Annotated in this window: 306 protein-coding genes, 18 tRNA genes, 1 other RNA gene, 5 pseudogenes and 2 riboswitches (1 of these 332 running past the window's edge); of the genes and pseudogenes, 158 read left to right on the forward strand and 172 right to left on the reverse strand. The window is 71.0% G+C overall.

Annotated elements, in window-relative coordinates:
• Positions 1 to 902, reverse strand: partial view of a pyruvate dehydrogenase (acetyl-transferring) E1 component subunit alpha gene (pdhA, locus tag ACIBBH_RS11825; protein ID WP_399404095.1) — the 5' portion only. Its footprint begins 286 nt before the window's first position; 902 of the gene's 1,188 nt are visible here — the first part of the coding sequence; it begins with the start codon at positions 900 to 902; its stop codon lies off the left edge, out of view.
• 437 nt (positions 903 to 1,339) lie between these two features.
• Here pdhA (ACIBBH_RS11825) and ACIBBH_RS11830 point away from each other — a divergent pair, with 437 nt between their 5' ends.
• A complete protein-coding gene (locus ACIBBH_RS11830; RefSeq protein WP_399404096.1) occupies positions 1,340 to 2,383 on the forward strand; it encodes a phosphotransferase in 1,044 nt (347 codons plus the stop codon).
• 72 nt (positions 2,384 to 2,455) lie between these two features.
• Here ACIBBH_RS11830 and ACIBBH_RS11835 read toward each other — a convergent pair whose 3' ends face one another.
• Positions 2,456 to 4,033 carry a protein kinase gene (locus ACIBBH_RS11835; RefSeq protein WP_399404097.1) on the reverse strand — a complete coding sequence of 526 codons (1,578 nt, stop codon included), beginning with the start codon at positions 4,031 to 4,033 and terminating at the stop codon, positions 2,456 to 2,458.
• A 344-nt stretch (positions 4,034 to 4,377) separates the two neighbouring features.
• On the opposite strand from ACIBBH_RS11835, the gene ACIBBH_RS11840 reads away from it, so the two are divergent.
• Positions 4,378 to 6,027: a protein kinase gene (locus ACIBBH_RS11840; protein WP_399404098.1), complete on the forward strand. Its 1,650-nt coding sequence runs from the start codon at positions 4,378 to 4,380 to the stop codon at positions 6,025 to 6,027.
• Between the two features lie 108 nt (positions 6,028 to 6,135).
• Here ACIBBH_RS11840 and ACIBBH_RS11845 read toward each other — a convergent pair whose 3' ends face one another.
• Entirely contained in the window at positions 6,136 to 6,675 is a 540-nt protein-coding gene (locus ACIBBH_RS11845; RefSeq protein ID WP_399404099.1) for a bacterial proteasome activator family protein, read from the reverse strand.
• Between the two features lie 163 nt (positions 6,676 to 6,838).
• On the opposite strand from ACIBBH_RS11845, the gene ACIBBH_RS11850 reads away from it, so the two are divergent.
• Positions 6,839 to 7,495: a hypothetical protein gene (locus ACIBBH_RS11850; RefSeq protein WP_399404100.1), complete on the forward strand. Its 657-nt coding sequence runs from the start codon at positions 6,839 to 6,841 to the stop codon at positions 7,493 to 7,495.
• On the opposite strand, the gene ACIBBH_RS11855 is transcribed toward ACIBBH_RS11850, so the two are convergent.
• The 7 genes from ACIBBH_RS11855 to pdhA (ACIBBH_RS11885) form a co-directional block, all read right to left on the reverse strand.
• Positions 7,492 to 8,493 carry an NAD(P)H-quinone oxidoreductase gene (locus ACIBBH_RS11855; RefSeq protein WP_399404101.1) on the reverse strand — a complete coding sequence of 334 codons (1,002 nt, stop codon included), beginning with the start codon at positions 8,491 to 8,493 and terminating at the stop codon, positions 7,492 to 7,494. The two genes, ACIBBH_RS11850 and ACIBBH_RS11855, sit on opposite strands and share 4 nt — an antisense overlap.
• A gap of 107 nt (positions 8,494 to 8,600) precedes the next feature.
• Positions 8,601 to 9,707: a potassium channel family protein gene (locus tag ACIBBH_RS11860; RefSeq protein WP_399404102.1), complete on the reverse strand. Its 1,107-nt coding sequence runs from the start codon at positions 9,705 to 9,707 to the stop codon at positions 8,601 to 8,603.
• A complete protein-coding gene (locus ACIBBH_RS11865; RefSeq protein ID WP_399404103.1) occupies positions 9,695 to 11,086 on the reverse strand; it encodes a molybdopterin molybdotransferase MoeA in 1,392 nt (463 codons plus the stop codon). Before ACIBBH_RS11865 ends, ACIBBH_RS11860 begins: the two co-directional genes overlap by 13 nt.
• A complete protein-coding gene (locus ACIBBH_RS11870; protein ID WP_399404104.1) occupies positions 11,083 to 12,021 on the reverse strand; it encodes an NTP transferase domain-containing protein in 939 nt (312 codons plus the stop codon). The genes ACIBBH_RS11865 and ACIBBH_RS11870 overlap by 4 nt, the downstream gene beginning before the upstream one ends.
• A 54-nt stretch (positions 12,022 to 12,075) precedes the next feature.
• Entirely contained in the window at positions 12,076 to 13,443 is a 1,368-nt protein-coding gene (locus ACIBBH_RS11875) for a dihydrolipoamide acetyltransferase family protein (protein ID WP_399404105.1), read from the reverse strand.
• A complete protein-coding gene (locus ACIBBH_RS11880) occupies positions 13,443 to 14,447 on the reverse strand; it encodes an alpha-ketoacid dehydrogenase subunit beta (protein WP_399404106.1) in 1,005 nt (334 codons plus the stop codon). The genes ACIBBH_RS11875 and ACIBBH_RS11880 overlap by 1 nt, the downstream gene beginning before the upstream one ends.
• Entirely contained in the window at positions 14,444 to 15,580 is a 1,137-nt protein-coding gene (gene pdhA, locus ACIBBH_RS11885; RefSeq protein WP_399404107.1) for a pyruvate dehydrogenase (acetyl-transferring) E1 component subunit alpha, read from the reverse strand. The genes ACIBBH_RS11880 and pdhA (ACIBBH_RS11885) overlap by 4 nt, the downstream gene beginning before the upstream one ends.
• A 175-nt stretch (positions 15,581 to 15,755) precedes the next feature.
• On the opposite strand from pdhA (ACIBBH_RS11885), the gene ACIBBH_RS11890 reads away from it, so the two are divergent.
• Positions 15,756 to 16,256, forward strand: coding sequence for an Lrp/AsnC family transcriptional regulator (locus ACIBBH_RS11890; protein ID WP_399404108.1), 501 nt, complete (start codon positions 15,756 to 15,758; stop codon positions 16,254 to 16,256).
• 1 nt (position 16,257) lies between these two features.
• Here ACIBBH_RS11890 and ACIBBH_RS11895 read toward each other — a convergent pair whose 3' ends face one another.
• Both ACIBBH_RS11895 and ACIBBH_RS11900 read right to left on the reverse strand, forming a co-directional pair.
• A complete protein-coding gene (locus ACIBBH_RS11895) occupies positions 16,258 to 16,848 on the reverse strand; it encodes a TetR/AcrR family transcriptional regulator (RefSeq protein ID WP_399404109.1) in 591 nt (196 codons plus the stop codon).
• Positions 16,848 to 18,368, reverse strand: coding sequence for a 3-hydroxyacyl-CoA dehydrogenase (locus tag ACIBBH_RS11900; protein WP_399404110.1), 1,521 nt, complete (start codon positions 18,366 to 18,368; stop codon positions 16,848 to 16,850). Before ACIBBH_RS11900 ends, ACIBBH_RS11895 begins: the two co-directional genes overlap by 1 nt.
• A 169-nt stretch (positions 18,369 to 18,537) precedes the next feature.
• Between ACIBBH_RS11900 and paaN the strand changes: the two genes are divergently transcribed.
• Positions 18,538 to 20,244 carry a phenylacetic acid degradation protein PaaN gene (gene paaN / locus ACIBBH_RS11905; protein ID WP_399404111.1) on the forward strand — a complete coding sequence of 569 codons (1,707 nt, stop codon included), beginning with the start codon at positions 18,538 to 18,540 and terminating at the stop codon, positions 20,242 to 20,244.
• A 6-nt stretch (positions 20,245 to 20,250) separates the two neighbouring features.
• Here paaN and ACIBBH_RS11910 read toward each other — a convergent pair whose 3' ends face one another.
• From ACIBBH_RS11910 to ACIBBH_RS11920, 3 genes are read right to left on the reverse strand one after another with little or no spacing between them, the layout of a single operon-like run.
• Complete coding sequence (locus ACIBBH_RS11910) at positions 20,251 to 21,000, reverse strand: TrmH family RNA methyltransferase (protein ID WP_399404112.1); 750 nt, start codon at positions 20,998 to 21,000, stop codon at positions 20,251 to 20,253.
• Complete coding sequence (locus ACIBBH_RS11915; protein WP_399404113.1) at positions 20,997 to 22,205, reverse strand: HTTM domain-containing protein; 1,209 nt, start codon at positions 22,203 to 22,205, stop codon at positions 20,997 to 20,999. The genes ACIBBH_RS11910 and ACIBBH_RS11915 overlap by 4 nt, the downstream gene beginning before the upstream one ends.
• Entirely contained in the window at positions 22,202 to 22,933 is a 732-nt protein-coding gene (locus ACIBBH_RS11920; protein ID WP_399404377.1) for a DUF5819 family protein, read from the reverse strand. The genes ACIBBH_RS11915 and ACIBBH_RS11920 overlap by 4 nt, the downstream gene beginning before the upstream one ends.
• A 296-nt stretch (positions 22,934 to 23,229) precedes the next feature.
• Between ACIBBH_RS11920 and paaA the strand changes: the two genes are divergently transcribed.
• The 6 genes from paaA (at position 23,230) to ACIBBH_RS11950 (ending at position 28,097) form a co-directional block, all read left to right on the forward strand.
• On the forward strand, positions 23,230 to 24,237 hold the full coding sequence (paaA, locus tag ACIBBH_RS11925; RefSeq protein WP_399404114.1) for a 1,2-phenylacetyl-CoA epoxidase subunit PaaA: 1,008 nt from the start codon (positions 23,230 to 23,232) through the stop codon (positions 24,235 to 24,237).
• Positions 24,234 to 24,521 carry a 1,2-phenylacetyl-CoA epoxidase subunit PaaB gene (gene paaB / locus ACIBBH_RS11930; protein ID WP_399404115.1) on the forward strand — a complete coding sequence of 96 codons (288 nt, stop codon included), beginning with the start codon at positions 24,234 to 24,236 and terminating at the stop codon, positions 24,519 to 24,521. Before paaA ends, paaB begins: the two co-directional genes overlap by 4 nt.
• Entirely contained in the window at positions 24,518 to 25,240 is a 723-nt protein-coding gene (gene paaC, locus ACIBBH_RS11935; protein WP_399404116.1) for a 1,2-phenylacetyl-CoA epoxidase subunit PaaC, read from the forward strand. The genes paaB and paaC overlap by 4 nt, the downstream gene beginning before the upstream one ends.
• Entirely contained in the window at positions 25,234 to 25,779 is a 546-nt protein-coding gene (gene paaD, locus ACIBBH_RS11940; protein ID WP_399404117.1) for a 1,2-phenylacetyl-CoA epoxidase subunit PaaD, read from the forward strand. The genes paaC and paaD overlap by 7 nt, the downstream gene beginning before the upstream one ends.
• On the forward strand, positions 25,779 to 26,843 hold the full coding sequence (locus ACIBBH_RS11945) for a 2Fe-2S iron-sulfur cluster-binding protein (protein WP_399404118.1): 1,065 nt from the start codon (positions 25,779 to 25,781) through the stop codon (positions 26,841 to 26,843). Before paaD ends, ACIBBH_RS11945 begins: the two co-directional genes overlap by 1 nt.
• Positions 26,844 to 26,963: 120 nt before the next feature.
• On the forward strand, positions 26,964 to 28,097 hold the full coding sequence (locus ACIBBH_RS11950) for an acyl-CoA dehydrogenase family protein (RefSeq protein ID WP_399404119.1): 1,134 nt from the start codon (positions 26,964 to 26,966) through the stop codon (positions 28,095 to 28,097).
• Between the two features lie 112 nt (positions 28,098 to 28,209).
• On the opposite strand, the gene ACIBBH_RS11955 is transcribed toward ACIBBH_RS11950, so the two are convergent.
• From ACIBBH_RS11955 to ACIBBH_RS11975, 5 genes and pseudogenes are all read right to left on the reverse strand, one after another.
• Positions 28,210 to 28,539 (reverse strand): rhodanese-like domain-containing protein, encoded by a 330-nt coding sequence (locus tag ACIBBH_RS11955; protein WP_399404378.1) that lies wholly within the window; start codon positions 28,537 to 28,539, stop codon positions 28,210 to 28,212.
• A gap of 59 nt (positions 28,540 to 28,598) precedes the next feature.
• Entirely contained in the window at positions 28,599 to 29,411 is an 813-nt protein-coding gene (locus ACIBBH_RS11960) for a hypothetical protein (RefSeq protein ID WP_399404120.1), read from the reverse strand.
• 46 nt (positions 29,412 to 29,457) lie between these two features.
• Complete coding sequence (locus tag ACIBBH_RS11965) at positions 29,458 to 29,937, reverse strand: hypothetical protein (RefSeq protein WP_399404121.1); 480 nt, start codon at positions 29,935 to 29,937, stop codon at positions 29,458 to 29,460.
• Entirely contained in the window at positions 29,934 to 31,379 is a 1,446-nt protein-coding gene (locus tag ACIBBH_RS11970) for a DUF2252 domain-containing protein (protein ID WP_399404122.1), read from the reverse strand. The genes ACIBBH_RS11965 and ACIBBH_RS11970 overlap by 4 nt, the downstream gene beginning before the upstream one ends.
• A gap of 136 nt (positions 31,380 to 31,515) precedes the next feature.
• Positions 31,516 to 31,626: pseudogene (locus tag ACIBBH_RS11975) on the reverse strand (DNA-binding response regulator); the annotation flags it as partial.
• On the opposite strand from ACIBBH_RS11975, the pseudogene ACIBBH_RS11980 reads away from it, so the two are divergent.
• A pseudogene (locus tag ACIBBH_RS11980) lies at positions 31,624 to 31,935 on the forward strand (hypothetical protein); the annotation flags it as partial. The pseudogenes ACIBBH_RS11975 and ACIBBH_RS11980 sit on opposite strands and share 3 nt — an antisense overlap.
• The gene (locus ACIBBH_RS11985; protein ID WP_399404123.1) at positions 31,881 to 32,720 is read left to right on the forward strand and encodes an ABC transporter permease; all 840 of its coding nucleotides are present in this window, start codon (positions 31,881 to 31,883) and stop codon (positions 32,718 to 32,720) included. The pseudogene ACIBBH_RS11980 and the gene ACIBBH_RS11985, both read left to right, overlap by 55 nt.
• Before the next feature lie 221 nt (positions 32,721 to 32,941).
• Here the strand turns inward: ACIBBH_RS11985 and ACIBBH_RS11990 are convergent, their stop codons facing one another.
• Together ACIBBH_RS11990 and ACIBBH_RS11995 are read right to left on the reverse strand one after the other, a co-directional pair.
• A complete protein-coding gene (locus ACIBBH_RS11990; protein WP_399404124.1) occupies positions 32,942 to 33,487 on the reverse strand; it encodes a GNAT family N-acetyltransferase in 546 nt (181 codons plus the stop codon).
• A gap of 147 nt (positions 33,488 to 33,634) precedes the next feature.
• Complete coding sequence (locus tag ACIBBH_RS11995) at positions 33,635 to 34,177, reverse strand: hypothetical protein (RefSeq protein ID WP_399404125.1); 543 nt, start codon at positions 34,175 to 34,177, stop codon at positions 33,635 to 33,637.
• A gap of 104 nt (positions 34,178 to 34,281) precedes the next feature.
• Here ACIBBH_RS11995 and ACIBBH_RS12000 point away from each other — a divergent pair, with 104 nt between their 5' ends.
• The gene (locus tag ACIBBH_RS12000; RefSeq protein WP_399404126.1) at positions 34,282 to 34,443 is read left to right on the forward strand and encodes a hypothetical protein; all 162 of its coding nucleotides are present in this window, start codon (positions 34,282 to 34,284) and stop codon (positions 34,441 to 34,443) included.
• Between the two features lie 450 nt (positions 34,444 to 34,893).
• On the opposite strand, the gene ACIBBH_RS12005 is transcribed toward ACIBBH_RS12000, so the two are convergent.
• A tRNA-Leu gene (locus ACIBBH_RS12005) sits at positions 34,894 to 34,977 on the reverse strand.
• Positions 34,978 to 35,358: 381 nt separating this feature from the next.
• Here ACIBBH_RS12005 and ACIBBH_RS12010 point away from each other — a divergent pair.
• From ACIBBH_RS12010 to pknB, 6 genes are all read left to right on the forward strand, one after another.
• Positions 35,359 to 36,210, forward strand: coding sequence for an FhaA domain-containing protein (locus tag ACIBBH_RS12010; RefSeq protein WP_399404127.1), 852 nt, complete (start codon positions 35,359 to 35,361; stop codon positions 36,208 to 36,210).
• A 10-nt stretch (positions 36,211 to 36,220) separates the two neighbouring features.
• Positions 36,221 to 36,739: an FHA domain-containing protein gene (locus ACIBBH_RS12015; RefSeq protein ID WP_399404128.1), complete on the forward strand. Its 519-nt coding sequence runs from the start codon at positions 36,221 to 36,223 to the stop codon at positions 36,737 to 36,739.
• Positions 36,740 to 36,871: 132 nt separating this feature from the next.
• On the forward strand, positions 36,872 to 38,422 hold the full coding sequence (locus tag ACIBBH_RS12020; RefSeq protein WP_399404379.1) for a Stp1/IreP family PP2C-type Ser/Thr phosphatase: 1,551 nt from the start codon (positions 36,872 to 36,874) through the stop codon (positions 38,420 to 38,422).
• Positions 38,423 to 38,449: 27 nt separating this feature from the next.
• Positions 38,450 to 39,889, forward strand: a complete 1,440-nt coding sequence (locus ACIBBH_RS12025) for an FtsW/RodA/SpoVE family cell cycle protein (RefSeq protein ID WP_399404129.1) — start codon at positions 38,450 to 38,452, stop codon at positions 39,887 to 39,889.
• On the forward strand, positions 39,886 to 41,364 hold the full coding sequence (locus ACIBBH_RS12030; protein WP_399404130.1) for a peptidoglycan D,D-transpeptidase FtsI family protein: 1,479 nt from the start codon (positions 39,886 to 39,888) through the stop codon (positions 41,362 to 41,364). The genes ACIBBH_RS12025 and ACIBBH_RS12030 overlap by 4 nt, the downstream gene beginning before the upstream one ends.
• Before the next feature lie 171 nt (positions 41,365 to 41,535).
• Complete coding sequence (gene pknB, locus ACIBBH_RS12035; RefSeq protein ID WP_399404131.1) at positions 41,536 to 43,521, forward strand: Stk1 family PASTA domain-containing Ser/Thr kinase; 1,986 nt, start codon at positions 41,536 to 41,538, stop codon at positions 43,519 to 43,521.
• An 87-nt stretch (positions 43,522 to 43,608) separates the two neighbouring features.
• Here the strand turns inward: pknB and ACIBBH_RS12040 are convergent, their stop codons facing one another.
• Genes ACIBBH_RS12040 through ACIBBH_RS12065 form a run of 6 tightly spaced genes read right to left on the reverse strand, consistent with a single transcriptional unit; the run spans position 43,609 to position 47,773 of the window.
• On the reverse strand, positions 43,609 to 44,358 hold the full coding sequence (locus ACIBBH_RS12040) for a class E sortase (protein WP_399404132.1): 750 nt from the start codon (positions 44,356 to 44,358) through the stop codon (positions 43,609 to 43,611).
• A gap of 13 nt (positions 44,359 to 44,371) precedes the next feature.
• Entirely contained in the window at positions 44,372 to 45,427 is a 1,056-nt protein-coding gene (locus ACIBBH_RS12045; RefSeq protein WP_399404133.1) for a class E sortase, read from the reverse strand.
• Positions 45,424 to 46,062, reverse strand: a complete 639-nt coding sequence (locus ACIBBH_RS12050; protein WP_399404134.1) for an aminodeoxychorismate/anthranilate synthase component II — start codon at positions 46,060 to 46,062, stop codon at positions 45,424 to 45,426. The genes ACIBBH_RS12045 and ACIBBH_RS12050 overlap by 4 nt, the downstream gene beginning before the upstream one ends.
• Positions 46,059 to 46,220 (reverse strand): hypothetical protein, encoded by a 162-nt coding sequence (locus ACIBBH_RS12055; protein WP_399404135.1) that lies wholly within the window; start codon positions 46,218 to 46,220, stop codon positions 46,059 to 46,061. Before ACIBBH_RS12055 ends, ACIBBH_RS12050 begins: the two co-directional genes overlap by 4 nt.
• Positions 46,221 to 46,273: 53 nt before the next feature.
• Complete coding sequence (locus tag ACIBBH_RS12060; protein WP_399404136.1) at positions 46,274 to 46,954, reverse strand: class E sortase; 681 nt, start codon at positions 46,952 to 46,954, stop codon at positions 46,274 to 46,276.
• A 30-nt stretch (positions 46,955 to 46,984) separates the two neighbouring features.
• Positions 46,985 to 47,773: a DUF881 domain-containing protein gene (locus ACIBBH_RS12065; RefSeq protein ID WP_399404137.1), complete on the reverse strand. Its 789-nt coding sequence runs from the start codon at positions 47,771 to 47,773 to the stop codon at positions 46,985 to 46,987.
• 153 nt (positions 47,774 to 47,926) lie between these two features.
• Between ACIBBH_RS12065 and crgA the strand changes: the two genes are divergently transcribed.
• The gene (crgA, locus tag ACIBBH_RS12070; protein ID WP_399404138.1) at positions 47,927 to 48,181 is read left to right on the forward strand and encodes a cell division protein CrgA; all 255 of its coding nucleotides are present in this window, start codon (positions 47,927 to 47,929) and stop codon (positions 48,179 to 48,181) included.
• A gap of 260 nt (positions 48,182 to 48,441) precedes the next feature.
• On the opposite strand, the gene ACIBBH_RS12075 is transcribed toward crgA, so the two are convergent.
• Entirely contained in the window at positions 48,442 to 49,332 is an 891-nt protein-coding gene (locus ACIBBH_RS12075; protein WP_399404139.1) for a rhomboid family intramembrane serine protease, read from the reverse strand.
• Positions 49,333 to 49,458: 126 nt separating this feature from the next.
• Positions 49,459 to 49,992, reverse strand: a complete 534-nt coding sequence (locus ACIBBH_RS12080) for a peptidylprolyl isomerase (RefSeq protein WP_399404140.1) — start codon at positions 49,990 to 49,992, stop codon at positions 49,459 to 49,461.
• A gap of 315 nt (positions 49,993 to 50,307) precedes the next feature.
• Here ACIBBH_RS12080 and ACIBBH_RS12085 point away from each other — a divergent pair, with 315 nt between their 5' ends.
• The 3 genes and pseudogenes from ACIBBH_RS12085 to ACIBBH_RS12095 form a co-directional block, all read left to right on the forward strand.
• Positions 50,308 to 51,021 carry a DUF5324 family protein gene (locus ACIBBH_RS12085; RefSeq protein WP_399404141.1) on the forward strand — a complete coding sequence of 238 codons (714 nt, stop codon included), beginning with the start codon at positions 50,308 to 50,310 and terminating at the stop codon, positions 51,019 to 51,021.
• A 358-nt stretch (positions 51,022 to 51,379) separates the two neighbouring features.
• Complete coding sequence (locus ACIBBH_RS12090) at positions 51,380 to 51,754, forward strand: hypothetical protein (RefSeq protein ID WP_399404142.1); 375 nt, start codon at positions 51,380 to 51,382, stop codon at positions 51,752 to 51,754.
• Positions 51,751 to 52,155: pseudogene (locus ACIBBH_RS12095) on the forward strand (DUF6545 domain-containing protein); the annotation flags it as partial. The gene ACIBBH_RS12090 and the pseudogene ACIBBH_RS12095, both read left to right, overlap by 4 nt.
• A 91-nt stretch (positions 52,156 to 52,246) precedes the next feature.
• Here ACIBBH_RS12095 and ACIBBH_RS12100 read toward each other — a convergent pair.
• The 3 genes from ACIBBH_RS12100 to ACIBBH_RS12110 are packed head-to-tail and all read right to left on the reverse strand — an operon-like array spanning position 52,247 to position 53,603.
• Complete coding sequence (locus ACIBBH_RS12100) at positions 52,247 to 52,915, reverse strand: hypothetical protein (protein ID WP_399404392.1); 669 nt, start codon at positions 52,913 to 52,915, stop codon at positions 52,247 to 52,249.
• On the reverse strand, positions 52,912 to 53,160 hold the full coding sequence (locus ACIBBH_RS12105; RefSeq protein ID WP_399404143.1) for an alcohol dehydrogenase catalytic domain-containing protein: 249 nt from the start codon (positions 53,158 to 53,160) through the stop codon (positions 52,912 to 52,914). The genes ACIBBH_RS12100 and ACIBBH_RS12105 overlap by 4 nt, the downstream gene beginning before the upstream one ends.
• Positions 53,157 to 53,603 (reverse strand): hypothetical protein, encoded by a 447-nt coding sequence (locus ACIBBH_RS12110; RefSeq protein ID WP_399404144.1) that lies wholly within the window; start codon positions 53,601 to 53,603, stop codon positions 53,157 to 53,159. The genes ACIBBH_RS12105 and ACIBBH_RS12110 overlap by 4 nt, the downstream gene beginning before the upstream one ends.
• A 230-nt stretch (positions 53,604 to 53,833) precedes the next feature.
• Here ACIBBH_RS12110 and ACIBBH_RS12115 point away from each other — a divergent pair, with 230 nt between their 5' ends.
• Together ACIBBH_RS12115 and ACIBBH_RS12120 are read left to right on the forward strand one after the other, a co-directional pair.
• Positions 53,834 to 54,094, forward strand: coding sequence for a hypothetical protein (locus tag ACIBBH_RS12115; protein WP_399404145.1), 261 nt, complete (start codon positions 53,834 to 53,836; stop codon positions 54,092 to 54,094).
• Positions 54,094 to 54,459, forward strand: a complete 366-nt coding sequence (locus ACIBBH_RS12120) for a hypothetical protein (protein ID WP_399404146.1) — start codon at positions 54,094 to 54,096, stop codon at positions 54,457 to 54,459. Before ACIBBH_RS12115 ends, ACIBBH_RS12120 begins: the two co-directional genes overlap by 1 nt.
• A gap of 63 nt (positions 54,460 to 54,522) precedes the next feature.
• Here ACIBBH_RS12120 and ACIBBH_RS12125 read toward each other — a convergent pair whose 3' ends face one another.
• Together ACIBBH_RS12125 and ACIBBH_RS12130 are read right to left on the reverse strand one after the other, a co-directional pair.
• Positions 54,523 to 54,717: a hypothetical protein gene (locus tag ACIBBH_RS12125; protein ID WP_399404147.1), complete on the reverse strand. Its 195-nt coding sequence runs from the start codon at positions 54,715 to 54,717 to the stop codon at positions 54,523 to 54,525.
• A gap of 446 nt (positions 54,718 to 55,163) precedes the next feature.
• A tRNA-Ala gene (locus ACIBBH_RS12130) sits at positions 55,164 to 55,236 on the reverse strand.
• A 180-nt stretch (positions 55,237 to 55,416) separates the two neighbouring features.
• On the opposite strand from ACIBBH_RS12130, the gene ACIBBH_RS12135 reads away from it, so the two are divergent.
• Positions 55,417 to 55,965, forward strand: coding sequence for a helix-turn-helix domain-containing protein (locus tag ACIBBH_RS12135; RefSeq protein ID WP_399404148.1), 549 nt, complete (start codon positions 55,417 to 55,419; stop codon positions 55,963 to 55,965).
• Between the two features lie 107 nt (positions 55,966 to 56,072).
• The gene (locus tag ACIBBH_RS12140; protein ID WP_399404149.1) at positions 56,073 to 57,404 is read left to right on the forward strand and encodes a serine/threonine-protein kinase; all 1,332 of its coding nucleotides are present in this window, start codon (positions 56,073 to 56,075) and stop codon (positions 57,402 to 57,404) included.
• On the opposite strand, the gene ACIBBH_RS12145 is transcribed toward ACIBBH_RS12140, so the two are convergent.
• Together ACIBBH_RS12145 and ACIBBH_RS12150 are read right to left on the reverse strand one after the other, a co-directional pair.
• Entirely contained in the window at positions 57,368 to 58,729 is a 1,362-nt protein-coding gene (locus ACIBBH_RS12145; RefSeq protein WP_399404150.1) for a hypothetical protein, read from the reverse strand. The genes ACIBBH_RS12140 and ACIBBH_RS12145 overlap by 37 nt on opposite strands.
• A gap of 122 nt (positions 58,730 to 58,851) precedes the next feature.
• Positions 58,852 to 58,980 (reverse strand): DLW-39 family protein, encoded by a 129-nt coding sequence (locus ACIBBH_RS12150; RefSeq protein ID WP_003999697.1) that lies wholly within the window; start codon positions 58,978 to 58,980, stop codon positions 58,852 to 58,854.
• A 315-nt stretch (positions 58,981 to 59,295) separates the two neighbouring features.
• Between ACIBBH_RS12150 and ACIBBH_RS12155 the strand changes: the two genes are divergently transcribed.
• Positions 59,296 to 59,616 (forward strand): DUF6344 domain-containing protein, encoded by a 321-nt coding sequence (locus tag ACIBBH_RS12155; RefSeq protein WP_399404151.1) that lies wholly within the window; start codon positions 59,296 to 59,298, stop codon positions 59,614 to 59,616.
• A 384-nt stretch (positions 59,617 to 60,000) separates the two neighbouring features.
• Positions 60,001 to 60,282: a hypothetical protein gene (locus tag ACIBBH_RS12160; protein WP_399404152.1), complete on the forward strand. Its 282-nt coding sequence runs from the start codon at positions 60,001 to 60,003 to the stop codon at positions 60,280 to 60,282.
• Here the strand turns inward: ACIBBH_RS12160 and ACIBBH_RS12165 are convergent.
• The 9 genes from ACIBBH_RS12165 to dnaA all read right to left on the reverse strand — a co-directional run bounded on the left by ACIBBH_RS12165 (position 60,271) and on the right by dnaA (position 73,024).
• Positions 60,271 to 60,347: transfer RNA gene (locus ACIBBH_RS12165), tRNA-Ile, on the reverse strand. The two genes, ACIBBH_RS12160 and ACIBBH_RS12165, sit on opposite strands and share 12 nt — an antisense overlap.
• Positions 60,348 to 60,436: 89 nt before the next feature.
• Complete coding sequence (locus ACIBBH_RS12170; protein ID WP_399404153.1) at positions 60,437 to 61,162, reverse strand: DUF3566 domain-containing protein; 726 nt, start codon at positions 61,160 to 61,162, stop codon at positions 60,437 to 60,439.
• Between the two features lie 18 nt (positions 61,163 to 61,180).
• Positions 61,181 to 63,775 carry a DNA gyrase subunit A gene (gyrA, locus tag ACIBBH_RS12175; protein ID WP_399404154.1) on the reverse strand — a complete coding sequence of 865 codons (2,595 nt, stop codon included), beginning with the start codon at positions 63,773 to 63,775 and terminating at the stop codon, positions 61,181 to 61,183.
• Between the two features lie 42 nt (positions 63,776 to 63,817).
• Positions 63,818 to 65,902 carry a DNA topoisomerase (ATP-hydrolyzing) subunit B gene (gene gyrB, locus ACIBBH_RS12180; RefSeq protein WP_399404155.1) on the reverse strand — a complete coding sequence of 695 codons (2,085 nt, stop codon included), beginning with the start codon at positions 65,900 to 65,902 and terminating at the stop codon, positions 63,818 to 63,820.
• Between the two features lie 374 nt (positions 65,903 to 66,276).
• Complete coding sequence (locus tag ACIBBH_RS12185) at positions 66,277 to 66,804, reverse strand: DUF721 domain-containing protein (protein ID WP_399404156.1); 528 nt, start codon at positions 66,802 to 66,804, stop codon at positions 66,277 to 66,279.
• Complete coding sequence (gene recF / locus ACIBBH_RS12190; protein WP_399404157.1) at positions 66,801 to 67,922, reverse strand: DNA replication/repair protein RecF; 1,122 nt, start codon at positions 67,920 to 67,922, stop codon at positions 66,801 to 66,803. The genes ACIBBH_RS12185 and recF overlap by 4 nt, the downstream gene beginning before the upstream one ends.
• Positions 67,923 to 67,974: 52 nt before the next feature.
• A complete protein-coding gene (gene gnd / locus ACIBBH_RS12195; RefSeq protein ID WP_399404158.1) occupies positions 67,975 to 68,850 on the reverse strand; it encodes a phosphogluconate dehydrogenase (NAD(+)-dependent, decarboxylating) in 876 nt (291 codons plus the stop codon).
• Between the two features lie 140 nt (positions 68,851 to 68,990).
• Positions 68,991 to 70,121, reverse strand: coding sequence for a DNA polymerase III subunit beta (gene dnaN / locus ACIBBH_RS12200; protein ID WP_399404159.1), 1,131 nt, complete (start codon positions 70,119 to 70,121; stop codon positions 68,991 to 68,993).
• Positions 70,122 to 71,122: 1,001 nt separating this feature from the next.
• Positions 71,123 to 73,024 (reverse strand): chromosomal replication initiator protein DnaA, encoded by a 1,902-nt coding sequence (gene dnaA / locus ACIBBH_RS12205; RefSeq protein ID WP_399404160.1) that lies wholly within the window; start codon positions 73,022 to 73,024, stop codon positions 71,123 to 71,125.
• A 374-nt stretch (positions 73,025 to 73,398) separates the two neighbouring features.
• On the opposite strand from dnaA, the gene rpmH reads away from it, so the two are divergent.
• The 9 genes from rpmH to ACIBBH_RS12250 all read left to right on the forward strand — a co-directional run bounded on the left by rpmH (position 73,399) and on the right by ACIBBH_RS12250 (position 80,346).
• Positions 73,399 to 73,536: a 50S ribosomal protein L34 gene (gene rpmH / locus ACIBBH_RS12210; RefSeq protein WP_003956500.1), complete on the forward strand. Its 138-nt coding sequence runs from the start codon at positions 73,399 to 73,401 to the stop codon at positions 73,534 to 73,536.
• Between the two features lie 21 nt (positions 73,537 to 73,557).
• Complete coding sequence (gene rnpA / locus ACIBBH_RS12215; protein WP_399404161.1) at positions 73,558 to 73,929, forward strand: ribonuclease P protein component; 372 nt, start codon at positions 73,558 to 73,560, stop codon at positions 73,927 to 73,929.
• Complete coding sequence (gene yidD / locus ACIBBH_RS12220; RefSeq protein ID WP_399404162.1) at positions 73,926 to 74,291, forward strand: membrane protein insertion efficiency factor YidD; 366 nt, start codon at positions 73,926 to 73,928, stop codon at positions 74,289 to 74,291. Before rnpA ends, yidD begins: the two co-directional genes overlap by 4 nt.
• Positions 74,292 to 74,294: 3 nt before the next feature.
• Entirely contained in the window at positions 74,295 to 75,587 is a 1,293-nt protein-coding gene (gene yidC, locus ACIBBH_RS12225) for a membrane protein insertase YidC (protein ID WP_399404163.1), read from the forward strand.
• Between the two features lie 15 nt (positions 75,588 to 75,602).
• Entirely contained in the window at positions 75,603 to 76,115 is a 513-nt protein-coding gene (locus tag ACIBBH_RS12230) for a protein jag (protein WP_399404164.1), read from the forward strand.
• A 117-nt stretch (positions 76,116 to 76,232) separates the two neighbouring features.
• Positions 76,233 to 76,949 (forward strand): 16S rRNA (guanine(527)-N(7))-methyltransferase RsmG, encoded by a 717-nt coding sequence (gene rsmG, locus ACIBBH_RS12235; protein ID WP_399404165.1) that lies wholly within the window; start codon positions 76,233 to 76,235, stop codon positions 76,947 to 76,949.
• Between the two features lie 292 nt (positions 76,950 to 77,241).
• Entirely contained in the window at positions 77,242 to 78,315 is a 1,074-nt protein-coding gene (locus tag ACIBBH_RS12240; RefSeq protein ID WP_399404380.1) for a ParA family protein, read from the forward strand.
• Complete coding sequence (locus ACIBBH_RS12245; protein WP_399404166.1) at positions 78,312 to 79,412, forward strand: ParB/RepB/Spo0J family partition protein; 1,101 nt, start codon at positions 78,312 to 78,314, stop codon at positions 79,410 to 79,412. Before ACIBBH_RS12240 ends, ACIBBH_RS12245 begins: the two co-directional genes overlap by 4 nt.
• Positions 79,413 to 79,728: 316 nt before the next feature.
• The gene (locus ACIBBH_RS12250; RefSeq protein ID WP_399404167.1) at positions 79,729 to 80,346 is read left to right on the forward strand and encodes a GNAT family N-acetyltransferase; all 618 of its coding nucleotides are present in this window, start codon (positions 79,729 to 79,731) and stop codon (positions 80,344 to 80,346) included.
• Between the two features lie 69 nt (positions 80,347 to 80,415).
• On the opposite strand, the gene trxA is transcribed toward ACIBBH_RS12250, so the two are convergent.
• The 7 genes from trxA to ACIBBH_RS12285 form a co-directional block, all read right to left on the reverse strand.
• Positions 80,416 to 80,745, reverse strand: coding sequence for a thioredoxin (gene trxA / locus ACIBBH_RS12255; RefSeq protein WP_399404168.1), 330 nt, complete (start codon positions 80,743 to 80,745; stop codon positions 80,416 to 80,418).
• A 41-nt stretch (positions 80,746 to 80,786) separates the two neighbouring features.
• Positions 80,787 to 81,755 carry a thioredoxin-disulfide reductase gene (gene trxB, locus ACIBBH_RS12260; protein ID WP_399404169.1) on the reverse strand — a complete coding sequence of 323 codons (969 nt, stop codon included), beginning with the start codon at positions 81,753 to 81,755 and terminating at the stop codon, positions 80,787 to 80,789.
• Positions 81,756 to 81,925: 170 nt separating this feature from the next.
• Positions 81,926 to 82,816: an anti-sigma factor family protein gene (locus ACIBBH_RS12265; protein WP_399404170.1), complete on the reverse strand. Its 891-nt coding sequence runs from the start codon at positions 82,814 to 82,816 to the stop codon at positions 81,926 to 81,928.
• The gene (sigM, locus tag ACIBBH_RS12270) at positions 82,813 to 83,547 is read right to left on the reverse strand and encodes an RNA polymerase sigma factor SigM (protein WP_399404171.1); all 735 of its coding nucleotides are present in this window, start codon (positions 83,545 to 83,547) and stop codon (positions 82,813 to 82,815) included. The genes ACIBBH_RS12265 and sigM overlap by 4 nt, the downstream gene beginning before the upstream one ends.
• A 50-nt stretch (positions 83,548 to 83,597) precedes the next feature.
• Positions 83,598 to 85,301 (reverse strand): protein kinase family protein, encoded by a 1,704-nt coding sequence (locus ACIBBH_RS12275; RefSeq protein WP_399404172.1) that lies wholly within the window; start codon positions 85,299 to 85,301, stop codon positions 83,598 to 83,600.
• A 120-nt stretch (positions 85,302 to 85,421) separates the two neighbouring features.
• Positions 85,422 to 87,767, reverse strand: coding sequence for a murein biosynthesis integral membrane protein MurJ (murJ, locus tag ACIBBH_RS12280; RefSeq protein WP_399404173.1), 2,346 nt, complete (start codon positions 87,765 to 87,767; stop codon positions 85,422 to 85,424).
• A gap of 46 nt (positions 87,768 to 87,813) precedes the next feature.
• Positions 87,814 to 90,177: a DUF6049 family protein gene (locus ACIBBH_RS12285; protein ID WP_399404174.1), complete on the reverse strand. Its 2,364-nt coding sequence runs from the start codon at positions 90,175 to 90,177 to the stop codon at positions 87,814 to 87,816.
• Between the two features lie 258 nt (positions 90,178 to 90,435).
• Here ACIBBH_RS12285 and ACIBBH_RS12290 point away from each other — a divergent pair, with 258 nt between their 5' ends.
• Complete coding sequence (locus ACIBBH_RS12290; RefSeq protein WP_399404175.1) at positions 90,436 to 91,902, forward strand: CCA tRNA nucleotidyltransferase; 1,467 nt, start codon at positions 90,436 to 90,438, stop codon at positions 91,900 to 91,902.
• 108 nt (positions 91,903 to 92,010) lie between these two features.
• Here ACIBBH_RS12290 and ACIBBH_RS12295 read toward each other — a convergent pair whose 3' ends face one another.
• The 4 genes from ACIBBH_RS12295 to ACIBBH_RS12310 form a co-directional block, all read right to left on the reverse strand.
• Positions 92,011 to 92,523 (reverse strand): hypothetical protein, encoded by a 513-nt coding sequence (locus ACIBBH_RS12295; RefSeq protein WP_399404176.1) that lies wholly within the window; start codon positions 92,521 to 92,523, stop codon positions 92,011 to 92,013.
• An 84-nt stretch (positions 92,524 to 92,607) separates the two neighbouring features.
• The gene (locus ACIBBH_RS12300) at positions 92,608 to 93,870 is read right to left on the reverse strand and encodes an MFS transporter (RefSeq protein WP_399404177.1); all 1,263 of its coding nucleotides are present in this window, start codon (positions 93,868 to 93,870) and stop codon (positions 92,608 to 92,610) included.
• 93 nt (positions 93,871 to 93,963) lie between these two features.
• Positions 93,964 to 95,046: an inositol-3-phosphate synthase gene (locus ACIBBH_RS12305; protein ID WP_399404178.1), complete on the reverse strand. Its 1,083-nt coding sequence runs from the start codon at positions 95,044 to 95,046 to the stop codon at positions 93,964 to 93,966.
• A gap of 43 nt (positions 95,047 to 95,089) precedes the next feature.
• Positions 95,090 to 95,773 carry a PadR family transcriptional regulator gene (locus ACIBBH_RS12310; RefSeq protein ID WP_399404179.1) on the reverse strand — a complete coding sequence of 228 codons (684 nt, stop codon included), beginning with the start codon at positions 95,771 to 95,773 and terminating at the stop codon, positions 95,090 to 95,092.
• Between the two features lie 719 nt (positions 95,774 to 96,492).
• Here ACIBBH_RS12310 and ACIBBH_RS12315 point away from each other — a divergent pair.
• Both ACIBBH_RS12315 and ACIBBH_RS12320 read left to right on the forward strand, forming a co-directional pair.
• Positions 96,493 to 98,754, forward strand: coding sequence for a transglycosylase domain-containing protein (locus ACIBBH_RS12315; protein WP_399404381.1), 2,262 nt, complete (start codon positions 96,493 to 96,495; stop codon positions 98,752 to 98,754).
• Between the two features lie 129 nt (positions 98,755 to 98,883).
• Entirely contained in the window at positions 98,884 to 100,431 is a 1,548-nt protein-coding gene (locus tag ACIBBH_RS12320) for a glycosyltransferase family 87 protein (protein WP_399404180.1), read from the forward strand.
• Positions 100,432 to 100,522: 91 nt separating this feature from the next.
• On the opposite strand, the gene ACIBBH_RS12325 is transcribed toward ACIBBH_RS12320, so the two are convergent.
• The 3 genes from ACIBBH_RS12325 to ACIBBH_RS12335 form a co-directional block, all read right to left on the reverse strand.
• Positions 100,523 to 101,554: an alanine racemase gene (locus tag ACIBBH_RS12325; RefSeq protein ID WP_399404181.1), complete on the reverse strand. Its 1,032-nt coding sequence runs from the start codon at positions 101,552 to 101,554 to the stop codon at positions 100,523 to 100,525.
• Positions 101,555 to 101,637: 83 nt separating this feature from the next.
• Positions 101,638 to 102,759 (reverse strand): peptidoglycan bridge formation glycyltransferase FemX, encoded by a 1,122-nt coding sequence (gene femX / locus ACIBBH_RS12330; protein WP_399404182.1) that lies wholly within the window; start codon positions 102,757 to 102,759, stop codon positions 101,638 to 101,640.
• Between the two features lie 168 nt (positions 102,760 to 102,927).
• The gene (locus tag ACIBBH_RS12335) at positions 102,928 to 103,242 is read right to left on the reverse strand and encodes a hypothetical protein (RefSeq protein ID WP_399404183.1); all 315 of its coding nucleotides are present in this window, start codon (positions 103,240 to 103,242) and stop codon (positions 102,928 to 102,930) included.
• A gap of 286 nt (positions 103,243 to 103,528) precedes the next feature.
• On the opposite strand from ACIBBH_RS12335, the gene rpsF reads away from it, so the two are divergent.
• From rpsF to rplI, 4 genes are all read left to right on the forward strand, one after another.
• Complete coding sequence (gene rpsF, locus ACIBBH_RS12340) at positions 103,529 to 103,819, forward strand: 30S ribosomal protein S6 (protein WP_003956532.1); 291 nt, start codon at positions 103,529 to 103,531, stop codon at positions 103,817 to 103,819.
• 77 nt (positions 103,820 to 103,896) lie between these two features.
• A complete protein-coding gene (locus tag ACIBBH_RS12345; protein WP_399404184.1) occupies positions 103,897 to 104,478 on the forward strand; it encodes a single-stranded DNA-binding protein in 582 nt (193 codons plus the stop codon).
• A 56-nt stretch (positions 104,479 to 104,534) separates the two neighbouring features.
• On the forward strand, positions 104,535 to 104,771 hold the full coding sequence (gene rpsR, locus ACIBBH_RS12350; RefSeq protein ID WP_003949403.1) for a 30S ribosomal protein S18: 237 nt from the start codon (positions 104,535 to 104,537) through the stop codon (positions 104,769 to 104,771).
• Positions 104,772 to 104,789: 18 nt separating this feature from the next.
• Positions 104,790 to 105,236, forward strand: a complete 447-nt coding sequence (gene rplI, locus ACIBBH_RS12355; RefSeq protein WP_095756004.1) for a 50S ribosomal protein L9 — start codon at positions 104,790 to 104,792, stop codon at positions 105,234 to 105,236.
• Positions 105,237 to 105,355: 119 nt separating this feature from the next.
• Here rplI and ACIBBH_RS12360 read toward each other — a convergent pair whose 3' ends face one another.
• Complete coding sequence (locus tag ACIBBH_RS12360; protein ID WP_399404185.1) at positions 105,356 to 106,693, reverse strand: MATE family efflux transporter; 1,338 nt, start codon at positions 106,691 to 106,693, stop codon at positions 105,356 to 105,358.
• Positions 106,694 to 107,152: 459 nt separating this feature from the next.
• On the opposite strand from ACIBBH_RS12360, the gene dnaB reads away from it, so the two are divergent.
• Positions 107,153 to 108,628: a replicative DNA helicase gene (gene dnaB / locus ACIBBH_RS12365; RefSeq protein ID WP_399404186.1), complete on the forward strand. Its 1,476-nt coding sequence runs from the start codon at positions 107,153 to 107,155 to the stop codon at positions 108,626 to 108,628.
• 83 nt (positions 108,629 to 108,711) lie between these two features.
• A complete protein-coding gene (locus ACIBBH_RS12370; RefSeq protein ID WP_399404187.1) occupies positions 108,712 to 110,097 on the forward strand; it encodes a serine hydrolase domain-containing protein in 1,386 nt (461 codons plus the stop codon).
• A gap of 58 nt (positions 110,098 to 110,155) precedes the next feature.
• On the opposite strand, the gene ACIBBH_RS12375 is transcribed toward ACIBBH_RS12370, so the two are convergent.
• Both ACIBBH_RS12375 and ACIBBH_RS12380 read right to left on the reverse strand, forming a co-directional pair.
• Positions 110,156 to 110,611 (reverse strand): GNAT family N-acetyltransferase, encoded by a 456-nt coding sequence (locus ACIBBH_RS12375; protein ID WP_399404188.1) that lies wholly within the window; start codon positions 110,609 to 110,611, stop codon positions 110,156 to 110,158.
• 9 nt (positions 110,612 to 110,620) lie between these two features.
• A pseudogene (locus ACIBBH_RS12380) lies at positions 110,621 to 110,989 on the reverse strand (MarR family winged helix-turn-helix transcriptional regulator); the annotation flags it as partial.
• Between ACIBBH_RS12380 and ACIBBH_RS12385 the strand changes: the two are divergent.
• Positions 110,900 to 112,105: an MFS transporter gene (locus ACIBBH_RS12385; RefSeq protein WP_399404382.1), complete on the forward strand. Its 1,206-nt coding sequence runs from the start codon at positions 110,900 to 110,902 to the stop codon at positions 112,103 to 112,105. The pseudogene ACIBBH_RS12380 and the gene ACIBBH_RS12385 overlap by 90 nt on opposite strands.
• 58 nt (positions 112,106 to 112,163) lie before the next feature.
• Positions 112,164 to 112,583, forward strand: coding sequence for a heme-binding protein (locus tag ACIBBH_RS12390; protein ID WP_399404189.1), 420 nt, complete (start codon positions 112,164 to 112,166; stop codon positions 112,581 to 112,583).
• A 72-nt stretch (positions 112,584 to 112,655) separates the two neighbouring features.
• Here the strand turns inward: ACIBBH_RS12390 and ACIBBH_RS12395 are convergent, their stop codons facing one another.
• Positions 112,656 to 113,522 (reverse strand): GNAT family N-acetyltransferase, encoded by an 867-nt coding sequence (locus tag ACIBBH_RS12395; RefSeq protein ID WP_399404190.1) that lies wholly within the window; start codon positions 113,520 to 113,522, stop codon positions 112,656 to 112,658.
• Positions 113,523 to 113,715: 193 nt separating this feature from the next.
• Between ACIBBH_RS12395 and ACIBBH_RS12400 the strand changes: the two genes are divergently transcribed.
• Both ACIBBH_RS12400 and ACIBBH_RS12405 read left to right on the forward strand, forming a co-directional pair.
• On the forward strand, positions 113,716 to 114,348 hold the full coding sequence (locus tag ACIBBH_RS12400; RefSeq protein ID WP_399404191.1) for an HAD family hydrolase: 633 nt from the start codon (positions 113,716 to 113,718) through the stop codon (positions 114,346 to 114,348).
• Positions 114,349 to 114,655: 307 nt separating this feature from the next.
• On the forward strand, positions 114,656 to 116,209 hold the full coding sequence (locus ACIBBH_RS12405; RefSeq protein ID WP_399404192.1) for a globin domain-containing protein: 1,554 nt from the start codon (positions 114,656 to 114,658) through the stop codon (positions 116,207 to 116,209).
• Between the two features lie 3 nt (positions 116,210 to 116,212).
• Here the strand turns inward: ACIBBH_RS12405 and ACIBBH_RS12410 are convergent, their stop codons facing one another.
• From ACIBBH_RS12410 to ACIBBH_RS12430, 5 genes are all read right to left on the reverse strand, one after another.
• Entirely contained in the window at positions 116,213 to 116,695 is a 483-nt protein-coding gene (locus ACIBBH_RS12410; RefSeq protein ID WP_399404193.1) for an NUDIX domain-containing protein, read from the reverse strand.
• Between the two features lie 87 nt (positions 116,696 to 116,782).
• Positions 116,783 to 117,688: a LysR family transcriptional regulator gene (locus ACIBBH_RS12415; protein ID WP_399404194.1), complete on the reverse strand. Its 906-nt coding sequence runs from the start codon at positions 117,686 to 117,688 to the stop codon at positions 116,783 to 116,785.
• Between the two features lie 190 nt (positions 117,689 to 117,878).
• The gene (locus tag ACIBBH_RS12420) at positions 117,879 to 119,075 is read right to left on the reverse strand and encodes a cystathionine gamma-lyase (protein ID WP_399404195.1); all 1,197 of its coding nucleotides are present in this window, start codon (positions 119,073 to 119,075) and stop codon (positions 117,879 to 117,881) included.
• Positions 119,072 to 119,563 (reverse strand): low molecular weight protein-tyrosine-phosphatase, encoded by a 492-nt coding sequence (locus tag ACIBBH_RS12425; protein WP_399404196.1) that lies wholly within the window; start codon positions 119,561 to 119,563, stop codon positions 119,072 to 119,074. Before ACIBBH_RS12425 ends, ACIBBH_RS12420 begins: the two co-directional genes overlap by 4 nt.
• A 7-nt stretch (positions 119,564 to 119,570) precedes the next feature.
• Positions 119,571 to 119,948 carry a phage holin family protein gene (locus tag ACIBBH_RS12430; RefSeq protein WP_399404197.1) on the reverse strand — a complete coding sequence of 126 codons (378 nt, stop codon included), beginning with the start codon at positions 119,946 to 119,948 and terminating at the stop codon, positions 119,571 to 119,573.
• 60 nt (positions 119,949 to 120,008) lie between these two features.
• Between ACIBBH_RS12430 and ACIBBH_RS12435 the strand changes: the two genes are divergently transcribed.
• The 4 genes from ACIBBH_RS12435 (at position 120,009) to ACIBBH_RS12450 (ending at position 122,276) form a co-directional block, all read left to right on the forward strand.
• On the forward strand, positions 120,009 to 120,326 hold the full coding sequence (locus ACIBBH_RS12435; RefSeq protein WP_399404198.1) for a cupin domain-containing protein: 318 nt from the start codon (positions 120,009 to 120,011) through the stop codon (positions 120,324 to 120,326).
• Between the two features lie 133 nt (positions 120,327 to 120,459).
• The gene (locus ACIBBH_RS12440) at positions 120,460 to 120,672 is read left to right on the forward strand and encodes a DUF5326 family protein (protein ID WP_399404199.1); all 213 of its coding nucleotides are present in this window, start codon (positions 120,460 to 120,462) and stop codon (positions 120,670 to 120,672) included.
• A gap of 200 nt (positions 120,673 to 120,872) precedes the next feature.
• Positions 120,873 to 121,739, forward strand: a complete 867-nt coding sequence (locus ACIBBH_RS12445) for an IclR family transcriptional regulator (protein WP_399404200.1) — start codon at positions 120,873 to 120,875, stop codon at positions 121,737 to 121,739.
• 99 nt (positions 121,740 to 121,838) lie between these two features.
• The gene (locus ACIBBH_RS12450) at positions 121,839 to 122,276 is read left to right on the forward strand and encodes an SsgA family sporulation/cell division regulator (protein WP_399404201.1); all 438 of its coding nucleotides are present in this window, start codon (positions 121,839 to 121,841) and stop codon (positions 122,274 to 122,276) included.
• Positions 122,277 to 122,367: 91 nt separating this feature from the next.
• Here ACIBBH_RS12450 and ACIBBH_RS12455 read toward each other — a convergent pair whose 3' ends face one another.
• Entirely contained in the window at positions 122,368 to 123,825 is a 1,458-nt protein-coding gene (locus ACIBBH_RS12455) for a YibE/F family protein (protein ID WP_399404202.1), read from the reverse strand.
• A 71-nt stretch (positions 123,826 to 123,896) separates the two neighbouring features.
• Positions 123,897 to 124,086: riboswitch (TPP riboswitch) on the forward strand.
• On the opposite strand from ACIBBH_RS12455, the gene thiC reads away from it, so the two are divergent.
• Positions 124,079 to 125,875, forward strand: a complete 1,797-nt coding sequence (thiC, locus tag ACIBBH_RS12460; RefSeq protein WP_399404203.1) for a phosphomethylpyrimidine synthase ThiC — start codon at positions 124,079 to 124,081, stop codon at positions 125,873 to 125,875. Its footprint overlaps the riboswitch before it by 8 nt.
• Positions 125,876 to 126,006: 131 nt before the next feature.
• On the opposite strand, the gene ACIBBH_RS12465 is transcribed toward thiC, so the two are convergent.
• The 3 genes from ACIBBH_RS12465 to ACIBBH_RS12475 form a co-directional block, all read right to left on the reverse strand.
• A complete protein-coding gene (locus ACIBBH_RS12465; protein ID WP_399404204.1) occupies positions 126,007 to 126,873 on the reverse strand; it encodes a hypothetical protein in 867 nt (288 codons plus the stop codon).
• 180 nt (positions 126,874 to 127,053) lie between these two features.
• Positions 127,054 to 128,127 (reverse strand): metallophosphoesterase family protein, encoded by a 1,074-nt coding sequence (locus ACIBBH_RS12470; protein WP_399404205.1) that lies wholly within the window; start codon positions 128,125 to 128,127, stop codon positions 127,054 to 127,056.
• A gap of 279 nt (positions 128,128 to 128,406) precedes the next feature.
• Positions 128,407 to 129,519: a LacI family DNA-binding transcriptional regulator gene (locus ACIBBH_RS12475; RefSeq protein WP_399404206.1), complete on the reverse strand. Its 1,113-nt coding sequence runs from the start codon at positions 129,517 to 129,519 to the stop codon at positions 128,407 to 128,409.
• A 419-nt stretch (positions 129,520 to 129,938) separates the two neighbouring features.
• On the opposite strand from ACIBBH_RS12475, the gene hisC reads away from it, so the two are divergent.
• The 4 genes from hisC to cydD all read left to right on the forward strand — a co-directional run bounded on the left by hisC (position 129,939) and on the right by cydD (position 137,314).
• A complete protein-coding gene (hisC, locus tag ACIBBH_RS12480) occupies positions 129,939 to 131,018 on the forward strand; it encodes a histidinol-phosphate transaminase (protein ID WP_399404207.1) in 1,080 nt (359 codons plus the stop codon).
• Positions 131,019 to 131,205: 187 nt separating this feature from the next.
• A complete protein-coding gene (locus ACIBBH_RS12485; protein WP_399404208.1) occupies positions 131,206 to 132,714 on the forward strand; it encodes a cytochrome ubiquinol oxidase subunit I in 1,509 nt (502 codons plus the stop codon).
• Between the two features lie 27 nt (positions 132,715 to 132,741).
• Complete coding sequence (gene cydB, locus ACIBBH_RS12490; RefSeq protein ID WP_399404209.1) at positions 132,742 to 133,746, forward strand: cytochrome d ubiquinol oxidase subunit II; 1,005 nt, start codon at positions 132,742 to 132,744, stop codon at positions 133,744 to 133,746.
• 61 nt (positions 133,747 to 133,807) lie between these two features.
• Positions 133,808 to 137,314: a thiol reductant ABC exporter subunit CydD gene (cydD, locus tag ACIBBH_RS12495; protein ID WP_399404210.1), complete on the forward strand. Its 3,507-nt coding sequence runs from the start codon at positions 133,808 to 133,810 to the stop codon at positions 137,312 to 137,314.
• Positions 137,315 to 137,352: 38 nt separating this feature from the next.
• On the opposite strand, the gene ACIBBH_RS12500 is transcribed toward cydD, so the two are convergent.
• The 5 genes from ACIBBH_RS12500 to ACIBBH_RS12520 all read right to left on the reverse strand — a co-directional run bounded on the left by ACIBBH_RS12500 (position 137,353) and on the right by ACIBBH_RS12520 (position 142,628).
• A complete protein-coding gene (locus ACIBBH_RS12500; RefSeq protein WP_399404211.1) occupies positions 137,353 to 138,279 on the reverse strand; it encodes an HAD hydrolase family protein in 927 nt (308 codons plus the stop codon).
• A gap of 67 nt (positions 138,280 to 138,346) precedes the next feature.
• Positions 138,347 to 139,258: an LLM class flavin-dependent oxidoreductase gene (locus ACIBBH_RS12505; protein ID WP_399404212.1), complete on the reverse strand. Its 912-nt coding sequence runs from the start codon at positions 139,256 to 139,258 to the stop codon at positions 138,347 to 138,349.
• Positions 139,259 to 139,317: 59 nt separating this feature from the next.
• Entirely contained in the window at positions 139,318 to 139,872 is a 555-nt protein-coding gene (locus tag ACIBBH_RS12510; RefSeq protein WP_399404213.1) for an RNA 2'-phosphotransferase, read from the reverse strand.
• Positions 139,873 to 140,013: 141 nt separating this feature from the next.
• Positions 140,014 to 141,774 (reverse strand): SDR family oxidoreductase, encoded by a 1,761-nt coding sequence (locus tag ACIBBH_RS12515; RefSeq protein ID WP_399404214.1) that lies wholly within the window; start codon positions 141,772 to 141,774, stop codon positions 140,014 to 140,016.
• 2 nt (positions 141,775 to 141,776) lie between these two features.
• Positions 141,777 to 142,628, reverse strand: a complete 852-nt coding sequence (locus ACIBBH_RS12520; RefSeq protein ID WP_399404215.1) for a M24 family metallopeptidase — start codon at positions 142,626 to 142,628, stop codon at positions 141,777 to 141,779.
• A gap of 217 nt (positions 142,629 to 142,845) precedes the next feature.
• Between ACIBBH_RS12520 and ACIBBH_RS12525 the strand changes: the two genes are divergently transcribed.
• The 6 genes from ACIBBH_RS12525 to ACIBBH_RS12550 all read left to right on the forward strand — a co-directional run bounded on the left by ACIBBH_RS12525 (position 142,846) and on the right by ACIBBH_RS12550 (position 147,001).
• A complete protein-coding gene (locus tag ACIBBH_RS12525) occupies positions 142,846 to 143,811 on the forward strand; it encodes an ABC transporter ATP-binding protein (protein WP_399404383.1) in 966 nt (321 codons plus the stop codon).
• Complete coding sequence (locus ACIBBH_RS12530) at positions 143,801 to 144,709, forward strand: ABC transporter permease (protein WP_399404216.1); 909 nt, start codon at positions 143,801 to 143,803, stop codon at positions 144,707 to 144,709. The genes ACIBBH_RS12525 and ACIBBH_RS12530 overlap by 11 nt, the downstream gene beginning before the upstream one ends.
• Complete coding sequence (locus ACIBBH_RS12535) at positions 144,709 to 145,620, forward strand: ABC transporter ATP-binding protein (RefSeq protein WP_399404217.1); 912 nt, start codon at positions 144,709 to 144,711, stop codon at positions 145,618 to 145,620. Before ACIBBH_RS12530 ends, ACIBBH_RS12535 begins: the two co-directional genes overlap by 1 nt.
• A 10-nt stretch (positions 145,621 to 145,630) precedes the next feature.
• Positions 145,631 to 146,350, forward strand: a complete 720-nt coding sequence (locus ACIBBH_RS12540) for an ABC transporter permease subunit (protein ID WP_399404218.1) — start codon at positions 145,631 to 145,633, stop codon at positions 146,348 to 146,350.
• Between the two features lie 81 nt (positions 146,351 to 146,431).
• Positions 146,432 to 146,650 (forward strand): hypothetical protein, encoded by a 219-nt coding sequence (locus tag ACIBBH_RS12545; protein ID WP_399404219.1) that lies wholly within the window; start codon positions 146,432 to 146,434, stop codon positions 146,648 to 146,650.
• 264 nt (positions 146,651 to 146,914) lie between these two features.
• Positions 146,915 to 147,001 (forward strand) — tRNA-Ser (locus ACIBBH_RS12550).
• 18 nt (positions 147,002 to 147,019) lie between these two features.
• Here the strand turns inward: ACIBBH_RS12550 and ACIBBH_RS12555 are convergent.
• From ACIBBH_RS12555 to ACIBBH_RS12595, 9 genes are all read right to left on the reverse strand, one after another.
• Positions 147,020 to 147,823, reverse strand: a complete 804-nt coding sequence (locus ACIBBH_RS12555) for an HAD family hydrolase (RefSeq protein WP_399404220.1) — start codon at positions 147,821 to 147,823, stop codon at positions 147,020 to 147,022.
• On the reverse strand, positions 147,820 to 149,097 hold the full coding sequence (gene serS / locus ACIBBH_RS12560; RefSeq protein WP_399404221.1) for a serine--tRNA ligase: 1,278 nt from the start codon (positions 149,095 to 149,097) through the stop codon (positions 147,820 to 147,822). The genes ACIBBH_RS12555 and serS overlap by 4 nt, the downstream gene beginning before the upstream one ends.
• A 518-nt stretch (positions 149,098 to 149,615) precedes the next feature.
• On the reverse strand, positions 149,616 to 150,548 hold the full coding sequence (pheA, locus tag ACIBBH_RS12565; protein WP_399404222.1) for a prephenate dehydratase: 933 nt from the start codon (positions 150,546 to 150,548) through the stop codon (positions 149,616 to 149,618).
• A gap of 79 nt (positions 150,549 to 150,627) precedes the next feature.
• The gene (gene efeB / locus ACIBBH_RS12570) at positions 150,628 to 151,926 is read right to left on the reverse strand and encodes an iron uptake transporter deferrochelatase/peroxidase subunit (protein WP_399404223.1); all 1,299 of its coding nucleotides are present in this window, start codon (positions 151,924 to 151,926) and stop codon (positions 150,628 to 150,630) included.
• A gap of 8 nt (positions 151,927 to 151,934) precedes the next feature.
• Complete coding sequence (locus tag ACIBBH_RS12575; protein ID WP_399404224.1) at positions 151,935 to 153,842, reverse strand: copper resistance CopC/CopD family protein; 1,908 nt, start codon at positions 153,840 to 153,842, stop codon at positions 151,935 to 151,937.
• Positions 153,843 to 153,855: 13 nt separating this feature from the next.
• Positions 153,856 to 154,314 carry a copper chaperone PCu(A)C gene (locus tag ACIBBH_RS12580; RefSeq protein WP_399404225.1) on the reverse strand — a complete coding sequence of 153 codons (459 nt, stop codon included), beginning with the start codon at positions 154,312 to 154,314 and terminating at the stop codon, positions 153,856 to 153,858.
• Complete coding sequence (locus ACIBBH_RS12585) at positions 154,311 to 154,964, reverse strand: SCO family protein (RefSeq protein WP_399404226.1); 654 nt, start codon at positions 154,962 to 154,964, stop codon at positions 154,311 to 154,313. Before ACIBBH_RS12585 ends, ACIBBH_RS12580 begins: the two co-directional genes overlap by 4 nt.
• A 93-nt stretch (positions 154,965 to 155,057) precedes the next feature.
• Complete coding sequence (locus ACIBBH_RS12590; RefSeq protein ID WP_399404227.1) at positions 155,058 to 155,795, reverse strand: YcnI family protein; 738 nt, start codon at positions 155,793 to 155,795, stop codon at positions 155,058 to 155,060.
• 159 nt (positions 155,796 to 155,954) lie between these two features.
• The gene (locus ACIBBH_RS12595) at positions 155,955 to 156,821 is read right to left on the reverse strand and encodes a hypothetical protein (RefSeq protein ID WP_399404228.1); all 867 of its coding nucleotides are present in this window, start codon (positions 156,819 to 156,821) and stop codon (positions 155,955 to 155,957) included.
• A 201-nt stretch (positions 156,822 to 157,022) separates the two neighbouring features.
• Between ACIBBH_RS12595 and ACIBBH_RS12600 the strand changes: the two genes are divergently transcribed.
• Both ACIBBH_RS12600 and ACIBBH_RS12605 read left to right on the forward strand, forming a co-directional pair.
• Positions 157,023 to 157,469: an ATP-binding protein gene (locus ACIBBH_RS12600; RefSeq protein WP_399404229.1), complete on the forward strand. Its 447-nt coding sequence runs from the start codon at positions 157,023 to 157,025 to the stop codon at positions 157,467 to 157,469.
• A gap of 573 nt (positions 157,470 to 158,042) precedes the next feature.
• A complete protein-coding gene (locus ACIBBH_RS12605) occupies positions 158,043 to 158,606 on the forward strand; it encodes a GNAT family N-acetyltransferase (RefSeq protein ID WP_399404230.1) in 564 nt (187 codons plus the stop codon).
• Between the two features lie 46 nt (positions 158,607 to 158,652).
• On the opposite strand, the gene ACIBBH_RS12610 is transcribed toward ACIBBH_RS12605, so the two are convergent.
• The 3 genes from ACIBBH_RS12610 to ACIBBH_RS12620 form a co-directional block, all read right to left on the reverse strand.
• The gene (locus tag ACIBBH_RS12610; protein ID WP_399404231.1) at positions 158,653 to 160,017 is read right to left on the reverse strand and encodes a PLP-dependent aminotransferase family protein; all 1,365 of its coding nucleotides are present in this window, start codon (positions 160,015 to 160,017) and stop codon (positions 158,653 to 158,655) included.
• Between the two features lie 130 nt (positions 160,018 to 160,147).
• Positions 160,148 to 161,611 (reverse strand): aminopeptidase P family protein, encoded by a 1,464-nt coding sequence (locus ACIBBH_RS12615; RefSeq protein WP_399404232.1) that lies wholly within the window; start codon positions 161,609 to 161,611, stop codon positions 160,148 to 160,150.
• 97 nt (positions 161,612 to 161,708) lie between these two features.
• Entirely contained in the window at positions 161,709 to 163,154 is a 1,446-nt protein-coding gene (locus ACIBBH_RS12620; RefSeq protein ID WP_399404233.1) for a PP2C family protein-serine/threonine phosphatase, read from the reverse strand.
• Between the two features lie 610 nt (positions 163,155 to 163,764).
• Between ACIBBH_RS12620 and ACIBBH_RS12625 the strand changes: the two genes are divergently transcribed.
• Both ACIBBH_RS12625 and ACIBBH_RS12630 read left to right on the forward strand, forming a co-directional pair.
• Positions 163,765 to 164,430, forward strand: coding sequence for a bifunctional DNA primase/polymerase (locus tag ACIBBH_RS12625; RefSeq protein WP_399404234.1), 666 nt, complete (start codon positions 163,765 to 163,767; stop codon positions 164,428 to 164,430).
• 54 nt (positions 164,431 to 164,484) lie between these two features.
• Positions 164,485 to 165,081, forward strand: coding sequence for a hypothetical protein (locus tag ACIBBH_RS12630; RefSeq protein ID WP_399404235.1), 597 nt, complete (start codon positions 164,485 to 164,487; stop codon positions 165,079 to 165,081).
• Between the two features lie 233 nt (positions 165,082 to 165,314).
• Here ACIBBH_RS12630 and ACIBBH_RS12635 read toward each other — a convergent pair whose 3' ends face one another.
• From ACIBBH_RS12635 to ACIBBH_RS12645, 3 genes are all read right to left on the reverse strand, one after another.
• Positions 165,315 to 166,280, reverse strand: a complete 966-nt coding sequence (locus ACIBBH_RS12635) for a DUF5926 family protein (protein WP_399404236.1) — start codon at positions 166,278 to 166,280, stop codon at positions 165,315 to 165,317.
• A 134-nt stretch (positions 166,281 to 166,414) separates the two neighbouring features.
• On the reverse strand, positions 166,415 to 167,056 hold the full coding sequence (locus ACIBBH_RS12640; RefSeq protein ID WP_399404237.1) for an ATP-binding protein: 642 nt from the start codon (positions 167,054 to 167,056) through the stop codon (positions 166,415 to 166,417).
• A gap of 109 nt (positions 167,057 to 167,165) precedes the next feature.
• Complete coding sequence (locus ACIBBH_RS12645) at positions 167,166 to 168,002, reverse strand: glycerophosphodiester phosphodiesterase (protein WP_399404238.1); 837 nt, start codon at positions 168,000 to 168,002, stop codon at positions 167,166 to 167,168.
• A 299-nt stretch (positions 168,003 to 168,301) separates the two neighbouring features.
• On the opposite strand from ACIBBH_RS12645, the gene ACIBBH_RS12650 reads away from it, so the two are divergent.
• Complete coding sequence (locus ACIBBH_RS12650) at positions 168,302 to 169,735, forward strand: S1C family serine protease (protein ID WP_399404239.1); 1,434 nt, start codon at positions 168,302 to 168,304, stop codon at positions 169,733 to 169,735.
• A 387-nt stretch (positions 169,736 to 170,122) separates the two neighbouring features.
• Positions 170,123 to 170,209, forward strand: a tRNA-Ser gene (locus tag ACIBBH_RS12655).
• On the opposite strand, the gene ACIBBH_RS12660 is transcribed toward ACIBBH_RS12655, so the two are convergent.
• Together ACIBBH_RS12660 and ACIBBH_RS12665 are read right to left on the reverse strand one after the other, a co-directional pair.
• The gene (locus ACIBBH_RS12660; RefSeq protein WP_399404240.1) at positions 170,191 to 170,853 is read right to left on the reverse strand and encodes a nucleotidyltransferase family protein; all 663 of its coding nucleotides are present in this window, start codon (positions 170,851 to 170,853) and stop codon (positions 170,191 to 170,193) included. The two genes, ACIBBH_RS12655 and ACIBBH_RS12660, sit on opposite strands and share 19 nt — an antisense overlap.
• 76 nt (positions 170,854 to 170,929) lie before the next feature.
• Positions 170,930 to 171,796, reverse strand: a complete 867-nt coding sequence (locus tag ACIBBH_RS12665; RefSeq protein WP_399404241.1) for a bifunctional DNA primase/polymerase — start codon at positions 171,794 to 171,796, stop codon at positions 170,930 to 170,932.
• 716 nt (positions 171,797 to 172,512) lie between these two features.
• Between ACIBBH_RS12665 and ACIBBH_RS12670 the strand changes: the two genes are divergently transcribed.
• The 7 genes from ACIBBH_RS12670 (at position 172,513) to ACIBBH_RS12700 (ending at position 179,766) form a co-directional block, all read left to right on the forward strand.
• A complete protein-coding gene (locus tag ACIBBH_RS12670; RefSeq protein WP_399404242.1) occupies positions 172,513 to 173,685 on the forward strand; it encodes an acyl-CoA dehydrogenase family protein in 1,173 nt (390 codons plus the stop codon).
• Positions 173,682 to 174,647 carry a bifunctional MaoC family dehydratase N-terminal/OB-fold nucleic acid binding domain-containing protein gene (locus ACIBBH_RS12675; protein WP_399404243.1) on the forward strand — a complete coding sequence of 322 codons (966 nt, stop codon included), beginning with the start codon at positions 173,682 to 173,684 and terminating at the stop codon, positions 174,645 to 174,647. The genes ACIBBH_RS12670 and ACIBBH_RS12675 overlap by 4 nt, the downstream gene beginning before the upstream one ends.
• Before the next feature lies 1 nt (position 174,648).
• Positions 174,649 to 175,692 (forward strand): acyl-CoA dehydrogenase family protein, encoded by a 1,044-nt coding sequence (locus ACIBBH_RS12680; protein ID WP_399404244.1) that lies wholly within the window; start codon positions 174,649 to 174,651, stop codon positions 175,690 to 175,692.
• Between the two features lie 3 nt (positions 175,693 to 175,695).
• On the forward strand, positions 175,696 to 176,100 hold the full coding sequence (locus tag ACIBBH_RS12685) for a MaoC/PaaZ C-terminal domain-containing protein (RefSeq protein ID WP_399404245.1): 405 nt from the start codon (positions 175,696 to 175,698) through the stop codon (positions 176,098 to 176,100).
• Positions 176,097 to 177,263, forward strand: a complete 1,167-nt coding sequence (locus tag ACIBBH_RS12690; protein WP_399404246.1) for a lipid-transfer protein — start codon at positions 176,097 to 176,099, stop codon at positions 177,261 to 177,263. Before ACIBBH_RS12685 ends, ACIBBH_RS12690 begins: the two co-directional genes overlap by 4 nt.
• A 147-nt stretch (positions 177,264 to 177,410) precedes the next feature.
• Entirely contained in the window at positions 177,411 to 177,962 is a 552-nt protein-coding gene (locus ACIBBH_RS12695; RefSeq protein ID WP_399404247.1) for a SigE family RNA polymerase sigma factor, read from the forward strand.
• Positions 177,963 to 178,110: 148 nt separating this feature from the next.
• Positions 178,111 to 179,766 carry a long-chain fatty acid--CoA ligase gene (locus tag ACIBBH_RS12700; RefSeq protein ID WP_399404248.1) on the forward strand — a complete coding sequence of 552 codons (1,656 nt, stop codon included), beginning with the start codon at positions 178,111 to 178,113 and terminating at the stop codon, positions 179,764 to 179,766.
• A gap of 95 nt (positions 179,767 to 179,861) precedes the next feature.
• Here the strand turns inward: ACIBBH_RS12700 and ACIBBH_RS12705 are convergent, their stop codons facing one another.
• A complete protein-coding gene (locus tag ACIBBH_RS12705) occupies positions 179,862 to 181,115 on the reverse strand; it encodes an MFS transporter (protein WP_399404249.1) in 1,254 nt (417 codons plus the stop codon).
• A 124-nt stretch (positions 181,116 to 181,239) separates the two neighbouring features.
• On the opposite strand from ACIBBH_RS12705, the gene ACIBBH_RS12710 reads away from it, so the two are divergent.
• The gene (locus tag ACIBBH_RS12710) at positions 181,240 to 181,821 is read left to right on the forward strand and encodes a TetR family transcriptional regulator (RefSeq protein WP_399404250.1); all 582 of its coding nucleotides are present in this window, start codon (positions 181,240 to 181,242) and stop codon (positions 181,819 to 181,821) included.
• A 9-nt stretch (positions 181,822 to 181,830) separates the two neighbouring features.
• Here ACIBBH_RS12710 and ACIBBH_RS12715 read toward each other — a convergent pair whose 3' ends face one another.
• Both ACIBBH_RS12715 and ACIBBH_RS12720 read right to left on the reverse strand, forming a co-directional pair.
• Positions 181,831 to 186,483, reverse strand: a complete 4,653-nt coding sequence (locus ACIBBH_RS12715) for a PAS domain-containing protein (RefSeq protein WP_399404251.1) — start codon at positions 186,481 to 186,483, stop codon at positions 181,831 to 181,833.
• A gap of 260 nt (positions 186,484 to 186,743) precedes the next feature.
• Positions 186,744 to 187,241 carry an SSI family serine proteinase inhibitor gene (locus ACIBBH_RS12720; protein ID WP_399404252.1) on the reverse strand — a complete coding sequence of 166 codons (498 nt, stop codon included), beginning with the start codon at positions 187,239 to 187,241 and terminating at the stop codon, positions 186,744 to 186,746.
• A 187-nt stretch (positions 187,242 to 187,428) separates the two neighbouring features.
• On the opposite strand from ACIBBH_RS12720, the gene ACIBBH_RS12725 reads away from it, so the two are divergent.
• Positions 187,429 to 187,522, forward strand: a tRNA-Ser gene (locus tag ACIBBH_RS12725).
• Between the two features lie 60 nt (positions 187,523 to 187,582).
• On the opposite strand, the gene ACIBBH_RS12730 is transcribed toward ACIBBH_RS12725, so the two are convergent.
• A complete protein-coding gene (locus tag ACIBBH_RS12730; protein WP_399404253.1) occupies positions 187,583 to 189,091 on the reverse strand; it encodes a tyrosine-type recombinase/integrase in 1,509 nt (502 codons plus the stop codon).
• Complete coding sequence (locus tag ACIBBH_RS12735) at positions 189,088 to 189,756, reverse strand: helix-turn-helix domain-containing protein (RefSeq protein ID WP_399404254.1); 669 nt, start codon at positions 189,754 to 189,756, stop codon at positions 189,088 to 189,090. Before ACIBBH_RS12735 ends, ACIBBH_RS12730 begins: the two co-directional genes overlap by 4 nt.
• A gap of 142 nt (positions 189,757 to 189,898) precedes the next feature.
• On the opposite strand from ACIBBH_RS12735, the gene ACIBBH_RS12740 reads away from it, so the two are divergent.
• The 16 genes and pseudogenes from ACIBBH_RS12740 (at position 189,899) to ACIBBH_RS12815 (ending at position 196,794) form a co-directional block, all read left to right on the forward strand.
• Complete coding sequence (locus ACIBBH_RS12740) at positions 189,899 to 190,075, forward strand: helix-turn-helix transcriptional regulator (protein ID WP_399404255.1); 177 nt, start codon at positions 189,899 to 189,901, stop codon at positions 190,073 to 190,075.
• Entirely contained in the window at positions 190,072 to 190,428 is a 357-nt protein-coding gene (locus ACIBBH_RS12745; RefSeq protein WP_399404256.1) for a helix-turn-helix domain-containing protein, read from the forward strand. The genes ACIBBH_RS12740 and ACIBBH_RS12745 overlap by 4 nt, the downstream gene beginning before the upstream one ends.
• A 131-nt stretch (positions 190,429 to 190,559) precedes the next feature.
• Positions 190,560 to 190,985, forward strand: coding sequence for a hypothetical protein (locus ACIBBH_RS12750; protein ID WP_399404257.1), 426 nt, complete (start codon positions 190,560 to 190,562; stop codon positions 190,983 to 190,985).
• Positions 190,982 to 191,545 (forward strand): hypothetical protein, encoded by a 564-nt coding sequence (locus ACIBBH_RS12755; protein ID WP_399404258.1) that lies wholly within the window; start codon positions 190,982 to 190,984, stop codon positions 191,543 to 191,545. Before ACIBBH_RS12750 ends, ACIBBH_RS12755 begins: the two co-directional genes overlap by 4 nt.
• A 165-nt stretch (positions 191,546 to 191,710) precedes the next feature.
• Entirely contained in the window at positions 191,711 to 192,202 is a 492-nt protein-coding gene (locus tag ACIBBH_RS12760) for a DUF2742 domain-containing protein (RefSeq protein ID WP_399404259.1), read from the forward strand.
• A 146-nt stretch (positions 192,203 to 192,348) separates the two neighbouring features.
• Positions 192,349 to 193,470, forward strand: a complete 1,122-nt coding sequence (locus ACIBBH_RS12765; RefSeq protein WP_399404260.1) for an AAA family ATPase — start codon at positions 192,349 to 192,351, stop codon at positions 193,468 to 193,470.
• 160 nt (positions 193,471 to 193,630) lie between these two features.
• Positions 193,631 to 194,005: a hypothetical protein gene (locus ACIBBH_RS12770; protein WP_399404261.1), complete on the forward strand. Its 375-nt coding sequence runs from the start codon at positions 193,631 to 193,633 to the stop codon at positions 194,003 to 194,005.
• The gene (locus ACIBBH_RS12775; protein WP_399404262.1) at positions 194,002 to 194,436 is read left to right on the forward strand and encodes a hypothetical protein; all 435 of its coding nucleotides are present in this window, start codon (positions 194,002 to 194,004) and stop codon (positions 194,434 to 194,436) included. The genes ACIBBH_RS12770 and ACIBBH_RS12775 overlap by 4 nt, the downstream gene beginning before the upstream one ends.
• 25 nt (positions 194,437 to 194,461) lie before the next feature.
• A complete protein-coding gene (locus ACIBBH_RS12780; protein ID WP_399404263.1) occupies positions 194,462 to 194,731 on the forward strand; it encodes a DUF6253 family protein in 270 nt (89 codons plus the stop codon).
• Positions 194,728 to 194,976, forward strand: a complete 249-nt coding sequence (locus ACIBBH_RS12785; protein ID WP_399404264.1) for a hypothetical protein — start codon at positions 194,728 to 194,730, stop codon at positions 194,974 to 194,976. The genes ACIBBH_RS12780 and ACIBBH_RS12785 overlap by 4 nt, the downstream gene beginning before the upstream one ends.
• A gap of 35 nt (positions 194,977 to 195,011) precedes the next feature.
• Positions 195,012 to 195,110, forward strand: a pseudogene (locus ACIBBH_RS12790) (HGGxSTG domain-containing protein); the annotation flags it as partial.
• 54 nt (positions 195,111 to 195,164) lie between these two features.
• Positions 195,165 to 195,551 carry a hypothetical protein gene (locus ACIBBH_RS12795; protein WP_399404393.1) on the forward strand — a complete coding sequence of 129 codons (387 nt, stop codon included), beginning with the start codon at positions 195,165 to 195,167 and terminating at the stop codon, positions 195,549 to 195,551.
• Positions 195,551 to 195,757 (forward strand): hypothetical protein, encoded by a 207-nt coding sequence (locus tag ACIBBH_RS12800; RefSeq protein WP_399404265.1) that lies wholly within the window; start codon positions 195,551 to 195,553, stop codon positions 195,755 to 195,757. Before ACIBBH_RS12795 ends, ACIBBH_RS12800 begins: the two co-directional genes overlap by 1 nt.
• Entirely contained in the window at positions 195,754 to 196,083 is a 330-nt protein-coding gene (locus tag ACIBBH_RS12805; protein WP_399404266.1) for a hypothetical protein, read from the forward strand. The genes ACIBBH_RS12800 and ACIBBH_RS12805 overlap by 4 nt, the downstream gene beginning before the upstream one ends.
• Positions 196,080 to 196,556, forward strand: coding sequence for a hypothetical protein (locus ACIBBH_RS12810; protein WP_399404267.1), 477 nt, complete (start codon positions 196,080 to 196,082; stop codon positions 196,554 to 196,556). Before ACIBBH_RS12805 ends, ACIBBH_RS12810 begins: the two co-directional genes overlap by 4 nt.
• Positions 196,557 to 196,566: 10 nt before the next feature.
• Positions 196,567 to 196,794 carry a hypothetical protein gene (locus ACIBBH_RS12815; RefSeq protein ID WP_399404268.1) on the forward strand — a complete coding sequence of 76 codons (228 nt, stop codon included), beginning with the start codon at positions 196,567 to 196,569 and terminating at the stop codon, positions 196,792 to 196,794.
• Positions 196,795 to 196,966: 172 nt separating this feature from the next.
• Here the strand turns inward: ACIBBH_RS12815 and ACIBBH_RS12820 are convergent, their stop codons facing one another.
• The gene (locus ACIBBH_RS12820; RefSeq protein ID WP_399404269.1) at positions 196,967 to 197,272 is read right to left on the reverse strand and encodes a helix-turn-helix domain-containing protein; all 306 of its coding nucleotides are present in this window, start codon (positions 197,270 to 197,272) and stop codon (positions 196,967 to 196,969) included.
• Positions 197,273 to 197,486: 214 nt separating this feature from the next.
• Between ACIBBH_RS12820 and ACIBBH_RS12825 the strand changes: the two genes are divergently transcribed.
• The 3 genes from ACIBBH_RS12825 to ACIBBH_RS12835 are packed head-to-tail and all read left to right on the forward strand — an operon-like array spanning position 197,487 to position 202,338.
• Positions 197,487 to 197,714 carry a helix-turn-helix transcriptional regulator gene (locus ACIBBH_RS12825; protein ID WP_399404270.1) on the forward strand — a complete coding sequence of 76 codons (228 nt, stop codon included), beginning with the start codon at positions 197,487 to 197,489 and terminating at the stop codon, positions 197,712 to 197,714.
• A complete protein-coding gene (locus ACIBBH_RS12830) occupies positions 197,714 to 202,045 on the forward strand; it encodes a hypothetical protein (RefSeq protein WP_399404271.1) in 4,332 nt (1,443 codons plus the stop codon). The genes ACIBBH_RS12825 and ACIBBH_RS12830 overlap by 1 nt, the downstream gene beginning before the upstream one ends.
• Before the next feature lie 29 nt (positions 202,046 to 202,074).
• On the forward strand, positions 202,075 to 202,338 hold the full coding sequence (locus ACIBBH_RS12835) for a hypothetical protein (RefSeq protein ID WP_399404272.1): 264 nt from the start codon (positions 202,075 to 202,077) through the stop codon (positions 202,336 to 202,338).
• A 188-nt stretch (positions 202,339 to 202,526) separates the two neighbouring features.
• Here ACIBBH_RS12835 and ACIBBH_RS12840 read toward each other — a convergent pair whose 3' ends face one another.
• Both ACIBBH_RS12840 and ACIBBH_RS12845 read right to left on the reverse strand, forming a co-directional pair.
• Positions 202,527 to 202,727: a hypothetical protein gene (locus ACIBBH_RS12840; RefSeq protein WP_399404273.1), complete on the reverse strand. Its 201-nt coding sequence runs from the start codon at positions 202,725 to 202,727 to the stop codon at positions 202,527 to 202,529.
• Complete coding sequence (locus ACIBBH_RS12845; RefSeq protein ID WP_399404274.1) at positions 202,724 to 203,107, reverse strand: hypothetical protein; 384 nt, start codon at positions 203,105 to 203,107, stop codon at positions 202,724 to 202,726. Before ACIBBH_RS12845 ends, ACIBBH_RS12840 begins: the two co-directional genes overlap by 4 nt.
• Positions 203,108 to 203,270: 163 nt before the next feature.
• Here ACIBBH_RS12845 and ACIBBH_RS12850 point away from each other — a divergent pair, with 163 nt between their 5' ends.
• The gene (locus tag ACIBBH_RS12850; RefSeq protein WP_399404275.1) at positions 203,271 to 204,122 is read left to right on the forward strand and encodes a helix-turn-helix domain-containing protein; all 852 of its coding nucleotides are present in this window, start codon (positions 203,271 to 203,273) and stop codon (positions 204,120 to 204,122) included.
• Between the two features lie 17 nt (positions 204,123 to 204,139).
• A complete protein-coding gene (cyaB, locus tag ACIBBH_RS12855) occupies positions 204,140 to 204,694 on the forward strand; it encodes a class IV adenylate cyclase (protein ID WP_399404276.1) in 555 nt (184 codons plus the stop codon).
• A gap of 55 nt (positions 204,695 to 204,749) precedes the next feature.
• Here the strand turns inward: cyaB and ACIBBH_RS12860 are convergent, their stop codons facing one another.
• The 13 genes from ACIBBH_RS12860 to ACIBBH_RS12920 form a co-directional block, all read right to left on the reverse strand.
• Positions 204,750 to 205,238, reverse strand: a complete 489-nt coding sequence (locus tag ACIBBH_RS12860; RefSeq protein WP_399404277.1) for a hypothetical protein — start codon at positions 205,236 to 205,238, stop codon at positions 204,750 to 204,752.
• Positions 205,239 to 205,503: 265 nt separating this feature from the next.
• On the reverse strand, positions 205,504 to 205,800 hold the full coding sequence (locus ACIBBH_RS12865) for a hypothetical protein (RefSeq protein WP_399404278.1): 297 nt from the start codon (positions 205,798 to 205,800) through the stop codon (positions 205,504 to 205,506).
• 2 nt (positions 205,801 to 205,802) lie between these two features.
• Positions 205,803 to 207,911, reverse strand: coding sequence for an FtsK/SpoIIIE domain-containing protein (locus ACIBBH_RS12870; RefSeq protein ID WP_399404279.1), 2,109 nt, complete (start codon positions 207,909 to 207,911; stop codon positions 205,803 to 205,805).
• Positions 207,912 to 207,999: 88 nt separating this feature from the next.
• A complete protein-coding gene (locus ACIBBH_RS12875) occupies positions 208,000 to 208,176 on the reverse strand; it encodes a hypothetical protein (protein WP_399404280.1) in 177 nt (58 codons plus the stop codon).
• Entirely contained in the window at positions 208,176 to 208,331 is a 156-nt protein-coding gene (locus ACIBBH_RS12880; protein ID WP_399404281.1) for a hypothetical protein, read from the reverse strand. Before ACIBBH_RS12880 ends, ACIBBH_RS12875 begins: the two co-directional genes overlap by 1 nt.
• Before the next feature lie 37 nt (positions 208,332 to 208,368).
• Positions 208,369 to 208,572, reverse strand: coding sequence for a hypothetical protein (locus ACIBBH_RS12885; RefSeq protein ID WP_399404282.1), 204 nt, complete (start codon positions 208,570 to 208,572; stop codon positions 208,369 to 208,371).
• Between the two features lie 95 nt (positions 208,573 to 208,667).
• Entirely contained in the window at positions 208,668 to 209,003 is a 336-nt protein-coding gene (locus ACIBBH_RS12890; protein ID WP_399404283.1) for a hypothetical protein, read from the reverse strand.
• On the reverse strand, positions 209,000 to 209,176 hold the full coding sequence (locus ACIBBH_RS12895) for a hypothetical protein (protein ID WP_399404284.1): 177 nt from the start codon (positions 209,174 to 209,176) through the stop codon (positions 209,000 to 209,002). Before ACIBBH_RS12895 ends, ACIBBH_RS12890 begins: the two co-directional genes overlap by 4 nt.
• Positions 209,173 to 210,735 carry a hypothetical protein gene (locus ACIBBH_RS12900; RefSeq protein ID WP_399404285.1) on the reverse strand — a complete coding sequence of 521 codons (1,563 nt, stop codon included), beginning with the start codon at positions 210,733 to 210,735 and terminating at the stop codon, positions 209,173 to 209,175. The genes ACIBBH_RS12895 and ACIBBH_RS12900 overlap by 4 nt, the downstream gene beginning before the upstream one ends.
• 190 nt (positions 210,736 to 210,925) lie before the next feature.
• Positions 210,926 to 211,309: a DUF6907 domain-containing protein gene (locus ACIBBH_RS12905; RefSeq protein ID WP_399404286.1), complete on the reverse strand. Its 384-nt coding sequence runs from the start codon at positions 211,307 to 211,309 to the stop codon at positions 210,926 to 210,928.
• Positions 211,306 to 211,950 (reverse strand): hypothetical protein, encoded by a 645-nt coding sequence (locus ACIBBH_RS12910; protein ID WP_399404287.1) that lies wholly within the window; start codon positions 211,948 to 211,950, stop codon positions 211,306 to 211,308. Before ACIBBH_RS12910 ends, ACIBBH_RS12905 begins: the two co-directional genes overlap by 4 nt.
• A complete protein-coding gene (locus tag ACIBBH_RS12915; protein ID WP_399404288.1) occupies positions 211,947 to 212,216 on the reverse strand; it encodes a hypothetical protein in 270 nt (89 codons plus the stop codon). Before ACIBBH_RS12915 ends, ACIBBH_RS12910 begins: the two co-directional genes overlap by 4 nt.
• Positions 212,213 to 212,608, reverse strand: coding sequence for a hypothetical protein (locus ACIBBH_RS12920; protein WP_399404289.1), 396 nt, complete (start codon positions 212,606 to 212,608; stop codon positions 212,213 to 212,215). Before ACIBBH_RS12920 ends, ACIBBH_RS12915 begins: the two co-directional genes overlap by 4 nt.
• 200 nt (positions 212,609 to 212,808) lie before the next feature.
• On the opposite strand from ACIBBH_RS12920, the gene ACIBBH_RS12925 reads away from it, so the two are divergent.
• Both ACIBBH_RS12925 and ACIBBH_RS12930 read left to right on the forward strand, forming a co-directional pair.
• A complete protein-coding gene (locus tag ACIBBH_RS12925) occupies positions 212,809 to 213,042 on the forward strand; it encodes a hypothetical protein (protein ID WP_399404290.1) in 234 nt (77 codons plus the stop codon).
• A 375-nt stretch (positions 213,043 to 213,417) separates the two neighbouring features.
• A tRNA-Arg gene (locus tag ACIBBH_RS12930) sits at positions 213,418 to 213,490 on the forward strand.
• A gap of 110 nt (positions 213,491 to 213,600) precedes the next feature.
• On the opposite strand, the gene ACIBBH_RS12935 is transcribed toward ACIBBH_RS12930, so the two are convergent.
• From ACIBBH_RS12935 to ACIBBH_RS12945, 3 genes are all read right to left on the reverse strand, one after another.
• Positions 213,601 to 213,855, reverse strand: coding sequence for a tyrosine-type recombinase/integrase (locus tag ACIBBH_RS12935; protein ID WP_399404384.1), 255 nt, complete (start codon positions 213,853 to 213,855; stop codon positions 213,601 to 213,603).
• Between the two features lie 441 nt (positions 213,856 to 214,296).
• The gene (locus ACIBBH_RS12940; protein ID WP_399404291.1) at positions 214,297 to 215,148 is read right to left on the reverse strand and encodes a helix-turn-helix domain-containing protein; all 852 of its coding nucleotides are present in this window, start codon (positions 215,146 to 215,148) and stop codon (positions 214,297 to 214,299) included.
• A 15-nt stretch (positions 215,149 to 215,163) separates the two neighbouring features.
• Positions 215,164 to 215,928 carry a DUF6879 family protein gene (locus tag ACIBBH_RS12945; protein WP_399404292.1) on the reverse strand — a complete coding sequence of 255 codons (765 nt, stop codon included), beginning with the start codon at positions 215,926 to 215,928 and terminating at the stop codon, positions 215,164 to 215,166.
• A gap of 166 nt (positions 215,929 to 216,094) precedes the next feature.
• On the opposite strand from ACIBBH_RS12945, the gene ACIBBH_RS12950 reads away from it, so the two are divergent.
• From ACIBBH_RS12950 to ACIBBH_RS12990, 9 genes are all read left to right on the forward strand, one after another.
• The gene (locus ACIBBH_RS12950; RefSeq protein ID WP_399404293.1) at positions 216,095 to 216,301 is read left to right on the forward strand and encodes a hypothetical protein; all 207 of its coding nucleotides are present in this window, start codon (positions 216,095 to 216,097) and stop codon (positions 216,299 to 216,301) included.
• 202 nt (positions 216,302 to 216,503) lie between these two features.
• Positions 216,504 to 216,725: a hypothetical protein gene (locus ACIBBH_RS12955; protein ID WP_399404294.1), complete on the forward strand. Its 222-nt coding sequence runs from the start codon at positions 216,504 to 216,506 to the stop codon at positions 216,723 to 216,725.
• Between the two features lie 173 nt (positions 216,726 to 216,898).
• The gene (locus tag ACIBBH_RS12960; protein ID WP_399404295.1) at positions 216,899 to 217,111 is read left to right on the forward strand and encodes a hypothetical protein; all 213 of its coding nucleotides are present in this window, start codon (positions 216,899 to 216,901) and stop codon (positions 217,109 to 217,111) included.
• A 617-nt stretch (positions 217,112 to 217,728) separates the two neighbouring features.
• A complete protein-coding gene (locus tag ACIBBH_RS12965) occupies positions 217,729 to 218,604 on the forward strand; it encodes a DUF2797 domain-containing protein (RefSeq protein ID WP_399404296.1) in 876 nt (291 codons plus the stop codon).
• A 200-nt stretch (positions 218,605 to 218,804) separates the two neighbouring features.
• Entirely contained in the window at positions 218,805 to 219,545 is a 741-nt protein-coding gene (locus ACIBBH_RS12970) for a response regulator transcription factor (protein WP_399404297.1), read from the forward strand.
• On the forward strand, positions 219,542 to 221,200 hold the full coding sequence (locus ACIBBH_RS12975; protein ID WP_399404298.1) for an ATP-binding protein: 1,659 nt from the start codon (positions 219,542 to 219,544) through the stop codon (positions 221,198 to 221,200). The genes ACIBBH_RS12970 and ACIBBH_RS12975 overlap by 4 nt, the downstream gene beginning before the upstream one ends.
• Positions 221,201 to 221,214: 14 nt before the next feature.
• Positions 221,215 to 222,723 carry a glycosyltransferase gene (locus tag ACIBBH_RS12980; protein ID WP_399404299.1) on the forward strand — a complete coding sequence of 503 codons (1,509 nt, stop codon included), beginning with the start codon at positions 221,215 to 221,217 and terminating at the stop codon, positions 222,721 to 222,723.
• Positions 222,720 to 224,987, forward strand: coding sequence for an ArnT family glycosyltransferase (locus tag ACIBBH_RS12985; RefSeq protein ID WP_399404300.1), 2,268 nt, complete (start codon positions 222,720 to 222,722; stop codon positions 224,985 to 224,987). The genes ACIBBH_RS12980 and ACIBBH_RS12985 overlap by 4 nt, the downstream gene beginning before the upstream one ends.
• Before the next feature lie 420 nt (positions 224,988 to 225,407).
• Complete coding sequence (locus ACIBBH_RS12990; RefSeq protein WP_399404301.1) at positions 225,408 to 226,172, forward strand: TetR/AcrR family transcriptional regulator; 765 nt, start codon at positions 225,408 to 225,410, stop codon at positions 226,170 to 226,172.
• Here ACIBBH_RS12990 and ACIBBH_RS12995 read toward each other — a convergent pair whose 3' ends face one another.
• Together ACIBBH_RS12995 and ACIBBH_RS13000 are read right to left on the reverse strand one after the other, a co-directional pair.
• Positions 226,173 to 226,643: a PPOX class F420-dependent oxidoreductase gene (locus tag ACIBBH_RS12995; protein WP_399404302.1), complete on the reverse strand. Its 471-nt coding sequence runs from the start codon at positions 226,641 to 226,643 to the stop codon at positions 226,173 to 226,175.
• A 10-nt stretch (positions 226,644 to 226,653) separates the two neighbouring features.
• Positions 226,654 to 227,007: an STAS domain-containing protein gene (locus ACIBBH_RS13000; RefSeq protein WP_399404303.1), complete on the reverse strand. Its 354-nt coding sequence runs from the start codon at positions 227,005 to 227,007 to the stop codon at positions 226,654 to 226,656.
• A gap of 165 nt (positions 227,008 to 227,172) precedes the next feature.
• Between ACIBBH_RS13000 and ACIBBH_RS13005 the strand changes: the two genes are divergently transcribed.
• The gene (locus tag ACIBBH_RS13005; protein ID WP_399404385.1) at positions 227,173 to 227,895 is read left to right on the forward strand and encodes an ANTAR domain-containing protein; all 723 of its coding nucleotides are present in this window, start codon (positions 227,173 to 227,175) and stop codon (positions 227,893 to 227,895) included.
• A 68-nt stretch (positions 227,896 to 227,963) separates the two neighbouring features.
• On the forward strand, positions 227,964 to 228,668 hold the full coding sequence (locus ACIBBH_RS13010) for an ANTAR domain-containing protein (RefSeq protein WP_399404304.1): 705 nt from the start codon (positions 227,964 to 227,966) through the stop codon (positions 228,666 to 228,668).
• Here ACIBBH_RS13010 and ACIBBH_RS13015 read toward each other — a convergent pair.
• From ACIBBH_RS13015 to ACIBBH_RS13025, 3 genes are all read right to left on the reverse strand, one after another.
• Positions 228,654 to 229,475, reverse strand: coding sequence for a YceI family protein (locus ACIBBH_RS13015; protein WP_399404305.1), 822 nt, complete (start codon positions 229,473 to 229,475; stop codon positions 228,654 to 228,656). The genes ACIBBH_RS13010 and ACIBBH_RS13015 overlap by 15 nt on opposite strands.
• Before the next feature lie 132 nt (positions 229,476 to 229,607).
• Complete coding sequence (locus ACIBBH_RS13020) at positions 229,608 to 232,148, reverse strand: MFS transporter (RefSeq protein WP_399404306.1); 2,541 nt, start codon at positions 232,146 to 232,148, stop codon at positions 229,608 to 229,610.
• A gap of 13 nt (positions 232,149 to 232,161) precedes the next feature.
• Positions 232,162 to 232,656 (reverse strand): MarR family winged helix-turn-helix transcriptional regulator, encoded by a 495-nt coding sequence (locus tag ACIBBH_RS13025; RefSeq protein ID WP_399404307.1) that lies wholly within the window; start codon positions 232,654 to 232,656, stop codon positions 232,162 to 232,164.
• A gap of 155 nt (positions 232,657 to 232,811) precedes the next feature.
• Here ACIBBH_RS13025 and ACIBBH_RS13030 point away from each other — a divergent pair, with 155 nt between their 5' ends.
• Positions 232,812 to 233,009, forward strand: a complete 198-nt coding sequence (locus ACIBBH_RS13030) for a hypothetical protein (protein WP_399404308.1) — start codon at positions 232,812 to 232,814, stop codon at positions 233,007 to 233,009.
• Here ACIBBH_RS13030 and ACIBBH_RS13035 read toward each other — a convergent pair whose 3' ends face one another.
• From ACIBBH_RS13035 to ACIBBH_RS13075, 9 genes are all read right to left on the reverse strand, one after another.
• Positions 233,010 to 233,252 carry a hypothetical protein gene (locus ACIBBH_RS13035; RefSeq protein ID WP_399404309.1) on the reverse strand — a complete coding sequence of 81 codons (243 nt, stop codon included), beginning with the start codon at positions 233,250 to 233,252 and terminating at the stop codon, positions 233,010 to 233,012. It abuts the gene before it with no gap.
• 542 nt (positions 233,253 to 233,794) lie between these two features.
• Positions 233,795 to 234,706, reverse strand: coding sequence for an RNA polymerase sigma factor SigF (locus tag ACIBBH_RS13040; RefSeq protein WP_399404310.1), 912 nt, complete (start codon positions 234,704 to 234,706; stop codon positions 233,795 to 233,797).
• A 337-nt stretch (positions 234,707 to 235,043) separates the two neighbouring features.
• Positions 235,044 to 235,871 (reverse strand): RNA polymerase sigma factor SigF, encoded by an 828-nt coding sequence (locus tag ACIBBH_RS13045; protein WP_399404386.1) that lies wholly within the window; start codon positions 235,869 to 235,871, stop codon positions 235,044 to 235,046.
• Positions 235,872 to 236,054: 183 nt separating this feature from the next.
• Positions 236,055 to 236,348 carry a Dabb family protein gene (locus ACIBBH_RS13050; RefSeq protein ID WP_399404311.1) on the reverse strand — a complete coding sequence of 98 codons (294 nt, stop codon included), beginning with the start codon at positions 236,346 to 236,348 and terminating at the stop codon, positions 236,055 to 236,057.
• A 5-nt stretch (positions 236,349 to 236,353) separates the two neighbouring features.
• Positions 236,354 to 236,533: a hypothetical protein gene (locus tag ACIBBH_RS13055; protein WP_399404312.1), complete on the reverse strand. Its 180-nt coding sequence runs from the start codon at positions 236,531 to 236,533 to the stop codon at positions 236,354 to 236,356.
• An 85-nt stretch (positions 236,534 to 236,618) separates the two neighbouring features.
• A tRNA-Ser gene (locus ACIBBH_RS13060) sits at positions 236,619 to 236,703 on the reverse strand.
• 71 nt (positions 236,704 to 236,774) lie between these two features.
• Entirely contained in the window at positions 236,775 to 237,206 is a 432-nt protein-coding gene (gene tadA / locus ACIBBH_RS13065; RefSeq protein ID WP_399404313.1) for a tRNA adenosine(34) deaminase TadA, read from the reverse strand.
• A 71-nt stretch (positions 237,207 to 237,277) separates the two neighbouring features.
• Positions 237,278 to 237,808, reverse strand: coding sequence for a hypothetical protein (locus ACIBBH_RS13070; protein ID WP_399404387.1), 531 nt, complete (start codon positions 237,806 to 237,808; stop codon positions 237,278 to 237,280).
• Positions 237,809 to 238,123: 315 nt separating this feature from the next.
• The gene (locus ACIBBH_RS13075) at positions 238,124 to 238,315 is read right to left on the reverse strand and encodes a hypothetical protein (RefSeq protein WP_399404388.1); all 192 of its coding nucleotides are present in this window, start codon (positions 238,313 to 238,315) and stop codon (positions 238,124 to 238,126) included.
• 124 nt (positions 238,316 to 238,439) lie between these two features.
• Between ACIBBH_RS13075 and upp the strand changes: the two genes are divergently transcribed.
• Positions 238,440 to 239,075 (forward strand): uracil phosphoribosyltransferase, encoded by a 636-nt coding sequence (gene upp, locus ACIBBH_RS13080; protein ID WP_399404314.1) that lies wholly within the window; start codon positions 238,440 to 238,442, stop codon positions 239,073 to 239,075.
• Positions 239,076 to 239,156: 81 nt separating this feature from the next.
• On the opposite strand, the gene ACIBBH_RS13085 is transcribed toward upp, so the two are convergent.
• The 6 genes from ACIBBH_RS13085 to ACIBBH_RS13110 all read right to left on the reverse strand — a co-directional run bounded on the left by ACIBBH_RS13085 (position 239,157) and on the right by ACIBBH_RS13110 (position 242,407).
• Positions 239,157 to 239,768: a LytR C-terminal domain-containing protein gene (locus tag ACIBBH_RS13085; RefSeq protein ID WP_399404389.1), complete on the reverse strand. Its 612-nt coding sequence runs from the start codon at positions 239,766 to 239,768 to the stop codon at positions 239,157 to 239,159.
• A gap of 122 nt (positions 239,769 to 239,890) precedes the next feature.
• On the reverse strand, positions 239,891 to 240,187 hold the full coding sequence (locus ACIBBH_RS13090; RefSeq protein WP_003999914.1) for a type II toxin-antitoxin system VapB family antitoxin: 297 nt from the start codon (positions 240,185 to 240,187) through the stop codon (positions 239,891 to 239,893).
• A gap of 247 nt (positions 240,188 to 240,434) precedes the next feature.
• Positions 240,435 to 240,560: a hypothetical protein gene (locus ACIBBH_RS13095; protein WP_399404315.1), complete on the reverse strand. Its 126-nt coding sequence runs from the start codon at positions 240,558 to 240,560 to the stop codon at positions 240,435 to 240,437.
• Between the two features lie 69 nt (positions 240,561 to 240,629).
• Complete coding sequence (locus ACIBBH_RS13100; RefSeq protein ID WP_399404316.1) at positions 240,630 to 240,959, reverse strand: hypothetical protein; 330 nt, start codon at positions 240,957 to 240,959, stop codon at positions 240,630 to 240,632.
• An 83-nt stretch (positions 240,960 to 241,042) separates the two neighbouring features.
• Entirely contained in the window at positions 241,043 to 241,711 is a 669-nt protein-coding gene (locus ACIBBH_RS13105; RefSeq protein ID WP_399404317.1) for an HdeD family acid-resistance protein, read from the reverse strand.
• A 102-nt stretch (positions 241,712 to 241,813) separates the two neighbouring features.
• Positions 241,814 to 242,407 carry an HhH-GPD-type base excision DNA repair protein gene (locus ACIBBH_RS13110; RefSeq protein WP_399404318.1) on the reverse strand — a complete coding sequence of 198 codons (594 nt, stop codon included), beginning with the start codon at positions 242,405 to 242,407 and terminating at the stop codon, positions 241,814 to 241,816.
• 173 nt (positions 242,408 to 242,580) lie between these two features.
• Between ACIBBH_RS13110 and ACIBBH_RS13115 the strand changes: the two genes are divergently transcribed.
• The 5 genes from ACIBBH_RS13115 (at position 242,581) to ACIBBH_RS13135 (ending at position 248,425) form a co-directional block, all read left to right on the forward strand.
• On the forward strand, positions 242,581 to 244,671 hold the full coding sequence (locus ACIBBH_RS13115; RefSeq protein ID WP_399404319.1) for a penicillin acylase family protein: 2,091 nt from the start codon (positions 242,581 to 242,583) through the stop codon (positions 244,669 to 244,671).
• Positions 244,664 to 245,284: a GNAT family N-acetyltransferase gene (locus ACIBBH_RS13120; RefSeq protein WP_399404320.1), complete on the forward strand. Its 621-nt coding sequence runs from the start codon at positions 244,664 to 244,666 to the stop codon at positions 245,282 to 245,284. The genes ACIBBH_RS13115 and ACIBBH_RS13120 overlap by 8 nt, the downstream gene beginning before the upstream one ends.
• 7 nt (positions 245,285 to 245,291) lie before the next feature.
• Positions 245,292 to 245,765, forward strand: a complete 474-nt coding sequence (locus tag ACIBBH_RS13125; RefSeq protein WP_399404390.1) for a cupin domain-containing protein — start codon at positions 245,292 to 245,294, stop codon at positions 245,763 to 245,765.
• Positions 245,762 to 246,523: an SDR family NAD(P)-dependent oxidoreductase gene (locus ACIBBH_RS13130; RefSeq protein ID WP_399404321.1), complete on the forward strand. Its 762-nt coding sequence runs from the start codon at positions 245,762 to 245,764 to the stop codon at positions 246,521 to 246,523. The genes ACIBBH_RS13125 and ACIBBH_RS13130 overlap by 4 nt, the downstream gene beginning before the upstream one ends.
• Positions 246,524 to 246,661: 138 nt before the next feature.
• Entirely contained in the window at positions 246,662 to 248,425 is a 1,764-nt protein-coding gene (locus ACIBBH_RS13135; protein ID WP_399404322.1) for a copper resistance CopC/CopD family protein, read from the forward strand.
• 45 nt (positions 248,426 to 248,470) lie between these two features.
• Here ACIBBH_RS13135 and ACIBBH_RS13140 read toward each other — a convergent pair whose 3' ends face one another.
• Positions 248,471 to 251,236 carry a SpoIIE family protein phosphatase gene (locus ACIBBH_RS13140; protein ID WP_399404323.1) on the reverse strand — a complete coding sequence of 922 codons (2,766 nt, stop codon included), beginning with the start codon at positions 251,234 to 251,236 and terminating at the stop codon, positions 248,471 to 248,473.
• Between the two features lie 107 nt (positions 251,237 to 251,343).
• Between ACIBBH_RS13140 and ACIBBH_RS13145 the strand changes: the two genes are divergently transcribed.
• Positions 251,344 to 252,144 (forward strand): Fpg/Nei family DNA glycosylase, encoded by an 801-nt coding sequence (locus tag ACIBBH_RS13145; protein ID WP_399404324.1) that lies wholly within the window; start codon positions 251,344 to 251,346, stop codon positions 252,142 to 252,144.
• Between the two features lie 17 nt (positions 252,145 to 252,161).
• On the opposite strand, the gene ACIBBH_RS13150 is transcribed toward ACIBBH_RS13145, so the two are convergent.
• Positions 252,162 to 253,403, reverse strand: coding sequence for a PP2C family protein-serine/threonine phosphatase (locus ACIBBH_RS13150; RefSeq protein WP_399404325.1), 1,242 nt, complete (start codon positions 253,401 to 253,403; stop codon positions 252,162 to 252,164).
• A 450-nt stretch (positions 253,404 to 253,853) separates the two neighbouring features.
• On the opposite strand from ACIBBH_RS13150, the gene ACIBBH_RS13155 reads away from it, so the two are divergent.
• Both ACIBBH_RS13155 and ACIBBH_RS13160 read left to right on the forward strand, forming a co-directional pair.
• The gene (locus tag ACIBBH_RS13155; RefSeq protein ID WP_399404326.1) at positions 253,854 to 255,827 is read left to right on the forward strand and encodes a nitrate- and nitrite sensing domain-containing protein; all 1,974 of its coding nucleotides are present in this window, start codon (positions 253,854 to 253,856) and stop codon (positions 255,825 to 255,827) included.
• The gene (locus tag ACIBBH_RS13160; RefSeq protein ID WP_399404327.1) at positions 255,824 to 256,234 is read left to right on the forward strand and encodes a roadblock/LC7 domain-containing protein; all 411 of its coding nucleotides are present in this window, start codon (positions 255,824 to 255,826) and stop codon (positions 256,232 to 256,234) included. The genes ACIBBH_RS13155 and ACIBBH_RS13160 overlap by 4 nt, the downstream gene beginning before the upstream one ends.
• A gap of 224 nt (positions 256,235 to 256,458) precedes the next feature.
• On the opposite strand, the gene ACIBBH_RS13165 is transcribed toward ACIBBH_RS13160, so the two are convergent.
• A complete protein-coding gene (locus ACIBBH_RS13165) occupies positions 256,459 to 256,737 on the reverse strand; it encodes a hypothetical protein (protein WP_399404328.1) in 279 nt (92 codons plus the stop codon).
• A 288-nt stretch (positions 256,738 to 257,025) separates the two neighbouring features.
• Positions 257,026 to 257,113: transfer RNA gene (locus ACIBBH_RS13170), tRNA-Ser, on the reverse strand.
• 72 nt (positions 257,114 to 257,185) lie between these two features.
• Between ACIBBH_RS13170 and ffs the strand changes: the two genes are divergently transcribed.
• The 6 genes from ffs to ACIBBH_RS13200 all read left to right on the forward strand — a co-directional run bounded on the left by ffs (position 257,186) and on the right by ACIBBH_RS13200 (position 266,330).
• Positions 257,186 to 257,284: signal recognition particle sRNA small type (gene ffs / locus ACIBBH_RS13175), an RNA gene on the forward strand.
• Between the two features lie 74 nt (positions 257,285 to 257,358).
• Entirely contained in the window at positions 257,359 to 259,608 is a 2,250-nt protein-coding gene (locus ACIBBH_RS13180) for a DNA polymerase III subunit gamma and tau (protein ID WP_399404329.1), read from the forward strand.
• Between the two features lie 98 nt (positions 259,609 to 259,706).
• Positions 259,707 to 260,996, forward strand: a complete 1,290-nt coding sequence (gene purD / locus ACIBBH_RS13185; RefSeq protein ID WP_399404330.1) for a phosphoribosylamine--glycine ligase — start codon at positions 259,707 to 259,709, stop codon at positions 260,994 to 260,996.
• Between the two features lie 273 nt (positions 260,997 to 261,269).
• On the forward strand, positions 261,270 to 263,606 hold the full coding sequence (locus tag ACIBBH_RS13190) for a hypothetical protein (RefSeq protein ID WP_399404331.1): 2,337 nt from the start codon (positions 261,270 to 261,272) through the stop codon (positions 263,604 to 263,606).
• Between the two features lie 215 nt (positions 263,607 to 263,821).
• Positions 263,822 to 265,339 (forward strand): N,N-dimethylformamidase beta subunit family domain-containing protein, encoded by a 1,518-nt coding sequence (locus tag ACIBBH_RS13195; protein ID WP_399404332.1) that lies wholly within the window; start codon positions 263,822 to 263,824, stop codon positions 265,337 to 265,339.
• A gap of 91 nt (positions 265,340 to 265,430) precedes the next feature.
• Positions 265,431 to 266,330 (forward strand): phosphoribosylaminoimidazolesuccinocarboxamide synthase, encoded by a 900-nt coding sequence (locus ACIBBH_RS13200; RefSeq protein ID WP_399404333.1) that lies wholly within the window; start codon positions 265,431 to 265,433, stop codon positions 266,328 to 266,330.
• A 44-nt stretch (positions 266,331 to 266,374) separates the two neighbouring features.
• Here the strand turns inward: ACIBBH_RS13200 and ACIBBH_RS13205 are convergent.
• The 8 genes from ACIBBH_RS13205 to ACIBBH_RS13240 form a co-directional block, all read right to left on the reverse strand.
• A tRNA-Gly gene (locus ACIBBH_RS13205) sits at positions 266,375 to 266,450 on the reverse strand.
• Positions 266,451 to 266,473: 23 nt separating this feature from the next.
• Positions 266,474 to 267,088 carry a response regulator gene (locus ACIBBH_RS13210; protein WP_399404334.1) on the reverse strand — a complete coding sequence of 205 codons (615 nt, stop codon included), beginning with the start codon at positions 267,086 to 267,088 and terminating at the stop codon, positions 266,474 to 266,476.
• On the reverse strand, positions 267,085 to 268,308 hold the full coding sequence (locus ACIBBH_RS13215; RefSeq protein ID WP_399404335.1) for a sensor histidine kinase: 1,224 nt from the start codon (positions 268,306 to 268,308) through the stop codon (positions 267,085 to 267,087). Before ACIBBH_RS13215 ends, ACIBBH_RS13210 begins: the two co-directional genes overlap by 4 nt.
• 19 nt (positions 268,309 to 268,327) lie before the next feature.
• The gene (locus ACIBBH_RS13220; protein ID WP_399404336.1) at positions 268,328 to 269,107 is read right to left on the reverse strand and encodes an ABC transporter permease; all 780 of its coding nucleotides are present in this window, start codon (positions 269,105 to 269,107) and stop codon (positions 268,328 to 268,330) included.
• On the reverse strand, positions 269,104 to 270,078 hold the full coding sequence (locus tag ACIBBH_RS13225; RefSeq protein WP_399404337.1) for an ABC transporter ATP-binding protein: 975 nt from the start codon (positions 270,076 to 270,078) through the stop codon (positions 269,104 to 269,106). The genes ACIBBH_RS13220 and ACIBBH_RS13225 overlap by 4 nt, the downstream gene beginning before the upstream one ends.
• A 132-nt stretch (positions 270,079 to 270,210) precedes the next feature.
• A tRNA-Gly gene (locus tag ACIBBH_RS13230) sits at positions 270,211 to 270,286 on the reverse strand.
• A gap of 81 nt (positions 270,287 to 270,367) precedes the next feature.
• Positions 270,368 to 270,439, reverse strand: a tRNA-Gly gene (locus tag ACIBBH_RS13235).
• A gap of 169 nt (positions 270,440 to 270,608) precedes the next feature.
• Positions 270,609 to 270,926, reverse strand: coding sequence for an Lsr2 family protein (locus ACIBBH_RS13240; RefSeq protein ID WP_399404338.1), 318 nt, complete (start codon positions 270,924 to 270,926; stop codon positions 270,609 to 270,611).
• A 343-nt stretch (positions 270,927 to 271,269) separates the two neighbouring features.
• On the opposite strand from ACIBBH_RS13240, the gene purS reads away from it, so the two are divergent.
• The 9 genes from purS (at position 271,270) to purM (ending at position 280,142) form a co-directional block, all read left to right on the forward strand.
• On the forward strand, positions 271,270 to 271,545 hold the full coding sequence (gene purS / locus ACIBBH_RS13245) for a phosphoribosylformylglycinamidine synthase subunit PurS (RefSeq protein WP_399404339.1): 276 nt from the start codon (positions 271,270 to 271,272) through the stop codon (positions 271,543 to 271,545).
• Positions 271,542 to 272,222: a phosphoribosylformylglycinamidine synthase subunit PurQ gene (gene purQ / locus ACIBBH_RS13250; protein ID WP_399404340.1), complete on the forward strand. Its 681-nt coding sequence runs from the start codon at positions 271,542 to 271,544 to the stop codon at positions 272,220 to 272,222. Before purS ends, purQ begins: the two co-directional genes overlap by 4 nt.
• Positions 272,219 to 274,477, forward strand: a complete 2,259-nt coding sequence (purL, locus tag ACIBBH_RS13255) for a phosphoribosylformylglycinamidine synthase subunit PurL (RefSeq protein WP_399404341.1) — start codon at positions 272,219 to 272,221, stop codon at positions 274,475 to 274,477. Before purQ ends, purL begins: the two co-directional genes overlap by 4 nt.
• A 113-nt stretch (positions 274,478 to 274,590) precedes the next feature.
• A complete protein-coding gene (locus ACIBBH_RS13260) occupies positions 274,591 to 275,091 on the forward strand; it encodes an ArsR/SmtB family transcription factor (RefSeq protein WP_399404342.1) in 501 nt (166 codons plus the stop codon).
• Between the two features lie 31 nt (positions 275,092 to 275,122).
• On the forward strand, positions 275,123 to 275,965 hold the full coding sequence (locus tag ACIBBH_RS13265; RefSeq protein ID WP_399404343.1) for a M23 family metallopeptidase: 843 nt from the start codon (positions 275,123 to 275,125) through the stop codon (positions 275,963 to 275,965).
• A gap of 5 nt (positions 275,966 to 275,970) precedes the next feature.
• Positions 275,971 to 276,768 carry a sterol carrier family protein gene (locus tag ACIBBH_RS13270; protein WP_399404344.1) on the forward strand — a complete coding sequence of 266 codons (798 nt, stop codon included), beginning with the start codon at positions 275,971 to 275,973 and terminating at the stop codon, positions 276,766 to 276,768.
• A gap of 75 nt (positions 276,769 to 276,843) precedes the next feature.
• Positions 276,844 to 277,272 carry an META domain-containing protein gene (locus ACIBBH_RS13275; protein ID WP_399404345.1) on the forward strand — a complete coding sequence of 143 codons (429 nt, stop codon included), beginning with the start codon at positions 276,844 to 276,846 and terminating at the stop codon, positions 277,270 to 277,272.
• Between the two features lie 200 nt (positions 277,273 to 277,472).
• Positions 277,473 to 279,002: an amidophosphoribosyltransferase gene (gene purF, locus ACIBBH_RS13280; RefSeq protein WP_399404346.1), complete on the forward strand. Its 1,530-nt coding sequence runs from the start codon at positions 277,473 to 277,475 to the stop codon at positions 279,000 to 279,002.
• A 42-nt stretch (positions 279,003 to 279,044) separates the two neighbouring features.
• Positions 279,045 to 280,142 carry a phosphoribosylformylglycinamidine cyclo-ligase gene (purM, locus tag ACIBBH_RS13285; protein ID WP_399404347.1) on the forward strand — a complete coding sequence of 366 codons (1,098 nt, stop codon included), beginning with the start codon at positions 279,045 to 279,047 and terminating at the stop codon, positions 280,140 to 280,142.
• 68 nt (positions 280,143 to 280,210) lie between these two features.
• Here purM and ACIBBH_RS13290 read toward each other — a convergent pair whose 3' ends face one another.
• The gene (locus ACIBBH_RS13290) at positions 280,211 to 280,462 is read right to left on the reverse strand and encodes a DUF3073 domain-containing protein (protein WP_399404348.1); all 252 of its coding nucleotides are present in this window, start codon (positions 280,460 to 280,462) and stop codon (positions 280,211 to 280,213) included.
• A gap of 310 nt (positions 280,463 to 280,772) precedes the next feature.
• Positions 280,773 to 281,882 carry a Leu/Phe/Val dehydrogenase gene (locus tag ACIBBH_RS13295; RefSeq protein ID WP_399404349.1) on the reverse strand — a complete coding sequence of 370 codons (1,110 nt, stop codon included), beginning with the start codon at positions 281,880 to 281,882 and terminating at the stop codon, positions 280,773 to 280,775.
• Between the two features lie 290 nt (positions 281,883 to 282,172).
• On the opposite strand from ACIBBH_RS13295, the gene ACIBBH_RS13300 reads away from it, so the two are divergent.
• The gene (locus ACIBBH_RS13300; protein WP_399404350.1) at positions 282,173 to 283,033 is read left to right on the forward strand and encodes a hypothetical protein; all 861 of its coding nucleotides are present in this window, start codon (positions 282,173 to 282,175) and stop codon (positions 283,031 to 283,033) included.
• A 542-nt stretch (positions 283,034 to 283,575) separates the two neighbouring features.
• Positions 283,576 to 283,782 carry a developmental transcriptional regulator BldC gene (bldC, locus tag ACIBBH_RS13305; protein WP_003949541.1) on the forward strand — a complete coding sequence of 69 codons (207 nt, stop codon included), beginning with the start codon at positions 283,576 to 283,578 and terminating at the stop codon, positions 283,780 to 283,782.
• Between the two features lie 429 nt (positions 283,783 to 284,211).
• Here the strand turns inward: bldC and ACIBBH_RS13310 are convergent, their stop codons facing one another.
• From ACIBBH_RS13310 to ACIBBH_RS13345, 8 genes are all read right to left on the reverse strand, one after another.
• Complete coding sequence (locus ACIBBH_RS13310; protein WP_399404351.1) at positions 284,212 to 284,403, reverse strand: DUF6274 family protein; 192 nt, start codon at positions 284,401 to 284,403, stop codon at positions 284,212 to 284,214.
• Positions 284,404 to 284,771: 368 nt separating this feature from the next.
• Positions 284,772 to 284,846: transfer RNA gene (locus ACIBBH_RS13315), tRNA-Asp, on the reverse strand.
• A 93-nt stretch (positions 284,847 to 284,939) separates the two neighbouring features.
• Positions 284,940 to 288,893: an ATP-dependent RNA helicase HrpA gene (gene hrpA / locus ACIBBH_RS13320; protein WP_399404352.1), complete on the reverse strand. Its 3,954-nt coding sequence runs from the start codon at positions 288,891 to 288,893 to the stop codon at positions 284,940 to 284,942.
• Between the two features lie 103 nt (positions 288,894 to 288,996).
• Complete coding sequence (locus tag ACIBBH_RS13325; RefSeq protein ID WP_399404353.1) at positions 288,997 to 289,308, reverse strand: hypothetical protein; 312 nt, start codon at positions 289,306 to 289,308, stop codon at positions 288,997 to 288,999.
• Between the two features lie 154 nt (positions 289,309 to 289,462).
• Positions 289,463 to 289,536 (reverse strand) — tRNA-Phe (locus ACIBBH_RS13330).
• A 30-nt stretch (positions 289,537 to 289,566) separates the two neighbouring features.
• Positions 289,567 to 289,641: transfer RNA gene (locus tag ACIBBH_RS13335), tRNA-Asp, on the reverse strand.
• 37 nt (positions 289,642 to 289,678) lie between these two features.
• Positions 289,679 to 289,751: transfer RNA gene (locus ACIBBH_RS13340), tRNA-Glu, on the reverse strand.
• Positions 289,752 to 289,831: 80 nt separating this feature from the next.
• The gene (locus ACIBBH_RS13345) at positions 289,832 to 291,388 is read right to left on the reverse strand and encodes a metallophosphoesterase (protein WP_399404354.1); all 1,557 of its coding nucleotides are present in this window, start codon (positions 291,386 to 291,388) and stop codon (positions 289,832 to 289,834) included.
• Positions 291,389 to 291,471: 83 nt separating this feature from the next.
• Between ACIBBH_RS13345 and ACIBBH_RS13350 the strand changes: the two genes are divergently transcribed.
• From ACIBBH_RS13350 to ACIBBH_RS13370, 5 genes are all read left to right on the forward strand, one after another.
• A complete protein-coding gene (locus ACIBBH_RS13350; protein WP_190194089.1) occupies positions 291,472 to 291,822 on the forward strand; it encodes a metallopeptidase family protein in 351 nt (116 codons plus the stop codon).
• Between the two features lie 104 nt (positions 291,823 to 291,926).
• The gene (locus ACIBBH_RS13355) at positions 291,927 to 292,439 is read left to right on the forward strand and encodes a hypothetical protein (protein ID WP_399404355.1); all 513 of its coding nucleotides are present in this window, start codon (positions 291,927 to 291,929) and stop codon (positions 292,437 to 292,439) included.
• A gap of 228 nt (positions 292,440 to 292,667) precedes the next feature.
• The gene (locus tag ACIBBH_RS13360) at positions 292,668 to 294,836 is read left to right on the forward strand and encodes a DEAD/DEAH box helicase (RefSeq protein ID WP_399404356.1); all 2,169 of its coding nucleotides are present in this window, start codon (positions 292,668 to 292,670) and stop codon (positions 294,834 to 294,836) included.
• Between the two features lie 166 nt (positions 294,837 to 295,002).
• Positions 295,003 to 296,538 (forward strand): amino acid permease, encoded by a 1,536-nt coding sequence (locus ACIBBH_RS13365; RefSeq protein WP_399404357.1) that lies wholly within the window; start codon positions 295,003 to 295,005, stop codon positions 296,536 to 296,538.
• A gap of 109 nt (positions 296,539 to 296,647) precedes the next feature.
• Positions 296,648 to 296,720 (forward strand) — tRNA-Lys (locus tag ACIBBH_RS13370).
• A 162-nt stretch (positions 296,721 to 296,882) separates the two neighbouring features.
• Here ACIBBH_RS13370 and ACIBBH_RS13375 read toward each other — a convergent pair.
• Positions 296,883 to 297,227, reverse strand: coding sequence for a hypothetical protein (locus ACIBBH_RS13375; protein WP_399404358.1), 345 nt, complete (start codon positions 297,225 to 297,227; stop codon positions 296,883 to 296,885).
• Between the two features lie 143 nt (positions 297,228 to 297,370).
• Here ACIBBH_RS13375 and ACIBBH_RS13380 point away from each other — a divergent pair, with 143 nt between their 5' ends.
• The gene (locus ACIBBH_RS13380; protein ID WP_399404359.1) at positions 297,371 to 297,889 is read left to right on the forward strand and encodes a hypothetical protein; all 519 of its coding nucleotides are present in this window, start codon (positions 297,371 to 297,373) and stop codon (positions 297,887 to 297,889) included.
• A gap of 58 nt (positions 297,890 to 297,947) precedes the next feature.
• On the opposite strand, the gene ribA is transcribed toward ACIBBH_RS13380, so the two are convergent.
• Together ribA and ACIBBH_RS13390 are read right to left on the reverse strand one after the other, a co-directional pair.
• Positions 297,948 to 298,589 carry a GTP cyclohydrolase II gene (ribA, locus tag ACIBBH_RS13385; protein ID WP_399404360.1) on the reverse strand — a complete coding sequence of 214 codons (642 nt, stop codon included), beginning with the start codon at positions 298,587 to 298,589 and terminating at the stop codon, positions 297,948 to 297,950.
• 164 nt (positions 298,590 to 298,753) lie between these two features.
• Positions 298,754 to 299,272 carry a MarR family winged helix-turn-helix transcriptional regulator gene (locus ACIBBH_RS13390; RefSeq protein WP_399404361.1) on the reverse strand — a complete coding sequence of 173 codons (519 nt, stop codon included), beginning with the start codon at positions 299,270 to 299,272 and terminating at the stop codon, positions 298,754 to 298,756.
• Between the two features lie 112 nt (positions 299,273 to 299,384).
• Between ACIBBH_RS13390 and ACIBBH_RS13395 the strand changes: the two genes are divergently transcribed.
• The 4 genes from ACIBBH_RS13395 (at position 299,385) to ACIBBH_RS13410 (ending at position 303,313) form a co-directional block, all read left to right on the forward strand.
• Positions 299,385 to 300,515 (forward strand): dihydrofolate reductase family protein, encoded by a 1,131-nt coding sequence (locus ACIBBH_RS13395; RefSeq protein ID WP_399404362.1) that lies wholly within the window; start codon positions 299,385 to 299,387, stop codon positions 300,513 to 300,515.
• Positions 300,516 to 300,594: 79 nt separating this feature from the next.
• Positions 300,595 to 300,668, forward strand: a tRNA-Met gene (locus tag ACIBBH_RS13400).
• A gap of 346 nt (positions 300,669 to 301,014) precedes the next feature.
• Positions 301,015 to 301,181, forward strand: a riboswitch (cyclic di-AMP (ydaO/yuaA leader).
• An 11-nt stretch (positions 301,182 to 301,192) separates the two neighbouring features.
• A complete protein-coding gene (locus ACIBBH_RS13405) occupies positions 301,193 to 302,224 on the forward strand; it encodes a M23 family metallopeptidase (protein WP_399404363.1) in 1,032 nt (343 codons plus the stop codon).
• Between the two features lie 144 nt (positions 302,225 to 302,368).
• A complete protein-coding gene (locus tag ACIBBH_RS13410; protein ID WP_399404364.1) occupies positions 302,369 to 303,313 on the forward strand; it encodes an aldo/keto reductase in 945 nt (314 codons plus the stop codon).
• A gap of 6 nt (positions 303,314 to 303,319) precedes the next feature.
• Here the strand turns inward: ACIBBH_RS13410 and ACIBBH_RS13415 are convergent, their stop codons facing one another.
• From ACIBBH_RS13415 to ACIBBH_RS13430, 4 genes are read right to left on the reverse strand one after another with little or no spacing between them, the layout of a single operon-like run.
• A complete protein-coding gene (locus tag ACIBBH_RS13415) occupies positions 303,320 to 304,675 on the reverse strand; it encodes a PrsW family intramembrane metalloprotease (RefSeq protein ID WP_399404365.1) in 1,356 nt (451 codons plus the stop codon).
• A gap of 10 nt (positions 304,676 to 304,685) precedes the next feature.
• Complete coding sequence (trmB, locus tag ACIBBH_RS13420) at positions 304,686 to 305,519, reverse strand: tRNA (guanosine(46)-N7)-methyltransferase TrmB (protein ID WP_399404366.1); 834 nt, start codon at positions 305,517 to 305,519, stop codon at positions 304,686 to 304,688.
• A gap of 56 nt (positions 305,520 to 305,575) precedes the next feature.
• The gene (gene lhgO / locus ACIBBH_RS13425; RefSeq protein ID WP_399404367.1) at positions 305,576 to 306,829 is read right to left on the reverse strand and encodes an L-2-hydroxyglutarate oxidase; all 1,254 of its coding nucleotides are present in this window, start codon (positions 306,827 to 306,829) and stop codon (positions 305,576 to 305,578) included.
• A 38-nt stretch (positions 306,830 to 306,867) separates the two neighbouring features.
• Complete coding sequence (locus tag ACIBBH_RS13430) at positions 306,868 to 308,292, reverse strand: MFS transporter (RefSeq protein ID WP_399404368.1); 1,425 nt, start codon at positions 308,290 to 308,292, stop codon at positions 306,868 to 306,870.
• A gap of 704 nt (positions 308,293 to 308,996) precedes the next feature.
• On the opposite strand from ACIBBH_RS13430, the gene ACIBBH_RS13435 reads away from it, so the two are divergent.
• Positions 308,997 to 311,081 (forward strand): asparagine synthase-related protein, encoded by a 2,085-nt coding sequence (locus ACIBBH_RS13435; RefSeq protein ID WP_399404369.1) that lies wholly within the window; start codon positions 308,997 to 308,999, stop codon positions 311,079 to 311,081.
• 140 nt (positions 311,082 to 311,221) lie between these two features.
• Positions 311,222 to 314,512 carry a BTAD domain-containing putative transcriptional regulator gene (locus ACIBBH_RS13440; protein WP_399404370.1) on the forward strand — a complete coding sequence of 1,097 codons (3,291 nt, stop codon included), beginning with the start codon at positions 311,222 to 311,224 and terminating at the stop codon, positions 314,510 to 314,512.
• Here ACIBBH_RS13440 and ACIBBH_RS13445 read toward each other — a convergent pair.
• Both ACIBBH_RS13445 and ACIBBH_RS13450 read right to left on the reverse strand, forming a co-directional pair.
• The gene (locus tag ACIBBH_RS13445) at positions 314,499 to 316,397 is read right to left on the reverse strand and encodes a sigma-70 family RNA polymerase sigma factor (protein WP_399404371.1); all 1,899 of its coding nucleotides are present in this window, start codon (positions 316,395 to 316,397) and stop codon (positions 314,499 to 314,501) included. The genes ACIBBH_RS13440 and ACIBBH_RS13445 overlap by 14 nt on opposite strands.
• Positions 316,398 to 316,598: 201 nt before the next feature.
• Positions 316,599 to 317,375: a TetR/AcrR family transcriptional regulator gene (locus ACIBBH_RS13450; protein ID WP_399404372.1), complete on the reverse strand. Its 777-nt coding sequence runs from the start codon at positions 317,373 to 317,375 to the stop codon at positions 316,599 to 316,601.
• Between the two features lie 380 nt (positions 317,376 to 317,755).
• Between ACIBBH_RS13450 and ACIBBH_RS13455 the strand changes: the two genes are divergently transcribed.
• Positions 317,756 to 319,132, forward strand: a complete 1,377-nt coding sequence (locus ACIBBH_RS13455; RefSeq protein ID WP_399404373.1) for an NAD(P)/FAD-dependent oxidoreductase — start codon at positions 317,756 to 317,758, stop codon at positions 319,130 to 319,132.
• A gap of 130 nt (positions 319,133 to 319,262) precedes the next feature.
• On the forward strand, positions 319,263 to 320,918 hold the full coding sequence (locus tag ACIBBH_RS13460; RefSeq protein WP_399404374.1) for a SpoIIE family protein phosphatase: 1,656 nt from the start codon (positions 319,263 to 319,265) through the stop codon (positions 320,916 to 320,918).
• A gap of 50 nt (positions 320,919 to 320,968) precedes the next feature.
• On the opposite strand, the gene ACIBBH_RS13465 is transcribed toward ACIBBH_RS13460, so the two are convergent.
• Positions 320,969 to 322,234, reverse strand: a complete 1,266-nt coding sequence (locus ACIBBH_RS13465) for an MFS transporter (RefSeq protein WP_399404391.1) — start codon at positions 322,232 to 322,234, stop codon at positions 320,969 to 320,971.
• A gap of 135 nt (positions 322,235 to 322,369) precedes the next feature.
• Between ACIBBH_RS13465 and ACIBBH_RS13470 the strand changes: the two genes are divergently transcribed.
• Positions 322,370 to 322,918 (forward strand): MarR family winged helix-turn-helix transcriptional regulator, encoded by a 549-nt coding sequence (locus ACIBBH_RS13470; RefSeq protein WP_399404375.1) that lies wholly within the window; start codon positions 322,370 to 322,372, stop codon positions 322,916 to 322,918.
• The last annotated feature ends 475 nt before the right edge of the window (positions 322,919 to 323,393 follow it).

Here is a 323,393-nt window from a genome sequence, read left to right on the forward strand (position 1 = left end):
TACCGGGTGGGGTCGTCCGAGGTGGTGTGGGCGCCCATGCGGTACGTGTACGCCTCGACCAGGGTGGGGCCCTCGCCGCCGCGGGCGCGCTCCAGCGCCCACCTGGTGACCGCGAGGCAGGCCAGCACGTCGTTGCCGTCGACGCGGACGCCGGGGAAGCCGTAACCCTGCGCGCGCTGGTAGAGCGGGACGCGGGTCTGCTTCTCGGTCGGCTCGGAGATCGCCCACTGGTTGTTCTGGCAGAAGAACACCACCGGGGCGTTGTAGACCGCGGAGAAGGTGAACGATTCGGCCACGTCGCCCTGGCTGGAGGCGCCGTCGCCGAAGTAGGCGATCACCGCGCTGTCCGCGCCGTCCTTGGCGATGCCCATCGCGTAACCGGTGGCGTGCAGCGTCTGGGAGCCGATGACGATCGTGTACAGGTGGAAGTTGTTGCCGCCCGGGTCCCAGCCGCCGTTGTTCACGCCGCGGAACATGCCGAGCAGGTTGGTCGGGTCGACCCCGCGGCACCAGGCGACGCCGTGTTCACGGTAGGTCGGGAAGACGTAGTCGTCCTCGCGCGTGGCGCGGCCGGAGCCGATCTGGGCGGCCTCCTGGCCGAGCAGCGAGGCCCACAGGCCCAGCTCGCCCTGGCGCTGAAGGGCGGTGGCCTCGGCGTCGAAGCGGCGGGTGAGCACCATGTCGCGGTACAGGCCGCGCAGCTCTTCGGGGGTGATGCCGGCGACGTACTTGTCGTACTCGGCGTGCTTGACGCGCTTGCCCTCGGGGGTCAGCAGCTGCACGAGCTCCGGGTCGGCGCTCTTCTTGGCGGTGGTGCTGGTGGTGCGCTGGGTGCCGGTGGTGCCGGCCTTGCTTCCGGCGCTGCGTCGCGGCTTGCGCGCGGCAGTGCTGTCCACGGTCACGTGTGCTCCTCCGTCGGTCCGGCCCCCGGGGTTGCCGGTAGGCCTGGGGGTCCCCCGAGCTCGTTTCAGAGCCTGGGGGAGGCTCACCTGTCCGACCACCGGGCACGGGGTGGGTGCCACTCGGCCGGGAACAGGCGTGACAGGTGCCCCGGCGAGCGCCCTGCAACGTTCACGTTACCCAGTGCGCCACATTTCTGTGAAACCCCTCCTGACCTGCGTTTTTGCTTGGATTTCCAAGTAAATCGACGCGGGACGGAAGGTCGCTGGTCACAGCCTTGCAGGAGGCCGGAGCAACGGCACGGTATCCCGCACACCCAGGTCACGGGAAGAGTCCGAGCCAGGCATCGGAGTGGCGCGGGTGACCGAAAGCGACCGCCCGCGACTGGCTGTGACAAGCCCCAGCTCACAGCATCTGGCCGTGCCCTACCATCTGGCGCGTGCCGCGCTCATGTGTACCACCCCCCGTTCCCCACGCGCCCCCTCTGGGCCGCCTGCTCCGCCTGTACGCCGCCGGTTCCGCCGTCACGTGCGAGCCCGTCGACCAGGGCCTGCTCAACCGCGGCTACCGCCTGTGCACCACCCGCGGCCGCTACTTCCTCAAGCACCACTTCGATCCGGACACCGCCGACCCCGCCGCCATCGAACGCCGGCACCGGGCCACGCAGCGCCTGGCCGCCCTCGGCGTCCCGGTCGCCCCGCCGCTCGCCCACCGCGACGGACGCACGGTCGCCGTCGTCGGCGGCCACGCCTACGCCCTGCACCCCTGGATCGACGGCAGGCACCGCCACGGCGGCCAGCTCACCCCCGGCCAGTGCGCGCGGCTCGGGGGGCTGCTGGGCGCGGTGCACGCCTGTCTGGAGCGCGTGATGCCGCCCAAGGGGCGCACCCGTCCCGCCACCAGCCCCCATCCCGTGGAGAGCGCCGACCCCGCCGACACCTTCGCCCTGATCGACGGCCTGCTCGCCCATGTCCGCCGCCACCGCCCCTTCGACGCCTTCGACGAACTGGCCCGCCACCGGCTGCTGGAGCGCCGGGCGCTCCTGGAGCAGCACGTCGACCGGCGCCCCCCGCGCGGCGGCCCGGTGGGCTGGGTGCACGGCGACTTCCACCCCCTCAACCTGCTCTACAAGGGCGATGCTCCCGCCGCGATCGTCGACTGGGACCGGCTCGGCGTGCAGCCCCGCGCGGAGGAGGCCGTCCGCGCCGCCGCGATCTTCTTCGTACGGCCCGCGGGAGCCCTCGACCTGCCGAAGGTACGGGCGTACGCGCGCGCGTACCGGCGAGCGGCCAAGGCCACACCCTCGGAACTCGCGGCGGCCGTGCACCGCGTGTGGTGGGAGCGCCTCAACGACTTCTGGATGCTGCGCTGGCACTACGAACGCGGCGACACCCGCGCCGACCCCCAGTTCCCGGCGGCCTCGGCGCTCGCCGTGTGGTGGACGCGGGAGTACGACGCGGTGTGCGACGCGTTCGTGGAGTGACGGGGCCTCTCGGCCTGCCGAAGAGACGTCTCAGTACACGGACGAAGGCGTCTCAGCAGGTGCGGATGTCCTTCAAGGACCTTCCCCGTCGCCGCCCGCCGTGGCGCCCTCGTCCGTGTTGCCGCCCGTGCCCGTCGCCGGGTCCGACGGCTGCGTCTGGGACTCGGTCCCCGGATCCGTCGGCTCGGCTGTGGTCCCGGGGTCCGTCGGCTCGTCGGTCGGGCCGCTGGTGGCCGTCTCGGACTGCGTGTAGGACGGCGTGGGCGACGACGGGCTCCAGTTCCCGCCGGTGCCGGTGTCCGAACCGTCGTCCGTGGCCGTGTCCGTGGTCTGGTCGGTGGGCTCGTCGGTCGGGCTCTCGGTGGTCTGCTCGTCCTTGGTGGAGTGGGTGCTGGTCGGCGTCTGCGAGGTGCTGGTACCGCCGTCGCCGCCGGTCTTGTGCTGCAGTGCCAGCGCGACGCCCGCCGCGATGGCGATCACCGCGAGCACGGCGAGGATCCACAACTTGCCGCGGCCGCTGCCCTTGTTGCCGTGCCCTTCGAAGCCGCCGTCGTCGCCCCCGTACCCGGCGGGCAGGATCGGCTGCGGAATCTGGGTGGTGCCGGAGGCGTCCGTGGGGTGCGGCATGACGGCCGTCCCGGCGAAACCGGCCGCCGGGGTCTGCCGGCCGTCGTGCGTCTCCACCGGGCCGGTGTTCCAGGTGCCGGTGTGGCCGCCCTGGTCGTACAGCATCTGCAGCGCGTACTGGACCAGCCCGCGCATCTCCTCGGCCGTCTGGAAACGGTCGTCCGGCTCCTTGGCGAGGGAGCGCATGACGAGGCCGTCGAGCTCCGGCGGGCAGGTCCCCTCCGAGGTCTGCGACGGCGGCACCGGCGTGTCCTGGACGTGCTGGTAGACCACCGACAGCGGCGTCTCGCCGGTGAACGGCGGCCGCAGGGCGAGCAGTTCGTAGAGCAGACAGCCCGTCGCGTACAGGTCGGAGCGGTGGTCGACGGCCTTGCCGAGCGCCTGCTCCGGGGAGAGGTACTGCGGGGTGCCCATGACCATGCCGGTCTGCGTCATCGTCGTGGACGCGCCGTGCAGGGCACGCGCGATGCCGAAGTCCATCACCTTGACGGCGCCGCTGTGCGTGATGATCACGTTCGCGGGCTTGATGTCGCGGTGCACGATGCCGTGCTGGTGCGAGTAGGCGAGCGCCTCCAGGACACCCGAGACGATGATCAGGGCCTGCTCCGGGCCAGGCGCCTCCGCGTTGAGCAGCAGGTCGCGGATGGTGCGGCCCTCGACCAGCTCCATCACGATGTACGGCACGGACTGGCCGCCCACGAAGTCCTCGCCGGAGTCGTACACGGCGACGATCGCGTGGTGGTTGAGCCCGGCCACCGACTGTGCCTCACGGGTGAAACGGGCCTTGGAGACCGGGTCCTCGGCCAGGTCGGCGCGCAGCAGCTTCACGGCGACCGTCCGGCCCAGGCGTACGTCCTCGGCCGCGAACACCTCGGCCATGCCGCCCCGGCCGAGCCGGTGGGTCAGCCGGTACCGGCCGTCGCCGACCAGCCCTCCGTTGCCCCACATCTCCGGCGCGTCTGACATGCCGCCGCCAGTCGCCTCGGGGTCGGACGGGCCCTGGGCGCTGTGCGTCTGTGCCATCGGTCCTCGCCGTCGTTTCAGCCCGCGGTGCGCGCGGTGTTGTTACGGTCTCCGTCGGCCACGCTACAGCCTCCGCGCAAGCCTCCGGTCCGGGATCGGATCCGGGACCGGCCCGAGACGGACCGGCCATGAAACCTCTAGCACGCGCTGTCGTGCAAATTCTGTGTACCGGGCGTACGCCCGCTGTAACGCTTCCGCGACGCTTCTTTCGCGTACGGTCACGGAACGGGCACCGAGCTTGACGTGTCAGGGCCCTGGGGCAGACTTGGCCCCGAATAGCACATTGGATCACCGGCATTGGGTCACCGGCTTCCGGTCACCGGCGCCTATGGGGGACGCAGAACATGAGCCAGGACGGCGCACAGGGCCGGTATCCGGGGCGGGCGCTCGCCGGCGGCCGCTACCAGCTGCGCGACTTGCTCGGCGAAGGCGGCATGGCCTCGGTGCACCTGGCGTACGACGCCGTGCTGGACCGGCAGGTCGCGATCAAGACGCTGCACACCGAGCTGGGCCGGGAACAGGCCTTCCGCGAGCGCTTCCGCCGCGAGGCCCAGGCAGTGGCCAAGCTCACGCACACCAACATCGTCTCGGTCTTCGACACCGGCGAAGACGATCTTGAGGGGACGACCACTCCGTACATCGTCATGGAGTACGTCGAGGGCCGGCCGCTGGGCTCGGTCCTCGACGAGAACATCCGGCAGTACGGCGCGATGCCCGCGGACAAGGCGCTGAAGATCACCGCCGACGTGCTGGCCGCGCTGGAGATCAGTCACGAGATGGGCCTGGTCCACCGGGACATCAAGCCGGGCAACGTGATGATGACCAAGCGCGGTGTCGTCAAGGTCATGGACTTCGGCATCGCCCGCGCCATGCAGTCCGGCGTCACCTCGATGACGCAGACCGGCATGGTCGTCGGCACCCCGCAGTACCTTTCCCCGGAGCAGGCGCTCGGCCGGGGCGTGGACGCCCGCTCCGACCTGTACTCGGTCGGCATCATGCTGTTCCAACTGGTCACCGGCCGGCTGCCGTTCGACGCGGACTCGCCGCTGGCGATCGCGTACGCGCACGTGCAGGAGGAGCCGGTCGCCCCCTCCTCGATCAACCGTTCGCTGCCGCCCGGGGTGGACGCGCTGGTCGCCCGCGCGCTGAAGAAGAACCCGAACGAGCGCTTCCCGACCGCCGAGTCCATGCGCGAAGAGTGCCTGCGCATCGCCGCCTCCTTCCAGGCCACCGCACCGAGCATCGTGCCCGGCACCGCCCCCACGCAGAGCGGCGCGGGTGTCGGCTCCGCCGTGTTCCCGCCGGTCGACCAGGCGACCCCGGCGCCCACCGGGCCCGTGCAGACGCCGTACCAGCCGACGCCGGTCGCCCATCCGTACGGCACACCGGCACCCGCGGGGCCCGCCCCGGCGTACGGCTACCCGCAGCAGGCCGGCTACCGGACGCCGCCCCCGGCGGGGTACGGCCACCAGGCTCCGGCGACCCCGCCGCCGTACAACGTCACGCCCCACACCTCCGTCCAGTCCTCCGGCGCGGGCGGCGGCAAGAGCAACAGGCCGGTCATCATCGGCTCGATCGCGGTGTCCCTGGTCGCGGTCGTCGGCCTGATCGTGGCCCTGGTGGTGAACAACGGCAGCGATGACGACGCCAAGGGCGGGAGCTCGAGCAGCTCGGCCTCACCGTCCCATGCGGCGAACTACCGCGGGCCGGACACGTCGAAGACGATCGAGAAGACCGAGTGCACGGAGCCGGAGGAGTCGTACGACGACCCGGACAAGATCCAGATCCCGGACTTCAAGTTCAAGTACATCAAGTCGGTCAAGGCGTGCTTCCAGGCCGCCGGCTGGGAGATGAAGGAAATCAAGGTCGACGAGAACACCTACGGCGAGGGCGCTGTCATGGAGCAGTTCCCCGCCGCCGGTACGGACGTCGACCCGAAGGACATGCCGACGATCCAGCTCAAGGTCTCGACCGGCAACCCGGCGACCGGCTGAGCGGCATATCGGCGTATCGGAAGGGCCCGGCGGAGATCCCCTGAGCTGGGGTGTTGCGACGACCACTAGAACTCAAGAGACCGCCGGGCCCTTTGTGCTCAGGGGCTCTTACAGGTACGGGCCGCCCGACCGGCCGCCCGTGCGCGGGTCGGCGCCGTCCTCGTGGCCCACGCCGGGCGGCAGTGCGCGGCGCATCTGCTCCAGCTGGGCCCGCGCGGCCATCTGCTGGGCGAACAGGGTCGTCTGGATCCCGTGGAAGAGCCCCTCCAGCCAGCCGACCAACTGGGCCTGCGCGATCCGCAGCTCCGCGTCGCTGGGGGTGCCCTCGTCGGTGAACGGCAGGGAGAGCCGCTCCAGCTCCTCGACGAGCTCCGGTGCCAGGCCGTCCTCCAGCTCCTTCACCGAGCTGGCGTGGATCTCCTTGAGCCGGACCCGGCTGGCCTCGTCCAGAGGCGCCGCCCGCACCTCCTCCAGCAGCTGCTTGATCATGCTGCCGATCCGCATGACCTTGGCGGGCTGCTCCACCTGTTCCGTCACCGGGGTCTCGCGGGAGTCCTCGTCCCCGACGCCGCCGAGCGCCATGCCGTCCTGGCCCAGGACCAGGATCTGAGGGTTCTCCGACGGCCTATCGTTCCTCGGCATCTCCATGCCGCCATTCTCTCGCACCCGTACACCTCATCACCGTGGTGCCCCCCACAGGGGCTGATCCACCCTTTAGACCCGTCGGAGCAATCCGGAATGCCGGGTTGGCGGGTGAATGTGAGGCTTGTTCGCGACGGTCTTGGCGACTGGGCTCCGGGAGGTCACCGACGTGACTCCATGGCTGCGCTTCACACTCCGCGTGGCACCGATGCCGCTGCTCCTCGCGGCGGTCGTCCTGCCGTACGGCGCCACCGCGTCGCACGGCGCCGAGCCCGCGCCCTCGCGGTCCGCCGCGCACCCCTCCGGCTCCCCCGCACGCTCCCCCGGCTCCGCCGTGCGCTCTCCGGGCTCCGGCACCCGCTTCTCCGGCACCGCCGCACGCTCCTCCGGCTCCCCCACCCCCTCGGCCTCCGCCGGACCGTCCCGGGCCGGGAGCCGGGCCGGTGAGGGGCGTCAGCGGCCGGGGCGGCCGGAGGCGCCCGCGGCGGAGACCGACGGGGACGATGACACCGCGCCCGCCCGGGACGACACGGACCCGGACGAGGAGGCGGGGGACACGCAGGAGACGACGCGGGGGACGGAGGCGGGGCAGCAGACACCGGATCCGCAGGACGGCGGCGCGGAGAGCCCCGCCGCCTCCCGGTCGCCCGGGGCCGGCCTGGTCTCCTCCGCGCCGCCGCTGCGGCCCGGGGGCCGCACCGTCGCCCACGGCGACGAGGAAACCGCCGAGCCCCTCGTACGGATCCTGCCGCTGGGCAGCGGCCTGGTCCTCATCGGGCTCGGGCTGGGACTCGCGTTCGTGGGGTTGCGGGTCCGGCGCGGTTAGGCCCTGTCCTCGCCCTGCTCGGGCGTCACGAGCAGCACCTTTCCGATGTGACCGCTCGCCTCCACCACCCGGTGGGCCTCGGCCGCCTCGGGCATCGGCAGTTCGCGGTCGACGACCGGGCGGACGTGGCCGGCGGCCAGCAGCGGCCAGACGTGCTCGCGTACGGCCGCGACGATGGTCGCCTTCTCGTCGAGCGGGCGGGCGCGCAGCGAGGTCGCGCTGATCGCGGCCCGTTTGGCGAGCAGCGCGCCGAGGTTCAACTCCCCCTTGGCGCCGCCCTGGAGGCCGATGACGGCGAGCCGGCCGCTGACGGCGAGGGCCTTGACGTTGCGCTCCAGGTACTTGCCGCCCATGTTGTCGAGGATGACGTCCGCGCCCGCGCCGCCCGTGGCCTGCCTGATCTCGGCGACGAAGTCCTGCTCCCGGTAGTTGATCAGGATGTCGGCGCCCAGCTCGGCGCAGAAGTCCAGCTTCTCCTTGGTGCCGGCCGTGACGGCGACCTTCGCGCCGACCGCCTTGGCGAGCTGGATCGCCATGGTGCCGATGCCGCTGGAGCCGCCGTGGACGAGCAGCGTCTCGCCGGGGCGCAGGTGGGCGATCATGAAGACGTTCGACCAGACCGTGCAGACCACCTCGGGCAGCGCCGCCGCCCGCTTCAGGTCGACGCCGTCGGGGAGGGGCAGCAGCTGCCCGGCCGGGACGGCGACCTTCTCGGCGTAGCCGCCACCCGCGAGCAGCCCGCACACCTCGTCGCCGACCGACCAGCCGGCGACGCCGGGCCCGAGCGCGGCGATCCGCCCGGAGCACTCCAGGCCGGGGTAGGGGGATGCGCCGGGAGGCGGGTCGTAGAAGCCCTGCCGCTGCAGGACGTCGGCACGGTTGACGGCGCTGGCCGCCACCTCGACCAGTACTTCTCCCTCCCCGGGCACCGGATCGGGGACCTCGTCCCACACCAGCACCTCGGGCTCACCGGACTCGGGAATCGTGATCGCATGCATGACCGCGACGCTACTCCTCGCCGCCGCGGGCCGGGCCGAGGCCCGCCTTCCCGCTCAGAGCCCCGAACAAAACGGGCGCCTGGCTCGCACTCCCCCTTTGTCGGCTCTCAGTCCCTCGGCAGCGGCCGGGTGTCGGGGGTGACCTGCGCGCCCGGTGTCGCCCGGACAATGGTGATCAGACGGTCCGTCAACTGCAGGGCGCCCACGGAAGGATCGTCGTAGCCGAGCACCCGGTGGCCGCGTATCACGCTCACCACGAGGTCGTCCGTCTCACGCGGGCTCCTGCCCACCTCGGCCTTGACGACGGGGCGTTCGACGATGTCGAGGCCGCTGCCCTGCTGGACGAGGTCCTCCATGACCATGCCGGCGGCGGGACTGAGCACGGACAGGCCGAGCAGCCGCCCGGCCGCGCTGGCGCTGGTGATGACGACGTCGGCGCCGGACTGCTTCAGCAGCGGCGCGTTCTCCTCCTCGCGGACCGTGGCCACGATCTTGGCGCCCCGGTTGAGCTGCCGGGCCGTCAGCGTCACCAGGACGGCCGTGTCGTCGCGCTGCGTCGCGATGATGATCTGCCGCGCCCGGTGCACCTCGGCCCGCCTCAGCACGTCGCTGCGCGTCGCGTCCCCGACCACGCCCGCGTAGCCCTCGGCGATCGCCGCGTCGATCACCCTCTCGCTGGGGTCGACCACGACCACCTGTTCCTTCCGCAGCCCTGTCGCGCAGACGGTCTGGATCGCCGATCGTCCCTTGGTGCCGAAGCCGATGACGACGGTGTGGTCTCGCAAGGTGGACCTCCAGCGGTTGAGGCGCCATTCCTCCCGGGTGCGCTCGGTCAGGATCTCGAGCGTCGTGCCGATCAGGATGATCAGGAACAGCACGCGCAGGGGGGTGACGACGAGGATGTTGGTGAGCCGGGCACCGTCGCCGACGGGGGTGATGTCGCCGTATCCGGTGGTGGAGAGGGTGACGGTGGCGTAGTAGAAGGAGTCGAGGAGGCCGACCGCGCCGTCGGCGTTGTCGTGGTAGCCGTCGTGATCGGCGTAGACGATCAGCGCGGTCGCGACCAGCACCAGCAGGGCCAGGGCAAGCCGTTTGGCGGCCCGGCGGAAGGGGTGCTCCACCACTTTCCTCGGGAGTTTCACCCGATGGGTCACCAGGTGTTCGTCCGCCCGGCGGGCTATCGCGTCCTCGCCCGGAAGTTTCACGTGAAACACACCCCGATCCCGGCGGCCGCCCACGGCAGGTCGAGGAGCTCCGTCTCCTGCCCCTGCCGGGCACCGCCGGGCGGTACGACGGCGAGCGCGTCGGCGGCGGCGACGCCGCGCAGCATGGCCGGGCCGTTGTAGTGCAGCGGCACGGCGTGATCGCCGCGGAGCACGACGGGGATGAGCCGGGTGTCGTGCGGATGCCCGTGCACCGCCTCCCCCAACGGCAGCGTGTACGGCTCGGGGGCCGGGCGTGCGGCGAGGGTGCGCAGGAGGGGTTCGGCGAGCGTGAGCAGGCCGGAGACGGCCGCGAGGGGGTTTCCGGGCAGGCCGACGAGGTGCTGGTCGCCCTTGATGCGGGCCAGCAGCATGGGGTGGCCGGGGCGGACCTTGACGCCGTCGACGAGGAGTTCGGCGCCGATGCGGCGCAGGGTGGGGTGGACGTGGTCGACGGGGCCGGAGGCGGTGCCGCCGGTGGTGACGATGAGGTCGGCGTCGGAGGAGGTGATGGCCTTGTGCAGGGCCTTGGCGTCGTCGCCGAGTCGGCGCACCCGGGTGACCTCGGCGCCGAGCGCCCGCAGCCAGGGCGGCAGCATCGGGCCGAGGGCGTCGCGGATCAGCCCGTCGTGCGGAAGGCCTTCGGTGAGCAGCTCGTCGCCGAGGACGAGGACTTCGGCGCGGGGGCGGGGGACGGCGGTGACGGTGTCGTAGCCGGCGGCGGCTGCGAGGCCCAGGACAGCGGGGGTGACAAGGGTGCCGACGGGCAGCAACTGGTCGCCGTTGCGGCACTCCTGGCCGCGGGGGCGGATGTCCTGCCCGTGGGTGACCTCCCGGGTGGGGTGCAGCCGGCCCTTGCCGTCGGTGCGGCCGTGCTCGCTGCGCAGGACGGCGGTGGTGTCCGGCGGGATACGGGCGCCGGTGGCGATCCGCACCGCCTCTCCGTCCGTCAGCGGCTCGGGCAGCCCGTGCCCGGCCAGGACGCCCTCCTCCCGCACGTCCCAGGGGCCCGGGCCGGCGACGGCCCAGCCGTCCATCGCGGAGGTGTCGAAGGAGGGGAGGTCGGTGAGGGCGGTGAGGGGGGTGGCCAGCACCAGGCCGAGGGCGTCCTCGAGGCAGACGGAGACCAGGGGGCGGCGACCGCCGGTGCGGGCCGCGCGGGCGGCGGTCTGACGGGCCTGGGGCCAGGGCGCGGCCTGGCGGTGGCGGTCGTCGGGGGCGGCGTGCCCGTCCTGGGCGGCGGGCGCGGGGACCCGGCCGCCCGGGGTGGGGCCGTCTTCGGCGGGGCCGTTGTCTTCCCGGGGTTCCCTCACGAGGGCGAGCGCCTCCTCGACGTCGAGATCGTCGGTGTCCTCGGCACGCTCGCCGGTCCGGGTGGCGCGGGCGGTCATCCGGCGTCCGGGCCGGGGGCGGGCTGGGCGGGACTGTTCTCTTCCTCCCAGCGCAGGGCCAGTGCCGCGGCCTTGCGGGCGGCCTCGGCGACCGCCTCGGGGCCGCCCTTGCCCTGTGCGGCGGCGTAGCCGACGAGGAAGGTGGTCAGCGGGGCGGCGGGCCGGGCCACGCCGTGCGCGGCGTCACGGGCGAGGTCGAGCAGGGCGCCGGTGTCGACGTCCAGTTCGATGCCCAGCTCGTCCTTGACTGCGGAGATCCATTCATCCAACACGTGCCCATGCTCCCTGATCCGTGCCCTGGCGGCGGCGATGTCGTCCCAGGTGTCGCAGTCGAACGAGGCGACCGGGTCCGGGACGCGGGTGAGGTCCAGCGCACCGGTCAGCCGGCGCAGGGGCAGCCCGGTGAGGCCGCCGTGGGCGCCGGTGAGCGCCGTCAGCTCACGGCGCAGGGCCGTCGTGCGGTAGGCGGCCACCAGCGGCTGGTCGCGTCCGTCCGCGTCGGTGAGCAGCGCGCCCTCGGCGGCTGTGGTGCGCAGGGCGCCCAGCAGCCGCCGTACCGTGGCCGTTTCCAGGAACGGCAGGTCGGCGGAGAGCACGACGAGGTGCTCCGCCGTGGTGTGCCGCAGCCCGGCGTCGAGCGCGGCGACCGGCCCCGCGCCGGGGGGTTCCTCGCGGGCCCACCGCACCGGCCGCGCGGTGGGGCGGGGCTCGGCCACGACGACGGTCGTGCCCGCGCCGGCGCAGGCCGCGAGCACCCGGTCGAGGAGCGGGCGCCCACCGACCCGTACACCGGGCTTGTCCGCCCCGCCGAGACGCCGCGCGGCACCGCCGGCGAGCACGACGGCGTCGTACGGCGCCGTGTCGTACGGCGCGGTGTACGACGGTGCGTCGTACGGCACCTCGGTGCCGGGGGCGGCGGGCTCATGGGCGGTCACCCTCCGAGTATGCGTGCCGCCCTGATCACAGGGAACCGCGGCAGGGGCACCGCGTCACAGTGTCCGCAGCAGCACCGCCGGCTGTTCCACGCAGTCCGCCACGTACCGCAGGAAGCCGCCCGCCGTGCCGCCGTCGCACACCCGGTGGTCGAAGGTGAGCGAGAGCTGGACGACCTGCCGCACCGCGAGCTCGCCCTCGTGCACCCAGGGTTTGGGGACGATGCGGCCGACGCCGAGCATGGCCGCCTCTGGGTGGTTGATGATCGGCGTCGAGCCGTCGACGCCGAACACTCCGTAGTTGTTCAACGTGAAGGTCCCGCCCGTGAGTTCCCCGGGCGTCAGCGTCCCGGTCCGGGCCGCCTCGGTCAGCCGGGCGAACTCGGCGCTGAGCGACTCGGCGTCGCGCGCGTGCGCGTCCCGGACGACGGGCACCACCAGCCCGCGCTCGGTCTGCGCGGCGAAGCCCAGATGGACGTGGTCCAGCCGGACGATCTCCCTTGCCTCCGTGTCCACGGTGGAGTTGAGCTCGGGGAACCGCGCAAGGGCGGCGGTGCAGATCCGGGCGAGGAGCGCGAGGAGGGATATCTTCGGGCCGCCGGCCGCGTTCATGGCCGCCCGGGCGCGCATCAGCTCCGTCGCGTCGGCGTCGACCCAGCAGGTCGCGTCGGGGATCTCCCGGCGGCTGCGGGAGAGCTTGTCGGCGACGGCCCCGCGGACGCCCTTCAGGGGGACGCGGGTGCCTGCGGTGCCCGTGAGCGGGAAGGGTGCGGGAGCCGGCACGGGTGCGGTGGTTCCGGCGACCGGTGCGGGCGCGGCGGTGGGGGCGAGGGCGGCCGTCGCCTCTGCCGTGCGACCGCGGGCCGCGTTCGCGCGCAGCGCGTCCTCGACGTCGGCGCGCAGGATCAGCCCGTCCGGTCCCGAGCCGGTCAGCTTCCGCAGGTCCAGGCCGTTGTCGCGGGCGAGTCGGCGGACCAGCGGGGAGATGACGGGGACGGGTCCCTCGGTGTGCGCCGCCCCCACGCGCGCGTGGCTCGGAACGGCGGGCGCCACCTGCTCGCTCACGTGACCGTTGGCGCCCGGCGTCCGCCGTACCCTGCGCCGCCGCGCCGGAGGCGCTCCCGTGCCGTAGCCGACCAGGACGTTGCCGGACGCCTCGGGCTCGCCGCCGGTGGCCGGTTCGCCGACCGCCACGGTCAGCAGCGGGGCGCCGACGGGCAGTTCCGTGCCCTCCTCGCCGAAGCGGGCGGTGACCACGCCGCCGTACGGGCAGGGGACCTCGACCATCGCCTTGGCCGTCTCGACCTCGACGACCGGCTGGTCGACGGCGACGACGTCGCCGACCTGGACCAGCCAGCGGACGATCTCCGCCTCGGTCAGTCCCTCCCCGAGGTCGGGGAGCTTGAACTCCAGCACCTGTGCCATCAGTCCTCGGCCTCCCACTGCAGACGCGCCACGGCGTCCAGGATCCGGTCGACGCCGGGCAGGTGGTGCCGCTCCAGCATCGGCGGCGGGTAGGGAATGTCGAACCCGGCCACGCGCAGCACCGGCGCCTCCAGGTGGTGGAAGCAGCGCTCCGTGACCCGGGCCGCGATCTCGCCGCCCGGTCCGCCGAACCCGCCCGACTCGTGGACGACGACCGCCCGCCCGGTCCGCCGTACCGACGCGGAGACCGTCTCGTCGTCGAACGGCACCAGGGAGCGCAGGTCGACGACTTCGAGGTCCCAGCCCTCGGCCCGCGCCGCCTCGGCGGCTTCGAGGCAGACGGGTACGGACGGCCCGTACGTGATCAGCGTGGCGCTCCTGCCCGGGCGCCGCACCACCGCGCGGCCGATCGGTTCAACGGTCTGCGGGGCGTCGGGGTTCCAGGAGTCCTTCGACCAGTACAGCCGCTTGGGTTCGAGGAAGACGACCGGATCGTCGGAGGCGATGGCGGCGCGCAGCAGCCCGTAGGCGTCGGCGACGGTGGCGGGCGTGACGACATGGAGCCCCGGAGTCGCCATGTAGTACGCCTCGGAGGAGTCGCTGTGGTGCTCGACGCCGCCGATGCCGCCGCCGTAGGGGACGCGGACGGTGATCGGCAGGGGCATCTTCCCGCGGGTGCGGTTGCGCATCCGTGAGACATGGCTGATCAGCTGCTCGAAGGCGGGGTAGGCGAAGGCGTCGAACTGCATCTCCACGACCGGGCGCAGCCCGTACATGGCCATGCCGACGGCCGTGCCGAGGATGCCCGCCTCGGCCAGCGGGGTGTCCGTGCAGCGGTCCTCGCCGAACTCCTTGGCGAGCCCGTCGGTGATCCGGAAGACACCGCCGAGGGTGCCGACGTCCTCGCCCATGACGTGCACGGCGGGGTCGGCGGCCATCGCGTCGCGCAACGCGCGCGTGAGGGCCTGCGCCATGGTGGCGGGCTTGACGGCGACGGTGGTCATCGGTGACCGCCTTCCTGCTCGGCCTCGAGCTCGGCCCGCAGCAGGGCGCGCTGTTCCCGCAGTTGCCGGGTGGGGTCCGCGTACACGTGGTCGAAGAGGTCCATGGGGTCGAGCTCCGGGTCGCGGTTCATGCGCTCGCGCAGGTCGGCGGCCATCGCCTCGGCGTCCTCGCGTGCGGCGCGGATGCCGCCCTCGTCGAGGAGGCCGCGGTCGGTCAGCTCCCGCTCCAGCAGCTGGACCGGGTCGTGCTCGCGCCAGGCCTCCACCTCGGCGTCGCCGCGGTAGCGGGTGGCGTCGTCGGCGTTGGTGTGGGCGTCCACGCGGTACGTGATCGCCTCCACCAGGGTCGGGCCGCCTCCCGCGCGCGCGTGCCGCACGGCGTCGCCGAGGACCTCGTGCACGGCGGCCGCGTCGTTGCCGTCGACCAGGCGGCCCGGCATGCCGTACCCGACGGCCTTGTGGGCCAGGGAGGGCGCGGCGGTCTGCTTGGCGAGCGGGACCGAGATGGCGAAGCCGTTGTTCTGGACCAGGAAGACGACCGGTGCCTGCCAGACGGCGGCGAAGTTCAGCGCCTCGTGGAAGTCGCCCTCGCTGGTGCCGCCGTCGCCCACCAGGGCGAGCGCGACCACGTCGTCGCCCTTGAGGCGGGCGGCGTGGGCGAGGCCGACGGCGTGCGGGAGCTGGGTGGCCAGCGGTGTGCACAGGGGGGCGACGCGGTGCTCGTAGGGGTCGTAGCCGGTGTGCCAGTCGCCGCGCAGCAGGGTGAGCGCCTCGACCGGGTCGACGCCGCGCGCGACGGCGGCGAGCGTGTCGCGGTAGCTGGGGAAGAGCCAGTCCTGATCCCGCAGGGCGAGCGCGGCGGCGACCTCGCAGGCCTCCTGGCCGGTGCTGGAGGGGTAGACGGCCAGGCGGCCCTGTTTGGTGAGGGCGGTGGCCTGCACGTTGTACCGGCGGCCGCGCACCAGGTGGGCGTAGAGCCGGCGCAGCAGCTCCGGGTCGGCCTTGGCGGCGGCCTCGGTGCCGAGGACGCGGTACGGCTCCGGGTCGGGCAGCAGCGGCGCGGGGTCCAGGCGGGGCTGCCAGGCGGGCGGCGGTGATGGCCGGTACGCGCCTCGCTGCTCCATGACCGTCATGACGGCACCTCCTCATGGGAGCGGCTACGGAAGGCGCGTCGGCTGTGACCCGCCTCACCTACCGATTGTTCGGTCGCCGACACATTTTGGCTACAGGCCGCCCGAGGCTGTGGACAAACGGTTCTCCACAGCCTGCAATGAACGCAGGACGTCCACGGCGGGAAGGCGGGGGGACATGGCATCTGAACAAATGGCCGAGGGCCTGGATGCCGGTGCTGTCCTGCCGCCGCCGCGTCCGCTGGACGCCATCGACCAGGGCATCCTGCGGATGCTCCAGGCGGACGGCCGCGCCTCGATACGGTCCGTCGCCGAGCGGGTGCACGTCTCGCGCGCGAACGCCTACGCGCGCATCAACCGCCTCATCGAGGACGGCGTCATCCGGGGCTTCGGCGCCCGTGTCGACCACGAGCGGGCAGGCCACGGCACGTCGGCGTACGTCACGCTGAAGATCGTGCAGAACACCTGGCGCACGGTGCGCGAGCAGCTCAGACAGCTGCCGGGCGCCTCGCACATCGCCCTGGTCGGCGGAGATTTCGACGTGCTGCTGCTGGTGCACACGCCCGACAACAGGGCGCTGCGCGAGCTGGTGCTCACCCGGCTCCAGGCGATCCCGGAGGTGCTCAGCACCCGCACGCTGCTGGTGTTCGAGGAGGAGGACGTGGAGCCGGAGGGCTGACTCAGGTGTCCTTGCGCAGGCCCCCGAAGGCCAGCCGCACCACCGCGTCCGCCACCTCACGCTCGTTCATGCCACGCCCGTCGGGCCGGTACCACTCCACGATCGAATTGATCATTCCGAAGACCAGCCGGGTCGCCAGGCGCACCTCCACGTCGCCGCGCACGTCCCCGTCGGCGGCAGCCGCCTTCAGCAGGTCGGCCACCCGGTGGTCGAAGTCGCGCCGCCGCTCCAGGGCCCACCGCTCGGTGGCGGTGTTGCCGCGCACGCGCAGCAGCAGCGTCACGTACGGCAGCTCGGCTATCAGGACCTCGACCGTGCGCCGGACGACGTACTCCAGGCGGTCCGCCGCACGCCCCGCGCGCGCGTGCTCCTCGTCGAGGATCCCGAAGAGGCCGTCCAGCGCCCGGCTGACGGCGCGGCGCAGCAGCTCCTCCTTGCCGGTCACGTGGTGGTAGATCGACGACTTGGAGATGCCGGCCGCCTTCGACAGGTGCTCCATGGAGGTGCCGTCGTAGCCGCGCTCGTTGAAGACCCGCACGGCGACCGAGAGCAGCGTCTCGGGGGTGTACGTGTCGCGCTTGACGGTGGTCATCAGGCGCCCTCCCGCTTGTCGGTGGCGTACGCGTGGCGGTAGAGCGCGAGGGACGGGGCGTAGCGGCCGGAGGGTTCACGCTCGTGCAGTTCGTCGAGGACGGCGCAGGCCCAGCTCCGGCCGAGTGCGCGGCTCCACTCGAAGGGGCCGAGGGGGTAGTTGACGCCCAGGCGCATCGCGGTGTCGATGTCCTCCTCGGTGGCGACTCCCTTGGCGACGGCGTCGTGCGCGAGGTCGATGATCCTGGCGACCGTGCGGGCGACGATCATGCCGGGGACGTCGCCGATGACGCTGACGTCCTTGCCGAGCGCCTGGAAGAGGCCGGTGGCCTCGGCGAGGGTCTGCGGCGAGGTGTCCTGGGAGGCGGACAGGGCGATGCGGGTGGCGCGGCGGTAGTCGAGGGCGAGGTCGAAGTAGACGACGTCGCGGAACTCCACGGAGGTCTGGCCGTCGGCGAGCACCAGCTGGCCGCCGCTGGGCAGGAGCAGGCGGGTGCCGTTGTCCTCGTCCTCCTCGCGGACCTGGATGCCCGCCTCGCGGATCAGCGCGAGCAGCTCGCCGGCCGGGCCCAGGTCGCCCTCCGCGACGACATGGGCGGGGGCCCGCGTCTTCTCGGCGGTGTGCGGTTCGGGGCGCTCGGGGCCGTCCGCGCCGTCGGGGTAGGCGTACCAGCCGTGCCCGCTCTTGCGGCCCAGGCGGCCGGACTCGACCAGGCGGCGCTGGGCGAGCGAGGGCGTGAAGCGGACGTCCTGGAAGAAGGACTGCCACACGGAGTGGGTGACGGACTCGTTGACGTCCTGCCCGATGAGGTCGGTCAGTTCGAAGGCGCCCATCCGGAAACCGCCGGACTCGCGCAGGACCGCGTCGATGGTGGCCGGATCGGCGGCCTGGGCCTCGTACACGGCGAAGGCCTCGGCGTAGAAGGGCCGGGCGATGCGGTTGACGATGAAGCCCGGGGTGTCGGCGCAGGCGACCGGCGTCTTGCCCCAGGCGCGGGCCGTCTCGTACGCGCGCGTGGCCGAGGTGACGTCGGTGGCGAAGCCGGAGACGACCTCCACCAGCGGCAGCAGCGGGGCCGGGTTGAAGAAGTGCAGGCCCACGAAGCGGCCGGGGTGACGCAGAGCGCCGCCGATGGCCGTCACCGACAGGGAGGAGGTGTTGGTGGCGAGCAGGCAGTCGTCGGCGACGATGCCCTCCAGCTCGCGGAAGAGCTCCTGCTTGACGTCCAGCCGCTCCAGGACGGCTTCGGCGACCAGGGAGCAGTCGGCGAGCTCGGCGAGGCTTGCGGCGGGCTCGAGCCGGGCGCGGGCGGCGTCCCGTTCGGCTCCGGTGAGCCGGTCCTTCGCCACGAGCCGGTCGAGGCGGGCGCCGATCGCTTCGGCCGCCTCCCGGGCGCGCCCGGGGACGGCGTCGTACAGCCGTACGGGATGGCCCGCGACCAGCGCGACCTGGGCGATGCCCTGGCCCATGGTGCCGGTGCCGACGACGGCCACGGGGCTGCTGAGGTCGAGTGCTGTCATGTGCGCGATCCTCCCGCACGGCGTTTTCCACAGATGCGGCGGACCCCCTTGTCCCGACCGATCGTTCGGTTACTCTAACCCTGTCCGGCTGTTTCTGCCCATGGTTCTGCTGTTTCTGCCCAGGTCATGAGCTCGACGGAGAGCTCTTGAGACGAGGAGTTGGTCCCGCATGGCCGCTGAACTGACCGCGCACGAGCTGATCGCCAGGCACCGGCCCACTCTCGACCAGGCGCTGGAGGCCATTCGCACGCGCGCGTACTGGTCCCCGCATCCGGAGCACCCGAAGGCCTACGGCGAGAACGGCAGCCTGGACGCGGCCGCGGGCAAGGCGGCCTTCGACGCTCTCCTGGGCACCCGCCTCGACCTCGGCCAGCCCGGCACGGACGACTGGGTGGGCGGCGAGGTCTCCCCGTACGGCATCGAGCTCGGCGTGACCTACCCGCACGCGGACGTGGACGTCCTGCTGCCCGCCATGCGGGCCGGGCAGGGCGTGTGGCGGGACGCGGGCGCGGAGGCCCGGACCGTGGTCTGCCTGGAGATCCTCAAGCGGATCAGCGACCGGACGCACGAGTTCGCGCACGCGGTCATGCACACCTCCGGCCAGGCGTTCATGATGGCGTTCCAGGCGGGCGGCCCGCACGCCCAGGACCGCGGCCTGGAGGCGGTGGCGTACGCGTACACGGAGCAGGTCCGCACCCCCTACACGGCCGAGTGGACCAAGCCGCAGGGCAAGCGCGACCCGCTGGCCCTCACCAAGCGCTTCACGCCGGTCCCGCGCGGCATCGCGCTGCTCATCGGCTGCAACACCTTCCCGACGTGGAACGGCTACCCGGGCCTGTTCGCCTCCCTGGCCACCGGCAACGCGGTCCTGGTCAAGCCGCACCCGCGCGCGGTGCTGCCGCTCGCGCTCACCGTGCAGGTGGCCCGCCAGGTGCTCGCCGAGGCGGGCTTCGACCCGAACCTGGTCGCCCTCGCCGCCGAGCGCCCCGGCGAGGGCATCGCCAGGACGCTGGCCACCCGGCCCGAGATCAGGATCATCGACTACACGGGCTCGACCGCGTTCGGCGACTGGCTGGAGGCCAACGCCCGGCAGGCGCAGGTCTACACGGAGAAGGCCGGCGTCAACACGGTGATCGTCGACTCGACCGACGACTACAAGGGCATGCTCTCCAACCTGGCCTTCTCGCTCTCCCTGTACAGCGGCCAGATGTGTACCACCCCGCAGAACCTGCTCATCCCCCGCGACGGCATCCGCACCGACCAGGGCCCCAAGTCCTACGACGAGGTGGTCGCCGACCTCGCCCGGTCGGTCGACGGCCTCCTCGGGGACGACGCGCGCGCGAACGCCCTGCTCGGCGCGATCGTCAACCCGGACGTGAAGGCCCGCCTGGAGGCAGCGGCCGGGCTGGGCGAGGTCGCCCTCGCCTCGCGGGAGGTCGCGAACCCCGAGTTCCCCGACGCGGTCGTCCGTACGCCGGTGATCGTCAAGCTGGACGGCGCGCGGAAGTACTGGGAGGGGGCCGACGACGAGGCCGCCTACATGAGCGAGTGCTTCGGGCCCGTCTCCTTCGCCGTCGCCGTCGACTCGGCCGCCGACGCGGTGGACCTGCTGCGGCGCACGGTCCGTGAGAAGGGCGCGATGACGGTCGGCGCGTACACCACCGACGAGCAGGTCGAGCAGGCGATCGAGGACGCCTGCCTGGAGGAGGCCGCCCAGCTGTCGCTCAACCTGACCGGCGGGGTGTACGTCAACCAGACCGCCGCCTTCTCCGACTTCCACGGCTCCGGCGGCAACCCGGCGGCCAGCGCGGCCCTGTGCGACGGCGCCTTCGTGGCCAACCGCTTCCGGGTGGTGGAGGTGCGCCGGGAGATGTAGGGGCTCTCAGGCGGGCGCGCCCCCGGTGGCGCTCCAGTGGTACAGCGTCATGGCCACAGTGGTCGCGAGGTTGTAGCTGGAGACCTGGGGGCGCATCGGCAGGGACAGCAGGTGGTCGGCGCGGGCGCGCAGTTCGGCGGACAGGCCGCTGCGCTCCGAGCCGAAGGCCAGCAACGCGTCGTCCGGCAGCTTCAGGCCCCGGATGTCCTCGCCGTCCGGGTCGAGGGCGAACAGCGGGCCGGGCGGCAGCTCGGCCACGGTCAGCCGCTCCACCGCGGTCGCGAAGTGCAGCCCCGCCCCGCCGCGCACCACCGTGGGGTGCCAGGGGTCGAGCGTGCCGGTGGTGACCACCCCGGTCGCCGCGAAACCGGCGGCCAGCCGGATCACCGCTCCCGCGTTGCCCAGGTTGCGCGGGTTGTCGAGGACCACGACCGGCGCGCCGCGCGGGGTGTGCGCGAGCTTCTGCAGGTTGGCCGCGCGGGACGGCCGTACGGCCAGGGCGGCCACCGCGGTGGGGTGCGGACGCGGCACCAGGGACGCGTACGTCCCCTCCGGCACCTCGGCCAGGAGGGCGTCCAGCGTGTCGCGGACGTCGGGGGCCAGCTCGTCGGCGAGGGCGAGCGCCGCCGGCCGGTCCGTGGTGACCGCCACCGGCACTTCGGCCCCGAAGCGCACCGCGTGCTTGAGGGCGTGGAAGCCGTCGAGCAGCACGCAGGTGCCGGCGCGTTCGCGCCAGCGGGCCACGGGGTCGGTCATGCCCCGAAGCCTACGCGGGCGGTCTCGCTGCCCTCCGGCGAGCGCGGCGGGGGCAGGTCGCGGCCGCCACGCCGCATCAGCCGCCCCCGCGCGCGGGCCGCCCAGCCGCCGAGCCGGCGCAGGAAGGACGTCGGCAGGAACACCGCGTCCGTGGCGATCATCGCCAGCGAGAAGAAGGGCAGCCCGAGGACGATCGCGATCACGGCGTGCTCGGTCATCATCGCGGCCAGCAGCACGTTCTTGACCCGCCGGTTGAACAGGGCGAACGGGAAGGCGACCTGCACGACGACCGTCCCGTACGTCACCAGCATCACCATGGTGCCGTTGGACGACAGCAGGTCGGCGAGGGCGGGCCAGGGCGAGAAGTAGTCCAGGTGCAGCGGGTAGTAGACCGCGGTGCCGTCCTGCCAGCGCGAGCCCTGGATCTTGTACCAGCCGGCCGTGGAGTAGATCAGGCACGCCTCGGCCATGATCACGAACAGGGCGCCGTTGTGCACGATGCCGGCGACCACGTCCAGCATGATCCGGGGTTCGCCCGATCGCGCCCAGCGCCCCACGGCCCACCACAGGCCCTGCGCCAGCCATATCGTCCACAGCAGCACGGGCACGAGCGAGCCGCTGTCCAGGCGGCCCGCCAGGGTCACGGCGGCCAGCGCGAGACCGAGCACGCCCCACAGGAGAGGGCCGACCCGGTCGCCGGTCCGCTCCTCACGCGCGCGTGCCGCCGCCGCGCGCGTCTCCCGCCGGGCGTCCAGGGACCACACCCGGCCACAGCGGGTGAACACCAGGTAGATCGACATCAGGTGCAGGACGTTGTCGCCGCCGTCGCCCACGAAGACACTGCGGTTCTGCAGGGAGAGCACGCCCACCATGAACAGCACGGAGGTCGTGCGGGTGCGCCAGCCCAGCAGGAGCAGGGCGCTCGAGAGGAGGGCGAGCGCGTAGCACGCCTCGAACCACGCCCGCCCGTCCGTCCACATCAGGACGGTGAAGGCGCCGTTGTCCGAGGTGAGCCGGCGGGCGAGGCCCCAGCTCCAGGGGCCGTCGGGGCCGTAGAGCTCCGCACGGTGGGGGAACTCGCGCAGCAGGAACAGCAGCCAGGTCCCCGCGAAGCCGATACGGATCACGGCGGACTGGTAGGGGCCGAGGGCCGACTCGGTGACCCGGGCGATGCCACGGGAGACCGACAGCACGAGACCGTTCACCGCACACCCCCCGCGGCCTCGTCAGGCGTCACCGTCCACCAGGGCAGCAGCCGGTACACCGGCTTGTCGGAGACCTGCTCGCGGCTCCACGCGGGCGGCGGCACGTTGGTCGTACGGGAGCGCAGCTGCACGCGCTGGATGACGCCCTCCCGGCTCGCGCCGTCCTCGGCGTACAGGCGCATCACCACGATCCGGCGCAGGTACTGCTCGGAGAGGGCGCCGCGCAGGCCCACCGGGCGGTTGTCGGTGCCGTGCGTGGCGACGAAGAAGTCCCAGGCCCGGCGCAACTCGTTCTGCCGGGTGTGGCTGGGCAGCAGACTGCCGTCTATCGCCTCGCCGTCCCGGGCGGACAGGTCGTTCCAGCCGGTGGTCGTGACGGTGCCGTCCGCCGCCCGTATGTCGGCGCGCACCTGCACCGCGATGTTCTGCTGCAGCGGGTTCGGCGCGAACAGCTTCCAGTTCTGCTCGAACTCCGGGTAGATCCACTCCTCGATGGCCCTGCCGTGCTGCTTCGTCACCGTGTTCGCCGGCGCGACATGCAGGAACACCATGCCGAGATGCACACAGGCGGCCACCGCGACGACCGCGAGCGCCAGGGCCGCCCCGACCTGGTAGCGGGGGGAGAGCGCGGCCACGCCGGTGCGGGGGGCGTCGGGGCCGCCGGTCGGCCGACGCGGCCCGCCCTCCGGCCCCGGCGGGGCCTTCGAGTCCTCGTCGTGCGCGTCCATCCCGCCCCGTTTCCCGATCACCGCCGTATGAGCAACGAGCACCGCACGTCTCCTCGGCGCCCGCACGGAACGGTACTCAGCCTCACCCGCCCGGCGCAGCCCCGAGGGACGACCGATGCGACCGGAACGACGGTGGAGAGGGGACGGCCGTGGCCGAACCGAAGTTATCCACAGGCTGTGGCCGCGGTTGTCCACAGCGGTTGACACCTCGCGGCGGCTCGCCCCACCATTGAATCGACACGGACCGAACGATCGGTCGGGAGAGTGCTCCGGCAGCCCGACGTCAGGGGGACCGCATGGCCACAGCAGCCGCACAGCACACGGCCCGCACCGGGGCGTCCAACGCCCGGGACACCGCCGACACTGGCGCGTACGAGCGCGCCTTCGACGCCGCGGTGGCCGCGGACGAGCGCATCGAGCCGCGCGACTGGATGCCCGACGCCTACCGCGCGACCCTGGTGAGGCAGATCGCGCAGCACGCCCACTCCGAGATCATCGGCATGCAGCCGGAGGCCAACTGGATCACACGTGCTCCCTCGCTGCGCCGCAAGGCCATCCTCATGGCCAAGGTCCAGGACGAGGCGGGCCACGGCCTGTACCTGTACGGCGCGGCCGAGACCCTGGGCACCGGCCGGGACGAACTCCTCGACAAGCTGCACACCGGCCGCCAGAAGTACTCCTCGATCTTCAACTACCCCACGCTGACGTGGGCCGACGTCGGCGCCATCGGCTGGCTGGTGGACGGCGCCGCCATCACCAACCAGGTGCCCCTGTGCCGCTGCTCGTACGGCCCGTACGCGCGCGCGATGGTCCGCATCTGCAAGGAGGAGTCCTTCCACCAGCGCCAGGGGTACGAGCTGCTGCTCGCCCTCAGCCGCGGCACCCCGGAGCAGCACGCGATGGCGCAGGACGCGGTCGACCGCTGGTGGTGGCCGTCCCTGATGATGTTCGGCCCGCCCGACGACGCCTCGCAGCACTCCGCGCAGTCGATGGCGTGGAAGATCAAGCGCCACTCCAACGACGAGCTGCGCCAGCGCTTCGTCGACATCTGCGTCCCGCAGGCCGAGTCGCTGGGCCTGACCCTGCCCGACCCGGACCTGAAGTGGAACGAGGAACGCGGGCACTACGACTTCGGCGCCATCGACTGGACGGAGTTCTGGGAGGTCCTCAGGGGCAACGGCCCGTGCAACGAACAGCGGATCACCCAGCGCCGACGGGCACACGACGAGGGCGCGTGGGTACGGGAGGCGGCCGCGGCGTACGCGGCCAAGCACACCGGTGAGACAGGAGCGAGCCGAGCATGACCACTACCGACTGGCCTCTGTGGGAGGTCTTCGTGCGCTCCCGCCGCGGACTCTCCCACACCCACGCCGGCAGCCTGCACGCCCCCGACGCGGAACTGGCCCTGCGCAACGCCCGGGACCTGTACACCCGGCGCGGGGAGGGCGTCTCGATCTGGGTGGTCCCCGCGTCCGCGATCACGGCGTCCTCGCCCGACGAGAAGGATCCCTTCTTCGAACCCGCCGCCGACAAGCCGTACCGGCACCCGACGTTCTACGACATCCCGGAGGGAGTGAAGCACCTGTGACGGCGACCACTGTGCCCACGACGGCCGCCCTCGCCCTCGGCGACGACGCCCTGGTGCTCTCCCACCGCCTGGGCGAGTGGGCGGGCCACGCGCCCGTCCTGGAGGAGGAGGTCGCCCTCGCCAACATCGCCCTGGACCTGCTCGGACAGGCCCGGGTGCTGCTGTCGATGGCCGGGGACGAGGACGAGCTGGCGTATCTGCGCGAGGAGCGCGCCTTCACCAATCTCCAGCTCGTGGAGCAGCCGAACGGCGACTTCGCGCACACCATCGCCCGCCAGCTGTACTTCTCCGTCTACCAGCACCTGCTCTACGCCGAACTGGCCGCCGGGGACGGTCCGTTCGCTCCGCTCGCCGCGAAGGCCGTCAAGGAGGTCGCCTACCATCGTGACCACGCCGAGCAGTGGACCCTGCGGCTCGGTGACGGCACGCAGGTCAGCCATGAGCGGATGGAGCGGGCGTGCGAGGCGCTGTGGCGGTTCACCGGGGAGATGTTCCAGCCGGTGGCGGGCCTGGACGCCGACTGGGCGGGGCTGGAGAGGGCCTGGCTGGAGTCCGTCGGGGACATGCTGCGCCGGGCCACTCTGTCGGTCCCCGAGGGACCGCGGACCGGGGCCTGGTCGGCGGGCGCCGGCCGCCAGGGCCTGCACACCGAGCCGTTCGGGCGGATGCTCGCCGAGATGCAGCACCTGCACCGCAGCCATCCGGGGGCGTCATGGTGACGGCCACCGCGCTGGAGGCGGAATTGCTGGAGCTGGCCGGCTCGGTGCCCGACCCGGAACTGCCCGTGCTCACCCTGCGGGAGCTGGGTGTGCTGCGCGGGGTGCACGTGCGGGGTACGGACGCGGTGGACGTCGAGCTGACGCCGACCTACACCGGCTGTCCCGCCGTCGAGGCGATGTCCCTGGACATAGAGCGGGTGCTGCGCGAGCACGGCATGCGGGAGGTCACCGTCCGCACGGTGCTCTCGCCCGCCTGGTCGACCGACGACATCACCGCCGAAGGGCGGCGCAAACTGCGGGAGTTCGGGATCGCGCCCCCGCGTGTGCGCCGGGACGCCGGGCCGCTGGCCCTGGAGCTGGGGCCGACCCGCACGGTCGCCGGTGAAACCGGCGAGGCCGACGGGCCCGACCCCGTCCGCTGCCCGCACTGCGGATCCGCCGACACCGAGTTGCTGAGCCGGTTCTCCTCCACCGCCTGCAAGGCGCTGCGGCGCTGCCTGGCCTGCCGGGAACCGTTCGACCACTTCAAGGAGCTGTGATGGCCCGCTTCCACCCGCTCCCGGTGGCCGCGGTCGACCGGCTCACCGACGACTCCGTGGCCCTCACCTTCGCCGTCCCGCCGGAGCTGCGCGAGGAATACCGGCACGCGCCGGGCCAGCATCTCGCGCTGCGGCGCCGGGCCGACGGGGCCGAGATACGGCGGACGTACTCGATCTGCTCGCCGGCGCCCGAGCCCGGTGCCGAGGGGCCCACCACCCTGCGGGTCGGGGTGCGGCTGGTCGAGGGCGGGGCGTTCTCGGCCTACGCGCTGAAGGAGGTCGCCGTCGGGGACGAGCTGGAGGTGATGACCCCGGCCGGGCGGTTCACCCTGGAGCCCGCGCCCGGGCTGTACGCCGCGATCGTCGGCGGCAGCGGCATCACCCCGGTGCTCTCGATCGTCTCCACGCTGCTGGCGCGCGAGCCCCGCGCACGGTTCTGCCTGATACGCAGCGACCGCACGGCTGCCTCGACGATGTTTCTGGAAGAGGTCGCCGACCTGAAGGACCGCTACCCGGAGCGGCTGCAGTTGGTGACCGTGCTGTCCCGGGAGGAGCAGCAGGCGGGGCTGCCGTCCGGGCGGCTGGACCGGGAGCGGCTGACGGGGCTGCTGCCCGCGCTGCTGCCGGTGGGCGAGGTGGCGGGGTGGTTCCTGTGCGGGCCGTACGGGCTGGTGCAGGGCGCGGAGCGGGCGTTGCGGGAGCTCGGGGTGGACCGGGCCCGGATCCACGAGGAGATCTTCCATGTGGACGCCGGTGCGGCGCCGGCGACGGCCGTCGTGGCCCCCGCGCACAGCACCGTGACCGCCCGGCTGGACGGGCGCGGCGGGGCCTGGCCGGTCCAGGACGGGGAGTCGCTCCTGGAGGCGGTGCTGCGCAACCGGCCCGACGCCCCCTATGCCTGCAAGGGCGGGGTGTGCGGGACGTGCCGGGCCTTCCTGGTGTCGGGCGAGGTGCGCATGGACCGCAACTTCGCGCTGGAGGCGGAGGAGACGGAAGCGGGATATGTGCTGGCCTGCCAGTCGCATCCGGTGACGGAGAAGGTGGAGCTGGACTTCGACCGCTGAAGCCGGCTCCGGGGTGACCGCGGCGTTCCGCAGCGTTCCCTTCTCCTGGAGTCTGTTCTATCTTGACGGACCGTCAGATCAGCACCGCCGGACGGGCGGATCCGCCGGGAGGACAGGACCGTGGACTTCACCTTCACCGAGGAGCAGTTGGCGGCGGCCGAGGCGGCCAGGGGTGTGTTCGCCGGGGTGGCGCCGGACGCGGTGCCGAGCCCCGCGCTCACCACGGGTGCCGTGGCCGACGGCTTCGACCGGGCGCTGTGGTCCAGGCTCGCCGACGCGGACCTGCTGAGCCTGCTGCTCGACACGGAGTACGGCGGCGCGGGACTGGACGCCATCGCGCTGTGCCTGGTGCTGCGGGAGTCCGCGAAGGTGCTGGCGCGGGTGCCGCTGCTGGAGAGCAGCGCGGCGGCGGCAGCCGTGCAGGCCTACGGCGACGAGGAGTTGAGGGCCGCGCTGCTGCCGCGCGCCGGGCGGGGCGAGCTGGTGCTCACCGTCGCCGCGCACGGCCGCACCGGCCACGACCCGGCCGAACTCGCCGTGACCGCACGGCGGGACGGCGGGACGTGGGTGCTGGACGGGGTGCAGACGGGGGTGGCGTGGGCGTACGACGCCGACCTCGTCGTCGTACCGGCGCACACCGACGCCGACCGGACCGTTCTCGCGCTGGTGCCCCGCGATCACGGGGGAGTCGTCCTCGCCGAGCAGGTGTCCACCAGCGGGGAGCGGCTGGGCGAGGTGCGCCTGGAGTCCGCTCGGATCGCGGCCGGGGACGTCATCGAGGCCGACGGCGCCTGGGAGTGGCTGCGGGCGCGGCTGGCCACCGGTACGTGCGCGCTCGCGCTCGGGCTGGGCGAGCGGGTGCTGAGGATGACCAGCGAGTACACCGGCAAGCGGGAGCAGTTCGGGCACCCGATCGCCACCTTCCAGGCAGTCGCCGTACAGGCCGCCGACCGGTACATCGACCTGCGGGCCATGGAGGCCACCCTGTGGCAGGCCGCCTGGCGGATCGACTCAGGGGCACAGGGCGCGCTGCCCGCCGCCGGGGATGTCGCCGTGGCCAAGATCTGGGCCGCTGAGGGCGTACGGCGGGTCGTGCAGACCGCGCAGCACCTGCACGGCGGGTTCGGCGCGGACACCGACTACCCCCTGCACCGGTACCACGCCTGGGCCAAGCACCTGGAGCTGTCGCTCGGCCCGGCGGCGGCCTACGAGGAGGCGCTCGGGGACCTGCTGGCGGCCCATGCGCTGGGCTGACCGGGCCGCACGCGGGGGCTAGGGGGGGGGGGGGGGGGGGGGGGGGGGGGGGGGGGGGGGGGGGGCGGCGCCCCCCCCCCCGGGGGCCCCCCCCCCCCCCCCCCCCCACCCCTCAGAGGACGTACCCCGGCTGGCCCTCGTCGGTGACGACGGGGCGGCCCGCGGCCGCCCAGACCTGCATGCCGCCGTCCACGTTCACCGCGTCGATGCCCTGCTGGACCAGGTACATCGCGACCTGGGCGGAACGGCCGCCGGAGCGGCAGATCACGTGGACCCGGCCGTCCTGCGGGGCCGCCTCGGTCAGCTCGCCGTACCGGGCCACGAACTCGCTGATGGGGATGTGCAGTGCCCCCTCGGCGTGACCCGCCTGCCACTCGTCGTCCTCGCGGACGTCCAGCAGGAAGTCACCGTCCTTGAGGTCCGCGACCTCGACCGTGGGCACACCAGCTCCGAAACTCATGCGTCCGACGCTACCCGAAGGGGCCCGGGAGCCGAGCCCGGCTACCCCTGGGCGAGCAGCGCCGCAAGCTCCGCCTCGCGCTCCGCCACGTCCTTGCGGAGCCTCTCGGCGATCTCCTCCAGGAGGGCGTCGGGATCGTCGGGGGCCAGGCGGAGCATCGAGGCGATCGCGCTGTCCTCCAGTTCGCGGGCGACCAGGGTGAGCAGTTCCTTGCGCTGGGCGAGCCACTCCAGGCGGGCGTAGAGCTCCTCGGCGGGGCTGGGGAGCCGCTCGGCGAGAGCCGGGCCCGCGGCCCACTCCTCGGCCAGCTCGCGCAGCAGTGCCTCGTCGCCGCGGGCGTAGGCGGCGTTGACGCGGGTGATGAACTCCTCGCGCCGCCCCCGCTCGGCCTCCTCCTGCGCCAGATCAGGGTGGGACTTGCGGGCCAGCTCGCGGTAGAGCTTGCGGGCTTCCTCGCTGGGGCGGACCCGCTGCGGAGGCCGTACCGCCTGGTCCGTGAGCATCGCGACGGCCTCGGAGAGCAGGCCGTCGCCGTCCATCCAGCCGTGCAGCAGTTCCTCCACGCCGGGGATGGGCATCACCCGGGCCCGTGCCTCGTCGGCCCGGCGGATGTCCTCGGGATCGCCGGTGCGAGCGGCCCTGGCCTCGGCGATCCGCGCGTCCAGTTCCTCCAGCCGGGCGTACATCGGGCCGAGCCGCTGCTCGTGCAACCGGGAGAAGTTCTCGACCTCGACGCGGAAGGTCTCCACCGCGATCTCGTACTCGATCAGGGCCTGCTCGGCGGCCCGCACCGCCCGCTCCAGCCGTTCCTCGGGCCGGGGCGGCTGGGACTGCTCAGCTTCCGGGGTCGTCACCCGACCAGCGTAGGCCACGGCCGGAGCGGCCATGGTGGCCCGGCGCTCAACCCACCCCGGACGGGTCCGCGGCCTCCGGACAGTCCGCCGCGACCCACCGAGCCACCAGGTCCCGGCAGGCGACCACGAGGGTGCCCTGGCGGCAGGAGAGCTCGTGGGTGCAGCCGTCGGGGTGGGGGAGGATCTCGTCGATGATCACGTCGCCGAGGGAGGCCGGGTCGCAGGAGCCCAGGACGTCCGACTGGAAACGCGAGACGCCCGTGTAGCGGATGACCAGGTCCTCGTCGTGCTTGAAGCAGTTGTGCCGGAAGCGGATCTCCAGGGTGTCGTCGGCGTCGCGGCGCACCTCCTGCGGCTGGAGGTCCTTCACACAGCGCCTGCCACCGAAGGCGTAGTGCTCGGGGTCGGTGGCGAACGCCCGGGCCCCGGGCGGCAGGCTCTCCGCGAGACCGGGCAACCGCGCCAGATAAGGGCGGGGATCGATGAAGTCCCCGCTCTCCCCGCCGCTCAGCTCGACGTACTTCACACGCCCAGCTCCGCCGCGATCCGCCCCGACCGCACCGCCGCCACCAGGTGCGCGTGGTCCGCCTCCGTGCGGTCGGCGTAGGCGACGGCGAACGCGGCCATCGCCTCGTCCAGTTCCTCGTTCTTGCCGCAGTAGCCGGCGATCAGGCGCGGGTCGGCGCTGTGGGAGTGGGCGCGGGCCAGAAGGGCGCCGGTCATACGGCCGTAGTCGTCGATCTGGTCGGCGGCGAGCGCGGCGGGGTCGACGCTGCCCTTGCGATTGCGGAACTGCCGTACCTGGAAGGGGCGCCCGTCTACCGTCGTCCAGCCCAGCAGGATGTCGCTGACGACCTGCATCCGCTTCTGGCCCAGCACCACCCGGCGGCCCTCGTGGTCCACCGACGGCGGCTCGAAACCCGCCGTCGCCAGGTGCGGGACCAGCGCCGAGGGGCGGGCCTCCTTCACCTGCAGGACCAGCGGTTCGCCACGGTGGTCCAGGAGCAGCACGACATACGAGCGGGTGCCCACGCTGCCCGTGCCGACCACGCGGAACGCCACGTCGTGCACCGCGTGGCGGGCCAGCAGCGGAAGGCGGTCCTCGGAGAGGGTGGAGACGTAGTCCTCCAGGGACGCCGCCACCGCCGCGGCCTCCGCGTCGGGGACACGGCGCAGCACCGGCGGGGCGTCCACGAAGCGGCGCCCGCCGTCCTCGGAGGCCTCGGTCGACTTCGCCGCGAACCGCCCGCTGGTGTTGGCCCGCGCCTTCTCCGAGACCCGCTCCAGGGTGCCGAGCAGGTCGTGCGCGTCGGTGTGCGAGACGAGTTCCTCGTCCGCGATGGCGTTCCAGGCGTCCAGCACCGGCAGCCTGGCCAGCAGCCGCATGGTGCGCCGGTAGGCGCCCACCGCGCCGTGCGCCGCCTGGCGGCAGGTGTCCTCGTCGGCGCCCGCCTCCCGGCCGGCCAGCACCAGCGAGGCGGCGAGCCGCTTGAGGTCCCACTCCCAGGGGCCGTGCACCGTCTCGTCGAAGTCGTTGAGGTCGATGACCAGACCGCCGCGCGCGTCCCCGTACAGGCCGAAGTTGGCCGCGTGCGCGTCACCGCATATCTGGGTGCCTATGCGGGTGGTGGGGGTGCGGGCGAGGTCGTACGCCATCAGCCCCGCCGACCCGCGCAGGAAGGCGAACGGGGCCGCCGCCATCCGGCCCACCCGGATCGGCGTCAGCTCGGGTATGCGGCCGCGGCCCGACTCCTCGACGGCACTCACCGCGTCCGGGCGGGAGCCGTCGAGGTCGAGGGCGCTGTGCGCCCGGCGCGGGACGCTCGTCCGCAGCGACTTGCCCTCCTCCTTCGGCGAACCCTTCGGCGGCCAGTCGGCGAACCCGCGCACCCGGGGGAGCCGACGCGCCACGCCGGTATCCGTCGCCCCCGCCTCCGTCCCCGCCGCTCCCGCCACGGTCTCGGTCATCGCGACCGCCTCCCCCGCACCCACTCGTCCGAACATCAAGAACACCAATGCGTGCTGACGGTACAACCGGTGGCCGAAACGCGTCAGACCCTGTGGACAACTCCGCGCCTGTGGAAAACTCGCCGCTCAGCGGGCCTCACCCGCGCAGAGACGCCAGCACCGCCAGCACCCTCCGGTGCGTCGGCTCCGCCGGCGGCAGCTCCAGCTTGGTGAGGATGCCGCCGATGTGCTCGCCGACGGCCGCCTCGACCGGGAGGGCCGGACGGTGGTCATGGTCACCCACGACCCGGTGGCCGCCTCCTCCGCGGACCGCGTGGCCTTCCTCGTCGACGGCCGCCTCACCGGCGAGCCGACCGGGGCGGACGCGGGCCGGATCGCCGCGCACGATCGCACTGAGACGCACCCGCACCCTGGCTCCACCCACGGCGCGATGCCGGCCGGCGGCACGGAGGCCACCCGGTGTGACGCTGCGCCGTCTCCGCGCGGTGCCCGGCACGGGAGGTGTCGGCGTCCGCCTCGAGCGCGGTGTACGTCGTCGAGGACGGTGTGGCCCTGATCAGGTCCGAGGCCCGCGCCGCCGATCGGGCTCGGCCGGCGGCCACCACCCGGCTGCCACTGGCCGCCGGACGCATCGCCGGCCTCGACGACGGCTCGATCATCGTCAACCAGGAGTGGTGGCGGCGCACCGTCGGGAAGCGCGTCCGGGTCCGGCTCGGCGACGGCACGCCGAGGACGCTGCGGATCGTCGCCGTCATGACCACCGGCACCGGTGACAACGGGGTCTACGTCACCCCGCGCAACGCCGGCGCACCGGTCGACCGGGGCGACGTCGCCCTCGCGCGGGGCGCCGAGGCACGCACCGTGGCCGCCGGCCTGCGCACGGCCGTACGCGGCCCGGGCGGGCGGGTACTGACCAAGGAGCAGCGGCTGCGGGCGGCTTACCCGGTCACCGACCGCACCACCCGCCCCGGGCTCCTCCTCGTGCTGGACACCGCCGTGCTCCACACCGGTGTGGCCGTGGCCAACACGGCGGTGATGGCGGCCTCGGACCGGCTGCGCGACCTGGCCGTCCTGCGCCTGACCGGGGCGACCCGGGCCCAGGCGCTGCGGCTGGTGGCGGCGGAGGCACTGACGGTGGCCGCGATCGGCGGCCTCCTCGGCCTGCTGGTCACCGCCCCCAGCCTGCTCGGCCTCGGCGCCGCCCTGCACCTGCTGCCGGCACCGGCCGCCGTCCGCCTCCCCTGGGCCGCACTCGGCACCACCGTGGGCGCGTGTGCACTGCTCGCGGTGACGGCCTCCGTCGTACCGGCCGCACTCGCGGTGCGCCGCCGGGCGGCCTGAGAGACTCATCACACCGCATGGCAGTTCCCTACAAACGGCGACAGGCTCATCGTGATCACGATGAGCCTGTCGCCTCTTGTGGGGCACCGACGGAACTCGCTGGTCAGGGACGACACCGGGACATCTGAAGATCGTTTCCCACGCTCCCCCCAGGGATTCCCCGCATCCCTGGTCAGCAGCGCGCAGAGCACGGTGCCGGCCAAGGGCTCACCTGAACAGCGTCAGAAGGCCGGCAGCAGGCCCCACGTCTGCAGGGCATAGGGCCGCCCCTTCTCCTCCCCCTCGATCAGTGGGACGTCGAGCAGTCTGAAGCCCGCCTTGGTGGCCACGGCGACGCTTGCGGCGTTTTCGGCTTCCAGCTCCAAGATCACTTTTCCCACCGCCAATTGTTCGAAGGCATACGCAGCCATCACCCGCACCGCTCGTGCAGCCAGCCCCTGACCGCGGTGCGCCGGGCCGATCACGTAGCCGATCTCTGCGCCCTCCGGGACGCGCCGCAGCATCACCTCGCCGAGCGGCGCGCGGCCATCAACGGTGATGGCGAGCAGGATGGTCGTGCCCTCCGCCCGCAGTTGCCGGTCCCGGCCCAGCCGTGCGCGAGCGGCCGTTTCATCGAAGGGTGAGACCATCGGCGTCCAGTACGCGATGTCGGGGTGGTCGAACAAATCCGGCATCGCGGCCAGGTCTGCTTCCGTCCAGTCGCGCAGGACGAGACCTTCCCCTGTCAGCTCAATCCGCTCGGGAAAGGGTAACGAGGTGCCGCTCATGATGCCGTTCCTCTTCGGCCTGACAAGACAGGGCAGCATAACCAGCGCAGTCATCGGCTCACCAGGTTCTCCGGAGGCTGTCGCCCCTGAGCGCGGCGGCGGTGGGAGACGTGGTGGCCAGGCTCCTGCAAGCCACAGGGGCGGACGTCACCCGGGAGCACTGCTTCGACGCAGGCGTACAGATCGACCATTTCGCGCGGTCGCTGCTCGCCTCGGCGAAGTCCGCCGCACTGCGCGTTCCCCGGTGCTGCGCCCACTGCGCTCACTGGCGATGTGGTCGACAGCCTCGACGCGCAGCGGATTCGGTGCCAGGGCTTCGGTCAGGCGGTGTGCGAGCGCGGCGGTGTCGTCGGTCCGCGCGTCGGCGTTGGGGATGTACCGGAAGGTGCAGGCACCGGTCCGGTCCTGTTCCAGCTTGTAGACGTCGATGCCGGGGGCGTCGCCGACCAGGGCGTCGACGGCGCCCGGCGTGACGACACGGCCGTCCACCAGCTGGATCATGTGGGTGGCACGGCCCTCGATCCGCACGAGCGGCAGCTCGCTGCCGCGGCCGCAGGCGCTGCCCAGGGGCGTGAAGTCGTCCCCTGTGGCGTACCGGATGCGGGACGAGTGCGTCGTCCTTGGTGGTGACGTACAGCTCGCCCGTGTCGCCGTCGGCGACGGGCTCGCCGTCGCGGACGAACTCCACATGGAAGTCACGGTCGTTGATGTGCCGCATCCCGTGGTGGCATTCGAACCCGAGGTAGCCGAGCTCGGACCTGCCGATCATGTCGCCGATCGGCAGGTCCGGGCCCATGAACTCCTCGATCTGGCGCCGCGCCACCCGCGTCATGAGGGTGTATCCGCACACCACGTGCAGCCGGCCCGGCGAGGTGATCCTGCGGCCGAGCCGCCGCGCCCACCTGGTCAGGAAGGCGAAGTGCGCCGGGTCCACCACCAGCAGATCGGGTTCGTAGAGCTCGATCTCGTCGAGGGCCTTGACGATCTGCCACTCCGGTGTGGCCAGGAGGTCGTGGGCCACGGTCAGCACCAGGGTGTCGTCCGCGAGCGTCCGGTCCTCCATGGTCGAGAATCCCGTCGCGCATTCCACGTCCGAGCAGTTCGGCGGAGCGAAGCGGCAGATCCTGGGCCGGCTGCCGGGACGCCACAGCTCGTCGAACCGGCGGTTCACGCCACATCACCCAGGCCCGAGACCCTCCTCACACAACGCACACACTGAGCAGAGCCCAATCGAAGATCCAGAACACAACGCGGACCGCCGGAGGCCACCCAGTCCTCGACGGTCCGCTCCGGCATGCCCAGAGACAAGCGTCACAGCACGCAGAAAAGAGGAATGGTCGGCACCGTAATCACGATGCCGACCATTCCGTCGGTGCAGCTAGAGCACTTTCGTCGGTGCTCCCTTGTGCGCGAGGGGGGAGTTGAACCCCCACGCCCTTGCGGGCACTGGAACCTGAATCCAGCGCGTCTGCCTATTCCGCCACCCGCGCATTGGGTGTGTCCTCCGGTTCCGGCCCCGCTGGGCCGGCCCCTTGCGACACGCAGAACATTAGCACGCCGGACAGGGTGGATTCACATCCGTTCCCGGCGTCCGGGGCCCCCGGCCCGTGTATCGAGCAGTGCCGGTTCACGTATCAACCTCGTACCGGTCCCGGCCATCTCCCCAGGAGGCGGACCGGGTCCACAGCCAGGTGCGGGACACTGGTCTTCACGCCCCTCTACGATCCTTGACAAGAGGAGTTCGAAGGGGAGCCGCTGGGGGAACCGGCTGTTTGCCGGGCGCGTGGATACGATCAGTAAGCAGTACCAGGTAAGGCAGTACGCAACAGCAGTACGGCAAGGCAGGACGGCAGCGACGGAGGAGGTGCCCCATGGGAGTCCTGAAGAAGTTCGAGCAGCGTCTCGAAGGTCTGGTCAACGGCACCTTCGCCAAGGTGTTCAAGTCCGAGGTCCAGCCCGTGGAGATCGCCGGAGCGCTCCAGCGGGAGTGCGACAACAACGCCACCATCTGGAACCGCGACCGGACGGTCGTCCCCAACGACTTCATCGTGGAGCTGAGCGCGCCGGACTTCGAGCGCCTCAGCCCCTACTCGGGCCAGCTCGGCGACGAGCTCGCCGGCATGGTGCGCGACTACGCCAAGCAGCAGCGCTACACCTTCATGGGCCCGATCAAGGTCCACCTGGAGAAGGCCGACGACCTCGACACCGGCCTGTACCGGGTGCGCAGCCGCACGCTCGCCTCCTCCAGCAACCAGCAGGCTCCCGCGGCGGCTCCGCCCGCCGCCCGCCCCGTCCCCGGTGCCCCCGGCGGTTACGGCTACCCGCCGCCCGCCGCGGCCCCGCCCATGCCGGCCGCGCCGCCCCCCGGCGCCCGCCCGGGCGGGTACGGCTACCCCCAGCCCGCCACCCAGCGGCCCGCGGCCGCCCCGATGAGCGGCGCCCGCACCCGCTACTGGATCGAGATCAACGGCACCCGCCACCAGATCTCCCGCCTGACGCTGGTGCTGGGCCGCAGCACCGACGCCGACGTGCGGATCGACGACCCTGGCGTCTCCCGCCGGCACTGCGAGATCCGGACCGGAACGCCCTCGACGATCCAGGATCTCGGCTCCACCAACGGCATCGTGGTGGACGGGCAGCACACCACCCGCGCTACGCTCCGCGACGGCTCGCGGATCGTCGTGGGCAGTACCACCGTTATCTATAGGCAAGCCGAAGGGTGAAGCGGGGGCAATGTCAGAGCTGACCCTCACGGTCATGCGGCTGGGTTTCCTGGCCGTACTGTGGCTGTTCGTGATCGTGGCCGTGCAGGTCATCCGCAGCGACCTGTTCGGTACGCGCGTCACCCAGCGCGGATCGCGCAGGGAGGCCGCGCGCCCGCAGCAGGCGGCGGCCCGGCAGCAGGCCGCGCCCCCGCCCCAGCGCGGCCAGCAGGGCGGCGGCCGGCAGCGCCGCAACGCCCCCACCAAGCTGGTCGTGACCGAGGGCACCCTGACCGGCACCACCGTCGCGCTCCAGGGGCAGACCATCACCCTGGGCCGCGCCCACGACTCCACGATCGTGCTGGACGACGACTACGCCTCCAGCCGTCATGCCAGGATCTACCCGGACCAGGGTGGCCAGTGGATCGTCGAGGATCTCGGCTCCACCAACGGCACGTACCTGGACCGGTCCCGGCTGACGACACCCACGCCGATCCCACTGGGTGCGCCGATCCGCATCGGCAAGACCGTCATCGAGCTGCGGAAGTAGTACGACAATGAGCGAGCGGAGCGAGCACGCAGCGGCGGACCGCACCAAGGCCCCCGGCGCGCTCCCGACCGGAGGGTGGGCAGTGTGGCTCGACACGACCGGCTGTACCCGGAGCCGACGGGCGAGGTGCGCATGAGTCTGTCACTGCGCTTCGCCGCCGGATCGCACAAGGGCATGATCCGGGAGGGCAACGAGGACTCCGGTTACGCCGGTCCGCGCCTGCTCGCCATCGCCGACGGGATGGGCGGCCAGGCGGCCGGCGAGGTCGCCTCCTCCGAGGTGATCTCCACCCTCGTCACGCTCGACGACGACGTGCCCGGCTCCGACATCCTCACCTCGCTCGGCGCCGCCGTGCAGCGCGCCAACGACCAGCTGCGCTCCATGGTCGAGGAGGACCCGCAGCTCGAGGGCATGGGTACCACCCTCACCGCCCTGCTGTGGACCGGGCAGCGGCTCGGCCTCGTCCACGTCGGCGACTCCCGCGCCTACCTGCTGCGCGACGGCGTCCTCACCCAGATCACCCAGGACCACACCTGGGTCCAGCGGCTCGTCGACGAGGGCCGGATCACCGAGGAAGAGGCCACCACCCACCCCCAGCGCTCGCTGCTCATGCGCGCCCTCGGCAGCGGCGACCACGTCGAACCCGACCTGTCCATCCGCGAGGTCCGGGCCGGCGACCGCTACCTGATCTGCTCCGACGGCCTGTCCGGCGTCGTCTCCCACCAGACGATGGAGGAGACCCTCGCCAGCTACCAGGGCCCGCAGGAGACCGTGCAGGAGCTGATCCAGCTCGCGCTGCGCGGCGGCGGCCCCGACAACATCACCGTCATCGTCGCCGACGTCCTCGACCTGGACACCGGGGACACCCTCGCCGGGCAGTTGTCCGACACCCCGGTCGTGGTCGGCGCCGTCGCCGAGAACCAGCACCACCTGCACGACAACGGCATCATGCAGACCCCGGCCGGCCGCGCCTCCGGCCTCGGCCGCCAGGGACAGGGCCAGGGCGGCGGCGAGTTCGGCCCGCCCGGCAGCGGTGACACCACCGGCTACATCCCCGCCGGCAGCTTCGGCGACTACACCGACGACGACTTCGTCAAGCCGCGCAAGAAGCACAGGTGGCTGAAGCGGTCCCTGTACGGCAGCCTCGCCCTCGCGGTCATCGGCGGCGGCCTGTACGGCGGTTACCGCTGGACCCAGACGCAGTACTACGTCGGCGTCAAGGACGAGCATGTGGCGCTGTACCGCGGCATCAGCCAGGACCTGGCCTGGGTGTCGCTGTCGAAGGTGGAGAAGGACCACCCCGAGATCGAACTCAAGTACCTGCCGCCCTACCAGCAGAAGCAGGTCAAGAACACGATCGCGGAGGGCGGCCTGAAGAACGCCCGGTCGAAGATCGACGAGCTGGCCGTGCAGGCCTCCGCCTGCAAGAAGCAGGCCGAGCGCCGGACGGCCGGCGACAAGAACAGCTCCAGGACCGGCCAGGGCAAGGCCGGCGGCACCACGGGAACCACGAGCACCTCGTTCACGTCCAAGGCCTCGCCGACCCCGAACCCGTCGTCGTCGGCACCTTCCTCGACGTCTCCTTCGAAGCCCGCGTCCCCCTCAGCGACCGCCACTCCCAGCCCCGGCCCCACTCTCTCGGAGGATGAGCAGAAGGTCGTCTCGCAGTGCAGTAAGCAGTAGGCAAGCCGTGAGAGGCCCTGTCACACGATGAGCAGTACTACCAACCCGTCGACGCACCACACGTCCACCATCGGCTCGATCGGCGCACCGAGCCGGCGCAACACCGAGCTCGCGCTCCTGGCGTTCGCCGTCGCCATCCCGGTGTTCGCCTACGCCAACGTGGGCCTGGCCATCAACGACCAGGTACCCGCCGGCCTGCTGAGCTACGGCCTGGGCCTCGGCCTCCTGGCCGGCGTCGCCCACATCGTCGTACGCAAGTTCGCCCCGTACGCGGACCCGCTGCTGCTACCGCTGGCCACGCTGCTGAACGGGCTCGGCCTGGTGATCATCTGGCGCCTCGACCAGTCCAAACTGCTGCAGTCGCTCGGCGTGGCCGGCGGCAAGGCGACCAACCAGCTGATCTACACGGCGCTGGGCATCGCGCTCTTCGTGGCCGCGCTGATCTTCCTCAAGGACCACCGCACCCTGCAGCGCTACACCTACATCTCCATGGTCGGCGCGCTGTTCCTGCTGCTGCTCCCGCTGGTTCCCGGCCTCGGCGCCAACGTCTACGGCGCCAAAATCTGGATCCAGATCGGCAGCTTCACCATCCAGCCCGGTGAGTTCGCCAAGATCGTGCTGGCGGTCTTCTTCGCCGGCTACCTGATGGTGAAGCGGGACGCGCTGGCGCTGGCCAGCCGCCGCTTCATGGGCCTGTACCTGCCGCGTGGCCGTGACCTCGGCCCGATCGTCGTCGTCTGGGCGATCTCGATCCTCATCCTGGTCTTCGAGACCGACCTCGGTACGTCACTGCTGTTCTTCGGAATGTTCGTCATCATGCTGTACGTCGCCACCGAGCGGACCAGCTGGATCGTCTTCGGTCTGCTGATGTCCGCGGCCGGTGCCGTCGGCGTGGCGAGCTTCGAACCGCACATCCAGACCCGTGTCCAGGCCTGGCTCGACCCGATGCGCGAGTACAACCTGAGCCGCTCGGGCGCCAGCGGCATCCACTCCGAGCAGGCCATGCAGGCGCTGTGGGCGTTCGGCTCCGGCGGCACCCTCGGCAGCGGCCTCGGCCAGGGCCACTCCGAGCTCATCCGGTTCGCCGCCAACTCCGACTTCATCCTCGCCACCTTCGGCGAGGAGCTGGGCCTGGCCGGCGTCATGGCGATCCTGCTGATCTACGGCCTGATCGTGGAGCGCGGCGTGCGCACCGCCCTCGCCGCCCGCGACCCCTTCGGCAAGCTGCTCGCCATCGGACTCTCCGGCGCCTTCGCCCTCCAGGTCTTCGTCGTCGCCGGCGGTGTGATGGGCCTGATCCCGCTGACCGGTATGACGATGCCGTTCCTGGCGTACGGCGGTTCCTCCGTCATCGCCAACTGGGCGCTCATCGGCGTACTGATCCGCATCAGCGACACCGCACGCCGCCCGGCCCCGGCCCCCGCATCCAACCCCGACGCCGAGATGACCCAGGTGGTCCGCCCGTGAACAAGCCCCTGCGCCGGATCGCGATCTTCTGCGGCCTCCTCGTCCTCGCCCTGCTCATCCGTGACAACTGGCTGCAGTACGTCAAGGCCGACAGCCTCAAGGACGACCCCGCCAACCGCCGCGTCACCATCGCCCGCTACTCCACCCCGCGCGGCGACATCGTCGTCGACGGCGACCCGATCACCGGGTCCGTCGAGACGAAGAACGGCGACCTGAAGTACAAGCGCACCTACAAGAACGGCCCCATGTGGGCCCCGGTCACCGGCTACGCCTCACAGGCCTTCGGCGCCAACCAGCTGGAGTCCCTGGAGGACGGCATCCTCACCGGCAACGACGACCGGCTCTTCTTCCGCAAGACCCTCGACATGATCACGGGCAAGCAGCAGCAGGGCGGCAACGTCGTCACCACCCTCAGCGCCGCCGCGCAGAAGGCCGCGTACAGCGGCCTGCAGCAGCAGGGCGGCAAGGGGGCCGTGGTCGCTCTCGAGCCGTCCACCGGCAAGATCCTGGCGCTGGCCTCCTACCCGTCGTACGACCCGTCGACCTTCGCCGGCAACTCCACGACCACCGATGCCAAGGCCTGGAAGAAGCTGCAGAAGAAGTACAACCCCAACGACCCGATGCTGAACCGGGCGCTGCGCGAGACCTACCCGCCCGGTTCCACCTTCAAGGTGGTCACCGCGGCGGCCGCGCTGGAGAACGGGCTGTACACCTCGGCCGACGAGAAGACCGACTCGCCGCTGCCGTACATCATGAAGGGCACCACCACCGAGCTGAAGAACGAGGGCAGCATCCCCTGCAAGAACGCGACGATGCGGGTCGCGTTGCGGTACTCCTGCAACACCGTCTTCGGCAAGATCGGCGCCGACCTCGGCAACGACAAGATGCTGGCCGAGGCCAAGAAGTTCGGCTTCGACTCCGAGCAGTTCACGCCCGTCCGCTCCAGCGCCTCGGTGTTCTCCGACGACATGAACTCGTCGCAGACCGCGCTGTCCTCGATCGGCCAGTACAACACCGCCGCGACCCCGCTGCAGATGGCCATGGTGGCCTCCGCCGTCGCCAACGGCGGCAAGCTGATGAAGCCGTACATGGTCGACGTGCTCCAGTCCTCCGGCCTCGACCCGGTCGCGAAGACCAGCCCGGAGGAGCTGAGCCGCCCGCTGTCCGCGGAGAACGCCCAGATCCTGCAGTCGATGATGGAGACGGTCGTCAAGGAGGGCACGGGTACGAAGGCGCGGATCAACGGCGTGACCGTGGGCGGCAAGACCGGTACCGCCCAGCACGGCGTCGAGAACAGCGAGAACCCGTACGCGTGGTTCATCTCCTACGCCAGGCTCCCCGACGGCAGCTCGCCGGTCGCCGTGGCCGTGGTGATCGAGGACGACAACGCGGTCCGCGACGACATCTCCGGCGGCGGCCTCGCGGCGCCGATCGCCAAGAGCGTGATGGAGGCGGTCATCAACTCCAAGAAGTGACTCCGCTCACGTCCCCTTCACATCGGTGCACGTTGCGATACCGGTCCTGTATCGGGTGACGGGCTTGGCCAGGTCACACAAAGCGAGCCGGGTACGGTAGGCCCGGACGGCAGCCTCCGGCCGTACACACACGTGACGGCCGGGACCGACGGAGAGGGCTGGTAGGGAACTATGGAAGAGCCGCGTCGCCTCGGCGGCCGGTACGAGCTGGGCCAGGTGCTCGGCCGTGGTGGCATGGCCGAGGTCTACCTCGCTCATGACACCCGCCTGGGCCGCACCGTGGCGGTGAAGACGCTGCGCGCGGATCTCGCGCGCGACCCGTCCTTCCAGGCCCGGTTCCGCCGGGAGGCCCAGTCGGCCGCCTCGCTCAACCATCCCGCGATCGTCGCGGTCTACGACACGGGCGAGGACTACATCGACGGGGTCTCGATCCCGTACATCGTGATGGAGTACGTCGACGGCTCCACGCTCCGTGAGCTTCTTCACAGCGGCCGCAAGCTCCTGCCGGAGCGCGCGATGGAGATGACCATCGGCATCCTCCAGGGCCTGGAGTACGCCCACCGCAACGGCATCGTCCACCGCGACATCAAGCCGGCCAACGTCATGCTGACCCGCAACGGCCAGGTCAAGGTGATGGACTTCGGCATCGCCCGCGCGATGGGCGACGCCGGGATGACCATGACGCAGACCGCGGCGGTCATCGGCACCGCGCAGTACCTGTCGCCGGAGCAGGCGAAGGGCGAGCAGGTCGACGCCCGGTCCGATCTCTATTCGACCGGCTGTCTGCTCTACGAGCTGCTGACGGTACGGCCCCCCTTCGTCGGCGACTCCCCGGTGGCCGTCGCCTACCAGCACGTCCGCGAGGAACCGCAGCCGCCGAGCGTCTTCGACCCCGAGATCACGCCCGAGATGGACGCCATCGTCCTGAAGGCGCTGGTCAAGGACCCCGATTACCGCTACCAGTCCGCCGACGAGATGCGCGCCGACATCGAGGCCTGCCTCGACGGCCAGCCGGTCGCGGCGACGGCGGCGATGGGCTCCGTCGGCTACGGCGGCTACCCCGACGACCAGCCGACCACCGCGCTGCGCTCGGACGCGGGCGCCGGGGCCACGACCATGCTGCCGCCGATGAACCCGGACGACGGCGGCTACGGCTACGACGACCGCCCCGACCGGCGCCGCCAGAAGAAGTCCAACACCTCCACGATCCTTCTCGTGATCGCGGGGATCCTGGTGCTGGTCGGCGCGATTCTGATCGGGAAGTGGGCGTTCAGCGGGAAGAACGCGGCGGACGAGTCCTTCGAGGCGCCGAACTTCGTCAACCACACGCAGTCCGACGCCGAGCGGATGGCCAGGAACGTCGACCTGAAGGTCTCGATCACCAAGAGGGCCTGCGACAAGCCGAAGAAAACGGTCTGCGACCAGAACCCGGACGCGGGCACGGACGTGAAGAAGAACGACACCGTCACGCTGGTCGTGTCGACGGGCCCGTCGAAGGTCACGGTCCCCGACGTCAAGGGCCTCACCTACGACAAGGCGGAGTCCCAGCTCGAGGAAAAGGGCTTCAAGGTCGAGCAGAAGACCGAGGTGTCCGACCAGACGCCGGGGGTCGTCATCGACCAGGACCCGGCCGGCGACACCGAGGTCGCGAAGAACTCGACGATCACCCTCACCGTCGCCAAGGCCGAGGACAAGGCGACCGTGCCCGATGTTCTCGACAAGTCGTGCGACGAGGCCAAGGCCCAGATGACGGCCAACAACCTGGTCGGCACCTGTGCCGAGGTGGAGACCGACGACCCCACCAAGGTCGGCAAGGTCATCTCGACCTCGCCGGAGGCGGGCACCCAGCTGAGCAAGAACTCCGCGGTGACGATCAACATCGGCAAGGCAAAGCAGACTCAGCAGACGCAGGTTCCGAACCTTCAGGGTCAGACCCTGAAGGACGCCAAGAAGCTGCTCCAGCAGGCGGGCCTCCAGGTCGGCAACATCTCCGGATCCCAGGACGACAACTCCATCGTCTTCACGTCGGACCCGAGCGCGGGCACCACGGTGGACCAGGGCACCTCGGTCAACCTGGTCGCGGTCGGCCAGGGCGGCAACAACAACGGCGGCAACAACAACGGCGGCACCAACATCTTCGGTGGCCCCAGCGGCTGACCCGCACCCCGACATGAGTGGGCCCCTGCCGGGACTGTCCGGCAGGGGCCCACTCGTTTCAGTGCGGATGCTTCAGCGTCAGATGATTCAGCGCAGTTCCTTCGGCGGCGTCCGCTCGCTGTCCACCTTGTCCACGCGGACCATTTCGCCCCACACCACGTACCGGTAGCGGGAGGTGTACACCGGCGTGCAGGTCGTCAGGGTGATGTAGTGGCCCGGCTTCTTCCTGCCGGACTCCTCCGGGACCTGGGTGAGGACCTTCACGTTGAACTTCGAGGTCTCCGAAAGGATGGCGTACACCTTGTAGACGTACCACTTGTCCTTCGTCTCGAAGACGATCGGGTCGCCCTTCTTCACCTTGTCGATGTTGTGGAACTTGGCGCCATGGCCGTCGCGGTGCGCGGCGAGGGTGAAGTTGCCCTTCTTGCCGGTGGTCGGGAGCGTGGCCTTGACGGGGTCCGTGTAGTAGCCGGCCACGCCGTCGTTCAGGACCTTCGTCGACGTGCCCTTCTCGACCAGGACCTCGCCGTTCTTCATCGCGGGGACGTGCAGGAAGCCGATGCCGTCCTTGGTGTCCAGCGCGCCGGGGCCGCCGGAGTCGTGGGCCCAGTTGTCGCGGACCTTGTCGGCCTGTTTGTGCGCCGTGCGGTCGGCGATGACGTTCGTCCACCACAGGGAGTAGACGACGAAGAGGCCGAGCACGAGGCCCGCCGTGATGAGGAGTTCACCGAAGACGCTGACCGCCGTGGCGATCCGGCCGGTGCCCCGGCGTCGCGGTGCGGACGCCGAATCGGGCGCGTCCGTGTTCTCTTCGGTGTCGTCGGCGGTCGCTGCCACTGTTCATCTGCCCTTACTCGACGAGCGCATCCGGCTTGCCCTTGCTGCGCGGCCGTTCCTCGACCATCTTGCCCCAGACGATCAGCCGGTACTTGCTGGTGAACTCCGGCGTGCACGTGGTGAGGGTGATGTAGCGGCCCGGCTTGGTGAAGCCCGACCCCTTCGGGACGGGGTCGAGCACGCTGGTGTTCGCGGGGGACGTCACCGGCAGCATGGAGGTCATCTTGTAGACGTAGTACCTGTCCTGCGTCTCCACGACCACCGCGTCACCCTTCTGGAGCCGGTTGATGTACCGGAACGGCTCGCCGTGCGTGTTGCGGTGCGCGGCCAGCCCGAAGTTGCCGGTCTTCGCGTCCGGCATCGCCGTCTTCAGCGTGCCCTCGGCGTAGTGGCCGACCATGCCCTTGTCGAGCACCTTCTTGTTGCTGACGCCCTCCGCGATCGGCGCGACCACGTCCAGCTCGGGGATGTGCAGGATCGCGAAGCCCTGTCCCGGCTCGAAGGTCCCCGGTGCACGCTTGCCGCTCGCCCAGTCCTCCTGCAGGCTGCTCGTCTCCTTGCCGGCCTGCGCGTGCGCCCGGACGTTCGTCCACCACAGCTGGTAGGTGACGAACAGCAGCATCAGCACGCCGGTGGTGATGAACACCTCACCGATCGCCCGGCTCGCCACGACCGCCGGGCTCGGCTTGCGCGCCCGCGCCTGACGCCGGGCCTCGACTCGGGAGAGCGGCGCCCGGGGCTTGGAGGTGTCCGACGGCTTCTGCGCGGTCTCCCGAGCACCGCCATGGCGCCCACCACGCCGCTTGGCGGCCCTTCTGCGGGCCGCACGGCCGCCGGGTGGGGTTCTGGTGCCAGTCGTGACTGAAGAGGCCCCGGAGGCAGCGAGGGGCGGTGGCTCCGGTATCCGCAACGCCACCGTCTCGTCGTCGATGGCGACGGGCGGAACGAGGGCCGGATCGGTGAGCGGGTCGACGGGCTGACCGAGGGGTGGATCGTACGGCGGCATGCCGTAGGACTCGTACGACGCACCGCCGTACGAGTCCTCGCGCTCGGGGCGCAGCGCGGTCACGCCGTGGCCCTGCCCACCACCGGGGCGAGCCCCGCCGACCTCGCCACGGCACCCTGGTCGCCGCACTCCACCAGCCAGTTGGCCAGCATCCGGTGCCCGTGCTCGGTCAGCACCGACTCCGGGTGGAACTGCACGCCCTCCACGGGGAGGTCACGGTGGCGCAGGCCCATGACGATGCCGTCGTGCGTACGGGCGGTCACCTCGAGCTCGGCCGGCACCGTCGCCGGCTCGGCGGCCAGCGAGTGGTAGCGGGTCGCGGTGAAGGGCGAGGGCAGGCCCGTGAAGACGCCCTTGCCCTCGTGCTCCACCAGCGAGGTCTTGCCGTGCAGCAGCTCGGGTGCGCGGTCCACCACACCGCCGTACGCCACCTGCATCGACTGCATGCCCAGGCAGACGCCGAAGACGGGAACACCGGTCGAGGCGCAGTGCCGGACCATGTCCACGCACACGCCCGCCTCCTCCGGCGTACCGGGCCCCGGCGAGAGCAGCACGCCGTCGAAGCCGTCCTGAGCATGCGCCGTCGACACCTGGTCGTTGCGCAGCACCTCGCACTCGGCGCCCAGCTGGTACAGGTACTGGACCAGGTTGAAGACGAAGCTGTCGTAGTTGTCGACGACGAGAATCCGCGCACTCACTGGTTGTCCACCGTCACATCGTTGAAGGGCAGCAGCGGTTCGGCCCAGGGGAAGACGTACTGGAAGAGGACGTAGACCACGGCCAGGACCAGCAGGAGTGAGATCAGCGCCTTCACCCACACGCTTCCCGGCAGATGCCGCCAGATCCAGCCGTACATGCCGTCCCTTCCGTTCCACCCACGGCACCAGACTCACGCCGTACAGCACCAGACTAACGGCGCAGAGCCTTCGGTTCGCCTGCCTCCACAGGCTGTGTGGAGGCCATGTGCGCCCAGACGATCAGCCGGTGACTGTGCCCCCATTCGGGATCGCACGTGGTCAGCGTCAGATACCGGCCCGGACGCGTGTACCCCGACTTACGTGGCACAGGGTCGATCACTTCAACATCGCTCGGAACCGTTTTGTAAGGCCCTTTGTCGATCCGATACGTGAACCAGGTGGTTCCGTCCGTCAGTACCACCGCGTCACCGGGCCGCAGAGTGGGAAAGGCCTGGAAGGGGTCGCCGTAGGTGCGCCGGTGACCGGCGACGGCGAAGTTGCCCTTCTGGCCCAGCCGCGCGGTGCGGGCGTAGTGGGCGAGGCCCTTCTTCAGCACGCCGGTGCCGGTGCCCTCGAGCACGGGTTTGTTCCACGTGAAACCGAGCCGCGGGATGTACATGATCGCGAAGGGCTTGCCGTACTTGTAGGACGCCGGCTCCTCCGGAGCCCGGGACGCGGCGGCCGTGGGGTGCACGGCCCCCTTCGACCACTGCTGGTGCAGCAGGTCGATCTGGTCGTCCATCTCGCTGTCGGCCTTGACGCCGGTCCAGAACAGCACATAGACGACGAACAGCACGATCAGGGTACCGACGGTGATGCAGAGCTCGCTGACGGTCCTGACGATCACGCGCACCGGCGGCTCCTGGAAGGGCACCTACAGGTACTAGTCGACGGGTTTCGCGTAGTGCAGATCCACTGTGCCCGAGTAGCCGGGCAGAGTCACCGTCCCGTCCTCGGTGACTTTCCAGCCGAGGCCGTAGACGTTGACGTAGACCATGTAGGTCTGGATCGCCGGGGAGTCCGCGAGCGCCTTCTGCATCTTCGCCGGGTCGCCGACCGCCGTGATCTTGTACGGCGGTGAGTAGACGCGGCCCTGGAGGATCAGGGTGTTGCCGACGCAGCGCACGGCGCTGGTGGAGATCAGCCGCTGGTCCATGACCTTGATGCCCTTGGCGCCGCCCTGCCAGAGCGCGTTCACCACGGCCTGCAGGTCCTGCTGGTGGATGACCAGGTAGTCGGGCTGCGGCTCGGGGTAGCCGGGGAGCTTGGCGGTGGCGTTGGGCGGGGCGTCGTTCAGGGTGACGCTGATCGCCTTGCCCTTGAGCTTCTGCGTCCCCGCGTTCTTCTCCAGCCCGGACAGCTTCTGGTCCTGGGCCTTGCTGCTGCCGTCGTCGCGCTCGGCCAGTGCCTCGACGTCGTCGCGCAGGGCCGCGTTGGAATCGTCCAGCCCCTTGTTCTTGTGGCTGCGCTCCTGGATGAGGTCGGACAGCTTCAGCAAGGAGGAGTCCGTACGGATGTCGGTGCCCTTGGCCGTGTTGAAGCTGGTGAAGAAGATCAGCCCGGCGAGCGCGAAGACGGCGGCCGTCAAGACCCGCACCGGCCGGAAACGGGGCCCGCGGGCAGGGCTGGAGCCCATTGATCCCGTCCCGGGGGAGTCGGCAGAATTGCTCAACGTACCCTTATCTCCTTCGGCGCCGCGGAAGCACTACGCTAACGGACGCCCGGGGGAGCCCACTGCGCCCCTGTGCACGGCCCCGCGGACGTTGCCCCGGAGCCCGCCCCATTACCTGCGCGGCCACGCAGCGCATCGACAGGAGAGACCCTCGTGCCGAAGTCACGTATCCGCAAGAAGGCCGACTACACGCCGCCGCCGTCGAAGCAGGCCACGGCCATCAAGCTGAACAACCGCGCATGGGTCGCGCCCGTCATGCTGGCGATGTTCCTCATCGGCCTGGCCTGGATCGTCGTCTTCTACGTGACCGACGGTTCGCTGCCGATCGACAAGCTGGACAACTGGAACATCGTGGTCGGCTTCGGCTTCATCGCCGCGGGATTCGGTGTCTCCACACAGTGGAAGTAGCGGCTGCTTCCCGGTGAACGCAGCTCTGCCCAGGGCTATCCGCTGAGTTATCCACAACCGTTGTCCACACGGTGGGGAAAAGAAACGACGATCTGTGGATAACCCGTCGGACGTTGACGCCGGTATGACTGACCTACCGGCTCCCGCAAGTACGTTCGCCCCCTGCTGACCTGGTGAAACACACCTAAGCGGCAGGGGGCGCAGCTGTTGTCGCACAGTGTGCACAAGATCCGGCACTTTCTGTGGACAACGGTTCGGTATCAGCTGAGCTGAGCCGTCCTGACCAGCGTCAGGACCACGACCACGGCCAGCACCAGCGCGCAGCTGCCGTACTGGATCAGCGTGCGCCTCTGGCGCGGGGCGTGGACCATGGCGTAGCCGACGGCGACACCGGCGACGAGGCCGCCGATGTGGGCCTGCCAGGCGATGCCGCTCCACCCGAAGGTGAAGATGAGGTTGATCACCAGCAGGGCGATGATCGGCCGCATGTCGTAGTTGAGCCGGCGCATCAGTACGGCGGTCGCGCCGAAGAGACCGAAGATCGCTCCGGACGCGCCGAGCGAGGGCTGGTTGGGCGCGGCGATCAGATAGGTGAGCGCGCTGCCGGCCAGGCCCGAGGCGAAGTAGAGGGCGAGGTAGCGGGCGCGGCCGAGGGCCGCCTCCAGGGGGCCGCCGATCCACCACAGGCTGAGCATGTTGAACAGAATGTGGACGTAGCCGCCGTGCAGGAACATGGCGGTCAGCAGCCGGTACCACTGCCCCTGGGCGATGCCCTCGACCGAGCCGAGCACCGGCACGTACGCCTGGCCGAGGAGTTCGAACCGGTCGGTGAGACGGTCACCGAGGGACAGCTGCGCCACGAACCCGGCCAGGTTCAGGCCGATCAGCAGCTTGGTGAGCAGCCGCGGATCCGCGGTGACCGTGCCCCCCGCGACCGTACGCGGCCGGGACGCGGCCGGAGCCTGGCCCGTGCCGGAGCCGCCGCGCACGCACTCGGGGCACTGGAAGCCCACCGAGGCGCTGACCATGCACTCGGGGCAGATGGGGCGTTCACAGCGGGTACAGCGGACGCCGGTCTCGCGGTCCGGGTGCCGGTAGCACACGGGCACGCTCCGGGCGTCCTGCGCGCTGCCTTCGGCCTCCTGGTCCATGGGTCACCTCGGTCGTCTCGTGGCCACTGCATCACCCCGCTCATCCATACGGACGAGCGGGGCGATTGGTTCCCTCCGGGAGATACCGGGAAGCTGCCGGGGGAGGCTGCCCGGCGGTTTCCGGCCTCAGCCCTTGCGGTGCTCGACGACGACCGACTCGATGACGACGTCGTCGACCGGCCGGTCGTTGGGCTTGGTGGTGGGGACGGCGGCGATGGCGTCCACGACCTTCTGGCTGGCCGGGTCGGTGACCTCGCCGAAGATGGTGTGCTTGCGGTTCAGCCAGGTCGTCGGGGAGACGGTGATGAAGAACTGCGAGCCGTTGGTGCCGGGGCCGGCGTTGGCCATGGCGAGCAGGTAGGGCTTGTTGAAGGACAGGTCGGGGTGGAACTCGTCCTCGAACTCGTACCCCGGGCCGCCGATGCCGCTGCCGAGCGGGTCGCCTCCCTGGATCATGAAGCCGCTGATCACCCGGTGGAAGACCGTGCCGTCGTAGAGCTTGTCCTTGCTCGTCACGCCGGTGGCCGGGTGCCGCCACTCGCGCTCGCCCTGGGCGAGCTCGACGAAGTTCTTGACCGTCTTGGGCGCGTGGTTCGGAAAGAGCCGGACCTCGATGTCGCCGTGGTTGGTCTTCAGGGTGGCGTAGAGCTGCTCGGCCACGATCTGCCTTCCGTTGTCTTCCTGTGACCCCCTGATCCTCGCACGCTCCGGGCCGGCCGTCGCCCGACGCAGTCGAGTGGGTGCGAATCGTCCCGGGACGGGCGCGCGCGGTGACGATCCATGGCATTGTCGGCATTGCCGACGACAAGCTCGTGTTGCCCCGTATTCACCCGCTATTGATGTGGGCCGGCGGGGCTGAGCGGGCCGGCCGGCACCCGTATGCCCGTCCTCGCATGCCCCATGTCCCGTTGGCAGGCATGATCCGTAAAAGGGTGGAAAGTCGAAATACCGTACGCCACCGAGGAGGAGGAACCCGTGACCCGCATCGACAGCGTGCGCGCCGCGACCGGCTCGGCGAAGGACAGCGTGCTGCACGCCGCGGAAGTGGTGGCGCCCTACGCCGACACGGCCAAGGAGCGTGCCGCGCACTACGCGCAGGAGGCACGCGTACGGCTCGCGCCCAAGGTGTCGCTGGCCGCCGACCAGGCCCGCGTCCAGTACGACGCCCATCTGGCACCCCGGCTGGAACAGGCCCGGGCCCAGGCGCTGGCCCATGTGCCGCCGAAGGTCGACCAGGCCGCCCACGAAGCCGCCGTCCGTACCCGCAAGGCCGCCCGGCAGGCCGCCGAATACTCGCGGCCCAGGCTGGAGCAGGCCGTGGCCGCCGCCGGGCCGGTGCGCGACGAGGCCGCGGCGCGCGGTGCCGCGGCGCTGGCCGCGCTGCGCGGCCAGGTCTCGCCCAAGGAGATCCAGAAACTGGCCCGCAAGCACCAGCGGCGGGCCAGGGCCGGCCGCCTCGCCAAGGCGCTGGCCGTCCTGGGCGCGCTGGCGGGCGGCGCCTTCGCCGCCTGGAAGTGGTGGGACAAGCAGGCCAACCCCGACTGGCTGGTGGAACCGCCCGCCGCGACGGAGGTCCCCGAGTCTGGTCGGCTGAGTTCGGTGGACGGCAGCCCGGACGCTTCCGGCCTCGACCCCGAGGTACAGGCCAAGGAGGCCGAGGAGGCCGCGAACGACGAGGAGCGCCCCTGACCTGCGCTGACCCGAAGACCGCCGCGGGGCGGGAGACCTGGGTGTCTCCCGCCCCGCGGCGGTTTGATTGATCTTGCCGGCGAACTCCCTGACCGTCGCGGGGTACGGCCTGCGCCGGTCCGCGCGAACTGCCGGTCCATCCCCGCCGCCCGTCACGATGCGTTACGGCTTCGTGACGTTCACCACGAAGATCTGCGGTCCGCACCACTTGCTGACGTAAATCGAGTGAGGCCTACAGGCACCAACTCGGGGGACAGCCACGCTCACCAGGCATGTTCGGAACACCTTTCGTGGGTTCCCGGGCTTGCGCCAGGGCCGGCTCCGGGACGCCCGACAGCGGGCTCACAGCCGTCAGCTGATGCGCCGGCTGGAGCTGCCCATGCCGCTCGACCCGGCCGCGCCGTGCGAGCGGCTCGGCGAGTTCCGCGGCACCCCGATCCGGCTGATGGCCTGGGAGCTGCCGGTCGACGGGCCGTTCGGGATGCTGATCTCGCGCCCGCACGAGGACGCCATCGTCTACCAGTCCCGCACCGCCAGAGCCCACCAGGCGCACATCATCCTGCACGAGGTGGGGCACTACTCGGACCGGGACGAGCGGGACGCCGAGGTCATCGCCTCCACGATCATGCGCCAGGCGATCCTGCTGGGCCGCGAGGCCCGGCGCTACGGCATCGACGAGCCGTGGCGGCCGTCGGTATACAACAGCCTGGTCCTGACCGACGGGCTGACGTGAGGGCGTTCCACTGCGTCGCCGTCGTCACGTGCTGGCGGGCACCGTCCGGACGCTGCCCGCGCTCGTCCGCCGACGGTTCCGCGCAGCGGCCCTTCGCCTGGCGGTGGCTGCTGCCGGTCGCGGACTACGCCTCGGCGATGTACCGGCGTTATATCGAGTGCCGGCACGGGCTGACCCGGCTCGGCCCGTATCTCCGGCTCGCCGCCGACGAGTTGCCGGACGGGGAGACGGCCCAGCCCGGGCTGCCGCGCACGGCGGCCCGGATCATCGGCCGCCCCATGCACCTGTACGGCGAACAGCCCCCGGGCGGCACGGCCGAAGACGAACGCGCTGTTCATCCCGGGCCACGGGAGGCATCCGACGACTTCGAGAGCGACCTGCTCGGCCTCATCGAGATCTCCCGTGAGCTGCGGACACAGCGCACCGGCAGAGCTGACCGGGCCCGGGAACGCGCGGAGGGCTACGGCACGCCACCGAACGTGCCGCGGAAGGCTACGGCACCAGGACGAACTTGCCGCGGAAGCCACCGGTCTCCAGCCGACGGTGCGCTTCCTGTGCATCCGCAAAGGGGAGGATGGTCGTCCGCTGCCGCAGGCCGGTGTCACGGGCGGCGCGGTCGGCCATCTCGGCCAGGTCGTCGCGGTTCAGCTCCACTCCGTGGAGGACGAACTCCAGCTCCGGACGCCGGGCCGGGTCGGGTCGGGGGCACTGAACGGGGTGAAGGTGAGAAACGTGCCACCCGGTGACACCGCCTCGATCAGGTCCGGGGCGCCGCCGGCGTCCCCGACGATGTCGTACGCCTTTGCCTCGACGCGCGCCGGGTCGGTCAGCACCGCGCCCTCGCCGGGGCGGCCGGGTGCGCAGCTCCTGCCAGGTCTCGCCGTCGCCGGGGCGGACGAGGAGGTCGGTGCGGGTCGCCGGCTCGTCCAGCAGCCGGAGCGCGAGCCGGCGCCGAGGCTGCCCCTTGGCGCCGACGAGCGGCACCCGCCGGCCGGCCCGGTCGCGGGTGCGGCGCAGCGCCTGTACGGCGGTGACGCCGGCCAGCGGCAGGGCGGCCGCGTCGGTGAGGCTCAGGGCGTCCGGGACGCGGACGACGTACCCGGGGCCGAAGCGGACGTACTCCGCCATACTGCCCACGCCGGTGCCCAGTTGGGCGGTCATCGCCATGACCCGGCCGCCGGCGGTGAAACCGGAGCCTCGGGTGCGTGGGCGACCGTGCCGGCCAGGTCCCAGCCGAGGACCGCCGGGAGTGCGGTGGGGACGAGGCCCGAACGGGTCGCGAGGTCCACGGGGTTGACGGCGGCGGCCGCCACCTGGACGACGAGTCCGTCCTGGTCCGGTTCGGGCAGGTCCAGGAGTCCGAGTACCTCCGGGCCTCCGGGGCGGGTGATCCCCACGCCCTTCATCGGTCGGTGTCCTGTCCCGGCGGCCTTGGGCCGTCCAGCGCGTCCATGATCGACAGCAGCTGCTCGCGCATCTCCGGGGTCATCCCGCCGGCCCGCATCGCGATCGAGCGCACCTGCCGGTCGGCGAGCACGGACGCCCAGGCCGGGCCCTCGGCGGCGTCCGCCCTCTCCTCGTTGACGAGCACGCCCACCGAGACCGGGAGGGTCATCGAGCGGGCGCGGAAGTACTGCACGATCGCCCCGAGCACGCTGATCGTGGGGTTGGTCTGCGAGCCGTTGCGCAGCGCGGCCAGATAGCTCCTGGAGATGGTCACGTCGTGCGACGGGTCCTCCGAGATCGCCTGGGCGACCTCGGCCGTGGAGGGCTCCCGGCGGCGGCCCACGGCATCCGTGGTGGCATCGTCCGCGAACCAGGCGTTGAGGCGTTCCGCCAGCGTGGCCATCTGCGACTCCTGGGCTCCGGCGACTCGGGTCGGGTGACTCGCCACGACTTTCGGTGCCACACGGTAAACGTGAGCCATTCCGCCTGTGAATTCACCGAGACGCTTTAAGGAAACACAAATGTCACCTTTGCCCCCAAGACTGCTAATATATCGGCATTAGCGACCGGTGACGGCGGCGCCCGGCTCGGCACCCCCACCACACCGTTGACGGCTTCGACGCCGCCGCGCTGGTGATCAAGGACGTCACGCTGCACGGGGTACTGTCCGGGGTCGGCCACTGGGACCGGCTGGTGAAGTTCGTTGAGTCGGGCGCGGTCGATCTGGACGCGCTGGTCGGCCGGGTCTTCCCGCCGGTCTCCCTGGACGCCGCGTTCACCCGTCTCGCTGCCCGCGACCGGCGCCGGCCCAAGGTGATGGTGCGCGTTGGCACGGACCGGGAGAGCGCGGCCGCCGCAAAGGCACCGGAGACGGCGAGGATGTCGGTCCGCTGATGAACGGCACGACACCCCCGGCGGACCGGCCCGCCCGGATCGTGTGGGTGCGGGGTGTTGTGCGGTGGCGCGTGGCGTGGGGGGCCGGCCACCGTTTCCTTCGTCAGGGCCCGGTGGCCGGCATCGTCCCGGCGGGGAGACCGGGACGGCTTCGGGTGCGGCGCGCGTCAGCGCGGGTGCACGGGCTCGGCGCGCGCGTCGGCGCCCGCGCGGGCGGTGGTCGCCGCGGCCGGGGTGCGGGCGCCGCCGGTGGCGGGGACCGCCCGTCGAGGTCGCGGTGGACGACGGAGCAGACCAGCAGCAGCGGCACGAGCGTGAACGGGGTGAAGGAGAAGGTGAACGGCACCATTTCGGCGACGACGTAGCCGACGAGCAGGGCGCCCCAGGCGACGGCGGGCCGGACGGCCGGCCCTCGGCCGGCAGCCGGGTCAGGAGCATGCCCGCGGTGAACTCGAGCAGGGCAGCGGGAAGTTGTAGCCGAACCCGATTTGGATGGTGGAGATCGGCATGACGTCGGTGTGCGGCGTGCTGGGCAGCACCGGGGTGACGGCCGCGATCAGGAAGGTCCCGGCGACGCAGCCGGCCAGCGCGAGCGCCAGCCGCTGCGGGGGTGTGCGGCGCACCAGCGGCGCGAGCAGCGGGAACAGCGCGCAGACCTCCGGCGAACAGGATCATGGCCGGCGTCCAGGTCACGACGTGGGACGGAACAGCTTGACCACGCGCTTGCGGAAGGAGTGCACATAGCCGCGGCTGTCGGAGTTCCGCCACATCAGCGGGAACCCGCTGAGGAGGAAGAAGAAGGACACGCCGGCCCAGCCGGCCTTCCACCCTCGCCGGCCGCGGCCGGGGGCCCGCGCGCCAGGATCGCGGTGGCGGGATACGCGCCGTGCACGCTCGCGGTGACGACGGTGGCGGGCTCGCCCGCCGTCGCGTGCCAAGCGACCGCCGCCGTGTGAGCCACCACCGGCTCGGCGCGCGGCCGGGCCACCGCCTCCGAAACATGAGCCGTGCTGTTCGCGAAAAACGCCCCTGAAACCACGTTTCCGCGGGTCAGAGGGCATTTACCGAGTGGAGCCTAGGGGAGTCGAACCCCTGACATCTGCCATGCAAAGACAGCGCTCTACCAACTGAGCTAAGGCCCCGGGATACAGACGTCCGCCGGAGGAATCACGCACCGGAGGGCGACGCAGACAAGAGTACCGGGTCACCCCCGGGATCTCGCAAAAAAGTTGGGGTCCCCGTCGGCGACCACGCTCCGTAAGATGCCCCTCGTGGTTCGCTACAGCGAACCCACGTTTTTGGGGAAGCGATGGGGAGACGCAATGGACGCCGCACAGCAGGAAGCCACCGCAAGAGCGCGGGAGCTGCAGCGGAACTGGTACGGGGAGCCGTTGGGGGCGCTCTTCCGTAAGCTCATCGAGGATCTCGGCCTCAACCAGGCTCGTCTCGCGGCGGTCCTGGGGCTGTCCGCGCCGATGCTGTCGCAGCTGATGAGCGGTCAGCGCGCCAAGATCGGCAATCCGGCGGTCGTCCAGCGGGTACAGCTGCTGCAGGACCTGGCGGGGCAGGTCGCGGACGGCAGCGTCAGCGCGGCCGAGGCGACCGAGCGGATGGATGAGATCAAGAAGTCGCAGGGGGGCTCGGTGCTCAGCAACACCACGCAGACGACGAGCACTTCGGGGGCGCCCACGGTCAAGCGGGTGGTCCGCGAGATCCAGTCGCTGCTGCGCTCGGTGGCCGCCGCCGGCGACATCATCGAGGCCGCCGACACCCTCGCCCCGACCCATCCGGAGCTGGCGGAGTTCCTGCGCGTGTACGGCGCCGGCCGCACCTCCGACGCGGTCGCCCACTACCAGTCCCACCAGAGCTGACCCCACGGCCCGGGGAGGGGTCGTCACTCTCATCACGGGGGAAGCAAGAGGGGACGGGGGATACAGGGGTATCCGCAGGGCCTCAGGGGGAGGAGCGACGGACAGCCATGGGTGAGGTCTTCGCCGGGCGGTACGAACTGGTCGACCCGATCGGGCGCGGCGGAGTCGGCGCCGTCTGGCGTGCGTGGGACCACCGCCGTCGCCGTTACGTGGCCGCCAAGGTGCTGCAGCAGCGCGACGCCCACTCCCTCCTGCGCTTCGTACGCGAACAGGCCCTGCGGATCGACCACCCCCACGTGCTCGCCCCGGCCAGCTGGGCCGCCGACGACGACAAGGTCCTGTTCACCATGGACCTGGTCGCCGGCGGCTCACTGGTCCACCTGGTCGGGGACTACGGTCCCCTGCCGCCGGCGTTCGTCTGCACGCTCCTCGACCAGCTGCTGGCCGGGCTCGCCGCGGTGCACGCCGAAGGGGTCGTGCACCGGGACATCAAGCCCGCCAACATCCTGCTGGAGGCCACCGGCACCGGGCGCCCCCGGCTGCGGCTGTCCGACTTCGGCATCGCGATGCGGCTGGGCGAACCGCGCCTGACGGAGACCAACCTCGTGGTGGGAACGCCCGGTTACCTCGCGCCCGAGCAGATGCTGGGCTCCGACCCCGACTTCCCCGCCGACCTGTTCGCCGTCGGCCTGGTCGCGCTCTACCTGCTCCAGGGCGCCAAACCCGACGCCAAGGCGCTCGTCCAGTACTTCCTGGAACACGGCACACCCGGCACGCCCAAGGGCGTCCCCGAGCCTCTCTGGCAGGTCATCGCCTCCCTGCTGCAACCCGACCCGCTGGCCCGGTTCCGCACCGCCACCGGGGCGCGTAAGGCACTCGCCGCGGCCGCGGAACTCCTGCCGGAGCCCGGCCCGGACGACGAGCTGATCGAAATCTTCGACCAGCTCGGTCCCCTGCCGCCGGGTTTCGGGCCGGAGGGGCCGCTGGGGACCGGTTCCCCGGTGGAGGCGTACGGCGGCGGTACCGGTTCAGGCGCGGGCGCGGATCTTGCTGCGGCTGCGGATACGGGCACAGGCACGCACTCCTCCGCGTCGGACACCGGGAGCTTCCGTCTGCCGCCCCCGCGGAACCCCTCGACGCCGACGCCGACACCGACGCCCACTCCCCCGCCCACGACGCAGAGCCAAGTCCCCCCGCACCTCTCTCCGTACGCCCCCTCAGCCCCGTACGCCGTCGCATCACCCCCGTATGTCCCGCAGCAGCACACCCCCAGTCCCACCCCCACCGCTCCGTACACCGCACAGGCCCCCAGAGCCACGCGTGCCGCACACGCCGCGCGTCCCCACCGCCAGGGTCCCCCGCCCAGGATCGTGATCCCGGTCCTGCTCCTGGCGCTCGCCTGCTACGCGGTCGGGTTCTGGGCGCTGGCCCGCGTCTGAGCCGCGGCTCTGCGCCGGGCCGTCAGGGTCCACAGCCCGAGTGTCAGCAGCAGGGCGCTTCCGGTGCCGATCCCGCCGGCGGCGAGGGCCTTCATCGCGGTGTCGCCGCCGGGGGCGCCGCCCGTCTCCGCAGCTTCCCGGTCCCCGTCGGTGACCTCGAAGAGGTTCGCGGGGTCGGACTGCCCGGCGTATCCGGGTCCGGCGTGCGGCGCGCCCTCGATCCGGACGCGCAGGGTCAGCCCGAACGGTCCGTCGCCGAAGGTGTCGGCCATCTGCCCGCTGAGGTGGACGGCGAGGTAGTGGGCGCCGGCGAAGCGCAGGGCGCTGACCTCACTGCTCACGGCGTACCGGTTGGTGTACTCGACGGGCGGCAGGGGTTCGAGGGAAGCCGTCGTCTGGTTGCCGCTGTAGCCGCGGGCCGTGTCGGCGACGTCACCGCGGACGGGGTTGTACAGCGCCAGGTCGAGGGCGCCGGTGACATAGCCGCTCCGGCCGGCGGAGCTGCCCAGTTCGGCGGTGGCGGACAGCTGCTGGCCCCAGTCGACCGGGACCTTGTAGAAGAGGGTCTGCCCGGGACGGATGCGGGTCTGCCAGACGCCTTGATCCAGGGCCCGCGCCGTGGTGAACCCCGCACCGCCGGCGCGCTCCTTGGGGTCGCCGGTGAGGGGTTCGGGGGAGGAGGAGTCCCAGGCTCGGGGCGCGGCGGTGCCGTCGGCCCTGGCCCGGGGCGGCTCGGTGACCGGGGCGAGCTCGAGGCTCCACTCCTCGGCCGAGGACGCGGTGCCGGAGCCGGAGCCGGTCGCGTCGAGGCGCTCGACGACCACGTAGTACGTGCCCGCGCCCTGGCAGAGCGCCTTGCCCGTCTCGCGCACCCCCAGCGCGGTGACGGGGTGCGGGCTGAGGCCGGCGCCGAAGCGGGCGGTGGTGTAGGAGCAGGAGCCGCCGTTGGCGTCCTGCACCGACACGCTGATGCCGTCGGTGGCGGAGACCGTGACGCCCGGTGGGGGTACGGCGGTGACGGGGACGTACGCGGTGGCCGGGGCGGTGAGTTCGAGGCGGTAGTAGAGCTTGGCGTTCTTCGCGAGGGAGCTGCGGTAGGTCTCGCCGGGCTTCAGGCGTCGGGCTTCCGTGGTGCTCGCCGCTCCCGTGACGGGCCGGGCCCCCTTGGCGAAGGCGTAGCCGCCGGGCACCCCGGTCGCGGTGCCGTCGGCGGCCGCGACCCCGCCCGGCAGGACGACCGCCGTGCCCAGCAGGGCTCCGGCGACAGCGAACCGTACCGCCGTATGCCACCGGGCCGCGCCCCACCACCCCGTGCCCATCCGCATCCCGCACCGCCCCCTCGCGCTCGTACCGGACCGTCGCCCATCCTGCAACACGAAACCCCGACCGCGAGGGCGGTCGGGGCCTGCTCAGATTCCGGTGTTCCCGGAGTTCTCGGTACCGGTACTCACGAACCCGTGGGCACGGAGTCAGTCGCCTCCGTCCACAGATCCTGCTCGGCGCGATCCGCCTGGATCTGGCGGTACACGAGGAGCCCGCCGATGGCGGCCAGTGCGACCAGGAGAAGCTTCTTCACCGCGCGACCTCGTCTTTCCTTGACGTAGGGGACCTCTGGCGCCCGACTATACACACCGACCGATATCGATCGGTGACCTGCGTCGGGTCCCCAACTCCCGCCCGCGAGGACGCAGTAGGACCAGCGGTGGAAGCGACACAAGCGGAGCAGCGCCCTCCACGCTCTTCCATTTTCGGATAATTCCTCCCCTTTGCACCCATCCGGGTGGTGTTGATCTGAACATCGCCGCGCCACGGGCGTCGGTCCACCACTTCACGGCCCCCATACACATCATGAGGAAAGTACGCAAATCGCCCGACCCGAAAGTGAGGGGCCATGAACCGGAACAAGGTCATGAAGCTGTGGACCGCCATCGTCACCGCCTTCCTCGCACTGTGCACGGCGCTCGGACTCGTCACGGCGACCACCGCCGCGGCCGGACCGCAGACCGAGGCACCGTGCAACAGCACCGCTGGCCATGTGACGGCCCCGGCGATGTCCCGCTGGACCTGGTCCAAGGCCCGGTCCCTGCCCCCCACGATGAAGCAACGCATCCGCGCCGAGGCCCACGGCAAGTCCCCCAGCTGCCGCCACCGCCCCCTCACCGACCCGGAGGCCTCCCCCGCGTCGGACCCTACGGCCCCCCTGCTGATCTGAGGGCCCGCGCCCGCGCCCCAGCGACGTAACGACACAACGGCGAGTGTGCGTACACCGCCCACACAGCGAGACCCCCGACCGGCGCCGGTCGGGGGTCTTCTCGTCGAGAGGGGGAGCCTCGGTCGATCGTCCACTGAGGTCCGGCGCCGACCTGCCGCTGTTCGCGCCTGTCGGTGTCAGACGTTGGTGTCGGCCGTCCCATGCGATCTTGACAAGCGTTGCCGCGTCCACTCTGCGTTCCGTCGGACCGCCCTCGGACGAGGAAGGTGAGAAACGCGTCGACCTCGCCTTCGCCGTAGGCCTGGAGCGCCCGTGAGGCGATCGCCTTCCTCCGCTCAGCTCGCGCTCACCGGCTCTACGCGGCCTGCGTCCTGGTCCTGGTGCTTGGCCTCCGCCGCAGTGAGGCCGGTCCGGCTCGCCCGGCACACCTGCGGCACCCTGCTCGCCTTCCTGAAGGCGCACCCCAAGGTGGCTCAGGCGATCCTGCGGCACAGCCGGATCAGCATGACCATGGACGTGTACACGCACGTGGTCGGCTCCGACGAACGGGAAGCCGTCGCGATGCTCGCTGAGCTTCTGGAGATCCACTCATCGGTTGATGTCAGCCATAGATGTCAAAGACCCCCGGGCTTGATCGCCTGGGGGTCTTTTCGCTGGTGGGGCTAACAGGATTTGAACCTGTGGCCTCATCCTTATCAGGGATGCGCTCTAACCAACTGAGCTATAGCCCCGCCGCGCTCTGCGGTGTATGTCCCGCGCGCTGACACCTGAAGATTAGCGCACGACCGGGGCAGTCCCAAAATCGGTTGTCGGGGGACCGTTACTCGTCCTCGGCGAGGGTCAGCTCGACGCCGCCGACGAAGCCCGCGGAGAGGTTGTAGATGAACGCGCCGAGGGTCGCGAGAGCGGTGGCGAGGACGACGTCGATGACCGCGATGATCGTGGCGAACGTCAGGACGTGCGGAAGGGAGAGGAAGGCCTGCAGGTCGAAGCCGTTCGACTCGGTCGAGCCCGTGGCCTCCGAGATCTGGCCGCCGACCGTCGAGAAGACGCCCATCGCGTCCAGCACCATCCACAGCACCGCGGAGGCGACGACCGTACAGATGCCGATGGCGATGGAGAGCAGGAAGCTGACCTTCATCACCGACCACGGGTCGGCCTTGGCCACGCGCAGCCGCGCCTTGCGGGTGCGGGGCGTGGTGCGGGCGCCGGCACCGGTGCGCGGCCGGCGTACGGCGGCGCTGGCGCTCTGCGCCGGATAGGCCTGCGGCGGGTGGTAGGGGCCGGAGGGCTGCTGCGGCTGCCGTTCCCCGGGCAGCGGCGAGGCCGCCTCGGTCTGCGGGCCTCTGGTGTCCGTCACAGTTCCCCCCTGGGATCCATGCGTGTCAGGCGAGGGCGAGTCCGTCGCGGGTGACTTGATCGCTTTCAGGTTGGTCGTGTGCGGATCTGTCGTCTGCGCGGCGCTCGCGGCGGAGCCACGGCCGCCGCCGCCCGTTTCCGTACCCGTGGAGGTACCGGCCGACCCGGCGCCCGTGGCTCCGCTCACGATGACTCACTCCTCGTGCTACTCGTCCGAGGGCGCCTCGCCCTCGTCCGTGCCGGTGGTCGCGGCACCCTCGGCGGTCTCGTCGACGGCCACGTCGCCGTCGACCTCCTCCGCCTCGCGTCCCGCCTCGGCGTTACGTGCGATACCGACCACGGCATCGCGCTTGCCCAGGTTGATCAGTTGGACGCCCATGGTGTCACGGCCCGTCTCCCTGACCTCGTTGACTCGCGTACGAATCACACCGCCGGAGAGGGTGATGGCGAGGATCTCGTCGTTCTCCTCGACCACCAGCGCGCCCACGAGTGAGCCGCGGTCCTCCACGATCTTGGCGGCCTTGATGCCGAGGCCGCCGCGACCCTGGACGCGGTACTCGTCGACGCGGGTGCGCTTCGCGTACCCGCCGTCTGTGGCAGTGAACACGAACGTACCGGGTCGAACAACATTCATCGAGAGAAGCTCGTCGCCCTCGCGGAAACTCATTCCCTTGACACCCGAGGTGGCACGGCCCATGGGCCGCAGGGTTTCGTCCGTGGCGGTGAACCTGATCGACTGCGCCTTCCTGCTGATCAGCAGCAGATCGTCGTCGGACGAGACGAGTTCGGCTCCGATCAGCTCGTCGTCCGAACCGTCCTCGCGCTCGCGCAGGTTGATCGCGATGACGCCACCGGAGCGGGGCGAATCGTAATCCTTCAGCGGCGTCTTCTTGACCAGGCCGCCCTTGGTGGCCAGCACCAGGTACGGCGCCGCCTCGTAGTCCCGGATCGCGAGGATCTCGGCGATCGCCTCGTCCGGCTGGAAGGCGAGGAGGTTGGCGACGTGCTGGCCGCGCGCGTCCCGCCCGGCGTCGGGCAGCTCGTAGGCCTTCGCCCGGTAGACCCGGCCCTTGTTGGTGAAGAACAGCAGCCAGTGGTGCGTGGTGGAGACGAAGAAGTGGTCGACGATGTCGTCTTCCTTCAGCTTCGCGCCGCGCACGCCCTTGCCGCCGCGCTTCTGCGCCCGGTAGTCGTCCGTCTTGGTGCGCTTGACGTAGCCGCCGCGCGTGACGGTGACGACGATGTCCTCCTCGGCGATCAGGTCCTCGATGGACATGTCACCGTCGTAGGGCACCAGCATCGTCTTGCGGTCGTCGCCGTACTTCTCGACGATCGCGGCCAGCTCCTCGCTGACGATGCCGCGCTGGCGGACCGGGGAGGCCAGGATCTCGTTGTACTTGTTGATCTTCGCCTGGAGTTCGTCGTGCTCCTGGACGATCTTCTGGCGCTCCAGGGCGGCCAGACGGCGCAACTGCATCTCGAGGATGGCGTTGGCCTGGATCTCGTCGATCTCCAGGAGCTCCATCAGGCCGCCACGCGCGATCTCGACGGTGTCGCTGCGCCGGATCAGCGCGATGACCTCGTCGATGGCGTCCAGTGCCTTCAGCAGACCGCGCAGGATGTGCGCCCGCTCCTCGGCCTTGCGCAGGCGGAAGCGCGTACGGCGGACGATGACCTCGATCTGGTGCGTCACCCAGTGGCGGATGAACGCGTCCAGGGACAGCGTGCGCGGGACGCCGTCGACCAGCGCCAGCATGTTGGCGCCGAAGTTCGTCTGCAGGTCGGTGTGCTTGTACAGGTTGTTCAGGACGACCTTGGCGACCGCGTCCCGCTTCAGGACGATGACCAGACGCTGGCCCGTACGGGACGACGTCTCGTCGCGCACGTCCGCGATGCCGCCGATCTTGCCGTCCTTCACCAGGTCGGCGATCTTCTGCGCCAGATTGTCGGGGTTGACCTGGAACGGCAGCTCCGTGACCACCAGGCACTGGCGGTTCTGGATCTCCTCGACCGCGACGACCGCGCGCATGGTGATGGAGCCGCGCCCGGTGCGGTAGGCCTCCTCGATGCCCTTGCGGCCGACCACCAGGGCGCCGGTCGGGAAGTCCGGGCCCTTGATGCGCTCGATCAGGGCGTCGAGCAGCTCCTCGTGGGTGGCCTCCGGGTTCTCCAGGTACCACTGGGCGCCGGCCGCGACCTCGCGCAGGTTGTGCGGCGGGATGTTGGTCGCCATGCCGACCGCGATACCGGCCGAGCCGTTGGTCAGCAGGTTCGGGAAGCGGGCCGGCAGGACGGTCGGCTCCTGGGAGCGGCCGTCGTAGTTGTCCGTGAAGTCGACGGTCTCCTCGTCGATGTCACGGACCATCTCCATCGACAGCGGCGCCAGCTTGCACTCGGTGTAGCGCATCGCCGCCGCCGGGTCGTTGCCCGGGGAGCCGAAGTTGCCGTTGGAGTCCACCAGCGGCATCCGCATCGACCACGGCTGGGCGAGGCGCACCAGGGCGTCGTAGATCGAGGCGTCACCGTGGGGGTGGTAGTTGCCCATGACGTCGCCGACGACACGGGCGCACTTGTAGAAGCCGCGTTCGGGGCGGTAGCCGCCGTCGTACATGGCGTACAGGACGCGGCGGTGGACGGGCTTGAGACCGTCGCGGACGTCGGGCAGCGCACGGGACACGATGACGGACATCGCGTAGTCCAGGTACGAGCGCTGCATCTCCGTCTCGAGCCCGACGGGCTCGACGCGCATCGCGACTTCGCCGCCCTCTTCGGGGGTGACGGGAGTGTTCTCGTCGGCCATTGCTGGTGGGGATCCTTCCTGGTGCGGTCAGCTGAGACCGACTCAGATGTCGAGGAAGCGGACGTCCTTGGCGTTGCGCTGGATGAACTGGCGGCGGGCCTCGACGTCCTCGCCCATCAGGACCGAGAACAGGTCGTCGGCCTGGGCGGCGTCGTCGAGAGTGACCTGGCCGAGGACCCGGTGCTCCTGGTCCATGGTGGTCACGCGCAGCTCCTCGGCGTTCATCTCGCCGAGGCCCTTGAAGCGCTGGATCGAGTCCTCACGGATGCGCTTGCCGCGCTGGCGCCCCATCTCGATCAGAGCGTCGCGCTCGCGGTCCGAGTAGGCGTACTCGATGTCGTCCCGACCCCACTTGATCTTGTACAGCGGGGGGCGGGAGAGGTACACGTGCCCGGCTTCGACCAGCGGCCGCATGAAGCGGAACAGGAAGGTGAGCAGCAGGGTGCTGATGTGCTGGCCGTCGACGTCGGCGTCCGCCATCAGGATGATCTTGTGGTAGCGGAGCCTGTCGATGTCGAAGTCCTCGTGCACGCCCGTGCCGAACGCGGAGATCAGCGCCTGGATCTCCTGGTTCTGCAGGATCTTGTCGATCCTGGCCTTCTCGACGTTGAGGATCTTGCCGCGGATCGGGAGGATCGCCTGGTACTCCGGGTTGCGGCCGGACTTGGCCGAGCCGCCGGCGGAGTCACCCTCGACGATGAAGATCTCGCACTTGGTGGGGTCGTTCGACTGGCAGTCGGAGAGCTTGCCCGGCAGGGACGCCGACTCCAGCAGGCCCTTGCGGCGGGTCAGGTCGCGGGCCTTGCGGGCCGCCACGCGCGCGGTGGCCGCCTGGATGCCCTTGCGGACGATGTCCGCGGCCTCGTTCGGGTTGCGGTCCAGCCAGTCGTTGAGGTGCTCGTAGACCGCCTTCTGGACGAAGGTCTTCGCCTCCGTGTTGCCCAGCTTGGTCTTGGTCTGGCCTTCGAACTGCGGCTCGCTCAGCTTGACCGAGATGATCGCCGTCAGACCCTCGCGGATGTCGTCGCCCGTGAGGTTGTCGTCCTTCTCGCGCAGCAGCTTCTTGTCGCGCGCGTACTTGTTGATGAGCGAGGTCAGCGCCGCGCGGAAGCCCTCCTCGTGCGTGCCGCCCTCGTGGGTGTGGATGATGTTGGCGAAGGAGTACACGCCCTCGCTGTAGCCGCTGTTCCACTGCATCGCGACCTCGAGGGACAGGCTCTTGTCCTTGTCCTCGGCCTCCAGGTCGATAACGGTGGGGTGGACCACGTCTCCCTTGCGGGAGTTGAGGTACTTCACGAAGTCGACGATGCCGCCCTCGTAGTGGTACGTGACGGTCTTGACCTCGTCCTTCTCGTCGGCGCCCGCCTCGTCCGCCCCTGCGGTGGCCTTCGCCGACTCGCGCTCGTCAGTGAGTTTGATCGTCAAACCCTTGTTGAGGAACGCCATCTCCTGGAAGCGCCGCGAGAGCGTCTCGAAGGAGTACTCGGTGGTCTCGAAGATGTCCGGGTCCGCCCAGAAGGTGACCGAGGTGCCGGTCTCCTCCGTTGCCTCGTGCTTGGCCAGCGGCGCCGTCGGGACGCCCATCTTGTAGTCCTGCGTCCAGCGGTGGCCGTCGGTCCTGACCTCGATGGACACCTTGGACGACAGGGCGTTCACCACGGAGACGCCGACGCCGTGCAGACCGCCGGAGACCGCGTAGCCGCCGCCGCCGAACTTGCCGCCCGCGTGCAGCACGGTCAGCACGACCTCGACGGCCGGCTTGCCCTCGGAGGGCACGATGCCCACCGGGATACCGCGGCCGTTGTCGACGACACGCACACCGCCGTCGGCCAGGATCGTCACGTCGATGGTGTCCGCGTGCCCGGCCAGCGCCTCGTCGACGGAGTTGTCGACCACCTCGTACACGAGGTGGTGCAGGCCGCGCTCACCGGTCGAGCCGATGTACATACCGGGTCGCTTGCGGACCGCGTCCAGACCCTCGAGGACGGTGATGGCGCTGGCGTCGTACGAGGCCGTGACCTCCCCGTTCGAGGAGGTCGCCGGGCCGGTCGCGCCCGCGTCGGTGGACGGGATGTTCTCGTTGGGGTTGCCGGAATCGGCCACGAAGCGCCCTTTCTGGCACAGCACGAGCCGGGCTCGTCGGCGGGTTGCCGGAGCGGCTGCGGCATGTTGCGTTGGTCAAGCCTTGATCAGCGTTGCTCAGCTTTTCCCGGACGGTCCCCACGTTTGGGGCGGGATTGCCTTCCAGTCTACCGGTAGCGCCGACAGTGATGGGGGTTTGCCGGTACCTGAGTCCGCATGTGCCGCCCTGAACCGGTCTCGGCCGGGTCCCGATATACGGAAGGGGGCTCCAAGAGGCTCACAGCGGCACTCAGCGCTTCGAGGTGTCAACCCTTGGCTACTTCGGGGCCAGGTCAGGATTCGCAAGAGCGTGCGGTTGCGTGCCGGACCGCCGGGACACGCCCGCGGCGGGCCCCTGTGATCTTTGGATGTGAGGTCTGTCACCCGTAGGTGTCGCCGGGACCAGAGCTGCCCGGGGCGCGCAGCGGGCCGTAGTGACTGGCGGGGCCACCGGGGCCGAACACCTTGATCGTCCGGACCGCGCCGTGGCCGAGGTCCTCGTTGAGGCGGGCGACCAGCGTCGGCGCGAGCAGACGCAGATTCGTGGCCCACGCCGTGGAGTCGCAGCGCACGGTCAGCACCCGCTCGTCCTCGTCGTACTTCTCCGGGACGCAGTGCTTGGCCACGTCCTCGCCGACGATCTGCGGCCAGCGGCCCATCACACCGCCCACCGCCGCCGGGGCCTCCCAGCCGCGCTCGGTGATCAGCCGGTTGATCGCGGCGCCGAGCGCCATCGGATCGCGGCCGTCGGCGCGAGCGCCGGAGCGCAGGCCACCACGCCGCGCCTGCCTCTTCTGCTGCGCCGCGTCCCCACGCGCGCGTGCCTGCTCCTTCGCCGCGCGAAGCGCCACGCGCGCGAGGTCGACGCCCGAGGGCTCGGGGGTCTTCTCCGGCTCCTGTGCGGTCATACGCGTTCCACCACCCCGTCGGACACGGTGAACCGCGCCCCCGTGAGCACATGCGGCACGTCGTCGTCGACCGCGGCGGTCACCAGCACCTGCTCACCGGGCGCGACCAGCTCGGCCAGCCGCTCGCGGCGCCGGGCGTCCAGCTCGGCGAAGACGTCGTCGAGGATCAGCACCGGCTCGTTGCCCTCCGCGCGGAGCAGGTCGTACGACGCCAGGCGCAGCGCCAGCGCGTAGGACCAGGACTCGCCGTGGGAGGCGTACCCCTTGGCGGGCAGCTGACCGAGCTTGAGAGCCACATCGTCCCGGTGGGGACCCACGAGGGTGACCCCCCGCTCGATCTCCTGCTTACGGGCGTCGGCCAGGGCCGCCATCAGCTGCGCGTACAGGTCCTCGCGGGTGTGCGCCTCACCGGGGGCGGACGGCCTGTACTCCAGGGCGACCGGGCCACCGCCGGGGGCGAGTTGCTCGTACGCCTTGTCCGCCAGCGGCTGGAGCGCGGCGATCAGGTCGAGCCGCTGGGCGAGCAGCTCGGCGCCCACGCGCGCGAGGTGCTGGTCCCACACATCCAGCGTCGACAGGTCGATCGGGCGGCCGCCGTGACGCCGGGCCAGTGCGGCCGACTTGAGAAGGGTGTTGCGCTGCTTGAGTACCCGCTCGTAGTCGGAACGCACGCCCGCCATGCGCGGGGAACGAGCGGTGATCATCTCGTCCAGGAACCGGCGCCGTTCCCCGGGGTCGCCCTTGACCAGGGCGAGGTCCTCGGGCGCGAACAGCACGGTCCGTACGATCCCCAGCACATCCCGGGGACGGACCTGCGAGGACCGGTTGATGCGGGCGCGGTTGGCCCTGCCTGGGTTGAGCTCCAGCTCGACCAGCTGCTGCCGGTCACCCTGCTTGACCTGCGCCCGGATGATGGCGCGGTCGGCTCCCATGCGGACCAGGGGGGCGTCGGAGGCGACGCGGTGGCTGCCGAGGGTGGCGAGGTAACCGATGGCCTCGACGAGGTTGGTCTTGCCCTGGCCGTTCGGGCCGACGAAGGCCGTGACGCCCGGGTCCAGCGGGACCTCGACCCGGGCGTACGAGCGGAAGTCGGCCAGCGACAGATGCGTGACGTGCATGGTCGTTCGCCGACCTCCCCCAGGGTTGTGGATCGCCGGGCGACCCTGTGGATTACTTCTTCTCTACGGCGTGGCCGCCGAACTGGTTGCGCAGCGCGGCGATCATCTTCATCTGCGGCGAGTCCTCCTGCCGGGAGGAGAACCGCGCGAACAGCGACGCGGTGATCGCCGGCAGCGGCACCGCGTTGTCGATGGCGGCCTCCACGGTCCAGCGGCCCTCGCCGGAGTCCTGCGCACAACCCCTCAGCTGCGCCAGGTGCTCGTCCTCGTCGAGGGCGTTCACCGCGAGGTCGAGCAGCCAGGAGCGGATGACCGTGCCCTCCTGCCAGGAGCGGAAGACCTCGCGGACGTTCTCCACGGAGTCGACCTTCTCCAGGAGCTCCCAGCCCTCGGCGTAGGCCTGCATCATCGCGTACTCGATGCCGTTGTGGACCATCTTCGCGAAGTGGCCGGCGCCGACCTTGCCGGCGTGCACCGAGCCGAAGTCGCCCTCGGGCTTGAGCGCGTCGAAGACCGGCTGCACCTTGGCGACGTTCTCGGCGTCGCCGCCGTACATCAGCGCGTAGCCGTTCTCCAGGCCCCAGACGCCGCCGGAGACGCCGCAGTCGACGAAGCCTATGCCCTTGGCGGCCAGCTCCTCGGCGTGCTTCTCGTCGTCCGTCCAGCGCGAGTTGCCGCCGTCGACGACGACGTCGCCGGGCTCCAGGAGCTCGGCGAGCTCGTCGATCGTGGACTGGGTGGCTTCGCCGGCCGGGACCATCACCCAGACCACGCGCGGGCCCGAGAGCTTGCCCACAAGCTCTTCGAGGCTGTGGACATCCGCGAGGTCAGCGTTGCGGTCGTATCCGATGACGGTGTGGCCGGCGCGGCGGATCCGCTCGCGCATGTTGCCGCCCATCTTGCCGAGGCCGACGAGACCGAGCTCCATCAGTTGTTCCTTAGGTTGCGGTGTGACGTGTGGGGCACTTTCGTACCTGCGTCCGAGCCTAAACCCGGACGCTCACGCACACCTGTGGGCATACGCGCTCATACGTACGCCCTCACCTGGGGCTTTACTGGGGAGCGGGCTCAGCCGCTCAGCCGCACCGGCATGATCAGGTACTTGTAGGCCTCGTCCGCCTCGGCGTCCACCGCCGGCTTGCCGCTGAGCAGCGCGGGCTTCGTGGACGTCGTGAAGGACAGCTGGGCCACCGGGGAGTCGATGGCGCTCAGGCCGTCCAGCAGGAAGGTCGGGTTGAAGGCGATGGAGATGTCGTCGCCGTCGAGCTGGGCGTCGACCCTTTCCACAGCCTGTGCGTCGTCGCTGGAGCCGGCCTCCAGGATGAGCACGCCCTGCTCGAAGCTGAGCCGCACCGGGGTGTTCCGCTCGGCGACCAGGGCCACGCGCTTGACGGCCTCCACGAAGGGGGCGGTCTCGATCACGGCGACGGTGTTGAACTCGGTCGGGAACAGCGTGCGGTACTTCGGGAGGTCGCCCTCCAGCAGACGCGTGGTCGTCCGCCGCCCGGCGCCCTCGAAACCGATCAGACCCTCGCCCTTGCCCGCGCCGGACAGCGCCAGGATGACACTGTCGCCGCTGGTCAGCGCCTTGGCGGTGTCCTGGAGCGTCTTGGCGGGGACCAGGGCCACCGCGGAGACGTCCGGGTTCTCCGGCTTCCACAGGAACTCGCGGACCGCGAAGCGGTAGCGGTCGGTGGAGGCCAGGGTGACCGTGTCGCCCTCGATCTCGATGCGCACACCGGTGAGGACGGGCAGCGTGTCGTCACGGCCGGCCGCGATGGCGACCTGCTGGACGGCGGAGGCGAAGACCTCGCCGGGGACCGTGCCGGTCGCGTTCGGCATCTGGGGCAGCGCCGGGTACTCCTCCACAGGCAGGGTGTGGAGTGTGAATCGCGAGGAGCCGCAGACCACGGTCGCCCGTACACCGTCTGTGGAAATCTCCACCGGGCGGTTGGGGAGCGCGCGGGAGATGTCGGCGAGCAGGCGGCCGGAGACGAGGACCGTGCCCTCCTCCTCGACCTCGGCCTCGACGGACACGCGCGCGGAGACCTCGTAGTCGAAGCTCGACAGGCTCAGCTGGCCGTCCTCGGCCTTCAGCAGGAGGCCGGCGAGGACAGGCGCCGGCGGACGGGCCGGGAGGCTGCGTGCCGCCCAGGCCACTGCCTCCGCGAGTACGTCGCGTTCCACCCGGATCTTCACCGTAAGCCGCCTCCTGCTTGTTGCTGCTGAGTCCTCCGACTCGGTGTCGCCGCCCACTGCGACGGGAAGGACACCGGGGACCAGTCTGACGCACCGCACCGACAGTAGGTGCCTGTCGGGGTCAAGTCGCTCCGAGGGGCGGTCGGGCTCGAGAGGGCGAGTTGTGCACAGGCCCCGCTTCGAAACGGATTTCCCGCTCTCTCTAGTCGGGAGTAGTAGTAGGGCCTGTGGATACCGTGGATAACCACGTTTTCCCAGCTCAGAGCCCAGATTTTATCCACCGGTCCTGTGGGCGACGGCAGTGGACAACCGAGGGGTTCTGTGGAGAACAGAAAGTTCTGCACACCCCGCCCACAGCCCGAGGGCAGTTCTCCCCAGCTGCGTCCCCAGATTTACCCAGGTTTCCCACACCCCAATCCGGCACCTTGGTGTGACGGCTTTCACTCCGGGCGGTGATCGGGTGCGTCGCGTTGCCGAACAGTGGACAGCGGTGTGGAGAACCAGGCGATCGCTGGGGACAACCGGCCCCAGCCTGTGGGTTCCCGGTGGACAACTCCGTGCACAGCCTGTGGATCCCTCCGTCGTCCACAGTCTGTGGAGATCGTTCATCCACCAATCCACAGGCATGTGAGCTGGGCTGATGGTCTTTCAACAGCACAGCCTGTGGAAGGTTTCGGGACAACTCCGCGGTCCCCAGCGTGTGGACGGAAGAAAGTCCCCGAATCTGTGGAGGGCGGCCGTAACCCGACGGGTAATCGAACACCGGGTGGCTGGGAAGGGGACGGGGACAGCGCACCGGGGGCGGCGATTCGCCCTCGGGAGGGCCCGCCGCGGCTCCCCTGGGCGACGGCTCGGCAGCGCGACGGGCACGCCTGACAGTGGCCCGGCGGCGGGCCGGCCCGGCGCTGCCCGCCTGCCCCGCATGCCCCGCCTGTCCACCCGTACGAAAGGGCGCCCCGGGATGTCCCCAGGGCGCCCTCTGCGCGCCGCGGCCGGCGCCGTCAGCCGTTCTTGATGCGGTTGGTCAGCTCGGTGACCTGGTTGTAGATGGACCGGCGCTCCGCCATCAGCGCGCGGATCTTGCGGTCGGCGTGCATCACGGTCGTGTGGTCGCGGTTGCCGAACTGCGCGCCGATCTTGGGCAGCGACAGGTCGGTGAGCTCGCGGCACAGGTACATGGCGATCTGCCGCGCGGTCACCAGGGCACGGCCGCGTGAGGTGCCGCACAGGTCCTCGACCGTGAGGCCGAAGTAGTCGGCGGTCGCGGCCATGATCGCGGTCGCGGTGATCTCGGGGGCCGCGTTCTCGCCGCCGGGGATCAGGTCCTTCAGGACGATCTCCGTCAGGCCCAGGTCCACCGGCTGCCGGTTGAGCGAGGCGAACGCCGTCACCCGGATCAGCGCGCCCTCCAGCTCGCGGATGTTCCGCGAGATCCGTGAGGCGATGAACTCCAGCACCTCCGGCGGGGCGTTCAGCTGCTCCTGCACCGCCTTCTTGCGCAGGATCGCGATACGCGTCTCCAGCTCCGGCGGCTGGACGTCGGTGATCAGGCCCCACTCGAAACGGTTCCGCAGCCGGTCCTCCAGCGTCACCAGCTGCTTGGGCGGCCGGTCGCTGGAGAGCACGATCTGCTTGTTGGCGTTGTGGAGCGTGTTGAAGGTGTGGAAGAACTCCTCCTGCGTCGACTCCTTGTCCGCGAGGAACTGGATGTCGTCGACGAGCAGGATGTCCATCTCGCGGTAGCGCTTGCGGAAGCTGTCGCCCTTGCCGTCGCGGATGGAGTTGATGAACTCGTTGGTGAACTCCTCCGAGCTCACGTACCGCACGCGCGTGCCCGGGTAGAGGCTGCGCGCGTAGTGCCCGATCGCGTGCAGCAGGTGCGTCTTGCCGAGTCCGGACTCCCCGTAGATGAAGAGGGGATTGTAGGCCTTCGCGGGCGCCTCGGCGACGGCCACCGCGGCCGCGTGCGCGAAGCGGTTGGACGCGCCGATGACGAACGTGTCGAAGAGGTATTTCGGGTTCAGCCGAGCGGTCGGCTCGCCGGGCCCGGCCGCCGGCGCGGGCTGCGCGGCCAGCGGGCCGGGGGCGCCGGTCGTGGGCAGGTTCGGGCCCACCGGTCCGCCGCGGTGCACATGGCCGGAGCCGGGCGGCTGCTCGGGGCGTTCGCGGCGGGCGGGGTCGCGCTGGTCGTAGTCGACGCGGGAGGCGTTGTAGTCCGAGCGTGACTGCTCGTAGTCCGGCCGCTGCTGTTCGTAGTCGGAGCGCTGCTTGTCGTACGACTGCTCGTAGGGCGGACGGTTCACCGCCTGCGGGCGGTAGTCCTGCGCCGGCGAGCCGTAGGAGTCGCGGTGCGGGTCACCGTACGAGTCCTGCGACGGGGACGCGTACGGATCCCGCTCGGGGAAGCCCAGGCGCTGCTGCTGCCAGCCGTACTCGTCCTGGGACGGGCGCTGCCAGCCGCCGGGCTCGGGGCGCTGGTACTCGCCGGGGTAGGCGGGCCGGACGGTGGGCAGCTGGTCGTCGGCACGGTGGCGGCCGTATCCCTCGTACTGTCCGCCGGGGAGCTCGGGCTCCTCGTAGCGCGACTGCGGCTGGGCCGCGGGTGCGGGCGGGGCCGGGGGCTCACCCGCGGAGTCGTCGACGGTGATCGCGATCCGGATCGGGCGGCCGCACTCGCGGCTCAGGGTCTCGCTGACGATCGGGGCGAGACGGCCCTCCAGCACGCCCTTCGCGAATTCGTTCGGCACGGCGAGCAGGGCGGTGTCCGCGACCAGCGCGAGCGGCTGGCAGCGCCGGATCCAGTGTTCGTCCTTCGACTCGACGCCCTGACCGCGGCCCTCCCCGAGGAGTTGCTCCAGTACTCGTGGCCACACTGCGGCAAGATCGGCAGGTACGTCAGCCACAGGGCACGCTCTCTCGCAGGTCCCACGAACGTGTGGTTGTGGGACGGGTCGGGATGTCAACCGGGTCGGTCGGGGATAAAGGAACGAATCAGAGTCCAGCCACGGTAGTCAGGGCGGCGGGTAGGGTTCAAGTTGTTGTCCCCAGCCTGTGGACAGTGTCTCTCCGTGCCCCCCGGTTTGACCGGATGGCGTAGCCCCGCGTACCGTAACCAGGTCGAGTTGTCGATGGCTGCTGCCGCCTGCCTCCGATGGGCACAGATCGCTGAAGGTGATCGGGAAGCGGTGCACTCGGGCGTGACGCGAGCTACTCGTGGGCGCACGGTGACAGCCATGACGGCACCCCGCCACTACCGATTTCTTTCTGGAGCCCCCGAGTGAGCAAGCGCACCTTCCAGCCGAACAACCGTCGTCGCGCGAAGACCCACGGCTTCCGGCTGCGTATGCGCACCCGTGCCGGCCGCGCGATTCTCGCGTCCCGCCGTAGCAAGGGTCGCGCCCGCCTGTCCGCCTGATTCCGATCAGGTCATGACGTCGTGCTGCCCACCGAGAACCGGCTGAGGCGGCGCGAGGACTTCGCGACCGCGGTACGACGGGGTCGTCGGGCAGGCCGCCCGCTCCTCGTCGTCCACCTTCGTAGCGGTGCCACGGACCCGCACGCGCCTGGGGAGAGCGCTCCCCCGACGCGTGCGGGTTTCGTCGTGAGCAAGGCCGTGGGTGGCGCGGTCGTGCGCAACCAAGTGAAGCGCAGACTTCGCCATCTGATGCGTGACCGAGTCGCCCTGTTTCCCCCCGGTAGCCTGGTAGTCGTACGAGCGCTGCCCGGAGCGGGCGACGCAGACCACGCACAGCTGGCCCGAGACCTGGATGCCGCCCTTCAGCGGCTGCTGGGAGGGGGCGCGCGATGAAGTACCCGCTGCTGGCTCTGATCAAGCTGTACCAGTGGACGATCAGCCCACTGCTCGGGCCGGTGTGCAAGTACTACCCGTCGTGCTCCCACTACGGCTACACGGCCATCGACCGGCACGGTGCGATCAAGGGAACGGCACTCACCGCCTGGCGCATCCTGCGGTGCAATCCGTGGTCGCTCGGCGGTGTGGACCATGTTCCGCCGCGCAAGCGCCCGCGGTGGCACGAAATGCTGCGTGACGCATGGCGCGCACGCAGGGGCGGGCCCTCCGCCGCCGAACCGGCCCTCGAGGGGAAGCTGCCTTCCGAGTCTCCTTCGAGCCCGGCCGCAGAGACCTCGTCCCATGCCCAAGGAGCATGATTAGTGGACACGATTGCCAGCCTCTTCAGCTTCATCACGACACCCGTTTCCTGGGTCATCGTCCAGTTCCACGCGGTGTACGGCGCCATCTTCGGACCCAACACCGGGTGGGCCTGGGGCCTGTCCATCGTGTCCTTGGTGATCCTGATCCGCATCTGCCTGATCCCGCTCTTCGTGAAGCAGATCAAGGCAACCCGGGCCATGCAGACGCTCCAGCCCGAGATGAAGAAGATCCAGGAGCGCTACAAGAACGACAAGCAGCGTCAGTCCGAAGAGATGATGAAGCTGTACAAGGAGTCGGGCACCAACCCGCTCTCCTCGTGCCTTCCCATCCTGGCGCAGTCCCCGTTCTTCTTCGCCCTGTACCACGTGCTCAACGGCATCGCGTCGAACAAGACCGTCGGCGTGATCAACCAGAGCCTCCTGGAGAGCGCGCAGAAGGCACACATCTTCGGTGCCCCGCTGGCCGCCAAGTTCCGGGACGGCAAGTCCACGGTCGAGGCGCTCGGTGCCACGGTCACGGACGTCCGGGTCGTGACCGTCATCATGATCCTCATGATGTCGGCGTCGCAGTTCTACACGCAGCGCCAGCTGATGACGAAGAACGTCGACACGACCGTGAAGACGCCGTTCATGCAGCAGCAGAAGATGCTGATGTACGTCTTCCCGGTGATGTTCGCCGTCTTCGGCATCAACTTCCCGGTCGGTGTCCTCGTCTACTGGCTGACCACCAACGTGTGGACCATGGGCCAGCAGATGTACGTCATCCACAACAACCCGACCCCGGGTTCCAAGGCCCAGGCCGCCTACCTGGAGCGTCTGACCAAGCACGTCACGCACCACGGCAAGGTCCGCAGGCGGAGCGAGAAGGCCATCGTCAAGGCGATCGTCATCAAGGGCCGTGACCGCAACGAGTTCGAGCGCAAGTTCATCAACGCCCTGAACAAGGCCGGCCTCGCGGCTCAGCCCGACGGATCCGTGGTGAAGAGTGAGACCCAGGCCGCCGTACAGACCGAGGACGGCGTGACCACGGCCGCCGCTGTCAAGCGGCAGCAGCCTAAGCGCCAGAGCAAGTCCCGGCGCCAGTCCGGCGGGCCGAAGCAGGCAGGCGACACCGCGCCGTCCACGTCGCTCGAGAAGTCCGACGAGCCCGAGGACACCAAGCCGGCGGACACCAAGCCTGCCGCCGTCGCCAAGAAGGCCGCCCAGAACCCCGGCAACGGCACCCGCAGCAAGGCCCAGTCCGGCCAGCGCAAGGGTGGCCCGCAGCGGCCCAAGTCCCCGTCCAAGAAGTAAGAAGGAGCCCATCCCGTGACGGAAGGCACCACCTCCGCCGCTGCCGAGGGTGCAGACACCCTGACCCGCCTGGAGCAGGAGGGCGAGATCGCGGCGGACTACCTCGAGGGTCTGCTGGACATCGCCGACCTCGACGGCGACATCGACATGGACGTCGAGGCCGACCGTGCCGCCGTGTCGATCATCAGCGACACGGGCAGCCGTGACCTGCAGAAGCTGGTCGGCCGGGACGGCGAGGTGCTGGAGGCGCTGCAGGAGCTGACCCGGCTCGCCGTGCACCGGGAAACCGGTGACCGCAGCCGGCTCATGCTGGACATCGCCGGCTACCGCGCCAGGAAGCGCGCCGAGCTGTCCGAGCTGGGTGCCAAGGCCGCCGCCGAGGTCAAGAGCAGCGGCGAGCCCGTGAAGCTCAAGCCGATGACCCCGTTCGAGCGCAAGGTCGTGCACGACGCGGTCAAGGCCGCGGGCCTGCGCAGCGAGTCCGAGGGCGAGGAGCCGCAGCGCTTCGTCGTCGTGCTGCCCAACTGATTCGGTACGTACGTCTCACCGGCCCCGTCTGTTGCGCAGGCGGGGCCGAATTTTGTCAGCCTGGTAGTTCTGGTGGTCGGCGCTGTTGCGCTGATGCGGTACGGAAGGACGGTCCCCGTGACGGAGGCAGCGGAGCTCCCCCCTGCGCCCGAGCAGGCGCGAGAGGTGTTTGGTGATCGCTTCGCCGATGCGGTGCGCTACGCGGAGCTGCTCGCCGAGGCCGGCGTGCAGCGCGGGCTGATCGGCCCCCGTGAGGTGCCCCGCCTCTGGGAGCGGCACCTGCTGAACTGCGCGGTGCTCTCGGAGGTGGTCCCCGAAGGCGTGACCGTGTGCGACGTCGGCTCGGGTGCCGGTCTGCCCGGGATTCCGCTGGCACTCGTCCGCGAGGACCTGAAGATCACCCTCCTGGAGCCGCTGCTGAGGCGTACCAACTTCCTCACCGAGGTCGTCGAGCTGCTGGGCCTGGACCACGTGACCGTCGTGCGTGGCCGCGCCGAGGAGGTCATGGGCAAGGTCCCGCCGGTGCATGTGGTGACGGCCCGTGCGGTGGCCCCCCTGGACCGGTTGGCCGCGTGGGGTATTCCGCTGCTGCGACCGTACGGGGAGATGCTCGCGCTCAAGGGGGACACCGCCGAGGAGGAACTGAAGGCAGCTGCCACCGCGCTGAGCAAGCTCGGTGCGGTGTCGACATCCGTCCTGCATGTCGGCGAGGGAGTGGTGGATCCGTTGTCCACCGTCGTACGGGTCGAGGTCGGGGAAAGCCCCGGCGGCGTGCGCTTCGCGGCCAAGCGGGCCAAGGCGGCGCGTACGGGACGGGCCCGTAGGCGCCGGTGAGAACGGCAGGACGGGTCGGCGAGCTGATCCGTCCTGACGACGAGACGTACTCCACACAAGCTGCCAAACCTATGCATGACGGAGTGTCGCGACAATTCGGCCCCGCTTGCTGTGCATCGTGTTTCACGTGAAACGTCGCTCACTGCTGCACGGCATCATCAGTCGCGGCCGCGCTGCGGCCGAACCCCGGGACCGTAAGCCTCTCGGCTCACTCGGAGAGGTAACGGAGTTGTCCACAGAGGTGGAATTCTCCACAGAACACCAGGCCTCACTGGTTCACGACCCCGAAGACATGGGAGGCTCTGTTCATTGCGAGCCTGAAGTCGAGGAGAGTGAATCCTTGCGGTCCGACGCCAACATCGCGGGACCGATGACCGATCCGGTCCCCGGTCCCCGTACCGAGTCGATGGGGATGGATGTTTCACGTGAAACACCACCCCCGATGGACGACACTCCCATCGGTCGTGCTGCCCAACTGGCGGTGGAGGCTCTGGGTCGCGCCGGCGAAGGCCTGCCACGGCCCGACCAGACCCGGGTCATCGTGGTGGCCAACCAGAAGGGCGGTGTCGGCAAGACGACGACCACCGTCAACCTTGCTGCTTCGCTCGCTCTGCACGGTGGCCGCGTCCTGGTGGTCGACCTCGACCCGCAGGGCAACGCCTCCACCGCTCTGGGCATCGACCACCACGCCGAAGTCCCGTCCATCTATGACGTGTTGGTCGAGAGCAGGCCTCTGTCGGAGGTGGTGCAGCCGGTCCCCGATGTCGAGGGTCTCTTCTGTGCCCCTGCCACGATCGACCTCGCCGGTGCGGAAATCGAGCTGGTGTCCCTGGTGGCACGGGAGAGCCGACTGGAACGGGCGATCCAGGCCTACGAGCAGCCGCTTGACTACATCCTCATCGACTGCCCGCCGTCGCTCGGCCTGTTGACGGTCAATGCGCTGGTGGCGGGCCAGGAGGTCCTCATCCCGATCCAGTGCGAGTACTACGCTCTGGAGGGCCTGGGCCAGCTGCTGCGCAACGTCGACCTGGTGCGGGGGCACCTCAACCCCGCCCTGCATGTGTCGACGATCCTGCTCACCATGTACGACGGCCGGACGCGTCTCGCGTCCCAGGTCGCGGAAGAGGTGCGCAACCACTTCGGTGACGAGGTGCTGCGGACGAGCATCCCCCGCTCCGTCCGTATCTCCGAGGCGCCGAGCTACGGGCAGACGGTACTGACTTACGATCCAGGATCCAGCGGTGCCCTCTCCTATCTTGAGGCGGCACGAGAAATCGCGCTGAAGGGTGTCGGCGTCAGCTATGACCCGACGCAGGCCCACATCGGCGCACAGAGCAACCCGAGCATGGTGGAGGGGATCCAGTGAGTGAGCGACGGAGGGGGCTGGGCCGTGGTCTCGGCGCACTGATCCCTGCTGCCCCGACGGAGAAAGACCCGGCCCAGGCCGCGGTGGGCGGTGGGGCATCCACGTCTCCCGCGGCGGTACCGGTGCTCACGGCCGACCGTGGAGTGGCCGCAGCGAAGGTGGCCACGCTGCCGCCTGTCACTCAGGAAACCGAGGACTTGTCGGTGAACGGCGTCGCGGAGGCACCCGCGCCTCCGATGGGCGCCCACTTCGCCGAGATCCCCCTCGACTCCATCACGCCGAACCCTCGCCAGCCGCGTGAGGTCTTCGACGAGGACGCGCTTCAGGAGCTCGTCACCTCCATCAAGGAGGTCGGCCTCCTCCAGCCCGTCGTCGTACGGCAGCTGGGCCCCGGCCGGTACGAGCTCATCATGGGCGAGCGGCGCTGGCGGGCCTGCCGTGAGGCGGGGCTCGAGGCCATCCCGGCGATCGTGCGGGCCACGGAGGACGAGAAGCTCCTCCTGGACGCGCTGCTGGAGAACCTGCATCGGGCCCAGCTGAATCCGCTGGAGGAGGCGGCCGCCTATGACCAGCTGTTGAAGGACTTCAACTGCACGCACGACCAGCTGGCGGATCGCATCGGACGCTCCCGCCCGCAGGTCTCCAACACCCTGCGGCTGCTGAAGCTCTCGCCGGCCGTGCAGAAGCGGGTGGCCGCCGGTGTGCTCTCCGCAGGGCATGCCCGGGCGCTGCTCTCCGTCGAGGACACGGAGGAGCAGGACCGGCTGGCCCACCGGATCGTCGCCGAGGGTCTGTCGGTGCGGGCTGTCGAGGAGATCGTGACCCTGATGGGCTCGCGTCCCCAGGCGACGCAGCGCTCCCGGGGACCGCGGGCCGGTACCCGCGTCTCTCCGGCGCTGAGTGAGCTGGCCACCCGGCTGTCGGACCGCTTCGAGACCCGGGTGAAGGTGGAACTGGGCCAGAAGAAGGGCAAGATCACCGTCGAATTCGCCTCCCCGGAGGATCTCGAGAGGATCCTCAGCACGCTCGCTCCGGGCGAGAAGCTGGCTCTGCAGAAGAGCCTTATGGACAGTGGGGACGAGGAGCAGGACGACTGACCCTCGGGCGGTCCCGCTCTGGTCGTGCGGGGAGCGGATCGTGTCCGGTGTGTACCGGACACGATCCGCTCTTTGCTTTCAGTCGGTATCGATGGAATCGCATCCTGGATACGATGCGATCGGGTATGGCGCATCCACCTGGTGGCACCATTGAGTGGGAGGCGGGGGCCATGCGATCGGTGAGCCGCACCGGACTGGTGAGCGCGGGCCTCGGGCTCGGCGCGGTCGGCGGGTTCGTCGGCAGTCTGCTCAGGGAACGGAGCGCACTGACAGCCGCTCGCGAGGCGGCGGGCGAAGGAAGCGAGGAACAGCCTTCATGGGGCGTCGGCTCGTACCGCTCACGCTGGACAACCTTCAGGACCTTCCCAACCGCTGCCGCTCGTGCGTCTTCTGGGAGCTGGACCCGGTCAGCGGTGAGGCCGCGGTAACGGCGGGCACAGCCGCGCTGGAGAAGGAGGCGTGGATCTCCGCCGTGCTGCTGGACTGGGGGTCCTGCGGCCGCGTCGTCTACGTCGACGACGTACCGGTGGGCTTCGTGCTCTACGCTCCCCCCGCCTACGTCCCCCGTTCCACGGCATTCCCCACGAGTCCGGTGTCCCCGGATGCGGTGCAGCTGATGACCGGGTTCATCATGCCGGGCTACCAGGGGCAGGGGCTCGGCCGGGTGATGGTGCAGACGGTCGCCAAGGATCTCCTGCGTCGCGGGTTCAAGGCGATCGAGGCGTTCGGCGATGCCCGCTGGAAGGAACCGGCCTGCCTGCTGCCCGCCGACCATCTGCTGGCCGTGGGCTTCAAGACGGTCCGGCAGCACCCCACGCATCCACGGCTGCGACTGGAGCTGCGGTCGACGCTGTCCTGGAAGGAAGACGTGGAGATGGCGCTCGACCGGTTGCTGGGAGCCGTACAGAAGGAACCGGCGCTGCGACCCCTCTGAAGCAGACGGGCTCTTCACGCCTATGGGCCAACCCCGAGGGGTTGGCCCATTCGTGTTTCACGTGAAACGTCACTCGGCGATGAAGTCCTCGAGGTCACGGACGATCGCGGCCTTCGGCTTGGCGCCGACGATGGTCTTGGCGACCTCACCGTTCTGGTAGACGTTCAGCGTCGGGATCGACATGACGCCGTACTTCGCGGCCGTGCCCGGGTTCTCGTCGATGTTGAGCTTCACGACCTCGATCTTGTCGCCGTACTCGGCGGCGATCGCCTCGAGCGACGGCGCGATCTGGCGGCACGGACCGCACCAGGCGGCCCAGAAGTCCACCAGGACGGGCTTGTCGCTCTTGAGGACCTCCTGCTCGAAGGAGTCGTCGGTCACGTTCTTCAGGTCGGCCACGGGAGGCTCCTAACTGGTTCGTGCGGTGGGGCGGAAGGGGGTCAGACGGCGGTCTTCTCGGGCTCGGCCTTCTCCTCGTCCGCGAGGGCGGCGAGGAAGCGCTCGGCGTCCAAGGCGGCGGAGCAGCCGGTGCCGGCCGCGGTGATCGCCTGCCGGTAGGTGTGGTCGACCACGTCACCGGCGCCGAAGACACCGGTCAGGTTGGTGCGGGTGGACGGCGAGTCGACCTTCAGGTAGCCCTCCTCGTCCAGGTCCAGCTGGCCCTTGAAGAGCTCGGTGCGCGGGTCGTGGCCGATCGCGATGAACAGACCCGTCACCGGCAGGTCCGACAGTTCACCGGTCTTGAGGTTGCGCAGCTTCAGGCCGGAGAGCTTCTGGTCGCCCTGGATCTCGGCGACCTCGCTGTCCCAAATGAACTTGATCTTCGGGTCGGCGAAGGCGCGCTCCTGCATCGCCTTGGAGGCGCGCAGCGTGTCGCGGCGGTGGACGATCGTCACGGACTTGGCGAACCGCGAGAGGAAAGTGGCCTCCTCCATCGCGGTGTCACCGCCACCGATCACGGCGATGTCCTGGTCCCGGAAGAAGAACCCGTCACAGGTGGCGCACCAGGAGACACCCCGGCCGGAGAGCGCGTCCTCGTTCGGCAGGCCGAGCTTGCGGTGCTGCGAGCCGGTGGTGACGATGACGGCCTTGGCCCGGTGGACCGTGCCCGCAGTGTCCGTGACGGTCTTGATCTCACCGGTCAGGTCGACGGAGACGATGTCGTCCGGCACCAGCTCGGCACCGAAGCGCTCGGCCTGGGCGCGCATGTTGTCCATGAGCTCGGGGCCCATGATGCCGTCGCGGAAGCCCGGGAAGTTCTCCACCTCGGTGGTGTTCATCAGCGCACCGCCGGCGGTGACAGCACCCTCGAACACCAGGGGCTTCAGCGACGCGCGCGCGGTGTAGAGCGCCGCCGTGTAGCCGGCGGGCCCGGAGCCGATGATGATCACGTTACGGACGTCGCTCACGGCTTGATTCCTCGTCTCTGGTCTGCGTCATTCGACCGGTGGGAGCCTCTTTCAGAACTCTCACCCCACCCAACGGATCCTAAGGGGCGCGCATTCCCGGTGTGTCCGGGCACACGGGGTTCACCCACGCTAAGGACAACCCGGCTGGGGCGCGACGAAGCTCCCCCTTCTCAGGGGCGTGCGAGGGACTCCTTCAGCAGGACCTTGCCCGGCGACCCGGGCTGCCCGCTGACACACGACGCGTCGATGACGTAGGCCATGACCCGGGTGCGGTCGGAGGTGTCGGACACCACGACGAGGAAGGCGTTCTTTCCTTCATACGTGCCCGTCTTGGCACCGAGGACGTCGCCGTCACCGTTAACGCCCTGCCGGACGCAGTCCGGGACGGGGACGGACGTCTGGATCAGGGTCTTCGCGCTTTCAGAGCCCCGCGGTGAGTTCTTCTTGGTCGAGAGCATGCCGTCCACCTGGCCCTTGATATCGCTCCCGGAGAAGGTGCCGGTGGAGCTGGTCTGCTTGTGCTGGGCGATCGTGTTCGGCTTGTCGGTGCCCAGCGACTGCAGGAACAGGGACCCGGCACCCAGGACGGCGACGGTGAGGACAGCGGCCAGGACGACGATCCTGCGGCGGCGTCCGCGCCCGCGGTCCTTGCGGCCCGGCCCGGTCGCCGCGCGCGGGCGTCCGGCGGGGCGGTCTGCCGACGTCGACGTTTCACGTGAAACATGAGCGTCGGCGTGGGGCTCGTTGCCCGTGCCGCTGCTGCCCGTGTCGACGGTGACGTCGGCGTTCGCGGACTCGGGTGCGGTGGCGTTCAGCAGCGCCTCGGCGGCCAGGGCGGCATCGATACGGCCGCCGACATCGGCGGGCATACGGGTCGGCCCCAGCAGGCTGCCCAGCAGCCCCCGGATCTCTTCCAGGGAGGCGTGGACGTCGGCGCAGAGCTCGCAGTCCTCCAGGTGGCGCCGTACGTCCACGGTCCGGGACGGCGGGAGGAGACCCTCGGTGAGGTCGGAGATTTCCGCGACGTCCGGGTGCCCGGCCGTGTCTGTCGTGGAAGTCACGCTCGCCCACCTCCGCCCTTCACTGCGGCTGAATCGCTGGGTCCCGTGTCCCGTGGACCTCCGGTCCCTCCGTCCTGAGGTCCCGCTGCGGGTGGGACGGATGTCCCCTGCGTCCGGTTCCGTGCCGGGGGCGGTTCTTTCCCGTCACCGGAATTCTCCGGCCGCAGATGGGAGAGCAGCGGCAGGAGTCTTGCTCTGCCCCGGGCGCAGCGGCTCTTCACCGTGCCCGTCGGCACGTCCAGGACGCGGGCGGCCTCCGCGACGGGGTAGCCCTGCATGTCCACCAGGACAAGGGCGGCACGCTGGTCGGGGGGCAGGGTGCCCAGGGCTTCGATGAGCTGGCGGTGCAGATCGTTTCTCTCGGCGGGCGCCGAAGCCGACTCGTGCGGCTCCAGCAGCTGCTCCAGGTGCTCGGTGTCGTCGACGGGAGCGGTCTTCCGGGAGGCCGCCTTGCGGGCGCGGTCCAGGCAGGCGTTCACCGTGATCCGGTGCAGCCAGGTCGTAACGGCCGACTGCCCTCGGAAGGTGTGCGCGGCTCGGTAGGCGGATACCAGGGCATCCTGGACCGCGTCAGCGGCCTCTTCCCGGTCCCCCAGCGTCCGCAGCGCCACCGCCCACAGTCGATCCCGATGCCGACGCACGATCTCACCGAAGGCGTCGGGGTCACCTTCGACGTGGCGGGCGAGGAGGTCCTCGTCCCGTGCGTCGCCGTATCCGGCGCCATCTGCCATCCGCCCCTCCCTCGGGGCCACCTTACGGACTTCCCGGCAGGAATCCAGCCTCAGCTGGTCACCTTGATGTCCGCCACTCTGCCGCGCCACTTGCCGTCGTCCGGCTGCAACGGCAGCTTGGTCAGCCACACCAGGAGGTACCGGGAGTTGAGGGTCTTGCCGGCCTTGAGTTCCACGGTGGTCCCTGAACCCTCGGCGACCTTGGTGTAGGCGTCGAAGGACGTCGGCTCCGAGCCCGCGTCCGCGCTCGCGCTGCGGAGTTCGACCGACGTTTCCCCTACGAAGGTGACGGTCACCTTTCCGACCTGCTGGACCTTGCCGAGGTCGAGGATGACGCCGACACCCGATTTCAGATTGCCGAATGCCGAGCTCAGGTAGTAGTCCGTCTGCCAGTACGTGCCCGTGCTGTTGTCGTAGACCTTCCCTATGTCCGACGGCTTCTCGGACTGGTCACCGAACGGGTCGAAGTCACGGACGTGGCTGATGGCGAGCGGCTTGCCGGAGGTGGCCGGCTTCTTCGGGCCGCTCTTGCCACCCCCGTCGGTCGTCTGCGTGCTCGGCGTGTCCTCGGACTTGTTGCTCTGGTCCATCAGGGCGTCCGCGAGCTGCCAGCTGCCCAGGCCCAGGGCGGCGATGAGGAGGGCGGAGACCGCCCACTTCAGGGCCTTGCCGGTGCGGCTCTGAAGCGGGGGCGGCGGGGTCGTGAGCGGCTGGGTGACGCCGGGATGCGGGCCCGGGCGGCCGTACGTGCCCTGCTGGTACGTCGTGCGCTGGTACTCCGGCGGTGCCGTGAACGCGGGCTCGGGCGGCCGGATCCGTGGCATCTCGCCGATCGCCTTCACCAGCTCCTCGGGAGTGGTGCACGGGGACTCGTGCCGGGAAGCGGTGGCACCGTCGTTGGCCAGCGCGCGCATGGCGAGCTCGGACAGTCCGCGGTGGATACCGGCCCGCACCTGGTCCGGCGGGATCAGGCCGATGTCCTTGGGCAGGCCGGACAGGCCGTACGCGTCGTTCTCGTACGGCCAGCGCTGGGTGAGCGCCGCGTAGAGCAGGGCGCCGATCGCCTCGGTGTCGGTGCGCTGAGGGGTGTCGGAAGCGATCCCTCGGAGCGCCGCGTTCACGGCCAGGCCGCGGATGCGCCACTGGCCGGTGGAGGCGCGCAGTACGGCGTTCGGGTTGAGGCGCAGATGGGCGAGGCCCTCCCGGTGGGCGGCGGCCATGGCGGAGGAGACCTGGCTGACCATCTGGTAGGCGTCGTGCGGCTCCAGGGGGCCTGCGGAGAGCAGCGTGGACAGTTCGGTGGCGTCGGGCAGCCATTCGTGCACGACGTAGACGAGGTCGTTCTCCTCGACGGCGTCCAGGACCTGCACGAAGCGGGGATCGCCGAGCAGCGCGGAGGAGCGGGCGGCGGCAAGCACCGAACGGGCTCGCGCGTGGCCCGCGGGCAGGACATGGACGCCGACGGCGCGACGGAGTTTCTCGTCGACTGCTCGCCAGCTGCTGAATCCGTCCAGACGGGTGACGCACTCCTCGAGTCGGTAGCGTCTGGCGAGTTTGTGGCCGCTGTGCAGTTCGGGAGGCGAGGCCTTTCCGGTACCGCCTGTCCCGTCGCCCCCCTCCGCCTCGTCGCTGTCCGTGTCCCGCTCCGGGTTCTGGGCCACCCCGTCGGCCGTGGACTGGTCCGCCTTGGCGGTCAGCGGCTCGTCACCGCTGTTGTCTGCCACGTCGACGGCAGCCGTGCTCCGTTCCGCCACCGTCGTTCCCTGCCTCCCCATCCGTTGCACCCTGTCCGACGCCGAAACCAATTGTGCCCACAGTCCGCCGCTATGCACGACACGCGGCGGCGAACGATGGTTGTGCCCGTACCCCCGGCCTCAGCGCCCCAGGCGCCCGCGGACCATGCCCACGAGGGAGTTGAGCTCCTCGATGCGCATGCGGCGGGCGGCGACGAAGAAGACGCCGAGCAGGACGGCACCGCCGGCCAGCAGCGCGGCGAAGGAACCGAGAACGCCCTGCCCGAGAGTGTGACCGATTCCGTAGCAGGCCGCGCCACTGAGCAGGGCGGCGGGTACGGAGGCGAGGCACAGCCGAGCATAGGTCCGAAGGACCCGGGCGCCGTCCAGGTCGCCGCCGAGCCGCCTGCGCAGCCGCTTCCAGGCGACGCCCACGCCGATCGCGTAGGCGAGGCCGTACGCGGCCGCCATGCCGGCCACGGCCCAGCGGGCCGGGAGTACGAAGTAACAGGCCGCCGAGGCGCCCGCGTTGACCGCGGCCACGATGACGGTGTTGTAGAAGGGGGTGCGGGTGTCCTCGTAGGCGTAGAAGGCGCGCAGGACCACGTACTGCACGGAGTAAGGGACCAGACCGAGACCGAAGGCCATCAGCATGTAGCCCATGTTGGTGGCCTCGCTGATGCCCGAGGAGCCGAAGATCAGCGTGCACATCGGGATGCCGAGCGAGACGAAGCCGAAGGCGATGGGCACGATCGCGACGGCGGTCGTGCGCAGACCCTGCGAGATGTCGTCACGGACGGCGCCGCCGTCGCTCTCGGCGGCCGAGCGCGAGATGCGCGGCAGCAGGGCCGCCATGAGGGAGACGGTGATGATGGCCTGCGGCAGGCCCCAGATCAGCTGGGCGTTGGCGTAGGCGGCGAAGCCGGTGCCCGCGACACCCGCGTCCTTGCCGGCGGCGGTGGACAGCTGGGTCACGATCATGGCGCCCGCCTGGTTGGCGAGGACGAACAGCACCGTCCACTTGGCGAGCATCGCGGCCTTGCCCAGGCCGTGGCCCCGCCAGTCGAAGCGCAGCCGCAGCCGGAACCCGGTCTCGCGCAGGTACGGGATCATGGCCAGCGCCTGGACGACCAGGCCCAGCAGTACGCCGACGCCGAGGAGCCGCTGGCCCTCCGCCGGGATGTTCGTGACGGTCATGTGGGAGTTGGCGGCCGTGCCGTACACCCAGATGAACATGCCGAGCGTCACGATGATGACGATGTTGTTCAGGACCGGGGTCCACATCATCGCGCCGAACTTCCCGCGGGCGTTGAGGATCTGACCCATCACCACGTGGATGCCCATGAAGAAGATCGAGGGCAGGAAGTATCGGGTGAAGGTGACCGCGACGTCGTTGGCCGCCGGGTTGCCGGCGACAGGGTTGGACAGCATCCGCACCAGCAGCGGAGCGGCGAACATCGCGAGCGCGGTGAGCGCGGCCAGGGCCACCATCACGAGCGTCAGCAGCCGGTTGGCGAACGACTCGCCGCCGTCGTCGTCCTCCTTCATCGCCCGCACGAGCTGCGGTACGAAGACGGAGTTGAGGCCGCCGCCGACCGTGAGGATGTAGATCATCGTCGGCAGCTGGTAGGCGACCTGGAAGGAGTCGCCGAGGAAGCCGAGGCCCAGCGCTGAGACGATCAGCGCGGAGCGGACGAAGCCGGTGAGACGGGAGACCATCGTGCCCGCCGCCATGACGGCGCTGGACTTCAGCAGCCCGGCGGCCTTGCCGCCCTTCTTCGCGGCGGGAGTGGCGGGGACTGCCGCCTCGGATGCGGCGGGGCCGGTGGGGGCAGCCGATGCGGTCCCGGGAGCGGTGGTGTCGGCCGTGGCGGGAGTCGCGGGGTACGACGCCGCGCCGTACTGCGCCGCGGACTGGGAAGGGGCGGGGTACGAGGCCGCCGGGTACCGCCCCGCGGGCTCCTGGGCCCCGCCCGGCGCGGCGGCCGGGCCCGGTACGGAGGGCGGATCCATCGGCGGGTGCCCGCCGCCCTGCTGCTGGTCCCGGAAGAGGTGCGCGAAGGCGTCCGGCTCGTGGTACTCCTCGCCGGAGTGCGTGACCAGGTCGTCGACGCCCACGAACTGGGTCGTGCGGGGGTCGTCGCCGTACGGCAGGTACTGCGTCGGGCCCGACGGCTCCGGCGCCGGGGTCTGGGCCCACACCTGCGGGTCGGGGGCGTACGGCGACTGGGCAGGCTGGGCGTACGGCGGCTGCTGCGGGTGCGTGCCCGGAGGCGGCGGGGGATGCGCGGCACGGTCGTAGAGCGCCTCGGCGACCGGGTCCTGGGCGGAGAGGTCCTGCGCCCGGTAGGGGTCCTGGTCGTAGGCGTCCTGGAGGTACATGTCCGCCGCGTGCTGCGGCGGCACCTGGCCGGGCTCGGCCGGCGGCTCGGGGTAGCCCGAGCCCGCCGCGGCCTGGCCGCGGTCACCGTCGTACGGCGAATTCATGGTTACCCCACCTCATCGTCCCCGGGCCGACCGGCCACGACATCGCTCAACGGTCCACTCTCTCACCCGTGCCGGACGGGTCGGTGCTTTCCGGTGCGGTGTCCGGTGTCGGGTCACTCGGCTGCTCCGGGTCGTCTGCCCGGGAGCGGGTGTCGGACTCCTGACGGAGACGGTCCTCCGGGTCTTCGGGGTTCGCCGGTCCATCGGTGTCCTCACCCGCCTGGTCGGGGCCGTCGTCCTCGGCCTGCCGGGCGGCCGCGCGCTTGCGCTGGGTGTACATGCGGAATCCGGCGAGGACGAGCAGCAGCACACCGCCGCCGATGACCAGCATCACCGTGGGCGTGACCTCGGTCACCTTCACGTCGAAGTAGACCGGTGCGCCGTACGGCCGGCCGTCCTCCGTGTACAGCTGGGCGATCACCGTCGCCCGGCCGTTGGCGTTGGCCGAGGTGGTGAACTTCACTGACTGGGCGTGCCCGCCGGAGACGGCGACAGGCTGCTCCATGTAGGCCTTGCCGCCGATCTTGAGGCGGGTCGGCATCGTCGAGGTGAGCCGCAGGCGGAGGTGGTCGACGCCCTGCACGAGGTTGTTCTGGACGGTCACGGGGATGGTGGCGCTGCGGCCGGAGAGCTTCGTCTCCGACTTGTCGATCAGCTTGACCTGCTTGGCGAGGTCGTCGAGGTAGGTCTCCACGCCCTGCCGGAAGCTGTCCGTGTGGCTGCTCCGCCCCCGCCACGACGTGGACATCTCGCGGTTTATGGCTCGCCCGAAGGGGGTCACCACCCGGGATTCGTCGGTGAGGATCACCTTGAATTTCTCTAGGTTGTCCTCGGTGCGCGCGATCTGATCGAAGGCCGACCGCGGCAGCTGCTGCCTGCGCAGCGAGGAGGGGTAGGCGGAGGTCGACGGGATCCTCGTGGTGGCGCCGGGGTCCGGCTTGGTCTTTGCGGCCGCGGTGAGGTCCTGCGACTGGGTCCAGTTGCCGCCCTGCAGTGCCGTGAGTGCCTGGGCCATCGCCTGGGCCTGGGCGGCGGAGGGCATGCGCTGCGGGGCGACGACGATGCTGCGCTGCTTGTCCGTCTGGCCGTCGAGCTGCAGGCTCTGCGCCAGGAACCGCTGCACGGCGAGCGTGGTCGAGGCCGCCTTCGTCAGGTCGCCCTCGAAGGCCGTGGACAGCCGCGCGTCCGCCACCACCGCCGTGGTGCCACCGCCGATCGGGCGGGCCGCGGAGGGCGTGTAGGGCAGGCCGCCGGTCTCCTGGAGGCTGTCGCTGCGGGCGATCACCTTGTCCGCGCCGGCGGAGGTGGCGACCTTGATGATCGAGGGATCGACGGCCCCCTCCACGGGCCAGGCGAAGTCGGTGCTCGGCGTGACGTGGAGCACGGTCTTCACCGTGGTGGCGGCGACGTCGGTGGCGTCCTTGAGGTGGCTCAGCGATCCGGTGACGCTCGTGCCGTTGTGGGCGAGCGAGGCGAGGTCCGGGTCGGCGAACGGCAGGGCGACGACCTCCTTGCCGGACACGGCCTTCTGCAGGTCGGCGAGCCACTGCTTGGCGACCGCCTGATGGGTGCCGGGCGTGGTGCTGTCGCCCGGGCCCTGGATCTTGTAGCTGCCCGCCATCGCGTCGACGGAGGCCAGCAGGTCCGGGTCGATCACCCAGGTGACGTCGAGGTCCCTGCCCAGCGCCAGCATCTGCGCCAGGCGGCCGCCCGGGGCGATGTCCTTGGCGAGGTCGTCGTTGAGGAAGACCGGGGTCTGCTGCTCACCTGCTCCTGTCTTCGCCGTCACGTGGACGGTGGAGATCAGCGGCCACAGGTACGTGGTCTCGGTTCTGGTGTCGGCCTCGGCCGGCTGCCAGGGCAGGAACGTCCGCTGGATGCCGAGCACCTGCTCCCACGGCTGGGCGGACGTCCGTCCGGAGAGCGAGACGCCGAACTCGTAGACGCCGTCCTGGCCGAGATCGAGTTGGTCGACCGGTACGGAGATGCTGAAGTGCTCGGCGACGCCCGGCGTGAGCGCGGCGAATTTCTCGACGTACTTGCCGCCGACCTCGGAGCCGACGGCGGTCTGGAGGCCGTCGGAGTGCTGGGCGGTGGTGTCGATCGCCGACCGGGTGTCCAGCAGGGGGCCCACCCGCAGCCCCACGTGGGCGTCGGTGACCGCCTGCTTGCCGTTGTTGGTCACCGTGCCGGAGACGGTCAGCGTGTCCCCGTCGGTGGGGGCGCTGGGGCTGAGGGAGTCCAAGGAGACGTCCACCGTGTCCGAGGTGGCGGCCCGGGCGGGTGCGGCGGCGGACAGCTGGAGCAGGCCGGCCAGCAGGGGCGCCCCGGCGAGCAGTGCTCCGGTGCGCCGCAGCCAGCGGCGGGCAGGTGAGGGACTCATCCCCTGGAAGTCTGCCGCCTCGGCCACGCCCTCGCCCGTCCCTCGTCGTCGTCAGTGGTCGTCGGAATGTGCGTCCACGCATGGTAACGAGGTGCGCTGAGGGGAAGTGCCGCAGTCTGCTCCGCAAGATCGAGGGGACACCGTCGACCGGTCCCGTATTTCCGGGATCGAGGGGATAATCGGCGTACACGCCAAAGGCATGCTTTGTGAGGAAACACATGCCTATGTTCCCGTGCGTTTAATGGAGGCGCTGCCGGGCGCCCGGGCCACGTACCCTCTTCTGTTGTGCCGAACGCCAACGAAGACACCCCCAACGCCCTGAGTCAGGCGCAGCACCGCGCGGTGAGCGAACTGCTGCGGGTGGCGCCCGTCGCCGACGACCTCGCCCGCCGCTTCCAGGAGGCCGGGTTCTCGCTCGCCCTGGTCGGCGGTTCGGTCCGGGACGCGCTGCTCGGCCGGCTCGGCAATGATCTGGACTTCACCACCGACGCCCGTCCCGAGGACGTGCTGAAGATCGTGCGCCCCTGGGCGGACGCGGTCTGGGAGGTCGGGATCGCCTTCGGCACGGTCGGGGCTCAAAAGGATGCCCGCGTCGGAGACGCTGATCGATGCTTTCAGATCGAGGTGACCACCTACCGGTCGGAGGCCTACGACCGCACCTCGCGCAAGCCCGAGGTGTCGTACGGCGACTCCATCGAGGAGGATCTCGTCCGGCGTGACTTCACGGTGAACGCGATGGCCGTGGCGCTGCCGGAGAAGGAGTTCATCGACCCCCACGGCGGGCTCCAGGACCTGGCGGCACGGGTGCTGCGCACCCCGGGGACGCCGGAGGAGTCCTTCTCCGACGACCCCCTGCGGATGATGCGGGCCGCCCGCTTCGCCGCCCAGCTCGACTTCGCGGTGGCCGACGACGTCGTCACCGCGATGAAGGAGATGGCCGGGCGCATCGGGATCGTGTCGGCCGAGCGGGTCCGGGACGAGCTGAACAAGCTGATCCTGTCCGCTCACCCGCGCAAGGGGCTGGCGCTGCTGGTCGACACCGGTCTCGCGGACCGCGTGCTGCCCGAGCTGCCCGCGCTGCGCCTGGAGAGCGACGAGCACCACCGGCACAAGGACGTCTACGAGCACACGCTGATCGTTCTGGAGCAGGCGATCGCGCTGGAGGAGAACGGCCCCGACCTGACCCTCCGCCTGGCAGCGCTGCTGCACGACATCGGCAAGCCGCGCACGCGCCGCTTCGAGAAGGACGGCCGGGTCTCCTTCCACCACCACGAGGTGGTCGGGGCGAAGATGACCAAGAAGCGCATGACGGCCCTGAAGTACTCGAACGAACTGGTGAAGGACGTCTCACGTCTGGTCGAACTGCACCTGCGCTTCCACGGCTACGGCACCGGTGAGTGGACGGACTCCGCGGTCCGGCGCTACGTCCGCGACGCGGGACCGCTCCTGGACCGCCTGCACAAGCTGACCCGCTCCGACTGCACCACCCGCAACAAGCGCAAGGCGACCGCGCTGTCCCGCGCGTACGACGGTCTGGAGGAGCGCATCGCCCAGCTCCAGGAGCAGGAGGAGCTCGACGCCATCCGCCCGGACCTCGACGGCAACCAGATCATGGAGATCCTGGGGGTCGGGCCCGGCCCGGTCATCGGCAAGGCCTACAAGCACATGCTGGAGCTCCGCCTGGAGAACGGGCCCATGGGGCACGACGATGCGGTGGCAGCGCTCAAGGAGTGGTGGGCCGAGCAGAGCTGAGGTCGTGAAGGAGGGGGATGTTTCACGTGAAACACCCCCACGAATCCGGCCGGGACATGAAGAGGGGCGGTGTTTCACGTGAAACACCGCCCCTCTCGGTATTTTGTCTTACTTCGTGTAGTCCTTCAGGCAGAGCAGGAAGTCGCTGCCGTCACCGGACTCGGTGTACGTGTACTTGAAGTCCTTGGCCTCGGCCTCGCACTTGCGCGATGCCATGGTCTCCGTCGCGTACAAACCCTTGATCTTGGCGAGCACCACGTATTGCGCCTTCGACGAGCTGCAGTCCACGACCTCGAGGTCCGGGTCGGTGTCCTTGGTGCTACCCCGGTGCATGCAGTCGCCGACCTTCGCCGTGTCGGCGTCGTCCTGGCTGGCTATGTAGCCGCCGATGGCCGCGCCGAGGGCGGCCACCACGATGACGATGTTCTTGATTGTCCTGAAGCCCAGCTTGCGCTTGGGAGCCTGCGGCGGGACCGGAGCGTAAGGCGCGGTACCGGCCTGCTGCGGGAAGCCGGGCTGGGGCGGGTACGGAGCCTGACCCTGCGGCGGGTACGGAGCCTGGCCCTGCGGTGGCGGCGGAGTGGTCACTCGGGGGTCCCCCTCGAACGTGTGGGTGCGCATGGCGCGAGATAAGACCCACGTAAGTTAGCGGCTCCCAATGACAACCCTGTAACCCAGAGGGACTCTGTGTCTTTGATGTGACATTTACCGGCGCTCAAAGCGGGCCATAGTCGCAGCAACCGCTCCGTAGACCAGAGCGACGAGAATCACCAGCACCACCGACCGGCCGTCCGGGGGCAGCATCAGGGCGGCCACCGCTGCGGCACCGACGAAGGCGACGTTGAAGAGCACGTCGTACACAGAGAAGATCCGGCCCCGGAAGCCGTCGTCGACGGATGACTGGACGATCGTGTCCGTGGCGATCTTCGCGCCATGGGTGGTCAGCCCCAGGACGAACGACGCGACCAGCAGGGGCCCGGTGGCGAAGGGAAGGCCGAGCGCGGGTTCCAGGAGCGTGGCGGACGCGGCGCACACGACGATCCAGCGGCCGGGACCGAGCCGCCCGGCCGCCCACGGGGTCACCACCGCCGCGGCGAAGAAGCCCGCGCCCGATATGCCCAGCGCCAGCCCCAGCAGCCGGAGTCCGTCGTCCGGGCCCGAGGAGAGGGCGTACCGGCACAGCATCAGCAGCATGACCAGCAGGGCGCCGTAGCAGAAGCGCATCAGCGTCATCGACAGCAGCGCCCAGGCGGACTCCCTCCGCGCGGGCTCGGTGAGATGGCGTACACCGGCGAGCAGACCACGAACGCTGCCGGCGAGCGCCGCGCCCACGTGTGGCTGCGCCGGCTCCCCCTCGGGACCGAGCAGTTCGGCGGCCATGGTCAGGGAGACGAGGGCCGAGCACAGGTACAGCAGGGCACCGAGCAGCACCACCGCCGCATCGGAGTCGGACACCACCAGCCGTACGGCGAAGGCCAGGCCGCCGCCCGCGGTCGCGGCGAGCGTACCGGCGGTCGGGGAGAGTGAGTTGGCCATCACCAGGCGCTCGGTGTCGACGACGTGGGGCAGCGCGGCGGACAGGCCCGAGAGGACAAAGCGGTTGACGGCGGTGACGCACAGCGCGGAGGCGTAGAACAGCGCGTCCGGGGCGTCGCCGGCCATCAGCACAGCGGTGCCCACCGCCAGCAGCGCGCGCAGCAGATTGCCGTACACGAAGACCTGGCGGCGCCGCCAGCGGTCCAGCAGGACCCCGGCGAAGGGGCCGACCAGCGAGTACGGCAGCAGCAGGACAGCCATAGCCGAGGCGATCGCGGCGGGCGAGGTCTGCTTCTCCGGGGAGAAGACGACGTAGGCGGCGAGTGCGACCTGGTAGACGCCGTCGGCGCCCTGGGAGAGCAGGCGTACGGCGAGCAGGCGCCGGAAGTCGCGCGGGCGCAGCAGGACGCGCAGGTCACGGACGACGGGCATGGTGCACAGCCTCACACAAGGGAGGGTCCCCGGGTCGTGGAACCCGGGGACCCTCTCAGCCCTGGCAGGAGCGGTTTTTGAGCGGAGCGTTGCTTAGCGCTCGACCTCGCCGCGGATGAACCTCTCGACGTTCTCGTAGGCCTCGTCGTCGAAGTACTGGACCGGCGGGGACTTCATGAAGTAGCTCGACGCCGACAGGATCGGGCCGCCGATGCCGCGGTCCTTGGCGATCTTCGCGGCACGCAGGGCGTCGATGATGACGCCGGCCGAGTTCGGGGAGTCCCAGACCTCGAGCTTGTACTCCAGGTTCAGCGGGACGTCACCGAAGGCACGACCTTCGAGGCGGACGTACGCCCACTTGCGGTCGTCCAGCCAGGCCACGTAGTCCGAGGGACCGATGTGGACGTTCTTCTCGCCCAGGTCACGGTCGGGGATCTGCGAGGTGACGGCCTGCGTCTTCGAGATCTTCTTGGACTCGAGGCGGTCGCGCTCCAGCATGTTCTTGAAGTCCATATTGCCGCCGACGTTGAGCTGCATGGTGCGCTCGAGACGGACACCGCGGTCCTCGAACAGCTTCGCCATCACACGGTGGGTGATGGTGGCGCCGACCTGCGACTTGATGTCGTCACCGACGATCGGCACGCCTGCCTCGGTGAACTTGTCCGCCCACTCCTTGGTGCCGGCGATGAAGACCGGAAGGGCGTTGACGAACGCGACCTTGGCGTCGATGGCGCACTGGGCGTAGAACTTCGCCGCGTCCTCGGAACCGACGGGCAGGTAGCAGACGAGGACGTCGACCTGCTTGTCCTTGAGGACCTGGACCACGTCGACCGGGGTCTCGGCGGACTCCTCGATGGTCTCGCGGTAGTACTTGCCGAGACCGTCGAGGGTGTGGCCGCGCTGGACCGTGACGCCCTTGTTCGGGACGTCGCAGATCTTGATGGTGTTGTTCTCGCTGGCACCGATGGCGTCCGAGAGGTCGAGGCCGACCTTCTTCGCGTCGACGTCGAAGGCGGCGACGAACTCGACGTCACCGACGTGGTAGTCGCCGAACTGCACGTGCATCAGGCCGGGGACCTTGGACGCCGGGTCGGCGTCCTTGTAGTACTCGACTCCCTGCACCAGCGACGCGGCGCAGTTGCCGACGCCGACGATGGCTACGCGAACCGAACCCATTCCGGTTGCTCCCTGTGTGTACGAGTGAGGCCCTGAGTGGGACTCACGTGGCGGTGTCGTCGGGCGTATCCGTCCCGGGGGTGTCCCCGGGACGGGGCAGGCCGCCCGACGCTCCAGATGTGGTGTCCTGCTGAGCGGACCCCCCGGAGGCAGAACCCTTCAGGTCCCGTCCGGCCCGCTCGCTCTCGATGAGCTCGTTCAGCCAGCGCACTTCGCGCTCCACGGACTCCATCCCGTGGCGCTGGAGCTCAAGCGTGTAGTCGTCGAGGCGCTCCCGCGTGCGGACCAGGGAGGCGCGCATCTTCTCCAGGCGCTCCTCCAGCCGGCTGCGCCGGCCCTCCAGCACGCGCATGCGGACATCGCGCGACGTCTGCCCGAAGAAGGCGAAACGTGCCGCGAAGTGCTCGTCCTCGTACGCGTCGGGGCCGGTCTGCGAGAGTAGTTCCTCGAAGTGCTCCTTACCTTCCGCCGTCAGCCGGTAGACGATCTTGGCGCGGCGTCCGGTGAGCGGAGTGGCGAGGGCGTCCTCGTGCGTGCTCCCCGGTTCTTCGATCAACCAGCCGTTGGCGACCAGCGTCTTGAGGCAGGGGTACAGCGTTCCGTAGCTGAACGCACGGAACACGCCGAGGGACGTATTGAGTCGTTTGCGCAGCTCATAGCCGTGCATCGGGGACTCGCGGAGCAGGCCGAGTACGGCGAACTCGAGGATTCCGGAACGCCGGCTCATCGTCGCCTCCTCTCGTCGCCGTCTCGCTTATCTCGCTCTGATGTATCGACTCGATACATCCCGACGATAGAACGGCCTTCCGGATGCGACAAGGGGGAGAACGGTGAACGGGATCACATCACCGATTCGTAGGAGGCAAGTTGCCCGATTTGGTGTGAACTTCGGGACTCGGCAGGTTTTGGCGGTGCGTAGTCTGTGCGGCATGCACACCACCGGGAACCAAGTGACGCCTGGGGGCGTCATCGCCCCCGGTGCAGTACGGGTGAATGCAGGAACGACCGCATCCGTACTTCGGGGGGACCGGAAACCAGCCGCCGTTTCCAGGCGCGCACGGGTGCGCCTGCCCGAGGAGTAATCGTTCGATGAGCGAGCACCGTCGCAAACCGCCGCAGCCGCAGGGAGGCGGACGTGCCGCGGCCCGACGCGGCCAGTCCGGCTCGTCCTCCGGCCGCCGTGCGGCTCCGCGTGGCGCCACCGGGTCTCCTTCCGACTCCTATGGGCCGGGGGGTGATGAGCGCCAGTACGGCAGCCGTGCCGAGGCTCGCCGTGCGGCGCAGAGAAACGGAGGCGGCCGCCGCAGAGCGGCCGACAACACCGGGCCGGGCGGCCGGCGCGGCGGGCCGACCGGGCCCGGGCGTGGCAGGGGCCGGTCCAGCGTGCCCGCCAAGAAGCGGTTCATCGACTACCCGCGGGCGGGCAAGTTCGGGTGGCACCGCTGGGTGCCGTCCTGGAGGCTCGTCTCCGGACTCTTCATCGGCTTCGTCGGCAGCCTGGTCGCCTTGTTCGGCGTCGGCTACTTCATGGTCGGCATCCCGAGCGAGAACGTCGCCGCCCAGTCGCAGAACAACGTCTATTACTGGGCCAACGGCAAGCAGATGGTGGCCACCGGCACGGGCGTGAACCGGCAGAACGTCACCATCGACCAGATCCCCGAGGCCATGCAGTGGGCGGTGATCTCGGCCGAGAACAAGAGCTTCTACTCGGACTCCGGGGTCGACCCCATGGGTATCGCCCGGGCCCTGGTCAACATGGCGCGCGGGGGTCAGACGCAGGGTGGTTCGACGATCACCCAGCAGTTCGTCAAGAACACGTACCTGAGCCAGCAGCAGACGGTCTCCCGGAAGTTCAGGGAGATGCTCATTTCCATCAAGGTGGGGACGAAGCTCCAGAAGAAGCAGATCCTCCAGGGCTACCTGAACACCTCGTACTACGGACGCGGCGCCTACGGCATTCAGGCCGCCGCGCAGACGTACTACGGCGTGGACGCGGTCAAACTCACGCCGAGCCAGTGCGCAGTCCTGGCAGCGCTGCTCAAGGGTCCGACGTACTACGACCCCGCGGGCAACCCGGATCTTGACAAGTCGGCGACTCAGGACGCCAACACCCGGCGGTCCAAGGAACGCTGGCACTGGATCCTCGGCGAGATGCACAAGGACAAGCACATCACCGACGCCCAGTACCAGGAAGCGATCAAGAAGTACCCCACGCCTCAGGGCCGCAAGGCGACCAAGGGCATGACCGGTCAGATCAGCTACCTGGCCGACACGGCGAAGAAGTACGTCCTGGCGCACTCCGACATCACGGAGGCGCAGTTCGACAAGGGCGGCTACCAGATCTACACGACCTTCGACAAGGACAAGGTCAACGCCCTGAGTGCGGCCGTGAAGAAGATCGAGAAGCAGCGCCTCGACCCGAAGACGCGCAAACTCGACAAGTACGTCCAGTTCGGTGCGGCCTCGGTGGTGCCCAATGACGGCGCGATCGTGGCGCTCTACGGCGGTGACGGATACGAGAACGGCCACTTCACCAACAACGCCGACACCTCGGGTGTCCCCGTCGGTTCGACGTGGAAGCCGTTCGTGCTGGCGGCGGCCATGGAGTACGGCACGTACGAGACCGACGGGGTCGGGCTCTCGCCGCTGAGCAAGTACAACGGCAATGATCACCTCAAGGTGAGAAGGCCGGACGGCACGTACTTCCTGAACAAGGACAACTCGACCTTCTTCCAGAACAACGAGAGCGACCGCGCCTGGGGTTACATCACCCTTCGCAAGGCGATGGAGCAGTCCGTCAACACGCCGTTCGTGCAGCTCGGCGTGGATGTGGGGCTGACCAAGGTACGCGACGTCGCCAAGGCGGCCGGCATCCTGGACGCGAGTTTCTCCACGCTCAACCCGTCCTTCGCCATCGGCACCTCGACCCCGAGCGCGATCCGCATGGCGGACGCCTACGCGACGTTCGCCGCCTCCGGAAAGCAGGCGGACCCGTATTCGGTGACCGCGGTCAAGAAGGACGGGCAGGAGCTGCAAGGCTTCACCAAGCCGAAGACCACTCGGGCCATGGACGCGAACGTGGCGAACAACGTCACGGACACGCTGGAGAACGTCATCCAGAACGGTACGGGTCAGAACGCCAAGGCCCTGGGCCGTACGGCAGCGGGCAAGACCGGTACCACCGACAGCAACAAGTCGGCCTGGTTCGTCGGCTACACCCAGCAGCTGTCGACGTCGGTCGCGATGTTCCGGGAGAACCCGAAGGACCACGAGCTGCTCTCCATGAACGGCACGGCCGGCGTGGAGTCCATCCACGGTGGTGACATCCCGACCTCGGTGTGGACCGAGTACATGAAGGCCGCGCTCAAGGGCAAGTCGGACCCGGGCTTCCCGGAGGCCGAGGAGATCGGCGAGGTCTCGGACGAGCCGGGTGCTCCGTCCCCGACGCCGTCGGTCACCATCACGCCGCCGAGCGAGACCCCGACCGAGTCCTCGAGCCCCACGCCCAGCGATACGCCCACCCCGTCGTCGCCCACGCCGACCGAGTCCTGCCAGTTCGGCTGGGGCAACTGTGAAAACACCGGCGGCACCGACACGGGCGGCACGGACGGTGGTGTCACCGACTCGCCGACACCCACGGACACCATCGGAAACGGCAACACCAGAGGCAACGGCAATGGAGGCATCTTCGCCGGACCGGCCGGCTAGACCGGAGCCCGGATCGGTTGGCGGTCATTTCGCCCGCTGCGGGTGTTTCACGTGAAACATGGGCCGCCGCACCCACGAGGTGCGGCGGCCCTCGGCGTATTCCTAGGCGGGTACGGCAGGATGTGCCTCATGCCCAGTGCAGAAATGACGCCCGCGAGCGTGCACGAGCCCGAGCCGGTGCGACCCGCCCGAGAAGAGCCCGTGCGGCCGACCAAGGAGGACGAGGTCGCCGCGGCCGGCAGTGACCTGATCGGCGGCCCCATCGGGCGGCGCGCCCTGCTTGGGACGTCCTGGTGGACTCCCGTACGGGTCGTGGCGCTCGTGGCGATCGGTATGTTCGCCCTCGGTCTGGTCCAGAAGGCGCCCTGCTACAACGGCGCCTGGTTCTTCGGCGCGAGTTCCCAGTACACCCACGCGTGCTACTCGGACATCCCGCACCTCTATCAGGGGCGTGGCTTCTCCGACGGGCTGGTGCCGTACTTCGACAAGCTCCCGGGGGACATGGAGTACCTCGAATACCCGGTGCTGACCGGTGTCTTCATGGAGGTGGCCTCCTGGCTCACGCCCCACAGCGGCAGCATCCAGCACCAGGAGCAGTGGTACTGGTTCGTCAACGCCGGAATGCTGATGGTGTGCGCCGCCGTCATCGCCGTCTGCGTCGCCCGCACCCACGCCCGGCGCCCCTGGGACGGCCTCCTGATCGCCCTGGCGCCCGCCTTCGCGCTGACCGCCACCATCAACTGGGACCTGCTGGCGGTGGCTCTGACGGCCGCGGCGATGCTGATGTGGGCCCGGGGCCGTTCCCTCGCCTTCGGCGTCCTCCTGGGACTCGCCACGGCCGCCAAGCTCTATCCCGTCTTCCTCTTCGGGCCCCTGCTCGTGCTGTGCTGGCGCGCGGGCAAGTGGCGGGAGTACTTCACGGCCGTGGGCGGCGCGGTGGTCTCCTGGCTCGCCGTCAACCTGCCCGTGATGCTCTTCGCCTTCGACGGCTGGTCGAAGTTCTACAGCTTCAGCCACGACCGGGGCGTCGACTTCGGCTCCTTCTGGCTGATCTGGGCCCAGAACTCGACCGACCCGCCCAGCACCGACACGGTCAACTTCTACGCCACCCTGCTGGTGGTGCTGTCGTTCGTGGGCATCGCGGTGCTCACGTTCACGGCCCCGCGCCGGCCGCGCTTCGCGCAGCTCGCCTTCCTGATAGTGGCGGCCTTCATCCTCACCAACAAGGTCTACTCACCGCAGTACGTCCTGTGGCTGGTCCCGCTGGCCGTGCTCGCCCGGCCGAAGTGGCGGGACTTCCTGATCTGGCAGGCGTGCGAGGTCGCCTACTTCCTGGGCATCTGGCTGTACCTGGCGTACACGACCAGCGGGGACGCCCACAAGGGCCTGCCGACCCACGGCTACCACTGGGCGATCGCGGTGCACCTGCTGGGCACGCTGTACCTGTGCGCCGTCGTGGTGCGGGACATCCTCCTGCCGGAGCGGGACGTGGTGCGCCGCTCCGGCGACGACGACCCCTCGGGCGGGGTGCTCGACGGTGCGGAGGACGTGTTCGCCCTCGGAGCGGCGGCCCACCCGCCGAGGCAGGCCGCGCACGTCGAGGGGCCGTACGGTCTCCAGGTGGAGTGGGGCAGCCGGGGGCCGGTCTCTTCCGGAGACGGAGACGGTTCGCTCTGAGCGAACAGGGCGAGGCCTGGAAAACGCGAAAGGCCGTACACGGAAGGTCCGGAGGGACCCGTGTACGGCCTTTCGGCTGCCCGGAGCCGCGTCAGCGGTCGACGAGCCGGTCGAACTGCGTGGTGGTGTGCCGCAGATGGGCCACCAGTTCCTCGCCGACGGTCGGCTCGGGCGCGTCCGCCGGTACGAAGAGGATCGACACCTGCATGTGCGGCGGCTCGGCGAACCAGCGCTGCTTGCCGCCCCAGACGAACGGAGAAAGGTTCCGGTTCACCGTGGCGAGGCCGGCCCGTGCGACGCCCTTGGCGCGCGGCATGACGCCGTGCAGGGCCTTCGGGGCCTCCAGGCCCACCCCGTGCGACGTACCGCCCGCCACGACCACCAGGAATCCGTCCGAGGCCGCCTTCTGCTGGCGGTAGCCGAAGCGGTCGCCCTTGGCGACGCGTGTGACGTCCAGGACCGCGCCGCGGTACTCGGTGGCGTCGTGGTCCCCCAGCCACAGCCGCGTGCCGATGCGGGCGCGGAAGCGGGTCTGCGGGAACTGCTGCTGGAGCCGGGCGAGTTCGTCGGCCTTGAGGTGGCTGACGAACATCGTGTGCAGCGGCAGCCGGGCCGCGCGCAGCCGGTCCATCCAGCCGATGACCTCCTCGACGGCGTCCGAGCCGTCGGTGCGGTCCAGCGGCAGGTGGATGGCGAAGCCCTCCAGCCGGACGTTCTCGATGGCGGAGTGCAGCTGCGCCAGGTCCTGCTCGCTGATGCCGTGCCGCTTCATCGAGGACATCACCTCGATGACCACACGGGCCCCCACGAGCCCGTACACGCCGTCGATCGACGACACCGACCGGATGACCCGGTCGGGCAGCGGCACGGGCTCCTCGCCGCGCCGGTACGGCGTCAGCACCAGCAGGTCACCGCCGAACCAGTCCTTGATGCGCGCGGCCTCGTACGTCGTGCCGACGGCGAGGACGTCCGCGCCCAGTCGCGTGGCCTCCTCCGCCAGGCGCTCGTGTCCGAAGCCGTAGCCGTTGCCCTTGCAGACCGGGACGAGCCCCGGGAACTGCTCCTGCACGTGCTTGTGGTGCGCCCGCCAGCGCGCGGTGTCGACGTAGAGCGTGAGCGCCATGGCCGGACCTGGAACCTTTCTCGTGGCTGCGGTGGGGCAGACGTGTGAACGCTGTGAAGGCTATGGAATCAAACCGCCGGGGCTCAGCGGCGCGACATGTAGATGTCGAGCGCCTTGTGGAGCAGCTTGTTGAGCGGGAAGTCCCACTCGCCGAGGTACTCCGCTGCCTGCCCGCCCGTGCCCACCTTGAACTGGATCAGGCCGAAGAGGTGGTCGGTCTCGTCCAGCGAGTCGGAGATGCCGCGCAGGTCGTAGACGGTGGCGCCGAGCGCGTAGGCGTCGCGCAGCATCCGCCACTGCATGGCGTTCGAGGGCCGGACCTCGCGGCCGATGTTGTCGGAGGCGCCGTAGGAGTACCAGACGTGCCCGCCGACGATCAGCATCGTCGCCGCCGACAGGTTCACGCCGTTGTGCCGGGCGAAGTACAGCCGCATGCGGTTGGGGTCCTCGGTGTTGAGGGCTGTCCACATGCGCTGGAAGTACGCCAGCGGGCGAGGCCGGAAGTGGTCGCGCACGGCCGTGATCTCGTACAGCCGCTGCCATTCCGCGAGATCCTGGTAGCCGCCCTGGACGACCTCGACGCCGGCCTTCTCGGCCTTCTTGATGTTGCGGCGCCACAGCTGGTTGAAGTTCTTGTGGACCTCTTCCAGGGAGCGGTTCGCGAGCGGTACCTGGAAGACGTAGCGGGGCTGTACGTCGCCGAAGCCGGCGCCGCCGTCCTCGCCCTGCTGCCAGCCCATGCGGCGCAGCTTGTCGGCCACCTCGAAGGCACGGGGCTCGATGAAGTCGGCCTCGATGTCGCGCAGCCGCTTCACGTCCGGGTTCTGGATGCCCTGCTTGATGGAGGCCGCCTCCCAGCGCCGGATGATCACCGGCGGCCCCATCTTCACGGAGAAGGCGCCCTGCTGCTTGAGGTGGGCCAGCATCGGCTGGATCCAGTCGTCCAGATTCGGCGCGAACCAGTTGATGACCGGGCCCTCGGGGAGATAGGCGAGGTAGCGCTTGATCTTGGGCAGCTGGCGGTAGAGGACCAGGCCCACGCCGACCAGCTGGCCGGTCCGCTCGTCGAACCAGCCGAGGCTCTCGGAGCGCCACTCCGCCTTGACGTCTGCCCAGGCCGGGACCTGCATGTGGCTCGCCGACGGCAGGCTCTGGATGTACGCCAGATGCTGCTCTCGACTGATGGTCCTCAGGGTCAGGCTCATTCGGGGCGCTCCTCGGGCTGGTGTGTCCCCATGGGTACAGGGGCTCCGGCTCTCGCGCCGAAGCCTACTGCGCCTTGCGAGCGCCCCGACTGGGCGTACGGGACCTTCGCCCCGGCCTGTGGGCCGCCGGGGTGTTGCGTGGTGTCCGGACGGACGGTGGCCGGAGGGTCAGCTGAAGAGGCCGCCGAACAGCCCGCCGTGCGCCATACCGATCAGAAAACCGACTCCCGAGGCACCGAGACCCACGATCAGACCGAAGCGCTCACGCGTGGTGACCGAGATCCACTGTCCGTACGCGCCGACGACGATCCCCACCAGGCCGGCCCAGGAGCTGAGCAGGTGCAGGCTGTGGAAGAACGACGTGATGAAGGCTGCCAGCCCGAGCACCAGCGTCACCGCCATCAGGGCGTCCTGGAGCGGATGGGGCTTGCCGTCGGTGGCGAAGAGGGATCCTGCGGTGTTGGGTCGCAATGCCTGTGCCATGGGGCACCTCCTGCGGAACGCGGCGCACGGTAGCGCCGTACACACCCGATGTGTACAAGACTGGCCGTCTCCCGGGCCGGATTTCAACCGGAAGCCGGTGTGCGGGTACTCTGTACCCTCTGCACCGGTGTCTGCCCAGGCCTGCCCAGGTCGCGGTCGGGGCTTCCCTGAGGAACCCCGATTGTCAGTGGTGGCTGATTTACTCGCGGATACTGTTGCGCACGCATCACAACCCTCCTGCCACGGAACGACCGTGGCCGCTGAGTCCAAAGGAGGTGGGTTCCACATGCGTCACTACGAGGTGATGGTCATCCTCGACCCCGATCTGGAGGAGCGCGCTGTCGCCCCCCTGATCGAGAACTTCCTCTCCGTCGTCCGCGAGGGCAACGGCAAGGTGGAGAAGGTCGACACCTGGGGCCGTCGTCGTCTCGCGTACGAGATCAAGAAGAAGCCCGAGGGCATCTACTCGGTCATCGACCTGCAGGCCGAGCCTGCGGTCGTGAAGGAGCTCGACCGCCAGATGAACCTGAACGAGTCGGTCCTCCGGACCAAGGTCCTCCGTCCCGAGACCCACTGAGCTCTCCCGCTCAGCTGATCCCGGGATTCGAGTAGCAGCACCAGCAGCCAGCAGCAAACCCGCCGAGAGGTTCCCCCATGGCAGGCGAGACCGTCATCACGGTCGTCGGCAATCTTGTCGATGACCCCGAGCTGCGCTTCACCCCGTCCGGTGCGGCGGTCGCGAAGTTCCGCGTCGCGTCCACTCCCCGCACCTTCGACCGCCAGACGAACGAGTGGAAGGACGGCGAGAGCCTCTTCCTGACCTGCTCGGTCTGGCGTCAGGCGGCGGAGAACGTCGCCGAGTCGCTCCAGCGAGGCATGCGCGTCATCGTGCAGGGCCGGCTGAAGCAGCGGTCCTACGAGGACCGCGAGGGCGTCAAGCGCACGGTCTACGAGCTGGACGTCGAGGAAGTCGGCGCCAGCCTGCGCAACGCCACGGCCAAGGTCACCAAGACCGCCGGCCGCGGTGGCCAGGGTGGTTACAGCGGCGGTGGCGGCCAGGCCGGCGGCGGCTGGGGCGGCGGCCCCGGTGGCGGCCAGCAGGGCGGCGGCGCTCCCGCCGACGACCCGTGGGCGACCGGCGCTCCCGCCGGTGGCCAGCAGGGCGGCGGCGGTGGCGGTGGCTGGGGCGGTGGCTCCGGCGGCGGTGGCGGCTACTCGGACGAGCCCCCCTTCTAGGCCCTCGGGCCAAGGTGGGTCGTACCCCAACTTCTTGATCACACAGGAGATACACCATGGCGAAGCCGCCTGTGCGCAAGCCGAAGAAGAAGGTCTGCGCTTTCTGCAAGGACAAGGTCACGTACGTGGACTACAAGGACACGAACATGCTGCGGAAGTTCATTTCCGACCGCGGCAAGATCCGTGCCCGCCGCGTGACCGGCAACTGCACGCAGCACCAGCGTGACGTCGCCACGGCCGTCAAGAACAGCCGTGAGATGGCGCTGCTGCCCTACACGTCCACCGCGCGATAAGGGAAGGGTGACCGACTCATGAAGATCATCCTCACCCACGAGGTCTCCGGCCTCGGTGCCGCGGGCGACGTCGTCGACGTCAAGGACGGTTACGCTCGCAACTACCTGATCCCGCGGAACTTCGCTATCCGCTGGACCAAGGGTGGCGAGAAGGACGTCGAGCAGATCCGTCGTGCTCGCAAGATCCACGAGATCCAGACCATCGAGCAGGCCAACGCTGTGAAGGCCCAGCTCGAGGGTGTCAAGGTCCGTCTGGCAGTCCGCTCCGGCGACGCTGGTCGTCTCTTCGGTTCCGTCACCCCGGCCGACATCGCCTCCGCGATCAAGGCTTCCGGTGGCCCCGAGGTCGACAAGCGCCGCATCGAGCTGGGCGCGCCGATCAAGACCCTGGGCGCTCACGAGACGTCCGTGCGTCTGCACCCCGAGGTTGCCGCCAAGGTCAACATCGAGGTCGTCGCGGCCTGATCGCTGCGCTCGCTTGAGCAGTTGAGAAAGGGGCCGCATCCTTCTGGGGTGCGGTCCCTTTCTCATGGCCGTCTCACGGTCCTCTCGTGGTCGAGTGCCACGTGTTTCACGTGAAACAGTCAGCGCGTCGCGCCCGTCACGATCCAGTGGCCCGACCGTGCGCGCAGCCAGAGCGTCAGCATCCGCACGGTCATCATCAGCGTCATGGCTCCCCAGAGCGCGGTGAGCCCGCCGCCGAGGGCAGGGACCAGTAGCGCGACCGGGGCGAAGACCGCGAGTGTCACCAGCATGGCCCCGGCCAGATACGGCCCGTCCCCCGCGCCCATGAGGACACCGTCGAGGACGAAGACCACACCGCAGATCGGCTGGGAGAGCGCCACCATGAGCAGGGCGGGCAGGGCGGTGTCCTTCACCACGGCGTCGTTGGTGAACAGAGGCAGAAAGAGCGGTCGTGTCACGATCACCAGCAGCCCGAGGAGTATCCCGACCGCCACGCCCCACTGCACCATCCGTCGGCATGCTTCACGAGCGCCCAGGGCGTCTTCCGCCCCGAGGTAGCGCCCGATGATGGCCTGGCCGGCGATCGCGATGGCGTCGAGGGCGAAGGCCAGCAGGCTCCACAGGGACAGGATGATGTGGTGGGCCGCGATGTCGGCGTCTCCGAGGCGGGCCGCGACGGCCGTGGCGATCATCAGGATCGCCCGCAGGGAGAGCGTCCGGACCAGCAGGGGGACACCGGCCTGAGCCGAGGCCCGGATCCCGGCCGCGTCGGGCCGCAGCGACGCCCCGTGTCGGTGGGCCCCTCGGACGACCACGGTGAGATAGACCGCGGCCATCCCGCACTGGGCAATCACGGTGCCCCAGGCGGAACCGGCGATGCCGAGGCCGGCGCCGTAGACGAGTCCGGCGTTGAGGGCGGCGTTGGCGACGAAGCCGGCGACGGCGACGTACAGGGGTGTCCTGGTGTCCTGCAGCCCGCGCAGCACACCGGTGGCCGCGAGCACGGCCAGCATGGCCGGTATGCCCAGCGCGGAAATGCGCAGATACGTCGTCGCGTACGGGGCCGCGGTGGGCGAGGCGCCGAAGAGGTCGACGAGGGCGGGTGCCAGGGTCAGGACGAGGGCGATGACCGTGGCGCCCAGGAGGAGCGCGAGCCAGATGCCGTCCATGCCCTGGCGGATGGCTGCCTGGAGGTCGCTCGCGCCGACGCGTCGGGCGACGGCCGCTGTGGTGGCGTAGGCGAGGAAGACGAAGACGCTCACGGCTGTCGTGAGGAGGGCCGAGGCGACCCCGAGGCCGGCGAGCTGGGAAGTGCCGAGATGGCCGACGATCGCGCTGTCGGCCATGACGAACAGAGGCTCGGCGACGAGTGCGCCGAAGGCCGGGACGGCCAGCGCGACGATCTCGCGGTCGTGCCGCCGTCGGACGGCCTTGGGTATCGCGCAAGCCTGTGTCATGAGCACTAATCTAATCGTCCACAGGTAAGAGATGCAAAGGGCTTGTGGCCCTTACTCTTGGTCGAGGGTGCTGCGTATCCGCACACCAGTGGCAGCGATCTTGGTCCGACTGGGGAAGTTTTTCTTCTGCACAGCCGGTGGATGGGAAATGTGCAGGTCAGAGCAATTTCGATGAGGGAACCGAGTCCTTGTTCACAGGGCTGTCCACCGTGTCGTGCACAGGTTTCGGCGAGTTCTCCACAGCATCCGGGCCGTCGTCCACATGGCCTGTGGATAACCAGATTGGCTGACGGTGCCGACGGGCCTACCGTTGTCCGGCGCCCGCTGCTTCCGTCGATCTCGGAAACCTCACAAAACCGACGCGGTGGAACCGGAGTTGGGCCTCTCAGTTGTCAGTGTCGTGCCGTAGAAATGGGGGCACGGCGAGGTCCGCCCGGGCGGACGGGAGGAGGTGGCTCGGTGAGCATTTCCGAGCCCTTGGACGATCCGTGGGCCGACAGCGGTCCCAGTGATCGTCTGCCCGCCTCCCGCCGGGGCAGTGGTGGCCGGGGCCGTGACGAGCAGCACGACCGGGGCGGTGACAGCGGCGCGTGGGACGGAGGCGGTTCGTCCTTCGAGCGGGTGCCGCCGCAGGACCTCGACGCCGAGCAGTCCGTGCTCGGCGGCATGCTGCTGTCCAAGGACGCCATCGCCGACGTCGTCGAGGTCCTCAAGGGCCACGACTTCTACAAGCCCGCGCACGAGACGATCTACACGGCGATCCTCGACGTCTACGCGAAGGGCGAGCCCGCCGACCCGATCACCATCGCCGCCGAACTCACCAAGCGCGGTGAGATCAACAAGGTCGGCGGCGCGGCGTATCTGCACAGCCTCGTCCAGACGGTGCCGACGGCGGCGAACGCCGAGTACTACGCGGAGATCGTCCACGAACGCGCGGTGCTGCGTCGCCTGGTGGAGGCCGGCACCCGCATCACACAGATGGGATACGCGGCCGACGGCGACGTCGACGAGATCGTCAACCGGGCCCAGGCCGAGATCTACGCCGTGACCGAACAGCGCACCAGCGAGGACTACCTCCCGCTCGGCGACATCATGGAGGGCGCCCTCGACGAGATCGAGGCGATCGGCTCGCGCAGCGGCGAGATGACGGGCGTACCCACCGGGTTCACCGACTTCGACTCCCTGACGAACGGCCTGCACCCCGGCCAGATGATCGTCATCGCGGCGCGTCCCGCCATGGGCAAGTCGACGCTGGCCCTGGACTTCGCGCGGGCCGCCTCCATCAAGCACAACCTGCCGAGCGTGATCTTCTCGCTCGAGATGGGCCGCAACGAGATCGCCATGCGTCTGCTCTCCGCCGAAGCGCGTGTCGCCCTGCACCACATGCGCTCGGGCACGATGACCGACGAGGACTGGACCCGGCTGGCCCGCCGCATGCCGGACGTGTCGGCCGCGCCGCTGTACATCGACGATTCGCCGAACCTGTCGATGATGGAGATCCGGGCCAAGTGCCGTCGCCTCAAGCAGCGCAACGACCTCAAGCTTGTCGTGATCGACTACCTCCAGCTGATGCAGTCCGGCGGCTCCAAGCGCGCCGAGAGCCGCCAGCAGGAGGTCTCGGACATGTCGCGTAACCTCAAACTGCTCGCCAAGGAGCTGGAGATCCCGGTCATCGCCCTCTCCCAGCTCAACCGTGGTCCCGAGCAGCGCACCGACAAGAAGCCGATGGTCTCCGACCTGCGCGAGTCCGGCTCCATCGAGCAGGACGCCGACATGGTCATCCTGCTGCACCGTGAGGACGCCTACGAGAAGGAGTCCCCCCGCGCGGGTGAGGCCGACCTGATCGTCGCCAAGCACCGAAACGGCCCGACGGCGACGATCACGGTCGCCTTCCAGGGGCACTACTCGCGGTTCGTGGACATGGCGCAGACCTGATCCGGCGGCCTTCTTGGGGCTGCCCGTCGTCGGCTCGGTGAAATGAACTCGACGTGCGCTGCCCCACCGGATGCACTGGGGGCATGACGACATCTCCAGAAGAGCTGCTTGCCGGTACCCGGCGGGCGCTGTTGCACCGGATCGCCGTGGCGCAGGCCGAAGGGCGCGCGCCCTCGTTGGTGGCCGCGGTGGTGCGGGGCGGACGGTCCGTGTGGCACGGGGCGCGGACCTCGGTGGACGGGCACGGGCCCGACGAGAACGTGCAGTACCGGATCGGGTCGATCACCAAGACGTTCACCGCCGTCCTGGTGCTGCGGCTGCGCGACGAGGGCGTGCTCGACCTCGGCGACCCACTGGAGAAGCACCTGCCGGGCACCGGTGCGGGGGAGGCCACCATCGCCGAACTGCTCGCGCACACGGGCGGGCTGGCCGCCGAGTCGCCCGCGCCTTGGTGGGAGCGGACCCCGGGCTCGCTGCGCCCCGAGCTGAGCGATGTGCTGGGCGAGCAGCCCCTGCTGCATCCGGTTGGCCGCCGGTTCCACTACTCCAACCCCGGTTACACGCTGCTGGGCGCGTTGGTGGAGGAGGTGCGGGGCGCACCCTGGGAGGAGGTGCTCCGGCGTGAGGTTCTCGAACCCCTGGGCCTGCACCGTACGAGCTCCCAGCCGCAGGCACCGCACGCGGGCGGCTGGGCGGTGCATCCCTGGGCCGACGCGATGCTGCCCGAGCCCGTGGAGGACCTCGGCCGTATGGCACCTGCCGGTCAACTGTGGTCGACCACCGGAGACTTGGCCCGCTTCGCCGCTTTCCTGGCCAAGGGAGACGACCGGGTACTGAGTGCGGAGTCGGTGCGGGAGATGCGGACGCCCGCAGCACCGGCCGAGGCCGCGGACGTGATGGACGGTGCCACCTACGGCCTCGGACTGCAGATCCAGCGCCGCAACGGCAGGCTGCTTGTGGGGCACTCCGGCTCCCTGCCGGGCTTCCTGGCGAACCTCAGCATCAGTGTGGCGGACGATGTCGCGGCCGTGGTACTGGCCAACTGCACCTCCGGCCCGCTGCTGTCCGTGGTGGGCGCCGACCTCGTACGCATCGTCGCCGAGGCCGAGCCGCGGATCCCCGAGCCGTGGCGGCCGCTGCCCGAAGTCGACCGGGCCGTGCTGGAGTTGGCGGGGCAGTGGTACTGGGGCACGCACGCCTTCGCCCTGCGGGTGACGGCTGACGGGCTCGTCTCCCTGGGGCCGTTGTCCGGCAACGGCCGCAGCTCGCGCTTCCGTGCCAATGGCGATGGCACCTGGACGGGCCTGGAGGGCTACTACGCCGGAGAGCTCCTGCGGCCCGTACGGCGCCCGGATGGAACCCTCAGCCACTTCGACCTCGGATCGTTCGTGTTCACGCGTCAGCCGTACGACGAGGAGGCTCCCGTCCCCGGTGGCGTGGACCCCGAGGGCTGGCGGGGGATCCGCTAGTGCTGGGACCCTGCGCCCGGTGGCCTGTTTCACGTGAAACAGGCCACCTCGACGGCGCTCAGAACTGGAGCTTGAACCCCACGTGCGAGGCCGTGAAGCCGAGCCGCTCGTAGAAACGGTGCGCGTCGGTGCGCGTGTTGTCGGACGTCAGCTGTACCAACTGGCAACCCTGGCGCCGGGATTCGTCGATCGCCCACTCGATGAGCCGCGTGCCCAGGCCGCTGCCGCGCTCGTCCGCGTGGATGCGGACACCCTCGATGATCGACCTGGTGGCCCCGCGCCTCGACAGTCCGGCAATGATCGTGAGCTGGAGCGTGCCGATGACACGGCCCTCGTGTTCCGCGACGACCAGGCACTGGTTCGGGTCGGCGCTGAGCCGCTCCAGCGCGGTCAGGTAGGGGGCCAGGTCGTCCGGTGACTCGCGCTGGGCGCCCAGCGGATCGTCAGCGAGCATGCCCACGATGGCAGGGATGTCGTCGGCGACGGCGGCGCGTATCTCGAAATGATCTCCCATGAGCGCACCCTATGCGGGCACGTTCAGCGACTCCACGACGCGCACCAGCGGGGCCAGCTCGGGATTCCTGGCCGCCTCGTCGAGGGCCTCGCGCAGGGCGGCGTCATTGGTCGGGCGCGCTTCCTCGAGCAGTTCGAGCCCTGCCGGGGTGACGTTCGTGTAGATGCCGCGGCGGTCGGTGGGGCACAGGTAGCGCTCGAGCAGACCGCGGTCCTCGAACCGGGTGACCAGGCGGGTGGTGGCGCTCTGGCTGAGGACGACCGCGTCGGCGACCTGCTTCATCTGCAGATGGCCCCCTTCGCCGTCGTGCTGCCGGCTGAGCACGTCGAGGAGGGAACCGAGTTCGTGATCATGGGCCTGCTGCCCGAGGGCGCGGGCGACTTCGGGGTCTCCATCCCCACCGCGGGCCTCCTGGTCACCGGCTACGCGCTCGGCGTGGTGCTGGGGGCTCCCCTGATGACCGTGGTGGGCACCAAGGTCTCCCGCAAGCGGATGCTGATGCTGCTGATGGGCCTGTTCATCGCCGGCAACCTGTTGTCCGCCGTCGCCCCCGTCTTCGCGGTCATGCTGACCGGACGTGTGATCGCCTCCCTGGCACACGGCGCCTTCTTCGGCATCGGCTCGGTCGTCGCGGCCGACCTGGTGGCCCCGGACAAGAAGGCCGGCGCCATCGCGATGATGTTCACCGGCCTGACCGTCGCCAACGTCATCGGCGTCCCGCTGGGCACGCTCGTCGGGCAGCACGTCGGATGGCGTGTCACCTTCGCGATCGTCGCGGCCCTCGGAGTGGTCGGCCTGGCCGGCATCGCCAAGCTGGTGCCCGAGATGCCCAGGCGTGAGGGGGTGCACCTGCGTCACGAACTGGCCGCCTTCAAGAACGCCCAGGTCCTGCTCGCCATGGCGATGACCGTCCTCGGCTTCGGCGGGGTCTTCGCCGCCATCACCTACATCGCGCCGATGATGACCCACGTCGCAGGTTTCGCCGACGGCTCCGTCACCCGGCTGCTGGTCCTGTTCGGCCTCGGCATGGTCGGCGGCAACCTGATCGGCGGCAAGTTCGCCGACCGCGCCCTGATGCCCATGCTGTACGTCTCGCTGGGCGCTCTTGCCGTCGTACTCGCGCTCTTCACGCTCACCGCGCACAACAAGATCGCGGCAGCCGTCACCATCACCCTGATCGGCGCCCTGGGCTTCGCGACCGTCCCGCCCCTGCAGAAGCGCGTCCTGGACCAGGCGCACGGCGCCCCGACGCTGGCGTCGGCCGTGAACATCGGCGCCTTCAACCTGGGCAACGCCCTCTCCGCCTGGCTCGGTGGCATGGTGATCGCCGCGGGCTTCGGCTACACCGCCCCCAACTGGGTCGGCGCCGCTCTCGCCGCGGCGGCCCTGGTACTGGCCCTGCTCTCCTCGGCCCTGGAACGCCGGGACGGCGCCCGCGGCACCGTGGTGGCGGCCGGCCGGCCCACCAAGCACCGGACGGCCGTCCCGCGCTGAACCACCGAAACCGCCGCCGTAGCACCACCAGCTGTAACACCACAAGGAGAAAGCCCTCATGAGCCCCACTACCGTCGCCCCACTGACCACCCAGGACGCCGAGACGCTCGTGCACGCGGCCCGCGACGCGGCCGAGGCCGCCGGAGCCACCGTCAGCGTCACCGTCCTGGACGCGGGCGGCCACCCGCTGGTCTTCCTGCGGGACGACCGGGCCGTGCTCATCTCCGGCGAGACCAGCACCCGCAAGGCCTACACGGCGCTCCAGCTGAACGTCCCTACCGCCGACCTCGTCGACACCGTCCAGCCCGGCGGTCCCTTCCACACCCTGCCCACCGCGCTCGACAGACCCCTGCTGTTCATCGCGGGCGGCATTCCGGTCCGCCGCGACGGCCGCCTGATCGGCGCCATCGGTGTCGGCGGCCGCACGCCGGAGCAGGACCAAGACCTCGCCAGCGCCGCCGTGGAGGCGCTCGCCTGAGTCCGCCCGCGTCAGCGGCGAACGCCGGCCCCGCAGTGAAGCGGTGGCCGGCGTTCGCCGTGCAGGGGCCGCTCAGCCCGCCGCCACCGTCAGCGGAGCGAACCGGCGGGTCCAGTCACCGCTCAGGTCCGGCGCGCCGTACGTCATGACGGAGTTGAAGGCGATGGACTCCAGCCCCCGCTCCTTCACCCACGCCAGCAGTTCCTCGTGCCGTACGTCGATGTCGGTGCGCAGCGGACGGTCGCTGTGGGCGGCGAGCGAGGCGAGGAGGGCCTTCGCCGTCTCCGTGTCCCGGGCGATCAGCGGGCCGACGACCTGTGTGTCCATGTTGGGCCAGGCACCCGCATACCCGATGATCCGGCCGTTCTCCTCGGCGACGCGCAACTGGTCGGCGAAGGCGGGCAGCCGCGTGATGATGTGGGTGCGGTCGGCGCCGAACACCTCCTCGTCGAGCCGGAGGATCGAGGTGAGGTCCTCGGCGGTGGCCGCACGCGTCGCGACGCCGCGTTCCGGCCCGTCCGGCGTGAAGTGCCCCATGACCATCTCCGCCCGCCCGATGACCTTGAAGCCGAGCTCCTCGTACAGCGGGCGGCCGTACGGCGTCGCGTGCAGGATCAGGGGCGTGGTCCCCATCGCGGAGACGATGTGGCGCATCAACCGGCGTCCGATGCCCTGGCGGGCATGCCGCTCGGCGACGAGGACCATGCCGACGGCACCCAGATCAGGGCGGTCCTGCGGGCCGTACTCCGTGACGACGCACGCGGCGACCAGTCCACCGCCGGGGTCGTCGATGCCGTAGCCCCGTCCGGCGGTGAGCAGGAAGGCCCACTTGTGTTCCTCCCGTGGCCACCCCCGGTCTTCGGACAAGTCGGCGCAGGCGGTGAGATCGCGCAACGTCAGACGACGGATGGGCAGAGCGGAGAGGGATGGAGTTGGCACGCAGGTCAGGCTGTCCGACCATGCCCCTTGGCGTCCACCTGTTTCGGGCCACACGCAGGTGCTTTTGGCCATGTCGTGGCCATCCGCACAGCGCGCGGACAGGTGCGAGGTGTTTCACGTGAAACATCGGCGAACGGCGAGCGTCCGGCAGAATGCCGGAGATCCGCGAAGTCGTCCCATTAGCCTCAGGGGCATGGCGAGACTTCATCTCTTCGATCTCGACGGCACATTGCTGCACGGCACCAGCGCACCCGTGGAGATATCCCGTCAACTGGGTCTCCAATCCGAGACGATAGTGCTTGATCGGGCGATCGCGGCGGGGCGGATCGGGCCACCGGAGTACGCGACTCGGGTTCATGCGCTGTGGTCCGGCCTCACCGAGGCACATGTGGTGGCCGCTTTCGAGGGGGCTCCGTGGCTGACCCGCATCCGCGATGTCTGGGCGGAGATCCGGAGCACGGGTGACTATTGTGCGGTGGTGTCGCTCTCGCCTTCCTTCTTCGTGGAACGGCTTCTGGACTGGGGGGCGAACGCGGCATTCGGATCGCGCTTTCCCGCCCTTCCTTTCGCCGAGCCCGTGGATCCGGCCGGCGTTCTGAACTCCGCGGCGAAGGTACGGATCGCGGACCGGCTGTGCGAGGAGTTCGGGGTGACGCGAGCGGACTGCGTCGCCTACGGGGACTCCATGTCGGACAAGGACCTGTTCAGCGTGGTGCCGGTATCGGTCGCGGTGAATGCGGACGGTCACCTCTCCGGTCTCGCGACGCACTCCTACACCGGCCGGGACCTGTGGGATGCCTACCAATTGGTGGGCCCCGCCCGGTAATTGAGGATCGCTGGTCCGGCCGGGGTCCGAATTCGTGGCGGAGCACGGGGGGACTTGTGTGCACGGCGACGGCCGGTAGGGTCGACTCCGGTTCACGTCCGGGGTGGGGTGCATACATCCCGTGCGGGCCGAGAGCAGGGCAATGCAGCCTAACGAGACGGAGAGATCGAAGACCCGTATTTCCAGGTAGGCGACCGGGGACTCCGCTCAGGGGGGATGCTGCAGCCGTCCGCGGGGGAAAGCAGGCACCTTCCGACTCCGGAAGTGTGCGCAGACCGACCGAAAGATGTTCGAGGCGAGGCACACCATGGACGCTCCGACCACCACGTCGGCGGACAACGGCACGTCCGGCGGGGGCGGCTGGTTCACGCCGCGCAAGCCGCCGGCCACGCCTCCGGACGGTGATCAGGAGGCGAGCGGGGGACGCCGTCCGGCGGTGCTGCGACCGGTGGGCCGTACCCCGGCCCAGGGCCCTGAGCAGCCCCCGCGAGACGCTCCCGCCCCTGCGGCGCCGAATGATCTCCGCGCCGCGGTGAGCGGAGCCCTGGAGGCTCAGGAGGGAATACCGTCGACCGGACCGTCCGCCCAGGCCCCGGCGGCCCCGGCTGCTTCGGCCCCCGGCGCCCCGTCCGCCCCGGCTCCCGCCGCGCAGGCCACCTCCGAACAGACCACCCCCGCCTCACCCGCCGTGCCGGTCCCCGAACCGCGCGTCCCCGCCCATCGGCCCGCGCCCGTCGCCGAGGACGCCTCCCCGGACGCCGTCCGCATCCGCCGCACCATGGCCGAGGTCGCTCCCATGGCCGACAAGGTCACCTCGTACTTCTACGCGCTGCTCTTCGTGCGCCACCCCGACCTGCGGTCACTGTTCCCGCCCGCGATGGACACCCAGCGGGACCGGCTGCTCAAGGCGCTGCTCACCGCCGCCGAGCACATCGACAACACCCCCGTCCTCGTCGACTACCTGCAGAATCTCGGCCGCGGCCACCGCAAGTACAGCACCCGTGCCGAGCACTACCCGGCTGTCGGTGAGTGCCTCATCGGCGCGCTGACCAAGTACGCGTCCGCCGTCTGGGACGCGGAGACGGAGGCGGCCTGGGTGCGGGCGTACACGACGATCTCGCAGGTCATGATCGACGCGGCGGCGGCCGATGAGCTGCGCGCGCCGGCCTGGTGGTACGCGGAGGTCGTCACGCATGAGCTGAGGACGCCGGACGTCGCGGTCCTCACCGTCCGTCCGGACCAGCCCTATCCCTTCCTCGCCGGCCAGTACACCAGCGTCGAGACACCCTGGTGGCCCCGCATCTGGCGGCACTACTCCTTCGCCTCCGCCCCCCGCTCCGACGGACTGCTGACATTCCACGTGAAGGCCGTCCCCGCGGGCTGGGTCTCCAACGCCCTGGTGCAGCGCGCCCGCCCCGGCGACGTCATCCGGCTCGGTCCGCCGACCGGCTCGATGACCGTCGACCACACCACCGACAGCGGTCTGCTCTGTCTCGGCGGCGGCACCGGCATAGCCCCCATCAAGGCGCTGGTCGAGGACGTCGCCGAGCACGGCGAGCGCCGTCCGGTCGAGGTGTTCTACGGCGCCCGCACCGACCATGACCTGTACGACATCGACACCATGCTCCGGCTGCAGCAGAGCCACCCCTGGCTCTCCGTCCGCGCGATCGTCGACCAGCAGGCGCACCTCCAGCTCCCCGACGCGATACGCGAGTACGGCCCCTGGAACGAGTACGACGCTTATCTCTCCGGCCCGCCCGGAATGATCCGCAGCGGCGTCGACGTGCTCAGGAACGCCGGCATCCCGTCGGAGCGGATACGCCACGACTCGGTCGAGGAGCTCGTGGTCGTCGGGGACTGAACCTCACCCCAGGTCCGGGGCGTGCATGGCACGTACGCCTTCGATGTTGCCGTCCAGATAGTGCCGCAACGACAGTGGGACGAGGTGCACGGAGGCGATGCCGACCCGGGTGAAGGGCACGCGGACGATCTCGTACTCACCGGCGGGCTCGTCCACCTCGGGGCCGTGGCGGAGCGAGGGGTCCATGGACTCCAGCCGGCAGACGAAGAAGTGCTGCACTTTCACGCCGGTCGCGCCGCCGTCCTCCCCGATGTGCTCCACGGTGTCCACGAAGCAGGGCACCACGTCGGTGATCTTGGCGCCGAGCTCCTCGTACACCTCACGGTGCAGGGCGTCGACGACGGTGGTGTCGCCCGGTTCGACCCCGCCACCTGGAGTGACCCAGTAGGGATCAACACCGGGCTTGGTGCGCTTGATCAGGATCAGGTCGTCACCGTCCAGGAGGACAGCACGGGCGGTGCGCTTGACCACGGGTCGGACGGTCATGGGAGAAATGTGGCCCGGTTGGTTCCACGTGAAACATCGCAAAGCGCCACCGGCCCAGCGCACGCCGTGACAGCGGCGCGTCGCCGCTCAGCACCAGTCAGCGGCCGCCCGCTGGAGCCACTCGTGCGCCCGCGCTACGTGGGGCATCGCGAGCGTGCCGGTGCGCACCACCAGGAAGTACGTGCGCAGCGGGGGCACGGCGGGCTCGTGCAGCGCGACGACGTCGCCGTGCTTGACGGCGGCGGCGCACAGATAGCGGGGCAGCACCGCCAGCCCGGCCCCCGCGGTCGCACAGGCAAGAACCGCACGCAGGTCGGGCACGATGACGGTGCCCGAAGCGGAGGGGCGGGAGTCGAAGACGGAGGCCCAGTAGCGGGAGACGAAGGGCAGCGACTCGTGCACCTCGACGACCGGCAGATTCTCCAGGGCGGCGGCGCCCTTTCCGCGGGCCTTTCCCGAGCCGATCCGCTCGGCCCAGTGAGGGGCGGCGACCAGGACGTGCTCCTCGTCGCACAGCGGAGTCGCCGTGAGCAGGGCGCCGCGCGGGCGAGCCGTGCTGATGGCCAGATCATGATGTCCGGCAGCGAGCCCTTCCAGCGTCTCCTCGGCGTTCCCGAAGGAGGCCCGCAGCGAGAAGCCCTGGCCGTCGTCGCCGATGAGTTCGGTGAGGGCGGGAAGCGCGCGTTCGGCGGTGAACTCGGGCGGGCCGGCGAGGTGCAGGGTGCGTAACGAGGACTCGTCGTCGAGCCCGGTCTCGGCTATCTCCACCAGCGCGTCGAGATGCGGCGCGGCCTTGTGGGCGAGCTCGTCGCCGACGGTCGTGGGCGTCACCCCACGGGCCTGCCGCAGGAACAACGGGCGGCCCAGCTGTCTCTCCAGGGTGCGGATCTGGGAGGTGACGGCCGGCTGGGAGAGGCCGAGGAGCGCGGCGGCGCGGGTGAAGGAGCCGGCCCGGTGCACGGTCACGAACGTGCGCAGCAAGGCCAGATCCATGGACGCCCCCTTTCCTCGCCTCTCCCGGCCCCCAGGCAGGGACCAACTATAAATAAGTCGATAGGTCTCTGTCGCTAGCGTGATTGGACACTGACAGAGAGTCAACTAGCCTTGGTCGCGCGGTTCTTCGCGCGCGGAACCGGGGCGGTCCGAGCCACGAGGGGGGAGGCCCGGACCGCCCGTCATCCGGTCAGTCCGCCGACTCCTCCAGTGCCCGGAGCACATCCGCCACCAGGTCCTCGGGGTCCTCGGCGCCGACCGACAGCCGGATGAAGCCCTCCGGTACGGCGTCCCCGCCCCAGCGGCCGCGCCGTTCGGCCGTGGAGCGGACCCCGCCGAAGCTCGTCGCGTCGTCCACGAGCCGCAGGGCACCGAGGAAACGGTCGGCACGCGCGCGCGTGGGCAGCGTGAAGGAGACGACGCATCCGCAGCGCCGCATCTGCTGCGAGGCGGTCTTGTGTGCGGGGTCGTCGGGCAGCCCCGGGTACCGCAGCCCGGTCACCTCTGGCCGTCCCCGCAGAGCCTCGGCGAGCGTCAGGGCGGTGGCGTTCTGCCGGTCCACGCGCAGCTGCAGCGTGGCCAGGGAGCGGTGCGCCAGCCAGGCCTCCATGGGCCCGGCGATCGCACCGGCGATCTTGCGCCAGCGGCGTACGGCGGCCATGGCCTCGCCGTCCCGGCCGACGACGTACCCGAGCAGCACGTCCCCGTGCCCGGTGAGCTGCTTGGTGCCGCTGGCCACCGAGAAATCGGCGCCGAGCTCCAGCGGCCGCTGGCCCAGCGGCGTCGCGAGCGTGTTGTCCACGGCGACCAGGGCGCCACGCGCGTGTGCCGCCTCCACGAGGCGCCGGATGTCGCACACCTCGAGCCCGGGGTTGGAGGGCGACTCGATCCACAGCAGCCTGGCCCCGTCCAGGACTTCGAGCTGGGCGTCGCCCCCGGTGGGCGCGGTGCGCACCTCGATGCCGTACGCCTCCAGCTGGGCGCGGACCAGCGGCAGCGCCTGGTAGCCGTCGCTCGGCAGCACGACCGCGTCCCCGGCGCGCAGCTGCGAGAACAGTACGGAGGAGACAGCGGCCATGCCGGAGGAGAAGACCAGCGTCTCCGCACCGCCATGCCCCGGCGCCTCCAGCTCGCCGATGGCGCGTTCCAGCAGGGTCCAGGTCGGGTTCTCGTCGCGACCGTAGGTGTACGGGCCCGTGGGGTCGCCCGGCAGGTGGAAGTGGGCGGCGAACGCCGGGCCGGGCAGGGCCGGCTCGTGCTTGACGGGTTCGGGCAGCCCGGCGCGCACCGCGCGCGTGCCCTCACCGGCGCCGGAGAGGCCGTACCCGGCGTCCCTGGGGCCGTTCTCCGCGCCCGCACCGCCCTCGTCCGCAGCCGGTTCGCTCATGCCGCCCGTCCCTCCACTTCGTTGCGTACCGCGGCGAGCAGACCGGTGCTCGCCGCCTCCACCATCTCAAGGCACTCCTCGAAGCCGTCCAGGCCCCCGTAGTACGGGTCCGGTACGTCGAGGTCGTCGCCCGCGGCGGGGTCGAAGGAGCGCAGCAGCCGGATCTTCCGCGCGTCATCCTGCGTGGGCGCGAGGCGGCGCAGGGCCTTGAGGTGGCCGGTGTCGAGGGCGATCACCAGGTCGAGGCGGGCGAACCAGGACGCCTGGAACCGGCGGGCGGTGTGGTCACTGTCGTAGCCGTGCCCGTCCAGGACGGAGACGGTGCGCGGGTCGGCGGCGTCGCCCTCGTGCCAGCCGCCGGTGCCGGCGCTGTCGACCTCGACGAGGTCCTCGAGCCCGGCCTCCGCCACGCGCGCGCGGAAGACGGACTCGGCCATCGGCGAGCGGCAGATGTTGCCGGTGCAGACGAAGCAGACGCGGTAGGTCATGGCGGGCTCAGTCCTCGTCCGGCAGGACGAGGTGCAGTGCCCAGGAGACGATGGAGACGATCAGGCCGCCGACCACGGCGGTCCAGAAGCCCTCCACGTGGAAGCTCAGGTCCAGCTTGCCGCACACCCACGACGTCAGCAGCAGCATCAGCGCGTTGACCACCAGGGTGATCAGTCCGAGCGTGAGGACGAACAGCGGGAAGGCCAGCACCTTCACGACCGGCTTCACCAGGAAGTTCACCAGGCCGAACACCAGGGCGACGGCGATCAGCGTGCCGACCTTCTTACCGGTGCTGTCACCGGACAGAGTGATCTTGTCGAGAAGCCATACGGCGACCGCCAGAGCGCCCGCGTTGGCGATCGTCTTGACTAGGAAATTCTTCATGTGTCTGATCGTGGCAGACGGGATCGGATACGAGCAGTGGGGCGAGGGCGGACAAGAGCGATGAAGGCATTCCGGCTGGACGAACTGGAGGCGGAGCGCGCCGCCAACGAGGGTGCCTACCTTCGGTTCCTGCGGGAGCGGAACATGTCGGTCGGCCTGTACGCCCTCAACGCGGGTGAGCACGACCCGCAGAAACCGCACAACCAGGACGAGGTGTACTTCGTCGTCAGCGGCCGCGCCTCGATCACGGTCGGCCTGGAGACCACGCAGGTGGCACGCGGCAGCGTCGTGTACGTGCCGGCCGGCGTCGCCCACAAGTTCCACCACATCAGCGAGGACCTCAGGGTCCTGGTGGTGTTCTCTCCACCCGAGGCCTGAAGCGTCCCTGGTGATTCCCTAGGGGAACGGTCAGGGGAGGACAAGGGATGCGAGGCCCCGCCTGGCCCGCTCGCGGACCTAGCATCGAAGGCAGGACTCCAGAGCACGACTTCGAGAGCAGGGGACAAGGGCAATGCGAGAGATATTCGCTGGTCTGCCGTGGTGGGTGAAGTGGGTCGCGGTGCCGGTCATCGCCCTGGTCGTGTTCGGCGGCCTGATAGCCACGGTGGTCGGGTTCGTGATCGGCCTGCTCTTCAAGGCGCTGGTCTTCGTGGCCCTGGTCGGCGGGCTCATCTACATCGTGCGGAAGTTCACGGCGGGCTCCTCGTCGCGCAGCGACTGGTGAGGCGCCGTGGGAGCCGGTGACGGTAACAGGAATCACCGGTTCCCTCGGGGGAGGGAAGTTTTCCGGGCGGGCAGTCCGCGGGCGGTGGCGGACGGTTAGAGTCCGGAATTCGCCGCGGGGTCCGGCCCCGCGGGCGGCGTACACCCCCACCCGTGTTCCACCTGCACGGCCTGCCCCCCTCGCGCTTCGGGAGTGACCCCTTGGCCACGGTCGACACCGCACCCGCAGAACCACACGCACCCCCCACCCAGCCCCAGCCGCGCACCACCACACCACCGGTCCAGCGGCCGCCCGCCACGGCGATCCCCGAGCAGCGGCAGTCCGGGACCCTCATCGGATCCGTCCAGCGCGCCATGCGCCTGCTGGAGACCGTCGCCGGACACGAGTACGGCGCCCCCGCCAAGCAACTGGCGCGCGAGACCGGTCTCGCCCTTCCCACGGCGTACCACCTGCTGCGCACCCTCGTGCACGAGGGCTATCTGCGCCGGGAGAAGGGACTGTTCTTCCTCGGCGAAGCGGCCGAGCGGCTGAGCAGCAGTGGAGCGAAGCAGAAACGTCGCAGCACGGTCGCCGACGTGCTCGCGCACTGCCGGGACTCCATCGGTGTACCGGTGTACTACGCCATGTACCGCGAGGGGGAGATCGAGGTCATGTGCGTCTCCGACACACCGGGCAACCCGGCGGTCGAGGAGTGGGCCGACTTCCGCGAGACCGGGCACGCGCACGCGATCGGCCAGTGTCTGCTGTCCCAACTGGACGAGGACGCCCGGCGCGACCACCTGGATCGCTACCCCGTGCAGTCCCTCACGCCGTACACGGTGCGCGACGATCACGCGATGCTGCGGCGGCTGGAGCGGATCGGGCGGATGGAACCGGTGACGGAGCGGCAGGAGTACGCGCTGGGCACGGTCTGCGCCGCGATCCCGATCACCGTCGGCACCACCGCGGCCACGATGGCCATCTCCCTGCCGTCCCACCAGGCAGGCCGGCTGCTGCCCGCGGCACAGCAGCTGCAGGCCGAGATCGGACGGCATCTGGGCTCGATCGCGATCTCTATCAGCATCTGAAAACTCACTCCTTGTGATCTATCGTGTACGTTCAGCAAGATTTCATCATTGTTAAAGGGATCCTTACCGGCCAGTCAGTGTCCTATGACGGGATGGGCGATGCGCGAGTCCGTACAGGCAGAAGTCATGATGAGCTTTCTCGTGTCGGAGGAGCTCTCCTTCCGCATCCCGGTGGAGCTGCGGTACGAGACGTGTGATCCCTATGCCGTACGGCTGACCTTCCATCTGCCCGGTGATGCCCCGGTGACCTGGGCCTTCGGCCGCGAGCTGCTGATCGACGGGGTGGGCCGGCCGTGCGGTGACGGTGATGTGCGCATCGCGCCCGCCGACCGCGAGGCGCTGAGCGAGGTGCTGATCCGGCTTCAGGTCGGTGCCGACCAGGCCCTGTTCCGCTCCTCGACGCCCCCGCTGGTGGCCTTTCTCGACCGTACGGACAAGCTGGTGCCCCTCGGGCAGGAGGGGGCGCTCGCCGACTTCGACGCCCACCTCGACGAGGCCCTGGACCGCATCCTGGCCGAGGAACAGAGCGCCGGCTGAAGCGTTACGGCAGGGCGTCAAGTGCTGCGCCACAGCGTGCGGCACGGTGCAGTAACGCTTCTCCGTGGACGGAGAAGGTGCTGACGCAGCGTCACCGCTTCCGGCGCCGGCCCCGGCCGCCGCGTGCCGGAGCCGCCAGGGCCCCGGTGGCCGCGGCCGGCTCCTGCCCCGGGCGGTCGGCCGACACCACCAGAGCGGCGAGGGCCGTGGTGACCGGTACCGAGGCGACCAGGCCGATCGAGCCCACCAGCGTGCGCACGATCTCCTCCGCCACCAGCTCGCTGTTGGCGACCGTGCCCACGCTGCTCTGCGCGATGGAGAACAGCAGCAGCAGCGGCAGCGCGGCACCCGCGTAGGCCAGCACGAGTGTGTTGACCACGGAGGCGATATGGTCGCGGCCGATGCGGATGCCCGCGCGGTACAGCCCGCGCCAGCCCATCGCCGGATTGGCCTCGTGCAGTTCCCAGACGGCCGACGTCTGCGTCACCGTCACGTCGTCCAGGACACCGAGCGAACCGATGATGACGCCGGCGAGCAGCAGACCGCTCATGTCGATCGACGGATACAGGCCGTGGATCAGACCGGTGTTGTCGTCGGTGTTGCCGGTGAGTGCGGCCCAGCCGATGAACAGCTTGCCGAGGACGCCGATCAGTGACAGCGAGATCAGGGTGCCGAGGACCGCCACCGACGTGCGGGCCGACAGGCCGTGGCACATGTAGAGCGCGATCAGCATGATGGCGCTGGAGCCGACGACCGCCACGATCAGCGGGTTCGACCCTTGCAGAATCGCGGGCAGGATGAAGAAGTTGAGGACCAGGAAGCTGATGGCCAGCGCGACCAGCGCCATGAAACCGCGCATCCGCCCGACGACCACGACGGCGAGTGCGAAGATCCCGGCGAGCAGTGCCATCGGCAGGCGCCGGTTGACGTCGGTGACCGAGTACTGGAGGTCCCTCGGCGCCGAGGGCTCGTAGGCGACCACGACCTTCTCGCCCTGGTGCAACTGCCGCGACTGGTCCGGCTGCACGATCTCGGTGAACGTACGGCCCTTGTCCTTGCCGGTGTCGACCCGGACCGTCGCCTTCTTGCAGCTGCCGTTCGCCTCCTGCTGCGCGGAGCTCCCCTCGGCGGTGGAGGTGTCGCCGGTCGGGGTGTCCCCGGAGGCGTTCACCGACTTGCAGCTGACCTCGACGACCTTGGTGACCGTCGCCTGCTGTGTCTGCCGGTCGAAGCCGACCCCGGTGCGCTCGTGCGACGGGGCTCCGCCGGGCCAGAGGACCGCGAGCCCGACCACGACCGCCGCGGTGAACGGGATCAGGATCGCCGCGATGACCTTGCGCAGGTGCTTGGAGACCGGGGTGGCGGGTCCGTGGCTGTGACCGTGCGCGTGTCCGTGCCCGCCACCACCTCCGCCATCGGCGCCCGGGCCGTGCCCATGCCCGTGGTCGTGCCCGTCACCGGCACCGTGGCCGGATCCTGAGCCGTCGCCGGAACCGTGTCGGCGGGGCGGCTCGGGGGGCGGGTACGGAGACTGGTGCGTCGTGGTCACCGCCCGATCATCGCAAGAACGGCAGAGGCCCACTGTTCACCGCGCCACAAATAACGCTAGCGTGGAGGCACCTTTGCACACGCGGGAGCTCGGAGCACCGGGCTGAGAGGGCGCTGACCTCCGTCTTCGCGATGTTTCACGTGGAACGTCACTTGACTTGAGTGATGTTTCACAGGAAACGCCGACGGACGGATGCCGCTGCGTCGACCGCCGAACCTGTTACCGGGTAATGCCGGCGTAGGGAGTAGGTCTCATGACCAACAAGGACGCACGCACGCCTGCCTCCACGCAGAACGCGACGAACGGCTCGTCGAACGGGGAGGCCGGGAAGTCCATCGGCTGGCACAAGGGGTACGTCGAGGGCTCGCGCCCCGACCTGCGGGTGCCGGTCCGTCAGGTGCATCTCACCAACGGGCAGTCGGTCACGCTGTACGACACCTCCGGCCCGTACACCGATCCGCTGGTCGACACCGACGTCCGCAGGGGCCTGCCGCCGCTGCGGGAGAGCTGGATCATCGCCCGCGGCGACACCGAGGAGTACGCGGGTCGTCCCGTCCGTCCCGAGGACGACGGGATCAAGCACACCTCGCCCCGGGGTGGCCTGCGCAACCTCGACGCGGTCTTCCCCGGACGGCCGCGCCAGCCGCGCAGGGGCCGGGACGGCACGGCGGTCACCCAGCTCGCCTACGCCCGTCGCGGCGAGATCACGCCCGAGATGGAGTTCGTGGCCCTGAGGGAGAACGTCTCTCCGGAGGTCGTTCGCGAGGAGATCGCGGCGGGCCGGGCCGTACTGCCCGCCAACGTCAACCACCCGGAGATCGAGCCGATGATCATCGGCAAGCGGTTCCTGGTGAAGGTCAACGCCAACATCGGCAACTCGGCGGTGACGTCCTCCATCGAGGAGGAGGTCGAGAAGATGACCTGGGCGACCCGGTGGGGCGCCGACACGGTCATGGACCTCTCCACCGGCCGCAACATCCACACCACCCGCGAGTGGGTGCTGCGCAACTCCCCCGTTCCCATCGGCACCGTGCCGCTCTACCAGGCCCTGGAGAAGGTAGACGGCAAGGCCGAGGAACTGACCTGGGACATCTACAGGGACACAGTAATCGAACAGGCCGAGCAGGGCGTGGACTACATGACCGTCCACGCCGGCGTGCGCTTGGCATACGTTCCGCTGACCGCCAACCGCAAGACCGGCATCGTCTCGCGAGGCGGCTCGATCATGGCTGCCTGGTGCCTGGCGCACCACAAGGAGTCGTTCCTGTACGAGAACTTCGAGGAGCTCTGCGAGATCCTCGCCGCCTACGACGTCACGTACTCGCTCGGCGACGGCCTCAGGCCGGGTTCGATCGCGGACGCCAACGACGAGGCGCAGTTCGCGGAACTGCGCACGCTCGGGGAACTCAACCGGATCGCGAAGCGTTTCCACGTACAGACCATGATCGAGGGCCCGGGACATGTTCCGATGCACAAGATCAAGGAGAACATCGACCTTCAGCAGGAGATCTGCGATGAAGCTCCGTTCTATACGCTCGGCCCGCTGACCACGGACGTCGCGCCTGCGTACGATCACATCACCTCCGGCATCGGTGCCGCGATGATCGCCTGGTGGGGCACGGCCATGCTTTGCTACGTCACGCCCAAGGAGCACCTGGGCCTGCCCAACCGTGACGACGTCAAGACCGGCGTCATCACCTACAAGATCGCCGCCCACGCAGCCGACCTCGCCAAGGGCCACCCAGGTGCGCAGGAGTGGGACGACGCGCTGTCCGACGCGCGCTTCGAGTTCCGGTGGGAGGACCAGTTCAACCTCGCCCTGGACCCGGACACGGCACGGGAGTTCCACGACGAGACGCTTCCGGCCGAACCCGCCAAGACGGCCCACTTCTGTTCCATGTGCGGGCCGAAGTTCTGCAGTATGAAAATCTCGCAGGACATCCGGCGCGAACACGGTGGCGGCCAGGCCGAGATCGAGGAGGGCATGGCGCAGAAGTCGAAGGAGTTCGCGGCAAGCGGGAACCGGGTGTACCTGCCGATCGCGGACTGAACGTGCCGAGGGGGCACGGTCCGGTGTGCCCCCTCGCTCGCTGTTGTGGTGACGGCGCCCAGGTCTGCGTCTCTTCTGGCGAGCCGACGTGCGCGTCCGGCTTGCGCCCCCGCCGGGGCGCAAGCCGGGGGTCATTCCGGCTGGTGCTCCGGGCCCCCGAAGTCCGGGCTCGTGTAGTCCGGGCTGGTGAAGCTGGGGCGCGGGCCCGGGGCCGAGCCGTCGTCGGGGCTGCTGAAGCCCGGGCGGTCGTAGCCGAGACGCGGCATGCGGCCGGTGGGTGTCGGCGGGGCCGTGCGGTGCAGTGCGGCCGTGCCGGGGTCGGCGAGCGCCTCTCGCAGGAACGGCAGGATGCCGCGGTCCAGCAGGGCCTCGCGCCAGGCCTCCCTGGCGCGGGCCACTTCCTGGTTCGCCTCCCCATCGGGTCCGTCCGTGAGCGAGGGGTTGTTGCGCAGGGCGGTCAGGAGCAGACCGACGGCGGCGACCAGGATCGCGGCCGCCGTCATGGCGCCGAACACCCAGCCTGTGGTGATCATCGTCTGGGCGAAGGCGGGTGCCGGGTCGAGCATCTTCAGGATGTAGCCGACGAGCAGGAAAATCGCCGCGGCCGTGCCGGCGAGGACGGGGGCAAGGACCGCGACGACGGCGACGGCGCCCGCGCCTGTGGTCTCGGCTGCCTCGCCGAGGGAGGCGGCGAGCCCTATCGCGTCCGCGCCCGGTTCCGCGGATTCGGACGCGGGGACGGAGGACGGGGTGGAAGGCGCCGGCCGGCGCAGTTCCTCGCGGACCTTCACGTAGTGCTGGTACTCGGTCGCCGCGGCCGCCGTGATGAGTGCGGTGGCGTTGAGCGCCATGGTGCGCAGTTGTTCGGGGTTGAGCCGCTGTCCGACGGCGGCCAGTTCCGGGCGGTGTGGTGCGGAGCGCAGCGCCTCATCGAGGATCCGCTCGTATTCCTGGCGGTCCTCGCTCAGCAGGTGCTGCGGAACGCTGTTCATGTGCATCCCCCGATGCTCCGTAGGGCTTGGGGCTCGCACGTCGACGAGCCGTCGGGCAGAAACGGAGGGGAGCCTGCTACGGATAAGCCGATGGTAGAGCCGCGACGGCGCGCGGTGACAGGGGGTTGCCGGAAATTGGGTGTCTGCCTGCGCGAACGCCGCCGGGGGAGCCTGCCCGGAGAACGCTCAGCTGCCCAGGGGCAGTTGCTGGACCAGCAGCTTCCCGGCCATGGTCACTCCGCCGTCCATCGCGATGGCCAGCCCGTCGGCGTAGACGTGCGGTCCCTCGACCACGGGGCGGCTGTCCTCGTCCTCGTCCTCGGAGCCGACCTCGCCCAGCAGGTAGGGAATGGGGCTGTGGCCGTGAACGATGCGGGTACCGCCGTACGTATCGAGGAGGGAACGCACGGCTTCGGCGCCGCCCTCGCGGAAGGAGAAGCGCTTGGTGAACTTGCGGAACAGGTCCCACACTTCGTCCGCGTCGTTTCGGGTGAGGGTCTCGCGGACGGTGTCGTTGACCTCTTCGATGGAGTCGCCGTAGTCGAGATAGGCGGTGGTGTCCGAGTGGACGAGCAGGTGGCCGTCGGTCTCGGTGAGCGCGTCCAGGCGGGCCATCCACTGCAGGTGGTGGTCTTGGAGGCGGTCCATGTCGGTCTTCTGGCCGCCGTTGAGCAGCCAGGCCGCCTGGAAGGTGGCGGTGCCCGCGCCGGAGTTGACGGGGGTGTCGCCGAACCGCTTGGCGCCGAGCAGCAGCAGCTCGTGGTTGCCCATGAGCGCCTTGCAGTAGCCGCCGGCCGCGGCGGCCTCGGCGGACAGTCGCATCACCAGGTCGATGACGCCGATGCCGTCCGGACCGCGGTCGGTGAAGTCGCCGAGGAACCACAGCCGGGCGGTGCCCGCGCACCACTGGCCGGCGGCGTCGATCAGGCCCTTCTCCTGGAGGGCGGCGATCAGCTCGTCGAGATAGCCGTGCACGTCGCCGACGACGTAGAGCGGACCCGGGCCGGTGGTGGGCTGCGCGACCGGTGCGGGCGCCGGCTCCGCGGTGACCTGGAGCGTGTCGCCCCGGTTGATGACGGGCAGGTCGCGCTCGGTGGGCGTGTATCCCTCGGGGTACGTCTCCTCCACGGGCGGGACGGTGTTGCCTGGGGGGGTGCTGTGGGCGTACGGACCGGTCTCGTGGACGTACGCGGGCACCCGGAAGTCGCGCAACGTCGCCGTCCGCTCCACCTCGGGTCCCTGACCGGCCCCCTGAGTCATCAGACCCCTCCACCATCGCGCCGCATCTGCACCGCATCGGACTGCCTGGTCGCAGCGGCCCGCGGTGTCGTGCGCCCATCATAGGAATGCGGATCCCGCCATGTGATGACCCAGGGGTGGTGAATCAGAGCAAGAGTCCAGTTCGCCGCGGCATTCGCCCCGTTTGGGCAGGGGTTCGGCCGAGTGCTGACTCCTTTGCCGGCCGCTTGCCGTCCTCCTTCGGGCCTCGCGGCGGAGTCTCCGGTCCCTCCACCTCCGCCGCGCCGGCCGGACCGGCCGTCAGCTGCCCTCCGGTGTACGCGGCGGGCTGACGGTCGTGCGGGGCGGGCGGCGCTGGGAGGACGTGCGCACGATCAGCTCGGTCGGTATCACCTGCTCCATCGGGCGGTCCGACTCCACGCCCTCGATGGCGTCGATGAGCAGCTGGACCACCGCCGTGCCGATGCGGCGGGGCTTGAGGGAGAGCGTGGTGATGGGCGGCTCGGTGTTGGCGTACACGGTGGACTCGCTGCAGCACACCAGGAGCAGGTCCTCCGGGACGCGCAGACCGTAGCGCCGGGCGGCGGCCAGCAGGTCGGTGCCGTTCGGGTCGAACAGTCCGTAGACGGCGTCCGGCCGGTCGGGGCGGGCGAGCAGCCGGTCGGCGGCGACGGCGCCCGCGCAGGGGTCGTGCGCCGGGTAGGCCTCGTACACCGGGTCCTGGCCGACCCGCTCGCACCAGTGCAGGTACGCGGTGGTCGACAGGTGGGTGTACGTGTCCGTGGTGGTTCCGGTGAGCAGGCCGATCCTGCGGGCGCCGGCGTCGGCGAGGTGGTCGAGGATGCCGAGGACCGCGGCCTCGTGGTCGTTGTCTACCCAGGCGGTGACCGGGAGGGACCCTGCGGGGCGGCCGTCCGAGACGACCGGCAGGCCCTGCCGGACCAGTTCGCTGACCACGGGGTCCTGGTCGGAGGGGTCGATGACGACCGTGCCGTCCAGGGCGACGTTCGACCACACGTCGTGGCGGGAGGTCGCGGGCAGGATGACCAGGGCGTAGCCGCGGGCGAGCGCGGCCGAGGTGGCGGCGCGGGCCATCTCGGCGAAGTACGCGAACTCCGTGAAGGTGAAAGGTTCATCCCCGTACGTCGTCACGGTCAGGCCGATCAGGCCCGACTTGCCCGTACGGAGGGTTCGGGCGGCGGCCGAGGGGCGGTACCCCAGCCGGTCGGCGACCTCGCGGACGTGGCGGCGGGTGGCGTCCGGGAGCCTGCCCTTGCCGTTGAGGGCGTCGGAGACTGTCGTGATGGAGACCCCGGCGGCGGCGGCCACGTCTCTGATGCCCGCCCGGCCCGGCCGGCTGCCTCGACGTGAGGTTTCCGCGCGGCTCACCTGGTGCTTCCCTGCTGCTGTCATGGCGAGCCGATAGTAGGGCTCATGCGGTGGGGTAGTGCGGACGCATATGCACGCGTTGACAGGCACGTTTCTGCATGGTCATGCGGGATCAACGGCCTTGGAAAATAAGGCAGTTGACCGACCAAAAGGCAAGACGTGACTTGTCGGCGCGCACAGGCCTGCCAACTGTCCGATGTCTCGAAGAGGTCTCAACTCACCTTCACGGGTGATGCGCGCCAGGGCGTGAGCCACCGGCGCATAGATATATGTACAGCGCGCCCCCCTATACGTACGCCTTGGTGCGGTGATGCCCGTGATGCCAATGGGATTGGTGAGGTTTGCTCCGCAGCTGTTCGCAGGGGCGCCGAATCCTCATAGGGTGAGGAGTATTGGAAGCCGGCGGCGCTGACGGGCCGCCGGTGATCGCGAGGAGGACTGCGGTGAGCGAGACGAGCCCCAAGCTGCGCGCCGAGCTGGAGGGTATCCCCACCTACAAGCCGGGCAAGCCGGCCGCGGCCGGCGGACCGGTCGCGTACAAGCTGTCCTCCAACGAGAACCCCTACCCGCCGTTGCCCGGGGTGATGGAGACCGTGACCGCGGCGGCCTGCTCCTTCAACCGCTACCCGGACATGGCGTGCACCGGGCTGATGGACGAGCTCTCGGACCGCTTCGGCGTCCCGCTCTCCCACCTGGCCACCGGCACCGGCTCCGTCGGTGTCGCCCAGCAGCTGATCCAGGCCACCAGCGGACCCGGGGACGAGGTCGTCTACGCCTGGCGGTCCTTCGAGGCGTACCCGATCATCACGCAGATCAGCGGCGCGCGGTCGATACAGGTGCCGCTCACGCCGGGCGATGTGCACGACCTGGACGCGATGGCCGACGCGATCACCGACCGGACCCGGCTGGTCTTCGTCTGCAACCCCAACAACCCGACCGGCACCGTCGTACGGCGCGCCGAGCTGGAGCGCTTCCTCGACCGGGTGCCCGGCGACGTGCTGGTGGTGCTGGACGAGGCCTACCGGGAGTTCATCCGGGACCCGGAGGTGCCCGACGGCGTCGAGCTCTACCGGAGCCGGCCGAACGTCTGCGTGCTGCGGACCTTCTCCAAGGCGTACGGCCTCGCCGGGTTGCGCGTCGGCTTCGCGATCGCCCATGAGCCGGTGGCGGCGGCGCTGCGCAAGACGGCGGTGCCCTTCGGCGTGAGCCAGCTGGCGCAGGAGGCGGCGATCGCCTCGCTGCGCGCCGAGGACGAGCTGCTCGGCCGGGTCGGGTCGCTGGTGTGCGAGCGCACGCGCGTGGTCGACGCGCTGCGCTCACAGGGCTGGACCGTGCCGGAGACCCAGGCAAACTTCGTGTGGCTGCGGCTGGGCGAGCGCACGGTCGCGTTCGCGGCGGCCTGCGAGCAGCACGGTGTCGTGGTCCGGCCGTTCCCGGGCGAGGGTGTGCGGGTGACCGTCGGGGAGACCGAGGCGAACGACATCTTCCTGAAGGTGGCGGAAGGCTTCCGGAAGGAGTCCTAGTCCAGGACACCGCGCCCGGGCGAGCTGCCCCCGGCGGGCCGTGGGCCGGCCGGATCCTGCCTGGTGGGGCCGGTCGGCCCGATGGGGGACCCCCGCCTCTCCGGCGTCGAACGGGTATGCGGCATAATTGCTTGTGAATGTGAACGCTTTCACAAGCGGCGCCCGGCGGAGTAAGGAGACTGGCGACGTGGAGTTGGCTTTGGCGCCGGAGACACTGGCGCGCTGGCAGTTCGGCATCACCACCGTCTACCACTTCCTGTTCGTCCCCCTGACGATCTCACTGGCCGCCCTCACGGCCGGGCTGCAGACGGCGTGGGTACGTACGGACAAGGAGAAGTACCTCAGGGCGACCAAGTTCTGGGGCAAGCTCTTCCTGATCAACATCGCGATGGGAGTCGTCACCGGCATCGTGCAGGAGTTCCAGTTCGGCATGAACTGGTCGGACTACTCGCGCTTCGTCGGCGACATCTTCGGCGCACCGCTCGCCTTCGAGGCCCTGATCGCGTTCTTCTTCGAGTCGACCTTCATCGGCCTGTGGATCTTCGGCTGGGACAAGCTTCCCAAGAAGATCCACCTGGCCTGCATATGGATGGTCTCGATCGGCACGATCCTGTCGGCGTACTTCATCCTCGCGGCCAACTCGTGGATGCAGCACCCTGTCGGCTACCGGATCAACAAGGCCAAGGGGCGCGCGGAACTCACCGACTTCTGGGCGGTGCTGACCCAGAACACCGCGCTCAGCCAGGCCTTCCACACCCTCTCCGCGGCCTTCCTGACCGGCGGCGCCTTCATGGTCGGCATCGCCGCCTACCACCTGACCCGCAAGAAGCACATCCGCGAGATGAAGACCTCTCTGCGGCTCGGCCTGGTCACGGTCGTCATCGCGGGCATGCTCACCGCGATCAGCGGTGACACCCTCGGCAAGGTCATGTTCAAGCAGCAGCCGATGAAGATGGCCGCCGCCGAGGCACTGTGGGACGGCCAGAAGCCGGCGCCGTTCTCGATCTTCGCCTACGGCGACGTGGATGAGGGGCACAACACCGTCGCCGTCGAGATTCCGGGCCTGCTGTCCTTCCTCGCCAACGACGACTTCACCTCGTACGTCCCCGGCATCAACGACGTCAACAAGGCCGAACAGCAGAAGTTCGGGCCCGGTGACTACCGGCCCAACATCCCCGTCGCCTTCTGGGGCTTCCGCTGGATGATCGGCTTCGGCATGGCGTCCTTCGCCATCGGCCTGGCCGGGCTGTGGCTGACCCGGAAGAAGTTCCTGCTGCCGCAGCACCTGCGGGTGGGTGACGACGAGGTGCCGCATCTGGTCCTGTTCCGGAACAAGGCACTCAGCCCGAAGCTCACCACCTGGTATTGGCGGATCGCGGTCTGGACGCTGGCGTTCCCGCTGATCGCCAACTCCTGGGGCTGGATCTTCACCGAGATGGGCCGCCAGCCGTGGGTCGTCTACGGCGTCCTGCAGACCCGCCAGGCGGTCTCCCCCGGTGTGTCCCAGGCCGAGGTCCTCACCTCGATGATCGTCTTCACCGCGCTGTACGCCGTCCTCGCCGTCGTCGAAGTCAGGCTGCTCGTGAAGTACGTCAAGGCCGGCCCGCCCGAGCTCACCGAGGCCGACCTCAACCCGCCCACGAAGATCGGCGGCGACACCCGTGACGCCGACAAGCCGATGGCCTTCTCGTACTAGGCCTCGGGCCAAGGGAGCTGCACTGTCATGGAACTTCACGACGTCTGGTTCGTCCTGATCGCCGTCCTGTGGACCGGCTACTTCTTCCTGGAGGGCTTCGACTTCGGGGTCGGCATCCTCACCAGGCTGCTCGCCCGCGACCGGCCCGAGCGGCGGGTGCTGATCAACACCATCGGCCCCGTCTGGGACGGCAACGAGGTCTGGCTGCTCACGGCGGGCGGTGCGACCTTCGCCGCCTTCCCCGAGTGGTACGCCACGCTGTTCTCCGGCTTCTACCTGCCCCTGCTGGTCATCCTGGTCTGCCTTATCGTCCGGGGCGTCGCCTTCGAGTACCGCGCGAAGCGGCCCGAGGAGAGCTGGCAGCGCAACTGGGAGACGGCGATCTTCTGGACCTCGTTGATCCCGGCCTTCCTGTGGGGCGTGGCCTTCGGCAACATCGTGCGGGGTGTGAAGATCGACCAGCACTTCGAGTACGCCGGAAACCTTGTGGACCTGCTCAACCCGTACGCGCTGCTGGGCGGACTGGTCACGCTGACGCTGTTCACCTTCCACGGGGCGGTGTTCACGGCCCTCAAGACTGTCGGGGACATCCGGGTGCGGGCACGGAAGCTGGCCCTGTGGGTCGGTCTCGTCACCGCAGCGCTGGCGTCGGCCTTCCTGCTGTGGACGCAGGCCGAAAGCGGTGACGGCAAGAGCCTGGTCGCCCTGATCGTGGCGGTCGCGGCCCTGGTCGCGGCACTGATCGCGAACCAGGCCGGGCGCGAGGGGTGGTCGTTCGCCCTGTCCGGGGTCACCATCGTGGCGGCCGTGGCGATGCTCTTCCTGTCGCTCTTCCCGAACGTCATGCCGTCCACGCTCAACGGGGAGTGGAGCCTCACGGTCACCAACGCCTCGTCGAGCCCGTACACCCTGAAGATCATGACCTGGTGCGCGGGGATCGCCACGCCGATCGTCCTGCTCTACCAGGGGTGGACCTACTGGGTGTTCCGCAAGCGGATCGGTACGCAGCACATCGCCGAAGCCGCGCACTGAGTCCAACAGGGGTGTGCAGGGGTGTGTTTCACGTGAAACATGCCCCTCAGGGCCGAAGGGCATGTTTCACGTGAAACCAATCGATCCGCGTCTTCTCCGGTACGCCGGTGCCACCCGGCTCTTCCTGGTGGCGGTCATCGGCCTGGGTGCCGTCGGGGCGGGGCTGGTCATCGCTCAGGCCATGCTCATCGCCGAGGTGGTGGTCGGCGCTTTCCAGCACGGCCGGTCCGCTGGTGACCTGCGCACTCCCCTGCTGCTGTTGGTGGCCGTGGCGATCGGCCGGGCCCTGGTCTCCTGGCTCACCGAACTGGCCGCGCACCGGGCCAGCGCGGCGGTGAAGTCGGAACTGCGCGGGCGACTCCTCGCGCGGGCGGCGGCGCTCGGTCCCGGATGGCTGAGCGGGCAGCGGACCGGTTCGCTCGTCACGCTGGCCACGCGGGGCGTCGACGCCCTGGACGACTACTTCTCGCGCTACCTGCCGCAGTTGGGACTCGCGGTGGTCGTGCCGGTCGCGGTGCTGGCGCGGATCGTCACCGAGGACTGGGTCTCGGCGGCGATCATCGTCGGCACGCTGCCGCTCATTCCGCTCTTCATGGTGCTGATCGGCTGGGCCACCCAGTCCCGGACGGACCGCCAGTGGCGGCTGCTGTCCCGGCTCTCCGGGCACTTCCTGGACGTCGTGGCCGGGCTGCCCACACTGAAGGTGTTCGGGCGGGCCAAGGCGCAGGCGGAGTCCATCCGGCGGATCACCGGCCAGTACCGGCAGGCGACCATGCGGACCCTGCGGATCGCCTTCCTCTCCTCCTTCGCCCTTGAGCTGCTGGCGACGCTGTCCGTCGCGCTGGTCGCCGTGACGATCGGCATGCGGCTGGTCCACGGCGACATGGACCTCTACATCGGGCTGGTCATCCTGGTGCTGGCGCCCGAGGCGTATCTGCCGCTGCGCCAGGTCGGGGCGCAGTACCACGCGGCGGCGGAGGGGCTCGCGGCAGCCGAGGACATCTTCGCCGTGCTGGAGACCCCCGTTCCGGCGTCCGGGACCGGTGCGGTGCCCGCGGGCGCGGTGGCCTTCGAAGGGGTGACCGTCCGTTACCCCGGGCGGTCGGCGGATGCCGTGACGGACGTGTCCTTCACGGTCGAGCCCGGCGAGACCGTCGCGCTGGTCGGGCCGAGCGGCGCGGGCAAGTCGACGCTGCTGAACGTGCTGCTGGGATTCGTGCGGCCCGACGCGGGCCGGGTACGGATCGGGGGAGCCGATCTCGCCGAGCTCGACCCGGAGGAGTGGCGGTCGCGGATCGCGTGGGTGCCGCAGCGGCCGCACCTGTACGCCGGGACGGTCGCGGAGAACGTACGGCTGGCACAGCCCGACGCGGACGACGACGCGGTATGCAGGGCGCTGCGGGAGGCGGGGGCGCTGGAGTTCGTGGACGCCCTGCCCGAGGGTGCCGCGACGGTGCTCGGCGAGGACGGGGCGGGGCTGTCCGCCGGTCAGCGGCAGCGGATCGCGCTGGCCCGCGCCTTCCTCGCCGACCGGCCCGTGCTGCTGCTGGACGAGCCGACGGCCGCGCTGGACGGTGCGACGGAGGCCGACGTCGTGGCGGCGGTGCGGCGGCTGGCGGTGGGGCGGACCGTTCTGCTGGTGGCGCATAGGCCGGCGTTGCTGGGGGTGGCGGACCGGGTGGTACGTCTGGCGGAGGCCCAGTCCCCACCGGCTGTGGCAGCCGGTGCCCGGGCGGCGGGTGTACCGGGGAACGAGAGAGCGGTCACCGAGGACGCCCCGGTCGCCGTCGAGGCCGAGACGCAGCGCACGGCGTCCACTGCCGGCGTCCTCACCCGCGTCCGTGCCCTCGCCGGCCCCCGGCGCGCACGCCTCGCGCTGGCGCTCTTGCTCGGATGCCTGGCGCTCGGCAGTGCCGTAGGGCTGATGGCGACCTCCGGATGGCTCATCTCGCGGGCCTCGCAGCAGCCGCCCGTGCTGTACCTGATGGTGGCCGTGACGGCGACGCGGGCCTTCGGGATCGGGCGGGCGGTGTTCCGGTACGCGGAGCGGCTGGTGTCGCACGACGCCGTGCTGCGGATGCTGGCCGACACCCGGGTCGCCGTGTACCGGCGGCTGGAGCGGCTGGCCCCCGCCGGGCTGCGGCGGACCCGCCGGGGCGACCTGCTGACCCGGCTGGTCGCCGATGTGGACGCGCTCCAGGACTACTGGCTGCGCTGGCTGCTGCCCGCCGGTGTCGCGGTGGCCGTCTCCGCCGCCTCCGCCGGCTTCACGGCGTGGCTGCTGCCCGAGGCCGGTGCCGTGCTCGCGGCGGGCCTGCTGGCGGCCGGAGGCGGCGTACCACTGCTGACCGCTGCCGTGGCGCGGAACGCCGAACGGCGGCTGGCTCCCGCCCGAGGAGTGCTCGCGACCCGTGTGACCGACCTGCTGACCGGCACCGCCGAACTGACGGTCGCGGGCGCACTCCCCGCTCGCACGGACGAGGCCCGGCGGGCCGACGGCACGCTCACCCGGATCGCGCGCCGCGCCGCCACCGCCACTGCCCTCGGTGACGGTCTCACCGCCCTGTGCTCCGGCCTGACCGTCGCCGCCACCGCCCTGCTGGGCGCACAGGCGGTCGCCGCCGGCCGGCTGAGCGGCGTGGCGATGGCCGTGGTCGTCCTCACTCCGTCGGCCGCCTTCGAGGCCGTACTGGGCATGCCACTCGCCGTGCGGTACCGGCAGCGGGTGCGCAGGAGCGCGGAGCGCGTGTACGAGGTCCTGGACGCGCCCGAGCCCGTACGGGAGCCGGAACTGCCCCGGCAGCCGCCCGTGTCGCCGTTCCCATTGGTCGTCAAGGGGCTGGGCGCCCGGTACCCGGGCCGGAACCGGGACGCGCTCGCCGGGTTCGACGTCACGCTCGCCCAGGGGCGGCGCGTGGCCGTCGTCGGGCCGTCCGGGTCCGGCAAGACGACCCTCGCCCAGGTGCTGCTGCGGTTCCTCGACCCGCGGGCGGGCTCGTACACGCTGGCCGGTGTCGACGCCCGCGCGCTCGACGGCGACGACGTACGGCGGCTGGTCGGGCTGTGCGCCCAGGACGCGCACCTCTTCGACAGTTCCGTGCGCGAGAACCTGCTGCTGGCGAAGAAGGAAACCACCGAGGCCGAACTGCGGGACGCGCTCGCGCGGGCCCGGCTGCTCGACTGGGCGGACGGGCTGCCCGACGGGCTCGACACGCTGGTCGGCGAGCACGGGGCGCGGCTGTCCGGCGGGCAGAGGCAGCGGCTGGCGCTGGCCCGGGCGCTGCTGGCCGACTTCCCGGTGCTGGTGCTCGACGAACCCGCCGAGCACCTGGACCTGCCCACGGCCGACGCGCTCACCGCCGATCTGCTGGCCGCCACCGAGGGCCGTACGACCCTGCTCATCACGCACCGGCTGGCCGGGCTGGAGGCCGTGGACGAGGTGATCGTCCTGGACGGGGGACGGGTGGTGCAGCGCGGGCCGTACGCCGAACTGGCCGCCGTGGACGGGCCGTTGCGCGCGATGGCGGAGCGGGAGGCGGCGGCGGAGGCACTGGTCGAAGCCCGCTGACCCCCTGCCCTCGCGGACGGAGGGCGCCCGACCGCCCGTTACCGCCGTTCTGCCAGCAGCCGCTCGATGACCACCGCGACCCCGTCCTCGTTGTTGGCGGTGGTCTTTCCCGAGGCGGCGGCGACGGCGGCCGGGTGGGCGTTGCCCATGGCGTAGGACTGGCCCGCCCAGGTCAGCATCTCCACGTCGTTGGGCATGTCTCCGAAGGCGACGACCTCCTCGTGCGCGATCCCGCGCTCGGCGCAGCACAGGGCGAGTGTGCTGGCCTTGGAGACGCCGGGGCCGCTGAGTTCCAGCAGGGCGCTGGGGCTGGAGCGGGTGACGGTGGCGCGGTCGCCGATGGCGAGGCGGGCGAGGGTGAGGAAGGCGTCGGGGTTCAGCGTGGGGTGGTAGGCGAGGATCTTCAGGACCGGCTCGTCGGGGGCCGCTCCGTCCGGGGCCAGGAGGTCCTCGGCCGGCGCGAGGTCGTCCGGTATCTCCATGTGCAGTTTCGGGTAGTCCGGCTCCTGGTGGAAGCCGTACGTCTGCTCGATCGCGTACACCGTGCCGGGGGCCGCGTCCCGCAGCAGCCGTACGGCGTCGAGCGCGTTCGGCCGGGCCAGCTCGCGTACCTTCACGAACCGGTGGGCGCCGGGACCGCCGTGCAGGTCGACCACGGCGGCGCCGTTGCCGCAGATCGCCAGGCCGTGGCCGTGGACGTGGTCGCTGACGACATCCATCCAGCGGGCCGGGCGGCCGGTGACGAAGAAGACCTCTATGCCCGCTTCCTCGGCGGCCGCCAGCGCGGCGACCGTGCGCGGGGAGACCGATTTGTCGTCGCGCAGCAGCGTGCCGTCGAGGTCGGTGGCGATCAGCCGCGGCGGGACGCCGGGACTGCCTCCCGGCTCTGGCGAGGTCGAGAGCTGGGGGGAGGCCGGGGTCTCGGGCTGTCGGGTCGCTGAGGTCACCGGACCATTCTCGCGCATATGCCCGCACGGACATGCGGGACTTCACACAGATGAGTCACAGCGGGATCACGGATCGTACGCGGCGTCAGCGCAGCTGCGCGACGGCCTCCAGGGCGATCCGCTCGAAGACCTTCTCGTCGGCGGCGAAGTCCGAGTCGGGGATGGGCCAGTGGATCACGATCTCGGTGAAGCCCAGCTCCTGGTGCCGGCCCGCGAAGTCCACGAAGGCGTCCAGGGACTGCAGCGGTCGGCCGCGGTCCGGGGTGAAGCCGGTGAGCAGGATCTTGTCGAGCCCGGCCATGTCCCGGCCGGTGGCGGCGCAGGCGTCGGCCAGCTTCCCCGCCTGCCCGCGCAGGGCCGCCAGCGACTGCTCCGGCGTGCCGTTCTCGTAGAGCCTGGGGTCTCCGGTGGTCACCCACGCCTGTCCGTACCGGGCGGCGAGCTTCAGACCCCGGGGGCCGGTGGCGGCGACGGCGAAGGGCAGCCGGGGGCGCTGCACGCAGCCGGGTATGTTGCGCGCCTCGTGCGCCGCGTAGAAGTCGCCCTGGTACGACACCCCGTCCGTGCCGTCCTCGGTCAGCAGCCGGTCGAGCAGCGGGACGAACTCCGCGAACCGGTCGGCCCGCTCGCGCGGAGTCCAGGGCTCCTGCCCGAGCACGGTGGCGTCGAAGCCGGTGCCGCCCGCGCCGATGCCCAGGGTGACCCGGCCGCCGGAGATGTCGTCGAGGGAGATCAGTTCCTTGGCCAGCGTCACCGGGTGGCGGAAGTTCGGCGAGGTCACCAGCGTCCCCAGGCGGAGCCGCTCGGTGACGGAAGCGGCGGCGGTCAGCGTCGGTATCGCGCCGAACCAGGGGCCGTCGCGGAAGCTGCGCCAGGACAGGTGGTCGTACGTGTACCCCGTGTGGAAGCCCAGCTGTTCGGCCCGCACCCAGGTCGAACGGCCGCCCTCGCTCCAGCGGCGGTACGGAAGGATCACGGTGCTCAGACGCAGACTCATGCCCCCGAGACTAAGCGCCACCACTGACAACGGCCGAAACGGCCACTGTGCGCGGCCGCTCAGCCACCGTGCGGCTCGGAGAACCGCAGATATCGGGGCGGCACGGCCTGGGTGAGCCACACCCCGTTGGCGCTGACGTGGAAGACGTGACCGTCGCGGTGCATGGCGCCCGCGTCGACCGGGAGGACGACGGGCCGGCCGCGGCGGGCGCCGACCCGCTCGGCCGTCCCGCGGTCGGCCGACAGGTGGACGTCGTGCCGGTTCATGGGCCGCAGGCCCTCCGCCCGGATCGCGTCCAGGCAGCGGGCCACGGTGCCGTGGTAGAGGTACGGCGGCGGAGTCGCCGGGGGCAGGCCGAGGTCTACCTCGATGCTGTGGCCCTGGCTGGCCCGGATCCGGGTGCCCTCGACCGCGAACCGCTTCTTGTCGTTGACGGCCACCACGTGGTCGAGTTCCTCGCGTGTGAAGCGGAACCCGTGGGCGGTGGCCGCGGCGATCAGCGTGTCGATCTCGACCCAGCCGCCCTCGTCGAGCGTGAGACCGATCCGCTCAGGCTGGTGACGCAGGTGTTTCGAGAGGTACTTCGACACCTTCACGGTGCGTCTTTCGTCCATCCCCTCAGCATGACGGGAGAGACGGCAATCACGCATTTCGTTTTGCCGATGAGGTTTGATCCACAACCAACTGCAGTTATCCACAGGCGAGTTGGTGACTCTGTGGACAACTGCCTGCCCTTTCGGGGGACTTCATCCCGATCACAACCGCGGCTCCACCCGGGCGATCGCCCGCACCGCCCCGGGCAGGAAGCGGGACAGGAGGTGCGCGCCGCGGGCCTCCGGGGTCACCGGGACCAGCGGCTTGTTGTGGGCGACCGCGTCCAGGACGGCGTCGGCGACCTTCTCCGGCGGGTAGTTGCGCAGGCCGTAGAGGCGGGCGGTCCGCTTCTGGCGCCGCTTCTCCTCCTCGGCGTCCACGCCCGCGAAGACGGCCGTCGACGTGATATTCGTGTTGACGAAGCCGGGGCAGATCGCCGTCACGCCGATGTCCCGGCCGGCCAGTTCGGCCCGCAGGCACTCGCTCAGCATGAGCACCGCCGCCTTCGACGTGCTGTAGGCGGGCAGCGCCCGGGAGGGCTGGTAGGCGGCCGCCGACGCGATGTTGACGATGTGGCCGCCCTGCCCGCGCTCGGCCATTCGCGCGCCGAAGAGGCGGCAGCCGTGGATGACGCCCCACAGGTTGACGTCCAGGACCCTGCGCCAGTCCTCCGTCGTCGTGGCGAAGAAGGAGCCGGACAGGCCGATGCCCGCGTTGTTCACCAGCACGTCGACCACGCCGTGCTCGGCGGTGACCTTCTCGGCCAGCTGCTCCATCGCCTGCTCGTCGGAGACGTCGACCGGCTCCGCCCAGGCCCCCGGAGCGCCGAGCAGACGGGACAGCTCCGCGGTGCGGACGGCGGCCTCCGCGTCCCGGTCGACGGCCACCACGCGCGCGCCGGCCTCCGCGAACGCGAACGCCGTGGCCCGCCCGATGCCGCTGCCCGCGCCGGTGACCAACACGAGTTGTCCGCCGAAGCGGTCGGCGTGGCGGCCTGTGGGCTTCGGCGAGGGGCGTCCGCCCTCGACGCCCGTGACGAACTCCTCGATCCAGGCCCCCACCTGGTCGGGCCGGGTGCGCGGGATCCAGTGCCGCGCAGGCAGTGTGCGGCGGGTCAACTGCGGAACCCACTGCTCCAGGTCGTCGTAGAGCCGCTTCGACAGGAACGCGTCCCCCAGGGGCGTGATGAGCTGCACGGGCGCGTGCGCGTACGCGTCCGTGCGCGGCCTGCGCAGCCGGAACCGTACGTTGTCCCGGTACAGCCAGGCGCCGTGCGCCGCGTCCGTCGGCAGGGACGGGGCGGGGTGGTCGCCGCCGGGTACCTTCTCCACCCGCCGCAGGATCTTCGGCCAGTGCTTGCCCAGGGGGCCGCGCCAGGCCAGTTCGGGCAGGGCGGGGGTGTGCAGCAGGTACACGTACCAGGATCTGGCGCCCTGGCCGAGGAGCTGGCCCACGCGCCGGGGCGTCGGTCGCCTCACGCGCGCGTTGATCCAGTGTCCGAAGTGGTCCAGGGAGGGCCCGGACATCGAGGTGAAGGAGGCGATCCGGCCCTCGGTGCGCTGGACGGTGACGAACTCCCAGGACTGCACCGAGCCCCAGTCGTGCCCCACCAGGTGTACCGGCCGGCCCGGGCTGACCGCGTCCACGACCGCCAGGAAGTCGTCCGTGAGCTTCTCCAGGGTGAAGCCGCCGCGCAGCGGCCGCGGTGCCGTGGAGCGGCCGTGGCCCCGGACGTCGTACAGCACGACGTGGAACCGGCCGGCGAGGCGGAAGGCCACCTCCGACCAGACCTCCTTGCTGTCCGGGTAGCCGTGCACCAGCACCACCGTCGGCCGGTCCGGATCCCCGAGCTCCGCCACGCACAGCTCGACCCCGCCCGTGCACACCCGGCGCTCCCGCGCGCCCTTCAGCGTCGTAGGCATCGTCACCTCGCCTCCGCCCGGCGCCGCACTCCCCCGCGCTCGCACGCCCTCGCGCGGGGGGACCCCCATGGCAGATCGTCGTCCAGCCGGAAGGCGCTCTGCCGAGGGTCCCGGGAGCCGGTGACGACCAGGATCTCCTCGGACTTCGCGCCCGTCCCCCGGAAGCCGAGGTGCGGTTCGACCGCCCACAGGCCCGGCCGCGGCGGGTGGTCGGAGAAGCGGTACGGCGACCACAGCGGCGACCGGCCCTCGCGGTGTCCGCGCAGCACGTCGCCCGCCAGGCCCTTCAGGGACTGCGTGCCGAACCCGAAGACGTGCGGGGACCGGCGGCGCTGCCGTACCCGGTCGACCTTGTGGGCGATCACCCCGAAGGGATGGGCGCGGTGCCGGTTGGCGTAGCCCTGGCGGACCATGAGGCGGTCGACGTCCTCGTAGATCTCGCGCAGGATCAGCTCGCGGTGCGCCTCCAGGTCGGCCATCAGCCGGTCCTGCACCGGGTTGACGCCGAGCGAGCCCGAGTAGCCGATGTCCGCCGTGTATCCCTCGTAGACCGGGGCCATGTCCAGGATGAACGGCATTCCGGGCTCCAGACGGCGACCGGTCGGGAAGAACTGCCAAGGCACCGTGAAGCCCGCGGACACCGTGCGGTCACCGAACCAGGCGAAGGGCAGGTGGAACCAGTCCCGCACGCCCCGCTCGCGCAGCCACTGCCGCTGCATGCGGGCGGCCTCGCGCTCGGTCACGCCCGGTTCCAGCCGGGCGGCCACGGCCTCGGCGCACTCGTACGCCAGCCGCTGCACGGTCCTGAAGCCCGCGAGTTCCGCGGCGAGTCCGCGTGTCACCGCCGTCGTCATGCCACCGCCACCGCCCACCGTCCGATCCGGCTGCCCTACTTGCCCGTAACGTGACCCCCGCGACTGTTCCAGTCGTTAGACCAAGCGTCAATAGCCTGGTGGGGCGTGAGACCTCAGGGTGACCCGTAGGTTCCCGTACGACTGGAGTCTGACGCCAAGACGGCTCTCCGGTCTGACGCCCGGCGTGGCCCGCGTCACTACCTTCGAAGACGTGACTGTGATCGCGACCGAAAGCCTGAGCAAGCGGTTCCCCCGGGTGACCGCGCTTGACCGGCTCTCCGTGGACGTCGGACCCGGTGTGACCGGACTCGTCGGTGCCAACGGAGCCGGCAAGTCAACACTGATCAAGATCCTGCTGGGTCTGTCCCCCGCCACCGAGGGCCGCGCCGAGGTGCTCGGTCTCGACGTCGCGGCCAAGGGCGCCGACATCCGCGAGCGCGTGGGCTACATGCCGGAGCACGACTGCCTGCCGCCCGACGTCTCGGCGACCGAGTTCGTCGTCCACATGGCCCGCATGTCCGGCCTGCCGCCCGCTGCCGCGCGCGAGCGCACCGCGGACACCCTGCGCCATGTCGGCCTGTACGAGGAGCGCTACCGTCCCATCGGCGGCTACTCGACCGGCATGAAGCAGCGCGTGAAGCTCGCCCAGGCCCTGGTGCACGACCCGCAGCTGGTCTTCCTGGACGAGCCGACCAACGGCCTCGACCCGGTCGGCCGCGACGAGATGCTCGGCCTGATCCGTCGAATCCACACCGACTTCGGCATCTCGGTCCTGGTCACCTCGCACCTCCTGGGCGAGCTGGAGCGCACCTGCGACCACGTCGTCGTCATCGACGGCGGCACGCTCCTGCGCTCCAGCTCCACCACCGACTTCACGCAGACCACGACCACCCTCGCGATCGAGGTCACCGACACCGACGACCACCCCGACGGCACCCGCGCGGTCCGCGAGGCGCTCCACGCGCGCGGGGTGGACACCCACGACGAGGGCAGCGGCCTGCCCGGCGCCGGCCGCGTGCTGCTGCTGACCGCTCCGGGCGAGGAGACGTACGACCTGGTGCGTGACGTCGTCGCCGGCCTCGGCATCGGACTGGTGCGCATGGAGCAGCGCAGGCACCACATCTCGGAGGTGTTCCGGGACAGCGACGAGCAGCGGAAGGAGGCGGTCGGCCATGGCCGTTGAGCACCCCGTAGCGAACGCCCCGGGTGACCAGACCCGTATCCACAACATCGGCTACCGCAGCTACGACGGCCCCCGCCTGGGACGCGCCTACGCCCGCCGGTCCCTGTACTCGCAGTCCCTGCGCGGCGCCTACGGCCTCGGCCGCTCGGTGAAGTCCAAGGTGCTGCCGATGCTGCTGTTCGCGGTGATGTGCGTGCCCGCGGCCATCATGGTCGCCGTCGCGGTCGCCACCAAGGCGCACGAACTGCCGGTGCCCTACACTCGCTACGCGATCATCATGCAGGCCGTCATCAGCCTGTACGTCGCCTCGCAGGCACCCCAGTCCGTCTCCCGCGACCTGCGCTTCAAGACCGTGCCGCTGTACTTCTCGCGGCCGATCGAGACCGCCGACTACGTCCGCGCCAAGTACGCGGCGCTGGCCTCGGCGATGTTCATCCTGACCGCATCCCCGCTGCTCGTGCTCTACGCGGGCGCGCTGCTGGCCAAGCTCGACCTCGCCCACCAGACCAAGGAATTCGCCCAGGGACTCGTCTCCGTGGCACTGCTCTCGCTGCTCTTCGCCGGCATCGGCCTGGTCATCGCCTCCGTCACCCCGCGCCGCGGGTTCGGCATCGCCGCCGTCATCGCCGTCCTGACCATCTCCTACGGCGCGGTCACCACCCTCCAGGCCATCGCCGACGTCAACGGCAGCAGCGGCGCGATCCCCTGGATCGGCCTGTTCTCGCCCGTCACGCTCATCGACGGGGTGCAGTCCGCCTTCCTCGGCGCCACCTCCTCCGGACCCGGGGGCGAAGGCCCGTCCACCGGAGCGGGCGCGGTGTACGTCCTCGTCGCCCTGGGCGTCATCACAGCCAGTTACGGCCTGCTGATGCGCCGCTACAAGAAGGTGGGCCTGTAATGACCACGCTCTCCCTCGACCACGTCTCCCGCTGGTTCGGCAACGTGGTCGCCGTCAACGACATCACCATGACCATCGGCCCCGGCGTCACCGGCCTGCTCGGCCCCAACGGCGCCGGTAAGTCCACCCTGATCAACATGATGGGCGGCTTCCTCGCTCCCTCCACGGGCACGGTCACCCTCGACGGGCAGCCGGTGTGGCGCAACGAGGACATCTACCGGCACATCGGCATCGTCCCCGAGCGTGAGGCCATGTACGACTTCCTCACCGGCCGTGAGTTCGTCGTCGCCAACGCTGAGTTGCACGGCCTCGGCGTCAAGGCCGCCCAGAAGGCGCTGGCCACGGTCGAGATGGAGTACGCGCAGGACCGGAAGATCGCCACGTACTCCAAGGGCATGCGGCAGCGCGTGAAGATGGCGAGCGCCCTCGTGCACGACCCGTCGCTGCTCCTGCTCGACGAGCCGTTCAACGGCATGGACCCCCGCCAGCGCATGCAGCTCATGGAATTGCTCAGGCGGATGGGCGACGAGGGCCGTACGGTGCTGTTCTCCTCCCACATCCTGGAGGAGGTCGAACAGCTCGCCCGGCACATCGAGGTCGTCGTCGCCGGCCGGCACGCGGCCAGCGGCGACTTCCGCCGGATCCGGCGCCTGATGACCGACCGCCCGCACCGCTACCTGGTGCGCTCCAGCGACGACCGCGCGCTCGCGGCCGCGCTGATCGCCGACCCGTCGACATCCGGCATCGAGGTCGACCTGACGGAGGGCGCGCTGCGCATCCAGGCCGTCGACTTCGGCCGCTTCACCGCGCTGCTGCCGAGGGTCGCCCGCGACCACGGCATCCGGCTGCTCACGGTCTCGCCGTCCGACGAGTCCCTCGAGTCCGTCTTCTCGTATCTCGTCGCGGCGTAGGAGGCCGAAGATGTACGACCCCACAGTCGCCCGGCTCACCTACCGGGCCCTGCTCGGCCGCCGCCGGGCCCTCATCCTGGGCGCACTGCCCCTGCTGCTCATCGTCATCTCCGTGGCGGTGCGCGCCCTGACCGGAGCCGACGACCAGACGGCGTCGGACGTGCTGGGCGGGTTCGCGCTCGCCACCATGGTGCCGATCATCGGCGTCATCGCGGGCACCGGCGCGATCGGGCCGGAGATCGACGACGGCTCCGTGGTGTATCTGCTGTCCAAGCCGCTGAAGCGGCCGGCGATCATCTTCACCAAGCTGATCGTGGCGATCGCCGTGACGATGGTGTTCTCCGCGGTGCCGACGCTCATAGCCGGCCTGATCCTCAACGGCAACGGTCAGCAGGTCGCCGTCGGCTACACGGTGGCCGCGCTCGTCGCCTCGATCGCGTACGCGGCGGTCTTCCTGCTGCTGGGCACGGTGTCCCGGCACGCGGTGGTCTTCGGTCTTGTCTACGCGCTCGTCTGGGAGGCCCTGTTCGGCTCCCTGGTGCCCGGAGCGCGCACGCTCAGCGTCCAGCAGTGGGCGCTGGCGGTGGCCCACAAGGTGGCAGGCGGCGATCTTGTGACCTCGGACGTCGGGCTGAGCACGGCGACGGTGCTGCTGGTCGCGGTCACCGTGCTGGCCACCTGGTACGCGGGACAGAAGCTGCGGTCGCTGACGCTCGCGGGTGAGGAGTAGGCGCGGACCCGTCTTGACGGGGGCTTCACCTCCGTCCGGGCACACTCGGCACAGGGGATGCACCGCTGGGGAGGCACGAAAATGGCCGACGAGGCGCCGTGGTACGACGACTGGGACGGGGCCGTCCTGGACGACGAGTTCATACGCTCCGCCGAGACCACCGAGCCGTCCGCCCGTGCCCGGATGCTCGCCGCCCGCTGGCGCGCCGAGGAGCCCGAGCCGCGGCCGTGGCGGTCGGACGAGCCGCCGGCGGGGTGGTTCTTCAGCAAGGCGCGTCGGCGCAGGTGGCGCCGCCGGTAGTGCCGTCGAAATTCGGTGGCGCCCAACTCGTCGTACCGGCACAGTGATTGTGTTCACGCCGCCGGTCGGGGAACCGGCGACACGGTCCGGGAGAGGAGCCGGGCGATGTCCATGCACGACAGTACGTCCAGCTCCCGAAAGGGCAGCCCGCGGCGGGCTCCGGAGTAGTCACCCGCTCCGTCCGAGTCCGCCCCGCACGGGGAAGCTGCCCGGGGCGGCCGCTTCGAGCACGCGGCGCGCTGCGCTCGCGTGGGCCGCCTTCCCGGAGGATTGGCCGAGTGGTAAGGCACTGGCTTGCTAAGCCACGGTCGGGCTGGAAAGCCCGCGCACGTTCGATCCGTGCATCCTCCGCAGAAGCGAAAGATCAGCTCAGCCCAGCAACCGCTCCAGCACCACCGCGATCCCGTCCTCCTCGTTGGAGGACGTCACCTCGTCCGCCACCGCCTTCAACTCCGCGTGGGCGTTGGCCATCGCCACCCCCCGGGCGGCCCAGGCGAACATCGGGATGTCGTTGGGCATGTCGCCGAAGGCGAGTGTGTCGGCGGCCTTCAGACCCAGGCGGCGGGCGGCCAGGGAGAGGCCGGTGGCCTTGGACAGGCCCAGCGGCAGGAGTTCCACGATGCCCGCGCCCGCCAGGACGACCGTCACGAAGCCGCCCGCGGCCTGGCGGGCCGCCTCGGCCAGTTCGTCGTCCGAGAGGGTCGGATGCTGGATGTATATCTTGTTCAGCGGGGCGGTCCACAGGTCCGACGCGTCCGTGCACGGAGTCGCCGGCAGCCGGCCCGTGACCGCGTAGCCAGGTCCCACCAGCACCTCGCCGTCCAGGCCGTCGCGGCTGACCGCCAGGAACAGCGGGCCCACCTCCGCCTCGATCTTGGCCAGGGCCACGCCCGCCAGCTGCCGGTCCAGGGTGACCGAGGTCAGCAGGCGGTGCTCGCCGGCGTGGTAGACCTGCGCGCCCTGGCCGCAGACCGCGAGACCGTCGTAGCCGAGGTCGTCGAGGATGTGCCGGGTCCAGGGGGCCGCGCGGCCGGTGACGACGATGTGCGCGGCGCCCGCCGCGGTGGCCGCGGCGAGCGCGTCACGGGTGCGCTGCGAGATCGATTCGTCGGAGCGCAGCAGCGTTCCGTCGAGGTCGGTGGCGACGAGCCGATAGGGGAATCCGGTGCTCACCTGGAGACCGGCTCCAGGACCTCCCGGCCGCCCAGGTAGGGACGCAGCACCTCGGGCACGCGCACCGAGCCGTCGGCCTGCTGGTGGTTCTCCAGGATTGCCACGATCGTGCGCGGTACGGCGCACAGCGTGCCGTTGAGCGTGGCCAGCGGACGTACCTGCTTGCCCTCGCGGACGCGGATCTGCAGGCGGCGGGACTGGAACTCGGTGCAGTCCGAGGTCGAGGTCAGTTCGCGGTACTTGCCCTGGGTCGGGATCCACGCCTCGCAGTCGAACTTGCGCGCGGCCGAGGCGCCCAGGTCACCGGTGGCGACGTCGATGACGCGGAACGGCAGCTCCAGCGAGGTCAGCCACTGCTTCTCCCACTCCAGCAGGCGCTGGTGCTCCGCCTGCGAGTCCTCGGGGGTGACGTAGGAGAACATCTCGACCTTGTCGAACTGGTGGACGCGGAAGATGCCCTTGGTGTCCTTGCCGTGCGAGCCGGCCTCGCGGCGGAAGCAGGGCGAGAAGCCCGCGTAGCGCAGCGGCAGCCTGTCGGCGTCGAGGATCTCGTCCATGTGGTACGCGGCCAGCGGCACCTCGGACGTGCCGACCAGGTACAGGTCGTCCTTGTCGAGGTGGTAGACGTCCTGGGCGGCCTGGCCGAGGAAGCCGGTGCCCGCCATGGACTGCGGGCGGACCAGCGCCGGGGTCAGCATCGGGGTGAAGCCCGCGGCCGTCGCCTGGGTGATCGCCGCGTTGACCAGGGCCAGCTCCAGCAGGGCGCCGACGCCGGTGAGGAAGTAGAAGCGCGAGCCGGAGACCTTCGCACCGCGCTCCACGTCGATCGCGCCGAGGAGCTGGCCGAGTTCCAGGTGGTCCTTGGGCTCGAAGCCCTCGGCGCCGAAGTCGCGGATCGTGCCGTGCGTCTCCAGCGTGACGAAGTCCTCCTCGCCGCCGACGGGCACGTCGGGGTGGATGAGGTTGCCCAGCTTCAGCAGGAGCTCCTGGGTCTCGGCGTCGGCCGCGTCGCGCTCGGCGTCGGCGGCCTTGACGTCGGCGGCCAGCTGGCCGGCCTTCTTCAGCAGCTCGGCCTTCTCGTCCCCGGAGGCCTTCGGGATGAGCTTGCCGAGCGCTTTCTGCTCGGCGCGCAGCTCGTCGAAGCGGACGCCGGACGACCTGCGCCGCTCGTCGGCGGACAGGAGGGAGTCGACGAGCGCGACGTCCTCTCCACGGGCGCGCTGGGAGGCGCGCACTCGGTCGGGGTCCTCACGGAGCAGGCGAAGGTCAATCACGCGGTCAAGGCTACCGGTGCCGCGTTCGGGCCCACGACTCGGTTTCCCGAACTGCGGCGAACTACGGCTTACCTACCGTTATGAGGGAATTGCGCCATGTGTCAATAAGCATCGTCTCACTCCCTGGGACGGGTCATGTGACAGGCGGCACGTTGACCCGATTCCCTTGTGGAGAACGGGACTTGAGGCATCGGTTGTCCACAGGAATCCACACCTTCCGAAGAGTTATCCACAGGCTGTGCGGAAGGCCTGTGGATTCCGGAATTGATCACTCCGGAAGTGGTGATCGAAGTGAGGAATTCCCGGCGCAAAGGGCTCTGACACCCACTTTCGGGTGCAAAAAGGTCGCCCCAAAAGATGAACCAAAGGAAACGAGTGGACGAAGGGTGAGGCGTGTGCTGTCGGCCACGGTGGCGGGCCGCAGGGCGATTTGTCGACCAAGTCCCGCTTCCGTGTCGACTTGTCCCCAGGTCGAGAAGCGCGAGAAGCCCGCCTGTGGATAACCTCTGTGGATAACTCTAGAACCGGCCGTCCTGGCACCGGGCGACCCAGTCCGCCGCCGCCACGAACTCCTCGTCAGAGGTCCCGGGCAGCGTGGGCCGGACACCGCCCGGGGTGACGTCCGCACGGGGGTACGAGCCGAGGAACCGCACCTGCAGACAGACCCGCTTCAGCCCCGTCAGCGCCTCGGCCACCCGTCGGTCGGAGATATGGCCCTCGGCGTCGACGCAGAAGCAGTAGTTGCCGATGCCGGCGCCGGTCGGGCGGGACTGCAGCAGCATGAGGTTGATGCCCCGGGTGGCGAACTCGCCCAGCAGGTCGCGCAGAGCGCCGGGGTGGTCGTCGCGCTGCCAGAGCACCACGGACGTCTTGTCCGCGCCGGTCGGGGCCGCGGGCCGGGCCGGGCGGCCCACCAGCACGAACCGCGTCTGCGCGTTCTCCGCGTCGTGGATCCCGGTCTCCAGGGCCTGCAGGCCGTACCGGGACGCTGCGAACTCGCCCGCGAAGGCGGCGTCGTACCGGCCCTCTTGGACCAGCCGGGCGCCGTCCGCGTTGGAGGCGGCGGACTCCCAGGCGGCGTCCGGGAGGTTGGCCTTGAGCCAGTTGCGGACCTGTGGCTGGGCGGCCGGATGGGCGGTGACGGTCTTGATGTCGGACAGTTTCGTGCCCGGTCTGACCAGGAGCGCGAAGGTGATCGACAGCAGCACCTCGCGGTAGATCATCAGCGGTGCACCCGCGACCAGCTCGTCCAGGGTGGTGGTGATACCGCCCTCGACGGAGTTCTCGATCGGCACGAAGGCGGCCTCGGCCTCGCCGGCGCGCACGGCGTCCAGCGCGGACTGCACCGACACGTACGGGATCAGCTCCCGGGTGGCCGCCTCCGGAAGCGTGCGCAGGGCGACTTCGGTGAAGGTGCCCTCGGGGCCGAGATACGCATAGCTCGCTGGCATGTCCTCACCCTAATGGCCGCGCGGAAAACCGGCCCCGGTGTCTCATGACCATCCCCGTCCGGAGTGAATCGGCGTGACCTCATCCCTCCAGCAGCCGTTGTCCCACGTACTCCCCCGGGGCGGCGCCGCCCGGCACCGCGAACAGCCCGCTGGCCTCGTGCCGGATGTACTTCGACAGGGCGTCGCCCCGGTCGAGCTTGCGCTGCACCGGCACGAAGCCGCGCAGCGGATCCGCCTGCCAGCAGACGAACAGCAGGCCCGCGTCGGGTGTGCCGTCGGCGTCGATGCCGTCGTGGTAGGAGAAGGGGCGCCGGAGCATGGCCGCGCCCCCGTTCTGGTCGGGCCGGGTGATCCGGGCGTGGGCGTTGCTCGGGACGACGTAGTCACCGGTGGCGTCCGTCCTCTCCAGGTCCATCGCGGTCGTCTCGGTGCCGCCCGACAGCGGCGCCCCGTTGGACTTGCGGCGCCCGATGACCGCCTCCTGGGCAGCGGTCGACAGCTTCTCCCAGTCGTCGAGGAGCATGCGGATCCGGCGCACGACGGCGTACGAGCCGTTCGCCATCCAGGCGGGGTCGCTCGAGCCGGAGACCGGGACGAAGATCCGCTTCTCGAAGTCGGAGTCGGTGGGCTTCGGATTGCGGGTGCCGTCGAGCTGGCCCATCAGGTTGCGGGCCGTCATGGGGTGGGCGGTGGCGCCCGGGGTGCGGTTGAAGCCGTTCATCTGCCAGCGGACGCGGGCCGCGCTGCCCGCGTCCTTCTGGATCGCGCGCAGGGCGTGGAAGGCGACCAGGGCGTCGTTGGCGCCGATCTGCACCCACAGGTCGCCGTTGCTGCGCGCCTTGTCGAGGTGGTCGGAGGAGAAGTCGGGCAGCGGGTCGAGGGAGACCGGACGCTGCTCCTCCAGGCCGGTCCTCGAGAAGAAGCTGTGCCCGAAGCCGAAGGTGATCGTCAGCGACGACGGGCCGGCGTCCCGTGCCACGTCCGTGTCGTCGTGCGCGGCGGCCTCGCCCGCCATCAGCCGCTCGGCCGTCGCCGACCAGCGGCGCAGCAGCGCGGCCGCCTCCTTGCGGCCCGCGCCCGCCGCCAGGTCGAAGGCGGCGAGGTGGCCGCGGGCCTGGAGGCCGTCGGTGATGCCGGGCTGATGTTTCCCGTGAAACATCACCCGGCCGGCGCCCACCGAGGTCAGCGGGGTGGCCCCGGCGGGCGCGGCGGCGTACCCCACGGCCCCGCCCGCCGCGCCGAGCACCAGCCCGGTGGCACCGGCCGTGCCGAGCAGGGTGCGGCGGGAGATGCCCGCTCGGGAGCCGCCGTCTTCGGCGACGGGCTCCGGCAGGGCGGCCTCGGGAGTAAGGGTCTCCGGAATGGACTGGTCAGCCATGGTGCGGTTCAGCCGATCTGCGCGTTCTTGGAGACGGTCACCTGGTCGATGTCGGAGGTGCGCACGGTCACGGCGATCTTCCATTCGCCGGCCATGGGGATCTGCACTCCGGTCGCCGCCCAGTGCCCGGTCGTGATGTGGTCGGGGGTCACGGGCAGGGGCCCGATCTTCTTGGCGGTGAGCATGAAGGCGACCTTCACCTCGGGGATGTCGAAGGCCCGGCCGTTGGGCCGCTGGACGTAGACGTGCATCTCGTTGCCGCCCACGCGCGCGGGGTCGAGGTCGAGGCGTACGACACCCTTGCCGTCCTGGCCGCCGGTGTCGAAGGACATGTCCAGGGTCAGTGCGCCCGAGGAGGACGACGGCGAGGAGGACGACGAGGACGAGGCAGCCTTGGCCTCCTGCTCCGTGCGGCCCGGCTCGGTCTGCGTGAGCACCGTGGTGACGGCGAGCAGGACCACGGCGACGCCCGCCTCGGCGAGGACCGAGCGGCGCAGGCCGAAGCGGTGGGGGTCGGCGTCCCGCAGCCGCTTCTGCCGGGCGGCGTCCTGGGCGGCCTGCTGCCGGGCGAGCTGGGCGGCGCGCTTGGCGTTCCCGGCGGTGGAGGCGGACGCGGTCACGCGCTCCTTCACCTCGGCCTTCCCGGCCTTGGACTGCTTCGCCTTCGACGCGGGCGCCGTGTCGGCGAGCCGTGCCGTCCACCGCCGGGAGAGCACCGCGATGCCGACCAGCAGCGCCACGAGTCCGATCTTGACCAGCAGCAGCTGCCCGTACCGGGTGTCGGTGAACGCCGACCAGGAGCCGAGCTGGCGCCAGGCCTGGTAGATGCCGGTCGCGACCAGCGCGGTGACGGAGCCGGAGGCGATGCGGGAGAAGCGGCGTACGGCCGCGGTCTCCACGGGGGTCTCCGCGGGTGCCCGGTAGAGCGCGACGAGGAGGGCGGTGAGCCCGCCCAGCCAGGTGGCGACCGCCAGCAGGTGCAGCACGTCGACCGGCATGGCGATGCCCGGCTGGAGCCCGGTCGAGGCGTGCTCGGCCATCGCCCAGCTGGCCGCGAGCCCGGCGGCCACCACGGTCCCGCCGATCGCGAGCCCGAAGGCCAGGTCGCGCTTCTCCTCGTTCTCCTTCGGCGACGGGCGGGCGTAGGCGCCGAAGAGGACGGCGAGGAACAGCGCCGCCGCGGCGAGCAGCAGCAGCCGCGAGACCAGCGCGGCGCCGGTCTTGGTCTGCAGGACCTGGCCGAGCAGGTTCAGGTCGAAGATGTCGGCGACCTTGCCGGAGCCGGTGTAGGAGCCGCGCAGGAGCAGCAGCCAGAGCGTGGCCGCGGTGAGTGTGAGCCAGCCGCCGACGACCAGCCGCTGCAGGGCGCGCACCCCGGAGCCGCGCTGCCAGCAGGCGAGCACGAAGGCCGCGCCGCCGACCAGCACGATGTAGCCGGCGTACGACATGTACCGCCCGAACCCGTACAGCCGGCCCACGACCCCGCCGCCCGCGGTCTGCCCGGAGACGGAGACGGTGGTCTGGGAGGGCGCGCCGACGGAGAAGGTGTAGGCGCCGGAGACGGGGTGGCTGTCCGCCGAGACGACCTGGTAGGTGACGGTGTAGGTGCCGTCGGCCAGGCCGCTCTTGAGCTGCACGGCGTACGTCGTCCCGCTGATGTCGGAGGGCTTGCCGACGTCGACCTCCTTGCCCTTGGGGTCGAGGACGTGCAGCGAGTCGTCGTTGATGGCCACCTTCTCGGAGAAGGTGAGCGACACCTGGGTGGGCGCCTTCTTGACCACCACCCCCTGTGCGGGGTCGCTGCCGGTCAGCGCGGCGTGCGCGGAGGCGGGCCCCGCACCGGCCAGCAGCGCGCCGGTGACGGCCAGGAACAGCAGCACCAGGGTGCGCAGGCGGGGGGTGATGGTCCGCGTCAAGGTGGTCCCTCCCTCAGTGTCCGGTCGACGGGTTGTACGTGGCGGACTTCACCGGCATCTCGACGGTGAGGGGGCCGGACTTGGCGAAGGTGAGCGTCAGGGGGATCGTCTGGCCCTGCTTCGGCCTGCGCTTCAGCTTCTCGAACATCAGATGGTTGCCCCCGCTTTTGAACACGAGTTGACCGTGGGCCGGCACGGTGAAGGAGGTGACCTCCTCCATCGCGCCGCCGACGGTGTCGTGCATGGTGATCTCGCCGGCGGTGTCACTGGTGACCGAGGTCAGCTCGTCCTGCGTGCCGCCCTTGTTGGTGATCGTCAGGAATCCGGCCGCCATGTCGGCCGAGACCGGCTGGGGCATGTAGGAGGAGCTGACCGACAGCTTCGCCTTCGCGTCACCGTCGCCGGAGCCGCCGCAGCCGGCCAGGGCCAGGGCGCCTGTCAGCGCCAGCACGGGCAGGGCGGAGCGCCTCACGGGTTCGCTCCCTTGATGATCTTCGGGAGGTCCTTGGTGTAGTCGTCGACGTCGGCGTCCTCGCCGTAGAGGAGGTAGCCGCCGTCGGTCTTCGGCGAGAAGGCGATGACCTGGGTGCCGTGGACGGAGACGACCTTGCCGTTCTTGTCCTTCTTCGTCGGCTCGATGGAGATGCCGACGGAGCGGGCGCCGGCCTGGATGGTGGAGAAGTCGCCGGTCAGGCCGATGAACTGGGGGTCGATGCCCTTGAGCCACTTGCCGAGTTCGGACGGGGTGTCGCGGTCCGGGTCGGTGGTGACGAACAGGACCCGCAGGTCGTTCTGCTCGGCCTTGGGCAGCGCCTTCTTGGCGACAGCGATGTTGCTCATCGTCGTCGGGCAGATGTCGGGGCAGTGGGTGTAGCCGAAGTAGAGCAGCGTCGGGTGGCCCTTGGTCTCCTTGCGGAGGTCGTACTTCTTGCCGTGGGTGTCGGTGAGGACCAGGTCCGGCTTCTCGAACGGCTGGTCGAGCACGGTCGCGGCCTTGTCCGATCCGGGCTCCTCGGAGACCACGGCTACGGGCGACTTGCTGTCGTCGCCGCTGCCGCAGGCGGAGAGGGTAAAGGTGGCGGCGGCGAGCAGCGCGGCCGCGGCGAACGTCTTCTTGCGCATAGAGAAATGTCCCAGATGTGAGAGCTCCGGCGCGCACCGGGGCCGTACGCAAGCGTGGCACGGTCCCGGTGCGCGGCGCGGATCGGTGGGGGATCAGGCGTTGGACCGCCGCCGTCCGGCGAGCACGCCGTAGGCCACGCCCGCCACGCCGGCGACGATGCCGACCACGCCGAGCACGCGGGCGGTGGTGTCGCTGCCGCCGGAGGAGGTGTCGCCGGAGGCTGCCGCGGTCCCGGTCTTCTTGCCGGCGGTGTCCTCGGCGGCGGTCGAGCCATGGGAGTGCTCGTCCTCGGAGGCGGCGGCCAGTTCGAGCACCGGGGCGGGGTTCTCGGGCTCCTCCTGGCCGTCCTGCTGGACCTCGATCCAGCGGACGACCTCCTTGTTGGAGTACGTCTGGATCGCCTTGAAGACCAGCTCGTCGGTGTCGTCGGGCAGGGCGCCTACGGACAGCGGGAACTTCTGGAAGCAGCCGGCCGGGATGCCCTTGCCGTCGTCGGCGGTCCAGGTGACCTTGGTGACCGCCTCGGTGATCTTCTCGCCGTGCATCTCCATCGGCTTGGCCAGCTTGGACTTGGTGACCTTCACCGTCCAGCCGTCGACCGGCTGCGGCATCACCGAGGCCAGCGGGTGGTCGGTGGGGAGGCTGACCTCGAGCCTGGTGGTCGAGGCGTCGTCGCGCTCGTTGGGGACCTTGAAGTCGACGACCGCGTAGCCGCCCTTGGCGGGCGTGTTCTCCGGCTGCACGGTGACGTGTGCGAACGCTGGGGCGGACAGGGCGAGCACGAAGGAGCCGGCGACGGCAGCGGCGGCGGCGAGACGAGAAGCCTTCATGGCAGGGAGCACTCCACTCTGAGTGAGATCCGGTGTGAGTTCCGGTGGTGAGGAGGGATACGCGCGGGAGGCCGGGAGATCGATCGGCGCACGCGCGCGTGCCGCACGACGGCGGCCCCGCTCCGCACGGATGTGGCGTGGAGTGGTGGTCCCGTCGCGTCAGGCGGCGAGGTCGAGTGCGGCGGCGGACGGCGGGCCGCGCCGGATCACCGTGTGCTGGAGTGCGGTGGTGTGCGGGGCGGGGGAGTCCTCCGCAGCGGTACGACGGCCACGCGCGCGCGGGTCGGCAGCGCCCGGGAACCCGGCGTACAGGGCGCACGCGAGCGCGAGCGCCCCGCGCAGGGAACGTACGAGCGCCCCCTCGGTGACTCCGTGCGTCGACAGGTCCAGCAGCCGCAGCACCGCCAGGTCACCGCGGCGCAGCAGCCAGCCGACGGTGACGGCCGCGAGGAGGTGGCCGAGGAGCATCGGCAGGGAGGGCAGCAGGGAGGCAGGGGAGCCGGTGGCGTTTGCCGCGTGGTGCATGGCGCTCATGTCCATGCCCGGCCTCAGGTCCGCCCCGCCGGCCAGATGCGCCTCGGCGAGGATCCGGTACGCGTGGGCGGGGGTGAGGGAGGCCGCGCTGGTCCCGCACAGCAGTCGCGCGGCGCGGGCCACGATGGCCGCGTCGCTCATCCCGGACACCGGGCCCATCGACATCGAGCCCCTCGACATCGTGGACATCGCGCCGGACGCCGTCGCGGCGGTGGCCTGCTCGGCCAGCCCGAACAGCGTGTGCAGCGCGGTCTGGGCCAGGGCGAGCAGCGCCGCGATCCCCGGCAGCGAGCGCTCCCGCCCGGTGAGCGGGGCCACCAGCAGGAGGGAGCCCAGGAATCCCGCGCCCAGCGTCCACAGCGGGAAGGTGGCGCAGGCGGCCAGGGCGTGCCCCGCCGCGGCCAGCACGACGCAGACCGCGGCGAACACCGCGGCCCGCAGAATCCGGAGTTCCGCTCCGGAGCGCGTCGTGCGGGGGTGGGGGGCAGTCATGGCGCGCCCATCATCGCACTGTCCTTACCCGCGCCCTGCGGCAGGTCCGGGAGAGAGCCGCCGCCGGGCCGCCCCTCAATACACCGATTCGTCCTCGGCCGCATCCCCCGTATGGGCGGCGTCACGTCAACGGTGTGCTTACACACGGCCACACGCGGCAATACGTATCGGTATGTCGAGCCGCAGCCAGGAGGCTGGAGCATGAGCATCTGGTGGTCACTCCATCTGCGGCGCGAGGCCGCGAGCGTTCCGCTCGCCCGGCGACTGCTCCTCGGCGCGATGGAAACCGCGGGCGTGGACCCCGATGTCTCGTACGACCTGTCCGTCGCCCTCAGCGAGGCCTGTGCGAACGCCGTCGAACACGGCGGTGACGGTGCGCGCGACGGCTCCTCGGAGGCGTACCGGGTGACGGCCTACCTCGACGGTGAGAAGTGCCGCATCGAGGTGACCGACTCCGGCCCGGGGCTCGCCCGCAACGCGGGCACCCGGTTACCGCGCGCGGACGCCGAGCAGGGGCGCGGCCTGTGTCTCATCCGCGAACTCGCCGACCACGTCCACATCGGGCCCAAGCCGGGCCGGGGCGGCACGGTGGTCAGCTTCGACAAGATGCTCAAGTGGCGGGACGACGCGCCCCTGGTGGCCGTCTGAGGACCATCGGTCTCCCCGGCTTTCACAGCCCACCCCCAGCCGCGGCTCATGTCCCTGACAAGCCCGGTTCGTACGTTCCCCGGCCATAACGGGAAGACACGGGAACACCTCCCTCACCCGGCGTCGTGCCAGCGCGGTGATTCGGCGGCACGGTCACGGCCGACGGCCTCGCCGCCGACCTCCACGCGCGCGTGGAGCCCCGGGAAGCGCGGGACTGCTGGCGGGGGCGCTGTTCCTGGATTCGCTGCCGGTGGCTCGTTTCTCTGGAATCCGGATTTTGTGGCACGCCGGTGCGGTCGTCGGGCGGCCCGCCGCTTCATCGGCCTGTCGGAAACGCCGGCCCTTGCGCGACGCCGCGGAAAACCCGATCGCCCTTTCTCGGGGAAACGGGCACACGTCACAGCGGCGGGAACGCGTCTGCTCCGTGCACCTGAGGAACTTCCTGACCGGGCCGACCGACCGGGCGGCCGTTCTCCGACCCGGGCGCGCACCACGACCAGGCGGTCCGGAACTCTGCCAGGCACTCTCGACACCCGCCTCCTGCGCACGGCCTGACGCGGCTAGGGTGAGCGCATGGACATACCGGCCGAGAAATTAACACGCGATGTGATATTCCGGATCGCCGCGAAAGGCGACGCCCCGGCACTCGCCGCGGCTTACCTGGAAAACCGCGAGTATCTCGCACCATGGGAACCCCGCCGCCCCGAGAATTTCTTCACCGTCGCCGGTCAGCAGACCGTACTCGACGACCGGCTGCGGCAATGCGCCGAAAAGCGGACCGTACCGTGGGTCCTGGAATCCGCCGACGGGCGGATCGTCGGGACCACTACGCTGTCCGGAATCGTCCTCGGCCCTTTTCGCAGCGCCTGTCTCGGTTACTGGATCGCCGCCGGCCACCAGGGGCGCGGGCTGGCGACCGCCGCCGTGGAGGCGGTGTGCCGGGTGGCCCGGGAGACCGTGGGGCTGCACCGGATCGAGGCCTCCACCGTCCTGGACAACGCCGGTTCCCAGCGCGTGCTGGCCAAGTGCGGGTTCGAGCACATCGGCACGGCCCCGCGCTATCTGGCCATCAACGGGACCTGGCGGGATCACCGGCTGTTCCAGCGGATCCTGCACGACGACGCCCCGACTCCGTGACCTCGGCGACGGCCCCCGGCCGACGACGCCTGCCGCCCGCGCGGGCTCAGCCGCCGTCCAGCACCTTCGCCAGCACCTGAAGCGCCTCCGGGTACACCCGTTCGCGAGGCGTGCCGTACCCGACGACCAGTCCCTGTGGCCGGCCCTCGCCGGGGGCGTGCCAGTGGCCGCTCAGGTGGCCCACGGCGAGGCCCTCCGCCTCCGCGCGGGACAGCGCCTCGGCCTCGTCGGCGACCTCCACCAGCGCGTGCAGCCCGGCCGCGATCCCGCGCACCCGGCGCCCGCCCAGCCGGTCCAGGAGCTGGTCCCGGCGGCGCCGGTAGCGCAGCCGGCACGCGCGCACGTGGCGGTCGTAGGCGTGGCTGTCGATGAGCTCGGCGAGCGCCAGCTGCCCGATGGTCTCGGTGTGGTGGTCGCTGTGCAGCTTGGCGTCGGCCACCGCGTCCACCAGGTGCGGCGGCAGCACCATCCAGCCCAGCCGCAGCGCGGGCCCGAGCGTCTTGGAGGCGGTGCCCAGGTACACCACCCGGCCCGGCGCCATGCCCTGGAGGGCGCCGACGGGCTGGCGGTCGTAGCGGAACTCCCCGTCGTAGTCGTCCTCGACGATCAGCCCGCCACGCGCGCGTGCCCAGTCGGTCAGCGTCCGCCGCCGCTCCGGGTGCAGGGTCACGCCCGTCGGGTACTGGTGGGCGGGCGTGACCACCACGGCCGACTCCTCGCCCAGGTCCCGCGCGCATGCCCCCCGGTCGTCGACCCGCACCGGCACCACGCTCCCGCCGTTGTGCCGCACCACGTCCCGGTGGAAGGGCAGCCCCGGGTCCTCCATGGCGATCGCGCCGCCGTCCAGAACCCGCGTGAGGAGCGCCAGCCCCTGCACGTACCCGGAGGTGATGACGATCCGGCCCGGCGGCGCGAGCACTCCGCGCGCCCGCCCGAGATAACCCGACAGCGCCGTGCGCAGCTCGATCCGGCCGCGCGGATCCCCGTAGTCGTACGCCAGCGACGGCGCCGTCACGATGGCACGGCGCAGCGCCCGCAGCCAGGCCGCCGCCGGGAACGCCCCGACGTCCGGGCTGCCCGGCCGGAGGTCGAAACGCGGGGCACGCGCGCGTACGACCGCCTCCGGCGCGTCGGTGTCGACGCAGGGCAGCGAGGCCACCCGGGTGCCCGACCCCTGCCGGGCCGTCAGATAGCCCTCGGCCACCAGCTGGTCGTACGCCGCCTTCGCGGTTCCCCGCGAGATCCCCAGCTCCATCGCGAGCCGCCGCGTCGCCGGCAACCGCGTCCCGGGCGCCAGCCGCCCGTCCCGCACGGCGTCCCGCAGCGCCCGCTCGAGCCCGGCCCGCCGCCCGTTCGCGCCGTCCGGTTCGAGATGCAGATCGACGCCGACACCGGACAGGAACTCGTTCACGAAAACCCTCCCCCTCAGGCCCTGTCGCCGCATTCCCGTCTGCCCTGCGGGCGGACGACGGGAATGCGGCGACAGGGCCCGGCACGTGAATGGCCGGGCACCCCTCCGGTACCCGGCCATCAGGCTTGTATCAGCCCTTGAGCGACGCCATCCACGCCTCGACCTCGTCGGAGCGGCGCGGCAGGCCTGCCGAGAGGTTACGGTTGCCGTCCTCGGTGACCAGGATGTCGTCCTCGATCCGGACACCGATGCCCCGGTACTCCTCCGGCACGGTCAGGTCGTCGGCCTGGAAGTACAGGCCCGGCTCGACCGTCAGCACCATGCCCGGCTCCAGCGTGCCGTCCACGTAGGTCTCCACGCGCGCGGCAGCGCAGTCGTGGACGTCCATGCCGAGCATGTGCCCGGTGCCGTGCAGCGTCCAGCGGCGCTGCAGGCCCAGCTCCAGGACGCGCTCCACCGGGCCCTCGACCAGACCCCACTCCACGAGCCGCTCGGCGAGCACCCGCTGGGCGGCGTCGTGGAAGTCGCGGTACTTCGCACCCGGCTTGACGGCCTCGATACCGGCCTCCTGGGCGTCGTACACGGCGTCGTAGATCTTCTTCTGGATCTCGGTGTACCGGCCGTTGACCGGCAGCGTGCGCGTCACGTCGGCGGTGTACAGCGTGTGCGTCTCCACGCCCGCGTCCAGCAGGAGCAGGTCGCCGGAGCGGACCGGGCCGTCGTTGCGCACCCAGTGCAGCGTGCAGGCGTGCGGGCCGGCCGCGCAGATGGAGCCGTAGCCGACGTCGTTGCCCTCCACGCGCGCGCGGAGGAAGAAGGTGCCCTCGATGTAGCGCTCACTGGTCGCCTCGGCCTTGTCGAGGACCTTCACCACGTCCTCGAAGCCGCGCACGGTCGAGTCGACGGCCTTCTGCAGCTCGCCGATCTCGAACTCGTCCTTGACCAGCCGGGCCTCGGAGAGGAAGACGCGCAGCTCCTCGTCGCGCTCGGCGGTGACCTTGTCGGTGAGGGCCGCCTCGATGCCGGCGTCGTGGCCGCGCACCACGCGGACCGGGCCGGTGGCCTCCTTCAGCTTCTCCGGCAGCTCCCGCACGTCGGCGGCCGGGATGCCGTACAGCGCCTCCGACTCGGCGAGCGAGTGGCGCCGGCCGACCCACAGCTCACCCTGGCCGGAGAGCCAGAACTCGCCGTCCTCGCGGTTGGAGCGCGGCAGGAGGTAGATCGTCTCCTGGTGGCCGTCCGCCGTGGGCTCCAGGACCAGGACGCCGTCCTCTGTCTGGTTGCCGGTGAGGTACGTGTACTCGACCGACGACCGGAAGGGGTACTCCGTGTCGTTCGAGCGGGTCTTCAGGTTGCCCGCCGGGATCACCAGGCGCTCGCCCGGGAAGCGGGCGGACAGCGCGGCACGGCGGCGCGCGGTGTGCCCGGCCTGCTCGATCGGCCGCAGGTCGCGCAGCTCCGTGTCGGCCCAGCCGGACTTCATGTTCTCGGCGAGCTCGTCGGACACGCCCGGGTACAGGCAGTTCTTGCGCTGCTTGACGGGCTCTTCGGCTTCGGTCTCCGGGGTCTCCGGGAGCTCTTCCGCCACGGTCATCCTCCTCGATACGGCACTGGCCCCCATCGTACGGGCGTACGGAAGGGGCACAGGGGCGGAAGACCTGTTACAAGAGCCGGGCCGGCCAGGACAGGTCCTAGTCGAAGCGTGCCGCCAGCAGGACCACGTCCTCCTCGCTGTCCGCCGCGTCGAGCCCGTCCGGCAGCACCGTGCACAGCACGTGGTCGGCGAGGGCGCCGGGGTCGTGGCGCAGGGCCCGGGGAGCGCTGGCGGCGGCCGTTTGCAGCCGGGCGAAGGCGCGGTCCATGGGGTCGCCGGTGCGGTGCAGCAGCCCGTCGGTGTAGAGCAGGACCGTGTCTCCGGCCTCCGCCTGGATCTCCGCGCTCGGCGCTTCCCAGCAGGCGAGCATCCCCAGCGGCGCGGACACGGAGGTCTCGGCGAACTCCGTGCGCCGCTCGCCGATCAGCAGGGGCGGGCTGTGCCCGGCGCCGGCCAGGGTGATCTTGCGCAGTGCGGGCTCGCAGTAGGCGAACAGGGCGGTGGCGGACCGGGCGGGCTCGGTCAGGCGCAGCAGCAGTTCCAGGTCGGACAGGACGGCGACCGGGTCCTCGCCCTCCATCACCGCGTACGCCCTCAAGCTGGCCCGCAGCCGTCCCATGGCGGCGAGCGCGCTCGGCCCGGATCCGGTCACCGAGCCGACCGCGAGGCCGAGCGCGGCGTCGGGCAGCGGCAACGCGTCGTACCAGTCGCCGCCGCCGCGCGGGCCGCTGCGGCGCCGGGCGGCGAGCTGGACGCCGGCCACCCTCGGCAGCCGGGAGGGGAGCAGTTCCTCGGCGATGGTGGCCATGCTCGCGCGCGTGCGCTCGACTTCCAGCAGCCGGGCCAGGTGCTCGGTGACGTACCGGACGTACAGGCCGGCGAGGTGGCGGCGGCGTTCGTCCGGTTCGGCGGGCTCGTCGTACAGCCACACGGCGGCGCCCAGACGGCCGGCCGCCTCGGTGGTGAGCGGGAGGGCGTAGCTGGCAGCGTAACCGAGGCGGGCGGCCACCTCTCGGTGCCGGGGGTCGAGGCCGTCCTCGGCGAACAGGTCGGGGCACACGCTCTCGCCGGTGTCGCCGTTGCCGCGGGGCAGTCCGGCGGCGGTGTCGAGGAGCTCGCCGTACGGCAGGGCACGGCGCGGCACGGTCTCGATGTGGCCGAGATCGGCCCGGCCCAGGCCCAGGCCGATGGTCGTGCGGGGGCCGAGGCCGTCGCCGGGTTCCAGCACGACGAGACCGCGCCGGGCGCCCACCAGGGCGGCACCGGCGCGCAGCAGTTCTTGGAGTGCGGCATCGAGCGCGGTCGTGCGGACCAGGCGCTCGGTGAGTTCGTGGAGGGTCGTGAGGTCCGAGACCCAGCCGGCCAGCCGGTCCTGGAGCAGGGTGCCCGGGGCGGGGGCGCTCGGCGTGTGGGGTGAGTTCGGCGGGTGGGCGGTGGGAACTGGCGGGGTGCCGGGGGCGGCGGATGCGGGTGCGGCAGTGTGTGCGTGCGTGGGAAGCGTTGAATCGATTCCGGCCACTTTCGGAGGGTGAGGGGCGTTCATGGCGTCCGGCCTTCAGACCGGTGCGTATTGCTCAAAAGCATCGCGAACCCCATGTCTTTCTGCGCCGCTAGCAGTGTCTCCACATGTACACGCACTCGTGAGGGGATGTCCAGCATTGTCCTGCTGGGATTCCTGGTGTCCATGGGTCTCTCGTGGGTACGCTCATGGGGTCTTGCATTACGGCAAAGTTGGCTTGAAACTGCCTCAGGTATTGGTTCATTGCGGTCGACTGGGCTTGCTCCACGGAGCGTCACAGCGGTCGTGATGGGTACGTACTCGGAGAAGGCCAGGGGTGGTTGGGGACCACCCGGAACCTGGCGACGGACCCGGGCGTCTTAGCCACCGACGACCGTGCCCCATCCTCCCGCGGCGGAGGCGAAGAGAAATACGTGCGACGGCAAAACGCCAGACTTCGCCACCCCACGCAGCGGCCGTGCTTCTGATAGACGCAGTAGGGACGCGGACGCGGCCAACGTCCGGCCCCCTGGGGTTCCCCTTGCTCTGAGCAGGGGTGTGATGCGCCAACAGGTACGCCCAGTGAAGTGATCGACACATGACGTGATGTGGTCCACGGTGTTGCCAGCGGTGCAACGGAAAGGAACGAGCGCTCATGCGCGAGATCCTCGGAAGGCGACGCAGGCTCCTGTCCGGGCGGAACGACGGGAGGCCTGAGCTGATCAGCGCGGCCCTGACCTTCGCGACGGAATGGCAGTGGCCCGTGCTCCCGGGCGTGGCCCCGGACCCGCAGGGGCGGGCCCGCTGTGCCTGCCCCGACCCGGAGTGCACGGTGCCCGGCGCGCACCCCTTCGACCCCGGCCTGCTTGCGGCCACGACCGACGAGCGCATGGTGCGCTGGTGGTGGGCCAACCGGCCGAGCGCCCCCATCGTCCTCGCGACCGGAGGCAAGGCGCCCTGCGCGGTCAGCCTGCCGGCCGCCGCGGCGGCCCGCGCCCTCGACGCCCTCGACCGCGCCGGCATGCGGCTGGGCCCGGTGATCGCCTCGTCCACCCGCTGGTCCCTGCTCGTCAAGCCGTACTCGATGGAGCAGTTGGGCGAGCTGCTCTACGCCAAGGACTTCGTCCCCGGCTCCCTCCGCTTCCACGGCGAGGGCGGTTACCTCGCCCTGCCCCCCTCCGAGACCGGCCAGGGCGCCATCCGCTGGGAGCGCGCCCCGCTGCCCGGCTCGGCCGCGCCGTGGGTGCCCGACGTGGAGGCCGTGGTGGACGCCGTGGTCGACGCCCTCACTCGTACGGGTGTGAACGCACCCGAGTTGTAAGGGTGTCGGGCGCGCGCGGACCGGCGAGGCGCCCTCGATCGTTATCTTCCGTCCATGAACGTTCGTCTGCTCGCCCTGGCGGGCGTCGTGGCGGGCGCGGTCGCGCTGCCGCTGGCCGTGGCGTCCGCGGGGCAGGTGGGCGACGCTGGGCGGGCGGTCGTACGCACGTCCGCGCGCGTCGACCGTACGGTTCCGCACGGCGACGCCAAGGATCCCTCCGCCGCGCCCGCCCCCACCCGCCCCCACCCTCGGCTCAGCTCGGGCGGGGGGACCCCCGCCCCTCTGCTGCTCGGCCTGGGTCTGGCCACCGCCGCCCGGTGCGGCCCCGAACTCACCTCGCCCCACGGCGTCGAGGCGCAGACCTGCGTCCTGACCCAGGGCACGGACACCTGGGCGCGTACCTACTACCGCAACGCCACCGGCGAGGCGCTCGACCCCGTCCTGAGCCTCATGGGGCCGGGCGGGCGCACCGTGCAGACGCACTGCGACGCGGGCGCCGACGACGAGCCCGCCACGTGCGAGACACCCAGGGAGCGCAGCCGGGGCGGACCGGACGCCTACACGGCCGTCACGGAGTTCGCGGCACGGGGGGCCGACGGGCCGCTGCTGCTGCGCTCCGGGAGCAACTCCGGGCTATCCGCGGGGAGTTGACGGACGACAGCGTTCCGTACACCGGACGCGGACATGGAAAGACCCGGTTGCTGGCGACGGGGGATGCACCAGCAACCGGGCTACTGGAACGGTAACAAGAGATCGGCGGTTCGCAAATTCGATCTCGGCTATTCGGACACGGATCCGCCCGTCGCGTCGGTGAGTTGTGACAGGAGTCACCCGGTCCGGCGACCTGACCGCGGCTGACCGACCGGTCAGCCGCGGCCTGTGCGTCAGCTGAGCGTGACCTGCCGGTTGGTGAGGCCGCCGCGCGCCCGGCGCTCGTCCGCGGTGAGCGGCGCGTCCGAGGCCAGGGCGGCGGCGAGGCGCTCCGCGAACTCGGCGGCCGGCTTCTCGACGTCCTCCGCGCCGACCCCGCTCGGCAGGTCCCAGACCGGCACGATGAGCCCGTGAGCACGGAAGGAACCCACCAGCCGGGTGCCCTCCCCGAGGCTGGAACGGCCCGCCGCGTGCAGCCGGGCAAGAGCGTCCAGAAGCTGCTCCTCCGGGTGCGGCATGACCCAGCGCAGGTGGTTCTTCTCCGGCGTCTCGCACCAGTACGCGGCGTCCACGCCGGTCAGCTTCACGGTCGGGATGGCCGCGGCGTTGGCCCGCTCCAGGGAGGCGGTCACCTCGGGCGTGGCGTTCTCCGGGTCCGGAACCCAGAACTCGAAGCCGCTGTGCACCACTGGCTCGAACGCGCCTTCGGGATCGATCAGATCCTGCAGCCGCGGACCGTCGGCCGGAGCGCGGCGGCCCTGCACCGGCGTACCCGGATCGGCGGCCAGGGCGCGCTGCAGGGTGTCGGCGAGGTCGCGGCTGATGTCGCCGGACGCCGTGTCGTTCTGCAGGCCGAGCAGGACCGAGCCGTCGTCGCGGCGCAGGGCCGGCCAGGCCATCGGGAGCACCGTGGCGAGCGTGACCGACGGGGCACCCTCGGGCAGGCCGCCCTTCAGGGGCAGCTCGACCGTGGCGGCGGGCACCAGCTCGCGCAGCGCGACCCAGTCGCACTCGCCCGGCAGCCCCTCGAACGGGCGGTGCACCAGCTCGGTCACGGCGTGCGCGGCGGCCCGGCCGTGACACGCCTTGTAGCGGCGGCCGCTACCGCAGGGGCATGGCTCGCGGGCGCCGACGACCGGGATCTCCTGCTCAGTGAGCTGCGGCCGCTTGGCCTTCGTCTGGGGTCGCTTCTTGGCCATCGTGGGTGTCTCCCGGTTACGGCTCGTCTCGTACGGGCGCGAGCCTAGCCGTTCGCGTCGCGGGTGACCGGGAGCTGTGGACAACGCGAACGCGTGGCCGACGGGGCCGCGGACCAGGCGGCCCGGGCGGTGGGTCAGTCCAGGTCGTCGAAGGCGTCCGTGAAGTCCAGGTCGGCGGCCATCGCCGAGACCCGGGGCGCGGTGACGCGCGTAGCGAAGTCGTCCCGGCGGTGCCCGGCATCCGGATCGTGCACGTCCCCGTGGACCACCACCCACACCGTGACCTCGCCCCGGGTGTCGTCCCGTACACCCCAGTCGTCGGCCAGGGCGGTGATGATGTTCAGCCCCCGGCCGCCGTGCGCGGTCACCGACGGGGTGGCCGGAGCCGGGCGGGTCGGGCCGCCGCCGTCCGTCACCTCCACGATGAGACGCCCGCGCGGGTCCACCTGCCATGCGGCCCGGACGTCGCCGTCACCGACGGCCGCGTCGCCCAAGGGGCGGCCGTGCTTGCAGGCATTGCTCAGAAGTTCGGACAGGATCAGTACGGCGTCGTCGATGACCGATTCCGAGACCCCACCTCTGCGCAGCTGCGCGCGCATCCGGCGCCTGGCTTCCCCCACGCCCGCAGGGCCATGGGGCACGGCCATGCTCGACGACGTGGGCACCTCCTGTGCCACCACCAACGCCACCCCCGAGACCTCCTTCGCCCCACGCCACGGTGTGGATGCCCCATTGGCCTGTACCGGAAACCGGCCAGTCCTCTTCCGGTGACGCATTCGTCACGATCGAATACGGATCGAACGCGCCGGAGCACTCCCCGTAAGGGTGCGGCTGGATTTCGTTGGTGTGGCCGAAAAGCGAGGATGCTTCAGGTGCGCGGCCGGGTCAAGGCCTACGACCGAGTCGGTGCAGCACATCACGCGGGCGGTTGGTGATGATGGCGTCGATGCCCAGCTCGACGCAGAGGTCGACGTCCTCGGGCCGGTTCACCGTCCACACGTGGACCTGGTGGCCGGCGCGCTTCAGCCGCTCGATGTACGCCGGGTGGTTGCGCACGATCCGGATCGAGGGGCCCGCGATCCGGACGCCCGCGGGCAGCCGCCCGTCCCGCAGCCGGGGCGAGACGAACTGCATCAGGTACACCGTCGGCAGCGTCGGCGAGGCGGCACGCACGCGGTGCAGCGAACGAGCCGAGAAGCTCATGACGCGTACGGGTGACTCCGCGGCCGAGGCCGGGGCGTCCAGGCCGAACCGCTTCAGGAGCAGCAGCAGCCGCTCCTCGACCTGCCCCGCCCAGCGCGTGGGGTGCTTGGTCTCGATGGCCAGTTCCACCCGGCGCCCGGCGTCCGCGACCAACGCCAGCAGCCGTTCCAGGGTCAGTACGGAGGTGTCCTCGCGGTCCTCGGGGCGGTGCTCCCAGTCGGGTTCCTCGTCGCGGCTCCGCCAGGTCTCGGGGGTCTTCCAGGAACCGAAGTCCAGGGCGGCCAGATCGGCGAGCTCCAGGGCCGACACCGCTCCGCGCCCGTTGGACGTACGGTTGACGCGCCGGTCGTGGACGCACACCAGGTGGCCGTCCGCGGTCAGCCGGACATCGCATTCGAGGGCGTCCGCACCGTCCTCGATCGCCTTCCGGTACGCGGCGAGGGTGTGCTCGGGGGCGTCCTCGGAGGCTCCCCGGTGGGCGACGACCTGGATGTGGTGCTGTCGTGCGTGGGTGGTCACCGCGTCATGGTGCCACCGAGGAGGGATGCGTGTCGGACCGACGGCGTCGCACACTCATTCTGAGAAGCACCTGAGATGTTCCCGGGATGCGGGTGCTTTGCCTGTCATGTCCGATATAAGGAATAGCCGCGGACCCACAGTCACCGCTTATGGTGCTCTGACGGCCCGTGGGAAAAGCTGACAGCAGACAAAAGCACATGAGCACATGCACAGCTGCATCGCGCCGGGTCGACGACAAGCGTGAACGAGCGTGACCGAGTGCGACCGAGAACAACAGCCGTGGATCGAGGAGAAGAGCTGTGAGCACCGAGAACGAGGGCACCGCGGTACCCCCGGCCCCGTCCGCACCTCCCGTGCCGGTGGCATCTCCCGCTGCTTCCCCGCAGGCAGCCGTGCCCACCGCAGGCGCGCCGGAACAGGGCGCGGCGCAGGCATCCGCGGGCCACGCCGAGGGAGCGCACCCCTCCGGCCCCGCCCCGGACGGCTCCTGGCCGCCCCCGCCCCCCGCGACGCCCTCGTACGCCGACGGCGGCACCGGTGCGGGCTACGGCGGCTCCGGCGGGGGCTCCGGCTGGGGTTCCTCGTACCAGCAACAGCCCGCGCCGAAGTCCGGCCGCGGGCGCGGCGGGCTGCTCGCGGCGGTCCTGGCGGCCGCGCTGGTCGCGGGCGGCCTGGGCGGCGGCCTCGGTTACACCCTGGCCAAGAACAACGACGACACCGGCTCCACCACCGTCTCCGCCTCCAGCAGCGCCTCCCAGGTCAAGCGTGCTCCCGGCACGATCGCCTCGGTGGCCGCCAAGGCCCTGCCGAGCACGGTCACCATCGAGGCGGAGAGCACCAGCGGCGAGGGCGGCACCGGCACCGGGTTCGTCTTCGACACCCAGGGCCACATCGTCACCAACAACCACGTGGTGGCGGACGCGGTGGACGGCGGCAAGCTCACGGCCACCTTCCCGAGCGGCAAGAAGTACGACGCGGAGATCGTCGGCCACGCGCAGGGCTACGACGTGGCGGTCATCAAGCTCAAGAACGCCCCCTCCGACCTCAAGCCGCTCGCCCTCGGCGACTCCGACAAGGTGGCCGTCGGCGACGAGACCATCGCGATCGGCGCCCCCTTCGGCCTGTCCAACACGGTCACGACGGGCATCATCAGCGCCAAGAACCGTCCCGTGGCCTCCAGCGACGGCAGCTCCACCAGCAAGGCCTCCTACATGAGCGCCCTGCAGACCGACGCCTCCATCAACCCCGGCAACTCCGGCGGCCCTCTGCTGGACGCCTCCGGCGCGGTGATCGGCATCAACTCCGCGATCCAGTCCTCCAGCAGCGGTGGCCTCGGCGGCTCCGGCCAGTCCGGTTCGATCGGCCTGGGCTTCGCCATCCCGATCAACCAGGCCAAGTACGTCGCACAGCAGCTCATCAAGACCGGCAAGCCCGTCTACGCCAAGATCGGAGCGTCCGTCTCCCTGGAGGACAGCACGGACGGCGCGAAGATCACCGACCAGGGCGCGGCCGGCTCCGCCGCGGTCGAGTCCGGCGGCCCCGCGGACAACGCCGGCCTCAAGCCCGGTGACGTCATCACCAAGCTCGACGACGACGTGATCGACTCCGGCCCCACCCTGATCGGCGAAATCTGGACCCACAAGCCCGGCGACAAGGTCACGATCACCTACAAGCGCGACGGCAAGGATCACACGGTCGAACTGACCCTGGGCTCGCGGGTGGGCGACAGCTGATCCTCCGGCCACGTACGCACGCAAGGGGTGCCTCTCGGCGAGGGGCACCCCTCGCGCGTGGTCGGAGCTCGAAAACCCCTCGCCGGGTCCAGCCCGCGCCGAGGACCGTGTTCCGCAGGGAAACCCGCATGTCCCGCGACTCCAAGCGGACGACTTCGCACCGGCGCCCCGTTCGGCGGAGGACAGGCGCATCCGGGCCTTCATGGTCCGCTCCGCTTCCTTGGCGGAGACGGCGTGGTCCATGGCGGGCGTCACGCCCCGGTGCCCGGGCGAAACCTCGTGCGGTGTCGTGAGCATGCCGAGCTCCCTCGTGGCGAGGTACATCACCCACGCGCGCGTGCCCACCCGTTACTCTTGTCCCCGCGCCGCCGATCCCGGGCGGCGCGGGGAGGTGTGCCCGAGCGGCCGAAGGGAACGGTCTTGAAAACCGTCGTGGCAGCGATGTCACCGTGGGTTCAAATCCCACCACCTCCGCAGCCACAGAGGGGTGCCTCTCGCTGAGAGGCACCCCTGCCATGTGAAGCAGTAGGCCAGTCCAGCACCGTCAGCTCGGGCCACTGCTGCCGCCACCGAGCCGCTTTCTTCTCGTACACCTCCTTCGGGGCGAGCACCGGGTTGGGTCGTACAACAAGGTTGAAAACGTCGGACAGTCCATGCGGCGCGTAGACGCGCCAGCGCCCCCCGGGTTCCAGGCGCACGCCCAGGCAGCAGGTGGTCGCGGCGAAGCAGTCGATGGCCGCCTCGGTGGAGGGGTGCGGAGCGCACGGCACGCCGAACTTCTGCTCGTACCAGAGGTGGACGCGGGCCTCGTTGCGGATCTCGACCTCGGCGGGCAGACCGGCGAAGGCTTCCTTCCCCGCTCTGATCACCGCGTCCTCCGCCTCCCACGACAGGTCACCGTTGTCGAAGTAGAAGACGTCGTAGTCCTTGATGCCACGGGTGGGCTGCCTGCCGGTGACCACGTTCCACACGGTCTGGAACAGGCATCCCGCTGTCATGTACCAGCCGGGCAGGGCCAGGGACGCCGTGCGGTCGAGTACCTCGAGCAGGACCTCATTGCGGGAGAGGGCGGACTTCAGGGCGACGAGCTGTTCGTCCAGGGGCAGGCGGCCGATCACAGCTCTGACCCTAGAGCTCCTGGTCGCGAGCCGGCCCCTCCCGTTCCCCCGCAGCCCCGGATGGGAGCCCGTGGATTTACGGGCGGTGCCCCGTCATCCGGGCCGCCGACGCGATCGTCGCCCGTGCCTCACGCTCGGACAGCCCCGTGTGGAGGGCCGCGTCGACGAGCGGAGCGACGAGGGCGGGGCCGATGCCGTTCTCGTAGGCGCGGCAGGCGGCCCAGAAAAGGCGGGTGTTGCGCTGCCCCTCGTGGGCGGCGAGGACGAACTGGATCAGGCCCTGGCCGTGGTGTCCGGTGGACGGTGGGGTGGGGTGCGCGGTGCGCGGGGGCGGAACGAGCAGGCGGAGGAGGGTCGGCGGGCAGGCGGCGGGGGCGAGGTGGGCGGTGCCGGGGGCGGTGCCGTAGACGCCGTGGTCGGTGCGGGAGCCGGGGCCGACGAGGTAGCCGCCGGCGCCGCGGATGTCGATGCCGGGGGCGAGCCGGCCGGCGGAGTTGGGGACGACGACGTCCGGTGGGCCGGTCAGCCAGAGGTGGCGGCCGCCGCTGGGGGTGAGGACGACGACCGTCTCGGGGATGGTGAACAGGTGGCGCAGGGCCAGTTCGCGCAGGGCGGCCGGGGAGTCCGTGCCCGATTTCGTGTCCAGGTCGATGCCGATCAGGTGGTGCGGGGGCAGGCCGCAGGCGATGCCGTAGCCGGTGGCCCAGGGGGCGGCGGCGAACAGTTCGCGGATGCGTGCCGGGGCGGTCGAGGCGTCGTACACGCCGTGACCGAGGCGACCGCACTCGCCGTGGCAGGCGGGGGCGGAGGGGTCGTCGCGGTGAGGGGAGCGCAGGGCCGGGAGTTTCGTCCGGGACAGGGGGATGACGGCCAGTCCGCGTTCGGCGGCTGACAGGGCGTGTGCGAGGGCCAGCGTCGTGGTCTGCCGGTCGGAGGTGGCCATGCTTCCATGTTCGTACGTATGTTCGAAAAAGGGAAGGGGGGTCGGTGGTGGCTCACCGGGACGACTCGCCGTGCGGGAGAGGTTGGCCGGACGTGCGCCGGAACGTTTTCTCGCTTGCGGCGCTAGGCGGTCGTCATGTCCCGCACTGTCCTGGCCTGTTACTTCGGTTGCCAGAGGTGGTGAAAAGGGTTTATCGACCTGTCGTCACGCTTGCGTGCGAATCGCGGCTTCCGGGGTGGTTCGCAGGGGATTCGGTGGGCAACCCTGGATTCGAGCATCGTGCACAACCGCCGGCGTCGGCCAACCACCCTGGCCGGAGCCGCACTTCACGCACTCGTTCTGGAGGAGCAGCATGGCGATCATCCGTACCGCCCGTGTGCAACTCGTCCGCCACGCAACAGAAGGCGGTCGGTTCCGGCGCCTCGAACCGGAGCAGCACCGCCCGGGCCAAGGGCTCCGCTTTCGCTGCCCTCCAGCAGGGAAAGCGGAGCAGGCCGCAGCCCGCTTCCCTCGCCTGGGGTGAGCCCGCAGGTGTGAAAACGGACTGAAGACCCTTGTGGTGTGCGCTCAGTGGGTCATGACGCGTCTGCGCGGCGGTGCTTCGGTGCCGCCGCGCAGACGTGTCCGCTTCCCTGGACGACCTTGACACCCGGCACTGTCTGACGGACAGTCAGAAACTGTCGTACGAGGCCCGTCCGAGATCGGGAGGCCCCGCCGTGCACCTCGCGCCCACCGAACGCCAGCAGCGGCTGCGCGCCGAACTCCGCGCCTGCTTCCGGGACCTGATGCCCGCGGGACCGTGCGGCGCCCCCGGTGACACCGACCCGCACGAGCGGCGCACGCTGCTGCGCCGCATCGGCGCCGACGGCTGGCTGGGCCTCGGCCGGCCGGTCGAGTACGGCGGCCAGGGACGGGGCGCGGGCGAGCAGTTCGTGTTCTTCGACGAGGCGTACCGGGCCGGCGCCCCGGTCTCGATGGTCACGCCGAACACGGTCGGGCCCACACTGATGAAGTACGGCAGCGAGGAGCAGAAGGCCTTCTTCCTGCCCCGGATCCTGCGCGGCGAGCTCGCCTTCGCGATCGGCTACAGCGAGCCGTCCGCCGGGACCGATCCGGCCGCGCTGCGGACCCGGGCCGTGCGGGAGGGTGACGGCTGGCTGATCGACGGGCAGAAGGTCTTCACCGCGGGCGCACAGCACGCCGACTGGATCTGGCTCGCCTGCCGCACCGACCCCGAGGCCCCCAAGCACCGCGGCATCTCCCTCCTCCTCGTACGCACGGACGCGCCCGGGTTCTCCTGGACGCCGATCGTGACCGTGGGCGGCCAGACGACGACGGCCACCTACTACGGCGGGGTCCGGGTCCCCGCGGACAGTCTGGTCGGCGCCGAGAACGAGGGGTGGTCGCTGATCACCGACCAGCTCAATCACGAGCGCGTCGCCCTCGCCGCGATCGGCATGCAGGCCGAGGAGTTCCTCGCGGTCGCGCTGACCGCCGCCCGTACCCCCGATCCGGTGACGGGAAGGCGTCGCGTTGACGAGCCGTGGGTGCGTTTTCAACTGGCCGAGACGCATGCCCGGCCGGCGGCATCGCGCCTGCTCAGCTGGCGTTTGGTGGGGGACGTGGGGACCGGTCGAGCAGCCCCCGGCGCGGCCGGCGGGGTGAAGTTCGCGGGAACGGAATCGGCTGTCGCGACGTATCGCATGTGTCAGCACATCGTGGGCGGGACGGGACTCGTCCGATCCGGCTCCCCGGGGGTGTGCGGGGACGGCGAGCTGGAGCGGCTGAACAGGGCGGCGCGGATCAACACGTTCGGGGGCGGGGTGAGCGAGGTGCAGCGGGAGATCGTGGCGACGATGCGGCTCGGGATGACGAGGGGGCGGCGATGAAGGCCACCGCGAGCGACGGCGCCCGGACGGCGGCGCCGGGTGACGGGCCGGACCCGCTGGAAGCGAGGCTGAAGGCGTACGAGGGGCGGCCGTCCGCCGTCGCCGGCCGGGGCAAGGACCCGGTCAACGCGCCGATGATCCGGCACTGGTGCGAGGCCATGGGCGACACCAACCCGGCGTACGAGGGGCCGGACGCCATCGCCCCGCCCGCCATGCTCCAGGCGTGGACCATGGGCGGCCTGTCCGGCCACACGGGCCGCACCGAGGCGTACGACGAACTGCTCGCCCTGCTCGACGAGGCGGGCTGCACCTCGGTCGTTGCCACCGACTGCGAGCAGGAGTACCTGCGGCCCCTGCGGCCCGGCGACGAGGTCACCTTCGACACGGTGATCGAGACGGTGTCGGGACGGAAGACGACGAAGCTGGGCACGGGGTACTTCATCACCACGCGCACGGACGTGCGGGTGGCCGGCGACCTCGCCGGCACCCACCGCTTCCGCGTCCTGAAGTACGCACCGGCCCGGCGGAAGGCCCCCGGGAAGGCCCGCGCCCGCCGCCCCCGCCCGGTGGTCAACCGGGACAACGCCGGCTTCTGGGCGGGCGTGGCCGAGCACCGGCTGCTCATCCAGCGCTGCACCGCCTGCGGCACGCTGCGCCACCCCTGGCTGCCGGGCTGCAACGCCTGCGGCTGCCTGGACTGGGACACGGTCGAGGCGAGCGGTGAGGGGTCGGTCTATTCGTACGTGGTGATGCACCACCCGCCCTTCCCCGCCTTCGAGCCTCCTTACGCGGTCGGGCTGATCGAGCTGGCGGAGGGCGTGCGGATGGTGAGCAACGTGGTCGGGGTGCCGTACGGCAAGGTGCGCATCGGGCTGCCGGTCCGGGTGGAGTTCCTGCGGTACGAGGACGACGAGGGCGCGCTGGACCTGCCGGTGTTCCGGGTCGTCGAGGGCGAGGGGTGACATGGACTTCACGCCCACCGAGGCACAGGGCGGGGCCCGCGAGCCGGCCGCGCGGATCTTCGCCGACCTGGCCACGCACGAGCGGCTGACGGCCACCGGCACCGGCAGCGACCCCGAGTTGTGGAAGGCCCTGTGCGGCGCGGATCTGTTCGGCGCGGTGGAGGAAGTGGGCCTGCTCGGCCTGGTGCTGCTCCTGGAGGAACAGGGGCGCACGACGGCCCAGGTGCCGTACGCGGCCACCTGCGTGTACGGGCTGCTGGCGCTCTTCGCCCACGGCACACCGGAACAGCGGGAACGGCTGCTGCCGGGCGTGCGGTACGGGCATGCGGTGGTGAGCGGGGCGTTTCCCGCGCAGGGGGGCGTACGGGTCTTCGCGCGAGGTGGGGTGATCAGCCGGGCCCGGCTGAGCGGCACCGTCCCCGTCGTCCCCTGGCTGCGGGACGCCACGCACGTCCTCCTCGCCGACGGCGAGAACCGGCTGTGGCTCGTGCCGCTCCGGGTGCATGCCGAGGTCACGCCGGTCGAGCTGACCGCGCCCTGGTCGGCCGGGCGGCTCACGCTCGACGGGGCAGGCGCCGAGCGGCTCGGCGGTGAGGACGCGTCCGCCGACGTCCTGGCCACCGCCCGTACCGCCTTCGCCGGACTACAGGCAGGCGTGTGCGCGGGGTCCATCGCGCGGGCCGTGGCGCACGTCAACACGCGGGAGCAGTTCGGCCGCCCGCTCGGCACCCGGCAGGCCGTGCAGCTCAGGGCCGCCGACGCGCACATGGACACCGAGGCGATACGGGTGACGGCGTACGAGGCGGCCTGGCGGCGGGACGCCCAACTGCCGTACGTCACGCCCGCGCTGACCGCCGCCTGGTGGGCGTCCGAGGCCGGCCGGCGCGTTGTCCGCACGGGCCGGCATCTGCACGGCGGCGCGGGGGACGGCCTCGGCCACCCGGTCCACCGGCACTTCCCGTGGGGGCGGCAGCTGGACGCGTATCTGGGCTGCGGCAGCGAAGTGCTGCAGGAACTGGAGGAGTTGATCGCGAGTGGGGAGTGAGGCATGACGGAGGTGAAGGCCGGCGCACAGCTGCCGCCCCTGGAGATCCCGATCACGCGCACGCTGATCGTGGCCGGTGCGATCGCGTCGCGGGACTACCAGGACGTGCACCACGACCCCGAGCTGGCGCGACGGAAGGGCACCCCGGACGTCTTCATGAACATCCTCACGACCAACGGCCTGGTCGGCCGGTACATCACGGACCACTTCGGGCCCACGGCGGTGCTCCACAAGGTGGCCATCCGGCTGGGGGCGCCCAACTACCCCGGCGACACGATGGTGCTCTCGGGCACGGTCGAGGAGGCGGACGGTGCCACCGCCACGGTCCGGGTCGTCGGGGAGAACGGTATCGGCCGCCATGTGACCGGCACGGTGACGGTCACCGTCCCACCGGAGCGTGCGGCATGAGCGTGCGGACGAGGGACACTCTCGGCGGGCGGGCGGCCATCGTCGGCATCGGGGCGACGGAGTTCTCCAAGGACTCCGGGCGCAGCGAGCTGCGGCTGGCGGTGGAGGCGGTGCGGGCCGCGCTGGACGACGCGGGGCTGACGCCGGGCGACGTGGACGGGATGGTGACGTTCACGATGGACACCAGCCCGGAGATCACCGTGGCGCAGGCCTGCGGCACCGGGGAGCTGTCCTTCTTCTCCCGCATCCACTACGGCGGCGGTGCGGCCTGCGCGACCGTCCAGCAGGCGGCGCTCGCCGTCGCCACCGGCGTGGCCGAGGTGGTGGTCTGCTACCGGGCGTTCAACGAGCGGTCGGGGCGCCGCTTCGGCTCCGGGGTGCAGCACCGGGAGCCGTCGGCGGAGGGCGTGGCGCTCGGCTGGGCCCTGCCGTTCGGGCTGCTCACCCCGGCCTCCTGGGTGGCGATGGCGGCCCAGCGCTACCTGCACACCTACGGGCTGACACCCGAGGCCTTCGGGCACGTGGCCGTCGTCGACCGGGCGTACGCGGCGACCAACCCGGCGGCGTACTTCCACGGCCGTCCGATCACCCTGGCCGACCACGCCGCCTCGCGCTGGACAGTGGAGCCGCTGAGACTGCTGGACTGCTGCCAGGAGACGGACGGCGGCCAGGCTCTGGTCGTGACGTCGGTGGAGCGGGCCCGCGACCTGCCGCACCCGCCCGCCGTGATCGCGGCGGCAGCCCAGGGCGCGGGCCGGGCCCAGGAGCAGATGACCAGCTTCTACCGCGACGACCTGACCGGACTGCCCGAGATGGGCGTGGTGGCCCGCCAGCTGTGGCGGACCTCGGGGCTGGCCCCGGCCGACGTCGACGTGGGGATCCTGTACGACCACTTCACACCTTTCGTGCTGATGCAGCTGGAGGAGTTCGGGTTCTGCGGAAGGGGGGAGGCGGCGGACTTCGTGGCCGAGGAGGGGGTGCCTCTGAACACGCACGGGGGCCAGCTGGGGGAGGCGTACCTGCACGGGATGAACGGGGTGGCGGAGGGCGTGCGCCAGCTGCGGGGCACGGCGGTCAACCTGATACCGGGGGCGGCCCGGGTCCTGGTGACGGCGGGGACGGGGGTGCCGACCTCGGGGCTGGTCCTGACGGCGGACGGATGAGCCCGCACGGGTAAACCCGTAGGACGAGGCGGTCGCCCATCCACCTTCAGGAGGTGGGGCCGGCCCCACCCCTACAACCTGAGGGGGACTCTTCTTCGGGACCTGGGGCCGATCCGCGGTGACAGGCGTCGCTCATAGCGTGGAGCCATGACCACACCCGTCTGCACCAGCGCGTCGGCCGTCGCTGCACCAGCGAGGCAGACCCGGCCCTACCCGTCGTTCTCGTCGTACGTCAGGGCCCGCCAGCCGGTGCTGCTGCGCACCGCCCGGTCGCTGACCGCGAACCCGAGCGACGCCGAGGACCTGCTGCAGACCGCGCTCGCCAAGACGTACGTGGCGTGGGAGCGGATCGAGGACCACCGCGCGCTGGACGGCTACGTCCGCCGGGCGCTGCTGAACACGCGCACGTCGCAGTGGCGCAAGCGCAAGGTCGACGAGTTCGTCTGCGACGAGCTGCCGGAGCCGGTGCCCGGCGAGGACGACCCTGCCGAGCGGCAGGCGCTGCACGACGCGATGTGGCGGGCGATCGGCAAGCTGCCGGCTCGGCAGCGGGCGATGGTAGTCCTCAGGTACTACGAGGACCTGAGCGAGGCCCAGACGGCCGAGGTGCTCGGGGTGTCCGTCGGCACGGTCAAGTCGGCGGTGTCGCGGGCGCTCGGCAAGCTGCGGGAGGACCCCGAGCTCGGGCTCGTCCGCTAGGACCCCGCCGGACCGGCCGGCAGTACCCGCACGCGCCCTCCCAGGGCTCGAAAGTTTTCGAACCCCTAGTGACATACCGCGCGGTATGTGCGCAGAATCAGCGCACCCCTATTACCGCCGTAGGCAATGTCGCCCCCGGGAGGACGCCGTGCTGAGCACGATGCAGGACGTACCGCTGACCGTTACCCGCATCCTGGTGCATGGGGTGCTGGTGCACGGGCGGTCCCAGATCACCACCTGGACCGGGGAGGGGGAGCCGCAGAGGCGCAGCTTCGCCGAGGCGGGCACCCGAGCGGTGCAACTGGCGAACGCCCTGCGGGACGAGCTCGGTGTCCGGGGTGACGACCGGGTCGCGACGCTGATGTGGAACAACGCCGAGCATGTCGAGGCGTACTTCGCGATCCCTTCCATGGGCGCGGTGCTGCACACGCTCAACCTGCGTCTGCCCGCCGAGCAGCTGGTGTGGATCGTCAACCACGCCGCCGACCGCGTGATCATCGTCAACGGTTCGCTGATCCCCCTGCTCGCGCCGCTGCTGCCCAAGCTGCCGACGGTCGAGCACATCGTCGTCTCCGGTCCGGGCGACCGCTCTTTGCTCGACGGTGCGCAGGCACAGGTGCACGAGTACGAGGAGCTGATCGCGGACCGGCCGAAGACCTTCGACTGGCCGGAGATCGACGAACGCCAGGCCGCCGCCATGTGCTACACCTCCGGCACCACCGGCGACCCCAAGGGCGTGGTGTACAGCCACCGTTCGATCTACCTGCACTCCATGCAGGTCAACATGACCCAGTCGATGGGCCTGACCGACCAGGACACCTCGCTGGTCGTGGTCCCCCAGTTCCACGTCAACGCCTGGGGCCTGCCGCACGCCACCTTCATGACCGGTGTCAACATGCTGATGCCGGACCGCTTCCTGCAGCCCGCGCCGCTCGCCGAGATGATCGAGCGGGAGCGGCCCACGCACGCCGCCGCCGTCCCCACCATCTGGCAGGGTCTGCTCGGCGAACTTGCCGCCCGGCCCCGGGACGTCACGTCCCTCACCCAGGTCACCATCGGCGGCTCGGCCTGCCCGCCCTCCCTCATGGAGGCCTTCGACAAGCTCGGTATGCGGGTCTGTCACGCCTGGGGGATGACGGAGACGTCCCCGCTGGGCACGGTCGCCCGGCCGCCGGCCCACGCGGTCGGCACCGAGGAGGAGTTCGCCTACCGGCTCACCCAGGGCCGCTTCCCGGCCGGCGTCGAGGGCCGTCTCACCGGCCCCGGCGGTGAGCGCCTGCCCTGGGACGGCGAGTCCGCCGGCGAGCTGGAGGTCCGCGGCCCGTGGATCGCCGGCGCCTACTACAACGGCCCCGACGCCGAACCCCTGCGTCCCGCCGACAAGTTCAGCGAGGACGGCTGGCTGAAGACGGGGGACGTGGGGACGATCTCCCCCGACGGTTTCCTCACCCTCACCGACCGCGCCAAGGACGTCATCAAGTCCGGCGGCGAGTGGATCTCCTCCGTCGAGCTGGAGAACGCCCTGATGTCCCACCCGGACGTCGCCGAGGCCGCCGTGGTCGCCGTCCCCGACGACAAGTGGGGCGAGCGTCCGCTGGCCACCGTCGTCCTCAAGGAGGGCGCCACCGCCGACTTCGAGACCCTCCGCGGCTTCCTCGCCGAGGAGGCCCACATCGCCAGATGGCAGCTCCCGGAGCGCTGGTCGGTCGTCGAGTCGGTGCCGAAGACGAGCGTGGGGAAGTTCGACAAGAAGGTGCTGCGCAAGCGCTACGCGGAGGGGGAGCTGGACATCACCCGGCTCTGATTCGCCCGGGCGCCCGCAAAGGCACCCGCGCATACACCGCCACAGGCATCCGCCGGGCGGGCCCCCCAAGGGGCCCTGCTCGGCGGACGGCGCCGTCACCGTCGTACCGCCGTGGTGGTCCACCCCAGCACCAGCCACAGCCCCGCCACCGCGCTCACTCCGCCCCAGCCCCAGTGGCTGAAGGCGAGGCCCGCCAGGGTCGAGGCCAGGGCGCCGCCGGCGAAGCTGGAGACGACGTAGGCGGTGTTGGCGGTGGCCGGGGCGGAGGTGGTCGTCAGGGCCAGCGTCTGGTTGGCGACGTGGGAGGCGACCAGGGCGGCGTGGATGGCGATCGCGGCGGCGAACAACGCGGCGAGCACGTGTCCGCCGAGCCAGAACAGCGGCACGGACACGGCGGCGAGCAGATAGGCGGAGCGCACGACCCTCGCGGCGCCGAAGCGGTCGACCAGGCCGCCCGCGAGCGGGGCCACCGCGCTGGCGGTGAGGCCGAAGAGGCCGAACAGACCGGCGGTCGCGGTGGACAGGCCGTACACCGGGCCGGTCAGCAGCAGGGCGAGCGAGGTCCACAGGGCGCTCCAGGCGCCGAACATCCCGGCCTGCCTGACGCACGCCCGCCACAGTCCGGGCGAGCGGCGGACCAGCCCGGGCAGGGCGGTCAGTCCGGCGAACAGCGGACCGGTGCGGCGGCGGTGCTCCCTGGGCAGGGCGGCGGCGGTGGCCAGGCCGAGGACCAGGGTCAGCACGCCCGCACCGGCGAACACCCAGCGCCAGCCGAAGGCCTGCCCGGCCAGGCCCCCGACGACCCGGGCCGCGACGATGCCGGTGAACAGGCCCGCGATGACGGCCGCGACATGGCGGGCGCGGTGGTGGGCGGGGGCGCGTTCGGCGACCAGCGGGACGAGCAGCTGCGGGACGACGGTCGCCGCGGAGGAGACGAAGACGGCGGCGGCGAGGCCGGCGGTGCCGGACGCGGCCGCGCCGAGCGCCAGCGCGGCCGTCGTGGCCAGCGACAGCAGGGCGACGAGCGGACGGCGGTCGACGCGGTCGCCGAGCGGGGCGAAGAAGAGCAGACCGGCCGCATAGCCGAACTGGGCGACCGAGGCGATCCAGGTCACGGCCGAGGGGGCGGTGTCGAAGTCGTGGGCGATGAGGGGAAGCAGCGGGGCCGCGAGGTAGATGTTGGCGGCCGTGACGGCGGTGCAGACGGCGATGAGGACGAGGAGGAGCCGGCCGGAGGCGGCCTGCCCGCGGGCGGGGACTCCGCGCCCCTGGGCCCCCTGGGCGGCGGCTTGGGCGCCCCGGGCCCCCTGTGCCTCGCGTGTCTCGTGGTCCGAGGTTGCTGACGACATGACCCCAGTACTCCTTACGGCCGACTCTCGCAACTAACTGGTTGGTTGGATACCGGAACAGCGTGCAGGGCACCGGAATTCCCTGTCAACCAAATAGTTGGTTACTAGCCGCTACCCTGATCGCATGGCAGCAGTGAGGGACCCCCAGGCCACCAAGGCCCGCATCTTCCGGGCGGCGGTTGCCGAGTTCGCCCGGCACGGCATCGCGGGCGCGCGTATCGACCGCATCGCGTCCGAGGCCCAGGCCAACAAGCAGCTCATCTATGCCTACTTCGGCAACAAGGCGGAGCTGTTCACCCAGGTCCTGGGCACCTGCATGGTCGACCTCGCCGCCGCCGTCCCCGTCGACGCGGACGACATCGAGGGCTGGGTCGACCGCCTGCTCGACTACCACGCCGCCCACCCCGAGCTGCTGCGGCTGCTCTTCTGGGAGGGCATCGAGTACGGCACCGCCGAGCTGCCCGACGAGGCCGCCCGCCAGGACCACTACGCCCGCAAGGTCGCCACGCTCGCGGACGGCCAGGCCAGAGGCGTGATCACGGACGCCATCCCGGCCGGTGACCTGCTGATCCTGCTGACCGCGCTGACCAACTGGATCGCCGTCGTCCCGCAGATGAGCCGCATCCTCGCGGGCGGCGAGGACACCGACCGCGAGCGCCTGCGGGCCTCCATCAAGGAGGGGGCCCGCAGGCTGGTCGCCCGCTGAGGCAGCCCGCTAGTTGGTGCCGATGCGCGCCAGCAGGTCCACGATCCGGGTCTGCACCTCGCTGCTGGTGGACCGCTCCGCGAGGAACAGCACGGTCTCGCCCGAGGCCAGCCGCGGCAGGTCGGCCTGGTCGACGGCGGCGGTGTAGACGACGAGCGGGGTGCGGTTGAGCTGCCCGTTCGCGCGCAGCCAGTCCACGATCCCGGCCCGGCGCCGGTGTACCTGCATCAGGTCCATCACGACCAGGTTCGGCCTGAGCTGTCCGGCCAGCGTCACCGCGTCCGCGTCACTCGCGGCCCGCGCGACCTGCATCCCGCGCCGCTCCAGCGTCGCCGTCAGGGCCAGCGCGATCTCCGCGTGCTCCTCGATGAGGAGCACCCGCGGCGGGTGCTGCTCGCTGTCGCGCGGGGCGAGGGCCTTCAGCAGGACGGCGGGATCGGCGCCGTACGCCGCCTCGCGCGTCGCCTGCCCGAGCCCGGCCGTGACCAGCACCGGAACCTCGGCCGCGACCGCCGCCTGCCGCAGCGACTGGAGCGCCGTACGGGTGATCGGCCCGGTCAGCGGGTCCACGAACAGCGCGGCGGGGAAGGCCGCGATCTGCGCGTCGACCTCCTCGCGCGAGTGCACGATGACGGGCCGGTACCCGCGGTCGCTGAGCGCCTGCTGCGTGGTGACGTCGGGCGCGGGCCACACCAGCAGCCGGCGCGGGTTGTCCAGCGGCTCCGGCGGCAGCTCGTCGTCCAGCGGCTGCGGACGCGGGGTGTCCGCGACCTCGACCGCCCCGCCCGGACCGTCCAGCGGCTCGGGTCCCTCGGCGGCGTTCTCGTCCGGGGCGCCTATGGCGTACGACCGTCCGGCGCCCTCCGTGGCCGGGGCGAGCCGGGACTGCCCGGCCAGGGACGGCTGCGCGGGCGGTTGAACCGGCGGCTGCGCCGGCGGCTGCAGCGGTGCCTGCTCGGCGGGCGGATGCGGACGGGCACTCTGCTCGGGGCGCTGTTCCGGGCGCGTGGCCGGGTCGGGGGGCGTGCCCAGCTTGCGGCGCCGGCCGGAACCGCCCGGCTGGTGCGGGGGCGGCGTGGCCGTCGGCTGCTGCACCTGCGCGGCCTGCCTGCTGAACGGCACGCCCTGCCCCAGCGTCCGCACGCTGAACGCCTGCCCCTGCGTCGAGTTCGTGTCGACCGGCGCCCCGCCCGCTTCAGCGGGCAACGGCTGCGCGGCGGCCCGGGGCTGCGCGGCGGCGTGCTCCGGGGGGAGGGGGGTGCCGGAGGCCGGGGTGGCGGTGCCGTTCGGCGGTACGGCGGCGGGGGCGCCGGAGGTGTCTTCGGCAGCGGGCCAGGGCTGGGGGGCGGGCGTGCCGCCGGGCGGGGTCGCGGTGGGGGCGCCCGAGGGAGTGCCCGTGGGAGTGCCCGTGGCCGGGGTCGGGTGGGCCGCCGGGGCCTGGCCGACCGGGGGAAGCTGACCCGGGGTGGGCTGAGCGGGCGCGGTCTGAGCAGGCGTGGCGCCGGCTGCCAGGGCCTGGCCGGGAACCGTCTCCGCGGGCAGCGGCTGGGCGGCGGGGAGCTGCCCGGAGTTCTGCGCGGGGACCGCCGCGGCGGTGGGGGCGCCCGAGGGTGTGGCCGTGGGAGTGCCCGTGGCCGGGGTCGGCTGGGCCGCCGGTGCCTGGGCGGGTACGGCCTGGGCGGCCGTGACCGGCTGACCGGGAGCGACCTGCGCCGGGACCGTCTGACCGAGGCCCGCCGGAACCGCTACGGGCTGACCGGGGGCCACCTGGACCGAGCTCCCCGGCGCCGGAGCCACCTGCGCACCCTGGCCGACAGTGCCCTGCGCGGGTACGGCGACACCGGGCTGGGCCTGCTGACCGGGGACGGCCTGGGCCGGGACCCCCTGCGCGGGCGTACCGGTGGCCGCCGCCGGCTGTTGCGGCTGCTGCTGGGCCACGGCCCTGCGGCGGCGGCCCGTCGGCGCGCTGGTGGGATGCGGCTGGGGCGGGGTGTGGTCCTCGGCCTGGTCGTGCGCGACGGCGTCGTGCCGCCCCTCGTCGACGGGCATGCCGGCCGCAACGGGAGCCGGGCCACCCGGAACGGGACCCGCGCCCGCCGGAACCGGCCCTGGCGCACCCGCCGGAACGGGACCCGCACCGGCCGGAACCGGCCCCGGCGCCCCCGCGCCCGGCCCCTGCGCCTGTCCCGGCACCTGCTCCGCGACCTGCGGCTGCTCCACGGCCTGCGCCTGCCCCGGAACCTGCATCTGGCCGGGCACCTGCCCCACGGCCTGCGCCTGCCCCGGAACCGGCACCAACCCCTGCGCCTCCGGCGCGCCCGCCGGCCGGTCCGCCTCGGCGGGCGGCAGGGCGAAGACCGTACGGCCGCCCGCCTCCTGCGCGGCGGCACGCTCCGCGGCGGCGGCCAGGGCACGCCGACGGCGCCCGGTCGGCTGCGCGGCCTCGGCCGCCACGCCGGACTCGGGGCCGGACTGGGCACCGGCCGCGGGCAGGGCGGCCGGCAGGGCCTGCGGTTCCCCGCCGTCGCGCCGGGCGCGACGTCCACCGGGCGCGGGCACGCCCTGCGGCGGTACGGTCCCGCCGAGGCCGGTGTTCGAGGCGGCGGTCCCCGCGGCATGTTCGGCCGCGGTCACGACGGCACCCTCGGCGATCCCCTGGCCACCGGCACCGGCACCGGCACCGGCGTCCTCGGCGGGCCGTCCCCGGCGCCGCCCGGTGCCGCCGGAGACCTCCGTGCTCTCGACCGCGGCCTGCGCCGCCACCTGCGCCGACTCCTCGACCGCACGCCTGCGGCGTCGCCCGGTCGGCGTGGGCGTCTCCGCCCCGTCACCGCCGGACCCGGCCGGAACCTCGCTCTCCAGGAAGGCGTCCGTGGAGGCCCGCCGGGCCCGCCGCCGCCCGCCACCGGAGGTGTGCTCGCCGGTCTCCTCGTCGGCGGCCGAACCGCCGAACAGGGCCACCTCGGCACCAGGACCCGGAACCTGGGCGGGAACGGCCCCCGCCCCACCCCCGATCGGCACCTCGAGCACGTACGCACTGCCGCTCATCCCCGGCACCTCGTGCGTCTGCAGCACACCACCGTGCGCCCGCACGATCCCGCGGACGATCGGCTCGTGCACCGGGTCGCCCCCGGCGTACGGCCCGCGCACCTCGATCCGTACGACCTCACCGCGCTGCGCCGCCGCCACCACGACGGTGTTGTCCATGTAACCGCCCGCCGAGACGGGCGCGTTGCCGGTCGCGTCGACACCGGCGACGTCCGCGACCAGGTGCGCGAGCGCGGTCGCGAGCCGCTGCGGGTCGACCTCGGCCTCGATGGGCGGCGCGTGCACGGCGAACTGCACCCGCCCCGGTCCGATCAGCTCGACGGCCCCGTCGACACCGGCCGCGACGACCGAGTCGAGCATCACCTTCGAACGGACGACGTCCTCCGTGCCCGCGTCGAGCTGCTGGTAGCCGAGGACGTTGTCGATGAGCTGGGTGATGCGCGAGTAGCCGGCGGAGAGGTGGTGCAGCACCTGGTTGGCCTCGGGCCACAGCTGCCCCGCGTCGTCCGCGGCGAGCGCGGCCAGCTCGCGGCGCAGCTCGTCCAGCGGCCCGCGCAGGGAACGCCCTAGCAGGGTGAGCAGCTGCTCGTGCCGCCCGGCCAGCGCCTCGTAGCGGTCCTTCTCCCGCTCCCCGAGCGCGGCGTACCGCTCCTCGCCGGCCGCCAGCTCCTCCGCGTGCCGCTCGCGCAGCTCCTCGAGCTCGGTGACGTGCTCCTGGCGCAGCGCGGTCAGGTCGGAGGCGTGCTCCTCGGAGAGCCGCTCCAGCTTCTCGGCGTGCGCCTTCTCCAGGGCCGCCTTCTCCTCGGCGAGCGCGTCGTACGGCCGCCGGTCGGTGAAGGTCATCACCGCGCCGACCAGCTGATCACCGTCGCGTACGGGCGCGGTGGTGAGGTCGACCGAGACCTTGTCCCCGGCCTTGGACCACAGCACCTGCCCGCGCACCCGGTGCTTGCGTCCGGAGCGCAGGGTGTCGGCGAGCGCCGACTCGTCGTACGGGAAGGGCGAGCCGTCGGCGCGCGAGTGCAGTACGAGGGTGTGCAGCTCCTTGCCGCCGAGTTCGCTGGCCCGGTAGCCCAGTATCTGGGCGGCGGCCGGGTTGACGAGGACGATCCGCCCGTCGGTGTCGGTGCCCACGACACCTTCCGCCGCGGCCCGCAGGATCATCTCGGTCTGCCGCTGCGAGCGGGCCAGCTCCGCCTCGGTGTCCACGGTCCCCGACAGGTCCCGCACGACGAGCATCAGCAACTCGTCACCGGTGTAGCCGTAACCGTCGTAGGCCTGCTGCCCGTTCTCGAGATTCGCACTGGTGACCTCGACCGGGAACTCACTCCCGTCGGTCCGCCGAGCGATCATCCGCGTCGGCTTGGTGCGTCCCCGCGGGTCCATGTGGTCGGGCCGCCGCATGGAGCCCGGGATGAGCCGGGAGTCGAAGTCCGGCAGCAGATCCAGCAGCCCGCGCCCCACCAGAGCCGTCCCCGGGGCCTCGAAGGCCTCGAGCGCGATGGTGTTGGCGTTGACGACGGTCCCATTGGCGTTGACCAGCACCAATGCGTCGGGCAGCGCGTCCAGTATGGCTGCGAGGCGAGCAGCGCCTCGGGATGGCCTGCTGCTCACGAGACGCTTCCTCCCTGTTACCGCACCTTGCCGACCGCTCGGGCCATCTTGCCAACCGGCCCGCGACGTGTCACGCGAGGGAGTCTAAGCGCAGCGGTTGCGCTCGCGACGCCGGATGAGAGGGAGGTCGCACGACGAAGTGACGGGGAACATGTGAGCGTGCGCCTGGGCTCGCGCTTTGGTGTTCCCCTCGGTACGCGAGACCTTCGCATGACCTTTACGGGACTGGGGATTCCGCCATGAAACGCCCGTGCGCCGCCCTAGGCACGCGGCTCGGGCAGGAGAGGGACGAGCCGGTCCCACCGCGCGATCTCGCACCCGTTGCTCCGGTCGTACGTCGCGTCCACCGGCCGCCCGGCCCAGGTCCCCGTCACACGGGCGGTGGCCGGCCCCCCGTACAGCATGGTGCACACACTGTCCGGCGCCACCGGCGCGAAGGCGTCCCGCCCCCAGCGCGTGTTCCGGTCCAGCACCCGGCACGCACCGCCCACGTCCGGGTGGCTGCCGCCTCCTGGATGACAGGACACCTGGTACGTCCCGTCCCGGCCGCCGCCCGCGTTGCGGACGGTGACGGTGAGGTGGTCGCCCGGCGCGGAGGCCCGTGCGGGAGGGGACGCCGAGGCGGCGGCGAGAGCGGGTGCGGCGGCCACGGCGGTGAGGGAGGCGATGGCGGCGGTGACGGTGGCGGCGACGGCGGCGCCGGGCACCCGACGGCTCGCCACGCTTGCCCCGCCCACTCGCGAGATGAGGATCGACATGCCCTGCCCAACGCGCCGCCCGCCCGGACGTTGCGCCACCGGCCCCGGCCGCCCCCCGCCGCCGACACGAAAGGGCTTTGCCCTGCGGCCCGCCTGCCTAGTACCGTGGACGTCGATTGGTGACACCACGCTCGACTGTGTCATCATCTGCACGCACCACTCGCGCGCTCGCGGGAGCGGTTGTGCTGGAGGCGTCGCCTAGTCCGGTCTATGGCGCCGCACTGCTAATGCGGTTTGGGTCTTAAAGCCCATCGAGGGTTCAAATCCCTCCGCCTCCGCCATCTGACCAGGGAGTTCGGCCCGTAGCGGCTGGGCTCCCTGAGTCGCGTTCTGAGCCACTTTCAGCCCCCAGATGGCACGGTGTTGGCACCAACCGCCGAAAGGCGGTTCTGGCGCGGGATGAAGGCGGCGATGCGGCGCGTAGCATCCTCCGCCATCTCCTCGGCGACGACCGCGTAGATGTCCATCGTGAAGGACACCGAGGCGTGCCCGAGGATCTCGCTGACGAACTTGATCGGCACCCCAGCGGCGAGCAGCATCGTCGCCGCACCGTGACGCAGATCATGGAAGCGGATCGGCGGAAGCGCCATCCGCAGGGCCACCTCGACGGCGGCCTCGGCCGTCCGGTACTTCCGGGCGATCCGCTCGACGCTCCACCCCTCGGCGGCCTTCGCGCGGATGTTCGCGTGCCGTTCCAGCAGGATCCGGAAGCGGCTGGAGAGGTAGTCGTCCTTCAGGGCGCGGCCGTCCTCGTACGTGAAGACTCGGCCGGAGTCCTGGTACGCCGCTCCCCACGCCATCCGCTCTTCCAGCTTGTGCTTGTGCCAGGCCTTGAGGACGCGCACGGTCTCGTCGTCGAGAGGGATCTGCCGGTAGCCGGCCTCGGTCTTGGTGTCGTCCAGGTCGTCGTCCGACTGCGACTGCAGGACGTGCAGCCGCTTCCGGGTAAGGCTGAGGTCTTTCTCCTCCGCGCCGACCAGCTCGCCGCGGCGCGGCCCGTAGTACGCGTCCAGGTGGAAGGCGGGGTACAGGCGCTCGCCGGAGGCCTCAGCGAAGTCGAGGAACGCGCCCGTCTGGTCGGACGTCCACACCATCACCTTGGCGGGGACGACGCCGTTCTCCTCCCACGCCTCGACCCGCTCGGAGGTCCACAGCAGCGGCCTGGCCCGGCCGGACTTCCGCTTGCCACCCTTCGACCGCCAGACCCCGTCGGCCGGGTTGTCCGGCCGGATCTTGGACAGCTTGACGGCGTCGTTGAGGGCGCCGGTGAGGACGGCGTGCACGCGCCTGATGCGGCCCTCGCTGATCGGGCGGGTGTGAAGTCGGCGGCCGTCCCGCATGGCGCGGGCGTCCTTCAGGCGGCGCAGGATCTCGCTCCTGTCGCCCTGCTCCTCCGGCCGGTTCAACTTCCGCATTGCGGCGTACAGCTCGCGCAGGTGTTCGTCGGTGAGGTCGACGACCTTGATGTGCCCGAGGCCCGGCTTCCCGTACAGGTCGATGGCCTCGCGTTCGGCGTCCAGCGTCGACTTCTTCAGGCCCTCGCCGGTCTCGGCCTCCGACTTCCGCCAGGCGTAGCGGCGCTCGAGGTACTCGCCGAACGTCGTCTTCCGCTCGTCGTGCGCCTTTGGCTGGGCGGCCGTGCCGAGCACCTTGGCCAGCTCGGCCTTGCACTCGCGCTCGGTGTCGAAGGGGCCGATGCGTGGCTGCCGGCGCTTCCCGTCCGCGGATTTGGGAGCCTCGTACCTGCTGTACCAGCCGCCGTGGCCCTTCTTGGGCAGGTTGGGGCACTTCTTGCCGAGGAGCCGTTTGGTCTCCGGGTCTCGACACGAGCATGCCTTGTAGGGCTTCAACTCTCGTCCTCCTCTTCGGGGAGTGGCGTGTACTGCGGCGTGTCCTGGCTGGCCTCGATGTAGGCCAGCTCAGGGATGAGGCCTGGCGGTGTGAGCCCGCGGCGGCGCATCTGCTGGCGGACCTCTTGGAGGGACTCGCCAAGCTGGTGCAGTGACTGGCTGGCCAGCTGGACGATGTGCGAGTCCGGGGCCGTGCCCATCGTGGCGAGCATCTCTTGCAACTGCCGGTTGCTGCGCTGCCAGTCGGCGACGAGCTGGTCGTGCCGGCGAAACAGCCGGACGGGCGCGGCGCTCTGCTCGACCGTGTCACTCGGCTGGTCGCCGGGCAGCTGCGGAGTCTCGCCGGTGAACCACTTCAGCGCGGCCCAGGTATCGACGACCTTGTCGGGCAGCACCTCGGTCGTCTCCTGCAGCCCAATGGGGAACAGCAATTGGACGGGCGGGACCTCAAGGATCCGGGCGATGACGAGCACCTCCACCAGGCTCAGCGCTGGCCGGCGGCCACCTTCGAAGTTGGCGAGCACTGAGCGCTTCATCGGCACCCCGTACTCGTCCGTGCAGATGTCTGCGAGCCGCTGGACGCTGATGCCTCGTTCGAGCCGAACCTTCCGCACCTGCTGAGCGATGGCCTGCACTAGGCGGGCCTTCCACTCTTCTGCCTCCACGCGCACCCGCTTTCATCGTCGTGACCGTTTGCTGAGATGACGATAGCGGGGATGGTTGACACCTTCCACCCCCTCGTGCACCCTTGTTCGTGTGGAAAACGAATCCGCCGAAGTTCGGCATCTCAGCGAACGGGATGCGGGGATGACCCGGCGTGAGTACGCCGCACTCGCCCGCGTCCACCCGGACACCATCAAGCGCTGGGCACGCGCCGGCATCGGCCCCCAGCCGCGCCGGATCGGCCCGCGACTCGTGCGCTACGACCGCAGCGAGGTCCTCGCCTACCTGCAGATCCCGACGGCCAAGGCGTCCGCGTCGTGAGCGCCTGGACCCGCGAGGCCATCGAGGCACTCGGGCCCGTGACGGACGTGCCGACCGTGGCCGCGATCCTCGGCGTCAACAAGGACACGGTCTACGCGGCGATCCGCCGAGGGGAGTGGACCGCGACGCGCGTGCTCTCGCTCGGCCGGAAGATCAAGATTCCGACCCGGGACCTGATCGCAACTTTGTACGGGGTCGAGGCGCCGCCGGTGCCCACGTACCAGGAAATCCCGGCCGTGCCGCACCAGTGCCAACACCCCGCATCGCCGCAGGTCAAGGCCATGCAATCGCAGTCTCAATGCGGTTGCAGGGTCGACGGTGCGGCAGCGATTTACCCCCTTCGAGGGGCATGAAAGCGGCCCCCATCAGACCGCCGGTGTTCCCGCACCAGCGCGACGGGGGCCTATCCGATCCATCACACGCCGAAGCCCCGGCGAGACCTCTCACAGCCGACCGGGGCTCCAACAGAACGGATGTCTTCACTATGGCACAGCACCTGAGCATCCCGGCCGTCGACTTCACGCCGACCGGCCGCGCCCTGCCGTACATCCCCGCGCAGCCGAGCGAGCGCCCCGAGAACGTCGTCGCGGCCAACGCCTGCCCCGTCTTCAGTGACTGCGAGGACGTCGAGCCGGGCCACTACGACCACTACTCCCACAGCCTCAAGGTCACCGAGGACGACGGCGTCACCCCGGTCATCACCGCCGGCATGGCCGCCCTGTCCGGCGAGGTCCACGCCGAAGACCACCACGCGGTCATCTACGTGCACAACGCCGAGTTCACCGACGCCGCCTCGGTCCACGCGAAGACCGCCGAGATCCGCCGGATGCTCGACCAGGTCGACGCCATGGCCACCCGAGTCTTCGCCGACCACAAGGCCCGCACGGAGCAGAAGGCGGCACAGGCATGAGCAACCCGACCCGCACCGTCTCAGGCGCCCACCCGTACCGGCCCCAGTGCGTCATCGCCTCGGCCCGCGAGATCTACACGAACGCCTTCGAGACGGACCTCCACCCCGCGATCCCCGAGCTGGCCGTCCAGTGCGCCGAGCGCATCACGACCGCCATCGACGCGGGTGTCTGCCCCCGCTGCTCCGACCCGCTCCACCCCAACCCGGCCCCGGACGGGTGGCAGCCAGCCGGATCCCGGGCAACGACCTGCCGGTGCATCCCCGTCTGCGAGACCTGCGCCGGATGGGTGGAGCCCTCCATCGGGGTCCTCGCCGTCACCGGTTGGCCGACCGACGCAGACGACGGCGAAGACCTCACCCGCAAGGAGATCGAGGTCGACCAGGTCCAGCAGGCCAAGGCCAACTGCACGGTCGGCGTCCTGGAGACGGGGCCCGGTGGGACGGTCCTCGTCACCACGGAGGGCGCGACACCGTTCGAGGTCCAGTTCCGTCCGCACCCCGGCGGCTGGCTGGAGTTCGGCTACGACGACTCCGCGGACGAGGTGGAGCGCCGTACGTGACCAGCCGTCCCGACCGCCGTGTACCCCGCCCGCTCGTGGCCGGGCGGGGGCACGGCACCCCGCCTCTGAGCATGGCAAACCCCTGACCACCGCGAGGCCGCTCCCACCAGGGAGAGAGAGCAAGCCAACCCGCACCGGCCGCGCCCTCGCGAAAGACGGCACGAAGTGATCCAACACAACAGGGCCCCGGAAACCCGGAGCCCTGCGCAAAAGACCGCGACGCCCAACCGCGGCACCACCAGCGTAGCGAGCACCACCGACACCGACCCGGTAGCGCTGTGGGCGTCGAGCGCCGTAACCCAGCTCCTCGACGGCCAGGGGGACCCGCCCAAGTACGGGTCCCCCGCCTGGCGTCAACTGCCCAGCACCGACCCCCGCCGGGCCGCCGCGGTCATCACCGCCGCCGAATCTTGGCGGAAGTTCGGGGACGAGGAAGAACTGATGACCTGGTTCCGCGACGCAGCTCGCGGCCGCGAGTCGCTGGCGAACAGGCCGACGATCGCCGAGCTCAACGCCCTCGCCAAACCGCTGCCGCCTCGCCCCGTGCAGGCGTCTGCAGGATGGCCGGCCGTGGCGATCCCAGGCAGGCCCGGCTGGTACCGGCACCTCGTCGACGGCGAGCAGGTCGACCTGCAGAACAGGCAGGCGGCTGCATGAACGATGCCGACGCCTTCATGCAGGCGCTGGGTCAAGGAGTGGAGTACTGCGTCCATCCCGCGAAGGACGGCGGGGTCTGCGGCCTCGCGGCAGCGACCCACCGCGATGGCGTCCTCGGGCACGACTTCCTACTCCCGCTGAGCGCCGTGCCCTGGCCGGAGGAAGCCGAGCAGGATGGCGCACGGCAGAGTGCGCCGGAGCAGTCGCGCCGGTCGTGGCGCGGTCAGGACCTGTCGCCGTTCGTGAACGGCACGTTCAAGCCCGCAGTTCCCTCTGTGGGAGCCCGTGTCGACGGCGTTGGGGTGCTGTACCCGGGGCGTATGAGCACGGTTGCCGCAGAGTCCGAGGCGGGCAAGACGTGGTTCGCGTTGATTCTCGTACTGCAGGAACTCAACCGCGGCAACCACGTGGTCTACCTGGACTTCGAGGACGAGGCGGCCGGGGTCATCGGCCGCCTCCTGCCGATGGGTGCGGCGATTGACGACCTGCTCGAGCGGTTCCACTACATCCGCCCGGAGGAGCCCCTCAACGTCGTAGACCTGGCGGACCTCACCGAAGTGCTGCAGCTCGGTCCCACGCTCGCCGTGGTCGACGGCGTCACCGAAGGCATGTCGTTGCACGGCCTGAACATCAACGACAACAAGGACGTCGCGGTGTTCGGCCGGCGAGTGCTGCGCCCCCTCCAGGATGCGGGCCCGGCGGTGCTGACGCTGGACCACGTGGTGAAGTCGGCGGACAACCGAGGCCGGTACGCGATCGGCGGCGTGCACAAGCTCAACGGACTCAACGGCGTGATGTACCTGATGGAGAACGTCAAGCCGTTCGGTATCGGCGTCAAGGGCATCTCCCGGATCCGCATCGCTAAGGACCGGCCGGGACAGCTTCGTAGGGAGGCGCTGCCGCACAAGTCGGGGCTGTTCTGGTTCGCAGACCTGGTGGTGGATGCAACAGAGGCGGGCCTTATCGAGGCCGTGCTGTACCCGCCCATTCAGTCCGATGACACTCCGACCGAGGCGAGCGCCGAGGAGGCGCAGAAGGCCAAGGCGGAGGCGGACATCAAGGAGCGCGCCGAGGCGGTGATCGCCGTGCTCTCGAAGGCCGCCGAGCCGCTCAGTAAGACGTCCATCGAAGAGCTGGTGGAAGGCCGAGCGAGCGTCACTCGTCGGGCGCTTACCCGCCTGGTCCACGAAGGGCGCGTGGAGGTCACGACGGGGCCGAGGAACGCCGTTCTCCACCGCGTGGCGAAGGAGGCGGCAGATGATCAGTGACCCCGTCCCGACCCCGTCCCGCGCAGTAGTAACTAGCGACCGAGCGCAGCAATGTGTGCAGGTCAGCAGCTTGCCGACCCCGTCCCGGCGATCTTGGGACGCCATTCCTGATCTGACTGCCCATCACGGGACGGGGTCACGCCACCTCCCATCTGCGGTTATGCGTAATTCAGCGACCCCGTCCCACCCCGTCCCGACCCCGTCCCGGACGGAGTCAGCGACCCCGTCCCCCGTCCCGTCCCCTTATAGGGACGGGGACGGCGTCGCGAGCCCCACCGGCCACACGCCGACCGAAGACCTCAGTGCAGAGCCTGAATTCCGTCGCATCGCTGCCGTCCTCGTAGGCGAGCACGGCTGGAACCAGGCAACCCTGATCGCCACCGCACTCCGCGGCTACGTCTACAACCGACCCGACCCCGGCCCGTACCGCGACGAAGCAGAGACCCTCTACCGCCGACTCGGCTGGGAGCAATCCGCACTCCTCGCCTCCTGGTTCCGCGACTCCCGCAACTGGCCCAAGGGACGTGCAGCATGACCAGCCACGTCGAGCAGCAGATACAGGCCCGCATCGCGGCGGTCCGCCGTCGAGCGGCCGAGGAGCAGCGGCGCCGGCAGGAACTGGCCGAGGCCCGACAGCACGGCCTGGCCGCACGACACGCACAGAAGCTCAATCGCCAGGCATCTCGCACTGACACCCCCAAGGAGATCCACATGGCCAGCAACCTTCCTCAGACCCGTCGCGCAGCGATGGAGCTGACCATCCACCAGCTGCAGAGCCCCAACACCCCCGACGTCTATGAGGTCCTCAACCGGCTCTGCCCCGGCGGCGTCCATGACCTGCTGCCCCTGACCGTGCACCTTGCCGAAGCCGCTGGCGAACTCCTGGCCCGCGAGTGCGGAAGCAAGGAGGCTGCGATCGAGTCGCTTACCGAGCAGATCACCAAAGTCGCCTCGACATCCCGCTGAGCCCCCTGAACACCTCGGAGAACCCATGTCTGACCTCATCCCCGCAACCGGCTACATCGCCGTCTTCACCGGCATCGCCCCGGACGGCCAAACCATCTACCACCACCGCCCACTGATCGCCTGGACCGTCGGCGAGGACGGCCACCTCGTCGGCCAGTACGTCAACGGACAAGGAAGGACCGCCGTCGCCAGCAACGTCCCGAACTTCCACCGGTACATGACCGAGGACGAATGGGCGGTCTTCAGCCTCAGCCAGTACCGCCTCCCCCGCCCGATTGGAACGGACACCCCATGACCACTGAGTACGAGGCCATCAAAGCCGGAGCGAAGGAAGCCGTCACCGAATGGCTGCAGACCCCCTCCGGCCGCGACGCCATCGAGGCCGGCGTGAAGTCCGCAGTCCTCGACTGGTTCGAACTGTCCGCAACGGGCCAGGCCCAAATCCCGTGGGCCACCGAGCGCGCCGTCACCGCCTGGCTCGACGGCAACAAGGGCGCCCTGGCGCACGCCATCGCCGGACCGGGAAGGACTGGGCAGTGACTGACTCCATGGGTCTCACGGGACCCAGCCCGTCCATGGGTCCTCGCTGCTCAGCCCGGCGCAGCAACGGGGAGCCCTGTAAGAACCGTCCGATGCGGGGGCAGGCGGTGTGCCGTAAGCACGGTGGTGCGTCGCCGCAGGCTCGTGCGGCTGCGGAGCGTCGGCAGCTTGAGGTCGAGGCGAGGGCGTTGCTGGCCGAGCTGGACGTCGATCCGGTCGGTGATCCGTTGGCTGGTCTGCTGAAGCTGGCGGGTCAGGTGCTGGCGTGGCAGGAGGCGACGGCCAGCCTGGTCAACAGCTTGGAGTCGGTCAGGTACAGGGCCGCGAATGGTGCGGAGCAGTTGCGTGCCGAGGTCGCTTTGTACGAGCGGGCGATGGATCGGGCGGCGAACGTCCTCTCTGCGATCGCCAGGTTGGGCATCGAGGAGCGGTTGGCGCGGGTGACGGAGCAGCAGGCGGAGGCCGTGATCGGTGCGATCGAGGCCGGTCTGGCTGCGGCTGGTGTTCCGGGGGAGCGGATGGCGGATGCGCGTCGTGCGGTCGCCCGGCATCTGCGGCTGGTGGAGGCCTCGTGATGGACGACGTGCTGAACACCGCGGCGAACTGGCTGGAGCACGGGAAGCCCGGCGAGCGCCGGGATCTTGGCGCCCCGATTTGGTCTGCGGGCGGGGTGCAGGCTGTTGAGCGGCAGGACCCTGACGCCTACCGGCTGAGCTTGGTGACGGCGGCCTCGGTGCTGACGTACGAGGTAGTCGGCATCGAGGGCGGGTGGCTGAGGTGAGCGGCATGTTCGGCGCGGCAGCCGATTGGCTTGAGTTCGGCCGGCCGGTCGAGGGTGAGCCGATGTGCGTGCATCACGGCCCGGTCTGTGAGCTGGGCGCCCGCCCGTTCGACGAGCTGTATCTGCTCGTGCACGAGGCCCACCGGAGCGCGGGTAAGCCAGTGCCGCCGTTGGACGAGCACCGCCCGATGACGCTGGCTGAGCGGGCCCAGTACTGGCGGGAGTACGAGGAAGCGCTGGCCGAGGCCAAGGCGCGCAACGACCAGCTGGAAGCCGCAATCCGCGGTGACCAGCCACTCACGAACAACGACATGGAGGAATCATGAGGACCGACTTCCACGGCACCCCGGCCGAGGCGTGTGTCCCCGGCGACCGCACCCACCACTTCCGTATGCCGCGCGACCGCTCGACGGTCCCGCCGAAGACGCTCGCGGCGCTGGATGCGGTGCAGGAAGCCGTGAAGACGGCGAGCACCGCCAACAGCCCGAAGGCGCAGCGGGAGGCGGGCGAGGCCGTGCGGACTGCGGTGGGCGACCTGTACGACCGGGCCGAGTCCACGAGCCGTGCGGACGCTGAGCACCACCGCGAGGGATACGCGTACGCGCGGGCCAGGTTCACGCGGGCGCTCGGCGAGGCGCAGGCCGCGCTGCAGGCGATGGCTGACCATGCGCAGCAGTACGCGAATCCGGCCGGGGTCGGCTTCCCGGCGGATCCGCAGGCCAAGTCCCCCACGGTCGTGCAGCTGCATCTGATCGATGACGCGCTGGTCAACATGCCGACCGCGCCCGAGCTGGGCTGAGGGAGGGGCGATGGAGCGGAAGACGAGGACGCGACGGCCGACGGCCGCGGAGCGGCTGGCCGCGCGAGCGCTGGGCAGGCCGGAGCCGGAGGAGGTCAGCGAGGACGTGACGCCGTCGGCTGCGTTGCACGCGGAGCGGTTGACGGCGCCTCGTGAGTCGGCGAAGCCGCGCGGCATGCAGACGGCAGACTGGTATGCCCTCCGCGCTCGGGGGGAGGAGTGCCCGCCCGCGGCCTGATATTCATCGCGTGCTGATTTGTGCCCGGTCGTCGTCACGGCGACCGGGCACAGTCGTGTCCGGAGGCCTCACAGATCAAACCTCTAACCGCATCAGGTATGCGGTGTGTGGGCTTTGACCTGCGCTGTTACCGGTGTGATGGCACGTACTTGGCACACGTCTCGACGTCGCGTCATGCGTGGCGAGTGCCGGTGCGCTGGGTGCCGCGGCGGGTCCGCAGGACCGCATCGTCGACGGCCACCGCGCCCACGACTGCCGCCTGCCACGGGTCGAGACCGAGGACGCTGGCGAGCCTGTCGGCGATGGTGGCCGAGGGCGGCCGGTGTTCTTCTTCGAGGCCCTGAACGGTGCCGGCCGAGGCGAGCAGTGCGGCGCCGAGGGCTCGCCGGGAGAGGCCAGCGTCGACGCGGGCGTTGCGGAGCATGACGCCGAACCCCTGCGGCAGCGGTGCCCAGCGCGGTGAGTGAGTGGATGCCATGCCACACAGCATCCATGCGACGAAGAATCGAAGGCAAGAGGTGATTCGAACCTTCGATTCAAAGGGGAAGTGGAGTATGGTTCCAAACAGGCGGCGCACCCAACGCCGTCGCAGGTCGATGAATCACAGGCGTGATGCCCGAGCGTGATGCTCACCGTGATCTGAGCTGCGGCCTGGTTTCCCAATGCCAGCCCTCCGCACCCCGGGAACCGCCATGGCTCGCCGCTTCTCTGGCCACCAACTCCGCACCGCCCGTCGCCGCGCCGGCCTGTCCGTGCACCAGGTCGCGCACCGTGTCGGGCGTACCTGCTGGAGCGTGTACGCGTACGAACGCGGCGCCGCACAGCCGCCGATCGAGGTAGCCGACGCGCTGGCCGACGTCGTCGGCACCTCGCTCAACGACCTCCTCGCCGACGATGGCGTGAAGGCGGTGGCCGTCTGATGGCCGGGGCATTCCGCATCGCCGAGGGCTATGTCGAGGTCACGGCCGACGAGTCCGGCTACGACCGCGCCATGGACCGGCTGAAGTCCAAGCGGAACACGGTCAAGATCGGGCTGGAGCTCGACGACACGGCAGCGCTGGCCAGGCTGCGGCAGTTCGCCGACCAGCACTCCCGCACCGTACTGAAAGCCCTTCTGGACGCCGAGCTGACCGAGACGTCCGTACGCCGGGTTACCGCGAAGCTGGACCGGCTGACCGCGGACCGTGTGGTGAACATCCGCGCCGCCGTGGACACGCGGGTGGCGGCTGACGAGATCCGTAATCTCACTCAGAGGCGCACCGTCCGGATCGGGATCGATGTCGATACCCGCGTTGCAGCGGATTCCCTGGCGAACCTGACCCGCCGCCGCATGATGACGGTGCAGGCCCGGGCCGACACCACAGACGCGGCAAACGCTCTCCGGTTCCTCACCCGCGACCGCACGGTGAACGTGGGCGTTGGCGCCGGTGGCGCCGCCTCGGTGGCGCTGTTGTCGTCCCGTATCAGCGGCCTTGTCGCGGCTGCCCTCGCCTCACTGCCGACGCTCGTATCGCTGGGCCAGTCGATGGCCGCGATGGGCCCGGCCGCCGCAGTAGCGGTGCCCGCGGTCCTGTCTCTGGGTAGCGCGTTCGCCGCGATCAAGATCGGTACATCGGGCATTGGAGCCGCCTTCCAACAGGCGTTCGCGCCGGCCACCGCGAGTGCGGGTAAAGCCACATCATCGCTTCGGCAGGTGGAGAACGCTGAGCGGTCTTTGGCGAAAGCCCAGCAGGGTGTGAAGGACGCCGAAGTCCGCGCGGCGGAGGCCCGCGTGCAGGCCGCCCGGCAGATCGAGGATGCCCAGCGCAACCTGAAGAACACGGTGCAGGACGTCGCGGACGCTAACCGGCGTGCGGCCGAGCAGGTGGCGCAGGCGGAGCAGGACCTCGCCGACGCGCAGCGCAAGGCGAAGCAGGCCCAGGAGGACCTGACGGCCGCCAGGAAGGACGCCGCCCGCCAGCTCGAGGACCTCGCGAACCAGCAGAAGGACGCCGAACTCGACCGCCGTGAGGGGATGCTGCGAGTACAGGATGCGCAGGAGGAACTCAACAAGGTCCTCGCCGACCCGAAGGCAACCCAGGAGCAGCGGGACGAAGCCCAGCTCACCTACGACCAGGCCGTCCAGAACCTGAACGAGATCGAACTCAGGCAGAAGCGGCTCGCCGAGGACGCCGACGCGGCGAACAAAGCGGGTGTCGAAGGCTCCAAGCAGGTCAAGGACGCGAAGCAAGAGGTAGCCGACGCCAACCAGGATGTCGCCGACAAGACCCGCGAACTGAAGGACGCCGAGACCGAGCAGGCCCGCACTGCGCAGGAAGGCGCGGAGCGGGTTGCCAAGGCGGAGCGGGACGTAGCGGACGCCCGGGCTGCCGCGACCAAGGCCGCGGTGGACGGGGCCCGGCAGGTCCGGGACGCTCAGGAAGCTGTCGCGGACGCGGCCCGCAGCGTGGCCGAGGCGCAGACAGCGGGGGCGCAGGCCACGAGCAAGACAGCCAACGCCATGGCCAAGCTCGCACCGAGTGCCCGCGAGTTCGTGAAGGCCGTCGTCGCTCAGGCCGGCGCCTGGCGCGCGCTGAAGCTCGACGTGCAAGAGCGACTGTTCAAGGGCCTCGGGCAGGCGTTCACCGGCATGGCCACGGCCGCGCTGCCGTCACTCCACGATGGGCTCGTCGGTACTGCCGGCGTGCTCAACACGATGGCCAAGAACGCCATGAGCGCCGTCACCGAACTCGGCAAGACCGGGATGCTGCGGCAGCTATTCGACGGCCTCAACAAGGGCTTGGAGCCTTTGTCGAAGGTGCCCGCGCAGTTCATCACGGGGCTCACGCAGATCGGGATCGCTGCGTCCCCGGCGTTCGAGCGGCTCACAACGGCTGCGGCCGGGGCGTCCGATCGGATCTCCAAGAAGATCACCGACGCGTTCAAGTCGGGACGCCTTGAGAAAGCCATCGACCACGCCGTGGACCTGGCCAAGCAGTTCGGCAAGGTCATCGCGGACGCGTTCGGGACGCTCCGCAACATCATGGACGCGGCCTCGCTGGGGGGCTTGAACGCGCTCACCACGCTCGGCGACGCCTTCGCGGAGTTGCGTCGGGTCACCGGACTGTCGGAGATGCAAGACGCCCTCGGCTCGATCTTCGGGTCCCTGCATACGATCGCGTCGGCCCTCATTGACGTCGTTGGCGCAGCCCTTGAAAACTTGATCCCGATCGCTGCGCCGTTCGTGTCGATGATCGCGGGGATCGCCGACAAGGTGGCGGGCCCCCTGACGTCGTTCTTCCAGTTCCTGGGGGATCATCAGACGCTGGTCGGGGCGATCGCCTCGGGCATCCTCGCGATCGTCACCGGGATGAAGCTCTGGGAGCTGGCCACGGCTGCGGTCGCCACGGTGCAGGGGATCCTGAACGCGGTGATGGCGGCGAACCCGATTGGTGTCATCGTGCTCGCCCTGGTCGGTCTGGGGGCTGCGTTCGCCTACGCGTGGACGCATTCTGAGACGTTCCGCGACACCGTCAAGGGCGTCTGGGACACGGTGATGGGGTTCTTCGCTGGCGCGTGGGATCTGCTCGATCGGTACATCGTGAAGCCGTTCCAGCGGCTGTATGACGTCCTCGTCGGGCATTCGATCATCCCCGACCTGGTGCGGGCGATCGTCAGCTGGTTCACGTCGCTGTGGAACTCGACGAAGGCGATCTTCTCGGGGCTGAAGAAGTGGGTCGTCGATACGTGGAACAGCCTGTGGGGCAGCGTCCGCTCGAAGTGGAACAGCTTCTGGGGCGGCTTGAAGAGCTCGGTGTCCGGCTCGTGGAAGTGGTTCAAGGACAGCGTGTCCGGTCTGAAGTCGTCGATCATTGGCACCTGGAACAGCCTGTGGACCGGCGCCCGTGACAAAATGTCGTCGATCTTCGGGACGATCCGGGGGAAGATCAGCGACTTCAAGTCGGCGATGAAGACCGCGTTCTCCACGCTCCGGGACAGCCTGGGAACGATCTGGGACGGCATCAAATCGAAGATCGCCTCACCCGTTCGATTCGTCGTGAACACCGTTTACAACAACGGCATCCGCAAAATGTGGAACGCCATCGCCGGAAAGATCAGCTCAAAAATCACCCTGCCCACGATCAGCCTCGGCTTCAACCGCGGTGGCGTCGTCCCCGGCTCAGGCAACACCGACACCGTGCCCGCCATGCTCACCCCCGGCGAACGCATACTCTCCAAGCAGCAAGTCGCCAGGCTCGGCGGCCACCGAGGCATTGACGCCATGCTCGGCCAGGACAAGCCCACCCGCACCGGCGGCAACCCCAGCAGGCAACAAGAACGGCGCCGCGAGCAGGCCGGAGGGCAGCACTTCGCGTCCGGTGGCATCGTCGGCACGGTCACATCCGGTATCGGCAACGTCATCGGCGGCGCCTACGACTGGGCGAAAGACCTCGTCATCGGCGGACTCAAGGCCGCCGCGCAAAAGGCCATCAACTCCCTTGTCCGGCCGCTCATCAACCAGATCCCTGGCAGCGGCGTCGGCAGCCTCATGCGCGGCCTGGCAAACAAAGCCCTGTCCGGGATGCTCGGCTGGTTCGGCAACGAGGACAAGAAAGCCGTCGGCGGCCCGGCAGTGCAGCGGGCCCTCGCGTGGGCCAAGAGCCAGGGCGGCAAGCCATACCAGTGGGCCGGAAACGGCAACCCGTCCTGGGACTGCTCCGGGTTCATGTCCGCGATCGAGTCCGTCATCCGCGGTGAGCGGCCGCACCGCCGGTGGGCGACCGGCTCGTTCGTCGGGAACTCCGGCCCGTCCGGCTGGGTCCGGAACCTGAACTCACCCTTCATGATCGGTATCACGAACGCGGGCGTAGGCCACACCGCGGGCACGCTGGCCGGGGTGAATGTGGAGTCCAGCGGCGGCGCCGGCGTCCACTACGGCAAGACGGCCCGCGGCTACAACGACGCCCTCTTCACTTCCCGGTGGGGTTTCGCACCGGCCGCGAAGTACGACAGTGGCGGCCTGCTCGCTGAGGGCGCCACGATGGTCGTCAACGGCACCAAGCGACCCGAGCGGATCCTTACGCCCTCGCAGAACGAGCTGTTCGAGCAGCTGGTCCGCAGTGGCGGCGGGACAGGCGTGACTGTCACCTTCGGCGACGTCGTCATCCACGACGCCAACCTGACGACTCCCAGCGACCGCAAGCGCGTGGTCAACACGCTGCTCCGGGACATCAAGGAAGGCTTGCGCCAGTTCGACAGGGCGCGCGCCTGATGGGCACCCCGCCTGTACTGAGGTGGGCGGTGCCCTGGCCCAGCAGCGGCGAGGCAGGCCAGCGCATCGCCTGCCCACAGTGCGACGCCACGCATCCGCTGGTCGTCGCCATGGACCTGGACGCCGCCGACAGTCAAGAACCATCGTGGCTCACCTGCCCGAACCAGCACACATGGGCCGAGGCAGCCCTGCCACAGTCCATGCCGGCGCTGCTCTTTGCCGCCATACTCGATGCCGAACCAGGCCTCTTCGCACACCTCGACGAGCTGCGCCGCGAGTACGGAGACGACTGAGGCACCCGCCCGCCCTTGCCGCCTGGGGAGCGCATTGGGCGGACGGGCACCGTCTAGAGCGGCCGCCCCCGACGGGGGGGCGGAGACGGCCGCCCGTTCTCCAGCGCTGACCCACGCCCATCGCCGTCAGGCAGGCCGCTGGAGACCTGTCCACGCCCGGCGCTATCGGCGCGCGCCAGGCGTGGCGTCTACTCGAACCACTCGGTACCCGCAGCGTCCGTGGGAGACGTTCGACCGTTGTAGTAGTCGACGTGCTGCCGGTCGGTGTGCGGCGGCCTGGTGCAGTGCGCCCGCCCGCCGGGGTGCTCGAGCCAGCAGTACCCGGCCGCGCGGCCGCCCGACTGCGCAGCCTCCATCGCCCGCGTCACCGTGTCCCGCCTCCGGCTCACCGACGGCACTCCCTCACGAGTCGCACGAGTGCCAGCCCGGTGTCGCACTGGCTGAAGTCGTCGACGCACTGCTCACAGGACCCGGTGTGCTCCTGGAGGGCGGTCATGGCTTGTCGGCGGACGCAGGGTCGGCAGGCGCGCGGGAACCAGCGCATCCCCACCCGGGAGGTCGAGCCCTTCAGTAGGCTCGTCTGCTCGCCGAGGTCGACGGCCGTCTCGATGCTCAGCGGCTCCGCGCCCCACACGCAGGCTGCGCCGCGGGTCTTCTCGTCGGCCAGCCCGTCCAACGGCGGCAGCGCCAGCAGTTCGAGGACCTCGGGCGCAATGTCTGCCGGCGGGCGCTCTGCCGTTGGGGCGTCCTGGGCGGTACGGTGCGCCATGTCGACTCCTAACCAGTCGGCCAGCCCCGGGGCCGTTCGCGCGGTCGCCGGGGTTTTCATGTCTGGTCAGGCTGGTGTGACTGACGGTGTCGGCACGATCCCCCGACGGTAATCTCACTGTGAGATGGTTTCCCATCTCGCTCGTGGATACGGGGAGCGCACCATGCCGAGCTCGCTGCAGCCGATCGAACTGCCCGACTGGGCATGGGAGCGCGCCGAGGTACGCCAGGCCTTACGCGCACGGGACATCGGGGCCGTGTTCCGGCACGTGCAGCAATACGCCGGCGCCAGTCAGACCCGCATCGCCACGGCCGCGGGCATGACGCAGGCCCGCGTCAACGAGATCATCAACGGGCGTCGCGAGGTGTCCCGCCTCGACGTGTACGAGCGGATCGCCGACGGCCTCAACATGCCCGACGACGCCCGCCACCTCCTCGGCCTCGCGGCCAGCAGAGAGAAGCGTTCCGGCGGGGCCGCATTCGACCTTGCCGCCTTCCCCGAGGTGGTGCGGGTGTACGCGGCGCAGAACTCGGCGGCCGAGGAGATCCGGCAACAGGCCCGCGAAGCCGCGGAGTTGGACGTCCTCGCGGTCCGCGGGCTCGGGCTGATCGGCTTGAACGACAGCCTTCTACGCGCTTGCCTGCCGCGCGATCAGGACGGCAAGGGGCTACGACTCCGGGTCGCTCTCCTCGACCCCGACAGCGCCGCTCTGGCGCAGCGGGCTGCCGAGATCGGCGAGTCGCCTGAGTCCCTCGCCGGTGGCGTCAGGCTGGCGGAAGCGCGGCTGCGGGAACTCGCCGACTCCTGCGACATCAGCGTCTGGCGGTACCGGATGCTGCCCACCTGGCGGCTCATCCGTACAGACTCCACCATGTTCGTCGGCGCCTTCGACTCAGGCTGGGAGGGCCACGAGTCGGCGACGTACAAGGTGATGGCGACACCGCACGGGCCCCTGTACCGGGGGTTTCGGAGGATGTTCGAGGCGGTCATTGCCGGGGCGCAGCAGACGGTCTGACGAGAGGGGAACGGTTCGTGATCGAGGCGGAGCTGAAGGCCCGCGTGCACTCGCCCGAGGCCGTCATGCGGCTGCTCGACGAGCGTGCCGAGGCCCGGGTCGAGGTGTACCGGGACACCTATTACGACCGGCCGGACGGGTCGCTGGAGAAGGACGACCAGGAACTGCGGGTGCGCACGGTGCACGGCGCGGACAGCACCCGCACCGTCCTGACGTTCAAGGACGCCGCGGTCGACGAGGCGTCCGGGTCGAAGCCCGAGCACGAGACGCGCGTCGAGGACGCGGACGCGGCGCACGCGATCCTGCACGGCCTCGGGCACGTGCCAGTGATCGCGTTCGAGAAGCGGTGCCGGAACTACGAGTTCGAGGCGCACGGCCGCCAGATGCTGGCCACGCTGGTCCGGGTGCCAGAGATTGACGGGACGTTCCTAGAGGTGGAGACGCTCGTCGACGAGGGCGAGGTGAGCGCGGCCCTGGAGGACATCCGCGCGGTCCTCGCCGACTTGGGCATTGGGCCGGAGGACCTGACGCGGGAGACGTACACGGGCGCGGTCGCAGCGCAGCGGTGCTGACGCAGACATACGGAAACCCCCAGCACGGCCGACACAGCCGCACCGGGGGCCTCTGCTACTCCCCGCCCTGCTCGCTGGCTAGCTGCGCGGCGAGGGCGTTGAACGCGTTGACGTACTGGTTCGCGGCGCGCAGCGTGGAGTTCTCGGGCGTCACGTTGTAGGTCCGCGCTGCACCGTTGCCGAACGTCACATTGATGACGGCAGCGCCCTTGTTCTTCCGGCCGGTGACCGCCGCGGAGGCCCCCATCGTCACGGCGCCGGCAGCGAGGCGTGTCGCCGTCCACCCCTTGTGCGCTCCGGCGTTCACGAACTCCGCTTGCCCGCCGAGGATCGGACCGAGGGAGGTCTCTCCGAACTTGGAGGAGGGCCACGAGCGCATCATCGCCGCGGTGTTCATGGTGGACTCTGCAGGGTGGGCGCGCCGCCACTCCTTCAGGGCTTCTTTCTCGGCCTGGCGGGTGGCCGCAGCCTCTTCGCGGAGTCGGCGCTTCTCTGCCCGCTGCGCTTCCTTCTCGGCGGCTCTTTGCGGGTCACGCTTGAACATGGTGTCCCCCCATGGACGTCGTACTTGGGAGGGCATCATGCGCCTGGTCATGCGAGGGTGCGGGCGATATGGCTGTCTTGTAACCCGGATGGGTGGCGGTGTCGCCTGCGGAGCCTCTCGGCGAGGCTGGTTCCAGCCCGATTACGGCCCCTTGGGGCTACCCCCGAAACCCGAAACTCTGCAGCTCAGCCCCGATATCGGGGGCGAAACCGGTTTCGGGGCGGGGTGAAACCTCAGCCCCTTCCCGAAACCGGCTCGGCGGCCCCTACTCGCCGTCCTCGGGGGCTTCTTCGGGGTCCGGGTGTTCGGCCTCGTACTGGTCGCTGCACTGGCGGCACAGCCCCTCGGAGACCGGGGCGCCGGAACCGAGGAAGAGGTGATGCGCGCAGAAGTAGCCGCCGCAGCCGTACTCGTCGCCCCCGGGCTCGTTGCCGCAGAGGTGGGCCAGTCCGCGGTCGATCTTCTCGTTGCAACCGTCGTCTTCGCAGACGGCCTCGACGCTGTACCCGGCAGCGATCCGCTCGCCGTTTTTCCGGGTGATCTCGTAGTAGGCGTTGCCCATGGTCACTCCTCGTTGTCGTCGGTCTGGGGCAGTTCGGTGTAGCGGAGGCCCTTGGCACCGCCGCAGCACTCCCGGATGGTGAGCTGCTTGGTGGACACCTTGAAGGGCTTCAGCGCGGCGCTGAGGGCCGTGGACGCCCCGGCGGCGTCCATCTCCAGCCACGGCTTGTAGAGGTCCGGCCGGTAGGCGGCGAGGGCCTCGACGAGCCGGTGCGAGTGGACCGTCTCGACACCGTCGGGCCAGATGGCGCGAAGGTGGTCGAGGACTGTCTCCACGTCCAGCTCCTCGACCTGCTCGCCGACGCACTGACCGGACAGCGTGCCGGCGGCCGTGCGGAGCGCCAGGGCGCGCTTGGCAATGTCTTCGGCTTCGGTCTGCTTGATGAACGCGGCGCGTACCGTGATGCCCTCGCGGCCGCGGGCGAGGATGCCGGTTCCCTGCTCGTCGATGCTGATGTCCGTGGCGCGCAGGCCGCGCTCGTAGGCGCTGGTACCGAGGACGTTGTTGTTGGCCCGCCAGTCCATCACTGCCAGGCACAGGCGGGTGCCGACAGAGCTGGATACCGAGGTGGGCAGGGACGGGGCGTCCGGGTTCTGGGTAAGCAGGATGAGGATGATGCCGTAGGCGCGGGCCTTCTTGATCAGGCGGGTGGCGAGGGCGGCGGCTTCCTCCTTGTAGTCGGCGTGGGTGAACAGCTCCTGGACCTCGTCGATGACGATGACGCGCGGGCCCAGGTTCTGCCCGGGGTACTTCTCCGCCATGGCGCGGGTGACCTTGCGGCCCTCCGGGACCTCGGAGGCGGGCAGGGAGCGAACAAACGCAGCACGCCGCTGGTACTCCGCGATCCCCGACCGCATGCCCGCCATGGCGGCCTCGAGGTCTTCGTCTTCGTCGCCGGACACGTACCGGTGGCAGATGGACTTGACCGAGTCGAGGTCGCCGGAGCCCTTGAGCTCGAAAATCCACAGCTCAGCGGTGGGGTCGAGGGCGACACCGAGGACGATGGCGAGCGCGCAGGACGTCTTGCCGGAGCCGGGGATGCCTCCTACCAGCAGGTTCGAGTACATGAGGGTGATCTCTACGAGGTTGCCGCGCGGGTCGAAGCCGTAGGGCAGCGGCTCGTACACGTCGGCCTGGCCGTCCTTCATCAGCGGCCACAACTTTCGTCCGGCCTTGGCCGGGTCGCGCTGGGCAACCCACAGCACCAGGCGGCCAGGGTGGGCGGTGCGGTCGGCCTCCGGCCACACGGTAGAGATAGGCCGGCGCATGGCGGCCGCCAGGGCGGCCCGCTTCTCCAATACCGCGGTGGCCTCGATGCCCGGCGGCAGGTCGACCTCGGCTCGCCAGCCGGGCCCGTCGCGCATGACCTCGGAGGCGAACTCCACGCCGCGGCGGCCCTTCTTGCCCTCGATGCCGATCGCGGCGAGCGCGTCGAAGACCTCGGTGGAGTCCAGGCGGCGCAGCACGTTGGTGGCGACGTAGCGGGTGATGAGCGGCTTGTCGCCCTTCTTGCCGAAGCAGCCGGTGACCGCGGCGGCGGCAAGGTAGGCGGTGAAGGTCCAGCCAGGCACCAGGAACGCGCTGACCAGCGTGGTGATACCGGTGGCTGTGGCGACGGCGATGGAGGCGATGCGGCGCGGCCGGACGCGGCGGGAGTGCTCGCGGGACAGGGCGAGCCAGGCCTCGATGTCCGCTGAGGCGGCGGCCTTGGCCTCGACCGGCCGGGCCTCGGTGTCCGCGACCCACTTGCCCCAGCGGACGATCAGACGGCCGGTGCCACGCGGTGCGCGCAGCAGCAGCCGGGCGAGGTAGACGGGCGCCCGGAGGGCGTGGAAGGCGGTGACGTGCGCGTAGTAGGAGACCGTCCAGCGGGTGGCATCGATGAACTCGGCGGCGTTGCGCAGGAAGGTGGGTACGACGGGCGGGGCTTCGGCGAGGTAGGCCTGCTTCTCGGCGAGCCAGCTGCCGGGCTCGGCGCCAGCGTTAGGCGGGTCGACGGGGCGGGGCTCGGCGTCTTGGATGACGTCGATGATGGTTTCGGTCAGGGTGTCGTGGGTGTCCTCGGCGGGCGGGGGCATGTCCTTGTGGAGTTGTACGACGTTGTTCGTCATGCTGTGATCTCCGGTCGTTCTATTGGGCGGTCCGGGGCTCGGGGCGGCCGGCTGTCCTTGGTCGGGTGACGGCCGCCCCGTGGTGGAGCTACTTCTTGCCGCGCTGGTCTTCGCGTTCCTGCGCCTTCTCGCGGATCCGCTCGACACGGGCCTCAAGCCGTTTGGTCGACTTGCCCTTCTCGTGACGGCGCGCGATGCGGATACCGAGGGCGATGGCGCGGGCGAGCTCGTTCAAGTTGTGCGGGTCGCCAGGGGAGATGCCCATCACTTCTTCCCCTCGTGCTTGCGGGCGGCGGTGCGGGCTGCCGAGTCGCTGCTGTAGTTGCCGCCCTGGTGGCCGCAGCTGCAGGTGTACGAGTACGAGTAGCGGCCGTTGCCCTTGCCGGTGCTGGTGACGTGGGCTCGGTGCGTGCCGAACATGGGGTTCCTCTCGGGTCGGTGCGGGCGGGGGTGGAGGTCAGGCGATGGGGATCTCGGTGAACCTGAACTCGACGAACGTGACGTCGTCCGGGTGGCAGCCGCTCTCCTGGGCGACGTGGGCGGCGAGCGCCCCGCGGAGCTGCTTTTCGATGGGGCTCAGGGCGGTGTCGGTGTGGCCGTTGCGCGTACCGTCCTGGGGCTGGAATTCGATCCGCGCGTTCACGGCGTAGTTGTGCGTCATGGCTTCCTCCTGGTGTCGGGCCGGGCTGTTCCGGCCCCACCGCACCCCCGCAGTCGTGGGCGTAGGCCCACAACTGGCGGAGGACGGAAGGGCAGTCAGCGGCCCTTCTGAACGTCGCGCTGGTAGTCCCGCCACAAGCCGCGCAGGACGATCGCGAGGATGGCGACGGAGATCCCGCCGATAGCGATGGCGATCGACGCGATCGCGATCCCGACGCCGCCGACGCAGACGGCGCACCCGATGGCCAGCCATTCGCCGGTGCTGCGGCCGGGCTTGTGCTGGTGGGCGCAGGCGGGCGCTTGGGCGGCCTGCTGGGCGGTGGCGGCCTTGGCCAGCTCGACGGCGGCCAGCGCCAGCTGCACGGCAACGGTGTCCGTCGCGGCTTCCCGCGCGGCGGCCTCCGCCTTGTCGAGGGGGGTGGGCTCGTTCATGCCGTCCACCTCCGGACGCGGCGGGCGACGCGGGGCCACAGCAGGACGCTGGCCGCGAGCGCAAGGACAGCGGGCTGCGAGACGAGGGCGACGGTCACCGACAGGACGATGGCGAGCAGCACCGGGTAGGCGACGAGGAGACCGACGATGGCACCGAACACGATGGGCTTCATGACCGCTCCTCCGGCTTCGTGGTGACCACCTGGCGGCGCAGCTCGGTCGCGTCACGGCGGCTCAGGTTGAACTCCTCCTGAAGGCGGGCGATCGTCACCGGCCGGTGCGTCGTCCTGACCAGGTCCCGGTTCAGCTTCGCCGCCCTCTTCAGCAGTTCAGAGGGGGTGAGGGCGATGACCTCGGTTACCACCTGGCGGGGCTGTTCGGCGGGGACCGCGACAGGCCCGAGCGCGGGCGTGAGGCCGTCCTCGTCGTGCGGGCCGGCGGGGGGTGAGGGTGACCAGTCGTCGTCTGCCGGGGTGACCACTTCCGGGGTCGTTTCGGGGGGCGTCGGCTGGTCGTCTTCGGTGGTCGTCTGCGGGCTGCTGCAGAGGGTGCACACGCGGGAGATCCGCGCCCACACGTCGGCGGGGATGTTCGCGACGCCACAGACTCGGCACCGGCGAAGGGCGTCGGTCCCCTCGTCGACGTCCACCAGCCGTCCCCGGATGTTGTCCCACCGGAACGCGGGCGCCGGGTCTTCGGCGGTCACCTCGACCGGCTCGGGCCGGGCGACGAGGGGCAGCAGCCGCATCCCCGCGGGCACCACGGCCGGGCGCGCGGGCGGAAGCTCCGGCCGCTCCTCGGCAACCGTGTCGATATCGACACGACTGGCCCCGGCGCCCTCGGCAGTCGTTGCCGTCTGGGCAACATCTGCGTCCGTCAAGCTGACGGACGCAACCGTGGCAACTTCCCCACGGTTGACCCACGGGGACGGCAGGTCGATCGTGGCCAGCGCTGCGGCGTGCCGGCGGGCGGCGAGCAGGTCGAGGAGCTTGGTCCGCTGCTCTGCGCTCGCGCCGGCCTGCGCCCTCCCTACGGCCACGGACAGGCGCCGGGCCACCCTGGCACGGCCACGGGAGCCGGGCTCCATGTCGGCGAGCTTCGCGGCCAGGCCCACGGCCTTCACCGTCCACCGGTCCCGGGTGATCTGCTCCGCCGACCGGTCCCGCGTTGCCAGCCCGAGGCGGGACAGCATCCGCTCACGGCCCTCACGGGCGACCAGGGCGGGCAGGCTGCTGGAGTCCGCGCCCGGCCGGGCGTGCCGCAGCTCGATCCCCATGGCCAGGTGCCACAGCACGGCGGCGAGAACCGGGCCGACGACGGCGCGTACGGTGCCGCCGACGACCCCGGACTCGGAGTACGCGGGGATGACCTGCACGCCGGTGATAACCCACACCAGCAGGCCGGGCGTACCGGGGGCTCCCTGCGGTCCGCGCAGGTTTTGCCTGGCCATCAACGCGCAGGCGAACAGGGCCAGCTCGGCGGCGGCGAACATCGCGCCCCGCTCGGCGGCGGACGCCATGTCGAGGCGGTGCTCAGCGAACCGCCAGGACGTGTCGGCGCTGTAGGCGGTGCAGGCCATCGCGGCGAGCGAGGCGACCAGGACGGCGGCCGGGGGCCAGTCCGTGGCCTTGCGGACCATCCGGGCCAGCAGAGCGGCGGCCGCGAGGAGGAGAACACCGGCGAGGGACGCCGGCATCGGGTGGGCTTGTGCCCACGACGTCAGGGAGTTCATTCGCCCACCTCGGGCTCAGAGGCGCGCACTACTCGGTGCGCGGCGAGGGTGATGCCTTCGCGGTCGCGGCGGTCGTTGGCTTCGATCAGCGCGCTCATGAGGGCGGGGACAGCGGGGAGGGGCCGGGCGGACCGGCACGCCGCGGCGATGGCGGCGCGCTCGGTCGGCCGGCGCACGGGCCAGCGTGCGGTCACCGCTGCTCACCCCCGGTGAGGAGCACGGCCAGGCGGCGGGCCCGGTCGCGCAGCTGCTCGGCCTGCTCGGCGAGGGCGTCGGCCATCGCTTCGAGACCAGCCAGCCCGGTCGGGTGCCAGTCCGCGCCGATCTCGACGTTGACGAACACAGTCCGCAGGAACGCGTCGGAGGCGAACGGCCGGATCTCCAGCGCGGTGATCAGGTTGGTGACCGGCCCGGTCCGGGTGGGGAGTTGCAGCGGCTGGTCGGGGCCGACGTGGCTGATGTCGGCCCGGTGGACGTCCTGCTCGTGCTCGCCGGTGCACCAGTCGGGGCAGCGGAGTTCGAGCGGGCCGTGGTCGAGGGTGTGCACGGTGACGGTGCGGGGCTCGGTGGTCACTGGCCTTCACCCCGGGCGCGGACCTCGGCGCGGCTGAGCTGGTCGTCGCGGGTACGCGGCGCGTTTGTCAGCCAGGGGAACGGGCGGGTGCTGTCGGCGGCCTTGAAGACGCGGATCGCCGCGCTCTCCGGTGCGTCCGGCAGCGGGTACACCCTGCCGCCGTCGAGGGAGGCGAGGAGGCGGGCGCCGTGGTGCTCGCAGCCGTCCGCGCCGGCGTTGTGGGTGTCGAGGATGGTGACGACGATCGGGCCGTCGCACGGGGTGAGGTCCTCGGGGTGCGCGGCCGGGCAGCGTTCTCCCAGCTCAGAGGGGTTTTCCCGGGATCCCGGGAAAACCTCCTGCGATCCCAGGATGTTTCTGTCGTCCGGCTCGGCGCCGAGGGCGCGCAGCAGGATCCGCAGCGCCTCGGTGAGGCCACCGTGCGCCTGGGCGTAGGCGAAGACGTCGGCACCCTCGACCGAGCCGTAGGCGGCGAGCATGCGCTGACCGACACGGATGGCCGTGTTGAGTTCGCCGGGGTCCGGCAGTCCGAGCGGCCGAGCGGGGGCGAGTTCGGCGCGGGCGCGCTGGGCGGTGCCCCTGGCGTAGTCCTCGCGGCAGGCCGCGTGGAGCGCGGTGAGACGGTCCGTGTTTTGGATCACCGGGTCACCGCCTTGCGGATGGTGCCGGTGACGCCGGCCTCGGTGACGTGCACGGTGAGGGTGCGGCCGGCGGCGATCAGGCGGCGGTCCCGGCGGGCGAGGGACTTCCCGTATTCGGCGTACCGGGCCTCGGCCGCCTCGGCCTGCTCGCGGCAGGCGGGGCAGTGGGCGTGGTGGTCGGCGTCGGCGGCGGCCACGTAGATGTCCCCAGGCTGGCGGCCGGGGACGGCCCGCGAGGTGCGGGCCGTCTCGGTCGAGTTCGTCATGCGGCACTCCCGGCGAACGCGGTGAGCAGGGTGACGGCGGCGATGTACTCGGCCTTGCGGGGCCGGTAGGCGGCGACGAGGCGGGCGACCTGGCCGAGGGTCCAGCGGGTCACGGTGTGGGTGCGGTGGGCGCGGCCCCCGGCGACGGTGCGGCGGGTGCGGGCGGTCGCGGCCGGGGTGACGCCGAGCCGCTTGGCCACGGAGCGGAGGCCGTTGGCGACGCCGGCGGCGGTGTCCTTCGCGACGCCCGCGGCGATGGCCACGGTGGCGAGGGAGCGGGGGCGACGCCGGCAGCTGGCGGCGAGGCGGTGCGCGGCCGTGCGGCGGCGGAGCTCGGCGCGGAGCAGGCGGCGGGTGGTGCGGCGCTCGCGGCGGATGAGAGAGTTCGTCACAGCGGGTCTCCCGGTGTAGTCGGTGGATTCCGTCAGGCCCCGGGCCGGAGGGTGAGAGCTCCGACCCGGGCCGTCTTTGTGGCTACAAACCTAGAGTGTTTGTGGCTACAAAGCAAGGGGTTCGACGGGATGGTTTGTGGCTACAAAGGGGCGGGCTAGAGCCTTGCGGCCTGTGGCTACAAACCCGTACCCTCGCGGGCATGACACCCGAGGCTGAGGCCGAGTACGACACCCCCCGCCGCTTCCGCGCCCCTGACGACGAGTGGGAGCCGTTCGAGCAGGCGACGCGCGCTGTGCATCCCGAGGGGCGCAGCCCCCGCGCAAAGGTGCTGCGAGAGTTCATGCGCTGGTACATGAGGCGCCCAGGGGCAAAGCTGCCCGAGCGGCCGCCGGCCGGATCCTGGTCCACGCCCGGGCAGCGGCCCGACGCGTGACTCTGATGGCACTGCGCTGGCACCAAGAGGCCAAGACGCGTTCCGACGAGGATCAACCCAGCCGGATGGCGTACGGGCTGTGACCTGCGGCGGAGCGTCTCGGCTCGTCCCGGTCCGTCTGTGTCCGACGAGTCCCAACACACTGCTAATGCGGTTTGGGTCTTAAAGCCCATCGAGGGTTCAAATCCCTCCGCCTCCGCACCTGATCACCGAAGCCCCGGTCCCCACGGACCGGGGCTTCCGTGCTTCGGCGTTTCCGCAGGTCACAAGGGGTATGGGGAACGGATTTCACATGGCGGCGGCAGTCATGTAATGTTCTTCCTGTCGCCGCGAGCGGGCCGGAAGGGCCGGGAGCGGGGACAAAAAACAAAACAAGCACTCGTAGCTTAACGGATAGAGCATCTGACTACGGATCAGAAGGTTGCAGGTTCGAATCCTGCCGAGTGCGCAGAGAAACGCCAGGTCAGAGCCCTGATTCTCCCAAGTGGAGGTCAGGGCTTTTGCGTTGGCGTCTCACGGAATCTCACGCGTCACCGTCCGTGGTGGATCGGTTACAGCTCAGCCGAGCAGGTCCATCAGCTTCTCGGAGCCCGCCATGAGCGACTGCGGGTCGGGGTGGACGTAGGTGCGCTTCGTGAAGGACAGGTCGCTGTGTCCGGCCCACGCCGAGACGACCGTGTCCGGCACACCGTTGTTCGCCATCCACGACAGGCAGGCGTGGCGAGCGTCGTACAGCCGGGTCTTGCGGACCCCGGCGGAGGCCATGAGCTTGTACGCCTCGCGCCGCAGCTTGTCCTGCTCTGTTTGTCTCAGGACCGGTAGAAGGCCCGGTCGGACGCATACACCTCGTCGGCCACGGTAGCCAGCAGATCGTCGCTGGAGCGCCTGTCACACAGGGTGCCCAGGCCGGCCTCGAACTGCTTCAGCGTGCTCGTGGAGGGAGTCCCCTCACCTGCAGGGCCGTCGGTGCTCTTCGCGTTGGTCAGCAGCTCCGTCGCCGCATCCCAGCGCTCGCTGTCACTCAGGTGCCCTGCCCAGTCCGAGCAGGTCTGTGCCCAGCACTCCGCTATCCGAACCTTCTGGAAAACGTGAACTCGACGGCCGAAGGAGCTTCTTGCCCCGTCAAGCTCGCCGCTGATGCCGGCTTCCAGTCAGCCACCCACACGACCGAGTAGCACTGGCTCGTCCAAGGCCAGGTCACCGGCCTGAGTAGTCGAAATCGGCGGGGGCTCAGCTGTCTGCCGGACAGCCCCGTCAGCAGGAGCGCAACGCTCGTCTTGCTGCACTGACGAGGCTCTGCGCGTCAGTGCCGTACACGGCGGACTCGCGGAGCGTTCTCCAGGTCCGCAGATAGGTGTCGACGCTCGCCTCGTCGTCGATCCACAACTCCGCGTGCCAGTTTTCGACGATCACCTGGCGGTCGTCGTAGATCCAGAAGGCGGTGGCCGGGGGGATCTTGAGCGAGGCGGACAGCGGGATGATCCCCAGCTCGACCGTGTCCAGACCGATGGCTCCTGCGAGGCGATCAAGCTGGGCCGCAAGCACCGACGGCGGACAGATCAAGGCGTGAAGGGCGGCTTCCCACAGGAGGAGATGGAAGCGCTTCGAGGAGTCGTACAGCGCTTCCTGCCGCTTCATGCGGGACCGCACTGCTTCCTCGGTGTCGCGTGGTGATCGCTGTAGCTCCGCGTATCTCGTGAAGATCGACCGGGCGTAGTCCGGAGTCTGAAGAATCCCGAAGATCATGGAGGACTCCCAGCCGCGGAACACGGAGGCGTCGGCATGAGCGCTCAGGTGGGTGTCCTGGACCGCCTTGTGCCCCGAGGCCAGCTGACGCCGCCACGACCTGATGTGGGACTCGAAGCCCCGGAGGCGCGCGATCAGCTCGTCGTACGCCTCCGGCTGACCCGTTGCCTCCGCCCACTTGCGCAGGTCATCGGGCGTTGGAGTCTGCTTGCCGTTCTCCAGCCTGCTGACCTTGGACTTGTTCCACCCGTACTGCTCGGCGAGCTCGGCACCGGTGAGCCGACGTCCAGGGGCGGAGAGTCGGAGTTCGCGCAGTCGTACCCCGAGTGCTTTCCGTGCCTGCTGGTAGTCCGTGCTCACCGGTACGCACCTGCCTTAGTCCTCCTGCGCGGTCAGCCGTGCCGCGAACTCCTCGTACGGGACGGCATGATGCAGCGCCGCGTCGCGCACCATGGAGTACCGCAGCACCGCAGCAGGCTCCGTGATCAACTCGACGTTGACCAGGTTGTCGGCGTCATCGAAGTTGAGTAGCGCGACCAGCCGGGAGTCAAAGATCCAAAAATCTTGGGTGGGCAGACCAAGGCGGTCGGCGTCCTCTCGCCACAGGTTGAGGATCTTCTCTCCGACGAAGCTGTTACGGCGTGCGTTGTCGAGCAGGTAGAGCTGGCCAGCCGTGGGCGGGTTGTCGACGATGCGGACACGCTCGAACCGCTTGCCGAGGGCTACCTGCTCGCGGCGCTCCGCGCACCATTCCGCGTCGACTCCCTCCCAGTTGACGGGCTCGCCGCGCATGAACTGGGCGTACGTGCCCGTGAGCTCGTCCGATGCGTAGCGGCGGCGCGTCTCCAGGCGCCAGGCCGTGTGCTCGAACTGCGTGAAGAGTTGGTCGAACTCGTCCAGCCCGATGATGTCGGGCACACGGGCCACCTCCTTCGGGCCGAAGTCGACCAACAGCTTGCGCGGCACCACGATGGGCACCTCGTCCTCGTTCAGGTGCCGGAGCTGGGCGATGTCGTCGGGGTCGGTGAGGGCGGGGCCGTGCACGATGACCTCGCCTGTGTCGAGGTCTTCGTGAATGGACGGGCATCCGTTGACGCCGCTGCCCGTTCCATTGAAACGCAGTCGTCGGGTCGTGATCACGTCCTTCCCTCGGGGACCGATCTCCCAAGCTTCCACCAGACCAACGCATTACGTCCGAGCTTGGGTTGCCCTGGATCAGCAACCTTACGCAACTTCAATGAGGGGTCGAGCAACTTCGCGCAACTTCTATGGCGCCTGACAACGCCCGCTCCCTACCGTCGCGTTCATGGCTAGAGCAGACCAGGCTCAGGACGTCGATCCATACGTGGCCACCGAGTGTCTGAGGGCAGCCCTTTCTCGGGCAGGCATCGTGCTGCCCTCGCTGGCAGTCGATGCCGGCTCGCCCGCTCTCGGGCTCGTCGAACTGGGCCGTGTACGCGCCGATGTGGCCATGCGACTGGCAGAAGCGCTCCGGAAAGGCGGTGACGAATGAGCATCCCTGGCAGCCTGGAGGAGGACGGCGGGCTCCCTCCCCGGATGACGCTCAGGGTGTACACCGTGGACCACGAGGGTCGCATCACGAGCGACTCAGGGACGCACGGCTTCGAAGGCGCCGAGGGAGAGACGGCGAGAAGCCTTGGGCAGGAATTCCCGCCCTGCTCATGCCCGCATCACCGGGTCGTGAGGGCGGTCCAATGAGCGCTACGGACACCGAGACCGCCTCCTTGTCGCCGGAGTGCGCCGTCGCTGCGCGCCCCGGTTACGAGGACCTGCACACACAGTGCCGCCGGACGGAGGACGTTCCTCTGCCCCATGTCACCGGGCTCCTGCTCGTGCACCGCTGCACCTGCCTGTGCCACGGCTACAACCGCCAGGGCACCGCCCGAGTCGCCCGTTCCAGCCAGGTCACCCAGTAGCTCTCGCTGGGACGGGATCCGCAAGGCGCCCGCACCGCGGGTCCAGTCCTGGACAGGCTGGCAGATGGGGCGGGCTCGAACCGGTACAGCACGACCTGTCTCCGAAGGGGGCGGACCAGGCCGAAGCGGTCTGGAGCGCGTGCAGTGCGCTCGCCCACGGCGATATCCACAGCATGAGCCTCCTTGAGCGTGACGTTCTCGGCAGAGTGGGCAATGTCGCCCTTGCCCGGCTATCCACCGACTCCAAGATCCTGCTCTGGATCACCACGATTACCGTGCAGATGATCGAATACGGCTTCCAGCCATACAAGGAGCGGCGTCCTGCCATTCCGGCACGTGACGGCATGCTGGCCCGATGCAGTCAATCGCCGCCGTCAGCGACGTAGAAGGCCTTCTGTGCCGCGATGAGCCTGTCCACCGCCGCGATGAGATCGTCTCTTGCGGCATCGACAGAGTCCAAGACGCCCGCTCCAGCCAGGTCGCCCAGTAGCCCTCGCTGGAAGGGGATCCGCAAGGCGCCCGCGCCGCGCTTCAGCCTGGGACAGGCTGACAGGCGGGACGGGTTCGAGCCGGTACAGCACGACCTGTCTTCGAAGGAGTAGTCCATGACCGGCACGCTCGACCGGCCCGCAGGCACCCGCACGCGGGACCCGAAGGAACTCCTCAACGCCGTCCAGCCTCACGTCAAGCACCTGACGATCAACGTGCTGGACAGCGGCATGACCATCTGGGACCGCGAGGCAGCCGGCGCGCGCTGCGCGGGCGGGGTGCGACGGCCCGCAGCTCCTCGACCAGCGCGTAGAGGCGATCGGTGCGGTTCACACGGGCCACGCTACAAGTCCGGTACGCGGCTCAGCACTCCCTGCCGGCCGACTCCCCCTTGTTCAGCTTCTCGAGGTACTCGATCGCAATGCGGGTCTGCGGCTTCGGGCCTTTGCGTACCCGTACCGCGTCCTGACCACCGGGAGGGCATTGTCAGGGGTGCCGCCTACCCTCATGAGTGATGGCACAGGCATGGAAGTGCTCAGGGCTGCGGTGGTCGGCGGACGGTCCCGTGCTGGTGTGGGACGGCGGGCGGAGCAGTGCGCTGCCGTGGGGGAAGCGGGTGGCCTTCGGGGTCGCGGAAGGGGGAGTGCGGAGATGTGTGGGAGCGCGGGGGCATGCGTGTTCCGTTCGGGCGGCGGTGCCGGGGCGGAGTACGGGGGCACGGTGCGAGGAGTGTGCGCGGCTGGACCGGGCGCACTCCGTGGCGGCGGACACGATCGCGGACGATCGCCGGCCGTACCGCGTATATCTGGCGTGGTTCGGGCCCGGCATGGTCAAGGTCGGGATCACCGCCGTGGAGCGTGGGCCGGCGCGACTGCTTGAGCAGGGGGCCGTCTGTTTCAGCTGGCTGGGGGCCGGTCCGCTGATGGCCGCCCGGCGCACCGAGGAGCTGCTGCGCGCCGCGCTCGGGGTGCCGGACCGGATTCCGTACGCCGAGAAGCGGGCGGTGCGGTCCGCGTTGCCCGCGTCGGTGGAGCGGCGGGTGGCCGAGATCGAGGAGCTGCATGCGCGGGCCGTGGTGCTGGACGGCTGGCCGGAGTCGCTCACCCGCGCGCCGTGTCAGCCCGTCGATCACGCAGGGGCCTTCGGGCTGGAGGGGCTTCAGCCCGCCGTCGGGGAGATCACCGAGCTGGTCGCGGGCGGGTCGGTGAACGGTGAACTGGTGGCGGCGGCGGGGCCGGATCTGCACCTGGCCACCGGGCGCGGGATCGTCGTACTCGACACGCGGTTGGTCACCGGGTGGGAGCTGACCCAGGCCGGAGGCGGCGAACTCACCGTGCCGGTGCGGCGGCTCGCGGGGACCGGGGCGGGCGTGCAGGACGAGCTGTTCTGACGAGCGCCCTGACAGCTCGCGGATAGCGTTCTCACGGGTGGCGCAGACCACGTCCCCGGGCTTGTCCGTGCCACAGGGGGCCGCAACTTCTGGAAACGGGCGGCGAGTCCGGTCCTTCCTGAGAGATCCCTGTGTGTTTCTCAGGGAAATCACAGACAGTCGAAAGCGTGTTCTCAGAGGACCCCGAGAAGGTGTCCCCTATGACCACGACCTCGCCCCAGGGGCGTACCGAACTGCTGAGGCCGGACGGGAGCCCCGTCCGAGTGCTGGTGGTGGATGACGAGCTGTCGATCACCGAACTGCTGAGCATGGCTCTTCGTTACGAGGGCTGGCAGATCAGGAGTGCGGGTGACGGGCAGGGGGCCATCCAGACGGCCCGCGAGTTCCGGCCCGATGCCGTCGTCCTGGACATGATGCTGCCGGACGTGGACGGGCTGACCGTGCTCGGGCGGCTGCGGCGGGAGCTGCCCGACGTGCCGGTGCTCTTCCTGACCGCGAAGGACGCGGTGGAGGACCGTATCGCGGGGCTCACGGCCGGGGGCGACGACTACGTCACCAAGCCGTTCAGCCTGGAAGAGGTCGTGGCCCGGCTGCGTGGGCTCATCCGGCGCTCCGGTGCGGCCGACCGGAGGTCCGACTCCGTGCTGGTGGTCGGGGATCTGACCCTGGACGAGGACAGCCATGAGGTGTGGAGGGCCGGGGAGAGCATCCACCTCACCGCCACCGAGTTCGAGCTGCTGCGCTTCCTCATGCGCAATCCGCGGCGCGTGCTCAGCAAGGCGCAGATCCTGGACCGTGTGTGGTCGTACGACTTCGGGGGCCAGGCCAATGTGGTCGAGCTGTACATCTCGTACCTCCGGCGCAAGATAGACGCCGGGCGCGAGCCCATGATCCACACCCGGCGTGGGGCCGGTTACCTGATCAAGCCCGCCGCGTCATGAGCGGGCGACGACGGCCGCGTACGCAGAAGCGACGAGCGGGCAAGCCGCGCACGCTGCGGACGCGGCTCGTCGTCTCGATGGTGACGCTGATCGCCGTGGTGTGCGCCGTGATCGGCACGGTGACCACCCTCGCGCTGAAGCAGCACCTTTACGAGCAGCTGGACGACAAGGTGCACGACACCGCCATGCGTGCCGGGGGCGGCCACATGCTGCCGAAGGTCCCGAACGCGCAGGACCCCGCCGGTCCCGGGGACCCGGGCGGCGCCGTGCAGAACGCCGACCTCTCGGCGAGCGCCAAGGTGACGAAGCTCCTCACCAACGGTCCCACGCAGGAAAGGACCATCGCCGCCTACGTGAGGAACGGCAAGGTCACCAGCGCGGCCATCGCCAAGCGGAAGAACGACAGCAACGGCTCCTTCCAGCGCATGAACGCCGGTCCCCTCAGCGCGGCGCAGAAGGCGGCCGTCAACACGGTGCCGAAGGACGGCAGGGCGCACACCCTGGACATCCCCGGTCTGGAGGAGTACCGCGTCGAGTACGTCGTGAGCCACGACGGAAGTGACGCGTACTACGTCGCCCTGCCGACGGCAGACGTCGACGGCACCATCAACACCCTGATCCTCGTCGAGATCAGCGTCACGGCAGCCGGCCTCGCAGCCGCCGTGACAGCCGGCTACGTCCTCGTCGGCGTAGCCACCCGCCCCCTCCGCAAGGTCGCCGCCACCGCCACCCGGGTCTCCGAACTTCCGCTGCACACCGGCGAAGTGAACCTCAGCGAGCGCGTCCCGGAGTCCGAGTGCGATCCCCACACCGAGGTCGGTCAGGTCGGCGCGGCCCTCAACCGCATGCTCAACCACGTGCACGGCGCGCTGCACGCCCGCCAGCAGAGCGAGACGCGGGTACGGCAGTTCGTCGCCGACGCCAGCCACGAACTCCGTACGCCCCTGGCCTCCATCCGCGGGTACGCCGAACTCACCAGACGCGGACGCGAACAGGTCGGCCCCGACACTCGGCACGCCCTCGGCCGTATCGAGTCCGAGGCAGGACGGATGACCCTCCTGGTCGAGGATCTGCTCCTCCTCGCCCGGCTCGACGCGGGGCGCCCGCTGCAGTTCGAGCAGACCGACCTGATCCCGCTGGTCGTCGACACGATCAGTGACGCCCGTGCGGCCGGCATGGACCACAACTGGCGGCTCGACCTGCCCGACGAGCCGGCCCTCGTGTCGGCGGACGCGGCGCGGATTCAGCAGGTGCTGGTCAACCTGCTCGGCAACGCCCGCAAGCACACCCCGCCCGGTACGACCATCACCGTGCGCGTGCAGCGACGCGGCCCGTGGATGTGCCTGGACGTCGAGGACAACGGCCAGGGCATCCAGCCCGACCTGTTGCCGCACGTCTTCGAACGCTTCGCGCGAGGCGACTCCGCACGGTCGCGGTCCACCGGGTCGACCGGCCTCGGGCTCGCCATCGTGCAGGCGGTCGCGGCCGCGCACGGCGGTGCGGTGACCGTGGACAGCGTGCCGGGGCGGACCGTGTTCACCGTGCACCTGCCGGCGCTGGGCCCGGCCGTGCCGCGTCCGGCGCCCGAAACGAACTGGCAATCGCACTCACAGCTACAGCACAGTGCCACCACATGGGTGCAACAGGGCGTCTGACCAGAGTCTTTGTCATGCGAACCGACTCTTCTCCCGGCACCCTGCCGGCGCGGGAGCACCTCCCGGCCGGAGACGCCGGTACACCTGTCCTGGACGTAGTGATCCCCGTCTACAACGAGGAGAAGGACCTCCAGCCATGTGTGCTCAGACTGCATGAGCACCTCACGCGCACCTTCCCCTACGCGTTCCGCATCACGATCGCGGACAACGCGTCCACGGACACCACCCCCCAGGTGGCGGCGCGGCTGGGGGCGGAGATCGCGGAGGTCACCCACTTCCGCCTGGAGCAGAAGGGCCGGGGCCGTGCCCTGCGGACCGTGTGGTCCGTGTCGGACGCCCCGGTCCTCGCCTACATGGACGTCGACCTGTCCACCGACCTCAACGCACTGCTGCCGCTGGTGGCGCCGCTGATCTCGGGTCACTCCGATCTGGCGATCGGTTCCCGGCTGGTCCGCTCCTCGCGCGTGGTGCGCGGTCCGAAGCGGGAGTTCATCAGCCGCGCGTACAACCTGATCCTGCGCGGCTCGCTGCAGGCCCGCTTCTCGGACGCGCAGTGCGGGTTCAAGGCGATCCGGCGTGAGGTGGCGCAGGTGCTGCTGCCGCTCGTCGAGGACACCGGGTGGTTCTTCGACACCGAGATGCTGGTGCTCGCCGAACGCGCGGGCCTCAGGATCCACGAGGTGCCGGTCGACTGGGTCGACGACCCGGACTCGACCGTGCACATCGTGCAGACGGCGACCGACGACCTCAAGGGGGTGTGGCGGGTGGGCAGGGCCCTGGCCACCGGTTCGCTGCCGCTGGACCGGCTCACCCGGCCGTTCGGCGACGACCCGCGCGACCGTGAGATCGAGGACGTACCGAAGGGGCTGGCCCGCCAGCTCGTCGGGTTCTGTGTGGTCGGCGGTCTGTCGACCCTCTTCTACCTCGCGCTCTACAGCCTCTTCCGCCAGTTCTCCGGTTCGCAGATCGCCAACGCGCCGGCGCTGCTGGTGTCGGCGGTGGCCAACACGGCGGCCAACCGGCGGCTCACGTTCGGCGTGCGCGGCCGGGGCGGGGCCGTCCGGCACCAGGCGCAGGGCCTGGTCGTCTTCGGTGTCGGCCTCGCGCTGACCAGCGGCTCGCTCGCCGCGCTGAACGCGGCCACCTCCGACCCCGCGCACTCCACGGAACTGGCGGTCCTGATCGCCGCCAACCTCGCGGCGACGGTGCTGCGCTTCCTGCTCTTCCGCGCGTGGGTGTTCCCGGACCGCGACGACTCCGCTCAGGAGCCGGCGGTCGTGGCCGCGCACCACCCGTCCTCGCCGGCCTACAGCACGGTGGTCCCGCGGCAGCCCGGCCCGTACGGCGCCTCGCTCCCCCAGCGCCCGACGGCCCCCCAGCACGGTACGACGTACGACACGACGAATTACGGCACGACGACCCGGTTCCGCGCCGGTGAAGCCGCGGACGGCACCTGGAGGGACGCGACGATGCAGCCGCAGCCGGTCCGTCCCCACGACACCGACCCGGGGGACGCCCGATGAGCACGCACACCGACCAGACGACCCATCCGGGCGGCACGGGCCCCTCCGGCGGGGGCCCACCCCGGGCCACCGCTCCCCCGGTCCTTCCCCCGGCCGGCCCGCAGGCCGAGGAGCCGCCCGCGGCCCCGGCACCCGGGCCGGGTGAGCCGCAGCAGCCCTTCGTACGGAGACTGTGGCGCGGCCGGCCCGAGGACCCGCGCTGGGTGCGCCCGGCCTTCCTCGGCCTGCTGGCCGCCACCTTCGTGCTGTACCTGTACAACCTGAGCGCCTCCGGTTACGCCAACTCCTTCTACTCGGCGGCCGTGCAGGCGGGCAGCACGTCCTGGAAGGCGTTCTTCTTCGGCTCGCTGGACGCGGGCAACGCCATCACCGTCGACAAGCCCCCGGCCGCGCTGTGGCCGATGGCGCTGTCGGTGCGGATCTTCGGGCTCAGCTCGTGGGCGGTCCTGGTCCCCGAGGTCATCATGGGCGTCGCGACGGTCGCCGTGGTGTACGCGGGCGTGCGCCGCCGGTTCAGCCCCGCGGCCGGTCTGATCGCGGGCGCGGTGCTCGCGCTCACCCCCGTCGCGGCGCTGATGTTCCGGTTCAACAACCCGGACGCGATGCTGGCGCTGCTGATGGCCGCCGCCTGCTGCCTCGTCGTCCGGGCCCTGGCGGACGGCCGTACGAAGTGGCTGGTGTGGGCGGGTGTCGCGATCGGCTTCGCGTTCCTCGCCAAGACCCTGCAGGCCTTCCTGATCCTGCCGCCGCTGGCGGTCGTGTACGCGGTGTGCGCGCCGGTGAAGGTGAGGAAGCGCTTCGGACAGTTGGCCCTCGCGACGGTCGCCCTGGTCGTCTCCGGCGGCTGGTGGGTCGCCATCGTGGAGCTGTGGCCCGCCTCCTCCCGCCCGTACATCGGCGGCTCGCAGAACAACTCCTTCCTGGAGCTGACCTTCGGCTACAACGGACTCGGCCGGCTCAGCGGCGACGAGACCGGCAGTGTGGGCGGTGGCGGTGGCGGCGCGGGCGGCACCGGCCAGTGGGGCGAGACCGGCTGGGACCGGATGTTCAACTCCGAGATCGGCAGCCAGGTCTCCTGGCTGCTCCCGGCCGCGCTGATCCTGCTCGTCGCCGGCCTGCTGGCCACCGGCAAACGGAAGCGGACGTCCGTCACCCGCGGCTCGTTCCTGGTGTGGGGCGGCTCGCTGCTGATCACCATGGTGGTCTTCAGCTACATGGCGGGCATCTTCCACCAGTACTACACGGTGGCCCTCGCCCCCTACCTCGCGGCCGTGATCGGCATGGGCGCCGACCTGCTGTGGCGGAAGCGGCAGGAGACGTGGGCGTCGATCACCCTCGCCGCCTCCGTGGTGGCGGCCGCGGCGTGGGGTTACGTCCTGCTCAACCGCACCCCCGACTACCTGCCCTGGCTGAAGTGGCTGGTGCTGGTCGGCGGCCTGGTCGCCGCGCTCGGCCTGGTCTTCGCGGGCCGGGTGACCCGCCGGCTGGCCCTCGGGGCGGCGGCGGCGGGCCTCGTGGCGGCGCTGGCCGGTCCGACGGCGTACACCCTGAGCACGGTGAACTCCGCGCACACCGGCTCCATCCCGACGGCCGGTCCGGCGGGCGCGAGCACCATGGGCTTCGGCGGTGGCCGTCCCGGCGGGGCCGGCGGCGGTATGCGGGGCGGCTTCGGCGGCGGCATGCCCGGCCGGAACCAGCAGAACGGCAACGGCAACACGCAGGGCCAGGGGCAGCAGGGCAACGGCACCGGCGGCTTCCCCGGCGGCGGCATGCCGGGCCGGAACCAGCAGAACGGCAACGGAACCACACAGAACGGCGGCGGCTTCCCCGGCGGCGGCCAGACGGGCCACGGCGGCCGGATGGGCCACGGCGGCCGGATGGGCGGCGCCGGTGGCATGGGTGGCCTGCTCAACGGCCCCAGCGTCAGCTCCGAGGCCAAGAAGCTCCTGGAGGCGGATGCCGGCAAGTACACCTGGGTCGCCGCGTCCATCGGCTCCCAGAACGCCGCGAGCTACCAACTGGCCACCGGTGACGCGGTGATGGCGATCGGCGGCTTCAACGGCACCGATCCGTCGCCGACGCTCGCGCAGTTCAAGCAGTACGTGGCGGACGGCGAGATCCACTACTTCATCTCCGGCGGCGGCATGGGCGGTGGCAACAGTGGAACGTCGTCGCAGATCACCTCGTGGGTCGAGAGCAACTTCAAGAAGGTGACGGCCGGTTCGGCCACCTTCTACGACCTGACGCGGAAGGCGAGCAGCTGACGAAGGAAGGCCGACGACGGAAAGCCGATGGAAGAGGCGGCGGCCGGATGCCACCGCCTCTTCCGTATCTCCGTGAACCTCATCTCCGCGGAACCTCTTTGTGCAGCGTATGGGAGTCGTCTGGTGGCCGTCGTGGCCATCGTGCCGGAGTCGAGCAACCCCGAGGGCGACCGGCCCGACCTGCTCGGCGCGCTGCTGTCGACCATCCGCATGGCCCTCGCTGGTGTACGCGATCATCTCCGGCCCCGGCCACGGCTGGGACTTGGGGGGCTGGTCGCGGCGGGTCTGCTGCGCAGGGCGGGGGACCGTGGCCGCCTGGGACAGCTCCTGGGGAACGGACACAGTCCCGCGCTCTTTCGGGCGCGTTGCAGCTCTAGCATCTTGGGAAGTGGCCCCCCACAGCTCTAGGAAGGTGCGCCGATGGTGAAGGCTGGCGAGCGGTCGGCGCGGTCCAGTGTCTGGCTGGAGGGGAAGGCACGCCGGGGCGGGCGCGGGGGCGGGCAGCCGTCCGGGCTGGACCGCGAGCGGATCACCGAGGTGACCGTGCGGCTGCTGGACGCGGAGGGTCTTGCGAAGTTCTCCATGCGGCGGCTGGCCGCCGAGCTGAACGTCACCGCGATGTCCGTGTACTGGTACGTCGACACCAAGGACGAGCTGCTCGAACTCGCCCTGGACGCGGCCTTCGGTGAACTGCAGCTGCCCGACCCGCAGGACACGGGCGCCGACTGGCGGGAGCAGCTGCGAGCGCTGGCCACCGAGTACCGGGCGCTGCTGGTGCGCCACCCCTGGCTGTCGCCGCTGGCCGGCCAGTACCTCAACATCGGCCCCCACGCGCTCGCCCTCTCCCGGAGCATCCAGCGGGTCATCCGCCGCACGGGGCTGCCGGCGCAGCGCATGACCGGCGCCATCTCGGCCGTGTTCCAGTTCGTGTACGGGTACGGCACGCTCGAAGCCCAGTTCCTGACCCGGACCGCGGACTCGGGCCTGACCCCGGACGCCTACTACCAGCAGGCCATGAGCGACGCCCAGCAGCACCCCCAGGCCGCGGACTACATCCAGGAGTCCAAGGAGATCATGGACGCCCGTGGCGGCGACACGGTCCAGGAGATGATGGACCGGGACTTCACCTTCGCGCTGGACCTGCTGGTCGCCGGGATCGAGGCGATGGTCGACCGGGACCGCTGACTACTGCTCGGACGCCAGCCGCGCCGGAAAACCCCCGGTGGCCACCGGGCCCCAGCGCTCCGGGGTGATCCGGATGATCGACTTGCCCTGCTTGGCCATCGCCGCCCGGTACTCGTCCCAGTCCGGGTGCTCACCGGAGATGTTGCGGTAGTACTCCACCAGCGGTTCCACGGAGTCGGGCGCGTCGATGACCTCGGCGGTGCCGTCGATCTGGACCCACGGCCCGTTCCAGTCGTCGCTGAGCACGATGACGCTGACCCGCGGGTCCCGCTTGGCGTTGCGGGTCTTGGCGCGCTCGGGGTAGGTGGACACCACGATCCGGCCCGAGTCGTCGACCCCACAGGTCAGCGGCGACCCCTGGGGACCGCCGTCGGCCCGCCGGGTCAGCAGGATGGCGCGGTGGCGGGGGCGTACGAAGTCCAGCAACTCGTCCAGGGACACGCTGGTGTTGCTCGCGATGTTCGGTGCCATGCGGCCCAGCCTAGGCCGTGAGCGCCTCGGGCAGGTTGTCGTACACGGACACGTCGCGGCGCAGGCCGGTCAGTTCCAGGACCCGGCTGGGGAGTTCGTAGGGGCGGGCCACCACCCGTACTTCGGTGTCCGGGAGCAGGCTGTGGTGTATGTCGTCGATCATGCGAACGCCCTGGGAGTCGATGAAATGCGTGTGCGTGAGGTCCAGTACGAGCACGCGCAGCCGGCCGGCGCGGGCCCGGGTCACGGACAGGACGTGGGTGAACAGGGCGCCCGCGTTGCTCAGGTCGATTTCCGCGGGGAGCGGCAGCAGTGTGCGGCCGGGGAAGTCGCGCGGGTCGGAGGGGCTCGGGAAGAGGGTCACGGCACTCACCTGGCAGCAGAAGGTCGTCCGGATTCCTGAAGGGGAGGCCGCTTCCTGACCTGTGGCCCATTCCACCACAACGGAGCAGCTAAAGTGCTATCCGTCCTGTGCTCGCAGTCGGGAATGTGCTGCGGAGCTCTCCTGCGCATGGCCGTGTGGTCGTGCATGCCGAAGAGGTTCGTGGTGGCTGCGTCCGACTTTTCTGATGTGCCCGGTCTGCCGGTTGGTTTCGAGCTGGCCGAGGCGCTCACGGTGGCGGCTCAGCAACTGCACGAGACCACCACCCCGCACGGCACCCTGCGCACCGCGGTCAAGCTGGCGGTGCACCTGCTGCCCGGCGCCGAGCACGCCGGGATCTCCGAGATTGAGCGCGGCGACCTGCGCCGTACGATCGCCTGGACCGACGAGGTGGTGCGCACCGCCGAGTCCCCGACCGGCGACGAACGGCCACCGCACTGGGAGCAGTTGTGGAACGCCCCGATGGCGCGGATAGAGGACAGCGGTACCGACGGCGGCGGTGCCCTGCTGTCCGGCCTGGGCCTGCGCTCGGTCCTGTCGTTGCGGCTGCGCGCCGACCGCCGCCGGCTGACGGTGCTCACCGCCTACTCCCGCAAGCCGCGCGCCTTCGACGAGGCCACCACCCGGGTCGGAAGGCTGTTCACCGCGCACGTCAGCCTGGCCCTGCAGTCGGTGACGGTCCGCGAGCAGCTGACCGAGGCCATGCGCACCCGGGACCTGATCGGCCAGGCCACCGGCATCCTCATGGAACGCCTCGAGATCGACGCGGAGCAGGCCTTCGACAGCCTGGTCCGCACCTCCCAGCGCGAGAACATCAAGCTCCGCGACCTCGCCCGCCGCATCGTGAGCGGCAAAGAAGGAGTCTCCTAGGGCCGTAGCAGGGCGTGAAGGCACGCACACCCTGCTTCAGCGGCCGAAGTCGGGATATCCGCTATGTCATGAGACCTGAGACCCCCGACACGCTGGACCGGGCCATGGCGCGCAGTGGCGGTCTCGACACGCTGCTGCGCGATCTGGCCGACCGGGCGGTGCAGGCGGTGCCCGGCGTGGTGGCCTGCAGCATCACCGTGCGCCGCGCCGACCGGCTGCTCACCCTGGCCGGCAGCAGCGGTATGCCGAGCGGACTGGACCAGCGGCAGTACGAGAACGGTTCGGGCCCGTGCGTCGATGCGGCCGGCACCCGGCGGGAGCAGTACGCGCCGGACCTGGCCCGGGAGACGCGCTGGCCGGCGTACCGGACGTACGCGCTCGACGCGGGCGTCCGCAGTGTGCTGGCGCTGCCGCTCGACGTGGCGGGGGAGACGGGGGCCGCCCTCAACCTCTACGCCACCGAGCCCGGCGTGCTGGACGCCGGCCGGGAGAAGGCCCGGGACTTCGCGGCGCGGGCCGCGGACGCGGTCAACGTCGCCCTGCACATCGAGCGCCAGCAGGAGACGGCGGCCGATGTGCGCGTCGCCCTGCTCTCCCGCAGCATCATCGATCAGGCCATCGGCATCCTGATGGCCCGTGAGCGGGTCGACGCCCGGATCGCCCTGGAGCGGCTGCGCCGCGCCTCGCAGGACCGCAACGTCAAACTCCGCGACCTGTGCACCGATCTGGTGACCCGGGTCGGCGGCACCCGGCCGCCCTCAGCCGAGCGGTAGCGACTCGCCCTGGACGGCCTGGATGTCCAGGTCCACCTTGAGGGTCGTGCCGATGGCCGCGATGCCCGCCTGGAGGAGCTGGTTGTAGTTCATGGCGAAGTCCTCGCGGTGCAGCTCCGCGGTGGCCCGGAAGGCCGCGCGGGTGCCGCCCCACGGGTCGGCGCCGGTGCCGAGGTAGGCGAGGTCCAGGTCGACCGGGCGGGACACGCCGTGCATCGCCAGCTCGCCGTGCACCGTCCAGCGGTCGGAACCGGCCGCCGTCAGGCCCGTCGAGCGATAGGTGATCTCGGGGTGCCGCTCGGCGTCCAGGAAGTCCGCCGAGCGCAGGTGCGTGTCGCGCATGTCGTTGCCGGTGCCGATGGAGGCGGCCCGGATGACCGCCTGGACGCGGGACCTGGTGACGTCGTCGAAGGCGATCTCGATCGAGCCGGTGAAGTCCGTGAACCGGCCGTGCACGCTGGAGATCCCCAGGTGCTGGGCGACGGCGGCCACCGAGGAGTGCGCCGGGTCGATGGTCCACGGGCCGGGCGGGGGCAGCTCCGTGCCGCCCTGCCGGGCCAGCGTGATCGTGCCGACCTCGGCCCGCCCGGCGGCGGTGACGAGGGCGCTGGCGGCGGCGGGCGCGTAACCGACGGCCGTGACGATCACCGTGTACGCCCCCGGGGCCAGCTCGGTGGTGTCCCGCACGGCGCCCTCGGCGTCGGCCTCGGCGCGCAGCACCTGCGTGCCCGTCATGTCGGTCACGGTGACGACCGCGTGCGACACGGCCCATCCGTCCCGGGTGCGGATCCTCGCGGTCAGTCCCATCCCGTTTTCTCCTTCATAAGCCATGGACAGCTGAGGATGGCTTCGAAAAGCCCTGCAAATCGGTCGTAAAGAGACCGGCCCGTGGCGGGCGCACCTCCGCTCGGAGCGCGCCCGCCACGGGCCGGGGTGTGACTACTCGCCGGGGTGGGCGAGTTCGATGTCGTGGCCGTCGACTCCGGTGCCGGAGACCGTCAGGGCCGTCGCCACCGGCGGGTAGCCCGTCGCGATGACGGTGTACTCGCCGCTGTCCAGGTCGGCGAAGGCGTACGCCCCGTCCGACCCGGTGGTGGCCGTGCCGACCACGTTGCCCGCCGCGTCCACCAGGGTCACGCGGGCGTCGGCCAGCGGGCCGTGCGGGGCGCGTACGACGCCCTGGAGCTGGGCGCCGGCGTCGAGGTCGACCTCGATCCGGGTGACGCCGGTGGCGCCGATCCCGACGGGCAGGGCGCGCGGCCGGAACCCGATCGCGTTGACGGCGACGGTCACCACGCCCGGGACCAGCTCGGCGAAGGCGAACTCGCCCTGCTCACCGGTGTTCCCGGTGGCCAGCAGGTCGCCGCGCACGTCGGTGACGATCACCATGGCGTCCTTGACCGGCAGCGCGTTCCCGGCCGCCCGGACCACGCCGCTCAGCCCGCTGGTGCCGCTGAGCAGCATGTCGTACGCCACCGGCTCCTCGCCCACCATGACGGTGGACGCCTGCGGCTGGTAGCCGTCGGCGGAGGCGATCAGGACGTACGAGCCGGCGCCCGGCGCGTCCACCGCGTAGGAGCCGTCGGCCTGGGCGACCGAGCGGCCCAGCTGGCGGCCGTTGAGGGAGACCAGGGTGACCGCGGCCTGCGGGACCGGGGCGCTCTCGGCGTCGCGGACGTAGCCGTACACCGGCGTACCGCCGCCGGACGCGGACTGCCCGGGGCCGGCCACCGTGGCGACGGCCGCCAGGCGCTGCGTGCCCTCGGGGCCGGCCTCGGTGGCGGAGGCGGCGACGGCCCAGCTGGGCACCCGCTCCTCGGCCGGGGCCGGGACGGCGGCCGGGGCAGCGGCGGCGGGAGCCTCGGTGGCGGCCGGGGCCCCGCCCTCGGCGGCCTGCGCCAGCCCGCCCCTGGTGTTCAACGGGACCTCCTTGATGAACAGGGTGATCAGGAAGGCGACGGCCGCCAGGCAGCCGGCGATGAAGAAGACGTCGGCGATGCCGTGGCCGTAGGCGCTCTCCATGACCGTGCGCAGCGGGGCAGGGAGCTTGTCCATGTCCGGGATGCTGTCGCCGGAGGAGCTGGAGCCGGCCAGGGCGGCCTGGTACTTCGGGCTGAGGCCGGCGATGCCGTCCTTGACGTAGTCGGTGATCCGGTGGGACATCACGGAGCCGAGCGCGGAGACGCCGACCGCACCGCCGAGGGAGCGGAAGAAGGTGACCGTGGAGCTGGCCGAGCCGAGGTCGCTCGGGGCGACCTGGTTCTGCGTGCACAGCACCAGGTTCTGCATCATCATGCCGATGCCGAGGCCCAGCAGGGCCATGAAGACGGCCATCTTCCAGTACGCGGTGTCGTACCGGATGGTGCCGAGCAGGCCCAGGCCGGCCGTCACCAGCACGCCACCGCTGACCAGCCAGGCCTTCCAGCGGCCGGTGCGGGTGATGAACTGGCCGGAGACGGTGGAGGAGACGAACAGGCCGCCGATCATCGGGATCGTCATGACGCCGGACATCGTCGGGGACTTGTCGCGGGCCAGCTGGAAGTACTGGCTGAAGAACACCGTGCCGGTGAACATCGCGATGCCGACGAACAGCGAGGCGAGGGACGCCAGGGTGATGGTGCGGTTGCGGAACAGCCGCAGCGGGATGATCGGTTCGCCGGCCTTGGACTCCACGAGCACGAACAGCGCGCCGAGCACGATCGAGCCCGCGACCATGGCGTACGTCTGCCAGGACACCCAGTCGTACTTGTCACCGGCGAACGTGACCCAGACCAGCAGCAGCGAGACGGCGGCGGAGATCAGGAACGCGCCGCCCCAGTCGACCTTCACGTCGCGCTTCACGACGGGCAGGTGCAGGGTCTTCTGCAGGACGATCAGCGCGATGACCGCGAAGGGCACGCCGACGTAGAAGCACCAGCGCCAGCCCAGCCAGGAGGTGTCGGTGATGACACCGCCGAGCAGCGGGCCGCCGACGGTGGCGACGGCGAAGGTGGCGCCGAGGTAGCCGGAGTAACGGCCGCGCTCGCGCGGGGAGATCATCGCCGCCATCACGATCTGCGCCAGGGCGGACAGACCGCCGACGCCGATGCCCTGGATCACACGGCAGGCGATCAGCATGCCGGCGTTCTGCGACAGACCGGCGGCGGCCGAGCCGAGGACATAGATGATCAGGGCTGTCTGGACGAGCGCCTTCTTGCTGTACAGGTCGGCGAGCTTGCCCCACAGGGGAGTGGCCGCGGTCATCGACAGCAGGGCGGCGGTGACCACCCAGGTGTAGGCGGACTGGCCGCCGCCGAGGTCGCCGATGATCTCCGGCAGGGCGTTGGAGACGATCGTGGACGACAGGATCGCCACGAACATGCCGAGCAGCAGCCCGGAGAGCGCCTCCATGATCTGCCGGTGTGTCATCGGGGCGTCGGCGCGGGAGCCTCCCCCGTGCTTGGCGTGAGCCCGCACACCGGCTGGTGTGGTCGTTGCCATGGGCTTCCTTTTCTTATGTGGTCGCGGGTGTACGGGTGGTCTTTTCGAGTGCGGGTGGCGGGAGCCGGGGTGGTACGGAGCGGCAGTCGTCGAAGCTGGCCCGCAGCCGCGCCATGAGCCGGGTGAGCTGGCCGACCTCGTCCTCGCTCCAGTCGCCGAGGCGCTCGGCGAGCAGGTGCGTGGTCCGCCGGGACAGCTCGTCCAGCAGCTCACGGCCCTCGGGTGTGAGGCGCAGGATGCGCGAGCGCTTGTCGGCCGGGTCGCAGGACCGTTCGATCCATCCCCGCTCGACGACGTGCGCGACATGGCGGCTGGTCACGGACATGTCCACGGCGAGCAGCTCGGCGAGCCTGCTCATGCGCATGTCGCCGTGGCGGCCGAGCAGCGTCAGGACGGCGGCGGAGCCGCTCGGGCAGTCCGACGGCAGGATGCGGCCGAGCTCGCGCTTGACGGCGCCGAAGGCGCTGAACTGACGGATCAGCTCCTCGTACTGCGCCTGTACGGCCATCACACCTCCCGTGTTTGTTGCTTAGGGCAACCATATGACTTGTTGGTTGATGCAGGCAAATAAAGGAGAGGGCTACCGCACCAAAACTTGGTAAACTCAACTATCGGGCGGCCCCCACTTGGGCCCCATCCCGTGATTCGCTAGTGTCTCGGGCCATGGCTGACACCCAGGGCCCCCAGGGCAACTACGACCCCGCAGGCAGCACCCAGATGTTCCGCGCGTTCGTCGACGAGGCGGCCCCTCAGGGCCGGCAGCGGGCGGCCGCCCCGGCGGGCCCCCGCGTCGGACTGATCGCCGGCATCGTCGCGGCGATCGCGATCGTGGCGGCGGTGGCCTGGCTGGCGTTCATGTAGTCACTTCCACGCCACGTCCACGTCGCGCGTCTCGACGTGCATGCCGAGCGGCACACCGATGGCGTCGACGCACACCGTCCAGGTGGGTTCCTTCCGCGCGCCCGCCTCGATCGGCGCCGGAAGGTCCTCCGTCGACTCGACCGTCGCCCAGTCGGTGCCGAGCGCGTCGATGACGTGCGTCCCGAGCGTCACCGTGCCCGACCGCACCGCCGTCCCGCCCTCGTTGCGGAAGGCGACGGTCACCTTCTCGCACCAGCGCTCGTCCGTGGCCTCGCGGATGGGCTCGCCCCAGGTGAGGGCGGCCGGGGCGGGGGATGCCGTTGGACCGGCGGTCCGGGTCGGAGAGGGTGGCTTCGGGGTTGTCGGACGGGACTCGGGGCTTTCGCTGGTGACCGGCGGGGTGGAGGCGGGCTGAGACCGCCCGTGCCCTGCCGGCGAAGGGCTTTCCGCGGCAGGTGAGTTCACTTCCGGGACTCCCGGAACTCTCTGGCCGGCGGTGTCCCCGCGTCCGGTCGCAGGACCGTCGAGCGGCACCAGGGTCACCGACCCGCCGGGGTCCGCCGCCGTGGCCGACGCGGCCGGCGGTCCGCCCACCGGGCCGACCGCCGCGTAACCTCCGCCGTCGCCGCTTCCGCACGCGGCCAGTGCCGCGCCCAGGCAGACGACGGCCGCCGACGCTACCGTGACAACGGCGCCCCGGCGGCCATGAGTCGATCCGGACCCTGCCGCTCCCGTCGCTCGAAGCATCGCGCCATAGTGGATGACGCTCCGTCAAATGGGAACCCTCAGTCGGAGATGAGTCCGTCCCGCAGCTGCGCCAGCGTCCGGGTCAGCAGCCGGGAGACGTGCATCTGGGAGATGCCGACCTCCTCGCCGATCTGCGACTGGGTCATGTTGGCGAAGAAGCGCAGCATGATGATCCGCCGCTCCCGGGGCGGGAGCTTGGCCAGCAGCGGCTTCAGCGACTCCCGGTACTCCACGCCCTCCAGGGCGCTGTCCTCGTAGCCGAGCCGGTCGGCCAGGGAGCCCTCGCCGCCGTCGTCCTCGGGGGCGGGGGAGTCGAGCGAGGACGCCGTGTAGGCGTTGCCGACCGCCAGGCCGTCGACCACGTCCTCCTCGGAGACGCCCAGGACGGCGGCGAGTTCGGTCACCGTCGGGGAGCGGTCCAGCTTCTGGGAGAGCTCGTCGCTGGCCTTGGTGAGGGCCAGCCGCAGCTCCTGGAGCCGGCGCGGGACGCGGACCGACCAGGAGGTGTCGCGGAAGAACCGCTTGATCTCGCCGACCACCGTGGGCATGGCGAAGGTCGGGAACTCCACGCCCCGCTCGCAGTCGAAGCGGTCGATCGCCTTGATCAGGCCGATGGTGCCGACCTGGACGATGTCCTCCATCGGCTCGTTGCGGCTGCGGAAGCGGGCCGCCGCGTACCGGACGAGGGGGAGGTTGAGCTCGATGAGCGTGTCCCGGACGTAGGCGCGCTCGGGGCTGTCCTCGTCGAGTGCGGCCAGCCGCAGGAACAGGGAGCGGGACAAGGTGCGGGTGTCGATGGCTTCCGGGGCCGGGAGGGCCGGGAGAGCCGGGGCCGGCGCGGGCTCGGGGGCCGTGACGTCGTCGAGCACGTCGAGCGCATCGAGCTCCTTGGGCGCTGCCTCGCTCTTCGTGGGCGTCAGCACCTTCGAGCTGCCCTGTTCTGCGGACATGCCACCCCCTTTGGGTCGCGGGACGGTCGCGGCGGCGCTCCCACGAAGGAACGCAGCCCTCACCTGAATACCGGAGCCGAAGCCCCGGCAAACGCGCTTCCCGCAGAATGTCACATGTCGGCAACACGCTGTAGTGACATGTCGACACATCGGATGCGAATCGGCCCTGGAAAGAAGGGGTCTGACGGTTTTTCGGGTCACAACTGTCGGGAAGAGACGCGCTGAGCGATTCGCCCGCGCCGGTTATGCCTCGATAGTGCTTGCGATCCTTTGTTGTGATCCCCGTGTGACCCCGTGCGCCAGTCCGGTGCGCCCCCGCGCCCCGTCGTGCCTCGGCTTATGCCTCGATTCGGTTGGCGGAACGCAGCCGCTGGAAGCTGCGCGCGAGGAGACGGGAGACGTGCATCTGGGAGACGCCGAGTTCCGCGCTGATCTGTGACTGGGTGAGATTGCTGTAGTACCGCAGGAGCAGAATTCGCTGTTCCCTCTCGGGGAGTTGGACCAGCAGATGGCGTACGAGGTCGCGGTGCTCGACGCCGTCCAGGGCCGGGTCCTCGTAGCCGATGCGGTCGAGCAGGCCGGGCAGCCCGTCGCCCTCCTGGGCGGCCTCCAGTGAGGTCGCGTGGTAGGAGCGTCCGGCCTCGATGCAGGACAGCACCTCCTCCTCGCTGATGCGCAGCCGCTCGGCGATCTCGGCGGTGGTGGGGGTGCGCCCGAAGGCCGTCGTCAGGTCCTCGGTCGCGCTGTTGACCTGCACCCACAGCTCGTGCAGCCGGCGCGGTACGTGGACGGTGCGGACGTTGTCCCGGAAGTACCGCTTGATCTCGCCGACCACCGTGGGCATCGCGAAGGTCGGGAACTGCACGCCCCGGTCCGGGTCGAAGCGGTCGATGGCGTTGATGAGACCGATGGTGCCGACCTGGACCACGTCCTCCATGGGCTCGTTGCGGGAGCGGAAGCGGGCCGCCGCGTAGCGCACGAGGGGCAGGTTGGCCTCGATCAGCGCCCCGCGGACCCGGTTGTGCTCGGGTGTGCCCGGCTTGAGTTCCTTGAGCTGGGCGAAGAGCACCTGGGTGAGGGCGCGGGTGTCGGCGCCGCGGCGCTTCTCGGGGGCGGGAGCGGGGGTCTCCTCCTGGGGCGGCGCAGTACTGGCCGACACGGTCAACGCCACCTCTTCATCGGTCAATCATCCGTCAAAAGCGGTCATAGCATCACAAGACATGTGCACTGTGTGCAAGCACCGCATAACACCGTGTTGAGGCCAAGTTGAGGCAAAAACCACCCGTAAGGCACAGGAAAGCCCCCCGCCGTTGCGGCGAAGGGCTGACGGGTGTGAGGAGCCCGTGGCTCAGAATTCGTAGTCGGCGATCACCCACGTGGCGAACTCCCGCCACAGGCCGACCCCCGCCTGGTGTTCCGGGTGCTCCACGTAGCGGCGCAGCGCGTCCGCGTCGTCGAAGGCGGAGTTGATCGCGAAGTCGTAGGCGATGGGCCGGTCGCTGGTGTTCCAGCCCAGCTCCCAGTGGCGGATCTCGGGGATCCTGCCGTCCAGGGCGCGGAAGGCCTCCTCGCCCGCCACGACCCGCGGATCGTCGCGCCCGACACCCTCGTTGAGCTTGAACAGGACCAGGTGGCGGATCATGGGCTCTAGCTCTTTCCTCCGTTGGCGACCCATGTCATGAAGTCGCCGATGGCCTTGGCGGCGTCCGATATGCCCTCGAAGCCTACCTGCACGTAGTCGGCGGCCTTGGCCGGGTCCGTGATGATCACGTAGAGCGCGAAGACCACGAGCACGTACACGGTGATCTTCTTGGCGTTCACCGCCACCGCGGCCTCCCCTGTCGCTGACTGCGCCGAGCGCTGTCGATAATCGCACAAAGGGCCCCGTCCAACGGACGGGGCCCTTTCGCGGCGGTAGCGGAGGGATTTGAACCCTCGGTGACTTGCGCCACACTCGCTTTCGAGGCGAGCTCCTTCGGCCGCTCGGACACGCTACCGAGGGAGACCTTACAGCAAGGTGTGCCGCGCTTTGAAATCCGTTTCCCGCGCTCCCCGCAATCGCCGGACTTCAGCGCTCGCGGAAAAAGTCGGTGAGGAGCCGTGCGCACTCCTCGGCGAGGACGCCCTCGACGACCTCGGGGCGGTGGTTGAGCCGCCGGTCGCGGACGACGTCCCACAGGGAACCGGCCGCTCCGGCCTTGTCGTCACGGGCGCCGTAGACCACCCGGTCCACGCGGGACTGCACGAGCGCGCCCGCGCACATCGTGCAGGGTTCCAGCGTGACCACGAGCGTGCATCCGCTCAGCCGCCACTCGCCCAGTTTCGCGGCGGCCCGCCTCAGGGCGAGCACCTCGGCGTGGGCCGTGGGGTCGCCGGTGGCCTCGCGCTCGTTGTGCCCGGTCGCGAGCACCGTCGTACCGTCCGTCGACAGCAGGACGGCGCCGACGGGGACGTCCCCGCCCCGGACGGCCGTGCGGGCCTCGTCCAGGGCGAGCCGCATCGCGGCCCGCCAGCGGTCGCGTACCGGGTCCGGGGTCCTGTCGTCCGGTGTCCCGTCCGGTTCCCGGGCGGTCAGCGGACGGTCTCCAGCACCTCCGAGGCGCCCAGGGCCTCGGCGATCGTGTTCAGCGCGTCGTCGGCGTCCAGGGCGCGCAGTTCCTTCTCGCTGATGCCCAGGTCGTCGAGGATCTCGCTGTCGCCCACCGGGCTGTGCGGCACCGCGTCCCCGGCGGCACCCTCCTCGTCGTCGTCCTCGGACTCACCGTCCTCCGTGCCGTCGAGGTCCAGGGCGTCCAGGTCCGGGCCGTCGTCGGCGCCGGGCTCCCGGCCGAGCAGTTCGTCGGTGAGCAGCAGTTCACCGTAGGCGCTGCGGCGGGCGGCGGCGGCGTCCGAGACGTAGATGCGAGGGTCCTCCTCGCCGTCCACGCGCACGACGCCGAACCAGGCGTCCTCCTGCTCGATCAGAACGAGCACCGTGTCCTCGTCGGGAGAGGCTTCCCGGGCCAGGTCGGCCAGATCCGACAGGGTCTCCACATCGTCGAGCTCTGTGTCGCTCGCTTCCCACCCGTCTTCGGTGCGCGCGAGCAGTGCGGCGAAGTACACCGTGACTCTCCCACTGGTCATAGGCGTGCCGGTTGGGGGTCCCCCCGGCGGAGGTTCTTGGGCGGAGAGAGCTCAGGCTCCGAGCCCCACCCACTCGGAATCGTGGCAGAAACAAGGCGCCCAGGGGACGTCTTCGGCTCCCTGTGTCTGGCTGTTTCGATCCCATGGATCGGCTGTGCGGACGCGCGGAGTCGCCCGCACGACCGCGACGCGGTCACCGGCGCACTCGTTGCCGCCACCTGCGGATCGTACGCGGCTTTTCCCGCGCTCCACGCACTGCCTTGCGGTGAACTCCCGGTAACCGGGGGAACTTGGCTACCAGCGGAAGGTCCGCATGCGCATCGCGTGCCGCAGCCGGGCCACCTTGGCGCGGCGCGGCTGGACGCGGTCACGCAGTTCCCGGGCCTCGGCGAGCTCGCGCAGGAACTGGGCCCGGCGGCGCCGGCGCTGGGCGTCCGTCTCCGGCGGCGACACGCGCGCGTCGGTCCCGGCGGCGTCCTTGGGTATGTCGGATTCGTTCTCTGGCAGGTCAGGCACAGTCACACCACCCCAGTCCGTCCCTCCACTTTCCCCCGGACGGGGGGTTTGATGCCAGCGCGAGGGGCGGGGCGGCGCGGTTACTGTTATGGGCATGCGTCTCCACGTCGTCGACCACCCCCTGGTCGCCCACAAGCTCACCGCGTTGCGCGACCGGCGCACCGACTCCCCGACCTTCCGCCGGCTGGCCGACGAACTGGTCACCCTGCTCGCCTACGAGGCCACGCGGGACGTGCGCACCGAAGCGGTCGAGATCGAGACCCCGGTCGCCTCGACGACCGGCGTCAAACTCGCCCGTCCGCGCCCGCTGGTCGTGCCGATCCTGCGCGCCGGCCTCGGCATGCTGGACGGCATGATGCGGCTGCTGCCGACTGCCGAGGTGGGCTTCCTGGGCATGATCCGCAACGAGGAGACGCTCCAGGCGTCCACGTACGCCACCCGTATGCCGGAGGACCTCTCCGGCCGCCAGACGTACGTGCTGGACCCGATGCTGGCCACCGGCGGCACGCTGGTCGCGGCGATCCAGGAACTGATCAAGCGCGGCGCCGACGACGTCACCGCCGTGGTGCTGCTCGCCGCGCCGGAGGGCGTCGAGGTCATGGAGCGCGAGCTGGCGGGAACGCCGGTGACGGTCGTGACGGCCGCCGTCGACGACCACCTCAACGAACACGGCTACATCGTCCCCGGCCTGGGAGACGCGGGCGACCGCCTGTACGGGGCGGCCGAGTAGGCCGTCGGCGGACCGGCGAGGCCGCCACGGCGGCGGGCGGGGTCCGCGCCGCGTGCCCCGCCCGGCGGCCCCACGACTGCCTCAGCAGCCCTTCTTCTTCGTGGCGGGCGTCGACGCGGGCGCGGCCAGTTCGGCCACGGCCTTGGCGGCGTCCGCCTGCTTGGTGAGGCTCTTGAACCCGTCGCCGAGGATCAGGTCGACGGTGTCACCCTTACGGGCGGCGTCGGTGCGCTGTTCGGCCCCGGCGAGCTGGGCGGCGAGGACGGGCAGCGAGGTGTTCAGGGCGGACGCGGGCCCGAGGAGTATCCCGGTGCCCTTTACCTTCTTGTCGTACTGCTTGGCCGCGTTGCCCACGTCGCCGATGCGGAAGCCGCGCTTCTTCAGCTGGTCCGCGGTGTCCTTGGCCAGGCCGGTGCGGGCCGTGGCGTTGTAGACGTTGACGGTGATCTTTCCGGGCTCCGGGAGCGCCTTCACGCCCGCGGCGGGGCTCGCCTTGGTCGTGCACTGCGTCCTGGAGCCGGCCGCGGTGTTCTTCCTGCCGCCGGTGAACACGTCGATGAGCTGCACGGTTCCCCAGCCGACGACCCCGAGTACGGCGGCGCAGGCGACGGCCAGGAACACGAGCCTGCCGCGCCTGCGGGGAGGGCGCATCCGCGGGTACTTGTCCCCCGTGATCCGGTACTGGCCGCCCATGCCAGGGGGAGTCAGCATGCTCATGGGCGCAGCGTAGTGCGCCCGGGCGGCGATGCCTACTAGATGATCATTCGACGCCGGTCGGTGGAACCCGAAAGAGCGAACGGTGGTACGCCGGGTGGTCAGTCGAGTTCGAGCACGCGCGCGTGCAGGACCTGGCGCTGCTGGAGTGCCGCGCGGACCGCGCGGTGCAGGCCGTCCTCCAGGTACAGGTCGCCCTGCCACTTCACGACGTGCGCGAAGAGGTCGCCGTAGAAGGTCGAGTCCTCGGCGAGAAGGGTCTCCAGGTCGAGCTGGCCCTTGGTCGTCACGAGCTGATCGAGGCGGACCGGGCGCGGCGCGACGTCCGCCCACTGCCGGGTGCTTTCCCGGCCGTGGTCGGGGTACGGCCGGCCGTTTCCGATGCGCTTGAAGATCACACGGAAAGCCTACCGGTCAAGACGTTCCGGGCGCAGCCTCGGCGGCGCAGTGCGAGGCGGGAAAAGACGCCGTATACCGGTTCATACCGGGAACAGGGTCCGGGACGAGTGACAGCGAGACCGTGCGCCTCATTCGCTCGAAAGGGGTGGGCGTCTTCTTCGTCACCAGCCCCGATCGGTCGCGAGATCACCCGTTCGCTGTCCGGCACGGCACGGCGGAGGCGGTGGTCCCGCCCCCGCCGGTGCGTCAGCGGTCCCGGTCCTTCGCGGGCCGGGCCTGCGGTAGGGGTTTCCTCACGTCCGGCTTCACCGTGCTGCGTACGGCCTCGGCGCGCAGCAGGGCGCGCAGGACCGCGTACGGGTCTGTGGGCATGCCTGTGTTCCTCACCGTTCCTTGCGTCATACCGATGACGTACTGACTGACCTTCCGGGGCCGGGTCCGTCAGCAGCGCAGGATCACCGACCGCAGGTCGTGCGGGGCACGCGGCGGCCGGGGCGGCGCGGAAAGGGGGCGGCCCCGCGGGTGGCCGGGGGCCGGGCCGGGGAGCGGTGCGGGGCGCAGGGGCACGTCGGCCCGGTGGGCGGAGCAGGAGGGAGGCCGCAGGGGCGGTTCGAGGAGGTCGTACTCGACCGTCTCGCCGGCCGAGGCGGACGGCGCGGACGGCGCGGGGGAGGCCTGCGCCTGGGCGCCCGGCACCAGCAGGGCGAGCAGCAGCACGAGCACCCGCAGCCAGGCGCGGCTGCGCGGGCGGCGGCGGGGTGCGGTGCTCATGGCAGGTCATCTCCCCGCCGGACGTGCCGCGTTCCTCGCGCGGGGCGCGAGATACGCCCGCTCGGCGCAGCCCCGGGGGCGGCTCACAAGGAGACCGGGACCTGCTCGGCCCGGCCCCGGATCCGGATCGCGGTGACGATCTCGACGACGCCGACCACCACCAGCCACCAGCCGCCGACGAGGGTGAGCACGGCGACCGACTCGAAGGGCGAGTCGATCAGCACGATCCCGGCGACGAAGGTGATGATCCCGAGGAAGATCTGCCAGCCCCGGGCGGGCACCGTGCTGTCGTGGGCGGCGGCCAGGGTCTGGGTGATTCCCCGGATCAGCCAGCCGATGCCGATCCACAGGGCGAGCAGCAGGGTCGACTGCATCGGCCCGCGGAAGCAGAACAGTCCCAGCAGGATCGACAGGGCCCCGCTGATGAACGCCAGCACCCGCAGCGAGGTCGCCTTGTGCGTACCGAAGGCGGACACCAGCTGGAACACGCCGCTGATCACCAGGTAGAGCCCGAAGAGCACACCGGCCGCGAGCAGGGACGCCCCCGGCCAGACCAGCACCAGGACACCCAGGATCAGCGACGCCACGCCGGTGACCAGGACGACCTGCCAGGCGGCCCGGGACAGGGCGTGCAACGGCCCTTCGAAGGGCGGCTCGGGTTCATGTCCACCGGTTACCCGCCCGTGCGCGTGCGCGGTGCGGTCGTCGAACTCCCGGCCCCAGGTGGGATCACTGCTCGGTGACTCGGTCATGATCCATCCTTGGACCGGCCGCGGACGCTCCGCCATCCGGCGTGGGCCGCATGGCTGAGGCCGGCTTCGGGGGTGTCCTGCCGCCCGGTACGGGGCGTCCGCCTACTTCTCCGAAGCCTTCGCCGCCCTGGCCGCCGCCTTCATCTCCTGCTTGTGCGCGCGCACCTTGGCCAGTGACTCCGGGCCGGTGATGTCGGCGACGGAGCGGAAGGACTTCGGCTCGCCGTAGGCGCCCGCGGTCTCGCGCCAGCCCTTGGGCCGGACGCCGAGCTGCTTGCCGAGCAGGGCCAGGAAGATCTGGGCCTTCTGCTTGCCGAAGCCGGGCAGCTCCTCCAGGCGCCGCAGCAGCTCCCGCCCGTCGGCGACGTCCTTCCAGACGAGCTCGGCGTCGCCGTCGTAGTGCTCGACGAGGTACTGGCACAGCTGCTGGATCCGCTTGGCCATCGACCCGGGGTAGCGGTGCACGGCCGGCTTCTCGGAGAGCAGGGCGGCGAAGGCCTCCGGGTCCTGCGCGGCGATGTCGTGCGGGTCCAGATCCTCCGCGCCCAGGCGGTCCGCGATCGTACGAGGCCCCTTGAACGCCCACTCCATCGGAACCTGCTGGTCCAGCAGCATCCCGATGAGCGCGGCGAGCGGGGACCGCCCGAGAAGCTCGTCGGCCTCGGGGTCCTGGGCGAGGTGCAGGGTGACGTCCATGACCCCGATCATGCCCCCGTGATGCCCTGTGCGCTGCCGTGAGGACCTCGATCTCCGGTCGGAAGGCTGTACGGCCCCAGGACCCCGTCGCGTCTACGGCCGTCGCGTACGATCTCGCACAGTCGGTTAGGTTAGGCAAACCTAAAACGCAGTGAGGGGAGTGGGGGCACAAGGTGATCACCGGGACCTACCGCGACGCCTGGGGAATTCCGCACCTGCGCGCCGACAGCGCACGCGAACTCGCCCGCGCCCAGGGCCGCGTCACCGCCCTCGACCGGGCCTGGCAGCTGGAGGTCGAGCGGCACCGCGCCCAGGGCACCTCGGCCTCCTTCCTGGGCGCCCAGGCCCTCGCGTGGGACCTCCTCGCCAGACGGGCCCGCCTCGCCGACACCGCGAGACGCTGCTTCGCGGCCCTGGAGAGACGGGACCCGGAGACGGCGGACTGGGTCCGGGCGTACGTCGACGGCGTCAACGAAGGGCTGGCTCGCGGCAACGCCCCGGAGTTCGCCCGCACCGCCCTCACCCCCGGCCGCTGGGAGCCCTGGACCCCGCTCGGCGTCTGGCTGGCCACCCACTTCCTCTTCGCGGGCTTCCCGGCCAAGCTCTGGCGCGAGCAGGCCGTACGGCACCTGGGCGACGAGGCCGTCGGTCTGTTCGCCACCGACGGGCCCGGCACCGCCGGCAGCAACGGCTGGCTGCTCAGCGGTGAGCGGACCACGACCGGCCACGCCCTCATCGCGGGCGACCCGCACCGCTTCATCGAGGAGCCCGGCGTCTACCAGCAGATCCACCTGTCCTGCCCGGAGTTCGACGTCGTCGGCCTCGCCGTCCCCGGCGTCCCCGGCATCGCCCACTTCGGCCACACCGGCACGGTCGCCTGGGCCATCACCAACGCCATGGCCGACTACCAGGACCTCTACCGGGAGCGGCTGCGGCGCACCGGCGCCGGCGTGGAGGCCCTCGGCCCCGACGGCGGCTGGCACCGCGCCCACCGGCACACGGAGACCGTGCGGATCGCGGGGGAGGAGCCGGCCGAGGTCGAGGTGATCGAGACGGACCGGGGTCCGCTGATCGCCGGAGGCCCGGAGGGCCTCGACGGTCACCACCCCGCCCTCGACGACCGTGGCACGCCCACCGCCCTCGCCCTGCGCTATCCGCCCCGGGTCACCGAAGACCTCGGCTTCAGCGCCCTCCTGCCCCTGCTGCGCGCCCGCCGGGTCGCCGACGTCGACCGCGCGCTGGACGCCTGGGCCGAGCCCGTCAACGTCGTCCAGGCCGCCGACACCGAAGGCGGGCTGCTGCACCGGGTCGCGGGCCGGGTGCCGGTGCGGGCGGCGGCCAACCGGATCCGGCCGGTGCCCGCCTGGGAGCCGGGCCACGAGTGGCGGGGCCGGCACGAGACGCCCCGCGCCGGGCTGAGCGACGGCATCGCGGTGATGGCCAACCAGCGCGGCCCCGCGACGCCGTTCGGCGTCGAGTTCGCCCCGCCGCACCGCGCCGACCGCATCACCACCCTGCTGCGGGAGAAGGACCGGTGGTCGCCGGGCGACCTGCCCGCGATCCACAGGGACACCCACCTCGGCTCCGCCGCCCCCCTGCTGGACCACCTGGCGGCCCTGGACGCCCTGTCCCCCGACGCCGCCGAGCTGCGCGACCGCCTCCTCGCCTGGGACCGCCGCATGGACGCCACCAGCACGGACGCGGCGGCCTACGCGGCGGTGCGCGGCGCGGTCGTACGCCACCTCGCCGCGCACCCGGCGTTCGCGGCCCTGGCCGAACCGCCCGCCTACCCGGAGGTCCTCCTGCCCTGGCTGGCCCTGCTCCCGCGCATCGGCTTCGCCCTCGAACACCTGCTGACCGCCGAGGAGTTGTACGGCATCGACCGCCCCGCCGCCGTCCGCGCGGCCGTCGAGGAGGTCGCCGCCGGGAAGCCGGCCGGCACCTGGGGCGACCGCCACCGTCTCGCCCCCTGGCGGGCGCTGCCGACGGGCCCGTACGACGGGCCGGGGCTGTCCGGCGACCACGACTGCGTGCTGTGCACCTCCGCCGTGCCCGGCCTGACCGACCTGTGCGCGCGTGGCCCGGCCGCCCGGTACGTGTGGGACCTGGCCCGGCGCGAGGACAGCCGGTGGGTGGTCCCGTTCGGCGCCTCGGGCGTGCCCGGCTCGCCCCACCACCACGACCAGCTCGCGCTGTGGCTCGCCGGGGACCTCGTCCCCGTCGTCACCGACTTCGACCAGCTCGCGAAGGAGACCGATGTCTGACCCGTACGCCACCCGCGAGGCCGTCCACGAGCAGGTGACCGACGGCTTCGGCACCGTCCGTGTCCTGCCCCTCGACCCGCACGCCGACGCCGGGGTGATCCACGGCTGGGTGAGCGAGGAGCGGGCCGCCTTCTGGGGCATGACCGGCCTGACGCGGGACCAGGTCGCCGAGACCTACGCGCACATGGACACGCTCGGCACCCACCACGCCTTCCTGGTCGTCAAGGACGGCGCACCGGCCGCGCTGCTGCAGACGTACGAGCCGGAGGCCGACCGGGTCGGCGAGTGCTACGAGGTGCGCCCCGGCGACATCGGCATCCACCTGCTGATCGCGCCCGCCGGACCCGGCGGCGCGCGCACCGGCTGGTCGTCGTCCCTGCTGGACGCCGTCACCTCGTACGTCCTGCGGGGCCTGGGCCGCAGCCGGGTCGTGGTCGACCCCGACGCGCGCAACGAGAAGGCGATCGCCCGCTTCCTCAAGCAGGGGTTCGAGGCGGGAGAGGCGGTCGTGCTGCCGGAGATCGACATCCCGGACGTGTACCTGCCTGAGAAGCGCGCCCAACTGGCGTTTCTCACCCGGGAGGTAGCCTTCCCGGATGACGGTGACGCCTGACGGGCCGCTGACGCCCGATGTCCTGATCGCCCACTACGGTCTGGAGCCGCTACCGCGTGAGGGCGGGCTGTTCCGGCGTACCTGGGCGGGGCCGGAGCGTGCCGACGGCCGCCCAGAGGGCTCGGCGATCGTCGTCCTGCTCACCGCGGACGACTACTCGGCCCTGCACCGCCTGCCCACCGACGAGGTCTGGCACTTCTACCTCGGTGACCCGCTCGACCTGTTGCTCCTCGCCCCCGACGGGACGTCCACGCACCCCGTGCTCGGTCCGGACGTCCTCGCCGGGCAGCACCCGCAGCTCACCGTGCCCGCGGGTACCTGGATGGGCGCACGGGTCGCGGCGGGCGGCGCCTGGGCCTTCTTCGGCTGCACGATGGCGCCCGGATTCACCCCTGAGGGGTACGAACACGGGAACGCGGCGGACCTCGCGGCGCGTTATCCGTCCGAGGCCGCCGGGATCGCGGAACTGTGCCGTCCATGAGCCTGCTGCACGGACAGGTCGCGCTGGTCACGGGTGCCGGCGGCGGCATCGGCCGGGGGATCGCGCTGCGGTTCGCCGAGGAGGGGGCGGCGGTCGCGCTGCACTGCCGTACGGCGCTGGAGCCGGCGCGTGAACTGGCGCAACGCATCGAGGACCTGGGCGTCCGGTCCGTCGTACTCCAGGCCGACCTCACCGACGAGGACGCCTGCCACCGCCTGGTCCGCGTGGCGGCCGAGTGGGGCGGCGGGCGGCTGACCGCGCTGGTCAACAACGCGGGCGTGCAGCCGGTCCGGCCGCTGCCGGGGATGCCGGCCGCCGAGTGGCGGACGGTCGTCGACACCAACCTGACCAGCGTCTTCGCCTGCACCCAGGCCGCCGCCGAGATCATGCGGGAGTGCGGCGGCGGCAGCGTCACCCACATCGCCTCCATCGAGGCCGCTCACCCCGCTCCCGAGCACGCGCACTACAGCGCCTCCAAAGCGGCCGTCGTGACGCACGCCCGCGCCGCCGCCCTGGAGTACGGCCCCCACGGCATCCGCGTCAACACCGTCTCGCCCGGCCTGATCGACCGCGCGGGCCTGGCCGAGGCGTGGCCCGAGGGCGTGCGGCGCTGGCAACAGGCGGTGCCCACGGGCCGGTTGGGCCGCCCCGAGGACGTCGGAGACGCCTGTGTCTTCCTCGCCTCCCCGCTCGCCTCCTGGATCACCGGACACGACCTGGTGGTGGACGGCGGAGTGTCGGCGCGGCCCACATGGTGAGCACCACGGGCCTTTCCCGCGTACGTACGGGGAAGTACGCGAGTCCGAAGACGGAGCGGTGACGTGGGCGAAGGACGAGGCCGGGAACCGGGAAGAGGCGGTGCAACGCATGGCGGAAAGCGGCGGCTTCGAGGGCTGGTGCTGCTGGGGGCCATGCTGGTGCTGCTCCTCCTCGGCGGAGCGGGCCCCGCGTCGGCCCACGCCGCCCTCCGCTCCACCGACCCCGCCGACGGCTCCGTCCGCGAGTCCGCCCCCCGATACGTCTCCCTGACCTTCACCGAGTCCGTCGGGCTGCTCGACGACTCCTTCCGCGTGTACGACCCCACCAACCACCGGGTCTCCACCGGTGAACCCGAACACGCGCCGGGCCGCTCCGACACCGTCCGGATCGGCCTGCCCGCGAAGCTCGGCACCGGCACCTTCACCGTCGCCTGGCGGGTGGTCTCCGCCGACAGCCATCCGGTCTCCGGCGCCTTCACCTTCTCCGTCGGCAAGCCCTCCGCGACGACCGTGCCGGTGGACACGAGACCGACCGGGAATCCCGCCACCGGCCTCTACAACATCGCGCGGTACGTGGCGTACGTGGCCGTGGCCCTGCTGATCGGCACGCTGACGTTCGCCGCGCTCTGCCGGCCGCCCGGCACCGCCCCGCTGCGCAAGCCGGTGCGGACCGGCTGGTGGACGCTGGTCGCGGCCACGTCGGTGCTGCTGGTGCTGCGCGCCCCGTACGAGGAGGGCACCTCCCCGGCGACCGCCTTCGACCTGTCCGCCCTGGCCCGCACGGCGACGGGCCGGCCGGGCCTGCTCCTGCTGGCCCGCCTGGCCCTGCTGCTCGTCGCGGGGGCCCTCCTGCTCGTCCTGCGCCGCCGGGCCACCCCGCCCCGCCGCCCCGTCCTCGCGGCCGGCGCCGTACTCGCCGTCGCCCTCGCCCTGACCTGGGCGGCCGCCGAACACGCCTCGGCCGGGATCCAGGTACCGCTGGCGATCACCTCGTCCGTCCTGCACCTGCTGGCGATGTCGGTATGGCTCGGCGGCCTGACCGCGCTGCTCACCACCCTGTACCGGACACCCGCGCCCGCCACCGTGCCGACGGCCACGGTGACCCGCTTCTCCCGCCTCGCCTTCGCCTCGGTGACCGTCCTGACCGGCACCGGCGTCTACCAGTCCTGGCGTGGCCTGGGCTCCTGGCAGGCGCTCACCGACACCACGTACGGCCGGATCCTCCTCACCAAACTCGCCGCGGTCGCGCTGCTGCTCGCGGCGGCGGGCCGGTCACGCAGGTGGACGGCACGGCTGGCGGCGGTGGAGGTGACCGGGGCCGTACGGGAACGGGTCCCGGAGCCGGTCGGCGGCCCGACGCCGGCCCCGGAGCCGGGCGGCGCGTCCTCACCGCCCCCCGCCTCCGCCGGACCCCACCGCGGCCTGCGCCGCTCGGTGCTGGCCGAAGCCGGCGTCGGGCTGGCCGTGCTGGTGATCACGACCATGCTGACGGGCACCCTGCCCGGCCGGGCCGAGGCCGAGGCGGCGGCGGACGGCACCGCACCGGCGACCGGCCTCCAGGCCGCGTCCGTCACCACGATCCCCTTCGACGTCGGCACCCCGGGCGGCCACGGCAAGGTGCAGATCAACCTGGACCCCGGCCGGGTCGGCCGCAACTCCGTCGAAGCGGTGGTCTTCGGCCCCGACGGCGGCATCTCCACCGTCCCCGAACTCCGCCTCTCCTTCACCCTCCCCGCCCAGAAACTCGGCCCCGTCGACGCCAGGCTCACCGACAAGGGCGGCTACTGGGCAGGCGACTCCCTCAACCTGCCCATACCCGGCACCTGGACGATGAAGGTGACGGTGCGGGTGTCGGAACTGGACCAGGGGAGCGCGTCGAAACCGGTGCGGGTCGTGCGGTAGGGCGCCGGCCGCCGACGGCAGGCGGTGAGTGCCGGCCCCCGCCGGCTACAGAGCGGCGTCACCGAACTGTTCCAGGAGAACGTCCACCGGCGTGTGGGCCGCGTCGGCGGACGCGCCGTCGTGCAGCGTCTGTTCCGCCCAGATGACCTTGCCGCGGGCCGTGTGCCGCGTCCCCCACCGCTGGGCGAACTGCGCCACCAGGAACAGCCCCCGCCCGCCTTCGTCCGTGGTCGCCGCCCGCCGCAGACGCGGTGAGGTGCTGCTGCCGTCGGACACCTCGCAGATCAGACAGCGCCCGTACATCAGCCGCACCCCGACCGGCGGGGCCCCGTACCGGATCGCGTTCGTGACCAGCTCGCTGAGGATCAGTTCCGTGGTGAACCCGATCTCCTCCAGCCCCCACTCCCGCAGCTTCTCCCGGCACTGTGCCCGCACCGACGGCACCACCGCCGGGTCCGGCGGCACGTCCCACTCGGCCACGCACGCACGCGGGAACAGCCGGGTACGCGCCGCCAGCAGCGCGATGTCGTCCAAGCGGTGGGCCGGCTCCAGGGCGTCGATCACCGTCTGGCACGTCTCCTCCGGACTGCGGCCGCCCGCCTCGTCCAAGGCCCGGCGCAGCCTCCGCAGCCCGGCGTCGAGGTCGCCGGTACGGTCCTCCACCAGGCCGTCGGTGTACAGCACCAGCTGGGAGCCCTCCGGCAGGTGCAGTTCGGTGGTTTCGAAGGGGTGGCCGCCCAGGCCGAGCGGGGCCGACACCGCCACGTCGGGACAGGCGACCGTCCCGTCCGGATGCACCACCACCGGGTCGGGGTGCCCGGCGCGGGCCATCGTGCACGTCCCCGCCACCGGGTCGTAGATCGCGTACAGACACGTCGCTCCTGTAACCCCCTCCGCCTCGTGGCCCTCCGCGGCACCGACGGCGGAGTCGTCCTCGTTGTCCATGCGGACGACCAGCTCGTCCAAGTGCCCGAGCACCTCGTCCACGGGGAGGTCCAGCGCGGAGAAGTTGTGCACCGCCGTGCGCAGTCGCCCCATCGTGGCCGCCGCGTGCAGCCCGTGCCCGACGACGTCACCCATCACCAGCGCCACCCGCGCACCCGGCAGCGGAATGACGTCGAACCAGTCCCCGGCCACCCCCGCCTCCGCCGGCAGGTACCGCCAGGCCACCTCCAGCGCGTCCTGCTCCGGCTGTCCCCGGGGCAGCAGACTGCGCTGCAGCGTCACCGCCATCGCGTGCTCCCGGGTGAACCGGCGGGCGTTGTCGATGGCCACCGCCGCCCGTGCGCCCAGCTCCTCCGCGAAGGACAGGTCCTCCGGCTCGAACGCCGGGGAGTCCCCCGTCCGGTAGAAGTTCGTCACGCCCAGCGGCACCCCCCGCGCCCGCAGCGGCACGGTCACCAGCGAACGCAGACCGCCCTCCAGCGCCTTGCGGGCGCGGTCCGGATCCTGCTCCCGCCAGCCCCGGGCCTGCCGCAGGTCCGCCTCCAGCACGGCGTGCCCCCGCTGCAGCGCCCGCATGTGCGGGGTCCCCGGCCCGAAGGTGATCACTTCGCCCACCGGATAGGCCGGGACCATCCGCTGCTCGCCGCCGATCGCCGTACGCCGCAGCTGCCGCCAGCCCTCCGCCGTCGGCTCACCCCCGTGCAGCACGGTGTCCAGCAGGTCGACCGTGACGAAGTCGGCGAACCGCGGCACCGCCACCTCGCTCAGCTCCTGGGCCGTTCGCCGCACGTCCAGCGTCGTCCCGATCGCCACCCCGGCCTCGTACAGCAGCTTCAGCCGCTCCCGCGCGACCTCGGCCCGCCCCGACACCGCCGACAGTTCCGTGGTGTCCCGCAGGGTCACCACGCTGCCTCCCCGGCCCGAGTCGGGGAACGTGGGCCGCTTGTTCACCGCCAGCAACCGGTCCCCCGCCGGGTGCACCTCGTCGGTGACCGCCTCCGGCGCGGTGAGCAGGCGTGTGACCTGCTCCGGCAGTCCCAGCTCGCCCACGTGGCGTCCCAGCGCGTCCGACGGCAGTCCCAGCAGCCGCTTCGCCTCGTCGTTGGCCAGCGCCAGCCGCCCGTCGGCGTCGGTGATCAGCACGCCCTCCCGCACCGCGTGCAGGACCGCGTCGTGGTGCTCGTACATCCCGGCGAGCTCCGCCGGGGCCAGTCCGTGCGTCTGCCGCAGCAGCCGCCGGGACACCAGCGTCGTTCCGGTCCCGGCCAGCGCCAGTGCGGCCGCCCCGGCGGCGAGGGCGATCGGCACCTGCGGTATCCACAGGTGCGCCACGTTCTTCACGGTGATCCCGGCGGAGACCACCCCGACGACCGCGCCGTGCGAGTCGGTCACCGGGACCACCGCCTGCACGGCCGTCCCCTTGCCCGACGGCAGGGGCGGCCCGCCGGCCTGCTCGACGACGGTACGGCCCTTCAGCGCCGACTCGATGTCGCCGACGAACTTCTTCCCGATCTCCCCCGGATAGGGGTACGTGTAGCGGATTCCGTGCGTGTCCGTGACGACGACGAAATCCACGCCCGCCCGCTTCCGCGCCTCCTCGGCCCGGGGTTGCAGTACGGCGCTGGGGTCCCGGCTGCGCAGAGCCTGGACCATGCCGGGCGCACTCGCGAACGACTGGGCGGCGACGACCGACTCCCGCCGCCCCTGCTGCACGGCGTCCCGCGCGGCCTGGAACATCACGGCCACCACGGCGGCCATGACCAGCAGCACCACGATCCCGACCTGGAGCAGGAACACCCGCCCGGCCGTACTGCGCGGATCGAGCAGACCCGTCGGGCCCCGAGGGCGCCCGGAAAATACCCTCATGCACCCTTCATAACACCGCTGCGCGCGCCCTACCGGGCGGGACTTCTTCCCAGGGGGAACACCTCACTGTGGAAGAGCACCATCGCCTCCCCGGAAGGAGGTCCCCCATGCCCGAGCTGCCGGATGTCGAGGGATTCCGGAGGGTGCTCGAGTCCTGCGCGAAGGGCAGGGTCATCCAACGCGTCCACGTGCGCGATGCGGGCGTTCTGCACGGGGTGAGCGCGCGGCGGCTGCGCGAGGCCCTGGAAGGCCGGCGATTCACCGAACCGGAGCGGCACGGGAAGTGGCTGCTCGCGCGCACCGGGGACGGCCCCACCCTCATGCTGCACTTCGGCATGACCGGGCGACTGGTCTGCGGCCGTCCCGGTGATGCGGCCGAGGCCCACGACCGCGTCCTGTTCACCCTGGGCGGCGGCCGCCGGCTCCACTACCGCGACCAGCGGAAACTGCAGGGTCTCTGGCTGGCCGACGACGACTCCGATGTCGCACGGCTGCTGAGCGGCCAGGGCCCCGACGCGATGGCGGTGGGCCGTGAGGAGTTCGGGGCCGCGCTCTGTTCACACCGCGGCAGGGTCAAGACCGTCCTCACCGACCAGTCCGTCCTGGCCGGACTCGGCAATCTGCTCGCCGACGAGATCCTGTGGCGCGCGAGGCTGCCCCCCACCGGCCGGGCGATGGATCTGACCGAGGCCGAACGCCGACGCCTGTACACACAGATGCGCCGCACTCTGCGCTCCGCGGTCACCGCCGGCTGCGTCCCGCCGCGCGACTCCTGGATCACCGGCCACCGCGACGACCCGGTCCCGGCCTGCCCGCGCTGCGGCGGCCCCCTGAGCCGGTCCCGGATGGCAGGACGCACCACGGTGTGGTGTCCGCGGTGCCAGCGCCCGGCTCATGCCCCCGCATGACGTACGGTCGGACAAACTCAGTCCGGGAGGGCCAGGTGGTCGGCGGCGCCGCCGCGCCACTCGATCAGGAACAGCGTCGCGTCGTCGCTGGTCTGCCCACCCCGTTCCTCCTTGAGGGTGTGGGAGAGCTGGCGAAGCTGTCCCCGTAGCCCCTCTTCCGCCGGCGGAAGGCTGTTGATGCAGGCGATGAGCCGGTCCTCGCCGAAGATGTCTCCGGCGGGATCGCGCTCCTCGATGACGCCGTCCGTGTAGCACAGCACCCGGTCACCGCGCTGGAGCCGCCGCCCGCTGATCTTGGGATGTTCACCGCCGAAGCCGATCGGCAGGGTGGTCGGGCTCTCCAGCCGCGCCACGACCCGGTGGTCGCGGATCAGCAGCGGAGCCGGGTGGCCCGCGTTCACCCACAGCAGATGGCCCGTCACCGTGTCCAGATGCATCATCTGGGCCGTGACGAAGCGCTCCGGCCCGAACTGCTGGGCGATGGCCTGGTCCATGAAGGCGTACTTCTCGGACAGGTCGACCTGGGCGCGCCGGGCGTGCCGGTAGGCGCCGACGGCGACGGTCGCCATCGTGGCCGCCTCCAGGCCGTGGCCCATCGCGTCGAACACGGCGGCGTGCAGGATCGTGTCGTTGAGGGCGTAGTCGAAGCTGTCACCGGCGATGCTGTAGGCGGGTTCGAGGATCCCGGCGACCGCGACCTGCGGCACCGCCATCACCAGCGGCGGCAGCAGGGACCACTGCATCTCCGCCGCGACGCTCATGGGTTCCCGGCGTCTGGCCCGGAAGAACTGGTCGGTGTAGCTGTGCTTGGTGACGATCATGTCGGCGACGAGTCCGGCGAGCCTGCCCAGCAGGCGCCGGTCGTCGTCGTCGACGGTGTCCAGGGTGACGACCAGTACGCCCACCTGGTCGCTGCCGTCCAGCAGGGGCAGGTACATCCGGACGCCGTCCGCCTGCGGAATCTCGACGGTGGTCGCGTTGAGGAAGGCCCTGCCGGCGGGGGAGCCGGCGATCGGCTCGGGGCCGCCGACCATGAGTCCCCTGCCCGGCAGCGGCGCCAGCACTTCCTGTCCGTAGTCCTGCAGCAGGATCGACACCTCGCGGCCGCCGATCCTGGCCACCTCCTCCGCGACCAAGGGAGCGATCAGCTGCGGCGGCATCTCGTGGGACCGGTCCAGCAGCAGGCCCAGCAGCCGCTCACCGAACCCTTCCGACCGGTCGGGCTTGCTCCGACGAGGCTGCCGGTCACCTTCCGCCATGGCCCCCCTCCCAGCGTCCCGAAGCGACCACGTGCGCTCTCCGGAGAGGGGCATGGTGAGCCCCCGTCGAGCACAGTTCTTACAGGTTGCCGTCGCACACCGGTGGTACGGGGCCATTACGCCGACTGCGGCATGTCAGTCCGGCCGCCGACTGCTCCCACCGCGCCGGCACGGGGGGCCGCCGCGATGGGGTCACAGTCTCCTGCACTGCGGTGTGAGAGCGGCGCAACGGAATTCCCCACATGGTCTAACAGGTCGGAAACCGGCTGTTACGGCGGTCGGACTAGCGTCGTGGCCATGAGGGTGTGGACGCCGGTACGGTCGCTGCACGGCTTGCTTGCCGCAACCGGCAGGCGCGGATTAGGCAAGGGCGGTTCAGCGGGCCGCCACGGGGACCGGACGGCTCCCCGCCGACGGCCGTTGCCCGGCTGGCGCAGCATCAGGGGCCGGGTGGCGGTGGTCATCACGGTCCCGATCTGCCTGCTGCTGGCGGTGGCCGGTTTCGCCGTGCACGGCCGCGCCGAGGCCCTCGGCGACGCCCGGGCGACCCGTGCCGAGGTCGGCCTCAGCCTGCGAGTCCAGGCGTTGGTGCACCAGCTGCAACGCGAACGCGGCCTGACCAACGGTCTGTTGGGCGGGGAGGAGGATTTCCGCCCACCGCTCGCCGCCACGCGCAAGCGCGTTGACACGGCACTGCGCGAACTGCGCCGCGAAAACGCGGTCGAGAATGTCGTCCAGCGGCATCTGCGGGGCCTGGCCGGCATCCGTGCCGCTGCCGACAGAGGCACCGCCGACCGGGCCGCGACCCTCACCTTCTACACCGGCGCCGTCGACGCCCTGAACGCCGTCGATCCGGTCGCGGGGACCGCGACGGGCGCCGACCGTCGACTGCGGGACGGGCTGGCCGCGCTGCGGGAGCTGGCCGCCGCCAAGGAGTCCGTCGCCCTCGAACGCGGACTCCTCAACGGGGTGTTCGCCCAAGGAGCCTTCCACGGCCGCGCGTACCTCGATTTCACCGAGGTACGCGCCAACCGCGTCGCCGCCCTCGCCCGCTTCCGGCAGGTCGCCACCGCACCTGAGCGCGCGGCCCTGAAGAAGGCCTTCGCAACCGAGGACGCCGGACTCGCGACCGCCTACGAGAACCAGGCGGAAGGCGCCGTCGACGGTTCCCCGCTGCGCGCCGACGCCGGCACCTGGTGGGACGCGATGACCGTACTCGTCGACGATCTGTACGCCGTCCAGCAGTCGGTCGGTGACGACGTACGGCACCGGGCCGACCGGCTCAGCCACGATGCCGAGCTCGGCCTCGCCGCCTGTCTCGTCGCGGGAACGCTCATCGCCGCCCTCGTCGCGGCCCTCGCCGCCTTTGCCTCCCGGTCTCTCACGCGCCCGCTCCGCGCGCTCGCCGAGGCCGCCCACGACGTGGCGCGGCACCGGCTGCCCGCGACCGTCGCCCGTATCCAGCAGTCCCCGCAGGACCCTGCGCGACTCCTCCCGCCGGCGGACGCGCCGGACGGCTCCGACGCACTGCCGCTGGGCGGCACGGCCGAGATCGCCGAGGTCGCGGCGTCCCTGCACCAGGTGGAACACACCGCCCTCCACCTGGCCGCCCAGCAGGCCGGCCTGCGCCGCAACACCACCGAATCGCTCGCCAATCTCGGCCGCCGCAACCAGAACCTCGTGCGTCGCCAGCTCAGCCTCATCACCCGCCTGGAACGGCAGGAACTCGACCCCGACGCCCTCGCCGAGCTCTTCGAGCTCGACCACCTCGCCACCCGTATGCGGCGCAACGCCGAAAGCCTGCTGGTCCTGGCCGGGCAGAACCCGCCGCGGCCCACGGCAGCACCCGCCGACGGCCTGGAGGTCGTCCAGTCCGCCGTCGCCGAGGTGGAGCAGTACCGCCGGGTCCTGATCGCGACCGTGGAGCCGGTGCGGGTGCGCGGGCACGCCGTCGCGGACATCGCCCACCTCCTCGCGGAACTCATCGAGAACGGGCTGAACTTCTCGCCACCGACCGAACAGGTCGAGGTGCACGGCTGGTACGACACCGAGGACGACACGTACTGCTTCGCCGTCGTCGACCACGGCATCGGCATGTCCGAAGCCGACAAGGAACGTGCGGGCGCCCTCCTGTCCGAATCCGGCGAGGAGGCCCTCCTCGCCGCACCCACCCGGTTCCTCGGTCACCTCGTCGTCGGCCGGCTCGCCCACCGCCTCGGTGAAGGCACACAAGTCCAGCTCTTCGACACTCCTGGCGGCGGCCTGTCCGCACTCCTCGCCCTCCCCGGACGCCTGCTCGTGTCCGCCGAGGACCCCTCCGCCCCACCTCCGCCCGCCAGGACCGCCGTCTCCTCCCTGCTCAACGGCTTCCGGGCAGGTGTCGCCCGCGCCGAAGCCAGAACCCCCCAAGGAGCGTCATCGTGACCACCGCCGTCCAGAGTTTCGGCTGGCTCGTCTCGGAGTTCGTGCGCACCACCGACGGCGTCACGGATGCCGTCGCCGTCTCCTGCGACGGCCTGCTCATGGCCGCCTCGGACAGCCTCGGCCGAGATCGCGCCGACCACCTCGCCGCCGTTGTCTCCGGCATCACCAGCCTCGCCCAGAACGCGGCGACGGCACACGGCTTCCACGGCATGAAGCTCGTCATGATCGAAATGCTCGGGGGCTTCCTCATGGTCGGTCGCATCCGCGACGGCAGCTGCCTCGGCGTCCTCGCCGCCGAAGGGTGCGACGTCGGCCTGGTCGGCTATGAAATGGCCGTCCTCGCCGACCGCGCCGGCGAACTGCTCACCCCGCAGCTGATACGCGAACTGCACTCCGTGCCCAGGTGAGCAACGCCGCTTCGCCCGAGCCGTAACGACGAAGGGCCTCCGCTGCAGGCAGCGGTAACCGAGACCAGGGCGCCGGGTCACACCTTCTTGACGACGATGGTGTCCGGAGGAGCCGCTCCAGGCCGTCCACGTCCGAGGTGAAGACGGTGACCTGCCCCTTCTGCCGGCGTGCGATGACAGCGAGCACGGCATCGATCGCGTACTTGTGGCCGTGCAGCGCGGTGTCAGCCAGGAGGCGCCGGGCCTGGCGGGCCTCGTCCTTTTCCGATGTCGGCGACCTTGAGCCGGGAGAGCACCCAGTCCCAGCGCTGCTCGGTGGTTCTGCCGTCGTACGCCTCGACCAGCGTCATGGGAGACGCCACCACCTCGGCCTCACCCCGGGCCGCGAGGTCGAGCCAGGCGATCATCTTCCGATCGCCGCGCACGGCCAGGGACAGGGCTTCGCAGTCGAGTACGAAGACGCGCAGGGGCCGCCGCCTCTGCTCAGTTCCCCGCTTCGTCACGCGGTCTCTCCGGCGTTGTGCTGTCCCGTGGTGCGGCGCCGCTCGTGTTCGGCGTCGAGCCCCTCCAACCCTCGGCGTCCCGGATGTCGTGGTGGACGCGATCATGGGGTGGGAGCCCGGCATGTGACGGGGGCCATGCTCCGCAAGGTCGCCCAGCAGGTCGGAGACGCGCTCCGGGTGCCGCCCGGCGCCCAGGAAAATCCAACGGAGACGGAAACCGAGACGGACAACGTCGAAGGGCCCCACCGCGAACGGTGGGGCCCTTCGACATCGTGCCCGGTGAGGCACTGGCGGAGGATACGAGATTCGAACTCGTGAGGGGTTGCCCCCAACACGCTTTCCAAGCGTGCGCCCTAGGCCTCTAGGCGAATCCTCCGCCGGAAACATTACATGACCGAGGGGAGTGCTCGCGAACTCGTTCCCGCAGGCCGGGATCGGGTACTCTGTGCGGAGCCCCTCACGCGGCGCTATCTGACTGAACTCCCCCAGGGCCGGAAGGCAGCAAGGGTAGGTTGGCTCTGGCGGGTGCGTGGGGGGCGCTTGCGTTGCCGGGGCGGGGTGCCGTCGGCGGGCGGGCTCGGGCGGGAACCGTTGTCAGTGGACGCCTATAACCTCGTATGCGTGTCGTCTCTCGCGCTGTACCGCCGCTATCGCCCGGAGTCCTTTGCCGAGGTCATCGGGCAGGAGCATGTCACGGACCCGCTGCAGCAGGCGCTGCGGAACAACCGGGTCAATCACGCGTACCTGTTCAGCGGGCCGCGCGGGTGTGGCAAGACGACCAGCGCGCGGATCCTCGCGAGGTGCCTGAACTGCGAGCAGGGGCCGACGCCGACGCCGTGCGGGGAGTGCCAGTCCTGTCGGGACCTGGCGAGGAACGGGCCGGGGTCGATCGACGTCATCGAGATCGACGCCGCTTCGCACGGTGGTGTCGACGATGCCCGTGAGCTGCGCGAGAAGGCCTTCTTCGGGCCCGCGAGCAGCCGGTACAAGATCTACATCATCGACGAGGCCCACATGGTCACGTCGGCCGGGTTCAACGCTCTGCTGAAGGTCGTCGAGGAGCCGCCCGAGCATCTGAAGTTCATCTTCGCCACGACCGAGCCCGAGAAGGTCATCGGCACGATCCGGTCGCGGACCCATCACTATCCGTTCCGGCTCGTGCCCCCGGGGACGCTTCGGGAGTACCTCGCCGAGGTGTGCCAGAAGGAGAACATCCCTGTTGAGGAGGGTGTTCTTCCGCTCGTCGTGCGCGCCGGCGGGGGCTCCGTGCGCGACTCCATGTCCGTCATGGACCAGCTGCTCGCCGGTGCGGGGGCGGACGGTGTGACGTATGCCATGGCGACCTCGCTGCTCGGGTACACCGACGGTTCGCTGCTCGACTCCGTCGTCGAAGCCTTCGCCACCGGGGACGGGGCCGCTGCCTTCGAGGTCGTCGACCGGGTCATCGAGGGTGGCAATGATCCTCGGCGGTTCGTCGGCGATCTGCTGGAGCGGCTGCGGGATCTGGTGATCCTCGCCGCCGTACCGGACGCCGTCGACAAGGGGCTCATCGACGCCCCCGCCGACGTCCTCGAGCGCATGCAGGCCCAGGCCGGCACCTTCGGCGCCGCCGAGCTCAGCCGCGCCGCCGACCTGGTCAACGCGGGCCTGACCGAGATGCGCGGCGCCACGTCGCCCCGCCTCCAGCTCGAGCTCATCTGCGCGCGTGTGCTGCTGCCCGCCGCGTACGGCGACGAGCGTTCCGTCATGGCCCGGCTGGACCGGCTGGAGCGGGGGGTCGACTTCCCCGCCGGTGCCGGTGGTGTGCCGGCCATGGGGTACGTGCCCGGTCCCGACGCCCACGCCCAGGTGCCGCCCGCCGGCGGTGCCGCGGCGGCTCGGGCGGCAGTGCGGGGTCCGGCGGGAAGCGGGGCTCCTGCCTCGCCCGTACCCTCCCCCTCCCCTCAGGGTGGTCCGGGTGGTTCTCCGGCGGCTCCGGCGGCACCTGGCCCCAGCGGCCCCTCCAGCGAGCAGGGCCCGCCGCCCGCGCCCGCCTCCCCGCCGCCCCCCGCCCGCACCTCTGCCCCTGCCCCGGCCGCCGCCCCCGGCGCCTGGCCCACCGCCGCCCCCGCCGGTGGCGGCCGACGCCCCGGCGGCTGGCCCACGGCGGCCCCGGCGGGCGGCGGACAGCCTCCGGCGGCCACGGCACCGGCACTCGCCCCGGCCGCCGCAGCGCCCGCTCCGGCCGCCCCTGCGGCCCCGGGCCCCGCCCCGAGCGGTGGCCTCGACCCGCGCATGCTCTGGCCGAACATTCTGGAGGCCGTCAAGAACCGCCGCCGCTTCACCTGGATTCTGCTCAGCCAGAACGCCCAGGTCGTCGGCTTCGACGGCACCACCCTCCAGCTCGGCTTCGTCAACGCCGGTGCCCGCGACAACTTCGCGAGCAGCGGCAGCGAGGACGTGCTGCGGCAGGCGCTGGCCGAGCAGTTCAACGTGCAGTGGAAGATCGAGGCCGTCGTCGACCCCTCCGGCGGGTCCGCACCCCCGCCGGCCGGTGGCTCGGGCGGCGCGGGAGGCTTCGGCGGCTCCGGCTCCTCCGGATACGGCGGCGGTGGTGGCCACGGCGGCTCCGGCCCCGCGTCCCCGCAGCGACCGGCCGCCCCTCAGCCCACCCCGGCCGCCCCGCAGGCCCAGCGCCCGGCCCCGGCGGCCTCCAGCCCGGCCCCGGCCCCCCGGCCGGTGTCCGCTCCCGAGCCGCCGCCCCCGGTGGCCCCCGAGGACGACATCCCGGAGGACGATGATCCCGACCTCGACGAGTCGGCCCTCTCCGGCCACGACCTCATCGTGCGGGAGCTGGGAGCGACGGTGGTGGAGGAGTTCTCCAACGAATAGCTCGCAGCGGGGCTCCAGCCGCCCTCGGCTCATTCGTAGGAAGGCACAGCATCCCCACCCCCGACCTCTCATAAGGAACGCCAGCTAGGCTGACCCCCGTGAAGGTCCTCGTCATCGGCAGCGGTGCCCGCGAACACGCCCTGTGCCGTTCCCTGTCCCTCGATCCCGACGTCACCGCGCTGTACTGCGCCCCCGGCAACGCCGGCATCGCCGAGGTCGCCGAGCTGCACCAGGTCGACGCGCTCGACGGCAAGGCCGTGTCCGCGCTGGCCGGCGAGCTGGGCGCCGACCTCGTGGTGGTCGGCCCGGAGGCCCCGCTGGTCGCCGGGGTCGCCGACGCCGTGCGCGAGGCGGGTATCCCGGTGTTCGGCCCCTCCCGGGAGGCGGCGCGGCTCGAGGGGTCCAAGGCCTTCGCCAAGGACGTCATGGCGGCGGCCGGCGTGCCGACCGCCCGCTCGTACGTGTGCACGACCGCCGACGAGGTGGCCGTGGCCCTCGACGCCTTCGGTGCCCCGTACGTCGTCAAGGACGACGGGCTGGCCGCCGGCAAGGGTGTCGTGGTCACCTCCGACGTCGAGGCCGCCAAGGCCCACGCGGCCGGCTGCGAACGGGTGGTCATCGAGGAGTTCCTCGACGGCCCGGAGGTCTCGCTCTTCGCGATCACCGACGGCGAGACCGTCGTCCCGCTCCAGCCCGCCCAGGACTTCAAGCGTGCGCTGGACGGCGACGAGGGCCCGAACACCGGCGGCATGGGCGCGTACTCCCCGCTGCCCTGGGCCGACCCGAAGCTGGTGGACGAGGTCCTGGAGACCGTCCTTCAGCCGACCGTCGACGAGATGCGCCGCCGGGGCACGCCGTTTTCCGGCCTTCTCTACGCCGGACTCGCGATCACCAGCCGGGGCGTGCGGGTCATCGAGTTCAACGCCCGCTTCGGCGACCCGGAGACCCAGGTCGTGCTGGCCCGCCTGAAGACCCCGCTGGCCGGCGTCCTGCTCGCCGCCGCGAACGGCACCCTCGCCGACCTGGCGCCTCTGCGCTGGAGTGACGACGCGGCGGTCACCGTGGTCGTCGCCTCGCACAACTACCCCGGCACCCCGCGCACCGGCGACCCGATCACCGGCCTCGACGAGGTGGCGGCCGAGGACGCCCCGCACGCGTACGTCCTGCACGCCGGGACCAGGCGCGAGGGCGACGCCGTGGTCAGCGCGGGCGGACGTGTGCTGTCCGTCACGGCGACGGGCAAGGACCTGGTCCAGGCCCGCGACCGGGCGTACCGGGCGGTGGCGCGCATCCGGCTCGACGGCTCCCAGCACCGTACGGACATCGCGGCGAAGGCGGCGGCGGAGGCGGCGGGCTCGGCCGGAGCGGCCGGCGACGCCGGAGCGTAAAACCGCCGGTCGGACCCACCTCGTACCCACCCGGGCCCCGGATGCGAATCCGGGGCCTGATCCTTGCTCTGCGTCGTCCACCTCTGACCAAAGCCATTCCATCGAGTGACCGATGCCCTATCCGGCTGACGGGTGCCGAGGCCCCAACTAGGGTGCGGCGCAAGCGTTCCGGCACTTGGCCCACCGGCATTGCGATGTCAGTGGTGGGTGCCACAGTGGGGGAGTGAGCAACGCCAGGACAGCGCGAGGACAGCAGGGAGGGGGTGTCCGGTCATGACCGGTATCGGTGTGGAGGCGGGCGCGCAGGCCGCGCGTTCCCGGGCCCTCGCCGTGCTGCGGGTACGCGGCCGGGCGCTGGCCGTCGCCGTGTTGCCCGCAGCGGCTGCCGTGATCCTGCTGGCGGGTGGTTCCAGTGGCCACCTCGCCGGCTCGGGCTGGGACGTCGCCCGCTGGGTCGTGAGCGCGCTGGCGCTGGTGGTGCTGCTGGTCGCCGCCGGCATCGGCCTGGTCGTCGCCCGCGCCCGCCCCGCGATGAGCCCCACGGTGCCGATCTCCGAGGGCTCCGCGCCGGACCTGTACCGCATGGTGCGCGACCTCGCCGACCGCCTCGACGTGCCGGTGCCGTCCGCGATAGCGCTCACACCGGACTGCGACAGCTGGCTGGAGGACCGCACCCACCCGGCGCACGGCCCGCCGCCGCGCGCGTCCGCCGACGAGCTGGCGGGCCCGGGGCGGCGCCACCATCGCCGCACGGCCGCCGCGCCCGTCCTCGTCATCGGCTCCCCGTTCCTGTGGTGGATGCGGGTCGGCGAGCTGCGGGCGGTCCTCGCCCCCGTCGTCGCCGGTACGGGACCCTCGGCGCACCCGGACATAGCGGCCGCCCGCCGCTTCGTACGGGGCCTGGACGCGGCGGTGGCCGTGACCTCGGCGCCCGGCCGCGGCCCGCTTTCGCGCACGGTGCTCGGCGGCGTCGGCTGGGTGGCCCGGCTGCTGCTGCGCGGTTGCCGCGGGCACGCGGCCGAGATGGAGCGGGGTGTGGCCGCCGCGGCCGCCGAGCGTGCACAGGCTGTGGATTACGGGCTGCGGATCGTCGCCCAGGAGCAGGTGGGCCTGGCGTACGCGGGCTGGGACCGGCTGCTGACCCGGGTCGCGCTGCCCGCCTGGCGGATGGGCCGCTGGCCCTCCCGGCTGGACGCGGGCGTCGTCGCGGCGCTCACCGAGCTGTCCCGGCGCGACCGCCTGGCCGAGGGCTTCGCCTCCCGGCTGGGTGAGCGTCCCGCCTGCGACCTGCTCGAGGAGCCCGGAGCGGTGGACGAGGCCGCCTCGCTGCTCGCCGCCCGCCTCTTCCACGGCGGCCCCGCCGAGGCGGGCCCCGACTGGTCCCCGGTGGACTGGCAGGAGTACCCGGAGGAGGTCGTCGACCGCAAATGGCGCACCGACGCGGCCCGCCTCCACCGGGTCCTGGACTCCCTGGGCGTCCGCCCCGCTCCCGCACCCGCCGCCCCCTACGGCCCCACCCTGTCCCGCGTACTGGACCACCTGTCGTCGGCACCGGCCACCAGCGCCTCGCGCATCGACGGGGACGGTCACGCCGAGGACGCCCCCGGGACGGACGGCTACCAGGGGGCTGCCGCCCAGACGGACGGCCGTCAGCAGGCGTCCGCGGAGATGGACGACCGCCGCGGCTGGACGGACGCCGAGACGGACGGCTGCGAGCGGGCCGGCACCCAGATGGCCGGCACCCAGATGGATGGCACCGATACGGCTGGCCGGAACCGGGCTGCCGCGGAAACAGACGGCCCCGAGCCTGGGCGGGCAGCGCCTCACAAGGAGGGCCCCGGGTGGATGGGGGCCGAGCCTGAGGTGGCCGAGCGCGCAAGCGGCGTCCCGGACGCCCGTGAGGCGGTCGGCGCCCAACCGGAGACGGACGACTCCGAGCAAGCGACCGCCGAGGCGGACGCCCGCGAGGGGACCGGCTCCGCCACGGCCGGTCCCGGGCGGCCGGCCCCCGACACCGCCGGCCCCGGAGAGCTCCACGCCGAGACGGACCGCCGCAACCGCCAGAATCCCGAGGCAGACCGCGGCGAGTCCACAGCCCCCGACGCCGACCGCCCCGAGCGGCCCGCCCCCGGCACCGCCCCCGCCCCCGACCCGTTCGCCGACGCGCCCATGGACGCCGGTGACCCCCTGAACGAGCGGAGCGCCACGCTCGCCGCCAGGCTCAGTGCCGAGGTGGCCCGCGAGGAGGCCGCCGGGGCGGGCGGTCCGGCCCCCTCGACCGGCCCGGGCGGTGCCGCCGGCCAGGGTCCCGACACGGCCCGGTGGGACGACGGCGCGCTGCCCCTGTTCCCCCTACAGCCCCCGCGCACCGCCCGTGAACTGCTCGCCGACCACGTCACGGCGATGGTGTGCTGCGCCGCGGTGGACACGGCGGGCGCGAGCCCGGGGCTGGACTGGCTCGACGGCCCCTCGCTGCTCGTCAACGGCGAGAGAGCCGCCGACCTCTCCTCCCGGGTGCTCAGCCTCATAGAGGAGGGGGACCCGGCCCCGCTGCGGGCCTGGCTGGTGGAGTCGGGCATACGTCCGGAGAAGCCGGTACGCCTGGTCTGACCGGCGACTTTGAGCACCGTAGCGGAGCAAGCTCTTCCAGTTCAGGTCAATTCACAACGAATAGTGACCGCACGCGTGCAGAATGTGATGTGCTGGGACCGACCACGCACATGGCAAGCGCGTACGACATACGACAGGCAGACCGAGCCGCCCAGGCAACACCGGGCCGGGCAGGACAAGCCGAGACCACGGGGGCACGAGGGAGGGGAGCGGCCATGGCTTCGGACCAGATCCGCCGCTGGGAGTCGGGAGCACTCGCGCACGCCGTCACGGACCCCTTCGGGCAGGGCCCGGTCCCCTGGCTGCGCGGCAGCGAGACCTACTTCGACGACACCGGGCACGTCGTCCCGTGGTACGTGGACACCACCCAGCAGCACACCCACACGACCGGCACGGGCACCGGCACCGGCAGGGACACCCCGCGCGTCCCCGCCCCCCGCGGCTCCGGCCCCCGATCCGCCGACGACGTGCACCGCCAGATCAAGGGCTTCACCTCCACCGGCGCGGTCGCGCCCGGCGAGGCCCTCGACTTCCACATCACCGTCGACCCGCCCCAGCAGTTCAGCGTCGACATCTACCGCATCGGCCACTACGGCGGCGACGGCGCGGCGAAGATCACCACCAGCCCCCGCCTCTCCGGCATCGTCCAGCCCCCGCCGCTGACCGCCGACCGCACGGTCTCCTGCCACCACTGGTGGCTGTCCTGGCGCCTGCAGGTCCCGTCGTACTGGAACATCGGCGCGTACGTCGCGGTGCTCACCACGGCCGACGGCTACCGCTCCCACGTGCCGTTCACCGTCCGGGACAACCACCCCGCGGACCTGCTCCTGCTGCTGCCCGACATCACCTGGCAGGCCTACAACCTCTACCCGGAGGACGGCCGTACCGGCGCCAGCCTCTACCACGCCTGGGACGACAAGGGCCGTCTGCTGGGGGAGGCCGACGCGGCGACCACGGTGTCCTTCGACCGCCCGTACGCGGGCGCGGGCCTGCCGCTGCACGTCGGCCACGCCTACGACTTCATCCGCTGGGCCGAGCGCTACGGCTACGGCCTCGCCTACGCCGACGCCCGCGACCTGCACGCCGGCCGCGTCGACCCCGCCCGCTACCGGGGCCTGGTCTTCCCCGGCCACGACGAGTACTGGTCGACACAGATGCGCCGCACCGTGGAGCTGGCCCGGGAGAACGGCACCTCGCTCGTCTTCCTCTCCGCCAACACCATGTACTGGCAGGTCGAGCTGGCCCCGTCCGCCTCCGGCATCCCCGACCGTCTCCTGACCTGCCGCAAACGCAAGGGTCCGGGCCGGTCGGCGCTCTGGCGGGAGATCGACCGCCCCGAACAGCAGCTGGTCGGCATCCAGTACGCGGGACGCGTCCCCGAACCGCATCCCTTGGTCGTGCGCAACGCCTCCCACTGGCTGTGGGAGGCGACGGGCGCGCGCGAGGGCGACGAGATCGAGGGCCTGGTCGCGGGCGAGGCCGACCGCTACTTCCCGCGCACCCCGCTCCCCGAGCACGAGGAACGCATCCTGCTCGCCCACTCCCCGTACACCGACGGTGACGGCGTCCTGCGCCACCAGGAGACCTCCCTCTACCGCGCCCCCTCCGGCGCCCTGGTGTTCGCCTCCGGCACCTTCGCCTGGTCCCCGGCCCTGGACCGCCCCGGCCATGTGGACCCCCGTATCCAGCGGGCCACCGCCAACCTGCTGGACCGCATCTGCAAACGCGACTGACAGCCGCGCGCGAGGGCGACTGCCCCGCCGTCCGTGGCCGGTGTTCCATACGGGACAATCAAGCCATAGGACAGAACCACGGGGAGGAACCGTGTCCGGATTCGTCGAAAAGCCCGAGCCGCTCCAGGTTCCGGGTCTGGTGCATCTGCACACCGGCAAGGTGCGCGAGCTGTACCAGAACGAGGCGGGCGACCTCGTGATGGTCGCCAGCGACCGCATCTCCGCCTACGACTGGGTGCTGCCGACCGAGATCCCCGACAAGGGCCGCGTCCTCACCCAGCTCTCCCTGTGGTGGTTCGACCAGCTCGCCGACCTGGTCCCGAGCCACGTCCTCAGCACCGAGCTGCCCGCCGGTGCCCCCGCCGACTGGCAGGGCCGCACGCTGGTCTGCAAGTCCCTGACCATGGTCCCGGTCGAGTGCGTGGCCCGCGGCTACCTCACCGGCTCGGGCCTCGCCGAGTACCAGGAGTCCCGTACGGTCTGCGGCCTCGCCCTCCCCGAAGGTCTCGTCGACGGCTCCGAGCTGCCCGCTCCGATCTTCACCCCGGCCACCAAGGCCGAGGTCGGTGAGCACGACGAGAACGTCTCCTACGAGGAGGTCGCCCGCCAGGTCGGCGCGGACACCGCCGCCCGGCTGCGCCAGGCCACCCTCGCCGTCTACACCCGTGGCCGGGACATCGCCCGCGACCGGGGGATCATCCTGGCCGACACGAAGTTCGAGTTCGGCTTCGACGCAGACACGCTCGTCCTCGCCGACGAGGTCCTCACCCCGGACTCCTCCCGCTTCTGGCCGGCCGACCAGTGGCAGCCGGGCCGTGCGCAGCCGTCGTACGACAAGCAGTTCGTCCGCGACTGGCTGACCTCTGCCGAGTCCGGCTGGGACCGCAGGAGCGAGCAGCCCCCGCCGGCGCTGCCCGAGCACGTCGTCGAGGCGACCCGGGCGAAGTACGTGGAGGCGTACGAGCGCCTGACGGGCGTCAGCTGGAGCTGAACCCACGACGAAGGCCCCGGTCGCTTGACCGGGGCCTTCGGAACTGGAGCGGACGACGAGGCTCGAACTCGCGACCTCAACCTTGGCAAGGTTGCGCTCTACCAACTGAGCTACGTCCGCGTTGCGCCGTGGCGCGAGAGCAACTATACCCAACCTCGCTCCCGAGCGAGACGTACCGCGGTATGCCGGTTCTCAGCCCCCAGCTTGGTCACGGCCGAGGAGAGGTAGTTCCGCACGGTCCCCGGTGACAGCGCGGCCCGCTCGGCGATCTCCGCGACCGGCGCCCCGTCGGCGGCCAGCTCCAGCACCTCCGCCTCCCGGGCGGTCAGCGGCGAGTCCCCGGCGGAGATCGCGTCGGCGGCCAATTCCGGGTCGACGTAGCGGTTCCCGGCGTGGACGGTACGGATGATCTCCGCGAGCCGCTGTGCGCTGACCGTCTTCGGGACGAAACCGCGCACTCCCGCCGCAAGGGCCCGTTTCAGATGCCCGGGCCGCCCGTGACCGGTGACGATCAGTACCTGGCAGCCGGGCAGTTCGGCGCGCAGGGCTGTGGCGACCTTCACACCGTCCGCGCCCGGCATCTGGAGATCCAGGACGGCGACGTCGGGCGCGTGGGCCCGCGCCATCGCCAGCGCCTCCGGACCGGTCGCGGCCTCCGCCACCACCAGGAGATCGTCCTCCAGGGAGAGCAGCGCGGCCAGCGCCCCCCGGATCAGATGCTCGTCGTCGGCGAGCAACAGCCGTACCGGAGACGTCACGACGCGACCTCACTGGCCACTCGAGAGCGCAACGGCACCTCCGCCACCAAACGGAACCCGTCCTCCCCGACGACCCCCGCCTGAAGCGTCCCGCCCACCGCCGCCAGCCGTTCCCGCAGCCCGGCGAGGCCCGAGCCGCCACTTCCACCCGGGCCCGCGACCCCGTCGTTCTCGACCGTCAGAACCACATGCCCCTCCAGTACCCGAAGTACCACGGCACACCGCCCGGCGTCCCCGTGCCGCAGTACGTTGGTGGTCGCCTCCCGCACCACCCAGCCGAGCGCGGACTGCACGTCGGCGGGCAGTCCGTCGGCAGTGCCGGTGACCTCGCAGCCGATCCCCGCGGCCGTCAACACGCCCTGCGCGCCGACGAGTTCGACCCCGAGGTCGGCCCCCCGGTAGCCGCGTACGACGTCGCGCACCTCGCGCTGGGACTCCTGCGCGATGCGCTGCACCTCGATCATCTGCTCAACGGCCTCGGGCCGCCCGCGCCGGGCCAGTTGCACGGCCAGTTCGCTCTTGAGGGAGATCACGGAGAGGTTCCGCCCGAGGACGTCGTGCAGGTCGCGCCCGAACCGCAGCCGCTCCTCGGCGACGGCGAGCCGGGCGCGGGTCTCGCGGGCCTCGTCGAGTTCGTAGACGGCGTTGAGCAGCCAGACCGAGAACAGGCAGGTGGAGGCGAGGAAGCCGGCGCCGATGAACACCACGAGCGTCACGACCAGCACGCCCGTCCAGGGCGCACCGAACGGGAACGACACGATGCCCGCGCCGAACGCGAATCCGGACACGACCGCGAACACCCGCCGCCGGCTGCGCACGCCCAGTGCCATGGTGCCCGCGCCGAAGGTCAGGATCCCCCCGAAGACCGTGCCGACGGCGGCGTCCATGGCCTGGCCCCCGGGCCCGTACTTCATGAGCCCGAGCGCGGCGACCGCCAGCACGAAGGTGAGCGCGCCGAGTACCCACAGCAGCCGCACCGGCTGCGCGCGCCGGCCGCGGGTCCAGTCCAGTGCCCGGGAGGCGGTCACGCAGCCGGTCACCGCGTGCACGGCGACCATGGCCGTCAACCAGCCCGCGATGCCCGTGCGCACCTGTCCGACCACCGGCAGCCCGATCACCGCGACCTCGATCACGCTGAAGAGGTGCAGCGACCAGCGCGTGTACGTCTCGACCTTCGCCGGCGTGCTCTTGCGCCGCCACCAGCCGCCCGCCCGGCTCATCCCCGCACACCCCCGTACGTCACCGCCGCGGTTCCCACCGGAACCACCGCCGTACAGCAAACACCGCCAGGGCGGTCCAGGCCAGCGCGGTCGCCAGGGCGCCAAGTGCCTGATACGCGCTCAGGTCGCCGGTCCAGCCGGCGCGGACCAGCCGGATGGCCGGGGAGAGCGGGAGGAGTCCGCAGACGGAGGCGAGGCGGTCGGGCATGACCTCCGTGGGGATCGTGATGCCCGAGCCGACCATGGAGACGAACACCAGGGGCAGCGCGGTGACCTGTGCGCTCTCGGGGGTCCTGGTGAAGGAGGCGGTCAGGGCCGCGAGCGCGGCGGACAGCACCAGGCCCAGCGCGAGCCCCAGGACGCTCAGGTACGGCGCCTGGGGTGTCCCGGTGTCGAGCAGCACCGCGCAGCCCGCGGCCAGTACCAGCGACTGGGCGAGGCCGACGCACACGGCGGGCAGGGCTGTGCCGACGAGGATCTCGGCGTCGCCGAGTTCGCCGGTGCGCAGCCGTTTGAGGACCAGTTCCTCGCGGCGGGCGACGAAGGCGCTCACCAGGGACGTGTACACGGCGAACAGGAAGGAGAAGCCGATCGCGGCCGTGATCATCACCGCGCCCACGGACAGCCCGTGGGCCTCGAGGTCCAGCTGACCGGCGGCGGGCTGCACGCTGAACGGGAGCGTGAGCGGCACGAGCAGCGCGGTGACCACGGCACTCCGGTTGCGGCCGAGCAGGGTGAGCTCGGCCCGGGCCAGGGCACGCAGCCGCCGGGCGGCGCCGGGGAGCACGAGGCTGCTCATGTGGCCACCTCCTTCCCCCACTCCCGGCTTCGTTCGACCGGGCGGACCTCCATCCGTGCGATCCCCAGGAACGCCTCCTCCAGCGAGGCGGGCCGCACATCCAGCCGGCGCAGCTCCACCCCGGCCCGCTCGGCCCACACCAGCAGCGCGGTGGCGGTGCGCTGCAACTCGCGGGTGCGCAGCCGTACGGTCCTGCCGTCGGCCTCGTGCCCGCACACCCCGAGTTCGGCGAGCGGCGGCAGGTCCCCGAGGAAGTAGCCTTCGGCCAGGTCGAAGGAGATCCGCGAGGGCCGGCCGGCGGTGACCTCGGCGGGTGTCCCGGCGGCCGCGATGCGCCCCTCGTGCAGGATGGCGAGCCGGTCGGCGAGGCCCTCGGCCTCCTCCAGGTAGTGCGTGGTCAGCAGCACGGTCATGCCGGTGTCGCGCAGCGTTCGCACCAACTCCCAGGTGTCCCGGCGCCCTTGGACGTCCAGGCCGGTCGTCGGCTCGTCGAGGAACAGCACCTCGGGCTCGCCGAGCAGCGCGAGCGCCAGGTCCAGCCGCCGCCGCTCACCCCCGGACAGCTGCTTGACCCGCACGCCGGCCTTCCCGGCCAGCCCGGCCAGCGCCAGCGCCTCCCCCTCGGGCCGGGCCCCGCTGGTGCACCCCGCCCACATCCGCGCGGTCTCGGCGACCGTCAGCTCGGAGGGAAAACCACCCTCCTGGAGCATCACACCGGTGCGCGGGCGTACGGCGGCCCGCTCCAGGTAGGGGTCGTGGCCGAGGACGCGCACCCGGCCGCCCGCCGGCGCCGCGAGCCCTTCCAGGAGCTCGACCGTCGAGGTCTTGCCCGCGCCGTTGGTGCCGAGCAGCGCGAAGACCTCCCCGCGGCCGACGGAGAAGCTGATTCCGCGCACCGCCTCGAACTCGCCCCCGTACACACGCCGGAGGTCTGTGACCTCAATCACGTGTTCGTGCTCGTCGTTGTTCATGCCTTCAGCGTCCCTGCGGGCGGGGGCGGGCAGCAGTGCGTGGTGTCATCACTCGGCATGACAAATGTCAGGCGGACGCTCGCGGAGGGGGCGTACGAAAAAACCCCGGCCGCATGGACCGGGGCTTCTCTCTGGAGCGGACGACGAGGCTCGAACTCGCGACCTCAACCTTGGCAAGGTTGCGCTCTACCAACTGAGCTACGTCCGCACTGCTCCCGACCGGCTCCCACCGATCGGTGCGAGCACCAGCCTACCTGATCCACTTCAGTGGTCGGGACCGGCGGTGCAGAGCGGGTGACAGGAATTGCACACTGCGCCTTCCCCCTGGAAGGGGGATGTTCTGCTACTGAACTACACCCGCATGTACTCCGTGGGCCCGGGCCTTTCGGCCTCGCCCCTCGGCGTGCTCCAGACATTAGCTGATCAGCAGGGGGGTAGCGCAAGTCGGTTGTCCCCGGGGGACTCCACCCGGACAAGTCGGCTGTCCTCAGGGCCTGCTGACGGGCCCTGAGGACCACCCCTCGCGGGCGTCACTGTGCCGCGCTGAACGCCTCGTAGACCTTCTTGGGGATGCGACCGCGCGCGGGCACGTCCATCTTGTGCGCCTGCGCCCAGGCGCGGACCGCCGCGGGATCGGGGGCGACCTCCGTCTGGCGGTACGCCTTGCCCGACCTCGACCGCTTGCGGCCGGCCGCCACGTACGGCTCGAGGGCCTTACGCAGTTTCTTGGCATTGGCTTGGTTCAGGTCGATCTCGTACGACTTGCCGTCGAGTCCGAAGGCGATCGTTTCCGCCGCTTCCGAGCCGTCGATGTCGTCAAAGAGAGTGACCACGACCTTCTGCGCCACGAATATCGGTCCCTTCGTGCGACACCTCGCCGGTGATGACGTGCCAAGACGTCCCGGAGATGTCGACTGTCCGCCTGTTATTGGGCAAAGTATCGGCTATTGCCAATTCATTTGTACAGTGCCCGGCAATGCAAAGTGAAGCCCGACTAAATCCGTCCGCGTGTCCTGGCGCAATAGTCTCCGCGGGGCGGATCCCGGAACTTTCCCAGAACTTTTCACGGTGGCCCAGGTCCGACACCGTATCGTGATGCCGCTCACGTAGGTTCCTACAACTCTACCCGCGTAGAAATTTGGTGCGGGTAGTCTGAAGGAACCTGCTCAGCACCACACACCGGGAGTGCCAGTGGCACGCGTCGTAGTCGACGTCATGCTCAAGCCGGAGATCCTCGACCCCCAGGGCCAGGCGGTGCAGCGCGCACTGCCGCGCCTGGGTTTCGAAGGCATCTCCGACGTACGTCAGGGAAAGCGATTCGAACTGGAAGTTGACGGGCCGGTCGACGACGCCGCGCTCGCCCGCATTCACGATCTTGCCGAATCCTTCCTCGCCAACACCGTGATCGAGGACTTCACCGTTCGGGTGGACGGCAAGGTGGCGGATGTCGCGGAGGCCGCGAAGTGACCGCTCGTATTGGCGTCGTCACTTTCCCGGGCAGCCTTGACGACCGGGACACCCAGCGGGCCATCCGCCTCGCCGGGGCCGAGCCGGTCGCCCTCTGGCACAAGGACAAGGACCTGAAGCAGGTCGACGCCGTGGTGCTGTGCGGCGGTTTCTCCTACGGCGACTATCTGCGCGCCGGCGCCATCGCGCGCTTCTCGCCGGTGATGGAGCCGCTCATCGAGCAGGCGAAGGCCGGTCTGCCGGTGCTCGGCATCTGCAACGGCTTCCAGATCCTCACCGAGGCCCACCTGCTGCCCGGCGCGATGCTCGGCAATGACCACCTGCACTTCATCTGCCGCGACCAGAAACTGCGGGTGGAGAACGCCGCGACCTCCTGGACCAGCGACTACCGCGCGGGCCAGGAGATCCACATCCCGCTGAAGAACATGGACGGCCGGTACGTCGCCGACGAGTACACGCTCGACAGGCTGGAGGCCGAGGGCCGGGTCGCGTTCCGCTACCTCGACTTCAACCCCAACGGCTCGCTCCGGGACATCGCGGGCATCACCAACGAGGCGGGCAACGTCGTCGGCCTCATGCCGCACCCCGAGCACGCCGTCGAGCCGCTGATCGGCAGCGGCCGTACCGACGGCCTCCCGTTCTTCACCTCGATCCTCAAGAAGCTGGTCAACGCATGAGCCGGACGCCTCTGGACACGGTCGAGCACGCGGCCGGGACCCCCGACGTCGAGCTGCCCTGGGCCGAACTCGGCCTGAAGAAGGACGAGTACGAGCGGATCGTGGAGATCCTGGGCCGCCGCCCGACCGGCGCCGAGCTCGCCATGTACTCGGTGATGTGGTCCGAGCACTGCTCGTACAAGTCCTCCAAGGTGCACCTGCGCCAGTTCGGCGAGAAGGCCCCCCAGTCCGACGCCCTCCTCGTCGGCATCGGCGAGAACGCCGGTGTCGTCGACGTCGGCCAGGGCTACGCGGTCACCTTCAAGGTCGAGTCGCACAACCACCCCTCCTACGTCGAGCCCTACCAGGGCGCGGCCACGGGTGTCGGCGGCATCGTGCGCGACATCATCGCGATGGGCGCGCGCCCGGTCGCCGTGGTCGACCCCCTGCGCTTCGGCGCGGCGGACCACCCCGACACCAAGCGCGTCCTGCCCGGCGTGGTCGCCGGTATCGGCGGCTACGGCAACTGCCTGGGCCTGCCCAATATCGGCGGCGAGGTCGTCTTCGACGCCTGCTACCAGGGAAACCCGCTGGTCAACGCCGGAGCCATCGGCGTGATGCGGCACGAGGACATCCACCTCGCCAAGGCGTCCGGCGCGGGCAACAAGGTCATCCTGTACGGCGCCCGGACCGGCGGCGACGGAATCGGCGGCGCCTCCATCCTCGCCTCGGAGACCTTCGACGACGCCAAGCCCTCCAAGCGCCCGGCCGTCCAGGTCGGCGACCCCTTCCAGGAGAAGCTCCTCATCGAGTGCACCCTGGAGGCCTTCAAGGAGAAGCTGGTCGTCGGCATCCAGGACCTGGGCGCGGCCGGTCTGTCCTGTGCCACGTCCGAGCTGGCCTCCAACGGCTCCGGCGGCATGCGCGTGACGCTGGACGACGTACCCCTGCGCGACTCGACGCTCTCTCCTGAGGAGATCCTCATGAGCGAGTCGCAGGAGCGCATGTGCGCGGTGGTGGAGCCGGAGAAGGTCGACCGGTTCCTGGAAATCTGCGAGAAGTGGGACGTCATCGCCACCGTCATCGGTGAGGTGACCGACGGCGACCGCCTGGAGATCTACTGGCACGGCGGCAAGATCGTCGATGTCGACCCGCGCACGGTCGCGCACGAGGGCCCGGTCTACGAGCGCCCGTACGCCCGCCCGTCCTGGCAGGACGAGCTCCAGGCCGACGACGCGAACAAGCTGCCGCGGCCGGCGTCGAGCGACGAGCTGAAGGCCCAGGTCCTGAAGCTGGTCGGCTCCCCCAACCAGGCCTCCAAGAAGTGGATCACCTCGCAGTACGACCACTTCGTGCAGGGCAACACCGTCCTCGCCCAGCCCGAGGACTCCGGCATGATCCGCGTCGACGAGGAGACCGGCCTCGGCGTCGCGATCGCGACCGACGGCAACGGCCGGTACGCCAAGCTCGACCCGTACGCGGGCGCGCAGCTGGCCCTCGCCGAGGCCTACCGCAACGTGGCGACGACCGGCGCCAAGCCCCTTGCCGTCTCCGACTGCCTGAACTTCGGCTCGCCGGAGGACCCGGCGGTGATGTGGCAGTTCGCGGAGGCGGTACGGGGTCTCGCGGACGCCTGTCAGCAGCTGGGCACCCCGGTGACCGGCGGCAACGTCTCGCTCTACAACCAGACGGGCGAGGCGGCCATCCACCCCACGCCGGTCGTCGCGGTCCTGGGCGTCATCGACGACGTAGCCCGCCGCACGCCGGTCGCCTTCCAGGAGGAGGGCCAGCTGCTCTACCTCCTCGGCGACACGCGTGCGGAGTTCGGCGGCTCGGCCTGGTCGCAGGTGATCCACGACCACCTCGGCGGCCTGCCCCCGAAGGTCGACCTGGAGCGTGAACGCCTCCTCGCCGAGATCCTGATCTCCGCATCCCGCGACGGCATGATCGACTCCGCGCACGACCTGTCCGACGGCGGTCTGATCCAGGCGGTCGTGGAGTCGGCGCTGCTCGGCGGCAAGGGCGCGCGCCTGATCGTCCCCGACGGTCTGGACGCCTTCACCTTCCTCTTCTCCGAGTCGGCGGGCCGCGCGATCGTCGCGGTACCGCGCTCGGAGGAGGTCCGCTTCAACGACATGTGCGGTGCGCGTGGACTCCCGGCCACCCGCATCGGTGTCGTGGACGGTGACTGCGTGGACGTCCAGGGCGAGTTCGCGCTCACCCTGGAGGAGCTGCGGAAGATCCACGAGGAGACCATTCCGGCGCTGCTCGCCTGAGTTCCGCACCACGAAGTCCATGAAGCCCCCGCCCGGTCCGCCGGGCCGGGGGCTTCGTCGTGCAACCGGACATGCCCTTGCAATGAGATTACGTAGTTACGTAATCTCTGGTTGTGGAACTTGAGCAACGCGTCGCCGACCTGGAACGCCGGCTGGCGGCGCTGGAGAACGCGCAGCGCAGCGCGCCCTGCCTCGTCGAGGGGGACTTCTGGGCCCTGGACGGCCTGAAGGAACAGCTGGCCGAGCTGGGAGCGGCCGACGGGGGCGTGCTGTTCACGGGCGCTGTACGGCTACCGACCGGCGAGTACTACGAGTGGCAGCACGGCACGGCGGCCGAGGGGCTGCTGGACGGTGACTGGGCCCCGGACGCCGAGGTGTTCGCCGCGCTCGGTCACCCGGTCCGGCTGCGGCTGCTCCGCGAGATTCTCGGCGGCCGGCGCACCGCGGCCGAGCTGGCCGAGTCGGACGAGGTGGGCACGACCGGCCAGATCTACCACCACCTGCGCCAACTGACCGGCGCGGGCTGGCTCCACACGACCGGCCGGGGCCGGTACGAGGTCCCGGCGGGGCGGGTGGTGCCGCTGCTCGTCGCACTGTCCGTGGCCCGGCCCTGACCAGGCCGGAGCCGATACCAAGAGGGGGAACATGACCGGACGCAAACCGACCAGGATCGCCTACCGGGGTCTGCAGCTGACCTTCCTCGGCCTGGTGATCGCCCACCTGTCCCTGGACCTTGGGTATCCGTGGTGGTGGAACTTCCTGCCGATCGTCCTCGCCTGCACCCTGGTCATCATGGCCGGCCGCTGGGGCGGTGCCCCGGACAGCCCCCGCGTGGCCCGGGAACCCGTCGAGGTCGCCCCGCCCGTGACCGGCCGCTGGACCGCGCAGAACAGCCCGGCCGACCGCACCCCCAGCCACGGCACGCACGCCTACGGCCAGACGTTCGCCATCGACGTCGTCGCCGAGCCCCAGCCGGGCGCCCGCCCCGGGTTCAGCCCACTGTGGCCGCTCGCTCGCCGCAACGCCGCCTTCCCCGCGTTCGGCGCCCCGCTCCTCGCGGTGGCCGACGGCACCGTCGTACGGGCCGCCGACCGGCAGCGCGACCACCTGAGCCGTACGTCACTGCCCGCACTGCTGTACCTGATGCTCATCGAGGGATCCGTGCGTGACCTGCTCGGCGCCAAGCGGATCGTCGGCAACCACCTCGTCCTCGACCTCGGCGGCGGCAGCTACGCCCTCTACGCCCATCTGCGGCGCGGCTCACTCACCGTCCGCGAGGGCGACCGGGTGTGCGCCGGGCAGGTGCTCGCCCGCTGCGGCAACTCGGGCAACTCGACCGAACCGCACCTGCACTTCCAGCTGATGGACGGCCCGGACCCAGACACCGCCCGCGGCATCCCCTTCACCTGGCACGGCATCGGCGTCCCCCGCAACCGCGAGGCCTTCGAGGTGCCCGCGCAGGCCTCGCAGCCCGCCTGGCTAGGCTGATCTCCATGCCTCCGGCCAAGAATCGCACCCGCAGCTACGATCCCGCCAAGATCCGCACCGCCGTGCTCGCCCAGTTCGGGAACGTACGACAGGCCGTCCGCACCCTCACCCCCGAGCAGCTCGCGCTGCCCACCCGGCTCGGCCAGTGGACGGTCCGGGACCTGGGCGCGCACGTCACCATGGCCGTGGAGACCGTCAGCCGGAACCTCGACCGGGAGGAGCCGGCCAAGGCGGAGCTGACCCTGCTGGAGTGGCCGTTCGCCACCGCCGTACGGGCCGCCGACATCGACGACGGCACCCGGGAGCTGGCGAAGGCCAACCCCGACCTCGACGCCCTCTACGCCCGCACCGAGGAACGCCTCACCGAGCGCCTGGCCACCGCCCCCGGCGCCCGCCTCCTCGCCACGCGCACCGGCGCCATGAACCTCGCCGACTACCTCGTCACCCGCACCGTCGAGCTGGTCGTACACACCGACGACCTGAACGCCGCCGTGCCCGGCCTCGGCATCCCGTACGACCGCCAGGCCCTTGCCGCCTGCACCCGGCTCCTCGCCGACGCGCTGGCCGTCAAGGCACCCGGTGGCTCCACCGAGGTGCGGATCCCGCCGTACGCCGTCGTCCAGTGCGTCGAGGGGCCCCGGCACACCCGTGGCACCCCGCCCAACGTCGTCGAGACCGACCCGCTGACCTGGGTCCGGCTGGCGACCGGGCGGCTGGCCTGGACGGACGCCCTCGCGGAGGCCAAGGTCAGCGCGAGCGGGGAGCGGGCCGATCTCCAGGGGCTGCTGCCGCTGATGTCCTGAGGCCGAACCGGGCGGTCCACGGAACCGAGCACCCGCGAACCCCGTCGAATCGACATGTACCGGCACAAGCAGCGCATGACCCTGACAGCGGCCGCCGTGCTCGTCCCGCTCGCGGTGGCCTGCGGCAGCGAGCGGGCGGGCAGCGGCTCGGTCACGGCCCAGGAGCCCGTCACCGGTGTCGACTGGAGCGTGGACAGCGTCACCGCCGACGGCGCCACCCACCGCGCCCCCGCCGCCGCGCACGTCCGGATCGACAACGGCACCGCCCGGGGCAACTACGGCTGCAACCAGTTCAGCGCCAAGGCCACCGTCCGGGGCGACCGGATCCGCCTGAGCGACGCCCGCTCGACCCGGATGGCCTGCGAACGCGAGCGCATGGCCTTCGAGAACACCCTCGCCCGCACCCTCACCACGGGCACCCTCATCGCCGTCACCGACGGCGACCGGCTGACGCTCACCGCGCACGACGGCGACCGGGTGCGGCTGACCCGTGCACCCGATTGATGTGCGACGCCTCACTCACAGCCTGGAAAAGTGGCCGCCGTGCCCTCCCGGCGGGCCGTCGAGCGAGCGGCAAAGTCCCCGAAACGCCGCGCTGAGCAGGCCAAACAGCCAGAGCATGATCGTCGGACCGGACGAGTGATCCGTTACCGGCGCGTATCCCCAATTCGGACCAGTGGTCGACCTCGCCTACACTCGGAAACGTGCCACGTGGTGACGGTCGACTCAATCACGATCTACTCCCCGGTGAGAAAGGCCCCCAGGACGCGTGTGGCGTCTTCGGTGTCTGGGCTCCGGGCGAAGAGGTCGCAAAGCTCACGTACTTCGGGCTCTACGCCCTCCAGCACCGGGGTCAGGAATCCGCGGGAATCGCGGTCAGCAACGGCTCCCAGATCCTCGTCTTCAAGGACATGGGCCTGGTCTCCCAGGTCTTCGACGAAACCTCGCTCGGTTCGCTCCAGGGTCACATCGCGGTCGGACACGCCCGCTACTCGACCACTGGCGCCTCCGTGTGGGAGAACGCCCAGCCGACGTTCCGGGCCACCGGTCACGGTTCCATCGCGCTCGGCCACAACGGCAACCTGGTCAACACGGCGCAGCTCGCCGAGATGGTCGCCGACCTGCCGAAGGACCCGGGCGGGCGCTCCACCCGCGTCGCGGCCACCAACGACACCGACCTGCTCACGGCCCTGCTGGCCGCCCAGGTCGACGAGGACGGCAAGCCGCTGACCATCGAGGAGGCCGCCCACACGGTCCTGCCGAAGGTGCGCGGTGCCTTCTCCCTCGTCTTCATGGACGAGCACACCCTCTACGCCGCCCGCGACCCGCAGGGCATCCGCCCGCTGGTGCTGGGCCGGCTGGAGCGCGGCTGGGTGGTCGCCTCCGAGTCCGCCGCCCTCGACATCTGCGGCGCCAGCTTCGTCCGGGAGATCGAGCCCGGCGAGTTCGTGGCCATCGACGAGAACGGCCTGCGCACCTCCCGATTCGCGGAAGCGAAGCCCAAGGGCTGCGTCTTCGAGTACGTGTACCTGGCCCGCCCGGACACCGACATCGCCGGCCGGAACGTGTACCTCTCCCGCGTCGAGATGGGCCGCCGCCTGGCGAAGGAAGCCCCCGTCGAGGCCGACCTCGTCATAGCGACCCCGGAGTCCGGCACCCCGGCCGCCATCGGCTACGCCGAGGCCTCCGGCATCCCCTTCGGCGCGGGCCTGGTGAAGAACGCCTACGTCGGCCGGACCTTCATCCAGCCCTCGCAGACCATCCGCCAGCTCGGCATCCGCCTGAAGCTGAACCCGCTGAAGGAAGTCATCAAGGGCAAGCGCCTGGTCGTCGTCGACGACTCCATCGTGCGCGGCAACACCCAGCGGGCCCTGGTGCGCATGCTGCGCGAGGCGGGTGCCGCCGAGGTCCACATCCGGATCTCCTCGCCGCCGGTGAAGTGGCCCTGCTTCTTCGGCATCGACTTCGCCACCCGCGCCGAGCTCATCGCCAACGGCATGAGCATCGACGAGATCGGCACCTCGCTGGGCGCCGACTCCCTGGCGTACATCTCCATCGACGGCATGATCGAGGCGACCACCATCGCCAAGCCGAACCTGTGCCGCGCCTGCTTCGACGGCGAGTACCCGATGGAGCTCCCCGACCCGGAGCTGCTCGGCAAGCAGCTGCTGGAGACCGAGCTGGCCGCCGGGCCCGCCGCCACGGCCGCAGCCGACGCGATCCGCCGCCCGTAGGCGCCGCTGTTCACGCGGTACGACACGAAAGTTGTCAAAGTCATGTCTTCTGCTGATTCTGATCAGCGTGCTCCGCACGCGGGCGCTGGTGCCAGCTATGCGAGCGCGGGCGTCGACATCGAAGCGGGCGACCGCGCGGTAGAGCTGATGAAGGAGTGGGTGAAGAAGACCCAGCGCCCCGAGGTCCTCGGCGGCCTCGGCGGCTTCGCCGGGCTCTTCGACGCCTCCGCCCTCAAGCGCTACGAGCGACCCCTTCTCGCCTCCGCCACCGACGGCGTCGGCACCAAGGTCGACATCGCGCGTCGGATGGGCGTCTACGACACCATCGGCCACGACCTGGTCGCCATGGTCATGGACGACATCGTGGTGTGCGGCGCCGAGCCGCTGTTCATGACCGACTACATCTGCGTCGGCAAGGTCCACCCCGAGCGGGTCGCCGCCATCGTCAAGGGCATCGCGGAGGGCTGTGTGCTGGCCGGCTGCGCCCTGGTGGGCGGCGAGACGGCCGAACACCCCGGGCTGCTGGGCGAGGACGACTTCGACGTCGCCGGCGCCGGTACGGGCGTCGTGGAGGCCGACCGGCTGCTGGGCGCGGATCGTATCCGTACGGGTGACGCGGTGATCGCCATGGCGTCCTCCGGGCTTCACTCGAACGGGTACTCCCTGGTCCGGCACGTCCTGCTGAACACCGCGGGCCTCTCGCTCGACGCGCGGATCGAGGAGCTCGGCCGCACCCTGGGCGAGGAGCTGCTGGAGCCGACGAAGATCTACTCCCTGGACTGCCTGGCCCTCACGCGCACCACCGACGTGCACGCCTTCAGCCACGTCACGGGCGGCGGGCTGGCCGCCAACCTGGCCCGGGTGATCCCGGACGCGCTGCACGCGACCGTCGACCGCTCCACCTGGTCCCCGGGCGCGATCTTCGACCTCGTCGGGAAGACCGGCGACGTCGAGCGCCTGGAGCTGGAGAAGACCCTCAACATGGGCGTCGGCATGATCGCGGTCGTCCCCGGGGAGTCGGCGGACGTCGCCCTCGCGACCCTGGCCGACCGCGGGGTCGACGCCTGGGTGGCGGGCGAGATCACCGACCGGGGCGAGCACGAAACGGGCGCCGCCCTGGTGGGGGAGTACGCGAGCTGAGGCCCTGCGGGCAGCACAGAACCCGGTCGGTGACCGAAGTCACCGACCGGGTGAGTGCTCAATACAGGTCAAGCTCCGCGACGGTGCTGTGAGGACTGGTCGTCCTCTTCCTCGTCGTCGTCCTCGTAGAGGTCGGCGTAGCGAGAGTACAGGTCGTCGTCGTCATGCTCATCGTCCTCGAAGCGGTCGCCGTTCGGCGACTGGTTCGACGTCGATGCGCCCAGCTCCTCGGCCAGGCGTGAGAGGTCCGTCCCACCGCTGTTGTACTTCAGCTGGCGGGCGACCTTCGTCTGCTTGGCCTTGGCCCGGCCGCGCCCCATGGCTCGACCCCCTCAACGACGGGGCTCGACGGCCCCAGAGTCTGACACGCGTTCATGATCTGGAACGGACTCTCCGCGGAGAGGCCGGTCCGTAGGGCTTCCACGGTACCTGAGCCCGCGCCCATACGGTACGTCGCCCGCAGTACGCGCGTGTGCACAGGACCTTCGAGGTGCCCTGTCCTCGCTGGTCAGTGGCGATTTTAACCACTTATCCGAGGACGACCCGCCGACGGAAGTGAGAGTTCTCTCCAAGTTCCCGCCGACGGGTACCGCTCAGGCGTGCGATCGGGCGCCGGCGCCCGGCCGTGGATCAGCGTGGCACACAGTCCTCGGCCCGGGCTTCGGCCATCCGCTGCTCGGCGATCCGGTCGGCCGCGGCGGCAGGCGGAATGCCGTCGTCCTTCGCACGTGCGAATATGGCCAGCGTGGTGTCGAAGATCTTCGCCGCCTTGGCCTTGCACCGGTCGAAGTCGAACCCGTGCAGCTCGTCAGCGACCTGGATGACCCCGCCGGCGTTCACCACGTAGTCCGGCGCGTAGAGGATCCCGCGGTCGGCGAGGTCCTTCTCCACACCCGGATGGGCGAGCTGGTTGTTGGCCGCGCCGCACACCACCCGGGCGGTCAGCACCGGCACGGTGTCGTCGTTCAGCGCCCCGCCGAGCGCGCAGGGGGCGTAGATGTCGAGCCCCTCGACGCGGATCAGCGCGTCGGTGCCGGCCACGGCCGCCACACCCTCGGCGTGCTGGTCGAGGACGCGCCGTACCGCCTCCTCGCGCACGTCCGTGATCACCACCTCGGCACCCTCGTCCCGCAGGTGCCGCACCAGGTGGTGCCCGACCTTGCCCACGCCGGCGATACCGACCTTCCGGCCACGCAGCGAGGGGTCGCCCCACAGGTGCTGGGCGGAGGCCCGCATGCCCTGGTAGACGCCGAACGCCGTGAGCACGGAGGAGTCGCCGGCGCCGCCGTTCTCCGGGGAGCGGCCCGTCGTCCAGCGGCACTCGCGCGCCACGACGTCCATGTCGGCGACGTACGTACCGACGTCGCACGCGGTGACGTACCGCCCGCCGAGCGAGGCCACGAACCTCCCGTAGGCGAGCAGCAGCTCCTCGGTCTTGTCGCGCTCCGGGTCCCCGATGATCACGGCCTTGCCGCCGCCGTGGCCGAGCCCGGCCATGGCGTTCTTGTAGGACATCCCGCGCGCGAGGTTGAGCGCGTCGGCGACGGCCTCCGCCTCGGTCGCGTAGGGGTAGAAGCGCGTACCGCCGAGCGCGGGGCCCAGGGCGGTGGAGTGGATGGCGATGACGGCCTTGAGTCCGCTGGCGCGGTCCTGGCAGAGCACGACTTGCTCATGACCGCCCTGGTCCGAGTGGAACAGGGTGTGCAGTACATCAGCAGGTGCGCCGGTTACGTCGGTCACGGTGGTGACTCCTGAAGCGAGTAGCGGCTGTGGTCCTGGGACCAGCTCCATGGGGGTCCCCCCACGCTTTTGGCAGTGGGGGAGGGTGGCGGGGGCTGTGGCATGAGCGTAGAGCCTGTGCCCGCACGCCATCCGCGCAGTGTTCAGGATCACCCTCCCAGGGCTTGAGCGCACGCATCCACGTGGCACGATTTGCAGTGGTTTCCCCAGTCCGTTCGAGTACGGCTCGTGCGGGTCCGGTGCGGGACCCGCGAGGGTTTCGAGCCGGGTCCGCTGGGGAGGGAGCAGGCGTGCCCAAGGTGTCCTCGGTTACCGTCCCCTACGCGACGTACCTGCGCGTGTACGAGCCGCTGGCCGCCTTCCCCGAGCCGGAACGCGAGCACTGGGCGCGGTACGCCCGCCGGCCCGACCGGCCCTCCTACCAGGACGAACTCCGTCGCTCCCTGGCCGACCTGCTGCCCACCCCGCCCATTCCCGTGCCGGTGCACGAGAGCGGCGACGCCTTCGTGCTGGACGTCGACGGCGTGGTCTGCGTCTGTCCCTGGCGCACCCGGCTGCGCGGCTGGCAGGCCCTGGGCGACCTGGCCGAGGAACTGCCCCCGCCGGTCCTGGACGCGGTGCTGCCCCCGGTCGTACGCCACCAGGCCACCCGCGACTACGAGCGCTGGCTCGCCCGCAACCCCGACGCCCGCCCCTGGATCCGCACCGCGACCTGGCAGGTGCCGCTGAACTGGTTCGTCCTGGTCTCCGACGAGGAGCGGGAGTACGTCAAGGCCTCCGGCGACCCCGGGGCCCCGGGTGGCGAGCCGCCCGTGCTGCGCTACCGCACGCCCATGGTGCAGGCCCGGCGGCGGGTGGCGCGCGGGCTGCGCGCGCTGAAGGACGCCATCGAGGAGGGGCCGCTGATCGACGGCCTGGTGGACGTCGGCCGCTGGCTGGAGGAGTTCCACCCGCGCTCGCTGGTGGAGCTGGACTACGGCGGCCTGGTGCACGTACTGCCCGCCGGCGAGCTCGAGGGCGATCACTCGGCGGCCGAGGTGGCCGAGGGCATCGACGCGCTGCGCCGCGGTGACGGGTCCGCCGCCGGCGAGGCGTACGGGCGGCTCGTGGAGCGCTGGCGGGCCGTGCGGGACCGGCGCTCGGCGAACTGACGGGACATTGAGTGACCTACGTCACGGCCTAAACCGCGTGAAACAGCGTACGGTCAACGCCACATCGGTGACCTGACGGGACGTAGGTCCTGATCCGGGCTTTTTGTGTCCAGGGCGTTACAAGGGTGACGGACCGCACGTACATCACCCTTGCGCCACTTGCCCGTCCTCATGCCAAAATAGGACAAGGAGTCCAGGGAGGACTCCTTCCGTCCAACTGTGCTGCAGTGTGGGCGGATTCTCAGCATTGCACGCTTTGGGGGGTCTGGTGACTCCTGATCGTCCTGTGACTGATCGTCACAGGGGCGTGACTGTCCGCTATGGCATGGTCCATCGGCTTCCGTCGCTGATGAACACCTGGGAGGGCAATTCCATCGGTTTGGCCGACGCGGCTGGACAGATGGTGTAGTTGTAGTGCCGAGGACAAGCCGTTCGTCCTATAACCGACTCGACTCGCGTCCGCCATTTCGGGCAACGCGGGTCAAGGTGCAGAATTTAGAGGAAAGAACCGAGAAGGTTCGGTTCTCCCGAGGAGGCCGCTCATGACCGCTCGCACCCCTGATGCCGAGCCGCTGCTGACCCCGGCTGAGGTCGCCACCATGTTCCGTGTGGACCCGAAGACGGTCACGCGGTGGGCGAAGGCCGGCAAGCTCACGTCGATCCGTACGCTCGGCGGGCACCGCCGCTACCGCGAGGCCGAAGTCCGCGCTCTGCTTGCGGGCATCCCGCAGCAGCGCAGCGAGGCCTGAAACAACTGAACAACCGGGCGACACGGCAGGTTCCCCCAACCGGCCCAGGCGCCCGAAACCCTAGCTCCAAGCGACGCGGGACCTGCCCCAACAGGCCCCACGCCCAAGCCGAACAGAACTTTCAGGCAAGCGACACAGGGTGCGTCGTCGATCGCGCTGGACTCCGCCGGGTCCAGCGCGATCTTTTTTGTGCGCCGAGCGGCGTCCGCGCGGGGCCCTGTGAGCGGGCTTGTCGGAGTCTGGGGGGCGATGTCGGATCCGCCGTGGGCGGCCCCTGAGTCAGGTGCAATTGCACATATTAAATTGACCAGTTGGAGGAGGCGTGTAAGTACCGCGCTTTCAAAAACTCATGCGGTGACACCCGTCACATGAGAGGGAGCTTGTTGCCACCGGCCCATGTGCACTACATGGAACATGCCTGCCCCGTGCTCATGCCCTGGAAGGCTTCTCGTCCTCCGCGGTCTCCGGCGGGGCCTGTGTGCCCCGCGGGGCGGAGTCCATCGCCAGCCGCAGCAGGTGGTGGCAGATCGGACAGTGCCGGGTGAGATGCCCGTAGGACGAGGCCGCCGACAGATGCGCCCTGAGCAGCGCCCGCGTCTCGTGCCTGACCGATGCCGCCATACGCCACCTCCGGGGCCGCTAGGGAGAACCGGGCCCTGTTTTCTGGGTACCGGCGGAATGTGACGCCGTCAAGACACACAGGGCCCTCCCGTGCGGCTTCCAGTCGTCGGAGGCGAGCATCAGGGGCACGGTGCCGAGGATCGAGCCTCCGGCGCACGGTGACACGAGAGGGCCCCGGGCAGGAGAACGGCCCGCATCCGTCGCTGGATGCGGGCCGCTCCTCTGTGCGGTCCTGACGGGATTTGCTGTGTCTGATTGCGGCTTCGCCGCGGGCGCGGCCTCCGCCTCGACGGGGGCGAGGGGGGACGGTCGGGCAGGTGGCATGAGTGAAGCCCGCCTCCCTGGGGGAGACGGGCCTCTTCCTTGTGCGGTCCTGACGGGATTTGAACCCGCGGCCTCCACCTTGACAGGGTGGCGAGCACTCCAAACTGCTCCACAGGACCAGGTTTCGCGGCGCCTCTGCTGCGTTGCGCTGCGAGAAGGACTGTACAGGAGGGTTCGGGTCCTGGTCGAACTCACCCCCCGTACCCAGGCGATTACGGCACAGCCGCGTCGATCGCCTTCACGATCCGCTTGTCCGAGACGGGGTACGCCGTGCCCAGCGCGTGGGCGAAGTAGCTCACCCGGAGCTCCTCGATCATCCAGCGGATGTCCAGGACCGAGGCGGGCACCGGACGGCCCTGCGGGAGCTGCTCGAGGAGCCAGGCGTACTCGTCCTGCATCTCGTGGACCTTCTCCATGCGCGTGGTGTCCCGCTGCACGTTCGTCGGCATCTGCTGCAGGCGCCGGTCCGCGGCCACCAGGTACCGCATGAGGTCCGGCAGCCGGCGTATCCCCGCCGCCGTCACGAAGCCCGGCTTCACGAGGGCGTCAAGCTGCGCCCGTACATCCGCCAGGTTCGGCAGCAGCGCGGGGCTCCGCACGGCCTTCAGCCGGCGCTCACAGGACTGCCAGGCGGCCAGCACCTGCTGCACCTGGCCCACCGTACGGACGGTCGTGTCCACGATCTCCGCGCGCACCTTGTCGTACAGCTTCCGGTAGGACTCCTCGTCCCACACCGGCCCCCCGAAGTCGCCGATGAGCTTGTCCGCCGCCGCCATCGCGCAGTCGTCGAACAGCGCCTGGATCGATCCGTGCGGATTCGCGGACAGAGCCAGCTTCTGGGCGTTCGTCAGCTTCTCGGACGCGAACTTCGCGGGATTCACCGGGACGTTGCGCAGGATCAGCCGCCGCGTGCCCCGCCACATCGCCTCGGCCTGCTCCTCCTCCGTGTCGAAGAGCCGTACGGAGACGGTGCCGGCCGTCGGTCCGTCGTCGACCAGCGCCGGGTACGCCTTCACCGGTTGACCGGCGCGGCGGGTCTCGAAGACGCGGGTGAGCGAGCCGATGGTCCAGTCGGTGAGGCCCTTGCGCTCCAGGGACTCCCCGCCCTGCCGCTCGGCGGTGGCCGCAGCGGCCTGGGAGAGGGCCTTGCGCGCCTTCGGTTTCAGCCGCAGCTTCAGCGCCTCCAGGTCCTTGTCCTCGGCCAGCTTCCGGCGCCGCTCGTCAACGATCCGGAACGTGATCTTCAGATGGTCGGGGATCTTCTCCCAGTCGAAGTCACCGGCTTCGAAGGGCACGCCGACCATGCGCTTCAGCTCGCGGGCCATGGTGGTGGTGAGCGGCTCCGAGAGCGGCGTCGCCTTCTCCAGGAACGCCTTCGCGTAGTTCGGCGCGGGCACGTAGTTGCGGCGGACCGGCTTGGGCAGGGAACGGATCAGCTCCGTCACCAACTCCTCCCTCAGGCCCGGGATCTGCCAGTCGAAGCCCTCGTCCGTGACCTGGTTGAGCACCTGGAGCGGGATGTGCACGGTCACGCCGTCCGCGTCCGCACCCGGCTCGAACTGGTACGTCACCCGGAACTTCAGCGGCCCCTGCCGCCAGGAGTCCGGATAGTCGGCCTTGGTGACCGCCTCCGCCGACTCCCGGATGAGCATCTCCCGCTCGAAGTCCAGGAAATCCGGCTGCTCCTGCCGCTTCCGCTTCCACCAGGAGTCGAAGTGGGCGCCGGAGACGACGTGTTCGGGCACCCGCTGGTCGTAGAAGTCGAACAGCGTCTCGTCGTCGACCACGATGTTCCGGCGCCGCGCCCGGTGCTCCAGTTCCTCGACCTCGCTGAGGAGCCTGCGGTTGTCGGCGAAGAACTTGTGGTGGGTGCGCCAGTCGCCCTCGACGAGCGCGTTGCGGATGAACAGCTCGCGGCTGACCTCCGGATCGATCCGGCCGTAGTTCACCTTCCGGTCGGCGACGATCGGCACGCCGTACAGCGTGACCTTCTCGTACGCCATCACCGCCGCCTGGTCCTTCTCCCAGTGCGGCTCGCTGTACGTCCGCTTCAGCAGGTGACCGGCCAGCGGCTCGACCCATTCCGGCTCGATCTTCGCGTTGACCCGGGCCCACAGGCGGGAGGTCTCCACCAGCTCGGCCGACATGACGAACCGGGGCGGCTTCTTGAACAGGGCCGAACCCGGGAAGATCGCGAACTTGGCGTTCCGCGCGCCCAGGTACTCGTTCTTCGCCCCCTCCTTCACATCTTTCATACCGATGTGCGAGAGCAAACCGGCGAGGAGGGAGACGTGGACACGGTCGTCGGGGGCGTCCTGGTCGTTGAGGTGGATGCCCATCTGCTTGGCGACCGTGCGCAGCTGCGTGTAGATGTCCTGCCACTCACGGATGCGCAGGAAGTTCAGGTACTCCTGCTTGCACATCCGCCGGAACGACGACGAGCCCCGCTCCTTCTGCTGCTCGCGGACGTACCGCCACAGGTTGAGGTAGGCGAGGAAGTCACTGGTCTCGTCCTTGAAGCGGGCGTGCTGCTGGTCGGCCTGCGTCTGCTTGTCGGCGGGGCGCTCGCGCGGGTCCTGGATGGACAGCGCGGCGGCGATCACCATGACCTCGCGGACACAGCCGTTCTTCTCCGCCTCCAGCACCATCCGCGCCAGACGCGGGTCCACGGGCAGCTGGGCCAGCTTGCGGCCGGTGTCCGTCAGACGCTTGCGCGGGTCCTTCTGGGCCGGGTCGAGGGCGCCCAGCTCCTGCAGCAGCTGCACGCCGTCGCGGATGTTGCGGTGGTCCGGCGGGTCGATGAAGGGGAACTTCTCGATGTCGCCCAGGCCGGCCGCGGTCATCTGCAGGATGACGGAGGCGAGGTTGGTGCGGAGGATCTCGGCGTCGGTGAACTCGGGGCGGGCCGCGAAGTCCTCCTCGCTGTACAGCCGGATGCAGACACCGTCGCTGGTCCGGCCGCAGCGGCCCTTGCGCTGGTTGGCGCTGGCCTGCGAGATCGGCTCGATGGGGAGCCGCTGCACCTTCGTACGGTGGCTGTAGCGGCTGATCCGGGCGAAGCCGGGGTCGATCACGTACTTGATGCCGGGGACGGTCAGGGACGTCTCGGCGACGTTGGTCGCCAGAACGATCCTGCGGCCGGTGTGGGGCTGGAAGACGCGATGCTGCTCGGCGTGCGAGAGGCGGGCGTAGAGCGGCAGGATCTCCGTGAAGCGGAAGTTCTTCCTGGTGAGCGCGTCGGCGGTGTCCCGGATCTCCCGCTCCCCGGAGAGGAACACGAGGATGTCGCCCTTGCCCTCGGCCATCAGTTCCTCGACGGCGTCGGTGATGGCGGTGATCTGGTCGCGGTCGGCGTCCTCGGAGTCCTCTTCAAGAAGAGGCCGGTAGCGGACCTCGACCGGATACGTCCGCCCGCTGACCTCGACGATGGGCGCGTCACCGAAGTGCCGGGAGAAACGCTCGGGGTCGATGGTGGCGGAAGTGATGACGACTTTCAGATCCGGCCGCTGCGGGAGCAGCCGGGCCAGATACCCGAGCAGGAAGTCGATGTTCAGGGACCGCTCGTGGGCCTCGTCGATGATGATCGTGTCGTAGGCGCGCAGCTCACGGTCGGTCTGGATCTCGGCGAGCAGGATGCCGTCCGTCATCAGCTTGATGAAGGTGGCGTCCGGGTTCACCTGGTCGGTGAACCGCACCTTCCAGCCGACGGCCTCACCGAGGGGGGTGTCCAGCTCCTCGGCGACACGCTCGGCGACGGTACGGGCGGCGATCCTGCGGGGCTGGGTGTGCCCGATCATGCCGCGCACGCCGCGCCCCAGCTCGAGACAGATCTTCGGGATCTGCGTGGTCTTCCCGGACCCGGTCTCACCGGCGACGATGACGACCTGGTGATCACGGATGGCGTCCGCGATCTCGTCCTTCTTCTGGCTGACCGGCAGCTGCTCGGGATACGTGACGGCGGGCACACGGGAGCGCCGCTCGTCCATCCGGGCCTCGGCCCTGCCGACTTCCGCCTCGATCTCGGCGAGGACGGCGGCGCGGGCCTCCGGCTTACGGATCTTGCGTGCGCCCTCGAGCCTGCGCCCGAGCCGGTGCGCGTCGCGCAGCGACAGCTCGGTCAGGCGGGGGGCGAGGGTGCCGAGGGCGGGGGCGGGATGCGTAGACATACGGGGTCCAGGATCTCACCTCGGCGAAATTCCTGGCGAACGATTTGCCTCCGGCCGCTCAGCAGGGCTTTTCCAGCCCGCCCACTCGCGAGCAGCGGCTGCCCTACTGGCTCCGCCGGGCTGGAGGGGCCGTTGGCGCGGGGTCCCGGCGGGACCCGTCGCCCAGGGCGATCGACCTCGCCGTATTGGACACGGCCTTGATCCCCAGGTACGCCGTGGTCATGCTGCTCACCGCGGTGAACGCGGCCGTCAGCACGCCGACGATCACCGCCCTGTCCCCGTTGAGCCGCCATACCCCGAAGATCGCGACCCCGGCGATCGCCAGGTTGCTGATGACCACGGCCAGTAGCCCGTACCGCGCCCGGTCCTTCTCCAGCTCGACATCCCGAATGGCTTTGGCCTCGTCCCGGCTCATCGTCCCCCGCCCCCAAGAAATCACGGCCGACCAGCCGGAACGTAGCGCCGGGCAGGCCCGCTGCCAAGCGCTGGAAACCGTCCCCGCCGCTGCCACCCATGCCCCTCATGAACACGACGAAGGCCCCGTCCTGGTGGACGGGGCCTTCTGGCTGTGGCTGGGGCCGGGGTCGAACCGGCGACCTTCCGCTTTTCAGGCGGACGCTCGTACCAACTGAGCTACCCAGCCACGGGGTTTCACGTGAAACAAAACCCCAAGCGGTCCTGACGGGATTTGAACCCGCGGCCTCCACCTTGACAGGGTGGCGAGCACTCCAAACTGCTCCACAGGACCAAGCGTTGTGTACGACAGTGTCGCACACGGTACTGCGTGCCCCCAACGGGATTCGAACCCGTGCTACCGCCTTGAAAGGGCGGCGTCCTAGGCCGCTAGACGATGAGGGCTATCGGCCCGCCTGGGCGCTTCTCAGCGCGTCGGGGACGTGAGAAGCATATGGGATGGCGCGGGGTATCGCCAAAACGGTTTACGGGCCCCCGGACGACGAGGGGGAGGACGGGGCGGGGGACGAGGCCGTGGGGGCCGGGGTCGCGCCCGGCTGGTTGTCCTCCGGGAGGTGGCGGCTGACCTCGGCCGTCGTCAGGCCCAGGCCGCCCAGTTTGATCGCGTCCCAGGCCTGGAGGCGGCGGGTGTCCCGGTCGAAGTAGAGGATCGACGCCTCGATCGGGGCCGGGTACGTGTGCTCGACGGCGCGCAGGCCGCTGCCGCCCGTGGAGCCTTCGACACGCAGCCGGGTGCCGCGCTTCATGATCTTCGTGTCCTCCTGGTGGAGATGGCCGGCCAGCACCAGGGGCACCTCACCGTCCGTCTCGCGCGCGGCGGAGGGCTCGTGGATCAGGGCCACGTCCACCGGGGTGCCGGCCTGCCGCTGGTTGTGCAGGGCCGCGGCCAGGCGGTCGCCCGCCAGCTGCTCCGCGTTGCCGCTGGACCGGCCCGAGCGGTCGGGGGTGAACTGCGGATCGCCCGTGCCCGCGAAGCGCAGGCCGGCCACCGTCTCCGCCCGGCCGTCGTCCAGGACGTGCACGTTCTTCATCCGCTCCAGGTACCGCTGGGTCACCCGCGAGTCGTGGTTCCCTCGGACCCACACGTACGGCACGCCCAGGTCGGCGACGGGGTCAAGGAAGCCGTTCTCCGCCGCCGTGCCGTGGTCCATGGTGTCGCCGGTGTCGACGATCACGTCCACCTTGTACTCCTCGACCAGCGAGGCGATGATCTTCCAGCTCGCCGGGTTGAGGTGGATGTCCGACACGTGCAGTACCCGGATGGTGGTGGGGTCGGGCTGGTAGGCCGGGAGCGTGGACGTGACGTCGTACAGCTTCGTCACGTTCGTCACCAGGCGTGCCAGCTCCTTCTGGTAGACGTCGAACTCCGTCACGATGCTGCGCGCGTTGCCGACCAGTGACGGCGCGGAGGACAGCAGGCCGGAGAAGCGCGGTTCCAGGACCGACTCGGGGTTCCAGGTGGCGTACGCCGTCGCCCCGGACGCCGCGAGGAGGGTGAGGGCCAGGCCGCCGGCCGCCAGGGCGCGGCGCGGGCGGCGGTAGACCGCCAGGCCGAGCGCCGTCGCGCCGGCGACCACGGCGACGCAGGAGCGTACGGCCAGGTCGAACGTGCCGTGTTCGACGTCCCGGGCGACCTCGTCCTGCAGGCCGGAGAGGCGTTCGGGGTGGTCGACCAGGGCCTGGGAGCGGACCGGGTCGAGCTGGTCGGCGCTCACGTCCAGGCGGACCGGCGCGACGTGACTGTCGAGGGACAGGGCGCCGAGCGGCGAGACGTTGATCTTCGTGCCGCCGGTGAGGGAGGGGCGCAGGGTCATCGTCGTGTTCATCGGGCCGACCGGGGCCCGTACGTTGCCCACGATCAGCAGGCCCAGCCAGGCGCCGACCAGCACGACGGCGGTCAGGCCGAGGGCGCGGGCCCAGGGGCGGGGCCGGGCGGCGAGTTCGAGCGGGGGAAGGGTTCGGGGGTGTTTCGAGGTCCGGTTCTTCATGCGGTTGCGGGCTGCGAGGGGGACGCGGGCCATTGGTGCCGTATGCCCGGGTCCGGGCGTGGATATGCGGCGGTCCACGAGTCACGTACGGGGGTGTCGTACCGGACAATGGCCCTGTGCTGGAGATGACGCGCGAGGAGTTCGAGGAACTGGTCGCCGAGGCGCTCGACCGGATTCCGCCGGAGCTGACGCGGCTGATGGACAACGTCGCGGTGTTCGTCGAGGACGAGCCGCCCGCCGACGATCCCGAGCTGCTCGGGCTGTACGAGGGGACCCCGCTGACCGATCGCGGCGAGTGGTACGCGGGCGTGCTGCCGGACCGGATCACCGTCTACCGGGGGCCGACGCTGCGGATGTGCGAGACGCGGGAGGACGTGGTCGCGGAAACCGAGGTGACCGTGGTGCACGAGATCGCGCACCACTTCGGGATCGACGACGAGCGGTTGCACGCCCTCGGGTACGGCTGATTCCTTCTTCCCGGGGGTCTTTCCGGCGCGGGCCGCGTGTCCTCTTGCGGGCGGCGGGAGTTGGGCAGGTTGACTCCTTCACCCCGCCCCCGGAGGTGGCCGCCGTGCGCCCCTTGTCCGTACCCGTCCGTCTGGCCGCCACGGCGATGGTCCTCGCGGCCGCCTCCGGTTGTGTGAACGTGGGGGACGACGCGGGCCCGGCCAGAGCGTCGCACTCGGCGGGGCGGCGGGGTGGTGAGGCGCCGGACGGCGGGGCGGCGGTCTCGGGGCGTGGTGCGGGGTACGCCGGCAAGGCGGGTGACGGCAAGCACGGGCACGGCGGGAAGGCGAAGCACGGGAAGTCGGCCTCGGCGTCGGCCACGCCGTCGGCGGGGGGCAGCGCGTCGGCGGACGCGCCGGCCAAGCCGGGGAGGACCGCGAAGCCGGGGGATGCGGCGCCGACCAAGGCGCAGCCCAGCCCGACGCGGACGGCGGAGCCGCCGCCCACGCCGCCGCCTCCGCCGCCGTCCCCGTCCACGGAGCCTCCGTCCGCGGAGCCGTCCTCGTCGGCGCACCAGGAGACGGGGCCGCAGCTCACGCAGCGGGAGCCGGCGCCGGAGGCCGGGTTGCCGGCGTAAGCGCGGGTCGGCTGTGTGACGTACGTCTACGGGACTCGGTTTGCCTTCGGGGGTGTTGGGTGCGTATGGTGGTAGATCGTTTGATCCCATTTGCCCGGCGCCACCGCAGAGCGCGCCGTGTGGCGCGTACTCTCCCTTGCCGTGGCGGACCGCATAGAGGCGGTCGTAATGCGACTCACGGAGTTGACGGGCGCGTGCCGACGAGACTCCGGAAGGTTTCGCATTCGCATGTCCATTTCCAGTACTGATCACGTCGTCGTGCCCGAGAACGTCGAGAACATCGACGACGTCGTGGCCGAGACCAACGACGAGACCAGCACCCCCGAGGTCACCTTCGCGGACCTCGGTCTCCCCGAGGGCGTCGTGCGCAAGCTCGCGCAGAACGGCGTGACCGTGCCCTTCCCGATCCAGGCGGCGACCATTCCGGACGCCCTGGCCGGCAAGGACATCCTCGGCCGTGGCCGCACCGGCTCCGGCAAGACCCTCTCCTTCGGTCTGCCGACCCTGGCCCGCCTGACCGGCGGCCGTACCGAGAAGCACCGCCCGCGCGCCGTGATCCTCACCCCGACCCGTGAGCTCGCGATGCAGGTCGCGGACGCGCTGCAGCCCTACGGCGACCAGCTCGGCCTGAAGATGAAGGTCGTCTGCGGCGGTACGTCGATGGGCAACCAGATCTACGCCCTGGAGCGCGGCGTCGACGTCCTCGTCGCCACGCCCGGCCGACTGCGCGACATCATCAGCCGCGGCGCCTGCTCCCTGCAGGACGTCCAGGTCGCCGTCCTCGACGAGGCCGACCAGATGTCCGACCTGGGCTTCCTGCCCGAGGTCACCGAGCTGCTGGACCAGATTCCGGCGGGCGGTCAGCGGATGCTGTTCTCCGCGACGATGGAGAACGAGATCAAGACCCTCGTCGACCGGTACCTCACGGACCCGGTCCTGCACGAGGTGGACGCGGCGCAGGGTGCGGTGACGACCATGTCGCACCACATCCTGATCGTGAAGCCCAAGGACAAGGCGCCGGTCACCGCGGCGATCGCCTCCCGCAAGGGCCGCACCATCATCTTCGTCCGCACCCAGCTCGGCGCCGACCGTGTCGCCGAGCAGCTGCGCGACGCGGGCGTGAAGGCGGACGCGCTGCACGGCGGCATGACCCAGGGCGCCCGCACCCGCACGCTGGCCGACTTCAAGGACGGCTACGTCAACGTCCTGGTCGCCACCGACGTCGCCGCCCGCGGCATCCACGTGGACGGCATCGACCTCGTCCTGAACGTCGACCCGGCCGGCGACCACAAGGACTACCTGCACCGGGCCGGCCGTACCGCCCGCGCGGGCCGCACGGGCACGGTCGTGTCGCTGTCCCTCCCGCACCAGCGGCGCCAGATCTTCCGCCTCATGGAGGACGCCGGCGTCGACGCCGCGCGCCACATCATCCAGGGCGGTGCCGCCTTCGACCCGGAGGTCGCCGAGATCACCGGCGCCCGTTCGATGACCGAGGTCCAGGCCGAGTCCGCGGGCAATGCCGCCCAGCAGGCCGAGCGTGAGGTCGCCCAGCTCACCAAGCAGCTGGAGCGCGCCCAGCGCCGGGCCGCCGAGCTGCGCGAGGAGGCCGACCGGCTGGTCGCCAGGGTCGCCCGCGAGCGGGGCGAGGACCCGGAGGCCGCGGTCGCCGAGGCGCAGGCCGAGGCGCAGGCCGTGGCCGAGGTCTCGGTTCCCGAGCAGCCGGTCGCGCAGGATGTCGACCGGGCCGAGCGCGAGGAGCGTACGGCGCCTTCGTCGTCGTACGAGCGTCGTGAGCGCCGGGACGAGCGGGGCGAGCGGGGCGGGCGTTCCTTCGACCGCGACCGTGGTGCCCGTTCGTTCGAGCGTCGTGACAACGACCGTGGCGGGTTCAACCGCGACCGTCGGGACGGTGAGCGTGGCGGCTTCCGCCGGGACGACCGCCGGGACGACCGTGGTGGCCGTTCGTTCGAGCGTCGTGACAACGACCGTGGGTTCGAGCGTCGTGAGAACGACCGTGGCGGGTTCCGCCGGGACGACCGCCGGGACGGCGAGCGTGGCGGGTTCCGCCGGGACGACCGCCGGGACGACCGTGGTGGCCGTTCCTTCGACCGTGACCGTGGTGGCTTCGACCGTGACCGTGGTGCCCGTTCGTTCGAGCGTCGTGAGAACGACCGTGGCGGGTTCCGCCGGGACGACCGCCCCGCCGCCCGTCGCGACGAGCGTGGCGGCCACCGCGGCAGCGACCGTCCGTTCAACCGTGACCGCCGTGACGACCGTCCGGGTTTCCGCTCGGCCGGCCACGACCGCCCGAACGGCCGTCGTGACGACCACCGCGGCTCCGGCACCGGTTCCTTCGGCCGCCGTGACGACAAGCCGCGCTGGAAGCGCAACGGCTGACGCGGACAGCCGCAGGCAGTGAGTACAGCGCCGTGGCCCCCACCGACATCCGGTGGGGGCCACGGCGCTTTGTCGTCCCGTCCCACGTGACCTGCGGGCAGTTTTTGGTCAGAGCGAGTCTTTGAGTGACGCATGTCACGCCTCCGGTGAGGGAATCGCTGGGGACATGACAGATGACGCGCTCGCGAGTGGGCTGTCGGACGAGGAACGGCTTGCCCAGCTCGGTTACACCCAGGTCCTCGCCCGTCGAATGTCGGCGTTCTCCAACTACGCCGTCTCCTTCACGATCATCTCGGTCCTTTCCGGCTGCCTGACCCTCTATCTCTTCGGGATGAACACCGGCGGCCCGGCGGTGATCACCTGGGGCTGGGTGGCGGTCGGCCTGATGACCCTCCTCGTCGGCCTGTCGATGGCTGAAATCTGTTCGGCGTATCCGACGTCGGCGGGCCTGTACTTCTGGGCGCACAGGCTGGCACCGCCGCGCTCGGCCGCCGCCTGGGCGTGGTTCACGGGCTGGTTCAACGTGCTGGGCCAGGTGGCGGTGACGGCGGGCATCGACTTCGGGGCGGCGTCCTTCCTGGGCGCCTACCTGAACCTGCAGTTCGGCTTCGAGGTCACCCCGGGCCGCACGGTCCTGCTCTTCGCCGGGATCCTGCTGCTGCACGGTCTGCTGAACACCTTCGGCGTCCGGATCGTCGCCTTCCTCAACAACGTGAGCGTGTGGTGGCACGTGCTCGGGGTGGCCGTCATCGTCGGCGCGCTGACCTTCGTACCGGACCACCACCAGTCGGCGTCCTTCGTGTTCACGAAGTTCGTCGACAACACGGGCTGGGGCAGCGGCCCGTACGTCGTCCTGCTCGGCCTGCTGATGGCCCAGTACACCTTCACCGGCTACGACGCCTCCGCCCACATGACGGAGGAGACCCACGACGCGGCGACGGCGGGACCCAAGGGCATCGTCCGCTCGATCTGGACCTCCTGGATCGCCGGATTCGTCCTCCTCCTGGGCTTCACCTTCGCGATCCAGTCGTACGGCGAAGAGCTCGCGTCCCCGACGGGCGCCCCCCCGGCGCAGATCCTCCTCGACGCGCTGGGCGCGACGTCCGGGAAGCTGCTGCTGCTGGTGGTGATCGGCGCCCAGCTGTTCTGCGGGATGGCGTCGGTGACGGCCAACAGCCGCATGATCTACGCCTTCTCGCGCGACGGCGCGCTGCCCCTCTCGCACGTCTGGCACACGGTGAGCCCGCGCACCCGTACTCCCGTGGCGGCGGTGTGGCTGGCGACGACCGGCGCCCTGGTCCTCGGCCTGCCCTACCTGATCAACAACACGGCGTACGCGGCGGTGACGTCGATCGCGGTGATCGGCCTGTACATCGCGTACGTCGTCCCGACCCTGCTGCGGGTCCGCAAGGGGGCCGCGTTCGTGCGGGGGCCGTGGCACCTGGGCCGCTGGTCGCAACCGATCGGTGTGGTGTCGGTGGTGTGGGTCGGGGTCATCACGGTCCTCTTCATGCTTCCGCAGGTCTCCCCGGTCACCTGGGAGACCTTCAACTACGCCCCGGTCGCCGTCCTGGTCGTCCTCGGTTCCGCGGCGGCCTGGTGGCTGGCCTCGGCCCGGTACTGGTTCCTCAACCCCGACCACGCCCGCACCCGCGCCCGCGAGGCGTCCCGCGCCGGGGCCCCAGAACCGGTCGATCCCTGACGATCCCTGACCCTTCCGGGCCCTTCTGCCACCCGACGCCGCCCCCGTCCCCGATACCCGATCGGAGACACGGCATCATCCGGCTATGCTCGGGGTGGCAACATCGCCTGGGCCCTTAGCTCAATTGGCAGAGCAGTGGACTTTTAATCCATTGGTTGTGGGTTCGAGTCCCACAGGGCCTACGGGCTGCGGGAAGGGGGGAACCCCTCTGACCCGCTGTGCGGCGTCCGGGCCGGCTTCGGCCGGCTCGGGCGCCGCTTCGTTTCCGGGCCCGTGCGTGATCACTCAGCGCACCGGACCCCGATGAGCACCCCGTCGCCCGCCTTGTGGAGCTCGACGGCGAACTACGGGTCAGCGGTGAGCACGTCACGAAAGGGTGCCATCTGCTCCCGGTGGTTCACCGCGTTGTCGGCGGCCACCACGCCGTACGGCTTCAACACCCGCCGCGGTGCGGCAGTAGTCCACGTATGCGGGTATGCGGGCCGCTCCGCGTCGAGCACGACGAGGCCCGCCGGCGTGTCGGGCGTCTTGGCCGGTACGTCGGCTCCGTCGCCCCGCACCACGTCCACATGGTCCCGGACCCCGGCGCGCTCCAGGTTCCGCAGCGCCGCCACGGCCCGGGCCAACACCGAGGAGCTGCGCTGGACGTGGACCAGCAGGACGTTCGCTCGCGCGGCGTCCCGGGTCATCCTGCGCAGGCGCAGCAGCCGGTCGGCCAGGAGCCCGTCGTGCGCCCGCCCTTCCTGGTTCGTGAGGTGAGTGAAGGGGGCGAGCCGGACCTCGGGGGGTCGCGAGCCTCCGGGCGGTACGCGTCCGGGCGCGGGGGGCGCACGTGCTGTGGGGTCTCGCCCGTCTGCCGGCGGTCGCCTTCGTCGACGCGCCCCCTGTGCCGGGCCGGCCCGTGGCCGGGTTCGTGAGCCCGCCGGGGTGGGCGGAAGGCTGCGCGGGCGTCGCGCTGCGTCTGCTCGGCGTGCCGGAGTCGGGTACGCCGCTCACCGAGGTGGGCCTCGGTGAGTCGGGGGAGGCGGAGCTCGCGCAGGTTCGGTACGGGCGGCCGGAAGTGCTCGGGCAGCTGTTGTTCAACTGGCGGGACCGAGCGGCGCCCGGGCCTCGCGCTGCTGCTGTTCGCGACCTGCCCGGCGATCGCGTGGCCGCCGCCAGCACCGCGCTGAGCATCAACTCCCGGGTCCGGGCCTCGGTGGGCACCGCGCTGCTGTCGGTGGTGCTGGGCTCGGCGGGCACGGACCCGGCGGGATTCCGGATCGCGTACGCGGTCGCGGCGGGGCTGCCGGCCCTGGCCTGCTGCCTGCGGCACTCTTTCCCGGGCGGCGGTCCCGCGGGCGGGTCCTGACCTGTCCGCATGGCCCACATGCGCGGTCTGCCCGGCCCGGGACCCGCTCAGCCGCCGCTCACCCCGCGCCGAGCTCTGTCAACTCCCCGAGCGGCAGCGTGTGCTGCGTCTGCAGCACCTTCGCCCGCAGGTACCGCACATTGTGGGCGGTGGTGAAAACCCCGGTGGGCACCCGGTCCCGCACATCGATGCCCAGCCCGCGCAACTGGTCCGCCTTGTCGGGGTTGTTGGAGAGCAGGTCCAGTTCCTCGATGCCGAGGGCGCGGAGCATCTGGCCGGCCGCCGTGTAGTCGCGGGCGTCCTCCGGCAGGCCGAGGGCGGCGTTGGCCTCGTAGGTGTCCAGGCCCTGGTCCTGGAGGGCGTACGCGTCGAGCTTGTTGTAGAGGCCGATGCCGCGGCCCTCCTGGCGGAGGTAGAGCAGGACGCCGCCGCGGCCGGCGATGCGCTCGACCGCCTCGCGCAGCTGGGGACCGCAGTCGCAGCGGGCGGAGCCGAAGACGTCCCCGGTCAGGCACTCGGAGTGCAGGCGGACCAGCGGGACGGTGCCGGGGGCGGGGCTGCCGAGGACGGCGGCCACGTGTTCCCGGCCGTCGGCCAGGCCGTGGAAGGTGACCAGGTCGGCGTCGACGCTGTAGCCGTCGTGGAAGCGCAGCGGTACCCGGACGCGGGCGCGCGGGGTGGCGGCGGGGGTGTCGGGCATGCGGGTTCTCCGGGTCCGGTGGTCGGGGCAGAAACCTGCTTCAGATTTGAAGCAGATCCACGGCCGGAACCCTACTCCATGCTTTAAATTTGAAGCAACTGGATTTCGCCCGCTCCGACGCAGCCGGATCCGATGCCCCCGGCTTCACGGTCACGCGGCGGCGGTCAGGAGCACGGCGGGGAGGAGCGGCGCCGCCACGGCACCTCGTCGGGCGCGGGCCGCACTGTCCCGTCACCCTGCAGCGCCCGCACGATCCCCCCGCAGATCGCCTCCAGCTGCTGCACCTGCTCGGCGGCGAGATGGTCGAACAGCGACGCCCGGACGGTCTCCACATGGCCCGGTGCCGCGCGCTCCAGCACGGCCATCCCCTCGTCGGTCAGGGCGGCGACACTGCCCCGCTTGTCCCACCGGCAGCTCTCGCGCCGCACCAGCCCGTCCTTCTCCAGCCGGGTCACCGCGTACGTCAGCCGGCTGCGGGTGATCTTCAGCGCCTCGGCGAGCTCGGTCATGCGCAGCCGGCGTTCCGGAGTCTCGGAGAGGGTGGCCAGGATGGAGTAGTAAAGGTGCGGCATGCCCGCGTCCTGCTGGAGCTGCCGGTCCAGTGCGTCCTCCAGGAGATGGGTCGCTGCCACGTACGCGCGCCAGGCGCGCTGCTCCTCGGGGGTGAGCCAGCGGGTCGTCATGCCGCCAGTGTAGGTTTGTTTCAAACTTGAACCAAGCCCTGTCTCCCCGTCCGCCCACGCGTCCGTCCGTCTGCCCGCCCGCCCCCGCCCGTCGCCCGAAGAGAGCGCGTCGATGCCCCGACCGTACGTACTGCTGTCCGCCGCCGTCTCCCTCGACGGCTACCTCGACGACACCGGCCCCGACCGGCTGCTGCTGTCCAGCCCGGCCGACTTCGACCGGGTCGACGAGGTACGGGCCTCCGTCGACGCGATCCTGGTCGGCGCCGGCACCATCCGTGCCGACAACCCGCGGCTGCTGGTCAACTCGCCCGAGCGGCGGGCGGCCCGGCTCGCCGCGGGGCAGGCCGAGTACCCCCTCAAGGTCACCGTCAGCGGTGCCGGAGACCTGGACCCGGACGCGAACTTCTGGCACACGGGCGGTGAGAAGGTCCTCTACACGACCGACAAGGGAGCGGAGCGGGCCCGCGCACTGGGCCTCGCCGCCGATGTCGTCCCGCTGGGCGCCGGCCTCGACTGGCCCGCGCTGCTCGAACACCTGCATGAGGTGCGCGGGGTGCGCCGCCTGATGGTAGAGGGCGGCGGGACCATCCACACCCAGCTGCTGCAGCAGGGCTTCGCCGACGAACTGCACCTCGTCCTCGCCCCCCTCCTCGTCGGCGACCCGAACGCGCCCCGCCTCTTCGGCCCCGGCGGCTACCAGGCCGGCCGCCTGCGGCTGCTGGAGACGCGCCGTATCGAGGACGTCGTCCTGATGCGCTACGAGCCGACCGCACCCGGCACCGGCATCTCCGTCTCCGCCGCCGACCGCCACTGGCTGCGGATCGCCTGCGAGCTGGCCGCGCTGTGCCCGCCCTCGGACACGGCGTTCAGCGTCGGGGCGGTGGTGGTGGCCGCCGACGGTACGGAGCTCGCGCGCGGCCACTCACGGGAAGGGGACGACCCCGTGGTCCACGCGGAGGAGGCGGCGCTGGCCAGGATCCCGGCCGCCGACGCCCGGCTGGCCACGGCCACGGTGTACAGCAGCCTCGAACCGTGCGCCCGGCGGGCCTCCCGGCCCGCGCCCTGTGCCCGGCTGATCCTGGATGCGGGGGTTCGGCGGGTGGTCACGGCGTGGCGGGAGCCGGACACGTTCGTCACCGGGGCCGACGGCAGCGGGCTGCTGGCGGCCGCAGGCGTGGACGTGGTCGTCCTGCCGGAGTACGAGGCGGCGGCGAAGGCGCCGAACCGGCACCTGCTGAGCTGAGCGGAACCCCGGGAAAAGCCCTGGTCGAAAACCCGTGTACGAGCTGTCCTGCGCATGGCGTACACTGGAGACACAACGACGCGGGGTGGAGCAGCTCGGTAGCTCGCTGGGCTCATAACCCAGAGGTCGCAGGTTCAAATCCTGTCCCCGCTACTGAAGACCCGGGGCCGGAATCCAGTACACGGATTCCGGCCCCGGGTGTTTCCTCGTCGCGCGACCCGGCGCAGCCCCTCCCCGGGCGCGGCTTCCCCGGTCCGGCACTCACGCACGGTCATCCGCCGAGCGCCCTCCGCATCACAGCTGAGTCACCATCAAAACGCCTGTGACTCCTGAAGTGTGCCGAGCGGGAGTCAACTCGCCCGGTTTTCGCCGGTCATGGCAGGTAAGTTCCCCCGGGAAAACGTTAATGATCAAGTGGAGCGACTTGGAAACTGACAGGTAGGTCTATTAACGTTCGATAACGCAGCGCGGTCGTCCCAGCCGTCACCCGAGGCGGCTCCGTGCGCACGCGCCGAATCCCGAAAGGGAACCGGGGAACCACCACCTTGGGGTGAATCACGCGAACGCCGTCGTGAACTCGCTGAGTCCACGACCGGTATACGCGCGTAGGAGACCTTCCCGCTCCGAACCCGTCAGCTAACCCGGTAGGCGAGACGGAAGGAAAGGAGCACGCCCGCGTGGCGTCCAACCGGCCTGCCCCCACTGCCCCGTTCGTGCCGAGCCAGCGCACCGAGACCTTCGGCTACGGCGAGTACCGCACCGACGAGGGCCTCTGGGAGGAGTGGAACCCCACCGAGGAGTCCCTTCCCCCGGTCCGCGGCCGGCACCGTGTCACCAAGCAGCGCGGCGGCGGACTCGCCCGCAGCTCCACCGTCCTGGGCGTCGGCGTCATCGCCGCCGTCGGCGCGGGCGGCATGGCCAGCGCCAACACCGGCAAGCCGCCGGTCTCCATCTCCCTGCCCGACCTGCCCTCCGTCGGCTCCCTGCTGGCCGACGACGCCGACGGTGCCGAGGCCGCCGCGGCCACCCTGACCAACGTCGGCGTGGCCTCCGCCGACCCCGACCAGAGCAGCACCGACGCCGGCGAGGTGCTGCGCAACCGGATCATGGCCCAGGCCGAGCAGCAGCAGAGCCAGGTCGACGGCAAGGCCACCGCCGCCGCCGTGGCCGCCGCCGAGAAGCAGACCGCCGACGCGGCCGCCAAGGCGGAGAAGGAGGCCGCGGCCAAGGCCGCCGCCGCCAAGGAGAAGGCGCAGGCCGCCGCCGAGAAGCAGGCCGAGGCCGACCGCCTCGCCAAGCTGGCCAAGCAGTACACGCTGCCCACGTCCTCGTACACGATCACCGGCACCTTCGGCCAGGCCGGCTCCATGTGGTCCTCCGGCTACCACACCGGCCTCGACTTCGCCGCCCCGACCGGCACGCTCATCAAAGCCATCCACAGCGGCACGATCACCGAGGCGGGCTGGGCCGGCGCCTACGGCTACCGCACGATCCTCACCCTCGACGACGGCACCGAGCTGTGGTTCTGCCACCAGTCCTCGATCAACGTCAAGGTCGGCCAGAAGGTCAGCACCGGTGAGGTCATCGGCCGCGTCGGCGCGACCGGCAACGTCACCGGCCCGCACCTCCACCTCGAGGTCCACCCCGACGGCCAGGCCACCGGCATCGACCCGATGACGTGGCTGCGCGGCAAGGGCCTCACCCCCTGACGCGTCCTTTCGTTCCCCGGCGGCCCTGACGGCGACCCCCCGACGTCAGGGCCGCCGGTTTCCTCCGCGTGCGGGTCCGGGACACGCGCTGATGCGGCACCCCAGGCGGAATGTCGGCCGCCGCCGCGGTTGTTGAATCAAGGCATGACTTCTCTACGCAAGCTCGGCTTCTCCGACCTCGAGGTCTTCCCGCTCTGCCTGGGCGGCAACGTCTTCGGCTGGACCGCCGACGAGGCGCAGTCCTTCGCCGTCCTGGACGCCTACGCGGCCGCCGGCGGCAACTTCGTCGACACCGCCGACGCCTACTCGGCGTGGGCCGACGGCAACGAGGGCGGCGAGTCCGAGACCGTCATCGGCAACTGGGTGAAGTCCCGCGGCAACCGCTCCGACCTCGTCATCGCCACCAAGGTCAGCCAGCACCCGAAGTACCAGGGCCTGACCGCCCGCAACATCAAGGCCGCGGCCGACGCCTCCCTGCGCCGCCTCGGCACCGACCACATCGACCTGTACTACACCCACTACGACAAGACCGAGGTCCCGGTGGAGGAGATCATCGGGGCCCTCGACGAACTGGTCCGGGCGGGCAAGGTCCGGTACATCGCCGCCTCCAACATCTCTCCCGAGCGCCTCCAGGAGTCCCTGGACCTCTCCGAGCGCAAGGGCCTCGCCCGGTACGTGGCGCTCCAGCCGCACTACAACCTGGTCTCGCGCGACACCTACGAGGGCCCCCTGCGCGACGTCACCGCCCGGGCCGGCCTCGCGGTCGTCCCGTACTTCTCCCTCGCCGCCGGTTTCCTCACGGGCAAGTACCGCCCCGGTACGACCGTCGACAGCGCGCGGGCGGGCGGTGCCGCCAAGCACCTCGGCACCGAGCGTGGCCGCCGGGTCCTCGCGGCCCTGGACGAGATCGCCGCCGCCCACGCCGTCCCCGTGGCCACCGTGGCCCTCGCCTGGCTCGCCGCCCAGCCGACGGTGGCGGCCCCCATCGCCTCGGCACGCACGGTGGACCAGCTGCCGGCGCTGCTGGGGGTGGCGGAGCTGGAGCTCACACAGGAGGAACTGGCGAGGCTGACGGAGGCGTCGGCGTAGCTCGCACTAGGTCCGGTACGGGTTGTACGCGTTGTACGCGAGGTACGCGGGATGAGGCTGTCCCACCGGATACCCGTACCCGTACGCGCCCTGCACCCCGTACACCGGCCAGGGCGTCGGTACCACAGGAGCCGTCGCCCTCGCCGCGTACTCCAGCGCGGGCCGCGCCACCTGCCGGCGGTTCCACAGCTCGGACAGCAACTCCCGCTCCCGTACGACGAAGTCGGCGCCCGCCCGGCCGCGCCGCCCCCGGTGCCGCAGGAATGCCAGCGACGTCGCGTACGCCTCGTACCGCTCCACCGCACGCGCCGCGGACTTGCCGAGGTGATGGCGGGCGTGGTCGCGGGCCAGCCGCCGTGCCCGCATGGAGCCCAGCGCGAACGGCTCCCCCGGCCCAAGCCACCCGGCGAGGACGTAGGCCGGCAGTTCCTCGCGCACGGTCCGCAGCTCGCGCTGCCGGGTCCAGATCACCAGCCAGGTCAGCAGCCCGAACGCCGGCAACATGAAGGCCCCGTACACGGCGAAGAAGCCGTACGGGCCGAAGGTCGAGGAGCCGTTCCAGAACGCGTGCATGCTCATCGCGAGCAGCAGCCCGCCCAGCGGCACCAGCCCGCGCCGCACGTGCTGCCGGTCCGCGGACAGGGCGGCGATACCGAAGCCGATGCCGGTCAGGACGGTGAACAGGGGGTGCGCGAACGGGGACATGATGACGCGCACGAAGAAGGTCGCGGCGGTGACGGAGGCGATGCCGCGGTCGCCGGTGACCTGGTCGGTGCCGAAGGCGGTACCGAGATAGAGGATGTTCTCGGTGAAGGCGAAGCCGGTGGCGGTGACCCCGGCTATCACCACGCCGTCCACGATCCCGGTGAAGTCCCGTCTGCGGAAGAGGAAGACGAGCAGGACGGCCGCTGCCTTGGCGGACTCCTCCACGATGGGCGCTATCACGGTCGCGCCGAGCGTGTCGGCGCTGGAGGGGTCGGCGGTCGACGTGGCTATCCACTTGGTGGCGAAGCTGTTGGCGACGATGGCTATCAGCGCGGCCGCGCAGGCGCCCCAGGCGAAGGCGAAGACGATGTTCCGCCAGGGCCCGGGCTCGACCCGGTCCAGCCACCGGAAGGCGGCTATGAGCAGCGGCACGGGCAGCACGGCCAGCCCCAGCCCGACCAGGAACCCGTCCGTGCCGGTCTGCTGCCGCACGAGCGCCAGGATGACCAGCCCGGAGAGGGCGAGCAGGGTGATGAGCGCCCCGTACCGCACCCACCTGCGCTGCCACCAGTGCGGGTGCCGGAGCGCCCCGCCGGCGGCGCCGGGCGGGCCTGCGGAGCCGGTGGGGTGCGTCGGATACGGGGGAAAGGTGGCCACGGCATTGACCCTAACGTCGCTGCTGCTCCCGATGCTGTACGCGGCGGAAGAGCAGATCATTCACCACATGTCCCTTGTCCAGGCCCTGGCCCTCGAAACGGGTCAGCGGCCGGAAGGGGGGACGGGGCGCGAAACCGCCGTCGGGCCGGGTGTTCTCGAAGTCCGGGTGCGCGGTCAGCACGTCGAGCATCTGCTCGGCGTACGGTTCCCAGTCGGTCGCGCAGTGCAGGATCGCACCCGGCTTCAGCCGGGTCGCGGCCAGGCTCAGGAACTCCGGCTGGATCAGCCGCCGCTTGTGGTGCCGCTTCTTCGGCCACGGGTCCGGGAAGTAGACCCGCAGCCCGTCGAGCGAGTCCGGCGTCAGCATCTCGCGCAGCAGGATGATCGCGTCGCCGTTCCCGACCCGGACGTTGGACAATCCGCTCTGGTCGGCGAGATTGAGCAGGTTTCCCTGCCCCGGGGTGTGCACGTCCACCGCGAGGATGTTGGTCTCGGGGTCCTCGGCGGCCATCCGCGCGGTGGCCTCCCCCATCCCGAAACCGATCTCGAGCACCACGGGATTGTCGTTGCCGAACAGCTCACCGAGATCGATGACCCGCTGCCCGTCGATGTCCAGCCCCCACTTGGGCCACAACCGCTGCAACGCGTCCGCCTGCCCCGCCGTCACCCGGCTCCGCCGCGGCTGGAAACTCCGGATCCGCCGCTCGAAGTGCGATCCGGCGGGATCGGCCTTGGGCCCGTCGGGAAACCGCGGCTGCCCCTTCGCCCGGCTGTGCCGGATGGACGCACCGGGGTCCGGGTGCGGGGTGCCGGGGGTTTCGGGGGTGTTCAACGAGTCAGACACAGTGAGGTCGATTTTACGCGGGGGTGCCCCCGCCTCCGACCGAGCCGGGACGCGGATCACATCGACGTCCTCAGCACGGTCAGCGCCCTGCGCGCCACCTCCCGTCCGATCGGCAGCGAAGCCGTGGCCGCGGGCGACGGCGCGTTCAGCACGTGCACCGCCCGTGCCCCCTCCTTGATCAGGAAGTCGTCCACCAGCGTCCCGTCCCGCAGCACCGCCTGCGCCCGCACCCCGGCAGGCGCCCGCACCAGGTCCCCCTCCTCCACCACCGGCAGCAGCCTCCGCACGGCATCGGTGAACGCCCCCTTCGACACCGACCGCCGAAACTCCCCGAGCCCGTACCGCCAGTGCCGCCGGGCGATCGCCCACGCCCCCGGCCAGGCCAGCGTCCCGGCCACCTCCCGCGGCCGTACGACCCCCCACCCGTACCCCTCCCGGGCCAGCGCCGGCACCGCGTTCGGCCCGATGTGCACGCTCCCGTCGATCCCGCGCGTGAGGTGCACGCCGAGGAACGGGAACGCCGGATCCGGCACCGGATACACCAGCCCCCGCACCAGCCCGGGCCGCGCCAGCTCGTAGTACTCCCCCCGGAACGGCACGATCCGCACCCCGGGCTCGTCCCCGGCCAGCCGGGCCACCTCGTCGCAGTACAGCCCGGCGCAGTTCACCAGCACCCGCCCCCGCACGACGTCCCCGCCCGCCGTCCGCACCGCGACCCCGAGCTCCGCCCGCCGGTCCACCCGGACCACCCGGGCCCCGTACCGGATCTCCGCCCCGGACGCCTCGGCCAGCTGCCGCGCGACCGCGCCGAAGTCGCACACGCCCGTGGTCCCGACGTGTATCGCCGCGAGCCCCCGCACCTGCGGCTCGTACTCCGTGATCTGCGCCGGCCCCAGCTCCCGGACCGGTATCCCGTTCTCCCGCCCGCGCTGCACGAGCGCGTGCAGCCGGGGCAGCTCGTCCCGGTCGGTGGCGACGATCAGCTTCCCGGTGACGGCGTGCGCGACGCCGTACTCCGCGCAGAACTTCACCATCTCGGCGGCGCCCCGTACCGCGTACCGCGCCTTGAGCGAGCCCGGCCGGTAGTAGATCCCGCTGTGGATGACCCCGCTGTTGCGCCCCGTCTGGTGCCGGGCCGGTCCCGGCTCCTTCTCCAGCACCGTCACCCGTGTCCCCGGCGCCGCCCGTGTGATCGCGTACGCCGTCGACAGGCCGACGATCCCGCCGCCTACCACCAGCACGTCACAGTCGTACGCGATCTCCCGCACCTGCCGCGCCACCTGCACCACCTCCCGGTTCCGATAGTGCACTGTGCCACTGACAATGCCCTCAAACCCGGGAGCCCCGCTCAGGCCGGAGCCATCAGCAGGGGCCGGGCCCGCTCCCGCAGCTCCACCACCCGCGGCTCGTCGCCGTACGGCTCCAGCCGGTGCAGGAGGTCCTTCACGTACTCGGTCGTACGCGCCGAGGAGATCCGTCCGGCGACCTCCACCGCCCGCACCCCCTGCTCGCAGGCCGCGTCCAGATTGCCCGACTCCAGCTCGGCGACCGCCGAGACGACGAGCCTGAGCCCGTGCGAGCGCACGAACTCCTCCGTCGGCTTCGACAGCGCCTGCTCGGTGAAGCGGCGGACCTGGCGCGGTGCCTTCAGGTCGCGGTAGCACTCGGCGGCGTCGGCGGCGAATCGGTCGTAGCCGTAGAAACCGAGCCACGACGGATCGTTGTCGCCGTCCCGGGACCGCTCCAGCCAGCCCTCGGCCGCCTTCAGAGCCGCCCCGGCCGCCTGGGCGTCACCCGCGCGCGCGTGAGCGCGTGCCTCGACCAGGCGGAAGAAGCTCATGGTGCGGGCGGTGGCCAGGCCCCGGTTGCGCTCCAGGGCGGCCTGCGCGAGGTCGACGCCCTCGTCGCCGAAGCCCCGGTACGTCGCCTGCAGCGACATGGAGGCCAGCACATAGCCGCCGAGGGGCACATCCGCGGCCGCGCGCGCGAGGCGCAGCGCCTGGATGTAGTAGCGCTGTGCGGCCTCCTGCTGGCCGGTGTCGAAGGCCATCCAGCCCGCGAGCCGGGTCAGTTCGGCGGAGGCCCCGAACAGGGCGCGGCCGACCTCGTCCGAGTACGAGCCGAGCAGCAGCGGTGCCGCCTCGACCCTGAGACACTCGGGCACCATGGACGAACGCCAGTCGCCGCCTCCGTATTTGGAGTCCCAGCGCCTGGCGTCCTCGGCTGCCTCCCGCAGCTTCTGCACGTCACTGTGGCCGACTTTGATCGGTGCGCCGGGACCCTCGGAGGGGTTCGCGTCCCGCGCGACCGAGCTGTCGGCGGGGGTTATCAGCCACCGTGAGGCAGGCGTTGCGTACGCGCTCACTGCGAACGAGCCGGCCAGTGACTGCCAGATGCCGCCGGAGCCGGCCCGGCGCCCGGCGAGGTCGAGACGGTACAGCTCCGTCGCCGACCGCACTGCCTGTCCTACGTCCCTGGGGAAGGCGAGGCCCACTTCGGGTGCGGGATCCGCGTCCGCCAGGCCGATCTCGTGGAGCGGCACCGGGCGGCCGAGTTTCTGCCCGATCGCGGCGGCGATGAGGTGCGGCGCGGCGCCCTGCGGCACCATGCCCTTCGACACCCAGCGCGCCACCGACGTCTTGTCGTAGCGAAGAGTCAACCCGCGTTGTGCGCCAAGGTCGTTGACGCGTCGCGCGAGTCCTGCGTTGCTGATTCCCGCGAGGGCGAGAACGGCGCCGAGTTTTTCGTTCGGCCCGCGTTGCTCCCTGGACATGCGCCACCCCTCGACACAGACGGCTGCCGCGCTGGCATAACCACGCGGCATTCGTAAACCCAGCGTAGTTCGCCGCATCCCAAGCGTTAAGGGGCATTGTTCCGGTTGGCGGGATTGTGGTCCGTGCGGAAGTGGCGGCCGTGTACGCACCGTGCACGGCCTGTCGCGGCGTGCCCCCGCCGTGTGGCCGTGCGCCCGCCCGTGCGCTCTTCTCCGGCCACCGGGGGAGCGGTTCCATGGCTCATGCGTGGGTCGGCCCGCTGTACTGGATCCAGTGGGCTGGGGGACACCGCCGCCTTCATCCCCGCGGGTGGCGGACCGGTCCGGGAGGCGACGCCCGCCTCCCGGACCGTGCGCCGCTCCGTGCACTGCGCAGAGCCTGTACGGAGCGTGCTCAAGCCTGACCGCGCCGCGCCGAATTGGCCGAAAATCGACCCCGTCTCCGGAGGGCGATCACCGCTCCTACCACGGTAGTTGAGGGCGCGAAGGGCGTTTTCGGGGAGTGTTTCAGGGGCGCATTCGTGTCGCAGCCGCCTTGCGCCGTAAAGGGGTTGGCATCTGAGCGGCTTCCGTGCGGATAGGCGCGCGTGGTCGCGCCGACCGGATCGAAGGCGGCGCCGTCGCCCCTCGGGGGCGCGTTCTTCATGGCAGCATGGGACCGGTTCGTACGGTGCACTGGTTGTCCACAGGCTGTGGAGGCGTCCATGCGGTGGTTGGTGGGATGGAGCAGCACCGCCGCCGGGGCCGCCGGAATCGGCTCCGCCGGCGCCGTCGGGGACGACGGGGAGACCGTGCACCCGATCGGCTCCCAACTCCTGTGGGGCGACCCGGATCCGCTGTGGGCGGTCGGTGACTGGCGCCCGGACGAGGTGCGGGTGGTGAAGGCCGACGCGCAGAACCGCATCGCCGTCCTGGGCACCTGCGGCGCCTCCGACGAGGAGCTGCGGCTCGGCCTGTTCTCCGCGCGCGGGGGCGCACTCCGGCATCTGACGGCCTGGCCCGGCAGCTACACGGCCGTCGTCCAGGCCGGCCGCCGCGTCACCGTCTGCGGCGACCTCGCGGGCGCCCGCCCGGTGTTCCACACCCCCTGGGCGGGCGGCACGGCCTACGCGACGGCCGCCCTGCCGCTCGCCGACCTCATCGAGGCCAACCTCGACTTCGGCCACCTCGCGGCCCTGCTCGCCGCCCCCGACGTACCAGCCGCGTTGTACGACTCCACGCCCTACGACGGCGTGCGGCGCGTTCCGCCGGGGCATGCGCTGATCCTGCGCGCGGGGGCGCGCGAGGTCGCCGGGTACGAGCCGGTCGCCTCCCTCGCGGTGGCGGCGCCGTCGGCCGACCCCGACAGCGCGGTGGACGCGGTGCGCGACGCACTCGTGGACGCCGTCCGCGCCCGCCTCTCCGCGCCCCGGCACGTCCCCGGGGCCGGCATCGACCCCGGTCCGGTGCCGGGCATGGGGCCCGCCGAGCGGCGGGCCGCACGCGGGACGCCGGTTCCCGGGATCGGCGCGGACCTGTCCGGCGGCCCGGCGTCGGGCACCCTCGCGCTGCTGGCGGCAGGGCTGCCGGGCATGCCGGGGACGGTCCTGGGACACGGCACCGGCGCCGGGGAGCGCCTGCTCGCCGTCACCTTCAACGACCTGGCCGTGGGCGGCAGGGAGGCGGAACTGGAGCGCGCGGGGGCGCTCGCGGCCAGCCCGCGCCTGCACCACGTGGTGGTGACCGGCGGCGAGGAGGTCCTGCCGTACGCCGACCTCGACGGCCCGCTCACCGACGAGCCGGGACCCTCCCTGATCTCGGCGGCCCGCCACCGCGCACGCCTGGCCGCCGGCAGCGCGGACCACTTCACCGGACACGGCGCCCGCCAGGTCCTCGACGCGCACCCCGCCCGCCTGGCGGACCTCCTCATGGACCGCAAACGGCGCCACCTGGTGCGCCCGGTCGCCGCGCTGGCCAAGGCGGACGGCTCCGTAATGGTCCCCGCGCGCGTGTACAGCGCGGCACGGCGGCTGGCGCGGACGCCGTACCGGGCCGGCGTGGAGGCACTCGCCGAACGGCTGCTGCGCCGCCGCTTCGACGAGCCCGGAGGCGCGGTCGGAGCGTCCCTCGCGGCGCTCACCTGGGGCAGACCCGGGCCGGCGGCACGCTGGCTGACCGGAGAGGCGCTCGCTGAAGTATCGGTTCTGCTCCAGGGGGCGGCGCACCGCTCCGGGCTGGGCCCCGGCCAGCGACCGGGAGATTACCGCGCGCGTGCCGCGCTGGCCCGCTACGCGGCGGACATCCGGGTCCTCGAACAGGCCGCCGAGGTCCGCTTCCAGCGCCTGCACGCCCCCTACCTCGACAACCAGGTCGTGCGCGCCTGCCGCGCCCTCCCCGAATCCCTGCGCGTCCAGCCGGGAGCCCGCGCCGACATCCTGCGTACGGTCCTGGAGGGCGCCGGCATCACCGACCTCCCGCCCGGCTGGGGCGCCCCCTCCCACGCCTCCTCGGCCGCCGCCGCCCGCACGGGTCTGAGGGTCGCCGCCGACTCCCTCGTCTCCCTCTTCGCCACCCCATTGCTCGCCGAGGCCGGCCTGGTCGAGGCCCGCGTCGTCCGCAAGGCACTGCGCGGCGCGGCGGCGGGCGAACCCCTCCCGCTGGACGGCCTCGCCGACCTCGTCTCCCTGGAACTGTGGCTGCGCCGCCTACTCTCCCGCCGCGGCACCTGCTGGACGGGAACACCGGCACGCGCGCGTGCGGTGCCCGCCGGGATCACACCGAGGCGCGGGGCGCTGGCCTCCGGCGGTTGAGCGGCTCGCGTGCGGGTGAGTGGCCTGCCTGCGGGTGAGTGGGGCTCACTGTCCCCGGGGCTACGCCTCCGCCCCGCGTTCGGCGGCCTCGTCCTCACACACCGGTCGGCCTGGATGATGCGGACCGGCACAATGACCTGATGCGGTACAGCATCCTGGGCGTAACCCAAGCGACGGACGACCAGGGCACCCCCATACCCCTCGGCGGCCAACGCCTCCGCGCCCTCCTCACCGCCCTCGCCCTGCGCCCCGACCGCACCACCACCCCCGACACCCTGATCGACGAGGTCTGGACGGACGACCCGCCCCAGGACGCCCCCGCCGCCCTCCAGGCCCTGGTCGGCCGCCTCCGCCGTACCCTCGGCAAGCACACCGTCGCCTCCGACCCCGGCGGTTACCGCCTCACGGCACCCGAGGAGGACGTCGACCTCTTCGTCTTCGAGCGCCTGGTCCGCGACGGCACCACCGCCCTCGACCGCGGCGACCCGGCCACCGCACACCGAACCCTGACCGAGGCGCTCGCGCTGTGGCGCGGCCCCGCCCTGGCCGACCTCCCCGACCGCACTGCCGCCGCCGCCCGCCCGGAGGCGCTCCGCCTGGAGGCGACCCGCGCCCGGGCCGACGCGGCCCTGCGACTGGGCCGCGCCCACGCCGTCGTACCGGAGCTGAAGGAACTGACCACCGCCCACCCGTACGACGAACCGCTGCACGCCCTCCTCATCCGCGCCCTGCGGGACACGGGCCGCACCGCCGACGCCCTCGCCGCGTACGCATCCGCCCGCCGCACCCTCGCCGACGCCCTCGGCACCGGCCCGGGCCCGGAACTCCAGGCTCTGCACGCGTCGTTGCTCAAGGAGAAACCTCCGTCAGCCCCGGTCCGCACGGGCAATCTCCGCCCCCGCCTCACCTCTTTCGTCGGGCGGGAACCCGAACTCGAAGCCGTTCGTTCCGACTTGCACCGGGCCCGTCTCGTCACCCTCACCGGACCGGGCGGCTCGGGAAAGACCCGTCTCGCCGAGGAGGCCGCCGCCGGCCACCCGCAGCCGTGGCTGGTCGAGCTCGCCCCGCTCGACCGGCCGGAGGCGGTCCCCGGCGCGGTGGTCAGCGCGCTCGGTCTGCGCGAGACCGTGCTCATGACCAACGACCTGGTGGTCCCCCAGGCCGACCCGCTCGCCCTGCTCGTCGAGTACTGCGCCCCGCGCAGCCAGCTCCTGATCCTTGACAACTGCGAACACGTCATCGGCGCGGCCGCCCACCTCGCCGAGACGCTGCTCACCCGCTGCCCGGGGCTCACGATCCTCGCCACCAGCCGTGAACCCCTGGGCGTCCCCGGTGAGTCGGTGCGCCCGGTCGAACCCCTCGTCCCCGAGCAGGCGCACCGCCTCTTCGCGGAGCGCGCGGCGGCCGTCCGCCCCGACGCCGCCGCCGCGCTGGCGGACACCGCGGCCGTGGACGAGATATGCCGCCGCCTGGACGGCCTGCCGCTCGCCATCGAGCTGGCCGCGGCCCGGCTCAGGCTGCTGACGCCCCGGCAGATCGCCGACCGCCTCGACGACCGCTTCCGCCTGCTCACCTCCGGAAGCCGCACGGTCCTGCCCCGCCAGCAGACCCTGCGCGCGGTCGTCGACTGGTCCTGGGAGCTGCTCGACGAGCGGGAGCGGACGATGCTGCGCGAGGTGTCGGTGTTCGCCGGCGGCTGGGACCTCGCGGCGGCGGAGGCCGTGTGCACCGGCCCGGCGGCGGACCTGGTCGGCGCGCTGGTCGACAAGTCCCTGATCGTGGCCACCCCCTGCGAGCGGGACGGCTCCGCCCATGGCAGCGGCATGCGGTACCGCATGCTGGAGACCATCCACGAGTACGCCACCGAGCGCGCCGCCGAGGTCCCCGGCCTGCGCGCGGCGGCCGAGCGGCGGCACCGCGCGTGGGTGCGCGCGCTCGTCGAGGAGGCCGAGCCGCTGCTGCGGTCCGGTGAGCAGCTGCCGTGGATCTCCCGCCTGGAGACCGAGCTCGACAACATCCGCGCGGCCCTCGACCGCGCGGTGCGCACCGGCGACGAGGCGGAGGCCGGCGCGCTCGTGCTCGGCATGGGCTGGTTCTGGTGGCTGCGGAACTACCGCCAGGAGGCCGTGGAGTGGGTGCAGCGCGTCCTGCGCCTGGGTGTCGCCCTGGACATCCTCCCCAAGGACGCGCCGGCGGCGGAACTGCTCTCGCTGGCCGACTCCGCCGACCCGGTCGGCGCCTTCCTCGACGCCCCGCACGGGGAGACCCGGCATCCCCGGCACGCCCTGCGCATGGATCTGCGGATGCTGCATCTGTTCCTGATGTCCGAGGGCGGCTCCCCGTTCCCCGCGGCGGACGAACGGACCCCCGCCTACATCGCCCGGGTGCGGGCCGCCTACGAGGGCGGCGGTCCGCACGCCGCCCGGATGCCGGGCATCGTCTGGCCGCTGACCACCTACTACCTCGGCGGCCCGGTCGAGGTCCGGCCCTTCATGGACGCGACAGTCGCCAACTGCCGCAGGTATGGCGGCGACTGGGAGATCGGTGTCGCCCTGATGTTCCGTACCCACATGGTCGTGGACTCGCCCGGCAACCTGCGGGGCGTCGACGACGACCTGGCCGAGCTGCGGGTGCTCGCCCGGCGGGTGGGGGACCGCTGGATGCGGGCGCAGGTGTGCAGCGCGTCGGGCGAGGCGGCCATGGCGCGCGGCCGGTTCGAGGAGGCCGGGAACGACTACGAGGAGGCGCTGCGGCTCGCCTACGAGGTGGGCGCGTACGCCGAGTCGCCGTTCCTCGTCGCCCGGCTCGCCGAGATCGCCTACCGCTCCGGGGACCGCGAGGCCGCGCTGGCCTCCCTGGACGAGGCGGCCACGGCCGCCGAGCGGTACGGGGTGGCGGACTCCCGGGCGTTCATCCTGGTGCTGCAGGCGCACATCGCCCAGGACGACGGGGACACCGCCCGCGCGCGCGAGTTGTGCGATGCGGCGCGGGAGGCGGCGGGCGAGGGCACACCGCCGCCGCAGTTCCGGGCGGCGCTGGACGGCGCCGACGCCCTCGTCACGGCAGCGGAGTCCGGACCCGGGCACGGGCTGCCGATCGTGGCCCGGGCCCTGCGGGAGGCGGTGGAACGGCGGTGCGCCGAGGCGATCACGGCGGCGCTCGTGGACATCGCGGCGGATCTGCTGGCCCGGCTCGGCGACCTGCCGGGCGCGGTCCGGCTGTTCGCCGCCGCCGACCACTGGCGCGGCGGCCACCCGCGCCCCGAGCCGGCGCACACGGTGGCCGAACGCGTCGACGCCGCCGCCCGCGCCGCCCTGCCCCCCGACCGCTACGCCGCCGAGCGAACCCGGGGCGCCTCCCTCACCGCCGACGGCGTCCTGCGCGAGCTGGACCGGGCACCGGCCGCCACCGGCGGGCCTACCGGCAGGTGAACCTCGCCGCCGCCCAGTCAGCGAGCGCGACGGAGTCCACGGCGGTGTGCGGCTCGGCCACCAGGCGCACAGCCTTGCGGCCCGCCGGGCTCACATGGACGGGGAGGGCCGGGTCCCCGCCCGCGGCCACGCCGGACGTCCACAGCCGGACGCCGTCGGCGTAGACGGAGAAGGAGACCTTGCCGAGCCCCGGCGTCAGGTCGTCGACGCCGGCCAGCGCGTCGTAGGCGGAGCACGAGCGGTTGAGGTCGACGGTGACGGAGGACTCGCCGTGGACGGTCACACCGTGCGCGTACCGCTTGCCGGCGACCGTCACGCCGTACCGCTGCCACACCCAGCTGCTGTCGACGAGCCGCATCTCGGGCGCCGTGCCGTCGCCGGTGACGTCGTAGCGCAGCTCGCTCCACTGGTGGACGACCGGTGCCGGCGGGGGAGTGGGCGCGGGCGTGGGGGCCGGCGTGGGCTTCGGTTTCGGCGGCTCGGGAGTGGACGTCGGCGTCGGGTCCGAGGTCGGGGCCGACGCCGGCCGGGTGCCCGGGGTGTGGGCGGGCGTGGGAGAGGGGGCGCGCGTCGTCCGGGCCGGGCTCGGCTTGGGCGCGACGACCGGCTGCGCGGGCGCGGGCTCCTTCTTCGCAGGCGCGGGCGCCGGCGACTCCGGCCGGACCATCGGAGCGGACGGGGACGGCTCGACCGTCTTCCTGACCGGCTGGTCGTGGTTCATCAGGGCGAACGCCATCACGGCCGCCCCGGCCGCGACCACACCGGCCGCGACACCGGCCTTCACCGGCGCGGACACCCCCTCCGAGGCCGCCGCCCCGCCGCCCGCATCCGCCCCGCCGGACGAGCCGACCGCCGCGGCGCCCGCGCCCGCGGCACCCACTCCGGCGCCACCGGCGATGATCCCGAGCGCCTTGGCGTACCCCGCGGCACCGAACCAGCCGATGACCGCGACCGGCACGACGGCGGGGATACCGCCGGCGACCTCCTCGATCTGGGCAGCCGCCAGCCGGCACCTGGCGCACTCCTCCAGGTGCTTGCGCAGGCCCCGCTCGGCGCGGGTGCGCAGCCTGCGCCGGGCGTACGTGCCGAGTTGGCCGGCGTAGCGGGCGCACTCCTCGTCGTGGGCGAGGGCCGCGCTGACGTGGGCCTGCAGGTAGGCCTGCTTCAGGCCCTCGCGGGCGCGGCCGGCGAGCACGCGCGTGCCGTTGGCGTCCAGCCCGAACAGCACGGCCACCTGACTCGGCGACTCGTCCTCCACCTCGGTGTGCCACAGCACGGCCTGCCAGCGCTCCGGCAGCGAGCGGAACGCCTGCATGGCCAGGGACCGCTCGGCCTCGTGCATGGCGCGCACATCGGCGCCCAGATCGTGCGTGCCGCCGTCGGACACCTCGGAGAACCGCGCGGACTGCGCGGCGAACACCGCGAAGTCGTCGACGAGTTGCTCACGCCGCGACGATCTCGTCCAGTGCGCGGCCACACGCCGGACCGAGGTGAGCAGATAGGCGCGTACGGCGTGCTCGGGGCCGGAGCCGCCGCGCACCGCCTGCAGCATGCGGACGAAGACCTCGGCCGTGAGATCGTCCGCGGTGTGCGCGTCGCGGCAGCAGGTACGGGCGTAGCGGCGCACCGCGTCCGCGTGCCGCCGGTACAGCTCCTCGTACGCGCTGTCGTCGCCCGCGCGCATCCGCCCGACCAACTCGCCGTCGGCGGGCGGCAGTTCCCTGGGTGGCAGGAAGCCGCCCTCGCGCTGGGCCGGGACGGCGCCCTCGGCGCGGCCGGGCGGCACGCCCGCCCGGCGGCCCCGGCTCGGCACCCGCGGGCAGGTCAGCCCGCCGGTAGCCGCGTCCCCTTCACCGAGTAACTCGTCCCGCCCGTCACCACTCATCGCGGAAAGCCCCCGCCACCAGCCCAGCCAAGCCCGACCCGATCACCCGGTCAGAGTGCCACACCGGCTTTTGTCCAGGTCTCCGCCTTTACGGACCATCCACTCGTCCGAGCGTAACTGCCGCCGCGCCGTACGGGGCGTCACCCGGACGAGGAGGGCCCAACGGCCCGCCCCGCCCGGATGCGGTCAACGCCCCTCCCGTCACGCCGGACGGGACCGCAGCCCCTCCAGCAGGATGTCCAGCAGCCGCGACGAGGCCGCCGCCTGCTGGGCCGCGTCCGGCAGCGAGGGCGCCGCCGTCGCGATCACCAGCAGTACGTCCGACACCGACACGTCCGACCGCAGCTCGCCCGCCGCGCGCGCCCGCTCCACGAGCCGGCCCACCACGTCGAGCAGCGCCGCCGCCCCCGCGTCGTCCTCGGCCGCCGCCGTCGGCCGCTCGGGCACCAGCCGCAGCTCACCGGCGCCCGGCTGGGTCCGCTGCTGCGGCACCCGCAGCTCGTCGACCACGGCGTCGTCGCCGTCCTCCGCGACACCGATCCGCAGCACCTGCGGCGGCAGCAGCCGCCCCGCGCCCGAGGCCACCGACGTGCGCAGGAAGCGCGACAGCGCCGACCACGGCTCGTCCTCCTGCCCGAGCGCCGCACGCGCCTGGTCGGTCAGCCGGGAGGTCTCCTCCTCGGCTATCCGCCGCACCAGGACGTCCTTGCTCGGGAAGCGCCGGTACACCGTGCCGACGCCGACGCGTGCGCGCCGCGCCACGTCCTCCATCGGCGCGCCGTAACCCGACTCGCCGAAGACCTCGCGCGCCGCACGCAGCACGTGCTCCAGATTGCGCTGTGCGTCCACCCGCAGCGGCGTCGTCCGCGCACCATCCGCGCGTACGTTGCCCGTCGCAGCGGTCATCGCTCCGCCCACCGCCGCGCCACCGGGCGCGACAGCGGACGTGGATGCCCAACGAGTGTCCTGAATATGCATGTGTTTTCCCCCGGTTAATGACGTCTCCCCCCGGAGACTCTCCCCGCCACTGAATGAGGAGTGTTGTGGAACAGGCGCCGTTCCATGACCGGGACCGCCCGTCGCGGACCCGTTCGACCACATCCCCTACACCCCGTCGACACGAACATAGTTGAGAGGCTGTCAATTCAGAAGGGGCAGGTTCCGCACGGACCGCCCCCCGATCGGAGTACGGGGCACATACGTCCCGATTCCGCACCCCCGCACCCGCCTGCCCGCCCCAGCTGACCTGCCCGTTTTCGCCCGGATCTGCCGATTCGGCCAATCCCGCGCACGCTCGCGCTCCGGTCACACAAATTGCCGGCGCTGTGGACAAACAACAGCGCCGGGTGCGTCATGGGATGGTGAAGGAACGTGCGCGCATTCTCGTTGTCGGCGGTGGCTACGTCGGGATGTACACGGCCCTGCGCCTGCAGGCGAAGCTGAAACCGGAGCTCAGACAGGGGAACGTCGACATCACTGTCGTCACTCCCGATCCCTACATGACGTACCAGCCGTTCCTTCCCGAAGCGGCCGCCGGCCTGATCTCCCCTCGGCACGTCGTCGTACCGCTGCGCCGCGTCCTGGACCAGTGCCATGTCGTCGTCGGCGAGGTGACGTCCATCGACCACGCGGGCCGCACCGCCACCCTCACCACGCTCGCCACCGAGGAAGGCGGGCCCGCCGAACAGCTGGCCTACGACGAACTCGTCCTCGCCCCCGGCTCGATCTCCCGCACGCTCCCCATCCCCGGCCTCGCCGAGCACGGCATCGGGTTCAAGACCGTCGAGGAGGCCATCGGCCTGCGCAACCACGTCATCGAGCAGATGGACATCGCCTCCTCCACCCGCGACCCCGCCATCCGCGACGCCGCCCTCACCTTCGTCTTCGTCGGCGGCGGCTACGCCGGGGTCGAGGCGCTCGCCGAACTCGAGGACATGGCCCGCTACGCCGCGCGCTACTACCACAACGTCCGGCCCGAGGACCTGAAGTGGATCCTCGTCGAGGCCTCCGACCGCATCCTGCCCGAGGTCGGCGAGGCGATGGGCCGCTACACCGTCACCGAACTGCGCCGCCGGGGCATCCAGGTCCTGCTCGAGACCCGCCTCGAATCCTGCGCCGACCGCGTCGCCGTACTCAGCGACGGCCAGCGCTTCCCGACCCGTACCGTCGTCTGGACCGCCGGCGTCAAACCCAGCCCCCTGCTCGCCGCCACCGACCTCCCGCTCAACGCACGCGGCCGGCTCAAGTGCACCGCCCAGCTGACGATCGACGGCACCGACCACGCCTGGGCCGCGGGCGACGCCGCCGCCGTCCCCGACGTCACCGCCGCCCAGCCCGGCACCGAAACCGCCCCCAACGCCCAGCACGCTCTCCGCCAGGCCAAGGTCCTCGGCGACAACATCGTCCACGCCCTGCGCGGCGAACCCCTGGAGACCTACGCGCACAAGTACGTCGGCTCCGTCGCCTCCCTCGGACTGCACAAGGGCGTCGCCCAGGTCTACGGACGCAGGCTGAAGGGCTACCCTGCGTGGTTCATGCACCGCGTCTACCACCTCAGCAGGGTGCCCACCTTCAACCGCAAGGCCCGCGTACTCGCCGAATGGACCCTCGCCGGGCTCTTCAAACGGGAGATCGTCTCCCTCGGCTCGCTCGAACACCCCCGTGCGGAGTTCGAACTCGCGGCCGGTGGAAAGCCTCCTCACAGCCCCACGAACGACCCGAAGGGGTCGTCCTGACCGGACCGAGGAACTCCACGGCCCGCCCCGGCGTCTGACGGATGTCGTCGCGGACGGCCACCTGTCAGACTGCCCCACGCCCTCGGACGGGCACCCGCCCGCCCTCAGCACCCACGAGGCTTTTCCCACTGTGAACTTCACGCGCTGGAGCGCCCGGCTCCCCGGAACGCAGCGCCGCGCGGCAGCGCGGACCGAGCACGCGGTCTCCCCGGACCGGCGGGGGGAAGGCTCCGTGCCCGCGGCCCGCGCCGAACAGCTGACCGACGGCACCCTGTCCGTGCCCACCGTCGACGAACTGCCCGCGCGCGAGGTCCTCGACCGCGTCCCGGCCCTCGTCGCCCTGGTGCACGGCCCCGACCACCGCGTCGCCTACCTCAACGACGCCTACACCGCGGCCTTCGGCGCACGCCCCCAGGGCGCACCCGCCCGCGAAGCGCTCCCCGAACTGGCCGAACTGGGCCTGATGCCCCTCCTCGACCAGGTCCTGCGCAGCGGCAAGCCCCGCACGCTCAAGTCCCGCAAGGCCGTCGACGGCCGTTCCTACACCTTCACCTGCACCCCCGTCGCCGAGGACGGCGACCGCGCGGGCGACGGCGCGGTGCTGGTCTTCGCCACCGACGTCACCGACCACGCCGAGGCCGCCGCCCGCCTGCGCGCCAGCGAACGCCGCCAGCGCGAGACGGCCGTGACCCTGCAGAGATCCCTGCTCCCCCAGGAACTCGAACAGCCCGACGACCTACGCATCGCCGCCACCTACCAGCCCGGCGGCACGGAGGCCGCGGTCGGCGGCGACTGGTACGACGTGATCACCCTCGGCGGAGGCCGCACCGCACTCGTCATCGGCGACGTCATGGGCAGAGGCGTACGGGCCGCCGCGGTCATGGGCCAGCTCCGTACGGCCGTCCGCGCGTACGCCCGCCTCGACCTGCCCCCGCACGAGGTCCTCCAACTCCTCGACGGCCTCGCCACCGAGATCGACGCCAACCAGATCGCCACGTGCGTGTACGCCATCCACGACCCGAACGAGGGCCGGCTGGTGTACGCCTCCGCCGGCCACCTCCCGATCCTCGTCCGCGACGAGACCGGCACCGTTCAGCGCGCCCCCGACGAACCGACCGGCCCGCCGCTCGGCACCGGCGGCTGGATTCACTCCTCCGGCTCGGTGCCGCTGGGACCCGGCTCCACGGCGGTCCTCTACACGGACGGCCTGGTGGAGCGGCGCAACGAGGACCTGGACGAGGGCATCGCGGCCCTCGAGCGCGCCCTCGCCGGCGCGACCGGCACCCCCCAGGTCGTCTGCGACCGCCTCGTCCGCTCCGCCGGCGTCACCGCCGACCACGACGACGACGTGGCCGTCCTCGTCCTCCAGCACCCCGCCCGTACGGGCCCCGACGGCGACCTCTTCCGCAACGCCGCCCTGGAACTCCTCGGCGGCGTGGAAGCGGCCCCACGCGCGCGTGCGTTCGCCTCCGGCGTCCTGACCAGCTGGCGCTTCCCGACCGACCTCCACGACCTCGGCGTCCTGGCCGCGTCCGAGCTGGTCGCCAACTCCCTCCAGCACGGCACCCCGCCCATGCGGCTGAGGCTCCGCCGGACCGACCGCCGCCTCATCGTCGAGGTCACCGACGGCGACGACCACCTCCCCCGCCGCCGCCGCGCCGAGCCCGGCGACGAGTCGGGCCGTGGCATCGCCATCGTGGCGACCATCGCCTCCAACTGGGGGTCACGGAGGACGCCGGGGGGCGGAAAGGCGGTGTGGTGCGAGTTCGTGCTGCCGCGGCCGTGAAGTGACCGCGCCGGACCGCGCGGCCCACCCCCGCAGCCAGCGACGGGTACCTATGCCTCCGCGGCCACCGGCTCCGCGCTCGCCCCACCCCGGGCAACCACCCGGCTGGACCCGGCGGCCCAAGGCCGGTCCTGCGCATCCGTCAGCGACCGCCCAAGCCGCACCGCCAGCACACTGATCCCCAGCGAGAACAGCAGGAAGGTCACAACGTACGGCCCGTGCAGCGAGGCGCCAAGCGGCCCACCCACCGCCGGCCCCACAGCCAGCGCCAACTGCTTCACCAGGGCGAAAGCGGAGTTGTACTGCCCCGCCCTCCCCGCAGGCGCCAGGTCGGCCACCAACGGAGCCACCGTCGGCGACAACATCGCCTCACCCAGCCCGAACAACGCGTACGTCGACACGAACGCGGCCGTCGCCATCGCCTGGCTGCCATGCCCCAGCCCCGCGTACCCCGCGGTGCCCCACGCAACGGCCCAGATCAGCCCCACGCCCGCGATGACCTGTGACCGCCGCCGCCGTTCCACGAACTTCAGCACGGCGAACTGCGCCACCACGATCATCGCGGTGTTCGCGGCCAGCGCGGTTCCCAGCGCGGACGTCGATATCCCGGCCGCCTCCACGCCGTACGCGCTCAGCCCCGACTCGAACTGTCCGTAGCAGGCGAAGAACAGCACGAAGCCCAGCACGCACAGCTGCACCATCGCCCGGTTCCCGAGCAGCTGCTTCCAGCTTCCCTTCGACGCCCCGGCCGGCGCGTCCTCGATCCGCGGCGAGTGCGGCATCCGCACCGTCGACATCACCACGACCAGCAGCAGGAACATCGCCGCCTCGATCGCGAACAGCAGAGTGAAGGACGAGACCCGGGTCGTGTCCACCAGGTGACCACCGATGAGGCCACCGATCCCCAGCCCCAGGTTCTGCAGGAAGAACTGCGTCGCGAACGCCCGCGACCGCGTTTCCGCCGTCGAGCAGTCCACGATCATTGTGGCCAGCGCCGGCTGCATCACCGCCTGTCCGGCCCCCAGCGCCGCCGCCGACAGCAGTACGGTCGCCGCGCTCCCCGCCAGTCCCAGGCTCAGCGCACCCAATGCGGCAGTGACCAGGGCGGCGAGCAGGACCGGCAGCGGGCCGCGCCGCACGATCGCCCGGCCGGCGAACGGCAGCACGATCAGCGCGGCCACGGCGAAGACGGCGAGGACGAGCCCCGCCGTCATGGCCCCCAGCCCCCGCACCTGCGCCACATAGACGTACAGGTAGGGGACGGTGAAGCCCATCCCGAAAGCGCTGAGTGCGTTTCCCGCGTGGATCCGGCGCATCTCTGCGCCCATCGCCCTGGTCACGTTCACCTCTCTTAACTAGTTAGGAGTGAAGACTTTAAAGCTAAAGTTCGAGGCTAAAGACTACACATCGAAGGACTTCAAGGCAAAGTGGCTCCGTGCGATACTGCGCCCATGGCCGACACTCCCGGCGTCACAGAGCCGACGCTCGAAGAACAGATCGCCGCCTATCAGCGCGAGTTCCAGGACCTCGACCCCCAGGTCGAGAAGATCGTGTCGGCGCTGTCCCGCCTGAACCGCCGTATGAACGTCGCGTACGGCCGTCAGACCGCCGCCCTCGGCATCAGCAACGCCGAGTGGGAGGTGCTGAAGGCCCTGGTCCTCTCCGGTGCCCCGTACCGCATGGGCCCCAGTGACCTCGCCAAGCGGCTCGGTCTCACCCCGGCCGCAATGACCCACCGCATCGACCGCATGGTCGCCGAGGGACTGGTCACCCGGGAGCGCGACGAGTCCAACCGCGTGCGGGTCATCGTCGAGCTGACCGCCGAGGGCCGCGAGAAATGGCTGGAGGCCATGCGCCTCGCGACCGTCTTCGAGGAGGACCTGCTCCAGGACCTCACTCCGGCCGAGCGCGCGGTGCTCGGCGAGGTCCTGACCCGGCTCCTGCGTCGCGTGGAGCATGCCCAGCCGGACGCCGGTGGCCGCCTCAGCGACCTGGACTGAGCCGCAACAAAGATCTTGACAGGGGACGCTTGACACCGCCCTGCCCGCTCCGTAGAGTTCTTCGGGTTGCCGCGGAGCCGTAACGGTTCTTCGACAGCACCTCCGCCGCCGCGAGCGGCACCTCAAACCACAGCACGATCTCCCCGCGGGGTTGATTTCGGCATGCCCGAATTCAATTCGAATAGGGACTCGGTGGCCCGATTGGGAATCGCCGGGCGGATCCGCTAAGGTTTGAGACGTCGGAACGGCCGGACGGCCGGGAAGACAACCCCCTCTGACGGGGAATCAGACGCCGAAAGGATCTGATAGAGTCGGAGCCGCCGGAAAGGGAAACGCGAGAGCGGGAACCTGGAAAGCACCGAGGAAATCGGACCGGAAAGGTCTGATAGAGTCGGAAACACCGAAGGGAAGCCCGGAGGAAAGCCGCGAGAGAGTCTCTCGGGTGAGTACGAAGGAAGCGACCGTTCCTTGAGAA

Origin of the sequence: Streptomyces sp. NPDC051636, assembly GCF_044453765.1 — a bacterium.
Taxonomy (GTDB): Bacteria; Actinomycetota; Actinomycetes; order Streptomycetales; family Streptomycetaceae; genus Streptomyces.

Coding starts and splice junctions, on each gene's coding strand:
- ACIBBH_RS11835 (WP_399404097.1), bottom strand. CDS start 4,033: ATGGCACAGACGCACAGCGCCCAGGGCCCGTCCGACCCCGAGGCGACT.
- ACIBBH_RS11840 (WP_399404098.1), top strand. CDS start 4,378: ATGAGCCAGGACGGCGCACAGGGCCGGTATCCGGGGCGGGCGCTCGCC.
- ACIBBH_RS11845 (WP_399404099.1), bottom strand. CDS start 6,675: ATGGAGATGCCGAGGAACGATAGGCCGTCGGAGAACCCTCAGATCCTG.
- ACIBBH_RS11855 (WP_399404101.1), bottom strand. CDS start 8,493: ATGCATGCGATCACGATTCCCGAGTCCGGTGAGCCCGAGGTGCTGGTG.
- ACIBBH_RS11865 (WP_399404103.1), bottom strand. CDS start 11,086: ATGACCGCCCGCGCCACCCGGACCGGCGAGCGTGCCGAGGACACCGAC.
- ACIBBH_RS11875 (WP_399404105.1), bottom strand. CDS start 13,443: ATGGCACAGGTGCTGGAGTTCAAGCTCCCCGACCTCGGGGAGGGACTG.
- ACIBBH_RS11880 (WP_399404106.1), bottom strand. CDS start 14,447: ATGACCACCGTCGCCGTCAAGCCCGCCACCATGGCGCAGGCCCTCACG.
- pdhA (WP_399404107.1), bottom strand. CDS start 15,580: ATGACGGTCATGGAGCAGCGAGGCGCGTACCGGCCATCACCGCCGCCC.
- ACIBBH_RS11890 (WP_399404108.1), top strand. CDS start 15,756: ATGGCATCTGAACAAATGGCCGAGGGCCTGGATGCCGGTGCTGTCCTG.
- ACIBBH_RS11895 (WP_399404109.1), bottom strand. CDS start 16,848: ATGACCACCGTCAAGCGCGACACGTACACCCCCGAGACGCTGCTCTCG.
- ACIBBH_RS11900 (WP_399404110.1), bottom strand. CDS start 18,368: ATGACAGCACTCGACCTCAGCAGCCCCGTGGCCGTCGTCGGCACCGGC.
- paaN (WP_399404111.1), top strand. CDS start 18,538: ATGGCCGCTGAACTGACCGCGCACGAGCTGATCGCCAGGCACCGGCCC.
- ACIBBH_RS11910 (WP_399404112.1), bottom strand. CDS start 21,000: ATGACCGACCCCGTGGCCCGCTGGCGCGAACGCGCCGGCACCTGCGTG.
- ACIBBH_RS11920 (WP_399404377.1), bottom strand. CDS start 22,933: ATGGACGCGCACGACGAGGACTCGAAGGCCCCGCCGGGGCCGGAGGGC.
- paaA (WP_399404114.1), top strand. CDS start 23,230: ATGGCCACAGCAGCCGCACAGCACACGGCCCGCACCGGGGCGTCCAAC.
- paaB (WP_399404115.1), top strand. CDS start 24,234: ATGACCACTACCGACTGGCCTCTGTGGGAGGTCTTCGTGCGCTCCCGC.
- paaD (WP_399404117.1), top strand. CDS start 25,234: ATGGTGACGGCCACCGCGCTGGAGGCGGAATTGCTGGAGCTGGCCGGC.
- ACIBBH_RS11945 (WP_399404118.1), top strand. CDS start 25,779: ATGGCCCGCTTCCACCCGCTCCCGGTGGCCGCGGTCGACCGGCTCACC.
- ACIBBH_RS11970 (WP_399404122.1), bottom strand. CDS start 31,379: ATGACCGAGACCGTGGCGGGAGCGGCGGGGACGGAGGCGGGGGCGACG.
- ACIBBH_RS11990 (WP_399404124.1), bottom strand. CDS start 33,487: ATGAGCGGCACCTCGTTACCCTTTCCCGAGCGGATTGAGCTGACAGGG.
- ACIBBH_RS11995 (WP_399404125.1), bottom strand. CDS start 34,177: ATGTGGAGTTCGTCCGCGACGGCGAGCCCGTCGCCGACGGCGACACGG.
- ACIBBH_RS12000 (WP_399404126.1), top strand. CDS start 34,282: ATGAACTCCTCGATCTGGCGCCGCGCCACCCGCGTCATGAGGGTGTAT.
- ACIBBH_RS12010 (WP_399404127.1), top strand. CDS start 35,359: ATGGGAGTCCTGAAGAAGTTCGAGCAGCGTCTCGAAGGTCTGGTCAAC.
- ACIBBH_RS12015 (WP_399404128.1), top strand. CDS start 36,221: ATGTCAGAGCTGACCCTCACGGTCATGCGGCTGGGTTTCCTGGCCGTA.
- ACIBBH_RS12020 (WP_399404379.1), top strand. CDS start 36,872: ATGAGTCTGTCACTGCGCTTCGCCGCCGGATCGCACAAGGGCATGATC.
- ACIBBH_RS12025 (WP_399404129.1), top strand. CDS start 38,450: ATGAGCAGTACTACCAACCCGTCGACGCACCACACGTCCACCATCGGC.
- pknB (WP_399404131.1), top strand. CDS start 41,536: ATGGAAGAGCCGCGTCGCCTCGGCGGCCGGTACGAGCTGGGCCAGGTG.
- ACIBBH_RS12055 (WP_399404135.1), bottom strand. CDS start 46,220: ATGTACGGCTGGATCTGGCGGCATCTGCCGGGAAGCGTGTGGGTGAAG.
- ACIBBH_RS12075 (WP_399404139.1), bottom strand. CDS start 49,332: ATGGACCAGGAGGCCGAAGGCAGCGCGCAGGACGCCCGGAGCGTGCCC.
- ACIBBH_RS12090 (WP_399404142.1), top strand. CDS start 51,380: ATGCGCCGGCTGGAGCTGCCCATGCCGCTCGACCCGGCCGCGCCGTGC.
- ACIBBH_RS12100 (WP_399404392.1), bottom strand. CDS start 52,915: ATGACCGCCCAACTGGGCACCGGCGTGGGCAGTATGGCGGAGTACGTC.
- ACIBBH_RS12105 (WP_399404143.1), bottom strand. CDS start 53,160: ATGAAGGGCGTGGGGATCACCCGCCCCGGAGGCCCGGAGGTACTCGGA.
- ACIBBH_RS12110 (WP_399404144.1), bottom strand. CDS start 53,603: ATGGCCACGCTGGCGGAACGCCTCAACGCCTGGTTCGCGGACGATGCC.
- ACIBBH_RS12120 (WP_399404146.1), top strand. CDS start 54,094: ATGAACGGCACGACACCCCCGGCGGACCGGCCCGCCCGGATCGTGTGG.
- ACIBBH_RS12135 (WP_399404148.1), top strand. CDS start 55,417: ATGGACGCCGCACAGCAGGAAGCCACCGCAAGAGCGCGGGAGCTGCAG.
- ACIBBH_RS12140 (WP_399404149.1), top strand. CDS start 56,073: ATGGGTGAGGTCTTCGCCGGGCGGTACGAACTGGTCGACCCGATCGGG.
- ACIBBH_RS12145 (WP_399404150.1), bottom strand. CDS start 58,729: ATGCGGATGGGCACGGGGTGGTGGGGCGCGGCCCGGTGGCATACGGCG.
- ACIBBH_RS12155 (WP_399404151.1), top strand. CDS start 59,296: ATGAACCGGAACAAGGTCATGAAGCTGTGGACCGCCATCGTCACCGCC.
- gyrA (WP_399404154.1), bottom strand. CDS start 63,775: ATGGCCGACGAGAACACTCCCGTCACCCCCGAAGAGGGCGGCGAAGTC.
- ACIBBH_RS12185 (WP_399404156.1), bottom strand. CDS start 66,804: ATGACCGCACAGGAGCCGGAGAAGACCCCCGAGCCCTCGGGCGTCGAC.
- recF (WP_399404157.1), bottom strand. CDS start 67,922: ATGCACGTCACGCATCTGTCGCTGGCCGACTTCCGCTCGTACGCCCGG.
- gnd (WP_399404158.1), bottom strand. CDS start 68,850: ATGGAGCTCGGTCTCGTCGGCCTCGGCAAGATGGGCGGCAACATGCGC.
- yidD (WP_399404162.1), top strand. CDS start 73,926: ATGAAGTACCCGCTGCTGGCTCTGATCAAGCTGTACCAGTGGACGATC.
- ACIBBH_RS12240 (WP_399404380.1), top strand. CDS start 77,242: ATGGGAGGCTCTGTTCATTGCGAGCCTGAAGTCGAGGAGAGTGAATCC.
- ACIBBH_RS12250 (WP_399404167.1), top strand. CDS start 79,729: ATGGGGCGTCGGCTCGTACCGCTCACGCTGGACAACCTTCAGGACCTT.
- sigM (WP_399404171.1), bottom strand. CDS start 83,547: ATGGCAGATGGCGCCGGATACGGCGACGCACGGGACGAGGACCTCCTC.
- murJ (WP_399404173.1), bottom strand. CDS start 87,767: ATGAATTCGCCGTACGACGGTGACCGCGGCCAGGCCGCGGCGGGCTCG.
- ACIBBH_RS12295 (WP_399404176.1), bottom strand. CDS start 92,523: ATGCGCACCCACACGTTCGAGGGGGACCCCCGAGTGACCACTCCGCCG.
- ACIBBH_RS12300 (WP_399404177.1), bottom strand. CDS start 93,870: ATGCCCGTCGTCCGTGACCTGCGCGTCCTGCTGCGCCCGCGCGACTTC.
- ACIBBH_RS12305 (WP_399404178.1), bottom strand. CDS start 95,046: ATGGGTTCGGTTCGCGTAGCCATCGTCGGCGTCGGCAACTGCGCCGCG.
- ACIBBH_RS12310 (WP_399404179.1), bottom strand. CDS start 95,773: ATGAGCCGGCGTTCCGGAATCCTCGAGTTCGCCGTACTCGGCCTGCTC.
- ACIBBH_RS12320 (WP_399404180.1), top strand. CDS start 98,884: ATGCCCAGTGCAGAAATGACGCCCGCGAGCGTGCACGAGCCCGAGCCG.
- ACIBBH_RS12325 (WP_399404181.1), bottom strand. CDS start 101,554: ATGGCGCTCACGCTCTACGTCGACACCGCGCGCTGGCGGGCGCACCAC.
- femX (WP_399404182.1), bottom strand. CDS start 102,759: ATGAGCCTGACCCTGAGGACCATCAGTCGAGAGCAGCATCTGGCGTAC.
- ACIBBH_RS12335 (WP_399404183.1), bottom strand. CDS start 103,242: ATGGCACAGGCATTGCGACCCAACACCGCAGGATCCCTCTTCGCCACC.
- rpsF (WP_003956532.1), top strand. CDS start 103,529: ATGCGTCACTACGAGGTGATGGTCATCCTCGACCCCGATCTGGAGGAG.
- ACIBBH_RS12345 (WP_399404184.1), top strand. CDS start 103,897: ATGGCAGGCGAGACCGTCATCACGGTCGTCGGCAATCTTGTCGATGAC.
- rpsR (WP_003949403.1), top strand. CDS start 104,535: ATGGCGAAGCCGCCTGTGCGCAAGCCGAAGAAGAAGGTCTGCGCTTTC.
- rplI (WP_095756004.1), top strand. CDS start 104,790: ATGAAGATCATCCTCACCCACGAGGTCTCCGGCCTCGGTGCCGCGGGC.
- ACIBBH_RS12360 (WP_399404185.1), bottom strand. CDS start 106,693: ATGACACAGGCTTGCGCGATACCCAAGGCCGTCCGACGGCGGCACGAC.
- ACIBBH_RS12370 (WP_399404187.1), top strand. CDS start 108,712: ATGACGACATCTCCAGAAGAGCTGCTTGCCGGTACCCGGCGGGCGCTG.
- ACIBBH_RS12375 (WP_399404188.1), bottom strand. CDS start 110,611: ATGGGAGATCATTTCGAGATACGCGCCGCCGTCGCCGACGACATCCCT.
- ACIBBH_RS12385 (WP_399404382.1), top strand. CDS start 110,900: ATGGCCCCCTTCGCCGTCGTGCTGCCGGCTGAGCACGTCGAGGAGGGA.
- ACIBBH_RS12390 (WP_399404189.1), top strand. CDS start 112,164: ATGAGCCCCACTACCGTCGCCCCACTGACCACCCAGGACGCCGAGACG.
- ACIBBH_RS12400 (WP_399404191.1), top strand. CDS start 113,716: ATGGCGAGACTTCATCTCTTCGATCTCGACGGCACATTGCTGCACGGC.
- ACIBBH_RS12405 (WP_399404192.1), top strand. CDS start 114,656: ATGGACGCTCCGACCACCACGTCGGCGGACAACGGCACGTCCGGCGGG.
- ACIBBH_RS12410 (WP_399404193.1), bottom strand. CDS start 116,695: ATGACCGTCCGACCCGTGGTCAAGCGCACCGCCCGTGCTGTCCTCCTG.
- ACIBBH_RS12415 (WP_399404194.1), bottom strand. CDS start 117,688: ATGGATCTGGCCTTGCTGCGCACGTTCGTGACCGTGCACCGGGCCGGC.
- ACIBBH_RS12420 (WP_399404195.1), bottom strand. CDS start 119,075: ATGAGCGAACCGGCTGCGGACGAGGGCGGTGCGGGCGCGGAGAACGGC.
- ACIBBH_RS12425 (WP_399404196.1), bottom strand. CDS start 119,563: ATGACCTACCGCGTCTGCTTCGTCTGCACCGGCAACATCTGCCGCTCG.
- ACIBBH_RS12430 (WP_399404197.1), bottom strand. CDS start 119,948: ATGAAGAATTTCCTAGTCAAGACGATCGCCAACGCGGGCGCTCTGGCG.
- ACIBBH_RS12435 (WP_399404198.1), top strand. CDS start 120,009: ATGAAGGCATTCCGGCTGGACGAACTGGAGGCGGAGCGCGCCGCCAAC.
- ACIBBH_RS12440 (WP_399404199.1), top strand. CDS start 120,460: ATGCGAGAGATATTCGCTGGTCTGCCGTGGTGGGTGAAGTGGGTCGCG.
- ACIBBH_RS12450 (WP_399404201.1), top strand. CDS start 121,839: ATGCGCGAGTCCGTACAGGCAGAAGTCATGATGAGCTTTCTCGTGTCG.
- thiC (WP_399404203.1), top strand. CDS start 124,079: ATGACCAACAAGGACGCACGCACGCCTGCCTCCACGCAGAACGCGACG.
- ACIBBH_RS12465 (WP_399404204.1), bottom strand. CDS start 126,873: ATGCACATGAACAGCGTTCCGCAGCACCTGCTGAGCGAGGACCGCCAG.
- ACIBBH_RS12470 (WP_399404205.1), bottom strand. CDS start 128,127: ATGACTCAGGGGGCCGGTCAGGGACCCGAGGTGGAGCGGACGGCGACG.
- ACIBBH_RS12475 (WP_399404206.1), bottom strand. CDS start 129,519: ATGACAGCAGCAGGGAAGCACCAGGTGAGCCGCGCGGAAACCTCACGT.
- cydB (WP_399404209.1), top strand. CDS start 132,742: ATGGAACTTCACGACGTCTGGTTCGTCCTGATCGCCGTCCTGTGGACC.
- cydD (WP_399404210.1), top strand. CDS start 133,808: ATGTTTCACGTGAAACCAATCGATCCGCGTCTTCTCCGGTACGCCGGT.
- ACIBBH_RS12500 (WP_399404211.1), bottom strand. CDS start 138,279: ATGCGCGAGAATGGTCCGGTGACCTCAGCGACCCGACAGCCCGAGACC.
- ACIBBH_RS12505 (WP_399404212.1), bottom strand. CDS start 139,258: ATGAGTCTGCGTCTGAGCACCGTGATCCTTCCGTACCGCCGCTGGAGC.
- ACIBBH_RS12510 (WP_399404213.1), bottom strand. CDS start 139,872: ATGGACGAAAGACGCACCGTGAAGGTGTCGAAGTACCTCTCGAAACAC.
- ACIBBH_RS12515 (WP_399404214.1), bottom strand. CDS start 141,774: ATGCCTACGACGCTGAAGGGCGCGCGGGAGCGCCGGGTGTGCACGGGC.
- ACIBBH_RS12520 (WP_399404215.1), bottom strand. CDS start 142,628: ATGACGACGGCGGTGACACGCGGACTCGCCGCGGAACTCGCGGGCTTC.
- ACIBBH_RS12530 (WP_399404216.1), top strand. CDS start 143,801: ATGGCCGTTGAGCACCCCGTAGCGAACGCCCCGGGTGACCAGACCCGT.
- ACIBBH_RS12535 (WP_399404217.1), top strand. CDS start 144,709: ATGACCACGCTCTCCCTCGACCACGTCTCCCGCTGGTTCGGCAACGTG.
- ACIBBH_RS12540 (WP_399404218.1), top strand. CDS start 145,631: ATGTACGACCCCACAGTCGCCCGGCTCACCTACCGGGCCCTGCTCGGC.
- ACIBBH_RS12545 (WP_399404219.1), top strand. CDS start 146,432: ATGGCCGACGAGGCGCCGTGGTACGACGACTGGGACGGGGCCGTCCTG.
- pheA (WP_399404222.1), bottom strand. CDS start 150,548: ATGCCAGCGAGCTATGCGTATCTCGGCCCCGAGGGCACCTTCACCGAA.
- efeB (WP_399404223.1), bottom strand. CDS start 151,926: ATGGCTGACCAGTCCATTCCGGAGACCCTTACTCCCGAGGCCGCCCTG.
- ACIBBH_RS12585 (WP_399404226.1), bottom strand. CDS start 154,964: ATGCGCAAGAAGACGTTCGCCGCGGCCGCGCTGCTCGCCGCCGCCACC.
- ACIBBH_RS12590 (WP_399404227.1), bottom strand. CDS start 155,795: ATGAAGGCTTCTCGTCTCGCCGCCGCCGCTGCCGTCGCCGGCTCCTTC.
- ACIBBH_RS12595 (WP_399404228.1), bottom strand. CDS start 156,821: ATGACTGCCCCCCACCCCCGCACGACGCGCTCCGGAGCGGAACTCCGG.
- ACIBBH_RS12600 (WP_399404229.1), top strand. CDS start 157,023: ATGAGCATCTGGTGGTCACTCCATCTGCGGCGCGAGGCCGCGAGCGTT.
- ACIBBH_RS12605 (WP_399404230.1), top strand. CDS start 158,043: ATGGACATACCGGCCGAGAAATTAACACGCGATGTGATATTCCGGATC.
- ACIBBH_RS12615 (WP_399404232.1), bottom strand. CDS start 161,611: ATGACCGTGGCGGAAGAGCTCCCGGAGACCCCGGAGACCGAAGCCGAA.
- ACIBBH_RS12620 (WP_399404233.1), bottom strand. CDS start 163,154: ATGAACGCCCCTCACCCTCCGAAAGTGGCCGGAATCGATTCAACGCTT.
- ACIBBH_RS12625 (WP_399404234.1), top strand. CDS start 163,765: ATGCGCGAGATCCTCGGAAGGCGACGCAGGCTCCTGTCCGGGCGGAAC.
- ACIBBH_RS12630 (WP_399404235.1), top strand. CDS start 164,485: ATGAACGTTCGTCTGCTCGCCCTGGCGGGCGTCGTGGCGGGCGCGGTC.
- ACIBBH_RS12635 (WP_399404236.1), bottom strand. CDS start 166,280: ATGGCCAAGAAGCGACCCCAGACGAAGGCCAAGCGGCCGCAGCTCACT.
- ACIBBH_RS12640 (WP_399404237.1), bottom strand. CDS start 167,056: ATGCGTCACCGGAAGAGGACTGGCCGGTTTCCGGTACAGGCCAATGGG.
- ACIBBH_RS12665 (WP_399404241.1), bottom strand. CDS start 171,796: ATGGCCACCTCCGACCGGCAGACCACGACGCTGGCCCTCGCACACGCC.
- ACIBBH_RS12675 (WP_399404243.1), top strand. CDS start 173,682: ATGAAGGCCACCGCGAGCGACGGCGCCCGGACGGCGGCGCCGGGTGAC.
- ACIBBH_RS12680 (WP_399404244.1), top strand. CDS start 174,649: ATGGACTTCACGCCCACCGAGGCACAGGGCGGGGCCCGCGAGCCGGCC.
- ACIBBH_RS12685 (WP_399404245.1), top strand. CDS start 175,696: ATGACGGAGGTGAAGGCCGGCGCACAGCTGCCGCCCCTGGAGATCCCG.
- ACIBBH_RS12690 (WP_399404246.1), top strand. CDS start 176,097: ATGAGCGTGCGGACGAGGGACACTCTCGGCGGGCGGGCGGCCATCGTC.
- ACIBBH_RS12695 (WP_399404247.1), top strand. CDS start 177,411: ATGACCACACCCGTCTGCACCAGCGCGTCGGCCGTCGCTGCACCAGCG.
- ACIBBH_RS12705 (WP_399404249.1), bottom strand. CDS start 181,115: ATGTCGTCAGCAACCTCGGACCACGAGACACGCGAGGCACAGGGGGCC.
- ACIBBH_RS12710 (WP_399404250.1), top strand. CDS start 181,240: ATGGCAGCAGTGAGGGACCCCCAGGCCACCAAGGCCCGCATCTTCCGG.
- ACIBBH_RS12720 (WP_399404252.1), bottom strand. CDS start 187,241: ATGTCGATCCTCATCTCGCGAGTGGGCGGGGCAAGCGTGGCGAGCCGT.
- ACIBBH_RS12740 (WP_399404255.1), top strand. CDS start 189,899: ATGACCCGGCGTGAGTACGCCGCACTCGCCCGCGTCCACCCGGACACC.
- ACIBBH_RS12750 (WP_399404257.1), top strand. CDS start 190,560: ATGGCACAGCACCTGAGCATCCCGGCCGTCGACTTCACGCCGACCGGC.
- ACIBBH_RS12755 (WP_399404258.1), top strand. CDS start 190,982: ATGAGCAACCCGACCCGCACCGTCTCAGGCGCCCACCCGTACCGGCCC.
- ACIBBH_RS12770 (WP_399404261.1), top strand. CDS start 193,631: ATGCGTAATTCAGCGACCCCGTCCCACCCCGTCCCGACCCCGTCCCGG.
- ACIBBH_RS12775 (WP_399404262.1), top strand. CDS start 194,002: ATGACCAGCCACGTCGAGCAGCAGATACAGGCCCGCATCGCGGCGGTC.
- ACIBBH_RS12780 (WP_399404263.1), top strand. CDS start 194,462: ATGTCTGACCTCATCCCCGCAACCGGCTACATCGCCGTCTTCACCGGC.
- ACIBBH_RS12785 (WP_399404264.1), top strand. CDS start 194,728: ATGACCACTGAGTACGAGGCCATCAAAGCCGGAGCGAAGGAAGCCGTC.
- ACIBBH_RS12800 (WP_399404265.1), top strand. CDS start 195,551: ATGGACGACGTGCTGAACACCGCGGCGAACTGGCTGGAGCACGGGAAG.
- ACIBBH_RS12810 (WP_399404267.1), top strand. CDS start 196,080: ATGAGGACCGACTTCCACGGCACCCCGGCCGAGGCGTGTGTCCCCGGC.
- ACIBBH_RS12815 (WP_399404268.1), top strand. CDS start 196,567: ATGGAGCGGAAGACGAGGACGCGACGGCCGACGGCCGCGGAGCGGCTG.
- ACIBBH_RS12820 (WP_399404269.1), bottom strand. CDS start 197,272: ATGGCATCCACTCACTCACCGCGCTGGGCACCGCTGCCGCAGGGGTTC.
- ACIBBH_RS12825 (WP_399404270.1), top strand. CDS start 197,487: ATGGCTCGCCGCTTCTCTGGCCACCAACTCCGCACCGCCCGTCGCCGC.
- ACIBBH_RS12830 (WP_399404271.1), top strand. CDS start 197,714: ATGGCCGGGGCATTCCGCATCGCCGAGGGCTATGTCGAGGTCACGGCC.
- ACIBBH_RS12845 (WP_399404274.1), bottom strand. CDS start 203,107: ATGGCGCACCGTACCGCCCAGGACGCCCCAACGGCAGAGCGCCCGCCG.
- ACIBBH_RS12850 (WP_399404275.1), top strand. CDS start 203,271: ATGCCGAGCTCGCTGCAGCCGATCGAACTGCCCGACTGGGCATGGGAG.
- ACIBBH_RS12860 (WP_399404277.1), bottom strand. CDS start 205,238: ATGTTCAAGCGTGACCCGCAAAGAGCCGCCGAGAAGGAAGCGCAGCGG.
- ACIBBH_RS12865 (WP_399404278.1), bottom strand. CDS start 205,800: ATGGGCAACGCCTACTACGAGATCACCCGGAAAAACGGCGAGCGGATC.
- ACIBBH_RS12870 (WP_399404279.1), bottom strand. CDS start 207,911: ATGACGAACAACGTCGTACAACTCCACAAGGACATGCCCCCGCCCGCC.
- ACIBBH_RS12875 (WP_399404280.1), bottom strand. CDS start 208,176: ATGGGCATCTCCCCTGGCGACCCGCACAACTTGAACGAGCTCGCCCGC.
- ACIBBH_RS12880 (WP_399404281.1), bottom strand. CDS start 208,331: ATGTTCGGCACGCACCGAGCCCACGTCACCAGCACCGGCAAGGGCAAC.
- ACIBBH_RS12885 (WP_399404282.1), bottom strand. CDS start 208,572: ATGACGCACAACTACGCCGTGAACGCGCGGATCGAATTCCAGCCCCAG.
- ACIBBH_RS12890 (WP_399404283.1), bottom strand. CDS start 209,003: ATGAACGAGCCCACCCCCCTCGACAAGGCGGAGGCCGCCGCGCGGGAA.
- ACIBBH_RS12895 (WP_399404284.1), bottom strand. CDS start 209,176: ATGAAGCCCATCGTGTTCGGTGCCATCGTCGGTCTCCTCGTCGCCTAC.
- ACIBBH_RS12900 (WP_399404285.1), bottom strand. CDS start 210,735: ATGAACTCCCTGACGTCGTGGGCACAAGCCCACCCGATGCCGGCGTCC.
- ACIBBH_RS12915 (WP_399404288.1), bottom strand. CDS start 212,216: ATGACGAACTCGACCGAGACGGCCCGCACCTCGCGGGCCGTCCCCGGC.
- ACIBBH_RS12925 (WP_399404290.1), top strand. CDS start 212,809: ATGACACCCGAGGCTGAGGCCGAGTACGACACCCCCCGCCGCTTCCGC.
- ACIBBH_RS12950 (WP_399404293.1), top strand. CDS start 216,095: ATGGCTAGAGCAGACCAGGCTCAGGACGTCGATCCATACGTGGCCACC.
- ACIBBH_RS12955 (WP_399404294.1), top strand. CDS start 216,504: ATGAGCGCTACGGACACCGAGACCGCCTCCTTGTCGCCGGAGTGCGCC.
- ACIBBH_RS12960 (WP_399404295.1), top strand. CDS start 216,899: ATGAGCCTCCTTGAGCGTGACGTTCTCGGCAGAGTGGGCAATGTCGCC.
- ACIBBH_RS12965 (WP_399404296.1), top strand. CDS start 217,729: ATGGCACAGGCATGGAAGTGCTCAGGGCTGCGGTGGTCGGCGGACGGT.
- ACIBBH_RS12970 (WP_399404297.1), top strand. CDS start 218,805: ATGACCACGACCTCGCCCCAGGGGCGTACCGAACTGCTGAGGCCGGAC.
- ACIBBH_RS12975 (WP_399404298.1), top strand. CDS start 219,542: ATGAGCGGGCGACGACGGCCGCGTACGCAGAAGCGACGAGCGGGCAAG.
- ACIBBH_RS12980 (WP_399404299.1), top strand. CDS start 221,215: ATGCGAACCGACTCTTCTCCCGGCACCCTGCCGGCGCGGGAGCACCTC.
- ACIBBH_RS12985 (WP_399404300.1), top strand. CDS start 222,720: ATGAGCACGCACACCGACCAGACGACCCATCCGGGCGGCACGGGCCCC.
- ACIBBH_RS12990 (WP_399404301.1), top strand. CDS start 225,408: ATGGTGAAGGCTGGCGAGCGGTCGGCGCGGTCCAGTGTCTGGCTGGAG.
- ACIBBH_RS12995 (WP_399404302.1), bottom strand. CDS start 226,643: ATGGCACCGAACATCGCGAGCAACACCAGCGTGTCCCTGGACGAGTTG.
- ACIBBH_RS13005 (WP_399404385.1), top strand. CDS start 227,173: ATGCCGAAGAGGTTCGTGGTGGCTGCGTCCGACTTTTCTGATGTGCCC.
- ACIBBH_RS13010 (WP_399404304.1), top strand. CDS start 227,964: ATGAGACCTGAGACCCCCGACACGCTGGACCGGGCCATGGCGCGCAGT.
- ACIBBH_RS13015 (WP_399404305.1), bottom strand. CDS start 229,475: ATGGGACTGACCGCGAGGATCCGCACCCGGGACGGATGGGCCGTGTCG.
- ACIBBH_RS13020 (WP_399404306.1), bottom strand. CDS start 232,148: ATGGCAACGACCACACCAGCCGGTGTGCGGGCTCACGCCAAGCACGGG.
- ACIBBH_RS13025 (WP_399404307.1), bottom strand. CDS start 232,656: ATGGCCGTACAGGCGCAGTACGAGGAGCTGATCCGTCAGTTCAGCGCC.
- ACIBBH_RS13030 (WP_399404308.1), top strand. CDS start 232,812: ATGGCTGACACCCAGGGCCCCCAGGGCAACTACGACCCCGCAGGCAGC.
- ACIBBH_RS13040 (WP_399404310.1), bottom strand. CDS start 234,706: ATGTCCGCAGAACAGGGCAGCTCGAAGGTGCTGACGCCCACGAAGAGC.
- ACIBBH_RS13050 (WP_399404311.1), bottom strand. CDS start 236,348: ATGATCCGCCACCTGGTCCTGTTCAAGCTCAACGAGGGTGTCGGGCGC.
- tadA (WP_399404313.1), bottom strand. CDS start 237,206: ATGCGGCTCGCCCTGGACGAGGCCCGCACGGCCGTCCGGGGCGGGGAC.
- upp (WP_399404314.1), top strand. CDS start 238,440: ATGCGTCTCCACGTCGTCGACCACCCCCTGGTCGCCCACAAGCTCACC.
- ACIBBH_RS13085 (WP_399404389.1), bottom strand. CDS start 239,768: ATGGGCGGCCAGTACCGGATCACGGGGGACAAGTACCCGCGGATGCGC.
- ACIBBH_RS13095 (WP_399404315.1), bottom strand. CDS start 240,560: ATGCCCACAGACCCGTACGCGGTCCTGCGCGCCCTGCTGCGCGCCGAG.
- ACIBBH_RS13100 (WP_399404316.1), bottom strand. CDS start 240,959: ATGAGCACCGCACCCCGCCGCCGCCCGCGCAGCCGCGCCTGGCTGCGG.
- ACIBBH_RS13105 (WP_399404317.1), bottom strand. CDS start 241,711: ATGACCGAGTCACCGAGCAGTGATCCCACCTGGGGCCGGGAGTTCGAC.
- ACIBBH_RS13110 (WP_399404318.1), bottom strand. CDS start 242,407: ATGGACGTCACCCTGCACCTCGCCCAGGACCCCGAGGCCGACGAGCTT.
- ACIBBH_RS13120 (WP_399404320.1), top strand. CDS start 244,664: ATGTCTGACCCGTACGCCACCCGCGAGGCCGTCCACGAGCAGGTGACC.
- ACIBBH_RS13130 (WP_399404321.1), top strand. CDS start 245,762: ATGAGCCTGCTGCACGGACAGGTCGCGCTGGTCACGGGTGCCGGCGGC.
- ACIBBH_RS13140 (WP_399404323.1), bottom strand. CDS start 251,236: ATGAGGGTATTTTCCGGGCGCCCTCGGGGCCCGACGGGTCTGCTCGAT.
- ACIBBH_RS13145 (WP_399404324.1), top strand. CDS start 251,344: ATGCCCGAGCTGCCGGATGTCGAGGGATTCCGGAGGGTGCTCGAGTCC.
- ACIBBH_RS13150 (WP_399404325.1), bottom strand. CDS start 253,403: ATGGCGGAAGGTGACCGGCAGCCTCGTCGGAGCAAGCCCGACCGGTCG.
- ACIBBH_RS13190 (WP_399404331.1), top strand. CDS start 261,270: ATGACCGGTATCGGTGTGGAGGCGGGCGCGCAGGCCGCGCGTTCCCGG.
- ACIBBH_RS13195 (WP_399404332.1), top strand. CDS start 263,822: ATGGCTTCGGACCAGATCCGCCGCTGGGAGTCGGGAGCACTCGCGCAC.
- ACIBBH_RS13215 (WP_399404335.1), bottom strand. CDS start 268,308: ATGAGCCGGGCGGGCGGCTGGTGGCGGCGCAAGAGCACGCCGGCGAAG.
- ACIBBH_RS13220 (WP_399404336.1), bottom strand. CDS start 269,107: ATGAGCAGCCTCGTGCTCCCCGGCGCCGCCCGGCGGCTGCGTGCCCTG.
- ACIBBH_RS13225 (WP_399404337.1), bottom strand. CDS start 270,078: ATGAACAACGACGAGCACGAACACGTGATTGAGGTCACAGACCTCCGG.
- purL (WP_399404341.1), top strand. CDS start 272,219: ATGAGCCGGACGCCTCTGGACACGGTCGAGCACGCGGCCGGGACCCCC.
- ACIBBH_RS13265 (WP_399404343.1), top strand. CDS start 275,123: ATGACCGGACGCAAACCGACCAGGATCGCCTACCGGGGTCTGCAGCTG.
- ACIBBH_RS13270 (WP_399404344.1), top strand. CDS start 275,971: ATGCCTCCGGCCAAGAATCGCACCCGCAGCTACGATCCCGCCAAGATC.
- ACIBBH_RS13275 (WP_399404345.1), top strand. CDS start 276,844: ATGACCCTGACAGCGGCCGCCGTGCTCGTCCCGCTCGCGGTGGCCTGC.
- purM (WP_399404347.1), top strand. CDS start 279,045: ATGTCTTCTGCTGATTCTGATCAGCGTGCTCCGCACGCGGGCGCTGGT.
- ACIBBH_RS13290 (WP_399404348.1), bottom strand. CDS start 280,462: ATGGGGCGCGGCCGGGCCAAGGCCAAGCAGACGAAGGTCGCCCGCCAG.
- bldC (WP_003949541.1), top strand. CDS start 283,576: ATGACCGCTCGCACCCCTGATGCCGAGCCGCTGCTGACCCCGGCTGAG.
- ACIBBH_RS13310 (WP_399404351.1), bottom strand. CDS start 284,403: ATGGCGGCATCGGTCAGGCACGAGACGCGGGCGCTGCTCAGGGCGCAT.
- hrpA (WP_399404352.1), bottom strand. CDS start 288,893: ATGTCTACGCATCCCGCCCCCGCCCTCGGCACCCTCGCCCCCCGCCTG.
- ACIBBH_RS13325 (WP_399404353.1), bottom strand. CDS start 289,308: ATGAGCCGGGACGAGGCCAAAGCCATTCGGGATGTCGAGCTGGAGAAG.
- ACIBBH_RS13345 (WP_399404354.1), bottom strand. CDS start 291,388: ATGGCCCGCGTCCCCCTCGCAGCCCGCAACCGCATGAAGAACCGGACC.
- ACIBBH_RS13360 (WP_399404356.1), top strand. CDS start 292,668: ATGTCCATTTCCAGTACTGATCACGTCGTCGTGCCCGAGAACGTCGAG.
- ACIBBH_RS13365 (WP_399404357.1), top strand. CDS start 295,003: ATGACAGATGACGCGCTCGCGAGTGGGCTGTCGGACGAGGAACGGCTT.
- ACIBBH_RS13375 (WP_399404358.1), bottom strand. CDS start 297,227: ATGACCCGGGACGCCGCGCGAGCGAACGTCCTGCTGGTCCACGTCCAG.
- ribA (WP_399404360.1), bottom strand. CDS start 298,589: ATGCCCGACACCCCCGCCGCCACCCCGCGCGCCCGCGTCCGGGTACCG.
- ACIBBH_RS13390 (WP_399404361.1), bottom strand. CDS start 299,272: ATGACGACCCGCTGGCTCACCCCCGAGGAGCAGCGCGCCTGGCGCGCG.
- ACIBBH_RS13395 (WP_399404362.1), top strand. CDS start 299,385: ATGCCCCGACCGTACGTACTGCTGTCCGCCGCCGTCTCCCTCGACGGC.
- ACIBBH_RS13410 (WP_399404364.1), top strand. CDS start 302,369: ATGACTTCTCTACGCAAGCTCGGCTTCTCCGACCTCGAGGTCTTCCCG.
- ACIBBH_RS13430 (WP_399404368.1), bottom strand. CDS start 308,292: ATGTCCAGGGAGCAACGCGGGCCGAACGAAAAACTCGGCGCCGTTCTC.
- ACIBBH_RS13435 (WP_399404369.1), top strand. CDS start 308,997: ATGCGGTGGTTGGTGGGATGGAGCAGCACCGCCGCCGGGGCCGCCGGA.
- ACIBBH_RS13440 (WP_399404370.1), top strand. CDS start 311,222: ATGCGGTACAGCATCCTGGGCGTAACCCAAGCGACGGACGACCAGGGC.
- ACIBBH_RS13445 (WP_399404371.1), bottom strand. CDS start 316,397: ATGAGTGGTGACGGGCGGGACGAGTTACTCGGTGAAGGGGACGCGGCT.
- ACIBBH_RS13450 (WP_399404372.1), bottom strand. CDS start 317,375: ATGCATATTCAGGACACTCGTTGGGCATCCACGTCCGCTGTCGCGCCC.
- ACIBBH_RS13455 (WP_399404373.1), top strand. CDS start 317,756: ATGGTGAAGGAACGTGCGCGCATTCTCGTTGTCGGCGGTGGCTACGTC.
- ACIBBH_RS13465 (WP_399404391.1), bottom strand. CDS start 322,234: ATGCGCCGGATCCACGCGGGAAACGCACTCAGCGCTTTCGGGATGGGC.
- ACIBBH_RS13470 (WP_399404375.1), top strand. CDS start 322,370: ATGGCCGACACTCCCGGCGTCACAGAGCCGACGCTCGAAGAACAGATC.